The organism is Mesorhizobium sp. M0030, from assembly GCF_040323695.1.
Taxonomy (GTDB): domain Bacteria; phylum Pseudomonadota; class Alphaproteobacteria; order Rhizobiales; family Rhizobiaceae; genus Mesorhizobium.
Genome location: NZ_JAMYVE010000003.1, coordinates 110,533 through 504,955, shown reverse-complemented (window position 1 = coordinate 504,955; position 394,423 = coordinate 110,533). Strand labels below are relative to the sequence as shown.

The window sequence follows — 394,423 nt, the reverse complement described above, 5'->3', positions numbered from 1 at the left end:
GTCTCGGCATTCGCTGGGCGGCGGAGGTCAATGGCGATCGCAAGGCGCGGTTGACGGTCGAGAAAACCAGCGGCGACGGAATGCGGTTGACCGTTACCGACGTCGATCCGAAAACCGGCAACAACGTGGTGACGAGCCGCATCGATCTCAAGCGTATCTAAGCCGTCTCACTCCTCGATCGGCTCCGGCGGGTTGGCGTTGCGGCCTTTACCGAAGGTGTAGCCGGTTTCCACCGCCTTCTTGCCGAACTTGTCGCGCAGCGTATCGATGGCGCTTTCGGCCATGGCGCGCTTGCGCGAGCCGACGTCGACGAGATCGGGCGGATCGGCCTTCTCGTCATCCGAGAGATCGCTGACACCGATGCCGAGCAGCCGGTACTTTGTCCCGTCCGCCTCCTTGCGCAACAGGTCGAGCCCGGTCTGGAAAATACGGTCGGCCAGCCTTGTCGGGTCGCCGAGCTGGCGGTTGCGGGTGCGCAGCTTGAAATCCTGCGTCTTCAGCTTCAGCACCACGGTGCGCCCGGCAATGCCTGACTTCTTCAGCCGCGCCGAGACCTTTTCCGACAATCCCCTCAGCACTGGAACCAGTTCGCCCATTTCAGCTATGTCGGTGTCGAAAGTGGTTTCGGCCGACACACTTTTCGCATCCTGGTCGGGATCGACACGGCGGTCGTCCTGGCCGCGCGAGAGATGGTAGAGCCGGGTGCCCATCACGCCATAGCGGCGCATAAGATCGGCGCGCTCCATGCGCTGCAACTGGGCGATGCTGCGGATGCCGTCGCGTTCTAGCGTTGCGGCAAAAGCCTTGCCGACGCCCCAGATCAGCGTCACCGGCTGTTCGGCCAGGAAACCCAGCGCCTCGGCTTCGCCGATCACCGAAAAGCCGCGCGGCTTGCGGAAATCGGAGGCAACCTTGGCCAGGAACTTGCAGTAGGAAAGGCCGGCCGAAACGGTGATGCCGATTTCCTTTTCGACGGTCTGCGCAAAGCGTGCCAGCACCACTGCCGGCGGCATGCCGTGCAGGCGCTCGGTGCCGGCGAGGTCGAGAAACGCCTCGTCGATGGAGAGTGGCTCGACCAGCGGCGTCAGCGCCTGCATCAGCGCGCGGACCTCGCGGCCGACGCGGACGTATTTCTCCATATTGGGCGGGATGACAACCGCTTCCGGACAGGCTTCGAGCGCCTTGAACATCGGCATTGCCGAGCGCACCCCCTTGATGCGGGCGATGTAGCAGGCGGTGGAGACGACGCCGCGCTTGCCGCCGCCGATGATCAGCGGCTTGTCCTTCAGCGCCGGATTGTCGCGCTTTTCGATCGCCGCATAGAAGGCGTCGCAATCGATATGCGCCAGATGCAGCTGGTAGAGCTCGGGATGGCGGGTGAGTCGAGGGCTGCCGCAACGCTCACAGCGCCTGGTATCGCTGCGCTGAAAGGTCAGGCAGTCGCGGCAAAAACCGTGCTCGGGATTGTTGACAGGGGCCGCCATCGCTGCGAACATAAAGAGAACAGATGCAATGGTACGTCAGGACGGAAGCCGCCACAAGCGGTTAGCCGGGAGATAACTCATGAGCACGACCATAGCGCCGCTGGCGCCCGACCTGTGGGCGGATTTCGAGGATCTTTTCGGCAAGCAGGGCGCCTGTTACGGGTGCTGGTGCACGCATTTCCGGATGGCGCCGGCGGTCCGGCGGGCCAGCGACAAACAGCGCAACAAGGATCATATCAAGGCGCGCATCGAGGCAGGGCCGCCGCCGGGGCTTTTGGCTTTCGAGGACGGCATAGCGGTCGGCTGGATGCAGATCGGCCCGCGCGCCGACGTGCCCGAATGGAACAATCGGGGCAGGGGCTCGGCGCCGGTCGATCCAACCGACGCCGTAGATCCCGGCGTCTGGGCCATCTCCTGCTTCTTCATCCGCGCCAGCGCGCGCGGCCGGGGCGTCAGCCACCGCCTGGTCGAGGGCGGCATCGCTTTTGCCCGCCAGAACAAGGCGCGGCTGGTCGAGGCGTGTCCGATCGACGTGTCGCGCGATTCGCGTTCGATCGGGCTATTCGTCGGCTCGTCGCGTGTGTTCGAAAAGGCCGGCTTCGAGCGGCTCCTCGAACGCAAGGCCGGCCGGCCGCTGATGCGGCTTGTGCTGTAGTCTAATTACCCGTCGGCGTTTGTTGATGTCCTGTGGAAACTGTAGGTTGGTTTCATAGCAGACGAACGAAGCGTTCCTTTTTGGTCAAATGGAGAATTTTGTGAACCGTGTCTTGCCGCTTGCTTTCCTTCTCGCCCTCAGCGCTCCTGCCTTTGGCCAGGCTGTCGATGCCCAAGGTGCCAAGCAACTTTCCGATGAGCTCTCTCGCTATGTCGGCAAACAGGCGCTCAATGAAGGCATTTTGAAGATCTCAGCCGAGGAGGGTGCCTACAAGATCACCTTCGATGTGAAGGCGCTTGTGGCGAAGATGCCGAAGCAGGATCTGAAGCGGTTCGATTTCCCGCCCGTCACGCTGCGGGTCAAACCGCGCAGCGACGGAGGCTGGGATGTCGCCTCGGATTTCTCTACGACTGGGTCCATCGAGGTAAATGGCCCAAATGGCCTGAACACCGGGCAAATCGTTGTCAAGGATGGCAAGTTCACGGGCGTCTATGACCCGAAACTGGCGGCATTTACCAGTGGCACCAGTTCGATTGCGGGCATGACGATGACGTCGCGCCAAGTCAGTCAATTGACCAATTTGAGCGTGGGGCTGGGCTCTTCCAAATTTGACGCCAGCAAGTCGGCTAACGGCGGCGTCGATCTTAATTTCACACAGGCGATGGCGGACTTCGTCGAAACGGTCAAAATCGATGACCGGTCAATCGCAGCGCTCCGGGCACCGGAGCTCGCTGTGAACGTGACCGCTAAGGCCATTCAGACCAAGCCGCTTCTGGATCTTTTGGCGTTCGCCGTCGCCCATGAGGACGAGGCCCGGCTGAAGGCCGATCAAGCAGAGTTCAAAACGCTTCTGCTCGGTGCGCTGCCGCTATGGGAACGGATCGATGGGACCTACGCATTCAAAAACCTTGCCATTGAAACATATGCCGGCAATTTCGGCGCGGCGCAGCTGAACACCGTTGTCGGCATGGACGGCATCACCAAGGACGGCAAGATCAGCTACGCATTCAAGGTTTCCGGCCTGACAATACCGCAGCAGATGCTGCCCAGTTGGACCGTTGCGTTGCTGCCGACGGATCTCGACCTGAATTTCGGCGGCGCCAACATCGATCTCGACAGTATGGCTCGGAAAACCATAGAAACCCTCGATTTCAGTAAGGATCCACCGCTTCCGGCAGATTTCGGCGATGAGATTTCCGCCGATTTCTTGGCCAAGACACCAAAGTTCGTGCTTGGACACAGCACGGTCAAGAATGGTGACATTGAGGTCGCCATGGAAGGCGAAATGACCTTCCCCGACAAGAAGCCCGATGCCAACGTGACGATCGACGTGACCGGCTACGACAAGATCGTGGCAAGCCTGCAGGAGGCGGCGAAGACGGACCCGCAGGCCTCGCAGGCTTTTACCGGCGCGCTGGCCATCAAGGGATTCGCCAAGACGCTGCCGGGCGGTCGTATCGAATGGGTGATCAACGCCAGGCACGACGGGTCGGTGACGGTCAACGGCGCCATGCTGAAGGGGCCTGATCCGGTCGTGGAAGACAACACCGATCAGGATGCGAGCCCTGGGACAGCAACGAAGCCCTGAGCGCTGGACTCAGAGGCGACTAACTCAGAGCCCGAGCGCGCTTGCGATCTTCGGCGCGGCCTCGTGCCAGTCCTCGACGGAGATGACGTCGTCCGGCACCGGCGGCAGGAAGGCGCGCAGCGAATTGTCGGCCATCAGGTGGAAGAGATGGGCGTCGGCAACCGAGTTGCGTGCCGAGATGAGGTTGGCGGGCTGGTCGTCGACAAAGACCACCGGCCGGCCCTTGCTACCACGCAACTTGGCCACCGCCGGTCCCTTGGCCATCTCGGTGGTCAACAGCGGATAGGGCAGCCCGAGCGCATCGAGATGAGCGCGGCGCGCCGCGCGATGCCGATGCGGCATGGCGGTCAAAAGGACGATCTCGGCGCGGTCGCCGAGGCTGGCAAGCGCTTGTTCGGCACCGTCGGTGACGCTCTGCCAGTCGGCCTGCGTATCGAAGAAATCTCCGAGAAGTGCCGTCACCTCCGGCTGTTCGATCAACCGGCCGCTCGCCGTTTCGGCAATGTTGCCGGTGAGACGGAACGAGGCCAGCGTCAGGCCGAAGCCGCGCGATTTCAGGAAATGCGGAAACGGCCGGATGAATTCGAGCACGACATCGTCGACATCGAGGATCAGCAGAGGCCGGTCGTCGGCTGCAAGTTCGGCGATCTGGCGTGCCGTCTCGGGATCGTCGCTCATATCGAATGCTCATGGTCGTCGCCGCCAAGAGGCAGCGCGCGCAACGCCTTGCCGACTGAGGCAGGCGGGGTGCCGGTTTCCTCGGCAAAGCGCAGCAAGGTCGGCTCGTGGGCGAGGATGAACTGCAGCACGCCGGCAAGGAATCCCGGTTCGGCCGCGGCGCGGCGGATGGCGGACGCCTCGATGCCGGTGATGGCCAGGAAGCGCGGCAGGAGTTCGGGGTCGGCGGCGACGAAGCCCAGTGCCTTCACGGCAATGGTTTCCGCTTCCTCGCGCATTGACGCTGCGTTTGCCATCACTACCTTCTCGTTGCGGAAATGAGTCTCTTTTCCGCAGTAATCGCAAGCGTCGCCTGCGGCAAGCCACAGCCCCGATCCAATGTGGTTTTCGAGGTGGAATCCGAATGGCTTTTGCCGCTTCGGGTTTCCATTTCGTCAATCATATTGCCTTAAGGGTGAGCGAGGGTTTGGTGTGCTTCGACAAGGGCGCATAGCGGCAGGGCTTCGGGCAGAAGCCTGGCCGGGACGGGAAATCGATGCCTAAGAAGGTCATGATCGTCGAGGACAACGAGCTCAATATGAAGCTCTTTCGCGACCTCATCGAAGCCAGCGGTTATGAAACGGTGCGCACGCGCAACGGGCTCGAGGCGCTCGATCTGGCGCGCCAGCACAGGCCCGACCTGATCCTGATGGACATCCAGCTGCCCGAAGTGTCGGGGCTGGAAGTGACGAAATGGCTGAAGGAGGACGACGACCTCCATTCCATTCCGGTCATCGCCGTCACCGCCTTCGCCATGAAGGGCGACGAGGAACGCATTCGCCAGGGCGGTTGCGAGGCCTACATCTCCAAGCCGATCTCGGTGCCGCGTTTCATCGAGACCATCAAATCCTATCTCGGTGATGCCTGATGCCTTCAGCCGGAGCCTTGTGACATGACCGCGCGGATCCTCGTCGTCGACGACATCCCTGCCAATGTCAAACTTCTCGAGGTTCGGCTGCTGGCCGAATATTTCGAGGTGTTGACGGCCTCCAACGGGCCGGACGCGATCGAGACCTGCGAAAACGGCAAGGTCGATGTCGTGCTGCTCGACGTGATGATGCCCGGCATGGACGGGTTCGAGGTCTGCAAGCGGCTGAAAAGCGATCCGGCGACCGCGCATATACCGGTGGTCATGGTGACCGCGCTGGGCCATGTTGCCGACCGGGTGCGCGGCCTCGAGGCAGGCGCCGACGACTTTCTCACCAAGCCGGTCAACGATCTGCAACTGATGACGCGAGTGAAGAGCCTGGTCAGGCTGAAGTCGCTGACCGACGAGCTGCGGCTGCGCGCATCGACCACCCGCAACATCGGCATCGAGGCGCTGTTGAGCCGCAGCTTCGCGTCGGAGGACGCCACGCCGAAGGTGCTGTTGATCGACGAGCGCAAATCGTCGGTTGAGCGCATCCAGAACATGCTGCGCGGCAGCGCCGAGCTCGACATTGCCACCGATCCGCATGCCGGCTTCTTCCAGGCCGCCGAGGCGCCCTATGAGTGCGTGCTGATCTCGACCGGTTTTACCGATTTCGATCCGCTGCGGTTGTGTTCGCAATTGCGTTCGCTCGACCGCACCCGCTTCCTGCCGATCATCCTGATTGCCGACGAAGGCGAGGAGGGCCGCATCATCAGAGGCCTCGAACTCGGCATCAACGACTATCTGATGCGGCCGATCGACCAGCAGGAGCTGACGGCGCGGCTGCGCACGCAGGTGCGCCGCAAGCGCTACAATGACCAGCTGCGCGCCAGCGTCACCCAGACCATAGAGATGGCGGTGACCGACGCATTGACCGGGCTGCACAACCGCCGCTACCTCGACAGCCATTTGCAGACGCTGTTCGACCGCGCCGTGGCGCGGCGGCGGCCTCTGTCTGTGATGATCACCGATCTCGACCGCTTCAAGACCGTCAATGACTCGCATGGCCATGACGGCGGCGACGATGTGCTGCGCGAGTTCGCAAGGCGGCTGCGCAAGAACGTCAGGGGCATCGACCTTGCCTGCCGCTTCGGCGGCGAGGAATTCGTCGTTGTGATGCCGGACACGGACGGCGCGGTGGCGGAGAAGGTTGCCGAGCGCATTCGCGCCGAAATCGCCCAGCTGCCCTTTGCCATCGGCCCTGAAGGCAAGGCGATCGAAGTCACGGTCAGCGTCGGCGTGTCATCGGTTCTGAAGGGCGCGGACACGGTCGCGGCTTTGATGAAACGTGCCGACGTGGCGCTCTACGAAGCCAAAAGTGGCGGCCGCAACCGGGTCGTCGCCAAGGCAGCGTAGGCTAGAACACCGATTATGCAGTCAATCGGACAGGGTTAGGAATTTACCTTAATCCAAGCGATTCGGCAGGCTTGGTTAAGAAACTATTGATTTTCAAACATTGTTGCGCAAATGTGCGGTGCAAGAACAAGGGCGATGCGGGCACGAGGGTAGACAGCCGCATCGCTTCGCCGAATACCCCATGATGCTCAGGTCCGCCGCATCTCCTGGGTCCGTGGGGTCGGCCGGCCGGCGCTGGCACATAGTGGCCTCCTCGTACCGCTGCCATACGCCGACCGGCCCCCTTTTTTGCCAAAAAATGAGATGAGCACTTCGCGCCAAACAGCGGAGGGTTCTGGCTTTCGGGGCCTTGAATCAAAAACGCCGCCCGAAGGGGCGGCGCTTTTGACAGAGCGTATGAAAACCAGATTACTTGATCTTGGTTTCCTTGAACTCGACATGCTTCTTGGCGACCGGGTCGTATTTGCGGAACGACAGCTTGTCGGTCTTGGTACGGCTGTTCTTGCTGGTCACGTAGAAGAAACCGGTGTCGGCGGTCGACAGAAGCTTGATCTTGATGTTTGCGGCTTTGGCCATTGTATCAGTCCGTTATGTTCGTGGGGTTTTGGCCGCTGGAGCGGGGGAAAACACCCGGACGCGGGAAACTTGGCGCGACACATAAAGAACGTGCCCGGAAAGTCAAGCCCGACGCCTTGCCATGTCGTAAGCACATGAGTTGTCCGGATTAGGTAGCACATGGGTGTCCGGTTTTATCACCGGCTCGATGGAGGCTGAGGCTCAGGGCGTTCGAATCTTGAAAAGCCAAGCAATTGGCTTTTCGTCCGCTACGAGGCCGCTTCTCACCCCACAAGGAGAGAAGGTAAGGTCGCTGTTGCTCGCCCTCAGCGGGGCCGGATTTCTAGGCTTCTTCCTTAACTGGAAGCGCTTTCTTCCAGTCCCCGGTCGTGTTCCACCAGCGATTCGGATTGGCGCGGTCGTCCAGGCCCTTGGAGCGGCTGGCGAGGATTGGCTGGATGCGGATCACCGGCTCCTGGTAGGAATGCGCCTGGAAAATCGCCTCGACGACGCGGGCGGCGAGCACCTGGTCGTCGGGCAACTCGAACGAGACCTCGACGGTGCCGGGGCGGCGGCGCAGTTCGGTTTCGACCCCGGCGGCTGCACCTTCCAGCGGTCGGTAGCGTTCGATGCCGTGCGCCGTTTGATAGGCGTTGCGGTCGTATTTGCCCATTGCCAGCGGCGCGATCGCGACCACGGCGTCCATGATGCGGTCGACATCGGCTGCCGGGGCCTGGAAGCTGACAAGCAGCAGAAGCGTCATGCGCAGAGATGTGGTTTCAAAGCCGCTGTCGATCATCGCCGTATCCTCAAACTCGGGTTTTTTGGGACACCCTTTTAGCTGAGGTCTCCTGACACGGTTCTGTCAGCAGCGGCGACATCCCGTCAGGATTGCGCAGGCTGGCGACGGACAGGCTACCAGATCTTGCGGATCAGCCTGGCGCTGACCAAGGCGATATAGGCGGCAAAGAACAGGCCGAGCGACCAGCCGAAGCCGGAGGGCCCGAAGGCATCCATGCCGATGCCGATCGCCTGCGGGCCAAGCACCATGCCGACGCCGTAGCAGAGCACGAAGGCGGCGTTGGCCGAGGCCAGTTCATGGCCGGAGAGCTGCGAGCCCAGATGGGCAAGGCCGATCGTGTACATGGCGGCCACCACGCCGCCCCAGACGAACAGAAGCGCCGCCATCAGGTGCCAATTGCCGGCGAAGAACGGCATGAAGATGGTGCCGGCAAATCCGACCGTGGCGCAGGCCAAAAGCAGATAGCGGCGGTCTGAGACGCGGTCGCTGATCATGCCGATAGGGATCTGCAACAGCACGTTGCCGAGGCCGATCATGGTGAGCAGGAGGGCTGCATCCGCCTCGGAATAGCCGATGCGGTTGCCATAGACGGGGAACAGCGCAAAGCCGCCGGTCTCGACGGCGCCGAACACCAGCACGGCGGCGGTCGCTGTCGGCACCAGCCAGATGTAGCGCAGGAAGTTGCTGGTTTCGGCGTCAACCACGATTGTGGGACTTTCATTCCGTGCGGCCAGCACCGGGATTGCGGCCAGCGCGACCAGGACGATGATGACGCCGAACGGCAAGAAGCCGGTGCTGCCGATATGGGCGAAGATCCATGGCCCGGCGGCGAAGCCGAGCGACAGCACGGTGGCGTAGATGCCGAGCACCAGGCCGCGCCGGCGCGGCGGCGCCGAGGTGCTGATCCAGAATTCCGACAGGATGAACAGCACCGTCAGCGCGATGTGCAGCACGATGCGTAGTGGGAACCACATCCAGAAGTCCGGCGCGAAGTGGAAGCCGACAAAGGCGAGCGCGCCGGCGGCGATCATGGCGATCATCGTCCAGGCGACGCCGAAGCGCATCGCCAGCGGCGTGGCCAGCGGGGCGCCGGCGATCGAGGCGAGGCCGGCGACCGCGGTGTTGAGGCCGATCATCGATGCCGAGTGGCCGCGGCTCTCGAGAATAACGCTGAGCAGCGGCATGCCGAGGCCTATGGCGATGCCGACGACGCTGATCGACGAGATCGCGGCGATCATCGGTAGCCAATGTACGCGCTCGTCGCCCTCTTGCTGGGTATCGACCGTCATGTGATGCCTGAATACTCTGTCTGTTTGATATTGCGTAATTCCGGACGGAAAACCGCGTCACACTTTTCCTGGAATTGCTCTAAAGAATTTCGCGAACGAAGCGGTTGCGGACAAGCCGGTAGAACGGCACGGACCCACCGGGTCGCAGGCGCGGATCGCCGGCAAGCCGCGTCTCCAGCTCCTGCAAGATCGTTCGGGTGATGTCGGGGATATCGGCCTCTCTGGCCTTGGCAAGCGGCAGCCAGACCAGTTCTTCCAGCTCATTGGTCGGGCCGCCACCCGGCAGTTCCACGGCGACATCGCTGCGCCAGGCGCTGAAGAAGCGGGTGTCGAAACGACGCACGCGATTGGGCGGGGTGATGGCGCGGGCGATGAAGCGCAGCGGCGCCAGCGAAGGCTGGACGCCGTGCTCGACAAAGCCCTGCCAGTCGCGCTTGTCGGTTGCGAACGAGCCTTTGCGGCCGATGAGCAGGCCGGCTTCCTCATAAGTCTCGCGGATGGCCGAGAGCGCGATGGCACGGGCCCGCGACGGGCTGATGCGGCCGACGCCGGCCGTCAGCCTGGCTTCTTCCTCCGGGAGCAATGGGGTGGCAACGGCTATGCGGCTGTCGGCCGAATCGGTGCGGCCGCCGGGAAAGACGAACTTGCCGGGCATGAAGGCGTGGCCTGCATGGCGCCGGCCCATCAGCACCAGAATCTCGTCGCCCTCGCGGTCGAGCAGGATCAGGGTGGCGGCATCGCGCGGGCGTATGGGCAGGCCGCTGTGGGCGGCTGCGCCACGGTCCATCCTGCTGACTTCCGCCTTGGTCATACCTTCCATGCGCAGGACCTAGCGGAAACTTCTGGCAAACGAAAGTGGCCTTTCACGGTCGGCATGTTGCGCCAGGCGACATTGCCCTGACGCAAACTAGGTTCCGGGATGCGGCTCGGTGCCGTCTTTTTCGCCGCCGAAGCCGTGCATATAGAGCGCCCATTGCAGTCCGATGACGGCGCCCTTGACCGGTTGCAGCAGAGCGACCGACAGCACGATGGTCAACGGCACCCAAATGGCGATGTGCTGCCACATGGAGAGCGTCGAGGTCGCCTCAACGCCCATGAAGGCGCCGAGAACGATGTGGCCGACAATGACGATGACGAGATAAGCGGGCAGGTCGTCGGCGCGGTGGTGGTGGAACTCCTCACCGCACACGGCGCATTTGTCGACACTTTTGGTGAAGCCGGCGAACAACCTGCCTTCGCCGCAATGCGGGCAGCGGCCAAGGGCGCCGCGCTTCATCGCCGTCCACAGCGGGCGGGCGACTCGGCCCGAATGATGTTCGCCGCCGAAAACCTGCTTCTGGATTCCCATTTCGCTTGCCATTATCGTCTCCTGCCGCGCGACCCCGGGCGCGATTGCGACGCGCGGGCGCGGCCTTTTGCCTTGTGAAACGACCGTTTGGAGCCGGGCAGGGGCTTCGGGTCGGTCAGCATCTCGAAACGCATCGCGCCGGCCATAGGCGCCACCTCGATCAGGCGAACCTCGACGCGGTCGGCAAGCTGATAGCCCTTGCCGGTGCGTTCTCCGAACAGCGATCGCGCGGTTTCGTCATATATATAGTAATCGCCATCCAGACTTGACACCGGGATGAAGCCATCTGCGCCAAACTGCGGCAATTGGACAAATAGTCCCGATTTGGTGACGCCCGAAATGCGGGCGTCGAACCGGTCGTCGATGCGCTCGGCGAGGTAGGCAGCGATCAGCCGGTCGACGGTGTCGCGCTCGGCCGCCATGGCGCGGCGCTCGGTGCCGGAGATCAGCACCGCGACGTCTTCCAGCCGCGTCTCTTCGTCCTGCGTCAGCCCGCCAGGGCCGAGCCCAAGTGCGGCAATCAGCCCGCGATGCACGATCAGATCGGCATAGCGGCGGATCGGCGAGGTGAAATGCGCGTAGCGCTTCAGGTTGAGGCCGAAATGGCCGATGTTCTTGGGCGAATATTCGGCCTGACTCTGCGAGCGCAGCACCACTTCGTTGACCAGCCCCTCATTGTCGGCGCCACGCACGCGCTCGAGAATGCCGTTGAACTGGGCGGGCCGCATCTGCGCGCCACGCGCCAGCGACAGGCCGAGCGTCTGCAGGAACTCGCGCAGCGATTCCTGCTTGGCCAGCGACGGCGCATCGTGGACGCGGTAGACCAGCGCCTGCTTCTTCGCTTCCAGCGTTTCGGCGGCGGCGACATTGGCCTGGATCATGAATTCTTCGATCAGCTTGTGGGCGTCGAGCCGCTCCGGGACGACGACGCGGTCGACGGTGCCGTCCGGCTTGAGCAGGATCTTGCGCTCGGGCAGATCAAGCTCGAGTGGCTGGCGGCCATCGCGGCCGCGCTTGAGGATGGCGTAGGCGTCCCACAGCGGCTTCAGCACCGTATCGAGGATCGGGCCGGTCTTGTCGTCAGGAAGGCCGTCTATCGCGGCCTGGGCCTGCGGATAGGCGAGCTTTGCCGCCGATTTCATCATGACGCGGTGGAAGGTGTGACGCAGCTTGCGGCCATCGGCGGCAAAAATCATGCGCACGGCAAGCGCGGGACGGTCCTGGCCTTCGCGCAGCGAGCACAGGTCGTTGGAGATGCGCTCTGGCAGCATCGGCACGACGCGGTCGGGGAAATAGACAGAATTGCCGCGTTTCAGCGCCTCGCGATCGAGTGCGGTGCCATAGCGGACATAGGCTGCAACATCGGCGATCGCCACCGTGGCGATCACGCCGCCGGGGTTCTTCTCGTCGAGGTCGGGCGTGGCGAAGACGGCGTCGTCATGGTCCTTGGCGTCGGCCGGGTCGATGGTCACCAGCGGCAGGTCGCGCCAGTCCTCGCGGTGAGCAAGCGTCGCCGGTTTTACCGCCTCGGATTCGGCGATGACGTCGGCCGGGAAGATATGCGGAATGTCGTGCGCGTGGATGGCGATCATCGAGACCGCCTTTTCGCTGGTCAGCGAGCCCAGCACCGCCACCACTTTTGCGCGCGGCAAACCATACCGGGAGGCCCGCGCGGGCTCGACCTCGACAAGGTCGCCGTTCCTGGCGCCGTTCTGGAATTCCTTGTCGACGATCAGTTCGGGCTGGCGACGTTCCACCGGCTCGATGCGGAAGGTGCCGTCCTGAAGGATACGAAAGACGCCCAGCACGGCATCTGTCCGCTTCTCGAAAATCTTCATTACGCGGCCCGTATAGGCGGGCCCGGTCGCATCGTCGGTCGGGAAGGTCTTGGCCAGCACACGGTCGCCGATGCCCGGCTGCGGGCCATTGCCGCCGCGCGAGACGCGGATCGAGACGACGGGCGGTTCGCCGGTGCCTACGGGCTCGGCAGGATGCGCCAGCAGGATGCCGTCGCCATCGCGGCCAAAAATGTCGAGTACGGCGACATGCGACAAGGCGCCGACACGGGCCAGCCGTTTGCGCTCCTTGGTCAGGATGCCTTCGTCCTGCAGGTCGCGCAGAATGTCCTTCAGCCAGATGCGGTCGTCGCCGCGCAAGGCAAACGCCTTGGCGATGTCGCGTTTTCCCGCGCGGTCGGGGTTCTCGGCGATGTAGCGCAGGATTTCGTCACGCGAGGGCCTGTAGTCGTCCTTGACCTTGGCCCTCGTGTCGGCGGTGCGCGGATCGCCGTGGCTTCTACCGGTGATCCTGCGCGCCACGCTGCTATCCCTTTTTCTTCGCCGCCGGCTTCTTGGTCGCCGACTTCTTGGCTGTGGTTTTCTTGCCAGTGGTTGTTTTGGCAGTGGTTTTCTTGGCTGTGGGGGCCTTGGCGGCTGCCGCCTTGCGGAACGGCTTCTTGCCGCCGCCCTTGGCTTCCTTCTCGGCGATCAGCGCCAGCGCGTCCTCGACGGTCACCGACTGCGGATCCTTGCCCTTGGGCAGTGTCGCGTTGACCTTGCCGTAGTTGACATAGGGCCCATATTTGCCATCGCGCACGACGATCTTGCCCCCGCCATCGGGATGGTCGCCGAGTTCCTTCAGCGCCGCCGCAGTGCCGCCATTGCGGCCGCCCTTGCCCTTCAGCTGCTTCTCGGCGATCACGGTGACAGCGCGGTTGAGGCCGATCGAGAACACATCCTCTATGCTGTCGACATTGGCATAGATGCCATCATGCAAAACGAATGGACCATAGCGGCCAAGCCCGGCGGAGATCATCTTGCCGGATTCAGGGTGCTTGCCGATATCGCGCGGCAGCGACAGCAGCGCCAAGGCCTTTTCATGGTCGATCGAGTCGGGCGTCCAGCCCTTGGGCAGGCTGGAGCGCTTGGCTTCCTTGCCGTCGCCGCGCTGGATATAAGGACCGAAGCGGCCTGAGCGCAGCGTGATTTCCTCTGCCGTGTAGGGGTCCTTGCCGAGGACCTTGGTGCCGTCCTCGCCGCCGCCATTCTCGCCATTCGGGTTGGCGGCATCGCCGAGTTGGCGGGTAAAGGAACATTCCGGATAGTTGGAGCAGCCGACGAAGGCGCCGAACTTGCCGAGTTTCAGCGACAGATTGCCGGAGCCGCATTTTGGGCAGATGCGGGGATTCGAGCCATCCTCCCGCGCGGGGAACACCAGCGGCGCCAGTTCCTCGTTCAGCGCGTCGAGCACGTCGGTGACGCGCAGTTCCTTGATGTCGGCGACGGCGCCGGAAAAATCTTTCCAGAAGTCACGAAGCACGTCCTTCCAGGCGAGCTTGCCGTCGGAAATCTCGTCAAGCTTTTCCTCGAGTGAGGCCGTGAAGTCATATTCGACATAGCGCTCGAAGAAGCTTTCGAGGAAAGCCGACAGCAGCCGGCCCTTGGCCTGCGGCACCAGCCGGCGCTTGTCGATGGTGACGTAGTCACGGTCTTCCAACGTCTTCAGGATCGCGGTGTAGGTCGACGGACGGCCGATGCCGAGCTCTTCCAGCTTCTTGATCAGCGACGCCTCGGAGTAGCGCGGCGGCGGCTCGGTGGTGTGCTGGGTGGCATTGATCGCCTGACGGGCCAGCTGCTCGCCGGCACGGATCTCGGGCAGACGACGGTTTTCCTCGTCTTCGGCGTCGTCGTCCTTCTGGTCGGTGTAGGCGGCGATGAAGCCGTCGAAGCGAACGACGGAACCGACGGCGCGAAGCTCCGCGGTGCGAGCGCCATTGACCGCCTCGATTTCGACCGTGGTACGCTCGATCTCGGCCGACTGCATCTGGCTGGCGATGGCGCGCTTCCAGATCAATTCGTAAAGCCGCAGCTGGTCGGAATCGAGATATTGCCTGACCGAAGCCGGCGTGCGCATGAAATCGGTCGGGCGGACCGCCTCGTGCGCTTCCTGGGCATTCTTGGCCTTGGCTGTGTACTGGCGCGGCTTTTCCGGGAGGTATCTTGGGCCGAATTCCTTGGCGATGGTGTCGCGGGCGGCGTCGATCGCCTCCGGCGCCATCTGCACGCCGTCGGTTCGCATATAGGTGATCAGGCCGGTAGTCTCGCCGCCGATCTCCATACCTTCATAGAGGCGCTGCGCCACCTGCATGGTGCGCGTCGCCGAAAAGCCGAGGCCGGACGATGCCGCCTGCTGCAGCGTCGAAGTGGTGAAGGGCGGGCCAGGATTGCGCCTTGTCGGTTTGGCTTCCACCGACAGAGCCTTGAAGGTCGCGCCTTCGAGCATGCCCTTGATATCGTCGGCCTGCGCCTTGCTGGCGATGTCGAGCTTCTGCAGCTTCTTGCGCTCGAACGCGGTCAGCCGCGCCTCGAAGCTGTCGTTACGTGGCGTGCCGAGGAGGGCAGCGATCTGCCAGTATTCCTCGCGGATGAAGCGCTCGATCTCGGATTCGCGGTCGCAGACCAGGCGCAGCGCCACCGACTGGACGCGGCCGGCCGAACGGGCGCCCGGCAATTTGCGCCACAGCACCGGCGACAGCGTGAAGCCGACGAGATAATCGAGTGCGCGGCGAGCCAGATAGGCATCGACCAATGGTGCATCGATCTGGCGCGGATTGGCCATCGCTTCCAGCACCGACGACTTGGTTATGGCATTGAAGACGACGCGGCTGACCGGCTTGTCCTTCAACACGCGCTTCTGCTTGAGCACCTCCAGCACGTGCCAGGAAATGGCTTCGCCCTCGCGATCCGGATCGGTGGCGAGGATCAGGCCATCGGCATCCTTGACCGCGTTGGCGATGTCGGTGAGACGCTTTCCGGAAGCGGTGTCGACCGCCCAGGACATGGCGAAATCCTCGTCGGGACGCACCGAACCATCCTTGGCCGGCAGATCGCGGACATGGCCGAACGAGGCCAGAACCTTGAAGTTCTTGCCGAGATACTTGTTGATTGTCTTTGCCTTGGCCGGCGATTCGACGACGACGACGTCCATGAGGTCTCATATCAGCTGTGGGGGCGGCAGAAGAATTCCGCTGCGTGACGCATTCAATTGGTCGCTCACATGGCCGCGCTTTTGCGATCGGTCAAGGGCAAGCGGCCAAAATGCGGAGGCGTGTGCCGCAATACACTCTTAGAGTGTATGGAGAAGATCACAAAATTTTTTGTCTGGGAGGGTTCGTGTTTCGAGCCACCGGGAAAGGTGCCGCGACCAGTTCGTGCTGCCCGTAAATGCCGAACTGGCCGCCGGGTCGCTTGGAGCCGGCGGCCAGCCGAGTCCCGCCGATGGGGTGCGGGATAGAGGTTCGGACGATCAGTCGGCCTTGACGATGTGCCAGACTTCGCCGACGCCGTCGCCGGTGACGTCACCGGCCTTCTTGTCCTTGATGAAGGTGTAGACCGGCTTGCCGTCATAGGCCCACATCTTGGTGCCGTCGGTGCGGTCGACGATGGTCCATTCGTCGTCCGCCTTGGCGCCGTCCTCGGCCTTCAGCGGCGGCCAGTTGGTGGCGCATTTGTCATAGCAGTTGGTCTTGCCCTTCTCGTCCTTGTCATAGGTATAGAGCGTCATGCCGTTGGCATCGGTGTAGATCTTGGTGCCAGCGACTTCCGCTTCCTTCCACGCTCCGGCGGCGAAGGATGCGGCGGTGCTGAGCAGAAGGGCGGCCAGGCCGACAGTGATGCTTTTCATGGAAATCTCCCTGGTGATCCGACGAAGCGCGCAGAAATCGCCGCTTCGCTGTGTGAACGCTCGGCGAGGGGCATTTCTTCCCCGACTTGGTCAACTTGGGATTGGTCGGTAACAATTCGTCCGGCCGGACCGTATGTGTAGCCAAATGCCACACGATGGTGATTGGCGAACACGGTTTTGCACCGCTATACCGGCGCCAGGGAATCTGGAGTTCTGGAATGCCATTGGACATCGGCTATGTCAGCGCGGTCGGAGCGGGGGCGATCTCGTTCCTGTCGCCTTGCGTGCTGCCGCTGGTGCCTCCCTATCTCTGCTACATGGCCGGCGTGTCGGTCGACGATTTTCGCGGTGACGATGCCAGCGTCACGGCCAAGGCCGGCGCCCGCGGCGCGCTCATCTATTCCTCGCTCGCCTTCGTACTCGGTTTCTCCACCGTGTTCGTGGCGCTTGGCGCCGGCGCCTCGACCATAGGCCACTGGCTGCGCGTCTGGCAGGAGCCGCTGGCGATGGCGGCCGGGGTGCTGATCATCCTGATGGGGCTGAATTTCCTCGGCATCCTGCGCATACCGCTTCTGTCGCGCGAGGCGCGCTTTCAGTCGCAGGGCAAGCCTGCCAGCATGGTCGCCGCCTATGTCATGGGGCTGGCCTTCGCCTTTGGCTGGACGCCGTGCATCGGCCCGGTGCTGGGGCCGATCCTGACCTTGGCCGGCGGCCGCGAGACGGTGGGCGAGGGCGCTCTTCTGCTTGCCGCCTATTCGCTTGGCCTCGGCATTCCGTTCCTGATTGCTGCCCTGTTCTCCGGCGCCTTCATGCGCTTCCTCGGCAGGTTCCGCGTCCATCTCGGCCGCGTCGAAAAGGCGATCGGCGCGCTGCTGGTCGTCGCCGGCGTGTTCTTCCTCACCGGCGGCGTGCAGACGGTGTCCTACTGGCTGCTGGAGACCTTTCCGCTGCTGGGCCGGCTGGGGTAGAGATCCGCTGATCGAGAGTGAACTGCCTCATCACCTCACCGGAATTTAACCCCATTGGTGCAGCATGGCGCCAGATGCTACCACTCTGCGATTCCTGATCCCATTCATACGGTTGTCCTTCCATGAGCCAGAGATCCTGCTTGTCCGTCATTCTCGCCGCCGGTGAAGGCACGCGCATGAAGAGCGCGATGCCGAAGGTGCTGCACCAGATCGCCGGACTGCCGATGGTCGCCCATGTGGTGAAAGCGGCCGAGGCCGCCGGCGCCCGCAGCCAGGCGCTGGTGATCGGCCATGGCGCCGATGATATGCGCAAGGCGGCGGCGAAATTCGCGCCCAAGGCCGAGACCTTCGTGCAGGAGAAGCGGCTCGGCACTGCGCATGCCGTGCTGGCTGCGCGCGATGCGATATCAAAGGGTTATGACGATATTCTCGTGATGTTCGGCGACACGCCGCTGATCGATGCTGAAGCCCTAGTGGCCGCGCGGCAAAAGCTTGCCGATGGCGCGGCCGTCGTAGTGATCGGTTTCCGTCCGCCCAGCCCGACCGGCTATGGCCGGCTGATCGAAAAGGGCGGCAAGCTCACCGCCATCCGCGAGGAGAAGGACTGCTCCGCCGAGGAAAAGAAGATCGGCTTCTGCAATGCCGGCATGATGGCGGTGGCGGGCAAGCATGCGCTCGACCTGCTCGACCAGGTTGGCAACAAGAACGCCAAGGGCGAGTACTATCTCACCGACATCGTCGAGATCGCCAGTGCGAAAGGGCTCGATGTCCTCGCCACCGAAACGAGCTTCGAGAGCGCGCTCGGCATCAACAACCGGGCCGAGCTGGCGCAGGCGGAAGGCATCTGGCAGGTGCGCCGGCGCTACGAGGCCATGCTGTCGGGCGTAACGCTGATCGCGCCGGAGACGGTGTATTTCTCGCACGACACCGAAATCGGCGCCGACACGATCGTCGAGCCCAATGTCTGGTTCGGCCCGGGCGTGAAAATTGCAACCGGGGCCAAGATACACGCTTTCAGCCACATAGAGGGCGCCACCATCGCCTCCAATTGCGACGTCGGTCCGTTCGCGCGGCTCAGGCCTGGCGCCGATCTGAGGCAAAAGGCCAAGGTCGGCAATTTCTGCGAGGTCAAGCAGGCGGTCATCGAGGAGGGCGCCAAGGTCAATCATCTGACCTATATCGGCGATGCCCGTGTGGGCGCGGGGGCCAATATCGGCGCCGGCACCATCACCTGCAACTATGATGGTTATTCAAAGTTCTTCACCGATATCGGCGAGGGTGCCTTTGTCGGCTCGAACTCGTCGCTGGTGGCGCCGGTTTCCATCGGCAAGGGTGGCTACATCGCCTCGGGCAGCGTCATCACCGAAAGCGTGCCGGACGATGCGCTGGCCTTCGGCCGCGCCCGCCAGAAGACCATTCCCGGCAAGGGCAAGGAATTGCGCGAGCGCTTCGCGTCTGCCGCAGCGGCGAAGAAAAAGGCCGGCACCGACCATTAACCGCCGAAGCAATTGAACAACCGAGGAATTGCGGTAACCGGATTGCAAGAGCGGTGTGTCATGGTGCATCGGGTTGAGAAGCGTTCCGTTACAGCAGACGAAACGCAAAGTGACTTTCGCGGCGGGCCGGCAATCCCTAGATAGCGCTGGTTTTCCATCGGGACTGGTTTTCCAGCGGGAATTGGGGGCAGGCATATGTGCGGTATCGTCGGAATTGTCGGCCAGAGCCAGGTCGCGCCGCTCATCGTCGATGCGCTGAAGCGGCTGGAATATCGCGGCTATGACTCGGCCGGTGTCGCCACGGTCGAGCATGGCCGGCTTGGCCGCCGCCGCGCCGAAGGCAAGCTGATCAACCTCGAACGCCGGCTGAAGGACGAGCCGCTCAATGGCACGATCGGCATCGGCCACACGCGCTGGGCTACGCATGGCGTGCCCAACGAGACCAACGCCCATCCGCATTTTTCCAACGGCGTCGCCATCGTTCACAACGGCATCATCGAGAATTTCGCCGAGTTGCGCGACGAACTGATCCGCGACGGCTATTCCTTCTCGTCGCAGACCGACACCGAGGTCGTAGCGCATCTGGTGGCGCGCGAACTCGCCAAGGGGTTGAAGCCGATCGAGGCGGCGCATCAGGCGCTGAAGCGGCTGGAAGGCGCCTTTGCTCTGGCCATCATGTTCACCGGCGACGAGGACCTCATCGTCGGCGCCCGCAATGGCCCGCCGCTGGCCGTCGGCCATGGCGATGGCGAGATGTTTCTGGGCTCCGACGCCATCGCGCTGGCGCCGTTCACCAATTCCATCACCTATCTCGAAGACGGCGACTGGGCGGTGGTGCGCCGCGATGGCGTCACCATCTTCGACATCGACGGCAAAGAGGTTGCCCGCAAGCGCCAGCAATCGCTGTCGACCAGCTTCATGGTCGACAAGGGCAACCGCCGCCATTTCATGGAAAAGGAAATCCATGAACAGCCGGAAGTGATCTCGCACACGCTGGCGCACTATGTCGATTTCGTCTCCGGCGTGTCGAAGCCGCTGGAGCTGCCGTTCGACTTCGCCAAGATCGGCCGGCTGGCGATCTCGGCCTGCGGCACCGCCTATCTAGCCGGCCTGATCAGCAAATACTGGTTCGAGCGCTATGCGCGGCTGCCGGTCGACATCGATGTCGCCTCGGAATTCCGCTACCGCGAAATGCCATTATCCGCTGATGATGCCGCCTTCTTCATCTCGCAGTCCGGCGAAACCGCCGACACGCTGGCCTCGCTGCGCTATTGCCGCAAGGCGGGCATGAAGATCGGCGCCATCGTCAATGTGCGCGAATCGACCATGGCGCGCGAATCCGACGTCGTGCTGCCGACGCTGGCCGGGCCAGAGATCGGCGTCGCCTCGACCAAAGCTTTCACCTGCCAGCTCTCGGTGCTGGCCTCGCTGGCGGTGCGTGCGGGTGTGGCCCGCGGTACGATCTCGAAGGACGAGGAAAAGACGCTGGTGCGCGCTCTTTCGGAGGCGCCTCGCTACGCCAACCAGGTACTGAAGCTCGAAGAGCAGATCGAGCGTATCGCGCGCGAAATCTCGCGCTACAAGGACGTGCTCTATCTCGGCCGCGACACCAATTTCCCGCTGGCCATGGAAGGCGCGCTGAAACTCAAGGAAATCTCCTACATCCATGCCGAGGGTTATGCCGCGGGCGAACTGAAGCACGGGCCGATCGCGCTGATCGACGAGAACATGCCGGTCATCGTCATCGCGCCGCATGACCGCATCTTCGAAAAGACGGTGTCGAACATGCAGGAAGTGGCGGCGCGCGGCGGCAAGATCATCCTGATCACCGACGCCAAGGGCGCGGCGCAGGTCAGCGTCAAGACGATGGAGACGATCATCCTGCCAGACGTGCCGGAAATTATCTCGCCGATCATCTACGCGCTGCCGATCCAGATGCTGGCCTACTACGCCGCCGTCTTCATGGGCACCGACGTCGACCAGCCGCGCAATCTAGCGAAATCGGTGACCGTGGAGTAGTCGGCGCTCATCGGCGGTCTTAAAAACTTCGCGGTTCCAAAGCGCCGTTCGCTTCACTAGTGTGGCCCTGCAACCCGCGTCCCCGGTGAACCATGTCTGATGCTCCCAGAACTTCCGGCATGACCCGGCTGAGGAACTATTTCCTCACAGGCTTTATCGTCTGCGCGCCGCTGGCGATCACCGCCTATATCGCCTGGTCGTTCGTCGGCTGGGTCGATTCCTGGGTGAAGCCGTACATTCCGGCGCGCTACAGCCCCGACACCTATTTGCCGTTTCCGGTGCCCGGCTTCGGCCTGATCGTGGCGCTCGTGCTGATCACGCTGATCGGCTTCATGACCGCCAACATCGTCGGCCGCGCGATCGTCAATTTCGGCGAACGGCTGCTTGGCCGTATGCCGCTGGTGCGCGGCATCTACGGTTCGCTGAAGCAGATATTCCAGACGGTGCTTTCGAACAAGGGTGATATGTTCCGCCAGGTCGGGCTGGTCGAATATCCGCGAAAAGGCGTCTGGTCGCTGGTGTTCGTCGCCAGCGAGAAGGAAACCGAGATCAACCAGAAGCTCGACCATGCAGGCGACCCGATGATCGCCGTGTTCATGCCGTGCACGCCGAACCCTACCACCGGTTTCCTGATGTACGTGCCGAAATCCGACATCGTGCTGCTCGACATGACGATCGAGGACGGCGCCAGGCTGATCGTCTCGGCCGGGCTGGTGGCGCCCGAAGTCAAGCCGAAAATGGTGACTATGAACGGCCAACCGATCGACGGAGATCTCGCCAACCCGCCGCTTGGTGCTTTGGCTCAGCCGGCACGCAAGAGCCGCACGGCCTCGTCGCGGCCGAACAAATAGAGCAGCAGGCGCAGCGCCTCGCCGCGCTCAGACTGTAGTTCCGGGTCGCGCGACAGGATCAGCCTTGCATCGTCGCGGGCTGCTTCGAGCAAGTCGGCGTGCACCTCGATGCGCGCCACCTGGAAGCCCGGCGTGCCGGACTGGCGGGTGCCGAGCAATTCGCCTTCGCCGCGCAGCTTCAGATCCTCTTCGGCGATCAGGAAACCGTCCTCGGTCTCGCGCATCACCGACAGCCGGCGCTTTGCCGTCTCGCCGAGCGGGTCCTTGTAAAGCAGCACGCAGGAAGAAGGCTTGTCGCCGCGGCCGACTCGGCCGCGCAGCTGGTGCAGTTGCGCCAGGCCAAAACGCTCGGCATGCTCGATGACCATGATCGTGGCGTCCAGCACGTCGACGCCGACCTCGATGACGGTGGTGGCGATCAGGATGCGGGTTTCGCCGGCTTTGAAGGCGCGCATCGCCTCGTCCTTTTCGGCGCCCCTCATGCGGCCATGGACGAGGCCGATGCGATCGCCGAACAAGGGCTGCAGCGAGGCAAAACGGTCCTCGGCCGACATCAGCTTGATCTCTTCGGATTCCTCGATCAGCGGGCAGATCCAGTAGATCTTCTGGCCGTCGGCAACGGCATCAAGCATGCGCCCGACCAGCTCGTCCAGCCGTCCCAGCGGCAGCGTGACGGTGCGGATCGGCTGGCGGCCAACCGGCTTTTCCGTCAGCTTGGAGACGTCCATGTCGCCGAAGGCGGTCAGCACCAGAGTGCGCGGGATCGGCGTCGCCGTCATCACCAGCATGTCGGGGGCGTCGCCCTTGGCGGTGATGGCAAGCCGCTGGTGGACGCCGAAGCGGTGTTGCTCGTCGACCACGGCAAAGACGAGGTCGTGATAGGTCACCGTTTCCTGGAACAGCGCATGGGTGCCGACGACGATGTCGATGTCGCCGCTGGCCAGGCCCGCCAGCGTATCGGCGCGCTCGCGGCCCTTTTCGCGGCCGGTCAGGATAGCGACGCGCAGGCCGGCCTGTTCGGCCAGCGGCGTGATTGTAGCCAGATGCTGGCGCGCCAGGATTTCGGTCGGCGCCATCAAGGCCGCCTGGCCGCCGGCCTCGACTGCGCGCCCCATGGCCAGCAGCGCCACTACCGTCTTGCCGGAGCCGACATCGCCTTGCAGCAGGCGCAGCATGCGCTCGGGGTCGGCCAGATCGGCATTGATTTCGGCAAGCGCGAATTCCTGGCTGCCGGTCAATGAATACGGCAGGGCTGCGCGCAGTTTCTCGACGATGCGACCGTCGCCGATGAGCGGCCGGCCCGACAGGCGGCGCACTTTTGCCCGCACCAATGCCAGCGAGACCTGGCCGGCGAGAAGCTCGTCATAGGCAAGGCGGCGCCATGCCACCCCCTCGATGGCGACATCGATCGGGTCCGCGGGATAGTGGACCCGGGCGAGCGCGTCGGCAAAGGCCGGAAAGGTCTGCTTGCGCATGAAGGCAGCGTCCTGCCACTCCGGCAATTCCGGCAGCCGGCCGAGCGCCTGGCCGATGGCGCGGCGCAGCACTTTTCCGGACAGGCCCGCAGTGAGCGGATAGACCGGTTCGACCAGCGGCAGGCTCTCAGTGTCACCTGCCAAAGCGATATGGTCGGGATGGACCATGGTCGGGCGGCCGTTGAACCACTCCATGCGGCCGGAGACGACGACATGCTCGCCCACCGGCATCGCCTTTTCGAGATAGGCGGCATGGGCGTGGAAGAAGATCAGGCCGATCTCGCCGGTGTCGTCATGGGCATAGACGCGGTAAGGCACCGACCGGTTGCCGCGCGGCGGCGGCTGGTGGCGGTCGATGCGCACGTCGAGCGTGACGATGGCGCCGGCCGGCGCAAGCGCGATGCCGGGACGATTGCGGCGGTCTATGACGGTGTGCGGCAGAACGAACAACAGGTCGCCGGCGCGCGCCGGCCGTTCGCCGAGATCGGCCGCCACCACCTTCTCGATCAGAGCGCCAACCTTGGGGCCGACGCCGGCAAGCGAAGTGATCGGGACGAAGAGAGGGTCGAGGAGGGAGGGGCGCATGGCTTCACTCTCCCCCCTGTGGGGAGGGTCGATCCTCGAAGCGGAGCGGGATGGGGGTAGGTGCGCGGCTAACTTTCGAGGAAGTCGGTAGGTCAGCGCCGCACCCCCACCCCGTCTCACTCGCTTCGCTTTGCGAAGCGTGCTCGCCGACCCTCCCCACAAGGGGGAGGGTGAAGTGCGGGCGGTGTCCGGCACCAGCGTTGTCAGGAGTGTTCTTCACACCAGGGATGTTTAGCCGCCCACCCGTGCGTTGCAAGGCTGACACCGCCCTCTATCCACGCTATATGCGCCGCACCAAGCAAGGATGCGGCACGATGACCGGGACGAAACGATCAAGCGAGGGGCTGGATATCAGGCGCCGCAAGCTGTTGTTCCGCTCCTGGCATCGCGGGATGCGCGAGATGGACCTTATCCTCGGTACGTTTGCCGACAACGAGATCGGCGCCTTGACCGGCGATGAAATCGACCAATATGAAAGGCTCCTCGACATCCCCGACACCGAATTCCTGCCCATGGTCACCGGCGAACGCCCGGTTCCCAGGAATATCGACTGTGCCGTCCTGCAAAAGATCCTGGCATCGCGCCGGACCATGACATTTTAAACGTGCAACCATGAGCCTCATTCCCAAAATCGGTCTGCCGAAAGGCCGTGCCGGCCAGTTCATCGTCGACGGCGTTGCCGATGGCTACGAAGCCTTTGCGCTGGTGCAGGCGATCCATGAGATTGCGCCTGACAAACCGGTGCTGTTCGTGGCGCGCGACGGCCAGCGCCTGCCGTCGATCATCGAGGCGCTGACCTTTGCCGCCCCCGGCCTGCCGGTGCTGGAGTTGCCGGCCTGGGATTGCCTGCCCTATGACCGCGTTTCGCCAGGCTCCGATGCCGCCGCCAAGCGGCTCGACGCCCTGACGGCGATGATCGCGCTGGCAAAAAAGCCGCATCGCGCGGTCATCCTGACCACTGCCAATGCGCTGCTGCAGCGCATTCCGCCGGCCGATCTGGTCGAAGCGCAGACTTTCCACGCAAAGCCCGGCAACCAAATCGACATGAACGCGCTGGTGTCCCGGCTGGAGATTTCCGGCTTCGAGCGAGTGCCGACGGTGCGCGGTATCGGCGAATTCGCCGTGCGCGGCGGCATCCTCGACCTCTACGCACCCGGCTGGACGGAAGCACTGCGGCTCGATTTCTTCGGCGACACGCTGGAATCGATCCGCGTCTTCGACGCCGCCACGCAGCGCACCACCGGCCAGCGCAAGTCGATGGCGCTGCAGGCGATGAGTGAAGTGGCGCTGACCCCCGAAACCATCAGCCGCTTCCGCCGCTCCTATATCGAAGCCTTTGGCGCGCCGCAGCGCGACGACGGCCTTTATGCGGCGGTGAGCGAAGGGCGGCGCTTTGCCGGCATGGAGCACTGGCTGCCGCTGTTCTACGAGCGGCTGGAGACAGTGTTTGATTATCTGCCGGATGCGCCTGTCATCTTCGACCATCTGGCGCACGAAGCGCTGGCTGAGCGTCACACGCTGATCCTCGACCACTACGAAGCGCGCCGCAAACAGGCCGACGCCGCGTTGAAGGACGCCGTGCCCTACAAGCCGGTGGCGCCGGACCTGCTCTATCTCTCACCGGAAAACCTCGTGGCGTCGCTCGGACCGCGCGAAGCCATCGACTTCACCGCCTTCGACGCGCCCGATGTCGGGGCCAAGAAGGTCTTCCATGGCGGCTCGCGCCATGGCCGCAGCTTTGCCGAGGAACGGGCTGACCCAAACATCAACGTCTTCGATGTCGTCGTAAAACACATCGCCGACGAGCGCGCGGCGCGCCGGCGGGTCATCGTCGCCGGCTGGACCGAAGGCTCGCTCGACCGGCTTGGCCAGATCCTGGCCGAGCACCATCTCGGCAATCTCGTGCCGGTGGCGACGCTGGCCGAGGCGGAAAAGCTCGAGCCGGGGCAGGCGGCACTCGCCGTGCTGCCGCTGGAATCCGGCTTCGAGACCGAACAGCTGGTTGTCGTCGCCGAGCAGGACATTCTTGGCGACCGGCTGATCCGGCGATCGAAACGCAAGAAGCGCGCGTCCGACTTCATTGCCGAAGCATCGTCGTTGTCGGCAGGCGACATCGTCGTCCATGCCGATCACGGCATTGGCCGCTTCATCGGCCTGCGCACCATCGAGGCAGTCGGCGCGCCGCATGACTGCCTGGAAATCCACTATGCCGGCGACGACCGGCTGTTCCTGCCGGTGGAAAACATCGAGCTTCTGTCGCGCTACGGCTCTGACACAGCCGAGGCGACGCTGGACAAGCTCGGCGGCGGCGCCTGGCAGTCGCGCAAGGCGCGGCTGAAGAAGCGCCTGCTCGACATGGCCGGACAGCTGATCCGCATTGCCGCCGAGCGCCAGATGCGTACCGCGCCGCCCATGGTGCCGGCGGAAGGGCTTTACGGCGAATTCTCGGCGCGCTTTCCCTATGAGGAGACCGACGACCAGCAGGGCGCGATCGATGCCGTCGTGGACGATCTCGGCGCCGGCAAGCCGATGGACCGGCTGATCTGCGGCGATGTCGGCTTCGGCAAGACCGAAGTGGCGTTGCGCGCCGCCTTCATCGCGGCGATGGAAGGGTTCCAGGTCGCGGTCGTGGTCCCGACGACGCTGTTGTCGCGCCAGCATTTCAAGACCTTTTCGCAGCGCTTCTCCGGCCTGCCGATCCGCGTCGGCCAGGCCTCGCGGCTGGTCGGCGCCAAGGAACTGGCGGAAACCAAGAAAGCCATCGCCGAGGGGCAGGTCGACATCGTCATCGGCACCCATGCACTGCTCGGGTCGGCGATCTCGTTCAAGAATCTCGGCCTGCTGATCATCGACGAGGAGCAGCATTTTGGCGTCAAGCACAAGGAACGGCTGAAGGACCTCAAGACCGATGTCCACGTGCTGACGCTGTCGGCGACGCCGATCCCGCGCACGCTGCAGCTTGCCTTGACCGGCGTGCGCGAACTGTCGCTGATCGCCACGCCGCCGATCGACCGCATGGCGGTGCGCACCTTCATCTCGCCTTTCGACCCGCTGGTCATCCGCGAGACGCTTCTGCGCGAACGCTACCGCGGCGGCCATTCCTTCTATGTCGTTCCGCGCATCAGCGATCTCGCCGAAATCCATGATTTCCTGCGCGAATCCGTCCCCGAGCTGAAGGTGGCGGTGGCCCATGGTCAGATGCCGCCGGGCGAACTCGACGACATCATGAACGCCTTCTATGACGGCCAGTACGACGTGCTGTTGTCGACCACCATTGTCGAATCCGGGCTCGACATTCCGACCGCTAACACGCTGATCATCCATCGCGCCGATATGTTCGGCCTGTCGCAGCTCTACCAGCTGCGCGGCCGCGTCGGCCGTTCCAAGGTGCGGGCATATGCGTTGTTCACGCTGCCGGCCAACCGCAAGCTCACCGACACGGCCGAGCGCCGGCTGAAGGTGCTGCAGTCGCTGGACACGCTTGGCGCCGGGTTCCAGCTCGCCAGCCACGACCTCGACATCAGGGGCGCCGGCAATCTACTCGGCGAAGAACAATCCGGACACATCAAGGAGGTCGGCTTCGAGCTTTACCAGCAGATGCTGGAAGAGGCGGTGGCCGAGGTGAAGGACTCCGGCGAGGTCCAGGACGGCGGCTGGTCGCCGCAGATCGCTGTCGGCACGGCTGTCATGATCCCGGAAAGCTACGTGCCGGACCTTCAGCTCAGGCTGGCGCTCTACCGCCGCCTTGGCGATCTCGAAAACACCGAGGAGATCGATGCTTTCGGCGCCGAGCTGATCGACCGCTTCGGCCCGCTGCCGGAGGAAGTGAAGCATCTGCTCAAGATCGTCTTTATCAAGGCACTCTGCCGCAGGGCCAATGTCGAAAAGCTCGATGCCGGCCCCAAGGGCGTCGTCATCCATTTCCGCAAGCGCGAGTTTTCCAACCCGGTCGGGCTGGTCAAGTACATCGGCGAACAGGGCTCGCTGGCCAAGATCAGGGCCGACCACAGCGTGGTCTTCATCCGCGACTGGCCAACGGCGGAGAAGCGCCTGGCGGGCTCGGCGGTCGTCATGACGCAACTGGCGCGGCTGGTGGAGAAGGCCGCATAGCCCGCCGGCTACCATTCGCCACCGCTTGAATTCCGGTCTAGAATAGGAAATCGGCTTCGTGTATGGAGCCGCCATCCCCATATGGGGCGGGAATGGCGGGCAAAAGCCTGCTGGAAAGAGCGTTTGGGTGCAGCGATGACGAAATGGTCGCCGAATTCTTGGAGAGCAAAGCCGATCAAGCAGGTTCCTGCCTATCCGGACCTCGCCGCGCTGAAGAACACGGAAGCCCAGCTCGCCACCTTTCCGCCGCTGGTTTTTGCCGGTGAGGCGCGCAAGCTGAAGAAGCAGCTTGCGGCTGTCGCTGCCGGCGACGCATTCCTTCTGCAGGGCGGTGATTGCGCCGAGAGTTTCGCCGAACATGGCGCCGACAACATCCGCGACTTCTTCCGCGTCTTCCTGCAGATGTCGGTGGTGCTGACCTTTGCCGGCGCGCAGCCGGTGGTGAAGGTCGGCCGTGTCGCCGGCCAGTTCGCCAAGCCGCGCTCGTCTGACAATGAGACCAAGGGCGAGGTGACGCTGCCAAGCTACCGTGGCGACATCATCAACGGCATCGAGTTCGACCCCAAGTCGCGTATTCCCGACCCGGCCCGCCAGGAAATGGCCTACCGCCAGTCGGCGGCGACCCTTAACCTGCTGCGTGCCTTCGCCCAAGGCGGCTACGCCAGCCTGGAGAATGTGCATCGCTGGATGCTGGGCTTCGTCTCCGACAGCCCGCAAGGCGAGAAGTATGGCATGCTCGCCAACCGCATCACCGAGACGATGGACTTCATGAAGGCCGTCGGCATCACCTCGGAGACCAACTACGCGCTGCGCGAGACCGACTTTTACACCAGTCACGAGGCGCTGCTGCTCGGCTATGAAGAGGCGCTGACCCGCGTCGATTCGACCTCCGGCGACTGGTACGCAACGTCGGGCCACATGATCTGGATCGGCGACCGCACCCGACAGCCCGACCATGCGCATGTCGAATTTTGCCGCGGCATCAAGAACCCGCTCGGCCTCAAATGCGGCCCGTCGCTGACGACTGACGGCCTGCTGGAGCTCATCGACCTGCTCAATCCGGAGAACGAGCCGGGCCGGCTGACGCTGATCGCCCGCTTCGGCTCCGACAAGGTCGCCGACCATCTGCCGAAGCTGGTGCGCGCGGTGCAGAAGGAAGGTCGCAGCGTCGTGTGGTCGTCCGACCCGATGCACGGCAACACGATCGAGGCCGCCGGCTACAAGACACGGCCGTTCGACCGCATCCTCAAGGAAGTCCAGACCTTCTTCGAGGTGCATCGCGCCGAAGGCACGCATCCCGGCGGCATCCATGTCGAAATGACCGGCAAGAATGTTACCGAATGCACCGGCGGCGCCCGCGCCATCACCGCAGAGGAACTGCAGGATCGCTACCACACCCATTGCGACCCGCGCCTCAACGCCGACCAGGCGATCGAGCTGGCGTTCCTGGTGTCCGACCTCTTGAAGAAGACCCATCCGATCCAGCACAAGCAGGCCGTGAACGGCTGAGAGCCTGTTTTCAGAAACTGAAATGATAAGCGCCGGAGAAATCCGGCGCTTTTTCGTTTAGATCAACGCCCGCGTTCCCAGCGCAATCCGTTGAGCCGGGGATCGTTGGCAAAGGCGGTTCTGGAAAACTCGATCCGCTTCTCCGGAAATTCTGAGATGGCCTGGACGCCGAACGCGCCGAGCCGGATGCGCCAGGTATGCGGCTCCAGCGGCTTGGCCTTGGTAAAGCCGCGGCATGTCAGCAGCGCCACATTGACGCCCTTCGGGTCGCGCGCCGAACGGTAACGGATCGCCTCCAGCCCAGCCTCACGCGCGACATCGGCAATCGCCTGGCTGGCGGCATAGTCGGTCGGATGCGTCCAATGGGCCCGGTCGCGGTCGAGCGGCGGCCGCGTCAGGTCGATGGCATTGTCGGTACGGATCGCGGCGGCGAAGGCGGTGTATTCGGCGGCGTCGTGCGGCCATGGCGTCTCGGGCGAATCGGCGAAGAACAACAAGCGGTAGAAGGCCATTTCGGCGACCGCCGTCATGATCGTCTCCGCGGCATAGTAGACACCCAGGGTGCGGCCGGCGCGGCGGAAGCGCGAGCCGTAGGGATAGATCGAGCCGTAGCGGAAGGGCGTCGCCAGGAGATAGTGGAGATGCCGGCATTCCATGGGGATTTGCGGCTTGGTCTCCTCGATCAGATCCTCGAGCAGCGCCTGTTCGTCCAGCGTGTCGACGATCTTCAGCGTCGAGACGCGGTGCTGCGCCTCGACCATGCGCCAGTATTTGCCGTCGAGCCGGACGGCTTCAGACGAGAGCGCGTCGGGAGTCCAGATAGGCAATGACATCGACAAGCCCGGTAATGGTGAGGATCTTTTCAAGCGGGCTGCCATCGAAAGCCGTGTTGGCGTTCTTCAGCCATGCCCGGGCTATCGTCTCGTCACCGCCGACAATGGCATCGAGCGAACGGAACAGCCGCACGAACAGCACCGCGAGTTCGAACGGCTTGGTGCCGCGCTCCAGCAGGAATTCCTGCCTGCGCATGCGTGAAACCGTGGCTTCCGAGACGCCGATGATCGACGCAAGCACCCTGGCGGTTATATCCAAGAGTTCGGCGGCGCGCAGCGTGGCCTTGGTCAGAACCGCGTTTTCGGCCGCCGTCGCGGTGAGATCAGGGGCGGCATTGGGTTGTGTAACAGACATGGCCTCTCTCTTTCCATGGAAAATATAGTCCACTGAAATTCATATGGAAAGAGGCGGGATCCGATAAATTTGCCTGTGCCCGGGAATTGGCTGCACGCCGAAGCGTCAGTCTTTCTTGTATAGCAGCCAGTTCTTGCCGGTGCGGCCGGCCATTGTCGAGTGCCGGGTGACGCGGTTGCGCCCGCCAACCTTGGAGCGGTAGAGCGCCCGGTCCGCCTTGGTGTAAAGATCCTCCGGGCTTTCCGCTTCGGAAGCCATGCAGATGCCCATGGAAACGGTCACCGTGCCGTAATTGGCGCCGGTCTGGCTGCTGGTGAACGCCGTCTGTTCGATCAGCACGCGGATGCGTTCGGCGATCTCGTAAGTGGTATCCTCGCTGGCGCCCTCGACGATCAGCGCGAATTCCTCGCCGCCGGTGCGGGCAACGAACATGTCTTCACGGATGCTGGTCTGGAAAATTTCAGCGACGATCTGGATGATCTTGTCGCCGACCGGGTGGCCGTAGCGATCGTTGACACCCTTGAAATGGTCGATGTCGGCAAGGATCAGGGCGTTGAACAGGATCCCCTTGTTGGAGGTGTAAATCGCCGTGATTTGCTTGTCGAAGGCGCGGCGGTTCCAGATATGGGTCAAGGGGTCGGTGTCGGCGAGCCGCTTGTACTCCTCAAGCTTCGACTTGACGCTCTCCAGTTCCGCCGTCTTGTCGCTCAGCGTGGTTGCAACCTGCTTGCCGTGGTCGAGGGTCGAGTTGGTGGCCGCCGCCATGGCGCTGGCGACCTTCTGCAGCAGATCCTGCGAAAGCAGGCTGCGGTTGGCGAGGCCACTCGATGTCTCATCGAGGATCTTGCCGTATTTCTCGATATGGCTACGTTCGCTGCGCAGCAGCAAGGCGATGTCCTCGAGTTCCCTGGCCAGCACGTCGCGCGCCTGCTCGACAATGCCGGGACCGTGATGCTGGGCAAAGAAAGCGCGGCCGATGCGGTCGAGATCGTCCTGCGTCGGCTGGTTGCCCAGCGCGACGACGGCCAGGCCGAGTTCGCGATTGGTGCCTTTCAGTGCTTCGTAGAAGATTTCGTAATTGCGCGGCAGGCCAAGCACGCTGAGCTGACGCATGGTCGCCACAACGGCTGTTGCAATGTCGCTGTTTCGGTCGGTCTGGACGGCTGCCGGCTGCATGTTCTGTTCACTCTGCCTCTGGGAACCATCGCAGACCGTGCGAGATGCCGCCGACCGGAGAGTGCCAGCCGTATTTCGGATCATCCTGCGAAAGACACGTCCCCAATCGCGACATTCGCTTGGCAACGACCATAGATGCGCCGGCGCTAAAGTTTCCTTAATGTGCCGCCAGGTAACGCGTCCGTTCTACCGCAGGCTGCAGAAATGGTTTGCAAAGATCCTGAGGTCAGGTCCGAACACGCCCAGCCCATGTCGCATTTGCCGGTGCCCGGCTGCGGCAAAACTGAAATCCTCTCGGCCAGCGGCGAAGCCGTGGACGATGGCTGGTGGAGGTAGGGATGAGCAACAACCACAGCGGATCTTGCCTGTGTGGAGCCGTGCGTTTCCAGACGCGAGGGCCGTTGCGCGGCGTCATTTATTGCCACTGTTCGCAGTGCCGCAAGCAGAGCGGGCATTTTTACGCCGCGACCAACGTCGCCGACGGCGACATCACGATAACCGGCGCCGACAACATCAGCTGGTACGAATCGTCTTCCTTTGCCAAGCGCGGCTTTTGCAAGATCTGCGGCTCGGTGCTGTTCTGGAAGCCGGGTCAGGATGCCTATGTCTCAGTTCTGGCCGGATCGTTCGACAACCCGACCGGGCTCGAAGGCCAATGCCACATCTTTGTCGGCGACAAGGGCGATTACTATACGATCGACGATGGACTGCCGCAGTTCGAGAAGTCGACGCCGACGATCAAGGTTGCGGAGGAGTGATTTTGCGGCGGCTGCCTTATTCCCTTGATCCAGCCATTGCGATATCCCCTGCCGGTGATTCGAAGGGGATGCGGCATGCAGCGGCTGATCGGTGCTTACTTCAATTCTGTGCGAGCCTTTCGCAAGCTCGCCGCCAGCGAAAGGGCATTTCAGCAGGAACTGATGCTGCTGGTGCTGGCGCTGCCGCTCGGCTGGTTCGTCTCGGTCTCGTGGCGCGGCTACGCGCTGTTGATCGGCGCGGTGCTGCTGCTCATCATGGTCGAAGTGCTGAACACCGGCATCGAGGCAGCCTGCGATGCCTTCAGTCGCGAGTTCAACGTCGGCATCCAGCTCGCCAAGGACTGCGGCTCGCTGGCGGTGCTGATTTCGGTTGTTATCGTCGCCGGCGTCTGGGGAATCGCCCTCATCGAGCGCATCACGGGACTACCGATCTGATCTGAACGCTCCCATATGTTAGTCACCAAAGGAGACTGACGTCGTGGAAGCCAATTTTCTGCTGCTTGAAAGAGCCGGCCTGCCGGAAGACCTGCGCTGGCTGGCGGAAAAATATCCGCGCGAGACATGGCAGGGCCACGCCAACATCCACGGCATGGCAAACATGTGGCTGCAGCGGCACGACATGTTCCGAGAGCTGGGCGGCATGCTCACCAACGGCATTGGCGACTATCGCGAAGGCAGGCTGACGGCGCCGGATTTCGCGCGCTGGTTCGCGCCGCGGCTGAACCACTTTCTCGGCAATCTCGACGGCCACCACAATGTCGAGGACTACCAATATTTCCCGGCTTTCGCCAAGGCGGAGCCGCGCCTGAAGCGCGGCTTCGAAATCCTCGATGCCGACCATCACACCATTCATGAGGGGCTGGAGCGCAACGCCGAGACGGCGAACGCCTTCATCCGCACGCTCGAGGAGAGCGAGGACAGGCAGCGCTTCGCCGCCGACGCCTATGCGGACGAGAACAGCCGGCTGATCGCCATGCTGAAGCGGCATCTGGCCGACGAGGAAGATCTCATCATCCCGCTGATCCTCGATCGCGGCGACCGGGCTCTGGTCGAGGACGACGACTGAACCTTACGATGTGGTTTCGCTGTCGCGGGCGTCCTTGGCGCGCTCCTTGCCGGCGACGGTGCGGGCGATGAGCCAGGCAATGATGGCGACACCCAGACCTATGGCAAGCGCGATCAGCAGCCGTTCGTGATGGAGCAGTGCCTTGCCTATCATCTGCTCGGCGCCGAGGCCGAAGACGTAGCCGATGCCGCAGAACAAAGCCGCCCAGACCAGCGACGACACCGCGTTGAGGATAACGAAGCGCGCTACCGAAATGCTGGCGAAACCGGCCGCGATGCCGCCGACTAGGCGCAGGCCATAGATGTAGCGGTTGGACAGGACGAATATGTTGGGATGGGACGAGACGAGACGGTAGGCGTGGTTGAAGCCGGGCCTCGCCTTCAGTTTCAGCACCCTGGGATGGTCGGCAAAGCTGCGGCCGAGAATGAAGAAAAACGTGTCGCCGACGAAGGCGCCAATGGCGGCCGTGAGGAAAGCCTTCCAGAGGATGAAGACATGCTGATGGGCGAAGAAGCCGCCGAGGATGGCCGCACTTTCGCCTTCGGCGACACAGCCCATGAAAACCGCGATCAACCCATATTGCTCGATGAGGTGATGGACGATCCCGGTCATTGAGAGGTTTGCCGGCCCGACAGTTTTTCGTCTATGCGGTTCACCTGTTCGGCCAGGCGCGCGATGTCCTCGCGCACGCCGATGATCTGGCTGTGGCGCAGTTCGTCCAGCTTTTCATGCAGAGCCATGATCTCGATCTCGGCCTTGAGGTTGACCTCATAGTCATGCGCGGCGTCGATGCGGTCGCGCGCGGCCTGGCGGTTCTGCGACATCATGATCACCGGCGCCTGCAAGGCGGCGATCATCGACAGCACCAGGTTTAGGAAGATGAAGGGGTAGGGGTCGAACGAGTCTCGCCCGAGCAGCCACCAATTGGCGCCGATCCACAGCACCAGGAAAGCAATGAAGGACAGGATGAACGTCCACGAGCCGCCGATGCGGGCAATGGCATCGGCGATCCGGTCGCCGGCGCCCTGAAGGCCGGTGAGGCTGTCGTTGATATCCTGCGAGATGGGCTTGCGGTCGACAGTGCTCTGCAACACCCGCCGCTCGAGCTCGCTGAGGGTTTCAGGCGTTCGCCTCAACCAGCGGTTGGCAAGTTCTGGCACGGTCTTGTGCATGGATGTCTCCATAGGAAAAGCGTCGGCTTGGCAGCCTTGTTTGCATATAGGAAGATGGCGTTTCGTCAAAAGCGCGGCGCGAGGATGCAGGATGCCCGATTTCGCGAAGATTCGCGCCCGTGCTGCAAAACGCAAAGGCGGCGACGCGGTGCTGACGTCGCTGCTCGGGCCGGCGTCTGACAATGCTGCTGTTGCCGACATTACGGACGATCGCATCCTGTCGACGATGGCCGAGCGGGTATTTGCCGCCGGCTTCGTCTGGCGCGTTATCGAACAGAAATGGCCCGGGTTCGAGGACGCGTTTCTCCATTTCGAGCCGAAACGGCTGTTGTTTCAACCTGATGACTTCTGGCACGACCTGACGGCTGATCAACGCATCGTGCGCAACCCGCAGAAGATCAAATCCGTCCGCGACAACGCCGCCTTCGTTGAGCGTGTGTCGAAGGAACATGGCGGTTTCGGCAAATTCCTCGCGGAGTGGCCTGACGACGACCAGGTCGGGCTGATGGCGTATCTCGGCAAGCATGGCAGCCGGCTTGGCGGCAACACCGGCCAGTATTTCCTGCGCTGGCTGCAATGGGACGCCTTCGTCATCTCGGCCGATATGGTCGCGGCTTTGCGTGACGCCGGCCTCGACATCGCGGAAAGTCCGACGTCGAAGAGGGATCTCGACAGGATTCAGGCGCAGATCAACAAATGGGCGCAGGAAACCGGCCTGCCGCGCCGGCACATTTCGCGCATTCTGGCGATGTCGATGGGAGAGAACCATTCGCCGCAATCGCTGCGCGAATATATGGGCGACGACTGATCACCGAATTGGTCCAAACGAACGCCATTGCTCGGGCAAATTTGCCGCGCTAAACCGCACAGATGACCCAGAAGACCGCACCCGATATTCTGCGCATCGCCGTTGCCCAGCTCAACCCGACGGTCGGCGATGTCGCCGGCAATCTTGCCAAGGCGCGCGAGGCGAGGGCGGATGCCGCCCGCCAGGGCGCCGACATCGTGCTCTACACCGAGCTTTTCCTTGCCGGTTATCCGCCGGAGGATCTGGTGCTGAAGCCGGCCTTCCTCAAGGTTTGCGAGAAGGCCGCTCAGGATTTCGCCGCGGATACCTCCGATGGCGGGCCGGGCGTCATCATCGGCACGCCGCTGAAGCGCAAGAGCGGCACCCACAATTCGATCATCGTCGCCGATGGCGGCAAGATCCTCGCCGAGCGCTACAAGCTCGATTTGCCAAACTATGGCGAGTTCGACGAGAAGCGCGTCTTCCAGGCCGGGCCCGAGGCTCAGGGACCCGTCAATTTCCGCGGTGTGCGCATCGGAATTCCGATCTGCGAGGACATCTGGGGCGACGTCGGCATCTGTGAAACCCTGGCCGAGAGCGGCGCGGAAATCCTGCTAGTGCCGAACGGCTCGCCCTACTACCGCGCCAAGATGGACGTGCGCCATCAGGTCGTTATCCGCCAGGTCATCGAGACCGGTTTGCCGATGATCTATGCCAATCAGATTGGCGGCCAGGATGAGCTGATCTTCGACGGCGCCTCTTTTGCCATCGGCGCCGACAAGACGCTCGCCTTCCAGATGAGCCAGTTCGAGGAAACTGTCGATGTCACCACCTGGAAGCGCAACCGCGTCGCCGCAGGCGCGCAAGATGCAGAAAACTCTGACGGCTGGGTCTGCTCGGAAGGGCCGATGTCGAAAATCCCCGAGCGCGAGGAGGCGGACTACCGCGCCTGCATGCTCGGCCTGCGCGACTACGTCAACAAGAACGGCTTCAAGAACGTCGTGCTGGGTCTCTCCGGCGGCATCGATTCGGCGATCTGCGCCGCATTGGCCGTCGATGCGCTCGGCGAGGAGCGGCTGCGGGCGGTGATGATGCCCTACCGCTATACCTCGGAGGATTCGCTGAAGGATGCCGAGGATTGCGCCCGTGCGCTTGGCTGCCGCTATGACATCGTGCCGATCTTCGAACCGGTCGAGGGTTTTCTGCATACGCTGACGCAGCTTTTCGAGGGCACCAAGGAAGGCATTACCGAGGAAAATTTGCAGAGCCGCGCGCGCGGCACGATCCTGATGGCGATCTCCAACAAGTTCGGCTCGATGGTCGTCACCACGGGCAACAAGAGCGAGATGTCGGTGGGCTACGCCACGCTTTATGGCGACATGAATGGCGGCTTCAACCCGATAAAAGACCTCTACAAGATGCAGGTCTATGCGCTGTCGCGCTGGCGCAACAGCCATGTGCCGCCGGGCGCGCTCGGTCCCTCAGGCGAGGTGATCCCCAGGAATATCATCGACAAGGCGCCGTCGGCGGAATTGCGCGAGAACCAGACCGACCAGGATTCGCTGCCGCCCTATCCGGTGCTGGACGACATTCTGGAATGCCTGGTCGAGAACGAAATGGGCGTCGACGACATCGTCGCGCGCGGCCACGACCGGGCGACGGTGACGCGCGTCGAACATTTGCTCTACATTGCCGAATACAAACGCCGGCAAGCGGCGCCGGGCGTGAAGATCACCCGGAAGAATTTTGGCCGCGACCGCCGCTATCCCATCACCAACCGTTTCAGGGATCGCGGCTAAACATCGATCAAATTGATGAACCTTGGGGGGCCGCATGTTTATCAGCTATTTCAAGGGAACGCCTGAATATCACATCCTGCGCTTCAAGAACGGCAAGGTCCGTGAGCAGGGGCGCGGCATCTCCTTCTGGTACGGGACGTTCGGCACCACCATCGCCATGGTGCCGGTGACGTCGCTCGACAACCCTTTCATCTTCACCGAGACGACGGCGAATTTCCAGGATCTGGCAATCCAGGGGTCGGTCAGCTACCGCATCATCGATCCACTCAAGGCAGCCGAAGGTTTTGATTTCAGCGCAAAGCTCAGCCGTGCCGACGTCGTCGGCGACGGCCGGGAGAAGATCGCCGAGCGCCTGGTGCTTGCGATACAGAGCCGCGCCCGCGCGGTGGTTTCGAGCATGACGCTGGAACAGGCGCTGGCCGAGGTGACCAAGCTCGGCGGCAATCTGGCCGAACTGCTGCGCAACGATCCGATTGCGGCAACCGCCGGCCTGTCGATCGAGGAGGTCCACATCACCTCGGTCCAGCCGACGCCGGAGATCCGCAAGGCGCTCCAGACCGAATATCGCGAGGCGCTGCAGCGCCAGGCCGATGCCGCGATCTATGGGCGCCGTGCCTGGGGCGTGGAGAAGGAGCGCGAGATCAAGCAGAGCGAACTGGCGACCGAAATCGAGCTTGCCGAACGCAACAAGCTGCTGGTCGACACCGAAGCGCGCAACAAGCTGACGCTTGCCGAGGCGCAAGCCAAGGCGCAGCAGCTGGAACTGACCGTCTATTCGTCGGCGCCCGCCCACGTGCTGACGGCGATGGCCTTCAAGGCCTGGGCGGAAAAGGGCGGTTCGGTCGGCAATCTGTCGATCACGCCTGACATGCTCACCAGCGCGCTCAGCCAGCTTTCCACGCCGAAAGCCGGGTCCTGAAAGGCAAACACGGGTGGCAAGCGACCAGAGCGGCAGGCCGATCGACCGGGTGATCGTCGTCACCCGCAAGACCGAGCTGGAGGAGCTGACGACGCGCTTCAACACGCAGGGACAGGCGCGCTTTTATCTCCGGCAGGCCGGCATGGATTTCGACCCGGTCAAGGCGGTCCATGACGTCTATCACCAGGCGCTCGACCGGGTGATGGGTTCGCTTCCCCAAGGCCTCAAACAGTTGCGGCTCGACCGCGAACTGGTACCGCAGTTCGAATTCGGCTCCGACGCGGTGATCGCGCTCGGTCAGGACGGGCTGGTGTCCAACACCGCGAAGTACCTCCCGTACCAGCCGTTGATCGGCATCAACCCGAACCCGGCGCTTTTCGACGGCGTGTTGCTGCCGTGGAATGCCGACGATACCGAAAAGGTCCTCGGCCTGACGATCGCCGGCAAGGCGAAGCGCCAGGCGGTGGTGATGGCCGAAGCGCGCTCCAATGACGGACGCCGGCTAATCGCCTTCAACGATCTGTTCGTTGGCGCCTCGACGCATGTCTCGGCGCGCTACGAATTGACCTATGGCAGCAGGACCGAGCGCCAGTCGTCGAGCGGCATCATCATTTCGACCGGCGCCGGCTCTACCGGCTGGCTGCGCTCGGTGATGGCGGGCGCCGCGGGACTGGCCGCGGCCTATGGTGACAACTCCGTGCCGACCGTGCCGCCGCAAGGCTATGACCGCGAAGGCGAACAGCTGTTCTTTTCGGTGCGCGAACCGTTTCCGAGCAACACGACCGGCGTGTCGCTTGTGCATGGCGTCATCACCCGCGACCGGCCGCTGGTGGTTTCTTCGCGGCAGAGCAGGGGCGGCGTCATCTTCAGCGACGGGATGGAGCTCGATTTCGTCGAGTTCAATTCCGGCACCGACGTGACCATCGCGATCGCCGACCAGAAGGCCTATCTCGTGGTGCCATAAGCGCGCCACGTGGGCAGCCAAATCACCGGCCGGACTGAATTCGGCCGCCCTCCATTCTTTGCGAGGCACCATGCCCGACTGTGAGATCAGCTTCGACATGTCACGGATCGATTTCCGGGCGACCTCCGACCTGTTGATGGCAAGTTATTGGGGCGCCGGCCGCAGCGATGAGTTTCATCGCCGCGCCTTTGCCAACTCGTTCTGCACCGCGGCCTATATCGACGGGAACCAAGTCGGTTTTGGCCGGGCCATCACCGACCGTACGGTGTTTGCCTATCTCGCCGACATCATCATCTGGCCGCAGCATCGCGGCCAAGGCATTGGCACGCAACTGGTGCGGGCGCTCATCAACCACCCTGAACTCAGCACGGTCTCGCACTGGAGCCTGTCGACCAGTGACGCGCATGGCCTTTATGAGAAGCTGGGCTTCAAGGCATCGATCGACGGCCGCTACATGCGCCTCGATCGCAACCCGGAATGAGGCATAGCGAGGGGGTCGACCGGCTGTTGTTGCAAAATAACCTCACTGGTTGGACCAGTTACGCTTTGCCACGTGCCCGGCCTTGGCGATCCTTCATGGCGTCTCTATAAGGACCGCTCCGCAAGTGTCTTGCGGGAGGTCCGAATGGCAGTATTTCACATGGTAATGCGAGGCCGCGAAGCCTAGGTCTCACCTGGCGTCCGGCGAAGGTTTGTCCTTCGCGCCGATGCCGGGTCGAGTGCAGACTTCTGCCGATGCCGGTCGCCACCCGACAAACCGGGGCGCGCCGCCACCTATGCCGAACTTCCGCAGCCGGGCGAATTGCCCAGCGTGGTTTTCAATTTTCAGACCTTACCGGGACCGGGCAGATTTGCGCCGGGATGACATCATGGCTCGTCTTCGAATCGATCTGCGTGCAAGCGCCTTTCGCAGCGTTCTTGGCTTCACGCTCAGCCACTGGCGGCGCCAGCCGTGGCGGCTTTCTCTGATCATGGGCAGCTTCCTGCTGTCGACCCTGGCCGATGTCTTGACGCCGCTCTATTCCGGCCGGCTGGTCGACGCCGTCGCCAGCAGTGCGTTGGCTGACGATGTCGCGTGGAATGCGGCAATGGCGGCGTTCTCCGCGCTCATCGCTTTGGCGCTGACCGGCGTGGTGCTGCGCAACCTAGCTTTCATGGGTATTGTCGAGCTGACGCTGAAGATGATGGCCGACGTCGCCGCCGACGCGTTCCATCGCGTGCAGCGCTTCTCAACCGACTGGCACGCCAATAGCTTTGCCGGATCGACGGTGCGCAAGGTCACGCGCGGCATGTGGGCTCTCGACCTGCTCAATGACACCATCCTGATTGCGTTGTTGCCGTCGGTCGCCATGCTGGTCGGCTCGACGTTGCTGCTCGGCTGGTTCTGGCCGCTGATGGGGCTGGTCGTGGCAGTCGGCTCGGTGCTGTTCATCACGGTGACGGCGCTGCTGTCGCTCGGCTATGTCGCGCCTGCGGCGCGGCTCGCCAACAGCTGGGATACGAGGCTTGGCGGCTCGCTTGCCGATGCGGTGAGCTGCAATGCCGTGGTCAAGGGTTTCGGTGCCGAGACGCGCGAGGAGACGCGTCTTGCCAAGGTCGTCGCCAAATGGCGCGCGCGGACCAGCCGCACTTGGGTGCGCGGCACCATCAACGGCACGACGCAAGGCGCCATGCTGCTGGTGCTGCGGACGGCAGTGATCGGCCTGTCGCTGATGCTGTGGGCCTGGGGCCAGGCAAGTGCGGGCGATGTCGCCTTCGTGCTGACCTCGTTCTTCGTGCTGCAGGGCTACCTCAGGGACATCGGCACGCATATCCGCAATTTGCAGCGTTCGGTCAACGACATGGAGGAACTGGTCGATTTCCAGTCGCAACCGCTCGGCATCGAGGACCGGCCCGGCGCCAAGCCGATCCGGATCACGCATGGCCACATCGCCTTCGATAACGTCACCTTCCACTATGGCAGCCATCGCTTGCCGCTCTACCGCGACTTCTCGGTGGAGATAGCGGCGGGCGAGCGGGTCGGACTGGTCGGCCATTCCGGCTCGGGCAAGACGACCTTCGTGAAGCTGATCCAGCGTCTCTATAATGTCAGCGGCGGCAGGATCCTGATCGATGGCCAAGACATCTCCCAGGTTGCACAGGCGTCGCTGCGCGCGCAGATTGCCATCGTCCAGCAGGAGCCGATCCTGTTCCACCGCTCGCTGGCGGAAAACATCGCCTATGCCCGACCGGACGCCACGCAGGCCGAGATCGAGCATGCCGCCAAGCTCGCCAGCGCGCACGACTTCATCACCGGCCTGCCGAAGGGCTACGGCACGCTGGTCGGTGAACGGGGCGTGAAACTGTCGGGCGGCGAGCGCCAGCGGGTGGCGATCGCGCGCGCCTTCCTGGCGGATGCGCGCATCCTGATCCTGGACGAGGCGACATCGAGCCTCGATTCGGAATCGGAAGTGCTGATCCAGCAGGCGATGGAGCGGCTGATGGTTGGCCGCACGACGCTGGTCATCGCGCACCGTCTGTCGACGGTGCGGGCGCTGGACAGGCTGCTCGTGTTCGACCGTGGCAAGATCGTCGAGGAAGGCTCGCATGACGAGCTGATCCGGCTGAAGGGCGGCATCTACCGCCGCCTGTTCGAGCGGCAGGCGCTGGAACTGACCAAGGGCCTGGTGATCTGAGTTGAACGCAGAGCCCTATCCGAGGGATAGGGCTCTGCCTGGTTCATCCAGGCATTCGCTCGAATGGCTGAAGCGCTGGGTCGATCGTGTCCCAGACGTGGCCGCGCACGGTGTAGGTGACCGCCTGCGGGTCGAACTGGCCGGGATCGTCGAGGCTCGTGGCCTGGATCGCCGTCACCTCCGGCATGGCGACGAACGTTACGCAGACCGGCGTGCCGCAGGTCGGGCAAAAGGCCTGGGCTTTTTCATTGCCGCTGTCGGCGATCATCCGCCATGTGCTCGGCTCGCCGGTGATCTTTACGTCAGCGCGCCGGCCGAAGGTAACATAGGAACAATGGCCAGTACCGCTGCGCTTCTGGCAATCGAGGCATTGGCAGTGGTTCTGAAATATCGGCTCGCCGCTGGCCTCATAGCGGATCGCGCCGCAGGCGCAGCCGCCGGTAAAGTGCCTGGTCATTGTCGTTCTCCCGCTGTCAGATTGCTTCAGGCCGATTTCGGCTTGGCGAACAGGTCGATGCCTGTGCCGGTTTCGAGGAAGGATTTCATGCTGGACAGCACGGCCGGCCAGCCCTGGCTGATGCCCTTGGCCATGCCGCTGCCGGCTTCGAGCTCGTCATGGCTGACGGTCAGCTTGACCATGGTGTCGTATTCCTCGATGGCGAACGTCACCCGGCTGTGCTTGGTGGGATCGTCGGCCTGCGAGGCGTTGGCCCAGCTCATGACCAGGCGGGTCGGCGGCGAGATTTCGACCACCTTGCCGACGACTTCGACAGAGCGCTCCTCATTGGCGCGAATATGTTCCCATTTCGAGCCGGGCTTCCAGTCGGAGACGTTTTCGTGGCCCCAGTAGCGCTTGGCGATATCGGGCCTGGTGATGGCTTCGAACACCTTTTGTGGCGTCGATCTGATGTAGGTCACGTAGACAAAACTGGTGGTTTCCCGGGTCATTGGTCGTCTCCTTCGAGTTCTTGTTTCAGGTCGTGCAGCAGGCTCAGCCGCTGCCGTTCGAATTTTCGCACCCACCGCTCGTAGACTTCGTGCAGCGGCACGGGGTTGATGAAATGCAGCTTCTCTCGGCCACGCTTGACCGTGCTGATCAGATTGGCCGCTTCCAGCAGATCGATGTGCTGCGTGGCGGATTGCCTCGCCATGTCGAGATTTTCGCAAAGCTCGCCGAGCGTCTGGCCGTTCTTCTCACACAGAAGATCGAGCAGCATTCTGCGGGTCGGGTCGCCCAGCGCTTTGAAAACCTTGTCGGCGTCCATCGGTCTCACTCATCTTGAAGACACAATATGCAGGTAAATGCCTGCATGTCAAGCTGTGGCTAAGCTTGGCCTGAAGGGGAGGGATTTATAGTGTCGGATTGCTGGCGCGCGGAGCGAAGCACCGAGCCCGGAATCGGGGCAAGAACCGGTGCGGGCGCGCAGGACTATGCAGCGGTGGCTGTGAGCTAGGCTCTAACGACGAACTTGTCGGGATCGGCGCAGAAATGGGCGATGATCTGGCAGAGGTCCGGCTCGTTGACCATGCGTACGGCCTCGGCCCCATTGACCCATTTGCGGGTGCGCGCGCGCTTTTCCTTCCAGCGGTCGGCAACGTGCTCGACCTGCAGCGGAAACACCAGCACTTCGCAAGGGACTTCCTCGCCGGACGCGAGGGCCTTGGCGTAGAAGTAACGACCGGCCTCGAAGAGCGAAATCTTGCCACGCAATCCGGCTTCCTCGCCCGCCTCGCGCGCCGCTGCCTCGCAGAGCGGCTCCCTGGCCTCGGGCCAGCCCTTCGGCAGCACCCAACGCCCGGTGTCTCGGCTGGTGATCAGCATGATCTCGACGCCGTCTTCGTTATTGCGCCATGGCAAAGCGGCAACCTGCAGGCGACAAGGCGAAGTGCCGAAGAGCTTGCGGACCCTTTCAGCCAGATGGTCGTGTGTCGCCGGTGTCGTCAGCATCAGTGAAAGCTACCCCAGCCCTCAGAATCGTTAGCCGCCGTATGAATCTTACCGACAAGTGTAAGTCTTAAAAGTAAAAAACATCACACCAACCGTCCAATCCGCCAACAGGCGTCGATTCGACAGAATAATGTGCCTTCCAGTGTCTGTTTTCATAGCAGACGGGGCGGGTTTGGCCGTCTGGGCAGAAATGGGGCTGGCGCGAATCAGCCGGCGTGATCGTCGGCGATCGGCTTCTGGTAGGTGAAACCCATGTCCCAGGGAAAGTAGATCCAGGTGTCCTGGCTGACTTCGGTGATGAAGGTGTCGACCAGCGGCCGGCCTTTCGGCTTGGCGTAGACGGTGGCGAAATGCGCCTTGGGCATCATGGCGCGCACGATGCCTGCCGTCTTGCCGGTGTCTGTGAGGTCGTCGATGATCAGCACGCCCGCGCCATCATCGGCGAGCAGCGCCGGCGTGATCTCCTTCAGCACCTGCAATTGCCCCTGGCTGGTGTAGTCGTGATAGGAGGCGACGCAGACCGTCTCGATGACGCGTATGCCGAGTTCGCGTGAGATGATGGCAGCGGGAACCAGGCCCCCACGGGTGATGCAGACGATGGCCTTCCACTGACCCTTGTTGGCGCCGGCAAGCCGCCAGGCGAGCGCCCGGGCATCGCGGTGGAACTGGTCCCAGGAGACCGGAAAGGCTTTTTCGGGAAGGGACATTCTGCACTCCGCGCGCAACATTGTGGAATGCGCGCGGAATTAACTGGAAAGTCAGGGCGTTGGCAAGGGCGGGGCCAGTCTGTGGAGTTACCGCGACAAAAAGGCCGCAACCGGCACGCTGCGCAACACGGTGCGCGTGACGCCGCCGAACAAAAGCTGACGCAGCCAGGAATGGCTGTAGGCGCCGAGCACAAGAAGGTCGGCTCCGGTCTCGGCGATCCGGGTCTGGATGACGTCATCGACCGAAGCATTACCCGATTTCTGCACCGACACGCTGACCGTTGCGCCATGCCTGGAGAGTGCCGCGGCGATCTCGGCGCCGGCGGCTTCCGGGTTGTCATCCAGCGTATCCGGCGGATCGATGACCAGAATGTCGGTCTTTTCGGCCTCGATGATGAAGGGCAGCGCGTCGAAGGCGGCACGCGCCGCCTCCTTGCTGCCGTTCCAGGCCAGCAGCACATGTTTGAATGTGGTGACCAACGGCCCCTCATGCGGCACCACCAGCACTGGCCGGCCGGCATCGTAAACCAGCGTGTCGACATCGGCGCTCGTGTCGCCCCCGGTCTCGCGCTGCGCGGCAATAATCAGATCGGCGGCGCGCACGCTGGAAATACCCGTCAGCGCGCTGTCGCCGGAAAAGCTCTCGAGGCTGCGCCATTCGAAGGAAAGGCCGGAATTCTCGATCCGCCCAACGAAAAGCGCCTGCAATTTCTCGGCTCGCTCGCGGTTCATGTCGGCGGAGACCTGCAGGAACTCAGTGTCGGGGAAGCCGGTTGCCGAGGTGTAGGGAACGGGCAGCGCTTCGGCATGGATGCCGATGAGATGGCTCTCGAACCGGTCGGCAAGCGGGATGGCGCAGTCGAGCACGCGTTCGGCGTCCTGTTCGTTCTGCAATATGGCGACGATGGTCTTGAAGCGCATGCGAAATCCCTCAAATCTGCCAGCGCGTGCTGCGCCCGAGGGAAAACGTGGGAGTGCGGTGCTTGGTTCCGGCCCGGCGATGGTCCGCGAACCCAGGGTCAATTGGCGGCGGTGAAGCCGGCCACCATCGCCTCGACGTCCTTGCGTGCCGAATCCAGCGCCTCCTGGCTGCGGGCGCGGACCACCAGCTCCGTCCAGAATTTGCCGTCGCCATATTTCGGATAGGAGCCGATGATGGTGTCGGGATGCGCCTTCTGGATGTCGCCCAGGGGACCGCCGATCAGGCCTTCGCCGAACGGGCAATGGACGGTGGCCGACAGCATCTTGGTGCCGGCCTTCAGCGTCGGCACGACATTGTCGAGCATGGCCTGGAAAATCGCCGGCACGCCGGCCATGACATGGACGTTGCCGATGCGAAAGCCGGGCGCGACGGAGACCGGATTGTCGATATGGTCGGCGCCGCGCGGCATGCGCGCCATGCGCTTGCGGGCCTCGGTGTATTCGATGCCGCGCGCGGCATAGCTCTCGCCCAGCATGGCATAGGCCTTGGCGTCGTATTCGCACGGCACCCCAAAAGCCTTGGAAACGGAATCGGCGGTGATGTCGTCATGCGTCGGGCCGATGCCACCGGTGGTAAAGACATAGGTGTAGCGGGCGCGTACGGCATTCACCGCAGCGACAATCTCGTCCTCCTCGTCGGGAACGATGCGCACTTCCTTCAGGTCGATGCCGATGGCCGTCATGATGTCGGCGAGGTGGCCGATATTTTTATCCTTGGTGCGGCCGGACAGAATCTCGTCGCCGATGACAAGCATGGCGGCAGTGACGATTTCAGGCATGGAAGGCTCCGGCAAACAGGCCCGTTGGCAGACAAGGTCGCCTGAGGCAGAAAGAAGGTCGCCTGAGATAGCGCGCCATCGAACTGGCGGCAATGCCGACACAAGCCGCCATCTGCCTTGCCGAGCGTTCGTCAGTGGGTGATGGTGCGCGCCGGTCCGCTTCCCGGGTGAAAACATGCTGGTATCGATTCTGCTTTGGCTTGTCGCCGGCCTGTCCGTGCTGGCTCTCGTCATCGTGGCCTGTCTGGTGGCCGCTACGCTCTGGATTGCCGCCAAGGCCGAAAGGCTGGTGCCGGCCAGCGGAAACTTCGTCGAGATCGACGGCAGCCGCATCCATTATGTCGAAACGGGCGAGGGACGGCCGATCCTGTTCGTGCACGGACTTGGCGCGCAGCTCCACCAGTTTCGCCACACGCTGTTTGAGCGCTTTGGCCCTGGCTACCGCCTCATTGCACTCGACCGGCCGGGATCGGGCTATTCTGTTCGCGCGCGAGGAGCCACCGGCCGTCTGCCTGAACAGGTCGAGATCATCAGGCGCTTCATCGAAACACTCGGGCTGGAAAGGCCGCTCGTGGTCGGGCACTCGCTGGGGGGCGCCGTCGCGCTGACCCTGGCCTTGGAGCATCCCGGCGCGATTTCCGGCATCGCTTTGCTGGCGCCGCTGACGCATCTGGAAGCCGGCGCCCGCGAGAAAGCGGGCCTGCTCTATATCCGTTCGCGGCTTTGGCGCTGGATCATGGCCTACACCGTCGCGATACCGACAAGCCTCAGATATGCGCGGCAGACACTGGAGTTCATCTTCGCGCCGCAGGCCGTTCCCGCCGACTACATGATCGATGGCGGCGGATGGCTCGGGCTGAGGCCAAGCCATTTCCATGCAACCTCCACCGATTTCGTAGCGGTCGAACAGGATCTTGGCCGCATCGAAGAGCGCTATGAAGAGATCGCCATGCCGGCCGGCATTTTCTTCGGGACAGCCGATCGCGTCATCGCCATGCGCATACATGGGGAGCCGATGAAGGACAGGATCGAAGGGCTCGATTTCGAGACGGTCGAAGGCCTCGGCCACATGCCGCAATTCGTCGAGCCGGACCGCGTCATCGCCTTCATCAAGCGCATTGCCGAGCGGACATTCGCCGGCCAAGACCTCACCACAGCCTCACAACAATTTCACTGAACCATTCGGCTGATATCCGGTTTACCCCGTGTCGCACCCAAGGCGGCGGATACGGAGTAATTCAATGTACAGGAAAGTCTTTGCAGCATCCGTGCTGACGATCGGTCTTGCCACATCGGCGATGGCGCAGTCATCGGACGGCACGTATTCCAACCATCACAGCTGGTGGCCGTTCGGGAACGAGCAGTCATCGACCGTCGACCAGAGCACCACCGGCAGCATCAATGCCGACGGCAGCCAAGGCTATGGCGGCGCTACGGGGCCGTGCGCCTCCGACCCGTCAGGACCCTATGGAAATGTGAGGCCCAACGTGAACGATCAATATTGCGGCAAGTGATCAAGCCGCGGGCGACTGACCGGCAGGATGTCCCGCCTGTTTGTTTTGACGCAATTCCCAAGGGAATTGCTTAGGTGAGCATCCACGGCCGGCAGCGAAAGCTGAGGGGCAAGGATCAGTCGGAAACTTCGGTCTGCGGCCGGTCGCGGCCGTCGGCCAGTTCGTCGTGCCACTTGCCTTCGGCATCCTCATACTGGATGCCGTCCGTGGTGCCGGCGATCTGCTGTTCGGCCGAGGCGATCTCGGCGGCGCGCAGCGCATCCTGGTGGGTCGGGAATGTCTCCGAGAATGTCGAACCGACCTTGTAGGCCCAGCCCCCGTCATGCTCGACGATTTTGTAAGTCAGCTTCGCCATGAAATCCTCCGGTTCGTCCGTCCGCTCAATGCGGCCCGTTTTTCATTGCAATTTGGGCTTCAATGCAACTTGGCGTCTGGCAGCCGGTCTTCGGGAACCAGCACTTCCGATTCCTTGGCCGCTTCGATCAAGGCCCTGCGTGCATCGGCCGTCGAACGATAACCTTCCAGCACTTTGAGGCAAGTGTCGAGAGCATCACGATGGCGCGGGCCGCGATTGAGCGGCCACACCGTCATCAGACACTCCGCCGCTTCCTGGGTGCTGCGGATCTGGCGATATTTGCCGACATGGCCGAGTTCGACCACGACCGGGGTTTCAAAAGGTTTGTTATCCATGATGGCCGCAACGCAAAGCAGCCAATATGGTTGCAAAAGTGGCCGTCAGCCTGCGCCCAAACGTCTCACCAACCGCAATCGTTGGTCTCAGTAACCGCAGTCGTTGCGCAGCCAGTGGGCGTTGGCCCAGCCGGTCCGTCCGCCGATTTCGACCTGGTACCAGTTGCCCCGGCGGTCGAAAATCTCCGTGTGGTCGCCGTTGAACAATTGCCCGATCATGCGCGACGACGAGTTCGGCCGTGCGCGCACGGCGAGAAACCCGCTGCCGGTATCCAGATCGTAGTGCCTGGACAGGCCGTGCACCGTGCCTTCGCAATATTGCGCGCCGACCGGAGACGACGCGGCGAACGACAGTGCGACCACCAGAGCGGCTGCTGCCGGATAGATTGCCCTTGATGCCATGGACTTTGCTCCCAATCCGGCCGCCAAGGCGGCCTGCCCCCAGGGACTATAGCGGGCGGATTAAAGCGAAGCTGCGGCAATCTGTCCAGCAGATGCGTTTGGCGCATCCGTCGGCGCTGCCTGTTCAGCCCTTCGTCCAATGCTGCATCGTCGTCACCGAGCGGGCGAGCTGTGGCGCGGGATGGATTTTCTCGCTGAAGGTGGCGGCGGCGCGCCAGCCCCAGCGCGGATCGGCGAGGAAGGCGCGGGCCAGCGCGACCATGTCGGCGCGGCCGTCGGCGACGATCGCCTCTGCCTGCGCGGGATCGTCGATCAGGCCGACAGCCCGTGTCGGGATGCCGGCGCCCTTGCGCACCGCTTCGGCCAGATGCACCTGATAGCCGGGGCCGGTCGGCAGCTTCTGCAACGGCGAATTGCCGCCGCTCGAACAGCAGAGATAGGCAACATCAAGCGCCTTCAAGGCTTTGGCCACCTCGATCGCGTCCGCGACCTCGAAACCGCCATCGACCCAGTCCTTTACCGACAGGCGGGCGCCAAGCATCAGGTTTGGAACCGCCTTCCTCACCGATTTGGCGATCTCGATGAGGAAACGCATGCGGTTTTGCAGCGAGCCGCCCCAGCGGTCGGTGCGCTGGTTGGAAAGCGGCGACAGGAACTGAAAGATCAGATAGCCGTGCGCGGCGTGCAACTCGAGGAAGTCGAAGCCGGCGCGCTCGGCCCGCCTCGCGGCTTGAGTGAAGCGCTCGACAAGCTGCATGATTTCATCCTCCTCCAGCGCATGCGGCACATTCCAGCCGGTGTCATAGGCGATGGCCGAGGCCGAGACGGTCTGCCAGGGATCCTCGCCCGGCTGCAATGGGCCGCCGCCTTCCCAGGGCTTTCGGTTGGAGGCCTTGCGGCCGGCATGGGCAAGCTGAATGCCGAATTTCGTTTCCGGCGCGGCGACGCGCCTCGCTGCATCCAGCGTGCGCCGGGCGGCCGCCTCGTTGTTGTCGGAATAGAGGCCGAGGCAGCCATGGGTGATGCGGCCGCGCCGTTCGACGTCGGTCATCTCGACGGTGACCATGCCGGCGCCCGACATCGCCAAGTTCATCCAGTGATAGAGATGCCAGTCGCTGGCCGAGCCATCTTCGGCGGAATACTGGCACATCGGCGCCACCGCGATACGATTCGGAAAGGTCAGGCCATCGAGGGCGATCGGCTGGAAAAGCGCTGCGGTCATCAAAAAAACTCCGGAGAGGGCTGCAGCTATTTAGGCGATGGCAGTTGCCGGCACCAGACACGAGGCGGTGAAAGCTTCGCCGTTTCGGTTGCGCGCAAAACCGTTCGCGGTTACGGCATGGCGCCGACAGCTTGGAGCTCATCATGGAAGATCGTATCCGCATCCGCTCGGAGGAAGTCCTGTCCGACGACTGGGCGGTCCTGAAGAAGACCGTTCTCGATTACCGTCGGCGCGACGGGCAGTGGGAGACGCAGATTCGCCAGACCTACGATCGTGGCGACGGCGCGGTGATCCTGCCTTTCGATCCCGAGCGTCAGACGGTGCTTCTGGTGCGGCAGTTCCGCTACCCCGCCTACGTCACCGGCCACCGCGAACCGCTGATCGAGGCCTGCGCCGGCCTGCTCGACAAAAACGATCCCGAAACCGCCATCCTCAAGGAGGCCGAGGAAGAGCTCGGCTATCGCCTACAGAACATCGAGCGGCTGTTTTCCCCCTATATGAGCCCGGGCAGCGTCACCGAACGGCTGTGGTTCTTCGTCGCCCGCTATTCACCCGCCGACCGCATCTCGGCCGGCGGCGGCGCGGCCGACGAGGGCGAGGACATCGAGGTTCTGGAAATGCGGCTTGATGAAGCGCTGGCCGGCATTTCAGACGGCCGCATCATCGACGCCAAGACGATCATCCTGATCCAGCATTTGAAACTGTACCCGATGAAGGGCTAGCTCGGCGAAGCTCGACGTGCCTCACTGCTGCGGGCAGGGTGGCACGTCCACTTCGCGGATGAAGTTGCGCAGGTTGCAAGGACACCGGAATGGCGCGTGGCGCAAAGGCATGGCTGAAGCGAAACAGCGCGCGGGCATCTCTCCTGTTGCTGAACGCCGCGCTGCTTGTCCGCTACCGCCGGTTGACCCAGCGTTTCCTTGAGCGGATGCGGCATCTGCCGAATTTTGCAGCCCCGGTGACGTTCACGGAAAAGATCCACTGGCGCAAGATTTTCGATGACGATCCTCGCTTTACCGGCCTTCTCGACAAGCTCAAGTCCAAGGAAATCGTCAGGGAGCGGCTTCCCGGGCTCGCCATCCCGGAGGTGCTGTGGCAGGGCGACGATCCGCGCCAGATCCCTTTCGATGACCTGAAAATCCCATACGCCGTCAAATGCAACCACGGTTGCGCCATGAATGTCATCGTTCGCGATCCGGCCAACGCCGACCGGGAGACGATCATTGCCGAGATGACGGAATACCTTGGCCAAACCTATGGCGCCCGCAAGCTGGAGCGCAGCTATGCGCACATAGAGCGGCGGGTTTTCGTCGAAGCGCTTGTCGGCAAGGACCAGGATTATGACCCAGTCGACTACAAATTCTGTGTGCTGGCTGGCCGCGTCGCCTACATCGTCGTCGTCGCCTTCCGTTCCACGGCCAAGAATACCGGCCACCTGGATCGCGATTGGCGCCCGCTGAACATCGTCCAGGGCGCGATCGACTCGAGCCTGGAAATTCCCCCTCCCAAGAGCCTGGCGCGGATGATCGAGGCAGCCGAGGCGCTCGGCAGCGAGTTCGACATGGTGCGTGTCGATTTCTACGAGGAGGAGGGGGAGCCGATCTTCGGAGAATTCACGGTCTACCCACGCAGCGGCTTGCTGCAATTCGACCCGGCTGTCTTCGACCGCGAACTGGGCGCGCATTGGGATATTGGCGCGTCAGGTTACCTCAGCCGTTTGCCCAGCCGATTTGCCAAACGATACAAGGCAATGCTCGTCGCCGCCGGCTATCTCGACGTTTGAGATGGCTGCCTTGGGTGGCGTGCCACCCGAAGCTCGAGAGCGAAGCTTGGTGCGCAGAACCCATACGATTAGAGATCGAGGGAAACTGATAGCTCAGCAGGGAGTCGTGATTTCGAAGTGCCGTCTCAACTGAGCCGTAGCGGTCAATTCGTCCTGGTGGGATCAATCTTCGTGAGCCGCTGCCTGGTCTCGGCCACGCGCCTTTGCGCAGATCGGATTCGGCAACACAAGGCGAGATTCATAGCGACGCCGCAGTCTTCATCGAGCAAGTTTTCAGCGCGCTTCCTGCTGCGACTCGGCCGATTGCCGCTAAGGTTACCGGCAAGCTCTCCCACGTCCGGACTGGGTCGAGATCATTTGAAGAACTCTTTCAGCTTGTTGGGTCGACTGTCGCCAGAGGCCCTCCGGTCTTCAGGACTCGGCGCCTCGCAGATCGTATCCTGCTGGATAAAGCGAGGTTCTCAGCCACCATTTTCTCGCTGAGTACCAGCGCGAACTCGGTCTGTTTGATGCGCTGCTGAGCATCAGCGAGTTGCATCGTGAAAAGATCGGTTGCCATTGTTGATCCGGGATCCGCGAGATTCATGATTGCGTAACACATGGCGGGCGAAATCGTTCCTAATTGTCGGGCGAAGCCGGTGCCGCAAAGGGCGGCTGAGTTTGAACTTCCCACCCGACCAGACGTCCGCGAGCGCCAAGGCATCGAGAGCCCAGTGATCGGAGAGCCACGACGAGCGGGTGCAACCCGACCACTTAAGTGATCAGCCTCGCTACAGCCTTGACAGGTACAATCGCGGCCTCATCAAGGGGAGGTATCAATGGTCTCGGCGATTGGAAACCAACATCGGCAGGCAGCTGAAACTCGACCGAAACCCGCAAAGACAGAACCGGGCGAAGGATTTGCGCCAGGCAAAAGCGCAGACAGCGTAGGACATCGCGCCAAGGCAATGGCGGCAGAAAGTAGCGACACGGATTCTGGCGCCCAGGGGCGCGCCGCATCGACAATCGCCAGGATGGATATCACCGTTTTGGCTCCACAGAGCGAAGAGCCGCCTTTGGAGTAGCCCGGGCGGCCGTGCCGCTGCCTCAGTCCTTGTGCAGCACAACGCGCGCTGGCTACGCTCGGTGGCCATCGTCGTCTCGAAACACTTCGGGCGTTGCACTGCCGCGAGCCGCCTTCGCTGCTGGTCGAGGGGCTGTAACCCTTGGTGAGGCCGGCATCGCCTCGCCGGTCGTTGCGAGCCCACGATCGGGCGGCCAAGCGACCTTCCCTGTGTCGGTCTCTATTTGATACTAGGGGACGGCGGTTTCATCACGGGCAATTGCAGCTGGTCAATGGTTGCGACGATGCCGGCGGCAATGGCTTCCGCCTCATGGATCAGTTCCGGACCATAGAGCCCATTGACCATCTCTTCGCTCGGCAGCACGCCAGGAGGACAGTGCTCTTCCATTGTGCGCCGGATGAGCGTCAGCGCTGCCCGGCATTGGTCGGCTTCGATCTTCATAGCCCTTCAAACATCCAATTCGTCTAAAATGTTCCGGAACTAATTTAGCGATAGCTAATTGAAGTCGTGGTTCTGCGAGTGAGTGCATGCGTCTGAAATTCATCAAGCCTATGGAACCCGAACTGGTCGACACGCCGCCGATGGGCGATGATTGGATTCATGAGATCAAATTCGATGGCTACCGCACCCAGGTCATCAAGGATGATGACGGGATTCGGCTGATCACCAAGAACGGTTATGATTGGACGGGCCGCTACATCCAACTTGCCGGTGAGGCGGAAGCGATCGAGGCGAAAGACTTCATCATCGACGGCGAGACCATTACGATCAATGAGGCTGGCCTATCCGACTTCCATGCGCATCAATCAGCCGCGACCAGCCGCAAGCCGTCGCGCGATCTGTATCTGCTAGCATTCGACCTCTTGCATCTGAACGGGCATGACTTGCGGAACACGCCGGTGGAAGACCGTCGCGAGATACTCCGGGCGTTGATCCCGGACGGCGGCCGAATTCAGTTCAGCGAAGCGATGCCGGGCACTGGCGACGCCGTCTTTCATCTGGTCGACCAGGCTGGGCTTGAAGGTATCGTTTCAAAGCGGAAGGGCAGCAAGTATCGGTCGGGTCCGACGACGAACTGGCGCAAGATCAAGTGCTATGCCGAAAAGGAGATGGACATCATCGGCGTGCAGCGCGAGGCCGGCAAGCCTGCCATGGTGCTGATGGCCGACAAAGGCCACTATGCCGGCGGCGCCTTCGTCACCTTCAAGGCGGACAAGCGCCAGCGCCTATGGGACCGCGTGCAAGGCAAGATTGGCGGGCCGGCGCCGAAAGGGCTCAAGAGTGACAAGGCCGAATGGCTAAAGCCGGGCCTGGTCGGCCGCGTGCGGTTCCTAAAGGGCGAGGAGAAGCTTCGCCATGCCAAGCTGCTGGATTTCCGGGAGGAGACTTAGCCCGGAGGCTTGTCCCGGGGCTGTGCCGGTCCTGTCCCGTTCCACTGGATGAACTTCGCCCTCTGGCCGGTGATGGTCTCGATCGACTTCAACAGGGGTCCATGGACCTTACGTAGAGCTTGGTAGTGCTCGCCGTGGTACGCCAGGAGCGGCCCGACGATGCTCTTGTGCAGCGCTTCGGCTGCCGCCAGGAAGCGCTCGATTTCAGCCCGGGAAAGTTGTTCCGAAGGTTTGGTTCTGGCCATTGGCGCTCTCCATTGAGGGGTCGCCGCAACGAGGACTATAATCCTACATGCCGGACTGCCTGACAAGAGGGCTCGCCGGCCTTACCCCGCAGGTAGCAGTAGGGCGACGGCGCCAAGCGCAGCATCAGGAGCAACCACCAGCAAAGATGAGCAACGGCAGGCCCGGCGACCTCCTTTGGCACACGGACAAACAAGAAGGTCGCCGAGCCTTACCGGCGCTGCTTTGTGAGGGAGACGACGCCGGATGAGATGAGAGTATGCGATCGTGCTAATCTCTGCGAACCATGCGAACGAAGGAAAGCCTTGTGGCACGGACGTTGAGATCAAGGTCGGCGGGGCGCTGATGCAGGATTCTTCCAAAGCGGTAGTGAGTCCAGAGCGGAACATTAGCGTCGGCCAACGGTTAATTCGGCAGTGTTCCGAACCGTGATTGGTAGAGCGATGGTGACGTTTCATCTTGTCTATTTTTCCGGCCTCACGGCAGACCAGCTGCTAGGCAGCGGCGTTCCTATCCTGGCGTGTTTGCTGCTTTATAACGCTCTGGCTACGGACGCCTAACTGATGGGTCGGCCAGCGGCCGGCCTCCTTGGCAGCCGGCGATTGCCATCCCGATGCCAACTTCAAGACCTATCACGAGGCCAAAGACAAGCTTGCCGACGAAATCAATGGCGAGGGCCGGACAGGACGCCACACGTCCAGGCAGGGCTCTCTGACGGCATTGGCGATGGCCCGTTGGCAATTCGGGGGTCCATTGTTCCCATTTCTGTTTCTCCCAAAACTGCCCGCTGCCTCACGGTGGCGAGCTTTTTCGTTATAGGGCCCTCCGCGCTGGGCAATCTGTTCCAGGAGCTTCTGTGATGCCTCTATGACGCGGCAAACCTTGGAAAAGGTTTCCGTGGCAGGACCGGGGTACGATTCTAACCAACTACCGCTGTATAGGCCACTAGCGCCCGACGATCCGGCTAATCATGTCGTCATCAGGTGCGCTGTCGGTGAATTCCCGTAGCAGCGCCTTCGCGTGGTCTACCCAATGCTCTTCAGCCAGGTTCAACTCCCGAACGGATCTCCTGAAGGTCTCGCACACCACATCGAAATCGAAGGCGTCAATGCTGTAGCCTTCCTCGTCATGGTCCATCGGCCGCCTCCCCTATGGGGGAAACTGTACGGAATCGTACGAAGCAAGTGCAAGCGCATTCAAAAGCAATTGGCTGATGCCGCCCGATCGTTCCACAATGTGTTGCTAATATGCAGCACCGACTGAATCTCCGATCAGCGGCACTTGTGGTTGGTTCCAACAGCTGCACGTTGACGGCAAGATGCCAAAGCCAACGACATGCGGGCGACGAAGATGGACAAGCGACAAAACACAAGAAATGTTGAGTTGGTCGGTCTTCTGGCCGTGCCGTTGTCAGTTCTAATCACGCTGCTGATAGCTGGAATGATCCTTTGCTGAAATTTTCAAGTGGCAAAAGGCTGGGGCGGCGGGTTTTCCCCTTTGAAAGAAGTCACCATGTCCCAATCCGTCGAACCCCCGATATTGCCAGAGGATAGCCCAGACCGTGGGGTGAACTGTGAAGTCGCATTAGAAGCCGCGTTTGCGGCCTTGGTGACTGCGTCAGAAGCGCAAGGTTGGACGCCACAGGAAACGGCCGCAACTCTTCTTAAAATCGCGACGGAGCATGCCCACCGGGTTAAGGCCGCTGCGGCCCCAGCCGGCTCCTAAGGGAGTGCCTTGACCTGGCCCGCGCGGTCGGTCGCTACCGACAGGAGTGTTGCAGCAGGTATTCCAGCAAGAGTGTTAAACCTCTTCAGTTGCTACCCGCGTCAGCCTTTTCTATGGTAGCCAGTGAGTTCTTACAGAATAAATCCTAAGCATTTCAAATGGTGCGGACGACGGGAATCGAACCCGTACGATCAGAGATCGAGGGATTTTAAGTCCCTTGCGTCTACCAATTCCGCCACGTCCGCAGGCCAGCCCTTTTCAGACGCCAGCGAAAACCCGTCAAGCCATCTTTTGCCGAGTGTCGGACTCATGAAAGGTGGTTCGTGATGGCAAAACAGTTGGTTGTCGCGAAAATCTCAGTCGCCGAGAACGCTCAGAATTTGTAGCTGAGATTGATACCGACCGCGTTCAGTTTCACATCCTGATCCCGATCGTTGAAGGGTTCCGCCACGTCATAGTGCTCGGAGCCGAAATCGTAATAGCGATATTGCGCGCCGACGATGAATTTGTCGGTCAGCGCATAGTCAACGCCGGCGCCCAAGGTCCAGCCGACATTCGTGCGTGTGCCGGCGAACGACGCGCCCGCGACTTGCGACGTTTCGATGCCGGCAAAGGCGACGCCGCCGACGCCATAGACCAGCACGCGGTCCATGGCGAAGCCCGCTTTGGCGTTTACAGATCCGAACCACTTGATGTCCGTGCGGAATGTGCTTCCAAGGCCTGATACCGCCGTACCGTCGACGGCGGAATAATTGAGCTCCGCCTCGGCGCCGAGCACCGCCTGATCGAACTGCCACAGGCCGGCGACATGGCCGCCGACGAAACCGCCGTCAATGTCGGGCGAGATGGAAAACGGCGCGCCTTCCGTCACTGATATGTCGGACTGGCCCCAGCCGTAGCCGGCCTGCAGGCCGGCATAGTAGCCGGTCCAGTCGAAGCCTGGTTCGGTCATCGGCACCGCCATCGGGTCGGCGGCGAATGCCGGCGCGGCCAGAGCGATCAGAAATCCGGCACTGGCAATCGTCAGACACCGCATCGAGTTCTCCGAAAAGGCGGTTCAGAAGGCGCCTTGCCGGAAGGTAATCCTATTCGCCGCAAAACGGAACCCATTGTTCAACAATCGGAAGCACCCGTTGCTGCGCTGGGTGCTCTATCTTGGGAGGCGCTATTTGGCGTCGATGAAGTCCAGCGCCGCCTTGCTATATTCGTCCGGCGCCTGCAGCATGGCGAAATGGCTGGCGTTGGGCAGGATGATGAGCTTGGCGCCCGGAATGACGGAGGCCATGTATTCGGTGTGTTCGCGCTTGATCGCCTCGTCATGGTCGCCGGCAACGATCGCGGTCGGCGTGGTTATCTTGCCGAGCTGTTCCTTGGTCCAGGCCGGCTCCGACTCCCACATGTGGCTGATCTGCGCCACGAAGGCATCGTACTGGTCGGGAGTCTTCGACAGTTTCTTGTAGTCGCGTCCCGAGCGGTCGATATAGGCGGCAAAGGTCTTGTTGGTCAGCACACCCGGATCGACGCCATCGGTGGTGACGTTGGCGGCCTGCGCAAAGAGCCTTGTCAGCCGCTCCGGATGATGCAGCGCGATGTCGATGCCGATAATGCCGCCGTCGCTCCAGCCGACAAGAGCGGTCTTGTCGATCTTGAGATAGTCGAGCAGCGCAAGATAGTCCGACGCCATGAGGTCATAGCCGTAAGGCTGCTCGGTGCGGGTAGAGCGGCCATGGCCGCGGCTGTCGGCGATAATAACCTTATGCGTCTTGGACATGGTCGCCACCTGGCTTGCCCAGATGTCGCCATGGCCAAGGCCGCCATGGATCAGGAGAATCGGATCACCGGCGCCGAAAACGGCGTAGTACATCTGAATGCCGTTGACCGGCGCATATCCGCTCTGTTCAGGCTTGGGCATGGCCGCCGGTTCGGGCAAGGTCTGCCAACGTTCCTCGGCGGATGCAAAGCCGGCCGAGATCAGGAACAGGGTGACGAGGCTTTCAGGAACCGGATCATGACTTCACCTCAGGAGGTTTCGGGCTCATCACAACAAAAACCCGCCTCGCGGCGGGTCGTCGGCGCAAATCAGCACCATAGCCAGAATGGTAGCATAAGTGGCGGCACAAGCCAAACTGAATGACCGCACCGCTGATGCCTGCCCTCGGGGGTGAGCAGGTGCGGCGCATCCGCCCCGGGCGAATTCTCATCGACGGATTTCGTCCGTGATCGCTGGCCAAAACCTTGCCGGCTTGGCACAGTCGGGCAAACAGGAGTCTTTCATGGCCAAGCAGCCGTCGGCGACGAAACCCAAGCCCTGGACCGAGATGGCGACGCATCTGGTCGACGTCGCAACGGGGCGCAAGCCGGCCGACCTCGTCATCCGAAACGGCCGCTGGGTGAACGTGCATTCCGGCGAAATCATAGCCGGCACCGACATCGCAATCTCAGGCGGCCGCTTCGCCTATTGCGGGCCGAATGCCAGCCATGCCATCGGCCAGGGCACCAAGGTGGTCGATGCCGGCGGCCGCTATCTCGTGCCCGGCCTGTGCGACGCGCATATGCATGTCGAGAGCGGCATGGTGACGGTGACCGAGTTCTGCCGCGCCGTCATCCCGCACGGCACCACCTCCATGTTCATCGATCCGCACGAGATCGCCAATGTGCTGGGTCTGCCCGGCGTGCGGCTGATGCATGACGAGGCCGTCGCCATGCCGATCAACATCCATGTCCAGATGCCGTCCTGCGTGCCGTCCGCGCCGGGTCTGGAGCATGCCGGGGCCGAACTGACGGTCGCCGATGTCACCGAGGCGATGACCTGGGAAAACATAATCGGGCTCGGCGAAGTGATGAATTTTCCCGGTGTCGTGGCCAACGATCCGGTGATGTCGGGCGAGATCGCCGCAACGATCAAGGCCGGCAAGACGGTCGGCGGCCACTATGCGTCGCGCGATCTCGGCCTGCCGTTCCATGGCTATGTCGCCGGCGGGCCGGAGGACGACCATGAAGGCACGCGCGCCGAGGACGCGATCGCCCGCGTGCGCCAGGGCATGAAGGCAATGCTGCGGCTGGGCTCGGCCTGGTACGATGTTGCCTCGCAGATCAAGGCGGTGACCGAGAGCGGGCTCGACCCGCGCAACTTCATCCTGTGCACCGACGACAGCCATTCCGGCACGCTGGTGCATGAAGGCCATATGGACCGGGTGGTGCGCCACGCCATCCAACAGGGATTGAAGCCGGTGACGGCGATCCAGATGGCGACGCTGAATACCGCCCAGCATTTCAAGCTGGAGCGCGAGATCGGCTCGATCGCGCCGGGACGGCTGGCCGATCTGCTGATCGTCTCCGATCTCGCCGCCATGACCATCGACGAGGTCTATGGCCGCGGCGTCAGGCTGGCCAAGGGCGGCAAGCTCGAGATCGACATTCCGGCCTATGATTACCCCAAATCGGCGAAGAACACCGTCAAGCTCGGCAAGAAGCTGAAGCCAGGCGACTTCGACATTGCGGCGCCCAAGGGCGCCAACGAGGTGCGGGTGCGGGTCATCGGCGTGATCGAAAACCAGGCGCCGACGCGGGCGCTGGAGGCCGACCTGCCGGTCGAGGACGGGCTGGTCGCCATGGACCGCCGCAACGACATCTGCCAGATCGCGCTGGTCGAGCGCCACCGCGGCACCGGAGGCGTCACCAATGCCTTCGTCTCCGGCTTCGGCTATATGGGCGACTGCGCCATGGCGTCGAGCGTCGCACATGATGCCCACCACATCATCTGCGTCGGCACCAACAAGGAAGACATGGCGCTGGCCGTCAACCGGCTGGGCGAGGTCGGTGGCGGCGTGGTGCTGTTTTCGAAGGGCAAGGAGCTTGCGCTGGTCGAAATGCCGATCGCCGGGCTGATGTCGGACGAGCGCGCCGAAATCGTGGCGGCCAAGGCCGAGAAACTGACCGAAGCAATGCGCAAGATGGGCTGCTCGCTCAACAACGCCTACATGCAGCACTCGCTGCTGGCGCTGGTCGTCATTCCGGAGCTCAGGATTTCCGATGTCGGCCTGATCGACGTGACGACGTTCCAGAAGGTCGATCTTTTTATCTGAGATCAGCCCGGTGCTTGGCTCTCATCCGCCGGTGGCGATGGTCAGCACCTTGAATGGCGTGGTGATGATGATCTCGGCGACGGATCCGACTGCCTTGCCGAGGCCTCGGCCGAGATTGTCGATCTGGCCCTGCGTGGGTTCGTCCGATGCCAGGCCGGCTGGAGCGCGCAGACGGTCACCGAGCAATTGCACCAGGAACGGGTTGTCGGCGAATTTGGCGTGGTTCAGGCGGTCGCCGCCCTTGATCTGGCTGAGGTCGGCCACGACGACGCCGTAGCTGGCGATGTCGGCGGCGTTGCCGTAGTCGCCGACGCGCGGCTTGTCGCCGGATATCAGGCTGGACAATCGCAGAGCACGGTCGTCGGCGGAAAGCAGGATGACGAACGGCCTGTCGGGCTTGCCGTAGCGGATCATCTGCTTCTTAAAGACGTCGACATCGATATCGGGCGATGCCAGGACGACACGGCCGAGCTTGCCGTCGAGATCGCGGTCGCCGGTGATCGCCAGCTGGCGCAGCGCTTCCATCGTCACCCAGGTTCCCATCGAATGCGCGATGATGTCGATGCTCTTGACCCGTGTCTTGGCGAGCATCCTGAGCGTCGCCTCGAGGTCGTCGCGCGCGGCGTTGGCGCTGTCCTTGTCGTAGATATAGCCCGTGGTCTTGCCGCTCGAAGCCCACGAAAACAAGATCGGCGTACCCGGATATTCGGTGTCGTGGGCGATCTGCGTCAGCCGGTAGACCCCATCGTCGAAGCCGTTGTTGAAGCCGTGGACGAAGACCAGCGCGCGGTCGCCATTCATGGTGATGTTGGCGCCGACGGCCTTGGCGAATTGCGAGGCGTCGCCATAGTGGACGACGTCGGTGGCGGTGAATTGCTTGGCCGGGTTCGAATTGGCCGAGCCCTTGGCGCGCTCGATGGCGCCGACCTGGTGGACCTTCGGCACGGTGACGTCGACGCGGGCGTAGCTGGTGGTCAGCGAGCGATCGCCATCGAACACCTGGCGTGGGTCCTTGGTCGCCTGCTTGCGGGTGGTGGCGACGAAGATTTCGTGGGTGGCCGCGATGTCGGAGGCAGGCACCGAAACCGTCGTCTCGTTCAACAGGTCATGGGTGTTCGGGCCGACGCAGCCGGCGGCAGCGAGCGCGAACGCAAGGACCAGGACAGTCTTCCAACGCTCGTTCACGCGGGCTCCCGCTGGCGCATTGGCGCCGATTTCAATGTCGTAGAGGCAGAGACCGGCCCGGTCCAGTTGAAAGTGATCGGGCCGAGCGGCATTCGCGACCTCACGCAGCGACGGTCGCCGCAAGGCGACAGCCTTATTGTCCGAGCGCGCTGATACGGTCGGTCACCGTCTGGTCGCTGGCAAAGCCGTCATCCTCGCGCAGCCGCTGGCCGATCATCTTCACCAGTTCGGGATTGTCGGCGAATTTGGTGTGGTTGAAGCTGTCGCCTCCCTTGACCTTGGAAAGGTCGACCACGGTGACGCCATAAGCGGCGAGGTCGGCGGCATCCTTGTAGTCGCCGACGCGTGGCCGCGAGCCGGCGATCAGGCCTGAGAGCCGCAGCGCCCGGTCGTCGTCGGAGAGCAGCAGGATGAACGGCTTGTCCGGCTTGCCGTAGCGGCGCATCTGGCTCTTGAAGACGTCGACGTCGATGTCGGGAGAGGCCAGCACGACATCGCCGAGCTTGCCGCCGAGATCGCGGTCGCCGGTGATGGCCATCTGGCGCAGCGTTTCCATGGTCACCCAGGTTCCGAGCGAGTGGGCGACGATGTCGATGCGCCGCGCGCCGGACTGCTGCAGCATGCGCAATGTCACCTCCAGCTGATCGCGGGCGGCGCTGGCGCTTTCCTTGTCATAGACATAGTCGGTGGTTCTGGCGCCCGATGCCCAGGAAAACAGCACCGGCGTGCCGGGATAGCCGGAATCGTGGACGATCTGGGTCAGGCGGTAGACCGCGTCGTCGAAGCCGGTGTTGTAGCCATGCACGAAGACCATGACGCGGCCGCCGCGCGCGGCGATGTCGGCGTTGAGCGCGCTTGAGAATTGAGGCTGCGCATCGTAGCCGACGACCTCGGAAGCCATGAAGTATTTCGCCGGGTCGTTCGACTTGCCGCGCGAGCGGCGCTCGATCTGGCCGGTCTGGTGGACGCCGGGAACGGTGACGGTGACGCGGGCGTAGTTCAGCGTCGCCGAGCGTTCGCCGTCGAAAACTTTGTTGGGATCGTCTGATTTCTTGCGTGTGGTGGCAATGAAGATCGAGTGATTGCCCGAGATTTCGGTCACCGGCGTGGACATGACGGCGCTGCCGAGCAGTTCCTCGGTTTTGCGGCCGCCGCAGCCGGCGATCAACAGGGCAAGTGCAAGAATGCAAATCGTCTTCAAACGCACGTCAAAAATTCCACTCCGGCCAAAAGGCCCATATACCCCCGCGGCACCTCCCGGACAGTGAGAGTGCGGCAGAAGTAAGTCGTGTCCAGCCGAAATGTGGTCAGCGTCGAGCCACGGTCATCGCACTGTTGCGCGAAAGCCAGAATGGCGGCAGGAACGCAGGGATGTTGGAGAAGGGCAATACCTCGGGCTTGAGCCTGATGCCGAGCACATCGCCCATGAAGGCGCGGCGCGCCTCGATGCGGCGCCATGCCTCGGGATAGCGGGCCGCGATCTCCTCGCGCAGGGACTCATCGGCAAGCGCGATACCGTCTTCGATGTTGGTGGTGAAATAGCTGGTTCCGGTCGCCGGAATGATGTCGACCTGCAGCGCCATGCCCGATTGCAGCTTGATGTCCGAGCCGGAAAACACCGGCGAATGCATCCATTCGTCGATATGGACGAGATGGCCGGGATTGAGCGAGACGCCGAAGAACGGGTCGCCTATGCGGTCATGCACGGCTTTCCAAAGCGCTCCGCCGGCAACGCCTATGCCGATGGTCTCGTACCAGTCGACGACGGCGGCGAAATAGGGCGCTACCAGCTGTTCGACATAGTCGCTTATCTCGCGCGGCAGTTCGGCCGCGCTCTCGACCAGGAAGCCGGCGCGGGCGTTGAGCGAGCCCTGGATGCCATAGGCCATGGTGACGGGATCGCCGCGCTTGATGATGTCGAGGCGCGGGCTAGGCAAGCCGTAGGGCGCACGCCTGCCGGCGGACAGCATCGGGTGGCAGCACAGGGGCAGGCCGTTGATCCCCATCAGCCGCGCGGCCTGCAATTCGCTCATGCCGGGCTCAATATTCCCAAGCACGTTGCGCAGGCCCTGCGAGGAAAAGGTCGCGGCGAATTCGAAGGACGCCAATTGGTCTGCCTCGTTGATGGCGCGTAGGCCGTCGGATGGGTTCATCAACAGGTTGGCGGCGTTGACCACCGCGCCTCTGTCGCCGGCCAGTGTGCGCAGCGTATCGGCGATGAAGGACGGCAGGTCGAGCGTCGTCTCGCCAACGCCGCCATCGCCGGGCCCGAACGGCTTCCAGCCGATGGCGCCGATCTTCTGGCCGGCTTTCAGGCCGCAGGCGGCAAGAGTGTCGGCAAGTGAGGCGGAGCGGTCGCGTGGCTGCGCCGGCAGCGAGAAGGTCTGGTAAAGGACGCGCTCGTAAGGCCCGTCGCAGATTTCGGCATAGCCCCAACCCTCATTGCCGACGAGAAGCTTTGGCTGGCTGCCGGGAACGATGACCAGCAGCGTCTCCTCGAAACGCGGATCGTAACCACTGAGATAGGCGACATTGGCCGCGTGCTCGCGGTCGCCATAGACGGCGAAGGCGTCGAGCCCGGCCTCGGCGCCGCGCGCCAGCAGAGCCTCGATGCGCGCTTCGTAGGTCCGCCGCTGAACTAGCGGCATCACTGTTGGCTCGCCGAATTCAGGAAGGTCTACGGTCTTCAGGGCGACAGCCGAAACAGGCATGAGGATGGCTCCAGTGGATTTCCTGCTGGCGCGCCAAAGCGGCCGCGCCGCATCGGTGGCTGCAAACGGCGAATTGTGCAATAGGCTTCGCCTTCGAACCATTCGATCCAGAGGTGACGGCGCCATGAACAGTTTCTCCTTCCGTGTCGCCACCGCCGCAGCCGCGATCCGCGAGATCTTTCCCGAAACGCCGCTGCAGGAAAACGACTATTTGTCGAAGAAGACGGGGGCTCGGGTGCTGTTGAAGCGCGAGGATCTTTCACCGGTGCGCTCCTACAAGATCCGCGGCGCCTTCAACTTTTTCCGCAAGGCGCTTGCCGCCGGCAACGAGGCCGAGCTGTTCGTCTGCGCCTCGGCCGGCAACCATGCGCAGGGCTTTGCCTTCGTCTGCCGCCATTTCGGCAAGAAGGGCGTGGTCTTCATGCCGGTGACGACGCCGCAGCAAAAGATCGACAAGACGCGGCTGTTCGGCGGCGATTTCGTCGAGATCAGGCTGGTCGGCGACTTCTTCGACGACTGCTACCGCGCCGCCTTCGAATTCACCGAAAGTTCCGGCGCGCATATGGTGCCGCCCTTCGACCACAAGGACATTATCGAGGGGCAGGCGACGGTCGCCTATGAGATCGCCGGCCAGATGCCGGGCGCGCGCATGCCCGACATCATCATGCTGCCGGTCGGCGGCGGTGGCCTGGCCGCGGGGGTGACGCACTATTTCGCCGATCAGCAACGTGACGCGCGCTACGTCTTTTGCGAACCGGCCGGTGCGCCGAGCCTGCATCAGAGCCTCGCCAGCGGCAAGCGCGTCCGGCTCGCCAATGTCGACAATTTCGTCGACGGCGCGGCGGTGGCCGAGATCGGCCGCGAGCCGTTGCGCCACCTCAAGGAGTTCGCCGCTCAGGCGGTGCGGCTGATCCCTGAGAACCGGCTCTGCGCCACCATGATCGAGATGCTCAACATCGAAGGTGTGGTGCTGGAGCCGGCCGGTGCCTTGGCGATCGACGCGTTGAAGGATTTTTCGCGCAAGGAAATCCGCGGCAAGACCATCGTCGCGGTGGTGTCGGGCGGCAATTTCGATTTCGAGCGGCTGCCCGACGTGAAGGAGCGGGCGCTGCGCTTCGAGGGGCTGAAGAAATACTTCATCATCCGCTTTCCGCAGCGGCCGGGCGCGCTACGCGACTTCCTCGAACTGCTCGGTCCCGACGATGATATCGCCCGCTTCGAATATATGAAGAAATCGGCACGCAATTTCGGCTCTGTGCTAATCGGCATCGAAACCAGGGACCGGCGCAATTTCGACCTGCTGAAGGCGAATTTCGAGGCCGAGGGCGTCCACTATCAGGACATCAGCGACAACGAGACCCTGGCCGGGTTCATCATATGAGCGGTGCCGTGTTCGTCGCGCTGTTTTCCGGCATCAATGTCGGCGGCAACCGCATCGTCCAGATGGCGGAGTTGCGGGCGTTATTCGAGGCGCTAGGCTTCACCGATGTCGCCAGTTATGTGCAGAGCGGCAATGTCGTGTTCCGGACCAAGAAGGGCGACGCCGCCACGCTGGCGAAACAGATCGAAATGGCGTTCGAGAAAAAATGGGGCTTTCACTCGCGCATCATGGTGCGCGATCTCTCCTGGTTCGAACGGTTGGTGAAGGAGAATCCTTATCCGGAAGTCGCCGGCGATCCGACCAAGCTTCACGCCTACACGCTGGAGCGCCAGCCGACGGCGGACGAGATCGCCAGGCTTGCCGAAAAATGCACCGGCCCGGAAAGCTTCGAGGTCAGGGACGACGTGCTCTACCTCAAGGCGCCGGACGGGCTCGGCAAATCGGTGTTCGCCAATCTCATCCCGCGCGTGCTGAAAGTGCCCGGCACCGCGCGCAACTGGCGCTCGGTGCTGGCGCTGCTGCAGATAGCGCGTTCGCTTTGAACCGCTTCTACGTTGCGGTCGCGATGCTAATTAAGCCTCGGCTAAACAGTTGTTTTTCTGCAACAATTTTCGATTATCCGGCCTAGGCAGCTTAATGAATACTGCATGTCTGTGCTATGCTCTTTCCGACGCATTGGGGAGTTTCATGAAACGTCTGCTTCTCGCATCTACTTTCCTGATTTCGGCTTGCGGCGCGGCGTTCGCCGCCGACGTGATTGAGACCGTACCGGCAGGGTTTGTCTGGTCGGGTGGCTATGTCGGCATCAACGCCGGCTATGGCTGGGGACGCGGTGACGCGGTCGACCAGACGGATTCCTTCTTCGACGAGGAGCTTGGTCAGACCCATGACGTCGATACCGACGGCTTCCTCGGCGGCGTTCAGGCCGGTTACAACTGGCAGTCTGGAGCATTCGTCTATGGCGTCGAAGCCGATCTGGGCTATCTCGGCCTCGATGGCGACAGGACTATCGTCGAAGAGCCCGACAATTTCGGATCGGCGAAACTGGGCGTCTATGGCGATCTGACGGCACGTCTGGGCTACGCCACCGACAGGCTGGTGATCTACGCCAAGGGCGGCGCGTGGCGGTGTCGAATGGGCCTTCGCCGACAAATGGACCACGAAGCTGGAATACCAGTACTTCGACTTCGGTAAGGTCCGTTTGACAGATATCGAGGGCAACGACGCAAAGGTGAAGATCGACGCCCATACGATCAAGATCGGCCTGAACTACAAGTTCTGATCGATCCGTCGTTCCGACGGTTCAGATGGCGTCGCAACCAAGTGACGCCATAACGTCGCCCGGGGCTGGCAGCTTCCGGCGTTCGGCGTTGCGGCTGACAGCAGATCAGGTCGCCGGAGCCTGCTTCCACTCGAAAGTCAGCTCCTCGCGGAAGGCAAAGCGCTTGATGTGATCGGCAACGACGCTCTCCATGCGCTCCAGCGATCCGCTTTCATCCGTCGACACCGTGATATGCAGCGCTGCCGCATCGGCATCGAGAACCGTGCGGCCGAGCGACAGATCGATGGTGCCGTGGTTTGGATCGAACACGACGGGAAATTTGTGCGCCCAGTGCTTGCACAGCTGCTGCAAATAGCGGCTGGCATATGCGGTGGTGACATCGGCACGGCTGGTCGGCATAAATGAATTCTCCTGGATGAGGCACTGGCTTTGCTTGGCTGGCGCGACAGGCAGGTAAATAGGTGCCGTTGGTCGAAATGGCAAAGGCGGCCGGCTTGTCGGCGCGGCCGCCTCGCTCAAGATGGCGTGATCGCTACCAGGTGCCGGTGTTCGGCATCGATGCCCACGGCTCGGCCTTGGGTTTGGCCGGGCCCTTCTGCAGCAGTTCGAAGGAGATGCCGTCCGGCGACTTGACGAAGGCCATGTTGCCGTCGCGCGGCGGCCGGTTGATGACGACGCCATTGTCCATCAGATGCTGGCAGGTGGCGTAGATGTCGTCGACCTCATAGGCGAGATGGCCGAAATTGCGGCCGCCCTTGTACTCCTCCGGATCCCAATTGTAGGTCAGTTCGATCAGCGGCGCCTTCTCAGTGATGCCGCTTTCTACATCCTCGGAGGCGGCGAGGAAGATCAGCGTGAAGCGGCCCTGCTCGTTTTCGTAGCGGCGCACTTCCTTCAGGCCGAGCTTGTTGCAGTAGAAATCGAGCGAGACATCGACGTCGGCGACACGGACCATTGTGTGGAGGTAGCGCATGGGATTTCCTCGGGGATGTTTGGGTTGCGAGGCAACATAAGGTCCACCCCGCCGGAGGGCAACGAGCATCGGACTGGAAAAGTGATCACCGGTTTTTGGAAAATCAGGTTGCTCTGACAAAAGCGTCCGACCACAAGTGGTTGCCGATTTCGGCAAAATCCGATGCAAATTGCCGACCGGTTGACGGCCTTGACGGATCGCCATTGCAGCCGGCAGCGACGCCGGCAAAAAACAAGTCAGCTATTCCTGTATTCAACCGTGAAAAAAGGCACGGCAGGTCTTGCACACCCCGGAAGCGGCGGTGTTAATCTAATGTCAAGAATCACTTGCGGTTTTCTTGAAAAAAAGGGGGCGTTCTTATGGGGGATAAGGCCTCTTTCACGAGGCGGGATGAGAACCTTGACGACGCCCTGAAGCGCGACAGTGGCGGCGATAGCGCCGACCTTGTCGAAATCGCCGGCGCCATCAAATGGTTCGACGTGGCCAAGGGCTACGGTTTCATACTACCCGATGACGGTTCCTCGGGCGACATCCTCCTCCATGTCACCTGCCTTCGAAAGGACGGTTTTCAGACGGCATTGGAGGGCGCGCGTGTCGTGTGCCTTGTCAAGCATGGCGACCGTGGTTTGCAGGCTTTCCGGGTGCTGTCCATGGACACCGCCACCGCGGTCCATCCGGCCGAGATGCAGGAACAGCGCACCCATGTGGCGGTGACGCCGGAAAGCGGGCTCGAGCGGGCGCTGGTTAAGTGGTTCAACCGCACCAAGGGCTTCGGCTTTCTGACGCGCGGCGAGGGCACCGAGGATATCTTCGTCCATATGGAGACGCTGCGCCGCTATGGCATCACCGAGCTCAGGCCCGGACAGGTCGTGCTGGTGCGTTTCGGACGCGGTGACAAGGGCCTCATGGCTGCCGAGATTCACCCTGATATGGGCACCTTGCCGGTCGCGCATTAGGACGCGAGCCTTCCTGAGGAAGTCAGGACGGCGTTTTTCTTGGTTTCACCACGATCTTATCCGAATACCTGAGACCACTTTTAGGGATCATGGTCTTTGGTCGAGGATTTCCAATGGCGTACAGGAACTGGCTGACAGCGGGCGCGCTCTGCGTCATCGTTGCGGTAGCCGCAGGCGCTTACTTCTATTCCGGGCAGCCGACCGCATCCCAGCAGACGATCGCCGGCGGTCAGGCGATGATCCTTCCCGTCGATCCGACACCCTTGGTCGTGGCGACGAAAGGCGGCGATAAATCCTTTTCGATCGAAGTCGCCGACACCGACTCGGAACGCGAGGCCGGCCTGATGTATCGCCAGGATATGGCCGACAATCATGGCATGCTGTTCGTCTTCGAGATGCAGAAGCAGGTCGGCTTCTGGATGCACAACACGCCGATGCCGCTCGACCTGATCTTTGTTGGACAGGACGGCAAGGTCCGGGCCGTCAAGCACGGCACTCCATTGTCCGATGCAGTCATCTCGCCGGGTGTGCCAGTGCGCTTCGTGCTGGAGCTCAAGGCCGGCACCGCCGCCAAAAACGGCATCGACCATGGCGATCTGCTGCGCCATCCGGCCGTCGGCACGGTGTCCGGCCTCGGCATGCCGCCATCGGACAAGGGCAACGCGCCCACGCCCGGCGCCGGCTGAGCCGCTCCCGATGCAATTCTTCTCCCATGACGGGTTCGACTTCGCCTTCCTCGACCGCCTTCCGGCGTCGGGGGCGGGCGATCCGGTGCTGATGATCCACGGCTTTGCCTCCAGCCACTATGTCAACTGGGTATCGCCCGGCTGGTTCAAGACGCTGAACGATGCCGGCTATCGCGCCATCGCCTTCGACAATCGCGGCCACGGCTCGTCGTCGAAAAGCTATGACGAGGCCGACTACACCCCGGCCAAAATGGCTTCGGACGCGGCGGCCCTGCTCGACCATCTCGGCATCGGCCGCGCGCATGTCATGGGCTATTCGATGGGCGCGCGCATCGCGGCGTTCCTGGCGCTGTCGGATCCCGGCAAGGTGGCGACTCTGGTCTTCGGCGGGCTCGGCATCGGCATGGTCGACGGCGTCGGCGACTGGGACCCGATCGCCGAGGCGCTGCTGGCCGACGATCCGGCCGCCACCAGCCATCCGCGCGGCCGCTCGTTTCGCGCCTTTGCCGATCAGACGCGCAGCGACCGCCGCGCGCTGGCCGCCTGCATCGCCACGTCGCGCGAACTGCTCAGCGAACACGACATGACGCGCATCGCCCAACCGACGCTGATTGCGGTCGGGACGACAGACGATATCGGCGGCTCGCCCGACGAGCTCGCCGCGCTGATGCCGAACGCCAAGGTGTTTCACATAGACGGCCGCGACCATATGCTGGCTGTGGGCGACAAGACCTTCAAGCAGCGGGTTTTGGAGTTTTATGCCGAAAATCCGCTTTAACCGGTAAGCGATTTTTCGGGCGAAATGGATTGGGCGGCCGGCGAGGGGTGGCAAACAATGGCTCAATGGGGAAGAAGCGCCGACGCTCTGCCGGGCGCCGTCGTGACAAGCATGTTCGGCAAGCGTTCCGTCATCCTGGCGCTGCTCGCCTTCGGTGCCGGTGTGATAGCGCTGACCACAATGGTGGCGCTGCCGGCCCACGCATCCGAGCGTGCCCAGAACATCGCCACGGCTTTCTTCATGGCGGTTTTCCTGCTGGCAGGGCCGTTGGCGCATATTGCCGGATTGATTTTCGGGCTGATCGCGCTGGTGCGTTCGAACGATAGCCGCGTGCTTGGGGTCGTCGGCATCCTGCTCAACGGCGGCTCCCTGGCGGTTGGCTTCCTGCTGCTTGTGGCAATGGCATCGACGATCGGCGCTTTCACCTGATCGGGGACGAGTAATGGCCGGATGGGGAAGAAGCACGATAGCAATGCCCGGCGTGGCGGGGCGGAGCAGCTTGGGCAAACGCTCGGTGATCCTGGCCCTGCTGGCGTTCGCAATGGATTTTGCGGCGGTGGTCACGCTGGCGCTGATGCCAGGCGAGGCGTCGCTGGCCGCTCAAAACGTCCTCGGCGGGGTTTTTCTGCTGGTGTTTCTCGTTGCGGCGCCGCTGGCGCACATCACCGGCGTGGTTTTTGGCTTGATGGCACTGGGACGTTCAAACGACAATCGTGTCCTCGGCATCGTCGGTATCCTCCTCAACGGGCTGTCGTTGGTGATCGGCCTGTTCTTTGTTTGGGCGGCCACCAAGTCCGTTGGCGCCTTCAGGTGATCGATCTTCGTCTGGCTTGCAGCCGGAGGCGGTGCCGCTTTGGTTGACCTTCTCGTCACCTATATGGACATGCGCCCGCGCGATTTGGCGCCTGCACGCGTCAGCCCTGCAGCAGCGACCACGGTGGCGCTGGAAAGGCTGGACAGCGCCGCTTACATCGACCTCTACCGCGCTGTCGGCGAGCCGGTGCAGTGGGACCAGCGGCTGCGCATGCCGGCGGAAGACCTCGAGCGCCTGCTGGCGCTGCCCTCGACACATATCCATGTGCTGCGCGTCGAGGGCGAGGCCGCTGGTCTGTGCGAATTCAACGGCGTCGGCCAGCCTGAGGTCGAGCTGGTTCATTTCGGGCTGGTTCCCGCCTTCCAGGGTCGCAGGCTCGGCCCGTTCCTGCTCGACCAGGCGCTTCGCGCCATCTGGTCGCGGGCGCCGCAAAGGGTCTGGCTTCATACCGACACATACGACCATCCGGCCGCGCAATCGGTCTACAGGCGCGCCGGTTTCAAAGCCTATGCGCAGCGCATGGAGACATTTCCGGATTAGGATTTGAGCGTTTCTAGAGACCGCGCCAGGTTTTGCCTGGCCTGGGGCTCGAACCTGTGGCGGAATTCCTGCGTGTGAAAAATATGCTGGCGCGCGAGGAAAGTCTTGAGAATCGCGCCGCGGCCGGCGCGCCACATCGGCTCCTCGACCCAGCCATATTCGCGGCGGACCGCTTGTTCATAGGCGTCGAAAGCGTCGGCTGACGCACCCAGTATCGCCAGGTCCATGTCGAGGAAAAGCGCTGCGTCGCGGAGGGCGTTCTCATCGGCAAGGCACCGTGGTTGAAGGCTGGGCAGTTCATGCGTGGCGGTGGCGACGATCATCGCCGCTATGCGGCCGAGGCGCTCCGGATCGGTGCGGGCGGCAAGTTTGTCCTGCGCAAGTGCCGCACTCCTGGCCTCGTTGTCCTTGGCGCGGCTGTCATAGATGGCGTCATGGAACCAGATTGCGGCTTCGACGGCGCCGGAATCATGCAGCGATGCTCGATATTCGTCCGCCAGCGCCAGCAACGCCTCGATATGGGCGAGGTTGTGATAGTGGCGATCCGGAGCTTGATAGAGCGCGGAGAGCGCGCGTTTCAGCGGAGCGTCGATCAAGGGTTCGTTTTCCATGGCGGCTTGAATTTCCGTGAACCAAATCCATTTCACCGAGCACTAAGGAAAATTGAGTTCAATCGTGCTATGATCTGGCTTATATGTGCCGCCGGAGAATAGGCAAGCGGCCAGGACGCAGGACAAGACGTCGATGAACAGCATCAGCATTTCCCGCCCCACAATGGTCCAGCCGGTCGATCCGATCTGGCGTTCGGTCCGCGACGAGGCGATGGAAGCGGTCAACCGCGACCCGCTTCTGGCGGCGTTCCTCTATTCGACCATCCTCAACCAGGAGAGCCTGGAGGAAGCTGTCATCCATCGGCTCGCCGAGCGGCTCGCGCATCAGGACATCGGCTCCGACCTCATCCGCCAGACGTTCAAGTCGATGCTGGCCGACGACAAGGAATGGTCGTCGATCGTGCGTGTCGACATCCAGGCCTATTACGACCGCGATCCGGCCTGCGACCGCTTCATCATGCCGGTGCTCTATTTCAAGGGTTTCCATGCGATCCAGACGCACAGGCTGGCCCATTGGCTGTGGAATCAGGGCCGCAAGGATTTCGCGCTCTATCTGCAGAGCCGCTCGTCCTCGGTGTTCCAGACCGACATCAACCCGGCCGCCCGCATCGGCAAGGGCATCTTCATCGACCACGCCACCGGCCTCGTCGTGGGCGAGACGGCGGTGATCGAGGACGATGTGTCGATCCTCCATGGCGTGACGCTGGGCGGCACCGGCAAAGCCGGCGGCGACCGTCACCCCAAGATCCGTTACGGCGTGCTGATCGGCGCCGGCGCCAAGATTCTCGGCAATATCGAGATCGGCCATTGCTCGAAGATCGCGGCAGGCTCGGTCGTGCTGTCGCCGGTGCCGCACAACAAGACGGTTGCCGGCGTACCGGCCCGCGTCGTCGGCGAGACCGGCTGCGACCAGCCTTCGCGGCAGATGGACCAGCTTTTGCCGTCGCAGTCGATGGATCAGGTCGTCAGCTTCGACATCTGATTTGCAACACCCGGCGCGCCGGACTGAGTCCGGTTGCCGGCGCCGTTGCCTCTGAAGCATGATGCCGAAAAGTGTGAGGCGGTTTTCGGACGACATCATGCTCTACCTCCTTGATTTAGAGGCGGATTTGGATTCGACCTGAAATCATCCGGCCCCAGGGTTCGCGTTCTATCCAGCCGGCTTGCCTTTACATCGCCATTGTCGACGTGCCAGAAGCGCGTTCCAACGAGCAAGCCCGACGATCGGAGAAGACTTTTGAAGCCGGACGAAATCAGAAAGCTGGACGCCTATTTCAAGCGCGTCTTCCAGAATCCCAAACTCGAGGTGAAGGCGCGGCCGCGCAAGGAAGATTCGGCCGAGGTCTATGTCGGCGACGAGTTCCTCGGCATCGTCTTCAAGGACGAGGACGACGGCGACTATAATTTCTCGATGGCGATCCTCGACATCGATCTGGCCTGATCGCGGAACTGGGGATCGGAGTTGCCTATCTCCAACGAAGTGGGGAGATGAAGAGCAAGCCTCGGCGATCCTTCCCACCCCCCTCTGTCCTGCCGGACATCTCCCCCGCAAGGGGGGAGATCGGCAGTTCCTCGGCTCTTCTTCTGCAACCTCGATAATTGGCGAAAGCAGTGATGGGGGCGTAATCTCCCCCCTTGCGGGGGAGATGTCCGGCAGGACAGAGGGGGGTGCTGTCCCGCCAACGTTCGTAAACTTCTGCGCCGCTTCGCTTCGCCCGAACAGAGGCAGGCTAGCGCCCCGTCTTCAGGACGCGCGTGGCCTCGGCGACGATAGCGGCGTCAAGCGCCGGCCAGTTGCCCAGCAACTCCCGGGGAAAGCGGTAGGTCAGGCTGAGGCTGTCGCCGACCTGGATGTCGCGCTCGCAGGGCGCCAGCGATTCCTCAGCGCTCGGTCCGCTCAGGCAGCGGGCGACGAACGGGTCCTTGCCGGCCCGGCCGGCGACCGCGAGCACCTCGTTGAGATAGCCTGATTTTTCCGTAAAACCGTAAATCGTCGTGCCGCCGGGGCCGGGCGCGCCGGGCTGGCTGATGAGCGCGCTATAGATCGGCGCGAAACGGCCGCTCATGTCGCGCGACATCATCTGCGGTTCAAACGACAGGAAGATGATGTTTTTGGCGGCCCCCGTGTGGTTGAAATCGTCGCGGGCGGCTTCGCTGTAGCCGTCCATCTGGGGATAGCGCAGATAGAGGTCGAGGCGCGAAGCGATGCCGTCGCGCCGCGCCTGCAGGAAGCGGATGGCGTTGGCCGGCACGGCAATGACATTGTTGCCGATCACTACCCTGTGGACCGTGATGTCGTCGGTGTAGCCGGCCATGGCGATCGAGCGGCCGAACCATTTTCCGCCAAGGCTGATCGCCAGCGACAGCAGCGCCAGTGCGGCAAAAGCATAGAACACCCGCTTCATCAGCACGGAATCGACGACGTTGAACTCTTCTGCGGTCGCTGCCTGCTTCATCGCAATCCCCATAGTCGCCGCCCTCTGTCCCTGGGCGGCACACATGCCGCGGCATGGCTCTTGCTGCGCTGGACGCGACTGTGCGATTTCATGGTAAACGGAAGGTAAAGATGAGCCTGCTGCTACCCGTTCTCTTCGCTTTTGCCGTCGGGCTCACCGCCTGCGGGCTCGCTGGGTCCGTGATGGTACTGGCGGCGGGCCGCCGGCTTGCCTTTGCCGAGCCTTATGTGTCGCCGGCGTACATCCTGCGCTCGCTGGCCACGACCGCTTGCGCCGGGCCGTTCATGCTCGCCAACGATGCGCTCGATGCGCGGCGCGAAGGCCGCATTTCCACGCTCATGCTGATGTCCTGCGGCTGCACGGTGATCGCCTGGGCGCTGGTGCTGGGCATCGTGCTGATCGCCATTGCCTCCTGGGGCATCAACTCTCCTGGTGCGCTTCTGCTTTTGGTGGAATCGCTGGCGCGGTATTTGCCTTGAGGCAAATGCGGGAGAAAACCGGCACGCGGTTTTCCTCGGATTGTTCTAGGGTTTGTCCCGGCCTGCGACGAATCGGAGACTGCAAATGCCGACCTACGCAATCGACGGAAAAGCGCCCCGTTTCGAGGATGCCGACAGCAACTGGATCGCGCCCGATGCGACGTTGATCGGCGACATCAGCGTCGGCCGCAATGCCGGCTTCTGGTTTGGCGTGGTCATCCGCGGCGACAACGAGGCGATCATCATCGGCGCCGACAGCAATGTCCAGGAACACACGGTGATGCACACCGATCCCGGTTTTTCCCTGACGATCGGGCAGGGCTGCACGATCGGCCACCGCGCCTTGCTGCATGGCTGCACGATCGGCGACAACAGCCTGATCGGCATGGGCGTCATAGTCCTCAACGGCGCCAGGATCGGCAAGAATTGCCTGGTCGGCGCCGGCGCGCTGGTCACCGAAGGCAAGGAGTTCCCCGACAATTGCCTGATCGTCGGCTCGCCCGCGCGGGTGATCAGGACGCTGGACGACGCCGCGGTCGCCAGGCTGCGCGCCTCGGCCGCGCACTACGTCGCGAACGGCAAGCGCTTCAAGGCGGGGCTGAAAGAGACGTAAGGCCAGCCGGCCAATCTTGTCCCGACGGTTCATTGCGCCCAACTCACTGTCCGTCGGAGCCGCGCCCGGCCATCGCATCGCGCAACAATGAAGCGCCGTCCTCAAAGCCGGCATTGTCGGCTTCCTTGAGGGCTGTCGTATAGTCATCAATGCGGGTTTCGAGTGCCGGGTCGGCACCCACCGCCAAAAGCAGGCGGATCGCATCGACACTGCGGATGGCCACAGCATAGTGAAGCGGCGTCCAGTCGTTCACGCCCCGCATGTCGGGGTCGGCGCCACCGTTGACCAGCACCTGGGCGATTTCCAGTCTGTCGGTTCGGTCGGTGGACAGAGCAGCAATGATTGCCGGAAACCCGCCATGATCCGGATAATTCGGATTCGACCGGCATCGAGCAAGGTCAAGATGAACCCGACGGGGCTTCAATAGATCGCATACTCCAGCGGGTGCCCGAGGCCGATCTCGAACGGCATGTGCTCGTCGAACCAGCGGGGCGTGCCGCAATGCCACGCCGAGCCCCGCGAAATCGCCGGTCTTGAAGGCACCGTCGATCGCCTCGAACAGGCGATGGCGCTCGCAGTGATCTTCGGGGATTTCCAACATCGCCGCGATCCAGAAGGCGAAACTAACGGCCTATAGTGCCTCGATCTCCTGCGTGGAAAGGCGGTCGTTAGATGCGCTTGGCGGGGGCGATAGGGAGGTGTCGACTGTGCACGGTCCCTTACAAGAGACGGATTGACGTTTGGCCGCTGCCATAGTTCCCTGTTGCGGGGGGATATGACGGATCTAAGAAACCTTCAGTATCGTGCGTGGGTGCGCCGACATTTGGCTAAGAGCCAAGGCGGGAAATGTTGCTATTGCAAGCGCCAGTTCACGAAGAGCGGCTCGACCCGTTTCACCATTGAACACAAGAAAGCTCGAATGGACGGCGGCTCTGACGATCTGAGCAACCTTGCAGCCGCTTGCTTCCATTGCAATCAACATCGCGGCCTACAAAAGAACCGTGCCCGGCAAAAAGCGCAGCGACAAGTTCAAACTGACCCCACTACCCAAAATTGACATCGCTGGCCCCTTGGCCGCTTATTGTTGCAACTGGAACTAGGCCGTCAATGAATAATCTAGTCGTGGAGGTAGCTTACTTGCATGCCACCGGATTACGTTGAGCTAATCGCGAAACCTCTTCTGCCAACCGCTATTTTCCTTGCGGGCGTTTTCGCTGGCATGGCCCTAGAGCGTTTCGTGTCAAGAATTCGAAGGCAGGCATGGAGGAAGAGAAACCGCTGGCGGTGGGCGAGAGAGCGCAGTAGTGGTGACATCCTTAGTGGCCTGTGGACCGCCTCGAAGCCTGTTTCCGCGCCACCGAACCAATTGATCCAGCTGACCAGTTGCGAATTGTCATGGATGCGAACTTCACCGTTCAACCGCTTCTCAACAAGAGTGAAGCGCGCGTCTTCAAGGAACTCGACCGTATGGTTATTGGCTGTAATCCAGCATGGCAGGTTATGGCACAAGTGTCTTTGGGGGAGATCCTGCGCAGCAAGGACGCGGACGCCTACAGCTGTATCAACTCGAAACGCGTTGACCTCCTCCTTGTGGACGAGAATTGTTTGCCTCGACATGCCTTGGAATACCAAGGTCACGCGCATCATCAGGGTTCGGCTGCGGCGCGTGATGCGGTTAAGAGGGAAGCCTTGCGAATAGCGGGTATCAGTTACCACGAGATCGTCGGTGGCCACACTACACCTTCCGAACTCAAGCGGCTGGTTGAGAAACTCGTGGACAAGCCCCTAGCAGCTCAATAGCTGGCCTGTGCCAGCTTCGGGAGCTTGGCTGATCTTCTAGCCATCCTCCAGAAATGGTGGAGCCGGCCCGGGGACGGGGCCGGCTCCTTAAAACCCGGTCGTTGGGGACGGGGAGGGTGGGGACTCGACCGGGCTTTCTCGTTAGGCACGTCGCATTATTCGATGTGCTTGACCTCTGTGATGGCGTCCTAGCGGACGCTGGCAACCGCGTCGGCGCGACCGTCATTGATCGTCACCCACACGCCGGAATTCTGGTCGGACTGGCGCTTCAGGTATGTATAGTCGGTGTCGGTCCAGGACAGCACCTTGGACTCCAGATTGTCGAGGATGAACTCGCCGAGGCTGGTGCGCACGGTCAGCACCGCGTGGCCGTCGCCATTTTGTTGGCGCGCCACGGTCATCAAGAGATTGCCGGCGGGAACGCCGAGCGCCATCAATTCGCGGCGCTTCTCCAGCGCATAGTCCTCGCAGTCGCCGAAGCCGCTGTCGGGATAGGACCAGACCTCTTCCTTACCCCACATTTCCATATCGGTGCGCGGCACGATCCGGGTGTTGACCGAATTGTTGACGTCGACGATCGCCGCCCACAGCTTGCGGGTCAGTTCGACCGGTGCCTGCTTCGGCGTGCGCTGAGCGCACTCCTGCGGCAGCTTCTGGCAGAATTCGTAGTGACCGACCGGCTGTGTCGTGCGGCCGCCAGTGTGCATGTAGGCCGGTCCTGCTGCTTGCGCCGTTCCCCAAGCGGAAAGCTGCATCGCCATTGCCAAGAGCAACAGCTTGCCCCAAATCTTCGCCATTGGTCAGTCTCCCCGTTTGAGGAGACAATGACAGCGCTGGATTTATTTGACGCAAAAACCCGAAGTAGACATTGAGTAAAAGCTCAATAGAATACGCGTAAAATTTGACCTATTTTAAAATAAAATCGTTCAGGTCTCGGCGTAAAACCGCGGTGTCGGGGCGCGGATTTCCGGGTGGAGCCGTGGATTTGCTGCGTGCCGCTACAAGCTGGAGAGGCAGGCGGAACGCCGGCAACAAAAAACCGGCCGCGCAGGGCCGGTTCGTTTTTGCTGCCTGTTGCCGATCGTTCAGGCGCGCGGGGCGTTGAACTCGGAATCGAGCGTTTCCGGGCGTTGGATGACGGCGAATTCGATGGCGACGCCATCCTCGAAATGACGCACCACCTGGCCACGCATGGTGCCTAGCATCACCTGGATGCCGAGCGCCGGCTTGACGTCGATCTCGACCGCCGCGCCCGATAGCGACAGGTCGATGATGCGGCACTGATACTGGCGCCCATCGGTGAGCTGCAGCACGCTTGTCGGGTTGCGCGGCGCCACGCGTTCGTGGCGACGGTCTTCCGGCAGGTCGAGTTCATGCTTGTTGGCGAGCCAGGTCAACTGCGCGGCAAGCTTGTCCTTCTTGCGATCCGAGGCAATGACGGTCATGGCGAAGCCGTCCTGCGAGGTGCGCGTCACCACGCCCTCGATGCGGCCGATATGATCGATATAGGCAATGATTTTTTCGCCCGGCATGCCGACGCGCTCGGTGCGCAACGCGACATTGCCCGGTGACATATCGACGACCTGGCAAGGGTGTTCGGTGCGGTCCTCCAGCATGAAGCGCCCGTAGATCTTGACCCGGACGCGCTGAAAGTTACGCCTTTCGGCGCGGGACGGTGCGTATTCGACCGCCGCTGACCTCATGACTGCCTACACCCCGTTGGCATTCCCGCGTCGTGCGTGGAATCTCGGCCAAAACTACAGCCAAGCAGGTTAACAAAGGAGAAAAGTGGGTCGCCGATAGTTAAGATTAGCGCCGGCTTGGAGACTATTGCTCGCGCCCGCCGTCGAACACGACGAGGTGGCGGATACGGCGCGACCGACCGAGCGCCGAGATGGTCTCCGCCGCTTCGAGTTCGGTGGGAGCCAGCGAAGGAACGGATATTTCCGGACGGTTTTTCAGGAACATCGGTTCCTTGTCGGGAGCGATGACGCGGATGGCGTCGATCAGCGCGTCGGTGATCGGGTCGGCGCCCAGCCAGAACGGCTTTTCCACGGCGCTGATGACGCCGAGGCAGCGCGGGTTCTCGACGCCGCCATCGAGCGGCAGCGCAAGCAGTTCGAAGTGGTTGGACCGGCCGCTGCGGCTGAACCCCTCGTAAGTGATCAGCACAACGGATTTCTGCTCGAAAACGCCATGAATGAGGCGCGACACCAGCCGCTGGTCCTTGTCACGCCAAAGCGAGGGGAACGAAAATCCCTTGAGCTCGCGGCCGTAGCCGGCGCAAAGCCTGGTGCCGGCGAGCCGGAACACCGCTTCGCCGCGCGTATCCCTTTCCAGGATGAAGGTGTCGGCCAAAAGCGCCTTGATGTCGGCCGGTTCGACTTCCGAACGCTTTGGGGCAGGACGTCCATGACGCAGGCGATTCCAATAATGGAACAGCGCGATTGATCCGTTCTGGTTCATGCTATTAAACTCCGCGCATTCTGCCGTCTGATGGTCCCATCGGTGAACAGAAAGGGCGCCCTCCGATGACCTACATGCGTTCCGGAGCAGGATGCGTGCCAGCGTCGTTAAGACTTGTTCACGGGTCGGGGGCGTTAAGGTTAACAAGTGGTTTACGTTGCGCGCGCAGGCTTGCCATGGCACACCAAAACCACTCCAGAAGCGGTCGTTTCGCGACGACCAACAGCACTTCGGTCAATAGTTTTAGGGGAGCAGGGGGCTCGACCAGCCGTTCAAGGGAAACCTTGGACGGCTTCTTTTTGATTCGCGGTTTGTGATTCGCGCTTTGTGATTCGTAGTTTGTGATTTGTCCGGGCATGGCCTAGATGCTCGCGACACGCAAATCCCTGGATCAGAGCATATGAGCGAACCGGCCGGCCCCCTGGAGACCGAACAGACCGCGGAGGCGCCGCCGCCGCGCCGCGAGCCGGTGTTCAACCTGCCACCGGCGGTGCTGGCGGTGATCGGCATCTGCGTTGCCGTCTTCCTGCTGCAGCAATATGTGCTGACCGAAGAGCAGCAGATAACATTGCTCACCGACGGCGCCTTCATTCCGGTCCTCTACACCGGCCAATACGGTTTCGACTGGTTCCTTTTCACCCGTCCTTTCACCTATGCCTTCATGCATGGTGGCGTTGCCCACATTGCCATCAACATGGTTGCGCTGGCCGCCTTCGGGTCGCCGCTGGCCAACCGTCTCGGCTGGTTCTGGTTCGCCTTGTTTTTCGCCGCCACCGGGCTGGCCGCGGTGGTGCTGTTCTGGGCGGTCCATCCATACGGCGAAGCACCGCTGGTCGGCGCTTCCGGGGCGATATCGGGCATGATGGGTGCGGCGGCTCGCTTCGGGTTCCGTACCGACCGCTCCTCCGGCAGGGCGGCCTTTGCCGGTCCCGTGCTGCCGATCGCAGTCGTTTTGCGCATGCGCGGCGTCGTCAATTTTCTCGGCGCCTGGATGGTCATCAATCTCGCCACCGGCCTTTACGGTCTCGGGCTCGGAGAACCCGGCCAGATCGCCTGGGAAGCGCACATTGGCGGCCTCGTCGCAGGCTTCTTCGGATTGCGCTGGTTCGACCGGCGCTGGCGGGCGCCTGAATGGGAGATCCCCGACGACCAGCGCACCCCCCACTAGCGCACTCTATTGGCGCACCCCACTGGCACACCCCACTGGCACACTTGAAAAGCAACCGATCACGGCGCACGATGTTCACTCCTATGTGAAGCCGGTCAGGGCGGGAGCTGGCTAGCCAAGCAGGAGGAGGAGGACGCCATGACGGTTAAGGCAATTCTCGAGAGAAAAGGCCATGACGTGTTCACGCTCGGGCCGAATGTAAAGCTCAGCGAAGCCATTCGAATCCTGGCCGACCACAAGATCGGTGCACTGGTCATCACCAATGGCGATCGCAAGATCGTCGGCATCCTTTCCGAGCGTGACATCGTGCGGGTCGTTGCCAGGGAAGGCGCTGCCGCACTTGATATAACGGTACGCTCGGCGATGACGCCGAAAGTGAAGATCTGCAACGAGAACCACACGGTCAACGAGGTGATGGAGATCATGACCAAAGGCCGTTTCCGCCATCTGCCGGTGGAAAAGGATGGGCTGCTCGACGGCATCGTGTCGATCGGCGACGTGGTCAAGCGCCGCATCGAGGATGTCGAGCGCGAGGCCGACGAAATCAGGGCCTATATCGCAACGGCCTGACCTGACGAAAAGACCGCCGACCGGAATACCGGCCGGCGGCGTTCATTCTATCGGTGCCGAGCGGCCGAAAGCGGCTGAAAAGGCCAGCCCGCTGCTCTGCGCTGCTTTGGGCGCTTGTCTCGCGAAGCGGTTTGCACTAGCGAAGACCGATACCCAAATTCGCGAAAATCGCAGTTTTCGCGAGCCAAAAGCGCAGGCCACCATGACCCTTATCGATACCCGCACGCCCGATGCCAAACGTTTTATTCCCGGCGCTACCGGCGATTGGGAGATCATCATCGGCCTCGAGGTCCATGCGCAGGTAACCTCGGAAGCAAAGCTGTTTTCCGGGGCGTCGACGACTTTCGGCGCGGCGCCCAACGCCAATGTCAGCCTGGTCGACGCGGCCATGCCCGGCATGCTGCCGGTCATCAATGAGGAATGCGTCAAGCAGGCGATCCGCACCGGCCTCGGATTGAAGGCGCAGATCAACCACAAGTCGGTTTTCGACCGGAAAAACTATTTCTATCCCGACCTGCCGCAGGGCTACCAGATATCGCAGTTCAAGCAGCCGATCGTTGGCGAAGGCACGATCGTCATTTCGGTCGGTCCCGACCGGCAGGGCGAGTTCGAGGATATCGAGATCGGCATCGAGCGCCTGCACCTGGAGCAGGACGCCGGCAAGTCGATGCACGATCAGCATCCCACCATGTCCTATGTCGATCTCAACCGCTCCGGCGTGGCGCTGATGGAGATTGTCTCCAAGCCCGACATGCGCTCCGCCGACGAGGCCAAGGCGTATGTCACCAAGCTGCGCACCATCGTGCGCTATCTCGGCACTTGCGACGGCAACATGGACGAAGGTTCGATGCGCGCCGACGTCAACGTCTCCGTTCGCAAGCCCGGCGGCGAATTCGGTACGCGCTGTGAGATCAAGAACGTCAACTCGATCCGCTTCATCGGCCAGGCCATCGAGTTCGAGGCGCGCCGCCAGATCGCCATCCTCGAGGATGGCGGCAAGATCGACCAGGAAACCAGGCTGTTCGACGCCGTCAAAGGCGAGACGCGCTCGATGCGCAGCAAGGAAGAGGCGCATGACTACCGCTACTTCCCCGATCCCGACCTTTTGCCGCTGGAGTTCGACCAGGCCTATGTCGACGCGCTGGCCAAGGAGTTGCCGGAACTGCCCGACGACAAGAAGGCGCGCCTGATCTCCTCACTTGGCCTGTCGACATACGACGCCTCGATCCTGGTGTCGGAAAAGCCGATCGCCGACTATTTCGAGCAGGTGGCCTCGGGCCGCGACGGCAAGCTTGCCGCCAACTGGGTCATCAATGACCTGCTCGGCCAGCTTAACAAGGCCGGCAAGGGCATTGAAAATGCTCCTGTAACACCGGAGCAGCTCGGTGCCGTGATCGACCTGATCAAGGAAGGCACCATCTCCGGCAAGATCGCCAAGGATCTGTTCGAGATCGTCTGGAACGAGGGCGGCGATCCGCGCCAGTTGGTCGAAAGCCGCGGCATGAAGCAGGTCACCGACACCGGCGCCATCGAGAAAGCGGTCGACGAGGTGATCGCCGCCAACCCCGACAAGGTCGAGCAGGCTCGCGCCAAGCCGACCATGGCCGGCTGGTTCGTCGGCCAGGTGATGAAAGCCACCGGCGGCAAGGCCAACCCGCAGGCGGTCAACGATCTGGTCAAGGCCAAGCTCGGTATCGAATAGAACAATGTTCGTCCGCACCGCCAGCGAACGTGACCTTGCCGCTGTCCGCGCGCTGCTGGTCGAAACCTGGCACGCAACCTACGACGCGATCTATGGCGCCCAGCGGGTGATCGAAATTACCGACGACTGGCATTCGATCGCCTCGCTCAAGGCGCGGCTGACAAGGCCGAACTCGGAATTCCTGGTCGCCGATGACGGCAAGCGTATCGGCGGCATGGCTTTTGCCGCCGCAACGACGGATGCGAAGATCGTGCTGCTGAACCAGCTCTATGTACTGCCGGCCTGCCAGCGGCAAGGCATCGGCCAGGCCTTGCTGGACGAGGTCGAAGCCAGCTTTCCCGAGACGAACAGGTTGCGCGTCGAGGTGGAAGAGGCCAACGTGCCGGCCATCGCCTTCTACCGTTCGAAGGGATTTTTGCCGGTCGGCAGCACCGCCGATTGCGGCGGCGGTTCGGGGTTGCCGGCGCTGATCTTCGAGAAACCGCTGGGATAGGCGCCCGACGAAACGCTCAGTGCTGTCCTTTCAGCACGACCAGATAGCCGCGTTCCACCGGCTGCCGGAAGGCGATCTGTTCGGATGTGCCCGGATCTTTCGATTGCTTTTCGATGACGTAGCCGCCGGGGTGAGACTTGAGCCATTCCTCAGGCTTGTCGGCGTTCTCGAATGGCTTCTCTATTCGCCCAAGGAAACCGACCTCGCCCTGATAGTCGTAAGCGACGGCCCAGTCGGCGTCCTTTCGTTCGTCGATGAAGCTCGCCAGCTGCGTGAGATCGTAGCGTTTGAACACGGTCGCCGAGGCGGCGGCGTGGCCGATGGCGAAAAGGGCAAGCATGACAAAGGCCGTCGCCCTCAGCCTGGCGACTGAAATCTCGGCCATGAAATAGCCCAGCAGAATGGTCGCGAACGGTAGTGCCGGCACGACATAGTGCGGCTGCTTGCCGGATATGGCGCTGAAGACCAGCAGCACCGCAATGAACGAGAACGACAGCAGGCGCAGGGCACGCAGATCCGGGGATTTGGTGTCGATCAGGCTGCGTATCCGGGCAACCGGCCTCAGCCGCCACACCGGGGGGATAAAGGCCCAGGGCACGAACATGAGCGGCAACAGCATCAGGTAAAAGTAAAACGGCCGGCCATGCGAATTGTGCAGGCTTCCGGTAACCCGACCTGCCGACTGGTTCCAGACGAGATCGTAGACGAAACTGCCCTTGGTCAGGATGGTCGCGGGCGCCAGCCATATAGCGACCGGGACAAGGGCGGCGAGAATTGCCAGGCCGGCTCCGGCAAAGAACTGCAAAGGGGCAAGGCCGGCTCGCCGGTCACGCCAGAGGGGATAGAGCAGGACGGGCGCGCCGATGTGAATGAGCACGACCGGGCCTTTGGCCAGCACGCCGAGCCCGATGAAGAGACCCGCCTGCACCGCCTGCCAGCGGTTGCCGGTCCTGGCGAAGCCCAGCAACGCCAGCAGTGCGGCGACCACACAGGCCGTCAAAAGCATGTCGAACAGGATCAGGGTCGAATAGATGACAAAGACGGTGCTGCCGGCCACCAGCCAGGGGATGCGACTGGCGATTTCCGGGCGCTCGGGAAACAGGGTTTTGGCCAGAAGTGTCGTCAGCCAGATGACCAGCGACGAGGCAGCGAAGATGACGAGCATCGCCGCCGCGCGGCTCACACCGAAGATGTTCCAGACGAGATCGATGAGCCAGAACAACAGCGGCGGCTTCTGCAGATAGGGCGCAAAGTTCATCGTCGGTACGAAGACATGTCCACCGAGATACATCTCCCAGGCGACGCTGAGATAACGCGTCTCGTCGACCGGCAGTAGCGGACGGAAAGCGAGCGCGATGCAAAGCAGGGCCAGCAGGAAGAGGTAAGGCAGCAGCCGTTCAATTCGTGTCGGTATCAAGTTCGGGGACCGCCCAGGAAATGGTTTTCCACGTCCGGTCGTGCACGATGCACCGTCTCCGGACCGGAGCAGAACCGCACCATGATTTTGGCCGAATTGCAACGATGCCGGCTTGGTATTGTGGATTACGCCTGCGTACCGGCAAATAGTTGAAAAATTTGATGATTGGCTCCGAGTATGGCTTCAGGCCGAGCGCAGCGGCGGCGTCAATTCGCGCATCAGGAGTTCCAGCTCTCGCTGGTCGCCGGTGGCGGTCTTGTCGAAGATGGTTGCCAGCTGTGATTTGACGGTGCCGTCCGAGACGCCGCTGGCAGCCGCGATTTCACGCCGTGTCAGCCCGGCGGCGACATGGCCGGCGACACGCTTTTCCGCTGCGGTCAGTCCGAACAGCGCAGCGATCGCTTCCAGCGCCGGCACTGATGCGGCGCCGGCGGCGGCAATGAAGATGGCCGCGGCGGCGCGCGGCGACATGCGGGCCGAAATGTCGCGTCGCGCCAGAGGCATGACATGCGCCACCGCCGGAGACATGGCCTTCACCAGCGGAATGTTGATGCCGGACGGTCCGAGCGCGAATTCGTCGCGCGTGCCGAGCTGGACGGCGCGGCCGATGGCGGTGTTGGCGTTGGCATAAGCGAAGGACAGCTGGCCGCGCACCGAGGACACTGAGGCGGTTTCGGTGAGCAGGGCTTCGGCTGCCCGATTGGCGAAAATGATCTGCATATCGTCGGCGACGATCAGCACCGGATGGTCGAGGCTCTCGAGGATGGAGCGAAAGACGTCGGCCTTGCGCCGCTCGGCCTCGAACAGGTCGCCGATGGTCACCGCACGCCGGACATGGGGGGCGAGCCTGGACATCAGGTCGATATCCCTGGCTGAAATCTGGGGCCTGTCCTTGTCGGTAACCACCATCAGCGTGCCGGTGCGCGCCGGCTGCTTCATCAGCGCCACCCAGAAGAAATCGTCGAGACGGTTGGGTTCCACCCACTCGCGCACGATGCGGCTTTCGAGCCAGTTCTGGCGGGCGTCAGGGCCTTGCAGGGCGTAGACGCTGTCGACGGTCAACGGTATGTCGACTTCCATCTTCGGCACCGCCTTGAAAAAGGGCACCTCGCAGGCGTAATCGCGCTGCAGCGGTTCAAGCAGGACCGGATCGCCGCAGGAAGTCGAAAACCGGGCCGAGTTGCTCGCCGTATCGACGACCGCCAGCATGGCAAGCCGGCCGAACGCCAATTTGCAGATTGATTCAAGCGTCGATGGCCAACGGCCGACATCGACAATCGAATCATAGATCGCTTCGACGATCTGCGGCAGGGCGCGACCGAATATGTTGGCCTGGATAGACACGTAGAGCCTCGTAAGCATTGCAGCGTAGTGGCAGGTCACACACTGTCTCCGCCTGGGGTCGCACACAACATAGCCGGGCTGGTTACGTCTGTGAAACGTCTCACAGCGGCGTTCGGTGTATTGTGAGCGCTTACGGGCTGGCCAGAACATGCCTGATGAGCCGTTGTCTAAGAGCGCTCGGGCCGGTCTGCGATACAAATCAAAGTGAACGGAATTGGAATTTCTCAGGGAATAAATGAGGAAACTTCCACATTGTCGATCAACCTGGTTCTGCCAAGCCACGCCGCGGCAAGCAGGCGGCCATCGCCGTCACGCCGCCACGAGGTGAGCGTCAGGCCCTCGCGCGCGGCGACATAGTCGACGCTGTCGAAGCCTGCCTCGAGAAGCGCGGCAGTGGCTTTACCGGTAACGCCGTTTTCATCGGCACCGGCCGCGAGCGCTGCCGCCGTCTGGCGCAAGATGACATTGAGCTGTCGCGCGACGTCGAGTTCGGCGGCGTCGAGATAGGCGTTGCGCGACGACATTGCCAGGCCGTGCGCATCGCGCACGGTTGGCGCGCCGACGATTTCCACCGGAAGGTCAAGATCGCGGCAGAGCTTTCGGACGACGCAAAGCTGCTGGTAGTCTTTTTCGCCGAAGATGGCGTAGTCGGGCAGGGCTTGCAGAAAGAGCTTGGCCACGACCGTGGCGACGCCCTCGAAGAAGGTCGGCCTGAAATCCGATTCCAGGCCAGAAGACGGGCCGCCGACCGAAATCTTCGTCGCAAAGCCTGCCGGATACATCTCGGAAACCGTAGGCGTGAAGGCAAGCTGTGCGCCGGCCTCGGTCAGCCGGTCGAGATCGCGGGCCAGCTGACGCGGATACTTGTCGAGATCTTCAGTGGGGGCGAACTGGGCCGGGTTGACGAAGATCGAGACGACGCAGCGATCGGCCGTTGCGAGCGCGGCCCCGACCAGCGAGATATGGCCGTCATGCAAAGCGCCCATGGTCGGCACCATGGCGACGCTCAGGCCTTCGCGCCGCCATTCGCGGATCTGCGCGCGAAGGCCGGGCACGGTGTCGACGACGAGCGGCTGGCGGATGGGGGGCCGGTTCATGCCTTGTCCTTGTCGCTCGCGGCTGAAAAGACGTGGCCCGGCCCAGGGAAGGTGCGGCTGCGCACCTCCGCTGCGTAGCGCGCTGCGGCATCGGCGACCACGCTGCGCAAATCGGCGTATTCCTTGACGAATTTCGGCACCCGGTCGACCGTCAGGCCGACCATGTCGTCGATGACCAGGATCTGGCCGTCGCAATCGCGGCTGGCGCCGATGCCGATGGTTGGAATGGCAATGCGCCGGGTGAGGTCGGCGGCAACAGTCTCGACCGTGCCCTCGATAACCAGCGAAAACGCGCCGGCCTTTGCGACCGCGTCGGCGTCGCGCATGAGCGCGGCCACATTCTCCGGCGTGCGGCCCTTGATCTTGTAGCCACCGTCCTTTTCCACCGATTGCGGCTGCAAGCCGATATGGCCCATCACTGGAATGCCGGCCGCGACGATTGCCGCGATCTGGAGGGCGACGTCGACGCCGCCTTCCAGCTTCACCGCCTGGCAGCCGGTTTCCTCAGAGATGCGGCGCGCCGAGGCAAGGGCTTGCGCGGCCGAAGTCTCGTAGCTGCCGGCCGGCATATCGACCACCACGCAGGCCTTTGATGAACCGCGCATCACGGCCTGGCCATGGGCGATCATCATCTCCAGCGAGGCGCCGAGCGTGGTCTTGTGGCCATGCAGCACCATGGCAACGCTGTCGCCGACCAGGAGAAGGTCGACATGATCGTCGAGCAGGCGGGCGACGGGATAGGTGTAAGCGGTAAGGCATACGATCGGCACGCCGCCCTTGCGGGCGCGTATTGTCTCCGCACTGATCCTGGCGACAGCTAAGGCCATTCCTCACCTCCCGCAGCCGGCGTTGACTACAGCGCCGCGCCCCGTGGACGCGCAAAGGACGCTGTAGCACTTGGGTTTGCGCATGATCCTTTCCGAAAATCGATTTCGATTTTCGGGGTCATGCGGCAGCGCCGGGCGATGAGAGCTTTAGGAAGACGCAGCCGGCTTGGCAAGCGTCGGTTCGCAGGTGCGAAATGGATCGGCCAATGACCGAGCGTTTCGGCATGCCGTCAGTGCCGCAGGCGCCGCAAAACCCTTGCCTTCGCCAAGGCCTGACGCCATAAGCAGGGAACAGCCACCGCCGCGCGCCCGCGAGGATCTGAATGAAAACTTTCCTTCTGCAGTTTTTCACCTGGTGGAACCGCCAGACGCTGGGAACCCGTTTTCACACCTGGCGCCACGGCAACAAGGTCGGCCAGGATGGGGCCGGCAATGTCTACTACGAAGGCGGCGTCGATTCGGAAGGCCGCACCCGCCGCTGGATCATCTACGCCAATTATTCGGAGGCGTCGGCGATCCCTCCGGGCTGGCACGGCTGGATGCATCACCGCGTCGATGTGGCGCCGCCAAGCGACGACTATCGGCCGCGCGAATGGGAAAAGGCGCATGAGCCGAACCTCACGGGAACACCGGCGGCTTATCGCCCAAAGGGTTCCGTGCTCACCAATCAGCACCGTCCGCAGGTGACGGGCGACTACGATGCGTGGACGCCTGGTTCTTGACCGCCGGCCGGTCCTTTGTCGCCACAATTGGCGTTTAGCTGCTTGCTGATATGACAACGGCGAATAGCCTTGGGCGTGACAGAATCACCCGGGCCCAAACCACCGGTATCTCCGCATGAACATTTTCAGCCTGACATCGATGGCCGGACTGGCGGCAATTGGCGCTGTCGCCATGTTCCCGACAGCGTTTGCCGCGGCGCAGGCGCCTGCGGCAGCACCCGCAATCTCCGATCGCATCACCAATCCGGTCGCCGAATTTGCCGGCATCGACAAGATCACCGGCCGTATCATCACCTTCGATGTCTACATCGACGAAACCGTGCAGTTCGGCGCTTTGCAGGTGACGCCGCGCATCTGCTATTCGCGGCCGGAGAATGAAGAGCCGAAGACCGATTCCTTCGTCGAAGTCGACGAAATCACGCTCGACCGCAAGATCCGCCGCATCTTCACCGGCTGGATGTTCGCCGAGAGCCCCGGCCTAAACGCCGTCGAGCACGCCGTCTATGACGTCTGGCTAAAGGGCTGCAAGCAGAAGTCGGATGTGCCGCCGCCCGACGCGGCCAATGCCGAGACGCCCAAGGTCGACACGTCCAAGCCAAAGCCCGCCGCTGCTCCGGCCGCCGAACAGCCGGACCCTACGGAACCTGACGCGACCAACACCAACTGATCCTCCGGAACCGTGGTGGCAACTATGCGTTGGGCCATGGACGATGACGCATTTATGCGCTTGGAGGATATTCTGATGTCGGACAGCAAACGGATCACGGCCAGCAAAGACGACCTGCTCGAACTCGAAAAGGGGTTCTGGACGGGCGACGAAGCTTATTACGCCGCCAATGTCGACACAGAATGCCTGGTGGCGTTTCCTGAGATGGCACAGGCAATGGACAATGCCGATCTGGCCAAGACCGCGACCAAGCCCAACCGCTGGCGCGACCTTCAGATCGACCTCAAGGGTATCATCGAGCCCGGCAGCGACATTATCATGCTGACCTATGAGGCTCATGCGACACGGGAAAACGGCGAGCCCTACGCGGCGCAGGTCAGCACCGGCTATGTCCACCGTGTCAACGGCTGGAAGATGATGTTCCATTCGCAGACGCCGATGGAAACCGCGAAGGGCTGACCCCTTTTCACCGGTCGAGCCGGCTCGGCCGCTCGGTCTCCGGTCAGGGATAAAAAACGGCTTCGCCCTTCAGCGCCTCGGCCAACATCTTCTCGTATTTGACGCGCGGCACGTCGACCGCGCCGAAGCGTTTGAGATGCTCAGTGGTGAATTGCGTGTCGAGCAGGGCAAAGCCGCGCGCCTTCAGCCGCTCGACCAGATGATACAGGCAGGTCTTGGACGCGTCGGTTTCCCGGGCGAACATGCTTTCGCCGAAGAACACGCGACCGAGCGACACGCCATAGAGGCCGCCGACCAGCCGTTCCTCGCGCCATGCCTCGACCGAATGGCAGTGCCCAAGACGGTGCAGTTCGATATAGGCTTCGCGGATCGGCGCGTTGATCCAGGTCGAGCGGCGCTCCTCGCGCTTTTCGGCGCAGCCGTCGATCGTCGCCTCGAAATCGAAATCGAAGCGGATGTCGAACGGGTGCTTGCGGATCGTCTTCTTCAAGCTCTTCGGCGTGTGGAAGCCATCGAGCGGAATGATGCCGCGCGTCTCCGGCCGCACCCAGAACACTTCCGGGTCGGAAGCGCTCTCGGCCATCGGGAAGACGCCCGAGGCATAGGCCTTGAGCAACAGGTCGGTCGGAATGCGATAGCCGGGAGCGTAAGGGCGGGTCATCGCGGCATCATAGCGGCAATTCGGGCGCTATTCCTCTTTGGCCAGATACTTTTCCAGCCAGTGGATGTCGTAGTCGCCATTGGCGATATCGGCATTGCCGACCAGGTCGCGAAACAGCGGCAGTGTCGTCTTGATGCCATCGACGACGAACTCGTCGAGCGCCCGGCGCAGCCGCATCATGCATTCGACGCGGTTGCGGCCGTGCACGATCAGCTTGCCGATCAGGCTGTCATAATAGGGCGGGATCTTGTAGCCGGAATAGACACCGGAATCGACGCGGATGCCGAGACCGCCAGGCGTGTGGAAATGCGTAATCGTGCCGGGCGAAGGCGTGAAGGTGCGCGGGTCCTCGGCATTGATGCGGCATTCTATGGCGTGGCCGTTGAACTTGATGTCCTCCTGGCGCACCGAAAGCCCGCCGCCGGAGGCAACGCGGATCTGTTCGTGGACCAGATCGATGCCGGTGATCGCCTCCGTCACCGGATGCTCGACCTGCAGCCGCGTGTTCATCTCGATGAAGTAGAACTCGCCATTCTCGTACAGGAATTCGATGGTGCCTGCGCCGGAGTAGCCGAGGTCGGCGATGGCCTTGGCACAGATATTGCCGATGCGGGCGCGCTCCTCGGCGTTGAGGGCCGGCGAGGGCGCCTCTTCCCAGACTTTCTGGTGGCGGCGTTGCAGCGAACAGTCGCGCTCGCCGAAATGCACGCCGCGGCCGGCGCCGTCGCCGAATACCTGGACCTCGATGTGGCGCGGCTTTTCCAAGTATTTCTCGATGTAGACGGCATCGTCGCCGAAGGCCGCGCCGGCCTCCGTGCTGGCTGTCTGCAAGGCGATCTCGAGATCGGCTTCGGTAAGGGCGACCTTCATACCGCGCCCGCCACCGCCTGCCGAAGCCTTGATGATCACGGGATAGCCGATCTCGGCGGCAATGCGCCTGGCTTCCTTCTGGTCGGTGACTGCGCCGTCGGAGCCCGGCACAACCGGAATGCCGAGCCGCTTTGCCGTGCGCTTGGCCTCGATCTTGTCGCCCATGATGCGGATATGGTCGCCCGACGGACCGATGAAGGTGATGTTGTGGGCGGCGAGGATATCGGCGAACTTGGCGTTCTCCGACAGGAAACCGTAGCCCGGGTGCACGGCGTCGGCGCCGGTGATCTCGCAGGCGGCGACGATCTGGTGGATGTTGAGGTAGCTGTCGCGCGACGGCGGCGGACCGATGCACACGCTTTCGTCGGCGAGCCTGACATGCATGGCGTCAGCGTCGGCGGTCGAATGCACGACCACGGTCTGGATGCCGAGTTCCTTGCAGGCGCGCAGCACCCGAAGCGCGATTTCGCCGCGGTTGGCGATGAGGATCTTCTGGAACATCCGGCCCGCTCTACTCGATCACGACGAGCGGCATGCCGTACTCGACCGGCTGGCCGTCCTCGAACAGGATCGCCGTCACCGTGCCGGCGCGCGGCGAAGGGATCTGGTTCATCGTCTTCATCGCTTCGATGATCAGCAGCGTCTGGCCTTCCTTGACCTTCTGGCCGACTTCGATGAAGGCCTTAGCGTCGGGCGAGGGCGCGAGATAAGCGGTGCCGACCATCGGCGAGGGGACCGCGTTCTTGGACGGATCGGCCACTGCTGGTGCGGCAGCCGCGCCCGCCGCGGGCTGCTGCGCTGCCGGAGCATAACCGGCCTGCGGTGCGGCGATGGCGTGGACGGCCGGCGCCTGGCGCGATACGCGCACCTTCAGGTCGCCGAGCTCGACTTCGATCTCGGTGAGATTGGTGTCGTTCAGTATGCCCGCGAGATCGCGGATCAGTTGCTGGTCAACACCGGTCTTCTTTATCGACATTTTCGAGCCTTCTGTTTGTGGGCCGGTCATAGGCGTGCCGCCAGCGCCTGCAGCGCCAGCGAGTAGCCAAGCGGCCCGAACCCGCAGATCATGCCGACAGCGACCGGCGCGACCATGGAGACGTGGCGGAATGGTTCCCGCGCGTGGATGTTGGAGAGGTGAACTTCGGCGACGGGCAGCGGCGCGACAGCGCGGATGGCGTCGTGAATGGCAATCGAGGTGTGGCTGTAGGCACCCGGATTGATGACGATGCCGGCTGCCTTGTCGCCGGCTTCCTGGATCCAGTCGACGAGGTCGCCCTCATGGTTCGACTGGCGAAAATCAATCTCGAGGCCAAGCGCGGCGCCCGCCTGCTTGCAGTCGTCGGCGATCGCGGCAAGCGTCTTGCCGCCATAGATGCCCGGCTCGCGCTTGCCGAGCGCGTTCAGGTTGGGGCCGTTCAGGACGAAAATCGTTTTCAAAAATGCCGACCTTTTCCGACGCCGGCCTCAAGCCGGCGCGCAGGGCCTTCTATAATGGGCATAGCTGCCCGCGGAAAGAGCACAAGTGCGATCTTTCACTGTCCACAACAGGCGGAAATGTGCCCGTGAGAAATAGGCTCGCGTGCAAGATCAGAGCGCGGCTTTCGCCGCCTCGATCTTTTCAGCCAGCACTTCCTGGCCGAGCGCCCCGAACACCACCTCATTGCCGACGACATAGGACGGCGTTCCGGTGATGGCCAGCTTGTTGGCGAGGTCGAAGGTCTTGGAGAAGGCCTCGGTGATGGTCGGGTCCTTCATCTTCTCGCGCAATTTCGCCTCATCGGCGCCTAGCGACAGCGCAACCTTGATGGCCGCCGCCTCGGTGGCGCGGCCCTGGCCGCCGAGCAGGGCGTTGTGGAACTCGCCGTATTTCTCCGGATGCATCAGGTGGAAAGCCATCGAGACGACGCTGGCCTTTTGCGAATCCGGCCCGAGGATCGGGAATTCCTTGAGCACGAAGCGCAGCTCCGGATCGGCCTTTGTCAGAGCCTGCATGTCGTCGATGGCGCGTTTGCAGAAGCCGCAATTGTAATCGTAAAATTCGACGATGGTGACCTTGCCCTTCGGGTTGCCGACGACACCGTCGAAGGTCGAGTTGAAAATCTCGGACTTGGCCTTCTCGATGACTCCGAGGCTGGCGATGCGCTGCTCTTCCTTCTGCTTGGCCTCGAGCGCCTCCTGCACTTCGAGCAGCACTTCGGGGTTCTTCAGGAGATAGTCGCGGATAATGCCCTCGACCTCGGTGCGATCGATCTTGGTGTCGGCCGAGGCGGTCTGCACGGCCTGCGCCGTGCCGGCCTTGGCCACCTGCGGACTGCCGGCGACGAACCCGAAAGCCAGCATGGCAAGAGCAGCCGCCACTCCCGTCGTGCCGAGCAATATTGCCTTGTTCATCGTCTGATCCTCTTTACCGGTTCCGGTCTATCCTAGTCGCCGCCGGCGACCGGTTCATTTCTTGAGTTTGCCTGAAGGGTTGTAGTTTATGATGTCCTGCGCCCGAATCCAGCCGGGTTCGCCACGCTTCAAGTCCTTTTGCGCGCGCATGGCGAAAATTTTCGCATTCGTGTAATCGCCGGAATAGAAATGGCCCTCGGCGGTGGCGAGTTCCGCCGCCGGAATGTTGCCAAGCTCGCCATAGGCCTGGGCGAGATAGCGGTATCCGACCGTGTTTTCCTTGTCGCGCCCGAGGCCGTTGTTGATCTGCACCACCGCCTTCTTCAGCGAATCGGGCGTGCCGATGGCCATCAGCGCCTGGCCGAGAGAAACGGGCAACAGGCCCGACCTCACCGGATCGAGGCTGACCGCCTTGGCATAGGCGTCCGCGGCGTCCTTGGGCTTGTTGGCCTTCATCAGTATGTCGCCGCGCATTTCCTGGAAGTAGGGGTTCTTCGGCTGTTCCTTGATCAGTGCATTGGCCTTGGTCAGCGCCGCACCCAGATTGCCGTAGAGATAGGCCATCTGCGCTTCGCCATAGCGCGAGGCGAGGCTGCCCGGGGCCTTGCGGATCAGCCGCGTGGCCGCGGGCTGGCCGCCCATATAGGCGGCGATCTTGATGCGCATCATGTCGTGCCGCTGCTGCAGTGCCGGCGGATCGACCTTGTCGACATTGGGGCTCTGCTTGACCAGCACTTCGAGATTGGCGATGCGCTCCTGCGGCATCGGGTGGCTGATGCGGTAGGGATCGACCTGCGTGCCGGAAAGCGACAGCGCGCTCTGGAAGCGGGCGAAGGTCTTCAGCATGCCCATGCCGGACTGGCCGGTGGCATTGAGATAGGTGATGGCAGAGCGGTCGGCGGTCGACTCTTCGGTGCGCTGGTAGGCAAGAATGCTGCGCTGCGCCATCTCGCCGCCGCCCGCGGCGACACCCATGCCGGCGCCGGCAAGGCCGCGGCTGTTGGTGGTGGCGCCGGCAACGATGGCGCCGGCGCCAAGCAGCGTGGCGATGATGGCCATGGTCTTGGCGCGCTCGAGCTGGTCGCGCAATTTCTGCTGATGGCCGCCGGCGATGTGGCCGGCCTCGTGGGCGATGACGCCGATGATCTCATTGGGCGTTTCGGCCTGCATCAGCGCGCCGGTGTTGATGAACAGCCGGCGCCCGGTGACGAAGGCGTTGAAGCTCTGATCGTTGACCAGAACGATATCGACACCGTCATTGGCAAGACCGGCCGCCTTGAAGATCGGCCGCGCATAGTCGCGCACCAGCGCCTCGATCTCGGCATCGCGCACGACCGGCACCGCCTGGGCGAAGGCCGTCACCGAGCCGGTGACAGCGACGGCGGCGGCAAGCAAAAGCGTCGCGAAGCCGCGCGCTGTCTTCCCGATGGAAGATTTGGACATCGTTGATTTGGGTCGGCTCAGCATGAGGTCCACTGGTAAACGAGCGCGCGAACGATGAAAAGTCACGGCACCGAAACTAGGCGAACTTGTGATCCTCACATCAATCGGGCATTTGTGCGGCGCTGCCGCCGGTTGATGGCTTTGAGCGGCGGGCTGGACGGAAAGATTGAGGTCAAATGGTAGTTTCGCTGTCGCGCCGCGGTGAAGTCGAGCCGTTTCACGCCATGGACATTCTGGCCGAAGCCAACCGGCTGAAGGCGACGGGCGTGCCTGTCGTCTCCATGGCCGTCGGCCAGCCATCCGATCCGGCGCCCGTGGGCGTGAGGGAAGCAGCCGCAAATGCGCTGAGGATCGGACGCATCGGCTATACCGACACGCTCGGTCTGGCGGATCTGCGCAAGGCGATCGCCACGCATTATGGCGACCATTACGGGATCGATGTCGCGCCGAACCGGATCGCCGTGACCACGGGATCGTCGGCCGCCTTCAATCTGGCATTCCTGGCGATGTTCGATCCCGGCGACCGCGTCGCCATCGCAGCACCCGGCTATCCGGCCTACCGCAACATCATGGCCGCGCTCGGTATCCAGATCGTCGAGATCGAGCTCGGCAGCGACGCCTATCTTCATGCCGAACATTTGAAATCGGCGCACCGGGAAAAACCGCTGAAGGGTGTGTTGTTCGCCAGCCCGGCCAATCCGACAGGTGCGGTCATTCCCGTCGACGAGTTGTCGGCACTGGTGAGGACAGCCGAAGAACTCGGCATCGCGGTGATATCGGACGAAATTTATCACCGGCTGGCCTATGCCGCGCCCGACACCACGGCGCTGGCCCATGGCTCAGGCGTGACGGTGATCAATTCCTTCTCGAAATATTATTGCATGACCGGATGGCGCATCGGCTGGATGGTGCTGCCGGAAGCTCTGGTGAGGCCGATCGAGCGCATCGCCCAGAGCCTCTACATCTCGCCGCCGGAACTGTCGCAGATCGCCGCGATCGAGGCCTTCAAGGCGACCCAAGAGCTGGAAGCGGTGAAGGCGCGCTATGCCTGGAACCGCGAGCTGTTGATGCGGCGCCTGCCGGAACTCGGATTTCCCTTGGCGGCGCCGATGGACGGCGCCTTCTACGCTTTCTGCGATGTCACCCGGCATACCAATGACAGCATGGCCTTTGCGCGCAAAATGCTGGCCGAAGCGCATGTGGCGGCGACGCCCGGTCGCGATTTCGATCCGCTGGCAGGACACCGCACGATGCGCTTTTCCTATGCCGGCAGCCATGACGACATGGTCGAGGCGATGGCGCGCATCGAGCGCTGGCTGAAATAGCGGGGACGAGCATGCCGGATCTTAAACAAGCGCTGGCCGACGTCGCCGCCGAGATGGCCGAGCGCACCGATCGCGGTGACGTCGCCACCTACATTCCGCAGCTCGGCAAGGTCGATCCGAAGAAATTCGGCATTGCCGCCGTGACCAATGACGGCCGCGTGCTGGTCGCCGGCGACGCCGACCAGGCGTTTTCGATCCAGTCCATCTCCAAGGTGTTTACGCTTACGTTGGCGCTCGGCAATGTCGGTGACGCGCTGTGGCAGCGTGTCGGACGCGAGCCGTCGGGCAATCCGTTCAACTCGATCGTGCAACTCGAGCATGAGAACGGCATTCCGCGCAATCCGTTCATCAATGCCGGCGCCATCGTCGTGTCCGACATACTGCTTGCCGGCCACCAGCCGCGCGAGGCGATCGGCGAAATCCTGCGCTTCATCCAGTTCCTTGCCGATGACGAAACCATCATCATCGACCGCGAGGTCGCGGCATCCGAACGCGCCACCGGCTATCGCAACTTCGCGCTTGCCAACTACATGAAATCCTTCGGCAATCTCAACCATGCACCCGAGCTGTCGCTGGGCGTGTACTTCCACCATTGCGCGATCGCCATGAGCTGCCGGCAATTGGCGCTGGCCGGCCGCTTCCTCGCCAATGGCGGCAGAAACCCGGCAACCGGGCACTCCGTGGTGTCTGCCGAGCGGGCGCGGCGCATCGGCGCCATGATGCTGACCTGCGGCCACTATGACGGCTCCGGCGATTTCGCCTTCCGTGTCGGCATTCCGGGAAAAAGCGGCGTCGGCGGGGGCATATTGGGGATCGTGCCGGGTGTGGCTTCACTCGCCGTATGGTCGCCGGGCTTGAACGCCAACGGCAATTCCAAGTTGGGGTCGATCGCCTTGGAAAAACTGGCCAGGATGATGAACTGGTCGATTTTCGCCCCCTGACGCCTTCCATCATTCGCGCATGAAAAAATCCCGCGCCGTGGTTTGAATGGCGCGGGATTTTTGTCAGGAACCTATCTTAATCGGCTGAATAGCTTAGAAAAAGCCCTTCCGCTGCCACCAGCCGGCGCGCTTCGGCTTTTCCTCGGCCTTTGCCTCGTCGGCAACGCTGGAGGAAACCACCGGCACCGCGGAGGTATCCGCGGCCACGGCTTTGCGCCGTGACGGGCGAGCCTTGGCGGGCTCGTCGTCGACGGTCGTTTCCGTGGCGGCATCGGCCGCAGCGGGGGCGGCAGCTTCGACGGCAGCTTCCGGTGCAGCCTCGGCCGCCGTCTCATCGGCGACTTCCACCACAGCCTTCTTTGCCCTTGAAGCGCGCTTCTTCTTCGGCTTTTCGGCTGGAGCGTCGTCGTTCGCCGCGGCGGGAGCCGCCGCTTCTTCAACCGCTACGGCTGCTACGGGCTCGCTTGCGGCCGTTCCGACTTCAGCGGCCTCGGCCACCGAGGCGGTTTCGCCGGCTTCGGTCTCCGTGCCGTCTTCGCGACGATTGCGCTTGCCGCCGCGCTTGCCGCGACGGCGCTTCTTGCCCTGGGCGTCATCTGATGCTTCCACCGTTTCGACGGCGCCAACCTGGGCTTCGTCTTGCTGTGTTGCATCGTCATCGCCTGGTTCAGCGGCAAAGTCGTCGCTTGCCGCCGAAACCGAAGCACCTTCGGCGCCATGCTCGCGATCGCCATGTTCGCGTTCGCGATCCTTGCCGCCGCGCCGCCTGCGGCGCTTGCGACGCTTGCGGTCGCGGCCTTCGCCGTCCTCAGCCGATCTCGGCTGCTGCTGCTGCGATTGCGGCTGCGCCTGGCGCGGCTGCTCGGCCTGTACCACAACCTCGTCGTCTTCCTCCTCGATGACGATCTCGTCCTCGGGCTCTTCCGGCTCGACATAGGCCGGGAAGGTTCGCGCTTCGACAAAGCCTTCCGGCTTTTCGGCAATGGCGCCGCGGAAGATCGCGTAGTGCTGCACACCGACCGTATCATCGGCCTCGACGGTGATGGTCAGGCCAAAGCGGCTTTCGAGTTCCACCAGCGTGCCGCGCTTGTGGTTGAGCACATAGAGAGCGGTCGCCGCCGGGGTCCGCACCGTGATGTGGCTGCGCGAATCCTTGAGCAGGAATTCCTCGATCGCCCGCACCACCATCAGCGCCACCGACGAATCGGAGCGCACATGGCCAGTGCCGCCGCAATGAGGGCACGGCTTCATGGTTGATTCCAGCACGCTGGCGCGGATGCGCTGGCGCGACATCTCCATCAGGCCGAAATGCGAGATGCGGCCGACTTGGATGCGGGCTCGGTCGTTCTTGAGGTGATCCTTCAGCCGCTTCTCGACGGAGCGGTTGTTGCGGTTCTCCTCCATGTCGATGAAGTCGATGACGATCAGGCCGGCGAGATCGCGCAGCCTTAATTGCCTGGCGACTTCTTCCGCCGCTTCAAGGTTGGTGTGGAGAGCGGTGTCCTCGATCGAGTGCTCCTTGGTGGAGCGGCCCGAATTGACGTCGATGGCGACCAGCGCCTCGGTCTGGTTGATGATGATGTAGCCGCCGCTCTTCAGCGTCACCTGCGGCTGCAGCATGCGGTCGAGCTGCGCCTCGATCCCGTTGCGCACGAAGATCGGCGTCGTGTCGCGGAACGGCTGAACCACCTTGGCGTGGCTCGGCATCAGCATGCGCATGAAATCCTTGGCCTCGCGGTAGCCTTCCTCGCCGGAGACAAGAATCTCGTCAATATCCTTGTTGTAGAGGTCGCGCACCGAGCGCTTGATCAGGCTGCCTTCCTCATAGACGAGGGCAGGGGCGGTGGATTGCAGCGTCAGATTGCGGACGTTTTCCCAAAGCCGCATCAGATATTCGTAGTCGCGCTTGATTTCCGCCTTGGTGCGGCTTTCGCCGGCGGTGCGCAGGATGACGCCCATGCCCTGCGGCACTTCGAGATCGGCAACGACCTCCTTGAGGCGCTTGCGGTCGACCGCACTGGTGATCTTGCGCGAAATGCCGCCGCCGCGTGCGGTGTTGGGCATCAGCACGGAATAGCGGCCGGCAAGCGACAGATAGGTGGTGAGTGCAGCGCCCTTGTTGCCGCGCTCTTCCTTGACCACCTGCACCAGCAGGATCTGCCGGCGCTTGATGACTTCCTGAATCTTGTACTGGCGGCGCACCGGCTTGCGGCGGCTGCGCACCTCTTCCAGCGCATCCTCGGCGCCTACGGATTCGATCTCGTGGTCGTCCGGATGCGAGGACTGCACCTCTTCCAGCATGCCGCGATCATTGTCCTCGGAGGTGGCTTCGCCACTTGCCTCGCTGGACGACCTTTCGTCACCCGGCTCCGCCGCAGGGACAGCTTCGGAGATCACATCCGCTTCGACGCTTGCCGCGATCGATGTCGGGCCGCCTTCCGACGGTTCGGTCCCGGATGTCTCGGCGTCGGAGGCTTCGCTGTCGCCATGCCCGGCATGATCGTCATGCCCGGCGGTATTGGCCGCGGCATGCTCGGAAGCAGGCGCTTCGGAGACGGCATCGCTGCCGGCATCGCCATGTTCGCCGTTTTCATCATCGGCGCCGGCGTCGCGCTTGTGTTCGCCGCGCTCACGACCCTTGCCGCCGCGCCGGCGGCCGCGCCGGCCGCGATCGCGACTCTGGCGGTCGTCGCCGTCATTGTCCTCGTTCTCCTCGTCCTCGGCTTCCTGCGCTTCGGCGCGCAGCAAAGCCTGACGATCGGCGACCGGGATCTGGTAATAGTCGGGGTGAATTTCACTGAAGGCGAGGAAACCGTGACGGTTGCCGCCATATTCGACAAAGGCTGCCTGGAGGGAAGGTTCGACACGCGTTACGCGGGCGAGATAGATGTTTCCTTTGAGCTGCTTCTTGTCCTGAGATTCAAAGTCGAATTCTTCAATACGGTTACCGCGGATAACGACAACGCGTGTTTCCTCCGGGTGGGAGGCGTCTATCAGCATTTTGTTGGGCATTATTTCGTTTCCTCCCGGCAGCCGTCAGCCGCAGCTTGCGAGGCAAAGCCCGCTGCTGCGTGTCTGGGATGTGGGTGCCGGATGTCTGAATGTCCGCCGGACGCCGCTTGAGCGCCATGGCGGTGCCGCCCGCAGCCACAATGGCGCGGTTTGATGCGGACCTTTCCATGATTGCGCTTGAAGCCATCGTCACCAGCAGAACCTTTTGAACCAAAGCCCGGACGAACCGGACCAGCTTGTTTGCTCATACAGAGCCGGCACGGGAACAAACCCGGCCGTTTTCCTCACGCAGGCGATTCCCCCGCCACGGGCGCACACCTGCGAAATTCGTCGCGATCACCTGAAGCCTTTTCGCTGGAGCGAAAGGAGCCGCCTTTCATCTGACCTGTAGCAGGAAGCTGCGGGAGAAGCGGTTCCAGGATTGCAGTGATCCACCATCGCTTTTATGATTTGACGGGGTGGAAGGCAACCCCGATTTCGGATGCCGGCAAAAAGCAGTGCCGTAACGGAAGCACAGGCCTTAATCCTCAATGAAAAGGCTTGGTTAACCTTCTCTGGATACCAATCGTTAATCGAGTCTGCGGCCTGACCGGCATTTCGACCAACCACGCGGGCGCAAGCGCCAAATCGGGAGCGACTGCAAAGAAATGGGACTGGCGGGCATCACAGACAAGGGCCATGGCCGTGCAGGCCGTTTCCTGCGCGCTGCCGGTGTGCTGTTGCTGCTGGCGCTTTGCCTTGCTTTTGCGCCGGTTTCACGCGCCGCCGATGCGCCACTCGGCGCCACCGCCTACAAGATGGCCGGCGACGCAACCAAGATGCGCATCGTCATCGATTTCGACCGCGAGCCCGACATCAAATGGTTCCTGCTGCGCGGCCCCAACCGGCTGGTCGTGGACCTGCCGCGCACCCGATTCGCCATTGGCGCGAAGGAGGCCAAGGCCCGCGGCCTGGTCAAAGCGGTGCGTTATGGCGATCAGGGCGAGGGATCGCGGCTGATCCTGACCGGCAAGGGGCCGTTCTCGGTCGACAAGCTCGAGGTGCTCAAGAACGAGGACGGCGCAGGCTATCGCATCGCCATCGACATGTCGGCAGCCTCCGACCGCGAGTTCGACGAAGCCCTTGCCAACCAGGCGCTGACCACTGGCTCGACCGTCTCCACCGACAAGGGCTCCAGGGTCGGCACAGGGCCGATCTCCAATCCCGGGCATCGCTTCACCATCGTCATCGATCCCGGCCATGGCGGCATCGACGGTGGCGCCGAAGGCCTCAACGGCACCATCGAGAAGAACGTGACGCTGGCCTTCGCCACCGAATTGCGCGACAAACTCGCCGCCGTCGCCAACTACGACGTGTTCATGACGCGCGATACCGACGAGTTCCTGCGGCTCGATGACCGCGTGCGCATCGCCCGGCAGCACGAGGCCGACCTTTTGATCTCGATCCATGCCGACACGATCAGCGTCAAGGGTATCAGAGGCGCCACCGTTTATACCGTCTCCGACAAGGCGTCCGATCCGCAAGCGCAGGCGCTTGCCGACCGTGAAAACCTCTCCGACCAGTTCGCCGGCATGGTGATCAAGGACGACAACAAGGAAGTCACCGACATACTGATCGACCTGATCCGCCGCGAGACGCATAATTTCTCGATGAGCTTTGCCCACACTCTGGTCGGCCAGTTGTCCACCAGCGTTGGCCTGATCAATAATCCGCAGCGTTCGGCCGGCTTCAAAGTGCTGAAAGCGCCCGATGTGCCGTCGGTGCTGGTGGAACTTGGCTATCTCTCCAACGCCAAGGATGAAGCGCAACTGCTCGACGCCGACTGGCGCGGCAAGGCGGCGCAGAGCATCACCAACGCCGTCGCCCTGTTTGCCTCCGCCAAGATGGGAACGGGAACCGGAGGCTGAGATGGTCGCCGCCGCCCACGACCGGAGGCAGCGTTGCACGACGACAACACCAGGCGCTTTTATTTCAGGTGGGGGATGCCTAAACCGGGCACTGCCGTATTTTGCCCACATGGTGGCGACATGGGTTTTCCATCACGGATCGGGACAGTTGCGAAGGCTTGCGCGAAAGGCGGCTTCGTCAAGGAAATTCCCGGACCTCGGACTGGAGCGGGCATGATTCGTCTTATCGGCTATTTCTTTGGTATCGGCACGACGCTGGCGCTTATCGTCGCCGCGGGCGTGGCGATATACATCAGCCATCTGTCGAAAGACCTGCCCGACTACGAGGTGCTGGCCAAGTACGAGCCGCCGGTGACGACCCGCATCCATGCTTCCGACGGCTCGTTGATGGCCGAATATGCGCGCGAACGGCGGCTCTATCTGCCGATCCAGGCGGTTCCGGACCGGGTCAAGGCGGCGTTCCTGTCGGCCGAGGACAAGAATTTCTACAACCATCCCGGCATCGACATCACCGGGCTTGGCCGCGCCATCTACGTCAACCTGCAGAATCTGGGTTCGGGCAGGCGCCAGGTCGGCGCCTCGACCATCACCCAGCAGGTGGCGAAGAACTTCCTCTTGTCCTCGGACCAGACCTACGAGCGCAAGATCAAGGAGATGATCCTGGCCTTCCGCATCGAGCAGGCCTATTCGAAGGACCGCATCCTTGAGCTTTACCTCAACGAAATCTTCTTCGGTTTCGGCGCCTATGGCGTTGCGGGCGCGGCACTGACCTATTTCGACAAGTCGGTCAACGAACTCACGGTCGCGGAAGCCGCCTATCTGGCGTCGCTGCCGAAGGGGCCCAACAACTACCATCCCTTCAAGCATGCCGACCGCGCCATCGAGCGCCGCAACTGGGTCATCGACCAGATGGTCGAGAACGGCTACGTGACGCGCGAGGAAGGCGACAAGGCCAAGGCCGAGCCGCTCGGCGTGACGCCGCGTCGTAACGGCTCCTATCTGTTTGCGGGTGAATATTTCACCGAGGAAGTGCGCCGCCAGATCATCTCGCGCTATGGCGAGAACGCGCTCTATGAGGGCGGCCTTTCGGTGCGCACGACGCTCGATCCGAAGATCCAGCTCATCGCCCGCAAGTCGATGCAGAACGGCTTGCTCAAATATGACACGCTGCGCGGCTATCGCGGACCGGTGACGCATATCGATGCTTCCGGCGACTGGGGCGTGGCGCTGGGCAACGTCAAGGGGCTGGAAGACGTGCCGGAATGGTCGCTTGCCGTCGTGCTCGACAGCTCGGCGACCGGCCTTTCCATCGGCCTGCAGCCGACGCGGCAGATTTCGGGCGATATCGTCAAGGAACGCGTCGAAGGCGCCGTCAGCAAGGAAGACATGAGCTTTGCCATGCGCCATGTGGTCGATGGCAAGACGGTCAAGGCCAAGTCTCCGGCCGATGTACTGCAGCCCGGCGACGTCATCTTCGTGCAGAAGAACGAAGGGTCGGAAGGCGCCTACACGTTGCGCCAGGTGCCGGAAGTGGAGGGCGGCCTGATCGCCATGGATCCACATACCGGCCGCGTGCTGGCCATGGTCGGCGGCTTCTCCTATGCGCAGTCGGAGTTCAACCGCGCCACGCAGGCGATGCGTCAGCCGGGATCGTCCTTCAAGCCGATCGTCTATTCGGCCGCGCTCGACAATGGCTATACGCCGGCCTCGGTTATCATGGACGGACCGATCACCATCCAGAGCGGCACTACGACCTGGACGCCGAAGAACTATGACGGCACGGTGGCAGGCCCCGCGACCTTGCGTTCCGGCATCGAAAAGTCGCGCAATTTGATGACGGTGCGGCTCGCCAACGACATGGGCATGAAGCTGGTGGTGGAATATGCCGAGAGGTTCGGCGTCTACGACCATCTGGCGCCGTATCTGCCGATGGCGCTGGGCTCCGGCGAGACGACGGTGATGCGCATGGTGTCGGCCTATTCGATCATGGCCAATGGCGGCAAGTCGATCAAACCCTCGCTCATCGACCGCATCCAGGACCGCTACGGCAAGACCGTGTTCAAGCAGGACGAGCGCGGCTGCGAAGGCTGCAACGCGCCCGAATGGAACAACCAGCCCGAACCGGAACTGGTCGACAATTCCGAGCAGGTGCTCGATCCGATGACGGCCTACCAGATCACCTCGATGATGGAAGGCGTGGTCCAGCGCGGCACCGGCGCCACCATCGCCGAGCTTGGCCGCCACATCGCCGGCAAGACCGGAACGACCAATGACGAGAAGGACGCCTGGTTCATCGGCTATACGCCGAACCTCGTCGTCGGCCTCTACATGGGTTACGACACACCGCGCGGTCTCGGCCATGGCGCCACCGGCGGTGGTCTGGCGGCGCCTATCTTCAAGGACTTCATGCGCGTTGCGCTGGACGGCACGCCCAATGTCGACTTCAAGGTACCGGAAGGCATGAACCTGGTCGCGATCAACCGCAAGACCGGCATGCGTGCCGCGTCGGGCGATCCCGGCACCATCATCGAAGCCTTCAAGCCCGGCACCGGCCCAGCCGACAGCTATTGGGTGATCGGCATGGGCGCCGACGGGTCCAACGGCGCCGGCGGACCGCTATCGCCGCAGGCTACGGAAGCCATCCAGGCACCCGGCGGCGGACTCTACTGACGACCTGATTTTTTACGTCGAGTGGGCTGGCTTGTTGAGCCGGCCCATTTCGCTTTACAGGCAGCAATGCCGTGCCTATGTATCGCGCCGACCCAAGCGCCACTTCAAAAACAGGACAGAACAACCAGCCATGCGCGCGGAAACGCAGAATATTGTCGACGAGATCAGGCAGGCGATCACCCTGCTGAGGAGGCATCTTTGACTGGGATCAGGCTATAAAGCGGCTTGAATACCTGAACGTGCGCGCCGAGGATTCCAGCCTCTGGAATGATCCGCTGGAAGCGCAAAAGCTGATGCGCGAGCGCCAGGGCCTCGAAGACGGGATCGCCGGCGTCAAAAGCCTGACTCAGGCGCTGGAAGACAATATCGGCCTGATCGAACTGGGTGAGGAAGAGGGCGACCAGAGCGTGATCGCCGAGGCGGAAGCAGCCCTCCGCTCGATGCAGGGCGAGGCCAAGGCCCGCCAGGTCGAGACGCTGCTGTCGGGCGAGGCCGACGCCAACGACACCTATCTCGAAGTCCATGCCGGCGCCGGCGGCACCGAGAGCCAGGACTGGGCCTCGATGCTTCTGCGCATGTACACGCGCTGGGCCGAGCGTCGCCGTTTCAAGGTCGAAGTGCTGGAAGTCCATGACGGCGAAGAGGCCGGCATCAAGTCCGCCACGCTCCTGATCAAGGGCCACAATGCCTATGGCTGGCTGAAGACCGAGTCGGGCGTTCATCGCCTGGTCCGCATTTCACCCTATGACAGCAATGCGCGCCGCCACACGTCCTTCTCCAGCGTCTGGGTCTACCCGGTCGTCGATGACAGGATCGAGATCGACGTCTCGGAATCCGATGTACGCATCGACACCTACCGCTCATCCGGTTCGGGCGGCCAGCACGTCAACACCACGGACTCGGCGGTTCGCATCACCCATATCGCCACCGGCATCGCGGTTGCCTGCCAGGCCGAACGCTCGCAGCACAAGAACAAGGCGAAGGCCTGGGAAATGCTGCGCTCGCGCCTTTACGAGGAAGAGCTGAAGAAGCGCGAAGCGGTGGCCAATGCCACAGAAGCGTCGAAGAGCGACATCGGCTGGGGTCACCAGATTCGTTCCTATGTGCTGCAGCCCTACCAGTTGGTGAAGGACCTGCGCACCGGCGTCGAGAGCACCAGCCCGTCGAGCGTGCTCGACGGCGACCTCGACGACTTCATGGAAGCCTCGTTGTCGCAGCGCATCGAGGGCGGTGCCGGTGAAGCCGTGGCCGACCTCGACTAGGATATGTTCATATTCAGCTGAGGCCGGCCTGCGAATGGATGATACCTGCGCTTCCGCCACTTTCTTGAATAAGAACATCCCTTGGCGGGGGAGCGAAGGAGGAACCATGACTCGCAGGCTCACCGGCAAATGCTTTTGCGGCACGGTTCAGTATGAAGTGGCGGACGAGTTCGTCTATGCCGCGATCTGCCATTGTTCGAACTGCCGGCGCACCACAGGTTCCGCCTTCAAGCCCTTCGCCGGCATCGAGCGCGAGAAACTTGCCCTTGCCGAAGGGCATCACGGGCTCATCCATTTCGGCGATGACAGCGGCCACGATGCGCATTGCAGCCGCTGCGGCTCGTTGCTGTATTCGCTGGTCCGCGACGGCGCCTATGTCGATGTCGCCATGGGCACGCTGGTCGACGATCCGACGATCCGGCCGACCGCGCACATCTTCGTCGGCTCCAAAGCGCCATGGTTCACCATCGCCGACGACTTGCCGCAATATGAAGGGCATGTGGTCGCCGGTCCAGGCGAAGTATAGGCTGGAACCACATTCGGCCAATCCCGTTGTTTCGATGCCCGTCTGCCGGGAGTTGAGCCTGGCCTTGGATCTCGTCAGCGGTTGCAGATAGCGGCGTAGATGTGGCGGCCTCGCGCAGCAACTTCTTGCGCCAGCCTAGGAATCAGCCCAGCATCCGAGGGCTGGAAGAGAAAAAGCATTTATGGCCGGACGCGGCATATCTGCGACCTGACGATCCGGCCACTGGGAAGACACGTTCCGGGAACGGGCAAGCGAAACGCTTGATGCTCGTTTGAAAGGAACGCTTCCATGTCTGCTGCCACTCTCCGATCGGCCAGAGCCGTTCAACCGGCTGGCCGACTCCTGTTTTCCTTGTTCGTGACCCCGATCTTTGCAATCGCGATGCTTGCTGCGGTGCTGACCGCACCCGCCTTCGCCCATGACGCCAAGCCTACGGCGGCGAAGCCGCAAGGCTGGAGTTATCCCTTCGCCTGCTGCGCAAACTACGACTGCCGTACCACCCATACCGGCGAGGTGCTGGAAAAGCCGGAGGGCTATGTCATCGCCGGAACGGGGGAGGTCGTGCCGATGAGCGACAAGCGGGTCAAGGACTCACCCGACGGCGATTTCCACTGGTGCGCGCACCAGGCCGGCCTCGACGCAGGCAAGACGATCTGCCTGTTCGTGCCACCGCGTTCCTACTGAGTTCTGTTGGCAGTTCTCATCGGAAGGCCGGCCTTGGTGCTGAAGGCGCTTGCGTCAGACGGAAGCAGCGAGTGCTGAGGCGAAGTCGCGATACGGCCGCAGTGGGCGACCCAGAAGTGCCGTCAGGCGCTCGACGTCGCCGGTCTCGGGCAGCATCCCGTCGGTAAGGAAACGCTCGCCCATCAGGCGCATGTCGTAGGCCATCCAGGCGGGCAGGAACTGCTTGAGATTTTGCTCAAAACCCTCCGTATTGTCGCCGCTGTAGCTGATCGGGCGGGCGAGTACGTCTGACCAGATTGCGGCAATGTCCGTCCCGGTCAGTGTCTGCGGACCGACGAGGTTGATCCTCTCGAACGCAAGCGGCTCCTTGGACCGTTCGCGACGCAGCAGCTCAAGAGCGGCGATCTCGGCGATATCGCGGGCATCGATCATGGCGAGACCCTTGGGGCCGATCGGCATTGGGTAGGTGCCGTAGCCGGTGATGACGTCTTCGACCGTCAGATCGTTCTGGATGAAGTAGGCCGGGCGCAAGATCGTAGCTTTGAAGTCCATCTGTTCGATCATTCGCTCCACGCCGAACTTGCCCGCGAAATGCGGCACGTTCACATAGACGTCAGCGTGGATCACCGAGAGATAGACGATCCGCTCGATGCCGGCCGATCGGGCGACATTCAAGGCGATCAAAGCCTGGGTGAATTCGTCCGGCACCACGGCGTTCAAGAGGAACAGCGTGGAAACGCCAGACATGGCTTTGCGCAGCGAATCGACATCGAGAAAGTCGCCTTGCACGACGGATACGCCTGCCGGAAAACTGGTTTTCGACGGATCGCGCACGAGAGCACGCACATCGGCGCCGCGCTTGGCGAGCTGTTCGACGACTTGGCGGCCGATATTGCCGGTGGCGCCGGTAACGAGAATGGTCATGGAATTTCTCCTGTTGGGTTGCTTGACAGCCCCAATATGTGTGGCTCACAAAGAGCCCAGTAGACGGCAATTTTAGACACGTCGTCTCACTGGTGGGACAGTCATGGATCTTTTAGCCCTTGCCGATTTTAACCTCGTGGCTCGCCATGGCGGCTTCGGCAAAGCGGCAAGGTCCACCGGCCGGCCCAAGGCAACATTGTCCCGGCGCGTTGGCGAATTGGAAAGCAGTCTCGATCTGCGTCTGTTCGAACGGGGTGCGCGTAACCTGAAGCTGACCGAAGAAGGACGGGCGCTCTTCGAGCGGACGGGGGCGTTGCTTGCCGAGCTGGACGAGACGGCATCGGCGATTGCCTCGGGCGGCCAGAGACCCAAGGGCAGATTGCGGATCAGCGCGCCTTTGCATTTTTCGCAGACTGCAATGGGGAGGATCGCCGCGGGATTTGCCCTGAGGTATCCTGAGGTGAGGCTTGAAGTGACCACCGAAGACCGGCATGTCGACATGATCGAGGAAGGCTACGATCTGGTAATCCGGGTCAATCCGGATCCCGATGAAAGCCTGGTCGGACGGGCGTTTCTCCGCGACCGCCTGGTCGTTGTGGCGAGCCCGGACCTTCCTCGCCCGGCCGATGGGCTCGCCGCTCCTGGCGTTGCGCGCGGGACGGGCGAGCGGCAAACATGGCAGGTGAAGACACCAGGTGGCCGGGCAACACTTAGAATCGAGCCGGTCCTCGCCTTGTCGACGCTCATCATGGTCCGGGATGCGGTGCGAGCCGGCATCGGCGCAGGACGGCTTCCCATTTCGTTGGTGGCCCACGACCTGGCTGACGGCACACTGGTGAATTGGGGGGATATTGACGGCCCCGAAATTTCTCTATGGACGCTCTACCCCTCCCGGCGGCTGCTCAGCGCGCGCGTGTCGGCGTTCCTGGATTTTCTGAAACAGGCTTTCCCAAACGGGACGCCGGACGAACTGGCCGCCTATATCGGCAGGTGACGACGATTGGGAGGTGACGACGGGCCTGCTTCAGCCAGAGCGCCGCTCGGCTCGATCGACCGGAGCCTGCTGACAGACAGTTGTCAGGAGCCTTCCTTTATGGTGCCTTGCCGCATGGGTGGCGGGCAACGGAGAGGAAAGCTTTTCATGACCATCAAGGCCAGCTGTCATTGCAAGGCGACGACGTTCGAGGTTTCGCAGGCGCCCGAGACGGTAACACAATGCACCTGCTCGTTCTGCTCCAAGCGCGGTTCGCTGTGGGCTTACTACGTTCCGTCGCAATTCAAGCTCACCAGCTCGCCGGAAAACGTTTCCTTCTATCAATGGGGATCGAAGACCGTCAAACACGGGTTTTGCGCCATTTGCGGCTGCGGCACCTTCACCGAAACGCCGGACTGGTCGACCGGAAAACCGGACTTCGACAATCCCAAGATCTCAGTCAATTCGCGGCTGTTCGACGATTTCGACCTCGACAAGGTCGAGGTGGTCGTCATTGACGGCAAGAACCTCTGGTAGGCCAGCACCAGCCACCGAAGCGGAAGTGTGGCGCGAGCGGGGAGAAGCCGCTTTCGCCGCTCGGTTTTTCGCCGCATTTCATGTTACAAGACCGGAGAAGGGCTTATATGCGCGAGCCGCAAAGGCCGCGCTTTGGAGAGGGACGATCCTTATGAAAAAGACTGTGCTCGTCGCCGTTGCGACGGCTGTGCTGGTGAGTGCCTGCACCACGACCGATCCGTACACCGGGGAGCAGAAGGTTTCGAACACCGCAGCCGGCGCCGGCCTTGGCGCCCTGGCGGGCGCGGGCCTCGGCCTGCTTGCCGGCGGCAATGACCGCCGCAACGCGCTGATCGGCGCCGGTATCGGCGCGCTGGCCGGCGGCGCCATCGGCGCGACCATGGACCAGAACGAGGCTGAACTGCGCCGCCAGCTCGAAGGCACCGGCGTCAGCGTCACCCGCACCGGCGACCAGATCATCCTCAACATGCCGTCCGACATTACTTTCAACGTCGACCAGGATGCGGTGAAGCCCGGCTTCTACCAGGTGCTGAACTCGGTTGCGCTGGTGCTGAAGAAGTTCAAGCAGACCACGGTCGACGTGTTCGGCCATACCGATTCGACCGGTGGCGACGAACACAATTTCGATCTGTCGCAGCGCCGCGCATTGGCGGTCGCCAACTATCTCTCAGGCCAAGGTGTCGATTCGCGCCGCTTCGCCGTCACCGGATTCGGCAAGACCCGTCCGATCGCGTCCAACGGAACGGCGGCCGGCCGTGCGCAGAACCGGCGCGTCGAGATCCAGCTTTCGCCGCTGACCTGAATTGTTCGGCATCGAAATGCGAAGGCGGCCCCCGCAAGGGGCCGCTTTCTTTTTGGGCTCCTGTGGTCCGCCAAAAGGTCTAATGCATTAGAGATTTCTAATAATCCCTTTCCGGAGACCTTTGAAGGGATTAGCATTGGCGCGGTTCCAGAGGGGATGGGGCGATACAAACGGCCGCGCAGTCACTTAGTCGGCCCCGGTCCTGCACGGCCAGATAAGGAAATCTGGGAGGAATGCATGACAAGAACAGCTCGTCTTGGGCGCTGCGGCGTCCTCATTTTGACAGGTCTGGCCTCAGCTTGGTGCGCAGCCGCCACGGCTCGAGCCGAGGACGCCAACAAAGCCGACATCGAAGCTTTGAAGAAATCGCTCGCCAAATATGAGGACTACACGGTCGCCGTCCGCGACCTTTATCTGTCGACTGTCGGGTGTGTCTATTACAGCGGGGACAGGATCGAGGGCGCAATGGACTATCCGAAGGGCGCTATGGGCATCCATTTCGTCAACGTCCCGAGTGTCGGTCAGAAACTCGATCCGATGCGCCCCAATGTGCTGATCTACGAGCCGACCAAGAAAGGCTTGAGATTGGTTGGCGTGGAATGGCTGGTGCCCCTGACGCCAGACACCAAGGAACCTCCAAAACTATTTGGCCAGACCTTCATGGGACCGATGGAAGGGCACTATCCGCTCATTCCGAGGGAGTTCGTCCACTACGACCTTCATGCTTGGCTGTTCAGAGACAATCCGAACGGCATGTTCAGTCCGACCAACCCGAACGTGAAATGCAGCAAGGCAGAGTTTCCGATGCTGGAAAAACCGACCAAGATGATGCCCGGCCCGATGTGACGGACGGGCCAGGATAGAAGCTTGCCAAGGGTGCAAGCTGGCCGGCTGCATTTGAGAGCGCTCGGGATCAGGCTCGGACGACGATCGGCATGAGGGCCGGCGCGCATGAAGGCTGCCCGCATGATGTCGTCGCGGAAGCCGACAATGGCGGCAAAATTGCGCACGCGCCAGCATCGCGCTGGGCGCTAAGGGGCCGTTTTGCGTTAAGAGTCGACCAGACATTCGGCTCAGCCCGCAGCAGCCACTTCGCTGAGGATCGAGCAGATGCGGGAGATTGTTTCATCCGCAAGATCGGTCCAACAGGGTAGCCCCAGTTGAGTCGCTACCAGTATGTCAGTGGTCTGTAGCGGCAGCCTGGGAAAATGTTCGAAGGCTGCGTGCCGATGCAGACCGCCACCCCACCACCGGCGCACACCAACCCCTCCTTTCGCCAGCGCCGTGAGCGCCCGGTCCATCGAACCAGGCGGCAGGCCAATGGTGACGGTGGAGGATATCCATTTTTCACCGAACCCCTCCGGCAAGCTCAGCCCGGAAATCGACCCCAGCGAGCGGCTATAGCTTGTGGCAACGCGCTTGTAGGCGGCACGCGTATGTGGCCACAGCTCAAGTGCGGCCAGGCCGACGGCCGCACCATACTCGCTGAGCTTGCCGTTCAGGGCCGGTCTGACCGCCTCGCGCGAATTTGAAAAACCAAAGTTGGCACCCTCCGCGATTTCCTCGATCAGAGAGCCGTCGTCTGACGCGATAAAACAACCTTCGCCGATGCCGAGTGCCTTGGTGGCATGCAGGCTGACGACTGCCGGAACCCGCGATGGCGTCAAGGTGTCGAAGGCTGCGGCTGCGTCAATTACCACGGCAAGACCGGTATCGCTCTTGAACCGATCCCAGTTCGCGACACCAATCGGGCGGCCGAACGGCATGACCGGCATGACCGCTCCGACGCCGCCGGGAGCCTGGCGGAGGAGTTCTGCCGCGCTCTCGGGCAACAGTTGCTGGCTGTCCAGGTCTACGTCGACCAGCCATGGAACGAGCCCTGCGAGGACCGCCGCGTGCGCGCTGGCCGCGAAGGTCCAGGACGGCATCATGCAGAGACTTCCCTTCGCCGGTTTCTGCGCCATCAATGCGAGCGCCAACCCCAGCGTTGCGTTTGCGCCACATACGACATGGCCTGCAGCGGTCCGAGTCTTGAGAGCTTCCTGGAAACGCCGGTTCAACGGACCGTTGTTGCTGTACCAGCGAGTTGCATCGATCTCGTGCAGATAGGGAAGGATGCTGTCGCCTGTCGGCAGTCGCGGGCGCGACACGGGAACATCGGGCGCTGGGCCGGGATCGGCATCCCACAATCCGTCGGCGTTCAAGCTCTACCGCCTGCGGTCTTGTCCAGATAGAGGCCTTCATTTGCGGGTATGGGCCGCAAGGTTTCGGGCCGGCTGGTCCCGATCTCGATCTTACTGCTGGTCCGCGAGATGGTGTAAAAATGCCAGTGATCGGCGCAAAGCAGCACGAAACTGGCGAATGGTATCGCCTCGCGGCCGCAGAGACGCCGGTTGCGGCGCCAATGCCTGACATAGGCGCCGCCCAGCGACATCGCGCTGCGCTTGGCAAGCAAAGCTCTGAAGAGTCGGGCAGCCATCAGGATGGCACCGGCCAATTCCGCAATCCGGGTCACGCCGGAACGCTTCCGGCCGATCAGGGTTGCAAGCGTCGCCCGGCTCTTGCGAAAGCCTGGCGATCCGAAATAGCCATCCACAAGGCGGCTGAAGTAGGCGTCCGGCTCGTAAAGGCGCTGCACCAACCTGTCATAGCCGGCCCTCAGCGCTTCGCGCGTCATCTTCTTCGGGCGGAAGCTGACATAGGGGTCGCTGAGGTCCAGCCGACCCTCCATCTTCAGCCGCCCATAGAGCGGCGTCGTGGGGATCGGGCACAAGATTGCCACAGATGCTTGCGCGATACCGATTTGCTGAATGAACTCGAACTGCTCATCGAAGATCGCCTCATCGTCGCTATCGAAACCGACGATGAAACCCGCCTGAATCACCAGCCCGCTGTCGCGGATGCGCTGCAATTTGTCGATCATGCTGTCGCCACGAACGTTCTGGATCTTCCTCGTTTCCATCAGCGACTTGGCGCGGGGCGACTCGATGCCGACAAAGACTTGGCGGAAATTGGCCAGACGCATCAGATCGAGCATTTCCGCGTCGTCACCCAGATTGATGCTGGCTTCTGTCGAAAAGGCCAATGGATAGCCGTTTACCTTTTGCCAATCGATCAGGCCTCTCAGGAGTTCCTTGGCCTTGACCTTGTTACCGATGAAATTGTCGTCGACCAGAAAACAGGTACGGAAGCCCGCCTTCACGATCGCATCGAACTCGCGAATCATTTGCGCCGGCGACTTCAGGCGTGGCCGGCGACCGAAGATGGTAATGATGTCGCAGAATTCACAAAGGAAGGGGCATCCTCGCGAGAACTGTAGAGACGCTACCACGTAGCTTCCAGATTTCAGCAGGTCATATCGAGGCGTGGGGACGGTCTCCATATCGGTTTTCGCGTCCTGCTCGTAGCGCTTCTGGACAGGCTCTCCGCGAGCGAAAGCCGTCAGGAAGCGAGGCCACGTTTCCTCGGCTTCGCCGATGAAGCGCACGTCGCAGCGGTCGACAAACTCCGCCTCCGACACCGAGACATAGGGACCGCCCGCGGCGACGGTAATCGGTAGATCGCGCAGTCTCTCGAGGATTTCAAACATGCGGTCGCGCTGCACGATCATGCCGGTCACGCCGACGATGTCGAAGGCACCGAGCCGCTCGAAATCCAGGTCCTCGACATTCTCATCGAGCAGGACGACATCACAATGATCCGGAGCAAGCGCCGCAAGGGCGGGCAGGGAACCTGTCACGATCCAGCTGCCTTTTTTGCCAGGCAGAACGGGAAGCACCTCGTCCCGGCTCCAGACGGAAGGGCGGAACCGCGGATTGATGAGGCAAACCCGAAGCTTGCGCGGCAAAGGCATATTCGAAGTGTGCATCGAGTATAAGCCTGTGAGTGAGCGATTCAGTGACATGATGTTTCGCGCAGATTATAGAGTGATATACAAGCCAGCCGACGCCTTCTATTGCCAATTAGACGAGGTATTCCAATTGCCCGACAGTGGTCCATACGACGCGCTGGTCGCCCACTACGAGGCGTGTCTTGCACGTCATGGCGATACGCCCCAGGGAGTCGACTGGCCGGATGCCGGGGGGGCAGCGACACGTTACCGCATAATGGCCGAGGCGATGCGTGAGCGCGACCGGGTCGATGTGCTGGACTTCGGCTGCGGCGCCGGCCATTTCCTCGACTATTTGCGCCAATCCGACGATCGCAAACTGCGATATCGGGGGCTCGATCTGTCCGCACGGTTCATTGACCTGTGCCGGCGCAAATATCCCGGCGTGACCTTTGACTGTATGGACGTGATGCAGAATGAGGTGGTTGTGCCCGAGGCCGACTACATCATCATGAACGGGGTCTTCACGGAGCGTTGTGGCGTCGCCTACGAGACGATGTTCGACACCATGACCCGGTTGATCGCAAGGGTGTTCCCTCATGCCCGCAAGGGAATGGCCTTCAACCTGATGTCGAAGCACGTCGACTGGGAACGCGAGGACCTTTTTCACGTGCCTTATGATCGGATAAGCCACTTCGTCGTCGGTCAATTGTCGCGTCATCACCTCATTCGCGCCGACTACGGGCTCTACGAGTACACGGTTTACGTCTACAAGGCTGCCACGTAGCCGACGATCCGCGGATTTCCGGCTTGCGGGTCAAGAATATAATGGGCATAGGCGCGGGGGCGGCATGGCGGACGTGGTTATTTTTGGGATGGGCCAGATCGCCGAGGTCGCGTGGGCCTACCTCGACAGGTTCGGAGAGGATCGCGTCGTCGGTTTTACTGTCGACGAAGACTTCCTCACACAAACCGAGTTCAAAGGTCTTCCCGTGGTCGCCTGGGAAAAGCTTGAGGACCGATTCCCGCCTGAAACCGTCAAGCTGCTTGGTCCGCTCAGCTACCAGAACCTCAACGAGTTCCGCCGTGATCGGCATAAGCAGGGCCGGGCGCGCGGGTACAGCTTCACGCGCTTCATCCACCCCTCTACGCACAATATGGCGGACACGGTTGGTGAAAACTGCTTCATTCTCGAGAATTGCACGCTGCAGCCGTTTGTCCGCCTCGGCGAAGGCATCATGATGTGGAGCGGTAGCCATGTCGGTCATCACTCCATCGTCGAGGATTTCTGCTTCGTCTCGTCGCAGGTGGGGCTGGCGAGCGGTGTCCATATCGGCACGTGCAGCCTGATCGGCGGCCAGGTCGGCATCGACAACGGCATCACGATCGGTGCCGGAAGCTATATCGAGTCCCGTTGCATGATCCGGCGCGATGTGCCCGCCAACAGTGTAGTGCGTCATCCCTCGGACTTGCCGAAGCCCTATTCCAGCGCCCGTATCAAGTCGATGAAGTTCCGCTGATGCCTGGCCGTCAGAGGAAATGGACCCGGCAGGGGTTGCTGGTGCCCATAAAGGCGGGGCACGGGTGGTGGGGCAGCTACGCGCAGGTTCCGACGGTCCTCGCCCTTTCGCCTCGGCTTTGGCGCATCTATTTCGCCGGGCGCAATAGCGCCAACCGGTCATCCATCCTGGCCGTTGATGTCGACCCGCAAGACGGCATGCGTGTGTTGGGTGAGTATTTCGACCCGATCATGGAGCCGGGCCTGCCAGGCACTTTCGATTGCTCGGGGCTGGGGCCCTCCTGCGCGGTGATGATCGGTGGGCGCGTGCATCTGTATTATTCGGGCATCTACCCACGTAGCGATGTCAGCTTTCAGATCGCCATCGGGCTCGCCACCAGCGATGATGGGCTGAATTTCGAGAGAGCATTTGCGGGGCCGGTCCGCAGTATCGGTCCGGCAGATCCCTATTTCGTGTCAACGCCCTTCGTTGGTGCGATCAAGGGCGGCTATCGCATGTGGTATGCGAGCGGCACCGGTTGGGTGGAGACCAGAGGTGTCCGGGAGCCTGACTATGTGCTCCGCAGCTGTGTTTCGCCAGACGGAATTCTGTGGGAAACAGGCTCGGTCCCGGTGCTAGGTGACGACCTCGGGGACGGGAACAGCCAGACGCGTCCCTGGGTCACGCATGAGGCTGGCGGTATACGGCTGTGGTACAGCCGCCGCGGGCGGGACTTTCGCGATGGTGGCAATGAAGCCTACCGCCTTTTTTCCCGCCTGATAGATGTCCGGGAAGGCATGGCTGGCGAGGCGGAACCTGTGATCTTCAGCAATCCGCCGGCGGCCGGCGACTTCGACAGTTGGATGCAGGCCTATTGTTGCGTCATGCGACGCGCTTCCGGTGAAGTGATGTTCTACAACGGTAACGGGTTCGGCGAGGCCGGCATCGGCTGGGCGACTCGCGATTTGACATGACGGGGACCGGCATGACTTTCGAATTTCGCATCCCGATCCTGCCGGAGCCGGAATTTTTCTCAAACGTCAAGCTGGCAGCTTTGTCGTTGGCCAAGCTCGGCGGCGTCTATGCGGCCGCCCCCATTGTGGTCTCTGTTGGCGGGCATGCCGACATCGACGAACTCCATGCCGCCAACACCTGGTCCTCGGCCTTCCCGGTAACGTGGCGCCCCGTGCCGCGTGCTATCAGCGACCGGGGTTTCTCCTCGGGCTTTGACCGCTATGCCGAGGCGCCGCGCGGCGATGTCATCATCCTCGCCGATGCCGACGCCTGCCTGATGCGGCCGATCGACGAGCTTTTGCAACGCATGCGCGACGCTGATCGGCCGAGTGTTGCCGGCCTACCGGCGCATTTCTCGCCATTTTCGAGAGATGGCTCGGAAAACAACGCTGCATGGCGTCGGCTTCTTGAGACGCTCGGCTTTGCAGATACGCCTCTCAACTGGCGATATTCCGAGTCGTCGGATGGCGCCTTCGGCGGGTGCCCCGCCTATATCAACTATGGCTTCGTCGTCTTCAACAAAAGCGCTTTCAGCGCCATTCAGCCACTGATCCGCCCGCTTACCGCACGCGTACTGGATTATTTGAAGGATCAGCCCTCGATCTTCTTTTCCGGCCAGATCGCGCTGTCGCTGGCCATCCTGACGGTCGGGGCCGATGCGTTGCCTCTCGGGCCGGAATACAATTGTCCAAACTCCGACGAGATGCTGGCGCACGGGCTGCGCGACCCGGCGGATATCCGGGTGCTGCATTATCTTCGCCGCGAGCAGTTCGATCGCCACAGCTTCCTGTGCAACCGCGACGAATTCGACGCCTTCTGTGGCAAGTCGTTCGCATCGCCGGTCCTTCAAGCGTTCCAGCAGCACGTTCGAAGCTTGCCTCATTGCTTCTATGGCGAAGGCAAGACGCAGTGACGGGCAAGCTCACCATTGCTGTCATGCAGCCATATTTCTTCCCGCATGCGGGCTATTTTCGCCTGATGGCTGCGAGCGACGTCTTCGTTGTTTTCGACGATGTCCAGTTCCCGCGCCGGGGACGGGTGCATCGTTGCGAAATGACACCGGGCCGCTGGCTGACATTGCCGCTCGCGCCTATGCCGTTCAATACACAGATAAAGGATCTGCGCTGGGCGGACGGCGCCCGAACCGCTCTGGACAAGCGCCTGGCCGCTTTCGGCCTGCCGGGCCAGGCGACAACGCCGGCCGCGGAGCGGATCAGCCGCCATCTGACCGCGTCACTTGGCGACGTGACAAGCTTTCTCGAGAACGGTCTTCGACTCGTCGCCGACGCGCTCGAACTCAAAGCAAACATCTTGCGCAGTTCCAGCCTCGGCGTTGATCCCGCCTTGCGAGGGCAAGCGCGCATTATCGGCATCGTTCGAGCGCTCGGCGGACAGCGCTACATCAACGCTGCCGGTGGGCGCCACCTTTATGCCACCGAGAACTTCCAGCAGGCGGGCATCGATCTGCAGTTTCTCGTGCCCTACGCAGGGAGGTTCCCCCACATCCTGCCTGCCTTTTTTGGCAATAACCTCGCCGACCTTCGCGACGATGTTCGAAACACGTGCCAATGGGGGCCGTGAGCAATTGCCGATCACTTGGCAGCTATTTTAGGACTGCGACGATCAGACCTTGGCGACGATCTTCATGAAGGCCGGCATGTCGTCGCCGAAGCCGACGGTGCCGTCATTGTCTTCACCGCGGTTGTTGCCGCGGGCAGGGCGGCTGTTGCTGCTGGCGCGCTGCGGACGTGTATCACCGCGTTCCGGGGCGCGGTTCTCGTTGTTGCGATCGGAGACCTTGCGGTCGCTGTTTTCGGAGCGGATCGCTTCCTTCCGCTGATGCCGTTCGCCGATGTCGGCGACCGCGGCCTCGGCTACCACCGGCTGTTCCTCGCGTGCGGTATCCGCCGCCGGCGCGTCGTCGCTGCGCTTGGCATGGCGTTCGCGCGGCTTGCGCTCGCCACCGTCCTTGCGATCATGGGGCTTGCGGTCCTCGTCCTTGCGGCCGGCGCGGCGCGGAGCGCCACGGCCACGGCGGGGCGCTTCGTCCTCGCCGCCTTCGCTGGCGACCACGGTCGACAGGTCGCCGTCATGCCACTCGATCTTGTTGCCGATCAGCCGCTCGATGGCGTCGATGTATTTGGTGTCGGACTTGGTGGCGATGGTGAAGGATTTGCCCGAGCGTCCGGCGCGGCCGGTGCGGCCGATGCGGTGGACATAGTCTTCGGCGTGGATCGGCACGTCGTAGTTGAAGACGTGGCTGACGTCGGGAATGTCGAGGCCGCGCGCGGCGACGTCGGACGCCACGAGATAGCGCAATTTGCCATCGCGGAAATTGGCCAGCATCTGCATGCGGGCGCGCTGGTCCATGTCGCCATGCAGGGCGCCAGCGTCGAAGTCATACTTCAACAGCGAGCGGAACAGCTCCGCTACCTCGACCTTGCGGTTGCAGAAAATGATAGCGTTCTTCAGCTCGGCGTCTTCGGCCTTTATCAGATTGCGTAGCGTCTCGCGCTTGTCCCACGGCTTGGAGCCGGACTTGACCAGGCGCTGGATGATGTTGGTGGCAGCGGATGCCGCCTTGGACACCTCGACGCGCACCGGCGCATGCAGGAATTTCTCGGTGAGCTTGGTGATCTCCGGCGGCATGGTCGCTGAGAAGAACAGCGTCTGCCTGGTGAACGGGATCATCTCGCAGATGCGCTCGATGTCGGGGATGAAGCCCATGTCCAGCATGCGGTCGGCCTCGTCGATGACGAGGATCTCGACGCCGTTGAGCAACAGCTTGCCGCGCTCGCGGTGATCGAGCAGACGGCCGGGCGTGGCGATCAGCACGTCGGCGCCGCGCTCCAGCTTCTTGTCCTGCTCGTCGAAGGAGACGCCGCCGATCAGCAGCGCGATGTTGAGCTTGTGGTTCTTGCCGTATCTGATGAAATTCTCTTCGACCTGCGCGGCGAGCTCGCGCGTCGGCTCGAGGATCAGCGTGCGCGGCATGCGGGCACGGGCCCTGCCTTTTTCGAGGCGGGTCAGCATCGGCAGCACGAAGGAAGCCGTCTTGCCGGTGCCGGTCTGTGCTATGCCCAGAATATCCTTGCCGAGCAAGGCATGCGGGATCGCGCCAGCCTGGATCGGCGTCGGCACGGTGTAGCCCGCATCGGTGACTGCGGAAAGGACCTTGGGCGACAGGCCGAGGTCTGAAAAGGTCAACGCTTCTAGAGCGGTCGTGGTGTCTGAGGACAAGAGTTGCTGTCTTTGGCTGGTTCGGGGAAGCGCAACGGCATCCGTCGCGGCAAGCACAGCGTGCCTGCAAGATTGGTATTGCGATTAGGCGCAAGCCCGCGATTTGTCAACAGAAACGGGCGGGATTGGCACGATTGTGAAAAGGTAAGCTTAATCGCGATGCTTAATTAGGTAGTCACTCTTTGCGCCGGCTCAATAGCGAAACTGCTCGGCGAGAATGCGTTCGTTCCACGAATGGTTGGGATCAAACAGCAGCGTTGCCGTCGCAGTCGGCGATTCGCGGACCGTTACGGAAGCCACCGCCTTGACCTCGGTGTGATCGGCGGCGGTGTTCACCGGGCGCTTTTCCGACTCCAGAATATCGAAGCGTACGGTCGCCTTGTTTGACAACAAGGCACCCCGCCAACGGCGCGGCCGGAACGGGCTGACCGGGGTCAGCGCGAGCAACGGCGCATCCAGCGGCAGGATCGGCCCGTGCGCCGAAAGATTGTACGCGGTGGAGCCGGCCGGCGTCGCGATCATCACGCCGTCGCAGTTCAGTTCCTCGATGCGGACCTGGTCGTCGACGGTGATGCGGATCTTTGCCGTCTGGTAGGACTGACGCCACAGCGCCACCTCGTTGATGGCGAGTGCCGAAACCGTCTCGCCCTCATGCGTCAACGCCAGCATTTCCAGCGGGCGGATCGTTTCGGCGACGGCGGCCGCGATGCGCTCGGTGAGGCCCCCGACGCGGTACTCGTTCATCAGGAAGCCGATGGTGCCACGGTTCATGCCGTAGACCTTCTTTCCCGTGCTCATCGTGTCGCGCAAGGTCTGCAGCAGGAAGCCGTCGCCACCCAGCGCCACCACCACCTGGGCGTCGTCGAAGGATGCCTGGCCATAGCGGGCCGACAGGCTCTCCATCGCCGCCTTGGCATCGGCAGTGTCGGAGGAGACGAAGGCGAGATTGGCTTTGCTCATGACATTCCGATGGCGGTCGGCCGATGGCGGTCGGCGGCGGTTGCGTGGGGTAGCATGGGCAAGCGCATCTGCAAAGGGAGGCATCGTCCGGCGCAGTTGCGGCCGCGGCGAAACGAAATCGGCGGCTCGCGCTTCATGTCGCCGGAACGGCGAATGTGATGGTTAAGAGCGAGCTTAAACACTCGTAAAGCCTGATCGATCATGTTAGCCGACAGAGGATGGGTGGCTGGGGGGCTAGCCAGTCGAGACCTGTCTATTGCCGGTGACACGCCTGATTATCGTCTTCCTGATGCTGGGAAGTTTCGCCCTTCTCTTTGCTGAGCTTGTTCGGCAGTCCGAAGCCATGAGCTCCAGGCCGATGGCCTCACGCTGCGGCGGCGCCGGCGTGCCATGCCCGCAAAACGCGTTGTAGGCTGAAGCCAATCCACCAACGACGATCCATCGCTCACTGCGCGACAATCCGCAGATTGGCGTTGCCGTAGAATGTGTAGGCGAGATAGGTCGGATCGCCGGTCTGGTAGAATTCTCTGCGCACATCCTGCAGGATCTCGGCCAGATAGACCGGCCCGTCCTTGATCCGCGTGCTGATGCCGCCATAGAAACCGGTCGAGAAGGCCGCTGCCGCGCGGTCGGTCAGTGGCCACATGCCGCCGATGAAGCCGGAAGCGCCGCCCGCCAGCACTGCCGGACCCCAGCCCTGCACGAAGCCGCCGAGCATCTGCGAACGGCCGGTGTCGCAGGCGTTGAAAAAGTAGAACGGATTGCCCTTGCCATGCGCGGCCGCGACCAGCGCGGCCCATGTATCGGGGTCGAGCGACTGGTCGACGAGATCGATGGCAAAGACCGGCCGGCCACTGCTCAGCTGGTTGACCTCGCCATGACCGGAGAAATGAATGAAACCGGTCGAGACTTCACCGACCAGTTTCTCGAAAGAGGTGAAATCGCCATCGAAGCGGCGGTAGCCGTAAAGCTTGCTCAGCGCCGCGATCTCGTCCTGCTGAAAGCGCAGCGAGCGCTTGTCGAGATAGGAGGGCGCGACGGCCGCGACGCCGGTGAAGGTCATGCGGTCGAGCGGGTTGTCGACCTGTGAGGCACTGCTGCGCGGAGCCCAGCGCGCCAGCCGGTAGCCCATGCCGAGAAAACCGTCGGCGACGGCGCCGTCGGCGCTGCGCGGGCGGATCAATTCCCAGGGCAGCGTCGGGCTGTTCGAGGTGATCTGGATCGAATGGAGTTCGCCTTTGCCGCGCAGCGACCAGAACACGTCCTTGAACGGTTTCGGCACATAGTCGCGGTAGAGCGCATCGCCAAAACCTTCGGCGGCGAGCGTGACAAAGCGCTTTTGCGCCCCCGTATCGCTGCTTGCGGCAGGCTGCTGCAGCGAAACGGCGCCGCGCAGGCTCAATCCGAGCTGCAGCAGGCGGCGGTATTCGGAGTCCAGCCATGCCGTCATCTCAGGTGGCGTCGAGAACGTATCGGTCACCGGACCGGCCAGATGCGGCGAATGGATGATGATCTGCCCCGAACCCAGCCCGCTCGGATCGTCATAGAGGATGGTCACGTCGAGATCGGGGACGTCATCGCCGGCTGCGCCGCCGAGCGTCACATTGCCAGTTACCGCCGGCTGCGGCGCCGCTGCGGCCAGCATCAGCATGGCAGGTGCTGCGGAGCGTTCGGCTGTGGCGCTCAGAGCGGCTGCCTCGACAGGCGCGGTGCGGCGAATGATAACCGACCGCGATGCCGATCCCAGGAACCTCCCGGCGCTGTAGATGCGCGCGATGAACTGGGCCGGCTTGCTGTCCTTGGCGATCGGCCGCGCCTTGACGTCGAAGCGGACGAAGTCGCTGTCGCCCTGGCGGTAGAGCGTCGTCCGTCGGCTCCATTTGCCGCCGTCAGCGAGATCGAAGCCGGAGGCGAACAGATCGATATCGATCGGCCATTGCTCGGTTCCCGCCGGCATCGCCATGGCCAGGGCGCCATCTTCCGTCACCGACGAGCCCGGCGCTGCCTTCACCTTCACTTCGGGCGTGAATTGCTCTTCGGTAAGGGCGATCGAAACGGTCACCGTCTCGCCGGCGACAATCTCATCCGGCGCATCGATGGTTGGATGGCGCACCACCTCGACAGCGCCCGTCTCGGGTTGTGGAAGGGCGCCGCCGGAAGGAGGGCTTTGCGCCTGGTCGATGGGCGGCGGCGCTGGTTTCGGTGGCGCCTGCGCCTCCGGCGGACTTTCGGCGCCGGTCGCGGGTGGCGGGGCCGATGTCATGCCGTCCTCAGGGGGGATCCCTGCCTTATCGGGGGGCGGTTCGGCGCCGGTGGCTCCGCCATCCTGCGGATAGGTCCCGCCGAGATTGTTCTGGGCAGCGGCCACAGCTGCGTCTTCAAGACGTTGCTTTTCCTCTTCGTATCGTTGCCGAGCCTGCTCTTCCTGCAATTGGCGCTGCTGTTCCTGGCGTTTGTATTCCTCGTAGAGCGCCGCCTCCTTGGCGCTGTCGCCCATCGCGGCATCGGGACTGCCGGAGCCCGGTGCAACGTCCATGGGGTAGGGCTCCTGACCGCTGCCATCGGCGTAGTCGCTGCCATCAGGCTCCCAACCGCCACTCCCGGAGATGTAGCCGCCGCTCGCCATCGCCGGCGGTGCCGGTTCCGGCACAAGCGGCAGCGCCGGTGCCGCGCCGGCCACCTGGTCCGGCGTCAGCACAAAGGCAGCGTCTGCCGAGCGGCCATATGCCATCCATGGCCACTGGGCGCCTGACGTTTTGTCGATAGTGGTTTGCCTGACCGAGGCGAGGATGATGGCTATGTCCGCGCCGCGCTTGACCAGCGCAGCGGTGAGCGCATCGGCAAATACGGTGACGGGGCGGGCTTCGTCCAGTGCAACGGTTCCGGGTTTGGCCGACAGAGCGACGATGGCGTGGGTGAGGGGATCGACCGCCGCCAGACCCTGCATCACGCCGGAAGTAGGGTTGTGGCCATCGCCGGGATTGTCGAGCAGAACCACCTTCAATGTCGGGGTTGCCTCGAGCGCCTGCATGAACAGATCGAGGGGCAATGCCGTCTGGTCGACCGTTTCCTTTGAATCGATCCGGGTGCCGCGCGTCAGTAAATAGTTCCTGCCGTTGGCCTGCGCGGTGTGGCCGACATAGTAGAAGATGCCGACGGAGTCCGGATTGGCCAGGGATTGGGCGAAATCATGCATGGCGCGCGCGACATCGGCGCGGTCGCCATCCGACTCCTGCCGGACGGTGAAGCCAAGCGATCGTAGTGTCGCTGCAACGAGTTCGGCACTGAGGTCGGCGTTGGCGATTGCCGGTGAGCCCTCAGAGGCCGGATTAGCGACAACCAGCGCTATCCGCTCTTCGCCGCGCGCAGCGGAGAAGAGCGCCATGGTCATCAGCAGCACGACCGCCAGAAAAAGGCGCATGACCGTGATCCAAGCCCTGCAGGCTGCGGCGCTCACGCCACGGCTTGCCCCAATTCATCAATGGCCCAACCTTGACCATATCATGTCGGCTTCGCCGGCGCACTGCCGGTGCCGATCATGCAGTTGTGTCGCAAAAGATATTGACTGTATGTTTAGTAATTAATACCGTTGCCGAGATACCGAGTTGGTCAGCCGGCATTCGCCGGTGAATGATCACCAGGACGAAGGGAACTTAGGGACTCGAGGCGCAATCCCGCCGGTCCCAACAATGGGAGACACAAGCATGCAGTTGAAATCGACCGCCACGGCGCTCGGCCTGTCGCTGCTGGCGATGACCGGCATTGCCCGCGCCGAGGGCGAACTCCAAATCTACAATTGGGGCAACTACACCAGCCCGGACCTGATCAAGAAGTTCGAGGAAACCTACAAGGTCAAGGTTACCGTCACCGACTACGACTCCAACGATACGGCTCTGGCCAAGGTCCGCCAGGGCGCTTCCGGCTATGACATCGTCGTTCCATCGGCCAGCGTGATGCCGATCTGGATCAGCGAAGGCCTGCTCTTGGAAACCGATCCCAACACGATGGAGAACTTTAGAAACGTCGATCCGAGATGGGTCGACGTGCCGTTCGACCCCGGCCGCAAATATTCGGTGCCGTGGCAATGGGGCACGACCGGCATCTCGGTCAACAAATCGGTCTATGCGGGCGATCCGAACACCTCGGCGATTTTCCTCGATCCGCCGCCGGAACTCGTGGGCAAGATCAATGTCGTGCCCGAAATGGGAGACATCATGTTCCTCGCCATTGCCTATGAGGGCGGTAAGTACTGCACCGACGACAAGGTGCTTTTGAAAAAGGTGCATGACAAGCTCATCGAGGCGAAAGCGAAATGGCTGTCGCTCGACTATGCGGCCGTCGACGGTCTCGGCAGGGGTGACATTGCCGCCGGCGTCAACTGGAACGGCATATCGCTGCGCGAGCGGCTGGAGAACGACAAGATCGTCTACGGCTATCCCAAGGAGGGCTTTCCAATCTGGATGGACAGTGTCGCGGTGCTCAAGGATGCCAAGAACGTCGAGAACGCCAAGCTCTTCCAGAATTTCATCATGGACCCCAGGAATGCAGCGATGATCTCGGCCTTCGCGCACTACGCCAATGGCATCAAGGGCTCCGAGCCCTTCCTGCCGGCCGATATGAAGGGCGCGCCCGAAGTGGATGTTCCGGCCGAATTTGCCGACAAGGGCCAATTCATGTCGGCCTGTCCCGCCGACGTCCAGGCGCTCTACACCAGGATCTGGACCGATCTGCAGAAATAGCAGCGCCGCCGGCCGAAGCTGACCAACATCGGGCCGCGCATCGCGGCTCGGCCATCCCCAATGCCAGATGCCGTAAAGCCGCCGCGGGAGATTTTTTATGTCCGATCTCGACCTTTGCTACATGCCGGCCAGCGAGGCGTTGCGGCTGTTCAAGGCGAAGAAACTGTCGCCTGTGGAACTGATGCAGGCCACCATCCGCCGCGCCGAGGCAACCAAGGCGACGATCAACTGCCTCACCTTCACGCATTTCGACGAGGCGATGGATCTCGCCAGAAAAGCCGAGGCGAAATACGCCAGAGGCGCAAGGACCGGCGCGCTCGAGGGCCTGCCGATCGGCATCAAGGATGAGAGCTACATCAAGGGCAAGCCGACCTCGCATGGCTCGCTGCTGTCCGGGGACGCCATTGGCGGCCATACCTCGACCATGAACGAGCGTGTCATGAAGGCCGGCGGCATCGTCCACGCCCGCACCGCGACGCCCGAATTCAGCTGCGCCGGTTATACCTGGTCGAAGCGCTGGGGCGTCACGCGCAACCCCTGGAACCCGGATTTCACGCCGGGCGGTTCGTCGGGCGGTTCGGCGGCAACGCTGGCCTCCGGCACGTCGTCGATCGCAACCGGCTCGGACATAGCGGGCTCAATCCGCATCCCTGCCTCGGCCTGCGGCCTGGTCGGTTTCAAGCCGCCTTACGGCCGCAATCCCGATGAGGCGCCGTTCAATCTCGATTTCTACTGCCACACCGGGCCCTTGGCCCGAAACGTCGGGGATGCGATCCTGCTGCAGAACGTCATGGCCGGGCCGAGCCCGCTCGACATCGCCACGCTGCGCCCGAAACTGCGCCTGCCGCTCGACTACAAGCCGATCAAGGGTTGGAAGATCGCATTCTCCATGGATCTCGGGTCCTTCGAGGTGGATGCGGACGTGCGCAAGAACACGCTCGCTGCCTGCGATGTGTTCCGCTCGCTCGGCGCCACCGTCGAGGTGGTGGACCTCGGCTGGGGCGACGAGGTGCTCAAGGCCGGCATGGCCTATCTCGAACATCTCTTCGGCGCCTCGCTGTCGCCGCTGCTCGCCAAGCACGGCAAGGACATGACCAGCTATGCCAGGCAGTTTGCCAACGACGGGCAGAAGTCGAAGGCCACGGACTTCGTCGCGACCTTGGACGTGGCGGCCAGGATGTATCTGACGCTGGGGCCGTTGCTGGAAAAACACGATGTGCTGATCTGCCCGACCAATGCGCTTCCCGCAGTGCCGGCGGAATTCGATCAGACCAAAGGCAAGGTCGAGATCAATGGACGAGAGGTGAACCCGTCGCTGGGCTGGGTGATGACGACGCCGTTCAACATGCTGAGCCGCTGCCCGGTTCTGTCCGTGCCGTCGGGCCGCGCCGCCAACGGCGTGCCCACCGGCATCCAGATTGTCGGCCGCACCTATAGCGACGCCGACGTGTTCCGGGCGGGTATGGCCTATGAGACGGCTCGTGGTCAGTGGTACACGAATGCCGGGACACGCCCGGCGCTGTGAGTCCGCAGGGCGCCGGCATCCCAAGGCAGCGGCGGGATGTTTCGGCCGCCGGGGAAAGGCCTGACGACAATGGCGCAACGCATAGCCACTCCGGATGCGGGAAAAAGCAAGGCGGCCAAGGGTGCGGCGAACGACGCTGCGCCCAAGGACCGCCGGCGCGAGCGCGGCGAAGCGAGCATCCAGCGCATCATCGACGCCACAATCGAGCTCATCGCGGAGGAGGGGCTGGCCAGCGTCACCATGCAGCGCATCGCCGAGCATGTCGGCTCGTCCAACGCACTGGTGGTCTTTCATTTTCGCAGCAAGGAGAACCTGTTCCGAGCCGTCCTGCAATATCTCAGCGACCGATATGACGCGCTGTGGCTGACGCTGGTGCGGGCGCCCGGCCTGTCGCCGGTCGAGCGGGTCTTGGGCGCGGTCGATTGCGCGCAACGCTTTGCCCGCCAGCATCCGAATTGGGTGTCGGTCTTCGTCGTGTTCTCCAGCGACCGCAAGAGCATGCAGCTCTACAACGAGATAGGCCTGCCCAGCGATCTCGCCTACACGGCCGAAGCGCGCGAACTGCTGATCGAGATTTCGCGCAGCGGCGGTTACACCGGCGTCGACATAGACACGCTGTCGGAGAGCCTGAATTATCTGGTTCACGGCGCCTGGTATTGGGACCATCTCAACCCGTCCAGCCGCGACACCGACGTGCTGCGCAAGACCATGCTGCTCCTGCTGCACCAGGCCTTTCCGCGGCATTTTGACTTGGGGTGAGATGCGGCCATTGCGAGCGACGAAAGCGTCCTCTGCAAACCTAAACCCGAAAATCTCTACGATGCCTTGATCTCTGTAAAAACGCTTGCACAATCCAGAGGTGCGAGCTAAACAACCCAGGGATGCATTCGAGGGTGGGTAAATGTGGCATTGGGCGATACTTCTGTTGCTGATTGGCGTGCCGGTTTTCTTCGCCGTCCGGTCGTCGCGCAAATCCTCACAGAGCCCAGATGACCTCGTGGGGTTCGGCGGCTGGCTGATCCTGCTGGCGATCAGCCTGTCCCTTTCGCCGTTGCGCACACTTGTCGATATGGCCAGTCTGGTCAAAACCTACCAACAGCTTGTTACAGTGCCCAACGGGGCCTTGGCCATCTATGGCGAGGCAGCCCTCAATCTGGCATTTCTGGTGCTTCAGCTGGTCGTGCTTGTTTCGATGCTGCGGCGAAGCCACCGCTTTCCGCAGCTGTTCATATGTCTGTGGTTCGCGATCCCTCTCTTATTCGTACTGGACACAGTTTGGATATCGACTGTTCTGGGTGTCCCGGTAAACCGTTTGCTTGCCGGAGGAGCTCTGGTTACACCTTTGGCATCCTTCATAGTCACAGGGATCTGGGCCGCCTACGTCTACAGGTCGGTTAGGGTGAGGAACACGTTCGGCGATACGGCAGCCATACAGGCTGCCACATTTTCCTAGAAGGTCCGACGGCTGCGAGTTGGCCTGATGTCGTGCTGCCAGCTCCGCCGAATAGAACCGTCGGCAGTCCTCCTTCGACTAACGAGCTTCGAGTGGCCTGCCACCCGAAGCTCGAAGAGCGAAAGGTGGTGCCCCCGGACGGAATCGAACCGCCGACCTTCGGTTTACAAATTTTGTGCCAGCATACCCCGTAGGGCAACAGTCCATAACGCAAAAATCATTAATTGCCTGATTTAAATCAGTTTTCAGGCTCAAGAGCAGCGGTTTGCGGAACGGTCCATAACGTGCCATAACGTTACCCGGATTACCCCTGACGTTACCCGGAGCGAAAAAGCCGATGCCTGGACAGACCATTCCCGCGCAGCACAAACGCGCTGCCGCATTCATCAACACGTTGAAGCCAGCCACCACGCGGCAAGAGATTTCGGACGACGCGCAAGCAGGGCTGTATCTGGTGATGCAGCCAACAAGCGGCGCTTTGTCATGGGCAGTGCGGACGAAGATCGACGGCAAGCCCGCAAAGGTCACGATTGGACGGTACGACGAAGTTGGATCAACCGAACGCGTCAACAGCATCGTTTCGCCAACGCAAGCGCTCAACGTGACCCAAGCTCGCGCGCTTGCCCAAAGTGTGATGGCAGACGCGAAGCGCGGCAATGATCCCCGCCAACGCAAGATCGATCGAACCAGCGTTGCAGCTTGGTTTGATGAATTCATCAAGACCGCTCGCGCAACCGGCTTCAAGGGCAGGGCAGTCAAGGCATCGACCGCAGACGAATACGAACGGATAATCACAACGAACATCAAGCCGCATTGGAAACACGTCACGGACATCAGGACAATCGATTACCGGGACGTTGAAAAGCTGTTGGCGAAGCTGACACCCGGCGCACGCCGCAATGCCTTCGCGGTCCTATCCGCGTTCTTTCGTTGGAAGCCGGTTGCGCGAGCCATGGGGCGCAACATCATCGAACTAGCGGAAGCGCCAGCAAAGCCGCAAAGCCGGGACCGTGTTTTGTCACACGACGAGATAAAAACGATTTGGAAGGCGGCGGATAAGTGCCAGTACCCATTCGGGCCGATGGTGCAACTGCTGTTGCTGACTGGTCAGCGCCGAGACGAGATTGCAAACCTGAGATGGTCGGAATTAACCGACAAGCTGGACGCGATCACGCTTGAAGGATCGCGCACAAAAAACTCCAGCGCTCATGTTGTGCCGCTGGCACCGATGGCAAAAACGATCATCGAAAGACTGCCGAGGATGGCAGACAAGCGCGGAAACCCGTCCGAATACGTGTTCACCACAACAGCGACCACGCCATTCAGCGGCTTTAGCAATGGCAAGAAAGCGCTAGATAAGCACTGCGGCGAACCGGCTTTGCCCGATTGGCATCTACATGATCTGAGAAGAACAGCCGCAACAGAACTCGCACGGCTTGGAATCAAGCAGGAAGTGACCGAAGCAATTCTAAATCACAAAACAGGCAAAGTGAGCGGTGTTGCCGCAATCTATAACCGCTACGATTACCAAGACGAAAAGCGCGATGCTTTGGAGCAACTAGCAAACCGTATCCAAGCGATCACCGCAGATAATGTAACGATATTGAAAAAATCCGCCTAGAGCGGACTTAAGACTGTGTAATACGCAAAATGTGCTTGACTGTGTTGGGACGTTATGGCCCGATGGCGTTGCTGCCTTGATCGGATGATATCGGCAGTGCAGGGAACCGGATGGTTCAATGGCGCGAGGAAGACGCGCTGAACGCAGTTGGATGGCTGCCCGAAACCGCTGGTTACGCGGTCAATCGCTATATCGAGGCACATCATGTCTTCTGTTGATACACTCATACCCGCACCGGCCGTCTGCGCCATCTGTGGCGGGATCACGCCTATGACACTCCACCGCTGGCTGCACGGCGCTTATGATCGCCGGACAGGGCGAGAGACACCGCCTGTCGCCAATTTCCCCAAGCCCCGCAAAATCAACAATCGCCGGTACTGGCTGCGGGCGGAAATTGAGCAGTTCGCGGTCGGTCGGATGGCCGGCTGATACACCCCCGCTGTTACCCAAGGCCGGTTTTGACTGGCTGTTGCTACCGCTAAGCGGCTGATAAAAGACGATTTTTCCAGAAACAGAGCAGCAAATCACAGATTTGAAGCTCGAAAGAATAGGCCCGACGAAGCGCGCGAACGCTGGTCGGGCCATGAAGGAAGTGTGCAATGACTGACCATATAAACCTCACTACGGGGGTAATCAATCCGCCTGCGCAGTCTTTTGAACAAGCATCGACATTTGTAAACGCGATCACAGGCGGTCAAGCCGCGACTGCAATCATTGATTGGAGAGCCATACATGACGCGAACAAGAGCGTTGCCGCGATCCCGTTTCGAGATACGCTCCAAAATGCGTGGTCAAGCATCGTCCACTACAACAACCAAGGGTACGGTATATTTGCCGTCATAGCGGAATTAGATGGCGTCGGACGTGAGCTTTGTAACGTCCAAAGTCTGCGCGCAAATTACGTCGATCTTGACAATCTGTCTGCGCAGCAAAACCTGACGCGAGCCGAGCAATGGTTTCCGGCACCAGCATTTGCTGTCAACTCCAGCCCGCAGAAGTTCCACATCTATTGGCCCGTCCAGCCGTACACCGGCAACGAACGCTTTGAATTAATTCAGAGGAAGCTCAAACAGTTTTTTGAGGGTGATCCGTCGATCATTGATGCCACGAGAGTTATGAGGCTTCCGGGTACGATAAGCACGAAATACAGCAATCCGCAAAGCAGCAAGCATACACATGGCGCTGCGCCGCATCTGGTGACATGTTTCGCCATGGCCGGCAACGGCTACGTCACAACGGCCGAACAGCTTGAAACCGCGCTGCACGATGTCAACGTGATCGATGGTGGTGGCGGCCGGCATCAGTTGGGCGATCCTGCGCTAGCTGCACCGTCGCTTCATTGGCTGCAATACGCGCTGGATGCAACAGACCCTAACACGTTGTCACGAGGCGACTGGATCAGCTTTCTCGCAGCAGTGAAGCAAGCCGGCTGGACGCTCGCAAGCGATCAACAGCTATATGATATGTGGCAGCAGTGGTGCATGCGCTACGATGGGAATGATCCCGGTGAGAATTACAAGCAGTGGAATTCGATTAGAAACACCGAAGTTGGTTGGCCAGCGGTTGAGCGGCGCATTCCCACGTTGAGAGCGCAACGGCTGCTTGGCGGTAGCGGTAATGCGCCAGCCGTCCAACTGTCACCAACGCAAGCGCAATTCGGTGAGATGCTGACACCGCAAGAACAGCGGATTTGGTTCAACGGCTGCGTGCTGATCGGACCTGAAAACTGCATCATTGGACCGCGCGGCATTAGGTACGGCGTTGGCAGCTTCAACGCCTCTTATGGCGGCAAGAGGTTCATCATCGACAGCAACGGCAAGACAACCGACGAAGCTTGGCAAGCCGCAACTCGCTCAAGGGTCTGGACGGTGCCGAAAGTAGATGGAACCTGCTTTCGTCCCGACATGGAAACAGGCGACATTATCCGCGACGGATTAGGCCGATCCTACGTCAATACCTATGTGCCAGCGAATATCCAAACCCTTGCCGGCGACCCCGCGCCATTCCTGCGTCACTTGGCGTTGGTGCTGCCCAACGCGGACGATCAGCACATGCTGCTAGAATTCCTGGCGCACAATGCGAAGTATCCCGGCCACAAAATACCATGGTCTCCGGTTCTTCAATCCGTTGAAGGCGTGGGCAAGAATGTATTCAAACAGGTAATGCGGCATGTGATCGACAAACAATATTTCTATCAGCCGAAAGCAAAGCAGCTGAACGAAAGCGGCAGCAAATTCAACGGATGGATGGGCAGCAAACTGTTTTTTTTGGTCGATGAAATCCGAACCGACGAAAAGCGCGACATGGTTGAAACGCTAAAGCCTTTCATCACCGAAACCGAACTTGAAATTGAAGGGAAAGGCGTCGACCAAAAGATGGGCGACACGCCATCCAATTGGCTGTTTTTCAGCAACTACAAGGACGCAATTCCGGTTACCGCAAATGGAAGGCGGTTCGCGATCTTCTACAGCCCGATCCAGACGGTTGACGACCTACGTTCGCGCGGCATGGACGATGCTTATTTCAACAGCTTGTACAACTGGCTTGGCGACCATCCAAACGGTGGTGGTCACAAGATGGGATTGAAAATTGTCGCTCATTATCTGCTCAACTATCCAATCGAGCGCGGCGCGATATCGAAGCGCGCGCCAGTCACCAGCAGCACCGCAGAGGCGTTGATTGAAAGCCGTGGCTGGCTGGAGCAACTTCTAGCCGAAGCCGTCGAGGACGCCTCTCCCGGCTTTCGTGGCGGCTGGATCAGCACGGCTGCTGTCGGGAAGCTTCTAGGGCAGCGCGGCCACAAAGCGGTGCCAGCGAAAACGCTCGCCACGGCTATTTCGGCTGTTGGCTATTTCAGGATCGGTCAGAGCGGACGGGCTTACTTCCAAGATGATCTCAACAAGCGCGGTGTTTTGTGGAATTTGGATGCCAACGCCCATGTTGAAAATTATGGACGTGCGCAAGGCTATGATTGAAAGCATCATAGCGGCTATCATAGCGCAAGTTAAACCATTGAATTCGCTTCGAAATAGGCCATCCGCTATGATAACTATGGGAAATCGCTGTCTCTGCTCCCCCACGCACCGGGACGCCTCTACCCTCTCTTATTATTTCTCTCTCTCTTAATATAGAGATATCATAGTTATCATAGCGGCCAGGCAGTAAGCCGTTGAAAAACATGGGAAAACTGACGCTATGATTACTCGGGGATCATAGCGCGGTCATAGCGTCCTTAGCGCCGACCGCATATTGCCGAAATTACCCCCACAATTACCCAATCGCTGCCATCTGCGATGATCGTCCATTTAACGCTTTGAAAACGTTCGCAACTGGTTGCGATGACCGCCTGTTAGATAGTTTGGTGCTCAATGCGATGGTCGTCTTCGGTGATCGTTTGCGATGGTCAACGCGGTATATGCTGAAGTAGTTGCGATGTAAGTTTCCGTTTTTGGAAATACCTTCCAAGTGGTCTATTTAATAATCTTGAGGTTTCTAGCCTTTACTACTTGACGAACTATTAGGAGGTCGGCAAAAGTCCGGTTAGAGCGCAACTGATTTGAAGGACCGGGCCAATGTCACTGAAAGATATGATTTCTATCTATGACAATCACATGATCGCAAGAAGTGGCGATAGGACCAGTGCACTTGTTCATATGGAGGACAAGATAAACAACGCCGCACTTCGATCTGGAATGGGAGCCGCGTACAGAGCAATTCGGGTCGGCTCGGAATCTGTCATCAAGATGCTGGAGATGGAGCATCCGCTCCCGCAAATTTACGACAACTACCGCAAGACATTGGCATCATCTATTGCGCCGTCCGCAAGAGCTTTGGTTTCGACGTTGCGTGAAGTGAACGCGACGACCAAGCAGCAGCGCGCAAATCTCCTATTGCCGCGCACGCCAATCGATCCGCTTCGAGCAACCATCAAGATGCAAATGCTGATCGGGAAAAAGCCGGCCAAAATAATCGAACTCGCGCACCGGGATACCAGCGGCGAAATCGGTGCGATCATGTTTGATCAGTGGGACACTCTTGAAATGCCTGACGCCATGCGGCCGGAACTGGAAAAGAGCATCGCGCGCGTCAACGCTATGAACCGCTTTGCTCAATCAGCAGCGCGCCGCAAACCTACACCGACCGACATCTTGGCAGATGGTCCGGACCTTGAGCTAGCAACGCGAATGGCGGACAACGCCATCCGAGAGTTGGACGCTGCCGAAAGTGAAGTGATCACCGTTCGCAATTGGTTCAACGACGCCATCAACCACATCAGCATTGCGGCCAACCTCACACCACACGCGGCAATGAATGCCGTTCTATCGGAAGCGGCTTGAATGATGCGCAAGCCTGCTTTCCAGCTACCGACGCGGGTGCACCTTCCCGCGTCGGTAGCGCTCCTAGATCATATGAGCGTGCTGATCCTGATGGGCAACCCAAGCCGGCAACTGCTGGCGTACTACAGACGCCATCGCAATTTTCCGCGCGCTTATCGCCGCGACGGCACAAGTTGGACCGTCACTGACAGCTTGGAACGCTGGTGCATCGACAATGGAATTACGGTGGAGCGTGTGAACCATGAACGCCGATAATCCCCCTACATCAGGCTCGGTGATCGAATTCAAACGTCTGCCGAATGGGACATTTGCTCCAGGATCAGGCGGCAGAGTTCGCGGCTCCAGAAATCGAGTTAGCAAAGAAGCCGTTGAAGCCGTCCATTCAATGCGTGATCTGGCAATCGCTCAACTGCGCAGCAAGTTGGAAGCGGGTGATTCCGACGCGTTGTTTTTCGTATTGGAGCGCATCGTTGGGAAAGGCCGGTCGCTGGACGGTCTGGACGCGTCGCCCGAAGGCGTTCGTGAAGCCCTAAGCGACGGCACCGTGACCACATCGGAAGCCAAAGACGTTGCCACAATGCTTGCGCGGCTGGCAGATGTGGAAGCCGTTGAAAAGCTTCGTGCGGATATCGAAGAATTGCGCCAGATGGTGGAACGCGGCAATGGCCCGTTTTCGCGTTGAACGTCAAATTGTAGAGCAACTTCGTCAACAGCTTCGCCAACGGAGCGGCGAGCCCGATCTTGGACGCCTGAACGATCAACAGCTTGCCACATACAACGAATGGCGCGGACTGCACGACAGGTTCACAGCACAATTCAGGGCAACGCCGGAATCTTACTATCGCGCGATCATAGACGACGACTTTCGCGGCCCGCCGCTACCGCACAGCATCCAACGGCTGATCTATCGACCATCGCCAACCATCGCCGCAGACACCACCACAGAGGGCTTGCGCGAACTCTATCAACGGATGTGCCAGCTATGATTGACGCCTGCTATTTGGTCGAACCGGATGCCTGCTTTATTTTCCGCACTGGACTTATGACCCGGCCTGCCTTCATCAACGAATTTGGCAAGCCCGCATTCCATGCATTACCGCAATTCGACCGCGCGTTGTTCAGCGCTGACAGACCACAGATGCAAGCCGTGTGGGTTGATGGCATCAAATGCCTGGACTTGGGTGTTCAAGGCGCATTGGCAATCCTGATCGCCGCAGAACAGATGAGCGACGAAGACACAGACTGGCTGTTCAAAGGCGGCAACGGCAGCGACCGCGCCAACTGGTGGGAATGGTCGATTAATCTCGGTCATCTGTTCAACGCGACGGAACCGGCATCACCAGAAGCACGCGCGGAATTGCAACTCATGTGGACGCTCGGCAAGCCGATTTACGAAGCGCTTGGTTTCGATCCGCCCGCATGGATTATCCGCGAAGCAGCGAGGGCGGCAGCACAACTGCACGCATCACAGACCCGGTGGCGGTAGCATACCTCCTGCCGGTTTCCATTTTTCTTGGTGGGGAAAGTAAATCCAATCCCAAGCTGCAGATGGTAGCAGCCCGTCCACATCCTGTTTATCGATTCGGCCGACCACAAAGCGTGATCCTAAAAAAGGTCGAAACCTTATCGCTAGCTCGCGAGCAGGAAGCTTGGTTTTGACCATGTACAAAAGTGGAATGTAGTTCCAATATGCCGCTATCTCTTGGCTATTGCGTAAATAGAGATTAAATCCTTCAATATGTACAAGCGACAACTGCCCATTAGCGAAGCCCGGCGCTTCTGATGCCTGAAAATTCACTATGTATACATTCAAATCGTCATTCGTCATGGTCGCACCGTGACTGAAGACGACCTTTGCGTCGTCATGTGAGTGTTTGAAACTGGCTCTGCGTCTATTACCTTCACCGGGTCCTTCTGTCGGTCATCAGCGAGCAACTGAAGCTTGGACATCTGCTGAACATGTTCCTCCCGTTGAAGGCGGCTAGGGTCCTTCACGGCGAAATAGACGTTTATAAAAACCGCCTTTAGGATCACCAAGCCAGCTAGGGCAAGAAAACCGTATTGGGCCGGGCCGCTTGTTAAGACCGCTCCGCCCGAAAGAAAGGGCAGAGATATAGCCGTTTGCCAATGTGTCGGTGTCATCGCGCTATGTGTGGTAACGCGGCTCAAGACCCTCGACAGATTCGGCCCAATGTCGGGCCGCCAATTCCAGCCGCTTCTCTTATCGGTTTGATTGCCGGGGTCGCTCAATCGAATACACCTGCTGCCAGCCTATCGGAACGATGCGCGAATGTGGTGCCGCCTGAGGGACTCGAACCCCCGACCAATAGTTTACAAAACTACTGCTCTACCATCTGAGCTAAGGCGGCACATTTACCCCTACGTATACCCCTGAAACTCGATTTTGAAAAATGTCTTGGTTTTTCAATACCGTGGCCGATTGATCCAGCGAATTACAAAACCGCTGCTCTACCAGCTGAGCTACAAGGGCACGGCGCTCCGGTTAGCATATTTCGTGCGCCAGTAAAGACAAAACTCCGTTTTCGATCGCTAATGGACCCCGCCGAGGTGGGCGGGCCGCCATGCTGAAAACCGCCAATGCGATCCCTACATATCTCTCAGGTGCAAACGCATCGAACGGGGTGTCGCATGATCAGACTTGTCATCATCCTGCCGCTTGTCGTCATTGCCTGGCTGCTTGCGGTAAAGCTCATCAGGGACGTGAAGAGCGCCAATGTCGACTGGACCGGCATCGCCGCCATCGTCGGTTTTATCGCGATGGCGTTTTGGCTGCGGCATGTGACTGGGATGGGGATGAATGGTGAATGGTGAATGGGCGAACGCCTTTCGGACCATTGACTACTCACTACTCGCTCAAAACCTCGAACCTTTCACCACGTCACCGCGACTGATCTCCAGAGGCGAATGGTCGCCTCGATCAAGGAGATCATCATGTTGAAGCGCAGTCTTACTTCGGGCCTGGTCGCCATCTTCGTCGCCACCGGCGCGCTCGCCGGTACCGTGCAGTCGTCCTCCGCTCACAGCCATCATCACCACCATCACAAGCACCACGACAAGCCCTCTTGGTGGTGGAACCATCAACACAAGCACCATCACCACAAGCATCATCATCACCACGGCAAGGTGATCATCTTCCTTTGAGCGAGACGACCTGCCTCGCGGAAGGGCGGCTTCGGCCGCCCTTTTTTGCGTTGAGCGCTCGATCGATCAGATCTTGGTTTCCATCGGCTGATTTCCGGCCTTCAAGAAAATCCCAAATTCTTTCGAACCTTTTTCCGCGCCGAAACGACAGATGATCAAGAGGCGGATGGATCGCCTCTCGCAACGAAACAAGGAGATCGTCATGTTCACGCGCAAAATCGCTTCTGCCCTCATCGCCAGCACCGTCGCCGCCACCTCGCTGGTCGGCACCGTCCAGCCCTCGGCCGCCCACAGCCATCACCACAACCGCGAAATCGGCATCGGCATCGCCGCCGGCGTCGGCGGGTTTGTGCTCGGCAGCCTGCTCAACCAGCAGCCCCGCACCGTCTATGTCGACGACGAGGGTGGCTCCTGGCACGTCCGCCGCTGCGCCAACCGCTACGCCAGCTACGATCCGTACTCCGACACCTATGTCGGCTATGACGGCTACCGCCACTATTGCCGCCTCTAAGAGGAGGCTCCCCACAAGAAGGAGGGGCTGTACGCAGCCCCTCTTTCCTACATTTGAGCGCGTGGCAGTGTCAGCTACGGTTTGGAGATCGGTAATCCGGCTGCATGGCAGGTGCCGACAACACCACCGCTCGCATTCAGCGATTGATCGCCCATGGCGATGAGTTCGAAGCTGCTTCCTTCATCCGGATAGATCTTGGCGGCGAACGGTTGGTCTGTTGTATGACCACCGGACGATGACTTCGCGGCGACATGGCCGCAGACCACGATTTCCCGGCGGCCGTTGAGCGTCCGCTCGCCGGCGCGCATCGTCCCGAATTTGGCGGACGCAGGATCCTGCAAATGCTGGCGAATTCCGATCGTGATTGTCTCCTCCAAAGCGAGCGAGATCGGAATCTCGCTGACTTGCTGGGAGACAGGGGCGGGCTCGGGCGCCGTCGCCACGCATCCGCACAGCGAAGCGGCGAGCAAAAGCTGAAGCGTTCTCCGCATTATGATCGGAACCCGCCGATCATCCTCGTCACCTCAGCGGCGGCGTCGCGCACCAGCGGCCCGATCTCGTCCAGCCGCTCCATCGTCACCCGCACCGTCGGTCCGGAGACCGAGACACCGCCGATCGGCTCGCCGAACTCGTTGAAAATGGCGGCGGCCACGCAGCGCATGCCGGGATGCCGCTCCTCGTCGTCGACCGACCAGCCGCGGTGCTTGATGACAGCCAGGTCATGGGCCAGCGCCGAAATGTCGGACAGCGTCTTGTCGGTGAAGCGCTGCAGGCCCGACTTGCGCAGGATGGCGGCGACGCGTTCCGGCTCGAGCTGCGCCAGCACCGCCTTGCCGATGCCGGAGGCATGGAACGAGCTGCGCGTGCCCGGGCGGAAGAAGGCGCGGATTGCCTGATGCGTCTCGACCTGGCTGACGAAAACGACGCAATCGTCCTCGGCGACGCCGAGATTGGCTGTCTCGCCGGTCTTCTCCATCAATTCCTGCATGACCACGCGGGCGCGATCGACCAGCTTGCGGCGGCGCAGGAAGGCGGCACCCATGCGGTAGGTCTCGACGCCGATCGACCACAGCTGGTCCGATGTATCGAATTCGACCATGCCGTGGCTCTGCAGCGTCGTCAGCATGCGATAGGCGGTGGACGCCGCAAGCTCGCTGCGCGCCGAAATCTCGCTCAGCGACAGGCCGCTGCCTTCGGCGACGATGGCCAAGATGCGCAAGGCCCGGTCGAGCGACTGTACAGAACCGGCCTCGGACGGACCGTTGAAAGCGCGCGGCCGGCCGCGCTGGCGTTTTTCGCTGGTTTCCATGGCGGCATTGTCGCCGGTTTCGCCGAAATCGCAATGAAAAACTTTTTCACAGATTCTGGTGCCCGGATTCATGAAAAACGGAAAAGCCAGCGAAATCAGTGGACAGGAGCCGTTTTCTAGAAATGAAAAATTATTCTGAAAAAATTGAAAAATGAAAACCATACTGGCATTGTCGGTCGACCAACAATTTGCGGAGGCTGGACATGGCCAGGATGCGCGCTGTAGATGCAGCGGTTCTCGTTCTCGAAAAGGAAGGCGTTTCCTGCGGCTTCGGCGTGCCGGGCGCGGCGATCAATCCGTTCTATTCGGCGCTGAAGGCGAGGGGCTCGATCCGCCACATCCTGGCGCGCCATGTCGAGGCGGCCTCGCATATGGCCGAGGGCTACACGAGAGCTAAATCAGGCAATATCGGGCTGTGCATCGGCACGTCGGGCCCGGCCGGCACCGACATGGTCACCGGGCTCTATTCGGCGGCGGCGGACTCCATCCCGATCCTGTGCATCACTGGTCAGGCGCCGCGGGCACGGCTCAACAAGGAGGATTTCCAGGCGGTCGATATCGCCGCCATAGCCGCACCCGTCGCCAAATGGGCGGTCACGGTCATGGAGCCCTATCTCGTGCCGATGGCGCTGCAGAAGGCATTTCACCTGATGCGCTCGTCGCGACCGGGCCCGGTGCTCATCGACCTGCCGGTCGACGTGCAATTGGCCGAGATCGAATTCGATATCGATGCCTATGAACCGCTGGTCCCGTTCAAGCCGGCAATGTCGCGCGCCCAGGCCGAAAAGGCCTTGGCGATGCTCAATGCCGCGGAAAAGCCGCTGATCGTCGCCGGCGGCGGCATCATCAACGCCGATGCGTCGGATCTGTTGATCGAATTTGCCGAGATAACGGGCGTGCCGGTCATCCCGACGCTAATGGGCTGGGGCGCGATCCCCGACGACCACCGGCTGATGGCCGGCATGTGCGGGCTGCAGACCTCGCATCGCTACGGCAATGCGACGATGTTGGAAGCCGATTTCGTCTTTGGCATCGGCAATCGCTGGGCCAACCGCCACACCGGTTCGGTCGATGTCTACACCAAGGGCAAGAAATTCATCCATGTCGACATCGAACCGACCCAGATCGGCCGGGTGTTCGCGCCGGATCTCGGCGTCGTCTCGGACGCCGGTGCGGCACTAAAGATGCTGCTCGACGTCGCCACCGAATGGAAGACGGCAGGAAAGCTGCGCGACTGGTCGGGCTGGGCGAAGGAATGCCAGACCCGCAAGAAGACGATGAAGCGCAAGACGCATTTCGAGCAGGTGCCGCTGAAGCCGCAGCGCGTCTATGAGGAGATGAACAAGTCGTTCGGCCGTGACACCACCTACGTCACCACGATCGGCCTCTCGCAGATCGCCGGGGCGCAGTTCCTGCATGTCTACAAGCCGCGCAACTGGATCAATTGCGGCCAGGCCGGCCCGCTCGGCTGGACGCTGCCGGCAGCGCTTGGCGTGCGCGCCGCCGATCCGGATCGCACCATCGTGGCGCTGTCGGGCGACTACGACTTCCAGTTCATGATCGAGGAACTGGCGGCCGGCGCACAGCACAAACTGCCGTATATCCATGTCGTCGTGAACAATGCCTATCTCGGCCTGATCCGCCAGGCGCAGCGCGGTTTTGCGATGGATTTCGAGGTGAGCCTGGCCTTCGAGAACGTCAACCGCGCCAACGATCCGGAGGCCGGCTACGGCGTCGATCATGTCGCGGTCGCAGAAGCGATGGGCTGCAAGGCGGTCCGGGTGCGCAAACCGGAAGAGTTCGCCGGCGCGTTCAAGGAAGCGCAGCGGCTGATGAAGGAATACCAGGTGCCGGTGGTGCTCGAATTCATCCTCGAGCGCGTCACCAACATTTCCATGGGCACGGAAATCGACAAGATCACCGAATTCGAGGACCTTGCCGAAAGCCATGAGGATGCGCCAACGGCGATTGTGTTGCTCGATTAGGCGCGCCGATATTCAGGTGAGACAGGCCTGCAAACGGCGCCTTCCTGCGCTTCCGGTGCTCACGTACAGAAAGTACGTTCCGCTCCGGTTTTCGAAAGTCACCGTTTTCGACTCTGCCCGACCTGAATCTCAACACGCCTAGGGCCAAGCAGAAGAAGGAGAAAAAGAATGCCGCGTTTTTCAGCCAATCTGTCGATGCTCTTTGGCGAGCATGAGTTCCTCGATCGCTTCGATGCCGCAGCCCGCGCCGGCTTCAAGGGCGTCGAATATATCGGCCCCTATGATCATACGCCTGACGTGGTCGCGGCCCGGCTGAAGAAGAACGGCCTGACACAGGTGCTGTTCAACCTCCCGGCCGGCGACTGGGGCAACGGCGAGCGCGGCATCGCGGTTTTGCCCGACCGCGCGCCGGAATTCCGGCAAGGCATCGCCAAGGCGATCAGCTATGCCCATGCGCTCGGCTGCGAGCAGGTCAATTGCCTCGCCGGCATCGCGCCGCAGGGCGTGGATCGTTCGGTGCTGGAAAATACTTTAGCCGAGAACCTCGCGTTTGCAGCCGAGAAACTGGAGCAGGCCGGCATCCGGCTTTTGATCGAGCCGATCAACACGCGCGACATACCGGGTTTTTTCCTGAACTATTCGGAGCAGGCGCTGGCGCTGATCGAGCGCGTCGGTTCGAAGAACCTGTTCCTGCAATACGACATCTATCACATGCAGATCATGGAGGGGGATCTCGCCCGTACCATCGAGGCCAACCTCGGCCGCATCGCGCATATCCAGCTTGCGGACAATCCCGGCCGTCACGAGCCGGGGACGGGCGAGATCAATTATCCCTTCCTCTACGAGCACATCGACAGGATCGGCTATTCCGGCTGGGTCGGAGCGGAATACAAACCGAAGGCGGGGACGGAGGCTGGGCTGGGGTGGTTTCGGGAGCTTAACGGGCAGGGGAGTGCCGCGGCTTAGCTGTTACGATTGAAGTCGCGTTCCTTCGCGCCCCCCTCTGGCCTGCCGGCCATCTCCCCCACAGGTGGGGAGATCGGACGTCATCCCGGCTTTCGCTCCCCAACATTGCAGGGTGAGCGAGGCGCCGAAACTGCCAATCTCCCCACAAGTGGGGGAGATGGCCGGCAGGCCAGAGGGGGCGCGAAGGAACTCAGCCTCAACAAAGGAGAAAACAATGGAAACCATCGGCTTCATCGGCCTTGGCATCATGGGCGCGCCGATGGCGGGGCATCTCCTGGATGCCGGCTACGCCGTCATTGCCAGCGACCACCGCTCGAAGCCGCCGGCCGATCTCGTCGCCAAGGGCTTGAGAAGCATCACCGGCCACGCGGCAGTGGCGAAGGCCGCGGATATCATCATCACCATGGTTCCCGACACCCCGCAGGTAGCCGAGGTGCTGTTCGGCGAGAACGGTGTCGCTTCCGGCCTGAGCAAGGGCAAGCTCGTCATCGACATGAGCTCGATCTCGCCGATCGAGACCAAGACCTTTGCCAAAAAGATCAACGATCTCGGCTGCGACTATCTTGACGCGCCGGTGTCGGGCGGCGAGGTCGGCGCAAAGGCGGCGTCCCTGACCATCATGGTCGGCGGCGAGGACAAGGCGTTCGAGCGCGCCAAGCCCGTGTTCGAAAAGATGGGCAAGAACGTCACGCTTGTCGGCCCGAACGGCGTCGGCCAGACCACCAAGGTTGCCAACCAGATCGTCGTAGCCCTGACCATCGAGGCGGTCGCCGAGGCGCTGGTCTTTGCCGCAAAAGCCGGCGCCGACCCCGCCAAGGTCCGGCAGGCGCTGATGGGCGGGCTGGCGGCATCGCGCATCCTCGAGGTGCATGGCGAGCGCATGATAAAGCGCACCTTCGCGCCGGGCTTCCGCATCGAACTGCACCAGAAGGATCTCAGCCTGGCGCTGGAAGGCGCCAAGGCGCTCGGCGTCTCATTGCCCAACACCTCGACGACGCAGCAGCTGTTCAACTCGTGCGCGGCGAATGGCGGGGCGAAAGAGGATCATTCGGCGCTGGTGCGGGCGCTGGAGCGGATGGCGGGGCATGAAGTGGGTGAATAGTGAACGGTGACGGTAAGAACGCTTTCCATTCAGCATTCACTATTCACTTTCCAAGGAACTTCCGTGCCGCATAAAGGCTCACCGCCGCGGCGTTCGACACGTTGAGCGAGCGGATGGCGCCGGGCATGTCGAGGCGGGCGAGTGTCGTCACCGTCTCGCGCGTCTTCTGCCGCAGGCCCTTGCCTTCGGCGCCGAGCACCAGGGCTATCTTTTCGCCTGAAAAACTCGTTTCGAGTTCGGCCGGCCCGTCCGAATCGAGGCCGATGGTCTGGAAGCCGGCTTCGTGCAGCTGTTCCAGCGCGTCGGCGAGGTTCTTCACCTCGACCTGGTCGATATGTTCCAGCGCGCCGGAGGCGGATTTGGCCAGCACGCCGGATTCCTGCGGGCTGTGGCGGGCCGTGGTGATCAGCGCACCGGCGCCGAAGGCGACCGCCGAGCGCAGGATGGCGCCGACATTGTGCGGGTCGGTGACCTGGTCGAGCACCAGCACCAGTTTGGTATCGCCGAGCGCGTCAAGGCGCTTGGGCTTCAGCGGCTCGGCCTCGATCAGCACGCCCTGGTGGACGGCGTCCGAACCGGTGATCTTGTCGATGTCCTTCGGCTCGACCAGTTCGGCCTTGAACGGCAAAGCGGCGAGGTCGGCGATCGCCAGCCGCTCGGCGGCATTGCGCGTCACCAACATCTTTCTGATCCGCCGGCGCGGATTGTCGAGCGCGGCGCGCACCGTGTGCAGGCCATAAAGCCGCACCAGCCCGTCGGCGGCGTTCTCGCCCGGCGGCACCGGCTGGCGCGGCCGGAAGGCGGGCGCGCCGCCGGCCTTCTCGTCGCGATGGGCGCGGCGCAGCTTGGCGTAATGGGTGTCTTTGGCGGTCTTGGGCGTGTTGTCATTGCTCATGGCCGGCTTCTATAGCCGCGTCGCCGGGCTGTGGATACAGGCAGAAACCCGGCTTGCCGGGCAGGCTGTCAAATTCAGCGCATTTTGCCTTGGGGTGCGGTTGACACCCACTGGCCTTGCCGCCATAAGGCGCTTCGCTGATTTCGGACAAAACCCTGGTTTCGACCTGATCGGCGAGAATGCCTCGTTGCAAGGCTTCGACGGCAGGCTGGAGAGGTGCCCGAGTGGTTAAAGGGGACGGACTGTAAATCCGTTAGCTTAGCTTACGTTGGTTCGAATCCAACCCTCTCCACCACTGCCAGCCCGCGAACCTTGAGGACGATGCGGGTATAGCTCAGTGGTAGAGCAGCAGCCTTCCAAGCTGAATATGCGGGTTCGATTCCCGCTACCCGCTCCAAACTCCCCACTCCGCATCAGATCTCAGCGAATATCTCGACAACGTTGCCGTCCGGATCGCGGAAGAACACTGTTCTGTGGCCCCATTCCTGGTCGGTGAGCGGCAGGACCGGCTGCACGCCCTTGGCCTGAAGCGCCTCGGCGCAGGCAGCGACCATCTCCGGCGCCACCCGGAATGCCAGCTGCAGCGACAGCGCATCCCGCTGCTGCGGCGTGTCGTTGAACATCATGCCGAGGCTGGTCAAGGCCAGCGTGTTCGGGCCGACCCGATATTCGATCCACCTGTCGCCGAGTTCGCGCTGCAGATCAAATTCCATCACATCCCCGCAGAAGTGCCGCATGGCGGCCATGTCGCGGGCGAAGATGACGGTGTAGTCGATCTGACGGATTTCATTGAGCGCGTTCATTGTCGAAGTCCCGTGGGCTGATGTTCGGTCGCCCGCAACCTAGCTTTCCTTTAAAGTAGTACAAGACTATAGCTTATACTGGTATCGGAGGTGACTGCATGCCATACGACGGCCCACGGCGCGATGAGCTTGCCCGCTTCCTGCGCGAGCGGCGGGGCCGCTTGCCGCGGATCGATGGCGCCAATGGCCGCCGCCGGGCGCCGGGCCTCAGGCGCGAAGAGGTCGCCGCCGAGGCGGGGATCAGCACCACCTGGTACACCTGGCTCGAGCAGGGACGGGAGGTGAACGCGTCGCCGCAGGTGCTTCGCTCGCTGGCGCGGGTGCTGAGACTGAGCCGGTCGGAGCAGGCCTATCTCTTCCAATTGGCGCGGCCCGATCTCGATTGGCGAAACCGGCTCGGCGAGCAAGGCCTGCCCAGCGCGCCGCTGCTAAGCCTGCTCGACGGGCTGGCGCCGCACCCGGCATATGTCGTCAACCGCTACTGGCAGGTCGTCGCCTGGAACCACCCGGCGGCGGTGCTGCTCGGGGATTTCGAGACGGATGATGAGTGGTCCGGCAGCCTGCTCGCCCGGCTGTTTCTCGACCTGGAATGGCGGCAGCGCTTTGTCGACTGGCCGGAGGTTTCGCGCTCGGCGGTCGCGCAGTTCCGGCTTGCCACAGTCGCCATGCCTCGCGATCCGGTGCTGGCCGCGCTGCTTTCGTCACTGGAAGCGGCAAGCGAAGCGTTCGTCGCGTGCTGGAACAGCCGCGACATCGCCGAGCCACCGATCTGGCGGAAATCCATCCGGCACCCTGTCGCCGGCGCGATGTCGTTCGATTTCGCCACGCTGCAGCCGGGCGGCCGCGACAGTGATTTCTCGGTTTCCGTCTACACGCCGGTCGATGCGTCGACTGCCAGGCGGTTCGCCGCGCTGGTCGGAGCAACGCCCGACAGCCGCAAGGCGGTGCCGGGCGTGTTTGCGCGTGATGCAGGCGCAGAAGTCTAGCTGTTGAAAGCGGACGCGACCTGGTGTTGCTGCGGCACCTGTCCGTTCGGCGTCAGTCTGTCGACAATGCCGGGCAGGGCTGTGGACAATTGCTTGAGCAACTCCTGCTCGTCCAGTCCGGTCCTTTGCGCGATCTCTCGAATGACCTGCGGGCCGATCGCCTTGCCGAGATCATTGGCGTTGATCGGCTGGTTCTGTCCGGTGCCGACCCAGGAGTCAGCGACATTGCCTTGGCCGGCAGTCTTGAGCTTGTCGAGCAGTCCGCCCAGTCCGCCAAGCAGGCCGCCATCGCCTGAGGCCGTGGTTCCGGTGGGGGCTGGCGTTTGAGGCTGGGCGGGCTCGCCCGTCTCTTCGGCACTCGTCTGTTCGGCGCTTCTGCCGCTCAGCATCTTTCCCACCAGCAGCGCGCCGAGCGCGATCATCAGCGGTTTGGTGATGTTGCCGCCGGGTACGGCGTTGTCAAAAAGTCCCATAGGTCAATCCTCCATAACGGCCAAGCCCGTCCCGCCGGCTACAATGGAGCATGCGGGCGGAAATTCAAGTTGGCTTGAGCTTTTGACAATCATGTGACCATGATCGGCCGGCGGGGGAATGGAGAGGAAAAATGGGCATTATCAGCTGGATCATCCTCGGCGTCATCGCCGGCTTTATCGGCAGCAAGATCGTCAACAAGACCGGCCAGGGCTTGATCATGGATATCGTGCTCGGCATTGTCGGCGCCATCGTCGGAGGGCTGATCTTCAGCGCCTTTGGCGCCACGGGCGTGACCGGCCTCAACATCTGGAGCCTGATCGTCGCCGTTATCGGCGCGGTCGTCGTGCTGTGGGCCTATCACCAGTTCTCCGGCAAGCGAACGCTTTAGGCACCAGTCTGCCGACTGGCTGACCGCAGGACGGCCAAACCTGCTTCGACGCGTTGACTTAAAGGTCAGGCGACGACGGTCAGCCTGCGTTTGCGTTCATCAAGCGAGACGATGGTCAGCCCGCTCGCGACCACCAGCAGGATGCCGCAGACCGCCAGGGCATTCGGGAACTGCCCGAATACCAGCACGCCTGAGATGACCGCCCAGACGGTGAAGCAGTAGTAGAACGGCGCCACGACGCCGGTCGGACCGACGCGATAGGCCATGAAGATGAAGAAATGGCCGAAGATCAGGAAGAATCCGGCGCCGGCCATGAGCAGCAGGTGCCGGGCTTCCGGCATCACCCAGCGCTCGGAAACGAGATGCGCGGCGCCCGCGCCGATCAGCACCACCACGACGGCGGAAATGGCGACGATCATGCCCGGCACCTCGGCCGCGACCCGCCTGCCGGCAAGATCGCGCGCCGCCGCCAATGCTGCGTTGCCGAGCGCCAGCAACGCATAGACCGAGATGCCCTGCATAGTCGGCTGGGCCACCATGAGCGCACCGACGAAACCGAGCCCGATCAGCGCCATGCGCACGCCGCCGATCCGTTCGCCGAACAGGATGGAGGAGCCGACCAGCATCAAAAGCGGGGTGATCTGCCCGAGCGCGGTCGAATCGGCGATCTGCATGTTGGCCAGCGCCACGACGTAACAGAGGATGGCCGCGAGCTCGAGCAGGTTGCGGCGCAGCACGCGTTTGTCGAAGATCAAAGGGATCTGCCTGCCATAGCCCAGCAGGAACAGCAGCGGCATGCCCCATAGCGTGGCCGCGACCCCGCGCAGGAACAGCACTTCATAGGACGGCAAGCCCGCGGTCGCGAGTTTCATCATCGTGTCGTTGACGAGGTACGACCCCGTCGAAACGATCATGAACAGCGGGCCGCGTATGGAGGTCGGTATGAATTGCATGGGGCAACCAAATCAGACCGCCGCCGTAGCGGCAATGGGCCAGGCGCCGGCTGCACATCCGGCAGGCAAAGGCCAGGACATGGGCGGGACAGGACATGGGCGGGAATAGCAAACAGGTGCTGGAGCCCGCAGCCCCCATTTCATTTCCGCTCGCGCGTTCCTATATCAGCGCCACATCCCCGCAATCGGATCATCGGTTGAGACCGAGTGGACAGCGCACCCGGCCACAAGGCACTTGTGTTTTTCGGCCGTAGTCGCTAATCGCCCCGCATTCGACTGAACTGAAGGTCAAGGCCGTCCAAGGAAAGAGACTATGGCAAAAGGTAAATTCGAGCGTAACAAGCCTCATGTGAACATTGGCACGATTGGCCACGTCGATCATGGCAAGACGTCGCTGACGGCGGCGATCACGAAGTATTTTGGCGAATACAAGCGCTACGACCAGATCGATGCGGCGCCCGAAGAGAAGGCCCGCGGCATCACGATTTCGACGGCGCACGTCGAATACGAGACGGCAGCGCGCCACTACGCCCATGTCGACTGCCCCGGCCACGCCGACTATGTGAAGAACATGATCACCGGCGCCGCGCAGATGGACGGCGCGATCCTGGTCGTGTCGGCCGCCGACGGCCCGATGCCGCAGACCCGCGAGCACATCCTGCTTGCCCGTCAGGTCGGCGTGCCGTCGATCGTGGTGTTCCTGAACAAGGTCGACCAGGTCGACGACGCCGAGCTGCTCGAACTGGTCGAGCTCGAGGTTCGCGAGCTTCTGTCGAAGAACGAGTTCCCCGGCGACGACATTCCGATCGTCAAGGGTTCGGCTCTGGCTGCTCTGGAAGATTCCAACAAGACCATCGGCGAAGACGCGATCCGCGAGTTGATGGCTGCGGTCGATGCCTACATCCCGACGCCGGTTCGTCCGCTGGACAAGCCGTTCCTGATGCCGATTGAAGACGTGTTCTCGATCTCGGGCCGTGGCACGGTCGTGACCGGCCGCGTCGAGCGCGGCATCGTCAAGGTCGGCGAGGAACTGGAAATCATCGGCATCCGTCCGACGACCAAGACGACCTGCACGGGCGTCGAGATGTTCCGCAAGCTGCTCGATCAGGGCCAGGCCGGCGACAACATCGGCGCGCTGCTGCGCGGCGTTGATCGTGAAGGTGTCGAGCGCGGCCAGGTTCTGGCCAAGCCCGGTACGGTGAAGCCGCACAAGAAGTTCGTGGCCGAAGCCTACATCCTGACCAAGGACGAAGGTGGCCGTCACACGCCGTTCTTCACCAACTACCGTCCGCAGTTCTACTTCCGCACGACCGACGTGACCGGCATCGTGTCGCTGCCGGAAGGCACGGAGATGGTTATGCCCGGCGACAACATCACGGTCGATGTCGAGCTGATCGTGCCGATCGCCATGGAAGAGAAGCTGCGCTTCGCCATCCGTGAAGGCGGCCGTACCGTCGGTGCCGGCATCGTCGTCACCATCAAAGAGTAATCGAGCCCGGCATCGCCGGATCGAAACGGATAGGGGCGGCCCTCGGGCCGCCCTTTTTCGTTGGCCAGATGTGCCTGTTTGGGGTCCCAATCTCTGTTGCAAGTCTGTGAGCCTCTACAGTATAGATTGGGTTGAGGGCTTGGTCGGATGGTTCCACAGCACCGTTTGCATAGTCGGCCATGGTTGGCACTGGGGCTGATCTGCCTGGTGTCGATGCTTGCCGTGGGCAGCGCCGCCTTCGCGGCCGAGACAAAAAATTCAGAGCCGGATCCGGATCCGCCGATGCGGTTCGTCGTCGTGCGTAGCGACGCGGCGGGCTGTGAGCCGACCTGTCCGGAATGGATATCGGCCGAGGGTGCGATATCGGCCAAGTCGCCGGCGCTGCTCAAGGCTGCCCTGAAAACGCTCGGCGGCCGCAAATTGCCGATCGTCATCAACTCTCCGGGCGGCGATGTCGATGCGGCCATCGCCATGGGCCGGATGATACGCAAGAACAAGCTCGACATCGCGGTCGGCAGGACGTGGTTCGTCGGCTGCGAGCCGGGGATGAAAAACTGCAAGGAGAACGACGCCAGAGGCGCGCACTATATCGGCAGCCCCTATGTGCTCGGCAGCTATTGCGCGTCCGCTTGTCCAATGATGCTGGCCGGCGGCACCAGGCGCCTGGTCGGGCCGCTGGCCTATCTCGGCGTCCACCAGATCACGACCACGATCGTGCAGATGAACGTGCAATATCAGGTCCGCTACCGGATCGTGAAAGGCAAGAAGCGGGTCATCAGCAAGAAGGTCATCAGCCGCAAGAACACCGGCAGCTACAAGACCTACGAGATGAGCAAGGGGGTGGAGCGCAAGCTGTCCGCCTATTTCAAGGAGATGGGTGTCGACCTCAGCATCATCGAGACGATGAAGAGCACGCCGGCCAGCGACATCCAGCAGATCGACCTCAGCGACATGCTGACAATGAAGCTGGTCACCAGCGACGACGCTGCAGATTTGCTGACCAGCGCAAGCCTGTGCAGGCTGAACCTTCCGGCTCCGAATTGCCGGGAGATACCGGAGAACAAGCCAGCCGGCGGCCTGCCGGACGTGGCAAAGGCTGCGCCGCTGCCGGTGAAGCCGGAGAGCGCGCCGCACGATGACGGCATGCGCTTTGTCGTGGTTCGCGGCAGCAACCCGCTCTGCAATCCCGACTGCCCGGAATGGATTGCAGCGCAAGGCGCGATTACGCCCCAGACGCCGCAGAAACTCAGCCAATTGCTCGCCACGCTTGGCAACCGGCGGCTGCCGGTGGTGATCAGCTCGCGAGGCGGAGACCTCTCCGGCGCCCTGGCGGCGGGCCGGATCATCCATGAAAAGAAGCTCGACGTTGCCGTTGCCCGCACCGATTTCGTCGGCTGCGACCCGGCAGAGTGGAATTGCCTGGCCAAGGACGGCGCCTATGCCGGGCTGAGCGTCGATGGCGACGGCGAGTGCGATTCGGCCTGCGCGCTCATGCTGGCCGGTGGCGCCAGGCGGCTTGTCGGTTCCCAGGCGCGGCTCAGCCTCTATCTGATGGGGCAGAAGCAGGCGGTCAAATCCTACCTCGACGAGATGGCGATCAGCCCCGCTTTGTTCCGGGCGCTCCAGGGCAGTTCGGTCGAGCGTCAGCTCGAACCCGACATGATGCTGGAGGTCGGCCTGACGACCGGGCGCCAGTCGGTGGATGCGCTGACGGGGTCCAGCATCTGCAGATCGGCGCCGAAACCTGAGAATTGCCGCGTCGTGCCGTCGTCCAATGGCTGATCGTGCCTATCGCATGAAAGAGACGCCTTGCTTCGCGTTCCGTGAAGGGCCCCGCACCGTCGCTGCCGGCATCGTCGTCACCATCGAGAAATAGTCGAGCCGGTGTCAGCCGGATGGACCAGGAAAGGGCGGTCTTTGGGGCTGCCTTTTTGTTCCGGCGTTGCGCGGTACAAGTATTGCACGGTTGTTTCAAAGCTATTGCAAGCACCGTCGCCGCAACTATTATGGATGTGCATTGAGGGGTTTGCCGGGCGTGGTTTTGGGACAACGTTCAGACACTGTGGGACGGTGGCGGCGCGGGCTGGTCCGGCTGTCGACGGTGGCCGCGATGGCGATGGCTGCCTTCGCCGCGAAGGCCGAGGATGCCTCCCCCGGGACATGGCAGACAGTACCCCCTCTGCAGGGAGTGCTCTATCCGACCGATCCGACGATATGGACCGACGATCGCTCGGAGATGCAGTTTGTCGTCACGCGCAGCAGCGCACCTGGCTGCGAGCCCAATTGTCCGGAGTGGATCTCCGCCGAAGGCGACATCTCAGCCGGCACGCCAGCCTTGCTCAAGCGTACCTTGAAGAAGCTTGGCAGCCGCAAACTGCCCATCATCGTCAATTCCTTTGGCGGCAACGTCAATGCAGCGCTCGAACTTGGCCGGATAATCCGCAAGAACAAGCTCGATATCGCCGTAGGCAAGACCGAGTTTTCCGACTGTTGGCCCGGGACGGATGGTTGTGGTTTTAGTTACGGCAAAGGTTCCGCCTATCTCGGCCGGGCGTCTGATGGCGCCAGCTGCAACTCCGCCTGTCCGCTGATGTTTGCCGGTGGCGTCCGCCGCGTGGCCGGCGGCTGGAACTATCTGGGTGTTCATCAGATCACCACCACCTGGTTCCCCTCCACAACGCACTACCGGACCACATATCGCGTCAAAAGGGGCAAAAAATATCGAGTCACCACGCAAACGGTCACTCAAGGTGAAAGCTACAAGACCTATGAGATGAGCAAGGGGTACGCGAGAAAGATCTCGGCCTATCTCCGAGAGATGGGTATCGGGCAGGGCGTGCTGGACTTGATGAAGGCGACGCCGGCGAGCGACATCAGGCAGATCGGCCTCCACGATATGCTGACGATGAAACTGGCGACCAGCACGGACACTCTTGAGCTGTTTACCAGAGCAAGTTTGTGCATGTTCGACCCGCCGGCTCCGAACTGCCGGGAAGTGCCTGGACCGGCAGGCAAGCCGACGCCGCCGGTCGCTGCCACGACGGTCGCAGTCAAGCTCGCGAATGTGGCAGCCAAGCCCGCCGCTGTCACAAAGCCTTTGCCGGACCCCGCAGCGGCTCGTGTGGATATGAGTTTTGTCGTGGTCCGCGGCAGCGACCAGCATTGCACGCCGCAGTGTCCGCAATGGATTTCTGCGCAAGGCGCGATCACGCCTCAGACACCGCAAAAATTGCGCCAATTACTCGACACGCTTGGCAACCGGCGGCTGCCCGTGGTGATCAGCTCACGAGGCGGAGACTTGTTCAGCGCTCTGGCGACCGGACGGATCATCCATGAAAAGAAGCTCGACGTCGCCGTTGGCCGCACCGATATCGGTGACCCGGTCGAGGACGGCATCTATGCCGGGCTGAGCTTCGACGCCGGAGCCGACTGCGATTCGGCCTGCGCGCTCATGCTGGCCGGTGGCGCCAGACGGTTTGTCGGCCCCCAGGCGCGACTCAGCTTCTACCTGATGGGACAGAAGCAATTGGTGAAGACGTATCTGAATGAGATGGCGATCAGCCCCCGTCTGTTCACAGCGCTTCAGGACCGTTTCGCCGAGCGTGAGCTCGACCCTGATATGATGCTGGAGGTCGGGCTGACGACCGGGCCTCAATCGGTGGACGCGCTGACGGGTCCCGGCATCTGCAAGTCGGTGCCGAAAGCTGAGAACTGCCGCGTGGCGCCGTCGCCCAACGCCCAGGCCGAAGCGCCCGCCAAATTGTAGCGCGGCGGGTTCACACTCGCCATCGAGGCAGGTTGAGCAGGGCGCGATTTCCGCTATCGTCGTGCAGGCGCCGGGCTTGGCGGAGGATCAAGAATGAGCCAGGATATTCCGACACTCTACGAATGGGCCGGCGGCATCGAAGCCCTCAATCGGCTGACGGAAACCTTTTACGACAAGGTGTCCCGCGACCCGGTGGTCGGCCCGGTGTTCAAACACATGTCGCCGGATCATCCCGCGCATGTCGCGGCCTTTATCGGCGAGGTTTTTGGTGGGCCGAAGACCTACAGCGAGAAATTTGGCGGTCACCGCGAGATGGTCATGCACCACCTCGGCAAGCATTTGAGCGAAGAACAGCGCCGTCGATGGATCAGCCTGCTTGCCGATGCCGCCGATGCGATCGGGCTGCCGGACGATCCCGAATTCCGCTCTGCCTTCATGGGCTATGTCGAGTGGGGATCGCGGCTGGCCAAGATGAATTCCACCCTCGGCGAGACCTGCGACCCGCAGACCGAACCGATGCCGGCCTGGGGCTGGGGCGTGCCGGGCGGGCCGTACAAGCCGCCGGCCGGGGGCTGAGCGCCGGCATGCGGCTTCAGGCAGGCGAAAAATCGAGATCGGCAGGGACGGGCTGGTCATCACCTATCCGGATTTCCGGCAAAGGATCTGAAAGCGCGTCAGACAACTCTTTACAGCGCGCCCGGAAGCTTTTAGGAAGCGCCTGCGCTGAAACGCGCGTACGGGCATAGCTCAGTTGGTAGAGCGGCGGTCTCCAAAACCGCAGGTCGTAGGTTCGAGCCCTGCTGCCCGTGCCATTTTCCTCGTTGGAATCCGGCATTTTAGAAACGCCTTGTTTTGGCTCCTCGTTCGGTTGGGCTGAAGCCGCGTACTCGACGAGCGACGTTCCGAAGGCATGCGCAGAGCGAGAGCGCTGATGCGCAATGCCGAAGTCGGCGTATTTCCACGAACCGATTTCCTTGATTCAACTGCCATTGGCGAGCCAATTGCCATTTGCGTTCACAATTCAGAATAGGCCTATTTTGCTGCCGCCGGCCGCTTTTCAGCGGCTGCGAATTATTGGAAGCGGGATGCTGGCCTGGCTTCTGGAATTTTTTTGAATAGGGCTCTTGAACCGGTTTTCAGCCCTTCCTAATTCGTTTCCCGCCGAGGCCGATTGGCTTGGCAAAAGGCGCCACCGCTGGGGCGGCGCCCTTATACCCATGTTGCTTCAAGGAGGATGTGGCTATGAGAACCTTTGATACCCTCTATCGGACCACCGTCGGTTTCGACCGGCTTTTTGACATGCTCGACAGCGGCACGCGTCCAGACTGGCCGCCCTATAACATCGAGAAGGTCGACGAGAACGATTACCGTATCTCGATGGCCATCGCGGGCTTCAGCCAGGATGAGGTTGAGCTGACCCAGCATGGACCCGAACTGGTCGTGGCAGGCCAGAAGGCTGATGACCAGAGCGGACGCCAGCTGCTGCACCAGGGCATCGCCTACCGCAGTTTCAGGCAGACGTTCAAGCTTGCCGACCACATGAAGATCAAGGCAGCAAACCTTGAGAACGGTCTCCTGACCATCGACATCGTCCGTGAGATTCCCGAAGAGCTGAAGCCTCGCCGCATTAGCATCGGGGCCGGCGACGCCCAGGTGGGCAAGCAGATCGCCCAGGATACGGAACGCACCCGCAAAGCGGCCTGATCGTATCGATTCAGTTATCCCTGCGGTCCGCCTCCCGGCTTCGGCCGGGAGGCCCAGATTGCGGAGAATGGAGATGGACAACTTCTACGAGACACCGACACTTTCTGCGGCACGCTCGGGCAAAATTGAAACTTCTTTGTGCTTGCTCGACAATCCAGACAACGTCATCAACCATCCACGCCTCAGCAGTGGAGAAAAGCGGGCACTGCTTTCCTCGTGGGCGTCCGATGCCTGCGCGGTGGAAAACCAGCCTGCCTTGCGCCGCCTGGACAACGGCACGGTAATCCCTGTCGACCAGATTCTGAGTGCGTTGAAGGCTCTGGATGAGAAACCCACGCTGGGGAAAGAGACTTCAGGCCGGGTGCTGCCTTGGCGACCCTCCTCGCGCCGCAGCGTTCTCAAGGCTTGGCGGCGGCGGGGCCGTTCTTTCGGCCCCGACGATGACGACGACCCGCCCCCGTGCCCGGCAGTGATCGCGCCGCGCCCACGCCCACCATGCGGAATGGGCGCAGTGGCCGGGGTCGAACTCGCCTGTGCCTAACTAACCCTGGGTTGATCCAGCTGCCTCGGCATGGGCAGCTGGATTCCAATCTTGCGTGCGCTTCATTTGGTTTCCAAAACAGCAGGTCGCAGGTTCGTCCGCAACGCCATTTCCTCGAACTTGTAATCGCGTGCCTGATTTCCGGATCCACCTCCTGGAATTGGGGTCCGGCATTGAAAAAGGGCAGGTGGCTTGCCATATTTGGGCGAACTGAGGCATAAGGCCCCGATAGCCGGGACGGGACGACTGGATGGTTCCGAGGCGGCGTTTGGTCATAAAGCGGACACTTGCCACTTGCGTGGATCAAGAATCGGTTTTATGTAGACACAACAGACACGCGACGCGTGGAGCTGGGAAGCCGGCTTTACGCGTCCGATTTGCATGGGCGAAATGGCGCTGATTCGGCGCCGACTTGAACCCAGGCGGCACGTCCCGGCCAGCGGGATCATCCAGGAGACCCGGCCAACGGGTCTTGAAGACAGAGCGGCATATGGCTTCGAAAACCACAAATCCTTTCGTCTTTCTCCAGCAGGTTCGCGCGGAAACCGCCAAGGTGACTTGGCCGTCGCGCCGGGAGACGATGATCTCGACGGTGATGGTGCTCGTATTCGCGGTCATCGCGATGATCTTTTTCTTCACCGCCGACGTGGCCATGGGCTACGCGATCGAGCGGTTACTGAGCCTCGGCCATTAAGTCCGGCGATTACGGAGAAGTCTTGAAATGACCGCGCGCTGGTACATCGTCCACGCCTATTCGAACTTCGAAAAGAAGGTCGCTGAGGACATTGAGAACAAGGCCAAGCAGAAGGGCCTGTCCGCCGATATCGAACAGATCGTGGTGCCGACCGAGAAGGTCGTCGAGATCCGCCGCGGCCGCAAGGTCGATGCCGAGCGCAAGTTCTTTCCGGGCTATGTGTTGCTCAAGGCCAATCTGACCGATGCGGTGTTCTCGCTGGTCAAGAACACGCCGAAGGTCACCGGCTTCCTCGGTGACTCCAAGCCGGTGCCGATCACCGAAGCCGAGGCGCAGCGCATCCTGAACCAGGTTCAGGAAGGCGTCGAGCGGCCGAAGCCTTCGGTCACTTTCGAGATCGGCGAGGCGATCCGCGTTTCGGATGGTCCGTTCGCCTCGTTCAACGGTTTCGTCCAGGAAGTGGACGAGGAGCGGGCGCGGCTCAAGGTGGAAGTTTCGATCTTCGGGCGCGCCGTGCCGGTCGATCTGGAATTCGGACAGGTCGAAAAGGGCTGATCCGAAAACCCTGCGCCGGTTCGCCGGCAAGGGGAGGCGGCGCGGAAAGCGCGCGGCCATGAACGGGTGGGAGGCGAATGCGGCTTTAGCCGGCCGCGCGGACCGCACCACCAGACTGCAACCGCCGGTGTTCCCGATACTGGGGCCGGCATGAGATAAAGGCAGGAAAGAGATGGCTAAGAAAATTGCAGGCCAGCTCAAGCTCCAGGTCAAAGCGGGATCGGCTACGCCGTCTCCGCCGATCGGCCCGGCACTTGGTCAGCGCGGCATCAACATCATGGAATTCTGCAAGGCGTTCAACGCGCAGACCCAGGAAATGGAAAAGGGATCGCCGATCCCGGTCGTCATCACCTATTACCAGGACAAGTCCTTCACCTTCGTCATGAAGACGCCGCCGGTGAGCTACTTCCTGAAAAAGGCGGCGAACTTGACTTCGGGTTCGAAAGAGCCGGGCAAGATCAAGGCCGGCACGATCGGTCGCGACAAGGTGCGCGCCATCGCCGAACAGAAGATGAAGGATCTGAACGCAAACGACGTCGAGGCGGCCATGCGCATGGTCGAGGGCTCCGCCCGCTCGATGGGTCTGGAAGTGGTGGGCTGAGATCATGGCAAAGATTGCAAAGCGTGTATCGAAGTCCCGCGACGGCATCGACCCCAACAAGGCCTATGCCCTTGGTGAGGCGCTGAAGCTGCTCAAGGACCGTTCGACGGTGAAGTTCGACGAGACCATCGAAGTTGCGATGAACCTCGGCGTCGACCCGCGCCATGCCGACCAGATGGTCCGCGGCGTGGTCAACCTGCCGAACGGCACCGGCCGCTCTGTCCGCGTCGCCGTGTTCGCACGTGGCGGCAAGGCCGATGAGGCTCGCGCCGCCGGCGCCGACATCGTCGGTGCCGAGGATCTGGTCGACATCGTCCAGAAGGGCACGATCGACTTCGATCGCTGCATCGCCACGCCGGACATGATGCCGCTGGTCGGCCGTCTGGGCAAGGTGCTGGGCCCGCGCGGCATGATGCCGAACCCGAAGGTCGGCACCGTCACCACCGACGTCGCCGCCGCCGTCAAGGCATCGAAGGGCGGCGCTGTCGAGTTCCGCGTCGAGAAGGCCGGCATCGTTCATGCCGGCGTCGGCAAGGTCTCGTTCGACGTCAAGGCGCTGGAAGAAAACGTCCGCGCCTTCGCCGATGCCGTGACCAAGGCAAAGCCGGCTGGCGCCAAGGGCAACTACGTCAAGAAAGTGTCGGTCACCTCGACGATGGGCCCGGGCCTCAAGCTCGACGTCTCGACGCTCGCAGCGTCTTGATACGAACATCTGGATCGGCTGCCAAGGCGCTGATCCGCAAGTGAATTCCGGGCCTCCGACTTGTCGGCGGCCCGGTACCGGAAGTCGAGAGGCTTCCGGACATCCTGTCCGAGATTGCAGGCGGCCCAGAAGCCTTAATTGAATTGGGCCTGCATGAGACGGGTGAAAACCGGACAACGGAGCGACAAGCTCCAATGAAAGGTTCGAACCGTGTTTGCCTTTTGTCTGCGCATCTCCGGCTTGCCGTCGATGTGGCGAAAGGGGGCAGGATCCTCGAGCGTCGTTCGGGAGATCTGTAATGGATGGCCCGGCCGGCAAAAAGGCAACCCGACGCCTGTCCCACTAGCGGGGCAGGGGTCAACTGGAGATAGGCAGTGGACAGAGCGGAAAAACGCGAACTCGTCACGGGCCTGAATGGTGCTTTTGCAGGCGCTGGTTCAGTCGTCGTGGCCCACTACGCCGGTATCACCGTCGCGCAAATGAACGACCTTCGGTCGAAAATGCGCGCTGCCGGTGGCACCGTCAAAGTCGCGAAGAACCGTCTCGCCAAAATCGCTCTTCAGGGCACGGACTCCGCATCGATCATCGACCTGTTCAAGGGACAGACGCTGATCGCTTATTCGGAGGATCCGATTGCGGCGCCGAAGGTCGCGTCCGATTTCGCCAAGGGAAATGACAAGTTGGTCATTCTCGGCGGCGCAATGGGCACCACCTCGCTCAACGCCGACGGTGTGAAGGCACTCGCCACACTTCCGTCGCTCGATGAGCTGCGCGCCAGGCTGGTTGGCATGATCGCCACGCCGGCAACCCGGATCGCCCAGATCGTCAATGCGCCAGCGGCTTCGGTCGCGCGCGTCATCGGCGCTTACGCCCGGAAGGACGAGGCGGCATGAGGCCGTTCCTCGCTATCACAAACACACGTTCGAACCTGATGAAGGAATACAACAATGGCTGATCTGGCAAAGATCGTAGACGACCTTTCGAAGCTGACCGTCCTCGAGGCGGCCGAGTTGTCGAAGCTTCTGGAAGAAAAGTGGGGCGTTTCGGCTGCTGCTCCGGTGGCGGTTGCCGCTGCCGGCGGCGCTGCCGCTGCTGCTGCTCCGGCTGAGGAAAAGACGGAATTCGACGTCGTCCTCACCGAGGCAGGCGCTCAGAAGATCAACGTCATCAAGGAAGTCCGCGCCATCACCGGCCTGGGCCTCAAGGAAGCCAAGGATCTGGTCGAAGCAGCTCCGAAGCCGGTCAAGGAAGCCGTTTCCAAGGCTGACGCTGAGAAGTTCAAGGCCCAGCTGGAAGCAGCCGGCGCCAAGGTCGACCTGAAGTAAGCGTAAAAGCGGCGGGCGGCCTCGCGCCGTCCGCCACTCCCTTCATCAGAGGGGAGGATGCGTAGCGCGAGATGTACGAGAACCTCTTTCCTGAGGGCCGAAACCGGCCTTCAGGAAACGGGTTTTCTCCCGTTTTAGCCGTCGCCGCCAGGCGGCGGGAAACAGATCAGGGGCCGCCGCCGAGGTGGCCGCGCATGCAAGGTGAGCCGCGGCGAGGCTCGCCCCGAGTTTATAGCTAAGGAGCGACGATGGCCCAGACCCAGACTTTCAATGGCCGCAGACGCGTACGCAAGTTCTTCGGAAAGATTCCGGAAGTTGCGGAGATGCCGAACCTGATCGAGGTTCAAAAAGCATCCTATGACCAGTTCCTGATGGTGGCGGAGCCCAAGGGTGGGCGTCCGGACGAGGGACTGCAGGCCGTTTTCAAGTCGGTTTTCCCGATCTCCGATTTCTCCGGCTCCTCGATGCTGGAGTTCGTGAAGTACGAGTTCGAAGGACCGAAATTCGACGTTGACGAATGCCGTCAGCGCGACCTGACCTATGCCGCGCCACTCAAGGTGACGCTGCGCCTCATCGTGTTCGATATCGACGAGGATACCGGCGCAAAGTCGATCAAGGACATCAAGGAGCAGGACGTCTATATGGGCGACATGCCGCTCATGACGCTCAACGGCACCTTCATCGTCAATGGCACGGAGCGCGTCATCGTCTCGCAGATGCACCGTTCGCCGGGCGTCTTCTTCGACCATGACAAGGGCAAGTCGCACTCCTCGGGCAAGCTTTTGTTTGCGGCGCGCGTCATTCCCTATCGCGGTTCGTGGCTCGACATCGAGTTCGATTCCAAGGACGTCGTGCATGCCCGCATCGACCGCCGCCGCAAGATTCCGGTGACGTCGCTCTTGATGGCGCTCGGCATGGACGGCGAAGAGATCCTGTCGACCTTCTACAACAAGATCACCTACAAGCGCGCCGGCGACCACTGGCGCATCCCGTTCAACGTCGAGCGTTTCCGCGGCCTCAAGGCCGTTGGCGACCTCGTCGATGCCGACACAGGCGAAGTTGTCGTCGAGGCCGGCAAGAAGATCACCGCCCGCCAAGCAAGGGCGCTTGGCGAAAAGGGTCTGAAGGCGATCAAGGCGACGGACGAGGATCTGCTCGGCAATTACCTGGCCGAGGACATCGTCAACTACGGCACCGGCGAGATTTTCCTCGAAGCCGGCGACGAGATCGATGAAAAGACGCTGAAGGTGCTGCTCGGCACGGGCGAAAGCGAGATCAAGGTTCTCGACATCGACCACGTCAATGTCGGCGCCTACATCCGCAATACGCTCAACGTCGACAAGAACGAGAGCCGCCAGGACGCACTGTTCGACATCTACCGTGTCATGCGCCCGGGCGAGCCGCCGACGCTTGAAACCGCCGAAGCCATGTTCAACTCGCTGTTCTTCGACTCGGAGCGCTACGACCTGTCGGCCGTCGGCCGCGTCAAGATGAACATGCGCCTCGAGCTCAAGGCTGAGGATACCGTGCGCGTGCTGCGCAAGGACGACATCCTGGCCGTGGTCAAGACGCTGGTCGAGCTGCGCGACGGCAAGGGCGAGATCGACGACATCGACAATCTCGGCAACCGCCGCGTGCGTTCTGTCGGCGAGCTGATGGAGAACCAATACCGCGTCGGCCTGCTGCGCATGGAGCGCGCGATCAAGGAACGTATGTCCTCGATCGAGATCGATACGGTGATGCCGCAGGACCTGATCAACGCCAAGCCGGCGGCTGCCGCCGTGCGCGAGTTCTTCGGTTCCTCGCAGCTGTCGCAGTTCATGGATCAGACCAACCCGCTGTCGGAGATCACCCACAAGCGCCGCCTGTCGGCACTTGGCCCGGGCGGTCTGACCCGCGAGCGCGCCGGCTTCGAAGTGCGCGACGTGCACCCGACGCATTACGGCCGCATCTGCCCGATCGAGACGCCGGAAGGCCCGAACATCGGTCTGATCAACTCGCTGGCGACCTTCGCGCGCGTCAACAAGTACGGCTTCATCGAAAGCCCGTACCGCAAGATCGTCAATGGCAAGCTGACCAATGAGGTCGTCTATCTCTCCGCTATGGAAGAGTCCAAGCACCACGTTGCGCAGGCCAATGCCGAGCTCGACAAGAATGGTGGTTTCGTCGACGAATTCGTCATTTGCCGCAGCGCCGGCGAAGTGATGATGGCGCCGCGCGAAAACGTCGATCTCATGGACGTGTCGCCCAAGCAGATGGTGTCCGTGGCCGCGGCGCTGATCCCGTTCCTCGAGAACGACGACGCCAACCGCGCGCTGATGGGCTCCAACATGCAGCGTCAGGCCGTGCCGCTGGTGCGCGCCGAAGCGCCGTTCGTAGGCACCGGCATGGAGCCGATCGTTGCCCGTGACTCGGGTGCCGCCATCGGCGCCCGCCGCGGCGGCATCGTCGACCAGGTGGACGCGACGCGTATCGTCATCCGCGCCACGGAAGATCTCGATCCCGGCAAGTCGGGCGTCGACATCTACCGGCTGATGAAGTTCCAGCGTTCGAACCAGAACACCTGCATCAACCAGCGTCCGCTGGTGCGCATGGGCGACCGCGTCAACAAGGGCGACATCATCGCCGACGGTCCGTCGACCGAGCTCGGCGATCTGGCGCTCGGCCGCAACGTGCTGGTCGCGTTCATGCCGTGGAACGGCTACAACTACGAGGACTCGATCCTGCTCTCCGAGCGCATCGTGGCCGACGACGTCTTCACCTCGATCCACATCGAGGAATTCGAGGTCATGGCCCGCGACACCAAGCTTGGACCGGAGGAAATCACGCGCGACATTCCGAACGTTTCGGAAGAAGCGCTGAAGAACCTCGACGAAGCCGGCATCGTCTATATCGGCGCGGAAGTGCAGCCGGGCGACATCCTGGTCGGCAAGATCACGCCGAAGGGCGAAAGCCCGATGACGCCGGAAGAAAAGCTCCTGCGCGCCATCTTCGGTGAAAAGGCGTCCGACGTTCGCGACACCTCGATGCGCATGCCTCCGGGCACCTTCGGCACAGTCGTCGAAGTGCGCGTCTTCAACCGCCACGGCGTCGAGAAGGACGAGCGCGCCATGGCGATCGAACGCGAGGAGATCGAACGCCTCGCCAAGGACCGCGACGACGAGCAGGCGATCCTCGACCGCAACGTCTATTCGCGCCTTTCCGACGTTCTCGTCGGCAAGGAAGCCATTGCCGGGCCGAAGGGCTTCAAGAAGGGCTCGAAGCTGTCGAAGGACACGCTGGACGAGTATCCGCGTTCGCAGTGGTGGCAGTTTGCGGTTGAGAACGAAAAGCTCCAGAGCGAACTGGAAGCCCTGCGTGGCCAGTACGACGATTCCAAGAAGGCGCTCGAGCAGCGCTTCATGGACAAGGTCGAGAAGGTCCAGCGCGGCGACGAAATGCCTCCGGGCGTCATGAAGATGGTCAAGGTCTTCGTGGCCGTGAAGCGCAAGATGCAGCCGGGCGACAAGATGGCCGGACGTCACGGCAACAAGGGTGTCGTGTCGCGGATCGTTCCGGTCGAGGACATGCCTTTCCTCGAGGACGGCACGCATGCCGATATCGTGCTCAACCCGCTGGGTGTGCCGAGCCGCATGAATGTCGGCCAGATCCTGGAAACGCATCTGGGCTGGGCATGCGCGGGCATGGGCAAGAAGATCGGCGAGCTGATCGACGCGTACAAGACGGCTGGAGACATCAAGCCGTTGCGCAAGACGCTCGAGAGCTTCATCCCAGCCAACGACCGCAACGAGCCGGTCCGCGAATATGACGACGAGAGCATCGTTCGCCTCAGCGAGCAGATGCGCCGCGGCGTCTCTATCGCGACACCGGTGTTCGACGGCGCGCATGAAGTCGACATCAACATCATGCTGGAGCAGGCGGGCCTGCACACCAGCGGTCAGTCGCAGCTCTATGACGGACGCACAGGCGAGCCGTTCGATCGCAAGGTGACGATGGGCTATATCTATATGCTCAAGCTTCACCACCTGGTGGACGACAAGATCCACGCGCGTTCGATCGGTCCGTACTCGCTCGTTACCCAGCAGCCGCTGGGCGGCAAGGCGCAGTTCGGTGGCCAGCGCTTCGGCGAAATGGAGGTCTGGGCGCTGGAAGCCTATGGCGCCGCCTACACGCTGCAGGAAATGCTGACGGTGAAGTCGGACGATGTCGCCGGCCGCACCAAGGTCTACGAGGCGATCGTGCGCGGCGACGACACGTTCGAGGCCGGCATTCCCGAGAGCTTCAACGTGCTCGTCAAGGAAATGCGGTCTCTCGGCCTCAATGTCGAGCTGGAGAACACCAAGCTCGACGACAACCCTGTCCGGCTGCCAGATGCTGCCGAATAGGGGCGCGGCCGAGTAAGCAAGACATCCGGTCGCGGAACGCCGCGACCGGATGCAACAAATTCTACGGCCAGTGGGCCGACCACTCAGCGGGCATTTGGCCCGCGTTAGAGGCAAGGGGTTTTCGAGGACCCCGAAAAGGAGAACGGCATGAACCAAGAGGTCATGAATCTCTTCAATCCGCAGGCGCCGGCGCAGGTGTTCGATTCCATCCGGATATCGCTCGCCAGCCCTGAGAAGATTCTGTCCTGGTCGTTCGGCGAGATCAAGAAGCCGGAGACCATCAACTACCGCACCTTCAAGCCGGAGCGTGACGGTCTGTTCTGCGCGCGCATTTTTGGCCCGATCAAGGACTATGAATGCCTGTGCGGCAAGTACAAGCGCATGAAGTACAAGGGCGTCATCTGCGAAAAGTGCGGCGTCGAAGTCACGCTGTCGCGCGTTCGCCGCGAACGCATGGGCCACATCGAGCTGGCGGCACCTGTCGCTCACATCTGGTTCCTGAAGTCGCTGCCGTCGCGCATCGGCACACTGCTCGACATGACGCTGAAGGACATCGAGCGCGTCCTCTACTTCGAGAACTACATCGTCACCGAGCCTGGCCTCACCGCGCTGAAGGAGCACCAACTGCTCAGCGAGGAAGAGTACATGATCGCCGTCGACGAATATGGCGAGGATTCGTTCACCGCCATGATCGGCGCCGAGGCCATTCATGACCTTCTGGCCGGCATGGACCTGGAGAAGATCGCCGGCGACCTGCGTTCGGAACTGGCTTCGACCACGTCCGAGCTGAAGCAGAAGAAGTATCTGAAGCGACTCAAGGTCGTCGAGAACTTCATGGAGTCCGGCAACCGTCCGGAATGGATGATCATGAAGGTGGTTCCGGTGATCCCGCCGGACCTGCGCCCGCTGGTTCCTCTGGATGGTGGACGTTTCGCGACGTCCGACCTGAACGATCTCTATCGCCGCGTCATCAACCGCAACAACCGTCTGAAGCGGCTGATCGAGCTGCGCGCCCCCGGCATCATCGTGCGCAATGAAAAGCGCATGCTGCAGGAAGCCGTCGATGCGCTGTTCGACAACGGCCGTCGCGGCCGCGTCATCACCGGCGCCAACAAGCGTCCGCTGAAGTCGCTGTCCGACATGTTGAAGGGCAAGCAGGGCCGGTTCCGCCAGAACCTGCTCGGCAAGCGCGTCGACTATTCGGGCCGTTCGGTCATCGTCACCGGTCCGGAGCTCAAGCTGCACCAGTGCGGCCTGCCGAAGAAGATGGCGCTCGAACTGTTCAAGCCGTTCATCTACGCCCGCCTCGACGCCAAGGGGTTCTCCTCGACCGTCAAGCAGGCCAAGAAGCTGGTCGAGAAGGAGCGTCCGGAAGTCTGGGATATCCTCGACGAGGTCATCCGCGAGCATCCGGTGCTCTTGAACCGTGCACCGACGCTGCACCGCCTCGGCATCCAGGCGTTCGAGCCGATCCTGATCGAAGGCAAGGCGATCCAGCTGCATCCGCTGGTCTGCACGGCCTTCAACGCCGACTTCGACGGCGACCAGATGGCCGTTCACGTGCCGCTCTCGTTGGAAGCGCAGCTTGAAGCCCGCGTGCTGATGATGTCGACCAACAACATCCTGCACCCGGCTTCCGGCGCGCCGATCATCGTGCCTTCGCAGGACATGGTCCTGGGTCTCTACTATCTCTCGATCGTCAATCAGAACGAGCCGGGCGAAGGCATGGTGTTTGCCGACATGGGCGAACTCCAGCACGCGCTCGAGACCAAGGCGGTGACGCTGCACTCCAAGATCAAGGGTCGTTTCCGCACGGTCGACGCCGAAGGCAAGGTCGTGTCGAAAATCTACGACACCACGCCTGGCCGCATGATCATCGGCGAGCTGCTGCCGAAGAACGTCAATGTGCCTTACGAGACGGCCAACCAGGAGATGACCAAGAAGAACATCTCCAAGATGATCGACACCGTCTACCGCCACTGCGGTCAGAAGGAGACGGTCATTTTCTGCGACCGCATCATGGCCCTCGGCTTCAGCCACGCCTGCCGCGCCGGCATTTCGTTCGGCAAGGACGACATGCTGATCCCGGACGCCAAGATCAAGCTGGTTTCCGACACCGAGGCTTTGGCCAAGGAATACGAGCAGCAGTACAATGACGGCCTGATCACGCAGGGCGAGAAGTACAACAAGGTCGTCGACGCCTGGGCGAAGTGCTCGGAAAAGGTCGCCGACGAGATGATGGCCCGCATCAAGGCCGTCGAGTTCGAGGACAGTGGCCGTCAAAAGCCGATGAACTCGATCTACATGATGTCGCATTCGGGTGCGCGTGGTTCGCCCACCCAGATGCGTCAGCTCGCCGGCATGCGCGGCCTGATGGCAAAGCCCTCGGGTGAAATCATCGAGACGCCGATCATCTCGAACTTCAAGGAAGGCCTGACCGTGCTCGAGTACTTCAACTCGACCCACGGCGCCCGCAAGGGTCTGGCCGACACCGCCTTGAAGACGGCGAACTCGGGCTACCTCACCCGTCGTCTGGTCGACGTGGCGCAGGACTGCATCGTCAACTCCGTGGATTGCGGCACCGACAAGGGCCTCACCATGCAGCCGATCGTCGATGCCGGTCAGGTCGTCGCTTCGGTCGGCCAGCGCGTGCTGGGCCGCACCTCGCTCGACGACATCACGCATCCGGTTTCGGGTGAGGTTCTGGTCAAGGCCGGAACGCTGATGGACGAACGTGACGTGGAAAAGATCGAAAAGGCCGGCGTGCAGTCGGTCCGCATTCGCTCGGCACTGACCTGCGAGGTCAGGATCGGCGTCTGTGCGGTCTGCTACGGACGCGATCTTGCCCGCGGCACCCCGGTCAACCAGGGCGAAGCCGTCGGCGTTATCGCGGCGCAGTCAATCGGCGAGCCGGGGACCCAGCTCACCATGCGTACCTTCCACATGGGCGGTACGGCGCAGGTGGTGGACAGCTCGTTCCTTGAAGCCTCGTATGAGGGCAAGGTCGAGATCCGCAACCGCAACGTGGTGCGCAACTCGGACGGCCAGCAGATGGTCATGGGCCGCAACATGGCGGTGCTGATCCTCGACGAAGCCGGCAAGGAGCGTGCCTCGCATCGCCTTACCTATGGTTCGCGCATCTTCGTGGACGATGGCGACAAGGTGAAGCGCGGCCAGCGTATCGCCGAATGGGATCCCTATACCCGCCCCGTCCTCACCGAAATCGAGGGCAAGGTGTCGTACGAGGATCTGGTCGACGGCATTTCAGTTCAGGAAACGGCCGACGAATCGACCGGCATCACCAAGCGCGAGGTCATCGACTGGCGCTCGACGCCACGCGGCAACGACCTCAAGCCGGCGATCGCGATCCTTGACCCCAAGGGCAAGGTCGGCAAGCTGTCGAAGGGCGGCGACGCCCGCTTCCTGCTCTCGGTCGAGGCCATTCTTTCGGTCGAGCCGGGTTCGCAGGTTCGTCCCGGCGACGTTTTGGCGCGTATCCCGATGGAAAGCGCCAAGACCAAGGATATCACCGGTGGTCTGCCGCGTGTTGCCGAACTGTTCGAGGCACGTCGTCCGAAGGATCACGCCATCATCGCCGAGATCGATGGCACGATCCGCTTCGGCCGCGACTACAAGAACAAGCGCCGCATCATCATCGAGCCGCATGACTCGACGCTTGAGCCGGTCGAATACCTGATCCCGAAGGGCAAGCCGTTCCATCTCCAGGACGGCGACGTCATCGAGAAGGGCGACTACATCCTCGACGGCAATCCGGCGCCGCACGACATCCTGGCGATCAAGGGCGTGGAAGCACTTGCTTCCTACCTCGTGAACGAAATCCAGGAAGTCTACCGTCTGCAGGGCGTGTCGATCAACGACAAGCATATCGAGGTGATCGTTCGCCAGATGCTGCAGAAGGTCGAGATCACGGTGCAGGGCGACTCGACCTACATTCCGGGCGACCACGTCGACGTGATCGAACTGGAAGAGGTCAACGAGCGCCTGGTCGAGGACGGCAAGAAGCCGGCCGAAGGCCAGCCAGTGCTGCTGGGCATAACCAAGGCCTCGCTGCAGACGCCGTCCTTCATCTCGGCCGCCTCCTTCCAGGAGACGACCAGGGTGCTGACCGAAGCTGCGGTTGCCGGCAAGACCGACATGCTGCAGGGCCTGAAGGAAAACGTCATCGTCGGCCGGCTGATCCCGGCCGGTACCGGCGGCACGATGAGCCAGATCCGGCGCATCGCCACCTCGCGCGACGAACTGATCATCGACGAGCGCCGCAAGGCCTCCGGTGTCGAGGTCGCCGAGCCGATGCTGACCGACATGGTCAACGCCGCGCAGTAAGCGCGGTAGGACGAGAAGAAGGAAGGGGGCCCCAGCGGCCCCTTTTCGCGTTTTGACCCCTAATCGAATCGAGGAAAACATGAGCAAGAAGGTTTGGACTGACGTCGACGACTACATCGTTTCCTCTCTCTTCGAAGCAGATCCCATCCTCGAAGCGGTGCTTGCGGCCAACCGCGACCAGGGCCTGCCGGCCATCGACGTATCGCCGGCGCAGGGCAAGCTGCTGTCGCTGCTGGTCCGCATCAGCGGCGCCAGGAAGGTGCTGGAGATCGGCACGCTTGGCGGCTACTCGACCATCTGGATGGCAAGGGGATTGCCCGTCGGCGGCAAGATCGTGACGCTCGAACTCGAGCCGCATCATGCAAAAGTCGCGCACTCGAATCTCGAGCGGGCAGGGGTGTCGGACAAGGTCGAGCTCAGGATCGGCCCCGCGCTTCAGTCGCTTGAGACGCTGGTTGCCGAAAATGCCGCTCCGTTCGATCTGATCTTCATCGACGCCGACAAGCCGAACAATCCGAATTATCTGTCATGGGCCATGCGCCTGTCGCGGCCGGGGACGGTCATCATCTGCGACAACGTCATCCGCGACGGCACCGTGCTCAACGACGATGGCCGTGACGCGTATGTCGAAGGCGCACGCGGTGCGTTTTCCTTCATCGGCGGCGACAATGGCCTGGACGGCACCGCCATCCAGACCGTCGGCGCCAAAGGCTATGACGGGTTTGCGATTGCGATCGTCGAGTAAGGCTGCATGGTGAGTGTCCGGACTGCGGTCCGGCAGAACTCATCGCTCAATCGAAGAACGCTTCCACCACATTGCGCTTGCCGAGCATGAACGCGTCGGCGACGTGCTGCAGGGGTGCCAAATCGACATCGGAGACGCCGTCGCGTACGACTTCGGCGAAGCGCCGGTAAAGTTGGGGGTATTCGGCCTCCGGCTCGTCGTGAACCAACTTGCCGTCGATGGCAAGCTTGGTGCCGCCGCCGGACAGCACCATCTTGCCCTTGTCGGTGTCCGCCAGGATGTCCCAGCTCTGTGGTCCCGTCTGCAGCCAGTCGAGCTCCATGGTCACCGGCAACCCATCCGAGGTGCGGAAGGTCACGTGGGCCGCCACAGGCGAGGCGCGGTTTTCCGGGAAGTCGAGGACGGCCGAGGTGATGAACATCGCCGGCAGGATGTGGGTTGCGATCGACAGTGCGTTGATGCCGGGATCGAAGACACCGAAGCCGCCCGGCGCCCAGATCCAATCCTGGTTCGGATGCCAGCGGCGGACATCTTCCTTCCAGACGATAGCAGCCGAGTTGACCTTGGCCGACGCCAGGAAGGCACGCGCGGCTTCCACCGCCGGCGCGTAGCGCGAATGCCAGCTGGCGAACAGTGAGACGCCACTGGCTGCCGCCAGTCTCTTCAGGTCCTCGATCTCGCTGACGGTGGCGCCCGGCGGCTTCTCCAGGAAAACATGCTTCTTCGCAATCAGCGCGGTGCGTGCCGCGTCGTAGCGGAACTGCGGCGGCATGCACAGCGAGACGGCCTCGAGGTCGGGCACCGCGTCGAGCATCGCCTCAATGGTCGGAAAATTCGGGATGCCGTCCACCTTGCCGTGCCGGCTGGCGGCGGCGATGAGGCGGTAGTCCGCATCCTTGGCCACTGCCGGCAGATGCTGGTCGCGCACGATCTTGCCGACGCCGACGATGCCGAGCTTGATGGGACCATTGTTCGAGGGCATGGGAACTCCGCGGATTCGAATTTGGCTGGTTAAGTCGCCCGGTTCTTAGCAGAGAACCGGTGCCGGGCAAGCCGGCGCGGTGACAGGCGCAAGCAGCCGGCGACGCTCAGAGCGGAACCTCGAACGTAACGATCGACACTTCGCCTTCGAGCGCACCCTGAAAGGCTGACAGATGCGGCTCCTCGTCGGGTTCGCCGTCCATATCGCCGATCTGGTCGAGCTCGACCTCGGCATAGCCTTCGGCCGCAAGCGATTCGAGCACCCGGCGCACGGCCGAATCGTCGTCGGGCGCAACCAGCATCACATGGACGCCTTCCGGCTTGCCGCCCTTCTTTTTCCAGACCCGGCCGGTGACGATGGTGACCGGGCGCTCCTCATTGTCGTTCACGGGCTGATTCCTCTTGAGACGGGGGCGGGCGAGGGCTTTTGGGCTGTCCATGGCGCCTTTTGCCATGAAGAACCCGCGCATGACAGCCAAAAGCCGGTCACTTTCTTGTCTGCCCGGTCACTTTCTTCCTTTGCCTTGCAAAATGAAGAAAGAAAATTACATGCGTTTTTCGCATGGCTGCCAAGCCGTGGTCAGCGCGCAATATTTGGCGCGCCGGGGTTGACGGTTCACGGTCTTGCGAGTAGAAGCCGCCCAGTCAGAACCGATGTGAGGCTCTCCCTTCCGAAGCGACACGCTTTGGAGTTTGCCTCAAACAGGGTTCGTTTTACGAGCGAAAAGACATTTCCGGCGCGCATGAAGCGGTTCCCGCTTCCTCTGCATTTTGTTCGGGCAGGACCGCGAGGCGCGGTTTATGGCCCGAATTTGCGTATGGAATTGGCGCTTTGAGCGGCCCTGACCGGGCGAGACACGGAATTGAGAGACAAGAGGGTTTAATGCCTACCGTCAACCAGCTGATCCGCAAGCCGCGCATTGCGCCGGTGAAGCGCAACAAGGTCCCGGCCATGCAGCAGAACCCGCAGAAGCGGGGCGTCTGCACGCGCGTCTATACAACGACGCCGAAGAAGCCGAACTCGGCACTGCGCAAGGTGGCCAAGATCCGCCTGACCAACGGCTTTGAAGTGATCGGCTACATCCCCGGCGAAGGCCACAACCTTCAGGAACACTCCGTGGTCATGATCCGCGGCGGCCGCGTCAAGGATCTTCCGGGCGTGCGCTACCACATCATCCGCGGCGTGCTCGACACGCAGGGCGTGAAGAACCGCAAGCAGCGCCGTTCGAAGTACGGCGCCAAGCGTCCGAAGTAAGGGGCGTCCGAAGTAAGATTTTCCGGCCCTGGCGCTGCTTGAATGCGTCGGGCTACGAGATTGAGAGACAAAAGCCATGTCGCGTCGTCACAGTGCAGAAAAGCGTGAGATCAATCCGGACCCGAAGTTCGGCGATCTGATCGTCACCAAGTTCATGAACGCCGTCATGTATGACGGCAAGAAGTCGGTTGCCGAGACCATCGTCTACGGTGCGCTCGACCAGGTTCAGTCGAAGACCAAGCAGGAGCCGGTCACCGTCTTCCATCAGGCGCTCGACAATGTCGCGCCGCATGTGGAAGTCCGGTCGCGCCGCGTCGGCGGCGCTACCTACCAGGTTCCGGTCGATGTGCGCCCCGAGCGCCGCCAGGCCCTGGCGATCCGCTGGCTGATTGCAGCTGCGCGCAACCGCAACGAGACCACCATGGTCGACCGCCTCTCCGGCGAGCTGATGGACGCGGCCAATAACCGCGGCACCGCCGTGAAGAAGCGTGAAGACACCCACAAGATGGCAGAAGCCAACCGCGCTTTCGCGCACTACCGCTGGTAAAGCGCGAACGAGACTGAGAAGGCATCCACGATGGCCCGCGAATACAAAATCGAAGACTACCGCAATTTCGGTATCATGGCGCATATTGACGCCGGCAAGACGACGACCACCGAGCGCGTCCTCTATTACACGGGCAAGTCGCACAAGATCGGCGAAGTCCACGACGGCGCTGCCACCATGGATTGGATGGAGCAGGAGCAGGAACGCGGCATCACCATCACGTCCGCCGCCACCACGACCTTCTGGAAGGGTCGCAGCGGCAAGATGTACCGCTTCAACATCATCGACACTCCCGGACACGTCGACTTCACCATCGAAGTCGAGCGTTCGCTGCGCGTGCTCGACGGCGCCATTGCGCTGCTCGATGCCAATGCCGGTGTCGAGCCGCAGACGGAAACCGTCTGGCGCCAGGCCGACAAGTATAAAGTTCCGCGCATGATCTTCTGCAACAAGATGGATAAGATCGGCGCCGACTTCTACCGCTCGGTCGAGATGATCGGCTCGCGTCTTGGTGCGCATGCCGTCGTCATGCAGTTGCCGATCGGCGCCGAGACCGAGTTCAAGGGTGTCGTCGATCTCGTCGAGATGAACGCGCTGGTCTGGCGCGACGAGACGCTGGGCGCTGCCTGGGACGTCGTCGAGATCCCTGCCGACCTCCAGGCCCGGGCCGAAGAATACCGCGAGAAGATGATCGAAGCCGCCGTCGAAATGGACGAGACGGCCCTCGAGAATTACCTCGAAGGCAAGATGCCGTCGAATGACGAGATCCGCGCGCTGATCCGCAAGGGCACCATCGCGGTCAAGTTCTACCCGATGTTCTGTGGCTCGGCCTTCAAGAACAAGGGCGTGCAGCCGCTGCTCGACGCCGTCGTCGAATACCTGCCGTCGCCGGCCGATGTTCCCGCCATCAAGGGCGTCGACGCCAAGACCGATGCCGAGATCGAGCGTCATGCCGACGACAACGAGCCGCTGTCGATGCTGGCCTTCAAGATCATGAACGACCCGTTCGTCGGCTCGCTGACCTTTGCCCGCATCTATTCGGGCAAACTGACCAAGGGCATCTCGGTCGACAACACCGTCAAGGGCAAGAAAGAGCGCATCGGCCGCATGCTGCAGATGCATGCGAATTCGCGCGCCGACGTCGAAGAAGCCTTTGCCGGCGACATCGTTGCTCTGGCTGGCCTCAAGGACACGACCACCGGCGACACGCTCAGCGATCCGCTGCACCCGGTCATCCTCGAGCGCATGGAATTCCCCGATCCGGTCATCCAGATTGCCATCGAGCCGAAGACCAAGAACGACCAGGAAAAGATGGGCCTCGCCCTTCACCGCCTGGCCGCCGAGGATCCGTCCTTCCGCGTCAAGACCGACGAGGAAAGCGGCCAGACCATCATTTCGGGCATGGGCGAACTTCACCTCGACATCATCGTCGACCGCATGCGTCGCGAGTTCAAGGTCGAGGCCAATGTCGGCGCGCCGCAGGTGGCTTACCGCGAGACGATCACCCGCAGGCACGAGCAGGACTACACCCACAAGAAGCAGACCGGCGGTACCGGTCAGTTCGCCCGCGTCAAGATCGTGTTCGAACCGAACCCGGAAAGCTCGGAGTTCGAGTTCGAGACCAAGATCGTCGGCGGTGCGGTTCCCAAGGAATACATCCCGGGTGTCGAAAAGGGCATCAACAGTGTCATGTCGTCGGGTCCGTTCGCGGGCTTCCCGATGATCGGCGTCAAGGCGACGCTTATCGACGGCGCTTACCACGATGTGGACTCCAGCGTCCTGGCGTTCGAAATCGCCGGCCGCGCCTGCTTCCGTGAAGCCGCACCCAAGCTTGGCGTGCAGCTGCTCGAGCCGATCATGAAGGTCGAAGTCGTGACCCCGGAAGACTACGTCGGCAGCGTCATCGGCGACCTGAACGGCCGTCGTGGCCAGATCCAGGGCCAGGAAGCTCGCGGCGTGGCTGTCGTCATTAACGCGATGGTGCCGCTGGCCAACATGTTCAAGTACGTCGACAACCTGCGCTCGATGAGCCAGGGCCGCGCGGCCTACACGATGCAGTTCGATCACTATGAGCCTGTGCCGACCGCGGTCGCCCAGGAAGTCCAGAAGAAATACGCGTAACCTGAACGGGTTGCATCGGTAACTTAATTCAAGGCCCGTACGGGCGAGCAGATTGGAGACATCACATGGCAAAAGGTAAATTCGAGCGTAACAAGCCTCATGTGAACATTGGCACGATTGGCCATGTCGATCATGGCAAGACGTCGCTGACGGCGGCGATCACGAAGTATTTTGGCGAATACAAGCGCTACGACCAGATCGATGCGGCGCCCGAAGAGAAGGCCCGCGGCATCACGATTTCGACGGCGCACGTCGAATACGAGACGGCAGCGCGCCATTATGCCCATGTCGACTGCCCCGGCCACGCCGACTATGTGAAGAACATGATCACGGGCGCTGCGCAGATGGACGGCGCGATCCTGGTGGTGTCGGCCGCCGACGGCCCGATGCCGCAGACCCGCGAGCACATCCTGCTTGCCCGTCAGGTCGGCGTGCCGTCGATCGTGGTGTTCCTGAACAAGGTCGACCAGGTCGACGATGCCGAGCTGCTCGAACTGGTCGAGCTCGAGGTTCGCGAGCTTCTGTCGAAGAACGAGTTCCCCGGCGACGACATTCCGATCGTCAAGGGTTCGGCGCTGGCTGCTCTGGAAGATTCCAACAAGACCATCGGCGAAGATGCGATCCGCGAGTTGATGGCTGCGGTCGATGCCTATATCCCGACGCCGGTTCGTCCGCTGGACAAGCCGTTCCTGATGCCGATCGAAGACGTGTTCTCGATCTCGGGCCGTGGCACGGTCGTGACCGGCCGCGTCGAGCGCGGCATCGTCAAGGTCGGCGAGGAACTGGAAATCATCGGCATCCGCCCGACGACCAAGACGACCTGCACGGGCGTCGAGATGTTCCGCAAGCTGCTCGATCAGGGCCAGGCCGGCGACAACATCGGCGCGCTGCTGCGCGGCGTTGATCGTGAAGGCGTCGAGCGCGGCCAGGTTCTGGCCAAGCCCGGTACGGTGAAGCCGCACAAGAAGTTCGTGGCCGAAGCCTACATCCTGACCAAGGACGAAGGTGGCCGTCACACGCCGTTCTTCACCAACTACCGTCCGCAGTTCTACTTCCGCACGACCGACGTGACCGGCATCGTGTCGCTGCCGGAAGGCACGGAAATGGTTATGCCCGGCGACAACATCACGGTCGATGTCGAGCTGATCGTGCCGATCGCCATGGAAGAGAAGCTGCGCTTCGCCATCCGTGAAGGCGGCCGTACCGTCGGTGCCGGCATCGTCGTCACCATCAAAGAGTAATTTAGACTTAAACCGATCTGTCGCGGGCGCAGGATTTGCCCGCGCCGCGCCAGAACAAGGAAGTGACGCATGAACGGACAGAATATCCGCATCCGCCTGAAGGCGTTTGATCACCGCGTGCTTGACGCCTCGACGAAAGAAATCGTGTCGACGGCCAAGCGCACCGGAGCAAACGTCCGCGGCCCCATTCCGCTGCCGACGCGGATCGAAAAGTTCACGGTCAACCGGTCGCCTCACGTCGACAAGAAGAGCCGCGAGCAGTTCGAGATGCGCACGCACAAGCGTCTGCTCGACATCGTCGATCCGACCCCGCAGACGGTCGATGCTTTGATGAAGCTCGATCTGGCCGCCGGTGTCGACGTCGAGATCAAGCTCTAAGGGAATGAGAGCGCGGTAAGGGGCGGTGCCCCTGGCCCGGAACTCTAAAGGAATTGAACCGATGCGTTCAGGTGTGATTGCAAAGAAGGTGGGAATGACCCGCATCTATAATGATGCCGGGGAACATGTTCCCGTCACCGTTCTCCAGATGGAGAACTGCCAGGTCGTGGCTCAGCGCACGCAGGAGAAGAACGGCTATACGGCCGTCCAGCTCGGCGTTGGCCTTGCCAAGGTGAAGAACACGTCGAAGGCGATGCGCGGCCATTTCGCGACCGCTTCCGTCGAGCCGAAGGCGAAGGTCGCCGAGTTTCGCGTCTCCGCCGACAACATGATCGATGTCGGCGCCGAGATCACCGTCGAGCACTTCGTCGCCGGCCAGAAGGTCGATGTGACGGGCACGACGATCGGCAAGGGTTTCCAGGGCGTCATCAAGCGCCACCACATGGGTGGTGGCCGCGCGACGCACGGTAACTCGGTTTCGCACCGTACGCACGGTTCGACCGGCCAGCGTCAGGATCCGGGCAAAGTGTTCAAGGGCAAGCATATGGCTGGCCACATGGGCGACACCCGCGTCACCACACAGAATGTCGAGATCGTTTCGACCGACGCCGATCGCGGCCTGATCCTGATCCGCGGTGCGGTTCCCGGATCGAAGGGCGCCTGGATCCTGGTCCGCGATGCGGCCAAGGTGGCACTGCCGGCCAATGCGCCGAAGCCTGCCGCGATCCGCGCCGTTGCCGCCGAGAGTGGCGCCAAGAACGAGGCTCCGGCCGCAGAGGGAGCAGAATAATGGATCTCAAGATCACAACGCTTGGCGGCAAGGACGCCGGCAAGGTGAAACTCTCCGAGGAGATTTTCGGCCTTGATCCGCGCGAGGACATCCTGCAGCGCGTCGTGCGCTGGCAGCTGGCCAAACGGCAGCAGGGCACGCACAAGGCCAAGGGCCGCGCCGAAATCGCGCGCACCGGCGCCAAGATGTACAAGCAGAAGGGTACGGGCCGCGCCCGTCACCATTCGGCACGCGCTCCGCAGTTCCGCGGCGGCGGCAAGGCCCACGGCCCGGTCGTTCGCAGCCACGAGCACGATCTGCCGAAGAAGGTGCGCGCTCTGGGCTTGCGGCATGCTCTCTCGGCCAAGGCCAAGAGCGCGTCGATCATCATCATCGACGAGCTGAAGCTGACCGAGGCCAAGACGAAGGCGCTGATCGCGAATTTCGCGACGCTGGGCCTGACCAATGCCTTGGTGATTGGCGGTGCCGAGCTTGACCAGAACTTCAAGCTGGCGGCGACCAACATCCCGAACATCGATGTGCTGCCCATCCAGGGCATCAACGTCTACGACATTCTGCGCCGCGGCACGCTGGTCCTTTCGAAGGCCGCCGTCGAGGCTCTCGAGGAGCGCTTTAAATGACCGACCTCCGTCATTACGACGTGATCGTCTCGCCGGCGATCACCGAAAAGTCGACCATGGCTTCCGAGAACAACCAGGTTGTTTTCAACGTCGCCAAGAAGGCGTCGAAGCCGGAAATCAAGGCCGCTGTCGAAGCGCTGTTTGGCGTCAAGGTTACGGCCGTGAACACGCTTGTCCGCAAGGGCAAGATCAAGCGCTTCCGCGGCACGATCGGCCGCCAGAGCGACGTCAAGAAGGCGATCGTGACGCTGGCCGACGGCCAGTCGATCGACGTCGCGACGGGTCTCTGAGCTAGGCCGCGAGGACAGGACAATGGCACTTAAAAAATTCAACCCGGTAACGCCGAGCACCCGCCAGTTGGTCATCGTCGACCGCTCGGGCCTCTACAAGGGCAAGCCCGTCAAGGGCCTGACCGAAGGCCTGACGAAGTCGGGCGGCCGCAACAATCACGGCCGCATCACGGCCCGCTTCATCGGCGGCGGTCACAAGCGTTCGTACCGCATCATCGACTTCAAGCGCCGCAAGTTCGACGTCGTCGGCACGGTCGAGCGCATTGAATACGATCCGAACCGCACCGCCTTCATCGCGCTGATCAAGTATGACGATGGCGAGCTGTCCTACATCATCGCTCCGCAGCGCCTTGCCGCCGGCGACAAGATCGTGGCCGGTGAATCGGTCGACGTGAAGCCGGGCAATGCGATGCCGCTGGCCTCGATGCCGGTCGGCACGATCGTCCACAACATCGAGCTGAAGCCGGGCAAGGGCGCCCAGGTTGCCCGCTCGGCAGGTGGCTACGGCCAGCTGGTCGGTCGCGATCAGGGCATGGCGATCCTGCGCCTCAACTCGGGCGAGCAGCGTGTCGTTCACGGCTCCTGCATGGCCACCGTCGGCGCCGTGTCGAACCCCGACCACGGCAACATCAACGACGGCAAGGCCGGCCGCACGGTCTGGCGCGGCAAGCGCCCGCACAATCGCGGCGTGACCATGAACCCGGTCGACCATCCGCATGGCGGTGGTGAAGGCCGCACCTCCGGTGGCCGTCATCCGGTCAGCCCGTGGGGCAAGCCGACCAAGGGCAAGAAGACGCGGTCCAACAAGGCGACCGACAAGTTCATCCTGCGCTCGCGCCATCAGCGCAAGAGCTAAGAAGAGGTAACGCCAAGTGACTCGTTCTATTTGGAAAGGCCCCTTCATCGACGGCTACCTTCTCAAGAAGGTGGACAAGGTTCGTGAAGGTGGTCGCAATGAGGTGATCAAGATGTGGAGCCGTCGCTCCACCATCCTGCCGCAGTTCGTCGGCTTCACCTTCGGTGTCTATAACGGCCAGAAGCATGTTCCCGTCTCGGTGAACGAGGACATGGTCGGTCACAAGTTCGGTGAATTCGCTCCGACCCGGACCTATTACGGTCACGGCGCGGATAAGAAGGCGAAGAGGAAATAATCATGGGCAAGGCCAAAGCTCCGCGCAGGCTTGCTGACAACGAAGCGCGCGCCGTTCTGCGCACGATCCGTATCAGCCCGCAGAAGCTGAACCTGGTTGCCGCGCTGATCCGCGGCAAGAAGGTCGCGACAGCGCTTTCCGACCTCGAATTCTCGGCCAAGCGGATTTCCGGCACGGTCAAGAAGACGCTGGAATCGGCGATCGCCAACGCGGAAAACAACCACGACCTCGACGTCGATGCGCTGATCGTGGCGGAAGCCTATGTCGGCAAGTCGATCGTCATGAAGCGGTTCCATGCTCGTGGCCGCGGTCGCGCCAGCCGTATCGAGAAGCCGTTCTCGCACCTCACGATCGTCGTTCGTGAAGTCGAAGAAAAAGGGGAGGCCGCATAATGGGTCAGAAAGTCAATCCGATCGGTCTGCGCCTCGGCATCAACCGCACCTGGGATTCGCGCTGGTTCGCGAACACCGGCGAGTACGGCAAGCTGCTGCATGAGGACATCAAGATCCGCAAGTATCTTGAGAAGGAACTCAAGCAGGCTGCGATCTCCAAGGTCGTGATCGAGCGTCCGCACAAGAAGTGCCGCGTCACCATCCATGCGGCGCGTCCGGGCCTGATCATCGGCAAGAAGGGCGCCGACATCGAGAAGCTTCGCAAGAAGCTGATGGAGATGACGAAGTCCGAGACGCACTTGAACATCGTTGAAGTGCGCAAGCCGGAAATCGACGCGACCCTGGTCGCCCAGTCGATCGCCCAGCAGCTCGAGCGTCGTATCGCGTTCCGCCGCGCCATGAAGCGCGCCGTTCAGTCGGCCATGCGCCTGGGCGCCGAAGGCATCCGCATCAACTGCGCCGGCCGTCTCGGCGGCGCCGAGATTGCACGCATGGAATGGTACCGCGAAGGCCGCGTGCCGCTGCATACGCTGCGCGCCGATGTCGACTATGGCACGGCCGAAGCGCATACGGCTTACGGCATCTGCGGCGTCAAGGTCTGGGTGTTCAAGGGCGAAATCCTCGAGCACGATCCGATGGCTTCGGAGCGTCGCGCGACCGAGGGTGATGCTGCGCATGGCGGTGGTGGTGATCGCGAACGCGGTCGTCGTCGCGAAAACGCCTGATTATTTAGGAATTTGGAGTTAGAACGATGCTGCAGCCAAAGCGCACAAAGTTCCGCAAGCAGTTCAAGGGCCGTATCCATGGTACCGCAAAGGGCGGCACCAACCTGGATTTTGGTGGTTTCGGGCTGAAGGCGCTTGAGCCGAACCGCGTCACCGCGCGTGAGATCGAGGCGGCCCGCCGCGCGATCACTCGTGAGATGAAGCGTGCCGGCCGCGTGTGGATCCGTATTTTCCCTGATGTGCCGGTGACGTCGAAGCCGACCGAAGTGCGCATGGGCAAGGGCAAGGGCGCTGTCGATTACTGGGCGGCGCGCGTCAAGCCGGGCCGCATCATGTTCGAGATCGACGGCGTCAACGAAGAAACCGCCCGTGAGGCGCTGCGTCTCGGCGCGGCCAAGCTCTCGGTCAGGACGCGCTTCGTACAGCGCATCGCAGAATAAGGACGGGCTGATCATGAAAGCCGAAGACATCCGGACGAAGACCCAGGACCAGCTGACCGACGATCTGGCCAGCCTGAAGAAGGAGCAGTTCAACCTGCGCTTCCAGAAGGCCACCGGCCAGCTCGAGAAGACCGCGCGCGTGCGGCAGGTTCGCAAGGACATTGCGCGTATCAAGACCATCGCTGCGGAAAAGTCCGCGGCCAAGAAGGCTTAAGGACGAAAATCATGCCAAAGCGCATTCTGCAGGGCACTGTCGTCAGCGACAAGAACGAGAAGACGGTAGTCGTCAAGGTCGAACGGCGCTTCACGCATCCCGTGATGAAGAAGACCGTGCGCATGACCAAGAAGTACAAGGCGCACGACGAGAACAACGCCCACAAGGTCGGCGATCAGGTGTTCATCCAGGAATCGAAGCCGATTTCCAAGGACAAGCGCTGGATCGTCGTGTCTTCGGACCAGGCGTAACAAACCGAATTTAGGACAGACCGGGGAGGGGCTTTGAGCCCGTCCCGTTAGAAGAGAAGAAGGCGGCCAGTCATGATTCAGATGCAAACAAACCTCGACGTCGCGGATAATTCCGGCGCCCGTCGTGTCATGTGCATCAAGGTGCTGGGCGGCTCGAAGCGGAAATACGCTTCCGTAGGCGACATCATCGTGGTGTCGATCAAGGAAGCCATTCCGCGCGGCCGCGTTAAGAAGGGCGATGTGATGAAGGCGGTCGTGGTTCGCACGGCCAAGGACATCCGCCGCCCGGACGGCAGCGTGATCCGTTTCGACAAGAACGCGGCCGTTCTCGTCGACAACAAGAAAGAGCCGATCGGCACGCGTATCTTCGGACCGGTTCCGCGCGAACTCCGCGCCAAGAACCACATGAAGATCATCTCGCTCGCGCCTGAAGTGCTGTAAGGAGCCGGACCAATGCAAAAGATTAGAAAAGGCGACAAGGTCGTCGTGCTGGCCGGCAAGGACAAGGGCCGTTCGGGCGAAGTCCTCTCGGTTCAGCCGAAGGAAGACACCGCGCTGGTTCGCGGCGTCAACATGATCCGTCGTCACCAGAAGCAGTCCCAGTCCCAAGAGGGCGGGATCATCACCAAGGAAGCGCCGATCCAGCTGTCGAACATCGCGCTGGCCGACCCCAAGGATGGCAAGCCGACCCGCGTCGGCTTCATCTTCCAGAAGGACGGCAAGAAGGTGCGCGTCGCCAAGCGCTCGGGAGAAGTCATCAATGGCTAAGGCTCAAACCACGAAGGCCAAGGCTGAAAGCAAACAGTCCAAGGCCCAGAACACGCCGCGTCTCAAGCAGGTCTACAACGAGACCATCCGCAAGGCGCTGCAGGAGCAGTTCGGCTACGAGAACGAGATGCAGGTTCCGCGCATCGACAAGATCGTGCTGAACATGGGCGTCGGCGAAGCGACCGCGGATTCGAAGAAGCCTTCGATCGCGGCCGAAGACCTGGCGATGATTGCCGGCCAGAAGGCCGTCGTCACCCGCGCTCGCAACTCCATCGCCGGCTTCAAGGTCCGCGAGAAGATGCCGATCGGCGCCAAGGTCACGCTGCGCAAGGAACGCATGTACGAGTTCCTCGACCGTCTCGTGAACATCGCACTGCCGCGCGTCCGCGACTTTCGCGGACTGAATCCGAAGAGCTTCGATGGCCGTGGCAACTACGCCATGGGCATCAAGGAACACATCGTGTTCCCGGAGATCAACTACGACAAGGTTGATCAGATCTGGGGCATGGACGTCATCGTTTGTACGACTGCGAAGACGGACGACGAAGCCAGGGCATTGCTCAAGGCCTTCAACTTCCCCTTCCGCCAGTAACGGCAGCGAGAAAAGGAAAAATCTGAAATGGCAAAGACCAGCTCAGTCGAGAAGAACAACAGGCGCCGCAAGCTTGCCGACCAGTACGGTCCCAAGCGCGCAGCGCTCAAGGCGATCATCATGGACCAGTCCAAGCCGATGGAAGAGCGTTTCCGCGCTCAGCTGAAGCTTGCTGCCCTGCCGCGCAACTCGGCCAAGATCCGCATCCGCAACCGCTGCGAAGTTACCGGCCGTCCGCGCGCCTATTATCGCAAGCTCAAAGTATCGCGCATCGCGCTTCGTGATCTCGGCAATAACGGCCAGATCCCGGGCCTGGTCAAGTCGAGCTGGTAAGGAGGACATAACATGTCATTGAGCGATCCTCTCGGCGATATGCTGACCCGCATCCGCAACGCGTATGGCCGCAAGAAGTCGAGCGTTTCGACGCCGGCCTCGCGCCTGCGTACCCGCGTCCTCGACGTGCTGAAGGCTGAAGGCTATATCCGCGACTACAGCCAGACCGACTTCGACAACGGCAAGTCCGAAATCGAAATCGAGCTGAAGTATTTCGACGGTGCTCCGGTCGTGCGCGAAATCGCCCGCGTCTCGAAGCCTGGCCGCCGCGTTTACGTCTCGGCCAAGTCGATCCCGCACGTCGCCAACGGCCTCGGCATCGCCATCCTTTCGACGCCGAAGGGCGTGATGGCCGATCACGAAGCACGCGAACAGAATGTCGGCGGCGAAATCCTCTGCCAGATTTTCTAATTCGGCAGACCTGAAACAAGAGAAGTGACGAGGACAACCAAATGTCTCGTATTGGAAAGAAACCCGTTTCGCTGCCGCAGGGCGTGACCGCGACCGTCAACGGCCAGACCGTGACGGCGAAGGGCCCCAAGGGCGAGCTGAAGTTCGTGGTGAACGACGAAGTGCTGGTCAAGATGGAAGGCAGCGAAATCGCTGTCCAGCCGCGCGACCAGACCAAGGCCGCCCGCTCCAAGTGGGGCATGTCGCGCACGCAGATCGTCAACATCCTGCAGGGCGTCAAGGACGGTTTCGAGAAGAAGCTCGAGATTACCGGCGTCGGCTATCGCGCGGCACTCCAGGGCAAGAACCTGCAGCTGGCGCTTGGCTTCAGCCACGACGTCGTTTACGAGACGCCGGCCGGCATCACGATCACTGTGCCGAAGCCGACGGAAATCACCGTGACCGGCATCGACAAGCAGCAGGTCGGCCAGGTTGCAGCCGAGATCCGCGAGTATCGCGGTCCCGAGCCCTACAAGGGCAAGGGTGTCCGCTATGCCGGCGAGAAGATCGTCCGCAAGGAAGGCAAGAAGAAGTAGTAGGCCTGGCCCCGAAAAGTTGCAGACTCTTCGGAAAAGGCCAGGCCAAAGAAGTGCAACGCCGCGGGGAGCAGTCGCGGGAGGCGCTTTTGCCTACCGCACATGGCGGCCCCCGTTTTTTGAAGGCAAGGAAGACTATCATGGCTACCAAGGAATCCATCCAGCGCCGCGCGCAGCGCGTCCGCCGCCAGATCAAGAAGGTCGCCGGCGAACGTCCGCGTCTCTCGGTTCACCGCACGTCGAAGAACATCTACGTGCAGGTCATCGACGACGCCAAGGGCCATACCATCGCGGCTGCATCGACACTCGAGAAGGACCTCAAGGGTTCGCTCAAGACCGGCGCCGACACCGAGGCAGCAGCCGCTGTTGGCAAGCTGATCGCCGAGCGCGCTTCGAAGGCCGGCGTTAAGGAAGTCGTCTTCGACCGCGGCGCCTACATCTATCACGGCCGCGTCAAGGCGCTGGCCGAGGCTGCCCGTGAAGGCGGTCTGAGCTTCTAATTGCCTGTTCCCGAACCGAAGGTCAGCGCAGCAAAAAGTTGCAGACTTTTCGGACAAGATCATGCAAGGAAAAATAATTCGCCCCCGGTGACCCAAAGAGGCGCACCGGATCTTATCAGCAACCGTGCTTCCGGAAAAAAACAAGGAACAGGATATGGCACAGGAACGTAGGGATGGCGGCCGCGGCCGCGATCGTGAAGAACGCGATGACGGCATGGTGGACAAGCTCGTCCACATCAACCGTGTCGCCAAGGTCGTCAAGGGCGGCCGTCGCTTCGGTTTTGCAGCACTCGTCGTCGTCGGCGACCAGAAGGGCCGTGTCGGCTTCGGTCACGGCAAGGCGCGCGAAGTGCCGGAAGCGATCCGCAAGGCAACCGAGTCGGCCAAGCGCGACATGATTTTCGTGCCGCTGCGCTCGGGCCGCACGCTGCACCACGACGTCGAAGGACGCTGGGGCGCCGGACGCGTGCTGCTGCGCGCTGCCAAGCAGGGTACCGGCATCATCGCCGGCGGCCCGATGCGCGCTGTCTTCGAGACGCTCGGCATGCATGACGTGGTCGCCAAGTCGATGGGTTCGTCGAACCCCTACAACATGGTTCGTGCCACATTCGACGCGCTGAAGAGCCAGATGCATCCCAAGGATGTGGCTGCTGCGCGCGGCATCAAGTATTCGACCCTTCAGGCCCGCCGCGGCACCGCCGTTGCGGCTGAAGAATAGTCGATCTGACCAGGGATTTTGACCATGGCCAAGAAAGCAACCAAGACCATCACCGTTGAGCAGATCGGTTCGCCGATCCGCCGCCCGAAGGAACAGCGCGCAACGCTGGTCGGCCTCGGCCTCAACAAGATGCACAAGCAGCGCACGCTGGAGGACACTCCCTCGGTGCGCGGCATGATCGCTGCCGTCCAGCATCTCGTCCGCGTCGTGGACGAGGGCTGAGCAAAAGCGCAGGAGAACCCAGATGAAACTCAACGATCTGCGTGACAAGGACGGCGCGACGCACTCCAAGAAGCGTCTCGGCCGTGGCATCGGCTCCGGCTCGGGCAAGACCGGCGGTCGCGGCGTCAAGGGCCAGAAGGCGCGCTCCGGCGTTGCCATCAACGGCTTCGAGGGCGGCCAGATGCCGCTCTATCGGCGCCTGCCGAAGCGTGGCTTCAACAACATCTTCGCCAAGAGCTTTGTCGTCGTGTCGCTGGCTCGTATCCAGACGGCGCTCGATGCCAAGAAGCTCGACGCCAAGGCGACCGTGACGGCCGAGGCGCTCGTTGCCGCCGGCGTCATCCGCCGCGTCAAGGACGGCGTGCGCATCCTCTCGGACGGCGAGCTCAAGGCAAAGCTTGCCTTCGACGTCGCCGGCGCCTCCAAGGCCGCGATCGAGAAGATCGAAAAGGCCGGCGGTTCGGTCAAGCTGCCGGAAGCGGCAGCGGAGTAACGGCAATTTGAAGCACGGCCGGCAGGAACGGTATCCGTTTTTGTTCACGATTGCGCTTTGATCCAATCAATTAGGCGGCCGCGTCAACGCGGCCGCTTGCATGTTTAGAGCCCGGAGCTTATCTCGTGAGCTTCGGTGCCACGCGCCGCCTGAGCTGCGGGCATCGAGCGTGACATACAAATCAAAGAAGTAGCGCATGACGTTGTCCGAAAACCGCTTCACACTTTTCGGCATCATGCTCTAGCGGAGAATCAGGCATGGCTTCGGCTGCTGAACAACTAGCCTCGAATCTGAATTTTGCGGCTTTCGCCAAGGCGGAGGACCTGAAGAAGCGAATCTGGTTCACCGTCGGCGCGCTGCTCGTCTATCGCCTCGGCACCTATATCCCGCTGCCCGGCATCAATCCGGATGCATTCGCGCAGGCCTTCTCTTCGCAGGCCAAGGGCGTGCTCGGCATGTTCAACATGTTCGCCGGCGGCGCCGTGCAGCGCATGGCGATCTTCGCGCTCGGCATCATGCCTTATATCTCAGCCTCCATCATCATGCAGCTGATGACCTCGGTCATTCCGTCGCTGGAAGCGCTGAAAAAGGAAGGCGAGCAGGGCCGCAAGGTCATCAACCAGTACACGCGCTACGGCACGGTACTCCTGGCGCTGGTGCAGGCCTACGGCATTTCAGTGGGCCTGGAAGGCGGCAACGGCATCGTCAACGATCCCGGCATGTTCTTCCGCATCTCGACCGTCGTCACGCTGGTTGGCGGCACCATGTTCCTGATGTGGCTGGGCGAGCAGATCACCGCCCGCGGCATCGGCAACGGCATTTCGCTGATCATCTTTTCCGGCATCGTCGCCGGCCTGCCGCGCGCCATCTCCGGCACGCTGGAGCTCGGCCGCACCGGCGCCCTATCGACCGGGCTGATACTCGCGATCATCGTGCTGGCCATAATCGTCATCGCGCTGATCGTGTTCTTCGAGCGCGCGCAGCGCCGCCTGCTGATCCAGTATCCGAAGCGCCAGGTCGGCAACCGCATGTTCCAGGGCGATACCTCGCATCTGCCGCTGAAGCTCAACACGTCGGGCGTCATTCCGCCGATCTTCGCGTCGTCGCTGCTTTTGCTGCCGGCAACGGTCGCCGGCTTCTCGCAGACGACAAACCTGCCGGCATGGGCAAGCACCGTGCTCGCCTCGCTCGGCCACGGCCAGCCGCTCTACATGCTGTTCTATGCGGCAATGATCGTGTTCTTCGCCTTCTTCTACACGGCCATCGTGTTCAATCCGAAGGACACCGCCGACCAGCTCAAGAAGCATTCCGGCTTCATTCCGGGCTACCGTCCGGGTGAGCGCACCGCCGATTACATCGACTATGTCCTGACGCGCATCACCGTCGTCGGCGCCATCTATCTGGTGCTGGTGTGCCTGCTGCCCGAGTTCCTGATTTCGGCGACTGGCGTACCATTCTACCTCGGTGGCACATCGCTTCTGATCGTGGTCAGTGTAACCCTCGATACGGTCGCGCAGATCCAGGGTCACCTGATCGCGCACCAGTATGAGGGCCTGATCAAGAAGTCGAAGCTGCGCGGGGGGAAGAAGGCCAGATGAGATTGATATTGCTTGGACCGCCAGGAGCGGGCAAGGGGACGCAAGCACAAAGACTGGTAGAAAAATACGGCATACCGCAGCTGTCGACGGGTGACATGCTGCGGGCGGCCGTGCAGGCCGGCACCGAAGTCGGCAAGCGCGCCAAGGCGGTGATGGATGCCGGCGAGCTGGTTTCCGACGCCATCGTCAACGCCATCGTGGCCGAGCGCATCGATCAGCCCGATTGCACCAACGGTTTCATCCTCGACGGATATCCGCGCACGCTGGTGCAGGCTGATGCGGTTGAATCGATGCTCGCCGAGCGCGGCATTGACCTCGATGCCGTGATCGAGTTCGTCGTCGACGACAAAGCGCTGGTCGCCCGCATCGTCAAGCGCGCCGACGACGCCAAGGCCGCCGGACAGCCGGTGCGCAAGGACGACAATCCGGTGGTGTTCGAAGAGCGCCTGCGGGAATATTACAAGAAGACCGCGCCTCTGATCGGCTATTATTATGCCAAACGCTCGCTTAGGAGTGTCGACGGCATGGCCCCTGTCGACACCGTGACGGCGGAGATTGAAGCGCTGCTCGCGGCGGTGACGCGGGAGACCGTTACGGTAAAGTAAAGATTGCGCTTGACTGGAACGGTTCGCTGGGTTATGGCGGCCCGTCTTCCTATCAGGCATGAGGCTTGCTTGTCCGCAAGGGCAAGGCAGCCGCATTGAAACCAGGGAACTCCCGCAAGGGCCGGCCTCCACCGGACGCGGGGTAATTTGAACAGCGCCGCGCATGCCTTTTTTTGAAGGCCGGCCGGTCCCACATGGAGAAGAGAAGAATATGGCTCGTATAGCCGGCGTCAACATTCCGACCAACAAGCGCGTCGTCATTGCGCTTCAGTACATTCACGGCATTGGCAAGAAGTTCGCCCAGGAGATCGTCGACAAGGTCGGCATCCCGGCCGAGCGCCGCGTCAACCAGCTGACGGACGCGGAAGTGCTGCAGATCCGCGAGACCATCGACCGCGACTACCAGGTCGAAGGCGATCTGCGCCGCGAAGTGTCGATGAACATCAAGCGCCTCATGGACCTCGGCTGCTACCGCGGTCTGCGTCACCGCCGTTCGCTGCCGGTTCGCGGCCAGCGCACGCACACCAATGCACGCACCCGCAAGGGCCCGGCCAAGTCGATCGCCGGCAAGAAGAAGTAAGTGAGCGATAGCGAGTGGCCATTAGCGAGTAGGGGTTCCCTATTCGCTGGTCCCTGCTCACTACTCGCTTTCAAAGGTGGAGCCGCTGGCATTACGGCGGTGTAGAGATCAACTGAAAGGACTATCATGGCCAAGGAAGCCGCTCGTGTTCGCCGTCGCGAACGCAAGAACATCTCGTCGGGCGTTGCCCACGTCAATTCGACCTTCAACAACACGATGATCACCATCACCGACGCGCAGGGCAATTCCATTGCCTGGTCGTCGGCCGGTGCCCAGGGCTTCAAGGGTTCGCGCAAGTCGACCCCGTTTGCCGCCCAGATGGCTGCCGAAGACGTCGCCAAGAAGGCCCAGGAACACGGCATGCGCATGCTCGAAGTCGAGGTCTGCGGACCCGGCTCCGGTCGTGAATCGGCGCTTCGCGCCCTGCAGGCTGCCGGCTTCACCATCACCTCGATCCGTGATGTGACGCCGATCCCGCACAATGGCTGCCGCCCGCGCAAGAAGCGCCGCGTCTAAGACATTACCGAACGCCGCGTGAGCGCCTCAAGGCGCTCCTCCACGGCACTCCAGGTCGCCCGCCACGATTGGATGGTGGCGGGTCAACGGAAGGAAAGCATCATGATCCAGAAAAATTGGCAGGAACTGATCAAGCCGAACAAGATCGAGTTCTCGTCGAAGAAGAAGACGCTGACCACGCTGGTCGCCGAGCCGCTCGAGCGCGGCTTCGGCCTGACGCTCGGCAACGCGCTGCGCCGCGTGCTTTTGTCTTCGCTGCGCGGTGCGGCTGTCACCGCCGTGCAGATCGACGGCGTTCTGCATGAATTCTCGTCGATTGCCGGCGTGCGTGAGGACGTGACCGACATCGTCCTCAACATCAAGGAAATCGCCATCCGCATGGAAGGCGATGGTCCCAAGCGCATGGTCGTTCGCAAGCAGGGCCCGGGTGCGGTTCTGGCTGGCGACATCCAGACGGTTGGCGACGTCGAGATCCTCAACCCGGACCACGTCATCTGCACGCTGGACGAGGGCGCTGAAATCCGCATGGAATTCACCGTCGACACCGGCAAGGGTTACGTGCCGGCCGACCGCAACCGCGCCGAAGACGCGCCGATCGGCCTGATCCCGGTCGACAGCCTGTATTCGCCGGTCAAGAAGGTCTCCTACAAGGTCGAAAATACCCGCGAGGGCCAGGTTCTCGACTATGACAAGCTGACCATGACCATCGAGACCGACGGTTCGATCTCGGGCGAGGACGCGGTGGCATTCGCTGCCCGCATCCTGCAGGACCAGCTTGGCCTGTTCGTCAATTTCGACGAGCCGCAGAAGGAAGTCGCCACCGAAGCCGTCACAGAGCTCGCCTTCAACCCGGCGCTGCTCAAGAAGGTCGACGAACTCGAGCTTTCGGTGCGTTCGGCCAACTGCCTGAAGAACGACAACATCGTCTACATCGGCGATCTCATCCAGAAGACCGAAGCCGAGATGCTGCGCACCCCGAACTTCGGCCGCAAGTCGCTGAACGAGATCAAGGAAGTGCTCGCGGCGATGGGCCTGCACCTCGGCATGGAAGTGCCGGACTGGCCGCCGGAAAACATCGAAGACCTCGCCAAGCGTTACGAAGACCAATATTGAGCATGAATTTCCAAGGATCGGCGGCGTGAGCCGCTCGATCCGACGGTCATGCGGAAAACCATCAGAGGCCACGGCCTCTTGAACAACTGAAGAGGAAAAGAGCCATGCGCCACGGTTTTAAAGGCCGCCGCTTCGCCCGAAGCATTAGCCATCGCAAGTCGATGTTCGCCAACCTCGCCGTGTCGCTGCTCGAGCACGAACAGATCGTCACCACCCTGCCGAAGGCGAAGGATCTGCGTCCGATCGTCGAGAAGCTGGTGACGCTCGGCAAGCGCGGCGACCTCCATGCGCGCCGCCAGGTGATTGCCCAGATCGGCAATGAAGGCGTCGTCAAGCGTCTGTTCGACACGATCGCGCCGCGCTACGCCACGCGCAATGGCGGCTATCTGCGCATCATGAAGGCGGGCTTCCGCCACGGCGACAATGCCGCCATGGCGGTCATCGAGTTCGTCGACCGTGACACCGACGCCAAGGGCGCCGGCGACCGCGCTCGCCTCGAAGCTGAAGGCACCAATGAGGAAACCGCGGCCGCATAAGGCTGGGGGTTTCTGGATGAATTCAAAGGGGCCTTCGGGCCCCTTTTTGTTACCAGCGTCCTACGTTTAGCGAGCGTTTAGCGAGCAAGCGTCAGGTAGTCGCGACCGCTAAGCAGATTCCAATTGAAGGCGCCGGGGATCTCTTCGAACGCCGGTTGGGGATAGGAATAGATACTGTCGAGGGTGGCGCGGGAATCGATATCGCTGACCACTTGCGACACGGTGGAATTGGCCAGGTATTTTTGGGCGTCCCCATCTTCGATGAAGTCTGTATCGACTCGGAAATGAATCTGAATGGGACCCGCGCAGATGTTCAGCAAGATATCGTCGCTCAAGGCGGCGTAGAAAACCGCTGCCTCTTCTGGAGCCCAAAGGCCGGCAGCCAGGAATTCCGAAGGCTTCGTCTCTCCACTGAACCCATCCAATGAGAGCACAAGGCGATCGGTGAGAACCTCAAAATCACCTTCGAGATAGCCCGCTTCTTCGATCTGAAACCAGTTCATCCAATGAGGTGCTTCTTCATCAAAGGAAATTTCGAGCTTTCCGAAAATCCAATAGACCGGAATCGTCCCTGCAGGTTCCGTGACCCAGCCGTCAGGCGGACCCAGCACACCGGCGATGTCGATCATTTTCAGAGAAGGGGAAACGGGCCCAAAAGTGCCGGTCTTCAAAAAGTCACGGAATGACAGGAGTTGTTTTTTCATGAAGGTCGACGAAGGTTCTCAGTTTCAAGCCGACCTATAGCTGCTTTGCGGGCCAGAATAATCAGATTTCAGCGGCTTAGCCTTTCATTTTGCACAATCGTCGGGACAATGGCGCCCGACCTGGAGGATTCGGAATGCACTTCAAACGGCTGTTTCTTGTTGCCCTTTGCGCGCTGGCCGCCTTTGCCGCGGCACCGGCCGTGAAAGACGCCCTGGCCGAGGACGCCGCCAAGCCAGCCGATCCGGGGCTCTCCGATGTGCTGACCGACCTCTTGCATGGCGTCGAAGGCGAGAACGGCACCTCCGGTCCCGACAAGCGCGTGCCGTTCGGCCGCGAAGAGGTACAGCTGTCGTTTGCGCCCCTGGTCAAGCAGACGGCGCCGGCGGTGGTCAATGTCTATGCTTCGCAGACGGCCAAGGTCACGTCGCCCTTCGACGGCGATCCTTTCTTCGAGGAATTCTTCGGCCGCGCGCAGCCGCGCGCGCAATCATCGCTCGGCTCGGGCGTGCTGGTCGATCCAAGCGGCGTCGTCGTCACCAATTTCCACGTGATCAAGGATGCCGACGAGGTCAAGGTCGCGACCGCCGACGGGCGCGAATTCACCTCGAAGGTCATGCTCAAGGACGAGACGCTTGACCTCGCCGTGCTCAAGATCAACTCCGACAAGCCCTTTCCGGTGATCGCCATCGGCGATTCCGACGCGCTCGAGGTCGGCGACCTGGTGCTGGCCATCGGCAATCCGTTCGGCGTCGGCCAGACCACCACCAGCGGCATCGTGTCGGCGCTTGCCCGCAGCCATATCGGCGTTTCGGATTCGGGCTACTTCATCCAGACCGACGCCGCCATCAATCCCGGCAATTCCGGCGGCGCGCTGATCAACATGGGCGGCCAGCTGGTCGGCATCAACACCGCCATCTACAGCCGCAGCGGCGGCTCGATCGGCATCGGCTTTGCCATCCCGGCCAACATGGTGCGCGCCTTCGCCGACGCGGCCAAGGCCGGGCTCGATTTCTTCGAGCGGCCTTATATAGGCGCCGAGTTCGAAGCGGTCACACCGCAGATCGCCGAATCGCTTGGCATGGAGAAGCCGACCGGCGCGCTGGTGTCGTCGGTTGAGGAAGCCGGACCGGCGGCCAAGGCAGGGCTGAAGCCCGGCGATGTCGTGCTGCAGCTCAATGGCACGACGGTCGAAGGCATCGAGGCGCTGGATTACCGCATGGCGACCCTGTCGATCGGCACCAAGGCGACCTTCGCCATCCTGAGCAAGGGCCAGCAGGCGACGATGGAGATCGCACTGGAGCGCGCGCCGGAAGGCGCCAAGGCGTCGGAAGTGACCCTGCATGGCCGCAGCCCGTTCTCCGGCGCCAAGGTCGCGGAACTGTCGCCCAGGCTCGCCCAGCGGCTCGGCCTGCGCACCGACCTAAAGGGGGTCACCGTGGTCGACATCAACCGCGATTCGCCGGCCGCCGATTTCGGCTTCCAGCCGGGCGACATCGTGCGCGAGGTGAACGGCACGACGGTCGATACGGCGGCGACACTGGCGCAGCTTGCCCAGCAGGATACACGCTGGTGGCGCTTTACCGTCGAGCGCGGCGGGCAGATACTGCGCCAGGTGTTGCGTTACTGAGGCGATCTTCCCATTTCTGAGGATCGTGCTCCAACCAGAAGACCTAGATGGCCGATCTGTTCAGCGTCGATGAACCGGAAAGAGCGCCGCCCCGCCGGCCTTTGGCCGATCGGCTGCGCCCGAAAAATCTTGGCGAGGTCGTCGGCCAGGAGCATTTGACCGGGCCGGACGGCGCGCTGACGCGGCTGATCAACTCGGGTTCGCTCGGCTCGATGATTTTCTGGGGACCGCCGGGAACCGGCAAAACAACCGTTGCACGGCTGTTGGCCGGCGAGACCAGTCTTGCGTTCGAGCAGATATCGGCGGTGTTTTCCGGCGTCGCGGACCTGAAGAAAGTGTTCGAAGCAGCGAAGCTGCGCCGCACGAATGGCCGCCAGACGCTGCTGTTCGTTGACGAGATCCATCGCTTCAACCGCGCCCAGCAGGACTCTTTCCTTCCGGTCATGGAGGATGGAACAGTTGTTCTGGTCGGCGCCACGACCGAAAATCCATCGTTCGAGCTGAACGCGGCGCTTCTGTCGCGCGCGCGGGTGCTGGTGTTTCACTCGCTGGGCGAGGACAGCATCGCCAAACTGATGACGCGGGCGGAGGAGACGGAGGGCAGGGCGCTTCCGCTCGACGACGAGGCGCGGGCGATGCTCATCCGCATGAGCGATGGCGACGGCCGGGCCTCGCTAACGCTGGCCGAGGAAGTCTGGCGCGCCGCCAAACCCGGCGAGGTTTTCGATCCCGAAGGGCTGCAGCGCATCCTCCAGCGCCGCGCGCCGATCTATGACAAGGGCCAGGACGGTCACTACAATCTGATCTCGGCGCTGCACAAATCGGTGCGTGGGTCCGACCCGGACGCGGCGCTTTATTATCTTGCCCGCATGTTCGACGCCGGCGAGGATCCGCTCTATCTCGGCCGCCGGCTGGTGCGCATGGCGATGGAGGATATCGGGCTGGCCGACCCGCAGGCGCTGGTTATCGCCAACGCCGCCAAGGACGCCTACGACTATCTCGGCTCGCCCGAAGGCGAACTGGCCTTCGCCGAGGCCACCGTCTATCTCGCCACCGCGCCCAAATCCAACGCCGTCTATACCGCCTTCAAGGCAGCCACGCGGGCGGCGAAGGAGTTCGGTTCGCTGCTGCCGCCCAAGCACATCCTCAACGCGCCGACCAAGCTGATGAAAGAGGAGGATTACGGCGCCGGCTACCGCTACGATCACGACCAGCCCGATGCTTTTTCCGGCCAGGACTATTTCCCCGAAAAGATGGGCCGGCAGACCTTTTATGATCCGCCCGAACGCGGCTTCGAGCGCGATATCAAGAAACGGCTGGACTATTGGGCAAAGCTGCGCAGCGAGCGGGAAAAATAGGCGCGCGGGACAAACGGGACGAACTCGGCCTGCCCGCGATGAACTGAAATTCTGCCCCCGCCAGTCACAGCAGTGTGATTGTACCGCATGACAAAAAGCCCTATCACGTCGCATGACTCGGCCGGGAGGCTGCCAGGACGGGCGATAATTCGGAACGGGGACAGCGCGCGGCGCGAACAGAAATGACAAAATCCCTTCGCAAAACGCTTCGCCAGGCTGTGATTGCTGTCCCGCTGCTCGCGCTCGGCTTCTATTTCATTCCGATCCTGACCACGATCTGGATCGTCTGCGGCCTGATCGATGTGCTGCGCAACGCCAGCAAGGATCTGTCGCTGTTGCGCGGCTATTTCCTCGGCAATGGCATCTTCACCTGGCTGCTGTCGCCCTTCAATCTGCTGGTGGACCTCGTTTGCTACCGCAACCCGGGTGTGTGGAAGCTGGAGCAGTTTCCTGCCGATTATCAGCGCGAGGTCAACGAGGTTCTTGACGTCTTCAAGGCGCGCAAGGACGAGATCATCGCCGATATCGACGCCAATTTCGGCACCGGTCGTCGCGGCATGTATGTCTATCAGTGGTACGGCAAGCACCGGATCGACAATGTTGCGGAATTCAACAAGGATTTCAAATACATCAAGACCATTGCCGTGTCTGTCTTCAGAGGCAAGGAATCGACTTCCTGGCATTTCGGACCGCTGCGGCTCAGCCTGCGCATCCTCTACAATCTCTTGCCGGTGAAGGCAGAGGTTTTCGTCGAATGCAACGGCGCCAGGAATTACTGGCACGACAACCCGCTCTATATTTTCGACGACACGCTGCTGCACCGCTCGGTCAACGAGTATGATGGGCGCCGCTACTGCGTGTTCATGGACATCATCCGCCCGTCGCCGTTCCCCGGTTTCATCGCCGGACTTCTGGCCATCGTTTCGGTCACCGTCGAGCGCATCAATTCCATGTTCTACAAGAACTGGAAGATGATCGGCTCGAGCAAGGCAAAGAAGGTCGAGACGACCTGAGGCGTTAGCCTGAAGGGATTGACCGCACTGCCTTGGCCGGGCAGTAAACGGGCATGTTCAATCTGCTTCTTGTTGTGGTCGGCGGCGGCATCGGCGCCGGCATCCGCCACCTGACCAACATCGGCGCCTTGCGCCTCGTCGGCCCCAACTACCCCTGGGGGACAATGGCGATCAACATCCTCGGCTCCTTTGTTATGGGGCTGTTCGTCGCCGCGCTGATGCGGCGCGGCGGTTACAATGAGCTCCGGCTGTTCGTCGCCACGGGCATCCTTGGCGGCTTCACCACCTTCTCCGCCTTTTCGCTCGATTTCGCGACCCTGTGGGAGCGCGGAGCGACGCTGACGGCGTTGGGATATGCGCTTGCCAGCGTCGTTGGCGCCATTATCGCCCTGTTTCTGGGACTTTGGCTCGCAAGAACCGTTTCATAGTGTTATTGCCCCGACCTGGAGCACGCCGCATCCTCTGGACGCGCTGCAGAAACTTTGATCTTGCGCATGATCCTTTCCGAAAGCCGGAGTAGATTTTCGGGGTCACGCGTTAGAAACGGATAAAGCGAAAATCATGGCAGGCGTAGAACAGATCACGGTGGAGGCCGGCGAGGCGGGCATGCGGCTCGATCGCTGGTTCAAGACCCATTTCCCCGGCCTCGGCTTTGGCCATCTGCAGAAGTTGCTGCGCTCGGGCCAGATCCGCGTCGATGGCGGCCGGGTCAAGGCCGACAGCCGTGTCGAGCCCGGCCAGGTGGTGCGTGTGCCGCCGCTCGAGGTCGACAAGAAGGGCGAGAGTGCGCTTACGGGTTACTCGATCCGCAACCAGGGCGACGCCGATGTGCTGGCCAAGATGCTGATCCACGAAGATCCAAAAGTCTTCGTCTTCAACAAGCCGGCCGGCCTGGCGGTGCAAGGCGGCTCGGGCGTCACCCGCAATGTCGACGACATGCTGGAGGCCTGGCGCAGCCAGAAGGGCGAGAAGCCGCGCCTGGTGCACCGGCTCGACCGCGACACGTCGGGCGTGTTGGTGGTTGCCCGCACCAGGCTTGCGGCGATGAAGCTTTCCGAGTCATTCCGGGCGCGCGAGACCAAGAAGACCTATTGGGCGCTGGTCAAGGGCGTCCCGCCCAAGCGTGAGGACAAGATCTCGACCTGGCTGATCAAGGAGCCGACCGAGGACGGCGACCGCGTGCGCGTGGCAGCCCATGGCGAAAAGGGCGCCGACCACGCCGTGTCCTACTATCGCATCATCGAGCAGGCGGCTCAGACGATGACCTGGCTGGAAATGGAGCCGTACACTGGCCGCACCCACCAGCTGCGCGTTCATGCCGCCTATATCGGCTGCCCGATCCTCGGCGACCCCAAATATTTCGAGGCCGACACCAACTGGGACTTTCCGGGCGGCATTCAGAACCGCCTGCATCTGCATGCGCGCCGCATCGTCATTCCGCACCCGGACAAGGGCGTCATCGACGTCACCGCGCCGATGCCGCCGCATATGCGCCAGAGCTGGAACCTGATCGGCTTCGACGACGCCAGCGCGGAGGACTGACATTGGCCGTTGCCTCGGTATTGGATCGCCGCGATGCGGTCGATCTGGCGGCTGCTTCCATCATGGTCGGGTTGACCTTTTCCTGGGGGCTGAACTACGTAGCCGTCTATATGTCTTATTCGGGGTTCGATGCGTTTTTCTTCTTGTTCTCACGTTGGATCTTTGGAGGGCTCTGTTTGGTCGGCTGGTGCTGGCTGCGCGGCATCAGGCTGTTTAAGGCCGACGGGTCGCTTGTCGCCGGCATCATCGTCGGCGTGCTGTTCGGCGTCGAGTTCCTGTGCCTCTATATCGGGCTGGAATACACGACCGTTGCCCGCAACACACTGCTGGTCAACACCATGCCGTTCTGGGTCCTGATCGGCGGCCATTTCCTGCTCGGTGAGCGTATCAACGCGCGCAAGCTTGGCGGGCTCGTTCTCGCCTTCTGCGGCCTGGTGGCGGTGTTTTCAGACGGGATTGCCGGCGGCACCGACGTGACCTTGATGGGCGATCTGCTCAGCCTCGGCTCCGGTATTCTGTGGGCGGCGACCAGTATCGTCATCAAGCGTTCGAAACTGGTCGAGACCAGTGCCGAGAAATTGCTGCTTTATCAGCTGGCCGGTGCGGCCATTGTCGGTGTCCTGGTTCTGCCTTTCGCCGGCCCGCCGATCCGCGCGGTCAGTGCCTTGCCGACATTGGCGCTGCTGTTCCAGTCGCTCTATATAGTTGCCTTCACCTATGTGCTGTGGTTCTGGCTGCTCAGGCGCTATCCGGCATCGGGCCTGTCGAGCTTCGCCTTCCTGTCGCCGGTGTTCGGCGTCCTCTGCGGCGCTATCATTCTTGGCGAGGCGCCAACGACCAGGATCTTTGTGGCGCTTGGGCTGATCGCAGTCGGCCTGATCATCGTCAACCGGCCGGCGCGCAAGCAGGTACCTGGATAGAAAGTTCGACCATGCGTGACATCCTCAACGACCTCGAAGCGGGAAAGCATCTGTCCGATCCGGATCCGGTCCGCCGCGCGCAGATCCAGATGAAGACGCACCTGCCGAAGCGCTTCTACAAGGACGTGTCGGTCGCAGCTGTGGAGGACGGTTTTGCCGTCCATCTCGACGGCAAGCCGGTGCGCACGCCGGGCAAGGCGCTGCTGGCGCTGCCGACCGAAAAGGCCGCCGCCCTGGTCGCCAATGAGTTCGCTGCACAGGGCGAGACCATCGACCCGGTCACGATGCCGGTGCTGCGTCTGGTCAACACCGCCATCGACGGCGTCGCCAGCGACCCGCAGGCGGTGCTGGAGGACGTCTTGCGCTTCGCCTCGTCCGATCTGACCTGCTACCGCGCCGACGCGCCACAGGGGCTGGTCGAGCGGCAGAACCAGCATTGGGATCCGGTGATCGACTGGGCGAGAGCGACATTAGGGGCTCGGTTCAATCTCGCCGAGGGCATCATCCATGTCGAGCAGCCGCGCGAGAGCATCGCAGTGCTCGGCGCTCATCTTGCCCAGCGTGCCGAGCCGCTGCGGCTGGCCGCAATCCATGTCATGACTTCGCTGACCGGGTCGGCGCTGCTGGCGCTGGCGGTCGATTACGGCGCGCTCGATGGCGACGCGGCTTGGGCCGCCGGCCATGTCGACGAGGACTGGCAGATCGAGCATTGGGGCCAGGATGCCGAGGCTGTCGCACGCCGCTCGGCCCGCAAACGCGACATGATGGCGGCCGTCGGCCTGCTCGATGCGCTGAAGACCTGATCCTCGGCCTTTGCCGCACTGCACCTAATACCAAAGTCATAAATCCAAGGTCTGTCTGCCTCCGGCGGTCGCTTTCTGTCATTTTTTACGCTGATGGCTGGTTCGAGTCGCGTTCAGAGGGAACGCCGACGATGACGCCCAGCGTCGAAGGCAGACGATTCACGGGAGGACAGTTCAATGGCATTGGCATCGACCGCCGGCGGAGCCAGCCGCGGCATGACACGAGAGGAGAAGAAGGTCATCTTCGCCTCCTCGCTGGGCGCGGTTTTCGAATGGTATGATTTCTATCTCTACGGAGCGTTGGCCGGCGCGATCGGCTTGACCTTCTTCAACTCGTTTCCCGAAAGCACCCGCTACATCTTCACGCTGCTGGTCTTCGCCGCCGGCTTCATCGTGCGCCCGTTCGGCGCGCTGGTGTTCGGCCGCATCGGCGATCTCGTCGGCCGCAAATACACATTCCTTGTCACCATCATGATCATGGGTCTGTCGACTTTCCTTGTCGGCCTGCTTCCGGGTTCAGAGACACTGGGCATTCTGGCGCCGATCCTGTTGATCGCGCTGCGCATGCTGCAGGGCCTGGCGCTTGGCGGCGAGTACGGCGGCGCCGCGACCTATGTCGCGGAACATGCGCCGGACGACCGTCGCGGCTTCTACACCTCATGGATCCAGACGACGGCGACGCTCGGCCTTTTCCTGTCGCTGATTGTCATCCTGCTGGTGCAGAATTCCGTAAGCAAGGACGCCTTCAACGCCTGGGGATGGCGCATTCCGTTCCTGGTCTCGGCTATCCTGCTCGGCATTTCGGTCTGGATCCGGCTGTCGCTTTCGGAATCGCCGACCTTCCTGCGCATGAAGGAAGAGGGCAAGAGTTCCAAGGCGCCGCTGTCGGAAGCCTTCGGCCAGTGGAAAAACGCCAAGATCGCCATCCTGGCGCTGTTCGGCCTCACCGCCGGTCAGGCCGTGGTCTGGTACAATGGTCAGTTCTACGCACTGTTCTTCCTGGCCAATGTGCTCAAGGTCGACGCGCAGTCGGTGAACATCATGATTGCCATTGCGCTGGCACTCGGTACGGGCTTCTTCGTCTTCTTCGGCTGGCTGTCCGACAAGATCGGCCGCAAGCCGATCATCATGGCCGGCCTTGCGCTGGCGGTCGTCACCACCTTCCCGCTGTTCAAGGCGTTGACCTGGGCCGCCAATCCGGCGCTCGCCACCGCACAGCAGAACACGCGCGCCACGGTGACGGCGGCTCCGGGAGACTGCAACTTCCAGTTCAATCCGACCGGCACGCGCGTACCGGTCAGTTCGTGCGATATCGCGACCGATTTCCTTGCCAAGAACTCGGTGCCTTACGACATCGTCTCGACGGCGGCGGCGGGGACCCCGGCGAGTGTCATGATCGGCAGCGAAACCGTGGCGTCTTATGATGCCAAGGCCGCGGGCGACAAGAAGGCTGCCAGCGACGCTGCCTTCAAGAAGGGTATCAATCTCGCGCTTCAGGGGGGCGGTTATCCGCTGAAGCGTGCTGCCGCCAAGGTTGCCGACCAGAAGCTCGACGCCTTTGTCGCGGCCAATCCTGAACTGAAGCTCGACGCGGCAGCCATCCGCGCCGGCGAAAAGACCGCGGTCCCGACCGAACAGGCGATCAAGGACAAGGTGCTGACCAAGGACGAAGCCGCGGGCGCCACCGAGGTGACCGTCTACAGCGTTCCGGCAGCGGGCGCGTTCGCGATGTTTGCCGACCCCGCACAGGTCAACTGGGCCAAGGTCATTGGCATCCTGTTCATCCTGGTCCTCTACGTGACCATGGTCTACGGGCCGATCGCGGCAATCCTGGTCGAGATGTTCCCGACCCGCATCCGCTACAGCGGCATGTCACTGCCCTATCACATCGGCAATGGCTGGTTCGGCGGCCTGCTGCCCGCGATCGTGTTCGCGTTCAGCGCCTACAAGGGCGATATCTATTACGGCCTTTGGTATCCGGTGGTGATCGCGGCGGTGACGCTGATCATCGGCATGATCTTCGTCAGGGATACGCTCGGCACCGACCTGCATACCAAGCAGTAGCCGACCGCTCTGTATCAAACACAAACCCGGCGCGAGCGATCGCGCCGGGTTTTTGATTTGTGGGCCTGTTCGATCTATCAGCGCGGAAGACGCCTAGCTCTTGCGAGGCTGTTCGGCCTCCGCAATGGCGGCCTCATGATACCAGGCCTCGCCATGGGCAAGCGGGTGATCGCGCAGCGAAGCAAGCTCTGCCGCAAACTTGGCCTTTACGCCTAAATTTGAGGCAGTTACACGCGATGCCGCCGGGAATATCAGGATTTTGGCCGACGGACGGGCTGAGGTGATTTCCATGGTCGGTCTCCTTTCTTCTGGAGAGGCTCTTCGATTCATCTTTCCATCAAGGTAGGTCCTGCAATCCTTTTAGGCAAGATGCCTAAAGAAAGATCTGCATTTGCCTGTTATTTAAGCAAATTCTGCCTTTGATTGATCCGGGCGCATTGCTTAGGCGGCTTGCCATCACCGGCGGGATGAAAGGGCATTTTTGCCGCACCCTGACCAACTGAAGTGGCACACGATTTGCATTTTATCGACCGGCAGCTGGGCTGCTGGATGGCTCGGCGCGCCGGCGTCATCCAGGTTCGGTGATCAAGCAACGAGAGGCTCTAGAATGACGAAATACAAGCTCGAGTATATCTGGCTCGATGGTTACACCCCGGTCCCCAATCTTCGCGGCAAGACCCAGGTCAAGGAGTTCGCCGAGTTCCCGACGCTCGAGCAGCTGCCGCTGTGGGGCTTCGACGGTTCTTCGACGCAGCAGGCCGAAGGCCACAGCTCCGACTGCGTGCTGAAGCCGGTCGCCGTGTTCCCGGATCCGGCCCGCAGCAATGGCGTGCTGGTGATGTGCGAAGTGATGATGCCAGATGGCGTGACGCCGCATGTGTCCAACAAGCGCGCCACCATCCTCGACGACGAAGGCGCCTGGTTCGGCTTCGAGCAGGAGTATTTCTTCTACAAGGACGGCCGTCCGCTCGGCTTCCCCGAGAGCGGCTATCCGGCGCCGCAGGGCCCGTACTACACCGGCGTCGGCTATTCGAATGTCGGCCCGATCGCGCGCCAGATCGTCGAGGAGCATCTCGACCTTTGCCTCGCAGCAGGCATCAACCATGAAGGCATCAACGCCGAAGTGGCCAAGGGCCAGTGGGAATTCCAGATTTTCGGCAAAGGCTCCAAGAAGGCCGCCGACCAGATGTGGATGGCCCGCTATCTCTTGCAGCGCCTGACCGAAAAGTACGAGATCGACATCGAGTATCACTGCAAGCCGCTCGGCGACACCGACTGGAACGGCTCGGGCATGCACGCCAACTTCTCGACCGCCTATATGCGCGAAGTCGGCGGCAAAGCCTATTTCGAAGCGCTGATGGCTCAATTCGACAAGAACCTGATGGACCACATCGCCGTCTACGGCCCGGACAACGACAAGCGCCTGACCGGCAAGCATGAGACCGCTCCGTGGAACCGCTTCAGCTACGGCATCGCCGACCGAGGCGCCTCGATCCGCGTGCCGCATTCCTTCGTCAACAATGACTACAAGGGTTACCTGGAAGACCGCCGTCCGAACTCGCAAGGCGACCCCTACCAGATCGCTTCGCAGATCCTGAAGACCATCGCGGAGGTTTCGACCAGCGCGCAGGTTTCGGCGGCTGCCTAAGCATCTATAGCGGCGCAGGCTTCGTAAGCCTGCGCCGTAGCCTGCTGCTACCACGTCTACGGTCTGCTATTGGTCAAACAAAAACCCCGGCGTCTGAACTGACGCCGGGGTTTTTCCTTGTCGCTGAGGCTTATCGTTCAGACCGAATAGTACATGTCGTATTCGACCGGATGCGGGGTCATTTCGAAGCGCATCACTTCGGCCATCTTGAGCTCGATATAGCTGTCGATCTGGTCGTCGTCGAAGACGCCGCCGGCTTTCAGGAAGCCGCGGTCCTTGTCCAAGCTTTGCAGCGCTTCGCGCAGCGAACCGCAGACGGTCGGAATCTTCTTCAGTTCCTTCGGCGGCAGATCGTAAAGATCCTTGTCCATCGGCTGTCCCGGGTGGATCTTGTTCTTGATGCCGTCGAGGCCGGCCATCAGCATGGCGGCGAAAGCGAGGTAGGGGTTCGCGCCCGGATCGGGGAAGCGGACCTCGACGCGCTTGGCTTTCGGCGACGAGCCGAACGGAATGCGGCAGGAGGCCGAACGGTTGCGCGCGGAGTAGGCGAGCAGCACCGGGGCTTCATAGCCAGGCACAAGGCGCTTGTAGGAGTTGGTCAGCGGGTTGGTGAAGGCGTTGATGGCCTTGGCGTGCTTGATGATGCCGCCGATGTAGAACAGGCACGACTCCGACAGGCCGGCATATTCATTGCCGGCGAAGGTCGGCTTGCCGTTCTTCCAGATCGACTGGTGGACGTGCATGCCCGAGCCGTTGTCGCCGAAAATCGGCTTCGGCATGAAGGTGGCCGTCTTGCCATAGGCGTTGGCGACCTGGTGCACGACATATTTGTAGATCAGCATCTTGTCGGCGTTGCGGACCAGCGTGTCGAACTTGATGCCGAGCTCGTGCTGGGCAGCGGCAACCTCGTGATGGTGTTTTTCGACGCGCACGCCCATTTCGGCGAGCACGGTCAGCATTTCGGAGCGCATGTCCTGCGCGCTGTCGATCGGCGGCACAGGGAAGTAGCCGCCCTTGACGCGCGGGCGGTGGCCGAGATTGCCGGTCTCGTAGTCGGTGTCGTCATTGGACGGAAGTTCGGTCGAGTCCAGCTTGAACCCGGTGTTGTAGGGATCGGCCTTGTACTTGACGTCGTCGAAGACGAAGAACTCGGCTTCGGGGCCGACATAGATGGTGTCGCCGATGCCTTCGGCCTTCATGTAGGCCTCGGCCTTCTTGGCAGTGCCGCGCGGATCGCGGTTGTAGGATTCGCCGGAGACCGGATCGAGAATGTCGCACAGGATGACCATGGTCGACTGGGCGAAGAACGGATCCATGTGGACGGTGTCCGCATCGGGCATCAGCACCATGTCGGACTCGTTGATCGCCTTCCAGCCGGCGATCGAGGAGCCGTCGAACATGACGCCGTCGGCGAACATGTCTTCCTCGACCTCGATGACATCCATCGTCACGTGCTGCAGCTTGCCCTTCGGATCGGTGAAGCGCAGGTCGACGAATTTCACGTCGTTGTCCTTGATCTGCTTCATGATGTCTTTGGCTGTCGTCATGTCGTTTCTTCCCTGTGTGATGACGTTTCGAGGAGACGTTAATCTGAAATCAGAAAGCTCAGACGGCGTCCATCCCCGTTTCGCCGGTGCGGATGCGAACGACCTCCTCGATGTTGGAGACGAAGATCTTGCCGTCGCCGATGCGGCCGGTCTGCGCCGCCTTGCGGATGGCTTCGATGGCGCCTTCGACGGCGTCGTCGCCCAGCACGACTTCGATCTTCACCTTGGGCAGGAAGTCGACGACATATTCGGCGCCGCGATAGAGTTCGGTATGGCCTTTCTGGCGGCCAAAGCCCTTGGCCTCGGTCACGGTAATGCCTTGCAGACCGGCCTCCTGAAGCGCTTCCTTCACTTCGTCTAGCTTGAACGGCTTGATGATCGCTTCGATCTTTTTCATGTAAAAAGTGGCCTCCACTGCCAAAAAAACGGGTTGTGCGCCCCGCTTGCGCCTCCATCAAGCACGAACTGTGCCAATTTCAGCCCACGCGAAGCGGTTTCGCGCAATTCCAATGCCGCGCCGCGCCGGGATGCACATTCGCGTCATCCTCTGCTTCGGCTGCGGCAAAGCTGCCCGAAGCCTACACATTGCCGCTTCGGGCGTCTGCACGATAATTAGGCAGATTGCGCATTTTGCAGGCCCGCGCGGATCCGTGGCACCAGTCTGCTAAAGGATTGGCCGCACGCCAACGCAGCACCTGGCCGTTTGCTTCGAATCCGAAACTGGACAATGCTCGATAGGGACAAAGGGGTCGGCCTTGAACGAAATGCGGATCGGCAATCCATGAGCAATGAAGTCCTGTCGCCGGCCGAGATGGGCGAGGCCGACCGGCTGGCGATCGCGGCCGGTCCGCTCGACGGCTATGGCCTGATGCAGCGCGCCGGCGAAGCGGTCGCTGCTGTGGTCCTGGCACGCTATCCCGCAGCAAGCCGCGTGCACGTGCTGTGCGGCCCCGGCAATAATGGTGGCGACGGCTATGTTGTAGCGCGGTTGCTGGCCGAGGCTGGTGTGAATGTGGCGCTCTGGGCCGAAGGCAAGCAGAAGCCCGGGAGTGATGCGGCGCGAGCTTCCGAGGCCTGCAATCTGCCGGTCGAGCACATCGGACACTGCTACCCGGAACCGGGTGAAGTCGTCGTGGACGCGCTCTATGGTGCGGGATTGTCGAAGAAGATATCCCTGCATGCCTCTGCCGTCTCAGGATTGGCCGCGGCGGAGCGCGTGCCTGTGGTGTCAATCGATCTGCCTTCTGGTGTGTCCGGCGAGACCGGCTTGAGCAACGCTTATTTCAAGGCCGACGTGACGGTTACGTTCGTGCGGAAAAAGCCCGGCCATCTGCTGATGCCGGGGCGCAGCCTCTGCGGCGAGATCATCATCGCCGATATCGGCATTCCGGATGCGATCGTCGATGAGTTCAAGATCAAGACGTTCGAGAACACGCCTGATTTCTGGCTATACAGTTTTCCGAAAACGGCGGTCGATACACATAAGTATAAGCGCGGCCACGTCAGCGTCTTTTCCGGCGGGCCGAGCGCGACAGGTGCGGCGCGGCTGTCGGCGATGGCTGCAGCCAGAGCCGGGGCAGGGGCGGTGACCGTGCTCTCGCCTGAAAATGCCATGCAGGTAAACGCCGCGCATCTGACATCGATCATGCTGCGCGAGGCCGGTTCGATGGAGGAAGTGCAGGAATTTTTGTCGGCGAGGCACCCCGAAGTACTTGTGTTCGGACCAGGGCTCGGGCCGAAACCCAAAGTGGGGGATTTCGCGTTGCAATTGATCGCGACGGTCGCTGACCTAAACCGCACGTCGACGAGTTCATTCGGAATTCAGCGCCCTGCCATTGTCTTGGATGCTGACGCCATCACGTCATTGGCGCATCAGCCTCAGGCCCTGTTCGACGCCGCGCTGCTCCCGTTGGCGCCGGTATTGGTGCTGACGCCGCATGAAGGCGAATTCGCCAGACTTTTTCCCGACATCGCGAAGGACAAGAAGCAGTCGAAACTCGCCAAGGCGCGCGCAGCCGCTGAACGAGCCAACGCCATCATGGTCTACAAGGGCGCCGACACCGTCATCGCGGCGCCGGACGGCCGCGCGGTGATCAACGCCAATGGTGCACCATGGCTCGCCACCGCCGGTTCCGGCGACGTGCTGGCGGGCATTGTCGCCGCGCTGCTGGCGCAGGGCATGCAGGCATTCGAGGCCGCCTGCGCAGCGGTCTGGATCCATGCCGAGGCCGGCAGCCGCTTCGGACCGGGTCTGATCGCCGAGGATCTGCCGCTGGCGCTGGTGCCGGTGCTGCGTGAACTTGTCGAGGCACGGCAGAAGGTGCCGATCGGATGAAGCGTTTCGCGCTCGCCATTGCAGCCATCATCGCGCTGTTCGCCTCGCATGGCGTGCGCGCTGAGCAGCCGGTGACCATCGTCGACGATCCGGCGGTGCTCGCCGCCCTCGATGCCAAGGGGTTTGGCTTCGCCGGCATTTTCGCCGTCGACGGCGCGGACGATCTGAAGACGCTCTACAGTGAGGTGCCGGCCTATCGTGCTGTTGTCGACATGGTGGCGACCGATATTGCCACGCTGCGGGCCGAGATAAAGGCCGGCGGGCGCACGCTCTACGAGGTGACCGACGGCAATGTCGGCCGCATCATGGATATGCGCTGGCTGAAGACCGAGGCCGCGCGCTTCCGCCTGGTCGGCGTCGTCAACCGGCTGGACCGGCGTGACTTCACCGCGCTGCAAGGTGACAAGAGCTGTGGCGAGGTGCGCTTTGTCTATCGCCTGGCCTACAGTTTCCGCAAGAACGGCAAGGTTCTGGCATCGCGGCTGCCATTCAATTTCAACGCCGTCTACAGCGTGGCGCCGGATGCCGATGGCGGCTGCGTCGGCGTTGCCGGGCGCTGGACACCGCAGATCGACGAAAACGTCGATGCCGGCTGGCTGGTCGGCGGGCCGCTGGCACCGGAGGAACTGACTTTCAAACAGCTCGAACTCAACGCGCAAGTGGTGCGCTTTCCCTCGGGCCAGGAGACCGAGTTCGGCGGGCAGGCGGCCTATCTGATGCGGATCTTCGGCATCGATGGCGCTGCCATCAGCGAGAAGCCGCTGGAGAATACGCCTGACGTTGCGCGGCTCTCGGACAATGCTGCACTCAAGAAAAGGCTCGCCGACTACGTCAGCGCCAATGTCGCGGCCGTCGATCTCGGCGTCTACGAAATCCCCGACGAATTCCTGGCGAAGAAAATCATCTCGTGGTCGACCTTCGGCAGCGCGAGACGGGCCAACCATCCGTTCACGCCGCTGTTCCAGCCAGCGGATTTCGCCGGCCTGGACTATGCGGCGCTGAAACTGGTGCGGACACCGGAGGCGCTGGTCGAGCGGCTGGACAATGGCGCCTGCCAGGGCTGCCACCAGGCAGGCTCGACGGCCGGCTTTCACTTCATCGGCCTCGACGACAAAACGACGTCGCCTCTCAACCGGATCGAGGTCGGCATCTCGCCGCATCTCCATGCCGAGATTCCGCGACGTGAGGCCTGGCTGCGCGCGACGGAAGAAGGCAAGGAGCCGAACCGCTACCGGCCGCTGTCCTTCGCGCCGCCGGCGACATGGACCGATGCCGGCGATGTCGGCTACGCCCCGGCCGAGATCGCGATGCCGTGCCTGATGCCGGATGATGCAAAACGCTTCGGCGCGACTTGGCAATGCGGTGGCGGCACCGTCTGCACGCCGCTGGCGACGGCCTCAGGCGTGCGCACCACGCTGGCGCAATGTCTGTTGCCCAAGGACAGTCCAAAGATGTTTTCGGGCCATCCCTGCCTGACCGGGTCGATCTCCAGCAACCCGTCTCAGCCGTTCAACGACCGCTACAAGATCACCGGCCAGTTCGCCGCTTTTGCGCCGACCCTTTCGCGGACCGCCTACACCTGCCGGCCACCGAAAATCGGCGTACCGGCAGGCATCGCTTATCGCGCCTGCGACGACAAGGACCGCAGCTTCGCCGCCTTCAAGACGGGCAAGCCGATGCCATCGGAAATTTGCGGCATGGTCGGCGGCAAGAAATTCGACACCTGCGTCGCCACCAACAATTTCGACCAGTGCCTCGGCGGCGCGGTCAACCGCGGCAACCGTCCAGCCTGCTCGGCTGATTATTTCTGCCGCGAGGACTATATGTGCCAGTCGCTGCCGCCGGACACGCCGGGTGCTGCCAAGGTGAAAGGCATCGGCTACTGCTCGCCGACCTATTTCATCTTCCAGATGCGCATCGATAATCACGCGACGCCCTGGGCGAGCGCGACCAGCGCCCCCAGGGATGCGAGGTTCGGGGCGGCGGAAGAGGAGTGAGCCTGCGAGTTGGGCGACCACCAGTTCAGCGCTGGAGATAGTCTTCCATCCGCGCAGTCCATTTGGTGTCGAATTCCGAAATGTGGCGCTGTGCTACGCTCGAGTTCAGCAGCGTCGAGAGCGCGGTCACGGCGATCGGGTCCAGGTCGGGCGGCTCCGTGTAGCCAAGCGCCGCCAGCCGTTGAGCCCATGATGGATGGGTGGACTTTGCGTCATCCGGGCTTGCCCACGCCTTGCGGGCGCAAACATCGAGGCAAATGGGTTCTCGCAGCTGGCCGGCAGCTTCCAGCATGCGCTCGAGCGGCGGTCGCGGCGGACGCAAAGCACCTCGCAATTCATGCTGCAAAGGGTCATAGACCGTCTCCGTGAAATGCACGTCTGCCGTGGCAAGAAGCAACAGCGCGCGTGCGGCGTGCTCGGCGTCGCCGGAGGATGCCGCGTGTCGATCTGCCTTGATCTCCGCTTCGCGCGAAAGCCGGATTTCTTCCCGCTCGAACGATTGCGACAGCCAGCCGATAGCGGCGTGGAGCAGGCTGCCTGTGATCGTGGTTCCGGGCGGGGCATACTCGAAGACAAATCCGAAACCGTTTTCGAACTCAGCGAGATTGAGGCTGCCATTGGTATCCTTGTTGCGCACATGCGCGTCCTCATGGGCAAGGATCGCGGTAAGCGCTCTTTCATCGGTCACTGCGAGGAGAGGGATGCCAATGGTTAGAAACAGCCGATTGCCGAGAAGGCCGAGAAGCGTGCGCTCTTCGCGCACGCTGGCGTTCAGGTTGCCCTCTAGTATGACAACCGTGCGCGCAGCACGGCGCGGTCCGGCGACGCTCCGCCACAGCGCCCACAGGCCGGGCGCTTCTGCTTCACTGACGCCTTTGATCTTGCTGCGTCGGAAGCCCGCAAACAATGTGCCGAACAGAAATGCCAAGGCCGTGGTGGCGATCGGCATGACGACAAAGCCGCTGGCGATAAACCAGATCGGATGGTTGTCGAGCAGGGACATCCAGACGCAGAAGATGACGAGGGCGGGAACAACGAAAAACAGGACCGTGAACCTGCCAAACCGCCGACCGGCGCTGATGATCAGTCGCGACATTGGATGTTACAACGGGATGTTGTCGTGCTTCTTCCAGGGGTTCTGCATGTCCTTGTTGCGCAGCATCCTCAGCGCGCGGGCAATACGGCGGCGGGTCGAGTGCGGCATGATCACTTCGTCGATATAGCCGCGCTCGGCGGCGACGAAGGGCGACAGGAAGCGGTCTTCGTAAGCCTTTGTGTGGGCTGCGATCTTCTCGGCGTCGCCGATGTCCTTGCGGTAGATGATCTCGACCGCGCCTCTCGCCCCCATCACCGCGATCTGCGCCGTCGGCCAGGCATAGTTCATGTCGCCGCGCAGATGTTTTGAGGCCATCACGTCATAGGCGCCGCCATAGGCTTTGCGGGTGATGACGGTGATCTTCGGCACGGTCGCCTCGGCATAGGCGAACAGCAGTTTTGCGCCGTGCTTGATCAAGCCGCCATATTCCTGCGCGGTGCCGGGCAGGAAGCCGGGGACATCGACGAAGGTGACGATCGGGATGGAGAAACAGTCGCAGAAGCGCACGAAGCGCGCCGCCTTGCGGCTGGCGTCGGAATCGAGCACGCCGGCCAGCACCATCGGCTGGTTGGCGACGAAGCCGACGGTGCGGCCTTCGACGCGGCCAAAGCCGGTGACGATATTCTTGGCAAAGTTCTGCTGGATCTCGAAGAAATCGCCTTCGTCGGCAACTTTGAGGATCAGCTCCTTGATGTCGTACGGCTTGTTGGCGTTGTCGGGGATCAGCCGATCGAGTGACATGTCATGGTCGGTGACCGACTGGTAGCATTCGATCTCGGGAAGCTCCGACGTATTTGACGCGGGCAAAAGATCCACTAGCCGGCGCATCTGCAACAGCGCCTCGACGTCATTGTCGTAGGCGCCGTCGGCGATCGAGGATTTCGTAGTGTGGACGGACGCGCCGCCAAGGCTCTCGGCCGTCACCGTCTCGTTGGTGACGGTTTTCACCACATCCGGCCCGGTGACGAACATGTAGGAGGTGTCGCGCACCATGAAGATGAAGTCGGTCATCGCCGGCGAATAGACGTCGCCGCCGGCGCACGGGCCCATGATCACGGAAATCTGCGGAATGACGCCGGATGCCAGCACGTTGCGCTGGAAGATTTCGGCATAACCGCCAAGGGCCGCCACGCCTTCCTGGATGCGGGCGCCCCCGGCGTCGTAGATGCCGATGATCGGCGCGCGGTTGCGCAGCGCCATCTCCTGCACCTTGATGACCTTTTCGGCATGCGCCTCCGACAGCGAACCGCCGAACACGGTAAAATCCTTGGCGAAGAGGTAGACCGGACGGCCGTTGACGGTGCCCCAGCCGGTGACGACGCCGTCGCCGGCGATCTTGGTCTTCTCCATGCCGAAGTCGGTCGAGCGATGCTCGACATACATGTCGAACTCCTCGAACGAGCCTTCGTCGAGAAAGACCTCGGTACGTTCGCGCGCCGTCAGCTTGCCCTTCTTGTGCTGGGCGTCGATGCGGGCCTGGCCGCCACCCATGCGGGCGATCTCGCGGCGGCGCTCGAGTTCCTTCAGCACGTCCTTCATCGCTCGGTCTCCAGAAATGGCAGCTGCATTTGTGGTAATGATGCCTGCAGGCGTGTGCAAGCGCCGCTTTCGGCCTCGATTATTGCGCTGCAACATGTGGCCCCTTGCATTCCGGAGCGAACTCAGCCATATGCAGCCCATAGGCGCTTGGGCCGGAGATTCCGGCCTTCTCGACAAATGAGACTGGTTGCGTCTGTTTTCCCTCTTTCCGGTATATCGGCCTCTCTTTCCGATACATCACGAAGTGGCGAAAGAGCCCCGTGGCATGACGCCTGCGGGCACGACAGCGCAGCCGAGTGGACGTTACCGTCCGCCCGCCTTGTCGTTTCATAGCAAATTTTTCGACGGCAGGTTGCGCCCTGCCGCCATCGATGTTTGCGGCCAAGACCGCGTGAAAGAAGACTATTTTGACCAACGAAAACACCTCAGCCGGTAACGCAATCTCGACCGGCACCACTGCGGACCTTACCGGTTTCGCAGCTCTTGGGATCACCGGCGCGCTGCTCAAGGCGACGCATGGCGCCGGCTTCACCGAGCCGAAGCCGATCCAGACGCAGGCGATCCCGCCGCAGATGGAAGGCCGTGATATCTTCGGCATCGCCCAGACCGGCTCCGGCAAGACCGCGGCCTTCGCGCTGCCGATCCTGTCGAAGATCATCGCGCTCGGCACCAAGCGCCGGGCCAAGACCACCCGTGCGCTGATCCTGGCGCCGACGCGCGAACTCGCCGTCCAGATCGAGGACACCATCAAGATCCTCGCCAAGGGCGCACATGTCTCAACCGCTCTCGTGCTTGGCGGCGTCTCGCGCTTCAGCCAGGTGAAGAAGGTTGCGCCCGGCGTCGACATCCTGATCGCCACGCCCGGCCGCCTGACCGACCTGGTGCGCGAGGGCGACCTGATCCTTTCCGACACCAAATGGCTGGTGCTCGACGAGGGCGACCGCATGCTCGACATGGGCTTCATCAACGACGTCAAGCGGATCGCCAAGGCGACCGCGCCCGACCGTCAGACGGTGCTGTTCTCGGCCACCATGCCCAATGAAATCGCCGAACTGGCGAAGGGCCTGTTGAAGAACCCGATCCGCGTCGAAGTCGCGCCGCAGAGCACCGCTGCTGCCGAAATCGTGCAGGGCGTTGTCTTTGCCCGCACCAAGCAGAAGCGCCAGGTGCTGTCGACGATGCTCGCCGACGAAGCGATGAAGTCCGTCATCATCTTCTCGCGCACCAAGCATGGCGCCGACCGGGTGACCAAGGACCTCGAGCGCGACGGCTTCAAGGCCGCCGTCATCCACGGCAACAAGTCGCAGAACGCCCGCCAGAAGGCGCTCAACGATTTCCGCGAGGGCTCGGTGCGCATTCTTGTGGCGACCGATATCGCGGCGCGCGGCATCGACGTCCCCGGCATCAGCCATGTGGTGAATTTCGATCTGCCGGATGAGGCCGAAAGCTATGTCCACCGCATCGGCCGTACCGGCCGTAACGGCATGGACGGCATCGCCATCACGCTTTGCGATCCTTCCGAAAACAGCAAGCTGCGTCAGGTCGAGCGCATCATCCGCAGCAAGCTGCCGATCGTTGCCGACCATCTCGGCAGCCCGGATCCGGTGCGCAATCCGGCCGAAAAGAACGAGCGCTTCGAGCCCGCCAACGATCGCAACGACCGCAATGGCCGTCGCGACGGCAGGCGGCCCGGTGGCCAGAACAACGGCTTCGCCAAGAAGCGTTTTGGTGACAAGCCGGCCTTTGCGGGTGCAAGCGAGCGCAAGCCGGAAGGCGCCAAGGCCTTCAAGGGCAACAACAAGCGCCGCTTCGGCGGCAAGCGGCCCGCGGCGCGGGCTGCGTGATCAGACGAACCGGTCAGGCTCGTCGAGCCTGGCTTGATTGCTGACGATTGTATATGAGGACGGCCGGGGCAATGCTTCGGCCGTCCTTTTCGTTTAGGGCTGCCCGGTAATTGCCTTGACCCAGACGACGATCCGCTGCGCCAGGAAAGCCGTGGTCGAGGGCGACAGCGCGTCGCCGGCAATGACGTGGTCGTCGGGATCGCCATTGTCGTCGACGGGCACCAGTTCATGCGGTGCACCCCAGCGGCCGGCGATTTCGCGGGTGCGATCCTGGCGCACCACCTTGTCGGAATCCGAGAAGATGAACAGCGCCGGTATGGTTGCCTTCTCCACAGGCGCTGCGTAGGCAAGGTTGGTCAGCGCCGCCATCGGTAGCACGGCCGCCATTGGATAGGTGTGCGTCCAGAATTTCTCGTGCAGCGCGTTGCGGGTCGGAAAGCTGCGCTCCTTGCCGCCGACGAACTCGGCGATCTGCCTGCCCCAGGGCATGGTCAGCAGCTCGGCGCCTGAAGCCCTGATGCCAAAATTCGGCGAGATGAATGCGATTGCAGCGACGCCGTCCGATGCGCCAGGCTCAGTCGCCGCCCATGCCGCCAGCGAGCCACCGGTCGAGGTGCCGACGACGATCACCTTGTCGCCGATGGCCCGGCCGATGGCGAGCGCCTCCTCATAGTCATTGATCCAGGCATTGACGCTGCCTTGCGCCATAGCGGCGCCGTCCTGCCCATGACCGGTGAGGCGGGTGTAGAAAAGGTTGGCGTCGAGTTGGTCGGCGACCTCGTCGGCCAGCGGGCGAACCTCGCCCTTCGATGCCGAAAAGCCATGGATATAGACGATCGCCAATGGCGTCCTGGCGTGAACCATCGGATCGGCCCAGATGATTTCTTTCTCGAGCCCGTCGCGGACTTTGGGCACGGCAGCCTCTTCGCGCGCGACATACGCTTGCGGGTCGTCGCCGATCACTTTGTCATCGAAATGGATCGTGGTGTCGACGGGAACGCGCGGACCAAGCAGGAAGGCCAGGACAAGGATGATGACGACGCCCAGCACCGCAAGCACGATCCGTCGCCCCATCTCAGACACCACAACAATTCTAAAGCCTATGGCGGCCGGTGCAGTCAGGCAACAGCCGGGCTGTGGACAGCTATTCGTTCGGCGGCTTGCGGTCGAAATTCAGCGGCCGCCCTGTCCAGCGGGTCGCCGTGCTGATGAACCACCGGCAGACTGGCCTTGGCAGCAGTGCCAGCAGCTTCAGCCCCCAGCTCAGCCGGTGAGGGAAGGTAACCTCGAAGCCGCCATGCTCGATGCCGCGCAGCATGCGTCGCGAGGCGCGGTTGACCGGCATCAGTCCCGGCATCGGCAGCATGTTCTTTTCGGTCAACGGCGTGTCGATGAAGCCCGGATTCATCACCTGGATGCGGACATTCATCTTGTCGAAATCGTATTTCAGCGACTCGGCCAGGATGTTGATCGCCGCCTTCGAGCCGCCATAGGCCGCCGTGGTCGGCCAGCCGAAATAGGCGGTGACCGACCCGACAAGCACGATATGGCCGCGCGCACGGATGCGCATGCGCTCCATGAGTGGGACGAGGCCATTGATGATACCGAAATAGTTGACCTCGAAGGTCTGGCGAAAGTCGCGGACCCTGAGGTCTTCGCCGGGCGTGGCGATGTAGTTGCCGGCGTTGAAGACGGCGAGCACGATCGGGCCGAGCTCCTTTTCGATCGCCGCCACCGTGCTTGCCATGCGCGGCTCATCGGTGACGTCGCAAGGGTAGGCGACGACACGTCCCGGCATCTGCGCAGTCTCGACGATGAGCGCGTCGAGTGGGTCGCCGTCGAGTGCGGTGACCGCGACGACAAAGCCCTTTGCCGCGAGGTCCTTTGCCAGCGCACGGCCGATGCCGCTGCTGCCGCCGGTTATCCAGGCGACGCCGTGCTTCGGGTTGGCCCGGTAAAGTGTCATTCTGCGCCCTGCCGATCTGTCATTAGTGCTCTAGCGGTGAAAAAATCGAATGAAAAGAGCGCTTTTCCGTACTGGTTGAAATGATCGTCATCGCGCGTTGTCCGGCCGCGGGAGATTGCAGTGCCCGAAATGCGACTGGACCAGGCGAATTCTTGCCTTGAAACGCAAGCTTCGGGTTTCTAGGGTCTCGCCGCAGCTACATAAGGAATCCCGGATGCCCCGTTCTGTGATCGAAGCGATCGGCAACACGCCCCTGATCCGCCTCAACAAGGCCTCGGAGCAGACCGGCTGCGAAATCCTGGGCAAGGCCGAGTTCATGAACCCCGGCCAGTCGGTCAAGGATCGCGCAGGCCTGTTCATCATCCGCGACGCCGAACAGCGCGGGCTGTTGAAGCCGGGCGGGGTCATCGTCGAAGGCACGGCAGGCAATACCGGCATCGGCCTGACGCTGGTTGCCAAGGCGCTGGGCTATCGCACAGTGATCGTTATTCCCGACACCCAGAGCCAGGAAAAGAAGGACACGATCAAGCTGCTTGGCGCCGAGCTGATCGAGGTGCCGGCGGTGCCTTACAAGAACCCCAACAATTACGTGAAACTGTCGGGGCGGTTGGCCGAGCAGATGGCGAGGTCGGAGCCGAACGGCGCGATCTGGGCCAACCAGTTCGACAACGTTGCCAATCGCGACGGCCATATCCGCACCACGGCGGAAGAAATCTGGACGCAGACCGGCGGCAAGGTCGACGGTTTCGTCTCGGCGGTGGGTTCGGGCGGAACGCTGGCCGGCGTCGCATTCGGGCTGAAGGCCAGGAGCAGCAACGTCAAGATCGCGCTCGCCGATCCGCTAGGTGCGGCGCTCTATTCCTTCTACACGAGTGGCGAATTGAAGTCCGACGGCAGCTCGATCACCGAAGGGATAGGGCAGGGGCGCATCACGGCAAATCTCGATGGGTTCACGCCGGACTTCTCGTTCCAGGTGCCGGACGAGGAAGCGCTGCCGATCGTCTTCGACCTGATCCAGGAAGAAGGCCTGTGCGTCGGCGGTTCGACCGGCATCAACATTGCCGGCGCGATACGGCTGGCGCGCGAGCTTGGCCCCGGCCACACCATCGTGACCATCCTTGCCGACTATGGCACGCGCTACCAGTCGAAGCTGTTCAACCCGGAATTCCTGCGCGAGAAGAACCTGCCGGTGCCGGGCTGGATGGATGAGCGCAGCACAATTCCGGTGCCGTATGAGAAGGTCGCCTGATGGCGCACAGAACAGAAGCGCTGTTTCGCGACGACGCCTATCTCAGAGCGGCTGACGCCACTGTTGTCGCCATCAACGAGCGCGGCGGCATCATTCTCGACCGGACCATCTTCTATGCCACATCGGGCGGCCAGCCTGGCGATACCGGCACATTAGAGCGCGCCGACGGCAGCCGCATCGCCATTGCCGCCACCATCACCGGCGAGACCAAGGACGAGATCATCCATGTGCCGGCGCCGGAGCAACCGGCACCCGAGGTCGGCGAGCGGGTGAAACTCGCCATCGGCTGGGAGCGGCGGCATCTCCTGATGCGCATGCACGCAGCTTGCCATTTGCTCACCGTAGTCTGTCCGTTTCCGATTACCGGTGCTGCGGTTTCCGAAGATGACAGCCGCGTCGACTTCGACGCTCCCGATGCCGGCTTCACCAGGGAAGACGTCACCGCCGGGCTGATGGAACTGGTGCGAGCCGATCATCCGATCTTCATCAGGCTGATCACCGACGAGGAACTGGCAGCCAATCCTGGCCTGGTGAAATCCAAGAATGTCCGGCCGCCCGCCGGCACCGGCAAGATCCGCCTGGTCTGCATCGGCGACAACGCTTCGATCGACAGCCAGCCCTGCGGCGGCACCCATGTCAAAAGCACCGGCGAAGTCGGTGAAATCCATATCGGCAAGATCGAGAAGAAGGGCCGCGAAAACCGGCGTTTTCGCATTCGCTTCGGACCGCCGCCGGTAGCTTGAACGAACCATGATCCCGAAAAGTGGAAGCCGGTTTTCGGGGACGATCATGGTCAACAGGAAGCAATGCCTCGCCAAGGCGGAGCAGGAGAAGAACAATGGCCGATGACAGCCCTTTCACCGTCGATGCGGACTGGTTGCAGAGCCGTCTTGGCGAGCCCGGCCTGACGATCGTCGATGCATCCTGGTATCTGCCGGCGCAGAAGCGCGATGCGCGCGCCGAGTATGAGGCTGCGCATATTCCGGGCGCGCGATTCTTCGATCATGATGCGGCCTCCGATCCTGATGCCAAGCTGCCGCACACGCTGCCCTCGCCACAGCATTTCGCGCAATATGTCGGCGCCATGGGAATTTCGGCCGACGACACCATTGTCGTCTATGACGGTCCGGGTTTCTTCTCGGCGCCGCGCGCCTGGTGGATGTTCCGCGTCATGGGCGTGTTCCAGGTCTATGTGCTCGACGGCGGCTTCGACCGCTGGAAGGCGGCGGGCCGGCCGGTGACGGCGGAGCCGACCAAGATCGCGCCGAATGTGTTTCATGCCGATTTCGATGCCGCTCGCGTCGCCAGCCTTGCCGACATGCGCCGCATCGTCGAGACTGGCGAGAGCCAGATTGCGGACGCCCGAGGCGCGGGCCGCTTCACCGGCGCCGAGCCAGAGCCCCGCGCGGGTGTTCGCTCCGGCCACATGCCCGGCGCGCACAATTTGCCTTATTCGGCGCTGTCACAGGATGGCGCGCTGTTGTCGAAGGACCAGTTGCGCAAGGCCGTTGAGGATGCCGGTATCGATCTGTCGAAACCGGTCGTCACCTCTTGCGGTTCCGGCATAACTGCGGCTGTGGTCACTCTGGCGCTGGAGACGCTCAGTCACACCGACAACCGACTCTATGACGGCTCATGGACGGAATGGGGCGGGCTGGCAGACACGCCCGTGGTGACGGGCAAGGGATGATGGCGATGGAAAACGGCGCGCTGGACGACATCGAGGTCACCGTCACGTTTCTGGAAATGCATGTGCCGCCGGCCTATTCGCCGCCCTTGCCCTACAACAGGCAGATTGCGCTGCTCAGGACCAAGGACATTCCGCTGCATTTCTACCGTTATCTGATGGATCGGGTCGGGCGCAAATGGCATTGGGTTAATGTGCTGAGGCTGGACGATGACGAGCTTGCCGCCGGCATCCACCGCGAGGACCGCGACATCAGGGTGCTTTATCTCGACGGCGCGCCGGCCGGGTTCTTCGACCTCAAGCCGCATTTGCCAGAGGAAGTCGAACTCGCTTATTTCGGCATGATGGAACATGCGACCGGGCAAGGCATCGGCCGTTGGTTCCTCGGTGCGGCGATCGCCGCAGCATGGTCGTATGGGCCGAAACGGGTGACGGTGCAGACCTGCACGCTCGACCATCCGGCTGCCTTGCCGCTCTACCAGAAGCTCGGTTTTGCGCCGGTGGCGCAAAAGAAGGAGACCGTGCATCCGCTGTCGTTCGCCGAGCGCTCGGCCAGCGTCATGCGGCCGTGACTTTCTCCGACTGAAGGCCGAACCGACCGTTCATGGCGAGGAATTCCTGCTCGTGCGGACCCAGGACGAGAAGTGGCGCAATCGCCGGGTGACGCTGCGCCGCTTCGACGATTTCATCCACTGATCAAGCCAGGGTTCTGAGCAGTCCGGCTTGAAATGGCCGGCAGCCTTGGCAGGAATCGGGTGGGAAGCACCTATGCGGCGGCATATTTTCCGGTCAACGACACCGGAGATTCAGCCATGACCGTTCACTTCAAAGCCTTGCCGACTGAAGATGTGAGAGCGCTGCAGCGCGGCGGGGCGGACGCCTATGGCCAAACGCCTGAGCGGAAGGTTTCAGATGGCGACGGGGTGCCGTGCCGGCATTGCCTGAGAAACGTCGCCGAAGGCGATGGCTATCTGATCATGGCCTATCGGCCGTTTCCGGCGTTGCAGCCTTACGCCGAGACAGGACCGATCTTCCTGCATGCGCAGGAATGCGAACGCGCAGCCGAGACGGAAGCGCTTCCAGAGATGCTTGACAGCAGCGACTATATCGTGCGCGGCTATGGTGCGGATGACCGCATCGTCTATGGCAGCGGCGGCGTCATTCCGACTGGCGGCATTGCGGCGCGGGCAGAGACGCTGTTTGAGCGCGCTGACATCGCCTATGTCCACGTCCGCTCGGCGCGCAACAATTGTTATCAGTGCCGCATCGAGCGTTTCTGACAAAAAGATGCCCGCCGGTGGTCTGGCGGGCAGTTGGGAACCGTGTGACGGCACGAGCCGTCAAGTTGGCAGCTCTGTCTGCGCATGCTTTTCGAATGGCGGATGTGAAGCACTTCACACAGCACCGCGATCGTCGCCGGCCATGGCGACTCACGCCGATGCCGGTTGGGACTTGTCGTACTCCCGTCGCATTCTCGCGCTAAAAGACCAGCGTCGATGGATTGCCGACCGCGGATGAACCGGCGGGGATCTCGATGACCGAGGAAGCGGGGCTTTGGCTCCGCTTTTTTGTTGTCCGCCAGCCTGTTCAATTCCGGCGCCAGGAATTTTGCGCAAAGAAAAAGCCCGCCGGAATTGACCGACGGGCTTCGACCGTTGCCGGAGCGGCTTTTTAGTTGAATTTATACTTCGCGCCGAGGCGAACGGTCTGGAAGGAAGGCTCGTCGGTGAGGAAGCCGCCCGACCCGAAATCCTCTTTCTCATACTGCGAATAGCGGTATTCGAGACCAAGCGTCATGTTGCTGGAAACGGCCGTTTCCAGGCCGCCGCCGACCGAGAAGCCGCTCGAGCCCCAGTCGATGATGTCGCCAACGGGCGAGGAGGCATGCAGGTCGAAATGCTGCCAGCTGTAACCGCCGAGGACATAGGCCAGCGTCGATTCGTTGACCTTGGCGCCGATGCGGGCCAGGGCATCGAAGCCATAGTCGGCATCGCCTTTGATCGACCCACCCGGAATGTCCAGCTTCGAGCGTATGCCGGAATAGCGGGCGTCGACCAGAACGCCGGCGACCCAGCCGCCGAAATCATGGTCGTAACCGATGCTCGCCTCGCCGAACACGCCTTCGCCGCCGATGCCATCCAATTCGAGGGCGCTGGCGAGCGTCAGGTCATGCACCACGGTGCCGGCACCAAGCGCGCCGCCGACATAGAAGCCGGTCCAGTTGTAGGTCGGGGCAGCAAACGAGGCACCGCCGCCATTCTGGGCGCCGAAGCGGTAGTTGGCCGCGATGTGGAAGGTGTGGCTGGACGGCTCGACATCCAGAGAGGTTCCCGGGCCGCCGATAATGCCGAGGTCAGCCACCGAGTCGTCGCCATAGTTGGCGTAGCGGTACTCGGTCTTAATCGTCCAGTTGCCGCGCAGCACGGTTTCCATGCCGACGCCGAGAACATAGCCGCCACGATCCTCGGTAAACTCAAGCCCGTCCAAACCTCCGGACCCTTCCAGCTTGAAATGATTCCAGGTGTAGCCGCCGAGCACATAGCCGAGCGTATCGGGGTTCAAGAGATAGCCGGCGCGCAAGCCGACGTCGAAGCCATAAGCGTTCGTCAGGTCGATATCAGCGCCCGGAAGGCTGATCGACGGACCGATATTCCCGATGTTGGCGTCGATGAAGCCGCCGAGCAGGAAGCGTTCAGAGACCATGTAGTCGTAGCCGGCGGTGATTTCGCCAAACACGCCGTTGCCGCCGATGCCGTTGAAGTCGATCACCGGGTCGACGCTGATGCGGTGCACGGTGGCGCCGAAGCCGCCGCCGATGCCGACATAGGCGCCGCTCCAGTTGAAGCCGGCAGGTTCTTCCACCGGCTGCACAACATCGGCGGCATGCGCTACCGATATCAAAGCCATTGCCGAAACGGCGCCGAGAAGAACGGATTTAGCAGAAATGAACATTTTAGCCCCTTAGCATAGAACAAACCCGTCCGTGTTCTAACAGGCTGCTCGCTAATATTGGAATGACAAAAATGCCACATCGATAGGCAAAAGTGCTGTCGTGAGGGCTGCGCCTTGCCCTGGAGCGGGCGTTTTGCGGTCTTGGTAGCCAAGAAAAACCCGCCGGCACAACCGGCGGGTGAGGGAGGCAAAAATGCCAGGTCTGGTCAGGCCGCCAGAACCACTTTCGGTTCGACCAGCTCATAGCCGAGTGCTTCGGCGACGGCGCGATTGGTGATCTTGCCCCTGTGGACATTGAGGCCGTTGCGCAAATGGTGGTCGTCGACCAGCGCCTTCAGGCCCTTGTCGGCCAGCTGCAGGCCATAATGCAGCGTCGCGTTGTTGAGCGCGTGCGCCGAGGTCACCGGCACGGCGCCCGGCATATTGGCGACGCAGTAATGGATCACGCCGTCGACCTCATAGGTCGGCTCGGCATGGGTGGTGGCGTGCGAAGTCTCGAAGCAGCCGCCCTGGTCGATAGCGACGTCGACCAGCACCGAGCCCTTCTTCATGCCCGACAGCATTTCGCGGGTCACCAGCTTGGGTGCAGCAGCACCCGGGATGAGCACGGCGCCGACGACGATGTCGGCCGAGAAGCATTCTTCCTCAAGCGCCTCGACTGTGGAGTAGCGGGTGTGGACGCGGCCTGTAAAGAGGTCGTCCAGCTGGCGCAGGCGCGGGATCGAGCGGTCGATGATGGTGACGTCGGCGCCGAGGCCGACCGCCATGCGGGCGGCATGCAGGCCGACGACGCCGCCGCCGAGCACCGTGACCTTGCCGGGCAGTACGCCGGGCACGCCGCCGAGCAGCACGCCGCGGCCACCATTGGCCTTCTGCAGCGCGGTCGCGCCGGCCTGGATCGACAGGCGGCCGGCAACTTCCGACATCGGCGCCAAGAGCGGCAGGCCGCCGCGGTCGTCGGTTACGGTCTCATAGGCGATTGCGGTGACGCCGGACGCGAGCAGGCCCTTGGTCTGCTCCGGATCCGGGGCCAGGTGAAGATAGGTGTAGAGGATCTGGCCGTCGCGCAGCTGCGCCCATTCGTTGGGCTGCGGCTCCTTGACCTTGACGATCATGTCGGACTTGGCGAACACGTCGGCGGCGGTCCTGGCGATGGTGGCGCCGGCGGCGCGGTAGGCATTGTCATCGGCGCCGATGCCGGCGCCGGCGCCGCTTTCGACCAGCACTTCATGACCATGCGCGACATATTCGCGGACGGAGCCCGGCGTCAGGCCGACGCGGTATTCGTGGTTCTTGATTTCCTTGGGGCAGCCGACGCGCATAGTCTTCTCCTGATCCGGCCCTTCGGGCTCGTTCCCTGTATCAACCGAGTGAACCACGAATCGTTGCGCAGGTGTTTGCGAATGCGCTTGCGCGGGGTCACGCGTTTCGATAATCGTTGCGCGAAATCAAGGAAATTTCGCAGGAATCACGAGAAATGCCGCTCGACCGGATCGATATCGCCATTCTCGAGGCACTGCAGAAGGATGGCCGCATACCCAATGCGGCGCTCGCCGAAAGGGTCGGCCTGTCGCAGTCGGCCTGTTCGCGCCGGCTCGACAATCTGGAGAAATCCGGCACCATCCGCGGCTATCACGCCCGGCTTTCGAACGCAGCGCTCGGCCACCAGATGACGGCGATCGTGCACATATCGCTGTCGGGACAATTCGAAAAGACGCTGTCGGATTTCGAGGCGGCGATCAAGCGCTGCCCCAATGTGCTGTCCTGCCACCTGATGTCGGGCGAATATGACTATATCCTGCGCATCGCCGCCAAGGACCTGGTCGACTATGAGCGCATCCACAAGGAATGGCTGTCGGCGATGCCGCACGTGACCAAGATCAATTCGTCGTTTGCCCTGCGCGAGATCGTCGATCGCACGGCCATGGGCATGAAGCCGGAACTGGCTTAACGCCAAAGGCATATACGGATGTTCTTTCCGATATAGCACGCGCCTTCGCGGCGAAGTTCTTCCCAACGTTCATCCCCGTGAGTTTCGGGAATGTCCGAGTTCGCATAGCCTGCCCAGATATCACCGTCCTTGTAGACAACCGCCCAGTAATCTTTGGACATTTCGCCAGCGCCACTATGCGGATCAGGATAGTCGATCCCTGCAAAAACTAGCTTGCGTCCCTGGATGTTAAAATCGCCGCCCGTCTCGATTTGATAGGAGCATCTTCCGGATATGCGGGTCTGACCGTCAACAACAAGCAGGCAGCGGCCCCATTTATAACCGCTCGGCAAACGATGCTGTGGTTGCGCATGCGAGGGCGAAAGGGAGAACGCAATTGCAAGGGCAGCCGCTATGGTTCGTCCGATCATCTTGTCATCCGTTGTCGAAACGGTTCTCCGCAGCGTGTTCCTTTTTGAAGATTATTTATCGACCAAGTCGGATTTTTGTCAGGTGACACTGCGCTGCAATACGGCGGAGGCCTCGGTGACGAGCCGGTCCATCGGGATGTCGTGTGGCTGCGGGTAGATGGTGGCTATGCGCTGCAGGTCGTAGCCGACGCCGATGACCAATGGCTTGAACGGCATGGCAGCCAGCGTGCGGTCGAAGAAGCCACCGCCATAGCCCAGGCGGTAGTTTCGCGGGTCGATGCCGACGATCGGCGAGATGACGATGTCGGGCAGCACCGGCTCGCCTTCGGCCGGGATCGGGATGTTCCAGATGCCTTTTTCCAGCCGGTCGCCGGGTACATAAGCGCGGAAGATCAGCGGCTGGCCTTTCTCGATCACGATGGGCAGCGCCGTGCGGCCGCCGCGTTCGTTGATCGACGCCATCCACGGCCGCAGGTCCGGCTCGCCGCGAAACGGCCAATAGAGGCTGACCATGCGGCCGGCAATGTCGCCGATTGCCGCGTCGAGCCCTTCGGCGATAGCCCGCGACATCGCCACCCGCGCATCGGCGGAAACCGCCAACCGTGCCGCGATCAGACGCTCGCGCTCGGCCTTGCGCCAACGGCGCACATCGGTCCAGTCGGTCAATGGCGCGCGAAATTCCGGATCGAGTTCGTGCATGAAGCAAGGTGGCGAAGAATATTGCGCCCGCCCTTTGCCATCTTTGTCATCGTCGTTGGCCATGCTTCACTCCCGTGGTTCCAGCCCCTGCAAGGCTATACCCGTCCATGCTTGCCGACATAGGCATTCGCGACATCCGGCGACGAGTCCTGGGCAGCCTTAAGCGGCAATCTAGCTCGCCCCGACATTGTTGCGGTGCACAAAAATCACTAGATAAAGGGAGACAAACAGGGGTGAATGCGATGAGTGAAACCAGCCATCATGTCGTTGTCGTCGGCGCAGGGTTCGGCGGTCTCGAACTCACCCGGGCGCTGGCCGGCGCACCCGTGCGCATCACCATGATCGACAAGCGCAACCATCACCTTTTCCAGCCGCTGCTCTACCAGGTGGCGACCACCTCGCTGGCGACCTCGGAAGTCGCCTGGCCGATCCGTCATCTGCTGCGCAAGCGCGAGGACGTGACGACCCTGCTCGGCAACGTCACCGGCGTCGACCGTCCAGGCAAACGCGTGCTGCTTGAGGACGGCAGTTCTGTTCCCTACGACACGCTGGTGCTCGCCACCGGCGCGCGTCATGCTTATTTCGGCCACGACGAATGGGAGCCTTTCGCGCCCGGGCTGAAGACGCTTGAAGACGCAACCACCATTCGCCGGCGCATCCTGCTCGCCTTCGAGCAGGCCGAGCGCGAGACCGATCCGGCCAAGCGCCAGGCACTGCTGACACTGGTCATCGTCGGCGGCGGCCCGACCGGCGTGGAGCTTGCCGGCACCATTGTGGAACTCGCGCATGAAACGCTGCGCGGCGAATTCCGCAACATCGACACGCGTGAGGCGCGTGTGGTGCTGGTCGAGGCCGGAGACAGGATCCTAGCCAATTTCGCGCCAAAGCTGTCCGACTATGCCCGCAAGGCGCTGGAGCGGCGGGGCGTCACGGTCGAGCTTGGCCGCGCCGTCACGCGCCTCGATGCCGAAGGCGTCGTCTTTGGCGATACGCATCTGCCGGCGCGAACCATCCTGTGGGCCGCCGGCGTAGCGGCTTCGCCCGCGGGAGAGTGGCTTGGCGCGCCGGTGGACCGGGCGGGCAGGGTTATGGTCGAGCCCGATCTGACCGTGCCGAACAGTCCGGAGATCTTCGTCATCGGCGACACAGCGCATGTCTTGCGGCCGGACGGCAAGCCGGTGCCAGGCGTGGCGCCCTCCGCCAAGCAGGAGGGCAAGCATGTTGCCGCGACGATCAGGGCGCGGCTGGCCGGCGATGGCGCGCCTCGCCCTTTCCGCTACAAACATGCCGGCGACCTGGCGACGATCGGCAAGTGGGCAGCCGCGATCGATTTCGGCTCGATCAAGCTCACGGGATGGCTCGCCTGGTGGCTGTGGGGCGTGGCGCATATCTACTTCCTGATCGGCTTCCGCAACCGGCTGTCGGTGTCGCTTAGCTGGCTATGGATCTATTTCACCGGCCAGCGCAGCGCGCGGCTGATCACCCAGGGCGATGATAACAAGGGCTGAGGTTCTCAACCGCGGCCAAGGATATTCATCCAGCCGTCACCTTTAGCTGATCGACTGACTTCCCGATGGACATGGCCGGTTTTCGGCGCGAAGCTTCCGCTCGGGGCTGGGATCTTGTCACGTCGCTGGGAAGGAAAACCAATGCCGCATCTCAATTACCCCGTCTCCCGCCGTAGTTTTCTTGCCGGTACGGCCGCCAGCGGGGCGCTGATCATGCTCCATCCGTTTTCCGCCCGCGCGCAGGCCAATCAGGCGCATCTGAGGATCATGGAGACCACCGACATCCATGTGAATGTGCTGCCTTACGACTACTACGCAGACAAAGCCAACGACACGATGGGCCTGTCGCGGACGGCCTCACTGATCGCGGCGGTGCGCAAGGAAGCCACCAATGCGATGCTGATCGACAATGGCGATCTTTTGCAGGGCAATCCGATGGGCGATTACATCGCCTATGAAAAGGGCCTCAAGGAAGGCGATCTGCATCCGATCATGAAGGGCATGAACCTGCTGGGCTATGAATGCTCGACGCTCGGCAATCACGAGTTCAATTACGGCCTGTCGTTCCTCGACAAGGTGCTGGCCGGAGCCAATTTCCCCTTCGTCTGCGCCAATCTGATCCGCGGCACCGAGCTTGCCGCCAAACCGCGCGACGACAAGCTCTACCTCAAGCCCTATGTCATCCTCGACAAGAAGATCAAGGACGGGTCGGGCGTCGAGCAGCCGATCAAGATCGGCATCATCGGCTTCGTGCCGCCGCAGATCATGGTCTGGGACCTGAAGAACCTGGAAGGCAATGTCAGGACGCGCGACATCGTCGAGGCGGCCAGGGCATGGGTGCCGCAGATCAAGGAGGAGGGCGCCGACATCGTCATCGCGCTCTCGCATTCCGGCATCGATATCAAGCAGGGCGACGGCATGGAGAACGCCTCCTTCTTCGTCGCCGGCGTCGAAGGCATCGATGCGGTGTTCACCGGCCATCAGCATTTGGTCTTCCCCGGCAAGAAGGATTTTCAGGCGCTCGATGGCGTCGACACCGAGAAAGGCACGCTGCAGGGCAAGCCCGCCGTGATGGGCGGTTTCTGGGGCTCGCATATGGGACTGATCGATCTGCTTCTGGAACGGGACGGATCGAAATGGCGCGTAGCCTCGGCCACATCTGAGGCAAGGCCGATCTACGAGCGCGTCGACAAGGCAAACAAGCCGACGGTGGCGGACGACCAGCGCGTCGTCGATGCGCTGAAGGCGGACCATGAGGCGACACTTGCCTATGTCCGCCGACCGGTCGGCAAGACCTCGGCGCCGCTCTATTCCTATTTCGCGCTGGTCGCCGACGATCCGTCGGTGCAGATCGTCAACCAGGCGCAGAGCTGGTACCTCAAGGACATATTGAAGAGCACGCAGTGGAAGGATGTGCCGCTGCTGTCGGCGGCAGCACCCTTCAAGGCCGGCGGGCGCAACGGCGCCGACTACTATACCGACGTGCCGGTGGGCGACATCGCCATCAAGAACGTCGCCGACCTCTATCTCTATCCGAACACGGTGCGCGCCGTCGAAATCACCGGCGCGCAAGTGAAGGAATGGCTGGAAATGTCGGCCGGCATTTTCAGGAAGATCGAGCCGGGCAAGGCCGACCAGGCGCTCATCGACACCGAATTCCCGTCCTACAATTTCGATGTGATCGATGGCGTCAGCTACGGAATAGACCTGTCGCAGCTGCCGAAATACGATGCCAAGGGTGGCGTCGCCAATGCCGGCTCGAACCGCATCGTCGGCCTCAGCTTCGACGGCAAGCCTATTGATCCGGCAGCGAAATTCGTCGTCGCCACCAACAATTACCGCGCCGGCGGTGGCGGCAATTTCCCCGACATCAATGCCTCGAAGATCATCTACGAGGCGCCGGACACCAACCGCGACGTGATCGTGCGCTACGTCGTCAGCGAAGGCACGATCAATCCCTCGGCCGACGACAATTGGTCGTTCACGCCGCTGCCCGGCACCAGCGTCGTGTTCGAGACCGGCCCCAAAGCGAAGGATTTTATATCGGGAGTGAAATCGCTCAAGATCGAGCCGGCCGGCGAGGGCGAATCCGGGTTTGCGAAGTATCGCATCCTGCTTTGAGGCAACGTGCAGCTAACAGGGAAAACGAGCGGGCATACGCCCGCTCAATCACGCTTCGGATCAGGCTTTGTAGACCACTTGGCGCACGTCGATGTAGCTGGCTCTAAAGCCGGCTTCGCAATAGTGGAGATAAAATTCCCAAAGCTTCTTGAAGCGGTCGTCGAAGCCGAGCGGGACGATCTTTTCCCACGACGCCCAGAAGCGGTTGCGCCATTCGGCAAGCGTGCGGGCATAGTCGTCCGGAAAGACGCGCTCGCGCAGATGGGCAAGGCCATGGTCGCTGCCCAGCGTCTTCAGGATCGACGGCGTCGGCAGCATGCCGCCTGGGAAGACATAGCGCTGGATGAAATCCGGCCTCGCCCGATAGGTGTCGTAGGCGGCCTCGTTGATGGTGATGATCTGCAGGCCGGCGGTGCCGCCGGGCCTCAAGCACGCCTTCATCTTGCCGAAAAATACCGGCCAATATTTTTCGCCGACCGCCTCGAACATCTCGATCGAGGCGATGCGGTCGTAAGTGCCCGTTTCGTCTCGGTAATCCTGCAGCTTGATGTCGACCTTGTCAGACAGTCCCGCCTTCTGGATGCGCGCCTTGGCGAAATCGTGCTGTTCGCGGCTGATGGTCAGGCCGGTGACGCGGCAGCCGATCTCGCGCGCGGCAAATTCGGCAAAACCGCCCCAGCCGCAGCCGATCTCGAGCACATGGTCCTTCTTGCCGATGCCGGTATCCTTGGCCAGCGCGCGGTATTTGGCGGCCTGAGCGCTTTCCAGGTCGTTGGCGCCGGTCGCATAGAGCGCCGACGAATAGGTCATGCTGGGATCGAGCCATTGCTTGTAGAAGGCGTTGCCGAGATCGTAATGCGCCGAGATGTTGCGCTTCGAGCCGGTGCGGGTGTTTTCGTTGAACCAGTGGCGGATGCGCTGGACCGTGTTGATGAGCCAGTTGGCGCCGCCGGCAATGCGTTCCCCAACGGCCGAGTTGACGACGAACAGTTCGAGGAAGCTGGTTACATCAGGGCTTTCCCAGTCGCCGTCCATGTAGGATTCGGCAACGCCGATGGTGCCGCCGGAAAAGGCACGGCCGGGCAGGCGCCAGTTCTTCAACACCAGCTCGGCATCCGGCCCGGGTCCGTTGCCGCCGACAAGCACCGCCCGGCCATCCGGCATCCTCACCTTCAGCGAACCGCGCGGCAATTTCATCGCCGCCGACAGCACCATGCGCGCCTTGGCCGGCAGGCCCTTGACCATCTCGGCGAAATTGAGTTCGTCCAGCCTGATGGCGTCGCCGAAGCCTTTGTATTCCCTGACAGCCATCTCACACCCCCCCTGGACTTCCGCGGGGGCGGCGCAAGATCTGCCGGCCTCCACATCCTCCACTTTCATTCGCCATGCGCGAACGCCGTAGCCTGCGTGAATTTTCCCCACAATCTTCCATGGCATTGGCCGAAACTTCAAGAGGCAAGCTTCGTGCGGCGCTGGCCCAGCTTGCCGGCCTGAGGCCAGAATCCGCGGGAGAGCGCGGCCCTCGGCGAAATCGCTATGGTTACGAACAGCCACATACGTTAGTTTCAGCCATGCGTTATGTCATCGTCATCGTCGCCATCGCCTTTTTCCTGATCTGGGACGGCCTCTACAATCAGGGCCGCTATCTCGACACGACGGTCAGGGAGATGTCGCGCGTCGTGCGCTACGTCACCGGCAAAGCCTAGCTTTTTGCGCCTCTGCAAAGTCGCCTGCCGGCATTGCCGGGCGCGACATCGTGGCGGTTGACGCGACGGTCCCGCTCACACAAAACATGCCGCAAATCGAACGTGGAGGCAGGCGTGATCCGGCATATCGTTTTCTTCAGCGCGCGGCGCAAGGACGATGTCGAGGCCGTGCGCACGGGCTTGCTCACACTGGGCAAGATCCCGCATTCAAGCCTCTTCGAGGTGACGCTCAACACCAAGGTCGATCCGCTGTCGGATGCGATCGACGTGGTCGTCTATGCCGAGTTCGAGGACGATGCCGCGCTTGCCGCATACAAGGCGCACCCGCTCTATGCCGAGACGACCAGCCGGGTCAAACCCTTGCGCGAATTGCGCTATTCGGCCGATATCGTGGCGACGGCCTGATCGGGCCGGCAAGAGGCCTTGAACCAATTTCGGGAATGATGCACACCGCGCCGGCATGACCAGCACGACCCATCCGCTTGACCATCTGGTGCTGCCGACGGCGAGCCTCGCCGTGGCGCGGGCGCGGCTGACATCGCTTGGCTTCATCGTCGCGCCAACCGGCGTTCATCCCTTCGGCACCGAAAATTGCTGCGTCTTCCTTGCCGACGGCACCTATCTCGAACCGCTGGCGGTTGGGAATGAACAGGTGGCAGCGAGTGCGATCGCCGGCGGCAATGTCTTTGTCGCCCGCGACCGGCTCTATCGCGCCAGCCTGGGCGATGAGGGCTTTTCCGCCGTGGTGCTGGCCACCGATGATGCCGATGCGGATCATGCGCGCTATGTCTCGGCCGGTCTGTCGGCGGGGGACGTGCTGAGCTTTTCCCGCGCCTTCACCGACACGGCCGGAAAGAGCGACATGGCCTCGTTCAAACTGGCTTTCGCCGCCGGCGCCGAGACGATGGACGCCTTTCTGTTCGCTTGCGAGCGGATCAACGCCCCTCAAATCGACCGTACGGCACTGCAGGCCCATGCCAACGGCGTGACCGGCATTGCTGAAATCGTCGCGGTCAGCGGCGTGCCATCCGAAAAGCGCCACCTGATCGAGACAGCGACGGGTTCGAGGCAGAGGAGCAGCACGGCGTTCGACCTGGCGAACGCGCGTTTGAGCGTTCTCAAGCCCGCGGCTTTCGCTGAGCGCTTCGGCATGTCGGCTGGCGCGCCGACGGACCTTCGCTTCGCCGCGATCGTCTTTTCGGCCCGCAGTGTCGGCGCTGTCGCGAGGCTGCTTGCAGACAACGCCGTCGGGCACGATATAGCGGGCAACGAAATCGTCGTGCAGCCGGCATCCGGACAGGGCGCGGCTTTCATCTTCCGGGAGACCCCATGAGCAAGCCGCAAGGGCCCAATTCGCTGGCGCCGAATTCGTCGGTAACCGTCGGCAACGTCGTCTTCGACAACAGCGGGCCCTTGGCGTTGATCGCCGGCCCGTGCCAGTTCGAATCGCGCCAGCACGCTTTCGACATGGCCGGCGCGCTGAAGGAACTGACCGGCAAGCTCGGCATCGGCCTCGTCTACAAGACCAGCTACGACAAGGCCAACCGCACCTCGCTGTCGGCAACGCGCGGCGCCGGCATGGACGCGGCGCTTCCGGTGTTCGACGAGTTGCGCAAGGCGTTTTCGCTTCCCATTCTGACCGATGTCCACACCGAGGAGCAGTGCGCGATCGTCGCACACCATGTCGATGTGCTGCAGATTCCGGCCTTCCTGTCGCGCCAGACCGACATGCTGGTCGCCGCCGCCAAGACCGGCAAGGTGATCAACGTCAAGAAGGGGCAATTCCTGGCGCCTTGGGATATGAAGAACGTGGTGGCCAAGATCACCGGTTCGGGCAACCTCAATGTGCTGACCACCGAGCGCGGCGCGTCTTTCGGCTACAACACGCTGGTGTCGGACATGCGGGCTTTGCCTGTGATGGCCGAGATCGGCGCGCCGGTGATTTTCGACGCCACCCATTCGGTGCAGCAGCCGGGCGGGCAGGGCGGTTCCTCCGGTGGTGAGCGCCGCTTTGTCGAGACGCTGGCGCGGGCTGCCGTTGCCGTCGGCGTCGCCGGCGTGTTCATAGAGACCCACCAGGATCCCGACAATTCGACCTCCTCCGACGGGCCCAACATGCTGCCGCTGAAGGACATGCCGGCGCTGCTCGAAAGACTGATGGCATTCGACCGCATCGCCAAGAATGCTGCTGACCTGAACCGAGGCTGATGGTTTCGGCTATGGCGCGCGCGCTGCCCTGCTTGTGGAAGGCATAAGCCGGCTGTAGGCTCGCTCCTGCAAATGAGCGTCTTGGCAGGAGGAAGCCATGTCCGTCGCCCGCGTCACCGAAATCACGTCGTCGTCGAAAAAGAGCTTTCAGGACGCCATCGAGAAGGGGATTGAGCGCGCATCCAAAACCCTGAAGAACGTCGAAGGCGCTTGGATCCAGGACCAGAAGATCGTCGTCGAGGACGGCAGGATCGCGGCGTATCGCGTCAACATGAAGGTGACGTTCATCCTCGCGGAGTAACCGCCCGCTCGAAAAAACGGGAACTTTCGCCCGCGCACCTCATTGTCAAAGTATAGATCAATGACATGAGGAGCATCAGCCATGACCACCCAAACAGGCCACACCGAAGCAATCGCCGCTTCGCGCGTCATCGGCACGTCGGTCTACAACACCGAGGGCACGAGCATCGGCAGCATCGAGGACATCATGCTCGACAAGACGTCGAACGGCATCATGTTCGCGGTGATCGGGTTCGGTGGATTTCTCGGCATTGGCGAGATGTATCACGCCATTCCGTGGGCGAGCCTCGACTATGACGAGGACAAGGGCGGCTATGTCGTGCCGTTCTCGAAGGAGCAGCTGAAGGCAGCACCCGCCTATTCGATCAATGAACTGGCCGGCGCCGATGGCGAGGCCGCACGTGATGCTTCCTATGATTACTACAAGGTCACGCCGTATTGGCATTGATCAGCTGCGCTGACGCCTGACGTGAAAAGGCCCCCGAATTCCGAAACGGGGGCCTTTTCAGTGTAACCCGACAGTTTCTATTCTGCTGCGTAAAGCGTGGACAGCTGCGTCGCCGCCTTTGGCGGCTGCTGCGTATCGCACGACGTCAGGAACGCCGCCGCGATCAGGAACAAACTCACGATACCGCTCAACTCGGACATGGCGAAACTCCTCCTGTTTCGCCCCGCGCATCACCATCCTAATCGACACATAGATTGTTATCTCTGAATTATGATGACGTGGTGTTGTCGAACGTGATCCGAGGCATGCTCAGCCGAGGAGTCCGGCATTCTTCACCGCCTTGAAAACCTTTTCATGCCAGGCGATCCGATCCGCTTCGCCATTGGCCGGCGTGGTGGAATTGGCGTTGCCGACGTTGATCGCGCGCGAGATCTTTTTAATCAGGCCGGCATCGGCAAAGGCATTGCAGCCTGACCCTTTCCATTCGGCGCAAGCTGCGAGCAGCGAAATCTGCGGATCCTCGATCAGTTCAGGATGATTGGCGAGGTCGACCTTGGCGAGCTTGCCCTTGGCCGTGTACGCGTCGCGCCCGGTGGTCTGGAACGTGCCGCCGCCGCGGAAATTGAAGCCGTCCAACGTTCCTTTCACATTGCCCATGCGGCCGCCATAGGCCCAGTCGCCCAGGGCTTGTGGCTTGCGCAGCAGGTTGTCCTCGATCCACTGATCGGTCTTGCCCGCGGCTCGCGACCTCCATGCGTTCCGGATTGCCGCCACGGTCGTGTAGGTCAGGGATTCGCGAACGAGGGTGAAGCCACCGGTTTCCATCGCCGCTTGAGCGAAGAAATGCATCAGCCGATCATAGTTGTTGCACACGCCATGATCGCCAATTGTCTTGAGGCCTTTGTCGGAGGTAAAGGCGCCGATGTAACCGTCATAGATTGTTCGCTTGGAACCGCTTGCCGGTCTCGGCGCGAATTTCTGGAAGACCGCTGCTGGCAAACCCTTGTTCGGATCGCCCGCAACGGCTTCGAGCACGCTCTCGACACTCTCGGTCGACAGCACCGGTTCGCCTTCGACGACCACCGAAGCATTGGGAATTCGCTTGCCGTTGCTTTTCGGGAAGCCACCGCCGGCAAAGGTTTTCAGATCGTCGATGAGGGCGATTACGCGTGTCCGGCTCTCCGTGAAATCCATGTCGGAAAGCGGACCGCTCACCTTCTTCGTCGGGTTGATGCATCCGACGCTGGACAGGAAATTGACGCCCGGATGGATCAGGATTTCGGTGCGCTTGTTGGTCTTCAGCAGTTCGAGTCCAGGTTTGGGTGGCGTCTTGGCGCCAGTGTAGCCGATCGTCACATATTTGCCTCCGGCCTGTGTCGCCAGCGGATAGGTGCCGGGCTCGATGCGCCTGCCATTGTCTTCTTTGGAATTGTCGCCTGGGCCGCGAGATTCACACACGAACCCCGATAGACCCGTTACTGCCGTGCCGTTGTGGAAGACTTTATAGGTACCAACCGTCCTGCGTCTGGTGCCCCTCATATGCTCGACTTTGCGGCTAATAAGAAGTTCCCAGCCAGTGCCTGAAATCGCTGCCATTGCCGCCTCCCCAAAGAGTTCAAGTGTGTTGATTTCACTGTGGTCGCCAAATAGTTCGCGTTGTAGATGTGACGCTAACATCTTCGAATTCTCTGCATTGTGAAGTTTGTCACGTTGGCGGTAGCCTCTTTTGAAGCATCTGCTGGAGTTTGCGTGCCGCCTGGTATTTTGTGATAAGGGATTGCCGCGATCAAAGGGGAGGGGCACCCGCCCCATGCGGCGCCAGACATATGACGTCAGGGCGGGCTGTTTGCGTTCAGATGGCGTCGCCCATGCCCCACGGCCTGAGCGCATGGGGCGATCGTCACTATTATTTCATGCCATTCCTGATTGCCTTTTGCGGCACTTTGGCTAAGAGGGGCGCGACGCTTTCAATCGATCAATCGGGGACATCGCAATGACCGCCATCATCGACATTGTCGGGCGTGAAATCCTGGACAGCCGTGGAAATCCGACCGTCGAGGTCGACGTCGTTCTCGAAGACGGCTCGATGGGCCGCGCCGCGGTGCCGTCCGGCGCGTCGACCGGCGCGCATGAGGCCGTCGAACTGCGCGACGGTGGCGCCCGCTATCTCGGCAAGGGCGTGCTCAAGGCGGTCGAGGCCGTCAATGGCGAGCTGTTCGAGGCGATCGGCGGCATGGAAGCCGAAAACCAGATCCACATCGACCAGACCATGATCGAGCTCGACGGCACGCCCAACAAGAGCCGGCTCGGCGCCAACGCCATTCTCGGCGTTTCGCTGGCGGTCGCCAAGGCAGCAGCGGAAGCCGCCGGCCTGCCACTCTACCGCTATGTCGGCGGCACCAAGGCGCATTTGCTGCCGGTGCCCATGATGAACATCATCAATGGCGGCGCGCATGCCGACAATCCGATCGATTTCCAGGAATTCATGATCCTGCCGGTCGGCGCGCCGACGCTGCGCGAAGGCGTGCGCTGGGGCTCGGAAATCTTCCACACGTTGCGCAAGAAGCTCAAGGATGCCGGCCACAACACCAATGTCGGCGACGAAGGCGGCTTCGCGCCCAATCTGAAGAGTGCGCCGGTGGCGCTCGGTTTCATCATGGAATCGATCGAGAAGGCCGGCTTCAAGCCGGGCGAGGAGATCGCGCTTGGTCTCGACTGTGCGGCGACCGAATTCTTCAAGGACGGCAATTACGTCTATGAGGGCGAGAAGAGGACCCGCGATCCCAAGGCGCAGGCCAAGTACCTGGCCAAGCTTGCCGCCGACTATCCGATCATCTCGATCGAGGACGGCCTGGCCGAGGACGACTGGGAGGGCTGGAAGTACCTGACCGACCTGATCGGCAACAAGACGCAGCTGGTTGGCGACGACCTCTTCGTCACCAACACGGCGCGGCTGCGCGACGGCATCCGCATGGGTGTCGCCAATTCGATCCTGGTCAAGGTCAACCAGATCGGCTCGCTTACCGAAACGCTCGACGCTGTCGAGACCGCGCATAAGGCAGGCTACACCGCAGTCATGTCGCACCGTTCGGGCGAAACCGAGGATTCGACCATCGCCGACCTCGCCGTCGCCACCAATTGCGGGCAGATCAAGACCGGTTCGCTGTCGCGCTCGGATCGCATGGCCAAGTACAACCAGCTGATCCGCATCGAGGAAGAGCTCGGCAAGCAGGCGCGCTACGCTGGCAAGTCGGTGGTCAAAGCCTAAATTCTGCCGAACTGGCGAAAACGATGGAAGGGCGGGATTTTCCCGCCCTTTTTCGTTGCGGCCGCTGGCTAATGCACCTGTCCGTAACCGTCCATTAAGCACAATCGAGCGACAAATGGCGGTCAAAGGATTGCGACCATGTGGACACGCCAGCACAAGCAGAGAAACACCGGCCGGCTGATCATCCCGTCCCTTTGCGTGGCGTTCCTGGCCTATTTCGGCTTCCATGCCTATCATGGCGAGTTCGGCATCAATTCCAAATATCAGCTCGAAGCGCAGACCATCGAATTGCAGGCCAAGTACGATGCCATCAAGGCGCGCCGGGTCGATCTGGAGCGGCGTGTCCAGCTGATGCATGAGGGTACGCTTGAAAAGGATATGCTCGACGAGCAGGCACGCCGGGCGCTCAATCTGTCCCAGCCCGATGAAATCACCATCATGCTGCCGGCCAATTCGAAATAACCACGTTTCAGTTAATCGCTGTTATATCTAATGATTCTGGGCGTTTAGGCGCATGCCAGCCATGCATTTTTCTGCATGGCGAAACGCGGTCTCGCATGTTAGCTTCCCTCCAATCGGTGGGGAGGAGCTGATCCTCCCCGGAGCAGACATGGTCTGCTTTAGTGTCCGCAAAGAGACGCCAACAGGGAGTGATGCATGGCCACCGCCGCCAAAAAAGCGCCTGCCAAATCCGTTAAATCGACGTCCGCCAAATCAACGGGGCTTTCCGCCCCCAAGCCGGCTGACTTCACCAAGGACGAGGAGCTTGCCGCCTACCGGCACATGCTGCTTATCCGCCGCTTCGAGGAAAAGGCCGGCCAGCTCTACGGCATGGGCTTTATCGGCGGCTTCTGCCACCTCTATATCGGCCAGGAAGCGGTCGTCACCGGCATGAAGATGTCGCTGATCAACGGCGACCAGATGATCACCGCCTATCGCGACCATGGCCACATGCTGGCGATGGAACTTTCCCCGCGCGGCGTCATGGCAGAGCTGACCGGACGCCGTGGTGGCCTGTCGAGGGGCAAGGGCGGCTCCATGCACATGTTCTCCAAGGAGAAGCATTTTTACGGCGGCCACGGCATTGTCGGCGCGCAGGTCTCGCTCGGCACCGGTCTCGCCTTCGCCAACCGCTACCGCGACAACAACAATGTGTCGCTGACTTATTTCGGCGATGGCGCTGCCAACCAGGGTCAGGTCTATGAAAGCTTCAACATGGCCTCGCTGTGGAAGCTGCCGGTGATCTACATCATCGAGAACAACCGCTACGCCATGGGCACTTCGGTGTCGCGCTCGTCGGCCGAAACCAATTTTTCGCATCGCGGCGCCTCGTTCAAGATTCCCGGCATTCAGGTCGACGGCATGGATGTGCGTGCGGTCAAATCCGCCGGCGATCAGGCGACCGAATGGTGCCGTGCCGGCAACGGTCCGATCATCCTCGAGATGCAGACCTATCGCTATCGCGGTCACTCGATGTCGGATCCCGCAAAATACCGCTCCAAGGAAGAAGTGCAGAAGATGCGCTCGGATCATGATCCGATCGAGCAGGTCAAGGCGCGGCTGACGGCCAAGAAGTGGGCGACCGAGGACGAACTCAAGAACATCGACAAGGAAGTCCGCGACATCGTCGCCGACGCCGCCGAATTTGCCCAGCACGACGCAGAGCCGGATCCGTCCGAGCTCTGGACCGACATCGTATTGTAACGGGAGGGCAAGGACATGCCGATCGAAATTCTCATGCCCGCTCTCTCGCCGACCATGGAAGAGGGCAATCTTTCCAAATGGTTGAAGAACGAGGGCGACAAGGTCGTCGCCGGCGATGTCATCGCCGAGATCGAAACCGACAAGGCGACGATGGAAGTCGAAGCCGTCGATGAAGGCACGATCGGCAAGATCGTGGTTCCCGCCGGCACCGAAGGCGTCAAGGTCAACGCGGTGATCGCCGTGTTGCTGCAGGACGGTGAAAGTGCAGGCGATGTCGAAAAGAGCGGCAAGCCTGCCTCCACCCAGGATGCCGTTTCCGCTGGCGGTCAGCGGACCGATGCAGCCGAGGAAGGTACAAAAGCGGCTCCCCAGGATGCCGGCGAGGCTCCGAAGGCAGTTCCCGCCGCTCCGGCGGCCAAACCTGCCGCCGATCCGGATATTCCCGCCGGCACCGAGATGGTCTCGACCACGGTGCGCGAAGCGCTCCGCGATGCCATGGCTGAAGAAATGCGCCGCGACGGCGATGTCTTCGTCATGGGCGAGGAGGTCGCGGAATACCAGGGCGCCTACAAGATCACGCAAGGGCTGCTGCAGGAATTCGGGCCGCGCCGCGTCGTCGACACGCCGATCACCGAGCACGGCTTTGCCGGCGTCGGCGTCGGTGCGGCGATGGCCGGCCTGAAGCCGATCGTCGAGTTCATGACCTTCAACTTCGCCATGCAGGCGATCGACCAGATCATCAACTCCGCGGCCAAGACGCTCTATATGTCGGGCGGCCAGATGGGCGCACCGATCGTGTTCCGCGGACCGAACGGTGCGGCCGCCCGCGTCGGCGCCCAGCATTCGCAGTGCTATGCCGCCTGGTACAGCCATATTCCCGGCCTGAAGGTGGTGATGCCGTACACGGCTGCCGACGCCAAGGGCCTGCTCAAGGCGGCGATCCGCGATCCGAACCCGGTCATCTTCCTTGAAAACGAAATCCTCTACGGCCAGTCCTTCGACGTGCCGAAGCTCGATGATTTCGTGCTGCCGATCGGCAAGGCGCGCATTCACAAGCAGGGCAAGGACGTCACCATCGTCTCGTTCGGCATCGGCATGACCTATGCCATCAAGGCGGAAGCCGAACTGCGCGGCATGGGCATCGATGCCGAGATCATCGATCTCCGGACCATCCGCCCGCTCGACCTCGACACCGTCATTGCCTCCGTGAAAAAGACCAACCGCCTGATCGTGGTGGAAGAAGGTTTCCCGCAGAACTCGGTCGGCGACCACATCGCCAACCAGGTTTCGCAGCGCGCCTTCGATTTCCTCGACGCGCCGGTCATCACCATCGCCGGCAAGGACGTGCCGATGCCTTATGCGGCGAACCTCGAAAAGCTGGCTTTGCCCAATGTCGGCGAGGTCATAGAGGCGGTCAAAGCCGTCACGTATCGCTGACGGTCTTTCTTGCGGGGGAGGCAGAAATGGCGACGATGGCAGATGTGAGGAGAATAGCTTGGTCTCTATTTTGGCGGAGCTTCCTGTCTAGTATCGCTTGTGGATTTGTTGCTGGCGCGATTGTTGGGTTCGTCATTGGGTTCATTGGCGGTTTTTTTGGACTTCGCCATGAGGCAATTCAGGTACTGAGCTCTGTTGGGGGAGCATGCCTTGGGCTTGTAGCATCATTCCTTTGTTTGAATTTCTTCTTGGCCCGATCGATTGGCAAGGAATTCAAAGGCAAACGTCTAGAACTTGCCGTGGTTAGCCCGGCTGGCTTGCAGGGAGAGTAACTATGCCAATCAACATCACCATGCCGGCACTCTCGCCCACGATGGAAGAGGGCAATCTTTCCAAGTGGCTGGTCAAGGAGGGCGACAAGGTTTCGCCGGGCGACGTGATCGCCGAGATCGAGACCGACAAGGCGACGATGGAAGTCGAGGCCGTCGATGAGGGCACGGTCGCCAAGCTGGTCGTTCCGGCCGGCACCGAAGGCGTCAAGGTCAATGCGCTGATCGCCATTCTCGCCGGCGAAGGCGAGGATGCAGGGGCGGCGGCAAAGGGTGGTGGCGATGCCGCGCCCGCGAAAGCCGATGCCAAGCAGGATAAGGCGTCAATCTCCCCACCCGTGGGGGAGATGTCGACGAAGTCGACAGAGGGGGGCGCTGTCCCGCCGACCTCTCAGTCTGTCGCGCCCCCCTCTGGCCTGCCGGCCATCTCCCCCACAAGGGGGGAGATCAGCCAATCGTCAGGCGAGCGCACTTTCGCCTCGCCGCTGGCGCGGCGCATAGCCAAGGACGCCGGCGTCGATGTGTCCGCTGTGAGTGGCACCGGCCCGCATGGCCGTGTCGTCAAGGCCGATGTCGAGGCGGCGATTGCCGGCGGTGGCGCCAAGGCTGCACCGGCCGCGAAAGCCGCACCTGCCGGCGCTCCGGCACCTGCGGCTCCGGCTGCGGCACCCAAGGCTATGTCGGACGAACAGGTGCTGAAGCTGTTTGCCGAAGGGTCCTATGAGCTCGTCCCGCACGACAATATGCGCAAGACCATTGCGCGCCGCCTGGTCGAGGCCAAGACAACCATCCCGCATTTCTACCTGACGCTCGACTGCGAGCTCGATGCGCTGCTGGCGCTGCGCACACAGATCAATGCGGCGGCTCCGATGAAGAAGACCGACAAGGGCGAAGTGCCCGTCTACAAGCTGTCGGTCAACGACATGGTGATCAAGGCGATGGCGATGGCGCTGATGGCGGTGCCGGATGCCAATGCGTCGTGGACCGAAAGCGCCATGGTCAAGCACAAGCACGCCGATGTCGGCGTTGCCGTGTCGATCCCCGGCGGCCTGATCACGCCGATCATCCGCCACGCCGACGAAAAGACACTGTCCACTATCTCCAACGAGATGAAGGATCTGGCGAGCCGTGCCCGCAGCCGCAAGCTGAAGCCTGAGGAATATCAGGGCGGCACGACGGCTGTCTCCAATCTCGGCATGTTCGGCATCAAGGACTTTGCCGCCGTCATCAACCCGCCGCATGCGACGATCCTGGCGGTGGGTGCCGGCGAGCAGCGGCCGGTGGTCAAGAATGGCGAGATCAGAATCGCCAATATCATGTCGGTGACGCTGTCGACCGATCACCGCGCCGTCGACGGTGCGCTCGGCGCCGAACTTCTGGTCGCCTTCAAGCGCATGATCGAAAATCCGATGGGCATGCTGGTCTAGGAAGGAAAAAGGCTGTGCGGAAATTCGTCACCAGCCTTTTCGCCCTGATCCTTTCCGGCCTGGCCGGCGGGCTGGTGGCGCTGTGGCTGGCAATCGTCACCAATGCGAATTCCGAATACATCCTGGTCTTCATGGTTTCGGCGCTGGTCACCATCGTTGCGACCGTGGCGTTTTTCATCGCGCAGTTCGTGCCAAACCCGCAAAGGGCGATAAACCTGACGGGGCTTGTTGGGGTTTCGTTGTTCGTGCTGGCCGGAATCGGGCTGATTGCCTGGACCTTCTCGCAGCCGCCTGGCAAAGCCCAGTGGTCGGGCGATCTCCCCGTTGTCGCCGGTCTGTTTTTGCCAAGCATCGCCACGGTTATCGTGCAGTGGCTGTTCGTGGGATGGCGCGTGCGGCGCGGGCTTAGGGCGGAGGCGGGTGCGGGTGCATGAAGACGATCCTCTGCTACGGCGATTCCCTGACCTGGGGCTATGACGCGGCGAGCCTCGGGCGTCATGCGCTGGAAGATCGCTGGCCGAGCGTGCTCAAGGCGGCGTTGGGCGACGATGATATCGAAGTCATTGCCGAAGGTCTGAACGGCCGCACCACGGCTTTCGACGATCACCTGGCTGGTGCCGACCGCAATGGCGCCAAGGTGCTGCCGACGATCCTGACCAGCCATGCGCCGCTCGACCTGATCATCATCATGCTCGGCGCCAACGACATGAAGCCCTGGATCCACGGCAATCCGGTCGCGGCCAAGCAGGGGGTGCAGCGGCTGATCGACATCGTGCGCGGCCACGATTATCCGTTCGACTGGGCCGCGCCGCAAATCCTGATCGTCGCGCCACCAGCGGTCAGCCGCACCGACAATGCCGAATTCAAGGAAATGTTTGCCGGCGGCGACGAGGCCTCGAAGCGGCTGGCGCCGCAATATTCCGCGCTCGCCGACGAGGCCGGCTGCGGCTTTTTCGATGCCGGCACGGTGGCCGAGACCACACCGATCGACGGGGTCCATCTCGATGCCGAAAACACGCGCAATATAGGTGACGCATTGGCGCCATTGGTGCGTGTGATGCTGGAACTCTAGAGAAATCAGGGAGAAACCCCGTGGCAGAATCCTACGACGTCATAATCATCGGCTCGGGCCCCGGCGGCTATGTCACGGCGGTGCGCTCCGCCCAGCTCGGCTTCAAGACTGCCATCGTCGAGCGCGAGCATCTCGGCGGCATCTGCCTCAACTGGGGCTGCATCCCGACCAAGGCGCTGCTGCGCTCGGCCGAGATCATGCACTATTCCGATCATCTGAAGGACTACGGCCTGAAGCTCGAAGGCGGCAAGGTCAGCGCCGACACGGCCGCTGTCGTCGACCGCTCGCGCAAAGTGTCGTTGAGGCTCAATGGCGGCGTCGCCTTCCTGATGAAGAAGAACAAGGTCGACGTTATCTGGGGCGAGGCCAAGCTCTCCAAGCCCGGTGAGATCGTCGTCTCCAAGACGGCCAAGAAACCGATGGAGCCGCAGCCGCCGGTGCCCAAGGGCGTCAAGGGCGAGGGCACCTATACCGCCAAGCACATTATTCTCGCCACCGGCGCCCGGCCGCGCGCGCTGCCCGGCATCGAGCCGGACGGCAAGCTGATCTGGACCTATTTCGAGGCGATGGTGCCGAAGGAGATGCCGAAGTCGCTGCTGGTCATGGGTTCGGGCGCCATCGGCATCGAGTTCGCCTCCTTCTACCGCACCATGGGCGCCGAGGTGACGGTGGTCGAGCTGTTGCCGGCGGTGATGCCGGTCGAGGATGCCGAGGTCTCGAAATTCGCGCAGAAGCAGTTCGAGAAGCAGGGCATGAAAATCATCCTCGAGGCCAAGGTGACCAAGGTCGAGAAGGGTGCCAACTCGATCACCGCCCATGTCGAGATGAAGGACGGCAAGGTCGAGAAGATCACCGCCGACCGCATGATCTCGGCCGTCGGCGTGCAGGGCAACATCGATAATCTCGGCCTCGAGACGCTCGGCGTGAAGACCGATCGCGGCTGCGTCGTCATTGACGGCTATGGCAAGACCAACGTTCCCGGCATCTACGCTATCGGCGATGTCGCCGGACCGCCGATGCTCGCCCACAAGGCCGAGCATGAAGGCGTGGTCTGCATCGAGAAGATCGCCAATTTCCCCGGCGTGCATGCGACAGACAAGCTGAAGATCCCGGGCTGCACCTATTGCAACCCGCAGGTCGCCTCGGTCGGGCTCACCGAAGCCAAGGCGAAGGCCGAAGGCAAGGACATCCGCGTCGGCCGTTTCCAGTTCGGCGCCAACGGCAAGGCGATCGCGCTTGGCGAGGACCAGGGCTTCATCAAGACCATCTTCGACAAGAAGACCGGCCAGCTGCTCGGCGCGCATATGGTCGGCGCCGAGGTGACGGAGCTGATCCAGGGCTTTGTCGTGGCGATGAACCTGGAGACCACCGAGGAAGAGCTGATGCACACCATCTTCCCGCATCCGACGCTGTCGGAGATGATGAAGGAAAGCGTGCTCGATGCCTATGGCCGTGCGCTCAACGCGTGATAAATTGGTGCCGCGAGACTCAGACGCATGCGCCGGAGGAACCTTACGGCAAGACAGTTCGTTTCCGGATGCATTTTCACCTGACACTGGAGGAGTTGGCATATGGACGTGAATGGCGTGGGCTGGATTGCGGCCATCATCATCGGCGGTTTGGCCGGGTGGCTGGCCGAGATGGTCATGAAGAGCAATACCGGCGTCTTGATGAACATCATTATGGGCATTGTCGGCGCGGTGGTGCTGAACGCAATTCTCAGGGCGCTCAACATCGAACCCTTCGGTGTCGGCTGGCTCGCCTACCTGATCACCGGCTTCATCGGCGCCTGCCTGCTGATCTTTGCCGGGCGGCTGATACGCCGCTAGACTACCGCTATGCGAAAAAGGCTGTGGCGGCATGCGCCGCCGCGGCCTTTTTCTTTGCACCGAAAAGTCCTAGATGACGTCAGGAGGGCGAATGCCGACGGGCAGACGCCAATAAGTCAGGTTTGAGATGGTCACCGTCCTCGACACGATCGCCAACGCGCCGCGCCTGCGGCACCCCGAGAAGGCGCACAAGCCTGATCAGGACGTGCTGCGCAAACCCGACTGGATCCGCGTCAAGGCGCCGATGTCCAAGGGCTATGCCGAAACCCGCGAGATCGTGAAGTCGCACAAGCTGGTCACGGTGTGCGAAGAGGCCGGCTGCCCCAATATCGGCGAGTGCTGGGAAAAGAAGCACGCCACCTTCATGATCATGGGCGAGATCTGCACGCGCGCCTGCGCGTTCTGCAATGTTGCCACCGGCATTCCGACCGCGCTCGATGCCGATGAGCCGGCGCGTGTCGCGCATGCCGTAAAGCAGATGGGGCTGACCCATGTCGTCATCACCTCGGTCGACCGCGACGATCTCGCCGATGGCGGCGCGCAGCATTTCGCCGAGGTTATCCGGGCGATCCGGGCAGCGACACCTCTGACCACGATCGAAATCCTGACGCCCGATTTCCTGCGCAAGGAAGGCGCGCTGGAGATCGTCGTGGCGGCCAAGCCCGATGTCTTCAACCACAATCTCGAAACCGTGCCGTCGAACTACCTGACGGTGCGGCCGGGTGCCCGCTATTTCCACTCGATCCGGCTGTTGCAGCGGGTCAAGGAGCTCGATCCGTCGATCTTCACCAAGTCCGGCATCATGGTCGGCCTCGGCGAAGAGCGCAACGAGATCCTGCAGCTGATGGATGACCTGCGCTCGGCCAATGTCGACTTCATGACCATTGGCCAGTATCTGCAGCCGTCGAAGAAGCACCACCCGGTGATCCGCTTCGTCACGCCGCAGGAATTCAGCTCCTTCGCGACTATCGGCAAGACCAAGGGTTTCCTGCTGGTGGCGTCGAGCCCGCTGACGCGCTCCTCGCATCATGCCGGTGACGATTTCGCCAGGCTGCGGGCGGCGCGTGAGGCGCAGCTCAAAAAAGCCAGTTAAATCCTGCTTCAATGCCGAAATTCGAAGCCACACGCCGCGTTGCCCACACGCCGGAGCAGATGTTTGCGCTGGTCGCCGATATCGAGACCTATCCGCAATTTCTGCCGCTGTGCGAGGCGCTGACGGTGCGCTCTCGCAAGGAGCGTGATCGCCGCACCATTCTCCTCGCCGATATGAGCATCGGCTACAAGGCGATCCGCGAGACCTTTACGACGCAGGTGCTGCTGAAGCCGGACGAGAACACAATCGACGTCAAATACATCGATGGGCCGTTCAAATATCTCAGCAATATCTGGCGCTTCGAGCCGGCCGACGGCGGCGGCTGCAACGTTCGCTTCTTCATCGACTACGAGTTCAAGAGCCGTATCCTCGGCGTGGTGATGGGCACCATGTTCGATCGCGCCTTCCGCATGTTTTCCGAAGCCTTCGAAAAACGTGCGGACGTCATCTACGGAACGACGCCCATCTCATGAGTGTCGCCGAGCGCGCGCAGCCCGATCTCCAGCGCATGCTTGACGTCTCGCGGCGGATGAAGTCGCGGCCATTGTCGGCAAACATATTGAGCTCGGCAGCCACCGGCCCACGTCTTAGGGCAACTCCGAACCAGACGAGGCCGACCGGTTTTTCCGGCGAACCGCCGCCTGGGCCGGCAATGCCGGTGACGGCAAGCGCCAGCCCGGCGCGCGAGCGCGCCAGAGCGCCCGCCGCCATCTCCAGAACCGTTTCGCGCGAGACGGCGCCATGCGCCTCGAGTGTGGCGGGCGAGACGCCGAGCATCTCCATCTTTGCTTCATCGGAATAGGTGATGAGGCCGCGATCGACGACAGCGGACGAGCCGGCGATGTCGGTCAGTGCCGAGATGATCATGCCGCCGGTGCAGCTCTCGGCCGTCGCCAGCATGATGCCGCGTTGCTGGCAGACCTGGAGCAGGGCATTGGCGAGATCGCTGTTGTTCATGCGGGAACCTCCCCGGGGAAGACGACACTGGCGGTGGCAATGGCGGCGATGCCTTCCTCGCGGCCGACAAAGCCGAGCTTTTCGTTGGTCGTCGCCTTGATCGAGATGCGATCGCTGGAAATGCCCAGCATTGCCGACAACGCGTTGGTCATCGCCTCGCGATGCGGGCCGACGCGCGGCGCCTCGCAGATCAGCGTGATATCGGCATTGGCGATGCGCCCGCCGCGTTCGCGCACCAACCTGGCCGCATGCTCGACGAAGATCTTTGACGCCGCGCCCTTCCATTGCGGATCGGAAGGCGGGAAATGCGTGCCGATGTCGCCGGCGCCGCAAGTGGCGAGCAGCGCATCGGTCAGCGCGTGCAGGCCGACATCGGCATCCGAATGGCCGGAAAGCTTCTTGCCGTGCGGAATGGCGACGCCGCACAGGGTGACATGGTCGCCGGCCTCGAAGGCGTGCACGTCATAGCCATTGCCGGTGCGAATGTCTGGAAAACGCTCGCCAGTAAGCCGTTGATCTGCCATCGCAATATCCCTTGCCCAGGTCAATTTGACATTGTCCGGCGACCCCTCGACGATTTTTACCGGAATATGCGCCCATTCGGCGATCGCGGCATCGTCGGTGAAATCCGCCTTGCCGAGATGATGGGCCTTTTCATGCGCGGCGAGCAACGGCCAGAACGGAAAGCCTTGCGGCGTCTGGGCGGCATGAAGGCCGGCCCTTGGCACCGTCTCTTCGATCATGCCGGTCGTCGACTCGCGCTTCAGCGTATCGGCGACGGGCAAAGCGGGCAGCGCGCCCTGCCGCTCGCCAATGGCGGCGATGGTACGGTCGATCAGGGCCGCGTCGACAAACGGCCGCACCGCGTCATGGACAAGGACACGGCCGGGCGTACGGTCCCTCAGCGCCAGCAGGCCGAGCCGGACCGATGCCTGGCGCGACTCGCCACCGACCACGGCGGTAACCCGCTCGGCATATACGCCGGCTGCCTTGTCAAAAAGCGCGTGGTCATCGGCATGGATCGCGACGACGACGGGACCAATTTCAGGATGCGCCAGGAACGTCTCCAGCGTGCGCGCGATAACGGCACGGCCGCCGATGCGCTGATATTGCTTCGGCCCGTCGGCCTGTCCGGCACGCGCGCCGCGGCCGGCTGCAACGATGACCACGCCGACCTTGTCGGTCGTCGCCTCGGCCGGTTTTTCGCTTGCGTCTGTCATGCCGAGAGGCTTAGTCGCGGCTTATGGCGAAGGCCAGCATTTTCCCAAATGCGCCGCAATGTGACGTCATTGCGCGTTGCACAATGCCTTTCTTATGGCTAGAGAATGTGCAGCAATCCGATATGCTTGGTTTTTGTGCATGCTTGAAGTGACAAAATTGGCTTCGCCGCTCGACGTTGGCGGCGTGACAATCCGCAACCGCGTCTTCCTCGCGCCCATGTCGGGAATAACGGACGAGCCGTTCCGGCAGCGCGCCTACGCGCATGGCGCGGGCCTGGTCGTGTCGGAAATGGTGGCGAGCGGCGAGCTTGCCAAGGGCAGGGCCGGCTGCGACCTGCGCATCCGTCATTCCGGGCTGCCCGTCCATATGGTCCAGCTTGCCGGCCGCGAGGCCGAGCACATGGCCGAGGGCGCGCGCATCGCTGCCGGCGAGGGCGCCGACATCATCGACATCAATATGGGCTGCCCGGCCAAGAAGGTGACCGGCGGCTATGCCGGCTCGGCGCTGATGCGCGATCTCGACCACGCGCTGTCGCTGATCGAAGCGGTGATCGGCGCGGTCCAGGTGCCGGTCACGGTCAAGATGCGGCTCGGCTGGGACGACAATGCGCTCAATGCACCCGTTTTGGCGCGCCGCGCCGAAGAGGCCGGTGTTAAAATGGTGACCGTGCATGGGCGCACGCGCTGCCAGTTTTATCAAGGCAAGGCCGATTGGGGCGCCATCGCCCGCATCAAGGACGCCGTCTCGATCCCGGTGGTCGCCAACGGCGATGTGGGCTCGCCCGCGGAGGCCGCCGAAATCCTTGAACAGTCGGGCGCCGACGCGGTGATGATCGGTCGTGCCCATTATGGCGCGCCATGGACGGCGGGCCGCATTGCGGCGACGGCTGCGGGCGACGCGCTCTCCGGCGTGCCGGAAAGCCCGCAAGCCATGGCCGACTACATCGTTTCCCACTACGAGGACATGCTGACGCTTTACGGCGTCGAAAGCGGCTTGCGCCAGGCGCGCAAGCATCTCGGCTGGTATCTCGACCGCCACGCTGCTGGCGTTTCCGATGGGCGGCGGAAAGCCATCCTCACCTCTTTCGAACCCGCCCGCGTCATTGCCTTGCTGCATGAGGTGTTTTCCGGCGAAGCCACGCCCTTGCGGAGCGCCGCATGAACGCCACGGTCACACCGAGCTCCGACATGGCGGATGCCGCCAGTATCGTGCTGAACACCATCCGCCGTCCGGTCATCATGGTCGATCCGGACGGGTTCATCACCTACGCCAATGCCGATGCGGAAGACTTCTTCCGCTCAAGTGCCAACATGCTTGCCCGCAACACACTGTCCAAGCTGATCCCGTTCGGCAGCCCGTTGCTGCAGCTGGTCGACCAGGTGCGCGAGCGCCGTGCGCCGGTCAACGAATACCGTGTCGACGTGTCGTCGCCGCGTCTCGGAATCGAGAAGGTCGTCGATCTTTATGTCGCGCCGGTGCCGGAATTCCCAGGCTCAATCGTGGTGATGTTCCAGGAACGCTCGATGGCCGACAAGATCGACCGGCAGATGACACACAGGGGTGCCGCGCGTTCGGTCACCGGCCTTGCCGCCATGCTGGCACATGAGATCAAGAACCCGCTGTCCGGCATACGTGGCGCCGCACAGCTGCTCGAACTCTCGGCGTCCGACGAGGATCGCGCGCTGACCCGCCTCATCACCGACGAGACCGATCGTATCGTCTCCCTCGTCGACCGCATGGAAGTGTTTTCCGACGAGCGGCCGATTGACCGCTATCCTGTCAACATCCATGTCGTGCTGGACCATGTGAAGGCAATCGCGAAGAACGGTTTTGCCAAGAGAATCAGGATATTGGAGGACTATGATCCATCATTGCCTCCGGTTTTCGCCAACCGCGACCAACTGATCCAGGTGTTTCTCAACCTGGTCAAGAACGCTGCCGAGGCGATCGGCGGCGACCCGCAGGGCGAGATCGTGCTGTCGACCGCGTTCAGGCCGGGCATCCGCGTTTCCGTTCCCGGAACCCAGGACCGCGTGTCGCTACCGCTTGAATTCTGCGTGCGCGACAATGGGTCCGGCGTTTCGGAAGACATTCTGCCGATCCTGTTCGATCCGTTCATCACCACCAAGCCGAACGGGTCGGGGCTCGGCCTGGCGCTGGTGGCGAAAATCGTCGGCGAGCATGGCGGCATCATCGAATGCGATTCGACGCCGCGCGGCACCACCTTCCGAATCCTGATGCCGGCCTGGAAAGAAACACCCATCGACACTGCCGATGATGAAGGCGAAGGAGACCGCAAATGACGGTTCGCGGCAATATTCTCGTCGCCGACGACGATGCGGCCATCCGCACCGTGCTCAATCAGGCGCTGTCGCGCGTCGGCCATGAGGTGCGCGTGACCTCCAACGCCTCGACGCTGTGGCGCTGGGTGGCGGCGGGCGAGGGCGATCTGGTGATCACCGACGTTGTCATGCCGGACGAGAACGCCTTCGACATGCTGCCGCGCATCAAGAAGGCGCGGCCCGAGCTGCCGGTCATCGTGATGAGCGCGCAAAACACTTTCATGACGGCGATCCGTGCTTCCGAAACAGGTGCTTACGAGTATCTGCCGAAGCCGTTCGACCTGACCGAACTGCTCAACATCGTCAACCGGGCACTGTCAGAGCCGCGCCGACCGAAGATCGATACGCGACCGGAAGAACAGCCTGACGCGATGCCGCTGGTCGGCCGGTCGGCCGCCATGCAGGACATCTACCGCATGCTGGCGCGCATGATGCAGACCGACCTGACGGTGATGATCTCGGGCGAGTCCGGCACCGGCAAGGAATTGGTGGCGCGCGCGCTGCACGAATATGGCCGTCGCCGCGGCGGTCCGTTCGTCGCCATCAACATGGCGGCGATCCCGCGCGATTTGATCGAATCGGAGCTGTTCGGCCACGAGAAGGGCGCCTTCACCGGCGCACAGAACCGCTCGACCGGCCGCTTCGAGCAGGCCGAGGGCGGCACGCTTTTCCTCGACGAGATCGGCGACATGCCGATGGAGGCGCAGACGCGGCTGCTGCGCGTGCTGCAGCAGGGCGAATACACAACGGTCGGCGGGCGCACCCCGATCAAGACCGATGTGCGCATCGTCGCCGCCACCAACAAGGATCTGCGCACGCTGATCAACCAGGGGCTTTTCCGCGAGGATCTGTTCTATCGCCTGAATGTCGTGCCGCTTCGGCTGCCGGGTTTGCGTGAGAGATCGGAAGACATTCCCGATCTGGTGCGGCATTTCTTCAAGATCGGCGCCAGCGAAGGCTTGCAGACCAAGCGCATTTCGACCGGCGGCATCGAATTGATGAAGCGCTATCCGTGGCCGGGAAACGTGCGCGAGTTGGAAAACCTGGTGCGCCGGCTTGCGGCGCTCTATTCGCAGGACGAAATATCAGCCGAGATCATTGAAGCCGAGCTGAAGACAGGCGAAAGGCCGGTCATTCCCGGCGGCGGCAATTTGATCCCGGACGATCTGTCCATCGGCCAGGCGGTGGAGCACTTCCTGCAGCGCTATTTCGCCTCTTTTGCCGGTGATTTGCCGCCGGCAGGTCTCTATCAACGCATCTTGTCGGAGGTCGAATATCCGCTGGTCCTTGCCTCGATGACGGCAACCCGCGGCAACCAGATCAAGGCCGCCGAACTGCTGGGCCTCAACCGCAACACGTTGCGCAAGAAGATTCGCGAGCTGGGTGTCAACGTGTACAAATCGTCGAGATCATGAGCGCCTGCTGCCCGAAGTGACGCGACGTCATCCCCTTTTCAGGGGATCGGCGGCCGAAAGATTTCCGTCACGGCCACACTTGTTGCATAATCGCCACAATGCGTTGCATACATCCAACGCAATCACTGGCTCTTAGACGGCGACATGGCTTCGCAAGCTCTCACATCAAACGAACCGCTTTTCAGCAGACCCGGCCAGAGGGATGGACGGCGGCTGCTTGCGTTGCCTGGCGTTGTGGCAATTGCCGGCGCGCTGGTTACGGCGGCAATCTCGTTTGCGATTCTTGTCGGCGCCACGCCGATCACGCCAGACGCAAACACAACGCTGACGCTGATTGCGGCCAATGCCTTATTTGTGCTGGCGCTGATTGCTCTGGTCGGCCGCGAGGTGCATCGCATCACCATGGCGCGCCGGCACGGCAAGGCGGCGTCACGGCTGCATGTGCGCATCGTGACGATGTTTGCGCTGGTCGCGGCCATCCCCGCCATCATGGTGGCCATCATTGCCTCGATCACGCTCGATATCGGCCTCGACCGCTGGTTCGAAATCCGCACCAAGGCGATCGTCAACTCGTCGCTGTCGATCGCCGACGCCTATGTGCAGGAAAACGCTCGTAATCTTCAGGGCACGACGCTGTCGATGGCCTATGATCTCGACGCCTCGCGCACGCTTTACGGCCTCGATCGAACCGGCTTTCTCGACCTGATGAACAAGGAAGCCGTGGGCAGGAGCCTGGTGCATGCGGCGCTGGTCAGGGAAGACGGCTCCTTTGTCATGAGCGCGAAGACCGATGCGGATTTCTCTATGCCGCCACCGCCGGAGGGCGCGGTCAGCGCCGCGGCCGACGGCAAACCGGTGCTGATCGAGCCGAAGACGCGCAACATCATGGGCGCCATCATCAAGCTGCGGGAGATCGAAGGCCTCTACCTCTACACCAATCGCCTGGTCGACCCCGAAGTGATCAAGGCGAGGGCGATCGTCCAGTCCAACACCGCCGAATATCGCGGCCTGGAAGACAACAGGCGGACGTCGCAGGTGGCGTTCGCGCTGCCCTATCTGTCACTGACGCTGATCATCATCCTGTCGGCCATCTGGACCGGCATAGCGGTGGCCGACCGTCTGGTGCGGCCCATCCGTCAACTCATCGGCGCGGCTGACGAGGTTGCGACCGGCAATCTCGATGTCGCCGTTCCGGTACGGCCTTCCGACGGCGATGTCGCCTCGCTTGGCGATACGTTCAACAAGATGCTGCTGGAGCTTAAATCGCAGCGCAACGAGATCCTGTCGGCCAAGGATTTGATCGACGAACGGCGTCGTTTCTCGGAAGCGGTGCTGGCCGGCGTCACCGCCGGCGTCATCGGCGTCGATCCCTACGGCATCGTCTCCATCGTCAACAAATCGGCCGAAACGATGCTGGCCATATCGGCCACGGCGGCGCTGGGGCAGAACCTGTCCGCCGTGCTACCGCATGTCGGGCGTGTCTTCGAGATCGGCCGCAAATCCGGCAAGCCGGTCTATCGCGAGCAGGTCACCTTCTATCGCACCGGCGCCGAGCGTACCTTCAACGTGCAGATCACCATCGAGGCCGGCGACGACGGCGAGGAGGAGAAATCCTACGTCGTGACGGTCGACGACATCACCGATCTCGTCCAGGCACAGCGCTCGTCGGCCTGGGCGGATGTGGCGCGGCGTATCGCACATGAAATCAAGAACCCGCTGACGCCGATCCAGCTCTCGGCCGAGCGCATCAAGCGACGCTTCGGCAAGGTCATCACCGAGGACCGCGAGATTTTCGACCAGTGCACCGACACGATCATCCGGCAGGTCGAGGATATCGGCCGCATGGTCGACGAGTTCTCGGCTTTCGCCCGCATGCCCAAGCCCGAGATGAAAGCCATCGATCTGCGTGAATCGCTGCGCGAGGCGTCGTTCCTGGTCGAAGTCAGCCGCGCCGACATTGCTTTCGAACGCGTGTTCGGCAACGAACCGCTCAAGGGCACGTTCGATAGCCGATTGATGGCGCAGGCTTTCGGCAACGTCATCAAGAACGCGGCCGAGGCGATTGACGGGCTGGAACAAAAGGACGGTTCGCACGGCATAATCCGGATTCAAGCTGCCCGGCAGAATGGCGCGATCAGAATCGACGTCATCGACAATGGCAAAGGCTTGCCGCGCGAGAACCGCCAAAGGCTGCTCGAGCCCTACATGACGACGCGCGAGAAGGGCACCGGGCTCGGTCTCGCCATCGTCAAGAAGATCGTGGAGGACCATGGCGGGCGGCTCGAATTGCACGATGCGCCCGCGGATTTCCACGGTGGACGCGGCGCGATGATCTCGATCATCCTGCCGCCAGCTGCCGCAACCGCGCCGCCACGCGGTCAAGGCGAAACGGAACACGAACGAGAAACTGAAAAGGTCGGTAATGGCGTCTGATATTCTCATCGTCGATGACGAGGAAGACATCCGTGAACTCGTCGCGGGCATATTGAGCGACGAAGGGCATGAAACCCGCACGGCATTCGATGCCGACAGCGCGCTCGCGGCAATCGCCGACCGGGCGCCGCGGCTGATTTTCCTCGACATCTGGTTGCAGGGCTCGCGCCTCGACGGGCTGGCGCTGCTCGACGAGATCAAGACGATGCATCCGAGCCTGCCGGTGGTGATGATCTCCGGCCACGGCAATATCGAGACAGCGGTGTCGGCCATCCGCCGCGGCGCCTATGATTTCATCGAGAAGCCGTTCAAGGCCGACAGGCTGATCCTGATCGCCGAGCGGGCGCTCGAAACCTCGAAATTGCGGCGCGAGGTGTCCGACCTCAAGCAGCGCAGCGGCGAAACCTTCGACCTGATCGGCATGTCGTCGGCGATGAGCCAGCTGCGCCAGACCATCGAGCGCGTGGCGCCGACCAACAGCCGCGTCATGATCATCGGTCCGTCCGGCTCGGGCAAGGAGCTCGCCGCGCGCGCCATCCACACGCTGTCGACGCGCAAGGGCGCGCCCTTCGTGACGCTGAGCGCGGCCAACATCACGCCCGAGCGCATGGAGATCGAGCTGTTCGGTACCGAATCGAACGGCACTGAGCGCAAGGTCGGCGCGCTTGAAGAGGCGCACCGCGGCATTCTCTACATCGACGAAGTGGCCGACATGCCGCGCGAGACGCAGAACAAGATTTTGCGCGTGCTGGTCGAACAGCAGTTCGAGCGGGTCGGCGGCACCAAGCGGGTCAAGGTCGACGTCCGCATCATCTCCTCGACCTCGCAGAACCTGGAGGCGATGATCGCCGACGGCCGTTTTCGCGAAGACCTCTATCACCGCCTGGCGGTGGTTCCGGTCATGGTGCCGGGCCTGGCCGAGCGGCGAGAGGACATTCCCTATCTCGTCGACAATTTCATGAAGCAGATCGCTCGCCAGGCCGGCATCAAGCCGCGCCGCATCGGCGACGATGCGCTTGCCGTGCTGCAGGCGCACAACTGGCCGGGCAATGTCCGCCAGCTGCGCAACAATGTCGAACGGCTGATGATCCTGGCGCGTGGCGACGATATCGATGCGCCGATCACCGCCGACCTGTTGCCGTCGGAGATCGGCGATGTCATGCCGCGCACGCCGAACCAGTCCGACCAGCACATCATGGCGCTGCCGCTGCGCGAGGCGCGCGAACAGTTCGAGAAGGACTATCTGATCGCCCAGATCAACCGTTTCGGCGGCAACATCTCGAAGACGGCCGAATTCATCGGCATGGAGCGCTCGGCGCTGCACCGGAAACTGAAGTCGCTGGGGGTCTGACCCCCGTTGTTGTTGGTCCAGCGGGCTGTGGCCCATTCAATTGCCGGTTACGGCAGCGGCGGAATCGCATAGAAAAACCGGGACTTTTCTGAGGGATCACCCATGCCGCGCATTACCTATGTGAACGGGCGCTATGTCGCCCATGCCGACGCTGCCGTGCATATCGAGGATCGCGGCTATCAATTCGCCGACGGCGTCTACGAGGTCTGCGAGGTGGCGCAGGGCTTTATCGTCGACATGCCGCGCCATCTTGCCCGGCTGAGCCGCTCCCTTAGCGAATTGTCGATCGACTGGCCGGTCACCAAGGGTGTGCTGCCGCTTCTTCTGCGCGAAATCGTCCGGCGCAACCACGTCGTCAACGGCCTGGTCTATGTCCAGGTTACGCGCGGTGTTGCCAGCCGCGACTTCGTTTTCCCCGCCGATACACCGTCATCGCTAGTGATTACGGCCAGAAAGGCCGACCCGGCGGCGGCCGCCAAGCGAGCCGAGGCGGGCATCAAGGTCATCACCGTGCCGGAAAACCGTTGGGACCGGGTCGACATCAAGAGCACCGGCCTGCTGCCCAACGTACTGGCCAAGCAGAAGGCCAAGGAGGCCGGCGCCCAGGAGGCCTGGTTCGTCGACACCGATGGCAACGTCAAGGAGGGCGGCTCGTCCAACGCCTGGATCGTTACAAGGGACGGCGTTCTGGTCACCCGGCCGGCGGAGCATGGCATCCTGCGCGGCATCACCCGCACGACCATGTTCGAAGTGGCGGCAAAGCTCGGGTTGACGATCGAGGAGCGCGGTTTTTCAGTCACTGAAGCCAAGGCTGCGCGAGAAGCTTTCATCAGTTCGGCAACGACAATCGCCATGCCGGTCGTGGCAATCGACGGTGCCGCGGTCGCCAATGGGCACCCCGGTTCGATAACACTTTCATTGCGGCAAGCCTTTTTTGACGTTGCGGAAAAAAGTCCAGCCTGATAACCGCACAGACGGACTGCACATCAATATATCTCGTTCTGCTTGTCGTTACTGACGGCAAGGGGGTGTTTGCAAGCTTGACATGTGCCCGCTAATTTGGCGCATTAGCCTGCAAACCGAAGGGGATCGGCGAAAGACAAGAACAATGGCGGAACGATCGCAAAACCTTCAGGACCTGTTCCTGAATTCTGTTCGCAAGAGCAAAAATCCACTCACCATCTTTCTCATCAACGGCGTCAAGCTGACCGGCGTGGTCACTTCCTTCGACAATTTTTGTGTTCTGCTGCGCCGTGACGGCCACTCCCAGCTCGTCTACAAGCATGCCATTTCCACGATCATGCCGAGCCAGCCGGTTCAGATGTTCGATGGCGAGGAAAGCCAGGGCGCCTGATTGGCACGTGAAAAAGACGCGGACCGCGGCGTCCGCGGGAAACCAGCACATAATTCCGGGACGGAAGCCACAGGTCCGACCCGGGCGGTTGTCATTGTGCCGGTGCTTACCCGGCATCAGCGCAACGATGACGAAACGAACCGTCCACGGCTGACGCGTTCGGCGGATGCGCGCCACGACGAAGCGGTCGGCCTTGCCCGCGCCATCAACCTGGATCTGATCCACACGGCGGTGGTCACCGTCAACGATCCACGCCCGGCAACCTTGCTCGGCAGCGGCAAGGTCGCGGAATTCGCCGAGATCGTCAAAGAGGGTCACGCGGAGGTGGTCATCGTCGACCATCCGCTGACGCCGGTGCAGCAGCGCAATCTCGAAAAAGAAATGAATGCCAAGGTGCTCGACCGCACCGGATTGATCCTGGAGATTTTTGGCGAGCGCGCGCGGACCAAGGAGGGCACGCTGCAGGTCGAACTTGCCCATCTCAACTACCAGAAGGGCCGTCTGGTGCGGAGCTGGACCCACCTTGAACGCCAGCGCGGCGGAGCCGGCTTCCTCGGCGGCCCCGGCGAAACCCAGATCGAGTCGGACCGGCGGCAGCTGCAGGAAAAAATCATCAAGCTCAAGCATGAGCTGGAAACGGTGCGCCGCACCCGCGACCTGCACCGCGCCAAGCGCAAGAAGGTGCCGTTCCCGGTGGTGGCGATTGTCGGCTACACCAATGCCGGAAAGTCGACGCTGTTCAACCGGCTGACCGGGGCCGACGTGCTGGCCGAAGACATGCTGTTTGCAACGCTCGACCCGACGCTGCGCCGCGTGCGCCTGCCGCACGGCACGCCGATCATCCTGTCGGACACAGTCGGCTTCATTTCGGACCTGCCGACGCATCTGGTCGCCGCCTTCCGCGCCACGCTGGAAGAGGTCGTCGAGGCCGATCTGGTCATCCATTTGCGTGATATCTCAGATCCGGATACGGCCGCCCAGGCCGAGGACGTCGAGCGCATCCTTGCCGATCTCGGTGTCGACGCTGGCGATGCGAACCGGGTCATCGAGGTGTGGAACAAGGTCGACCTTCTCGACGACGGCAACCGGGAGCGCCTGCTCGCCGACGGCACTGACGCCAACAAGGCGCCGCCGATCGCCATCTCGGCGGTCACCGGCGAAGGCATCGATGCGCTGAAGGCGCTGATCGAGACCAGGATGTCGGGCGAACTCGAGGAATTGACGGTGACGATCGAACCGCCGCAGTTCGGCCTTGTCGACTGGCTATACCGCAATGGCGACGTCGTTTCGCGGGTAGACAATGAGGATGGCAGCGCGACCATCGCACTCAAGGCCACGCACACCGCCCGGCAAGAGATCGAAAGCCGATTGCACCGCAAAAACAGGCAGTAAGCCTGATTATTTCACGCCCTTGGCCTGCTGCCAGAGCACTTCCATCTCGTCCAGCGTGGCTTTTTCGAGCGTGCTTCCCGATGCATCGATCGCGCGCTCGACATAGTGGAAGCGCGAGCGGAACTTTTCGTTGGTGCCGCTAAGCGCCGCTTCCGAATCGAGCTTGAGGTGACGCCCCAGATTGACGACGGCAAACAGCATGTCGCCGAATTCGTCCTTGATCTCAGCCGTTTCGCCCTTAGCCAGTGCCTCGCGCAGCTCGCCGATCTCTTCCTCGATCTTGTCGAGGATGGGTGCTGCCTCGCTCCAGTCGAAACCGACACGCGCTGCCTTTTCCTGCAGCTTCAGCGCACGAGTCAAAGCGGGCAGGGCGACGGGCACGCTGTCCAGGAAACCCTTGCCATGGTCTTCGGGGTCGAGGCCGCGGGCGAGGCGCGCACTTCGCTTTTCGGCTTTTTCCTCAGCCTTGATCTTTTCCCACATGCCCTTTGCCATGCCGGCGTTGCGCGCCTTCTCGTCGCCGAAGACATGCGGATGGCGCCGGATCATCTTGGTGGTGATGGCCTCGACCACATCACCGAAGGCAAAATCGCCGGCTTCCTCAGCCATCTGCGCGTGGTAGACGACCTGCAGCAGGAGATCGCCTAATTCGTCGCGCAGATCGTCGAGATCGCCGCGCGCAATGGCGTCGGCCACCTCATAGGCTTCCTCGATCGTATAGGGCGCGATGGTCGAGAAATCCTGCTCGATGTCCCAGGGACAACCGGTCTTCGGCGCCCTGAGCGCCGCCATGATCTCGATCAGCCGGGAAATGTCGCGCGAAGGTTTCATGCGGCGAATGCTATCCCGCTGCCTGTCGTGCGGCCAACGGCGTCAGCCGGAGAGGGGAGATTGTCCACAGCGAGCTTCAGCCGAGTACCGACACAACCGCCTTGGCGAGGTCATCCATGCCGTCCTCGGGCAGGCCGGCGACGTTGATGCGGCTGTCGCCGACCATGTAGACGCCATACTCGGCACGCAGCCGCTCGACTTGCGCCTCGGTCAGGCCAAGCCTGGAAAACATGCCGCGATGGCTGGCGATGAAGTCGAAGCGGTCGGAGTTGGACTGCCGGCGCAGCGCGTCGGCGAACTGGACGCGCAGCCTCAGCATGCGCAGCCGCATCTCCTCCAGCTCCGCCTCCCAGTCGGCGCGAAGGCCATCATCTTCCAGCACCATGCGCACGGCGGCGGCGCCATGGTCCGGCGGCATCGAATACATGGCGCGCGCCGCCGCCAGCATCTGGCTCATCGCCACATCGGCTTGCGCACCATCCTTCGCCAGGATCATCGCCGCGCCGACGCGGTCGCGGTAGACGGCAAAGTTCTTCGAGCAGCTCGAGGCAACGACCATTTCAGGCACCTTGCCCGCGAGAAGGCGCAAGCCGGCCGCATCGGCGTCCAGGCCTTCGCCAAAGCCCTGATAGGCAATGTCGACAAAGGGCAACAGCCCGCGCTCGACGACAAGATCGGTGACGCTGGCCCATTGCGCGATATCGAGATTGGCGCCGGTCGGGTTATGGCAGCAGCCATGCAGCAGCACGATATCGCCGGGCTCGGCTGCGCCAAGCGTTGCCAGCATCTCGTCGAAGCGCACCGCGCCGGAAACGGCATCGAAATAGGGATAATCGCGCACCTTGAGGCCGGCGCCGCGCATCACCGGCGGGTGGTTCGGCCATGTCGGGTCCGACAGCCAGACGGTTGAGTCGGGGCGGGTCCGCTTCAACAGCTCCGCCACCAGCCGCAGCGCGCCGGAACCGCCAGGCGCTTGCGCGGCGCGGATGCGCGTCATGTCGGCAGCGGGGCCGAAGGCCAGCTTGACCATCGCCGTGTTGAAGCCGGTGTCGCCGGCAAGGCCGAGATAGGTCTTGGTGTCCTGGTCCTGCAGCAACCGCTTCTCGGCCTCGCGCAGGGCGCGCATGACCGGCGTCCTGCCGTCGCGGTCCTTGTAGACGCCGACGCCGAGATCGATCTTGCCGGGGCGCGGATCGGCGCGATAGAGGCCGATCAAGGCGATGATCTTGTCAGCCGGGGCAGGTTGCAGGGTCTCGAACATCAATACGGCTCCAATGGCGGCGGAGTAATACGCAAAGCGGCCGCGTTTCGCCAGTGCTTCCATCTGCGCCAGTCCGCTAGCGTACTGGACCGTTACGCCAAGCTTTGTCTGTACGGCAGGGGTCGGCGGCTATGGCGACGGGTTCATTCCAATCCGCCGGATAAGCACCCGTCCAATCACGGCGAGACCGATGCCGGTCAGCAGGGAGAAACCGCCGAGCATGCCGGCCAGCCCGGCAAGGAACCAGCGTCCGGCGAAGCTGTCGACGGAGGCATTTTGCGGATTGGTTGGGTCGTAAGCGACAGGGACGCTGTCGCCATCACCCCAGAACGAGCTGTGGACGGCATTGTTGAAGCGGATGACGGTGCCGTCGGCGGTCGAGAACTCGATGCGGGGATTGTATTCGGCGGCGACAATCCTGCCTGTCGCCGAAGCGGTACGAGGGCCGTACATCTCGACGATGGCCAGCACGCCGGAAGCGATCAGTCCGACAATGCCAAAGATGATGAACACCCTGCCGACGATCGGCAACGCTGCAAAACCCGTTACACGACTACCATTGGCCATCTTTTGCTCCTGGGACAGACGGATAAGGCTAGACTTCATCCATAAAGCAAACATCTGCCGCACGGGAGATGGGTAAGTGCGCAGCGGACTTCTGATTGCATGATGCCTATTGTGGCGACGCAAAAAAGTTTTGGTGGCGATGGATTAAGATCCCCGCCTGTTTCGTAAACGGGGCATGAAACGGTCGATGCCACGCTTCGATATTGTCGGACAGCTGGGTTCGCTCAGGCGCTACGCACGCTCGCTGACGCGCGACGGCACTGACGCCGAGGATCTGGTGCACGATGCGCTGGTGCGCGCCTACGAGCGGCGCGACACATTCCGCTCGGGCGGCAATCTGCGGGCATGGTTGCTGTCGATCGTCCACAACGCTTTCATCGACAAGATGCGCTCGCGCCGGTCGGAATCAGCGCGTGTCGAGCAGGCCGGCTATCTCACCGATGCCAGCACGCCGGCGCCGCAGGAACATTCCGTGCGACTGGCGCAGGTGCGCGAGGCCTTTTTCAGTCTGCCGGAGGAGCAGCGTTCGGCGCTGCATCTGGTCGCCATCGAGGGCCTTTCCTACCAGCAGGCCGCCGACGCCAGCGGGGTGCCGCTGGGCACGCTGATGTCGCGTATCGGCAGGGCGCGCGCAGCACTGCGCGAGATGGAAAACGCTGCACCTTCGCCGGCCAAAAGCCATCTGAGGATCGTGGGAGACCCATCATGACCGACCTGTTGCGGGACCCGGTGACCGATACCGATCTCGACGCCTATGTCGACGACCAGCTGGATGTCGCGCGCCGCATCGAGGTCGAGGCGTTCCTGTCGGCTCGTCCGGAGGCTGCGGCGCGGGTGATGTCCGACTTGAGGACGCGCGACGAACTGCGCCTGGCGCTGGCTGCTTCCACAGGCATGGCGCGGCCGGCGACGACTGAAGTCGCGCGCCGGCTGGGCAGGGGGCTGGCCAGTCGCCGCGTCTTCGCCGTGCTGCAGCGGGCGGCCGCAGTCGCCGTCTTTGTCGCTGCCGGCTGGCTGGCGAACGGCCTCTTCGGGCCGCTGCTGGTGACCAAGGTCGTGGCTTCGCCGCCGCCGCCCGCCTATGTCGAAGAAGCGATCCGGGCGCACAAGACGACGCTCATGCGCGAGGCGATGCCCTCGCAGCTGGAGGCGCCCAACTACAATGGCGACGAAATCCGCGCCGCCACCGCAATCGTCATGCCATCGCTGCCCAAGGACTGGAAGGTCCGCGACGTCCAGATCTATCCGTCGCGCTTCGGGCCGAGCGTCGAGGTGGCGCTGGAGACGAAGGATATGGGGCTGGTCTCGCTGTTTGCGATCCGGCCCGGAACCTTCGACGTGGTCAAGCCTGCCATCGCGCCCTCCGGCGACATCTCCTCTGCCTATTTCCAGATCGGCGAGGTCGCGTACGCGGTCGTCGCGCGCAGCGATGTCCACGACCTCGACCGCACCGCCGAGACGCTTGCCAAGACACTTTACTGATCAGGACACTTTACTGATCAAGACGCTTTACTGAGACCACATAAGGAGAACCCGCAATGAATACCCCTGACCTCGGATACCGCATGGGCACTGGCGCGCGCGCCGGCGCCGTCTATGACGAGGGCCTGCGCAGCCACATGCTGCGCGTCTACAATTATATGGGCATCGGCCTCGTCGTCACCGGCATCGTTGCCATGGTGGTGTCCTCGACGCCGGCCCTCTACGTGCCGATCTTTTCCAGCCCGCTGAAATGGGTGGTGATGCTGGCGCCGCTCGCCTTCGTGCTGTTGTTTTCGTTCAAGATGCAGACGATGTCGGCGGCGAGCGCCCAGTTGATGTTCTGGGCCTTCTGCGCGGTGATGGGCCTGTCGCTGGCTTCGGTGTTCCTGGTCTTCACCGGCACCAGCATCGCGCGCACCTTCTTCATCACCGCCACCATGTTCGGCGCCACCAGCCTCTACGGCTACACGACCAAGCGCGACCTGACCCAGTTCTCGTCGTTCCTGATCATGGGTCTGATCGGCGTGGTGATCGCCAGCGTCGTCAACATCTTCCTCGGCTCGACCGCGCTGCAGTTCGCCATTTCGGTGATCGGCATCGCGGTGTTCGTTGGCCTGACCGCCTGGGACACGCAGACGATCAAGGAACAGTATGCTGAGAATTTCGACGCGGAATCGCAGCAGAAGCTCGCCGTCTTCGGCGCGCTGTCGCTCTACCTGAACTTCGTCAACATCTTCCAGCTGCTGCTGAACTTCACCGGCGAACGCGAATAGTCGAACCGTAGCAAGGCAACAATCTCGATCTCGCAGTGGCCGGAGGAGAATCTCCGGCCACTGTCGTTTTGGCGTGGAGACATTGCTCCTCTATCAGCGCGATGTCGCTGCGCCCTTGAGTCCATGCGGGCTTTTGCTAACCTGCCGCTCGCACGCAGCTTTCCGCGAGAACGCATGGAACAAGTGACGCTTCAGGGCGACGGCATCTCGGCAACCATTGTCGGGCAGGGGGCCGAGCTCGTCTCCTTGCGCAATGCCGAGGGTCTGGAGTTTTTGTGGCAGGCCGGGCCGGAATGGCGGCGGCATTCGCCGGTGCTGTTTCCGATCGTCGGCCGGCTGAAGGGGGACCAGCTTCGCCATCGGGGCCGGGTCTATCCCCTGACGCAGCACGGATTTGCCCGCGACAAGCCATTTGTGTGGGCTGACGCGAGCCCCCGATCCTGCACGCTGGTGTTGACCGACGATGCCGATACACGCACGCGCTATCCGTTCGCCTTTCGCCTTGCCATCACCTACACCCTCGAGCGTCGCGAACTTGGTGTGAGCTTCGAGATTGCCAACACCGGCGACGAGACGCTGCCAGCCTCCATCGGTGCACATCCGGCTTTCAATTGGCCATTGCAGCCGGGGCTCGCCAAGACAGACTACCACCTGACCTTTGCCCAGGACGAGCCGGCGCCGATCCGCCGGCTGAAGGATGGCCTGGTGCTGGCTGCACCGCGGCCGACGCCTATCGAAGGCAAAACGCTGGCGCTTTCCGAACAGCTGTTCGAGGCAGACGCCGTGATCCTCGACCGGCCGGCCAGCACCAGCGTGCGCTATGCCGCCGCGAACGGTGCGGCGATCGAGATGTCGTGGCAGGGTTTTAAGGAATTGGGCATCTGGTCGAAGCCGGGCGGCGCTCCGTTCCTGTGCATCGAACCCTGGCACGGGCTTGCCAGCCCCGTGGATTTCGATGGCGAGTTCGCGGACAAGCCGGGCGTGATGCTGATCGCGCCCGGTGAAAAGCGCGTGCTGAGCTATCAGGTACGGCTCGAGCATGCGCCGCTGTGACCGATGAACCAGAGACAGGCGCGATGAAACTTGGCTTCATCGGCACGGGTGCCCTTACAGCGGCCATTGTCAGCGGGCTCAAATCCGTCGCGGATAACTCCGTCTCCGTGCTGCTGTCGCCGCGCAATGAAGAGATCGCCGCAGAGCTGGCAGCCCGTTATCCGGATGTGCGTATCGCTGATGACAATCAGGCGGTTCTCGATCAATGCGACCTGGTCATGCTGGCTGTCCGGCCGCAAATTGCGCATGACGTCCTGCCGGGTTTGCGGTTTCGGCGCGAGCATCACCTCATCAGCTTGATCGCCACGCTGCCGCGCGAGGAGATTGCCCGCTTGACCGCACCCGCGCACCAGGTGACGAAAGCGCTGCCCATGCCGATGATCGCCCACCGGCTGGGGGCAACGATCATCTGCCCGCCGGATGCCACTGTCGCTGCCTTGTTCGGCAATCTGGGGAAAGTGATCGAGGTCGAGAACCCAGCCGAATTCAACGCGTTGAGCGTGGCCACCGCAACCTATGCCAGCTACTTTAGATATCTCGATACGATTAACAGCTGGCTCAAGAGGAATGGCGTGGAGGAAGGGAAGGGGCGCGATTACATCGCCTCGCTTTTCAAAGCCTTGGGATGCGCTCCTGATATGTCGCCGGATGCCGACTTCATGCATCTGGCGCAGGACTATGCGACGCGCGGCGGCATCAACGAACAGGTTCTTCGCGAACTCACGGCGCGAAACATGTTCGAGGCGCTCACCGAGAGCCTGGACGGCGTACACCGGCGCATCGTCGGCGATACGCCTTGATGGGCGGTACCTTGAAATTCCCTGATGATCAGGAGTATGGCTCCAACGGATGTTCCGGACCGTTCGGGAGGGTCGGCGGGTGCCTGGATGCTTGAAATTGGGCTTTGTGGCAGCGGCGCTGGCTGTGCTGATTGTCTTTCCGGTCGCTGCCGCCGACATCGACCGCGCCAGCCTCTACCGCGCGCAATCGGTGACCAGCGGCACTGGCGAGGAGAACCGGGCCTGGGGCCTGGCGCCGTGCCTTGAAGAGGTGCTGGTCAAGGTTTCCGGCGACCCGCGGCTGATCGGCGACCCGCGTGTTGCGGACATGAGCCGGCACGCGGCCGACTATGTCACTGGTGTCGGCTACCGCGACCTGCTCAACAACCGCCCGCCGCATGACGAGCAGGGCACCCACGACCGGCCGCATTACATCACCGCCGATTTCGACCCGGACAAGATCGATGCCTTGCTGGCGTCGCTCGGGCGCAAACCGTGGGCGGTGCCGCGGCCAAAAATGGTCGCACTGCTGGATGTAAGGCCGATGAAAGGCGACGGCTTCACGCTGGTGCGCGATGGCGGCGGCGAGCTTGCGGCGGATATGCGCGTTGCGCTGGCGGACGCGGCGCACCGGACCGGTTTGCCGCTGGAGTTGCCTCGGCCGTCCGACGTCGCGCTCGCCGACGTGGCCAACACGCTGGATGGGGACGCCCTGCTTGCCGGCACTTTGGTATGGCGCCAGGAAGCGCTGGGCTGGGTCGGCGACTGGCGGCTCAGCTTCAAGGATAATGAGTATCGCTGGCAGGTACGTGGCGTCAGTTTCGACGATGCGTTCCGCAACGCCACGCGCGGAACGCTGCAGATCCTGTCGGGCAATGGAGAGCCGGAAGCCGTCACGCCCTGACTTCAAGGGAACCTTCTTGCCCGAGCGCCGTAAACAAAGTGGCGGGCAAGCTTTGAGCAAGGAGGTATAATTGCAACATCGCCGGATCGACATTGACGGAAACAGCATCTTCTATCGCGAAGACGGCCCGCCTGATGCTCCCGTCCTTCTCCTGCCGCACGGCTATCCGTGCTCGTCCTATCAATTCCGACGGTTGATGCCGGCACTTGCCGATCGCTGGCATACATTCGCGCCGGACTTTCCCGGCTTTGGCTACAGCGGCACGCCCGAAATGTCGGACTTTGGCTATGATTTCGATGCCTATGCCGGGTTTCTGACAGCTTTCGCCGATGCGCTCGGCACGTCGCGCTATGCGCTCTGGCTGCACGATTATGGCTCTCAGATCGGACTGCGCCACGCCATCGCACATCCCGAGCGCATCGCGGCACTCATCATCCAGAACGGCGATATATACCAGGATGTTCTCGGGCCGAAATACGCTGGGATAAAAGCCTATTGGAAGGAAAAGACGCCCGAAAAGCACCGGCCGTTGGAAGAGGCGGTAAGCGAGGAGGGCTTCCGGCACGAGTTTGTCGGAGAGGTGGATTACGCTGTAGCCGAGCGCGTGCCTCCCGATCTTTGGAAACTCCACTGGCCTTTGATGGACACGCCGATCCGCCGGCGGCTCGCGGTCGGCCTGATGGAGAAGCTGGAGGCGAACCTCGGCTGGTTCCCGCGCTATCAGAGCTATCTGCGCGAGCACCAACCGCAAACGCTCATCGTCTGGGGCCCCGAGGATGGTTACATGCCGGCACAATCGGCGCATGCCTACCAGCGCGATTTGCGGGAAGCGGAGCTTCATCTGATCGATGGCGCCGGCCACTGGTTGCTCGAAACGCATTTCGATGAGGCACTTCCGCTGGTGCGCGATTTCCTGGCGCGCGTCCACAGTCAGGAAGCGAAAGGGACGGGCAGGGCGGCCGGCCGGGCGTAGACCCCTCCGTTGCGATCATCGGATCGATCTGCAACCATGGCGTCATGATAGAAAAGTCTGCCGCGCCCTGGCCTCTGCTGCAAATCGCGATCGAGCCGAAGTCGCGGGCGGATCAGGAGAAGCTAGCTACTGCCTTGTCGAAGCTGGCGGACGAGGATCCCTGGTTGCACGTCAAGCAGGATGCGGAATCGGGCCAGACGATCGTCGCCGGCAGGGACGAACTCCACCTCGACATAGTCATCGACCACCTGCGCCGCGAGTCTCGCATTGAGGTGAATGTCGGCGCGCCCAAGGTAGCGTATCGCGAGACGATCACCCGTAAGCACGAGCAGGACTACACGCACAATAAGCAGTCCGGTGGTACGGGTCAGTTCGCCCGCGTCAAGATTGCGTTCGAGCCGAATGGCGGTAGCTGGGACTTCGTCTTCGGGTCCAAGGTCGCCGACGGTGCGCTTCCGAACGAATATGTTGCGGGCGTCGAAAAGGGGCTGCGGAACATTCTGTCTTCAGGCCCGTTTGCTGGCTTCCCGATGCTTGGCGTGAAGGCAACGCTGATCGACGGCGCGTATCACGATACTGATTCCTCGCCCCTGACTTTCGAGATCGCCGGCCGAGCCTGCTTCCGTGAAGCCGCTCCCAAGCTGGGCGTGCAGCTCTTCGAGCCGATCATGCAAGTCGAGGTGAACACGTCGGCGGCCTATGTCGACAAAATCATCGCCGAACTGCACAGCCGCCGGGGCCTGATCCGGAGTCGGGAAATCAGCGGCGTGGTCGTCGTTGTCAAAGCGACAATGCCGCTCGCGAACATGTTCATGCTGGAGGATGCGCTCCGGTCCTGTTCGAACGGACTGGCACGCCTGCGCGCCGACTATTCCGGATACGCTCCCGTACCACTGCCACCCGGCGGCGACCCACCGGCCGCCATGGCCATGGCCAGATGACGTCGCCAAAATTCTCCTCGCGGGCAGGGTTCCTTGTCGGCCTCGGCGTCACGCCGGTCGCCTTTTTCCTGGCGCTCTATTCGGCCGGGGTCGGGCATGGCGACTATGTGCTGGCGCGACTTCTCTATCCGGTCCCCATGCTGGCAACGCTTTTGACCAACACAACGATCACCAGCCTTTCCATCGGATTGGCTGCGCTGCAGTTTCCTGCCTATGGGGCATTTGTTGCGGGCGCCGGCGGCTCCAGATGGCTGGCCCTTGGCGTCTTCCATCTTGTTGCAATCGCAGCAGCCTTCAGCGGCCTCCTGGAAAGCTTTTCGGGATGACGCTCCTGTTCGTTATCCCGGCGCGGGCCGGTCGAGCAGGAAGTCGAGGCCTTTGCGAAAGGCGCCATCCCTTGAGAAATGAAGACCACGCCAACTCATTTCGCCACTGCTTCGTCACGTTCCTCCCGCCAAGCAATCAGAGCCGCCGGCCTGCATCTCAGTCAGCAGGGCGTATATTGGCACGCCGCTAATGGAAGCAGCAGCCACATATGAAAGTCGCATAAGATAGATTATGGAACTTATGCATCAGGCTGCAGCTGGGAAAGGACGCGGACTTTCATAGGGCTTGGCATGAGCCGTTGGCCAACGCTACGCTGTGTCGATGACGACAGGAAAGCGTGACATCGAAGCGGCGATCAAAGTGTTCGTGCACGGCTTCAGCACCGACAAGAGCCGCACCTTTCCATACGAAGCCAGCCGCGTCGGACCCTTGTGGCTGATGCGCGATGCCGAGCGCAAGAATGCACGCGACTACCGTGGCGAAGAATGGATCGTCCATGACGCAGGCGGTCACTTCCAGACGATCAACTCGGCGACGATGCGCCGGTTCGCCAGTATGTGGCGCTCGATGGCGACGCCATCGTCGGGCGTGTGCGCAGCATAGACGCCGTCGGCGCCACATGGTGCTCGGCAATGTTTGTCGAGCCTTCGCACCGGCGTCGAGGCATCGGCCAGGCGCTGATGGCCAAAATGCTGCATGACGACAAAGCGCATGGGTCGCGGTGCTCGATGCTGTTGGCGACGCGTGCCGGAGCGCTGCTTTATCCCCGCATGGGCTATGAGCGGATTGGAACGCTGCTGATCTTCGCGCCGAAGAACCGAACGTCCTTATAAAGATCTGCTCGTATCATGCTGTCTCATAAAGGAATTTCGATCACCATGCCGTCATAGGCCGGAGTGACGTTGGCCGGCACCTCGGCCTTCACCGTGGCATAGTCGAGCGGCACATGCATATGCGTCAGCACGGCCTGTTTCGGCGCCAGTTTTTCAATCCAGCCAAGCGCCTGACCGAGCGACAGATGACTGGGATGGGTATGGTACTGCAAGGCATCGATGACCAGCATTTCCAGGCCGCGCAGCCGCTCGGCGGTGGCATCCGGGAAGTCGCTTATATCGGGGCAGTAGGCCAGCCCGCCGATGCGGAAGCCGAGCGAAATGATGTCGCCATGGATCTGCGGCAGCGGCTCGAGGGTGAGGGCACCGCCCTCGCCTTCGATCGTCACCGCCCTTGCGTGATCGATGATGTGCGGCCTGACGATCGGCGGATAGGAACTGCCAAACGGCGTCTCGAAGCAATAGCCGAACGCTTCGCGCAGCCTGAGCATGGTCGGCTGGTCGGCATGGACATCGATCAAATGGCGCTGCTCCAGCACGTAGCCGCGCAGATCGTCGATGCCGTGGATGTGGTCGGCGTGCGGATGCGTATAGACGACAGCGTCGATGCGCCGGACGGCCGCCATCAGCATCTGCTCACGGAAATCAGGCCCGGTGTCGATGACGACCGTGGTTCTGGCGCCGTTGGCTGCTATCCGCTCGACGAGCGCGGCTGAGCGTGTACGCCGGTTTTTCGGATTGGCCGGGTCGCAATTGCCCCAATCGCCGGTGATGCGCGGCGTGCCAGGTGACGAGCCGCAGCCGAGGATGGTGAGGCGCAGCCGGTCGCTCATGCGTCAGAGCCCGGCGGGCCGCGGCATCTTGCCGAACAGCCGGAAGAAGTTCGCCGTCGTCAGCGTCGCGATCTCGGCTTCGCCAACGCCGACCGTCTCCGCCAGCACCTTGGCTGTATGCGCGACGTAGGCCGGCTCGTTGCGTTTGCCGCGGAACGGCACCGGCGCCAGATACGGTGCGTCGGTCTCGACCAGCAGCCGGTCATGCGGCACATCGGCTGCGATGGCGCGTAAATCGGCGGAGTTCTTGAAGGTCAGTATGCCCGAGAAGGACACATAGCCACCAAGCGCCACGCCGACCTCTGCCAGCCGTCGCCCCGACGAAAAACAATGCAGGATGAAGGGGAAGGCGCCCTTCCCTGTTTCGTCTTCGAGGATGGCAGCCATGTCGTCATCGGCATCGCGCGAATGGATCACCAGCGGCAGCCCGGTCTCGCGCGCAGCTGCTATATGAGTGCGAAAACCCTGCGCCTGCGCATCGCGTGGCGCCTTGTCGTAAAAATAGTCGAGCCCGGCCTCGCCGATCGCCACCACCTTCGGGTGCGCGGACAGACGCACAAGGTCCTCAGTCGTCACATCCAGCTCTTCGCCGGCATTGTGAGGATGAGTGCCGACCGAGCAATAGATTTCGTCGAAACTCTCGGCAATCTCAAGCACTTGCGCAAACCGCTTCACGCGTGTCGAGATGGTCACCATGTGACCTATACCGGCAGCCTTGGCGCGGGCGACGATGGCCGCCCGCTCCTCGGTGAAATCCGGAAAGTCGAGATGGCAATGGCTGTCGACGAGCATCAGGCGCTCGCCTCAGGGTTTTCGACATAACGGGGAAACACGCCCTCCGGCGCGGGCAGCGCCGTGCCGGGCACCAGCGCATAGTCGGCATGGACATGCGCGAAGTCACGCTTGTCCGCCGGCACCGCCAGCAGGTCCAGCAGCTTGCCGGCCGACCCCGGAATGTAGGGCTGGCACAGCAATGCCACGCGCCGCACCAGTTCGGCGGTCGTCCACAGCACTGTTTCCATGCGCGCCGGATCGGTCTTCTTCAGCGCCCAGGGCGCCTGCGAGGCGAAGTAGCGATCCGCTTCCGCCACAACGCCGAAGATCGCCGCCAACGCGAGATGGATGCCCTGTTCCGCCATCGCCTGGCGCGCGGTACCCAGCGCTTCCACCGCCTGGTCGAGGATCGCGCTGTCGGCTTCGGTCAGCTCGCCGCGATGCGGCACCACGCCGCCGCAGTTCTTGGCGATCATCGACAGCGAGCGCTGCGCCAGATTGCCGAGACCGTTGGCGAGATCGGCATTTGTGCGGTTGACGATCGCGTCATGGCTGTAGCTGCCGTCCTGGCCGAATGGCACCTCACGCAAGAAGAAATAGCGCACCTGGTCGAGGCCGTAATGCTCGACCATGGTGAAGGGGTCTACGACATTGCCGACCGACTTCGACATTTTCTCGCCGCGGTTGAACAGGAAGCCATGCGCGAAGACGCGCTTCGGCAGTTCGATGCCGGCCGACATCAGGAAAGCCGGCCAGTAGACGGCATGGAAGCGGACGATGTCCTTGCCGATAATGTGCGTGGCCGGCCAGTAGCGCCATTGCTCGGCCTTGGTGTCGGGATAGCCGGCAGCGGTGATGTAGTTGGTCAAGGCATCGACCCAGACATACATCACATGCTTGTCGTCGCCGGGCACCGGCACGCCCCAATTGAAGGTCGTGCGCGAGACCGAGATGTCCTTGAGGCCGGACCTGACGAAGCTCATCACCTCATTTCGGCGCTCGGCCGGACCGACGAAATCGGGCTGGCTTTCGTACAGCGCAAGCAATTTGTCCTGATAGGCGGAAAGCCTGAAGAAGTAGCTTTCCTCCTCATTCCATTCGACCGGCGAGCCAAGCGGCTCGCGGCGCACGCCGTCGTCGCCGAGCGTGGTTTCGCTCTCTTCGAAATAGGCTTCCTGGCGGACCGAATACCAGCCACTGTAGCGGTCGAGATAGATGTCGCCATTGGCCGCCATCGCCTTCCAGATCGCCTGGCACGACTCGTAGTGGCGTGGTTCCGTCGTGCGGATGTAATCATCATTCGAGCCGCCCAGGACCTCTGTCATCGAACGGAAGATCGCCGAGTTGCGGTCGGCAAGCGCGAGTGGCGTTATGCCTTCCTTCTCGGCCGTCTGCTGCATCTTGAGGCCGTGTTCGTCAGTGCCGGTGAGGAAGAGCACGTCCTTGCCGTCCAGGCGCTGGAAGCGGGCCAGCGCGTCGGTCGCAATGACCGTATAGGCGTGGCCGATATGCGGCTTGCCGTTCGGATAGAAAATCGGTGTGGTGATGTAGAATGTGTCGCGTGACATGAATGAACCGTCATGAATGTCCGAATTGAGTGTGAGCGGTGGATATCGCATCGAGACGGCGATTGCCATCCCGACCCGAGGCCGGATCCGGTCACATTCGCATTGCGGAATTCAGTCGGTCGATCATGGTCAAGGCGTGCTGCTTCTTGTCGAGATTGTAGGTATCGGTCTCAGATATGGCGTTCAGCGCCTCGTGCCAAGTGTCGGACAGCGTTTTCGCCCGCGCGAGATCCCCGGCCAGCGCGGCTTCACTGGCGCCGGTGGAGAGCAGATCGAGCGCGCGGCGGTTGAAGATGTCGAACTGGATCGCCTGGTCGCGGCCGGCGACGGCCTCGGCAAGGCGATAGGCGCCGGCGATGTCGCTCTTGCCCGACGTGACCAGGGCGTCGAGGGTGCCGGCAATCTCCAGCCCGCCATATTGGGTCAGAAGGATCGCATTGCGGGCGCTGCCCCCTGCCCGTTCCGCTAGTGCCGCGCGCGCAGCAGGATCGGAAGGTGGCGGCGGCTCGACGGTCTCCAGAACACTCATCAGGCTGCCGGCATCGAGCGGCGTCAGCCGCACCATCTGGCAGCGCGAACGGATGGTCGGCAAAAGGCTGCCCGGCGCATGCACGATGAGGATGAACAGCGTGCGGCTCGGCGGCTCCTCGAGGTTTTTCAGCAAGGCATTGGCGGCGTTGGTGTTCATGTCGTCGGCCGGATCGACGATCACCACCCGGTAGCTGCCGTCATGCGAGGTCAGCGACAGGAAGCGGTTGACCTTGCGGATCTCGTCGACGGTGACGACGGTCTTGAAACTCTTGGTCTTGTCGTTCAGCGGCCGGGTCAGGTGCAGCACGCCGGGATGCGCCCCGGTGGCGATCTGGCGAAACAGCGGTGAGGCCGGATCGGGAACGGCAAACGTGTCCGGCGCCTGGTCGAAGGCCGGATGCTTCAACAGATGGTGCGCCAGGTGAAAGGCAAGCGTCGCCTTGCCGATGCCGACCGGCCCGGCAAAGATCAACGCATGCGGCAGTTTTCCCGAGCGATAGGCGGCAGCGAGCATCGCGGCCGCCTGCTCATGGCCGACCAGGCGCAGCGTCTCGGACGGCTCCGGTACACCGTCCAGCGTGTCGTGCTGCTCGGGAGCGATGCGTTCGAAGATCATGCGGGCGCCGCCTGTCGGTTGCGCGCGGGCGCCCTCGCCTCAAGTGCGGCGAACACCACCGCGGTGATGACATCCTCCACCGCAGCGGGAGGCGCCGACGCGTCGATCACGATGCAGCGGTCCGGCTCGGCCGCTGCGATCGCCAGGAAGGCGTCACGGCGGCGCTGGTGGATGTCCAGCGTCTCCTTTTCGAAGCGGTCCGGACCGTCCTCGGCGCCACGCCGCGCGGCGGCGCGCCGCAAGCCCTCGGCGGGGTCAATGTCAAGGATCAGCGTCATGTCCGGCATCATGCCGTTGATGGCGACCTCCTCCAGAGCTTCCATGAAAGCCGGATCGAGGCCGCCGGTGACGCCCTGATAGACGCGCGACGAATCCAGGAAACGGTCGCAAAGCACGATGGAGCCGCGCTCCACCGCCGGCCGGATGACCTGCTCGACATGGTCGGAGCGTGCGGCGGCAAACAGCAGCGCCTCCATCTTCGGCCCGAAAGGCTCGGCGGCGCCGGACAGGAGCACGTGCCTGACCGCCTCGGCGCCGGGTGACCCCCCGGGTTCGCGGGTGAGGAGGACATCGTATTTCTTGGCGCGCATCTTCTGGGCCAGCCGCTCGATCTGCGTCGACTTGCCGGCGCCCTCGCCGCCTTCGAAGGTGATGAAAAATCCGCTTGCCAATCGAAAGGCCTTTGTCCTGCTTTGCGCTGGTGTCTTAGTCCGCGCCCGAGAAAAGGTCCACGCCGCAGGAACTCAACGCAGCCAGCCTACGGCCAGTTCCCTGGCGGCATCAAACGCTCGTTGCGGCAGTGTGCCGACGCCAACCGATTCGGCGGCGAAAAGCGGGGTTTCCTGGCTCAGCGTGTCGCCGATCCAGACGCGCAGCGCGCCGACGGGCTGTCCCTCCTCCACCGGCGCCGATACCGGCCCCTGATAGACGATCCTGGCGGTCAGCTTGTCGCGGTTGGCGATCGGCAGCAGGACGTCGATGGGCGCCTTTGCCTTCAGCGCTACGCTGGATTTGGCGCCGCCGAACACCTGGGCCTCGCCGACCACTTCGTTGCTGGCGAAAATCTCGGTCTTCTCGAAGGAGCGGACGCCCCATTCAAGCAGCTTGCGCGCTTCCTCGGCGCGCTCGCGGTCGTTGGCCAATCCGCTCATCGCCGCGATCACCCGCGTCCCGTCATGGCTGACCGAGCCGACGATGCCGAAACCGCCCGCCTCACTCGACCCGACCGCCAGCCCATCGGCACCGATGCCCATGGCCAGCAATGGGTTGCGGTTCTTTTGCGAGATCTTGTTCCAGGTGAAATCGGCCCGGCCGTAATAGAGATAGAGATCCGGATATTCGCGCCATATATGCAGGCCAAGCTGCGCCAGTTCGCGCACTGTCGTCTGCTGGCCGTCGGCCGGCAGGCCGGTGGAATTGACAAATGTCGATTTCGGCAGCCCGATCTGGCGCGCGCGATCGTTCATCTGCGCCGCGAAATTCTCTTCCGAACCGGCCATGCCTTCGGCCAGCACCATGCAGCCGTCATTGGCGGCCTGTATGGTGACCCCCTGGATCAGATCCTCGACCCGGATCGCCGATTTGAGCTTGGCAAACATGGTCGACGTTCCCGAAGGCGCACCGCCCTTGCGCCAGGCATTTTCCGAAACCACGAAGGTGTCGTCGAGGCTCATGCGCTTCGACTTGATGGCGTTGAAGACCATCTCCATCGTCATCAGCTTGGCCATCGAGGCCGGCGGGATCGGTTGGTCGGCATCCTTGGAAAACAGCACCGTGCCGGTTTCGGCATCGATCATGAAAGCCTGCGTCGCCTTGGTCTCGAAAAGCTGCGCGTTGGCCGGAACCAGCGCGGCAAGCAAGAAGCCAAGGCCAAAAAGCCCGGCAAAAGGGTGGAAAAGGCGAAATCGCATGAAGAGGCTCGACTGTTAGCCGGCAGAAACTTGCCGCAACGCTATCAGGCTTCTTCCCGGCGGATCAACCGCGCAATGACAAAACCGGCGTGCCTTTGTTGGTCAGTTGCGCACAGCCAGCGCGTCCGGCGCGCCATGCGACCATGCCGCGCGCAAGAGGTCGTCGACATTGCCATGGCCATCCGGATAGAGATTGACCGCGTACCAGTCATTGCCGTCGAGTTCGGTGCTCTGGATTTCGGTCCTGCCGAACGGTTCGAGAGCCGCAGCCACCCGCTTTGCCTCGGCGGCATCGTCGAAGGATCCGGCGGCGACATAGTCGGAAACGGCAGGCGATGCCTGCGGGTTGGATTTCTTCCACGATTGCAGGATGTCGGCTGGCGACATGCCCTGGTCGTCAAGCGCTGCAAAGACGTCGGCGCGCTGTACGCGCTCATCCGCATAGGAGAGCGAAGCCACGGCAAAGGGCGATTCCGGGCGCTGAGGCACGATCGGCCCGAATTCAGGCAGCGTCACATCGCTTGAGGCCGGTGCCTGCATCGACATCACTGGCTGTGTGTCGGAATTCGTCAACTGACCAGGAAACGGCACTACGGCAGGGGGTGCGCCAACAGATAGGCTCGGCGAAGGTCCGTTCATCGCCACCATGACGCCGGTCGGCAAGCCATCGGACGGGTCCGGGCGGTTGCCCGGGCGGTAGGAGGCGACCAGATATTGGTCGTCGTCGCCGTCGAGCGGTGCGCGGCCAATATATTCCACCTTGACCCTGGCCGTGCCGACCTTGGCATAATCGAGCATTTGCGCGGCGCGTTCCGAGACATCGATGATGCGTCCCTCGTGATAGGGGCCGCGGTCGTTGACGCGCACGATTACCGAGCTTCCGGTCTCGGTGTTGGTGACACGGGCGTAGCTTGGCAGCGGGCATGGTCGGATGCGCCGCCGTCAGATGGGTCATGTCGTAGACTTCGCCATTGGCTGTGAGGCGACCGTGGAAGGCATCGCCATACCAGGAGGCGAGACCGACCTTGGCGTAGCGCTTGTCTTCCTTGGGGTAATACCACTTGCCGCGCACCTGATAGGGCTTGCCCAACTGGTCGCGGCCGCCGCCGCGCCGCATGTACTGAACGCGCGGGCTGGCCTTCACACCGTATTCGGTCTCGGGAAAATATTCCTTCGAGCGAGGCTTCTTGTAGACCATGGCTTTCGGCTCGGACTGCGGCGACGCGCACGCGGCCAGCAACGCAGCCGAAAGAGCGCACAATACCAAAGCAGGAGCGCGACGAAGACGCCGATGCGTCGTGGTCTGCATGTTTTCCGATGTCCCCTACCGTCTCGACACAGGCGCCGCTTCTAGAATTTCGGCGGAGCCAGATGAGCAATGCCTGCGACGCGCCAATCCCCATCCCTTGTGCGCAGGAATTGTTTATCAGCGTATTAATCGATTGTGTCCGGAACCGGGCAGGAATGTGGCGGCCAGGTCCCGGGCTGGCCGGGCGCCTGTGAGGAGGCATCCGAGACCTCTGTCCTTTGGAGTCTGGAAGTGAACCTGTGGCATGAAGCGCGGCTGCCTGGAACCGACCGACCCGAGATACGTTCTGCGCCTCATGGATGAATTCATTGAACGTTTCGGGCAACAGACGTGGCTGCCCTTTTCCGTAATTTCAGCCAGGCTTTTGCTCGCGGCCGTCCTTGGCTCCATCGTTGGGATCGAACGCGAATGGCGTAACCGACCGGCCGGATTGAGGACACACATCCTGGTCTGTGTTGCGACGGCTCTAATTGCTATCCTCACGATCGAGATTACCCATTTTCACGTCTTCGATGGTCAGGAAATCGCCATTGATCCTATCCGCTTGATCGAAGCCACGACTGCCGGCGTGGCATTTCTGGCCGCGGGCTTGATCTTCTTCTCCAAGGGCGAGGTTCAAGGGCTTACCACTGGGGCGGGCATGTGGCTGGCAGGCGCCATAGGCCTGGCGGTTGGGCTCGGGTTCTGGCAGATCGCGGCTTTGGCTACCTTGCTCGCACTTGTCGTGCTGGGTCTTCTGCAACTTGTGCAGGTCGGCAGCAAGGATCGCAATTAGATCCCGGCTCCTTCGAAAACGGGTTCGCAGCTCCGTTCGGGTAACGAACGCCACCCCCTATTATCCATGGCAGCGCCGATGGTTGACTTGGCGATGGGCAACGCTCTAGAGAAATGAACCGCAAGCTGGTCCGGAAGGATAGGTATCATTCGATACCAACTGTCGTTCACTGGGTCGGTTGATGTTCCTAGATGATTGAAAAGTCACGTTGGAGGGATGGCCGAGCGGTTTAAGGCACCGGTCTTGAAATTCGCTTATTGGCGTATTGGTCCGTCCTGCGCCATCCCGCCATGTACCGGAAAATCAATGGGATAGGCGAAGCTCTGCACTATTGCTCCTGTTTCGTACCGGATGCTGCAACCGAGTTCGGTAGCAAAATGGTAGCAAGATGTTCACCGGACGTTCTGGTGGCGCACCTCGTTCGGGACGAGGGGGTAGCAGGTTCAAAATCTGCCGTCAGAAGCTAGAAGCTTCACCAGGAATTCAGTTCGAGTTCGTCGCTGATTGTCGACCAGCAAAATTCTGGGACCAATGCTCGCTTCCGCATATAGTGCCTGGTCGAAGAGCCTAAGTCCGGAGCGGGACTATTGCTCATCGCTCGACAAGGGACGCGATCGAGAAGGCACTCCATCATTCAATGCATCACATAGCGACCCATCCCAAGCTGTCTTTCAAGCGGCGCAAGCCAAAAACTCTTGCCAATCGATGTTGAGTTTTTTCGCGAGGCATGCCCTCATTTCGTCGCAATGAAGGACATCGAAAAGCGACTGCGCCCCGAGTGTCAAATGCGATATTTGCGCGAGATGGAACGTCGCATCCACGCGAGCGAGTTTTGGCACGGCAAGCCGGGTGGCGCGGAAGCGGCCATCCGACGGCTGTACTTTACAGGGACGGGTGACGCCGGCGGCTCTAGTTGGCCCTTCGATGCCCCGAGCGATCAGATTTATGCCCGCATTGCCGATAACCGCGCACAAGAGTGCGAGTTCGTGGCGTTGTGGAAGCGTGACCGCGAGCGAGCAAAATCTATCGATTGGCAACAGCCTATTGTAGATGATCAAATGGGGTGATCTTGTTCGCCGCAGCCAAGCGACTTTAACCGGAGGCCAAAGTACGGCCAAAACTAAATCTCGTCAGCTTCGAAAGCTGTCAGGATCTTTTTCATCGCCACTACAGCATCGGCACGGTTCTGAGAAAACATCAACTGAGCCACGTCTGCTTCATAGCGCTTGTCGCAGACCGGCCCTTTTCTTTCGTCGTACAATTCTGCGTATCGCGTAAGATTACAGACCTGGATCGTAAAAATCCCTTTCTTGCTACCATTCCTCGGGTAATATACCAATCCCGCATGTAAACCGATGTGGTCGTCCAATTCATCGAAATGGGGATGGGCTATAAGATACGACGACGACCGCTTAGGGAATTTTTTATATTCAAGGCTAACGGTAACCGTCTTATTCGATTTGGCGATATTGCAATCTTTGCAGCTAATAGAAAGGTTGAGAGGTTCGAATATATATTGTGGATAGTTATCTCGGCTAAGCACGTGCTCCAAATCCCATACCGCGTGATTATCGGTGTCTATCTGCTTGTTGCAGTAGCAGCACCGATAGTTTTGTTCGCCTATATAGTATTGCTTCGCATGCGCCTTGAAGGCGTCACAGTTGCCAGATTGCCAGTAGGTACCCACGCGCTGCTCCTCTGGCAGCGCAAAGAAAGTGGACACCGTGTCGGCGTCTGCCTCCGCCACTAAAAATGGGTGCTCAATCACTTGATTACCCCAGTGCGGGCGCTTACGAGCGCCGCTATAACCTCTGTAACCGGCTCGTGTTTATCAATATTTTCCGCCATATCAGAAAGCCCATCAACTACCGTTGCAAACTCGGCACTGCCAACCTTTCCGTCCGCTGCCATCCGAAGCGCGCTGACTATTTCGTCTCGGAGATAGAGATTGTTGGCTGTTGGGAGTTTGAAAAGTCTTGCAAGTAGACGATCTACCGATCGTCCGGCAACATCACCTCCGGAAAAAGTCAATCCTCGATCCAAAGATTTGACCAGCGCCTGCACTGGCGCGTCACTCACGACTAAGGGAGAATGGGTGGCGATCAAATAGTGCACACCCTTATAAGCACGGAAGGTATTGAGTAGCATTTCAACGTAGCTTGATTGCCATTCCGGATGAAGGCTTATCTCTGGCTCATCTATTAAAACCAGGCAATTATCCTCCAGGACCCCCGCGAGACCAATCAATGATGAGGCGATGCTGAGCTCTCCAGAGCTTGCCTCTTTTAAGTCTACCATTTCGCCGGATTTCTTTTCGATTTTTATAGACCGTATACTAAGATACCCCGCTCTTCGCAAAGTTTGCAGTTGCGTTACAACGCTGTTTGCTGGCTGCTCCATTGAAAGATCAGCGGACACTTCGATTAGCCGCTTTTCTTCCATGGAAATTGCAAGCGCAAGTGAGGCACGGAAAGCGTCATACCCCTCACTCTCAACAATCTCGCTTACTCGCCGCTCTTGATAGGGAGATAAGTTTGGCGGAAGATCCGGTGATTTCAGTGCCATTTCGACGGATGCTCTCGACATCCGGAGCGAGTAGGTGATGTCTATCCTTGGGCGATAATCAAGTAGATTGAATACCCCAACTATCCGGTCGCGCCTGTCGCTTCCGCCCTGCCGTTGAAGCAAGTTTTCAAGAGCATTATAAAGAAACGACAGCATGGAGGCGCGGCCGGATCTATCTCTAAGCCCAAGATATTTATACACCAATTCCGTAGGTTGCGGCCGCGAAGGATGGCTGAGCTGATTTAATGGGAACCTATCGTGAGGAGTAATCGTCATGGCGATCACTCTGCTCGGAAGTGCCAATTCTGCTATAGTAGATGGTCGGCCGCCTACCATAAAACTAACGTCGTTGCCGCTTTCCTTCGTAATTTTGTAGCTTTGCCCACCCATATCGTATTCAAGCGTATTCAGGGGAAAATCTCTTGGAACCGACCTCTGGGACGAAATTGATCGCTCAAGCTGGAGAAAAGCTTGGGCAATGTAGCTCAACAGGCGAGATTTCCCAGAACCGTTCCTCCCCACTATAATGGCCAATCGGCCCTGATCATGATCTAGTTCACGCCCGGCCTGAAGCTCCAGGTCCACTACAGGCATCAGGCCTGCGGTTGTCGTGCTAGCTCGCAAGCCCATCCCAGCTAGTTCACTTCTTGTATGGGCATGGCGAAGTCGGAAACCTTTGATCTGGGGCATCTGAGCTCTTTCGACACTGTTCCTGAAAACGATAATATCCGGAGAATTTCTTAGACCGAGCTTGTCCCGCTTATGGTCGTCTCTTTGTGCACTTACTTTAGTCAGCTGGGAGCGTTTAGAAATGATGCATTAAGGCTGGCTCCATGAATTTCCAACCATTTCTGAGGAAGCTCGTAGCTTGAGATCAGCCGGCTCAGAAATTGCCAAAACTCTGGTCCATGCGAACGAAAGCGGAGGTGCGCAAGCTCGTGAACGACGACGTACTCAAGCACCTTTCTCGGCGCGAAAATCAGATGCCAATTGATGAGGATGTTCCCCTCTGGGCCACACGATCCCCAGCCGTTTGCAAAATCAGCCACGCGGATTGTGCGCGGTGAAAGTCCGAACCGGGTCTTGTAGCCTGCGGCGATCTCCGTCACGTCACGCCGAACACGCCGCTTGAGCCACAGCTTGAGTTCACTGGCGACGAGTTGGTCGGTATTATCGCCTGTCCATGACGGAAGATCGACGATGAAGCCGTTGTGGTAAGCAAGCTCGATCCGCTCACCGTCGCTGCGCCGGACGGTCAGCCGCATCCTGCGGCCCCGGAAAGGTATCTTCGAACCGGTGATGAAACGGGGCACGGCATGCCGGTCGGCGGTGATCCGCTCCATCTCGCGGACGGTATTAAACACCCATTGCCGCTTACGTTTGAGAAACGAGTTGATCGCCGCATCGTCATCGGTGGAAAGCGCCAGCACCTCGACGCAGCCGGGTGTCACTGTGATGCGGCGCTCGGATGCCGTTGCGGAGCGGCGAAGCTCATAGGGGATTTCGGCGCGGCCAATGCGTAGCGATGGCATCAATGGCCCCCGACATACGCGTGGAGAGCGAACTCCTCCACTGCCTCTCGGATGCCCTTGCTTTCGCCGATGCCATGCTCCGAGAGGATGCGCCGAACCTGCTGACGCAGACTGCGCAAATATTCGGGCATGAAGGTGAAGGCTGGCTGGCTCGCCTGCGCCCCGGCATAGACCGCTCCGATGGCAATGGCGGCGTCCTGAAGCGGGTCGTGGCCGGTGCCGGGGGCCAGCACCTCCATGATGCGCAGGATCGAGAAGGCCCGTTCGTCCATCCCCAGTTCGGCATGAGCGCCCTTTTCGGCATTAATGCAGCCGGTCAGGTCTTCGAACTCGCGCAGGCCCCCGGCGGCAGCGATCTGTCCCTCCTCGAAGCGGCGGATGATCTCCAGCACGCGTTCGGAGAAGCGGCCGTACTGGGCCGGATTTTTGTCAACCAATTCGCGGGTGACACGGCGAAGCTCGGCGGATTTTCGGACGAACGCTTCCTGCAACTCCGCGTCAGTCTTTTCCTCGGTCGCAAAATCGTCGGCGAAGTTCGGATCGGTGATCGAACGCAGCCGGATCGTGGTAGACAGGCCGGTCGCATGGAGATGCGCTTCCAGCATATCTCTGATCTTGCCGGTGTAATGGCGATGGTCAAGGCTCTCGTCCTTGGCGATCACCTGCGTGGCGAGCCGGAGGAAGGCAGCGGCCCATTTCACTTCATCCGTGAAATCGAGGATCACCGGATCGGGTGAGAGGTCGCCATAGACGCGGATGAAATTACGTGCGAGCCGCTGAAGGTCGAACCATTCATCCTCACGGCCAGCGGTCACGACCTTGCCGACGGCATAGGCCGCCGCCTTCTCATCCATGCCCTCCAGCCCCATTGCGCGCTTCTGCGAACGATAACGGGCGTGGGCTTCCTTCAAATCGTTGCGCAGGATGGCGATGTCGCGCAGCGCATTCTCGACGTCCTCGGAGCGATAGGATTGCAGCGCTTCGTCGAGGTGGCTGGTGACGCCGATATAGTCGACGATCCGGCCATGCGGCTTGGTGACCTCGATCCCGTCCGGGTGCTTCAGCGAACAGGTGCGATTGGTTCGCGCAATTGCCTGCAAGAGCCCGTGCTCCTTCAGCGGCTTGTCGAGATACATCACCGCCTCAACGGGCGCGTCGAAGCCGGTCAGCAGCTTGTCGCAGACGATCAAGAAGCTTGGCTCCTGCCCGAACGCCTTATACGCCTTCTTGGCTTCCTTCTCGGCGGCGTCATCCAGATAGTGCTGTTCAAGCTCGGCGCGAAGGGCGGAGACGTCCGGGTCTTCCGAAGGTTTGTTGTCCTCTTGGCTCTTGGAATAGGCGCAGGCAATCATCGCGTCGGCCTTGGCTCGGGCGGCCTCGGCGTCCATTCCGCTCCTCACCAGATCGACGGCTATCACGGTCGCGAGCGCGGCGCGGTAGAGGATCACCGCCTCGCGGTCCACGGCGACGATCTGCGCCTTGAAGCCATCGGGTGCGCAGACCTGCTTGAAATGCTCCCAGATGTCCAAGGCGATCAGCCGAACCCGCTCAGGGTGCTTGGCGATGGTAGCGACCGTTAGCTTACGCTTCAGTTGCTCGCGCTTGTCGTCGGCCAGGTCGAGGAACCAGCGGTCGAACAATATGTCGATCTCGGCCTCATTGATCGCCCAGTCGGTTTTGCGTCCCTCGTAGAGGATCGATACGGTCGCACCGTCGCGAACCGCATCATCGATGCCATATTTGTCAAGATAGCCCTCGCCCTCGATGCTGAAGCGGGCATAGGTATCCTTGTCGGTGCTTTTGATCGGCGTGCCGGTGAACCCAAAGAAGCGGGCATCAGGCAGCGTCGCCTGAAGATAGGCACCAAGGTCCTTTTCCTGCGTACGGTGGCACTCGTCGACCAGCACGATCCAGTTCTCCGAATTGGGGATGGGATCGCGGGAGCCTGCAAACTTAAAGATGGTCGACAGCAGGATTTGCCCGTTGCCGCCTCGGGCGACGGCTTCCCGAAGCTCGGTGACGGAGCCTGCCTGTTTGGGATTGGGCAGGCCGCAGGCGACAAAGGTGCTGCTGATCTGAGTGTCGAGGTCGATCCGGTCGGTCAGCACGAGAATATTGGGATTATCGAGCGCCGGCGCGTCGAGCGTCAGGTGGGTCTTGAGCTTCAGCGCGAAGAACACCATCGTCAGGCTCTTGCCCGACCCTTGGGTGTGCCAGATCAGCCCCTTACGGTGGACGCCCTCTGCAACCCGCTGGACGGCTTTGTTGACCGCGCGAAACTGCTGATAGCGGCAGACCTTCTTCATCTTTCGCCCCGTCTCCGGATCGGTCTCGAACACGATGAAATGGGCGAGCAGGTCGAGCAGCCGAGACGGCTCGGCAAGGCACCACAAGTCCTTGGCGGGGTCGTTGACGAACTCGGAGCGGGTGCGCGGCCAGGCATCGGGCCACGGCGCATAGAACGATGACGAAGCCCCGGTCGCCCCATAGAGCGTGACGATGCCATCTGTGACGATGTTGAAGGCGTTGGACGCGAACAAGCGGGGTATATCGCGCTCGTACTGCTTGATCTGCTCGAACGCCTCCCCGGCCTTGGCGGTGGCCTTCAGCGGCGACTTTGCCTCGATTACAACCAGTGGGATGCCATTCACAAAAAGCACGATATCTGCGATACGCGGGCGCTGGGCGGCGACCCGGAACTGGCGCACGACGTGGAAACGGTTGTTCGCTGGAACTTTGAAGTCGATCAGCGCGATGGGCTGATCGCGGTTTCTGCCCGCGAGGCGGCGTGAGTAGCCCCCACGCAGCTTCTTTTGCCAATCCTCGTTGTCGGAGAGGGTAGCGAGATCGTTGTAGATCGCCTCGGCGTCGTCTAGGCCGATGCCGTTCAGCGCCTGCAATGCCTCCATCAGCACCGGCTTCAGGATGACACGGTTCTCTTCCATCCGCATCGCCAAGGCCGCTTCGGGTGCAAGCGGCCCGTATCCAAGCACCGCCAACACATCGAGCGCCGGCTTTTCGGCGAGGCGGTATTCGCTCATGCAGCCGCCCGGACGCGGCCGGAGAGAAGGTCGTTCGAGGCCGCCGCCTTAACAGCGAACAATCGCGCAAGCTGAGACCTGTCCGTCCGTATGCTGCCACGAAGATCACCAAAGATATCGCCCAGAGTTTGCTGCATCGATCGGTTGATTGCGGGTATCCGCTTCGTCAGAATATGAGCGCGGGTTATGCCGGGGATCGGGCCCGATGCCTCGCTATTTAGGCTTTCGACAATCGTCTGGATCGCTTCGAAGAGGAAGCTAACGGGGACCGACTTAGTTCTGAGCGCCATTAGCTGGCGACTGATACAATATTGTTGATCGGCAATCACGGACTTACCTACGCCAGACCCTTTCACCGTTATGAGGATATCGTCCGGCTCACACATCACCAAAGGCCGTGTTGTGAACTTCGTAACAACAACATCGCCATCTGGAAAATCTGACGGCCCTGTAAGGTAGGGAACGCCATCACCACTGTCATTGGTTTGGTCTGTCGGAACATGCTGACCTGAAACCAATCTGGATAAGTCTTCTATGGAGACGCTTTCCGGGTGAGCAGCAAACGTATCGCGACGAAGGGTGTCGAGCAATCCAGTTTTCGCGGCTATGACCGCATTCGCTGTTTCAATTGCCTCGTCCACAGACCGAAGCACTTCGGCGATCCGCCTTTGCTCCTCGAGAGGAGGAAGGAGAACGGGGAGTTGGTTGAGCCGCCCCTTTGAGATATTTTTCATCGACCCACTAGTACCGGTGGCGATGTCATCTATCTGACGCCTGAACGCTTCCGACTGCATGTGAAAAGAAAGCCACCGGCAGTCTGCCTGCTCGTTGGTCGCGATCTGCCAAAGGCGATCCGGTAAATACAGTTTCGGATAATCCGCCTCTATGTAAGCATTGGCTCCGACCAGGTTTGGCGTGTTCATTCGGCTGAAAATCAGGGAGTTTCGTCGCACGGGAACACGAACTCGCGACCTCTCGCCTTTCAACACCGCTTTGTGCTCCTCTGGGATAAAGCGCCCGTCAGAAACACTGCTCGTTTTGAGAACTCCGACTTCGCCCTCTTCGCACTGACGTCCGTCGGCGTTAACGCTTACGCCCGCATCCAGCGTTGCGATGAGGTCGCCTAGCCTTAATTCGCGCCATCCCCCCGGTACTTCAATCGACATAGCCGAGCCTCTTGAGATGCCCGAACATTGCTGCCTCGGCGTCGTTGCGCTTGGCGATCAAGTCTTGCAGCTTGGAGACCTCGGCCGCGACATCGACCGCTTCGGCATCGCCGTTGGTCTGCACGTATCGGCTGATGTTGAGATTGAAGCCATTGGCAGCGATCTCGTCAACGGGCACGACGCGCGCCAGTTTTTCGATGTCAGTGAAGCCGTGCATCGCATCGGCGAGCGTCTTCACATGATGATCGGCGAGGAAGTTCTGCGCCTTGCCAAGCTGGTAGGTGGCGTCGCCATTAACGATCAGAACCTTGCCGCGCCGCTCCTTCGGTTTGTTCTTTCGGGCGATAAGGATCGCTGCCGGAATGCCCGCGCCATAAAATAAGTTCGGGGCAAGGCCGACTATGGCCTCGATCACGTCAGCGTTCAGCATCCCTTCGCGGATGCGTCCCTCGGCCCCACCCCGGAACAGCACGCCGTGCGGCACAACGACAGCGAGCATCCCCTCAGGCTTCAGGCTTGCCAGCATGTGCTGGACGAACGCCAGATCGCCATAGCCTTTTGGCGGGCAGCCATATTCATCACGCCCGAACGGATCGCCGTTGGCCCAAACATCATAACCCCAGACCTTCTCAGAGAAGGGTGGGTTGGCAAGCACTCGGTCATAGGCCCCCACGCCCTCGGCGAACTCACGCGCCTTCGGATCATATCGCTTGGGCGACAGGATCGTGTCGCCTTTAGCGATGAAGGCATCGTCGACGTCGTGAAGGAACAAGTTGATCTGGGCGATGCCCCATGTACCGAAGTTCTTTTCCTGCCCGTAGAGCGACAGGCTGCGGGCATCCTCGCCGCGATCCTTCAGATATTGCACAGCCTCCAACAACATGCCGCCCGAACCACACGTTGGATCATAGATCGACATGCCAGGGCGCGGCTCGACGATCTCAACCATCAGGCGGACGATCTGGCGTGGTGTATAGAACTCACCGCCCCTCTTGCCCGCACCCTCGGCGAACATCTTGATGAGGTAGAGATAGGCGTCGCCGAGCATGTCGGCAGGCACGTCGGAATTGCGCAACCGGTGCTTCTCGAAATGGGCGAGCAGTTTTTCCAGCAGCGCGTCTGAGAAGCGGTCGTGATTGGCGAAATCGACATCGCCGAATACGCCCCGCAGGCGTAGGTTCGCATCTTCGATCGCGGCGAACGCGTTGTTCAGGCGCTGACCTATCTGGGTTGATTGCTTGCGCACCGCGTCCCAGCGATGCTCGGTGGGGATGTGAAAGCGATGCTCGTCCGGGTCAGCGGCCTCCTCGCGGTCGCCAGTCTCGGCGAGGAGCTTTTCATACTCCTCGTCCCAAACGTCGCACAGGCGCTTATAGAAAAGCAAGCCGAAGATATATTGCTTGTAGTCTCCGGCATCGACCGTGCCGCGCAAGATATCCGCTGCCTGCCACAAGTGGCGTTCGAGGCTCTGCTGGGAAAGGGTGGGCATGGGCTGGTGCTATACTTTCAAACATTCGCCCGCCTGACGGCGCAAGGAACCCCAGACATGCATCGAACGACGTCTTTTTAAATAGAGGCTCGGACTGCGTGTTTCGAGTATCATAAAAAGCCTTCGCTCGTGCGCGGTTGAACGGCGTCTTCAGGTCCGGTATCTCGCGGATTTGACGCTTCCTCGGCTGCAAGTTTTCCTCGCTCAATTCTTTTGGTCAAGATGAACAGGAAATAGGCGAGTGCTTCTGCAAATTCGACCGACTGTTTCGCTTCTGCTTCGCTTACGTGAGGATTTTCCTTGTCGGCGTGACGCGGCCGGTTTGACCCCAATCGCACCTCATGCGCCCAGGCACCCATTCCCTCCGTCAGTTTGTGCTCGGCTACAGCTTTTTCGATACGCTCGTAGACGCTACCCTTCTCGTAAGTCAAAGTTTTCAGCATCGCGTCTACCGACGCGCCGGCCATTACTGCCGCTGCGTCCGGCGCATGAAGCGTTTCCATTGCTTGCCGGAGAAACGTCCGCGCCGGTTCGGGCACATCTTCGTGAACGGATTTCGGCGCTGGAATGAGCTCTATGATGCCCGCTTTCTCGTCGGCATCCCCGGCCTTGCCCTTGGCCAGAATGCCACCGCCACACGCAGTGCAGAAATAGACACCCCATTTATGTCGCGGCCCCGGCGTGCCGCGCTCTACCAGACCATGGCTCACCCACCATTGTTCAAAACCCGGATTAGGAATTGAGCAATGTGGACAGCGGGCTTGTGTTTGCAAAAACTTGCGAAAAAAGAGCGTTGGCACTCCAAGTGCCTCCGCAAGCTTCTTCAAGTTGGTCTCGCTAGAAGATGTTGCCAAAAATCTCTATGCCCCCACCGCCGACTTCGACTGACCAATACCTCGTCTCCATCGCGCTGTGTAGGAGGTTTAGCCAAAACCCCGGACTTTCAGAGCTTTCTCGGCTTCGAGGGGCGGGCAATCGCGACCCTGCGCGGACGGCGTTTGATTTCAACGTGAATACCAACTTCCGTCTGCCACTCTCGCATCTGAGCCACAAGACGTTGACGTCTGTCCGGCCCGTCAGAAATGCCACGGCGCCGATCGCCTTCATGGCAGTCAAGAACTTCACGCATTAGTTCATCAATGTTGCGTTGCGGAAGCTGCTCAACTGTCCTACCGATTTGATCCACGACGTCCCGAGCCCGAACGACACCCACGCCGTCTGGCCCATATACCCAAACATAAGAGTGCCGCGACAGCTTCAACATTTTCACGCATTGACGGACCAGGTCTTCTTGCTTCTGTGCGGATCGGGCGAGCTCCTTCTTCTTAGACTGAACGAAGAAACCTTTGTCGAACTCCTCGCCAGACCCATCGCGCGAGACCCCAACGTAGAGATCAATTCCGGTTGCACTCTCCATCGTCCCAGGGCCCTTATCTGGCGCTTCCTGAGTGATGATCGACACGTCCCAGGCGTCGAATATGGACAGGCGTTGGAACCGATCCTGGAGCGCTTCGCCCAGGCGGGAGGTGATTTGGTGCTCCTGCGTATAGGCGAAATGTTCGATACTCATTTCGTCCGCAACGCTTCTTATCGCTGCGGCGATAAGGTCTCTTTCCAAAACGAGCAAGCAATCCCCCCAAGTCTATCAGACGCCCCAGTTGCAAATAGCCGAAACACAGGCCACGGGGAAGCGGCGGAAGCCCTAGCCGCCGAGGCGCTAGTAGGCGCGTCACCGTTCGGGAAGGCGCTTCGACAGCCGACTTAGCGTCGACCTAGAGCAGCCCGCAGCATCGATAATGCCGCTCCAGGTTTGGCCGTCTTTTAACATGTTCATGATGGCAGCATTGCGTTTCGCATTCTCGGGCCGACCTCTGTAAAGCCCGTCGCGCTTTGCTTTCTCGATACCTTGCGACTGCCGGCGGCGACGGTCCTCGTAGTCCTTCCGTGCGATCGCCGCGAGCATGTCGAGCATCATGCTATTGATCGCGGCGAACATCCGGCACGTGAACTCGTCGGATGTGGCTGTCATCATCGTGTGGGACGTCGGCAGGTCAAGCGCGACGACGCGCACCTTGCGGTCGTCAATCTCGCGCTTCAGGCGATCCCAATCGGCAGTGTTCAGGCGGCTCAACCGGTCAACTTGTTCAGTCAGAAGAATGTCGCCAGGTTGACAGTCAGCTAGTAGCCGGAACAGCTCAGGACGTTGGAGTGATGCGCCGCTCTCATTTTCAGTATACGTCGCGGCGATTGCCAGCCCCTTTTCCTTAGCGAAAGCCTGGAGATCAGTCTTTGCCCGCTCTGCGTCTTGGTCCTTGGTCGATGCTCGAAGATATGCGCGAACAAACATGAAAACCCTTTGGTTCGATTTAAATGGTTCCCCAATATGCAGTTCGATTTGAGTTGTCAAACGGAATTTATCGAACCAAACCGGAGACGGTTCGTCAAAGGTACACCCTGAAGAACCTCGGCTTTTCAAGCAAACGCGGGGCTTGGTAGAGACTAGCGGTGGGAGGGGGACGCTATGCCGCTGGCTGACACCGTCGACCGGGTACGATCCGGTGTTTTTCACATCGTCTATCTGCGGGACAGTCAACGCATCGCAAGCGGCACCGCGTTCTCGTCCTGCGGCTACCTCATTACAAACTACCATGTCGCTCAAGCCCCTGCCGCTTGCGACGCCTGGATCAGAAGGGCTGGGGACGGAGAACAAGACGGGGTACGAATGACTGGGCAGGCCATCCGATTTCGCCAAGTGGCTGCGTCAACGGAACCAAACTATGACTTCGCGGTCCTTGATCTGCCTGACGTGGTCAATCGACCAAATACGCACTCGTTCACCCTTCGAGGTCCGAGAGGGAAGCGAGTTGGTGAACTGGCTGCGTTCTTGGGCTACCCGTACGATCATGAGAACCTGACGTGTCACTCGGGGGTAATCTCCTCGTTCTACCGATCAGGGCCTGCGGAGGTGATCCAACTCGACGCGAGCGTGAACCCCAGTAACTCCGGAGGGCCGCTGATCGACCCAGAAACGGGCGATGTGATGGGCATCATCACTCGCAGGGCTACGGGTCTAACTCGGGCGTTTGGGCAACTGCGGGCAACGATTGAAGGCAACATTGGGGTCTTGAACGCACCCGGCCTCCCCGACATCGGCCTCGGAGGGATCAATCTCCGCCAAGTCCTGACCGCTGGGCAAAATCAAATGCTGCAGACGCTTGGCGAAATCGAACGTCAGGCCAATGTCGGGATCGGCTATGCTTTCTCAGCCGAACATCTCATGGACGACAACATCATCTTCCGAGCGATGCACCCGTAAGGCGCCAGGAGCCCTGGGCGAGGTGGCCTCCGGAGCAATCCGAGATCTCCCCGATTTGTAGGCCCTACGCACCTATTCACACCCAGCCGGCTCCCCAGTATTGTGAGGAAGGAGTGGGGCAATCGGAATGGAGCGCGAGGACGATCTGAAGTCCCGTATCGAGGCTGCACTTGTCCGCGGCCGCCTTAGCCAATGGCAACGACAATTCCTCCTCGACATGCACGACCGGTTAGTGAAGTACGGCTCGCGCACACGGCTGAGCGCTAAGCAGTGGGCGAAGCTCTACGAGATCATAGGCCCGGCACCGCCGAGCACCTACGCGCCCTCACAATATCGCCCAAACAAGCCGCCATCGTCGCCGCGCTGGCGACCGAGCCGTTGGCGCAACCCACTCGCTCGCGAGGCGCGGTACTTGGCAGGCAGGTTCGCGAGAACCTTCGGGATGGTTCTGGCGCTGGTCGTGGGGTCCCTGATCTACTCGTTCGTCATCAAGGGCGGGCACGTCACTTGGCCAAGCATGCCATCCTTCGCGAGATCAGGCGAAGGGGACAGAGTACCGCTAGTCAGGTCACAGTTCAGCATAACGGACGGAGATACGATCCGCCTCGACGGCACCGCAAAGGGGACCCGGTTGGTCGGCTTTAATGCTCCCGAAAGTATCGAGCCAAGGTGCACGGTTGAGGCAGACCTTGGGCGTCGAGCGAAGGCGCGCCTCACAGAGCTGGTTGCTTCCGCAAAGCTCGAATTGAAGATGGTTCCCTGTTCCTGTCCATCAGGAACCGAGGGTACGGACCGATGCAACTATGGGCGAAGCTGCGGCACGCTCTTTGCCAATGGCCAAAATGTGGGTGACGTGCTGATTGCGGAGGGATTGGCCGTGCCATTTGTGTGCGGTGCTACAAGCTGTCCGCCAACGCCCCGGCCTTGGTGCGCATCCTGAGGGGCCCAGAAAGTGGAGGACCCTGAGCGAGCAGGAAGCATACGATGAAAGAAGACGAACGCATTTCGATCGTTAAGGAACTCCTCTTTGCCCATGTGAAGAGCCCATCGCTGCGACACATCCGCGACCCCTATTCGCTGATCAGGTTGGCGCAGGAGATCGTTAGGCGGGTTGACCGGGGCAATTCAATCTGGAGGAAATGGGACGGGCAACGCGAGGTCCTTCTCAAGTCCGCCTTGGGTTGTTGGATACCAGTCGAGGCTCTGCGCGATTTCATCAACGAGATGCCGGGGCCACAGGTTACTGCGACAGATGTCGGCCAGCGCCTGAGAGCATTCGAGGATGAGGAATACTTCTCATACCCAAAAGAGGAGCTTCGCCCTGGGTGTCTTGCGCTCTACGAGAGGGAAGCGGCCGATGGGACCGAGCTTCCTGCTATCATCGGGCTACTCAGAGACCATGTAGAGCGGGAAGAGGAGCGGCTTCGGGTTGAGCAGGAAGAACGGTACAAGAGATTGCGTGAGGAGGACCGGATAGCTCGCGAACAGCGGCTCCTGTCAGGCGCAGACTGCAGGTGGACGCAGCTCCAGAAATCCCCTCACTGGTTTTGCCGCGTCAATGGCAGGACATACCGTCTCTCACCGACGAAAGACAAAATGTGGAACCTGTACCGCGTTAGTTCCGTCTCGGAGGAAGATGAGAAAGCCTTGATCGGGAAGTACCGAGGGCGCGCCGACGCCACAAAAGTGGTTTCGCAAATGGCATATCAGCCGGAGCCTAGGTGGTAATCTGCGGGGAAATGATAGAGGACGGGGAGGTTTAGGAGCCACGAGCGACCCAGCAGAGAATTTCCCTTGCTTGGGCCGCATGCACCTCGAACCCGTGACAAGTTGTTGCGGGCACGCGCGCTTGAGCGAACCAGCATGGGTGTGTACGCAGCACCCTCAGGTCCGCAAAAGGGAAGCGCTGTGCAAGGCATTTTAAGTTTCGCAGACATAGTCCGTTCGACCAATCGAATAGCCTTCGATGAGAACGATCTTACGGTGGTGACATCAGTCGTGAAGGCGGGCCAAGCGAAGGGCCGCGATCTAATCCTTGGGGCTCCCGGCATCGCAACAAGCCTGCAAGATGTGCTCGATTTGGCAGGCAAAGGGATACTGGTGTTCACGTCACAGCATCAGCTGCAAACGAGCTTTCTCTTCACCAAGAATGACGCTGGCCGCTCGTTTCTGGGTAAGCAAAAGGCGGTCTATACAAGCTATGTCAACGCTTTCAACGACGATGAATGGGCTATTGGCTCCGTCTTCAAGATGTGGACTTTTGCGATGACCTCTATAGGGAATGTTTATCGTCACGAGGGCTACAAATAGGCCAGGCGAACATACCAAGCGAATTATGTGTTGACCAAGTCGGTCCCGACGCTTGCTTTCTCACCCGACGAACTCTAGGAGCCGCACCTTTTATGGCAAAGGATGCAGTTCCGAGATGATGGGGATTGAATTTGGAAGTGACGGCCCGTCGAGCAACGCCGTCCCGATCATCATGATGCTCGTTGTCGGCGGCGTGATTTTGAGTGCCGTCTTCAAGGAGATCGGGGTGGCCCTTCAAAGGTTGGGCCTATCGAAGGATCAGAAGCGCGTGCTTGACCGGATTGCGGTCGAGACAAGACCGAGGGCTGGTGATTTGGACTTCGACATCGTGAGGAAGTTGGTGGAGCTAGGGCTCATCGAAACTAATTGGGGCGAGGCCCTCGACGAGTGGTCGATCATGGTGCTGACGCCCAAAGGTGAAGCCGCCACCGGCATTCCAGGTAAGCGCTGGTAATCGGTGCCCCACTTCAGGGCCTTTTGTCCTTTGCACTCGGCAGTCAAGAAGGTTTTGAGCGCCCAATAGCTTCCCTGACTGTGACAGAAAAAGCGTTGTTCTCGCAGGCGTAAAAACACTCTTTTATTCCAGTTTTTTTCAGCGTGTCCGCCTCGCCTAACTGCCTGAATTCCCTCGTAGAAAACACCTTTTCAATCGAATAAGTTTTCTGCACTAAAAACCTACCGCTGCCGATCCCATAATTAGACCCGGCGTCGGCCGATTTTGTCGATAAAGCGCCGGAAGCTTTCATCCTCAACAGCTCTCCGGGAATGCGGCGACTTCCCTGATTTTGTGGGGTAGCTGATCCCAATTACTGACAATCGACGCGACATTGTGTTCATAACCTCCAGCAGGTTTAAGACTGTGGTCCGGAAAGCAGTCCAGCAACGGCGCCAGAATGTTCGCCCTCGATTATTCCGCCGTATCCATTGCGCGACCATTCGGATGTTCCGTCGTATCCATTGCGCGCCAAATCGGCGAGGACGCTGGACGTAGTGCGGCGCGCGGCAGCAATATTCGCGGGTTGATCGCCCCACCGCTCATCATTAAGCCACGTCGCCGGATTTAACCATTGCCGGTCGGCGGGCTTGGTTTTGATGTACTGGCGAAGGCCATTTGTAAGCCCTTCGGTACCGATCTTCTTCCGTGCCGCCGGGAATGCCTTCAGTGCGGCGGCTTTTCCAACCTTGTGTGGGTAAAGCGACCACCATGCCTCAAAGTCCCTTTTGACCGCTTCGCCCTCCCCCCATTTGGAAGACGCGACAGCGTCTTGCCTTTCTTCTTCTCTCTTCTCCTTTTCAATCTCGTCTATTGGCATTGCATATGCTGTGCTTTTGTCATCCTTTTGCATCGGTGCGGCATTGTTTTTATTCTGTTTTTCCCATCGCTTGTCTGCGGCGGCCGATCGCGTCATGGAAATTCCCTGACGAAATTCGAATTCGTCTCTCGCGATGGGGCTCCAAATGCCGCCCTCGGGCACCCGGATGATTGCACCAATATCGACAAGCTTTTGGAGAGTAGCTTCGAATAACTGGCGGCGCATGTGACATTGACGGGCCAGTCGATCGGGTTGCCCTGGCAGGGGCTCGCCGCGCTGGAACATCAGCAACATGAGTTTCAGGTGGAGGGCATTTTCTCGATCATCTAGGCGGTTCACCAAGTCGCTCCATTGCCCAACGAAGCACCGAAAATAGGGCAGCTGTGCTGCCCCGGCGACCAAACCGGCTGACGATTTGGGGGCTGCGGGCATCAGGCGGCGGCCTTCCCAAAGTTTGCCCGAAGGCCAAGTTTTTCCGCGATCGGAGCCACCGGTACTACGATCTTGCGACCGATGCGGATCGTGGGGATGTCCCCCCGCTTGGCGGCCTCGTATGAGGCGTTGCGGCTCAAGTTATAGAAAATTTCTCCGGCGTCGGGGACGGAGACCGTCGGGCGGGCGAGTGCTTCTTCAAGTGTCATGGGTTTAGGTCTTTCATTCGTAGCAAAATTACACACAATACCTATTTATCCCGTTTCGGATTGACCCGCAACGTTTCGTGTGTATGTTTCACATCTAATTATGGAGGTAGGAGTGGCGCGTCCGAAATTGGGTGATAGTGAAAGCCAGCGGCTACAGATGGTAATCACCGAAAATGAGATTAAGGCGATAGACGACTGGCAGTTCGCAAACCGGGCACCGTCTAGGTCGGAGGCAATCCGGCGGCTGGTACAAATTGGGCTTCGATTTGATCGGGAGGCGGAGCGGCTAAACGCTCTTGCAGAAGCGATGTCGGCTAAGACGCGAGACTACGCAATCTGCATGAACGCTCTGGTTGAGGCCCCGGAAATAGCGGGCACGACAAACGAAAAGCTGTTGAGTGACACCATGGCAGCGCTTCGAGCCATGGCAGAAATGGTCAAAGCAAAATCTGAACTCTCCTATGGCGTCCACTCCATCGTGGCGCAAATCATGCCTTTCAAGGGTGTCGACATCGATCTAGGGAATGCTGCGGCGTATTCGAACCAAGCCAAGGTAATCCTTGATCAAAAGCTGCACGAATTGAGTGAGAAAGGCTTGCGAGGGGGTGACAAATGAAGGGCCACATCACGGAACGCAGCCCCGGCAAGTGGGCGATCGTGCTGGACCTCTATGACGAAGCTGGCAAGCGTCGTCGCAAGTGGCACAGCTTCTCCGGCACGAAACGGCAGGCGCAAGAGGAATGCGCTAGGCTCATCACTGAAATCAAAAATGGTCACTACGTCGAGCCGACCAAACAGACCATTGCCGAGTTCCTTGACGAATGGCTGGACTTTATCAAGCCGTCGGTCGCTCCAAAAACCCATGAACGCTATGCCGAGATTTTGCAGAAAGGTGTCGCGCCGCTCCTAGGCGACGTGACGCTCGCGAAGTTGAAAACCGATAGGATCGACGGCGCATTTGCTAAAGCCCTCACAGCAGGCCGCAGAGACGGCAAGGGCGGGCTTTCACCCCGGACGGTTCATCATATGCGCCGCGTGCTCATCAAAGCCCTGTCGCAGGCAGTGACGTGGGAACGCCTCTCTCGGAACCCGGCTACGGCGACCACGCCGCCGAAAGTCGAACGCAAGAAGATGCTGGCATATGATGCCGCGCAGACGGCGGAGTTGATTGAGGCGATCCGGCCGACGCGCATGTTCATCCCTACCCTTCTGGCTGTTATGTGCGGACTGCGGCGTGGCGAAATCCTTGCGCTTCGCTGGCGAAACGTCGAGCTTGGCGATAACCTCCGGCAACTCTCCATTGTGGAGAGCGCAGAGCAGACCGAGGAAGGCGTCCGCTATAAGGAGCCGAAGTCTGGCCGCGCCCGCACCGTAGCGATGTCATCGACGGTGCTTGCGGAGTTGAAGGCGCATAGGATACGCCAAGCGGAGGAACAGCTACGGGTCGGCATGCGGCCCGACGCCGAAAGCTTCGTGGTTGCACAGTTTGACGGAAGTCCGATCCAGCCCCGTTCCTTGACGCATGAATGGGTGCGCATCATCGGCAAGACAGCCCTGCCCCGTATCCGCTTCCACGATCTCCGCCATACCCACGCGTCACAGATGCTGGCGGCCGGCGTTCATCCGAAGGTCGCTAGCGAGCGCCTTGGGCATTCCACAATCGGGATCACGCTGGACCTCTATTCGCATGTGATGCCAGGGATGCAGGCTGATGCTGCGGAAGAGGTTGACGCTGCAATCCAACGCGCGGTAAAGCCGAAGGCGTAAAAAGGCATTCGGTAGCAAAATGGTAGCAGCAGCCTGAGATTGGGTTGTCAGAAAGCCAGAAAAACTAACGAAATCAATGCTTGGAGGGATGGCCGAGCGGTTTAAGGCACCGGTCTTGAAAACCGGCGTGGGTGCAAGCCCACCGTGGGTTCGAATCCCACTCCCTCCGCCAGATATTTGGCTATCGGATTGTTAAGGCATCGTTTTTTCGGGCAGCAATCCTGGGTGCCTAACTTGGTGCCTAACGTCTCAAATCGATGGAGCGCGCGATGTACGTGAACCCAGACTTGCTTAACCTTGCAGTCGCGGCCGTAGCATTGATCGTCTCAGTGGTGGCCTTGGGATTCTCCATTTTCTTTTGGTACCGGCAGTTTCGGCCGATCCTCACAGCAATGGTTGAGACGCACCACGGGGGCAACGAGGGGATCGCATATGACTTGGTCATCCTTAACTCCGGATCGATCCCTGCAAAGAACATAAGGCTGCTTGTAAGCGATCAGGCAGCGCTCCGGGCGGCGCTAGGCGCCGGCGCCGATGACGAGAACAAGGGCCGATGGTTGGCTTGTTTCGAGCCTTCTAGCGTGATCCGTCTTCTCCAAAACGGTGCTCGGACGTCATGCTCATTTGGTCTGACCCATAGAGATCCGCGCCAGAGCTTTTGGATTGCGCAGGCCGAGTTCCCGATTCAGATCGAATATGAAGGTTGGTTCGGAGAAAAATATCAGCGAGACCTGCCAAATGTTTTGCAGATCGCCGATTCGGACAGTTTTACAGGCGGAATGTGGGGTCCAGTTAAAACACTCGCAGTAAGCCGGCGGAGCTAAATGAAAAGCCCGCCACCGTGAGGCAGCGGGCTTTTCGGAAGGCACTCTCTGGCCACAAGAAACCCGCCGCTGTGAGGGGGGCCCAGGGCGGCGGGTTCTGCACCTTGAATAGAGCGGCCATATTCCTGAGAAAGCCGCTGCACGACATAAACCCGCAGAGGCGGCTCTTTGTTCCAGACAATTTTAAGAACCAGCCAGCACTTCCTGGGATTTCAGATCATCGCCCCACATGACGGTTTCGCCGAAAATGTCTGGACAAGGCTCTGCGTCGGCGCCTTCCTCGTCGTCGGCGTTGTCTAGCTCCAGATCATCGAGGCAGCCAAGCGACGGCTCGTCGTCTGCCGTTTCCTCCAGATCGCAATCTGCCTGCATGAGATCCAGTGCCGTTATCAGGCTCATGGCACGGTCTAGGAGGTCGTTCAGCCGCTTCTCGACAGACTGGCGCCATATGCGCGGGTCGACGCCGTGGGGGCATCCCAGTGGCTTCAGTGTCCGGACGTGCGCGTTCATAGCCGCACCGCCTTTCCATCGCGGTACAGTGGCACATCGAGCCAGCCCGATGGCTGCTTCTGCAGGCCGATAATGTCGTGGTTCCACTCGACAACACCGCTGGGGCAGCGCGGGTCTGTGCCTGCTTCGTAGGTGACCAGCTTCGGCCCGAGCCACGAAGCATCTTCAATCGTACGGCAACCCGGCGCCGAGAACTCGCGACGGTGACCGCCTCCAATGAGCCAGCCGTGATAGCCGGTCGTCAGCTCGTCCATGGCTGCGGCGAACTGGTCGTAGTGGTAGCGGGCTCGCGCCATCGCGGCGTCTGGCTGGGATGCTTCGGCGATGATCGGAACCGCGACGGCCGACGCGAGAGCGCCGACAGCCGAGTTGCGGAGGAACAGGCGGCGGGTGAGGCTCATACCTCGCCGCCCATCCCGGCCAGCCGGGCGATGTCGTTCATGATGAAGTTGAAGTCCGATCCATCGTATTCCCAAATCCGATGCACCCGCACCTTGGAGGCAAGGTCTTCAAGCGTCGCGGCCGGATAGCGAAGAAGCGCGTTGGCCGCATCCGAAGTGCGGTGGGTGGCCTTTGCGTATGCCTTATCTATCTTGCCATAGCCCGTCTTACGGCGAGCAGCAGCATCAGCCTTGTTATAGGCCCGGAGGGCCTCGGCATGCTCTACGCTGGCGCGGCTCGGTTGCATCGTTGCGAGTTCAGCGACAGTCGTCCGGCGCAGCGTTTCGACTTCCTCCGCTGTCATCTCGCCCGCGACTGGTCGCTTACCCCTGACGGAGTAATAACGTAGTTCGGCCGCATTCAGCGCCGGCTCCAACGAGCGGAGCGCTGCCCATTCGGCAAGAAAAGCGGCTTCGAGCTCGGCAACCTGGGCGCTAGGTGCTGCGTCGGATGGCTTCGTAGCCATTGCGGTTGCGGCGAGAGCAAGCCCCGCCCCGGTCAGGTTGAGAAGGCGGCGGCGGCTGAGATTGGGCATGCCTTCGGCGGCTGCCCGAACAGGTGTGTTCGGCATGTTACTTTCTCCCGTTTGCTAGTTACCAGAACTTGTTTACTATGTCCGGTAACCTAAAAGCGCATTCGGGTGTTGTCAATGCCTTTCTAGGTGTGATAACTAGAAAAGATAACTTGAGAGGCAAAATGCTAACTACTGGAAATCAATTGAAAGCCGCACGAGCCTTGATCGGGATCGAGCAAAAGGAAGTCGCCGACCTTGTTGAAGTCAACGTCAACACAATCCGAAGCATGGAGGCGGCCGGAGCCGGACCCATCGCCGGCCGCTCGCAAAACGTGCAGGCGGTACAGCGGGCATTGGAAGGCCTTGGCGTCGAATTCTTGAACCATGGCAGGCCAGGCGTCCAACTAAAGGAAAGGCCGTGACCACCAACACGCCCCGAGCCCGCATGTCGGCCGCGCGCCGGCAAGCCATCTTCACCGAGCATTGCACCGGCCACAACGTCGCGCCTTGCTGCCTATGCGGCGAGCCGATCCACCGCCGCAACGACCGCTGGATTATCGAACATAAGCGCGCCCTCGCCCTGCTAGGCCCGGACTTGAACACCAACTGCGGCCCGGCTCATTTCGCTTGCGGCGAGGTCAAGACCCACACCCAGGACTTGCCGAGGATCAGGAAGGCCAAGCGCCAGCAAGCCCGGCACGAAGGCACAAAAAAGCCGGCGCGAGGGTTTCAGGCCCCGGCCGGCGTTTCGTTCGACTGGCGCCGCAGGCGCTATGTATCTACTGCCCCGAACGTTGCGCCGGACCTGTCAGGTTCCATTGAATGAATGGCGCCCTGTTGCCGGTGATTGTCTCGATCGATTTCAGAAGCGGCTCATGAACGTCTTGAAGCGCGCGGTAATGCTCGCTTTTGTACGACAGGAGCGGCCCGACGATGCTCTTGTGCAAGGCTTCCGCTGCAGCGAGAAAGCGGGCGATTTGTTCCTGGGAAAGCTGTTTTGAAGGTTTAGTCCTAGCCATGGTAGCGAACTCCGTTTCAGGGGATCGCCGCAACGGCTCATTGATTCCTGATCTATTTGGCGCGGGCAAGCCCTACCATCGACCGCCTTACTTGTGCTGCCACACCTTGTAAGCCGAAACTACCAGAATTGCTGCTAATAGCGGGAGCAGGAGTTTTTCAGGAACTATCCCGAGAAACTGCCCTCCGATGAATGTCCCGAGGATTGACCCAACCGCCATCACAAGCAGAAAGGTCTTGTTCCGGCCAATCACTGTAAAACTTTGGTCACGGCTATACCGAGTGAAGCCTACCAGCATCGTTGGTAGGCTCACTGCAAGCGACAGAGAACCCGCCAGCTTGATATCTGACCCGAACAACAGCACGAGCGTTGGGATCAGCAATTCGCCACCCGCGACACCAAGCAGAGAAGCCACGACCCCTATACAAAACCCCGCGATGATGCCTGCAATGATCAGTGCCGCTCCTGTAAAAAGCGGCGACCCGGTAGCCCCAGGATGATGGCCGAAGACCAGGACCACAGCAATCAGGATCAGCAGTGCCGCAATGACCTTGTAGAGTGTTCCGGATTTGAGGCGAGTCGCCCATCCCGCCCCAAACCAAGCGCCAAGGAGGCTTCCGCCTAAGAGGTTGAGGATAATCGGCCACTGCGCTGCCACGTCGCCAAGCGGCACCGTTGCTGCCCGGAAAGGCAAGGCGGACGCAACAACGACCAAGCTGGTTGCCTTATTCAGTATCACGGCTTCGAGGGCAGCGAACCGAAACAGGCCGATAAGGAATGGGAGGCGGAATTCAGCGCCGCCAAGGCCGATCAAGCCGCCAAGCGAACCAACGCCCGTTCCGACAACAAATGCACCAAGGCTGCGACGTTGAATCATCGCGCTCGATATGCCGTAAGTGGAGGCGGATCGCTAGCCCATTTCGCCGGTCGATCGGTTCAGCGTTTCTGCCGACGCTCGGCTTCCATCGTGGCAGTCATTGCAGCCTGCCCGGCTATCAGCGCCCGGATGTCAGATTGCATGAGCCGGAGCTGTTCTAAAGCGTCATCCTGGAATCTCTCCCGCTCTGCCCGGCCGCGAGTGCTGTTGGTTTCCAGCGTCAGCACGCGGTCTTTTAGCTGGGGCAGTTGCTCGCTGACATCCTGAACTTGCGACGCCACGACAGCCGTTGCCTTGGCCTGTTCAATGAACTTGGCATCGAGCCAGCCCATAGCCAGATATCCGAGCATCCCGAGAACCGGCGTTGCGCCGATCATCGACAGACGTGCGATCAAGCGAAGGCCAACACTGTCGGCCAGCTTCTCCATGTTGTCGGTCATAGGCGCTGCCTTTCATGCACTGCTACCAGCATTTGCGGCGCTGCCCGTTACGGTCATTGCCTATAACGCGCTCGTAGCCAGGGCGGTTCGCCTTGATCAAAGCGATTGTCCCTTCAGGGCTCAGGCTGTTCGATTGAAATCCCGCGCAACTGCTCGCAGGCATCGACTGGCATGCCACTCCCGCGCAGGCCAGAAACGCACAGATCATAGTCAGACATACCAGCGAGCTTCGCATTGTCGCCCTTCCTTTCAAGTTCAGCTTTGAGGTCGGCCGCTGCCACTTCGGCGACGCGGCGGTTGTATCCTTGGGTGTCGCCTTTCCAGTGCGCGACCGGATAGACGACAGCGGCAGCAAGCGCGGCGCCGGCCACAGCGGCACCGCCCAGCTTGATCCAGTCCAGCAGGGTAAACATCAGGCCGGCACCGTGCCGAGCGCTTCAGCCAGACGCTTGGCCTTGCGGTTGGTCCACCAGCGATAGGCGCCGCCACAGATCAGCAACAGAGCGCTAACCAGTGCGAGGATGACGACAATCTTGGTAATCCACTCGCTGGCGTAGGACAGCGGCGAGAGCTGTTCCTGAAGGCCTTGGAGCGTACCAGACACACCGAGGCCACCGCCCCCGGCGCCGATGGCGGCATCAGCCGGCGCGGTCGACGGCGCAGTCTTCGCGTCCTGCACGAGCGCCTTTGCCTGCCCGCCCTCAATGAAGTTCGCGGCTTGCGGGGCTTCGCCGGTTGCCCAGGCCTTGCCGATCGATCGGACTTCCTTCACGCGGGCCGACCAGCCCTTGCCGAAAACGGCGAAGGTGCCGAGATGGCGCAGGAAGTTCATCCGCGCGTCGCAGATCCGATCAATCAGCGCGTCGTTGTTGTTGATCGCCTTGAGCGCGGTAATCGTACCCATGCCCATAACGCCGTCGATGTTGCCGGTGTAGACCGGCCGCAGCGCTTGCTGAAGGAACATGATGGAGCGGCCAGGCCCGGAATTGACCGCGCCGTCGAACAGCACGTAATCGACGCCATCGGGCAGCAGATCACCCTTCACCGCGTCCCAATATTGCCGGTCGTAAATCTCGTTTAGCTCATCGGTCGAGATGCTCTTGACCGAACGTGTGGCCTGCCCCTTGCCCTTTCGATAGGCGTCATAGACCCGCTGGGTGACGCCCTTCATGGTCGGGCCGCCAGGGTCCTTCTTATTGTTCGAGTACCCGCCTTCGTGCGCCAGCACCTTGGCAAGCGATTCCTTCTCGCGTGAAACGGCCATGGCTGTTCCTTTCGGCCCGATCGGGCGGCTTTAGGTTTTTGGGATTAGGTGTTGACGCTCTTGACGACCGTGAACCGGATAACGATTGCTTCCGAAAGCGAGCCCAAGCTGACGTTTCGAACGTCTATCGTTGCCGATCCCGCTGCGGGTCGAAAATTGAAGGTGTAGGCTCCGAAGGTGCCGACCGAGATATGGTTGATGGTGCAATTGTCGGTCGCGGCAATCGAGCTATCGGTAAGCACGAAGCTAACCGTTGTTGAGGCCGCCAGCGCTGCCGCGTTCAGCGTGATGTCACCGCAGATTTTGTTGAGCGTGACGCCTGTTGCCTTCGAGGTGGCTTGCGCTACAGCACCGCCGACGCCGGCAGCATATCCAAAGCCGGCTTGTCCGGTGGCGAAGATACCGCCCGCCGCCGAGACGAGGCCAGTGGCAACGAAGTGGCTGGACCAAGACAGGACGCCGGCCGAGTGCGTCAGCGTTTCAGCGCCGAAGGTCAGCACCGCGCCAATCTTGTACCAGGCATTCGCCCAGCGCTTCGACGCCTGCCCCATGTCCGATGAGCCATCAACGTCCGGTTCAATGCGCGTCGTGACGGCCGGCGTTGTCAGCGTCGGGCTGGTGCCGAAGACGTTCGAGCCGGTGCCGGTCTTGGTCGTCAGCAGCGCCAGGAGATTGGCCGATGTCGGCGCGGCAACGAATGCGTCAAAGCCAGATGCGCGAGTGATTGCCACCCAGGAGGTCAGAGCCGCAGTGATGGCTTGGTATGTCGCGACGAGATAGGTGCGAATTGCCTTTTCGGTCGGCAGCTTGGTGTCGACGTTCGCGGCCATCGTGCCATCGATCGAGACCGCAACGCCGCTGTCCTGAATTATCTTGCCGGACGTGCCGCTAAAGGTTGTGATATTGCCAGACACCGAGGACGCCGGGCCAATGGCCGCGCCGTCAAGATTGGTCTGGATCACGTCCCATTGTGCGCCGACAGCGGCTTGCGTTCCCGACGCGGTGCCATCGGTCTGGCAAATGATCAGGTCACCATTCTCGACAACGATGCCCGACGCCCCGCCAATCTTGCCGGCAACGGACACGCGATAAGTCCAGCCCCGATCGGCGGCCGGATAGTTCGGATTGGCCGAGCCGTCGATGACACCCTTGTGGACCATCGCATCTTGCGCTGCGATGCGCCCATCCATGTAGGTTTTGACCGCCTTCTGCGATGCAACCTTTGTGTCGCTGTTGGCGGCCAGCGTGCCATCAGTGTCGAGATAGCTGATCGGAATGGTGGCGCCGTCGACATAACCTTTGTGGGCCGCAGAATTCGAAGTTGCGGGAGCGTCGCCCAGGTAGACGGTGCTGCCTGTTGGAACGATCAGCCCCGTTGCGTCAACGTAGACCTTTTCCACCCCACCAGGCTTGAAGCTAATCCGCGTGCCGACACCCGAAATAATCGAGGTCATGCCCGAGGTCAGCAGGCCCATGAGCCCGCCAGCGGCCGGCGCTTGCGCGAATATCTGCGCAAGGTTCGTGCTTGCCTGCACCGTGCGGCCAATCGTGTTGCTGGCATGGTTGAGGAAATTGTAGAAGAGGTCGGTTAGGGACCGGGCAACGTTCTGCCCCCGCACCACGCCATCTTGTGCCGCGACAAGGCCCCCGGTGTATTCCGTGCCGGTCACCCGGTTGACGCCTGTGTTATACCGCAGGCCGATGCCGTAGCCTTGGCGCGCCAGCTCGCTTGCCATGCCCTGCATGACCATGCCGTCAGGCATCATGTGATAGTAGAAGTCCGCACCGCCCGACCACCACGGATCACGCGCCCAAGCGGCAGGATATTCGAAGCGGCAGCTTTCAGGCGTCTGCGAGGCGAACGTCTCAAGTTGCACGTTCACGTCATCGAATTGCACGTCAGCCGTCTGCACGGAGCTTGTGCAGCCATGGATGACCAGGGGAGTGCCGACCGGCCACCAGTCTTGAGTTTCCAGCCGGGCGCGAAATTCCGCCAGGTCTTGGGGTATCCATGACGGCGCACCCTTGTCGCTTTCGCAACCGCGCCAGTGGCCTTCGTGCAAGATTGTTTCGCCGGCCGCTGCCAGCGCGAGCGGCACATGCGCCTTGGTTGCCTCCCACAGATCGGTTGCCGTGCCGAGCGCCCGGCAGGCAAGCCCATTCGTGAGGCCACCCGGCCCGGTATATGTACCAACCGGGATAGCGTACCAGCCGGAATTGATCGTCAGCGCGCCCGTGACGAGGTATTGCGCCAAGACCGTTTCGGCTTCGTTGCGGATGCGCAGCGGTTGATTGTTCGGCGAGATATTCAGGAAGGTCCAGTCAAAGCTACGGTCGACGCCGTTGCGGTCGATCGCGCTGACATAGATGAACGTTGCCAGAGCCGGGTTTGCGTTGTTGCACTTGATGCCCCCGGCGCCCGGATCGGTGTTTGCCGTGTTGGTGGACCAGGTGAGTTTTTGCCCGCCGAGGAAATGGCTGATAGGCACGCCGCCATAGCCGACAACCACCTGGTTGATAGGCACCTGGTCGTTGGTCGATTCATTCGTCAGCGCACAGGTGATTTCGTTGGTGTCATCGTTGGTGACGAGCGCCCACTCTTCATCCCCGGTGACCGTCTCCGGGTGAGCATTGTCATTGGTCCACATGCGATGCAGAGAGCTTGGCGTCCACAGCGCCGAGGTTCTCTTCAGAACCGCATTACTTTGCCCGAAAACGCCCTTGTTCCTCGGTGCAAGAATGGCCTGATAGACCTGTGACCCTTCCTGCACGAAGGCCAAAACGCTAGTTCCAACGACAATCGGGTTGCTGGTCGAGACCAGCCAGACGGTGCCGATGTTGACCGCGCCATCTGTCACGCTGACCCGCGTTCCCTTGGTCACGTCGCGGTTGCTGTCCAGATCCCGCGCACGCTGCCAGAGGCCGGACGAGGCGATATAGATGCCGTTTTCCCGGCCATCGGTCTGGTCTTTCACCAGCACCCGGTCATCCGCAGCCGTGACGCTTCCGTCGATCAACTGTAAACCACTCAGCGTGATGTTGCCGGTGGTCGCTAGGCGGCAAGGCGCCTTGTATGCTACGGTTTCACCATAGCCAGTCACTTGATCAACCGAAGTGGTCGCCATTTTGATGGACTCCGCAGCTAAAAAGAAGGTTGTCCCGGCTCAGCCGGGGTTCTGGCGCGACCCGCGCTATAGTGGGCTTGGGGCTTTGATCGGGGTTCTAATCTTCGGCGCGATAACGTACGCAATCGTCACCACGTTCATCCCCACCAAAGGGGGATTTTCCGAAAAGTGCTGGAATTACGGTGGCCGGTCGGACGACACCGATTGCTAGTTGGCGACCGTCTGTTTCAGCATCGGCTTTAGGCCGGCATCCCCGAGTTTAAAATCTTCGGTCAGGCCGCCGCCTTCAATGATCCACCGCCAGTATGGCAGCGTCAGAAACGGGATCATTTTTGACGCGCGGTCGATATCGGCCGGCGCCAGATCGGGATTTGTGGTCGGGTCACGGTCTGTCAAGGCCGACAGCGCCTTCAGGGGGACGCCAAGCAATTGAGCCGCGTCAGTTCCCAACTGGAATGACGGGCCGAGCAGCGCGCCGAAGGCGTCGCGGTTCGCATAGCGCGAGGCTGGGGCCTGTTGTGTCTTGCTGGGGAAGGCCGCCGCACTCAAATTGTAGATGCCAGGACCGCCCAGCTTTTCCCATGTGTTGTTCACTTCAAAAGCCAGTTGGAAGATGCCGGACTTATCCAGGCCTTCGGCGATCCAGTGACCAGGGTTATCGTTGAGCGGGCGGCCGGATTCGACTTGCTTGGCGTAGTAGGCAACAGCACCCAATGCACTCATGCCGACCACACCAGTGATGAACGAGCCAGGCCCTTCCTGCAGCCCGCGCATCAAGACCCGTTGATTGGACGCCAGGGCAAAGCTTTTGAATTGCAGCAGCGCCCGCCCGGTCGGCGTATGGGCGAACAGCGGCACATCAGCCACCGATTTGGTGACGATGATGCTGTCAACGTCCTTGTTGACCGCAGCGGCGAAAGCGCGCCGAGCGCCCTCATCCGACCAGCCGGCAATCCCCGGAATGTGGACGTTGCCGTCGACATCGCCGAACTCTGCAAACTGCTTCGAAATCCGTTCGGCCATGTGAGCGTCGATGCCGAGGAAGCCCATATATTTCAGTTCGGCCGGCGCGAGGCTTTCATAATCGACCGCGGCGTTTTTCAGCAGCCGGTTTTGCACCAGCACCGAGGCAATGGACTTGTGCATGTCGTTCCACCAGGGCAGCAGCGTCATCTTGGAAAAGACGTTCGCGGCGTTGTCGATGAATCGTTCAAAGGGCGAGTTGCTGGCATAAGGGTCGGCAAGTTCGGCCATGGTCGCAAGCCGGCCCTGCAGAGACCGTTCCGTCACCGCGCCCAGGAGCTTCGCGTCTTCAACCGCCAGCTTGACCGCATCCAGATTGGTCAGGAGCGGCGCTATCCCCTCGCTCATGTAGCGGCCCATGCCGTGGACCATCGGAGGCCGGGCAGCGTCAGACAGCGACGAGACCACCACACCCCCGAGCGAGCGCATGAAGTTGAACACGCCGGCCATGCGCAGCACCCGAGCGTAATTCGTGTGTTGCGTGTCGACCTTGTATTGACCGCGCAGCAGATCCCGGACGCCGGCTATGTCTTCAACGTCGCTCTTCTCGCTCTTGGCGAGCGCCTTCAATGCGCTGGCTTTCGCCTCGGGATCAGTGAAGGCCGGGTTGTCTTCGATGGCGTTGCGTAGGTTCAGGTATTCGTTTTTCACCCGATCGAGCTGGCTTGCCAGTGTCGGCTTGCCGGCGCCGCCCAGGCGCTTGTCCATATTCGTCAGTTCGACATCGGCCGCCATGACGCGGGCATATCGCCGCCCGATCAGTTCAATGTCGTGTTCAAGAAAATCTTCAATGAGATGGTCGGGAATGTTGAACGTGCGTTCCTTCAGCGGCCCGCGCGAAGACATCGTCATATCGTAGGACGGCATGCCCTGGTTTGCGCGGCCGGTGAGCTGCGAAAAGATATCGTCAACGATGCCCCCGACATAATCGGCACGGTCGGCCGGCGAGACAAATTCGGGAATCTCTTGCTTCACCTTCGGCATCATCGGTTCGAGCTTGTCAGCCTTTGCCTTGAGCCCTCCGATGCTGGCGCGCAGCCGGTCCAGTTCGATCGATTTGGCCGACAGTTCGGCCAGGATTTCATCATTCGCGCCGCCTTCGGCATCGAGCCGCTTCAGGGCTTCGACGCGCTTTGAAAGGTTGCGTTCCTTCAGCTTCGATTTGAACAGGTCGCGGCGGGTTGTGCCGTAGTCGACCACCAGCGCCACGCGCGGCGACGAGTTGGACAGATCCTTCACCGCATCAAGTTCGGCTTCCAGCTTTTCCAGCTCTTCGCCTACCGTCTTCGCTTCGGCGGCAGTGATTTTGCTTTCATTGACGATGGCGTCGGTTGCCTGGTCGAAGGCTTCAATTTCTTGCTCAAAGCGAGAGATGCGCGTGTCGATGCCGGCGGTGTTCTTTTCGGCGCCGGTCACGCGGCCGATGAAGTCGCGAACATCCTTCACCGAGGCGTTGGGAGCCAGCCCCACGCGGTCCAGCCATTCGGCCGCCACTTTGTCCAGATTGTCCATCGCCGCCGCTGTGGCCTCTTCCTCTGGCGTGCGCAGGGGATTGCCGCTCAGCTCCGAGCGGATCGATTCCATAACCGCCACCGGGTCGACATAGCCGTTGCCGTCTTGCGGGAGGTTCGCAAACATTTCGTCTTCGGCGTGGACGAAGTTGTCGACATCGCCGATGCCACTCTTTTTGATGAACATGCCCGGATGGGTCTTAGGCGTGACGCCCATTGCCCGCAGCTCATTGTCCAGTTTCGAGCCGACACGAATGCCGCCCTTAGCCTTGATCAGCGCCAGGATCGGCGACCGTTCAGCGAAGGTCTGCTTTCGATTGGCCGAGCGTTCGGCCGCCCTCGCCTGTTTCACCGTGTCGACCATGACGGCCTTTTCGTCGGCACCGCGCAGCATCCGCACCACATCGGCCGGCGCCCGCTCTTTCAGCACGTCTTGCCTGGTCTGCTGCAGTTGGCCGAGTGAAGCCACCTTGCGTTCCCGGATGCCTTGCCGATCAGTCAGGCGGCTTTCGATATTGTCGAGACGTTCGGAGACCTTGCCGAAGGTTTCGCGCTGCTTTTCAGCATCGACAATCCGGTTGCCGACCTTGATTTCATCGGCCTTGAATTCGAGCTGCGAAAGCTGGTCATCGATCCACGGCTTGACGATGGCCTTGAAACGCCCTTCCCCAGCATTCAGCCGGTTCGAATTCCAGAGGCGGGTCAGGTAGGACGTTGCCGTCTTGACGTTCACATCAGCCGGCAGCAGGCCGGCGGCGATGGCTTCGTCCTTCAGCGGATCGAAGAGGGTCTTGCGCCAGGATTGAGCCGCCGCCGAAACCGCATCGTTTTCGCCGACATCGCCACGGCGCATCGCCTTGCTGACAGCCGTGCGAAACTCTTCCTTTGTCATGTCGAAGCCAGGCTCTTTTCGCGCCTTGGCATAGGTTCCGCGCATGTGTTCCAGAGCTTTGGTCAGCGCGCCCCGATCCCAATACTTGACCGCGCTTTCGACAGCGAGATTGCCTTCGCCCCGCACGTTCTTTTCAAGGTAGAAGCCGGTTTCGGCCATGTTCGCCATTATCTCGCGAGACGGCGCCGAGGGGCTATGAGCAGCACGCAGCAGCGGGTTGAACCCAGACTGAAGAGCGCCGACCGACTTGGCGCCCGAGGCGATGCCGTAGTCACCGAGGACGGGCTTGTCGACCGCCTGAGCGCCCATGCCAACGCCTTCAGCGTGCGCAGCCACCTCTTCAGGCGTCGGAATGTGTTCCTGTAGCGCCTTTTCGACCGAGGCGAATGCGGCCTTTCGCTCAGCATGGGAGAACAGGGCGCCGACACCAGAGCCGAGCAGGCCGCCCAGGATAGTACCAGCGCCAACAGCCATCGCGCTTTCAGCAATCGGCCGCGTCTGTTGCGTCGACTGCAGGGCGATTTCAGAAACGCCGGCACCTAGGGCGCCAGCGCCGGCCGTGCGCAGCGCAGTCTTCAAGACCGTGGCGCCGATGGTCGCTTCGCGGACGACAGCCCCGCCAGGAATAAGCGTAGGCAGATCGACCACACCAGCCAGGGCAGAAGCGCCGGTCCCCCACCAGCCGGCCGCGTCGATGGTGCGCCGGTCTTCGGTTTCCATGTCGATTTGTGCCTTCATGGCCTCGAGGCCCGGCGCGTTGAAGACGTCAGCGAACCGATCCCAATTCTTTTCGTAAGGCGTCCCCTTGATTTTCTCCCACATGACATCGCCAGTGAAGCCGTCTTCACGCGTGGCGAGGTCGACGCCGGCCAGCTTGTTCGAAGCCATCGAACCAATCGTGTTGCCTTGCCGGAAGGCGGCACCGAGCAGCGTTGCCGTATCAGGCGCGACTTCGGTTTCCGCCGGCTTGTAGTCGACGGCGCCAAACGTGCCGAGCGCCGGCCGGTCTTCGGGATAATCGAGAATCGGCATTACAGGTTGCCTCCCGATCCACTACGGAACGCCTTGCCGGCATCAGGATCACCGCCACCGCGCGGGTTCTGTGGCGGCTTGGCTTCGGCCGGCGCGGCCGGTGTTTCGTCTTCGGCACCCTTGCGGCGCACCAGATCCGATTGAACCCGGCCGGCGCCGATGGTCGCTTCCGAATTGAGCGCCCGGATGAAGTCTTGCGTGTTCGGGTCGGCGTTGATGGCTTTGGCCTTGGCGACCGCAGCCCGGTCGATATCGTTGGCCTGGTCATCGACGGCGTGGCGGGTCAGGAAGCGTTTCTTTGCATCTTCCGCGCCCTTCGCTACGCCCACGTTCAAGGTCTTCGGATCGATGCCCCACTGCCCCGCAAACACCTCATCAAACTTGATCTGCCCGCCTTCGGAGTACTGGTAGAAAAGCCGGTAGCGAGGCGGGCGCTTTCGCTCGATATCGGCCCGCGTCGTCGCGTCCGGGATGATGGCGATGTTTTCGACTTTGCGCCCGTCATGGAGGCCGGCCACGTAGGTTTCGGCCGTCTTCATGGCGTCGGTGCGCAGGTAGTCATATTTGCCGTCGATCGGCGGATAATGCAGCTCAGGCGGTAGGCGCATCAGGTTAGGCGCGCCCGATATGTTGCTGACATTCCAGCGGGTTTTCAGTTCGGCCAGGGCTTGAGCCTTCGCCGCGCCTTCGTCGCCGCCGGTATCATAGAATTTCTCTTCCGCGATTTCCTTGTATTCGGCCATCAGCGCGCTTGTCTGCAAAGGCATGATGCCGGCGCCGGGCTCCGGTGACAGGATGCCGGGATCAAATTCGTTGGTGACATCGGCCACGGTCAGGGTCTTTGTGAACTTGTCGAGACCGGGCTTCAGAATCTCACGGTTCACCTTCTTTGCCGGGTCATCCATAAACAGGATGCGCTGCGAAGCCTCTTCGCCGGACATGCCCCGATCATTGACGAAATGGCGGAAGGCCGCGAGCTTGTCGCGAATTTCGGCCGCGCCCTCGACAGCACCGAACGAGACAGGCGCCACAGTCTGCAGGGCATCGGCTTGCGACATGGCAGCGGCGAAGACGGCCGGGTCTTTCGACGCGGCGCCCTGCCTCACTTGAGCCTGTAGCGTGTCGGGAATGTAGCCGGTCGCCTTGACGAAGCCTTGCGTGACAACCGGCTGTTGCTCTTCTGGCGTTACCTTGATCATCGCATCATAGGCTTTGTTGCCAAGCGACTTCTGGTCGCCGTCAAAGCTGTTGATCGAGGCCGCAGGGCTTCCGGCCAGGATAGCCGACACCAGCGCGCCGACGCCGCCGTCTTCCTTCTGCTTCGAGCGAAACGCCTTCAGTTGCTTGGTGATGTCGCCATCGTCCAGCATCGGGTCACTGAGGATCTGGTCTTCACTGACAATTTTGCCAGTTTCGATGTTGAGCCCCATCGCGTCGTCATAGGCCTTGTATTGCGCCTGCTGCTGAATGCGGGTTGCGGTCGCTTCGGTCTGAATGTCCTTTTGCGCGCCCTTGGCGATGGTATCGCGCGAGACATAATCCATATCGGCGAACCGAGAGTCCACCTTGAAGCCGGCGCCGCCGCGCTGTCCGAGCGGAAGGGACTTGCCCGCCATATGCGCGGCGATGGCATCGCGCGCCCAGGTCGGAACACTGTCCGAATGATGAGAGGCGCCCCAGGCGCGGCGCGAACCGATATCGAGATGCAGGGAATTGGCGTAGACGCCGATGCCGGTAAAACCCATCGAGGAAGCAGTCTGGATCAGCCGGACGCGCTCTTCATTCGATAGCTTGCTGACATCGAGGTCCAGCGCGTTGCCGTGTATGTGTTCGGACTTGCGAGCCCCGCCAGCCCTCGCATTGCGTTCAGGATCACGGAAGCCTGAGACGATAGGCACGGACGCTCCAAAGGCGTTCTGCACTTGCTTGAAGCGCGACAAGACCACGCTGTTGACGCCGGCAACGTCAGCGCTGCCGACGCGGCCCGCCTGGTTGCCGATGATGACCGGCTGGTCTTCGCCGCCGTACTGCTTCGCTTGCGCGTTGTGGAGGTCTTGAGCGTATGCCGTGGCGTCGTCGGCATTGTCGAACTTGCCCAGGTGCTTGCCGGTCTGTCGATAGAGCTTGATGGCGTCGGCATCGCTCAGGATTTTGCCATCGTCCGAAACGGTCGGGATCAGAATTTCCTTGCCGTCCTCTTCGAACGACATCGAGCGCACGGTTGAAATCGTGCCGTCAGCATTCTTCACCACCGGCCGCGCGTTCAGGTCGATGTTGCCCGCTTCTTTCAGGCCACGAGGCGCAGACTGTGCGGCGCCGTCGCTGCCTTTGGTCTTGGCGAGAACCTTCTTGTAATAGTCGGCCGATTCTTGCGGGATGACGGCATCGTTGCGACCGCTGGCAAGCCACTTGTCGGCCCGGCCGGCGCCGCCATTGTAGGCAATGAGCGCGGCTTCCATGTCGCCATCGTAGCGAGCCAGCATTTTGTTGAAATAGTACCGGCCATACTTGTCCGACACGTCTTCATTTTTCAGATATTCGGCCTGTGCCTCAGGCGTGCGCGGGAAGTTCGGATCTTGGATTTCCTGTGCAATCTCGACTGCCGTGTCCGGCATGACTTGCATTTCACCGATAGCGCCGGCACCGGAGACAGCGTTCGGATCATGACCGCTTTCGACGCCCTTCATGGCGTTGATGATATCGTCCTGCCCCGGAGCCTCGCCGAGAGCCCGCAGCCGATCGGCCGGCTTCATGCCGTTAAGCGCCGCCATCTGTGCCTTGGCCTTCCAGCCACGGCGCAGCGCATCCTTCTCGATCGGGTTTACGTCTTCGTCTGGAATGGCATCGATGAAGTTATTGCCCTCAAAAACAGCATCATCGAATTTCGACGGGTCGCTATAGAGCCGGCTTTCAATGGCGGTCAGGCCTTCATCGACGTTGGTTTTGTAATAGGCCTTGCGCTGCTTTCGTTCGAAATCGCCCGCGCCACCCTCGCCGTTGATGAGGCTTTCTTCAGTACTGAAAAGCTTGGCGTCATAGACCGGCTTCAGCTCTGCCGGCACGGTCGTCATGAATTGCTTGGCGGCTTCCTTATAGGAGCCCTGGTATTGCTCTTTGAAGCCGAACGCGCCCGGTTCGGCCTTGTCGCCGGCAGCGGTCAGGGCTTGAGCCTGTGCCGATCGAAACTGCTGGTAGCGGCTTTCCGTGTCGAAGAGCTGGGTTTTATCGACGGTCTCTTTTGTCTTGGTCTCCCGGACCTTCAAGCTGTTCGACATCGACTGCAGGCCGGCGCCGAGTTGCGCCACGCCCTGCCCGATGGCCGAGGTGTCAAAGCTCGCAATCGGCCGGCCCGAACGCCCGCTGGTCGGCGCGCTCAGGTCTTCAGCGCCAGGCAGTTTCAGCGCCATTAGTAATAGATCCCCGAGGACGGCGCCGCGTATGGCGTCGGGTTCCAGTCCTTAGCGAACGAGCCCACGCCATCCATCAGCGTTCCGACCGCGCTGAAGTAGGAGCCGGTTTGCGCCGCCTTGCCTTCCATGCGCGCCGAGGCGGCTTGAGCCCGCCTGCCCTTTGCCCGCTCTTCGCCGCCATAGCGGATCATGCCTTCGTTGACCGCGCCTTGCGTGGCAATGTCGCCGGCCAGATCCACCACCGTCTCATCGAGCGCACCGAGGCCGGAAGCGCTGGCTACAGCCTGTTGACGCGACAGAACGAAGTTCTTCTCCTTCTTGGCGCGTTCCGCCTCACGTTGGGCCGCTGCCGTCTCTTCCTTCGCCTGTTGATCGAGCTGCGCCGCCTGGTAATCGGCCGCGCTCTTTTTCGCAGCGCCGGCCGCAAGCGTGCCAGCCGCCGACACGCCGGCACCGACGAGCGCTAGAACCTCAGTTATTCCGAAGTCTGCCATGTCCACACGTCCCCTTCGTCAGGCTTGAAACCAAGCCGCGAGAGCCATTTCGCCGAGGTCTTTTCGTCACGGTCGCAGAGCGCAATGATGCGCTTGTGCCGCGTCTTGGCTTCCTGCATGAGGGCCAGCGCCGTCCGATGAATTGCGTGTCGGTATGGCCGCGCCTCAGGCTTCAGCGAGCAGAACGCAATCACGTTGCCCCGCGAGAACCAGAACCCGGCGACCGCTGCCAGCTTGCCGTCAACAATCCCGGCTATGCCGCGCACCGTTGGACCGCTGCCCTTGTCGCCATACCATTCGGTGAGATGTTCCCGCGTGAGCGGCACGACTTCGTGAGCCATCAGACTTTATCGTTGGTCTCGACGGTGACGACCGCCGCGTTGAGAACGCAAGGCTTCGGCGCCGTGGCACGGATGCAAAGGCGGCTGTCCGGCTTCCATTCGCCGCTGAATGCGGTCGCCGGCTCTTCGTATTCCGTGAAGATTTCATCGGCAGCGACGGGCCTGCCCTGGTAGAGGCGCGGCAGCTTGTCCATGTTGGTGAAATCGCGCCCGACTTCGATGCCGTCATTGTGGACCAGGCCCATGATCAGACCGACATAGTTCACGCGCTTGATTTGGCTGAGAGCGGTACCCGCCGCAGCGGCATAGGCCAGCTTGGTCGACTTGTAGAGCCCGGTATAGGGCAGGCCCACCATGACATCAGCTGCCGCCACCGGAGCGGTGAGCGTGATTGCGCCTGCCGACACCGTATAGGCGCCGACATACTTCCCAGCAGCCCAGGCGACCACGCCCAGGCCGTTCAGATGCGAGAGGCCGGTCACGGACGTTCCGGTAACCGCAGAGATGACCACGAAGCTGTCAGCCATCTTGTTCATCGTGCCGCCAAGGCATTCCGATTCGAGCGCAACTTTGTCGAGATAGCGGACTGTGGAGGCGCTGACTGTCCGGCGCACCCGATAGAAGACTTCATCCTCATCTTCGCCCGGCAACACCGAAACGCCTTCGATGAAGCCAGCGCCGCCCGCGCGCCACCGTGACCAGCACGTCACGTCTTCGGACGGTTCATAGGTGAGCAGCACGACAGTCCCGTCATCGAGCCAGACATGCGCCCGCGTGTCAGGCTGGCGCTGAATTGCCATGCCGACAACATTGGCGTTGCCGGTCAGGTCCGGGCAAAGCAGCGTCAGGTCGCGCGGCAGATAATCGTAGGTGGTTCCATCCGGGATCAGTTCGAAAAGGCGCTTGCCGGATCGTTGAGCAAAGATGCCCCGACTGTCTATTTTCACAGCAGCCACGCCCGCCCGAGAGCCTTGCGTTGAAGGCGTTCCCGCTTGCGCATTTTGAGGCGTCAACGGCTCATCGAATGAGGTCGACTTGATTGAGAACTCAGCGCCAGGCGTTCCGATGATCGGCCGGCTAAGCGAGAGCATGAAGTTGATGGTATCGACCGGCCCAGAGCCGAGCGTCCGGTTGATCGGCCCGCTATCGCCTTCAAAGTCCGGGTCGAAATTCTCGTAATCATCGGCTACCGAGAAGATGAACCGCGACTTGCCGGCCCAGCCGAGCCGGCCCTTGTCGAAGGCCACGCCGCTGGGCCACCCCTGTTTGTCGGACCAGATGCCTTCCTGCCAATTGTCGGAATAGCCAGTTCCGTTGAAGCGGCTCAGGACTTCGACATCAACTTCCGTGGCCGAGGTGTAGCCGACCACACGGCAGATCCCGTTGCCGCCACCGCCATCATAGGTGACCGTGACGATAGCCGTTCCAGACGTATAAAGCCCAGGCTTGAAACCCAGCTTGTAGTAAATGATGGCGTTGTCGTCGTCGTCGTTGTTTTGTGTCGATCCGGTGTTGCCCGTTATATCTTGGCCGCTCGTTCCTGTAGCCCTTCGGAAGTCCTTAAACCCTGTGTCCGGCCCATCGAATGAACGCTGCCAGCGCAAGGTTCCAGCCCAAGTTCCGCTCACAGTGTAGAACCAATTCCGGTCGAAATAATCCGAAGTGTTGAGCCCGGTAACGCGCATAGAATCAGTGAAAGTCAGTTCGGCGCCCAGCCGATAGCTTTGGTTGACGCCCTCATTGAAGACGCGAAACAGTGCGCCAACGTGTTCGGGCTTGAAGAACGGCAGATCGGATGTCAGCGTCGTGTTGCCGTTAGTCGCCGCCACCTTCAGTTTAACCTTTGCCGATCGGCCGGCGAAGAACGGGCCGTTAACAGGCGCATACCTAACAATTGACCAGCTCCGGCCAGCTCCGCGCCGCTCTACGCGCCGCTGCTGGAAGCCATCGCAGGCCAGGAAGAGAACGTCTGCCGATTGATCCCACCGCACATAGGGCAGATCGGCCGCCGCATACGGGATATCCAGTTCCATCGTGCCGGTGGATGCGACCTGGCAGGAGGCCACAATCTTGTTGATGTCGAGGTCCGTCTGAAACTGGACCCAGAAATTGCCGGTCGGTGTGAAGGCGAGGCTATGAGAGCCTGTGCGCAGGGTGGTTTCAGCGATGTATTCGTCGCCGCCGGAGGTCGAGCCGCAGCGGAAGGTCACCGGGCCGCGCGTCACGCTGATGTTGAGCGCATGCTCTTTGTTCACGTCGCCGCCGGCCACAGTGATTTGACGGCGGCAGACGGCCAGACCACCGACATTGACCGCGTTCAGGATCAGCCCTGTGCCGCCGAAGGTGAGAGTGCCGCCGTTGGTCGATGCGTCGGTCCAGCTTGCCGAGGTGGCAAAGGCGCTGTTCGATATCGTGGTGGCGACGGAGACGCGGGAAATCAGCACGTCATCGATGCGAACTCGCATCTTGCCATCGGCCATTTCGATCAGCGCCGTGTCGGTGGTCGACGCCACGAAGGGAATGTCGATGCCGAACGCGTTGTTGCGGCTTGTGCCGAGGTAGCCGGAGCCGGGACGGAGGAACATTGAGCCCGCCGTCTTGGGTAGCCAGTTTTCCATCACTTCCGCTGACAAACGAATGCGATCGACATCAACCCGCGTCAGCGCAGACGTGGAAACCAGCCCCCGGTTGAAGGCCAGCAGTGGCGCATTGGTTTTTGCCATTTAGCGGAGCCCGTAGGGCCTGCTACGCGAGGAAGAGCCACGGCTTTGGACCAGCCGGCCAGGGGGCGGGTATCTGGTTACCGCCTCATTCATGGCATCGGTATTCGAAGCCTTGTATTTCGCCTTGTCCCGCGCCTTTTCTAGTCGGTCTTTCCGCTCAGCCGAGCCCGTCACTTCCTCGCATGTCGCCCAGGCAAGGCACGTCTCGACGTAATCGACAAAGGTTTGCGGCCAAAGACCGAGATCCAGGCCATAGTCTTCGTCGTTCGACACATAGCGAAGGTAGATGATGGACTGCCCGGCCAGGATGCGGCTGGTTCGGTCGTCATAGTCCAGCAGCGGCACCTTGCCGAAATCGTCAGAGGTCACGCCAGCGGTGCGCAGCCAGTCGTCCGGCTTGTCGAACGCGTATTGATAGCCGAAATTGGTTCCGACCGATGGCGTGGCCTCGAGCTGGACGAACCGCATGGCGAAATTCCAGAACGCGGCTTCGAGACAGCCCTTCACGGTCTTTGCATATTCGGCATCGAGCGCACGGCGCGCCTTCCCCTCATCCGTGAGGGCGCCAAGGCGCGGCTGACCAAGCTTGATCAGGGCGCCATTGTAGAGGGAAAGCTGGTCGGTCATCGGATCAAGCCGCCTTCAGGTTTTCCGCGATCCAGGCAACGCCGGCTTCCTTCGAATCCAGCATGTCGGCGATGACCGCCTTGTCCTTGGTGCGGACGACGCGCCAGCCGGCATTCGGGCCGCCCCAGCGCACTTCATGCTCGGAAGGCTTGGAGAGGGTGTTTTCGTTAGTCAGCGGCGTAGGGCCGGCGATATAGGCCACCCGAGCCCCGCCAGCAGCGCCCTTGCCCACTTCCAGGACCAGCACTTCGCCGAACCATACCTTGTCGAAGCCGACGACTTCGATGCGGTCATCAGGGCGCATCTGAGGCCCGACATGGACCCAGAAGCCAGGGTCGAGAAGGTCTTCCGGCTTGGTGTTCGCATAGAGCGAAACCCGGTAGATCGTGCGCTTGCTTTCGGCCAGCAGCAGGCCGTTGACGTTCAGAGGCATGGTAGCTCCTTCAGGTGAAATTGCCGGTGGCAATGACGCTGACGCCCGCCCCGGTGGTGATTTTCCAGGCGCCGGCCAGCGACCGCAGATTGAACAAAAGCGTATAGGTGCCGACGCCGCCGCCGGGGCTGTTGGGCAGAACGGTTATCGCCGATCCGGCGCCGTCTTTGATTTGCACTTGAGCGGTGGCAGCGGTTGCCACCACACAGACCAGCGAGGCCAGCACGTCGCCGATGGCGCCGGTTGTTCCCATCACTTGGTCGGTCTGGGATGCAGCGACGGTTTCAAACTCGCCGTTGCTGGAAATCTTGCCATCCGGGTCAACGAGGATGACCGGAGTGGACTTCGTAGACCCGGCATCGCCGGCAACAATCGGGATCGCTTCGGCCATTGCCGGTTCCTTTCGATAAAATGAGAAAGGGCAGGAGCCGAAGCCCCTGCCCTGTTGACGCCTTAGTCGGTGTCGGTGGTGCCGACAGCCACGCCATCGGTCAGGTCGACGCCCGAAACGGTTGCCGAGTTGACCGTGTGGATGGTCGTGGCGTTCGAGCTGTCCGTGTCAGTGACGAAAATGATGTCATTGGCACGCATGCCGAGCTGCCAGCCGTTGGTGAAGTAGCCGGAGACGCGGACCAGAGTGGCCGCATCGACGGATTCATACTTCCACAGACGGAAGCCAGCGATGCCCTGAGCGATCAGGACCGGAGGGTTGGTAGTTGCGTAAGCCATGGTTTCAGCCCTCCTTAGACGCCGACGATGGCAGAGCCATCATGGTTCATGACGACAACGCCGCTGTTCTGCAGCAGCTTCGAGCCCATGAAGGCGCTGGCGCGAGCCCAGGAATAACCCTGCTCTTCGTCATAGCCGACCTTGGATTCGAGGTTCTCAGTGTCCGCCGCGTGGCCAATGGCCGAGCGATGGTAGAGGAACGCCTTTTCGGCATTCGTGCCGACGCCCGGAAGCGTCGGATGCACCAGCCAGTTGACGCCTGCCCAGCGCATGACGCGCTTGATAGGACCGCCGGCCAGCGGCTGCACGTCGACGTAATCGCGAGACGTGAAAGTCGCGTCGCGCATGAAGTACGTCAGCATTGCGGGAGTGATGAGCCCCCACATGTTTTCGATTTCCTGGATCGGCACGGATGCCAGGCCGAGGATGCCGATTGCCTTGGTGACGAGGGTAAGCGAGCCGGTCACAGCGGCGCCGGTGTCAACGGTGCCGTTCGCCAGTTCGGTGATGATGTCCGCGTCTACCTTGCGGTTCATCACCTTGAGCGAAGTGTCCTGCATGATGCGCTTCTGGTCGCCCTGGGAGGCGAAGATATTGAAGTCGGTCTTGCGCACCAGGTCGTGCCATTCCACCAGCGTTGCGGTGTTCTGGGTCAGGTTGTCGCCACGAGCCGTGATCAGGCCGTTGACGCCACGCGTGCGAGCTTCCGCGCCGCCACTGTCGGCCACGAGGAAGATTGCTTCGTTGCCCTTGCGCACAAACTCGGTCGTAACCGACATGCGCAGCGGGCTTTCACCGGCTTCGAAGCCGGCGATGTACTCTTGACGATATTGTTTCTGGAATGCCGTGTCGGCCATGGTCCAGATTCCTTCTATGGAGGGATCGGGAGCCGTAGGCAGGTTGTCCGCAGGCCAGGGTCGCGGGTTGTCCGGGTTGAACCGGAGCCGCTAGACCGCCCTTCGGCGCTGACTTCGTGCTGGTTTGGGTAGAGCCGCTATGGACGGAGCCGCGTGGCGGGTTGGCCGTCTTCGAGCGGGATATCAGGCCTTGAGCTTGTCGCGGGCCGTGATCAGTTGCCGATAGCGCTCTTGCGCCTTCGTATCCTTGTGCCAGGCGGCGCGCTCGGTCTTCATGCGCTTTTCCATCGAGGCAATTTCAGAGTGGAGGCCTTCTGCCGACGAGCCGCCGGCCGGAACAATCGTAGCCATCGGGTTTTCGGCGACAGCCTTTGCAGCGAAGAAGCGCAGCGCGTCGGGATGATTGCCGATTTTCCGACCGTCAGCCATTCGGCCGCCCATCATATTGTCGAACAACTCAGGGCTGACAGTCTCGAAATAGGGACGCATCGCCGCAAAGTTGCCGGCATAGTCGCCGCCCCATTCCTTTTTCAGGTCGGCCTCTGCAGTCTTCTTGAAATCGGCGTCAGAGGTCGCCTGCTGAAACTGTTGTTCCTCCTGCAGCGCATAGTATTCATCGACCATTTCGGCCATGTCGGTCGGGGCAATGCCCTTCTTGATGGCACGTTCGGCAAAGGCAGCGACAATCGGCTTGTCATCGTCGCCGATCACCCGCTTGTCAGGCAGGACAATGGCCTTGACGAACTCATCGACCGCTTCGGGGATATTGTGTTCCTTGCGGTACGCCTTCCAGTCGTCATCGGTCGCCTTGTCGCCGGGCTTGCCCTTCGGCTTCAGCCCTTCGGAAATCTTGCGTTGCGCCTCTTCTTGCGCCTGTAGCAGCGCCTCAGGAGAGGTGAACCGCTTGAGCATGGCGAGTTTCTTTTCATCGCCCTTCGCCAGCTTGTCGCGCCAGTCCTTGCCGAAAGTGCCTTCCTCTTCGGCGGCGGCAGCCACCGGAGCGGCGGCAGCAGGCGCAGGAGCGGCGGCAGGAGCGGCTTGCGCCGGTTCGGTAGTCACAACGGCGGCAGGCGTGGCTACCGCTGCGGCAGCACCCGGAGCGGGGTTTTCGGCCGGAGCCGCGCCCGCAAGAGTGTCATCGGCCATCAGGTGTTCCTTTCGGTTTCGTCAGCAAATGGATAGGCGTGTTGACCAGCTTCAGGATCTGGTTCCCGACATTGCGCCGGCCGGTCAGGTGGTGGCCGACATCAGGTTGCCCAGCGACGAAAACTTCGTCGTATGTCATCGCGGCCTTGTGGACGATCCAGGCGATTGCCCGCTTCTGCTGTCCCTCAGAAGCGTTGCCAGCGGCGACCGCCTTGATGGCTTCGACATCGAGGTCATCGTATGTGGCAGGCGCCATCGGATTTAACCGCGGCGTCCCGTTTCGCGTTGAGGGTTGCTTCATGCGGCTTGCGCACCCTGTAGAGCCCGGACCATCGGAGCGGCCTTGCCAGCCACTTCAGCGGCGCCGCCGACGCTCGCAGCGACGCTTGCCGCTTGCGCGTCGGCCGCCATCTGGTCGGCCGCTTCCTTCATCATCTTGTCGTTGTTGAGCCATTCTTCCGGCCAGCCAGTGCGGCGCAGGAGGTCTTTGGCAATCGCCATGGCGTTCGGCAGCTTGGCAACCATCGGGTCGAGTGCAGCGGCTTCCTTCACCACGCCCAGGCCTTCGATAAGCTTCTGCTGCATGCCCTCGTCTTCCAGATCCTTGATCGGGCTCTTGAAAGAGAACTCCACACCGGAGCCCTTGAGTGCGTCCGGTATCTCATTGGCAGGGAACGCGCCGAGGGAGCGCATCACCTTGAACGTTTCCGCGCAGAGCGGTTCCGAATATTCGATTTCGACCGGCTCAAACATCGGGATGTGAGCCCGCATCTGTTGTTCGACCACCTTGCGGATTTGGTAGGCAGTCATGCCGGACGTGTCCGGGATCTGCACCTTGTCGGTCATGAAGCCCATGCGGATGGTCTGGTCGAGACGATCCGACATGTTCTGCCCGGCAGGCAGGCCCGAGAAGTCCAGTTGTAGAGGCCGCAGCGCTTCGCCCAGCCGCTCATCATACTCTTTGTCCAGCCAGGTAATGCCGCCGGCACCGAGGCCGATATCCGAGCGGATGACATCCATGGCCGCAATCATCGGCGGGTCGATCGCCTTTTCACCGGCTTCGAGCAGGATGCGTTCGATGGCCTGTTGCGTCCGGCTATCGGGCAGGATGATCGAGGTGAAGACAGAGCGAGCATATTGCGAACCGGAGACGGTAGGACCGCGAGGCACGATATAGCCGCGATAGGTGCGGCCGATGTTTTCGAGGACTTCGCCTTCGCAGTCGGGCAGCACCCACAGCGAAATGAACTCGTGTTCGGCCCGAACCGAGATGCCGGTAGCGTAAGACGCCGAAGGCACCACCACATGCCGGGCAGAGATTTTCTTGTAAGGGTCTTTCGCAGCGTCACGCGTCAGCGCCTCAGGCACCTTGCCAGGGAAAAGCTGCATGAGCTGGGTAATCGTCGGCTTGCAATTGCGGTGCACGTCCGACACCGAGCCGGCATAGTCTTCCGACCAGGCGCAGTCGCGCAGATGCCAGTTGCGATAGAACAGGTTGCGACGGTCAGACGTTGGCGTCACTTCGATAACCGCCTGCCCGAAGGTCAGGTGATCATGGTCCCCTGCTTCCGTCGCCTTGGTGAAGCCAGCGCCGTTGCGGTACATGACGGCGCGCTGCATAGCCGTGGCATATTCGAGCCATGCACGGGCGTCAGGCACCTTGTTGCGCGCATCATCGAGCGATTTGACTTCGAAGAAATCGGAAGGCCGCAGCATCGTGCGGTAGAGGTCGGCCATGTCGCGGCGATAGATGGCGGCACGAGACGAGAACGAGCCGGAAGCATAGTCAGAGCCGATGTTGAGCGGCCCGGTAAAGTCTGCCCGGTCGTAATAGAAATGCTCTGCCAGCTCCTGCCAATGGCTCAGCAGCGGCGTCTTCTCGCTGAAGAGCCGGTTGCCGTTGTCGACAATCGTTTGGACGGCGGCAGAGGTCGCGGTCATTTAGGCGCCGAGCTTGCCAACAGAACCGGTGAGATTGTCGGACATGATGGTCGAATCCCGACCACCGCGCGCCCGCATCTCTGCCATCTGGCGGCGCTTCTCAGCCAGGACGGCCGGGTCTTGCGCATCCGGCATACGAGCCGGCTCTTCCACTTTCGGAGCTTTGGGCTTGAACAGGCTTGCCATGGTCTTGGTCCTTTTCAGACGATGAGAGCGAGGAAGGCGGCGCCGATTGCCACCCAGGACAGCACCGCCAGGCAGACGTGAAGCACGGCAGCGCCAACGGTCCCGACATCGGAGAACTCTTCAGCCAGGAAGGCGAGCGCGCACGTGGTTGCGGCAAGGCCCCAGGCCCATAGATTGTTCAGATGGAGGCCGGCGGCAGCGATGATCAGCACCAGCACGGCGCCAGACGTGTTCTTGTTCATGGCGCGCCTCAGTTGTTCAGTTCATAGGCCAGGCCCTTGGCGTCCAGCGCCCGGCCGTTGAGCCCATAAAGAACCGACACAGCACCACCGCCGCGCTCTGCCCGGATCAGGCCGAAGCGGGCTTCCCCGAACGCCTTGCCGGCCAGGGCGAGCGATGCTGCAGCCTGCTTTTCTGTGATCGAGCCGCGCGTTGCGCCCTTCGGCGGCTTCGGAACCTTGATCGAGTCTTCGAATGTCATCGTCTGCCTGCCTTCTGTTGGGAGTAGCCGACCTTGACTTGCGGCAGCCGGCCGCCGAGTGCCGCGTCATGCATCTTGCGGATTGCCAGTTTCGAGCCTTCCGACCACGACATGACGGTTGCATCGCCACGGTCAGGAGAGCGGCCGAGCCGGACCTTGATGTCGTCTTTGCTTTCGATTTGAACCTTTGCCGTACCCACCGGCTTCCACCGGATGGCGATCAGATCGGCGAGCAGCAGCGGGTCAGGTGGCAGAGCTATGGGCGAACCGCCCTCTTGCGACGGGTCTAGAGCCTCACGGAACCGCCAATGCGCTTCAGCCCGCTTGTTGAGGAAATGCCATTGCCCATCGGCTGACTTCGCCGTGGACGTGTGGGAGGCGTTGTAGCCCGAGACAGCGACACCGTTGTCCTTCAGGAAAGTGACAGCACCACCGCCATACCCGCCGCCGACATCGACAATGACGCCGGCACCGTCGCGGCGAACTCCGAAGACCATGGCGCCGATCGATGGACCGTCTGGCGTTTCCTTCCCAGGCTTCACCACCAGGGGCGCGAACCATGTCCCGTAGCGTGGCGCTATGGTCGATTCGTCAGCGCCACCTTGCGCCACGTCGACACCCAGCGCCGTCATCTGCAGGCCCTTGAACCCGTCAGGCTTCCATCGAGCTTGAGCAGCCTTGACCCATTCACCGGGCAGCAGTTGCCATTCGTCATCGGCGCGGCCGGCTTGGAAATCGCCATAGAGCAGTTGCGACCGGAGCGGTTCGGGCAGGCTTTGCAGCTTGGCCTTGTAATCCGTGTCGCGCAGGTAAGGATTGTCATCGAGGCTTGCCGGGATGAATGTCCGCGACATCGCCTGATATTGTTCACCGCCCCGCTCATAGTCGCCAGGACCGTCGACCCATTCAGTGACGCCGCCGACCACGATGGCCCAGCGCAGTTCACCAGGCATTGCCCGGTTCGGATAGTTCGGATCGAGCCAGGGCGCGAACTCTTCAATTAGCCAGAGGCCATCGCCACCACGCGGAGGGTTTGAACCGAGGATGACGCGGCAGCGCTGCCCTTCCCTGGTCGACCGCAGCCAGCCAATGAGCGAGAACACTTGTTCCCGGAGGAATTCGCCTGCCTCATCGAATGCGAGGTAATCCCGCGCGTTGCCGGCATATTTGCGCCAGTCGTCGGGTTGCTTCAGGCCGGCGAACTTGAGACGACCGCCACCATTGAGGCGCCAGACGTTTTCGTTGCCGCCGACAAACTCACCGTGACCGGCCAGGATTTCCCGCGAGAACTCAATCAGCCCGTCGAGCTGAGTTGCCTCACGGCGCAGGATCAGGCTGGAATGGTGTTCATTGGCCGCAGCGCCCACTTCGAGCGCAGACTTGCCGCCGCCGGCTTGCCCACCGTAGAGCAGGATATCGGCCAGGCTTTGGAGCGCCGCAGTTTGAGGCCCAGGGTTAGGCAGGAAGGGCTTGTCCAGCTCAGCCGCGACTTGCGCAACCAGTTCGGCCCGGTCTTCCGTTGATAGCTTGGCAATGACGGCTTCGAGCGAGCGAAGATCCAGCCCGCTATCCATTGCCCTCTTTCATGCCCTTGGCGAGGATCAGCGCCACAGCCTTTGCCAGCTTGCGCGGCGAATGGTCGGCAGGCATCAGGTCTTTGCCATCCTTGCCGGTCAGTTCGGCCTTCTCAATCAGCAGGCCATGCAGCTTTGCCTTGCCGAGCGTGGCAGAGACGGCAGCAGAGGCGCCCTTCGGTTCGGCCATCGCCTTGGCGCGGGCTGATTCCAGCTCATCAGTGAGCGTTCCGACCGATACCATGAGCAGTTCGCGGGCTTCGGCCTGAAGGTCTTTGACCCTTGCTTTAACCTTGCTGTCAGCCAGGAGGCGCGAGGCGTTCGACCAAACCGTCTCTGGCTTCGTGTCGGCGCCCACATCGTAGGACAGCCGATAGGCCTTGGAGCCGTTCCCTGTCTCGACATATGCGGCAGCGAAAGCTTCCTGTTGGGCGGTCAGCTCAGGCATCTTCGCCTTGGGAGATGACAGCAGCGAGCGCTTCGAGGACTTCAGCTTGCGTCTTGCGCTTGGCGATCGACACAGCCAGGGCGAGTTTCTGGCGCGTGTCTTCCTGCAGTGCCTTGATTGTTGCCGGCGGAAGCTTCAGGCGGCGCTTGTCGAGATAGTTCATGCTCGCGCCCTCCCCGCTGAAACGTTCGGTAACGTGACGTAACGTTACATAACGCGTGACGGTCACGTGACGCGTTGACGGCTCACGTGAGGTCACGTGACCAACGTTTGCAAACAGCAGCTAACGTTTGTTTTGTGGAATATGTCCCGGAGCGCAGGGGCGGCGAAATCTTGCCCCCGCATCGGCCCGGCGAGTGATCCGAAGATCCCGCTCAGTCAGCCGCAAATCGCCTATGTGTGGTATTACGCTACCTTCGCCAGATTTTCAAGGTCTACCGATGTTGGCACCGAGCGGCCGAAGATCGAAACCAGCACCTTGGCCTTCCGGTTATCCTTCACCGCGTCAATGAGGCCTTCGAGCCCGAGGAATTGCCCTTCGGCGATCCGCACCTTGTCCCCGGCACGGAGCCGGTAGCCATGTTCCCGCGTCTCATCGAAGGCGCCGCTATCCACCGCCCGGCGAATCCGTACGACCACATCGTCATTGACCGGCACGGGGAAGCCCTGGACGCGCAGCACCTTGTTGACCCCATCTATGTCGCCCAGCTCAGAGCAGCGGTCAGGTGACGCCAGGCGCACGAACCCGTAGCGGACGAAGAGGGCGAAGTCTTTCATCACCCATTTCTTGGTCCGATGGTGTTTGATTTCCTTCCGCCAGAACGGCCAGAAAACATCGTAGCCGGCGCGCACAAGCTCGTCCCTCGCCTTCCGTTCGGCCGAGGGCGCCGATTCCACCACGTACCAGAGGTTAGCTTGCGCGCGCTGGTTCATTCGTCGCCTTCCTTGTCGGGAGCCCGCCAATAGTTTTTGTATGGCTTTGGCTTAGGGAGGAACTTGCCGCCTCGATACTCGTAGGCGCCGCCCTCTTCGGCCAGCCAGATGGCGTTTGCCATGCGGTGCTTGCTCAGCTTGATGCCGATCGGGCGGTATTCCATCACGTCCCAATAGTTTGCCATCAGCGAAGGAGGATCTATGCGATACCACCGGCCGAGATGCCGAAAGAACCGTTGAAAACCTAGCGTTGTGAGATTGCTTAGGCGCATCTCGCAAATCATGCCGTCTTCGACCGCTTCGCGGACCGGACGCCAAGGGTTTTCCTTCTCGCTCTTTTCGCGAGCCCGCCGCTCATCAATGGTCATGGCCACCGCCTTGAGCGAGGTAGTCTTCTACACTCACCCGCCGAACGGTTGACGCGGCGCCGAATGAACCGAGGCTCTTACCGGGGTAGCGGTTTTCCTTCGCTTGTCGCGGCAACTGGTGCTGAAGGCGCAAGACGCCCTGAAGCTTCTGCAGTTCGGGGAAGAGCGGAGAACGCCGGTCGATCGGCATCTTCACCTTGCGAGCGCTCATCAGGCGTTGTGTGAGGTAGAGCGCTTGGCGTTCGGTCTTCAGGTTATCGACATCGACGCCCTGTCGTTTCAGCCAGTCACGCAGCGGGTATAGGCCTTCCGGCCATTCATAGGCGCGCGCCCTCATGCCGCGTCCCCTTCGTTCGGAAGGTAACGACGGGCCAGAGTTAGGAACACCTCTTGGCCGAAGGCCAGCAGTATGTCGTCTGCTTCAGCCTGGGAGACACCTTGGGCGCTCATCCCGAGGCGCTTGGCCTTGATCAGCCGCCGCCAGTAGGCATCGGCCGCACGGCCATCGAGCCCGGCCAGGGCGGCCACAACTTCCTTGACGGCGCCGTCAGACTTGGCGAGCGGAAACGGAACAATGCTGGACATCGGCACCCCCGATTTGGTTGGTGTAATGTTATCACATTTGGCTTCTGACCCCAACATTTTATGCCCCCTGATTTTTCATGGCGGCGACTACGGCGACAGCGTCATCGACTACAACCACGCCATCCGCAGACAGCCGCGCACCGGGCAATTTGTTGTTGCGGGCTTCTGCCATTATCTGGCCGAGCGGCCGGCTATCTGCCCTATGACGAACCCACAGCCCTGGGACAGTATCAGGCGCCGAAAGGTCGCCGACCGTTCCCCGAATAGTCGCCGAATGCTCATGTTCCACAGGTGGGAATAAAGTAAGCATTACACCTCCCCCTCCCCGTTATGGTGAGGAAGACAGAGCTTGTAGATGTGAGGCTGTCGCCTCTTGCTGACGCTATCGAAGTGCCCGCGACGGACCAAAGCCAAAAGGTTGACCTCGATCAAGGTCAGGATATCGCGGTAAATCCGGCTTTTGCTCTGGTTTGGGAGGTGGCCTTTGGCAATCAAACCCTCCGCCACGACAGTAAAAAAAATTTCGTGTCGATGACCATGGGTTTGGCTGAGGACCATATAGAGCAGCGCTGCATCGTCGCCCTTTTTGTGGCCCGCCAGGGCAGCGGTCGCCGACCGGTTGATGGCGAAGGTTGAGTTGCGGCCGCCCCACAGATAGAGCTTCTCGCGGTGGCGCCATGCCCACTTGGCTTTTGCCCGGACCTCAGCATTCGAAACTCCCTCCGGGTTTTCGCATTCCAGATCCCGGTAAGCACAAAGCTCTTCGAAAACTTCGGCCTCGCTGTCGGCCACAAGAGCGAGCTCAATACCGCGCCGATACAGATGGCGGTCACGTGTGCCTTCCTCTGCCCTTTTGGAGTCCCGCTCCCAAAGCGGCGGCGTTGCCTGGAAAATCGGCAAGCGCGCGGCGAAGCCGAGCGGCGAGCCAGCCGTCTGATAGACCTTGCCATTATCCGGCCTCACTGAATCCGGGCCGACGACAAACGAGCCGGCGCCAGTCTTGAAGTCGATCGAGATATCCGGCAGGCGGACCTTCGGCGGCACATAGAACCCGGCCTTGAACCAATAGTGCAGTCCGCGCGTCGTGCGGGTCATGAATGGCGAGAGGCCGAAGTGCTGTTCGACGTAGTTGCGGGTGGCGGTGTTGTCCGTATCGCAGTCGACCACGACCAGGCCTTCCAGCCGGATGCCGTACATCTGCGAGCCGCGCTTCTGCATCAACTCAATGGAGGTTTTAACCGAGCAGCCGCGAGCTGCCGACCAGTTCGCAATCAACGGTTTCTTGCCGTCCGGCCCGTCGCCGAGCGGGAGGAGCTTGTAGCCCGCGCTGCCGAGGCGGGCGATTGTCTCGACATAGCGAGACGCGGCGACTTCCGGCGCCGCCGGCTGTTTCTGAAAATCGGCCGCAGCGCTCATGCAGCGGCGCTCATGTCGTCAAGGATGGTCACATCGGTTTCGAGGCAATACCGAGAATGTGAGCCAGAAAATTCGCCGCCGTGGCTTTCGCGAGGCGATGAAATGGTTAGGCCGGCTCGCCGACACATCATGACGTAATGCGAAATTCTGACGCCGGCCGGCAGCTCGATCGTGGTGACGCCACGCTTGCCGGCTTTCACCAGCTCCCGAAGCATCCAAGCGGGGCGGCCTTCGAGTTTGATGATGCGCCCATCGGGCTCGATACAGACTGTGACTGTGGACTTCTTGGCCGTCAGGCCATTTTGTGAATTAACGCGAGGCTGTTCGCCTGCTATGTCGTGCATTGTCTGGTTCCTTTTTCAGATCCCTGGGGAGGGGTTTCGAAAACTTAGGTGGCAGATTGGCTTGAGCGGTTTGCAGACCGCTCAAGCTCCCCTCGCCGAACCCGGCTGAGGATTTCCTTTTGGAAGACTATCGAGCCATTTGTCAGCATCGACCTTGCGCACAAGGACCTTCCTTGTGCCCGCACGGCGGGTCTCCAACAGACCAAGCTTGATCTGCTCATAAACGAACGATCTGCCGAGACCGTACGCGGCACACAGGTGCCGGATGGTAAAGGCGTGTGGCGTTACTTCCATTCCGTCTAATCTCCTTCTTGGTTCACGACGCATTAGCTCGGATTACAGTGGACATAATACACCCTGCGTTGACTCGCTGTCGAACCCTGAAGCGAGTGTTCACAATTATTTTGCGCCGGGCAATTATCTCCGTTTTTCCAATAAGTTAGGTCTCAAAACAGGGTACTTTTCCACAGGTTATCCCCAAAGGATTTGTTCCCCTTTGGTTCTGACCTTTACCCACGGTAAAGCGGCGTCGGGAAATCCCCGATTTTCCACCCTCCCAGGCATGCAATGAAGTATGAGGAAAGCCGCTGCGCCCCACGCAGCTATCACGGCACCGCACAGCCGCGAATCTTGGTCCTCAGACCTTTTCCCTCGAAACCAGATAAGTATGTGCTTAGTGATTCCGCGGGTCAAGAGTCCCGGACGTACGTTAACAGGCGAAAGCGGATGCTGCTGACTCTGTGCCCGTCAGCAGGGTTTAAGCGACGATGCGGAGATTGATCTTGCCTGTGGCGCCTAGATAGTTCGACCAAGCTGCCATTAACTTTCGCCGCTTTTCCAAGGCATCGGAACGCCGATAGGCATTCTCCACCGCGTCGCCTGTCTTGTGCGCGAGCGCGGCTTCAGCCACTTCACGCGGGAAGCTGGTGTTGTCGCCAGCCCAATCCCTGAAAGCCGACCGGAAACCATGTGGCGTGTACTGCCCGACTTCCATGCGACGCATCTGCATCGTCATCGCCATGACCGAGAGCGGGCCGAGGTTGCCGCGCCGATCCTCACTCGGGAAAACATAGCCGTCATCGGATAGCCGCGCCTCATAGAGCGGCATCAGGATCGTCATGGCGGCATCGGTCAAGGGAACACGATGCACCTTGCGCGCCTTCATGCGCGCCGCCGGCACCGTCCAGAGCTTTTCGGCCAGATCCAGTTCCGGCCATTTCATGCCGAGGACTTCGCCCGAGCGCGCGGCCGTCAGGATCAGAAAGTCCAGCGCCTTCGCAGACAGGGCTTCAGATGCCCTCAGGCGCTTCGCGAACGCCGGCACGTCGCCATAAGCCATCGCGCTGTGATGCCCGCGTGACAGCTTCTGTCCCTTCGCCAGCAGGTGTTGAAGATGGCCGCGCCACAATGCAGGGTTTTCGCCCGATCGATGACCCGAGGCCTTGGCGAAGTCCAGCACCCGTTCAATCCTGCCGCGCAGTCTTTGCGCCGTTTCCGGTTTCTTTTGCCAGACGGGTTTCAGGATTTCGAGAACATCGGCGGTGGTTACCTTGTCGACCGGCTTTTTCAGGATCGGCTTGCAGTAGGCTTCGCCCAGGGTCATTTCCCATTGCGCCTTGTGCTTGGGATTCGACCAGCTCTTGCCGACTTCGGCAATGAAGTCTGCAGCGCATTCGGCAAAGGTCGGCACTTCGGCCTTGGCTTCCGGGTCGATTGGTTCGAGGCCGCGCCGCAGACGGTCGCGACAGTCGGTCGCCGCGATCCGGGCATCCTTCAAGGAAACGGAGGGATAGGAGCCGAGCCCGGCTTCCTTCCATGCGCGGTCGGCGCCAGAGCCCTTGAAGTGAATGAAGGCCCAGGACTTGGTCCCCTCCTTCTTGACGCGCAAGTAGAGCCCGCCCCCGTCGCTATACCGACCAGCCTTCAGGTCTTTCTTTCGGATGGTCGTTTCGGCGAGCAGATTGAGCGAGCGAACCATTTCCCAGCAACTCCGTGCCTAACTTCGATGCGCGATGTTAGCGGATTGCACCGGATAGCAGCAAACGAAGAATGCCGAAAAGCCAAGGGAATCAACGCTTATTTCATACCCCGGCAAACACCAGCGGACGTGGGTTTAGAAGACACTCCCTCCGCCAGATATTTGGCTACCGTGCTGAATTGCCTCTGTATTTTCAAAGAGGGCCAAATCTTTCCTAAGTTATTCCTATCTTCCTAAAACGAAGAAGCCTGCCACCGCGAGGCAGCGGGCAAGCGTGAGCGCAAACGTTGCGCCAGCCTCAGGATCAACGTTCGTCCTGGCGATAGAGCCGTTTGGTCGCGCGGTCGCTTTCCATGCGTTCTGCAGGACCACGGTGGCGTCGGGTCATAAGAACGTATGCCATCAATAGGGCCAGCAACAGTGGCCCACCAGCAACGACGATCAACCACATCACACTTTCAAACATGAGGCATCTCCTTCACGTCACAACCGTCAAGGAGAAGAACCGTTCCGTTCAAAGTTACAGCAACACCAGCACCTCCTGCGACTGAGGGCCGTTTTCCCATGTGACCGTTTCGGAAATCCGGGCTCCGCTGCAACAAAAGGCTGCGGCTGCACGTTGCGGTTGATCATTCAACCAGGAGCAAAGCAAATGGCCGACGACAAAACGAAGACGGACTTCCGCGATCGGGACCGCGTCTCTGCCGATGAGGATTATGAAGTCGAGTATTTCGCCACCAAGGCCGGCATCACCCCGCAGCAGGTCAAGGAATTGATCGCGAAGCACGGCAACCGACGCGAGACGCTGGAGCGGGAAGCGAAGGCTCTGGGGAGCGGTAGGTAGGCCGGCATGCCAGAGTACCAGGTGGAAGAGTGGCATGGAGAGGAGTGTGTCTCAACTCAGGCCACGAGCGCCGATGATCCGTTATCTGCGGTAGAGAAGGTCACGGGCCAAAGGGTGTCGCCTAGAGCGCTTCAGGAGCATTGGTTTCGTGTGGTCGATGAAGATGCGCGAAGCACGCATGAATTCAGCCTTGAGGACGGCGGCCCGGCTGGAGATTTCGCAAAATAGCCATGACCAGAATCTCGGACCTGCATTGGGACCAACGCTGCAGATAGGCGAGAAAGGTGCAGCCGCCGGGCGGACCCGACGGCTTATCGTCGATTGGATCGCTGCCGCCGCATGGGGCCTTAAGGCGCGGCCGGCGCCAGCTTGGCGGCTACTTGGTCGATCTTGTCGGCAAGTACGCTATTGGCCCAATCTGTCACCTCAGGGTCAACGGGCTTGTTGGCCATTTGGGCAAGGGCTGCATCGATCGATGGGACGTTGGCAGCGGCAGCTGTGGCGGCGGTCTGAGCAGCGGCCGCATCCTGGGTGGCGTCATCGAGCGCTGCCTGTGCTGCATCGAGGTCGGCCTGCGTCGGGACATCTTCGGGCAGGGTATTCGGGTCAGCCGCTTTCGCATTCAGCGCGTCGAGCGCCGCTTTGGCGTCGGTAACCGCCTGATTAGCGGCATCGAGCGCCGATTGAGCGTTCTTGGCTATTGCCGACTGTGTCACAAAAGCCTGCACGCCAGCGAAGTTCTTGCTCTTGGAGTGCATAAAGGCGTTGGCGTTGCGCTGCAGCGAGTTCAACCGGCCGAGCTTGGCATGGATATTCTTTTCCTTGGACACAGAAGGGGTAGCGGCCTTGGCGACCTGGCCCTTAGGGGCCTGGCCCTTGGCGGATGCCGACTTGCCGACCGAACCGCCGCCTCCGCCATTGCCGCCAGCATTACCGTTTCCTCCGCTATTGCCATTGCCATTGCCGTTACCATTGCCATGGCCGTTACCATGGCCGTTGCCACCAGCAGCAGCCAGGGCCGGCGACACCAGAAGCGAGAACACCGCAAATGCAGCAAAAAGGGTCTTTCGGGATGTCATAACTACCTCCGAGATTGCCACCGCCACGAACCGCTATAGCGGGCAACATGAGGAATCGCTAACACAAAGGGTAAACTTAGATATAGATGTGCTTTCATTGCGAGAACGAAGCGGCCGGCCGGCGAAACGCCAACCAGCATAACTCTTTGAAATTGCTGAAGTAGATCACCCTCCTTGGAACCGGCCGGCCTTCCGAACTCAAAGGTCCTAGACCGCTCGGACCAAGGTCTTAAGCCGTGGTTTCGGCCGCGACTCAGAAGTCGCGACGGCGCGGCGACCTTCGGTAGTCGGCACCTATCGGCCTGAGGCCGAGCTCGACATCGATCCGCTGCAGTGTTCCCAAACACCGCCTAAGTGGTTGTATTCCCTGTCTTTTGATATAAGCGCTAGTCTGAGGTAAAATTTCGACCGGCATCTGGCGGGCTTACGTTATGCAGCATCGAACGTTCTTTGGCGGCAAGGTCACCGAGATCCCCACTTCGTTACATAGCGATCCCAGGGGAATGCTGACAGCTATCGAGTTCAACGGTTACAATTTCCAAGCCGTGCGGGCGTTCGTCGTCACCGCGCCGCGCGGCACGTCGCGGGGGGGACATGCACACGGCTCGGGCCGGCAATTGATGATGCAGCTGTCGGGCGAGATCGGCATCGAATTTCGCTACCAGGAACAGATCGAACGGCTGACGCTCACCGCATCGAACCGCGCGGTGCTGGTCGATGCCGCGGTGTGGGCGCTGCAGACCTATGAAGGCGAGAACCCGTCTTTGCTGGTTTTCTGCGATACCGAATACGACCCTGAAAACTACGTCTCGTATCCCTGATGACAATCGTCAGGAAAGGAGAGGCCGCGATGCGCGCCAGGACATGACAGCGCCTCGCGGCAGAATGGCTATTCTCGGCGCCGGCATCATGGGCGCCAGCCTCGCTCTCATGATGGCCCGCAGAGGCTACGCGGTGTCCCTCTTCGACAAGGAGAGCGAGCCGATGGCCTGCGCCAGCCGTTGGAACGAGGGCAAGATTCATCTCGGCTATCTCTACGGGAACGATCCCTCGCTGCTGACCGCCCGGCATCTGCTTTCGGGAGGACTGTGTTTCGGCAGGCTTGTTTCCGAGCTGATCGGAAGCAATCTGGAAGCGCACACGACCTTTTCGGAAGACCTTTATCTGGTCCATCGCAACTCGGTCGTCGCTGTCGAGGCGCTGGGGGCGATCTTTGAACGTGTAGATGTATTGGTGCGCAGCCACGCTGACGCCACCAGCTACCTTGCCGACGTATCGGCGGCGCGATCGAATCGGCTTTCCAAAACTGAATTGGCCGATGTCACCAACTCGGACCAGATCGTCGGCGGCTTCCAGGTGCCGGAGCGATCCGTCAACACGCGATGGGTTGCCGACCGGCTTTGCGCCGTGCTTCGGAGTGAACCCAACACCAGCTTGCGAATGGCGGCCAAAGTCCTGTCGGCACAGCCGGTGGACGGAATTGACGGGAAATGGCGCGTGGCGGTCGCAGGCGAAAAAAGTGAGGCGTTCGACATCGTCGTCAATTGCCTTTGGGAGGGGCGGCTGGCTGTCGACCGCACGGCCGGCATCGAGCCGGTTCCCGGATGGTCGCACCGCTACAGGCTTTGCCTGTTCGGCCGCACCAGCCAGCCTGTCGATGTGCCGTGCGCGGTCGTCGCCCTTGGCCCCTTCGGCGACATAAAAAACTATGACGGGCGCAACTTCTATCTCTCCTGGTACCCGAGCGGGTTGCTTGCGGAGAGTGGCGAATTGTCGATCGAAACGCCACAAGCGCTCGATGCCGACGCACGACAGCGGTTCATCGGCGACGTTCGCGCCACGCTCACTCGGTTGGTGCCCGTTGTTTCCAGCATGTTCGACGATGCCGAGGAGCTTGAGGTACGCGGCGGCTTCGTGTTTGCGCAAGGGCGTGGTTCGCTCAGCGACCCGAAAGCCACGATCCATCGCCGCGACCAATTCGGGGTCAACCGCCTGGGCAACTACATCTCGGTCGACACAGGTAAATATTCGACGGCGCCGTGGCTTGCCGACAGGCTGGCGCGGCAAATCTGCGGGATCGACTGAATGGGTGAGACAGAACAGGGCGGCGCGAAGCAGGTAGCGCAGAAACAAGTCGAGCTTCGATCCGGCTGGCGGCCGAAGGTCACGGCGCTGGTGCCATGCTACAATTCGGCGGCATTCATTTCGCGTACGCTGGACAGCCTCGCCGCGCAGACCTGGGACAATATCGAGATCCTGGTCGGCGAGGACAATTCGACCGACGCGACATTCGAGATCGTTTCGGCCTTCGCCGGCGGCCGCGACGATGTCCGCATCCTGCGTCGGGACAAAAACCTGGGATGGCTGAAGAATTCCAACGATCTGATGGCCAATGCCAGCGGCGAATTGATGTTCTTTGCCTTCCATGACGACGTCATCGATCCAAACTATATCGAGGCGCTGGTGCGGGCGCTCGATGCCAATCCCGAGGCCGTACTGTCGTTCAGCGACGTCGAAGTGATCGAAGTCAGCGGCGAAAGTGCCCCGTGGAAGTTCGACCTGCTGGAGGGCTTGCAGGACGGTTTTGCGCGTGGCCGGGCGATGGCGCGCCAGCCGCATGGATGGTGGGTTCCCAATCGTGGGATATTCAGGGCCTGGGCGTTCCACCGTAGCGGCGGGATCAAGCCCAACAGCCAAGGCGAATTCAGCGCCGACTGGACCTGGCTTCTGCATCTGTCGCTGCTCGGCGGCTTTGTCCGCGTGCCGCAAGTGCTCTGCCACAAATACTATCGGGCGGGCAGCATCAGCCGGCGCTGGGAACGCAACAGCACCCAACGAAGGGCATTGAGGGCGGCGGGGATAAGGGAGGTCTGGCACAGCGAGGCCGGCCTGGCACAGAGAACCTTCCTCGCTGCCTATATCGCCTTGCGGCCGTGGCGGTGGCTGCCGCGATCGCGAGAAGCGGAAAGACGGGGAAACAGGCAATCGGTGCATGGCAGCCCGGACAATTAAGAATGGCGCCGGCGACGTGTCAAAGCGGCTGCGTCAAGACACCCTGCCCGGCCAACGACGATTTCCGCGCATATCCGGCTGCCCCAAAATGGCACTCCGGTTGATTTTTCACGCGAGTTATGGTCGTTCTCCCGCCCATGAAAAAACTATTCCTTGCGGCGCTGGCCTCGGTGACGCTGGCCTGGCCCGCCCACGCGATGGACGCCGCCCTGCGCGCCGGCCTGCTGAAACTCGACCCGGAGACCCGGCTGGAGCAGAGATGCGACGCCGAAGTGCTCGACCGCATCAGCCATGACGACCACAAGTACAAGGCAGACCGCGTCGTCGCCTACGCCTTCGCGACGCCGGAAATGAAAGCCGATGTCATCCGCAGCCCGGGTGCTGCCTTCCGCAGCAAGGGACAGTGGTACCGGCTGAAGTTCAAATGCGAGACGGCGCCGGACCATATGGAGGTCCTGCAGTTCCGTTACCGCATCGGCGACGAGATTCCGGAAGCCGACTGGGCGAAGTACAATCTCTACGACTGAATTCGCTGCGACCAGAATTCTCTCTGGCAGAACGACCTTCCCTATTCCCGTGGCTTTCAGCGTCGGCCGTTAGAGCGGTTCAGCTTTTTATGGAGCAGCTGACCCACTCTAACTCTTTGTTTTTGCATAATTCCCGACGGAAAACCGCTACGCACTTTTCCTGGAATTGCGCCGGCAGTCTCTTGACGCGCGGGAACCATACACGTTAGGGCGTCGGCATATCCGACGACGAACACGCCGATACAGCAAGGGGCTCCGGTCGATGGACATTTTCAGCGCTGCAAGCATGACGGCCCTCCTCCAGGTCATCGCCATCGATCTGGTGCTTGCCGGCGACAATGCCATCGTCATCGGCCTTGCCGCCGCCGGCCTGCCGGTCGAGCAGCGCAAGAAAGCCATCCTGATCGGCGTGTTGGCAGCGACGGTGCTGCGCATCCTGTTTGCCGCCGTCACCGTCAAGCTTCTTGCCATTGTCGGCCTGCTGCTGGCCGGCGGCATCCTTTTGTTGTGGGTGTGCTGGAAGATGTGGCGCGAGCTGCGGACGTCGCATGCCGACGAGTTCGAGGCGACCGAGGCGCTGTCCGATTCCGACCTCAACAGCGACAGAACGGTGGGTGGCAAGGCGCCGCGCAAGACGCTCGGCCAGGCGGCCCTGCAGATCGTCGTCGCCGATGTTTCGATGTCGCTGGACAATGTGCTGGCGGTCGCCGGTGCGGCGCGCGATCATTTTCCCGTGCTTGTCATAGGCCTGGTGCTGTCGATCGCCTTGATGGGCTTGGCCGCGAGCTTCATTGCCAAGCTGCTGCATCGCCACCGCTGGATCGCCTATGTCGGCTTGCTGATCATTCTCTACGTCGCGATCGATATGGTCTATCGCGGCGTTGTCGAGGTCTGGCCGCATGTCAGTCCTGTGGTGAGCTGACGCTGCCGGTCCCACAGCTTCTGTAGCAGCATGGTCGCGTTCGCCGCAGCCGCTGCCCATACCAATGCCGCAATAAGTGTGGTACTGGCCGCCGATCCCGAAAAACCCGGAATGTTTTCTCATGTCTGCGCCTCGCGTCAGTTTCGTCAGCCTTGGATGCCCGAAGGCGCTTGTGGATTCCGAGCGCATCATCACGCGCCTGCGCGCCGAAGGCTATGAGATCGCACGCAAGCATGACGGCGCCGACCTTGTCGTCGTCAACACCTGCGGCTTTCTCGATTCAGCCCGCGACGAATCGCTCAACGCCATCGGTTCGGCGCTTTCGGAAAACGGCCGGGTGATTGTCACCGGCTGCCTCGGCGCCGAGCCGGACGTCATACGAGAGAAGCACCCCAACGTCCTCGCCATCACCGGCCCGCAGGCCTATGAGAGCGTGATGGCCGCGGTGCATGAGGCGGCGCCGCCCAGCCACGATCCCTATATCGACCTTCTGCCGCCGCAAGGCGTCAAGCTGACGCCGCGGCACTACGCCTATCTCAAGATTTCCGAAGGCTGCAACAACCGCTGCACCTTCTGCATCATTCCGGCACTGCGCGGCGACCTCGTCTCGCGCCCGGCGGCCGATGTGCTGCGCGAGGCCGAGAAGCTGGCCAAGGCCGGCGTCAAGGAATTGCTGGTCATCTCGCAGGACACCAGCGCCTACGGCATCGACATCAAGTACCAGACTTCGATGTTCGGCGACCGCGAAGTGCGGGCGAAATTCCTCGACCTGTCGGAGGAGCTGGGCAAGCTCGGCATCTGGGTGCGCATGCACTATGTCTACCCCTACCCGCATGTCGCCGATGTCATCCCGCTGATGGCGGATGGAAGAATCCTTCCCTATCTGGACATCCCCTTCCAGCACGCCTCGCCCCAGGTGCTGAAGAACATGCGCCGTCCCGCCCATGGCGAAAAGACGCTGGAGCGCATTCGCGGCTGGCGCGAGGTGTGCCCGGATCTGGCGATACGCTCGACCTTCATCGTCGGTTTCCCCGGCGAGACCGACGAGGATTTCGAGATGCTGCTCGACTGGCTGGACGAGGCCAGGATCGATCGCGCCGGCTGCTTTAAATACGAGCCGGTCCGCGGCGCCCGCTCCAACGATCTCGGCCTCGAACAGGTGCCGCAGGAGATCAAGGAAGCGCGCTGGCATCGCTTCATGCAGCGTCAGCAGAAGATCTCGGCGACGCAGCTGGCCAAGAAGGTCGGCAAGCGCCTGCCGGTGCTGATCGACGAGGCGCATGGCACGTCTGCCAAGGGCCGGACAAAATACGACGCGCCCGAGATCGACGGTTCGGTGCATATCCAGTCGCGCCGTCCGCTGCGCCAAGGCGACATCGTCACGGTCAAGATCGACCGCGCCGACGCCTACGACCTTTACGGCTCGGCGGTTTAGAAGATCACCAAAAAGGCGTCTCCCCGGCGCCCTCGAATTTTTGGCACAGCCCTCGGCGCGGTTTCGCAGTCGAGGCGTGCAGCCCGCGAAATGAAAAGGGGCGCCGCGCGGCGCCCCTTCTCTTTTGCGTTTCCGATACTTACTGCGGCAACTTGTCGTCGACACCCTTCACATAGAAGTTCATGCCGAGCAGCGTGCCGTCGTCGGCTACTTCGCCGTCCTTGAGCCACGGCGTGCCATCCTGCTTGGCGACCGGTCCGGTGAAGGGGTTCCAGCCATCTGCGATTTTCTTGGCGGTTGCCTCGGCCATCGCCTTCACATCGTCCGGCATGTTGGTGAAGGGCGCCAGCTTGACGGCGCCGTCCTTGATGCCGAGCCAGACATTGTCCGGCTTCCAGGTGCCGTCGAGCGCTGCCTGGACGCGGCTGATGTAGTACGGCCCCCATTCGTCTGTCAGCGAGGTCAGCTGCGCGTTCGGCGCGAACTTGATCATGTCGGAGGACTGGCCGAAGCCGTGCAGCTTGCGCTCTTCCGCCACCTGCAGTGCCGCAGTGGAATCGGTGTGCTGGACGATGATGTCGGCGCCCTGGTCGAACAGCGCCTTGGCCGCGTCGGCTTCCTTGCCCGGATCGAACCAGGAGTTCACCCAGACGATCTTGGCCTTGAAGTTCGGGTTGACCGACTGCGCGCCGAGCATGAAGGAGTTGATGCCCATCACCACTTCGGGGATCGGGAAAGAAACGATATAGCCGGCGACCCCTGCCTTCGATTCCTTGGCGGCGATCTGGCCGAGCACGTAGCGGCCCTCGTAGAAGCGCGCATTGTAGATGCCGAGATTGTCAGCGGTCTTGTAGCCGGTGGCGTGCTCGAACATCACTTTGGGGAACTTCTTGGCGACCTTCACTTCCGGGTCCATGAAGCCGAAAGAGGTGCCGAAGATGATCTTGCAGCCTTCGCGCGCCAGACGCTCGAAAGCGCGGTCGGCATCGGGACCTTCCGAGACGTTCTCGAGATAGGCGGTTTCGACCTTGTCGCCGAGCGCCTTCTCCACCTCGAGGCGGCCTTGGTCGTGCTGGTAGGAATAGCCGAAATCGCCGATCGGGCCGGTGTAGACCCAGCATGCCTTCAACTTGTCGGCGGCCTGCGCGGACGCCGCCAGTGACATGGCGGCGGTCGTGGTCATCAACGCGATAAGCAGTTTTTTCATTGTGTTACCTCTCTGAGTTTAGCCTTGGAGCTTCCCGTTTGTTTTTGTTGTCAACGATCCGGAACGAATGGCTGCCCCAAGGAAGCCGGCGTGTTCATCATCGTCAGACGCTTGTTGCGCGAGATTAGAACGAGAACCACGACGGTTGCCAGATAGGGCAGAGAAGAAAGCAGCTGCGAAGGCACCGGAATGCCAAATGCCTGTGCATGAAGCTGGCCGATCCACACCGCGCCGAAGATGTAGGCGCCGGCGAGCACGCGCCACGGCCGCCAGGAGGCGAAGACGACCAGCGCCAGCGCGATCCAGCCGCGGCCCGCGCTCATGTTCTCTACCCATTGCGGCGTGTAGACCAGCGACAGGTGGCCGCCGGCAAGGCCGGCGCAGGCGCCGCCGAAGATGACCGCGAGATAGCGGTAGCGGATGACTTTGATGCCGAGCGCATGTGCCGATGTGTGGCTGTCTCCGATCGAGCGCAGGGTGAGGCCGGTGCGGGTCTTGAACAGGAACCACATGACGGCCGCCGTCAGCGCGATCGAGATGTAGAAGATTGGATCCTGGCCGAACAACAGCCTGCCGACGACGGGAATGTCAGTGAGCACCGGAACGTAGAGGTTTGGCAGCCGCTCGCCCGGCTGGCCGACGAAGCTGGTCCCCATCATGCCGGAAAGGCCGAGGCCAAGCAGCGTCAACGACAGGCCGGTCGCCACCTGGTTGGTGGCGAGCGACAGCGTCATCACCGCAAACAGCAGCGAGAACACGGCACCCATGGCGATTGCCGCCAACAGGCCGATCCAGGGCGATCCCGTGAGATAGCCGGCGCCGAAGCCGCCGACGGCGCCCATGATCATCATGCCTTCGACGCCGAGGTTGAGCACGCCGGAGCGCTCGACCACGAGTTCGCCGATTGCCGCTATTAAAAGCGGCGTTGCCGCCGTGGCGATGGTCAAAAGGATGTTGACGGCGATGTCCATCAGCGGGCTTCCTTCAACTTCGGCGCGGCTTCAAGCTTTGCCGCGCTTTTCGTCAGCGCCATGCCGACCAGGCGAATGCGGTAATGGATGAGCGTGTCGCAACCGAGCACGAAGAACAAAAGCATGCCCTGGAACACACGCGCCACCTTGTCGGAGATGCCGAGCGCGCTTTGCACCGCCTCGCCGCCGAGATAGGTCAGCGCCAGCACCAGGCCGGCGGCGACGATGCCGAGCGGATTGAGCCGGCCGAGGAACGCGACAATGATCGCTGTGAAGCCGTAGCCGGGCGAGATCACCGGTTGCAGCTGGCCGATGGCGCCGGAGACTTCCGAAATGCCGGCAAGCCCGGCCAGCGCGCCTGACAGCAGGAAGGCGAAGAAGACCATGCGGTTGAGGCCGAAGCCGGCGAACCGCCCTGCCCTCGGGCTGGAGCCGAGCACGCGGACCTCAAAACCCTTGAGCAGGCGGCTCATCAGCACCCAGATCAGCACGGCTGCAACAAGCGCGAAGACAAAACCCCAATTGGCGCGGCCGGCATCCGGCATCAGTTCCGGCAGGACCGCCGAGTCGTTGAACTGGATCGTCTGCGGAAAACCATGGCCCTGCGGATCGCGCCAGGGACCGCGCACCAGCCAGTCGAGGAAAAGCTGGGCGACATAGACCAGCATCAGGCTGGTCAGGATTTCGTTGGTGCCGAAGCGCGTCTTTAAGAGAGCCGGGATTGCAGCGTAGGCGGCGCCGCCGACCATGCCGAACAACAGCATCAGCGGCAGCACCAGCGGGCCTTCGAACCCGGGAAACAGCACCGGAATGGCCGAGCCGAAAATGCCGCCGAGGATGAACTGTCCCTCAGCGCCGATGTTCCAGATGTTGGCCTTGTAGCAGACCGACAGGCCGACCGCGATCAGGATCAACGGCGCGGCCTTGATCGCCAGCTCATGCAGCTGCCAGACCTGGCTGATCGGCTCGATGAAATAGATCTCGAATGCGCTCAGCGGGTTGACGCCGAGCAGCGCGAACAGAACCGCGCCGGCGATGATCGTCACGGCGAAGGCGATGAAGGGCGACAGCGCCGAAAACAGCATAGAGCGCTGCGGGCGTTTGACGAGTTCGAGGCGCATCATGCCGTCTCCAGAACATGTTCGGCGTGGCCGGGCTCGGCGCCGCCCATCAACAGACCGACCTTTTCGAAAGTTGCCTCGGCGATCGGCAGCGGTTTCGACAATTCGCCATTGTGCATGACCGCGATCGCATCCGAAATCTCGAACAGCTCATCGAGGTCCTGGCTGATGACCAGAACCGCCGAGCCACTGCGCGCCAGTTCGATCAGAGCCTGGCGGATATGAGCGGCGGCGCCGGCGTCGACGCCCCAGGTCGGCTGGTTGACGACCATGACGGCAGGGCTGCGGTCGAGTTCGCGGCCGACGATGAATTTCTGCAGATTGCCGCCCGACAGGGCCGCGGCTTCCGGATCGGGCGCGCTCTTGCGCACATCCATCGCCACGATGATGCGCTGGGCGGCGGCATAGACCGCACCGCTTTTGACTGCGCCGCCGACGCCGACAAAAACCTTGCCGTCGGTGGCGTGCCGCGACAGAAGCAGATTTTCCGAAAGCTTCATGCGTGGCGCCGCGCCATGGCCGAGGCGTTCTTCCGGCACGAAGGCAGCGCCCATCAGCCGCCGGCCTGTGATCGAGAGCGAGCCGGCATCCTTGCCGCGGATGCGCACGGATGCGGCGTCCTGCTGCAGCACCTCGCCGGAGACGGATTCGAAGAACTCGCCCTGGCCGTTGCCGGCGACACCGGCAATGCCGATCACCTCGCCGGCGCGCACAGCGAGGTTGATATTCTTCAGCGGGATCGAAAACGGCGTTGCCGGCTTGCGGCTGAGGGCGCGAATTTCGAGCAGCGGCTGCGCGGCCTCGATGCCTTCGGCCGGCGCACGCACCACGGCCTTCACCTCGTTGCCGACCATCATGCGGGCCAGCGACGAAGCCGTTTCCTCGCGCGGATTGCAATGGCCGACGACCTTGCCGTGACGCAGCACGGTGGCGCGGTCGCAAATGCGTTTGACCTCTTCCAGCCGGTGCGAAATGTAGAGGATGGATTTGCCCTCGGAGCGCAGGCGCTCTAGCGTCTCGAACAGCTTGTCGGCTTCCTGCGGCGTCAGCACCGAGGTCGGCTCGTCGAGGATGATGAGCTGCGGCGTCTGCAACAGGCAGCGGATGATCTCGATGCGCTGGCGTTCGCCGACCGAGAGATCGCCGACCAGCGAGTCCGGATCGAGCGGCAGGCCATAGCTGAAGGAAAGCGCCCTCGCCTTGGCCGCGATCGAGCTGATCGGTGAGCCGTCATCCAGAGACAGAGCGATATTCTCGGCCGCGGTCAGCGCCTCGAACAGCGAAAAGTGCTGAAACACCATGCCGATGCCGAGCTTCTTCGCCATGCCCGGACTGGTGATCCGCACCGCTTCCCCGTTCCAGAATATCTCGCCGGAATTGGGCTCCAGCGAGCCGAACAGCATCTTGACCAGCGTCGACTTGCCGGCGCCGTTTTCGCCAAGCAGCGCGTGGATCTCGCCCTTGGCGATGTTGAGGTCGATATGATCGCACGCCGTCAACGTGCCGAATATCTTGGTCAGGCCACGAACCTCAAGCAGGTTCGCTCCATCATGATCTGCACTCACAGTGCCTCCCATCCGGTTCCCGGACATGTTCTGTGTTCCCGCCAGCATGGTATGCGCTGGCCGCTCTCGTGCGAAAGCAGTACCCACCTTGAAAGAGCTTCAAGAATTTCAGCGGAAACTCAAGGGGTAAAGACCGACCTGCTTCGTACAACAGACCGATCGCCCGGTTTTTCGGGTAAACAGTGCCTAGCGTCGCGGCAAAACACTGAACAGCAAGGCAGATCAGGGGATCAGTATGGTCGTGCCCGTGGTCTTGCGCCCTTCGAGATCGGCTTGCGCCTTGCCCGCGTCCTTCAGCGCATAACGCTGGTTGATCTTGATCTCGACCGCACCGCTCAACACCACGTCGAACAATGCCGCGGCGGAGACTTCGAGGTCTTCACGCTTGGCGTTGTAGACGAACAAAGTCGGCCTGGTAGCGAACAGCGAGCCCTTCTGCGCCAGCAGCGACATCGAAAATGGCGGGATCGGTCCAGAGGACTGACCGAAAGAGACGAACATGCCGAGCGGCTTCAGACAGTCGAGCGAGGCCGGGAATGTGTCGTTGCCGACCGAATCGTAGACGACGTCACATTTCTTGCCGCCGGTGATGGCGGCGACCCCGGCGACGAAATCCTGCTCCTTGTAGTTGATGACATGGCCGAAGCCATGCGCCTTGGCGAGCTCGATCTTGTCGGTTGAGCTTGCCGTGCCGATCACGGTGGCGCCGAGATGTTTTGCCCATTGTCCCAGGATCAGCCCGACGCCGCCGGCGGCGGCATGGAACAGGATGGTGTCGCCTGCCTTCACCTTGAAGGTCCGGCGCAACAGATACTCCGCCGTCATGCCTTTAAGCATCATGCCGGCGGCCTGTTCGTCGCTGATGCGGTCCGGCACCTTGACGACGCGGTCGGCGGCGACGACGCGTTGTTCGGCATAGGCGCCGACGTTGACGGCATAGGCGATGCGGTCGCCCGGCTTCAGCCAGTCGATGCCTGCGCCGACCTCGAGAACCACACCTGCCGCCTCGCCGCCGGGGATCAGCGGGAAGCCGCCGGCCGGCGGATAGAGGCCGATGCGGTGATAGACATCGATGAAATTGAGGCCGATCGCGGTATGCCTGACCAGGATCTGCCCGGCGCCGGGTTGTCCCGGATCGGCGTCTTCATAGGTCAGGACTTCCGGACCGCCATGGGCGTGGATACGGACTGCTTTGGACATTGTGGGCTTTCCTGCGGTCAGGCTTTCTTAGTGTCCGGCTTGGCGCCGAGTTTGGGGAAGAACTGCATGATACCGCCGATGCAGGCGAGGTAAAGTCCGGTGATGGTGATGCCGACCTTGGTAAAGACGCTGACCTGTTCGCCCAAAACGCCGATCTGGTCGTAGAAGGCGGCAAGGGCCGCCTGCGCCAGCGCCAGCGCACCGAAAGCACACCAGAGCAGCGTCATGCCAAGATTAATTGGCCGCAGCCGCACCACCCGCACGGGATGAATGAAGTTGATCGGCACGAAGGTGAGGATGCCGGCCGCCACGACGACGCCGAAGGACACCCACTGTCCCGGCTCGATGACGAACAGCGTGAACACGACCATGTTCCAGACCACCGGAAAGCCTTTGAAGAAGTTCTCCTTCGTCTTCATTCCGGTGTCGGCATAATAGATGGCGCTGGACACCACGATGATGGCCGCCGACAGGAAAGACAGCCCTTCGCCCATGAAGCCGCGCTGGTAGAGCGCGAAGGCGGGGATCAGCACATAGGTGACATAGTCGATGATGTTGTCGAGGAGTTCGCCCGACCAGGTCGGCAGGATCTCCTTGACCTCAAGCTTGCGCGCGATCGGCCCGTCTATGCCGTCGACGAACAGCGCCAGCCCCAGCCACCAGAACATCGCCGTCCAGCGTTGCTCGCTTGCCGCCACCAGAGACAGGAAGGCCAGGAACGAGCCAGACGCGGTCAACAGATGCACCGAGAATGCCCGCGCCTGCGGCCAGGTGACCTTTTTCTTCGGCCTGGGTATCCGGTCGGTGATCTTTTTGGCGGCATTCCTGGCGGTTGTGTTCTTGCTCACGGGCCCCGCCAATCCAGTTTGCAGATTTCGGCCGAGCGGCCGGCAAAGTTCCAGTTGTGGCCGAACGCCCGCATCTTGCTTTTGTCGGACCTGGCCACGATGATCTCCGGCGCGATCCAGTATTCCGAGTTGCCGATCACGGTATCCTTCTCGCGATCCTTGCCGGGAATCGGTGTGACCGCCCCGTCGATGATCTTCGGTATCTGGAAAATACGGGTCTTGTCACGCGTCTCGTAGGTGATCGGCACCTGCTCGACACCGAGGAACTTGCCGACAAGGATCGACAACAGCGAGGTTGTTCCGCCGGCCTTCCCGGTGAAGATCCTGGTCAGCGCTTTCACCGCGTAGACGGAGGCGCGCTTGTCGATGAACAGGCCTGCGGTCCAGTTGCCGCGGCTCATAAAGCCGGGGATTTCCATGACCAGACCGAGATTGAGGCCGGACAGGTCGACCTCGCCGAAATGGCCTGCGTCGATGCGGAAGCCCGCCCAGGTCTGACAATAACCCTCCGTCGGCGGATGGCTGCCAAGCGACAGCACGCAAGGACAAAAAACCGTGCAATTGCAGGAGAGTACGAGCTCTCCTTTCATTGCCCAGCCTTGCTCTGCCATGGAATTCTCCCCCGTCATGCCGAGACTACTAGCAGGGCGACTACCCAGACAAGCAGTATCGCACCGGCCACTCGGGTTGGAAGGCTGCCGGTGGTCTGTTTTTCGATCAAGGTGAACAGGCCGATCAGCGCCATCCAGAACACGTTCATCGCGCCGACGGCAAACATCACCAGCATCAGCGCCCAGCAGCAGCCGAGGCACCACAGGCCCTGCTTCAGCCCTAGCCGGAAGATGCCACCCGGCTCCGCGCTCCAGTTGGAAAACAGTGTCGAGAACGGGTTCCGGCATTTTGTCAGGCAGGCCTGCTTGAGGCTGCTGAACTGGTAGAGGCCGGCAACCAGCAGCGCGGCCGCCGCGGCAAGGCCGCTCACCGGATCGAGCAATCGAGCGGAGGACGTAAATGCGTGGACGAGCAACGTCAGCACCGCGAAGCCGATAGAGGCGACAAGCCATGTCGAGAGGTAGCCGGCAGCCAGGACCAGCGGATGGGCCACCGGCTCGCCCTTGATGCGGGCGGTGTCGGCGATTTCACAATAGGTACGGATCATCGGCGCCGCCGACGGCAGCATCGTCGCCACGGCCATCAAAAACCACATCACGATCAGCGCCAGAACCGGTGCGCCGCCGGCATCAAGTGGTGCGGGCGTCAGGCACATGCCGAAGAAGCGGTCGAGGACATCCGGCAGCGGCAGTTGCGGCAGATATCGCAGGACCACATCGCCTGGTACGCCGGGGAGCCGGGCTTCGGCGCCGCGGATCGCCATGGCGCCGAGAATGAACCAGGCGAGCAGAATGCCGCCGGCGATGGCGATGTTGACCGTCAGGCGGGGGCTGCGGGCCAGGCTTGCCGTGGCGCGGCCGGCGCGGTCGAGATGGCTGAAATCGTCCTGCTGGCCGGTCATGACAACCGAATGAGCCTAATCGCCGCGTTGATCAAGCCGCATGGTCTGACCTATATCCATGGGTAGACACCTGCATCGCAAACTGGAAGTCCAATTTGGATCATCGCGAGACAGCACGGATACTGGTAGCCGGCAGCGGCCCTGCCGGACTGATCGCGGCGCTCGGTTTCGCCGAGGCGGGCTTTCCGGTAACCCTGGTCGGACCCGAAGCAGGCGGGCCCGATGGCCGGACCACGGCGCTGATGAACCCTGCTCTCAAGGTTCTCGATCGGCTGGGCGTGCTGGCCGAACTTGCGCCGAAGGCCGCGCCGCTGAAGGTCATGCGCATCGTTGATGCGACCAGCCGGCTGATCCGCAGCCCGGTGGTGACTTTTCGCGCCATGGAGATCGGCGAGGAGCAGTTCGGGCTCAACCTGCCCAATAGTGCGCTGAACCCGACGCTGGCCAAGTCCGTCGCGGCCCATCCCGGCATCGAATGGCTGACGTCGATGGTCGAGAGTTGGCGTCTGGACGCCGATCAGGCGCATGCCGTCTTGACTGATGGTCGCGAAGTCTCGGCCGCGCTTGCGGTCGCTGCCGATGGGCGCCTGTCGCCGGCGCGCGAGGCGGCAGGCATAGTGGCCTCGGTGCGATCCTACCGCCAAGCGGCGCTGGTGCTGAATTTTGGCCATCGCAGCGAACACGGCTTCACCTCGACCGAGTTCCACACAGAGACCGGGCCGTTCACCCAGGTGCCGCTGCCCGGCAACCGCTCCAGCCTCGTCTGGGTGGTGAAACCGGAGGCGGCGAAGGACCTCGCCGCACTCGATGACGCGACGCTTTCCGAGCGTGTCGAGCAGCAGATGCAGTCGATGCTGGGCCGGGTGTCGGTCGAGCCCGGCCGACAAATTTACCCGCTTTCAGCGGCATCACCGGGGCGCTTCGCGCAAAACCGTGTGGCGCTGGTCGGCGAGGCTGCACATGTGTTCCCGCCGATCGGGGCCCAAGGTCTAAACCTCGGCATCAGGGACGTCGAGGATCTGATTGGAATCGCACGCGAAAATCGCGGCGACCCTGGCGCCGCAAGGGCTTTGGCCGCCTATGATTCCAGGCGCCGTCCCGACATTCTGGCGCGTTCGGGCGCGGTCAACCTGCTTAACATGTCGTTGCTGTCGGACATGTTGCCGGCGCAGATGGCACGCAGCGCCGGCCTCAATGTGCTCGGCAGTTTCGCGCCGCTGCGCGCCTTTTTCATGCGCGAAGGCTTGAGGCCGGGCAGCGGCTTTGCGGCGCTTACCGGCGGTTCAGGGAAACAGGTCCGGCGGTAAGATGCCGTGGCGGATCATGTAGAGCAGCCCGGTCACCGTCAGCACCGAGAGGCAGGTGGTGATCAGCACGCTGGCCGACGCGCGTTGCACCCAGACGCCATATTGCTGGGCGATGACGAAGACGTTGGTTGCGGTCGGTAATGCCGCCAAAAGCACGGCTGAAAAAACCCAGATTTCGGAAAAGTTCCCGATCCAGCTCAGCACGACGTAGCAGAGCGATGGATGCAGGATCAGCTTCAGCGCCGCGATCGACGCCAGCTCATGCGGCACGCGGTTGAGCGGCCGGAGCGCAAGCGTCACGCCCATGGCAAACAGGGCGCAAGGGGCGGCTGCCCGCGAAAGATATTCAAGCAGGCGATCGACCGGCTGCGGTGGGTGAAAGCCGAGATAGGCCGCGCCGACGCCAAGCGAGGTCGCGATGATGAACGGGTGCAGGACGATTTTCCTGACTACGCCGAGGATGAGCCGCCACGGCGATGTCTTGTCGTCGCCCGACAGCGCCATCATCATCGGCGCGATGGCGAAATGCATGATATTTTCGAAGCAGAAGATCAGCGCGACGGGAACCGCCGCTTGTTCGCCGAAGGCGAGCAGCGCCAGCCCCGGCCCCATATAGCCGATATTGCCGTAGGCCGCGGCCAGCGCCTTGATCGTCGACTGGGCGATCTCGCCGCGCGACGCCGTCACCGACCATACGAACATGATCGAGAAGATCGTGTAGGTGGAAAATACCGAGCCGAAGATGAAGCGCCATTCGGTCAACTGTTCGAACGGCGTGCGGGCCAGCAATTGGAAGAACAGGGCAGGAAGCGCGACATAGACGATGAAGGTGTTCATCCAGCCAAGCGCTTCCAGCGGCTGCCTGGTCATGCGCGCGACCAGAAAGCCGATGAAAATCAGCCCGAAGAACGGAAGAACAAGACCGACAATGTCAGACATTTTTGCCCTGGCCCGAAACCCCGGGACCGGGCTAGCCCGTAGCTTCATCGGGCGTCAAGCGCTTCGGCATTGAACTGACACGCCATCTGCGCCAAATAAAGCCTGATCCCAGACCTAAGTCGGGCTCGATTTTTGGCCACGGTGTGTGTAAATTCAAAGCCTTAGAGCGCTCTTCGCACATTCGAGGGGACGCCGGGCGCTCTAGAGGCTTAGTGGTGAGTATGATGAAAACGGCCAAATTTTCGATCGGACAGGTGGTTCGTCATCGGCTGTTTCCGTTCCGCGGCATCATTTTCGATGTCGATCCGCAATTCGCCAACACCGACGAATGGTACGAAGCCATCCCGGCCGACGTGCGGCCGCGCAAGGACCAGCCGTTCTACCATCTGCTCGCCGAGAATTCGGAAACCGAATACATCGCCTATGTCTCCGAGCAGAACCTGCTCGAGGACCAATCAGGTGAGCCGGTCCGTCATCCGCAGATCGGCGAGATGTTCGACAAGCGGCCGGATGGACGCTACGAGCCGAAACGCCAGTCGAGACACTGACATCACCTTGCATCGACGTGACGACAACAAAAAAGCGGGGCATGACCCCGCTTTTTGTCGCTCCGGTATCTGTCCCGGCGATTAGTTGGCGGCTTTGGCCTTGGCCTGCTCGTCCTTGAGCTTCTTGGCGAAGTCCTGGTTGTTCTTGACGACGAAATCCTGAAGTTTTTTCTGCCGATCCTCGATGTCCGACTGCTGCAGCGGCGCGCCGTCAAAGGCGCCGCTGAAGCCGGTCAAGGCAACCTTGATGGGATTTGGCTGACTTTGGAAGTTGATCGAGGTCAGCGTGATCGCCTGTCCCTTCTTGAAGGACGCGACGAGCGCGTCGGTCAGCGGCACTTCGGCAACGCAACGGTCGGCGAAGCAAATGACATAATCCAGCTTCGTCGCCTTGCCGGCGTCTATCTGCAGGGCGATGCCGGGGGGCACCAGGCGACCTGGGGGAACCGTGACCTGGAAGACCTTGCGGTTTACCTTGCCCTTCAACTCGATCAGGCTGACGCCGGTGACGAACTGGCCGTTGCCGGCAGTGATGATGTTCTGGACATTGCAGATGTCGACATCTTCCTGCTTGGTGCAGGCCTTGAACCAACCCTGCGGAATCTGTTGCTGTGCCGAAGCGGTGGGAAGTCCGGCGCCCAGAAAGCCGACCACGCCCGCGGCCAGGACCGAAAGGCGGTATGCGTTGCTGTTCAGGCTCGTCATGTCGTGCATTTCCTCTCAAATGATCCCGGGACCGGCTTCTTCGCGCCGTGTGGTCCTGCTACCTGTTGCCGAATTGAGGCAACAGAATGACTTCGGAGCGCGTGTTACACTGCATGAGCAGCCGAATCCAGCCCGCCGCCTGCAATTCTTGGCCGCGCAATTTGGGTCGTGCGATTTGGGTTGATGTATCTGGCCGGAGCGCCGCGGCGCCATGTTAGGGTGCACTCCGAATCATCAAGCCGCCCAGTAAGGAGACGGTCATGGGCCGCATTCTTGTTTGGCTGATCGCCGCAATTTCGTTCTTCGCCTTTGCACCCGGCGTGGCGATGTCGGAACCGAAACATGCCATCGCCATGCAGGGCGAGCCGGCGCTGCCAGCCGACTACCAGCATTTCGACTACGTCAATCCCGATGCGCCCAAGGGCGGCAACATCACTTACTGCGTCGTCGGCAGCTTCGACAATCTGAACCCGTTCATCCTGAAGAGCCTGCGCACCACGGCGCGCGGCATGCAGGACCTCATTTTCGGCAATCTCGTCTTCGAGCCGTTGATGATGCGCAACTACGACGAGGCCTTCAGCCTCTATGGCCTGCTCGCAGACACAGCCGATATGGATCCCGAGCGCAAGTCGATCGAGTTCCATCTCAACCCAAATGCAAAGTGGTCCGACGGCGAGCCGGTGACGCCGGATGACGTGCTGTTCACCTACGATGTCTTCACCGACAAGGGCCGCCCGCCCTACAGGGACCGCATGAGCCTGATCGCCAAGCTCGAAAAGACCGGCGATCACAGCGTGCGCTTCACCTTCAACGACAAGGCCAATCGCGAGACCCCCTTGATCATCGCACTGACGCCGATCATCCCAAAGCACGCCTTCAACAAGGATACCTTCGACAAGACGACGCTGAAGCCGGTGATCGGCAGCGGTCCCTATACCATCGACAAGGTGCAGCCGGGACAGCGCATCGTCTTCAAGCGCAATCCGAATTACTGGGGCAAGGACATCCCTTCCAAGCGCGGCTTCGACAATTACGACCAGATCACCATCGAGTACTTCCTCAACGCCAATGCCAAGACGGAAGCGTTCAAGAAAGGCATCTGCGCCATTTACGATGAGGGCGATCCGGTCAAGCGCGAGCGCGATATCGATTTTCCCGCCTTCCATCGCGGCGAGGTGATCGCCGAGACCTTCGACACCGGCATACCGCCCGTGGTGACCGGCTTCCTGTTCAACACGCGACTGGAGAAGTTTTCCAATCCGGAGGTGCGGCGCGCGCTCGGCATGCTCTACGACTTCGAATGGGCCAACAAGAACCTGTTCGGCGGCAAGTACACGCGCACGATGAGCTACTGGCAAAACTCCGAACTTTCCGCGCTCGGCCATCCCGCCAGCGACAGGGAAAAGGCGCTGCTGGCGCCCTACCCCGGCCGCGTGCCGGCCGATGTCATGGACGGCAGCTGGCGCCCGCCGGTGAATGACGGCACCGGCCAGGACCGCAAGGTGATGAAGGTGGCGTTCGACCTGCTGAAGAGCCAGGGCTACGCCGTTAGGGATGGTGTCCTGCTGGACCCAAAGGGAACTCCCTTCGGTTTCGAGATCCTGACGGCCTCGCAGGACGAGGAACGCTTTGCCGCCATTTATCAGCGCTCGCTGGAAAAGATCGGCATCGCGGTGACCATCCGCAGCCTCGAAGCCGACCAGATCCAGTCGCGCAAGCAGCGTTTCGACTTTGAGGTTCTTGTCGGGTCGAGCGGGTTCAGCAACTCGCTGTCTCCCGGTATGGAGCAGAACCTTCGCTGGGGTTCTTCAGAGGCCAAAAGAGAAGGTTCATTCAATCTGGCCGGCGTCGCCGATCCGGCGGTCGACGCGGCGATCGACGCGATGCTGAGAGCACGGACCAAGGAAGACTATGTCGCCGCCGTGCGCGTGCTCGACCGATTGCTGATCTCCGGCAATTACATGGTGCCGATGCAGTACAACGCGCAGCAATGGCTCGCTTACTGGAATTACCTGGATCATCCCAAAAAGACACCCATATTCGGTTATCAATGGCCGACATGGTGGCGCAAGCCGAACTGAGCGTAGCCGAGATCATGCTCGGTAAAACGCTCGGCTGCAGGAGATCAAGATGAGCGATGACAATTCCATTACGGTCGACGTGGTTTCCGACGTCGTCTGCCCCTGGTGCTTCGTCGGCCAGAAGCGGCTGGATAAAGCGATTGCCGCTGCCGGCGACGTTGAGGTTCATGTGCGCTGGCGGCCGTTCCAGCTCGACCCGACCATCCCGCTCGAGGGCAAGGACCGGCGCGAATACATGCTGGCCAAATTCGGCAGCGACGAGCGCATCCGTCAGATGCATGCCCGCATAGAGCCGCTCGGCGAAGCCGAAGGCATCGATTTCGCTTTCGACGCCATCAAGGTCGCCGCCAACACGCTGGACGCGCATCGTGTCATCCGCTGGGCCGGTGCCGCCGGTGAAGCCGTGCAGAACCGGCTCGTGCGCCGGCTGTTCCAACTGTATTTCGAGAAAGGCGGCAATATTGGCAACCACGCCGTGCTGATCGATGCCGCCCGCGAGGCCGGCATGGACGCTGCCGTGGTCGAAACGCTGTTGCCGACCGATGCCGACGTCGAGGAGGTGCGCACAGAAATCGCCACGGCATCGCGGATGGGGATCACCGGCGTGCCGTGTTTCCTGCTCGAAGGCAAATACGCCGTCATGGGCGCGCAGGACGCCGACACGCTGACTGATGCCATCCGCCAGGTCGCGGCTGCAAAGGCCAAGGGCGAGCTGGAAAAGGCCGGCTAGAGCCTGTTCCATCCCGATGGAAATCGGGATGGGGCTCTATTCTCCTTGTTTGAGCATGATCTCTGGACAAAACGGTTCCCGTTTGTCCGAGAAAACCGGCAACCACTTTTCGGGATCATGCTCGGGTTATTTCACCGTTACCTTGGCTTTGCTGAGGAAGAATCCGTGGCCGTTGCTGCCCGTGCAGGTCAGTCCCTTGGTTGACGACTGGCAGGTAAACGGCCCTTTGCTCCAGCTGTTGCCATAGGCCAGCTTCGCCACATCGCTGCAGCAGCCCTGCTCGCCCGGATTCTTGATCAATGTCGCCGGGCCGTTCGGCCCAAGGATCACGGTGACGTAGCTGGGCTCGACGCGCGAACAGCTCAGTTCCGGACCGCCATCCTGTGGCTCGTAGGTGCTGGTGCCGCCCTTCGGCGTGTAGATGCAGCCGATGTTGCCGGACGGAGCATTGAACTCGATTTGCCCTTCGGCGCTTGCCGGAATGGTCTGGCTGCCGGCATGCGCAAGAGGCAGCCAGGCAAAGAGCGTCACGATTGCGGGAACGGCTGCGCGTGCAAGCATTGGGGAGCTTCCTTGTTAGGGACCGGACATGCATTGGTGCCGACAGTGCCCGGCAAGGTTCATTCCAGTGCGCTTGATTGTCAAACGGTGTTGAACTGCAGCTAAAAAGCGCGTGCCACCTCATGAACAGTCGCTTTACAGCAGCGACGATCTTGCGTGCCCAACCATGATGGCCGGTGAGATGATTCGGGCGGCCTGGGGCGATCATGGACGGCAATTTTTCGGGCGATCCGGTTAGCGCGCGGTGGGAAAACCGGCCGACGGGCAGGCCTTTTGGTCACAAAGCCGTGTATGAGCCTTCCCTCAGGGAATATATTCGCACATCTGAACGTTCTCGCAACACGTTGAAACAAAGGACAAATTTAGCCCAAAGACGGCGCTCTCGCAGCGCCAACTGTTGCCTCATGGCAACGGCGGGTGGGCTGCTTCACATCCGTCGGGATAAAATTCATAGAAAATGATCAATTGGTGTTACTATCCGTAACAAAACTAAAAAAGGTTTGGGCGGGATTGTGATTCGGGTCGACAGACCGCGACGTTCAATATCGGCACTTTGGAACCGCGACGCCCCCGTCGGGCCGTCGCCCCTGACGCCAGTATCGTCGATGCGGACCTTCTGGGGACTGATGCGGGCCTACTGGTTCTCGGACCGGTGGAGGGAGGCCTGGGCTCTCACCGTCGTCCTCGCACTCATCATAGCCCTGTCGAGCAAGGCCGACGTCTGGTTTACCGTGTTGGCGGGCGAACTGGCAGCCTCAATCGCTTTTTTTCACGACGCCGCGAATACCACGCCCCTTGAATCGGTGCTTACCAATGCCGGCCTGCTTGTGCTGCTGGTCGTGTTCAAGGACATGGGAATCATAGGCGCCTGCAAATTTGTATCGGCGACATTGCATCGCAAATGGCGCGCCTGGTTGAACGCGCGTTTCAATGCGGCGCTGCTCGATACCAACCATACGCACTACCACGCTCAGAATGGCTCGCCAGATGCGCCAGCGCCCGACAACATCGATCAGCGCGTGCAGGAATCCATCAAAGACATGGCGGGTGGCGCCATCGGGCTTGCCCAAGGTGTCTTCGGCGTCTTCACCTCACTTTATTTTGTCGGCGGCGCTTTGCTGGCGAATTCCGTGGAGGTAAAAGGCCTGGATGCCCTCGGCAGCTATGGCAGCGCCGTCCTCGCTCTGCTGGCGGTTGCCATCTATGTGCCCGTCAATACCTGGATCGCGATCAAACTCGGCGGAATGCTGGAGTGGCTCAATGTCAGGATGCAGAAGGCCGAAGGCACCTATCGCAGCGAGCTGATCACCTTGTTGCGCCGCAGTTTCCATGTGTCGGCGTCGCAAGGCGAAGACGTGCAAAAGACGATACATGGACGGCTCTATCTCGATATCGATACCACCTGGTCGAAGCTCAACATCGTCAACACCCTCTATGCGGGATTCGAATCGGTCTATAATTTCGTCGGGGCCAAAGTTGTCGCCTACGGACCTGGTCTGGTGCCGTTCATCCACAACGGCGTCGACCTCAAGGGCTACATAACCGGTTCCGAGCAGGTCAACGCGCTGATCAGCAAATGTTCCTGGTTCATCCATGTCATGCCGAGTCTCGCCACGTTGCGGGCCAACAGCCAGCGCGTCATTGAGTTGGCGAACGCCATCGAAAACGTCCAGCAGCCGCAAGACTTCTACAGCCAGACCGGCCAGTCCGACTTCCACTATGCCAGCCAGAACCCCGTCTTCGGCCTGACCATCCAGAAGCTCGAACTGGCGCATCAGGGCGAGGACGCCACGCCATTCCTGAGTGCTGCCAATCTGCGCTTCCGGCGCGGCGAGTGGGCATTCCTCAAGGGCGAATCCGGCTGCGGCAAGACTTCACTGATCAAGGCGATCAACGGCCTGTGGCCCTATGGCCGCGGCACCATCGTCTTCCCTGACGGTGTGAAGAGTTTCTATGCCGCCCAGGAGGTCAAGCTGCAGCAGGTGTCGCTGAAGCAGCTGGTATCCCTGCCCGGCTCCGAGCAGGACTATGGCGATGCGCAAGTGGCGTCTGCCCTGCACAAGGCGGGCCTTGGCGACTTCATCGAACACATGGCCGATGAAAGCCGCGAGGGAAAGATCTGGGACCAGCTGCTGTCCGGCGGCCAGAAGCAGAAGCTGGTTGTGGCCCGCATCGTGCTGCAGCAACCGGGACTGTTGTTCCTCGACGAAGCGACCGGCGCGCTCGATCCGGATGGCAAGATCGCCTTCCACCAGGCCATCAAGGACAACTGTCCCGATGTCACGGTGATCAGCATCATGCATGAGGCGGTGCCGCCACGTTCGGCCTCGGGCGAGGAATTCTACCATAGCGTGGTCGCGATCGCCGACGGCGTCGCCACCAAGAGGCCGCTTGTTCCGAACCTTCCGCGCGAGCTCACCACCATCCTTACGCAGCCGCGGCCGGTCGAGGACAAATGGATGCGTTTTTCACGCCGGCTGAAGCAGAAATAGCAGCCACGCCGAAGCGCGTTCCGCCACTGGCGGCGGGGCACTCGCTCCCTCCCCCTTCAATAATCATCACAGTCTCGCGATTGGGCCGGCTCCCGGCTGTTTTCCGCCACCCCCGCGATTGACTCGCCAAGATGCGCTCCTATGTTGCGCCCGCTCGCTGAATTCCAACTCGAACCCGCGAGCAGAAAGGTCACCGCGCCATGCCTGGCGACAGTAGTCGAACGCAACCGCCGTCCGCCTCGATGTGACCTCTAACGGCTCACGTCCCGCCGGACGGCAAGGAGTGAGCCATGAACGAATTTACCCCCGTCGTAGCGGGCGACGATGCCGTCGCTATCGCGCGTATCCTTGCCAATGATCACGTCGCCGATGTCGTCGAGGCCCTGAACCGGGAAGCTCGCGATACCGCGATAGAACTGCTTTGCGAAATGCCGTTCGAGCGGCTGGTCGAGATCTTCGACCAGCCTGAACTCGACGGCGCCTCCGATCTGGCCGAGGCGCTGCCGCGCGCCAAGGCGTGCAAGCTCCTGACCGCCATGTCGGTCGACCGCGCCGCCGATATCCTGCGCGAACTGGACGAACCGGCGCGCTCCGAGCTGCTCGGCGGGTTGGTCCCGCCGCTGCGGGCAACGCTGCTTTCCATTCTCGGCTATCCCGAAGGCAGCGCCGCCTCAATCATGACGACCGAATTCGTCAGCGTGCCGTCGGACTGGTCCGTCGGGCGCACGCTCGACTACATCCGCAAGGTGGAGCGGACGCGGGAGACCGTCTACGCCATCTACATCGTCGATCCAGACACGCATGTGCTGGTGCGCTCGACCGGCCTGCGCCGGCTGATCACCGGCGAGCCGGACGATCCGATCCTGTCGGTGGCGCCGGATCGCGCCCCGGTGACGGTGACGCCGCTGACCGATCGCGAGACACTGGCGCAGACGATCTCCAAATATGACCTGCTCGCGGTTCCCGTCGTCGACCACGGCAAGATCCTCGGCATCGTCACCATCGACGACATCATCGACACCATGATCGAGGAGACGACCGAGGACGCGCATCGTTTCGGCGGCATGGAGGCGCTCGACGAGCCCTACATGAAGATGAGCTTTCTCGCGATGATCAAGAAGCGCGGCGGCTGGCTGTGCGCGCTGTTCATCTCGGAGATGCTGACCGCCAATGCCATGCAAAGCTATGAAGGCGAACTGCAAAAAGCGATCGTGCTCACTCTGTTCATTCCGCTGATCATGAGCTCGGGCGGCAATTCCGGTTCGCAGGCGACCTCGCTCGTCATTCGCGCGCTGGCGCTGCGCGAGATCGGCCTTCGTGACTGGTGGCGGGTGGCGTTGCGCGAATTGCCAACCGGCCTGGTACTCGGCGCCATGCTTGGCGTGGTCGGCATCTGCCGCATCGCGCTCTGGCAGTATATGGGCTTCTACGATTATGGGCCGCATTGGCCGCTGATCGCGGCGACCGTGGGGGCAGCCCTTGTCGGTATCGTCACCTTCGGCTCGCTGTCGGGGTCGATGCTGCCGTTCGCGCTGAAACGGATCGGCTTCGATCCGGCGAGCGCCTCGGCGCCGTTCGTCGCCACGCTGGTCGATGTCACCGGCCTGGTGATCTATTTCTCGGTGGCGCTGGTCATCCTGCGCGGCACTTTGTTGTAATAAGCTTCAGGCCTCCCATCGCGGTGGCACAGCGGCTGCCATGGGGGGTTCTTCAAGATCGAGCGCGCGGGCGTCAATCGACCCGCACGCCGTTCTTCACGCGGTAGGTGGGCTTGTACATGGTGACCAGTTCCTCCGCTGCCGTCGGGTGGACGGCCATGGTGCGGTCGAAATCATCCTTGGTGACGCCGGCCTTCAGCGGAATGCCGAGCAACTGCGCCATCTCGCCGGCGTCCGGCCCGAGGATGTGCGCGCCGAGCACTTTTCGCGTGGCGCCATCGACCACCAGCTTCGTCAGCATCCTTTCGTCGCGGCCCGACAGCGTGTGCCGCATCGGCCGGAATGTGGCGCGGTAGATTTCGATATCGGCGTAGCGCTTGACGGCATCGTCCTCGGACAGCCCGACGGTGCCGATCTCCGGCTGTGAGAAGACGGCGGTCGGAATGGTGTCGTGGTCGGGCGCGGTCGGATTGCCCTTGAATGCGGTCTCGATGAAACACATGGCCTCGTGGATCGCCACCGGCGTCAACTGCACGCGGTTGGTGACGTCGCCGATCGCCCAGATGTTGTCGATGTTGGTGCGGGAATATTCGTCGACAACGATGGCGCCGGTTATGCCGAGCTCGATACCGACGCCTTCCAGGCCCATATTCTCGGTGTTTGGGAGGCGGCCGATGGCGAGCATGACCTGGTCGATCGTCAGTACCTTGCCGCCGGTGACCAACGCATCCAGCCTGCCGTCCGGCCGTTTGCGGACCCATTCCGACACGGCGTGGCAGAGGATCTTGATCCCCTTCTTTTCCATGGTTTCGTGCAGCATGTGCCGCAGGTCCATGTCGAAGCGTGACAGTATCTCCTTGCCGCGATAGACCAGCGTGGTGTCGACGCCCAAGCCATGGAAGATATTGGCGAATTCGACGGCGATGTAGCCTCCGCCCTCGATCATGATCGCCTTCGGCAGTTGCTTGAGGTCGAAAACCTCATTGGAAAAGATGCAATGCTCGTGACCGGGCAGCGCCGGGTGCGGCGCCGGCCGGCCGCCGGTGGCGATCAGGATCTGGTCGGCGGTGACGGTGCGGTCATCGCCCAGGAGATGCACGACATGCGGGTCGACCAGCATGGCGCGCGAGTGGAACGTCTCGCCGCCGGCGCCTTTCACGTTCTTTTCGTAGATCGCTTCCAGACGGGCAATCTCGCGGTCCTTGTTGGCGACCAGCGTCGGCCAGTCGAAGCTCGCCTCCGGCACCGTCCAGCCATAGCCGGCGGCGTCGGCAAAATGCTCGGGAAATTGCGAGGCATAGACATAGAGTTTTTTCGGCACGCAGCCACGGATGACGCAGGTGCCGCCATAGCGGTATTCCTCCGCGATGCCGACACGCTTGCCGAGCGCTGCCGCCACGCGCGCCGCTCTCACCCCGCCGGAGCCGCCGCCGATGACGAAGAGATCGTAGTCGTAACCGGCCATGCTGCTGTTCCTTGCCTCAGGAAATGTTTGCGACAGGTAGGCCGCATGAAGCCAAAAGAAAAGCCCGGTTTCCACCGAGCTTTCTGGTCCAGCGGCAAGGATGCCGGTGGCGAAATCAGACGTCTTAGTTCTTCGGCGCTTCCGGCTGGTCACCGTCTGCGGGCGCATCGCCGTCGGCAGGTGCAGCGCCATCGGCGGGGGCAGTTGCGTTATCCGGCGCAGGCGCGGCCGGAGCAGCGGCCTTCGCGGCTGCTGCCAGCGTTTCGCCGACCTGCTGGGCGAGATCGCGCGCCAGGCCGTTCTGCCAGATGTCGGCGGCCTTGACCAGTTCGCGCGTCACGTTGGGGCCGTTGTCGAGCAGCTTCTTGCCGGCATCGGAATTGTAGAAGGCGGCGATGTCGGTGAGATCCTTCTCGGAGAACACCTTGGCATAGGCGAGCGCTGCTTCCTTCTCCAGATCGGCACGGCGCGAAGCCAGCGCCAGTGCCTTCTCGCTGACGGTCTTGCCGATCAGCTCCTGCATATCAGGGTTCTTCTGGATGAGCTGCTGCTCGAGCGAGGCCGCCGCTTGCGGCAGGATGTTGTCGAACGAGTCGGTCGCGTGGATTGCCGTGACCGCCGCCCGTGCCGCCTTCAGATGCGATTCCGTGATCTCCTGCGAGAACGCCGGGGAAGAGAAGGCGAAAACGGCCGAAGCCGCCAGAACGGCGCAAAGATTGCGAACCCGGTTATGCAACATCATGATCGGTAGAACTCCCTGGTTTTCGGGCGGCATGGACGGTTTGGATTCCGTCGCCGCCGGCGATGATGGCCGCTGACGCCAGCCCGATGAAAAGACCATGCTCGACCACACCAGGAATGGCATGGAGAGCATTCGAAAGCGCTCTTGTATCCGGAATGCGGCCAAAAGATGCATCGAGGATAAAATGGCCGCCGTCTGTAACAAAAGGCTGGCCCCCCGTCATCCTCAATGTAACCGGGCCGGAAAGGCCGAGACTTTTGGCCGCTGCCGCGACCGCGATTTCAGTGGCGCGCAGGCCAAATTGGTTGACTTCGATCGGCAACGGAAACTGGCCAAGGGTGTCGACCATCTTCGAGCGATCGGCAATGACGATCATGCGCTGAGATGCCGCCGCGACGATCTTTTCGCGCAGCAGCGCGCCGCCGCCGCCTTTGATCAGCGTCAGCGCCGCGTCGATCTCGTCGGCGCCGTCGACGGTGAGGTCGAGCTCGGGCGTTTCCTCAAGCGTCGACAGCGGCACGCCGAGTTCGCGGCAAAGGGCTGCAGTGCGCTCCGACGTCGGCACGCCGATGACGGACAAGCCGGTGGCGATCTTTTCGGCCAGCAGCCGCACGAATTCGTCGGCCGTCGTCCCGGTGCCGATGCCGATGCGCATGCCGTCGCTGACATGGGCAAGGGCAGCCCGCGCGGCCTCGACCTTCAACTGCCTCGCATCCATGCTCGCCCCGGGGATTTGGCTTGGTTCTGATTTTTCTGGATGCGCGCTCCTAGCACTTTTGCCCGCAGGGTCAAAGACTTTGGCTCGCACCGGCTTGCCTGAAAGAAGCGCAGCCGCTATCGCCTGCCTGCAATGCATCAGCCACAGGACAGGCCATGACCCAACCGATCATCGTGTTCGACCTCGACGGGACGCTGATCGACACGGCGCCGGACCTGCTCGACAGCCTCAACCACAGCCTTGCCGCCAGCGAGCTTGCCGCTGTCGACGAGGCCGGCTTCCGGCGTTTTGTCGGCCAGGGCGGACGGGTGATGATCGAGCGCGCGCATACCGCGCAGCAGAAGTCGCTGGCGGTGGAGGAGCACGACCGGCTGCTGAAACTGTTCCTCGACCACTACACGCTCAACATCCCCGGCAAGTCCCGCCCCTACCCCGGCGTGGTCGAGGCGATCGCCCGCTTCGAGAAGGCCGGCTACCTGCTTGCCATCTGCACCAACAAATATGAGGCGAATTCGAAAGCGCTGATCGAGGCGCTCGGCCTGACAAAGCATTTCGCCGCGATCGCCGGCCAGGACACGTTCGCGTTCCGCAAGCCCGACCCGCGCCATCTGACCGAGACCATCCGGCTCGCCGGCGGCGATCCGCATCATGCGCTGATGGTCGGCGATTCGCAGACCGACATCGACACCGCCAAGGCCGCCGGCATTCCGGTGGTCGCCGTCGATTTCGGCTACACCGACCGCCATGTCAGAGAATTCGAGCCGTCGGCGGTGATTTCGCATTTCGACGCGCTGACGCTCGACCTGGCGGAACGGCTGATTGCAGCGGCGGCCGGCTGAGCGAAACGGGCGATTGCGCGGCAGCGTCCGCCCTCGGCCTATTTCAGGCGTAGAAGGCAGGCGCATCGCCTTGACTTCAACGGCATGCCTCTCTTATATCGCGGCTCGCTTGGCCTTCGGGCAACGAGCGGGCGATTAGCTCAGCGGGAGAGCACACCCTTCACACGGGTGGGGTCGCAGGTTCAATCCCTGCATCGCCCACCATCTTTCTTTCCCTGAACAGCGCACTCCAAGCCAGCACTCCTAGCAGCTGCAACTCGCCCCTTCCCCACCAAAATTCTTCTGCGCGAAGTTCAAGGCGCTTGAGTAGCTCGTGTAGCTCTGGAACTGGCAGACATCGGAGCCGTTGCGCACCTTCATCTGCTCGAGATCCCAGAACGAAACCTCGATGTGATCGTTGGCGCAATAGACCGTGTATTTTTCAGGCTCCAGCGCGTTGGCTTTCTGCAGCGGCATGGAGACGGCTGGAATGCAAAGCGCGGAAAGTGCAAGCATGACGGCGTGACGCGTGCGCATGTAAAAACCTCTGGAGTGAGAACAGCCCGTATTTGTCGCGACGATAGTGAGCGGCGCATCGCGGCTTTTTTACGCGCCCTTGTCTTCGCCCCGCTCGGGCCTTCAGTGTTTCTATATGCTGGTCCATATCTCCAATGTGTTGGCCTTGATGATCGGCACCGCACGGGCTGTCACCAGTCGGCCAGCGGCAACCGTGAGGTCGGCGGCCAGCAGTTCGGCGGCGCCACGGTCGGCGTCGTTGTAGGGGTTGTAGCGAACTTCGTTCTTGCCGGCGGCAGCGGCGACACGTTCTTCGCCAGGGTTTGGAATGCCCCAGCCCAAGGCCCGCATTTTTGCGGAAAGCGCCCCGGCGTCCTCGCGCGCCATGCCGGCGAACTGGACGTAAACCGTCTGTGGGCTCTGCTGGATACGCAGCCGGTCCTTCAGCGTGTTGAGTGCGTTGCGATCCTGCTCACCGATAACAGTCTGGCCGTCGGCTGCCGAAAGGGCGAGATCGGCAACCGCCCGGCGCGCGCCGGCAAACACAGCCAGCCAGTCCGGGCGTTCCCACAATTCAGGCGGTACCCCAAGCAGGGTCTCAAGCACGTTGCGGCGCCCCGCCGGTGTCAGCCCGCTTATGCTTTGCAGGCCGGCCATCTCGACGAGAGCCGCGACGATCTTCTGCCGTTCGACCACCGGAAGGTCTGCGTCTTCGAGGACGGCAATCAGGTCACCGCGCAGTGCATCATTTGCGCCGTCGAGCAGCTTGACGCGAGCCGCCAGTTCGTCGGCCGCGGTTCCATTGGGGCCGCGGTTCTTCAGTGAATCCGTCCATTCGATGAGAGGGTCGAAATTGAGGCTCGTGAGCCTTTCAAGCTCGGCAACCGGGAGCCGATACTGCTCGACGTTGAACGCCCCCGTAGCGTCGGCTGGAATGAAGAACGCATCGACCTCAAATTCCGGCTCCCTCACCTCTCCCTTCACGGCCGCCGACACCGAGGACACCGCGAGCTTCCAATAGGCATAAGGGACCGGCACGCCGTCGACCGGCTGGTCCGCGGGCCGGAAGACAGGACCACTGAAGATGGTCACCCGATTGGCGAGCGGATTGTGCTGCGAGCGAACCCAGTTTTCGAGCGGCACCCATCGGCTGCCGTAGAAAGTACGCGGCTGCGGCATCGTGTTTGGCAGGAAAGAGGCATACTGCGCCAGCTTGAGCGCCGCCGTTGCCGGATCGCCGGCGAACTCCGGACCCCAGGCGATGTCGCTGGCACTTGCAAATCGCGCCGCCAGCCAGGGCCGGTCCGCGCGAAAGTACCAGTTGGGACGAGGCTGGTAGTCGACCGACAATCGGCTGTCGGGTTTCAGTCTGCTGGCGGTGAATTGCAGCGGCAACCTCTGCGACCGATCCAGGTTGACGGCCGAATAGATGGCCATGCGATGAGTTCGGCCCATGACCAGCGAGTAGTTGATGTAATCAAGCGGCGGCGCCACGGCGTCGTTGGCCAGGTCGTCGGTTATCCTGGGCAAGCCGATCGTGGCCCCTATGAAATCGACCTTGTATCCCGAAAGAACGTTAGGCTGTTTGTCTATGTCTTTGCCAAGCAGCGGTTCAAGCGCGGCGCGCAGCGGCGCCGGCAATTGGTCGAGCGCGACCTCGCCGCTTTTGACCTGCCCGGCCAGCTCGACCAGCACCCCCTGTCGCAAATCGGGCGCCAACTTGTCCAGGGACACGCTGCCGAGTTTGAGTTGTTCGACCACAAGCAAGATCGCGGATCGCAAAGTGGCCTGCGTGGCTTGCTGCTCGGCCAGCGTCTTGGCGGCGTCTTCCGCCTTCTTCTCGGCAACGGCAAGTGCAGCCTCGGCTCGCTGGCGTGCGTCTTCCGTCTTTTCAAGGGCGGTGGAAAGCTTTCCATTGAGCTTTGCGACCTCACTCGCCGTCGTCTCGGCATCCTTGCGCGCGTCAACAGCGTCATTTCTCTGGACGTAGGCGAAATAGGTGGTTGCCCCAAGGATCGCGGCCAGGATGGCAAACAGCGCGATCAATATATTCTTGCTGCGATCGCGCTGCTTCTGGCTGTCGGTCTCCGCCTTGGCGCTCGCCTCGACGAACTCGGCGATGTCCGGCCCCTGCGGCAGCTCCGCCGCCTCCTTCAGCGCTTCGCCGCGCAGGAGATAGCCGGGATAGCCGGTGTTCTTCCATTGCCGCGCCTGGGCGGCCACGCGAATGCGAAAGCGCTCGGTCAGCTCGTCCGAACTCAGTTCGTCGTCCGATGCGAAGCCGTCGCCGGATTCGGCACCGTCTTTGGTCGCGACGGCCATTGATTCAGGAACGGCGATGGCGACCGTTCCTGAATCGTTGATTTCACGCGATGCCGATTCGGAGTCAACCGCGACGGCAATTGGCTCTGTTGTTTCGAGCCCACCGCCACCTGCGAAAGACGCGAGCCGCGCCGGGCTGACGTCGGCTGAGGTGATGCCCGGCCGCGTGACCAGTTCGGCGGACCAATAATCGAGTATGCGCTGCGCCGCGCGCCGGTCGGATTCCCGCGCGATGGTGCTGCCGGCGCGCCGTGCCTTGGCCAGGAAGTCGCGGATGGCCTGCGCATCGGGGGCCGTGTTGTCGATGCTGGCTTCCGTCGTCTCGGCGCCGGCCTTGTCGCTGCGGCTCATCGATGGGTCGACGGCTTCATTGCTGCTGGCGATGCGCATCAGCTCGAGATGTGCGATCCGGATGTCGCTCAGCGAAACAAAATCGGCCGGAGTTTCGGTCTCCGTGCCTGTCGCAAGTTCATCGCTCATGGCCCCAGGTCCTCAATGATCTTATGCAAAGGCGTGCTGACGCGGACGATCGAGGCACATTCCGTTTTCAGCGCCAGATCGACCTGGACGAAGCGTTGCTGGGCCTCGTCCCGATAGGCTTCGAAGGCAAGAATGAAGGCGGTATCGACGGTCTCGCGCGATAGCTGGTCGTTGACGTCGGTGGAGTAGTCGACGAGCGTCGTTCGCCAGGCGCCATTGGGATCGAGATCGGCAAGAACCTTGACCTTCACTTCCAGGTTTCGCCACAGCGGCGAAAACTGGAACGGCAGCGACTTGTCCGCCGCGGCGCCCTCTTCTATCGGCTCGATCATGTCGGTGAGGCTGGCCAGCTTGTTGTCGACGTCCTGCCAGAGCTTATGCTCGACGACGCGCGCATAGATGGTCGACGACAGCACCATGATCGCATCATGCGCAGCCTTTATCAAAGGAACATCCGGGGCACCTGCTGGAAGCTTGCCGGCTATCGTGTCGAGACCGGTGGCAAGAAGCCCGAACGGCAGATTCTTCGCGGTAACGAAAATCTGCTGGTTGAGCCGCGAAGGCACGACGCGCAGCACGGTGCGCACGTCAAACAGCGCGTCGTAGGCGTCCGGAGACTTGTTATCGATGGCAGCCTGCAACTTGATCGCAGCCGCCTTGAGGTCGTCGAGCCAGGCCTGCTCGATATCGTGAAGCGCCGGCCCCGCCGGCAGCTCCATGACCGACTCTCCGCTCGAGACACAGAAGAGCTTCAATATTTTGAGGAAATTGCGCAGGACGCGGACCTGTTCCAGGTCGGCCCCCATGTCGCGGGCGGCGACCAGCAAGGTCTGGAAGCTGCCGATGCCATATTGGAAGCTCTGCAGGTGGTCATGCAGGTCCTTGTAGGTCTTGAGGACATCGATCTGGCTGGCGACGGTGGTGAGGCCATCGCCAGCGGCGAGTTGCGCCTGAATGTCCTTGGGCTGCTGGTTGACGGCGTTGAAGCCTGCGAGCGCGGTGTTGACCCGATCGTCGGTGGTCAGGCCAGGCAGTTCGGGCGTCGGTTTCTCGCCCGCGGCAAGTTCATCCAGATAGGCATTGCATATTGCGGCGCATTGCGGATTTTGCCGAACGACAGTGTTCATCAGCGGCTGCGACAGCTTCTTGGTCAAGGCATAGTCGAGGATGTTGAACCAGACTGTGAGCGCCGCGCCCTGGAGGTTGATGGCGCCAGCGACGATCCCAGCGTCCTTGGTTACCTGCAACCAATCGGGAGGCAATGGGTAGAGATCAGCCAGTTGAAGCCTGAGGTCGAAATAGGCGCTGATCTCTGAACTCCCTGGTGTTTGGTGTGTGGCGTTATAAACCGTCACATCCGAAAAAATTTACATGCCGTAGTCCCAAATCGCCGCGCATCGAGCTGCGCCATCGGTCTGCATAGCTCACCATCTACACAGGCTTGGCCGCGAGGTCTTGGATGATGGTGTCGATCGCAATGCCTTCGTTGCGATAATATGTGCTTTTGGTAGGCGCGTTGGGCTCGGTGAGCCAGCCTCCGCTGTGATGCAGCGCAATCAGGTTCCAGTCGGTGTCGAAGACCGGCGAGCCCGACGAACCCGGCAGTGTGTCGGTGAGATACTGGACGCGGCCGCCGCCGACGAAGGCCACGACATTGGCGACGAACGAAATCTGTTTCTGCGCACCGCCGGGATGCTGGATGATGTTGACATGGTCGCCGGCCTTGACGGTCATGGGTTTCAATTCCAACTCGCCCCATTTGGAGGCATCGCCCTTGATGCGGACGGCGGACCAATCATTGTCCTTGGAGGTACGAAGAGGCACGGCGGTGTCGATGTCGAACTGATCGAGCGGCGCGTCGAGCCCGGCAACGGTGCGCTGATAGTTGAACTGGACCACCGTGCCGGCCAATGAGGCATCGTCAGGCAACACATGGTTGTTGGTGATCAGGATCCCGCCGGTGGTCATGAAGCCGGTGCCGGAGCTGCCATCCGCACGCTTGATGCGCACCACCGATCTTGCCCTGACAAGGCCGAGTTCGAGATAGCTGATCGGCACCAGCGTGCTCTTGTCGCCAAGGATTTTTTCGAGCTGGGCCGGCGCCGTCGCGCCGCTCCAATTGGCGGTCGCGGGGCCTTCGACCGGCGGCGGCGGGGCGTGCTGCTTTGCCTGCAGCAGTGCCTGGTCGCCGGGATTCTCTTCGAGTGCAAAGGCGACGAGGTCGTCGGCCCTGGTCTCCTGCTTTGCGCGCTGGACAATCGCAAACCAGTTGTTGATCGCCTTGTTGTCAAAGGCGATCTGGGCCGTCGAAAGACCGACACCTTTGGCAACACGCACGCCATCGCCGATCATCGGGTAGAGGTTGGCGAGGATGCGGTTGAGACTGTTCAGTTCGGATTGCGTCCATTCGGTCATGGGATTCCCTCCGACCCTAAGCCTTCTTCTTCCGCTTGCGTGATCCCGCCCGCATGGCAATTTCGGTGCCGCGAACCGTTTCGTACTGGTCGGCATCGACCAGCGACTGGTCGAAGCTGACGCCGGTCATTTCGGAGATTTCGGTCAGCGGGTACATGGCGCCGATGAACTCGTCGGAGACGGCAAACTCAAGCTGCGTGTCCGACAGATCCTGTTCGAGCACGAAGCCGTAGCTGGCGATGCCGTCACTGACGCGGGCGACCACCACCTTCCAGAAGCGGCGCGGCACTAGCGCGCGAAGACTGGTGCCTTTGGGACCCTTGCCGGCAAAGGTCCGGTCGTCTTCGGCGAGGACCGGCCCGGCGAAGACGCAAAGCCGCTCGCTCGCCGCCTCCGACAGGACGTGGTTCTCAAGATCGCCCCAGTTCTTCTCGCCGCTGTCGGAGCGGTTGTAGCCTTCGACCTGGGGCGAGCAGTTGGTGACATGGAAGGAGCAGACATTGCCCCTGAGCAGCAGCTCGAAGGTGCTGCCCCAGGCCACGTCATCGCGCCTGACGATATGGCCCTTGTCGAAGGCGCCCTGATCCTGGGTGTAGAAGACATCGGGGATCTGATACTTGTCGTCGAGCCGCAGATCCGGGAACCAGCGCTCGCTGAACAGGCCGCCACGCGAATAGTTGCGGCCCTTTTCCGGCTCGCGCAGATTGCTCTCCTCGGTGACGTTGGAGGCGGTGAACAGCGCCAGCCGCCGCTTGGCGTGCATCTTGAGTGAAAAATTCTGGTAATCTAGCCGCGTGCCCCCTGCCTTGAGCTGCGCCAGCACGGACAGGTCGGTGGCCTCCGGCATCGGCACCACGACGGGCGCGAGCTTGGTGCCGCCGGACAGGAATTTTTCGTCGTAGCCCTTATAGCCGGCATAGTCCGCGACCGTTTTGGGAACGAATGCGCCGCCTGGAGGGGTCGGCTTGGCCGCTTCCAGTTCGACCGATTCCGTGACCGCTTCATGGCCAGGCGTTGCGCCGAGCGAGACGGTGATGCGCAACGGCACTTCGAAGGTGACGCTGCCGCCCGGCGAAACGACGACGCCTCCGGATGGAGGCGTCTGGGTGGCGACGCCCGGGATCTGCTGGGCGCCGCCGACTTCAACCAGGTTTACGCCCTCGGCCGGCGACCCACTGTCCGCCTTGTTCCACCATGCGCCCCAATCGTTGGGGCCGCCGCTGGCGGCGCCGGCGAAATTGAGGCCGAGGTCGACGACACGCTGGTCCTTGGCGAGCGCGCCGGTGGGCACGGCGTAGTTGCGCTCGAGATAGCGGCCGGCAAAATGCAGCGCCACGACCTCGCCGGTGGCGAGGTTGATCATGGCGGTGCCGGAGTTGCCGCCAGTGGTCGAGCAATCATGTGTCGCCGCGCTGACGATCTTGCCGAAACTCTCCGTATCGAAGCCGCCCTGCAGCATGCCCGGTTGCAGGCGCTTGACCTGGAAACGATTGCGCATGAGCTCGTTCTGGACATCGACCGCGTTGCGATTGTCGAACGCCGGATAGCCGATGGCGACGACTTCCTGGCGCAGCATATCGCGCGCGTCGGCGACCGCGAGCGACAGCGGCGTGATGTTGTCGGGCAGGCCTTCGACTTCGAGAATCGCCATGTCCCAATAGGGATGGATCATCCGGACATTGCGGATCTTGAAGACGTTTCCTGCCGCCGAATCGCGCTTGAAGTCGATGCCGGCGGCGCGGCCGTTGATGAATTGCACATTGCGGTCGCCAAGGCCGTCCGCAAATATCTGCGCCACATGACGGTTGGTCATCAGCAGGTTGCGGCCGACGACGAAGCCCGTGCCGCCGTAAGGGATATTGGTGTCCCACAACAGTTCGATACGCCCGATCGCCGGCAGGGCGGCTTCGATGCGCTGCTTCAATGCGGCCTCGCTGGTAAGCTTCGTCCACAGCGAATGGCCAGGTGTCGGAGCGCCGTCGAAAGTCAGCGTCGTAAAGGTGCCATCCTTGATGTCATAGACCGGCCGCAACTCCGGGATGATTATGGCTTCCAGATCGGAAAGCTGCTCGGGCGCGACTTCGGCGCCCCGCGCGAGGCTCTCCATGCCAGCGCGCGCCGATTCAAACGCCGCCTCCGTCTTGCCGGCTTCCGCAGGCGCAAGGGATTCCAGAGCGCCGCCTGCCATCGTCTCCACGTTGCCGAGGACCGATTCAGTCCCCTCGCCCCCGGTGACGAGATCGAGATATCGACGGATTCGCTGCTCTCTGCTGACCGGCATAGTCGCCCCCAAAGGTTCTGTCGAAGTAAATGACTGTATTGCCCCATTTTAGACTGGTGCAATTCTGATTGGCAGGCAAGGAAACAAATCAACTCGCGTCGAAGATGACCGGAGTGCAACGTCGGCATGTCTCTTTGCCGCAGTCGCTCGCGCGGTGTATGACGCTCGCATTATTTCAGCGATGCCGTATGTGATCTCCGTCACAGACGCTCACGCTGTTTGCGCCCAGCTATCGCAACAGGCGGAAAGGCCATTGCGGCCGCTCGGTTTTACAGAAATTTTATCACCTAACCATTTTAATCAGTTGGCGCCTGCACGCGCGGCTCCTCCCGCCGCGCGTGCAGACGGCTTTCCGCCCGGCACGAGCCAGGCACTGGGCGCGACCACTGCGCCACGCCTTTAGAAGGCGTAATCGCAAGGGATGAACGCCGGCCTTTGACGCGGTGCACTCTTGCCTTAGACTTCGGCCCTTAAACTTCGCCGATTGCGGCAATTGGGAATTTGGAACATGGCTTTTGGCGGCCCCAACGACAGAAACGATCTGCCGCGCCTGGCACGCATCGATCCAAAGCTGTTCGATATCCTGTTCAGCGGCTGCAAGGTCGAGCGCTACGCCGCCGGCCAGCATCTATTCGTTCAGGAAGATGCCGCCGACCGGATCTACGGGGTCATGAGCGGCACGGTGGAAATCTCGATCTATTCGCCCGGCGGGCAGAAGCTGGTGGCCAATATCGAGCTGTCGCGCAGCCTCGTCGGCGAGATCGGCGCGCTTGACGGGCGGCCACGCACCGCCACCGCCATCTGCCTGACCGCTTGCGAGCTGGTTTCGCTCAGCAGGACACAACTATTTGATCGCATTGAGAAAAATCCACCGCTGGCACGCGCGATGATCGAACTTCTGTGCGCCCGGCTGCGCTGGGTCAGCGGCGAACTCGGCGACCAGGCCTTCTTCGGCATCGAGGCGAGGCTCGCCAAACGCCTGGTCTTCCTGGCCAAGGTGATGGCCGACAGCGCCGGCTGGATTCCGATCTCGCAATCGGAACTCGGAGAGTTCCTCGGCGCCACGCGCGAGTCCGTCAACAAGACGCTCAACGACTGGCGCAACCGCTCGTTCATTGCCATCAAACGCGGCGGCCTGCGCATCACCGACACCGGGGCGCTGCGCCATATCGCCGAATCGCAGGACGACGACTGACGCCGAATCAGAGCCGCGAAATCAGATATCGCAACGCCGAGCGGCTGGGCATGAAGAAATACCCACCCCCCTTGGTGGTGACGAATTGCGGCATGTCACGGAGCGTCGTGACCTTTTCCCATGACGGAATGGTGAACCTGCCATCGCCGCCGCGCGAACCAATCGTCGGGTCCTTTTCAGCGACGAGGCCCTGGAACGTGGCCGACGAAACCCAGGTCTGCTGAATGAATTCGTATTGGCGCTCTATGTCGGCGTTGAGGCACATGAACAGCAGCCCCTTTTCGACCTTGCCATTCTTGCCGTCCTGCTTCTGATAGGTGCGGCCGACCCGCAGGATACGATGGCGCTTGCCGATATTGATCTGCGTATCGCGGTCCTCACCCAGCGAGTCGCGTGGGTTGGAACGGCGAATGTGGGCACCAAGCGGGCAGCGATGGCCTTGCGGATCCTCGGCGCCAGCGGCGAAGTTGTTGTCGATGACGCGTCCCGGATGATTGGGGTTGCGCACCAGCGAGCTACCGTTCTGCCAGCGGCCGAGCATCTTGGCGGCAATCCAGTCTTGCGTGATGGCTTGGTTGCCGAGTTGGCTCGCGACCAAGGCTGCAGCCTTTTTGCAGTAGTTGTTGAAGACGTCGACGTGCTGCTCGAACTGGCGAATAACCAGGAATGAACCGTTGCGCCCGAAATCGCGCGGCGGTGGCGGCAGGCCCGGAATCAGCCGGCTACGGCGCACCTGCGAAAGGATTCCAGTCCGATCGCGTGATGCGCTTACCGAGGGCGAGGCTGGATAGAACCCATGCTCATCACGATAGCCGAACAGGAACTCGCCGGGCGCGACCAGATGCATGGGCGCGGCGCCCCTGCTGGCGCGGGTCGTGCCCCGGACAATCGGCTGCGAAATCCCGTCCGCGAAACCGAAATGCTCGTAGGCTGGCCCACGTTCCGACCGATCGTCACGCTTTGCCCCGTCGGACGATTTCGTCTTCGTGTCGGTCGGACCCCGGTTTACGGCGAGCGGCAGTTCGGCGACGACCTTCATGCCTGCACCGGTCGTCTTTCGTCTCACGGTGGCAATCTCGGTCTTCAACCGTCCCGGGTCTTCAGCATAGCAGACGATGACCAGGTCCACAGGGTTCTCCAGCGACCCCCACTCCCATTCGTCCGGGCCGTCGCGGCCTCGGTCGTCCAGTATGCGCCCACGCTCGGGGTTGCCCATGCCATGGCGAAAGGCGATCGGAAATGTTTCCAGTGGATCGCCCTCCACACCCTCGTCGAGCCCAAACTGCCGCAGGCCACCGGGACCAAAGGCGACTATCATAGCGCGCCCGGCGGGCCTGCCTTCGCCGAAACTCGTCTGCTCGACGACGAAATCGAGCCAGGCTCTGCGCTTGGGCGCCGGCAACTTGTCCGGCACCCGGATCGCAAGCATATGCGAATAAGCGAGCGGGCCGAGCGGGCCGAAGAAGATGGACTGGATCTCGCCGGTTTCCAGCTGCTGTTCGAGAGGCGCCGGAAAGGCAGAGCTGATATTGGCCAGCAGCGAAGTGGTCTTTTGAACGGTGGTTGTTTCGCTCGCCGGGCGCCGTAGCGAACCGAACAAGCTCAGCCAGTCGCGCGCCTCGTTGCCGACGGCGGAAGCAATGCCGCGCCTGACCCGGGAATTGATCCGGATGCGCTCTGTGTTGATTTGGGGATAGGCGGAGTACCAGAACAGGGTCGGCACCTGCTGGCGCCGCGCCCAGCGCTTGAAACGATCGCCGTCGCGCGCGCCGTCCAGGAACAGCCATCGTGTGCGTGGATAGCCCACGGTGTTGCTCCACACGCCGGTCAGGCCAGCGGACGCCTTGGCGATGAAGTCCTCAAGATAGCTTTCCCAGCTGCCGCCGTAGTTGGAGAAGAACATCAATCGGTTGGAGCCGGGCAGCAGTATCCAGCGGGCGAAATGGATAGTGTTGATGGTGTTGAGGAAGCCTGGCTTGAATACCTTCTGGGCAGCTATCGAGATCAGGTAGAAAGAAAACCTGAGCGCCAGCCGCCGCAGAATGCCGGCCTTCATCGTCGAAATCGCAGTCAGATGGTTTTGTGCCGCGTGGCCCTCCTTGACGAGTATCGCGTTCAATTCAGATATGCCGATCGATGTGCTTTCCGGCCGATCCCTGTCCTCGCGGCGTCGCAGCGCCAGCAAGCACGAAAACGCCAGCAGCGCCGCTGCCACCAACACTCCAAGTCCCGACAACAGAAGTGAGGTGATTGCTACCGCTATGGCGGTGAAGGAGATTTCCTGGGAACTGATGTCGATAGATCTGCCGAACACCACACTGTAGGTCATGTACCAGCAAGCAGCCCAGATGATCGCCACCGTGACGAAGACCGGTGGTACCAGCAACGTCGTCATCAGGGCACGGCCCCAATGACCCGGCGGCTTTTCCAGCAGGCTCTCGGCCGGCTCGAACGCCCAGGCAAACGTCCCTAATGACTGGACATGCTGGCGAACTTCAGCGAGCACGGCAGGAGCGTTGCCGGCGCCTTTGCGTGGCCGCTCGACGATGTCGCGCACGGCTTCGAAAAGCTGCTGCTCGGCCTTGATACGCTGGACCGAGTGCCCCGGCGTGCCCGAAAACACCAGTCCGGCATTGCTGCCGAAGGACGGCGATATGTCGACATTGTGCTTGCGCAGGAAATCGTTCAATGCGCCGCCATCGCGCAGATCGCAGACATCCTTGAAGATCGGCCGCAGCCGGTGCCCGATGGCGTGCGTGACCGCATCGATGACATCGTCGATGCTGCCGTCACCGGAAATCTCGAGAACCAGAGCTCCTTTTTCCTGACCGGAATCAGCGCCGATCTCGCCGGTGCCGACCACGGTCAGGCTGGTGAAGTGGACGGTGCCGGCAATGTCGAGCGCGGTGCGGATATCTTCGACGGCCGGGTTGCCGAGGCTGGCAACCTTGTCGCGGACAGCATCCAGCGACGCGGATCGGGTGACCGGGCAGACCACCGTCACCATAGACTGCGTTACGGTGCGGCAGAGTTCTGCCCGTTCGAAATCGACCTTGAGCGTTTCGGGATAGGCGCCGATGCGGGTCATCCGCCCGGCCTTGCCGGGCATGCGGCGCACGCCCTGCTTCTGGAACAGGGCGCGCAGGCTTTCGCCGATCTGGATCCTGGCAATCTCGGCGCCGATGCACTGATGAATGCCGTGGCCGAAGACCATGTAGTCGCGATACGGGCGCGATGTGTCGAACTGGTCCGGGTTCTGCACGGCGTCGGCATCGAACATCGCCGACAGCGTCGCCGGCATCACCACCGTGCCGGCCTTCACCAGGCGCTCGCGGCGCGTACCCTTGCCGATGATCGCGTCGCGGGCCGTGTAGCGCCAGGGGCCGACCCAGATCGGCTTGAAGCGCATGGCTTCAAGGACGGCCCTGTCGAGCTTGGCGGTATCGTTTTCGGCCAATGCGGCATCGATAGCCTGCCGTGCGTCGGGCCGCGACAGGATCACGTCGAGGCAATTGCCGGCGGCCAACACATTGGTCGGGACGAAGCCGGCGATCATGCCCAGCATGATCGAATTGAGGTCGTCCCGCGACAGGCGGCCCTGATCCGTCTGGACAACCAGCCTCGCCAGCGGTTGCTCGGCCTTCAAGCCCCGGTCCCTCGCCGACTGGATGGAGCGATCGATGACTTTGAGAAGACGGTCGCCCGCCACCACTGCGAGTTCGCGCATGACGGGGCTCGCCGTCGGGTCCGAAAAGAACAGCGCACTCAGCGCGATCGCCCAGTCGGCGAATTCGGATTCATCGTCGATCTCGACGCCGAAATAATCGCGGCAGATGTGCACCGGGACGATCTTCATCAACTTGGAGATCGCATCGAAGCCGGGGCTGGCGCGCGTCATGATCTCTTGCGAATGACGCGCCGCGATCGGCCTGACGGCGGCTTCGACCTCGGCCGGCGGGAATGCACTCAGCACCGACGATTTCATGCGCCGGTAGTCGGCGCCGTCCTGCATGCCGAGGATGAAGTTGGATCCCCGGGCAAGCTCGGTCATTTCCGGGCCGTATGGGGTCTGGAATTCGTCGCCGCGCTCCAATATGTCGCGGACATCGGCGTTCTTGGTGACCACGAGAACACCGAAGAGCTTGCCGGTCGGCCGGAAACGCCGCAACAAGGAAAGCGCCCAGCGGGGGTCTTCGGCCAGAGACCCGACGATGCGCGCAATCAGCCCTGTCTTCCGGATCCGGCCGAGATCGAACGGCGGTATTTCCGACAGCGGGCGCTGGTTTTTCTGGGCCGCGCGAATAGCGTCGAAATACTTCAGTTCGGTCATGCGCGTTCAAGCCCCCCGGCTATCCACGTTATTGCGATGCCGGCCGTTCAACGCCTAGGTTTGCATCGGTTGCACGTATGTGAATCTTTTCACAGTTGGTCCATGTTCCAGCCAGCATTGACGCCATGTTCATTTGGCCAGTCGGAAATTGGCGACGAGGAACTCGTTCGCGGCCTTGTCGGTGAACGGTATCCAGCGCACACGCTGTTCTGAAAAATCGGGATGCCGGGTGGTGAAAATGGTCATCTCGCGCCGCGCCTGTTCCGGCCGGCCGCTTCGCATCAGCGCGCCGATCTTCAGGAACCTGGAATAAAAATAGCCGGGAGACAGGTTGAGCGAGCGATCGGCGGCAGCGATCGCCGCCGGCCAGTTCTCGACCAAACAGTAGGCCGCCGTCAGTTCCCCCAGATTGTGGAAGCGGTAGAGGTCGAACGGGCTCAATCGCTCGGTATCGAGAAAGAACGGTATTGCTGACGCGGCATTGCCGAGCAGCAGCTGGGCGCTGCCCATGGCCGAGCGCGCGAAGGCAAAGCTCGGATTGATGTGGATCGCTTCCTCGAAATGGTCGACGGCCGATCGCGGTTCGCCGCGCATGATGTCGACGGCGCCGAGATGGGCGTGCGGGCGTGCATCCAGGCTGTCCACCAGCAACGCCTTGCGGGCAAACTGCTCGACCTTGTTCAAATCGTCGCTGTCGCCGAAACGCAGCCATGCCCGCCAGAAATACCACCACGCCAGTTCATTGAGCACGGCGCTCGAGTTGGCGTCCTCGCGGTACGCCTTCTGGAAGAACTCGAGTGCGGTTTCGGTGTCGCCACGGGTGCGCCGGTTCATGTGCCAGCGGCCGCGTCGCACCAGTTGCCAGGTCTCCAGGCTTTCCCAGGGAACCTGGAAGGTGCGTGCCTGTTCCGCCCGGTCGACCTCCTTGTCGAGGATCGAAACAATCTCAGCGCCGATCTGGTCGCGCAGGTTGAAGATGTCGACCAGATCGCGATCGAAGCGCTGCGACCACACCAGCCGCCCGTTGGACGCGTCGGCCAGCGAGGTGTTGAGGCGGATCTGGCCACCATTGCGCATCAGCGTGCCGCTGACGATGTAGCGCGCGCCGAGCGCGTTGCCGATCACCCGGGTGCCCAGCGTGTCGTCGCGGAACTGGAAGCTGGAGCCCTTGGCGATGACCGAGAGCCATCTGGTGTTGGATAGACCATAGATGATGTCCTCGGCGATGCCGTCGGCCATGTAGCCGATGTCATGCTCGCCGCCATCGGCGTGGAAGGGCAGGACGGCGATCGCCGGCGGCCCCTTGGACGACAGCTTCTGCTGCGCATTGGCCTGGGGAATGGCCGCGAACGACGCCGCCGGCGAGGATCCGTTGCCGCTGCGGCCGGCGATCAGAACGCGCACCGGCAAGGCGATGTTCTTCAGCCTGAATTCGCCGAGATCGGTGAATTCGGCCGCCGTCTTGTCCTTCACATGGTGCCAGGTCGTCTCCGAAACGGCGAGACCGTCGCCCGGCGCGAATTCCTGGATTCTCGCGGCGATGTTGACGTCGTCGCCGTAGAGGCGGCCACCACGCACGATGACGTCGCCGGTGTTGATGCCGGCGCGAAACGGCATGCGCATATCGTCGGCAACCTCGGCGTTGAGGGCGACGATGCGGCCCTGGAAATCAAAGGCCGCGCGCAACGCCTCGATCGGATTGCCGAACTCGGCCATGATGCTGTCGCCGGCGTCGCCGAACGTGCGGCCGCCAAATGTGCCACAGCTGTCGGCGATGATGTCGCGCCGTTCCTCGAATGCCGCGACAGCAGACTCGTCGTCGATGCCCATCAGCCGGGAGAACCCGACGGCATCGATAGAAATGATTGTCGCCAGCTGACGGGTGTAGTTCCGTACAGCCATGTTCGAGCCCCCGCTCCCTTTCTGGTTCTGGTCCAGCACAGGCGACGACCCGTTCCTGAAACACTTCGCCGCGCGCTGAGAGATGAAGATTCCGGCGGGGTTGGCGCGCCATGCCACCCCGCCAGGACCAGAAGTCTAGCAGGGTCTTGGGCAAAGCTCTACCACCATCGGGTTGTCCAGCGCGGGCCGTGGCAGCACTCATGGTTGGCCGGCGGTTGGCGCAAATATTGGCGTGCCGTAGCTCTGAGCGCGGCGATCCAGGGCTTCACGGAACCTGCGCGACGTCAGCACTCGGAACAAACTGTGCTGCCTGCGAGTTTCCGGTGCGGTTCATACCAACGTGAAATGAGGGTAATCATGCGAAATCTTGTTCTGGCGACCGGCGTCGTCGTTCTTCTGGCCGGCTCGACGGCCTTTGCCGCGGATGACAGCCCACTGCCGCCGACGAATGCCCAGAAACTGTCGGCAATCATCGCCAAGGTCGAGCAGCGCGACGGCTTTCGCTATGTGAAGGAGGTCGACTGGGACAAGGACGGGTACACCGTCACCTATTACACCGCCGACAAGGCGAAAGTCGAAATCACCTTCGATCCCGTAACAGCCGAACCGAAATAGCGCTGATACCGCACCGCTTCGGCAATTCCGTCCGCCGCGTTTTTTGCCTACGATGGTGGCAGTTGTCGGACAACGGGGCGACCATGCTTTCTTCCAATCGAATTGCCAACTCGCTTGCGCTTGTCGTTGCACTGGCTGGCGCGGCGGTCTGCCTTGGTCCAGCGCGTGCCGACGGGCCATCCTTCGACTGCCGCAAAGCCAGCCTGCCGGTGGAAAAGGCGATCTGTGCCGACCCGCAACTGTCGGCAATTGATGCCTTGGTCGCCAAGGCCTTTACGGGTTTCGAGCCAGCCTTTGGCCGCGACAAGCGCAAGATCGCCCGTGCGCTCATCACTGACAGGAACGCCTGCGGGCAGGATGCCGCCTGCATCGTCAGCGCCCAGAACAATGCGCTGCAGACCTACGGCAATGCGCCGTCCTGGGTGCAGGATTACAACATCGCCCTGATCGGCAAGAAGGCACTCGACACCGCAGCCCGCCATCCAGGCAGCCCCGACCAGCCCCTGCCCTCGTCGATCGGGCAATGCGCCTTCACCCACATCACGGCGCTGACTACGCGGCTTGGCGACGACCCGCTGGAAACGGCCAGTCCTGAAGCCGGCAGTGTGACGCGGTTCAGCAATGGCGGCGCCGGGGTTTCCTACGAGCGGGAGCCTGGCCTTGCCAGTTCGAAAGCCGGCGATCCTGTCGTCATGTGCCTGATATCGATCCCGAGGGATTGTCCGCAGGGCGACGAGCGCGGGCGGGTCTATTACGGCGTCGACCTCACGATAAAAGGCACATGGATTTTGCCGGATTCGCAACATCTATGCGGCGGCGCCTGAAGATTTGCCGCAAAGCCCTGCTGGATGCACTCTTGCGCCGATCCGCCTTTGATGGCTGAGTGCGCGTAACAGTTGCAGGGCACGGGGGTGCATGGCCATGGTTAAGCATGTTTTGAAGCGCATCCTGATGATGCTTGCCGGCTATTTCGTTTCGGTGCTGATCGGATTGTTCGCGGTCGTGGCGATATATTGCGCACTCGCCGTATTGCCCAACGCGCCGGACTATTTCGGCGCCATGCAATTTTCGCCCATTGTCGTGCTGCTGTGGCCGCCGCTCGGCATGGTCGTCTATTTCTTGACGATCGTGCTGACCGGCCTGCAGACGCTGATCTTCGCGCTGCTCGCCGAATTCTTTGCCCTGCGCAATTTCCTGGTGCACATGCTGTTTGGCGCCGCTGCCGCTGCAGCCGGCTTTTTCCTGGTCTGGCCGGCCGCGGAAGAGGATGCCGGACGCTGGGCCGATATCGGCATCATCGCCGCCGCCGGCCTCGTAGCCGGTCTGGTCTATTGGCTGATCGCGGGCCGCGACGCCGGCTTCCGGCGTCCGCTCATCCAGCGCTGATCGCAGGAAACGGGCGACCGTCCATCGGCCAAAAATCTAATAAAACCAGAGAGACAAAGTGAGTTCCTCGTTCGTTGAACGAGGAACTCCGCTGGTTTCAGCTCGTCGGCGAGCGCACCGCTTCAGTCGCTTCCAGCGCCTGCATCAGCCGCGTGTCGCGGTCGTAGACATCGTTGAAATATTCGACTTTGCCGGACAGGTCCGGCCAGGCAGTGAAGTAGGAGACATAGACGGGAATCGTGCGTGTCACGTCTTCGCTGGCATGGCCGTGCTTGAGCTTTTCGGCGATGTCGTCGACCGAGACGCCGAGCACCGCCGCCGCCATCCCACGTGGATCCTGAAGGCGAATACAGCCATGGCTGAGCGCCCGCATATCGCGCTGGAAGAAGGATTTTTGCGGCGTGTCGTGCATGTAGATGGCGTGCTTGTTGGGGAACAGGATCTTCAGTTCGCCCAGCGCATTGGCTTCGCTCGGCTGCTGGCGCACGCTGTAGGGAATGTTGGCGCCGTAGGCGCCCCAATTGACCGAGGAAGAGGGAACCCGCCTGCCGCGCGAGTCGGTCACCTCGTAGCCGGCACGGTCGAGATAGCCCGGATCGCCACGCAGCCTTGGCAGCATCTCGTTGACGATGATCGACTGCGGCACGCCCCAATAGGGATGGAAATCGACCTGCTTGATCTCCTTGAAGAAGAAGGCGGTCTGGTTGGTGGTCCGGCCGATGACGACGCGGGTCTTCAGCTTCTCCTCGCCATTGTCGATATAGCTGGCGGTGAAGGCGGGCTGGTTGATGAACACCCGCGGGCTGCCGAGATCGGACGGCATCCAGCGCAATTCTTCCAGCGCGACCTGCACCTTCTGCAGCCTGTCGGCCTTGGACGTGCCGGCGAGCGAGGCGACGGTGCGCGGGCCGATGACCCCATCGCCCTTCATGCCGGCCTTCACCTGCACGGCCTTGATGATCGGAACCAGTTCGGGAACATAGACATCGCTGGTGCCGAGACGAGACAGGATCTCGCCATAGGCGCCGCCCATCTCGTCGTCGAGATTGCGCGCGATCAGCGTCAGCAGCTTCGGCAGTTCGGCGCTGGTCTCGCCGGGCTTCAGCAACAGCTTGGGATCGACGACGATTTCGTTTTCGGCGCTCGCCTGCAGCGATTCAAGTTCGACGCGCAGCGCCTGATATTCCGCGTTCTGCGGGTGCCGCGATTCGAGGTAGGTGCGCACTTCCTGGGTGTGGGCCAGCGTCTTGAGCGCGCCTTCCATGTCGACCGGCTTCGGCGGAAATTCATAGTAGCCGGTGATGCGATTGGGATCGACGCGCCCGCTCTGGGCGTCACGGGCATAGCGCAGTACGCGCGCCGACAGCGCCATCTCGAAGCGGACGAGTTCCTTCAGATGGGCGTCGGCATCGACTGCCGATGCGTTGGCTGCCGGCACCTCGACCGTGTAGTCGGCCGACGTGAGACCATAGCTTGCGGCTTCGCCAAGCACCCGCACCGCATCCTGGGCGCGGGCATTGGGATTGCCCTCGTTCACCCAGATGAAATCAGGATTGGCAGAGTAATAGGCAATCAGTGCCTTGGCGATATCGGGCTCGGCATAGAGTTCATAGTCGCTGAGGCCTGCAACGGCTTCGCGGAAGGCGGTGCTGGTCGCCGACGGAACAAAGGCGGCGTCTTCAGCTGTTGCCACCTGGGGAGGTGCTGCCACCAATGCGGTAAAGTCGACGCGCACCAGCCGGTCGGCCTTGTAGGTGTAGTAGGACGGGCTGCTGATCCTGGTGCCGCCACCGCCCGATACGGCGGGCTTCGGCTTGCGCTTCGGCGGCGGCGGGAATTCGCCTTGCGGCCTGTGCTTGACGCCACCGCCGAACAGCATGTCGAACAGGCCTTGCGCGCTTGCCTGCGGCACACCGAAGGCCAGTGCTGCCGCCACTGCAAGCGGCATCACGGTGGCTTTATTTCCGAGGAATTTCATTAATCACCCGCTCCGGCTGCAAGCCGGCTCCCGTTCCGCGCCGCTAGACGATCTTGCCAACCGCATGGCGGATGTAAGGCGCTACTATACCGATTCATACCGATTTCGTTAAGCTTCCATAAATTTCCGCAGGCCTGTTGCAGAACGGTTTCACAACATCGTGACGTCTGGAGCGGCGTTGCCGCTCCAGACCGGTCAAAGCGGCCGCTGCTTCAGGCGTTGGCGCCACCGTCGATGGTGAGCGCGGCGCCGGTGACGAAGCGCCCTTCCGGACCGGCGAGCCAGGCAACCATGCCGGCGATCTCGTCAGCCTTGCCGAAGCGGGGCGTCGCCATCTTCCGCCGCTGGTGTTCGGCATGCGGGCCTTCGGCCGGGTTCATGTCGGTGTCGGTCGAACCGGGATGAACGACGTTGGCGGTGATGCCGCGCGGACCGAGGTCTCGCGCCAGCGCCTTGGTCAGGCCGACCAGCGCAGCCTTGCTGGTCGAATAGGCGCTGAGGCTGGTGTCGGTGACGCGCTCGGCCAGATTGCTGCCGATCGAAATGATGCGGCCGCCCTCGCCCATGTGAGCCGCTGCCGCCTTCGAGGCTACGAACGGCGCTCTCAGATTGACCTCAATGGTCTCGTCAAAGTCGGCCAGCGACATCTGTTCGATGGGCGCCGCGCGCCAGATGCCGGCGCTGTTGACCAGGATGTCGAGCCGGCCGAAGGCATTCACCGCCTCGGTGACCGAGCCTTCGATGGCGGCAGCGTCGCGATTGTCGGCTTGGATGGCGATCGCGCGACCACCTGCCGCTATAATCTCGGCGACGACAGCTTGGGCCGGCGCCGAGCTGTTGACGTAGGTGATGGCGACGTCGGCGCCATCGGCCGCAAGCCGTTTTGCTATCGCAGCACCTATGCCGCGGCTGCCGCCGGTGACCAGTGCTGCCTTGCCGTTCAATCCGTTCGCTGACATGTCATTTCCCCGTTATGTAACGATCGATACATAAATATCTGGCAACCTTGCCTGGCGATGTCAAGTGAATTATGTATCGATCAACACAGAAAGATCGGTCATGCCGGAAAGAGGCCGCCCCCGCACCTTCGATCGAACCGCCGCCTTGCGGCAGGCGATGGAGCTGTTCTGGGCCAAAGGCTATGAGGGCACCTCGATCGCAGACCTGACCGCGGCGATGGGGATCAGCTCGCCCAGCCTCTATGCCGCCTTCGGCAGCAAGGAGGCGCTGTTTCTGGAAGCGACCGAGTATTACACCCGCAACGAAGGCACCGAGATCTGGAGCGCGCTGGACGAAGCGCCGACGGCATGCCAGGCGATCGAGAATTTCCTGCGTCAGACGGCAAAAGCGTACTCTCAGGACGACCGCCCGCAGGGCTGTCTCATCGCACTGGGCGCACTGCACCAGGATTCAAGCAGCGGCGCGATCTGCGATGATTTGCGCCGCCGCCGCGCCGAAAACCACACCCTCTTGCTGAGACGGCTGGAACGCGGTGTGGCGGAAGGCGAATTGCCGGCGGGCTTCGACAGCAACGCGGCGGCGACCTTCTATGCGACGGTCCAGCACGGCATGTCGATTCAGGCCCGCGACGGCGCCTCGTGCGACGCGCTCATGGCCACAGTGGCCGGAGCGATGGCGGCGTGGCAGGGGCTGGTCGGAACAGCGTGACAAAGCGCGGAGCTTGTGCTGGAAATCCAGTCGGCGGCGAAATGCGCCGGGAGGGATCATCCGTGAAAAAAGGGTATCGCGAGTTGCTCGACGAGGCCAATGCCGAGATCGAGGTGGTCTCGCCCGAGGAAGCGGCCGGGCTGCTCGACGACGAGGACACCATCTTCGTCGACCTGCGCGATCCACGCGAGATCGAGCGGGACGGCCAGATCCCCGGCGCCAAACATGTCACTCGCGGCATGCTGGAATTCTGGATCGATCCCGAAAGCCCCTACCACAAGCCGTTCTTCGCCTCGGGCAAAAGCTTCGTCTTCTTTTGCGCCGGCGGCTGGCGCTCGGCGCTGGCCACCAAGACGGCGCAGGATATGGGGCTGTCGCCGGTCAAGCACATCCTTGGCGGCTATACCGCCTGGAAGGCGGCCGGATTGCCCGTCGAGCCGGGCGGCAAGAAGAACGGTTAGCTCACCGCTCCGGCGTTGTCGGAGTCGACAATACACCCATTGGAATCAATGCAGTATCGGCTCGCGCTCGTTTTTGACAAAAGTCACAGCGCGTTCGACAACACCTTTGTCGGCGAGAATGCGACGGTGGCCGAGCCCATCGGCCCAGTGCAGCCGCACATGGCTGCCGGCGCCGGCATAACGTGTGGCATGATCGGCGGGGACTTCGCGGTCGTCCGGCGCGTGGATGACCAGCGTCGGCACCGGCGCCTCAGCCAACTGGCGGTCGCCGGTGAATTCATGCAGCGGCCGGCCCGACAGCCTTTTCACCTGATCGGCCATGGAAACCTGCGAACGCGGACCGACATTGAGCATGCGGCTGAAGTCGGCGAAGATCGCCGGCAGGGAACTTGGCGCGGCGACCAGCACCAGCCGCTCGGCCGCGACGGGCTGGATACCCTTGATCGAACCGGCAATGGCATTGGCGGCGACGGCGCCACCGAAGGAATGGCCGACTATCGCCTTGAACGGACCGAACCATTCGCCGGCGACCCTGACCGCCTCGACCGCATTGACCATGTTGAGATGACGGCCCAGCGACTGGCCATGGCCCGGCAGGTCGAGCGAGGCGACCCGGTAGCCCGCATCGCGAAAGCCTTCGATCAGAGCCCGCATATATTCCGTGCGCGAACGCCAGCCATGGACGACCAGCACCGTGCCGGCGGACGCCCTGCCCGGCTCGGGCCGGAATTCGTGCACCATGACGCAGCCGGCCTTGGTCGTAAGCCGATGATGGCGCGCCTCGGCCATGAAGCCGGCGGCGCGGTCGACCGCACGCCGCTCGCCGTCACTGAGCGCCTTCACGCTCGGCGTGCGGCAGAACAGTTCGAAGGCGGCGCGCCCGCTCAGGCGGGGCGCCACATGCTCGGCGGCGCGGAACACGCCCCGGATGACCTTCAGTCCAAATGATGCCATAGTGGCGATCCATCCATTCCGTTCAAGCATGAACATAATAGTTCAAACATGAACATTAAACAAGAGCTGCCCTGGGACAACCCGCGCTTTCGCAACTGGGTCGCGGTGGCGCGCGCCTGCCATGTGCTGGAGCGTGCGCTGGCGGTAAAGCTGGCGCCGCTGGATCTCAAGCCGGCGCAGCTCGACGTGCTGATGAACCTCTATCGCCATCCCGGCATGTCGCAGCACGATCTCGCCCGCAAACTGCTGGTCGGCCGCTCCAACATCACCATGCTGTTGCCGCAGCTCGAGGCGCGCGGCCTGCTGCGCCGCGAAGGCGACGAGAAGGACAAGCGCGTCCTGCGGCTGACGCTTACCGAGGCCGGCACGGAGCTTTTGATGAAGGCGCTGAAGGTGCATATGGCGCTGATCGAAAAGGCGATGAGCCAGTCGACAGCGGAACAGTGCGACATGATCGGCGAACAGATGCGCAAGATCTATGACGTGCTGAAGGATACCTGAGCCGTTCGATCCACGCGCCTCCCACCTCACCACATCGTCTTCTTCGCCCGCTCCGGCCATTCCTTGTCGTAAGTACCGGCATCGATATTCTTGCGGCTGGTGACTTCCAGGATTGTTCCGGGTGTCGGCAGCGATTTCGGGTCGACGTGCTTTGCCGGGTTCCACAGCTCCGAGCGAACGATGGCGCGGGCGCACTGGAAATAGACCGAATCGACATCGACCAATGTGACCGAGCGCGCCGGCTTGCCTTCGACGGCGAAGGAGGCGCAAAGCGCGGCGTCGGTGGTGATGCGGGCGCGGCCGTTGACGCGCAGCGTCGTGCCCGAACCCGGCACAAGAAACAGCAGCCCGACGCGAGGATCGCGGATGATGTTCTTAAGCGAATCGGCGCGGTTGTTGCCGCGCCTGTCCGGCATCATCAGCGTTTTCGGGTCATGCATGCGCACAAAGCCGGCGAGATCGCCGCGCGGCGAACAGTCCAGCCCTTCCGGCCCGCTCGTCGCCAGGGCGACAAAAGGCGAGGCTTCGATGAAGGCGGCATATTCGGGAATGACGTGGTCGAGTTCCTTGACCGTCGACGCTTCGCCGGGCAGGCCGTAGAGGGCTTCGAGCTGTTCGACCGTGGTGATGTCAGACATTTTCCCGTCTCCGAACCGTTGCCAGCGTTACCCCCAGTCAATGACGTTTTGCCGACAGTGCCGAACTAGCGGTCGCGGCTCAGTCCCTTCTCCTGGAGCTCGGCGAGATAGGCATTCCAGCGCGCGTCCTTTTCGTGGCCAAGCGTGTGCAGGTAATTCCAGGTGAAGATGCCGGTGTCGTGAAAATCGTCAAAGGTGATGCGCACGGCGTAGTTGCCGACCGGCTCGATCTTGAGGATGGCCACGTTGCGCTTGCCGGGAACCGTCACCCGCTGGTCCGGCGAATGGCCCTGCACCTCGGCCGAGGGTGAAGCGACGCGCAGCAGTTCGGCCGGCAATTCGAACGGCCGATGATCGGGAAAGGTGACGGACAGCAGTTTTCTGTCCTTCGAGACCCTGAGTTCCTTCGGCGCCGTCATTGTTCTGCATCCCGTCAATCCGCCCTTCCCTACGCTGCTTCGCGCGAGCGGAAAAGGCCATTTGGACCCGGCCGACACCGGATGTCGGCCAGGGAATGTCACCAAAGATCGAGAGCGGCTATCTTGAATGGCGGGTTGGATCGTATCACATAGCCGTATATAACGGCGCCACTCGCAGCCACGGGAATGCTTGAACGCATGGACATGATCGATCCCTTCGGTCGCACGATCAGCTACTTGCGCGTGTCGGTCACCGACCGCTGCGATTTCCGCTGCACCTATTGCATGGCCGAGGACATGGCGTTCCTGCCCAAGAAGGACCTGCTGTCGCTCGAGGAACTCGACCGGCTCTGCACCGTCTTCATCGAAAAGGGCGTGCGCAAACTGCGCCTCACCGGCGGCGAGCCGCTGGTGCGCAAGAACATCATGCATCTGGTGCGCCAGCTGTCGCGGCACCTGAAGAGCGGCGCGCTGGAAGAGTTGACGCTGACCACCAATGGCTCGCAGCTGTCGCGCTTTGCCGCCGAGCTTGCCGATTGCGGTGTCGAGCGCATCAATGTCTCGCTGGATACGCTCGATGCCGACAAGTTCCACGCCATCACCCGCTGGGGCCATCTCGGCAAGGTCATGCAAGGCATCGATGCCGCGCAGGCGGCGGGGCTGAAGGTGAAGCTCAACGCCGTTGCGCTGAAGGACTTCAACGACGTCGAGCTGCCGGAGATGATGCGCTGGGCGCATGGCCGCGGCATGGACTTGACCGTCATCGAAACCATGCCGATGGGCGAGATCGACGCCGACCGGACCGACCAGTATCTGCCGCTATCGCTGCTGCGCGCTTCGCTCGAGCGCCAGTTCACGCTGAGCGACATCCCCTACAAGACCGGCGGTCCGGCCCGCTACGTCCATGTCGCAGAGACCGGCGGCAGGCTGGGCTTCATCACGCCGATGACGCATAATTTCTGCGAAAGCTGCAACCGCGTGCGGCTGACGTGCACCGGCACGCTCTATATGTGCCTGGGTCAGGAGGATGCCGCCGACCTGCGCGCGCCGTTGCGTGCCTCAGAAGGCAACGAGCTGGTCGCTGCTGCCATCGACGAAGCGATCGGCCGCAAGCCGAAAGGCCATGATTTCATCATCGACCGCCGCACCAGCCGCCCGTCGGTGTCGAGACATATGAGCGTCACCGGCGGCTGATTTTCTCCGCGATTGGTGCAGAATGCTTCCGTTGGAAGCGAGGGGGATTTCCATGCAGCGTGTTTGCCAAACCGGGCTGTCAGCGCTGGTCGTGGCCCTATCATTGGCGACCACAGTGGCGCCCGCAAAGCCGTTCACCTACATCAATGCGCGCTATGGCACGGTGTGCACGTTCCTGAGCCAGATTTTCAGCAAGCCGATGCCTGAGTCCCTCAATGGCGACGGTCGAAAATGGCTTAGCCCCGATGGTGCGAGCTTGTCCTGTTACGGCGGATACAAGCTGACGGAAGATACGCCCGACAGTCTGGTTGAAAAGGAAAAAGCCGACCCTGACTCTGGGGAAAAGGTCACTTACAGCAAAACCGGTAAGAACTGGGCAGTGGTCTCAAGCACCAAAGGCGACAAGATCTTCTATACCCGAATCGTCTTCGAAAAAGAGGATGCAATCCATACAGTCTGGATCGAATATCCCGCCTCGCTCAAGGCCAAGTACGACCCACTGGTCGGCGCTATCGGCGACAGCCTGCATGGGGCTGAGCAACACTGGGAATAAATCGCTCTCCACGCTGCAAACCCGATTTACCGCCATCGCGTTCCGCCCTAAATTTCGGCCTATAGCGGCTCGTCGCTCGGTTTGGGGGAATACGACATGCGCACATTCTTACTTTCTCTTGCAATGCTTGGGTTTGCCGCCGCGCCGGCAGCAGCACAGTCCATCGGCGGCAGCTACACCGTCGCGGGCACCAATTTCGACGGCTCGAAATATGGCGGCGAAGCCACCATCACGCTGACCAGCGAGACCACCTGTACCATCCATTGGGAGACGAGCGGATCATCGTCGGACGGCATCTGCATGCGCAACGACGATGCCTTCTCCGCCGGCTATGTCATGGGCAAGGAAATCGGTCTCGTCGTCTATAAGGTAGAAGATGACGGCTCGCTGCACGGCCTGTGGACCATCGCCGGCAAGAACGGCAGCGGCACCGAGGTGCTGACCCCGAAATGAGCCTGCTGATCATCCGGCCAGCCCTCTTAGCGATTTTGTGGGCCACGGGTGAAAATCCGTGGCCTATTTCTTTGACGTTGCTGTCTTGCCGCCGGCTGCTACAGGCTTGGGCGGTTCACCGTTTCGCCGAAACGTCGAACCGCTTTATTCTTTGTTTTCACGCAATTCCGGACGGAAAACCGTTTCACACTTTTCTGGAATTGCTCTTGCAAACCGGTAACGCCCTTGCCTCTTTCCCCAAACATTCGCGGCGCGCTGTGCATGATGGTGGCCATGATCGGCTTCACCCTCAACGACGCCATCACCAAGTTCTCGTCGGAATCGATGAACATGGCGCAGGTGATGCTGGTGCGCGGCGCCTTTGCGTCGCTGCTCGTCGGCCTGCTCGCCTGGCAGCAAGGCGCGCTCGCGCGACCGAGGTCGATGCTGCAGCCGCTGGTGACGCTTCGCGTGGTCGCCGAGGCCGGCGCCACCGTCGCCTTCCTTGTGGCATTAGCGCATCTGCCGATCGCCAATGTCTCGGCGGTGCTGCAGGCGCTGCCGCTGGCGGTGACGATGGGGGCGGCACTCGTATTCAGCGAAGCGGTCGGCTGGCGGCGCTGGCTGGCGATCGCGGTCGGCTTTGGCGGCGTGCTGATCATCGTGCGGCCAGGCTTCGAAGGCTTCAGCATCTATTCGCTGTACGCACTCGTCAGCGTCGCCTGTTGCGCAGTACGTGACCTCGCCACCAAGCGCATCCCGAGGGCTATCCCGACCTTGCTGGTGTCGACGGCAACGGCAATCGCCATGACCATCGTTGGCGCCGTGCTGCTGTCGCCGATGGGCGGCTGGACGCCGATGTCCGGCAAAGGCTCGGCACTTTTGGCATTGGCGGCGGTGCTGGTGCTGATCGGCTACCAGTTCATCATCATGGCAATGCGGGCTGGCGACATCTCCTTCATTGCGCCATTCCGCTACACGGCCCTCTTTTGGTCGATGCTGCTTGGCGTCATCATCTTCGGCGATGTCCCCGACCTGCCGATGATCTTCGGCTCCGCCATCATCATCGGCTCCGGCCTCTACGCGCTCTATCGCGAGCGGGTCGCCGGCCGGCAAAAACCCGCAGCCGAAAGCGCTGGACCCGACATGGCGCCGGACGGCATATAGCTTGGCCATGAGCCAAGACATTGCAGGAATTATCCTGGCCGGAGGCCTGTCACGGCGCATGGGCGGCGGCGACAAGACTTTGCTGGCGCTTGGCGGGCGTCCGCTTCTCGACCATGTCGTTGCCCGCCTGGCGCCGCAGGTCGGATCGCTGGCGCTCAGCGCCAATGGTGACCCGGCGCGCTTCGAGGCGGCCGGTCTTCCGGTTCTCGCCGATGCGGTGGAAGGCTATGCCGGACCGCTTGCCGGAATCCTCACCGGCCTCGAATGGGCGGCAGCGAATACCGCTTTCAAGGCATTGGCGACGGCCGCCGGCGACACGCCGTTCCTGCCGGTGGACCTGGTCGAGAGGCTGGCTGCGGCTGTTGACGAGCGACCAGGCTCCATCGCTGTTGCCAGTTCCGCCGGCCGGCAGCATCCGACCTTCGCGCTGTGGCCGCTCGGGCTGCGTGAGGCCTTGCGTCATTTCCTGATCGACGAGGACAACAGGCGCGTCTCCGCCTTCATCGAGCGGCACGACTGTGTCGAAGTGGAATTTCCGTTGCTGACCCACGGCAGTGACGAGATCGACCCGTTCTTCAACATCAACACACCGCACGACCTTGCGGTGGCCGAGCGTCTGTTGCAGAGCATCGGCCCATGAACATCTTCGGCATCACCGGCTGGAAGAATTCCGGCAAGACCACACTGACCGAGAAGCTGGTCACAGAGCTCGTCCGGCGCGGCTGGACAGTGTCGACGGTCAAACACGCCCATCATGAGTTCGACATCGACAAGCCTGGCGCCGACAGCTTTCGTCACCGCCAGGCGGGCGCCACCGAAGTCGCGGTGGTGTCGGGCAAACGCTGGGCGCTGATGCATGAATTGCGCGGTGAGGACGAGCCGACGCTGGAGACGGTCCTGTCGCGGTTGGCCCCGTGCGACATCGTGCTGGTCGAAGGCTACAAGCGCGAGGCGCACAAAAAGATCGAGACCCGGCGGCGGGAGGCCAAGGACCGCTCGCCGCTGTCGGCGAACGACGGACATATCGTGGCGATTGCCGCCGACTTCGCGGTTACCGGCGAAAGCCTGCCTGTGTTCGATCTCGACGACACGGGAGGGATAGCCGACTTCATCGAGCGCATGACCGGCCTCAAACCTTGAGGTCCCTGCCCTCGCCCGGTTCAGCCGCCCTCTTCAGCCGTTGCATTGTCTAAGCGCGTCGCGCCTGAACGGCCATGCGACGCGCTTCAGGTTGTTTTATTTATGCATGTCGTCGTCCCAAAACCGCTGCGCACTTTTGGGCGACATGCATTAACCCGGCGTCGGCATTGGCTGGACCCGCAAATCCCGCAAGCAACGGTTTTACAGTTGCTTTTCTCCCGAAAACAGTGGGAGTATCGCGCCAGCGGGCGGTCAAAAGCACCGCCCCACAGAGCCGTTCCGGAACGACGGCCGGGAGCCATAAAGAGAGGACTATCATGCGTATTGCACTGCGTATCGCGCTCGCCGCATCGGCTGCGCTGCTGACGCTCGGCGTCGCCCAGGCTCAGGAAACGACCCTGAGAATCGGCACCGAAGGCGCCTACCCCCCATTCAACAACCTGACCTCCGACGGCCAGCTCGTCGGCTTCGACATCGACATCGCCAAGGCGCTCTGCGACGAGATGAAGGTCAAGTGCACCTTCGTCGCCCAGGATTGGGACGGCATCATTCCCGCCCTGCAGGCCGGCAAGTTCGACGCCATCGTCGCCTCGATGTCGATCACGCCGGAGCGCGCCGAGAAGGTCGACTTCACCCACAAATACTACAACACGCCGTCGGCGATCGCGGTACCCAAGGATTCGACTCTCAAGGGCGTGACCAAGGAAGACCTGGCCGGCAAGACCATCGGCGTCGCAACCACGACGACGCATTTCAATTACGCCTCGAAAACCTATACGGACAGCACGGTCAAGGGCTATCCGAGCAGCCCCGAAGAGCAGGCCGATCTCGCCAATGGCCGTCTCGACGCGATCGAGGACGATATCGTCGTGTTGCAACAGTTCCTGGATTCGCCTGATGGCGCCTGCTGCAAGATTCTCGGCCAGCCTTCGCCGCAGCCGGTCGATATCTTTGGACCGGGCGCCGGCATCGCCGTGCGCAAGGGCGAGAAGGATCTGGTCAACAAGTTGAACAGCGCCATCGACGCAATCCGCGCCAACGGAAAGTACAAGGAAATCAACGACAAGTACTTCAAGTTCGACGTCTTCGGCGCCGAGTCCTGATCGTCTGAAACAAGGCGGCAGGGGAAGTTTCCTGCTGCCGCCTTGGCCTGACAGAAGTGGAGACAAGACCCGTCAATGCCAAGCCAGAACATATGGATACTTCTCACTTGGGGACCCGATGGCTGGATTGACGATATTGCCTATGGCGCACTGGTCACCATTGCGCTCGCGCTGGCGACACTGCCGATCGGCCTGACGATCGGCTTTTTCGTCGCCTGGGCAAAACAATCCGAAGAGCCGTCGCTTCGCGTGGCTGCCAACATCTACACCACGGTGTTTCGCGGACTGCCGGAACTGGTGACGCTTTTCCTGTTCTTCTTCGGCATGCCGATCCTCTTGCAGTATGTCATCCGTCTGTTCAGGCCGGAAGCGACGGTCGATGTCGACAGCTTCCTCGCCGGCATGATCGTGCTGTCGTTGATCTTTTCGTCGTATTCCAGCGAAGTCTTCCTGTCGGCCTTTCGCGCCATTCCGAAGGGCCAGTATGAGGGCGGCTATGCGATCGGGCTGTCGAAATGGCAGACGATGCGCAAGGTGATCCTGCCGCAGCTGCTGCGCATCGCCTTCCCCGGCCTTGAGAATTGCTGGCTGAGCCTGCTCAAGGACACGGCCCTGGTGTCGGTCGTCAACCTGGCTGAAACCTTGCGCAACGCCGGCGTGGCGGCCCGTGTCACCAAACATTCCTTCCTGTTCTACAGCGTCGCGGCGATGGTGTTCCTTATCCTTGCCATCCTGTCGTCGATCGCCACCGGCTTCATCCTGCGTTCGCTCGGGAGGAGGGAGGCACGATGAGCGTCGTGACGCGCGCCGCCGTCGACATCGAGAAGCCACCACCACGGGCGCGAGGCTGGCCGCGGGCCCGTATCGTCGGCTACGCGCTGGTCGGCTTCTGGATCCTGTTCGGCATCGGCATCGCCGTCTATCTGGTTTACGCTTGGAATGGCGAATTCTTCGCCAGATACGCGCCGGCCTATCTGCAGGGCTTGGGAACCACGCTTGCGCTGGTGGCCATCTCGATGGTGCTCGGCGCGCTTTTTTCGCTGCCCGTCACCTATGCCCGCATGTCGAAGAACCGCTATCTGTCCGTCCTGGCCTATTGCTACGTCTACTTCTTCCGCGGCACGCCGCTGCTGGTCCAGGTCTATCTCGTCTATTACGGCCTGGGCTCATTCCGGGTGCAGCTCGAATCCGTCGGGCTGTGGTGGTTCTTCCGCGACGCCTTCAATTGCGGTGTGTTCGCCTTCGCGCTCAACACCGCCGCCTACCAGGCCGAAATCCTGCGCGGCGCCATCGAGAGTGTTCCGAGGGGCCAATGGGAGGGCGCTGCTTCGCTCGGCCTGCACAAGCTGCAGACGCTGCGCAAGGTCATCCTGCCCCAAGCGTTTATCGTGGCGCTCCGACCCTACGGCAACGAGCTCGTCTTGATGATCAAGGCCTCTGCCATCGTTGCCATCATCACCGTCTATGATTTGATGGGCAACGCGAAGCTCGCCTACGCCAAGTCCTTCGACTTCCAGGCCTATGTCTGGGTCGCCATCGTCTATCTGGTGATGGTCGAGATCCTGCGCCACGGCGTCGAATGGATCGAGCGACGGATCACCATTCATCTGATCCGCTGAGCGGTCGGCTGTACCAGTCGATCGGCTCATGCGCGTCTTGACGAATTGTGTGCAGTGCCTAGAGCTTGCGCTGACAATTTCGCTTTCATCTGAAGGGCAAACCCATGGCATCTGTGGCATTTCTCGGTCTTGGCGTGATGGGCTATCCCATGGCCGGGCACCTCAGGAACAAAGGTGGCCATGAGGTCACCGTCTACAACCGCACCGCAGCGAAAGCCGAGCAATGGGTTGCCCAGCATGGCGGCAAGCTTGCTTTGACGCCGGCAGAGGCCGCAGAGGGCCAGGATTTCGTCTTCTCCTGCGTCGGCAATGACGACGATCTGCGCTCGGTGACGACCGGGGCCGATGGCGCCTTCGCCGCGATAAAAAAAGGCTCCGTTTTCATCGACAACACCACCGCCTCGGCCGAAGTCGCGCGCGAACTGGCCGACGCCGCTGAAAAGGCCGGCTTTTCCTTCCTCGACGCGCCGGTTTCCGGCGGCCAGGCGGGCGCCGAGAACGGCGTGCTGACGGTGATGGTCGGCGGCGAGCAGGCTGCCTTCGACAAGGCCAGGCCGGTCATCGACGCCTTTGCCCGGATGGTCGGGCTGATGGGGCCGTCGGGCGCCGGCCAGCTCACCAAGATGATCAATCAGATCACCATTGCCGGGCTGGTGCAGGGACTGGCCGAAGGCATCCACTTCGGCAAGAAGGCCGGGCTCGACATCGAGAAGGTCATCGAAGTCATCTCCAAGGGCGCTGCCGGGTCCTGGCAGATGGAGAACCGCCACAAGACGATGAATGCCGGTAAATATGATTTCGGCTTTGCCGTGGACTGGATGCGCAAGGATCTCGGCATCTGCCTCGATGAAGCCGACCGCAATGGCGCGCGACTGCCGGTGACCGCCCTTGTCGACCAGTTCTACAAGGATGTGCAGGCGATGGGCGGCAAGCGCTGGGACACCTCGTCCTTGCTGGCGCGCCTGGAAAAATAAGCGTTCGCAATGGCCGAGCTTTCGCCCCAATCGAGCGCCGATGAGATCGTCGCCCATTTGCGCTCGATCGGCTCGGAGGACAATCGCCGCGGCATGTTGCGCTACGGTATCAAGACCGAGCGCGCGCTCGGCATCTCGCATGGCATGCAGCGGCAGATCGCCAAAAAGATCAAGCGCAACCACGAGCGAGCTTTCGAACTTTGGCAGACCGGCATCATGGAGGCGCAGTTCATCGCTTCCGTCACGGCCGACCCGAAGCGCTTCTCAGCCGCGGATGCACGACAATGGGCCGCGTCCTTCGATTCCTGGGATATCGTCGACGGCGTCTCCGATCTCTTCGTCGACACGGACGCCTGGAAGGAGCTGATTGAAGAGTTCGCGGCGGACGAGCGCGAGTTCGTTCGACGCACGGCCTTTGCCATGATGGCGTGGTCCGTCGTGCACCGGAAGCAGGAGCCGGTGGCGACTTTCCTCGGCTTCCTGCCGATCATCGAAGCGCATGCCGCCGACAGCCGCAATTTCGTGAAGAAGGCGGCAAACTGGGCGCTTCGTTCGATCGGCAAGCGATCGTTGGAGATGCACGGCGCTGCCCTTGCCGTGGCCGAACGACTGGCCCAGTCGGCCGACAAGACGGCGCGCTGGATTGGCAAGGACGCCGTACGGGAACTCACCAATGCCAAGATCGTCGAGCGGATCGCCGCCAGAAAAGGCTGACCTAGCCAACGTCCGGTTCACCGAGGTGACGCGGCAGACGCGCGCCGATTTCGAAGGCCTCTTCGAAGCGCAAGGCGGTCCGAAGTATTGCTGGTGCATGGCCTGGCGGCCCCTGCCCGGCCGCCGCGAGCATGTCCAGCACGCCGAGTTGAAACGGGCCATGATGGCGCTTGTCGAGGCCGGTACGCCGGTGGGAATCTTGGCCCAGATTGACGGCAAGACCGTCGGCTGGTGCTCGGTCGCGCCGCGCCAGACCTATCGGAAGCTGACGTCGCAACAGGACGATGACGAGACCGGCATCTGGTCGATCGTCTGCTTCTATGTGCCAAGGGCGCTGCGCGGCGGCGGGCTGGCGGCAGCGCTGCTTGACGCTGCCATAGATCACGCCTTTGCCAAGGGCGCCGGCGTGATCGAGGCCTACCCGGTCGACGAGGCATCGCCGAGCTACCGTTTCATGGGGTTTCGCGGCGTGTTCATCGCTCGCGGGTTCCATGAGGTCGGCATGGCCGGCTCTCGCAGACATGTGATGCGGCTCGAGCGTTGACGCGATCGGCCGCGGCGTCTTTACTCCTGCACAAAGGAAGCGGCCGATGAGCAGTCCTCTCAAATCGACCTTGGCGCTTGCAGCCGCGTTGTTGGTGTTCACCGCTACCAACGCCTCAGGCCAAACCGCGCACATCTTCTGGAAAGATCTGCGTCCTGCGACGCAGGCGGTGGCCGAAGATGCCGGCCTGCCGATGATTGCGGCAAAACTGCCCGATCGTGGCGAGACATTGTCGCTCAACCTGCAGGACAAGATGGTACA

The 394,423-nt window shown here is 61.8% G+C and carries 405 protein-coding genes, 8 tRNA genes and 5 pseudogenes (1 of these 418 cut by a window edge); 242 read left to right on the top strand and 176 right to left on the bottom strand.

All coding sequences use genetic code 11. From position 1 onward, the window contains the following. Positions 1 to 167 precede the first annotated feature (167 nt). A complete protein-coding gene (locus NKJ80_RS10105; RefSeq protein ID WP_023667579.1) occupies positions 168 to 1,496 on the bottom strand; it encodes a DNA polymerase IV in 1,329 nt (442 codons plus the stop codon). Between the two features lie 67 nt (positions 1,497 to 1,563). Between NKJ80_RS10105 and NKJ80_RS10100 the strand changes: the two genes are divergently transcribed. Together NKJ80_RS10100 and NKJ80_RS10095 are read left to right on the top strand one after the other, a co-directional pair. Continuing rightward, positions 1,564 to 2,139: a GNAT family N-acetyltransferase gene (locus tag NKJ80_RS10100; protein ID WP_023729854.1), complete on the top strand. Its 576-nt coding sequence runs from the start codon at positions 1,564 to 1,566 to the stop codon at positions 2,137 to 2,139. A gap of 100 nt (positions 2,140 to 2,239) precedes the next feature. Next, positions 2,240 to 3,727 carry a hypothetical protein gene (locus tag NKJ80_RS10095; RefSeq protein WP_023710629.1) on the top strand — a complete coding sequence of 496 codons (1,488 nt, stop codon included), beginning with the start codon at positions 2,240 to 2,242 and terminating at the stop codon, positions 3,725 to 3,727. A 24-nt stretch (positions 3,728 to 3,751) separates the two neighbouring features. On the opposite strand, the gene NKJ80_RS10090 is transcribed toward NKJ80_RS10095, so the two are convergent. Together NKJ80_RS10090 and NKJ80_RS10085 are read right to left on the bottom strand one after the other, a co-directional pair. Beyond that, entirely contained in the window at positions 3,752 to 4,405 is a 654-nt protein-coding gene (locus tag NKJ80_RS10090) for a hypothetical protein (protein ID WP_023710628.1), read from the bottom strand. Then, positions 4,402 to 4,701, bottom strand: a complete 300-nt coding sequence (locus tag NKJ80_RS10085; RefSeq protein WP_023691161.1) for a DUF3572 domain-containing protein — start codon at positions 4,699 to 4,701, stop codon at positions 4,402 to 4,404. Before NKJ80_RS10085 ends, NKJ80_RS10090 begins: the two co-directional genes overlap by 4 nt. A gap of 239 nt (positions 4,702 to 4,940) precedes the next feature. On the opposite strand from NKJ80_RS10085, the gene NKJ80_RS10080 reads away from it, so the two are divergent. Next, entirely contained in the window at positions 4,941 to 5,312 is a 372-nt protein-coding gene (locus NKJ80_RS10080; protein WP_023667574.1) for a response regulator, read from the top strand. 24 nt (positions 5,313 to 5,336) lie between these two features. Then, positions 5,337 to 6,710: a PleD family two-component system response regulator gene (locus NKJ80_RS10075; protein ID WP_023701189.1), complete on the top strand. Its 1,374-nt coding sequence runs from the start codon at positions 5,337 to 5,339 to the stop codon at positions 6,708 to 6,710. 408 nt (positions 6,711 to 7,118) lie between these two features. Here the strand turns inward: NKJ80_RS10075 and rpmG are convergent, their stop codons facing one another. From rpmG to NKJ80_RS10035, 8 genes are all read right to left on the bottom strand, one after another. Then, complete coding sequence (gene rpmG, locus NKJ80_RS10070; protein WP_006201775.1) at positions 7,119 to 7,286, bottom strand: 50S ribosomal protein L33; 168 nt, start codon at positions 7,284 to 7,286, stop codon at positions 7,119 to 7,121. A gap of 322 nt (positions 7,287 to 7,608) precedes the next feature. Further along, on the bottom strand, positions 7,609 to 8,064 hold the full coding sequence (locus NKJ80_RS10065; RefSeq protein ID WP_023688312.1) for a YqfO family protein: 456 nt from the start codon (positions 8,062 to 8,064) through the stop codon (positions 7,609 to 7,611). A gap of 116 nt (positions 8,065 to 8,180) precedes the next feature. Beyond that, positions 8,181 to 9,356 (bottom strand): MFS transporter, encoded by a 1,176-nt coding sequence (locus NKJ80_RS10060; protein WP_352497503.1) that lies wholly within the window; start codon positions 9,354 to 9,356, stop codon positions 8,181 to 8,183. 79 nt (positions 9,357 to 9,435) lie between these two features. Beyond that, positions 9,436 to 10,176 carry an NUDIX hydrolase gene (locus NKJ80_RS10055; protein ID WP_023714243.1) on the bottom strand — a complete coding sequence of 247 codons (741 nt, stop codon included), beginning with the start codon at positions 10,174 to 10,176 and terminating at the stop codon, positions 9,436 to 9,438. 87 nt (positions 10,177 to 10,263) lie between these two features. Continuing rightward, positions 10,264 to 10,716 (bottom strand): DUF983 domain-containing protein, encoded by a 453-nt coding sequence (locus NKJ80_RS10050; protein WP_031194788.1) that lies wholly within the window; start codon positions 10,714 to 10,716, stop codon positions 10,264 to 10,266. Further along, positions 10,716 to 13,022 carry a ribonuclease R gene (rnr, locus tag NKJ80_RS10045; protein WP_023744817.1) on the bottom strand — a complete coding sequence of 769 codons (2,307 nt, stop codon included), beginning with the start codon at positions 13,020 to 13,022 and terminating at the stop codon, positions 10,716 to 10,718. The genes NKJ80_RS10050 and rnr overlap by 1 nt, the downstream gene beginning before the upstream one ends. A gap of 4 nt (positions 13,023 to 13,026) precedes the next feature. Next, entirely contained in the window at positions 13,027 to 15,690 is a 2,664-nt protein-coding gene (gene topA / locus NKJ80_RS10040) for a type I DNA topoisomerase (protein ID WP_023695425.1), read from the bottom strand. A 318-nt stretch (positions 15,691 to 16,008) separates the two neighbouring features. Beyond that, positions 16,009 to 16,386, bottom strand: coding sequence for a COG4315 family predicted lipoprotein (locus tag NKJ80_RS10035; protein ID WP_352497502.1), 378 nt, complete (start codon positions 16,384 to 16,386; stop codon positions 16,009 to 16,011). A 218-nt stretch (positions 16,387 to 16,604) separates the two neighbouring features. On the opposite strand from NKJ80_RS10035, the gene NKJ80_RS10030 reads away from it, so the two are divergent. The 4 genes from NKJ80_RS10030 to NKJ80_RS10015 all read left to right on the top strand — a co-directional run bounded on the left by NKJ80_RS10030 (position 16,605) and on the right by NKJ80_RS10015 (position 21,720). Beyond that, positions 16,605 to 17,354, top strand: a complete 750-nt coding sequence (locus NKJ80_RS10030) for a cytochrome c biogenesis CcdA family protein (RefSeq protein ID WP_352497501.1) — start codon at positions 16,605 to 16,607, stop codon at positions 17,352 to 17,354. Positions 17,355 to 17,476: 122 nt separating this feature from the next. After that, the gene (glmU, locus tag NKJ80_RS10025) at positions 17,477 to 18,850 is read left to right on the top strand and encodes a bifunctional UDP-N-acetylglucosamine diphosphorylase/glucosamine-1-phosphate N-acetyltransferase GlmU (RefSeq protein ID WP_023744818.1); all 1,374 of its coding nucleotides are present in this window, start codon (positions 17,477 to 17,479) and stop codon (positions 18,848 to 18,850) included. Positions 18,851 to 19,045: 195 nt separating this feature from the next. Then, positions 19,046 to 20,869: a glutamine--fructose-6-phosphate transaminase (isomerizing) gene (gene glmS, locus NKJ80_RS10020; protein ID WP_023688321.1), complete on the top strand. Its 1,824-nt coding sequence runs from the start codon at positions 19,046 to 19,048 to the stop codon at positions 20,867 to 20,869. 92 nt (positions 20,870 to 20,961) lie between these two features. Next, entirely contained in the window at positions 20,962 to 21,720 is a 759-nt protein-coding gene (locus NKJ80_RS10015; RefSeq protein ID WP_027050381.1) for a DUF502 domain-containing protein, read from the top strand. Here NKJ80_RS10015 and recG read toward each other — a convergent pair. Continuing rightward, positions 21,672 to 23,780, bottom strand: coding sequence for an ATP-dependent DNA helicase RecG (gene recG, locus NKJ80_RS10010; protein ID WP_352497500.1), 2,109 nt, complete (start codon positions 23,778 to 23,780; stop codon positions 21,672 to 21,674). The genes NKJ80_RS10015 and recG overlap by 49 nt on opposite strands. Positions 23,781 to 24,094: 314 nt before the next feature. Between recG and NKJ80_RS10005 the strand changes: the two genes are divergently transcribed. From NKJ80_RS10005 to NKJ80_RS09995, 3 genes are all read left to right on the top strand, one after another. Next, entirely contained in the window at positions 24,095 to 24,382 is a 288-nt protein-coding gene (locus NKJ80_RS10005; RefSeq protein ID WP_023681561.1) for an FAD assembly factor SdhE, read from the top strand. 10 nt (positions 24,383 to 24,392) lie between these two features. Further along, complete coding sequence (gene mfd, locus NKJ80_RS10000) at positions 24,393 to 27,890, top strand: transcription-repair coupling factor (RefSeq protein WP_023667560.1); 3,498 nt, start codon at positions 24,393 to 24,395, stop codon at positions 27,888 to 27,890. A 135-nt stretch (positions 27,891 to 28,025) separates the two neighbouring features. Then, entirely contained in the window at positions 28,026 to 29,399 is a 1,374-nt protein-coding gene (locus NKJ80_RS09995) for a class II 3-deoxy-7-phosphoheptulonate synthase (RefSeq protein WP_352444066.1), read from the top strand. A 62-nt stretch (positions 29,400 to 29,461) separates the two neighbouring features. Here NKJ80_RS09995 and NKJ80_RS09990 read toward each other — a convergent pair whose 3' ends face one another. The 3 genes from NKJ80_RS09990 to NKJ80_RS09980 all read right to left on the bottom strand — a co-directional run bounded on the left by NKJ80_RS09990 (position 29,462) and on the right by NKJ80_RS09980 (position 31,763). Then, positions 29,462 to 30,232, bottom strand: coding sequence for an RES family NAD+ phosphorylase (locus NKJ80_RS09990; RefSeq protein WP_023667558.1), 771 nt, complete (start codon positions 30,230 to 30,232; stop codon positions 29,462 to 29,464). Next, entirely contained in the window at positions 30,192 to 30,587 is a 396-nt protein-coding gene (locus NKJ80_RS09985; RefSeq protein WP_023667557.1) for an MbcA/ParS/Xre antitoxin family protein, read from the bottom strand. Before NKJ80_RS09985 ends, NKJ80_RS09990 begins: the two co-directional genes overlap by 41 nt. Before the next feature lie 105 nt (positions 30,588 to 30,692). Beyond that, positions 30,693 to 31,763: a GGDEF domain-containing protein gene (locus NKJ80_RS09980; RefSeq protein ID WP_352497499.1), complete on the bottom strand. Its 1,071-nt coding sequence runs from the start codon at positions 31,761 to 31,763 to the stop codon at positions 30,693 to 30,695. 338 nt (positions 31,764 to 32,101) lie between these two features. Here NKJ80_RS09980 and NKJ80_RS09975 point away from each other — a divergent pair, with 338 nt between their 5' ends. The 3 genes from NKJ80_RS09975 to NKJ80_RS09965 all read left to right on the top strand — a co-directional run bounded on the left by NKJ80_RS09975 (position 32,102) and on the right by NKJ80_RS09965 (position 33,587). Then, on the top strand, positions 32,102 to 32,521 hold the full coding sequence (locus tag NKJ80_RS09975; protein ID WP_023667555.1) for a GFA family protein: 420 nt from the start codon (positions 32,102 to 32,104) through the stop codon (positions 32,519 to 32,521). A 75-nt stretch (positions 32,522 to 32,596) separates the two neighbouring features. Continuing rightward, positions 32,597 to 32,956 (top strand): diacylglycerol kinase, encoded by a 360-nt coding sequence (locus NKJ80_RS09970; RefSeq protein WP_352497498.1) that lies wholly within the window; start codon positions 32,597 to 32,599, stop codon positions 32,954 to 32,956. A gap of 43 nt (positions 32,957 to 32,999) precedes the next feature. After that, complete coding sequence (locus NKJ80_RS09965) at positions 33,000 to 33,587, top strand: hemerythrin domain-containing protein (RefSeq protein WP_023667553.1); 588 nt, start codon at positions 33,000 to 33,002, stop codon at positions 33,585 to 33,587. Between the two features lie 3 nt (positions 33,588 to 33,590). Here NKJ80_RS09965 and NKJ80_RS09960 read toward each other — a convergent pair whose 3' ends face one another. After that, entirely contained in the window at positions 33,591 to 34,199 is a 609-nt protein-coding gene (locus NKJ80_RS09960; protein WP_023667552.1) for a DedA family protein, read from the bottom strand. Next, positions 34,196 to 34,759 (bottom strand): DUF1003 domain-containing protein, encoded by a 564-nt coding sequence (locus NKJ80_RS09955; protein ID WP_023667551.1) that lies wholly within the window; start codon positions 34,757 to 34,759, stop codon positions 34,196 to 34,198. The genes NKJ80_RS09960 and NKJ80_RS09955 overlap by 4 nt, the downstream gene beginning before the upstream one ends. A 91-nt stretch (positions 34,760 to 34,850) precedes the next feature. Between NKJ80_RS09955 and NKJ80_RS09950 the strand changes: the two genes are divergently transcribed. The 6 genes from NKJ80_RS09950 to NKJ80_RS09925 all read left to right on the top strand — a co-directional run bounded on the left by NKJ80_RS09950 (position 34,851) and on the right by NKJ80_RS09925 (position 41,903). Beyond that, on the top strand, positions 34,851 to 35,567 hold the full coding sequence (locus NKJ80_RS09950; protein WP_023667550.1) for a DNA-3-methyladenine glycosylase I: 717 nt from the start codon (positions 34,851 to 34,853) through the stop codon (positions 35,565 to 35,567). Between the two features lie 62 nt (positions 35,568 to 35,629). Further along, a complete protein-coding gene (locus NKJ80_RS09945) occupies positions 35,630 to 37,345 on the top strand; it encodes an NAD+ synthase (protein WP_023701172.1) in 1,716 nt (571 codons plus the stop codon). A 34-nt stretch (positions 37,346 to 37,379) separates the two neighbouring features. Further along, positions 37,380 to 38,264 (top strand): SPFH domain-containing protein, encoded by an 885-nt coding sequence (locus tag NKJ80_RS09940; RefSeq protein ID WP_352497497.1) that lies wholly within the window; start codon positions 37,380 to 37,382, stop codon positions 38,262 to 38,264. A gap of 13 nt (positions 38,265 to 38,277) precedes the next feature. Further along, positions 38,278 to 39,228 (top strand): diacylglycerol kinase catalytic domain-containing protein, encoded by a 951-nt coding sequence (locus NKJ80_RS09935; protein WP_352497496.1) that lies wholly within the window; start codon positions 38,278 to 38,280, stop codon positions 39,226 to 39,228. Between the two features lie 70 nt (positions 39,229 to 39,298). After that, on the top strand, positions 39,299 to 39,709 hold the full coding sequence (locus NKJ80_RS09930; protein WP_352497495.1) for a GNAT family N-acetyltransferase: 411 nt from the start codon (positions 39,299 to 39,301) through the stop codon (positions 39,707 to 39,709). 388 nt (positions 39,710 to 40,097) lie between these two features. Next, complete coding sequence (locus NKJ80_RS09925; protein ID WP_352497494.1) at positions 40,098 to 41,903, top strand: ABC transporter ATP-binding protein; 1,806 nt, start codon at positions 40,098 to 40,100, stop codon at positions 41,901 to 41,903. 43 nt (positions 41,904 to 41,946) lie between these two features. Here NKJ80_RS09925 and NKJ80_RS09920 read toward each other — a convergent pair whose 3' ends face one another. The 7 genes from NKJ80_RS09920 to NKJ80_RS09890 form a co-directional block, all read right to left on the bottom strand. Beyond that, a complete protein-coding gene (locus tag NKJ80_RS09920; RefSeq protein ID WP_352497493.1) occupies positions 41,947 to 42,360 on the bottom strand; it encodes a GFA family protein in 414 nt (137 codons plus the stop codon). 26 nt (positions 42,361 to 42,386) lie between these two features. Continuing rightward, the gene (locus NKJ80_RS09915; protein WP_023748750.1) at positions 42,387 to 42,851 is read right to left on the bottom strand and encodes an SRPBCC family protein; all 465 of its coding nucleotides are present in this window, start codon (positions 42,849 to 42,851) and stop codon (positions 42,387 to 42,389) included. Beyond that, positions 42,848 to 43,168, bottom strand: coding sequence for an ArsR/SmtB family transcription factor (locus NKJ80_RS09910; RefSeq protein ID WP_023681541.1), 321 nt, complete (start codon positions 43,166 to 43,168; stop codon positions 42,848 to 42,850). The genes NKJ80_RS09915 and NKJ80_RS09910 overlap by 4 nt, the downstream gene beginning before the upstream one ends. Positions 43,169 to 43,353: 185 nt before the next feature. Beyond that, a complete protein-coding gene (locus NKJ80_RS09905; protein ID WP_023667541.1) occupies positions 43,354 to 43,851 on the bottom strand; it encodes an NUDIX hydrolase in 498 nt (165 codons plus the stop codon). A gap of 206 nt (positions 43,852 to 44,057) precedes the next feature. Continuing rightward, positions 44,058 to 44,558 (bottom strand): xanthine phosphoribosyltransferase, encoded by a 501-nt coding sequence (gene gpt, locus NKJ80_RS09900; protein ID WP_023667540.1) that lies wholly within the window; start codon positions 44,556 to 44,558, stop codon positions 44,058 to 44,060. Positions 44,559 to 44,645: 87 nt separating this feature from the next. Beyond that, on the bottom strand, positions 44,646 to 45,479 hold the full coding sequence (locus NKJ80_RS09895; RefSeq protein WP_023681540.1) for a universal stress protein: 834 nt from the start codon (positions 45,477 to 45,479) through the stop codon (positions 44,646 to 44,648). Between the two features lie 98 nt (positions 45,480 to 45,577). Then, on the bottom strand, positions 45,578 to 46,318 hold the full coding sequence (locus NKJ80_RS09890) for a competence/damage-inducible protein A (RefSeq protein ID WP_023681539.1): 741 nt from the start codon (positions 46,316 to 46,318) through the stop codon (positions 45,578 to 45,580). A gap of 175 nt (positions 46,319 to 46,493) precedes the next feature. Here NKJ80_RS09890 and NKJ80_RS09885 point away from each other — a divergent pair, with 175 nt between their 5' ends. After that, positions 46,494 to 47,495 (top strand): alpha/beta fold hydrolase, encoded by a 1,002-nt coding sequence (locus tag NKJ80_RS09885; protein ID WP_050586824.1) that lies wholly within the window; start codon positions 46,494 to 46,496, stop codon positions 47,493 to 47,495. 64 nt (positions 47,496 to 47,559) lie between these two features. Then, entirely contained in the window at positions 47,560 to 47,832 is a 273-nt protein-coding gene (locus NKJ80_RS09880; RefSeq protein WP_023667536.1) for a hypothetical protein, read from the top strand. Positions 47,833 to 47,947: 115 nt separating this feature from the next. On the opposite strand, the gene NKJ80_RS09875 is transcribed toward NKJ80_RS09880, so the two are convergent. From NKJ80_RS09875 to NKJ80_RS09860, 4 genes are all read right to left on the bottom strand, one after another. Next, on the bottom strand, positions 47,948 to 48,187 hold the full coding sequence (locus NKJ80_RS09875; RefSeq protein WP_127283881.1) for a DUF2188 domain-containing protein: 240 nt from the start codon (positions 48,185 to 48,187) through the stop codon (positions 47,948 to 47,950). 59 nt (positions 48,188 to 48,246) lie between these two features. After that, positions 48,247 to 48,525, bottom strand: coding sequence for a DUF982 domain-containing protein (locus NKJ80_RS09870; protein ID WP_032891817.1), 279 nt, complete (start codon positions 48,523 to 48,525; stop codon positions 48,247 to 48,249). Positions 48,526 to 48,609: 84 nt separating this feature from the next. Beyond that, on the bottom strand, positions 48,610 to 48,924 hold the full coding sequence (locus tag NKJ80_RS09865; protein WP_023691186.1) for an SH3 domain-containing protein: 315 nt from the start codon (positions 48,922 to 48,924) through the stop codon (positions 48,610 to 48,612). A 124-nt stretch (positions 48,925 to 49,048) separates the two neighbouring features. After that, complete coding sequence (locus NKJ80_RS09860) at positions 49,049 to 50,146, bottom strand: NADH:flavin oxidoreductase/NADH oxidase (RefSeq protein ID WP_352497492.1); 1,098 nt, start codon at positions 50,144 to 50,146, stop codon at positions 49,049 to 49,051. A gap of 143 nt (positions 50,147 to 50,289) precedes the next feature. Here NKJ80_RS09860 and NKJ80_RS09855 point away from each other — a divergent pair, with 143 nt between their 5' ends. Together NKJ80_RS09855 and NKJ80_RS09850 are read left to right on the top strand one after the other, a co-directional pair. Next, the gene (locus NKJ80_RS09855) at positions 50,290 to 50,868 is read left to right on the top strand and encodes an NUDIX domain-containing protein (RefSeq protein ID WP_023688346.1); all 579 of its coding nucleotides are present in this window, start codon (positions 50,290 to 50,292) and stop codon (positions 50,866 to 50,868) included. An 89-nt stretch (positions 50,869 to 50,957) separates the two neighbouring features. Next, on the top strand, positions 50,958 to 51,929 hold the full coding sequence (locus tag NKJ80_RS09850; protein ID WP_352497491.1) for an ATP-grasp fold amidoligase family protein: 972 nt from the start codon (positions 50,958 to 50,960) through the stop codon (positions 51,927 to 51,929). 1,283 nt (positions 51,930 to 53,212) lie between these two features. Here NKJ80_RS09850 and NKJ80_RS09845 read toward each other — a convergent pair. Continuing rightward, positions 53,213 to 53,434 (bottom strand): hypothetical protein, encoded by a 222-nt coding sequence (locus tag NKJ80_RS09845; protein ID WP_023681532.1) that lies wholly within the window; start codon positions 53,432 to 53,434, stop codon positions 53,213 to 53,215. Between the two features lie 86 nt (positions 53,435 to 53,520). Between NKJ80_RS09845 and NKJ80_RS09840 the strand changes: the two genes are divergently transcribed. Beyond that, positions 53,521 to 54,384, top strand: a complete 864-nt coding sequence (locus NKJ80_RS09840; protein WP_023667527.1) for an ATP-dependent DNA ligase — start codon at positions 53,521 to 53,523, stop codon at positions 54,382 to 54,384. Here the strand turns inward: NKJ80_RS09840 and NKJ80_RS09835 are convergent. The 5 genes from NKJ80_RS09835 to NKJ80_RS09815 form a co-directional block, all read right to left on the bottom strand. After that, positions 54,381 to 54,629: a hypothetical protein gene (locus NKJ80_RS09835; RefSeq protein ID WP_023695401.1), complete on the bottom strand. Its 249-nt coding sequence runs from the start codon at positions 54,627 to 54,629 to the stop codon at positions 54,381 to 54,383. The genes NKJ80_RS09840 and NKJ80_RS09835 overlap by 4 nt on opposite strands. Before the next feature lie 943 nt (positions 54,630 to 55,572). After that, positions 55,573 to 55,764: a hypothetical protein gene (locus NKJ80_RS09830; protein ID WP_023667524.1), complete on the bottom strand. Its 192-nt coding sequence runs from the start codon at positions 55,762 to 55,764 to the stop codon at positions 55,573 to 55,575. Positions 55,765 to 56,511: 747 nt separating this feature from the next. Beyond that, positions 56,512 to 56,597 (bottom strand) — tRNA-Leu (locus NKJ80_RS09825). Positions 56,598 to 56,725: 128 nt separating this feature from the next. Next, positions 56,726 to 57,388, bottom strand: a complete 663-nt coding sequence (locus NKJ80_RS09820) for an outer membrane protein (protein ID WP_023691195.1) — start codon at positions 57,386 to 57,388, stop codon at positions 56,726 to 56,728. A gap of 129 nt (positions 57,389 to 57,517) precedes the next feature. Next, positions 57,518 to 58,264: an alpha/beta fold hydrolase gene (locus tag NKJ80_RS09815; RefSeq protein ID WP_155929602.1), complete on the bottom strand. Its 747-nt coding sequence runs from the start codon at positions 58,262 to 58,264 to the stop codon at positions 57,518 to 57,520. Between the two features lie 361 nt (positions 58,265 to 58,625). Between NKJ80_RS09815 and ade the strand changes: the two genes are divergently transcribed. After that, on the top strand, positions 58,626 to 60,437 hold the full coding sequence (ade, locus tag NKJ80_RS09810; protein ID WP_352497490.1) for an adenine deaminase: 1,812 nt from the start codon (positions 58,626 to 58,628) through the stop codon (positions 60,435 to 60,437). Between the two features lie 21 nt (positions 60,438 to 60,458). Here ade and NKJ80_RS09805 read toward each other — a convergent pair whose 3' ends face one another. From NKJ80_RS09805 to NKJ80_RS09795, 3 genes are all read right to left on the bottom strand, one after another. Then, on the bottom strand, positions 60,459 to 61,622 hold the full coding sequence (locus tag NKJ80_RS09805; protein WP_031205366.1) for an alpha/beta hydrolase: 1,164 nt from the start codon (positions 61,620 to 61,622) through the stop codon (positions 60,459 to 60,461). Between the two features lie 133 nt (positions 61,623 to 61,755). Then, positions 61,756 to 62,829, bottom strand: a complete 1,074-nt coding sequence (locus NKJ80_RS09800) for an alpha/beta hydrolase (protein WP_023691199.1) — start codon at positions 62,827 to 62,829, stop codon at positions 61,756 to 61,758. A 100-nt stretch (positions 62,830 to 62,929) separates the two neighbouring features. Beyond that, positions 62,930 to 64,333, bottom strand: coding sequence for an aminopeptidase P family N-terminal domain-containing protein (locus NKJ80_RS09795; RefSeq protein WP_023815359.1), 1,404 nt, complete (start codon positions 64,331 to 64,333; stop codon positions 62,930 to 62,932). 124 nt (positions 64,334 to 64,457) lie between these two features. On the opposite strand from NKJ80_RS09795, the gene ilvA reads away from it, so the two are divergent. From ilvA to NKJ80_RS09775, 4 genes are all read left to right on the top strand, one after another. Then, positions 64,458 to 65,714 (top strand): threonine ammonia-lyase IlvA, encoded by a 1,257-nt coding sequence (gene ilvA, locus NKJ80_RS09790; RefSeq protein WP_023815358.1) that lies wholly within the window; start codon positions 64,458 to 64,460, stop codon positions 65,712 to 65,714. Next, positions 65,711 to 66,256 (top strand): DUF1697 domain-containing protein, encoded by a 546-nt coding sequence (locus tag NKJ80_RS09785; RefSeq protein WP_023815357.1) that lies wholly within the window; start codon positions 65,711 to 65,713, stop codon positions 66,254 to 66,256. Before ilvA ends, NKJ80_RS09785 begins: the two co-directional genes overlap by 4 nt. 145 nt (positions 66,257 to 66,401) lie before the next feature. Further along, positions 66,402 to 66,908 (top strand): outer membrane protein, encoded by a 507-nt coding sequence (locus NKJ80_RS09780; protein ID WP_352497489.1) that lies wholly within the window; start codon positions 66,402 to 66,404, stop codon positions 66,906 to 66,908. Continuing rightward, positions 66,880 to 66,996: an outer membrane protein gene (locus NKJ80_RS09775; RefSeq protein ID WP_352497509.1), complete on the top strand. Its 117-nt coding sequence runs from the start codon at positions 66,880 to 66,882 to the stop codon at positions 66,994 to 66,996. Before NKJ80_RS09780 ends, NKJ80_RS09775 begins: the two co-directional genes overlap by 29 nt. Positions 66,997 to 67,101: 105 nt before the next feature. Here NKJ80_RS09775 and NKJ80_RS09770 read toward each other — a convergent pair whose 3' ends face one another. Next, the gene (locus NKJ80_RS09770; RefSeq protein WP_352497487.1) at positions 67,102 to 67,395 is read right to left on the bottom strand and encodes a DUF2218 domain-containing protein; all 294 of its coding nucleotides are present in this window, start codon (positions 67,393 to 67,395) and stop codon (positions 67,102 to 67,104) included. Positions 67,396 to 67,528: 133 nt separating this feature from the next. Further along, on the bottom strand, positions 67,529 to 67,969 hold the full coding sequence (locus NKJ80_RS09765; RefSeq protein ID WP_023681520.1) for a VOC family protein: 441 nt from the start codon (positions 67,967 to 67,969) through the stop codon (positions 67,529 to 67,531). 359 nt (positions 67,970 to 68,328) lie between these two features. On the opposite strand from NKJ80_RS09765, the gene NKJ80_RS09760 reads away from it, so the two are divergent. From NKJ80_RS09760 to NKJ80_RS09735, 6 genes are all read left to right on the top strand, one after another. Beyond that, positions 68,329 to 68,925, top strand: a complete 597-nt coding sequence (locus tag NKJ80_RS09760; RefSeq protein ID WP_027050415.1) for a cold-shock protein — start codon at positions 68,329 to 68,331, stop codon at positions 68,923 to 68,925. Positions 68,926 to 69,038: 113 nt separating this feature from the next. After that, on the top strand, positions 69,039 to 69,611 hold the full coding sequence (locus NKJ80_RS09755) for a DUF192 domain-containing protein (RefSeq protein WP_352497486.1): 573 nt from the start codon (positions 69,039 to 69,041) through the stop codon (positions 69,609 to 69,611). 10 nt (positions 69,612 to 69,621) lie between these two features. Then, on the top strand, positions 69,622 to 70,389 hold the full coding sequence (locus NKJ80_RS09750; RefSeq protein ID WP_352497485.1) for an alpha/beta fold hydrolase: 768 nt from the start codon (positions 69,622 to 69,624) through the stop codon (positions 70,387 to 70,389). A 57-nt stretch (positions 70,390 to 70,446) separates the two neighbouring features. Then, positions 70,447 to 70,818 (top strand): hypothetical protein, encoded by a 372-nt coding sequence (locus tag NKJ80_RS09745; protein WP_023751498.1) that lies wholly within the window; start codon positions 70,447 to 70,449, stop codon positions 70,816 to 70,818. A 70-nt stretch (positions 70,819 to 70,888) separates the two neighbouring features. Beyond that, positions 70,889 to 71,203, top strand: coding sequence for a hypothetical protein (locus tag NKJ80_RS09740; protein WP_352497484.1), 315 nt, complete (start codon positions 70,889 to 70,891; stop codon positions 71,201 to 71,203). A gap of 39 nt (positions 71,204 to 71,242) precedes the next feature. Next, positions 71,243 to 71,743: a GNAT family N-acetyltransferase gene (locus tag NKJ80_RS09735; RefSeq protein WP_352497483.1), complete on the top strand. Its 501-nt coding sequence runs from the start codon at positions 71,243 to 71,245 to the stop codon at positions 71,741 to 71,743. Here NKJ80_RS09735 and NKJ80_RS09730 read toward each other — a convergent pair. Next, complete coding sequence (locus NKJ80_RS09730) at positions 71,740 to 72,354, bottom strand: HD domain-containing protein (protein ID WP_027050421.1); 615 nt, start codon at positions 72,352 to 72,354, stop codon at positions 71,740 to 71,742. The genes NKJ80_RS09735 and NKJ80_RS09730 overlap by 4 nt on opposite strands. A 133-nt stretch (positions 72,355 to 72,487) precedes the next feature. Between NKJ80_RS09730 and cysE the strand changes: the two genes are divergently transcribed. Beyond that, a complete protein-coding gene (cysE, locus tag NKJ80_RS09725; protein WP_023667506.1) occupies positions 72,488 to 73,336 on the top strand; it encodes a serine O-acetyltransferase in 849 nt (282 codons plus the stop codon). A gap of 255 nt (positions 73,337 to 73,591) precedes the next feature. Beyond that, complete coding sequence (locus tag NKJ80_RS09720; protein ID WP_006200852.1) at positions 73,592 to 73,795, top strand: DUF3126 family protein; 204 nt, start codon at positions 73,592 to 73,594, stop codon at positions 73,793 to 73,795. 289 nt (positions 73,796 to 74,084) lie between these two features. Here the strand turns inward: NKJ80_RS09720 and NKJ80_RS09715 are convergent, their stop codons facing one another. After that, on the bottom strand, positions 74,085 to 74,810 hold the full coding sequence (locus tag NKJ80_RS09715) for a hypothetical protein (protein WP_023805266.1): 726 nt from the start codon (positions 74,808 to 74,810) through the stop codon (positions 74,085 to 74,087). A gap of 110 nt (positions 74,811 to 74,920) precedes the next feature. Here NKJ80_RS09715 and NKJ80_RS09710 point away from each other — a divergent pair, with 110 nt between their 5' ends. Together NKJ80_RS09710 and NKJ80_RS09705 are read left to right on the top strand one after the other, a co-directional pair. Continuing rightward, positions 74,921 to 75,289, top strand: coding sequence for a DUF6949 family protein (locus tag NKJ80_RS09710; RefSeq protein ID WP_023805265.1), 369 nt, complete (start codon positions 74,921 to 74,923; stop codon positions 75,287 to 75,289). Positions 75,290 to 75,374: 85 nt separating this feature from the next. After that, on the top strand, positions 75,375 to 75,902 hold the full coding sequence (locus tag NKJ80_RS09705; RefSeq protein ID WP_023805264.1) for a gamma carbonic anhydrase family protein: 528 nt from the start codon (positions 75,375 to 75,377) through the stop codon (positions 75,900 to 75,902). A 43-nt stretch (positions 75,903 to 75,945) separates the two neighbouring features. On the opposite strand, the gene NKJ80_RS09700 is transcribed toward NKJ80_RS09705, so the two are convergent. Continuing rightward, positions 75,946 to 76,503 (bottom strand): ankyrin repeat domain-containing protein, encoded by a 558-nt coding sequence (locus NKJ80_RS09700; protein WP_245262623.1) that lies wholly within the window; start codon positions 76,501 to 76,503, stop codon positions 75,946 to 75,948. Between the two features lie 174 nt (positions 76,504 to 76,677). On the opposite strand from NKJ80_RS09700, the gene NKJ80_RS09695 reads away from it, so the two are divergent. Then, complete coding sequence (locus NKJ80_RS09695) at positions 76,678 to 76,959, top strand: HNH endonuclease (RefSeq protein WP_032905114.1); 282 nt, start codon at positions 76,678 to 76,680, stop codon at positions 76,957 to 76,959. A gap of 84 nt (positions 76,960 to 77,043) precedes the next feature. Then, a pseudogene (locus tag NKJ80_RS09690) lies at positions 77,044 to 77,702 on the top strand (DUF2726 domain-containing protein). Positions 77,703 to 77,890: 188 nt separating this feature from the next. Here NKJ80_RS09690 and NKJ80_RS09685 read toward each other — a convergent pair. From NKJ80_RS09685 to NKJ80_RS09670, 4 genes are all read right to left on the bottom strand, one after another. After that, on the bottom strand, positions 77,891 to 78,499 hold the full coding sequence (locus tag NKJ80_RS09685; RefSeq protein WP_023681509.1) for a transglutaminase-like cysteine peptidase: 609 nt from the start codon (positions 78,497 to 78,499) through the stop codon (positions 77,891 to 77,893). Positions 78,500 to 78,787: 288 nt separating this feature from the next. Then, positions 78,788 to 79,405, bottom strand: coding sequence for a PilZ domain-containing protein (locus tag NKJ80_RS09680; RefSeq protein ID WP_023667501.1), 618 nt, complete (start codon positions 79,403 to 79,405; stop codon positions 78,788 to 78,790). 124 nt (positions 79,406 to 79,529) lie between these two features. Further along, entirely contained in the window at positions 79,530 to 80,168 is a 639-nt protein-coding gene (locus NKJ80_RS09675; RefSeq protein ID WP_023681508.1) for a PAS domain-containing protein, read from the bottom strand. Between the two features lie 118 nt (positions 80,169 to 80,286). Next, positions 80,287 to 80,526 carry a hypothetical protein gene (locus NKJ80_RS09670; RefSeq protein WP_155927147.1) on the bottom strand — a complete coding sequence of 80 codons (240 nt, stop codon included), beginning with the start codon at positions 80,524 to 80,526 and terminating at the stop codon, positions 80,287 to 80,289. A 42-nt stretch (positions 80,527 to 80,568) separates the two neighbouring features. Between NKJ80_RS09670 and NKJ80_RS09665 the strand changes: the two genes are divergently transcribed. From NKJ80_RS09665 to NKJ80_RS09650, 4 genes are all read left to right on the top strand, one after another. Further along, positions 80,569 to 81,336, top strand: coding sequence for a rhomboid family intramembrane serine protease (locus tag NKJ80_RS09665; protein WP_023706620.1), 768 nt, complete (start codon positions 80,569 to 80,571; stop codon positions 81,334 to 81,336). A gap of 138 nt (positions 81,337 to 81,474) precedes the next feature. Then, positions 81,475 to 81,906, top strand: coding sequence for a CBS domain-containing protein (locus NKJ80_RS09660; RefSeq protein WP_023667498.1), 432 nt, complete (start codon positions 81,475 to 81,477; stop codon positions 81,904 to 81,906). A 202-nt stretch (positions 81,907 to 82,108) separates the two neighbouring features. Next, positions 82,109 to 83,608 (top strand): Asp-tRNA(Asn)/Glu-tRNA(Gln) amidotransferase subunit GatB, encoded by a 1,500-nt coding sequence (gatB, locus tag NKJ80_RS09655; protein ID WP_023688375.1) that lies wholly within the window; start codon positions 82,109 to 82,111, stop codon positions 83,606 to 83,608. Between the two features lie 4 nt (positions 83,609 to 83,612). Next, positions 83,613 to 84,101 carry a GNAT family N-acetyltransferase gene (locus NKJ80_RS09650; RefSeq protein WP_023738941.1) on the top strand — a complete coding sequence of 163 codons (489 nt, stop codon included), beginning with the start codon at positions 83,613 to 83,615 and terminating at the stop codon, positions 84,099 to 84,101. 16 nt (positions 84,102 to 84,117) lie between these two features. Here the strand turns inward: NKJ80_RS09650 and NKJ80_RS09645 are convergent, their stop codons facing one another. The 4 genes from NKJ80_RS09645 to panB form a co-directional block, all read right to left on the bottom strand. Next, a complete protein-coding gene (locus NKJ80_RS09645) occupies positions 84,118 to 85,518 on the bottom strand; it encodes an ArnT family glycosyltransferase (protein ID WP_352497482.1) in 1,401 nt (466 codons plus the stop codon). 183 nt (positions 85,519 to 85,701) lie between these two features. Next, the gene (locus NKJ80_RS09640; RefSeq protein ID WP_023715794.1) at positions 85,702 to 86,862 is read right to left on the bottom strand and encodes a helix-turn-helix transcriptional regulator; all 1,161 of its coding nucleotides are present in this window, start codon (positions 86,860 to 86,862) and stop codon (positions 85,702 to 85,704) included. Positions 86,863 to 87,086: 224 nt separating this feature from the next. After that, the gene (gene panC / locus NKJ80_RS09635) at positions 87,087 to 87,944 is read right to left on the bottom strand and encodes a pantoate--beta-alanine ligase (RefSeq protein WP_023715793.1); all 858 of its coding nucleotides are present in this window, start codon (positions 87,942 to 87,944) and stop codon (positions 87,087 to 87,089) included. A gap of 11 nt (positions 87,945 to 87,955) precedes the next feature. Next, the gene (panB, locus tag NKJ80_RS09630) at positions 87,956 to 88,786 is read right to left on the bottom strand and encodes a 3-methyl-2-oxobutanoate hydroxymethyltransferase (RefSeq protein WP_023715792.1); all 831 of its coding nucleotides are present in this window, start codon (positions 88,784 to 88,786) and stop codon (positions 87,956 to 87,958) included. Positions 88,787 to 89,109: 323 nt separating this feature from the next. Between panB and NKJ80_RS09625 the strand changes: the two genes are divergently transcribed. The 3 genes from NKJ80_RS09625 (at position 89,110) to NKJ80_RS09615 (ending at position 90,634) form a co-directional block, all read left to right on the top strand. Next, complete coding sequence (locus NKJ80_RS09625) at positions 89,110 to 89,508, top strand: NADH:ubiquinone oxidoreductase subunit NDUFA12 (RefSeq protein WP_023710575.1); 399 nt, start codon at positions 89,110 to 89,112, stop codon at positions 89,506 to 89,508. A gap of 115 nt (positions 89,509 to 89,623) precedes the next feature. Next, positions 89,624 to 90,175: a DUF2155 domain-containing protein gene (locus NKJ80_RS09620; protein WP_023681499.1), complete on the top strand. Its 552-nt coding sequence runs from the start codon at positions 89,624 to 89,626 to the stop codon at positions 90,173 to 90,175. 75 nt (positions 90,176 to 90,250) lie between these two features. Next, entirely contained in the window at positions 90,251 to 90,634 is a 384-nt protein-coding gene (locus NKJ80_RS09615) for a hypothetical protein (protein WP_352497481.1), read from the top strand. A 43-nt stretch (positions 90,635 to 90,677) separates the two neighbouring features. On the opposite strand, the gene aat is transcribed toward NKJ80_RS09615, so the two are convergent. From aat to NKJ80_RS09585, 6 genes are all read right to left on the bottom strand, one after another. After that, positions 90,678 to 91,295: a leucyl/phenylalanyl-tRNA--protein transferase gene (aat, locus tag NKJ80_RS09610; RefSeq protein ID WP_023667488.1), complete on the bottom strand. Its 618-nt coding sequence runs from the start codon at positions 91,293 to 91,295 to the stop codon at positions 90,678 to 90,680. A gap of 27 nt (positions 91,296 to 91,322) precedes the next feature. Continuing rightward, positions 91,323 to 92,666 (bottom strand): acetyl-CoA carboxylase biotin carboxylase subunit, encoded by a 1,344-nt coding sequence (gene accC / locus NKJ80_RS09605; RefSeq protein WP_023681497.1) that lies wholly within the window; start codon positions 92,664 to 92,666, stop codon positions 91,323 to 91,325. Positions 92,667 to 92,676: 10 nt separating this feature from the next. Beyond that, the gene (gene accB, locus NKJ80_RS09600; protein WP_023681496.1) at positions 92,677 to 93,141 is read right to left on the bottom strand and encodes an acetyl-CoA carboxylase biotin carboxyl carrier protein; all 465 of its coding nucleotides are present in this window, start codon (positions 93,139 to 93,141) and stop codon (positions 92,677 to 92,679) included. Positions 93,142 to 93,167: 26 nt separating this feature from the next. Further along, positions 93,168 to 93,602 carry a type II 3-dehydroquinate dehydratase gene (gene aroQ, locus NKJ80_RS09595; RefSeq protein WP_023667485.1) on the bottom strand — a complete coding sequence of 145 codons (435 nt, stop codon included), beginning with the start codon at positions 93,600 to 93,602 and terminating at the stop codon, positions 93,168 to 93,170. 150 nt (positions 93,603 to 93,752) lie between these two features. After that, positions 93,753 to 94,556 (bottom strand): DsbA family protein, encoded by an 804-nt coding sequence (locus NKJ80_RS09590; RefSeq protein WP_023748766.1) that lies wholly within the window; start codon positions 94,554 to 94,556, stop codon positions 93,753 to 93,755. 54 nt (positions 94,557 to 94,610) lie between these two features. Continuing rightward, positions 94,611 to 96,023, bottom strand: coding sequence for a M48 family metalloprotease (locus NKJ80_RS09585; protein WP_023748767.1), 1,413 nt, complete (start codon positions 96,021 to 96,023; stop codon positions 94,611 to 94,613). A 152-nt stretch (positions 96,024 to 96,175) separates the two neighbouring features. On the opposite strand from NKJ80_RS09585, the gene NKJ80_RS09580 reads away from it, so the two are divergent. Both NKJ80_RS09580 and NKJ80_RS09575 read left to right on the top strand, forming a co-directional pair. Continuing rightward, positions 96,176 to 97,324: a pyridoxal phosphate-dependent aminotransferase gene (locus NKJ80_RS09580; RefSeq protein WP_023688384.1), complete on the top strand. Its 1,149-nt coding sequence runs from the start codon at positions 96,176 to 96,178 to the stop codon at positions 97,322 to 97,324. Between the two features lie 11 nt (positions 97,325 to 97,335). Then, a complete protein-coding gene (locus tag NKJ80_RS09575) occupies positions 97,336 to 98,265 on the top strand; it encodes a glutaminase (protein WP_023748769.1) in 930 nt (309 codons plus the stop codon). Positions 98,266 to 98,358: 93 nt separating this feature from the next. Here the strand turns inward: NKJ80_RS09575 and NKJ80_RS09570 are convergent, their stop codons facing one another. Beyond that, entirely contained in the window at positions 98,359 to 101,277 is a 2,919-nt protein-coding gene (locus NKJ80_RS09570; RefSeq protein ID WP_023691224.1) for a ribonuclease E/G, read from the bottom strand. A 647-nt stretch (positions 101,278 to 101,924) separates the two neighbouring features. Between NKJ80_RS09570 and NKJ80_RS09565 the strand changes: the two genes are divergently transcribed. From NKJ80_RS09565 to NKJ80_RS09545, 5 genes are all read left to right on the top strand, one after another. Then, complete coding sequence (locus tag NKJ80_RS09565) at positions 101,925 to 103,184, top strand: N-acetylmuramoyl-L-alanine amidase (protein ID WP_352497480.1); 1,260 nt, start codon at positions 101,925 to 101,927, stop codon at positions 103,182 to 103,184. Positions 103,185 to 103,397: 213 nt separating this feature from the next. Next, entirely contained in the window at positions 103,398 to 105,854 is a 2,457-nt protein-coding gene (locus tag NKJ80_RS09560) for a penicillin-binding protein 1A (RefSeq protein WP_023667477.1), read from the top strand. A 130-nt stretch (positions 105,855 to 105,984) separates the two neighbouring features. After that, positions 105,985 to 107,116 (top strand): peptide chain release factor 2 gene (gene prfB / locus NKJ80_RS09555; protein ID WP_155922402.1). Its coding sequence is split into 2 segments (ribosomal slippage): positions 105,985 to 106,050 and positions 106,052 to 107,116, totalling 1,131 coding nucleotides; the frame shifts between segments, so codons are not numbered across the junction. 106 nt (positions 107,117 to 107,222) lie between these two features. Beyond that, positions 107,223 to 107,642: a GFA family protein gene (locus NKJ80_RS09550; RefSeq protein WP_352497479.1), complete on the top strand. Its 420-nt coding sequence runs from the start codon at positions 107,223 to 107,225 to the stop codon at positions 107,640 to 107,642. Positions 107,643 to 107,930: 288 nt separating this feature from the next. Further along, positions 107,931 to 108,326: a hypothetical protein gene (locus tag NKJ80_RS09545; RefSeq protein WP_023667474.1), complete on the top strand. Its 396-nt coding sequence runs from the start codon at positions 107,931 to 107,933 to the stop codon at positions 108,324 to 108,326. Positions 108,327 to 108,380: 54 nt separating this feature from the next. On the opposite strand, the gene NKJ80_RS09540 is transcribed toward NKJ80_RS09545, so the two are convergent. Further along, on the bottom strand, positions 108,381 to 109,250 hold the full coding sequence (locus NKJ80_RS09540) for an NmrA/HSCARG family protein (RefSeq protein WP_352497478.1): 870 nt from the start codon (positions 109,248 to 109,250) through the stop codon (positions 108,381 to 108,383). A gap of 103 nt (positions 109,251 to 109,353) precedes the next feature. On the opposite strand from NKJ80_RS09540, the gene NKJ80_RS09535 reads away from it, so the two are divergent. The 4 genes from NKJ80_RS09535 to NKJ80_RS09520 all read left to right on the top strand — a co-directional run bounded on the left by NKJ80_RS09535 (position 109,354) and on the right by NKJ80_RS09520 (position 112,408). Beyond that, positions 109,354 to 110,244, top strand: a complete 891-nt coding sequence (locus NKJ80_RS09535) for a LysR family transcriptional regulator (protein ID WP_023681487.1) — start codon at positions 109,354 to 109,356, stop codon at positions 110,242 to 110,244. Positions 110,245 to 110,391: 147 nt separating this feature from the next. Next, entirely contained in the window at positions 110,392 to 110,760 is a 369-nt protein-coding gene (locus NKJ80_RS09530) for a GFA family protein (RefSeq protein ID WP_023667471.1), read from the top strand. Positions 110,761 to 110,911: 151 nt separating this feature from the next. Further along, a complete protein-coding gene (locus NKJ80_RS09525; protein ID WP_023667470.1) occupies positions 110,912 to 111,562 on the top strand; it encodes a YiaD family glycine zipper/OmpA-like lipoprotein in 651 nt (216 codons plus the stop codon). Between the two features lie 237 nt (positions 111,563 to 111,799). Continuing rightward, positions 111,800 to 112,408 (top strand): hypothetical protein, encoded by a 609-nt coding sequence (locus NKJ80_RS09520; protein WP_023702468.1) that lies wholly within the window; start codon positions 111,800 to 111,802, stop codon positions 112,406 to 112,408. A gap of 227 nt (positions 112,409 to 112,635) precedes the next feature. On the opposite strand, the gene NKJ80_RS09515 is transcribed toward NKJ80_RS09520, so the two are convergent. Both NKJ80_RS09515 and NKJ80_RS09510 read right to left on the bottom strand, forming a co-directional pair. Continuing rightward, complete coding sequence (locus NKJ80_RS09515; protein ID WP_050485848.1) at positions 112,636 to 113,766, bottom strand: DegT/DnrJ/EryC1/StrS family aminotransferase; 1,131 nt, start codon at positions 113,764 to 113,766, stop codon at positions 112,636 to 112,638. Further along, entirely contained in the window at positions 113,763 to 115,409 is a 1,647-nt protein-coding gene (locus NKJ80_RS09510; protein ID WP_197031334.1) for a B12-binding domain-containing radical SAM protein, read from the bottom strand. The genes NKJ80_RS09515 and NKJ80_RS09510 overlap by 4 nt, the downstream gene beginning before the upstream one ends. A gap of 79 nt (positions 115,410 to 115,488) precedes the next feature. Here NKJ80_RS09510 and NKJ80_RS09505 point away from each other — a divergent pair, with 79 nt between their 5' ends. From NKJ80_RS09505 to NKJ80_RS09485, 5 genes are all read left to right on the top strand, one after another. Then, positions 115,489 to 116,178: a class I SAM-dependent methyltransferase gene (locus NKJ80_RS09505; RefSeq protein WP_197031335.1), complete on the top strand. Its 690-nt coding sequence runs from the start codon at positions 115,489 to 115,491 to the stop codon at positions 116,176 to 116,178. A gap of 64 nt (positions 116,179 to 116,242) precedes the next feature. Next, positions 116,243 to 116,911 (top strand): acetyltransferase, encoded by a 669-nt coding sequence (locus NKJ80_RS09500; RefSeq protein ID WP_023688392.1) that lies wholly within the window; start codon positions 116,243 to 116,245, stop codon positions 116,909 to 116,911. Then, positions 116,911 to 117,864 carry a hypothetical protein gene (locus NKJ80_RS09495; RefSeq protein ID WP_050485850.1) on the top strand — a complete coding sequence of 318 codons (954 nt, stop codon included), beginning with the start codon at positions 116,911 to 116,913 and terminating at the stop codon, positions 117,862 to 117,864. The genes NKJ80_RS09500 and NKJ80_RS09495 overlap by 1 nt, the downstream gene beginning before the upstream one ends. Before the next feature lie 11 nt (positions 117,865 to 117,875). Next, entirely contained in the window at positions 117,876 to 118,817 is a 942-nt protein-coding gene (locus NKJ80_RS09490) for a hypothetical protein (protein ID WP_155924165.1), read from the top strand. Then, complete coding sequence (locus tag NKJ80_RS09485; protein WP_027050432.1) at positions 118,814 to 119,485, top strand: WbqC family protein; 672 nt, start codon at positions 118,814 to 118,816, stop codon at positions 119,483 to 119,485. Before NKJ80_RS09490 ends, NKJ80_RS09485 begins: the two co-directional genes overlap by 4 nt. Positions 119,486 to 119,527: 42 nt before the next feature. Here the strand turns inward: NKJ80_RS09485 and NKJ80_RS09480 are convergent, their stop codons facing one another. The 3 genes from NKJ80_RS09480 to NKJ80_RS09470 form a co-directional block, all read right to left on the bottom strand. After that, entirely contained in the window at positions 119,528 to 121,144 is a 1,617-nt protein-coding gene (locus tag NKJ80_RS09480) for a DEAD/DEAH box helicase (RefSeq protein WP_027050433.1), read from the bottom strand. Positions 121,145 to 121,336: 192 nt separating this feature from the next. After that, entirely contained in the window at positions 121,337 to 122,104 is a 768-nt protein-coding gene (locus NKJ80_RS09475) for an NAD kinase (protein WP_023729798.1), read from the bottom strand. Between the two features lie 445 nt (positions 122,105 to 122,549). Then, on the bottom strand, positions 122,550 to 125,525 hold the full coding sequence (locus tag NKJ80_RS09470) for a caspase family protein (RefSeq protein WP_352497477.1): 2,976 nt from the start codon (positions 125,523 to 125,525) through the stop codon (positions 122,550 to 122,552). A gap of 283 nt (positions 125,526 to 125,808) precedes the next feature. Here NKJ80_RS09470 and NKJ80_RS09465 point away from each other — a divergent pair, with 283 nt between their 5' ends. The 4 genes from NKJ80_RS09465 to NKJ80_RS09450 all read left to right on the top strand — a co-directional run bounded on the left by NKJ80_RS09465 (position 125,809) and on the right by NKJ80_RS09450 (position 129,821). Further along, the gene (locus tag NKJ80_RS09465) at positions 125,809 to 126,843 is read left to right on the top strand and encodes an extracellular solute-binding protein (protein WP_023715777.1); all 1,035 of its coding nucleotides are present in this window, start codon (positions 125,809 to 125,811) and stop codon (positions 126,841 to 126,843) included. Between the two features lie 97 nt (positions 126,844 to 126,940). Then, the gene (locus NKJ80_RS09460; protein WP_023830719.1) at positions 126,941 to 128,368 is read left to right on the top strand and encodes an amidase; all 1,428 of its coding nucleotides are present in this window, start codon (positions 126,941 to 126,943) and stop codon (positions 128,366 to 128,368) included. Between the two features lie 69 nt (positions 128,369 to 128,437). Further along, entirely contained in the window at positions 128,438 to 129,127 is a 690-nt protein-coding gene (locus NKJ80_RS09455) for a TetR/AcrR family transcriptional regulator (protein WP_352497476.1), read from the top strand. A 166-nt stretch (positions 129,128 to 129,293) separates the two neighbouring features. After that, the gene (locus NKJ80_RS09450) at positions 129,294 to 129,821 is read left to right on the top strand and encodes a DUF2569 family protein (RefSeq protein ID WP_245260196.1); all 528 of its coding nucleotides are present in this window, start codon (positions 129,294 to 129,296) and stop codon (positions 129,819 to 129,821) included. A gap of 126 nt (positions 129,822 to 129,947) precedes the next feature. On the opposite strand, the gene NKJ80_RS09445 is transcribed toward NKJ80_RS09450, so the two are convergent. Next, positions 129,948 to 130,008: transfer RNA gene (locus NKJ80_RS09445), tRNA-OTHER, on the bottom strand. Between the two features lie 150 nt (positions 130,009 to 130,158). Here NKJ80_RS09445 and NKJ80_RS09440 point away from each other — a divergent pair. The 7 genes from NKJ80_RS09440 (at position 130,159) to NKJ80_RS09410 (ending at position 137,265) form a co-directional block, all read left to right on the top strand. Further along, positions 130,159 to 131,442 (top strand): tyrosine-type recombinase/integrase, encoded by a 1,284-nt coding sequence (locus NKJ80_RS09440; protein ID WP_352497475.1) that lies wholly within the window; start codon positions 130,159 to 130,161, stop codon positions 131,440 to 131,442. Between the two features lie 599 nt (positions 131,443 to 132,041). Further along, the gene (locus tag NKJ80_RS09435; RefSeq protein ID WP_352497474.1) at positions 132,042 to 134,417 is read left to right on the top strand and encodes a DUF5906 domain-containing protein; all 2,376 of its coding nucleotides are present in this window, start codon (positions 132,042 to 132,044) and stop codon (positions 134,415 to 134,417) included. A 597-nt stretch (positions 134,418 to 135,014) separates the two neighbouring features. After that, positions 135,015 to 135,779, top strand: a complete 765-nt coding sequence (locus tag NKJ80_RS09430) for a hypothetical protein (protein ID WP_352497473.1) — start codon at positions 135,015 to 135,017, stop codon at positions 135,777 to 135,779. Continuing rightward, positions 135,780 to 136,034: a hypothetical protein gene (locus tag NKJ80_RS09425; RefSeq protein WP_352497472.1), complete on the top strand. Its 255-nt coding sequence runs from the start codon at positions 135,780 to 135,782 to the stop codon at positions 136,032 to 136,034. Next, on the top strand, positions 136,021 to 136,461 hold the full coding sequence (locus tag NKJ80_RS09420; RefSeq protein ID WP_352497471.1) for a hypothetical protein: 441 nt from the start codon (positions 136,021 to 136,023) through the stop codon (positions 136,459 to 136,461). The genes NKJ80_RS09425 and NKJ80_RS09420 overlap by 14 nt, the downstream gene beginning before the upstream one ends. Next, a complete protein-coding gene (locus tag NKJ80_RS09415; RefSeq protein WP_352497470.1) occupies positions 136,442 to 136,765 on the top strand; it encodes a hypothetical protein in 324 nt (107 codons plus the stop codon). Before NKJ80_RS09420 ends, NKJ80_RS09415 begins: the two co-directional genes overlap by 20 nt. Continuing rightward, positions 136,762 to 137,265, top strand: coding sequence for a hypothetical protein (locus tag NKJ80_RS09410; protein ID WP_352497469.1), 504 nt, complete (start codon positions 136,762 to 136,764; stop codon positions 137,263 to 137,265). The genes NKJ80_RS09415 and NKJ80_RS09410 overlap by 4 nt, the downstream gene beginning before the upstream one ends. On the opposite strand, the gene NKJ80_RS09405 is transcribed toward NKJ80_RS09410, so the two are convergent. Together NKJ80_RS09405 and NKJ80_RS09400 are read right to left on the bottom strand one after the other, a co-directional pair. Beyond that, entirely contained in the window at positions 137,245 to 137,607 is a 363-nt protein-coding gene (locus NKJ80_RS09405; protein ID WP_352497468.1) for a hypothetical protein, read from the bottom strand. The two genes, NKJ80_RS09410 and NKJ80_RS09405, sit on opposite strands and share 21 nt — an antisense overlap. Positions 137,608 to 138,072: 465 nt before the next feature. Then, positions 138,073 to 138,148 (bottom strand) — tRNA-Thr (locus tag NKJ80_RS09400). Between the two features lie 280 nt (positions 138,149 to 138,428). Between NKJ80_RS09400 and NKJ80_RS09395 the strand changes: the two genes are divergently transcribed. The 3 genes from NKJ80_RS09395 (at position 138,429) to NKJ80_RS09385 (ending at position 139,452) form a co-directional block, all read left to right on the top strand. Then, positions 138,429 to 138,611 (top strand): hypothetical protein, encoded by a 183-nt coding sequence (locus tag NKJ80_RS09395; protein ID WP_023667458.1) that lies wholly within the window; start codon positions 138,429 to 138,431, stop codon positions 138,609 to 138,611. Between the two features lie 120 nt (positions 138,612 to 138,731). Next, complete coding sequence (locus tag NKJ80_RS09390) at positions 138,732 to 138,941, top strand: hypothetical protein (protein ID WP_023688402.1); 210 nt, start codon at positions 138,732 to 138,734, stop codon at positions 138,939 to 138,941. A 202-nt stretch (positions 138,942 to 139,143) separates the two neighbouring features. Next, entirely contained in the window at positions 139,144 to 139,452 is a 309-nt protein-coding gene (locus NKJ80_RS09385) for a BA14K family protein (protein WP_023667455.1), read from the top strand. Positions 139,453 to 139,526: 74 nt separating this feature from the next. Here the strand turns inward: NKJ80_RS09385 and NKJ80_RS09380 are convergent, their stop codons facing one another. Then, positions 139,527 to 139,922, bottom strand: a complete 396-nt coding sequence (locus NKJ80_RS09380) for a hypothetical protein (protein ID WP_352497467.1) — start codon at positions 139,920 to 139,922, stop codon at positions 139,527 to 139,529. A gap of 20 nt (positions 139,923 to 139,942) precedes the next feature. After that, positions 139,943 to 140,761, bottom strand: coding sequence for an HTH-type transcriptional regulator BhcR (bhcR, locus tag NKJ80_RS09375; RefSeq protein ID WP_023825604.1), 819 nt, complete (start codon positions 140,759 to 140,761; stop codon positions 139,943 to 139,945). Between the two features lie 203 nt (positions 140,762 to 140,964). Here bhcR and gcl point away from each other — a divergent pair, with 203 nt between their 5' ends. The 3 genes from gcl to NKJ80_RS09360 all read left to right on the top strand — a co-directional run bounded on the left by gcl (position 140,965) and on the right by NKJ80_RS09360 (position 144,814). Beyond that, complete coding sequence (gene gcl / locus NKJ80_RS09370; protein WP_027050436.1) at positions 140,965 to 142,746, top strand: glyoxylate carboligase; 1,782 nt, start codon at positions 140,965 to 140,967, stop codon at positions 142,744 to 142,746. 168 nt (positions 142,747 to 142,914) lie between these two features. After that, the gene (gene hyi, locus NKJ80_RS09365; RefSeq protein ID WP_023715773.1) at positions 142,915 to 143,712 is read left to right on the top strand and encodes a hydroxypyruvate isomerase; all 798 of its coding nucleotides are present in this window, start codon (positions 142,915 to 142,917) and stop codon (positions 143,710 to 143,712) included. A gap of 214 nt (positions 143,713 to 143,926) precedes the next feature. After that, positions 143,927 to 144,814, top strand: a complete 888-nt coding sequence (locus NKJ80_RS09360) for a 2-hydroxy-3-oxopropionate reductase (RefSeq protein ID WP_352497466.1) — start codon at positions 143,927 to 143,929, stop codon at positions 144,812 to 144,814. Between the two features lie 43 nt (positions 144,815 to 144,857). Here the strand turns inward: NKJ80_RS09360 and rlmB are convergent, their stop codons facing one another. Further along, complete coding sequence (rlmB, locus tag NKJ80_RS09355) at positions 144,858 to 145,709, bottom strand: 23S rRNA (guanosine(2251)-2'-O)-methyltransferase RlmB (RefSeq protein WP_023667451.1); 852 nt, start codon at positions 145,707 to 145,709, stop codon at positions 144,858 to 144,860. Between rlmB and NKJ80_RS09350 the strand changes: the two genes are divergently transcribed. The 3 genes from NKJ80_RS09350 to NKJ80_RS09340 all read left to right on the top strand — a co-directional run bounded on the left by NKJ80_RS09350 (position 145,708) and on the right by NKJ80_RS09340 (position 146,106). Beyond that, complete coding sequence (locus NKJ80_RS09350; protein ID WP_023818201.1) at positions 145,708 to 145,941, top strand: hypothetical protein; 234 nt, start codon at positions 145,708 to 145,710, stop codon at positions 145,939 to 145,941. The genes rlmB and NKJ80_RS09350 overlap by 2 nt on opposite strands. Then, a tRNA-Tyr gene (locus NKJ80_RS09345) sits at positions 145,920 to 146,004 on the top strand. The genes NKJ80_RS09350 and NKJ80_RS09345 overlap by 22 nt, the downstream gene beginning before the upstream one ends. Positions 146,005 to 146,032: 28 nt before the next feature. Continuing rightward, positions 146,033 to 146,106, top strand: a tRNA-Gly gene (locus NKJ80_RS09340). A 16-nt stretch (positions 146,107 to 146,122) separates the two neighbouring features. On the opposite strand, the gene NKJ80_RS09335 is transcribed toward NKJ80_RS09340, so the two are convergent. After that, a complete protein-coding gene (locus tag NKJ80_RS09335; protein ID WP_352497465.1) occupies positions 146,123 to 146,512 on the bottom strand; it encodes a VOC family protein in 390 nt (129 codons plus the stop codon). A 98-nt stretch (positions 146,513 to 146,610) separates the two neighbouring features. On the opposite strand from NKJ80_RS09335, the gene NKJ80_RS09330 reads away from it, so the two are divergent. Beyond that, positions 146,611 to 147,498: a helix-turn-helix transcriptional regulator gene (locus NKJ80_RS09330; protein WP_023710559.1), complete on the top strand. Its 888-nt coding sequence runs from the start codon at positions 146,611 to 146,613 to the stop codon at positions 147,496 to 147,498. On the opposite strand, the gene NKJ80_RS09325 is transcribed toward NKJ80_RS09330, so the two are convergent. Further along, a complete protein-coding gene (locus NKJ80_RS09325) occupies positions 147,495 to 147,971 on the bottom strand; it encodes a YidB family protein (protein WP_023681465.1) in 477 nt (158 codons plus the stop codon). The genes NKJ80_RS09330 and NKJ80_RS09325 overlap by 4 nt on opposite strands. 131 nt (positions 147,972 to 148,102) lie before the next feature. On the opposite strand from NKJ80_RS09325, the gene NKJ80_RS09320 reads away from it, so the two are divergent. After that, on the top strand, positions 148,103 to 148,360 hold the full coding sequence (locus NKJ80_RS09320; RefSeq protein WP_023667446.1) for a GlsB/YeaQ/YmgE family stress response membrane protein: 258 nt from the start codon (positions 148,103 to 148,105) through the stop codon (positions 148,358 to 148,360). Positions 148,361 to 148,425: 65 nt separating this feature from the next. Here the strand turns inward: NKJ80_RS09320 and NKJ80_RS09315 are convergent, their stop codons facing one another. Next, on the bottom strand, positions 148,426 to 149,313 hold the full coding sequence (locus tag NKJ80_RS09315) for a DMT family transporter (protein ID WP_352497464.1): 888 nt from the start codon (positions 149,311 to 149,313) through the stop codon (positions 148,426 to 148,428). Between the two features lie 313 nt (positions 149,314 to 149,626). Here NKJ80_RS09315 and tuf (NKJ80_RS09310) point away from each other — a divergent pair, with 313 nt between their 5' ends. From tuf (NKJ80_RS09310) to NKJ80_RS09235, 16 genes are all read left to right on the top strand, one after another. Beyond that, positions 149,627 to 150,802 carry an elongation factor Tu gene (gene tuf, locus NKJ80_RS09310; RefSeq protein ID WP_023723394.1) on the top strand — a complete coding sequence of 392 codons (1,176 nt, stop codon included), beginning with the start codon at positions 149,627 to 149,629 and terminating at the stop codon, positions 150,800 to 150,802. Positions 150,803 to 151,084: 282 nt separating this feature from the next. Beyond that, entirely contained in the window at positions 151,085 to 152,584 is a 1,500-nt protein-coding gene (locus NKJ80_RS09305; RefSeq protein WP_352463776.1) for a COG3904 family protein, read from the top strand. Positions 152,585 to 152,912: 328 nt separating this feature from the next. Beyond that, positions 152,913 to 154,568, top strand: coding sequence for a COG3904 family protein (locus tag NKJ80_RS09300; protein ID WP_352497463.1), 1,656 nt, complete (start codon positions 152,913 to 152,915; stop codon positions 154,566 to 154,568). A 93-nt stretch (positions 154,569 to 154,661) separates the two neighbouring features. Then, positions 154,662 to 155,144, top strand: coding sequence for a group II truncated hemoglobin (locus NKJ80_RS09295; protein WP_352497462.1), 483 nt, complete (start codon positions 154,662 to 154,664; stop codon positions 155,142 to 155,144). A gap of 160 nt (positions 155,145 to 155,304) precedes the next feature. After that, positions 155,305 to 155,380 (top strand) — tRNA-Trp (locus tag NKJ80_RS09290). Between the two features lie 430 nt (positions 155,381 to 155,810). Then, the gene (locus tag NKJ80_RS09285; RefSeq protein ID WP_352497508.1) at positions 155,811 to 156,272 is read left to right on the top strand and encodes an Hsp20 family protein; all 462 of its coding nucleotides are present in this window, start codon (positions 155,811 to 155,813) and stop codon (positions 156,270 to 156,272) included. Positions 156,273 to 156,345: 73 nt separating this feature from the next. Further along, positions 156,346 to 156,813 carry a hypothetical protein gene (locus tag NKJ80_RS09280; protein WP_352497461.1) on the top strand — a complete coding sequence of 156 codons (468 nt, stop codon included), beginning with the start codon at positions 156,346 to 156,348 and terminating at the stop codon, positions 156,811 to 156,813. A gap of 490 nt (positions 156,814 to 157,303) precedes the next feature. Next, on the top strand, positions 157,304 to 157,507 hold the full coding sequence (gene secE / locus NKJ80_RS09275) for a preprotein translocase subunit SecE (protein WP_023667439.1): 204 nt from the start codon (positions 157,304 to 157,306) through the stop codon (positions 157,505 to 157,507). 27 nt (positions 157,508 to 157,534) lie between these two features. Beyond that, positions 157,535 to 158,062, top strand: coding sequence for a transcription termination/antitermination protein NusG (gene nusG, locus NKJ80_RS09270; RefSeq protein ID WP_006333333.1), 528 nt, complete (start codon positions 157,535 to 157,537; stop codon positions 158,060 to 158,062). A gap of 172 nt (positions 158,063 to 158,234) precedes the next feature. Then, positions 158,235 to 158,663, top strand: coding sequence for a 50S ribosomal protein L11 (rplK, locus tag NKJ80_RS09265; protein WP_006333334.1), 429 nt, complete (start codon positions 158,235 to 158,237; stop codon positions 158,661 to 158,663). A 4-nt stretch (positions 158,664 to 158,667) separates the two neighbouring features. Then, a complete protein-coding gene (gene rplA, locus NKJ80_RS09260; protein ID WP_023667438.1) occupies positions 158,668 to 159,366 on the top strand; it encodes a 50S ribosomal protein L1 in 699 nt (232 codons plus the stop codon). Positions 159,367 to 159,740: 374 nt separating this feature from the next. Next, on the top strand, positions 159,741 to 160,259 hold the full coding sequence (gene rplJ, locus NKJ80_RS09255) for a 50S ribosomal protein L10 (RefSeq protein WP_023667437.1): 519 nt from the start codon (positions 159,741 to 159,743) through the stop codon (positions 160,257 to 160,259). Between the two features lie 54 nt (positions 160,260 to 160,313). Next, a complete protein-coding gene (gene rplL / locus NKJ80_RS09250; protein ID WP_023667436.1) occupies positions 160,314 to 160,691 on the top strand; it encodes a 50S ribosomal protein L7/L12 in 378 nt (125 codons plus the stop codon). A gap of 248 nt (positions 160,692 to 160,939) precedes the next feature. After that, on the top strand, positions 160,940 to 165,076 hold the full coding sequence (gene rpoB / locus NKJ80_RS09245) for a DNA-directed RNA polymerase subunit beta (protein ID WP_023686024.1): 4,137 nt from the start codon (positions 160,940 to 160,942) through the stop codon (positions 165,074 to 165,076). A gap of 147 nt (positions 165,077 to 165,223) precedes the next feature. Beyond that, positions 165,224 to 169,420 (top strand): DNA-directed RNA polymerase subunit beta', encoded by a 4,197-nt coding sequence (rpoC, locus tag NKJ80_RS09240; protein WP_023667434.1) that lies wholly within the window; start codon positions 165,224 to 165,226, stop codon positions 169,418 to 169,420. A gap of 79 nt (positions 169,421 to 169,499) precedes the next feature. After that, positions 169,500 to 170,165, top strand: coding sequence for an O-methyltransferase (locus NKJ80_RS09235; RefSeq protein WP_023702453.1), 666 nt, complete (start codon positions 169,500 to 169,502; stop codon positions 170,163 to 170,165). Between the two features lie 46 nt (positions 170,166 to 170,211). Here the strand turns inward: NKJ80_RS09235 and NKJ80_RS09230 are convergent, their stop codons facing one another. Next, entirely contained in the window at positions 170,212 to 171,147 is a 936-nt protein-coding gene (locus NKJ80_RS09230; RefSeq protein ID WP_352497460.1) for a Gfo/Idh/MocA family protein, read from the bottom strand. A 106-nt stretch (positions 171,148 to 171,253) separates the two neighbouring features. After that, positions 171,254 to 171,535, bottom strand: a complete 282-nt coding sequence (locus tag NKJ80_RS09225; protein ID WP_023686022.1) for a hypothetical protein — start codon at positions 171,533 to 171,535, stop codon at positions 171,254 to 171,256. 494 nt (positions 171,536 to 172,029) lie between these two features. Here NKJ80_RS09225 and rpsL point away from each other — a divergent pair, with 494 nt between their 5' ends. From rpsL to rplQ, 31 genes are all read left to right on the top strand, one after another. After that, positions 172,030 to 172,401: a 30S ribosomal protein S12 gene (rpsL, locus tag NKJ80_RS09220; protein WP_006333356.1), complete on the top strand. Its 372-nt coding sequence runs from the start codon at positions 172,030 to 172,032 to the stop codon at positions 172,399 to 172,401. 76 nt (positions 172,402 to 172,477) lie between these two features. Beyond that, complete coding sequence (gene rpsG / locus NKJ80_RS09215; protein ID WP_008875664.1) at positions 172,478 to 172,948, top strand: 30S ribosomal protein S7; 471 nt, start codon at positions 172,478 to 172,480, stop codon at positions 172,946 to 172,948. Positions 172,949 to 172,978: 30 nt separating this feature from the next. After that, a complete protein-coding gene (gene fusA / locus NKJ80_RS09210) occupies positions 172,979 to 175,069 on the top strand; it encodes an elongation factor G (protein WP_023667430.1) in 2,091 nt (696 codons plus the stop codon). 65 nt (positions 175,070 to 175,134) lie between these two features. Further along, on the top strand, positions 175,135 to 176,310 hold the full coding sequence (gene tuf / locus NKJ80_RS09205; protein WP_023723394.1) for an elongation factor Tu: 1,176 nt from the start codon (positions 175,135 to 175,137) through the stop codon (positions 176,308 to 176,310). 69 nt (positions 176,311 to 176,379) lie between these two features. Further along, positions 176,380 to 176,688 (top strand): 30S ribosomal protein S10, encoded by a 309-nt coding sequence (gene rpsJ, locus NKJ80_RS09200; RefSeq protein WP_010909272.1) that lies wholly within the window; start codon positions 176,380 to 176,382, stop codon positions 176,686 to 176,688. 61 nt (positions 176,689 to 176,749) lie between these two features. Then, positions 176,750 to 177,478, top strand: coding sequence for a 50S ribosomal protein L3 (rplC, locus tag NKJ80_RS09195; RefSeq protein WP_023682606.1), 729 nt, complete (start codon positions 176,750 to 176,752; stop codon positions 177,476 to 177,478). Next, a complete protein-coding gene (gene rplD / locus NKJ80_RS09190; protein WP_023672750.1) occupies positions 177,478 to 178,098 on the top strand; it encodes a 50S ribosomal protein L4 in 621 nt (206 codons plus the stop codon). The genes rplC and rplD overlap by 1 nt, the downstream gene beginning before the upstream one ends. Then, positions 178,095 to 178,388, top strand: a complete 294-nt coding sequence (locus NKJ80_RS09185) for a 50S ribosomal protein L23 (RefSeq protein WP_023672751.1) — start codon at positions 178,095 to 178,097, stop codon at positions 178,386 to 178,388. The genes rplD and NKJ80_RS09185 overlap by 4 nt, the downstream gene beginning before the upstream one ends. Positions 178,389 to 178,410: 22 nt before the next feature. Then, positions 178,411 to 179,244: a 50S ribosomal protein L2 gene (gene rplB / locus NKJ80_RS09180; RefSeq protein ID WP_023706515.1), complete on the top strand. Its 834-nt coding sequence runs from the start codon at positions 178,411 to 178,413 to the stop codon at positions 179,242 to 179,244. A 16-nt stretch (positions 179,245 to 179,260) separates the two neighbouring features. Continuing rightward, complete coding sequence (rpsS, locus tag NKJ80_RS09175) at positions 179,261 to 179,539, top strand: 30S ribosomal protein S19 (protein WP_006205463.1); 279 nt, start codon at positions 179,261 to 179,263, stop codon at positions 179,537 to 179,539. Between the two features lie 2 nt (positions 179,540 to 179,541). Then, entirely contained in the window at positions 179,542 to 179,931 is a 390-nt protein-coding gene (rplV, locus tag NKJ80_RS09170; RefSeq protein WP_006205462.1) for a 50S ribosomal protein L22, read from the top strand. Continuing rightward, positions 179,931 to 180,656 (top strand): 30S ribosomal protein S3, encoded by a 726-nt coding sequence (rpsC, locus tag NKJ80_RS09165; RefSeq protein WP_023672753.1) that lies wholly within the window; start codon positions 179,931 to 179,933, stop codon positions 180,654 to 180,656. The genes rplV and rpsC overlap by 1 nt, the downstream gene beginning before the upstream one ends. A gap of 26 nt (positions 180,657 to 180,682) precedes the next feature. Then, the gene (gene rplP, locus NKJ80_RS09160) at positions 180,683 to 181,096 is read left to right on the top strand and encodes a 50S ribosomal protein L16 (RefSeq protein WP_006205460.1); all 414 of its coding nucleotides are present in this window, start codon (positions 180,683 to 180,685) and stop codon (positions 181,094 to 181,096) included. A 13-nt stretch (positions 181,097 to 181,109) separates the two neighbouring features. Then, positions 181,110 to 181,310 carry a 50S ribosomal protein L29 gene (gene rpmC / locus NKJ80_RS09155; protein ID WP_006205459.1) on the top strand — a complete coding sequence of 67 codons (201 nt, stop codon included), beginning with the start codon at positions 181,110 to 181,112 and terminating at the stop codon, positions 181,308 to 181,310. Positions 181,311 to 181,321: 11 nt separating this feature from the next. Beyond that, complete coding sequence (gene rpsQ, locus NKJ80_RS09150) at positions 181,322 to 181,561, top strand: 30S ribosomal protein S17 (protein WP_010909280.1); 240 nt, start codon at positions 181,322 to 181,324, stop codon at positions 181,559 to 181,561. A 72-nt stretch (positions 181,562 to 181,633) separates the two neighbouring features. After that, positions 181,634 to 182,002 (top strand): 50S ribosomal protein L14, encoded by a 369-nt coding sequence (rplN, locus tag NKJ80_RS09145; protein ID WP_006205457.1) that lies wholly within the window; start codon positions 181,634 to 181,636, stop codon positions 182,000 to 182,002. 12 nt (positions 182,003 to 182,014) lie between these two features. Then, positions 182,015 to 182,329: a 50S ribosomal protein L24 gene (gene rplX, locus NKJ80_RS09140; protein ID WP_013531428.1), complete on the top strand. Its 315-nt coding sequence runs from the start codon at positions 182,015 to 182,017 to the stop codon at positions 182,327 to 182,329. Continuing rightward, positions 182,322 to 182,921 carry a 50S ribosomal protein L5 gene (gene rplE / locus NKJ80_RS09135; RefSeq protein ID WP_352497459.1) on the top strand — a complete coding sequence of 200 codons (600 nt, stop codon included), beginning with the start codon at positions 182,322 to 182,324 and terminating at the stop codon, positions 182,919 to 182,921. Before rplX ends, rplE begins: the two co-directional genes overlap by 8 nt. Before the next feature lie 27 nt (positions 182,922 to 182,948). Next, the gene (gene rpsN / locus NKJ80_RS09130) at positions 182,949 to 183,254 is read left to right on the top strand and encodes a 30S ribosomal protein S14 (protein ID WP_010909282.1); all 306 of its coding nucleotides are present in this window, start codon (positions 182,949 to 182,951) and stop codon (positions 183,252 to 183,254) included. Between the two features lie 12 nt (positions 183,255 to 183,266). Then, on the top strand, positions 183,267 to 183,665 hold the full coding sequence (gene rpsH / locus NKJ80_RS09125; protein ID WP_006205453.1) for a 30S ribosomal protein S8: 399 nt from the start codon (positions 183,267 to 183,269) through the stop codon (positions 183,663 to 183,665). Positions 183,666 to 183,706: 41 nt separating this feature from the next. After that, positions 183,707 to 184,240 carry a 50S ribosomal protein L6 gene (gene rplF / locus NKJ80_RS09120; protein ID WP_023688413.1) on the top strand — a complete coding sequence of 178 codons (534 nt, stop codon included), beginning with the start codon at positions 183,707 to 183,709 and terminating at the stop codon, positions 184,238 to 184,240. A 140-nt stretch (positions 184,241 to 184,380) separates the two neighbouring features. Next, positions 184,381 to 184,740, top strand: coding sequence for a 50S ribosomal protein L18 (gene rplR, locus NKJ80_RS09115; RefSeq protein WP_023682602.1), 360 nt, complete (start codon positions 184,381 to 184,383; stop codon positions 184,738 to 184,740). Between the two features lie 154 nt (positions 184,741 to 184,894). Further along, entirely contained in the window at positions 184,895 to 185,458 is a 564-nt protein-coding gene (gene rpsE, locus NKJ80_RS09110) for a 30S ribosomal protein S5 (protein WP_006333394.1), read from the top strand. A gap of 24 nt (positions 185,459 to 185,482) precedes the next feature. Next, a complete protein-coding gene (gene rpmD / locus NKJ80_RS09105) occupies positions 185,483 to 185,680 on the top strand; it encodes a 50S ribosomal protein L30 (protein ID WP_006205449.1) in 198 nt (65 codons plus the stop codon). A gap of 22 nt (positions 185,681 to 185,702) precedes the next feature. Further along, positions 185,703 to 186,173: a 50S ribosomal protein L15 gene (gene rplO, locus NKJ80_RS09100; RefSeq protein WP_023672760.1), complete on the top strand. Its 471-nt coding sequence runs from the start codon at positions 185,703 to 185,705 to the stop codon at positions 186,171 to 186,173. A 257-nt stretch (positions 186,174 to 186,430) separates the two neighbouring features. Then, entirely contained in the window at positions 186,431 to 187,771 is a 1,341-nt protein-coding gene (secY, locus tag NKJ80_RS09095) for a preprotein translocase subunit SecY (RefSeq protein WP_023672761.1), read from the top strand. Continuing rightward, the gene (locus NKJ80_RS09090; RefSeq protein WP_023714162.1) at positions 187,768 to 188,376 is read left to right on the top strand and encodes an adenylate kinase; all 609 of its coding nucleotides are present in this window, start codon (positions 187,768 to 187,770) and stop codon (positions 188,374 to 188,376) included. The genes secY and NKJ80_RS09090 overlap by 4 nt, the downstream gene beginning before the upstream one ends. A gap of 211 nt (positions 188,377 to 188,587) precedes the next feature. Beyond that, a complete protein-coding gene (gene rpsM / locus NKJ80_RS09085) occupies positions 188,588 to 188,956 on the top strand; it encodes a 30S ribosomal protein S13 (protein ID WP_006205445.1) in 369 nt (122 codons plus the stop codon). A 126-nt stretch (positions 188,957 to 189,082) separates the two neighbouring features. Beyond that, positions 189,083 to 189,472 carry a 30S ribosomal protein S11 gene (gene rpsK, locus NKJ80_RS09080; protein WP_006205444.1) on the top strand — a complete coding sequence of 130 codons (390 nt, stop codon included), beginning with the start codon at positions 189,083 to 189,085 and terminating at the stop codon, positions 189,470 to 189,472. Between the two features lie 102 nt (positions 189,473 to 189,574). After that, positions 189,575 to 190,585 (top strand): DNA-directed RNA polymerase subunit alpha, encoded by a 1,011-nt coding sequence (locus NKJ80_RS09075; RefSeq protein WP_023682599.1) that lies wholly within the window; start codon positions 189,575 to 189,577, stop codon positions 190,583 to 190,585. Between the two features lie 104 nt (positions 190,586 to 190,689). Continuing rightward, positions 190,690 to 191,121 carry a 50S ribosomal protein L17 gene (rplQ, locus tag NKJ80_RS09070; RefSeq protein WP_023736689.1) on the top strand — a complete coding sequence of 144 codons (432 nt, stop codon included), beginning with the start codon at positions 190,690 to 190,692 and terminating at the stop codon, positions 191,119 to 191,121. Between the two features lie 77 nt (positions 191,122 to 191,198). Here the strand turns inward: rplQ and NKJ80_RS09065 are convergent, their stop codons facing one another. Then, positions 191,199 to 191,825, bottom strand: coding sequence for a hypothetical protein (locus NKJ80_RS09065; protein WP_155922398.1), 627 nt, complete (start codon positions 191,823 to 191,825; stop codon positions 191,199 to 191,201). A gap of 134 nt (positions 191,826 to 191,959) precedes the next feature. Between NKJ80_RS09065 and NKJ80_RS09060 the strand changes: the two genes are divergently transcribed. The 8 genes from NKJ80_RS09060 to NKJ80_RS09025 all read left to right on the top strand — a co-directional run bounded on the left by NKJ80_RS09060 (position 191,960) and on the right by NKJ80_RS09025 (position 201,153). Then, positions 191,960 to 193,453, top strand: coding sequence for a DegQ family serine endoprotease (locus NKJ80_RS09060; RefSeq protein ID WP_352444382.1), 1,494 nt, complete (start codon positions 191,960 to 191,962; stop codon positions 193,451 to 193,453). 47 nt (positions 193,454 to 193,500) lie between these two features. Beyond that, positions 193,501 to 194,811: a replication-associated recombination protein A gene (locus tag NKJ80_RS09055; RefSeq protein WP_352497458.1), complete on the top strand. Its 1,311-nt coding sequence runs from the start codon at positions 193,501 to 193,503 to the stop codon at positions 194,809 to 194,811. A gap of 182 nt (positions 194,812 to 194,993) precedes the next feature. Further along, on the top strand, positions 194,994 to 195,824 hold the full coding sequence (locus NKJ80_RS09050; RefSeq protein WP_023682594.1) for an aspartyl/asparaginyl beta-hydroxylase domain-containing protein: 831 nt from the start codon (positions 194,994 to 194,996) through the stop codon (positions 195,822 to 195,824). 53 nt (positions 195,825 to 195,877) lie between these two features. After that, on the top strand, positions 195,878 to 196,252 hold the full coding sequence (gene crcB, locus NKJ80_RS09045) for a fluoride efflux transporter CrcB (RefSeq protein ID WP_352497457.1): 375 nt from the start codon (positions 195,878 to 195,880) through the stop codon (positions 196,250 to 196,252). 133 nt (positions 196,253 to 196,385) lie between these two features. Next, a complete protein-coding gene (locus NKJ80_RS09040; RefSeq protein ID WP_023672769.1) occupies positions 196,386 to 197,366 on the top strand; it encodes an RluA family pseudouridine synthase in 981 nt (326 codons plus the stop codon). Between the two features lie 2 nt (positions 197,367 to 197,368). Next, positions 197,369 to 198,286: a DMT family transporter gene (locus tag NKJ80_RS09035; protein ID WP_352497456.1), complete on the top strand. Its 918-nt coding sequence runs from the start codon at positions 197,369 to 197,371 to the stop codon at positions 198,284 to 198,286. An 11-nt stretch (positions 198,287 to 198,297) separates the two neighbouring features. Continuing rightward, positions 198,298 to 199,089, top strand: a complete 792-nt coding sequence (locus NKJ80_RS09030; protein ID WP_023738898.1) for an ATP12 family chaperone protein — start codon at positions 198,298 to 198,300, stop codon at positions 199,087 to 199,089. A 177-nt stretch (positions 199,090 to 199,266) separates the two neighbouring features. Continuing rightward, positions 199,267 to 201,153: an MFS transporter gene (locus tag NKJ80_RS09025; RefSeq protein ID WP_023682590.1), complete on the top strand. Its 1,887-nt coding sequence runs from the start codon at positions 199,267 to 199,269 to the stop codon at positions 201,151 to 201,153. Between the two features lie 93 nt (positions 201,154 to 201,246). Here the strand turns inward: NKJ80_RS09025 and NKJ80_RS09020 are convergent, their stop codons facing one another. Continuing rightward, complete coding sequence (locus NKJ80_RS09020) at positions 201,247 to 201,444, bottom strand: DUF2735 domain-containing protein (RefSeq protein WP_023688422.1); 198 nt, start codon at positions 201,442 to 201,444, stop codon at positions 201,247 to 201,249. Positions 201,445 to 201,760: 316 nt separating this feature from the next. Here NKJ80_RS09020 and NKJ80_RS09015 point away from each other — a divergent pair, with 316 nt between their 5' ends. Further along, positions 201,761 to 202,801, top strand: coding sequence for a glutamine synthetase beta-grasp domain-containing protein (locus NKJ80_RS09015; protein ID WP_023688423.1), 1,041 nt, complete (start codon positions 201,761 to 201,763; stop codon positions 202,799 to 202,801). 137 nt (positions 202,802 to 202,938) lie between these two features. On the opposite strand, the gene glnA is transcribed toward NKJ80_RS09015, so the two are convergent. Next, on the bottom strand, positions 202,939 to 204,348 hold the full coding sequence (gene glnA, locus NKJ80_RS09010) for a type I glutamate--ammonia ligase (RefSeq protein WP_023672775.1): 1,410 nt from the start codon (positions 204,346 to 204,348) through the stop codon (positions 202,939 to 202,941). Between the two features lie 58 nt (positions 204,349 to 204,406). Continuing rightward, positions 204,407 to 204,745 carry a P-II family nitrogen regulator gene (locus NKJ80_RS09005; RefSeq protein WP_006205430.1) on the bottom strand — a complete coding sequence of 113 codons (339 nt, stop codon included), beginning with the start codon at positions 204,743 to 204,745 and terminating at the stop codon, positions 204,407 to 204,409. Between the two features lie 384 nt (positions 204,746 to 205,129). Between NKJ80_RS09005 and NKJ80_RS09000 the strand changes: the two genes are divergently transcribed. Together NKJ80_RS09000 and NKJ80_RS08995 are read left to right on the top strand one after the other, a co-directional pair. Further along, on the top strand, positions 205,130 to 206,683 hold the full coding sequence (locus NKJ80_RS09000; protein ID WP_023672777.1) for a bifunctional ADP-dependent NAD(P)H-hydrate dehydratase/NAD(P)H-hydrate epimerase: 1,554 nt from the start codon (positions 205,130 to 205,132) through the stop codon (positions 206,681 to 206,683). Next, entirely contained in the window at positions 206,680 to 208,680 is a 2,001-nt protein-coding gene (locus tag NKJ80_RS08995) for a hypothetical protein (RefSeq protein ID WP_352497455.1), read from the top strand. Before NKJ80_RS09000 ends, NKJ80_RS08995 begins: the two co-directional genes overlap by 4 nt. A 25-nt stretch (positions 208,681 to 208,705) precedes the next feature. On the opposite strand, the gene NKJ80_RS08990 is transcribed toward NKJ80_RS08995, so the two are convergent. Continuing rightward, entirely contained in the window at positions 208,706 to 209,776 is a 1,071-nt protein-coding gene (locus tag NKJ80_RS08990; protein ID WP_352497454.1) for a M48 family metallopeptidase, read from the bottom strand. Between the two features lie 6 nt (positions 209,777 to 209,782). After that, the gene (locus NKJ80_RS08985) at positions 209,783 to 211,315 is read right to left on the bottom strand and encodes an acyl-CoA carboxylase subunit beta (protein ID WP_023672781.1); all 1,533 of its coding nucleotides are present in this window, start codon (positions 211,313 to 211,315) and stop codon (positions 209,783 to 209,785) included. Positions 211,316 to 211,722: 407 nt separating this feature from the next. On the opposite strand from NKJ80_RS08985, the gene NKJ80_RS08980 reads away from it, so the two are divergent. Next, a complete protein-coding gene (locus NKJ80_RS08980) occupies positions 211,723 to 213,159 on the top strand; it encodes a DEAD/DEAH box helicase (protein ID WP_023672782.1) in 1,437 nt (478 codons plus the stop codon). A 93-nt stretch (positions 213,160 to 213,252) separates the two neighbouring features. Here NKJ80_RS08980 and NKJ80_RS08975 read toward each other — a convergent pair whose 3' ends face one another. Beyond that, positions 213,253 to 214,233, bottom strand: coding sequence for an alpha/beta hydrolase (locus NKJ80_RS08975; protein WP_023672783.1), 981 nt, complete (start codon positions 214,231 to 214,233; stop codon positions 213,253 to 213,255). Positions 214,234 to 214,303: 70 nt separating this feature from the next. Further along, on the bottom strand, positions 214,304 to 215,125 hold the full coding sequence (locus NKJ80_RS08970; protein ID WP_023672784.1) for an SDR family oxidoreductase: 822 nt from the start codon (positions 215,123 to 215,125) through the stop codon (positions 214,304 to 214,306). Between the two features lie 214 nt (positions 215,126 to 215,339). Here NKJ80_RS08970 and NKJ80_RS08965 point away from each other — a divergent pair, with 214 nt between their 5' ends. The 6 genes and pseudogenes from NKJ80_RS08965 to NKJ80_RS08940 all read left to right on the top strand — a co-directional run bounded on the left by NKJ80_RS08965 (position 215,340) and on the right by NKJ80_RS08940 (position 219,341). Next, positions 215,340 to 216,374, top strand: a complete 1,035-nt coding sequence (locus NKJ80_RS08965; protein WP_023672785.1) for a cysteine synthase A — start codon at positions 215,340 to 215,342, stop codon at positions 216,372 to 216,374. Then, positions 216,374 to 217,117, top strand: a complete 744-nt coding sequence (locus NKJ80_RS08960; protein WP_352497453.1) for an alanyl-tRNA editing protein — start codon at positions 216,374 to 216,376, stop codon at positions 217,115 to 217,117. Before NKJ80_RS08965 ends, NKJ80_RS08960 begins: the two co-directional genes overlap by 1 nt. Before the next feature lie 95 nt (positions 217,118 to 217,212). Next, a complete protein-coding gene (gene sseA / locus NKJ80_RS08955; protein WP_023710546.1) occupies positions 217,213 to 218,064 on the top strand; it encodes a 3-mercaptopyruvate sulfurtransferase in 852 nt (283 codons plus the stop codon). Positions 218,065 to 218,069: 5 nt separating this feature from the next. Then, on the top strand, positions 218,070 to 218,633 hold the full coding sequence (locus tag NKJ80_RS08950; RefSeq protein ID WP_023682574.1) for a GNAT family N-acetyltransferase: 564 nt from the start codon (positions 218,070 to 218,072) through the stop codon (positions 218,631 to 218,633). 19 nt (positions 218,634 to 218,652) lie between these two features. Continuing rightward, positions 218,653 to 218,757, top strand: a pseudogene (locus NKJ80_RS08945) (OmpA family protein); the annotation flags it as partial. A gap of 116 nt (positions 218,758 to 218,873) precedes the next feature. Further along, positions 218,874 to 219,341, top strand: coding sequence for a DUF1203 domain-containing protein (locus NKJ80_RS08940; protein ID WP_023688434.1), 468 nt, complete (start codon positions 218,874 to 218,876; stop codon positions 219,339 to 219,341). Positions 219,342 to 219,732: 391 nt separating this feature from the next. On the opposite strand, the gene NKJ80_RS08935 is transcribed toward NKJ80_RS08940, so the two are convergent. Next, positions 219,733 to 221,013 (bottom strand): outer membrane protein, encoded by a 1,281-nt coding sequence (locus NKJ80_RS08935; RefSeq protein WP_031215728.1) that lies wholly within the window; start codon positions 221,011 to 221,013, stop codon positions 219,733 to 219,735. Between the two features lie 206 nt (positions 221,014 to 221,219). Then, positions 221,220 to 222,335, bottom strand: a complete 1,116-nt coding sequence (gene ald / locus NKJ80_RS08930; RefSeq protein ID WP_023688436.1) for an alanine dehydrogenase — start codon at positions 222,333 to 222,335, stop codon at positions 221,220 to 221,222. Between the two features lie 155 nt (positions 222,336 to 222,490). Between ald and NKJ80_RS08925 the strand changes: the two genes are divergently transcribed. Next, on the top strand, positions 222,491 to 222,964 hold the full coding sequence (locus NKJ80_RS08925) for an Lrp/AsnC family transcriptional regulator (RefSeq protein WP_023668897.1): 474 nt from the start codon (positions 222,491 to 222,493) through the stop codon (positions 222,962 to 222,964). Here NKJ80_RS08925 and NKJ80_RS08920 read toward each other — a convergent pair. Beyond that, on the bottom strand, positions 222,961 to 223,374 hold the full coding sequence (locus NKJ80_RS08920) for a hypothetical protein (RefSeq protein WP_352497452.1): 414 nt from the start codon (positions 223,372 to 223,374) through the stop codon (positions 222,961 to 222,963). The genes NKJ80_RS08925 and NKJ80_RS08920 overlap by 4 nt on opposite strands. A 78-nt stretch (positions 223,375 to 223,452) precedes the next feature. Then, the gene (locus NKJ80_RS08915; RefSeq protein WP_352497451.1) at positions 223,453 to 224,136 is read right to left on the bottom strand and encodes a 5-formyltetrahydrofolate cyclo-ligase; all 684 of its coding nucleotides are present in this window, start codon (positions 224,134 to 224,136) and stop codon (positions 223,453 to 223,455) included. A gap of 179 nt (positions 224,137 to 224,315) precedes the next feature. Between NKJ80_RS08915 and NKJ80_RS08910 the strand changes: the two genes are divergently transcribed. Together NKJ80_RS08910 and NKJ80_RS08905 are read left to right on the top strand one after the other, a co-directional pair. After that, positions 224,316 to 225,581, top strand: coding sequence for an NAD(P)/FAD-dependent oxidoreductase (locus NKJ80_RS08910; RefSeq protein WP_023816023.1), 1,266 nt, complete (start codon positions 224,316 to 224,318; stop codon positions 225,579 to 225,581). Positions 225,582 to 225,722: 141 nt separating this feature from the next. Next, positions 225,723 to 227,702, top strand: coding sequence for a bifunctional 2',3'-cyclic-nucleotide 2'-phosphodiesterase/3'-nucleotidase (locus NKJ80_RS08905; protein ID WP_352497450.1), 1,980 nt, complete (start codon positions 225,723 to 225,725; stop codon positions 227,700 to 227,702). Positions 227,703 to 227,762: 60 nt separating this feature from the next. On the opposite strand, the gene NKJ80_RS08900 is transcribed toward NKJ80_RS08905, so the two are convergent. Next, complete coding sequence (locus NKJ80_RS08900) at positions 227,763 to 229,013, bottom strand: SAM-dependent methyltransferase (protein ID WP_023688439.1); 1,251 nt, start codon at positions 229,011 to 229,013, stop codon at positions 227,763 to 227,765. Between the two features lie 260 nt (positions 229,014 to 229,273). On the opposite strand from NKJ80_RS08900, the gene NKJ80_RS08895 reads away from it, so the two are divergent. From NKJ80_RS08895 to NKJ80_RS08870, 6 genes are all read left to right on the top strand, one after another. Next, entirely contained in the window at positions 229,274 to 229,408 is a 135-nt protein-coding gene (locus NKJ80_RS08895; RefSeq protein WP_023688440.1) for a hypothetical protein, read from the top strand. Positions 229,409 to 229,522: 114 nt separating this feature from the next. Next, on the top strand, positions 229,523 to 229,813 hold the full coding sequence (locus NKJ80_RS08890; RefSeq protein WP_023696086.1) for a Dabb family protein: 291 nt from the start codon (positions 229,523 to 229,525) through the stop codon (positions 229,811 to 229,813). A gap of 55 nt (positions 229,814 to 229,868) precedes the next feature. Next, a complete protein-coding gene (locus NKJ80_RS08885) occupies positions 229,869 to 230,741 on the top strand; it encodes a VOC family protein (RefSeq protein ID WP_023688442.1) in 873 nt (290 codons plus the stop codon). Then, on the top strand, positions 230,738 to 231,616 hold the full coding sequence (kdsA, locus tag NKJ80_RS08880) for a 3-deoxy-8-phosphooctulonate synthase (RefSeq protein WP_031196594.1): 879 nt from the start codon (positions 230,738 to 230,740) through the stop codon (positions 231,614 to 231,616). The genes NKJ80_RS08885 and kdsA overlap by 4 nt, the downstream gene beginning before the upstream one ends. Positions 231,617 to 231,713: 97 nt before the next feature. Next, positions 231,714 to 231,917: a dodecin family protein gene (locus NKJ80_RS08875; RefSeq protein ID WP_023668908.1), complete on the top strand. Its 204-nt coding sequence runs from the start codon at positions 231,714 to 231,716 to the stop codon at positions 231,915 to 231,917. A gap of 81 nt (positions 231,918 to 231,998) precedes the next feature. Next, a complete protein-coding gene (locus tag NKJ80_RS08870) occupies positions 231,999 to 232,364 on the top strand; it encodes a PRC-barrel domain-containing protein (RefSeq protein WP_023688443.1) in 366 nt (121 codons plus the stop codon). 77 nt (positions 232,365 to 232,441) lie between these two features. On the opposite strand, the gene NKJ80_RS08865 is transcribed toward NKJ80_RS08870, so the two are convergent. Both NKJ80_RS08865 and NKJ80_RS08860 read right to left on the bottom strand, forming a co-directional pair. After that, a complete protein-coding gene (locus NKJ80_RS08865; RefSeq protein WP_023688444.1) occupies positions 232,442 to 232,564 on the bottom strand; it encodes a hypothetical protein in 123 nt (40 codons plus the stop codon). 109 nt (positions 232,565 to 232,673) lie between these two features. Next, a complete protein-coding gene (locus NKJ80_RS08860) occupies positions 232,674 to 234,254 on the bottom strand; it encodes a glycoside hydrolase family 19 protein (protein WP_352497449.1) in 1,581 nt (526 codons plus the stop codon). Positions 234,255 to 234,357: 103 nt separating this feature from the next. Between NKJ80_RS08860 and eno the strand changes: the two genes are divergently transcribed. From eno to NKJ80_RS08800, 12 genes are all read left to right on the top strand, one after another. Next, entirely contained in the window at positions 234,358 to 235,632 is a 1,275-nt protein-coding gene (gene eno, locus NKJ80_RS08855) for a phosphopyruvate hydratase (protein WP_352497448.1), read from the top strand. A gap of 138 nt (positions 235,633 to 235,770) precedes the next feature. Further along, positions 235,771 to 236,094: an FtsB family cell division protein gene (locus NKJ80_RS08850; RefSeq protein WP_023688447.1), complete on the top strand. Its 324-nt coding sequence runs from the start codon at positions 235,771 to 235,773 to the stop codon at positions 236,092 to 236,094. A 195-nt stretch (positions 236,095 to 236,289) separates the two neighbouring features. Further along, positions 236,290 to 237,336: a pyruvate dehydrogenase (acetyl-transferring) E1 component subunit alpha gene (pdhA, locus tag NKJ80_RS08845; protein ID WP_023682559.1), complete on the top strand. Its 1,047-nt coding sequence runs from the start codon at positions 236,290 to 236,292 to the stop codon at positions 237,334 to 237,336. 15 nt (positions 237,337 to 237,351) lie between these two features. Then, positions 237,352 to 238,773: a pyruvate dehydrogenase complex E1 component subunit beta gene (locus NKJ80_RS08840; protein WP_023682558.1), complete on the top strand. Its 1,422-nt coding sequence runs from the start codon at positions 237,352 to 237,354 to the stop codon at positions 238,771 to 238,773. 26 nt (positions 238,774 to 238,799) lie between these two features. Further along, complete coding sequence (locus NKJ80_RS08835; protein ID WP_023714177.1) at positions 238,800 to 239,105, top strand: hypothetical protein; 306 nt, start codon at positions 238,800 to 238,802, stop codon at positions 239,103 to 239,105. A 2-nt stretch (positions 239,106 to 239,107) separates the two neighbouring features. After that, positions 239,108 to 240,529: a pyruvate dehydrogenase complex dihydrolipoamide acetyltransferase gene (locus tag NKJ80_RS08830; protein ID WP_023706544.1), complete on the top strand. Its 1,422-nt coding sequence runs from the start codon at positions 239,108 to 239,110 to the stop codon at positions 240,527 to 240,529. Between the two features lie 14 nt (positions 240,530 to 240,543). Continuing rightward, positions 240,544 to 240,963: a hypothetical protein gene (locus NKJ80_RS08825; protein ID WP_023668917.1), complete on the top strand. Its 420-nt coding sequence runs from the start codon at positions 240,544 to 240,546 to the stop codon at positions 240,961 to 240,963. Beyond that, the gene (locus tag NKJ80_RS08820) at positions 240,960 to 241,601 is read left to right on the top strand and encodes an SGNH/GDSL hydrolase family protein (protein ID WP_023682555.1); all 642 of its coding nucleotides are present in this window, start codon (positions 240,960 to 240,962) and stop codon (positions 241,599 to 241,601) included. Before NKJ80_RS08825 ends, NKJ80_RS08820 begins: the two co-directional genes overlap by 4 nt. 20 nt (positions 241,602 to 241,621) lie before the next feature. Further along, positions 241,622 to 243,070 carry a dihydrolipoyl dehydrogenase gene (lpdA, locus tag NKJ80_RS08815; protein WP_023668919.1) on the top strand — a complete coding sequence of 483 codons (1,449 nt, stop codon included), beginning with the start codon at positions 241,622 to 241,624 and terminating at the stop codon, positions 243,068 to 243,070. Positions 243,071 to 243,172: 102 nt separating this feature from the next. Beyond that, entirely contained in the window at positions 243,173 to 243,430 is a 258-nt protein-coding gene (locus NKJ80_RS08810) for a GlsB/YeaQ/YmgE family stress response membrane protein (RefSeq protein ID WP_023668920.1), read from the top strand. A 127-nt stretch (positions 243,431 to 243,557) separates the two neighbouring features. Continuing rightward, on the top strand, positions 243,558 to 244,523 hold the full coding sequence (gene lipA, locus NKJ80_RS08805; RefSeq protein WP_352497447.1) for a lipoyl synthase: 966 nt from the start codon (positions 243,558 to 243,560) through the stop codon (positions 244,521 to 244,523). 11 nt (positions 244,524 to 244,534) lie between these two features. After that, entirely contained in the window at positions 244,535 to 244,996 is a 462-nt protein-coding gene (locus tag NKJ80_RS08800) for a type II toxin-antitoxin system RatA family toxin (RefSeq protein ID WP_352497446.1), read from the top strand. Here NKJ80_RS08800 and NKJ80_RS08795 read toward each other — a convergent pair. Continuing rightward, positions 244,972 to 245,480: pseudogene (locus tag NKJ80_RS08795) on the bottom strand (CinA family protein). The gene NKJ80_RS08800 and the pseudogene NKJ80_RS08795 overlap by 25 nt on opposite strands. Then, entirely contained in the window at positions 245,477 to 246,700 is a 1,224-nt protein-coding gene (locus NKJ80_RS08790) for a bifunctional 2-C-methyl-D-erythritol 4-phosphate cytidylyltransferase/2-C-methyl-D-erythritol 2,4-cyclodiphosphate synthase (RefSeq protein WP_352497445.1), read from the bottom strand. The pseudogene NKJ80_RS08795 and the gene NKJ80_RS08790 overlap by 4 nt, the downstream one beginning before the upstream one ends. A gap of 139 nt (positions 246,701 to 246,839) precedes the next feature. Between NKJ80_RS08790 and dusB the strand changes: the two genes are divergently transcribed. From dusB to hflX, 8 genes are all read left to right on the top strand, one after another. Next, positions 246,840 to 247,862 carry a tRNA dihydrouridine synthase DusB gene (gene dusB / locus NKJ80_RS08785; RefSeq protein ID WP_352497444.1) on the top strand — a complete coding sequence of 341 codons (1,023 nt, stop codon included), beginning with the start codon at positions 246,840 to 246,842 and terminating at the stop codon, positions 247,860 to 247,862. After that, positions 247,859 to 249,004, top strand: coding sequence for a two-component system sensor histidine kinase NtrB (locus tag NKJ80_RS08780; protein WP_023706549.1), 1,146 nt, complete (start codon positions 247,859 to 247,861; stop codon positions 249,002 to 249,004). The genes dusB and NKJ80_RS08780 overlap by 4 nt, the downstream gene beginning before the upstream one ends. Continuing rightward, entirely contained in the window at positions 249,001 to 250,458 is a 1,458-nt protein-coding gene (ntrC, locus tag NKJ80_RS08775; protein ID WP_023668927.1) for a nitrogen regulation protein NR(I), read from the top strand. The genes NKJ80_RS08780 and ntrC overlap by 4 nt, the downstream gene beginning before the upstream one ends. Positions 250,459 to 250,602: 144 nt before the next feature. Beyond that, positions 250,603 to 252,891 (top strand): sensor histidine kinase NtrY-like, encoded by a 2,289-nt coding sequence (locus NKJ80_RS08770; protein WP_023668928.1) that lies wholly within the window; start codon positions 250,603 to 250,605, stop codon positions 252,889 to 252,891. Then, positions 252,881 to 254,242, top strand: a complete 1,362-nt coding sequence (gene ntrX / locus NKJ80_RS08765; RefSeq protein ID WP_023668929.1) for a nitrogen assimilation response regulator NtrX — start codon at positions 252,881 to 252,883, stop codon at positions 254,240 to 254,242. The genes NKJ80_RS08770 and ntrX overlap by 11 nt, the downstream gene beginning before the upstream one ends. Before the next feature lie 102 nt (positions 254,243 to 254,344). Beyond that, complete coding sequence (locus NKJ80_RS08760; protein ID WP_023701734.1) at positions 254,345 to 255,205, top strand: D-amino-acid transaminase; 861 nt, start codon at positions 254,345 to 254,347, stop codon at positions 255,203 to 255,205. Between the two features lie 145 nt (positions 255,206 to 255,350). After that, the gene (gene hfq / locus NKJ80_RS08755) at positions 255,351 to 255,596 is read left to right on the top strand and encodes an RNA chaperone Hfq (RefSeq protein ID WP_006202172.1); all 246 of its coding nucleotides are present in this window, start codon (positions 255,351 to 255,353) and stop codon (positions 255,594 to 255,596) included. Further along, positions 255,597 to 256,988: a GTPase HflX gene (gene hflX, locus NKJ80_RS08750; protein WP_023708495.1), complete on the top strand. Its 1,392-nt coding sequence runs from the start codon at positions 255,597 to 255,599 to the stop codon at positions 256,986 to 256,988. It abuts the gene before it with no gap. 6 nt (positions 256,989 to 256,994) lie between these two features. Here hflX and mazG read toward each other — a convergent pair whose 3' ends face one another. The 3 genes from mazG to NKJ80_RS08735 all read right to left on the bottom strand — a co-directional run bounded on the left by mazG (position 256,995) and on the right by NKJ80_RS08735 (position 259,647). Then, complete coding sequence (gene mazG, locus NKJ80_RS08745; RefSeq protein WP_023691283.1) at positions 256,995 to 257,819, bottom strand: nucleoside triphosphate pyrophosphohydrolase; 825 nt, start codon at positions 257,817 to 257,819, stop codon at positions 256,995 to 256,997. 76 nt (positions 257,820 to 257,895) lie between these two features. Continuing rightward, positions 257,896 to 259,080: an amino acid aminotransferase gene (locus NKJ80_RS08740; RefSeq protein ID WP_352497443.1), complete on the bottom strand. Its 1,185-nt coding sequence runs from the start codon at positions 259,078 to 259,080 to the stop codon at positions 257,896 to 257,898. Positions 259,081 to 259,209: 129 nt separating this feature from the next. Next, entirely contained in the window at positions 259,210 to 259,647 is a 438-nt protein-coding gene (locus NKJ80_RS08735; RefSeq protein ID WP_023706554.1) for a DUF3592 domain-containing protein, read from the bottom strand. A 175-nt stretch (positions 259,648 to 259,822) separates the two neighbouring features. On the opposite strand from NKJ80_RS08735, the gene NKJ80_RS08730 reads away from it, so the two are divergent. The 11 genes and pseudogenes from NKJ80_RS08730 (at position 259,823) to NKJ80_RS08680 (ending at position 267,712) form a co-directional block, all read left to right on the top strand. Continuing rightward, the gene (locus NKJ80_RS08730) at positions 259,823 to 260,356 is read left to right on the top strand and encodes a sigma-70 family RNA polymerase sigma factor (protein ID WP_023668935.1); all 534 of its coding nucleotides are present in this window, start codon (positions 259,823 to 259,825) and stop codon (positions 260,354 to 260,356) included. After that, positions 260,353 to 261,129, top strand: a complete 777-nt coding sequence (locus tag NKJ80_RS08725; RefSeq protein WP_352497442.1) for an anti-sigma factor family protein — start codon at positions 260,353 to 260,355, stop codon at positions 261,127 to 261,129. The genes NKJ80_RS08730 and NKJ80_RS08725 overlap by 4 nt, the downstream gene beginning before the upstream one ends. 56 nt (positions 261,130 to 261,185) lie before the next feature. Continuing rightward, positions 261,186 to 261,902, top strand: a complete 717-nt coding sequence (locus NKJ80_RS08720) for a Bax inhibitor-1/YccA family protein (protein ID WP_023668937.1) — start codon at positions 261,186 to 261,188, stop codon at positions 261,900 to 261,902. A gap of 174 nt (positions 261,903 to 262,076) precedes the next feature. Further along, a complete protein-coding gene (locus tag NKJ80_RS08715) occupies positions 262,077 to 262,955 on the top strand; it encodes an aldose 1-epimerase family protein (protein ID WP_023668938.1) in 879 nt (292 codons plus the stop codon). Positions 262,956 to 262,978: 23 nt separating this feature from the next. Continuing rightward, complete coding sequence (locus tag NKJ80_RS08710; RefSeq protein WP_023668939.1) at positions 262,979 to 263,755, top strand: pyrroline-5-carboxylate reductase; 777 nt, start codon at positions 262,979 to 262,981, stop codon at positions 263,753 to 263,755. Between the two features lie 106 nt (positions 263,756 to 263,861). Continuing rightward, the gene (locus tag NKJ80_RS08705; RefSeq protein ID WP_352497507.1) at positions 263,862 to 264,638 is read left to right on the top strand and encodes a DUF8605 domain-containing protein; all 777 of its coding nucleotides are present in this window, start codon (positions 263,862 to 263,864) and stop codon (positions 264,636 to 264,638) included. A gap of 70 nt (positions 264,639 to 264,708) precedes the next feature. Then, positions 264,709 to 265,611 carry an alpha/beta fold hydrolase gene (locus NKJ80_RS08700; RefSeq protein WP_023668941.1) on the top strand — a complete coding sequence of 301 codons (903 nt, stop codon included), beginning with the start codon at positions 264,709 to 264,711 and terminating at the stop codon, positions 265,609 to 265,611. 41 nt (positions 265,612 to 265,652) lie between these two features. Beyond that, a pseudogene (locus NKJ80_RS08695) lies at positions 265,653 to 266,552 on the top strand (translation factor GTPase family protein); the annotation flags it as partial. Beyond that, entirely contained in the window at positions 266,549 to 266,878 is a 330-nt protein-coding gene (locus NKJ80_RS08690) for a hypothetical protein (protein WP_352497441.1), read from the top strand. The pseudogene NKJ80_RS08695 and the gene NKJ80_RS08690, both read left to right, overlap by 4 nt. A 322-nt stretch (positions 266,879 to 267,200) precedes the next feature. Next, a complete protein-coding gene (locus NKJ80_RS08685) occupies positions 267,201 to 267,482 on the top strand; it encodes a hypothetical protein (RefSeq protein ID WP_352497440.1) in 282 nt (93 codons plus the stop codon). Next, entirely contained in the window at positions 267,437 to 267,712 is a 276-nt protein-coding gene (locus NKJ80_RS08680) for a GNAT family N-acetyltransferase (RefSeq protein WP_348625637.1), read from the top strand. Before NKJ80_RS08685 ends, NKJ80_RS08680 begins: the two co-directional genes overlap by 46 nt. A gap of 23 nt (positions 267,713 to 267,735) precedes the next feature. Here NKJ80_RS08680 and NKJ80_RS08675 read toward each other — a convergent pair whose 3' ends face one another. From NKJ80_RS08675 to NKJ80_RS08645, 7 genes and pseudogenes are all read right to left on the bottom strand, one after another. Then, positions 267,736 to 268,545 (bottom strand): MBL fold metallo-hydrolase, encoded by an 810-nt coding sequence (locus NKJ80_RS08675; RefSeq protein WP_023688471.1) that lies wholly within the window; start codon positions 268,543 to 268,545, stop codon positions 267,736 to 267,738. A gap of 3 nt (positions 268,546 to 268,548) precedes the next feature. Beyond that, positions 268,549 to 269,337 carry a TatD family hydrolase gene (locus tag NKJ80_RS08670; protein WP_023668946.1) on the bottom strand — a complete coding sequence of 263 codons (789 nt, stop codon included), beginning with the start codon at positions 269,335 to 269,337 and terminating at the stop codon, positions 268,549 to 268,551. Beyond that, positions 269,337 to 270,887, bottom strand: coding sequence for a methionine--tRNA ligase (metG, locus tag NKJ80_RS08665; protein ID WP_023668947.1), 1,551 nt, complete (start codon positions 270,885 to 270,887; stop codon positions 269,337 to 269,339). Before metG ends, NKJ80_RS08670 begins: the two co-directional genes overlap by 1 nt. A gap of 91 nt (positions 270,888 to 270,978) precedes the next feature. Further along, positions 270,979 to 272,034, bottom strand: a complete 1,056-nt coding sequence (locus NKJ80_RS08660; protein WP_023668948.1) for a DNA polymerase III subunit delta' — start codon at positions 272,032 to 272,034, stop codon at positions 270,979 to 270,981. Then, positions 272,031 to 272,705, bottom strand: a complete 675-nt coding sequence (tmk, locus tag NKJ80_RS08655; protein WP_023668949.1) for a dTMP kinase — start codon at positions 272,703 to 272,705, stop codon at positions 272,031 to 272,033. The genes NKJ80_RS08660 and tmk overlap by 4 nt, the downstream gene beginning before the upstream one ends. 72 nt (positions 272,706 to 272,777) lie before the next feature. After that, positions 272,778 to 273,944: a D-alanyl-D-alanine carboxypeptidase family protein gene (locus NKJ80_RS08650; RefSeq protein ID WP_023736648.1), complete on the bottom strand. Its 1,167-nt coding sequence runs from the start codon at positions 273,942 to 273,944 to the stop codon at positions 272,778 to 272,780. Between the two features lie 102 nt (positions 273,945 to 274,046). Further along, positions 274,047 to 275,253, bottom strand: a pseudogene (locus tag NKJ80_RS08645) (septal ring lytic transglycosylase RlpA family protein). 295 nt (positions 275,254 to 275,548) lie between these two features. Between NKJ80_RS08645 and NKJ80_RS08640 the strand changes: the two are divergent. Both NKJ80_RS08640 and NKJ80_RS08635 read left to right on the top strand, forming a co-directional pair. Next, positions 275,549 to 276,028 carry an MgtC/SapB family protein gene (locus NKJ80_RS08640; RefSeq protein WP_031199830.1) on the top strand — a complete coding sequence of 160 codons (480 nt, stop codon included), beginning with the start codon at positions 275,549 to 275,551 and terminating at the stop codon, positions 276,026 to 276,028. Between the two features lie 746 nt (positions 276,029 to 276,774). After that, positions 276,775 to 277,095: a hypothetical protein gene (locus NKJ80_RS08635; RefSeq protein WP_352497439.1), complete on the top strand. Its 321-nt coding sequence runs from the start codon at positions 276,775 to 276,777 to the stop codon at positions 277,093 to 277,095. Positions 277,096 to 277,148: 53 nt separating this feature from the next. On the opposite strand, the gene NKJ80_RS08630 is transcribed toward NKJ80_RS08635, so the two are convergent. The 9 genes from NKJ80_RS08630 to NKJ80_RS08590 all read right to left on the bottom strand — a co-directional run bounded on the left by NKJ80_RS08630 (position 277,149) and on the right by NKJ80_RS08590 (position 288,168). Then, positions 277,149 to 277,796 carry an HNH endonuclease gene (locus NKJ80_RS08630; RefSeq protein WP_352497438.1) on the bottom strand — a complete coding sequence of 216 codons (648 nt, stop codon included), beginning with the start codon at positions 277,794 to 277,796 and terminating at the stop codon, positions 277,149 to 277,151. Continuing rightward, positions 277,793 to 279,082 (bottom strand): AAA family ATPase, encoded by a 1,290-nt coding sequence (locus tag NKJ80_RS08625; protein WP_352497437.1) that lies wholly within the window; start codon positions 279,080 to 279,082, stop codon positions 277,793 to 277,795. The genes NKJ80_RS08630 and NKJ80_RS08625 overlap by 4 nt, the downstream gene beginning before the upstream one ends. A gap of 302 nt (positions 279,083 to 279,384) precedes the next feature. Further along, complete coding sequence (locus NKJ80_RS08620) at positions 279,385 to 280,125, bottom strand: M48 family metallopeptidase (protein WP_352497436.1); 741 nt, start codon at positions 280,123 to 280,125, stop codon at positions 279,385 to 279,387. Further along, positions 280,125 to 283,166, bottom strand: a complete 3,042-nt coding sequence (locus tag NKJ80_RS08615) for a type I restriction endonuclease subunit R (RefSeq protein WP_352497435.1) — start codon at positions 283,164 to 283,166, stop codon at positions 280,125 to 280,127. The genes NKJ80_RS08620 and NKJ80_RS08615 overlap by 1 nt, the downstream gene beginning before the upstream one ends. Then, positions 283,163 to 284,332, bottom strand: coding sequence for a restriction endonuclease subunit S (locus NKJ80_RS08610; RefSeq protein ID WP_352497434.1), 1,170 nt, complete (start codon positions 284,330 to 284,332; stop codon positions 283,163 to 283,165). Before NKJ80_RS08610 ends, NKJ80_RS08615 begins: the two co-directional genes overlap by 4 nt. Then, complete coding sequence (locus NKJ80_RS08605; RefSeq protein WP_352497433.1) at positions 284,322 to 285,821, bottom strand: type I restriction-modification system subunit M; 1,500 nt, start codon at positions 285,819 to 285,821, stop codon at positions 284,322 to 284,324. The genes NKJ80_RS08610 and NKJ80_RS08605 overlap by 11 nt, the downstream gene beginning before the upstream one ends. 110 nt (positions 285,822 to 285,931) lie before the next feature. Next, complete coding sequence (locus NKJ80_RS08600) at positions 285,932 to 286,648, bottom strand: DUF4145 domain-containing protein (protein WP_352497432.1); 717 nt, start codon at positions 286,646 to 286,648, stop codon at positions 285,932 to 285,934. Between the two features lie 116 nt (positions 286,649 to 286,764). After that, entirely contained in the window at positions 286,765 to 287,448 is a 684-nt protein-coding gene (locus NKJ80_RS08595; protein ID WP_352497431.1) for a hypothetical protein, read from the bottom strand. Between the two features lie 102 nt (positions 287,449 to 287,550). Then, complete coding sequence (locus tag NKJ80_RS08590; protein ID WP_352497430.1) at positions 287,551 to 288,168, bottom strand: recombinase family protein; 618 nt, start codon at positions 288,166 to 288,168, stop codon at positions 287,551 to 287,553. 174 nt (positions 288,169 to 288,342) lie between these two features. On the opposite strand from NKJ80_RS08590, the gene NKJ80_RS08585 reads away from it, so the two are divergent. The 5 genes from NKJ80_RS08585 to NKJ80_RS08565 all read left to right on the top strand — a co-directional run bounded on the left by NKJ80_RS08585 (position 288,343) and on the right by NKJ80_RS08565 (position 291,901). Then, complete coding sequence (locus NKJ80_RS08585) at positions 288,343 to 289,137, top strand: trypsin-like peptidase domain-containing protein (RefSeq protein WP_352497429.1); 795 nt, start codon at positions 288,343 to 288,345, stop codon at positions 289,135 to 289,137. A 127-nt stretch (positions 289,138 to 289,264) separates the two neighbouring features. Next, positions 289,265 to 290,077: a thermonuclease family protein gene (locus NKJ80_RS08580; protein ID WP_352497428.1), complete on the top strand. Its 813-nt coding sequence runs from the start codon at positions 289,265 to 289,267 to the stop codon at positions 290,075 to 290,077. A gap of 44 nt (positions 290,078 to 290,121) precedes the next feature. Further along, positions 290,122 to 290,865, top strand: coding sequence for a hypothetical protein (locus tag NKJ80_RS08575; RefSeq protein ID WP_352497427.1), 744 nt, complete (start codon positions 290,122 to 290,124; stop codon positions 290,863 to 290,865). A gap of 135 nt (positions 290,866 to 291,000) precedes the next feature. After that, complete coding sequence (locus tag NKJ80_RS08570; protein ID WP_352497426.1) at positions 291,001 to 291,447, top strand: hypothetical protein; 447 nt, start codon at positions 291,001 to 291,003, stop codon at positions 291,445 to 291,447. Between the two features lie 115 nt (positions 291,448 to 291,562). Beyond that, positions 291,563 to 291,901 carry a hypothetical protein gene (locus NKJ80_RS08565; protein ID WP_352497425.1) on the top strand — a complete coding sequence of 113 codons (339 nt, stop codon included), beginning with the start codon at positions 291,563 to 291,565 and terminating at the stop codon, positions 291,899 to 291,901. 43 nt (positions 291,902 to 291,944) lie between these two features. Here NKJ80_RS08565 and NKJ80_RS08560 read toward each other — a convergent pair whose 3' ends face one another. From NKJ80_RS08560 to NKJ80_RS08550, 3 genes are all read right to left on the bottom strand, one after another. Next, positions 291,945 to 292,193 (bottom strand): hypothetical protein, encoded by a 249-nt coding sequence (locus tag NKJ80_RS08560; RefSeq protein ID WP_352497424.1) that lies wholly within the window; start codon positions 292,191 to 292,193, stop codon positions 291,945 to 291,947. Positions 292,194 to 292,298: 105 nt separating this feature from the next. Continuing rightward, positions 292,299 to 293,192 (bottom strand): LvrA C-terminal domain-related protein, encoded by an 894-nt coding sequence (locus NKJ80_RS08555; protein WP_352497423.1) that lies wholly within the window; start codon positions 293,190 to 293,192, stop codon positions 292,299 to 292,301. After that, positions 293,192 to 293,401: a hypothetical protein gene (locus NKJ80_RS08550; protein WP_352497422.1), complete on the bottom strand. Its 210-nt coding sequence runs from the start codon at positions 293,399 to 293,401 to the stop codon at positions 293,192 to 293,194. Before NKJ80_RS08550 ends, NKJ80_RS08555 begins: the two co-directional genes overlap by 1 nt. Before the next feature lie 112 nt (positions 293,402 to 293,513). On the opposite strand from NKJ80_RS08550, the gene NKJ80_RS08545 reads away from it, so the two are divergent. The 4 genes from NKJ80_RS08545 to NKJ80_RS08530 all read left to right on the top strand — a co-directional run bounded on the left by NKJ80_RS08545 (position 293,514) and on the right by NKJ80_RS08530 (position 295,992). Then, positions 293,514 to 294,017: a hypothetical protein gene (locus NKJ80_RS08545; RefSeq protein WP_352497421.1), complete on the top strand. Its 504-nt coding sequence runs from the start codon at positions 293,514 to 293,516 to the stop codon at positions 294,015 to 294,017. After that, positions 294,014 to 295,168, top strand: a complete 1,155-nt coding sequence (locus tag NKJ80_RS08540) for a tyrosine-type recombinase/integrase (RefSeq protein ID WP_352497420.1) — start codon at positions 294,014 to 294,016, stop codon at positions 295,166 to 295,168. The genes NKJ80_RS08545 and NKJ80_RS08540 overlap by 4 nt, the downstream gene beginning before the upstream one ends. An 82-nt stretch (positions 295,169 to 295,250) precedes the next feature. Next, positions 295,251 to 295,340: transfer RNA gene (locus NKJ80_RS08535), tRNA-Ser, on the top strand. A 97-nt stretch (positions 295,341 to 295,437) separates the two neighbouring features. After that, complete coding sequence (locus tag NKJ80_RS08530; protein WP_156940994.1) at positions 295,438 to 295,992, top strand: DUF8453 domain-containing protein; 555 nt, start codon at positions 295,438 to 295,440, stop codon at positions 295,990 to 295,992. 183 nt (positions 295,993 to 296,175) lie between these two features. Here NKJ80_RS08530 and NKJ80_RS08525 read toward each other — a convergent pair whose 3' ends face one another. The 3 genes from NKJ80_RS08525 to NKJ80_RS08515 are packed head-to-tail and all read right to left on the bottom strand — an operon-like array spanning position 296,176 to position 297,514. Next, positions 296,176 to 296,502 (bottom strand): hypothetical protein, encoded by a 327-nt coding sequence (locus NKJ80_RS08525; RefSeq protein ID WP_023805219.1) that lies wholly within the window; start codon positions 296,500 to 296,502, stop codon positions 296,176 to 296,178. Beyond that, complete coding sequence (locus NKJ80_RS08520) at positions 296,499 to 296,903, bottom strand: hypothetical protein (RefSeq protein WP_023805218.1); 405 nt, start codon at positions 296,901 to 296,903, stop codon at positions 296,499 to 296,501. Before NKJ80_RS08520 ends, NKJ80_RS08525 begins: the two co-directional genes overlap by 4 nt. Next, on the bottom strand, positions 296,900 to 297,514 hold the full coding sequence (locus NKJ80_RS08515) for a hypothetical protein (RefSeq protein ID WP_156940993.1): 615 nt from the start codon (positions 297,512 to 297,514) through the stop codon (positions 296,900 to 296,902). The genes NKJ80_RS08520 and NKJ80_RS08515 overlap by 4 nt, the downstream gene beginning before the upstream one ends. Positions 297,515 to 297,639: 125 nt before the next feature. On the opposite strand from NKJ80_RS08515, the gene NKJ80_RS08510 reads away from it, so the two are divergent. From NKJ80_RS08510 to NKJ80_RS08500, 3 genes are read left to right on the top strand one after another with little or no spacing between them, the layout of a single operon-like run. Beyond that, entirely contained in the window at positions 297,640 to 297,879 is a 240-nt protein-coding gene (locus tag NKJ80_RS08510) for a helix-turn-helix domain-containing protein (RefSeq protein WP_023805216.1), read from the top strand. Beyond that, positions 297,876 to 298,283 carry a hypothetical protein gene (locus NKJ80_RS08505; RefSeq protein ID WP_156940992.1) on the top strand — a complete coding sequence of 136 codons (408 nt, stop codon included), beginning with the start codon at positions 297,876 to 297,878 and terminating at the stop codon, positions 298,281 to 298,283. The genes NKJ80_RS08510 and NKJ80_RS08505 overlap by 4 nt, the downstream gene beginning before the upstream one ends. Before the next feature lie 49 nt (positions 298,284 to 298,332). After that, the gene (locus NKJ80_RS08500) at positions 298,333 to 298,458 is read left to right on the top strand and encodes a hypothetical protein (RefSeq protein WP_023805214.1); all 126 of its coding nucleotides are present in this window, start codon (positions 298,333 to 298,335) and stop codon (positions 298,456 to 298,458) included. A gap of 105 nt (positions 298,459 to 298,563) precedes the next feature. Here the strand turns inward: NKJ80_RS08500 and NKJ80_RS08495 are convergent, their stop codons facing one another. The 28 genes from NKJ80_RS08495 to NKJ80_RS08360 all read right to left on the bottom strand — a co-directional run bounded on the left by NKJ80_RS08495 (position 298,564) and on the right by NKJ80_RS08360 (position 325,915). After that, entirely contained in the window at positions 298,564 to 299,352 is a 789-nt protein-coding gene (locus NKJ80_RS08495; RefSeq protein ID WP_023805213.1) for a sulfite exporter TauE/SafE family protein, read from the bottom strand. 59 nt (positions 299,353 to 299,411) lie between these two features. Continuing rightward, the gene (locus NKJ80_RS08490; protein ID WP_023805212.1) at positions 299,412 to 299,792 is read right to left on the bottom strand and encodes a hypothetical protein; all 381 of its coding nucleotides are present in this window, start codon (positions 299,790 to 299,792) and stop codon (positions 299,412 to 299,414) included. 113 nt (positions 299,793 to 299,905) lie between these two features. Continuing rightward, positions 299,906 to 300,205: a hypothetical protein gene (locus NKJ80_RS08485; protein ID WP_023805211.1), complete on the bottom strand. Its 300-nt coding sequence runs from the start codon at positions 300,203 to 300,205 to the stop codon at positions 299,906 to 299,908. Further along, positions 300,205 to 301,020 carry a glycoside hydrolase family 108 protein gene (locus tag NKJ80_RS08480; protein WP_352497419.1) on the bottom strand — a complete coding sequence of 272 codons (816 nt, stop codon included), beginning with the start codon at positions 301,018 to 301,020 and terminating at the stop codon, positions 300,205 to 300,207. The genes NKJ80_RS08485 and NKJ80_RS08480 overlap by 1 nt, the downstream gene beginning before the upstream one ends. An 80-nt stretch (positions 301,021 to 301,100) precedes the next feature. Beyond that, on the bottom strand, positions 301,101 to 304,181 hold the full coding sequence (locus NKJ80_RS08475; RefSeq protein WP_352497418.1) for a hypothetical protein: 3,081 nt from the start codon (positions 304,179 to 304,181) through the stop codon (positions 301,101 to 301,103). A 207-nt stretch (positions 304,182 to 304,388) separates the two neighbouring features. Beyond that, positions 304,389 to 308,639 carry a hypothetical protein gene (locus NKJ80_RS08470; RefSeq protein WP_352497417.1) on the bottom strand — a complete coding sequence of 1,417 codons (4,251 nt, stop codon included), beginning with the start codon at positions 308,637 to 308,639 and terminating at the stop codon, positions 304,389 to 304,391. Further along, the gene (locus tag NKJ80_RS08465) at positions 308,639 to 312,046 is read right to left on the bottom strand and encodes a transglycosylase SLT domain-containing protein (RefSeq protein ID WP_352497416.1); all 3,408 of its coding nucleotides are present in this window, start codon (positions 312,044 to 312,046) and stop codon (positions 308,639 to 308,641) included. The genes NKJ80_RS08470 and NKJ80_RS08465 overlap by 1 nt, the downstream gene beginning before the upstream one ends. Next, complete coding sequence (locus NKJ80_RS08460) at positions 312,046 to 312,543, bottom strand: hypothetical protein (protein WP_352497415.1); 498 nt, start codon at positions 312,541 to 312,543, stop codon at positions 312,046 to 312,048. Before NKJ80_RS08460 ends, NKJ80_RS08465 begins: the two co-directional genes overlap by 1 nt. Next, on the bottom strand, positions 312,525 to 312,884 hold the full coding sequence (locus NKJ80_RS08455; RefSeq protein WP_352497414.1) for a hypothetical protein: 360 nt from the start codon (positions 312,882 to 312,884) through the stop codon (positions 312,525 to 312,527). The genes NKJ80_RS08460 and NKJ80_RS08455 overlap by 19 nt, the downstream gene beginning before the upstream one ends. Next, on the bottom strand, positions 312,884 to 315,607 hold the full coding sequence (locus NKJ80_RS08450) for a phage tail protein (RefSeq protein ID WP_352497413.1): 2,724 nt from the start codon (positions 315,605 to 315,607) through the stop codon (positions 312,884 to 312,886). Before NKJ80_RS08450 ends, NKJ80_RS08455 begins: the two co-directional genes overlap by 1 nt. Then, on the bottom strand, positions 315,608 to 316,234 hold the full coding sequence (locus NKJ80_RS08445) for a phage connector family protein (protein ID WP_352497412.1): 627 nt from the start codon (positions 316,232 to 316,234) through the stop codon (positions 315,608 to 315,610). Positions 316,235 to 316,238: 4 nt separating this feature from the next. Next, positions 316,239 to 316,667, bottom strand: a complete 429-nt coding sequence (locus NKJ80_RS08440; protein WP_352497411.1) for a hypothetical protein — start codon at positions 316,665 to 316,667, stop codon at positions 316,239 to 316,241. A gap of 10 nt (positions 316,668 to 316,677) precedes the next feature. Next, a complete protein-coding gene (locus NKJ80_RS08435; protein WP_352497410.1) occupies positions 316,678 to 317,058 on the bottom strand; it encodes a hypothetical protein in 381 nt (126 codons plus the stop codon). Positions 317,059 to 317,120: 62 nt separating this feature from the next. Beyond that, a complete protein-coding gene (locus tag NKJ80_RS08430) occupies positions 317,121 to 317,396 on the bottom strand; it encodes a hypothetical protein (RefSeq protein WP_352497409.1) in 276 nt (91 codons plus the stop codon). 14 nt (positions 317,397 to 317,410) lie between these two features. Beyond that, complete coding sequence (locus NKJ80_RS08425) at positions 317,411 to 318,253, bottom strand: phage capsid protein (RefSeq protein WP_352497408.1); 843 nt, start codon at positions 318,251 to 318,253, stop codon at positions 317,411 to 317,413. A gap of 183 nt (positions 318,254 to 318,436) precedes the next feature. Then, positions 318,437 to 319,399 (bottom strand): hypothetical protein, encoded by a 963-nt coding sequence (locus NKJ80_RS08420; protein ID WP_352497407.1) that lies wholly within the window; start codon positions 319,397 to 319,399, stop codon positions 318,437 to 318,439. Continuing rightward, the gene (locus NKJ80_RS08415) at positions 319,389 to 319,655 is read right to left on the bottom strand and encodes a hypothetical protein (RefSeq protein ID WP_352497406.1); all 267 of its coding nucleotides are present in this window, start codon (positions 319,653 to 319,655) and stop codon (positions 319,389 to 319,391) included. The genes NKJ80_RS08420 and NKJ80_RS08415 overlap by 11 nt, the downstream gene beginning before the upstream one ends. A gap of 41 nt (positions 319,656 to 319,696) precedes the next feature. Then, positions 319,697 to 321,340, bottom strand: coding sequence for a portal protein (locus tag NKJ80_RS08410; RefSeq protein ID WP_023805197.1), 1,644 nt, complete (start codon positions 321,338 to 321,340; stop codon positions 319,697 to 319,699). Beyond that, entirely contained in the window at positions 321,341 to 321,526 is a 186-nt protein-coding gene (locus NKJ80_RS08405; RefSeq protein ID WP_023805196.1) for a hypothetical protein, read from the bottom strand. It abuts the gene before it with no gap. A 14-nt stretch (positions 321,527 to 321,540) separates the two neighbouring features. Further along, the gene (locus tag NKJ80_RS08400; RefSeq protein WP_023805195.1) at positions 321,541 to 321,768 is read right to left on the bottom strand and encodes a hypothetical protein; all 228 of its coding nucleotides are present in this window, start codon (positions 321,766 to 321,768) and stop codon (positions 321,541 to 321,543) included. A gap of 8 nt (positions 321,769 to 321,776) precedes the next feature. After that, positions 321,777 to 322,007 carry a hypothetical protein gene (locus tag NKJ80_RS08395; RefSeq protein WP_023805194.1) on the bottom strand — a complete coding sequence of 77 codons (231 nt, stop codon included), beginning with the start codon at positions 322,005 to 322,007 and terminating at the stop codon, positions 321,777 to 321,779. Continuing rightward, entirely contained in the window at positions 322,004 to 323,581 is a 1,578-nt protein-coding gene (locus NKJ80_RS08390) for a terminase large subunit domain-containing protein (protein WP_023805193.1), read from the bottom strand. Before NKJ80_RS08390 ends, NKJ80_RS08395 begins: the two co-directional genes overlap by 4 nt. After that, on the bottom strand, positions 323,574 to 324,029 hold the full coding sequence (locus NKJ80_RS08385; RefSeq protein WP_023805192.1) for a terminase small subunit: 456 nt from the start codon (positions 324,027 to 324,029) through the stop codon (positions 323,574 to 323,576). The genes NKJ80_RS08390 and NKJ80_RS08385 overlap by 8 nt, the downstream gene beginning before the upstream one ends. Continuing rightward, complete coding sequence (locus tag NKJ80_RS08380) at positions 324,022 to 324,192, bottom strand: hypothetical protein (protein ID WP_023805191.1); 171 nt, start codon at positions 324,190 to 324,192, stop codon at positions 324,022 to 324,024. Before NKJ80_RS08380 ends, NKJ80_RS08385 begins: the two co-directional genes overlap by 8 nt. A gap of 242 nt (positions 324,193 to 324,434) precedes the next feature. Beyond that, positions 324,435 to 324,962: a transcription termination/antitermination protein NusG gene (nusG, locus tag NKJ80_RS08375; protein ID WP_023805190.1), complete on the bottom strand. Its 528-nt coding sequence runs from the start codon at positions 324,960 to 324,962 to the stop codon at positions 324,435 to 324,437. Continuing rightward, complete coding sequence (locus NKJ80_RS08370) at positions 324,959 to 325,330, bottom strand: hypothetical protein (protein WP_023805189.1); 372 nt, start codon at positions 325,328 to 325,330, stop codon at positions 324,959 to 324,961. Before NKJ80_RS08370 ends, nusG (NKJ80_RS08375) begins: the two co-directional genes overlap by 4 nt. Beyond that, a complete protein-coding gene (locus NKJ80_RS08365) occupies positions 325,320 to 325,667 on the bottom strand; it encodes a hypothetical protein (protein WP_023805188.1) in 348 nt (115 codons plus the stop codon). The genes NKJ80_RS08370 and NKJ80_RS08365 overlap by 11 nt, the downstream gene beginning before the upstream one ends. Then, positions 325,664 to 325,915, bottom strand: coding sequence for a DUF6074 family protein (locus tag NKJ80_RS08360; protein WP_023805187.1), 252 nt, complete (start codon positions 325,913 to 325,915; stop codon positions 325,664 to 325,666). The genes NKJ80_RS08365 and NKJ80_RS08360 overlap by 4 nt, the downstream gene beginning before the upstream one ends. Here NKJ80_RS08360 and NKJ80_RS08355 point away from each other — a divergent pair. Beyond that, entirely contained in the window at positions 325,905 to 326,216 is a 312-nt protein-coding gene (locus NKJ80_RS08355) for a hypothetical protein (RefSeq protein ID WP_352497405.1), read from the top strand. The genes NKJ80_RS08360 and NKJ80_RS08355 overlap by 11 nt on opposite strands. An 8-nt stretch (positions 326,217 to 326,224) precedes the next feature. Here NKJ80_RS08355 and NKJ80_RS08350 read toward each other — a convergent pair whose 3' ends face one another. The 4 genes from NKJ80_RS08350 to NKJ80_RS08335 form a co-directional block, all read right to left on the bottom strand. Beyond that, a complete protein-coding gene (locus NKJ80_RS08350) occupies positions 326,225 to 327,331 on the bottom strand; it encodes a bifunctional DNA primase/polymerase (protein ID WP_023805185.1) in 1,107 nt (368 codons plus the stop codon). Continuing rightward, positions 327,328 to 327,675 carry a winged helix domain-containing protein gene (locus NKJ80_RS08345; protein ID WP_023805184.1) on the bottom strand — a complete coding sequence of 116 codons (348 nt, stop codon included), beginning with the start codon at positions 327,673 to 327,675 and terminating at the stop codon, positions 327,328 to 327,330. The genes NKJ80_RS08350 and NKJ80_RS08345 overlap by 4 nt, the downstream gene beginning before the upstream one ends. Before the next feature lie 757 nt (positions 327,676 to 328,432). Continuing rightward, positions 328,433 to 329,653 carry a tyrosine-type recombinase/integrase gene (locus NKJ80_RS08340; RefSeq protein ID WP_023805183.1) on the bottom strand — a complete coding sequence of 407 codons (1,221 nt, stop codon included), beginning with the start codon at positions 329,651 to 329,653 and terminating at the stop codon, positions 328,433 to 328,435. Positions 329,654 to 329,957: 304 nt separating this feature from the next. Continuing rightward, a complete protein-coding gene (locus tag NKJ80_RS08335; protein WP_023691300.1) occupies positions 329,958 to 330,119 on the bottom strand; it encodes a hypothetical protein in 162 nt (53 codons plus the stop codon). A 186-nt stretch (positions 330,120 to 330,305) separates the two neighbouring features. Between NKJ80_RS08335 and NKJ80_RS08330 the strand changes: the two genes are divergently transcribed. Further along, positions 330,306 to 330,497 (top strand): DUF3606 domain-containing protein, encoded by a 192-nt coding sequence (locus tag NKJ80_RS08330; RefSeq protein WP_023668952.1) that lies wholly within the window; start codon positions 330,306 to 330,308, stop codon positions 330,495 to 330,497. A gap of 347 nt (positions 330,498 to 330,844) precedes the next feature. Here the strand turns inward: NKJ80_RS08330 and NKJ80_RS08325 are convergent, their stop codons facing one another. Beyond that, positions 330,845 to 331,576: a hypothetical protein gene (locus NKJ80_RS08325; RefSeq protein WP_023730597.1), complete on the bottom strand. Its 732-nt coding sequence runs from the start codon at positions 331,574 to 331,576 to the stop codon at positions 330,845 to 330,847. 431 nt (positions 331,577 to 332,007) lie between these two features. Here NKJ80_RS08325 and NKJ80_RS08320 point away from each other — a divergent pair, with 431 nt between their 5' ends. The 6 genes from NKJ80_RS08320 (at position 332,008) to rimO (ending at position 337,472) form a co-directional block, all read left to right on the top strand. Next, entirely contained in the window at positions 332,008 to 332,397 is a 390-nt protein-coding gene (locus NKJ80_RS08320; RefSeq protein ID WP_352497404.1) for a sugar 3,4-ketoisomerase, read from the top strand. 64 nt (positions 332,398 to 332,461) lie between these two features. Next, positions 332,462 to 333,661: an FAD-dependent oxidoreductase gene (locus NKJ80_RS08315; protein ID WP_352497403.1), complete on the top strand. Its 1,200-nt coding sequence runs from the start codon at positions 332,462 to 332,464 to the stop codon at positions 333,659 to 333,661. Next, a complete protein-coding gene (locus NKJ80_RS08310) occupies positions 333,662 to 334,588 on the top strand; it encodes a glycosyltransferase family 2 protein (protein ID WP_352497402.1) in 927 nt (308 codons plus the stop codon). Positions 334,589 to 334,707: 119 nt separating this feature from the next. Continuing rightward, positions 334,708 to 335,115: a DUF930 domain-containing protein gene (locus NKJ80_RS08305; RefSeq protein WP_032904882.1), complete on the top strand. Its 408-nt coding sequence runs from the start codon at positions 334,708 to 334,710 to the stop codon at positions 335,113 to 335,115. 262 nt (positions 335,116 to 335,377) lie between these two features. Continuing rightward, complete coding sequence (locus NKJ80_RS08300; RefSeq protein ID WP_023668959.1) at positions 335,378 to 336,037, top strand: TerC family protein; 660 nt, start codon at positions 335,378 to 335,380, stop codon at positions 336,035 to 336,037. A 121-nt stretch (positions 336,038 to 336,158) separates the two neighbouring features. Continuing rightward, positions 336,159 to 337,472, top strand: coding sequence for a 30S ribosomal protein S12 methylthiotransferase RimO (rimO, locus tag NKJ80_RS08295; protein WP_352497401.1), 1,314 nt, complete (start codon positions 336,159 to 336,161; stop codon positions 337,470 to 337,472). A 139-nt stretch (positions 337,473 to 337,611) separates the two neighbouring features. Here rimO and NKJ80_RS08290 read toward each other — a convergent pair whose 3' ends face one another. The 8 genes from NKJ80_RS08290 to NKJ80_RS08255 form a co-directional block, all read right to left on the bottom strand. After that, positions 337,612 to 338,679: a BMP family ABC transporter substrate-binding protein gene (locus tag NKJ80_RS08290; RefSeq protein WP_023682527.1), complete on the bottom strand. Its 1,068-nt coding sequence runs from the start codon at positions 338,677 to 338,679 to the stop codon at positions 337,612 to 337,614. A 50-nt stretch (positions 338,680 to 338,729) separates the two neighbouring features. Next, a complete protein-coding gene (locus tag NKJ80_RS08285) occupies positions 338,730 to 339,650 on the bottom strand; it encodes an ABC transporter permease (protein ID WP_023668962.1) in 921 nt (306 codons plus the stop codon). After that, positions 339,650 to 340,774 (bottom strand): ABC transporter permease, encoded by a 1,125-nt coding sequence (locus NKJ80_RS08280; RefSeq protein WP_352497400.1) that lies wholly within the window; start codon positions 340,772 to 340,774, stop codon positions 339,650 to 339,652. The genes NKJ80_RS08285 and NKJ80_RS08280 overlap by 1 nt, the downstream gene beginning before the upstream one ends. Beyond that, positions 340,771 to 342,348 (bottom strand): ABC transporter ATP-binding protein, encoded by a 1,578-nt coding sequence (locus NKJ80_RS08275; protein WP_352497506.1) that lies wholly within the window; start codon positions 342,346 to 342,348, stop codon positions 340,771 to 340,773. The genes NKJ80_RS08280 and NKJ80_RS08275 overlap by 4 nt, the downstream gene beginning before the upstream one ends. 210 nt (positions 342,349 to 342,558) lie before the next feature. After that, entirely contained in the window at positions 342,559 to 343,536 is a 978-nt protein-coding gene (locus NKJ80_RS08270; protein ID WP_023734010.1) for a quinone oxidoreductase family protein, read from the bottom strand. Positions 343,537 to 343,553: 17 nt separating this feature from the next. Beyond that, positions 343,554 to 344,384, bottom strand: coding sequence for a phosphatidylcholine synthase (pcsA, locus tag NKJ80_RS08265; RefSeq protein WP_023668966.1), 831 nt, complete (start codon positions 344,382 to 344,384; stop codon positions 343,554 to 343,556). Next, a complete protein-coding gene (locus tag NKJ80_RS08260) occupies positions 344,381 to 344,995 on the bottom strand; it encodes a DUF1326 domain-containing protein (protein WP_023691317.1) in 615 nt (204 codons plus the stop codon). Before NKJ80_RS08260 ends, pcsA begins: the two co-directional genes overlap by 4 nt. Positions 344,996 to 345,009: 14 nt before the next feature. Continuing rightward, on the bottom strand, positions 345,010 to 345,897 hold the full coding sequence (locus NKJ80_RS08255) for a DUF2182 domain-containing protein (protein ID WP_023691318.1): 888 nt from the start codon (positions 345,895 to 345,897) through the stop codon (positions 345,010 to 345,012). A gap of 95 nt (positions 345,898 to 345,992) precedes the next feature. Between NKJ80_RS08255 and NKJ80_RS08250 the strand changes: the two genes are divergently transcribed. Next, positions 345,993 to 347,204 (top strand): UbiH/UbiF family hydroxylase, encoded by a 1,212-nt coding sequence (locus tag NKJ80_RS08250; protein WP_023730587.1) that lies wholly within the window; start codon positions 345,993 to 345,995, stop codon positions 347,202 to 347,204. On the opposite strand, the gene NKJ80_RS08245 is transcribed toward NKJ80_RS08250, so the two are convergent. After that, complete coding sequence (locus tag NKJ80_RS08245) at positions 347,181 to 348,143, bottom strand: AEC family transporter (RefSeq protein ID WP_352497399.1); 963 nt, start codon at positions 348,141 to 348,143, stop codon at positions 347,181 to 347,183. The two genes, NKJ80_RS08250 and NKJ80_RS08245, sit on opposite strands and share 24 nt — an antisense overlap. A gap of 224 nt (positions 348,144 to 348,367) precedes the next feature. Here NKJ80_RS08245 and hspQ point away from each other — a divergent pair, with 224 nt between their 5' ends. Next, entirely contained in the window at positions 348,368 to 348,691 is a 324-nt protein-coding gene (gene hspQ, locus NKJ80_RS08240; protein ID WP_023668971.1) for a heat shock protein HspQ, read from the top strand. Between the two features lie 81 nt (positions 348,692 to 348,772). Here the strand turns inward: hspQ and NKJ80_RS08235 are convergent, their stop codons facing one another. After that, positions 348,773 to 349,396, bottom strand: a complete 624-nt coding sequence (locus tag NKJ80_RS08235) for an invasion associated locus B family protein (RefSeq protein ID WP_023668972.1) — start codon at positions 349,394 to 349,396, stop codon at positions 348,773 to 348,775. Positions 349,397 to 349,656: 260 nt separating this feature from the next. Between NKJ80_RS08235 and NKJ80_RS08230 the strand changes: the two genes are divergently transcribed. Then, positions 349,657 to 351,477 (top strand): extracellular solute-binding protein, encoded by a 1,821-nt coding sequence (locus tag NKJ80_RS08230; protein ID WP_023730584.1) that lies wholly within the window; start codon positions 349,657 to 349,659, stop codon positions 351,475 to 351,477. A gap of 49 nt (positions 351,478 to 351,526) precedes the next feature. Continuing rightward, entirely contained in the window at positions 351,527 to 352,207 is a 681-nt protein-coding gene (locus NKJ80_RS08225) for a DsbA family oxidoreductase (protein ID WP_352497398.1), read from the top strand. Between the two features lie 126 nt (positions 352,208 to 352,333). Here NKJ80_RS08225 and NKJ80_RS08220 read toward each other — a convergent pair whose 3' ends face one another. Further along, positions 352,334 to 352,768, bottom strand: a complete 435-nt coding sequence (locus tag NKJ80_RS08220; RefSeq protein WP_023668975.1) for a hypothetical protein — start codon at positions 352,766 to 352,768, stop codon at positions 352,334 to 352,336. A 605-nt stretch (positions 352,769 to 353,373) separates the two neighbouring features. Between NKJ80_RS08220 and NKJ80_RS08215 the strand changes: the two genes are divergently transcribed. Both NKJ80_RS08215 and mgtE read left to right on the top strand, forming a co-directional pair. Next, entirely contained in the window at positions 353,374 to 355,260 is a 1,887-nt protein-coding gene (locus tag NKJ80_RS08215; protein WP_352497397.1) for an ABC transporter ATP-binding protein/permease, read from the top strand. A gap of 290 nt (positions 355,261 to 355,550) precedes the next feature. Next, positions 355,551 to 356,918, top strand: a complete 1,368-nt coding sequence (gene mgtE / locus NKJ80_RS08210) for a magnesium transporter (RefSeq protein WP_352497396.1) — start codon at positions 355,551 to 355,553, stop codon at positions 356,916 to 356,918. A gap of 73 nt (positions 356,919 to 356,991) precedes the next feature. Here mgtE and gor read toward each other — a convergent pair whose 3' ends face one another. The 3 genes from gor to rpiA all read right to left on the bottom strand — a co-directional run bounded on the left by gor (position 356,992) and on the right by rpiA (position 359,843). Further along, on the bottom strand, positions 356,992 to 358,383 hold the full coding sequence (gene gor / locus NKJ80_RS08205; RefSeq protein ID WP_352462453.1) for a glutathione-disulfide reductase: 1,392 nt from the start codon (positions 358,381 to 358,383) through the stop codon (positions 356,992 to 356,994). 124 nt (positions 358,384 to 358,507) lie between these two features. Then, positions 358,508 to 359,125 carry a DUF2059 domain-containing protein gene (locus NKJ80_RS08200; protein WP_023668979.1) on the bottom strand — a complete coding sequence of 206 codons (618 nt, stop codon included), beginning with the start codon at positions 359,123 to 359,125 and terminating at the stop codon, positions 358,508 to 358,510. After that, a complete protein-coding gene (gene rpiA, locus NKJ80_RS08195) occupies positions 359,112 to 359,843 on the bottom strand; it encodes a ribose-5-phosphate isomerase RpiA (protein ID WP_023710501.1) in 732 nt (243 codons plus the stop codon). Before rpiA ends, NKJ80_RS08200 begins: the two co-directional genes overlap by 14 nt. Positions 359,844 to 359,998: 155 nt before the next feature. Here rpiA and NKJ80_RS08190 point away from each other — a divergent pair, with 155 nt between their 5' ends. Further along, positions 359,999 to 360,682: a phosphoglycolate phosphatase gene (locus NKJ80_RS08190; protein WP_027050903.1), complete on the top strand. Its 684-nt coding sequence runs from the start codon at positions 359,999 to 360,001 to the stop codon at positions 360,680 to 360,682. 129 nt (positions 360,683 to 360,811) lie between these two features. Then, positions 360,812 to 360,886, top strand: a tRNA-Val gene (locus NKJ80_RS08185). 39 nt (positions 360,887 to 360,925) lie between these two features. Here the strand turns inward: NKJ80_RS08185 and NKJ80_RS08180 are convergent. The 5 genes from NKJ80_RS08180 to NKJ80_RS08160 form a co-directional block, all read right to left on the bottom strand. Further along, positions 360,926 to 361,198: a hypothetical protein gene (locus tag NKJ80_RS08180; RefSeq protein WP_023696133.1), complete on the bottom strand. Its 273-nt coding sequence runs from the start codon at positions 361,196 to 361,198 to the stop codon at positions 360,926 to 360,928. A gap of 111 nt (positions 361,199 to 361,309) precedes the next feature. Further along, positions 361,310 to 363,979 (bottom strand): DNA/RNA non-specific endonuclease, encoded by a 2,670-nt coding sequence (locus NKJ80_RS08175; RefSeq protein WP_352497395.1) that lies wholly within the window; start codon positions 363,977 to 363,979, stop codon positions 361,310 to 361,312. After that, positions 363,976 to 365,241 (bottom strand): hypothetical protein, encoded by a 1,266-nt coding sequence (locus NKJ80_RS08170; protein WP_352497394.1) that lies wholly within the window; start codon positions 365,239 to 365,241, stop codon positions 363,976 to 363,978. The genes NKJ80_RS08175 and NKJ80_RS08170 overlap by 4 nt, the downstream gene beginning before the upstream one ends. A 169-nt stretch (positions 365,242 to 365,410) precedes the next feature. Then, a complete protein-coding gene (locus NKJ80_RS08165) occupies positions 365,411 to 366,394 on the bottom strand; it encodes a trypsin-like peptidase domain-containing protein (RefSeq protein WP_352497393.1) in 984 nt (327 codons plus the stop codon). A 16-nt stretch (positions 366,395 to 366,410) separates the two neighbouring features. Continuing rightward, positions 366,411 to 368,675 (bottom strand): DNA/RNA non-specific endonuclease, encoded by a 2,265-nt coding sequence (locus NKJ80_RS08160; RefSeq protein ID WP_352497392.1) that lies wholly within the window; start codon positions 368,673 to 368,675, stop codon positions 366,411 to 366,413. A gap of 508 nt (positions 368,676 to 369,183) precedes the next feature. On the opposite strand from NKJ80_RS08160, the gene NKJ80_RS08155 reads away from it, so the two are divergent. Further along, positions 369,184 to 369,870 (top strand): Crp/Fnr family transcriptional regulator, encoded by a 687-nt coding sequence (locus tag NKJ80_RS08155; RefSeq protein ID WP_023682508.1) that lies wholly within the window; start codon positions 369,184 to 369,186, stop codon positions 369,868 to 369,870. Between the two features lie 7 nt (positions 369,871 to 369,877). Here NKJ80_RS08155 and NKJ80_RS08150 read toward each other — a convergent pair whose 3' ends face one another. Beyond that, positions 369,878 to 374,200, bottom strand: coding sequence for a cytochrome P450 (locus NKJ80_RS08150; protein WP_352497391.1), 4,323 nt, complete (start codon positions 374,198 to 374,200; stop codon positions 369,878 to 369,880). A gap of 129 nt (positions 374,201 to 374,329) precedes the next feature. Then, on the bottom strand, positions 374,330 to 376,102 hold the full coding sequence (locus NKJ80_RS08145; protein WP_023668989.1) for an adenylate/guanylate cyclase domain-containing protein: 1,773 nt from the start codon (positions 376,100 to 376,102) through the stop codon (positions 374,330 to 374,332). Positions 376,103 to 376,459: 357 nt separating this feature from the next. Here NKJ80_RS08145 and NKJ80_RS08140 point away from each other — a divergent pair, with 357 nt between their 5' ends. The 3 genes from NKJ80_RS08140 to NKJ80_RS08130 all read left to right on the top strand — a co-directional run bounded on the left by NKJ80_RS08140 (position 376,460) and on the right by NKJ80_RS08130 (position 378,103). Beyond that, positions 376,460 to 376,717: a PepSY domain-containing protein gene (locus NKJ80_RS08140; RefSeq protein WP_023668990.1), complete on the top strand. Its 258-nt coding sequence runs from the start codon at positions 376,460 to 376,462 to the stop codon at positions 376,715 to 376,717. 83 nt (positions 376,718 to 376,800) lie between these two features. Next, positions 376,801 to 377,541, top strand: a complete 741-nt coding sequence (locus tag NKJ80_RS08135) for a lysozyme inhibitor LprI family protein (RefSeq protein WP_023710496.1) — start codon at positions 376,801 to 376,803, stop codon at positions 377,539 to 377,541. 91 nt (positions 377,542 to 377,632) lie between these two features. Beyond that, entirely contained in the window at positions 377,633 to 378,103 is a 471-nt protein-coding gene (locus tag NKJ80_RS08130; RefSeq protein WP_023668992.1) for a hypothetical protein, read from the top strand. A 97-nt stretch (positions 378,104 to 378,200) separates the two neighbouring features. Here NKJ80_RS08130 and NKJ80_RS08125 read toward each other — a convergent pair whose 3' ends face one another. Further along, complete coding sequence (locus tag NKJ80_RS08125) at positions 378,201 to 380,081, bottom strand: L,D-transpeptidase family protein (protein ID WP_023688498.1); 1,881 nt, start codon at positions 380,079 to 380,081, stop codon at positions 378,201 to 378,203. 212 nt (positions 380,082 to 380,293) lie between these two features. Further along, positions 380,294 to 381,040 carry a 3-oxoacyl-ACP reductase family protein gene (locus NKJ80_RS08120; protein ID WP_023688499.1) on the bottom strand — a complete coding sequence of 249 codons (747 nt, stop codon included), beginning with the start codon at positions 381,038 to 381,040 and terminating at the stop codon, positions 380,294 to 380,296. 100 nt (positions 381,041 to 381,140) lie between these two features. On the opposite strand from NKJ80_RS08120, the gene NKJ80_RS08115 reads away from it, so the two are divergent. Both NKJ80_RS08115 and NKJ80_RS08110 read left to right on the top strand, forming a co-directional pair. Further along, positions 381,141 to 381,749: a TetR/AcrR family transcriptional regulator gene (locus tag NKJ80_RS08115; protein WP_023668995.1), complete on the top strand. Its 609-nt coding sequence runs from the start codon at positions 381,141 to 381,143 to the stop codon at positions 381,747 to 381,749. A 62-nt stretch (positions 381,750 to 381,811) separates the two neighbouring features. After that, complete coding sequence (locus tag NKJ80_RS08110; protein ID WP_023688500.1) at positions 381,812 to 382,210, top strand: rhodanese-like domain-containing protein; 399 nt, start codon at positions 381,812 to 381,814, stop codon at positions 382,208 to 382,210. A gap of 45 nt (positions 382,211 to 382,255) precedes the next feature. Here NKJ80_RS08110 and NKJ80_RS08105 read toward each other — a convergent pair whose 3' ends face one another. After that, positions 382,256 to 383,164, bottom strand: coding sequence for an alpha/beta hydrolase (locus NKJ80_RS08105; protein ID WP_023668996.1), 909 nt, complete (start codon positions 383,162 to 383,164; stop codon positions 382,256 to 382,258). 48 nt (positions 383,165 to 383,212) lie between these two features. Here NKJ80_RS08105 and NKJ80_RS08100 point away from each other — a divergent pair, with 48 nt between their 5' ends. Further along, on the top strand, positions 383,213 to 383,665 hold the full coding sequence (locus NKJ80_RS08100; RefSeq protein WP_023668997.1) for a MarR family winged helix-turn-helix transcriptional regulator: 453 nt from the start codon (positions 383,213 to 383,215) through the stop codon (positions 383,663 to 383,665). Between the two features lie 26 nt (positions 383,666 to 383,691). Here the strand turns inward: NKJ80_RS08100 and NKJ80_RS08095 are convergent, their stop codons facing one another. Then, positions 383,692 to 384,303, bottom strand: a complete 612-nt coding sequence (locus NKJ80_RS08095; RefSeq protein WP_023668998.1) for a pyridoxamine 5'-phosphate oxidase family protein — start codon at positions 384,301 to 384,303, stop codon at positions 383,692 to 383,694. A gap of 65 nt (positions 384,304 to 384,368) precedes the next feature. Then, positions 384,369 to 384,722 (bottom strand): gamma-butyrobetaine hydroxylase family protein, encoded by a 354-nt coding sequence (locus NKJ80_RS08090; protein ID WP_023668999.1) that lies wholly within the window; start codon positions 384,720 to 384,722, stop codon positions 384,369 to 384,371. Positions 384,723 to 384,920: 198 nt separating this feature from the next. Between NKJ80_RS08090 and moaA the strand changes: the two genes are divergently transcribed. The 3 genes from moaA to NKJ80_RS08075 all read left to right on the top strand — a co-directional run bounded on the left by moaA (position 384,921) and on the right by NKJ80_RS08075 (position 386,922). Further along, complete coding sequence (gene moaA, locus NKJ80_RS08085; protein ID WP_031193366.1) at positions 384,921 to 385,916, top strand: GTP 3',8-cyclase MoaA; 996 nt, start codon at positions 384,921 to 384,923, stop codon at positions 385,914 to 385,916. A gap of 52 nt (positions 385,917 to 385,968) precedes the next feature. Then, positions 385,969 to 386,469, top strand: a complete 501-nt coding sequence (locus NKJ80_RS08080; RefSeq protein ID WP_023690743.1) for a hypothetical protein — start codon at positions 385,969 to 385,971, stop codon at positions 386,467 to 386,469. A 96-nt stretch (positions 386,470 to 386,565) separates the two neighbouring features. Next, entirely contained in the window at positions 386,566 to 386,922 is a 357-nt protein-coding gene (locus NKJ80_RS08075; RefSeq protein WP_352497390.1) for a hypothetical protein, read from the top strand. 98 nt (positions 386,923 to 387,020) lie between these two features. Here NKJ80_RS08075 and NKJ80_RS08070 read toward each other — a convergent pair whose 3' ends face one another. Continuing rightward, positions 387,021 to 387,197: a hypothetical protein gene (locus NKJ80_RS08070; protein WP_198020043.1), complete on the bottom strand. Its 177-nt coding sequence runs from the start codon at positions 387,195 to 387,197 to the stop codon at positions 387,021 to 387,023. Between NKJ80_RS08070 and NKJ80_RS08065 the strand changes: the two genes are divergently transcribed. From NKJ80_RS08065 to NKJ80_RS08020, 10 genes are all read left to right on the top strand, one after another. Beyond that, positions 387,148 to 388,068, top strand: coding sequence for a DMT family transporter (locus NKJ80_RS08065; protein WP_352497389.1), 921 nt, complete (start codon positions 387,148 to 387,150; stop codon positions 388,066 to 388,068). The genes NKJ80_RS08070 and NKJ80_RS08065 overlap by 50 nt on opposite strands. Before the next feature lie 7 nt (positions 388,069 to 388,075). After that, positions 388,076 to 388,708, top strand: a complete 633-nt coding sequence (mobA, locus tag NKJ80_RS08060; RefSeq protein ID WP_023682493.1) for a molybdenum cofactor guanylyltransferase MobA — start codon at positions 388,076 to 388,078, stop codon at positions 388,706 to 388,708. Next, positions 388,705 to 389,208, top strand: coding sequence for a molybdopterin-guanine dinucleotide biosynthesis protein B (mobB, locus tag NKJ80_RS08055; RefSeq protein WP_023690740.1), 504 nt, complete (start codon positions 388,705 to 388,707; stop codon positions 389,206 to 389,208). The genes mobA and mobB overlap by 4 nt, the downstream gene beginning before the upstream one ends. A gap of 317 nt (positions 389,209 to 389,525) precedes the next feature. After that, on the top strand, positions 389,526 to 390,311 hold the full coding sequence (locus NKJ80_RS08050; RefSeq protein ID WP_352497388.1) for an ABC transporter substrate-binding protein: 786 nt from the start codon (positions 389,526 to 389,528) through the stop codon (positions 390,309 to 390,311). Between the two features lie 75 nt (positions 390,312 to 390,386). After that, the gene (locus tag NKJ80_RS08045) at positions 390,387 to 391,103 is read left to right on the top strand and encodes an ABC transporter permease (protein WP_023669007.1); all 717 of its coding nucleotides are present in this window, start codon (positions 390,387 to 390,389) and stop codon (positions 391,101 to 391,103) included. After that, on the top strand, positions 391,100 to 391,930 hold the full coding sequence (locus NKJ80_RS08040) for an ABC transporter permease (RefSeq protein ID WP_023688511.1): 831 nt from the start codon (positions 391,100 to 391,102) through the stop codon (positions 391,928 to 391,930). Before NKJ80_RS08045 ends, NKJ80_RS08040 begins: the two co-directional genes overlap by 4 nt. Positions 391,931 to 392,034: 104 nt before the next feature. Next, positions 392,035 to 392,904 carry an NAD(P)-dependent oxidoreductase gene (locus NKJ80_RS08035; RefSeq protein WP_023755279.1) on the top strand — a complete coding sequence of 290 codons (870 nt, stop codon included), beginning with the start codon at positions 392,035 to 392,037 and terminating at the stop codon, positions 392,902 to 392,904. 9 nt (positions 392,905 to 392,913) lie between these two features. Beyond that, positions 392,914 to 393,618 (top strand): DNA alkylation repair protein, encoded by a 705-nt coding sequence (locus tag NKJ80_RS08030; protein WP_023710489.1) that lies wholly within the window; start codon positions 392,914 to 392,916, stop codon positions 393,616 to 393,618. Continuing rightward, complete coding sequence (locus NKJ80_RS08025) at positions 393,578 to 394,162, top strand: GNAT family N-acetyltransferase (RefSeq protein ID WP_023669011.1); 585 nt, start codon at positions 393,578 to 393,580, stop codon at positions 394,160 to 394,162. Before NKJ80_RS08030 ends, NKJ80_RS08025 begins: the two co-directional genes overlap by 41 nt. Before the next feature lie 46 nt (positions 394,163 to 394,208). Continuing rightward, a protein-coding gene (locus NKJ80_RS08020) for a DUF3299 domain-containing protein (RefSeq protein WP_023669012.1) crosses the window boundary here: on the top strand, positions 394,209 to 394,423 show its beginning. It continues 355 nt past the right edge of the window; 215 of the gene's 570 nt are visible here — the first part of the coding sequence; its start codon is at positions 394,209 to 394,211; its stop codon lies off the right edge, out of view.

Excerpts from the sequence above, each read along its gene's own strand:
- rplL (WP_023667436.1), top strand. The coding sequence starts at position 160,314 with ATGGCTGATCTGGCAAAGATCGTAGACGACCTTTCGAAGCTGACCGTC.
- accC (WP_023681497.1), bottom strand. The coding sequence starts at position 92,666 with ATGTTCCAGAAGATCCTCATCGCCAACCGCGGCGAAATCGCGCTTCGG.
- NKJ80_RS08415 (WP_352497406.1), bottom strand. The coding sequence starts at position 319,655 with ATGGCGCCTGCCACATACGATGACCTCGATGTCGAAGCCATCAAGGCG.
- NKJ80_RS09475 (WP_023729798.1), bottom strand. The coding sequence starts at position 122,104 with ATGAGCAAAGCCAATCTCGCCTTCGTCTCCTCCGACACTGCCGATGCC.
- NKJ80_RS08670 (WP_023668946.1), bottom strand. The coding sequence starts at position 269,337 with ATGCTCGTCGACAGCCATTGCCATCTCGACTTTCCGGATTTCACCGAG.
- NKJ80_RS09395 (WP_023667458.1), top strand. The coding sequence starts at position 138,429 with ATGATCAGACTTGTCATCATCCTGCCGCTTGTCGTCATTGCCTGGCTG.
- NKJ80_RS08935 (WP_031215728.1), bottom strand. The coding sequence starts at position 221,013 with ATGTTCATTTCTGCTAAATCCGTTCTTCTCGGCGCCGTTTCGGCAATG.
- NKJ80_RS08300 (WP_023668959.1), top strand. The coding sequence starts at position 335,378 with ATGGACATTTTCAGCGCTGCAAGCATGACGGCCCTCCTCCAGGTCATC.
- NKJ80_RS08225 (WP_352497398.1), top strand. The coding sequence starts at position 351,527 with ATGAGCGATGACAATTCCATTACGGTCGACGTGGTTTCCGACGTCGTC.
- rplE (WP_352497459.1), top strand. The coding sequence starts at position 182,322 with ATGGCTAAGGCTCAAACCACGAAGGCCAAGGCTGAAAGCAAACAGTCC.
- NKJ80_RS10055 (WP_023714243.1), bottom strand. The coding sequence starts at position 10,176 with ATGGAAGGTATGACCAAGGCGGAAGTCAGCAGGATGGACCGTGGCGCA.
- NKJ80_RS09960 (WP_023667552.1), bottom strand. The coding sequence starts at position 34,199 with ATGACCGGGATCGTCCATCACCTCATCGAGCAATATGGGTTGATCGCG.
- rplX (WP_013531428.1), top strand. The coding sequence starts at position 182,015 with ATGCAAAAGATTAGAAAAGGCGACAAGGTCGTCGTGCTGGCCGGCAAG.
- NKJ80_RS08920 (WP_352497452.1), bottom strand. The coding sequence starts at position 223,374 with ATGATCGGACGAACCATAGCGGCTGCCCTTGCAATTGCGTTCTCCCTT.
- NKJ80_RS08960 (WP_352497453.1), top strand. The coding sequence starts at position 216,374 with ATGGCGCACAGAACAGAAGCGCTGTTTCGCGACGACGCCTATCTCAGA.
- NKJ80_RS09385 (WP_023667455.1), top strand. The coding sequence starts at position 139,144 with ATGTTCACGCGCAAAATCGCTTCTGCCCTCATCGCCAGCACCGTCGCC.
- NKJ80_RS09410 (WP_352497469.1), top strand. The coding sequence starts at position 136,762 with ATGATTGACGCCTGCTATTTGGTCGAACCGGATGCCTGCTTTATTTTC.
- NKJ80_RS08455 (WP_352497414.1), bottom strand. The coding sequence starts at position 312,884 with ATGGCTCACGAAGTCGTGCCGCTCACGCGGGAACATCTCACCGAATGG.
- NKJ80_RS08685 (WP_352497440.1), top strand. The coding sequence starts at position 267,201 with ATGACGACAGGAAAGCGTGACATCGAAGCGGCGATCAAAGTGTTCGTG.
- NKJ80_RS08570 (WP_352497426.1), top strand. The coding sequence starts at position 291,001 with ATGGGTGTGTACGCAGCACCCTCAGGTCCGCAAAAGGGAAGCGCTGTG.
- hspQ (WP_023668971.1), top strand. The coding sequence starts at position 348,368 with ATGAAAACGGCCAAATTTTCGATCGGACAGGTGGTTCGTCATCGGCTG.
- NKJ80_RS08575 (WP_352497427.1), top strand. The coding sequence starts at position 290,122 with ATGAAAGAAGACGAACGCATTTCGATCGTTAAGGAACTCCTCTTTGCC.
- NKJ80_RS10015 (WP_027050381.1), top strand. The coding sequence starts at position 20,962 with ATGTCTGATGCTCCCAGAACTTCCGGCATGACCCGGCTGAGGAACTAT.
- NKJ80_RS10105 (WP_023667579.1), bottom strand. The coding sequence starts at position 1,496 with ATGTTCGCAGCGATGGCGGCCCCTGTCAACAATCCCGAGCACGGTTTT.
- NKJ80_RS08610 (WP_352497434.1), bottom strand. The coding sequence starts at position 284,332 with ATGTCGATTGAAGTACCGGGGGGATGGCGCGAATTAAGGCTAGGCGAC.
- NKJ80_RS09015 (WP_023688423.1), top strand. The coding sequence starts at position 201,761 with ATGACGAAATACAAGCTCGAGTATATCTGGCTCGATGGTTACACCCCG.
- rplO (WP_023672760.1), top strand. The coding sequence starts at position 185,703 with ATGAAACTCAACGATCTGCGTGACAAGGACGGCGCGACGCACTCCAAG.
- NKJ80_RS09415 (WP_352497470.1), top strand. The coding sequence starts at position 136,442 with ATGGCCCGTTTTCGCGTTGAACGTCAAATTGTAGAGCAACTTCGTCAA.
- NKJ80_RS09390 (WP_023688402.1), top strand. The coding sequence starts at position 138,732 with ATGTTGAAGCGCAGTCTTACTTCGGGCCTGGTCGCCATCTTCGTCGCC.
- NKJ80_RS08145 (WP_023668989.1), bottom strand. The coding sequence starts at position 376,102 with ATGGCTGTACGGAACTACACCCGTCAGCTGGCGACAATCATTTCTATC.
- NKJ80_RS09030 (WP_023738898.1), top strand. The coding sequence starts at position 198,298 with ATGCGTGACATCCTCAACGACCTCGAAGCGGGAAAGCATCTGTCCGAT.
- NKJ80_RS08410 (WP_023805197.1), bottom strand. The coding sequence starts at position 321,340 with ATGACCGCGACCTCTGCCGCCGTCCAAACGATTGTCGACAACGGCAAC.
- NKJ80_RS09780 (WP_352497489.1), top strand. The coding sequence starts at position 66,402 with ATGAAACGTCTGCTTCTCGCATCTACTTTCCTGATTTCGGCTTGCGGC.
- NKJ80_RS09705 (WP_023805264.1), top strand. The coding sequence starts at position 75,375 with ATGCCGACCTACGCAATCGACGGAAAAGCGCCCCGTTTCGAGGATGCC.
- NKJ80_RS08925 (WP_023668897.1), top strand. The coding sequence starts at position 222,491 with ATGCCGCTCGACCGGATCGATATCGCCATTCTCGAGGCACTGCAGAAG.
- NKJ80_RS09850 (WP_352497491.1), top strand. The coding sequence starts at position 50,958 with ATGGCGCGTGGCGCAAAGGCATGGCTGAAGCGAAACAGCGCGCGGGCA.
- NKJ80_RS08620 (WP_352497436.1), bottom strand. The coding sequence starts at position 280,125 with ATGCCATCGCTACGCATTGGCCGCGCCGAAATCCCCTATGAGCTTCGC.
- NKJ80_RS08840 (WP_023682558.1), top strand. The coding sequence starts at position 237,352 with ATGCCGATCGAAATTCTCATGCCCGCTCTCTCGCCGACCATGGAAGAG.
- NKJ80_RS08865 (WP_023688444.1), bottom strand. The coding sequence starts at position 232,564 with ATGTCCGAGTTGAGCGGTATCGTGAGTTTGTTCCTGATCGCGGCGGCG.
- NKJ80_RS08285 (WP_023668962.1), bottom strand. The coding sequence starts at position 339,650 with ATGGACATCGCCGTCAACATCCTTTTGACCATCGCCACGGCGGCAACG.
- mazG (WP_023691283.1), bottom strand. The coding sequence starts at position 257,819 with ATGAAACCTTCGCGCGACATTTCCCGGCTGATCGAGATCATGGCGGCG.
- NKJ80_RS09490 (WP_155924165.1), top strand. The coding sequence starts at position 117,876 with ATGACTTTCGAATTTCGCATCCCGATCCTGCCGGAGCCGGAATTTTTC.
- NKJ80_RS09055 (WP_352497458.1), top strand. The coding sequence starts at position 193,501 with ATGGCCGATCTGTTCAGCGTCGATGAACCGGAAAGAGCGCCGCCCCGC.
- NKJ80_RS08335 (WP_023691300.1), bottom strand. The coding sequence starts at position 330,119 with ATGTTTGAAAGTGTGATGTGGTTGATCGTCGTTGCTGGTGGGCCACTG.
- rpmG (WP_006201775.1), bottom strand. The coding sequence starts at position 7,286 with ATGGCCAAAGCCGCAAACATCAAGATCAAGCTTCTGTCGACCGCCGAC.
- NKJ80_RS08555 (WP_352497423.1), bottom strand. The coding sequence starts at position 293,192 with ATGCCCGCAGCCCCCAAATCGTCAGCCGGTTTGGTCGCCGGGGCAGCA.
- rpsC (WP_023672753.1), top strand. The coding sequence starts at position 179,931 with ATGGGTCAGAAAGTCAATCCGATCGGTCTGCGCCTCGGCATCAACCGC.
- NKJ80_RS09680 (WP_023667501.1), bottom strand. The coding sequence starts at position 79,405 with ATGAGGTCAGCGGCGGTCGAATACGCACCGTCCCGCGCCGAAAGGCGT.
- NKJ80_RS08440 (WP_352497411.1), bottom strand. The coding sequence starts at position 316,667 with ATGCCTCTGAACGTCAACGGCCTGCTGCTGGCCGAAAGCAAGCGCACG.
- NKJ80_RS08690 (WP_352497441.1), top strand. The coding sequence starts at position 266,549 with ATGACGTCGCCAAAATTCTCCTCGCGGGCAGGGTTCCTTGTCGGCCTC.
- NKJ80_RS09835 (WP_023695401.1), bottom strand. The coding sequence starts at position 54,629 with ATGGCCAGAACCAAACCTTCGGAACAACTTTCCCGGGCTGAAATCGAG.
- mobB (WP_023690740.1), top strand. The coding sequence starts at position 388,705 with ATGAACATCTTCGGCATCACCGGCTGGAAGAATTCCGGCAAGACCACA.
- NKJ80_RS10035 (WP_352497502.1), bottom strand. The coding sequence starts at position 16,386 with ATGAAAAGCATCACTGTCGGCCTGGCCGCCCTTCTGCTCAGCACCGCC.
- NKJ80_RS08900 (WP_023688439.1), bottom strand. The coding sequence starts at position 229,013 with ATGGCTGTCAGGGAATACAAAGGCTTCGGCGACGCCATCAGGCTGGAC.
- NKJ80_RS09005 (WP_006205430.1), bottom strand. The coding sequence starts at position 204,745 with ATGAAAAAGATCGAAGCGATCATCAAGCCGTTCAAGCTAGACGAAGTG.
- NKJ80_RS09985 (WP_023667557.1), bottom strand. The coding sequence starts at position 30,587 with ATGTCTGTTACACAACCCAATGCCGCCCCTGATCTCACCGCGACGGCG.
- NKJ80_RS09970 (WP_352497498.1), top strand. The coding sequence starts at position 32,597 with ATGCAGCGGCTGATCGGTGCTTACTTCAATTCTGTGCGAGCCTTTCGC.
- NKJ80_RS09535 (WP_023681487.1), top strand. The coding sequence starts at position 109,354 with ATGGATCTTTTAGCCCTTGCCGATTTTAACCTCGTGGCTCGCCATGGC.
- NKJ80_RS09550 (WP_352497479.1), top strand. The coding sequence starts at position 107,223 with ATGACTCGCAGGCTCACCGGCAAATGCTTTTGCGGCACGGTTCAGTAT.
- NKJ80_RS08915 (WP_352497451.1), bottom strand. The coding sequence starts at position 224,136 with ATGGCCAACGACGATGACAAAGATGGCAAAGGGCGGGCGCAATATTCT.
- eno (WP_352497448.1), top strand. The coding sequence starts at position 234,358 with ATGACCGCCATCATCGACATTGTCGGGCGTGAAATCCTGGACAGCCGT.
- NKJ80_RS09860 (WP_352497492.1), bottom strand. The coding sequence starts at position 50,146 with ATGACCGCAGCGCTTTTCCAGCCGATCGCCCTCGATGGCCTGACCTTT.
- NKJ80_RS09700 (WP_245262623.1), bottom strand. The coding sequence starts at position 76,503 with ATGTTGGAAATCCCCGAAGATCACTGCGAGCGCCATCGCCTGTTCGAG.
- NKJ80_RS09885 (WP_050586824.1), top strand. The coding sequence starts at position 46,494 with ATGCTGGTATCGATTCTGCTTTGGCTTGTCGCCGGCCTGTCCGTGCTG.
- NKJ80_RS08090 (WP_023668999.1), bottom strand. The coding sequence starts at position 384,722 with ATGACGGCGCCGAAGGAACTCAGGGTCTCGAAGGACAGAAAACTGCTG.
- tuf (WP_023723394.1), top strand. The coding sequence starts at position 149,627 with ATGGCAAAAGGTAAATTCGAGCGTAACAAGCCTCATGTGAACATTGGC.
- NKJ80_RS09350 (WP_023818201.1), top strand. The coding sequence starts at position 145,708 with ATGGCCGGCTTCTATAGCCGCGTCGCCGGGCTGTGGATACAGGCAGAA.
- NKJ80_RS08405 (WP_023805196.1), bottom strand. The coding sequence starts at position 321,526 with ATGGCAAGCCTGTTCAAGCCCAAAGCTCCGAAAGTGGAAGAGCCGGCT.
- NKJ80_RS09650 (WP_023738941.1), top strand. The coding sequence starts at position 83,613 with ATGTTCGTCCGCACCGCCAGCGAACGTGACCTTGCCGCTGTCCGCGCG.
- NKJ80_RS08275 (WP_352497506.1), bottom strand. The coding sequence starts at position 342,348 with ATGGGAGGCACTGTGAGTGCAGATCATGATGGAGCGAACCTGCTTGAG.
- glnA (WP_023672775.1), bottom strand. The coding sequence starts at position 204,348 with ATGACGACAGCCAAAGACATCATGAAGCAGATCAAGGACAACGACGTG.
- NKJ80_RS09520 (WP_023702468.1), top strand. The coding sequence starts at position 111,800 with ATGACAAGAACAGCTCGTCTTGGGCGCTGCGGCGTCCTCATTTTGACA.
- rimO (WP_352497401.1), top strand. The coding sequence starts at position 336,159 with ATGTCTGCGCCTCGCGTCAGTTTCGTCAGCCTTGGATGCCCGAAGGCG.
- NKJ80_RS09050 (WP_023682594.1), top strand. The coding sequence starts at position 194,994 with ATGACAAAATCCCTTCGCAAAACGCTTCGCCAGGCTGTGATTGCTGTC.
- NKJ80_RS10090 (WP_023710628.1), bottom strand. The coding sequence starts at position 4,405 with ATGAGCGACGATCCCGAGACGGCACGCCAGATCGCCGAACTTGCAGCC.
- NKJ80_RS09760 (WP_027050415.1), top strand. The coding sequence starts at position 68,329 with ATGGGGGATAAGGCCTCTTTCACGAGGCGGGATGAGAACCTTGACGAC.
- NKJ80_RS09525 (WP_023667470.1), top strand. The coding sequence starts at position 110,912 with ATGAAAAAGACTGTGCTCGTCGCCGTTGCGACGGCTGTGCTGGTGAGT.
- metG (WP_023668947.1), bottom strand. The coding sequence starts at position 270,887 with ATGTCACGCGACACATTCTACATCACCACACCGATTTTCTATCCGAAC.
- NKJ80_RS10100 (WP_023729854.1), top strand. The coding sequence starts at position 1,564 with ATGAGCACGACCATAGCGCCGCTGGCGCCCGACCTGTGGGCGGATTTC.
- NKJ80_RS08095 (WP_023668998.1), bottom strand. The coding sequence starts at position 384,303 with ATGTCTGACATCACCACGGTCGAACAGCTCGAAGCCCTCTACGGCCTG.
- NKJ80_RS09405 (WP_352497468.1), bottom strand. The coding sequence starts at position 137,607 with ATGACGAATGACGATTTGAATGTATACATAGTGAATTTTCAGGCATCA.
- NKJ80_RS08400 (WP_023805195.1), bottom strand. The coding sequence starts at position 321,768 with ATGAACAAGAACACGTCTGGCGCCGTGCTGGTGCTGATCATCGCTGCC.
- NKJ80_RS09335 (WP_352497465.1), bottom strand. The coding sequence starts at position 146,512 with ATGAACGCGCTCAATGAAATCCGTCAGATCGACTACACCGTCATCTTC.
- NKJ80_RS08885 (WP_023688442.1), top strand. The coding sequence starts at position 229,869 with ATGACCAGCACGACCCATCCGCTTGACCATCTGGTGCTGCCGACGGCG.
- rplA (WP_023667438.1), top strand. The coding sequence starts at position 158,668 with ATGGCAAAGATTGCAAAGCGTGTATCGAAGTCCCGCGACGGCATCGAC.
- NKJ80_RS09955 (WP_023667551.1), bottom strand. The coding sequence starts at position 34,759 with ATGCACAAGACCGTGCCAGAACTTGCCAACCGCTGGTTGAGGCGAACG.
- NKJ80_RS08390 (WP_023805193.1), bottom strand. The coding sequence starts at position 323,581 with ATGGATAGCGGGCTGGATCTTCGCTCGCTCGAAGCCGTCATTGCCAAG.
- NKJ80_RS08355 (WP_352497405.1), top strand. The coding sequence starts at position 325,905 with ATGCTGGACATCGGCACCCCCGATTTGGTTGGTGTAATGTTATCACAT.
- gpt (WP_023667540.1), bottom strand. The coding sequence starts at position 44,558 with ATGTCCCTTCCCGAAAAAGCCTTTCCGGTCTCCTGGGACCAGTTCCAC.
- NKJ80_RS08735 (WP_023706554.1), bottom strand. The coding sequence starts at position 259,647 with ATGGCCAATGGTAGTCGTGTAACGGGTTTTGCAGCGTTGCCGATCGTC.
- NKJ80_RS09305 (WP_352463776.1), top strand. The coding sequence starts at position 151,085 with ATGCGGTTCGTCGTCGTGCGTAGCGACGCGGCGGGCTGTGAGCCGACC.
- rplQ (WP_023736689.1), top strand. The coding sequence starts at position 190,690 with ATGCGCCACGGTTTTAAAGGCCGCCGCTTCGCCCGAAGCATTAGCCAT.
- NKJ80_RS08715 (WP_023668938.1), top strand. The coding sequence starts at position 262,077 with ATGGAACAAGTGACGCTTCAGGGCGACGGCATCTCGGCAACCATTGTC.
- NKJ80_RS08190 (WP_027050903.1), top strand. The coding sequence starts at position 359,999 with ATGACCCAACCGATCATCGTGTTCGACCTCGACGGGACGCTGATCGAC.
- NKJ80_RS09915 (WP_023748750.1), bottom strand. The coding sequence starts at position 42,851 with ATGACCCGGGAAACCACCAGTTTTGTCTACGTGACCTACATCAGATCG.
- NKJ80_RS08810 (WP_023668920.1), top strand. The coding sequence starts at position 243,173 with ATGGACGTGAATGGCGTGGGCTGGATTGCGGCCATCATCATCGGCGGT.
- NKJ80_RS08860 (WP_352497449.1), bottom strand. The coding sequence starts at position 234,254 with ATGCGCTCAGGCCGTGGGGCATGGGCGACGCCATCTGAACGCAAACAG.
- NKJ80_RS08970 (WP_023672784.1), bottom strand. The coding sequence starts at position 215,125 with ATGACACTTTACCGGGCCAACCCGAAGCACGGCGTCGCCTGGATAACC.
- NKJ80_RS09755 (WP_352497486.1), top strand. The coding sequence starts at position 69,039 with ATGGCGTACAGGAACTGGCTGACAGCGGGCGCGCTCTGCGTCATCGTT.
- recG (WP_352497500.1), bottom strand. The coding sequence starts at position 23,780 with ATGCGCCCCTCCCTCCTCGACCCTCTCTTCGTCCCGATCACTTCGCTT.
- NKJ80_RS08430 (WP_352497409.1), bottom strand. The coding sequence starts at position 317,396 with ATGGCTTACGCAACTACCAACCCTCCGGTCCTGATCGCTCAGGGCATC.
- NKJ80_RS08990 (WP_352497454.1), bottom strand. The coding sequence starts at position 209,776 with ATGTCGCGACTGATCATCAGCGCCGGTCGGCGGTTTGGCAGGTTCACG.
- NKJ80_RS08125 (WP_023688498.1), bottom strand. The coding sequence starts at position 380,081 with ATGAAATTCCTCGGAAATAAAGCCACCGTGATGCCGCTTGCAGTGGCG.
- NKJ80_RS08565 (WP_352497425.1), top strand. The coding sequence starts at position 291,563 with ATGATGGGGATTGAATTTGGAAGTGACGGCCCGTCGAGCAACGCCGTC.
- NKJ80_RS08615 (WP_352497435.1), bottom strand. The coding sequence starts at position 283,166 with ATGAGCGAATACCGCCTCGCCGAAAAGCCGGCGCTCGATGTGTTGGCG.
- rplC (WP_023682606.1), top strand. The coding sequence starts at position 176,750 with ATGCGTTCAGGTGTGATTGCAAAGAAGGTGGGAATGACCCGCATCTAT.
- aat (WP_023667488.1), bottom strand. The coding sequence starts at position 91,295 with ATGACCCGCCCTTACGCTCCCGGCTATCGCATTCCGACCGACCTGTTG.
- crcB (WP_352497457.1), top strand. The coding sequence starts at position 195,878 with ATGTTCAATCTGCTTCTTGTTGTGGTCGGCGGCGGCATCGGCGCCGGC.
- NKJ80_RS08635 (WP_352497439.1), top strand. The coding sequence starts at position 276,775 with ATGAAGGACATCGAAAAGCGACTGCGCCCCGAGTGTCAAATGCGATAT.
- NKJ80_RS08940 (WP_023688434.1), top strand. The coding sequence starts at position 218,874 with ATGACCGTTCACTTCAAAGCCTTGCCGACTGAAGATGTGAGAGCGCTG.
- NKJ80_RS09315 (WP_352497464.1), bottom strand. The coding sequence starts at position 149,313 with ATGCAATTCATACCGACCTCCATACGCGGCCCGCTGTTCATGATCGTT.
- NKJ80_RS08510 (WP_023805216.1), top strand. The coding sequence starts at position 297,640 with ATGCTAACTACTGGAAATCAATTGAAAGCCGCACGAGCCTTGATCGGG.
- NKJ80_RS10080 (WP_023667574.1), top strand. The coding sequence starts at position 4,941 with ATGCCTAAGAAGGTCATGATCGTCGAGGACAACGAGCTCAATATGAAG.
- mgtE (WP_352497396.1), top strand. The coding sequence starts at position 355,551 with ATGAACGAATTTACCCCCGTCGTAGCGGGCGACGATGCCGTCGCTATC.
- NKJ80_RS10005 (WP_023681561.1), top strand. The coding sequence starts at position 24,095 with ATGACCGGGACGAAACGATCAAGCGAGGGGCTGGATATCAGGCGCCGC.
- NKJ80_RS08950 (WP_023682574.1), top strand. The coding sequence starts at position 218,070 with ATGGAAAACGGCGCGCTGGACGACATCGAGGTCACCGTCACGTTTCTG.
- bhcR (WP_023825604.1), bottom strand. The coding sequence starts at position 140,761 with ATGGAAACCAGCGAAAAACGCCAGCGCGGCCGGCCGCGCGCTTTCAAC.
- NKJ80_RS09820 (WP_023691195.1), bottom strand. The coding sequence starts at position 57,388 with ATGCGGTGTCTGACGATTGCCAGTGCCGGATTTCTGATCGCTCTGGCC.
- NKJ80_RS08975 (WP_023672783.1), bottom strand. The coding sequence starts at position 214,233 with ATGGGGCGACGGATCGTGCTTGCGGTGCTGGGCGTCGTCATCATCCTT.
- NKJ80_RS08075 (WP_352497390.1), top strand. The coding sequence starts at position 386,566 with ATGCGCACATTCTTACTTTCTCTTGCAATGCTTGGGTTTGCCGCCGCG.
- NKJ80_RS08895 (WP_023688440.1), top strand. The coding sequence starts at position 229,274 with ATGCGTTATGTCATCGTCATCGTCGCCATCGCCTTTTTCCTGATCTGG.
- NKJ80_RS08370 (WP_023805189.1), bottom strand. The coding sequence starts at position 325,330 with ATGACCATTGATGAGCGGCGGGCTCGCGAAAAGAGCGAGAAGGAAAAC.
- NKJ80_RS08380 (WP_023805191.1), bottom strand. The coding sequence starts at position 324,192 with ATGAACTATCTCGACAAGCGCCGCCTGAAGCTTCCGCCGGCAACAATC.
- NKJ80_RS09770 (WP_352497487.1), bottom strand. The coding sequence starts at position 67,395 with ATGCCGACCAGCCGTGCCGATGTCACCACCGCATATGCCAGCCGCTAT.
- NKJ80_RS09295 (WP_352497462.1), top strand. The coding sequence starts at position 154,662 with ATGAGCCAGGATATTCCGACACTCTACGAATGGGCCGGCGGCATCGAA.
- NKJ80_RS08120 (WP_023688499.1), bottom strand. The coding sequence starts at position 381,040 with ATGTCAGCGAACGGATTGAACGGCAAGGCAGCACTGGTCACCGGCGGC.
- NKJ80_RS08160 (WP_352497392.1), bottom strand. The coding sequence starts at position 368,675 with ATGCCGGTCAGCAGAGAGCAGCGAATCCGTCGATATCTCGATCTCGTC.
- rpsH (WP_006205453.1), top strand. The coding sequence starts at position 183,267 with ATGTCATTGAGCGATCCTCTCGGCGATATGCTGACCCGCATCCGCAAC.
- NKJ80_RS08290 (WP_023682527.1), bottom strand. The coding sequence starts at position 338,679 with ATGAAAAAACTGCTTATCGCGTTGATGACCACGACCGCCGCCATGTCA.
- NKJ80_RS08215 (WP_352497397.1), top strand. The coding sequence starts at position 353,374 with ATGCGGACCTTCTGGGGACTGATGCGGGCCTACTGGTTCTCGGACCGG.
- NKJ80_RS08080 (WP_023690743.1), top strand. The coding sequence starts at position 385,969 with ATGCAGCGTGTTTGCCAAACCGGGCTGTCAGCGCTGGTCGTGGCCCTA.
- NKJ80_RS09075 (WP_023682599.1), top strand. The coding sequence starts at position 189,575 with ATGATCCAGAAAAATTGGCAGGAACTGATCAAGCCGAACAAGATCGAG.
- NKJ80_RS08255 (WP_023691318.1), bottom strand. The coding sequence starts at position 345,897 with ATGACCGGCCAGCAGGACGATTTCAGCCATCTCGACCGCGCCGGCCGC.
- NKJ80_RS08385 (WP_023805192.1), bottom strand. The coding sequence starts at position 324,029 with ATGCCTGAGCTGACCGCCCAACAGGAAGCTTTCGCTGCCGCATATGTC.
- NKJ80_RS09875 (WP_127283881.1), bottom strand. The coding sequence starts at position 48,187 with ATGGCGAAGCTGACTTACAAAATCGTCGAGCATGACGGGGGCTGGGCC.
- NKJ80_RS08420 (WP_352497407.1), bottom strand. The coding sequence starts at position 319,399 with ATGGCCGATGACACTCTTGCGGGCGCGGCTCCGGCCGAAAACCCCGCT.
- NKJ80_RS09910 (WP_023681541.1), bottom strand. The coding sequence starts at position 43,168 with ATGGACGCCGACAAGGTTTTCAAAGCGCTGGGCGACCCGACCCGCAGA.
- rplD (WP_023672750.1), top strand. The coding sequence starts at position 177,478 with ATGGATCTCAAGATCACAACGCTTGGCGGCAAGGACGCCGGCAAGGTG.
- NKJ80_RS09675 (WP_023681508.1), bottom strand. The coding sequence starts at position 80,168 with ATGAACCAGAACGGATCAATCGCGCTGTTCCATTATTGGAATCGCCTG.
- NKJ80_RS08045 (WP_023669007.1), top strand. The coding sequence starts at position 390,387 with ATGCCAAGCCAGAACATATGGATACTTCTCACTTGGGGACCCGATGGC.
- NKJ80_RS09565 (WP_352497480.1), top strand. The coding sequence starts at position 101,925 with ATGGGACTGGCGGGCATCACAGACAAGGGCCATGGCCGTGCAGGCCGT.
- NKJ80_RS08515 (WP_156940993.1), bottom strand. The coding sequence starts at position 297,514 with ATGCCGAACACACCTGTTCGGGCAGCCGCCGAAGGCATGCCCAATCTC.
- NKJ80_RS08605 (WP_352497433.1), bottom strand. The coding sequence starts at position 285,821 with ATGCCCACCCTTTCCCAGCAGAGCCTCGAACGCCACTTGTGGCAGGCA.
- rplK (WP_006333334.1), top strand. The coding sequence starts at position 158,235 with ATGGCTAAGAAAATTGCAGGCCAGCTCAAGCTCCAGGTCAAAGCGGGA.
- NKJ80_RS08165 (WP_352497393.1), bottom strand. The coding sequence starts at position 366,394 with ATGACCGAATGGACGCAATCCGAACTGAACAGTCTCAACCGCATCCTC.
- NKJ80_RS09925 (WP_352497494.1), top strand. The coding sequence starts at position 40,098 with ATGGCTCGTCTTCGAATCGATCTGCGTGCAAGCGCCTTTCGCAGCGTT.
- NKJ80_RS09990 (WP_023667558.1), bottom strand. The coding sequence starts at position 30,232 with ATGTCATTGCCTATCTGGACTCCCGACGCGCTCTCGTCTGAAGCCGTC.
- ntrX (WP_023668929.1), top strand. The coding sequence starts at position 252,881 with ATGGCGTCTGATATTCTCATCGTCGATGACGAGGAAGACATCCGTGAA.
- NKJ80_RS08830 (WP_023706544.1), top strand. The coding sequence starts at position 239,108 with ATGCCAATCAACATCACCATGCCGGCACTCTCGCCCACGATGGAAGAG.
- NKJ80_RS08200 (WP_023668979.1), bottom strand. The coding sequence starts at position 359,125 with ATGATGTTGCATAACCGGGTTCGCAATCTTTGCGCCGTTCTGGCGGCT.
- NKJ80_RS08995 (WP_352497455.1), top strand. The coding sequence starts at position 206,680 with ATGAAGCGTTTCGCGCTCGCCATTGCAGCCATCATCGCGCTGTTCGCC.
- rplV (WP_006205462.1), top strand. The coding sequence starts at position 179,542 with ATGGGCAAGGCCAAAGCTCCGCGCAGGCTTGCTGACAACGAAGCGCGC.
- NKJ80_RS09185 (WP_023672751.1), top strand. The coding sequence starts at position 178,095 with ATGACCGACCTCCGTCATTACGACGTGATCGTCTCGCCGGCGATCACC.
- NKJ80_RS09000 (WP_023672777.1), top strand. The coding sequence starts at position 205,130 with ATGAGCAATGAAGTCCTGTCGCCGGCCGAGATGGGCGAGGCCGACCGG.
- NKJ80_RS08330 (WP_023668952.1), top strand. The coding sequence starts at position 330,306 with ATGGCCGACGACAAAACGAAGACGGACTTCCGCGATCGGGACCGCGTC.
- NKJ80_RS08540 (WP_352497420.1), top strand. The coding sequence starts at position 294,014 with ATGAAGGGCCACATCACGGAACGCAGCCCCGGCAAGTGGGCGATCGTG.
- NKJ80_RS08985 (WP_023672781.1), bottom strand. The coding sequence starts at position 211,315 with ATGAAGGACGTGCTGAAGGAACTCGAGCGCCGCCGCGAGATCGCCCGC.
- rpsJ (WP_010909272.1), top strand. The coding sequence starts at position 176,380 with ATGAACGGACAGAATATCCGCATCCGCCTGAAGGCGTTTGATCACCGC.
- glmU (WP_023744818.1), top strand. The coding sequence starts at position 17,477 with ATGAGCCAGAGATCCTGCTTGTCCGTCATTCTCGCCGCCGGTGAAGGC.
- NKJ80_RS09090 (WP_023714162.1), top strand. The coding sequence starts at position 187,768 with ATGAGATTGATATTGCTTGGACCGCCAGGAGCGGGCAAGGGGACGCAA.
- NKJ80_RS08070 (WP_198020043.1), bottom strand. The coding sequence starts at position 387,197 with ATGGCCACCATCATGCACAGCGCGCCGCGAATGTTTGGGGAAAGAGGC.
- NKJ80_RS08965 (WP_023672785.1), top strand. The coding sequence starts at position 215,340 with ATGCCCCGTTCTGTGATCGAAGCGATCGGCAACACGCCCCTGATCCGC.
- NKJ80_RS08460 (WP_352497415.1), bottom strand. The coding sequence starts at position 312,543 with ATGGCAGACTTCGGAATAACTGAGGTTCTAGCGCTCGTCGGTGCCGGC.
- nusG (WP_023805190.1), bottom strand. The coding sequence starts at position 324,962 with ATGAACCAGCGCGCGCAAGCTAACCTCTGGTACGTGGTGGAATCGGCG.
- NKJ80_RS09065 (WP_155922398.1), bottom strand. The coding sequence starts at position 191,825 with ATGAAAAAACAACTCCTGTCATTCCGTGACTTTTTGAAGACCGGCACT.
- NKJ80_RS08660 (WP_023668948.1), bottom strand. The coding sequence starts at position 272,034 with ATGATCTTCGAACGCATCGCTCCCGAGCAGCACGACACGCTGGACGGT.
- NKJ80_RS09975 (WP_023667555.1), top strand. The coding sequence starts at position 32,102 with ATGAGCAACAACCACAGCGGATCTTGCCTGTGTGGAGCCGTGCGTTTC.
- mfd (WP_023667560.1), top strand. The coding sequence starts at position 24,393 with ATGAGCCTCATTCCCAAAATCGGTCTGCCGAAAGGCCGTGCCGGCCAG.
- NKJ80_RS09715 (WP_023805266.1), bottom strand. The coding sequence starts at position 74,810 with ATGAAGCAGGCAGCGACCGCAGAAGAGTTCAACGTCGTCGATTCCGTG.
- NKJ80_RS08520 (WP_023805218.1), bottom strand. The coding sequence starts at position 296,903 with ATGAGCCTCACCCGCCGCCTGTTCCTCCGCAACTCGGCTGTCGGCGCT.
- NKJ80_RS09855 (WP_023688346.1), top strand. The coding sequence starts at position 50,290 with ATGGAAGATCGTATCCGCATCCGCTCGGAGGAAGTCCTGTCCGACGAC.
- NKJ80_RS09470 (WP_352497477.1), bottom strand. The coding sequence starts at position 125,525 with ATGCGCCTTTTTCTGGCGGTCGTGCTGCTGATGACCATGGCGCTCTTC.
- NKJ80_RS09665 (WP_023706620.1), top strand. The coding sequence starts at position 80,569 with ATGAGCGAACCGGCCGGCCCCCTGGAGACCGAACAGACCGCGGAGGCG.
- NKJ80_RS09815 (WP_155929602.1), bottom strand. The coding sequence starts at position 58,264 with ATGCCCAAGCCTGAACAGAGCGGATATGCGCCGGTCAACGGCATTCAG.
- NKJ80_RS09765 (WP_023681520.1), bottom strand. The coding sequence starts at position 67,969 with ATGCGCTACCTCCACACAATGGTCCGTGTCGCCGACGTCGATGTCTCG.
- NKJ80_RS09840 (WP_023667527.1), top strand. The coding sequence starts at position 53,521 with ATGCGTCTGAAATTCATCAAGCCTATGGAACCCGAACTGGTCGACACG.
- NKJ80_RS10075 (WP_023701189.1), top strand. The coding sequence starts at position 5,337 with ATGACCGCGCGGATCCTCGTCGTCGACGACATCCCTGCCAATGTCAAA.
- NKJ80_RS09435 (WP_352497474.1), top strand. The coding sequence starts at position 132,042 with ATGACTGACCATATAAACCTCACTACGGGGGTAATCAATCCGCCTGCG.
- NKJ80_RS08675 (WP_023688471.1), bottom strand. The coding sequence starts at position 268,545 with ATGAGCGACCGGCTGCGCCTCACCATCCTCGGCTGCGGCTCGTCACCT.
- NKJ80_RS08270 (WP_023734010.1), bottom strand. The coding sequence starts at position 343,536 with ATGTCCAAAGCAGTCCGTATCCACGCCCATGGCGGTCCGGAAGTCCTG.
- NKJ80_RS08175 (WP_352497395.1), bottom strand. The coding sequence starts at position 363,979 with ATGAGCGATGAACTTGCGACAGGCACGGAGACCGAAACTCCGGCCGAT.
- NKJ80_RS09060 (WP_352444382.1), top strand. The coding sequence starts at position 191,960 with ATGCACTTCAAACGGCTGTTTCTTGTTGCCCTTTGCGCGCTGGCCGCC.
- NKJ80_RS08720 (WP_023668937.1), top strand. The coding sequence starts at position 261,186 with ATGAATACCCCTGACCTCGGATACCGCATGGGCACTGGCGCGCGCGCC.
- NKJ80_RS09620 (WP_023681499.1), top strand. The coding sequence starts at position 89,624 with ATGAACATTTTCAGCCTGACATCGATGGCCGGACTGGCGGCAATTGGC.
- NKJ80_RS08760 (WP_023701734.1), top strand. The coding sequence starts at position 254,345 with ATGCCGCGCATTACCTATGTGAACGGGCGCTATGTCGCCCATGCCGAC.
- ade (WP_352497490.1), top strand. The coding sequence starts at position 58,626 with ATGGCCAAGCAGCCGTCGGCGACGAAACCCAAGCCCTGGACCGAGATG.
- NKJ80_RS09905 (WP_023667541.1), bottom strand. The coding sequence starts at position 43,851 with ATGCTGACGACACCGGCGACACACGACCATCTGGCTGAAAGGGTCCGC.
- NKJ80_RS09945 (WP_023701172.1), top strand. The coding sequence starts at position 35,630 with ATGACCCAGAAGACCGCACCCGATATTCTGCGCATCGCCGTTGCCCAG.
- NKJ80_RS08245 (WP_352497399.1), bottom strand. The coding sequence starts at position 348,143 with ATGTCTGACATTGTCGGTCTTGTTCTTCCGTTCTTCGGGCTGATTTTC.
- NKJ80_RS09660 (WP_023667498.1), top strand. The coding sequence starts at position 81,475 with ATGACGGTTAAGGCAATTCTCGAGAGAAAAGGCCATGACGTGTTCACG.
- mobA (WP_023682493.1), top strand. The coding sequence starts at position 388,076 with ATGAGCCAAGACATTGCAGGAATTATCCTGGCCGGAGGCCTGTCACGG.
- rplP (WP_006205460.1), top strand. The coding sequence starts at position 180,683 with ATGCTGCAGCCAAAGCGCACAAAGTTCCGCAAGCAGTTCAAGGGCCGT.
- NKJ80_RS09710 (WP_023805265.1), top strand. The coding sequence starts at position 74,921 with ATGAGCCTGCTGCTACCCGTTCTCTTCGCTTTTGCCGTCGGGCTCACC.
- NKJ80_RS08260 (WP_023691317.1), bottom strand. The coding sequence starts at position 344,995 with ATGGCAGAGCAAGGCTGGGCAATGAAAGGAGAGCTCGTACTCTCCTGC.
- NKJ80_RS08525 (WP_023805219.1), bottom strand. The coding sequence starts at position 296,502 with ATGAACGCGCACGTCCGGACACTGAAGCCACTGGGATGCCCCCACGGC.
- NKJ80_RS08530 (WP_156940994.1), top strand. The coding sequence starts at position 295,438 with ATGTACGTGAACCCAGACTTGCTTAACCTTGCAGTCGCGGCCGTAGCA.
- rpoC (WP_023667434.1), top strand. The coding sequence starts at position 165,224 with ATGAACCAAGAGGTCATGAATCTCTTCAATCCGCAGGCGCCGGCGCAG.
- rpsN (WP_010909282.1), top strand. The coding sequence starts at position 182,949 with ATGGCAAAGACCAGCTCAGTCGAGAAGAACAACAGGCGCCGCAAGCTT.
- secE (WP_023667439.1), top strand. The coding sequence starts at position 157,304 with ATGGCTTCGAAAACCACAAATCCTTTCGTCTTTCTCCAGCAGGTTCGC.
- gatB (WP_023688375.1), top strand. The coding sequence starts at position 82,109 with ATGACCCTTATCGATACCCGCACGCCCGATGCCAAACGTTTTATTCCC.
- NKJ80_RS08340 (WP_023805183.1), bottom strand. The coding sequence starts at position 329,653 with ATGGTTCGCTCGCTCAATCTGCTCGCCGAAACGACCATCCGAAAGAAA.
- NKJ80_RS08325 (WP_023730597.1), bottom strand. The coding sequence starts at position 331,576 with ATGACATCCCGAAAGACCCTTTTTGCTGCATTTGCGGTGTTCTCGCTT.
- NKJ80_RS09025 (WP_023682590.1), top strand. The coding sequence starts at position 199,267 with ATGGCATTGGCATCGACCGCCGGCGGAGCCAGCCGCGGCATGACACGA.
- NKJ80_RS08790 (WP_352497445.1), bottom strand. The coding sequence starts at position 246,700 with ATGACAGACGCAAGCGAAAAACCGGCCGAGGCGACGACCGACAAGGTC.
- NKJ80_RS09575 (WP_023748769.1), top strand. The coding sequence starts at position 97,336 with ATGCCGGATCTTAAACAAGCGCTGGCCGACGTCGCCGCCGAGATGGCC.
- NKJ80_RS08445 (WP_352497412.1), bottom strand. The coding sequence starts at position 316,234 with ATGACCGACCAGCTTTCCCTCTACAATGGCGCCCTGATCAAGCTTGGT.
- NKJ80_RS10085 (WP_023691161.1), bottom strand. The coding sequence starts at position 4,701 with ATGGCAAACGCAGCGTCAATGCGCGAGGAAGCGGAAACCATTGCCGTG.
- NKJ80_RS09865 (WP_023691186.1), bottom strand. The coding sequence starts at position 48,924 with ATGGCATCAAGGGCAATCTATCCGGCAGCAGCCGCTCTGGTGGTCGCA.
- NKJ80_RS09940 (WP_352497497.1), top strand. The coding sequence starts at position 37,380 with ATGTTTATCAGCTATTTCAAGGGAACGCCTGAATATCACATCCTGCGC.
- rplF (WP_023688413.1), top strand. The coding sequence starts at position 183,707 with ATGTCTCGTATTGGAAAGAAACCCGTTTCGCTGCCGCAGGGCGTGACC.
- NKJ80_RS09785 (WP_023815357.1), top strand. The coding sequence starts at position 65,711 with ATGAGCGGTGCCGTGTTCGTCGCGCTGTTTTCCGGCATCAATGTCGGC.
- NKJ80_RS09495 (WP_050485850.1), top strand. The coding sequence starts at position 116,911 with ATGCCTGGCCGTCAGAGGAAATGGACCCGGCAGGGGTTGCTGGTGCCC.
- accB (WP_023681496.1), bottom strand. The coding sequence starts at position 93,141 with ATGTCGATAAAGAAGACCGGTGTTGACCAGCAACTGATCCGCGATCTC.
- ntrC (WP_023668927.1), top strand. The coding sequence starts at position 249,001 with ATGACGGTTCGCGGCAATATTCTCGTCGCCGACGACGATGCGGCCATC.
- NKJ80_RS09465 (WP_023715777.1), top strand. The coding sequence starts at position 125,809 with ATGCAGTTGAAATCGACCGCCACGGCGCTCGGCCTGTCGCTGCTGGCG.
- NKJ80_RS09545 (WP_023667474.1), top strand. The coding sequence starts at position 107,931 with ATGTCTGCTGCCACTCTCCGATCGGCCAGAGCCGTTCAACCGGCTGGC.
- NKJ80_RS09460 (WP_023830719.1), top strand. The coding sequence starts at position 126,941 with ATGTCCGATCTCGACCTTTGCTACATGCCGGCCAGCGAGGCGTTGCGG.
- NKJ80_RS09320 (WP_023667446.1), top strand. The coding sequence starts at position 148,103 with ATGGGCATTATCAGCTGGATCATCCTCGGCGTCATCGCCGGCTTTATC.
- NKJ80_RS09750 (WP_352497485.1), top strand. The coding sequence starts at position 69,622 with ATGCAATTCTTCTCCCATGACGGGTTCGACTTCGCCTTCCTCGACCGC.
- NKJ80_RS09995 (WP_352444066.1), top strand. The coding sequence starts at position 28,026 with ATGACGAAATGGTCGCCGAATTCTTGGAGAGCAAAGCCGATCAAGCAG.
- NKJ80_RS08485 (WP_023805211.1), bottom strand. The coding sequence starts at position 300,205 with ATGTTTACCCTGCTGGACTGGATCAAGCTGGGCGGTGCCGCTGTGGCC.
- NKJ80_RS10065 (WP_023688312.1), bottom strand. The coding sequence starts at position 8,064 with ATGATCGACAGCGGCTTTGAAACCACATCTCTGCGCATGACGCTTCTG.
- NKJ80_RS09615 (WP_352497481.1), top strand. The coding sequence starts at position 90,251 with ATGTCGGACAGCAAACGGATCACGGCCAGCAAAGACGACCTGCTCGAA.
- cysE (WP_023667506.1), top strand. The coding sequence starts at position 72,488 with ATGAACAGCATCAGCATTTCCCGCCCCACAATGGTCCAGCCGGTCGAT.
- NKJ80_RS08650 (WP_023736648.1), bottom strand. The coding sequence starts at position 273,944 with ATGCGATTTCGCCTTTTCCACCCTTTTGCCGGGCTTTTTGGCCTTGGC.
- NKJ80_RS09745 (WP_023751498.1), top strand. The coding sequence starts at position 70,447 with ATGGCTCAATGGGGAAGAAGCGCCGACGCTCTGCCGGGCGCCGTCGTG.
- NKJ80_RS09330 (WP_023710559.1), top strand. The coding sequence starts at position 146,611 with ATGCCATACGACGGCCCACGGCGCGATGAGCTTGCCCGCTTCCTGCGC.
- NKJ80_RS08130 (WP_023668992.1), top strand. The coding sequence starts at position 377,633 with ATGGCCATGGTTAAGCATGTTTTGAAGCGCATCCTGATGATGCTTGCC.
- NKJ80_RS08585 (WP_352497429.1), top strand. The coding sequence starts at position 288,343 with ATGCCGCTGGCTGACACCGTCGACCGGGTACGATCCGGTGTTTTTCAC.
- fusA (WP_023667430.1), top strand. The coding sequence starts at position 172,979 with ATGGCCCGCGAATACAAAATCGAAGACTACCGCAATTTCGGTATCATG.
- NKJ80_RS09300 (WP_352497463.1), top strand. The coding sequence starts at position 152,913 with ATGGCGATGGCTGCCTTCGCCGCGAAGGCCGAGGATGCCTCCCCCGGG.
- NKJ80_RS08365 (WP_023805188.1), bottom strand. The coding sequence starts at position 325,667 with ATGAGGGCGCGCGCCTATGAATGGCCGGAAGGCCTATACCCGCTGCGT.
- NKJ80_RS08105 (WP_023668996.1), bottom strand. The coding sequence starts at position 383,164 with ATGGCATCATTTGGACTGAAGGTCATCCGGGGCGTGTTCCGCGCCGCC.
- NKJ80_RS08495 (WP_023805213.1), bottom strand. The coding sequence starts at position 299,352 with ATGATTCAACGTCGCAGCCTTGGTGCATTTGTTGTCGGAACGGGCGTT.
- rpsG (WP_008875664.1), top strand. The coding sequence starts at position 172,478 with ATGTCGCGTCGTCACAGTGCAGAAAAGCGTGAGATCAATCCGGACCCG.
- NKJ80_RS08560 (WP_352497424.1), bottom strand. The coding sequence starts at position 292,193 with ATGAAAGCTTCCGGCGCTTTATCGACAAAATCGGCCGACGCCGGGTCT.
- NKJ80_RS08025 (WP_023669011.1), top strand. The coding sequence starts at position 393,578 with ATGCCAAGATCGTCGAGCGGATCGCCGCCAGAAAAGGCTGACCTAGCC.
- NKJ80_RS08180 (WP_023696133.1), bottom strand. The coding sequence starts at position 361,198 with ATGCGCACGCGTCACGCCGTCATGCTTGCACTTTCCGCGCTTTGCATT.
- rpmC (WP_006205459.1), top strand. The coding sequence starts at position 181,110 with ATGAAAGCCGAAGACATCCGGACGAAGACCCAGGACCAGCTGACCGAC.
- NKJ80_RS09570 (WP_023691224.1), bottom strand. The coding sequence starts at position 101,277 with ATGCCCAACAAAATGCTGATAGACGCCTCCCACCCGGAGGAAACACGC.
- NKJ80_RS08140 (WP_023668990.1), top strand. The coding sequence starts at position 376,460 with ATGCGAAATCTTGTTCTGGCGACCGGCGTCGTCGTTCTTCTGGCCGGC.
- rplN (WP_006205457.1), top strand. The coding sequence starts at position 181,634 with ATGATTCAGATGCAAACAAACCTCGACGTCGCGGATAATTCCGGCGCC.
- NKJ80_RS09285 (WP_352497508.1), top strand. The coding sequence starts at position 155,811 with ATGAGAACCTTTGATACCCTCTATCGGACCACCGTCGGTTTCGACCGG.
- NKJ80_RS09020 (WP_023688422.1), bottom strand. The coding sequence starts at position 201,444 with ATGGAAATCACCTCAGCCCGTCCGTCGGCCAAAATCCTGATATTCCCG.
- pdhA (WP_023682559.1), top strand. The coding sequence starts at position 236,290 with ATGGCCACCGCCGCCAAAAAAGCGCCTGCCAAATCCGTTAAATCGACG.
- NKJ80_RS08235 (WP_023668972.1), bottom strand. The coding sequence starts at position 349,396 with ATGACGAGCCTGAACAGCAACGCATACCGCCTTTCGGTCCTGGCCGCG.
- hyi (WP_023715773.1), top strand. The coding sequence starts at position 142,915 with ATGCCGCGTTTTTCAGCCAATCTGTCGATGCTCTTTGGCGAGCATGAG.
- NKJ80_RS08220 (WP_023668975.1), bottom strand. The coding sequence starts at position 352,768 with ATGCTTGCACGCGCAGCCGTTCCCGCAATCGTGACGCTCTTTGCCTGG.
- NKJ80_RS08740 (WP_352497443.1), bottom strand. The coding sequence starts at position 259,080 with ATGTTCGAGACCCTGCAACCTGCCCCGGCTGACAAGATCATCGCCTTG.
- NKJ80_RS09795 (WP_023815359.1), bottom strand. The coding sequence starts at position 64,333 with ATGCCTGTTTCGGCTGTCGCCCTGAAGACCGTAGACCTTCCTGAATTC.
- NKJ80_RS08470 (WP_352497417.1), bottom strand. The coding sequence starts at position 308,639 with ATGCCGATTCTCGATTATCCCGAAGACCGGCCGGCGCTCGGCACGTTT.
- NKJ80_RS08835 (WP_023714177.1), top strand. The coding sequence starts at position 238,800 with ATGGCGACGATGGCAGATGTGAGGAGAATAGCTTGGTCTCTATTTTGG.
- kdsA (WP_031196594.1), top strand. The coding sequence starts at position 230,738 with ATGAGCAAGCCGCAAGGGCCCAATTCGCTGGCGCCGAATTCGTCGGTA.
- NKJ80_RS08425 (WP_352497408.1), bottom strand. The coding sequence starts at position 318,253 with ATGGCCGACACGGCATTCCAGAAACAATATCGTCAAGAGTACATCGCC.
- NKJ80_RS08230 (WP_023730584.1), top strand. The coding sequence starts at position 349,657 with ATGGGCCGCATTCTTGTTTGGCTGATCGCCGCAATTTCGTTCTTCGCC.
- NKJ80_RS08550 (WP_352497422.1), bottom strand. The coding sequence starts at position 293,401 with ATGACACTTGAAGAAGCACTCGCCCGCCCGACGGTCTCCGTCCCCGAC.
- NKJ80_RS08875 (WP_023668908.1), top strand. The coding sequence starts at position 231,714 with ATGTCCGTCGCCCGCGTCACCGAAATCACGTCGTCGTCGAAAAAGAGC.
- NKJ80_RS09540 (WP_352497478.1), bottom strand. The coding sequence starts at position 109,250 with ATGACCATTCTCGTTACCGGCGCCACCGGCAATATCGGCCGCCAAGTC.
- NKJ80_RS09895 (WP_023681540.1), bottom strand. The coding sequence starts at position 45,479 with ATGCGCTTCAAGACCATCGTCGCCATATTGCAGAACGAACAGGACGCC.
- NKJ80_RS08360 (WP_023805187.1), bottom strand. The coding sequence starts at position 325,915 with ATGTCCAGCATTGTTCCGTTTCCGCTCGCCAAGTCTGACGGCGCCGTC.
- NKJ80_RS09685 (WP_023681509.1), bottom strand. The coding sequence starts at position 78,499 with ATGGCGAAGATTTGGGGCAAGCTGTTGCTCTTGGCAATGGCGATGCAG.
- NKJ80_RS09890 (WP_023681539.1), bottom strand. The coding sequence starts at position 46,318 with ATGCCTGAAATCGTCACTGCCGCCATGCTTGTCATCGGCGACGAGATT.
- NKJ80_RS09235 (WP_023702453.1), top strand. The coding sequence starts at position 169,500 with ATGAGCAAGAAGGTTTGGACTGACGTCGACGACTACATCGTTTCCTCT.
- NKJ80_RS09950 (WP_023667550.1), top strand. The coding sequence starts at position 34,851 with ATGCCCGATTTCGCGAAGATTCGCGCCCGTGCTGCAAAACGCAAAGGC.
- rpsL (WP_006333356.1), top strand. The coding sequence starts at position 172,030 with ATGCCTACCGTCAACCAGCTGATCCGCAAGCCGCGCATTGCGCCGGTG.
- NKJ80_RS09425 (WP_352497472.1), top strand. The coding sequence starts at position 135,780 with ATGATGCGCAAGCCTGCTTTCCAGCTACCGACGCGGGTGCACCTTCCC.
- NKJ80_RS08870 (WP_023688443.1), top strand. The coding sequence starts at position 231,999 with ATGACCACCCAAACAGGCCACACCGAAGCAATCGCCGCTTCGCGCGTC.
- rpmD (WP_006205449.1), top strand. The coding sequence starts at position 185,483 with ATGGCCAAGAAAGCAACCAAGACCATCACCGTTGAGCAGATCGGTTCG.
- gcl (WP_027050436.1), top strand. The coding sequence starts at position 140,965 with ATGGCCAGGATGCGCGCTGTAGATGCAGCGGTTCTCGTTCTCGAAAAG.
- dusB (WP_352497444.1), top strand. The coding sequence starts at position 246,840 with ATGCTTGAAGTGACAAAATTGGCTTCGCCGCTCGACGTTGGCGGCGTG.
- NKJ80_RS08590 (WP_352497430.1), bottom strand. The coding sequence starts at position 288,168 with ATGTTTGTTCGCGCATATCTTCGAGCATCGACCAAGGACCAAGACGCA.
- lipA (WP_352497447.1), top strand. The coding sequence starts at position 243,558 with ATGGTCACCGTCCTCGACACGATCGCCAACGCGCCGCGCCTGCGGCAC.
- NKJ80_RS09560 (WP_023667477.1), top strand. The coding sequence starts at position 103,398 with ATGATTCGTCTTATCGGCTATTTCTTTGGTATCGGCACGACGCTGGCG.
- NKJ80_RS08135 (WP_023710496.1), top strand. The coding sequence starts at position 376,801 with ATGCTTTCTTCCAATCGAATTGCCAACTCGCTTGCGCTTGTCGTTGCA.
- NKJ80_RS09670 (WP_155927147.1), bottom strand. The coding sequence starts at position 80,526 with ATGCCCGGACAAATCACAAACTACGAATCACAAAGCGCGAATCACAAA.
- ilvA (WP_023815358.1), top strand. The coding sequence starts at position 64,458 with ATGAACAGTTTCTCCTTCCGTGTCGCCACCGCCGCAGCCGCGATCCGC.
- NKJ80_RS08155 (WP_023682508.1), top strand. The coding sequence starts at position 369,184 with ATGGCTTTTGGCGGCCCCAACGACAGAAACGATCTGCCGCGCCTGGCA.
- NKJ80_RS09980 (WP_352497499.1), bottom strand. The coding sequence starts at position 31,763 with ATGCAGCCGGCAGCCGTCCAGACCGACCGAAACAGCGACATTGCAACA.
- NKJ80_RS08910 (WP_023816023.1), top strand. The coding sequence starts at position 224,316 with ATGAGTGAAACCAGCCATCATGTCGTTGTCGTCGGCGCAGGGTTCGGC.
- sseA (WP_023710546.1), top strand. The coding sequence starts at position 217,213 with ATGGCCGATGACAGCCCTTTCACCGTCGATGCGGACTGGTTGCAGAGC.
- secY (WP_023672761.1), top strand. The coding sequence starts at position 186,431 with ATGGCTTCGGCTGCTGAACAACTAGCCTCGAATCTGAATTTTGCGGCT.
- NKJ80_RS09695 (WP_032905114.1), top strand. The coding sequence starts at position 76,678 with ATGACGGATCTAAGAAACCTTCAGTATCGTGCGTGGGTGCGCCGACAT.
- NKJ80_RS08500 (WP_023805214.1), top strand. The coding sequence starts at position 298,333 with ATGAACGTCTTGAAGCGCGCGGTAATGCTCGCTTTTGTACGACAGGAG.
- NKJ80_RS09325 (WP_023681465.1), bottom strand. The coding sequence starts at position 147,971 with ATGGGACTTTTTGACAACGCCGTACCCGGCGGCAACATCACCAAACCG.
- NKJ80_RS08100 (WP_023668997.1), top strand. The coding sequence starts at position 383,213 with ATGAACATTAAACAAGAGCTGCCCTGGGACAACCCGCGCTTTCGCAAC.
- NKJ80_RS08730 (WP_023668935.1), top strand. The coding sequence starts at position 259,823 with ATGAAACGGTCGATGCCACGCTTCGATATTGTCGGACAGCTGGGTTCG.
- NKJ80_RS08435 (WP_352497410.1), bottom strand. The coding sequence starts at position 317,058 with ATGGCCGAAGCGATCCCGATTGTTGCCGGCGATGCCGGGTCTACGAAG.
- NKJ80_RS09845 (WP_023681532.1), bottom strand. The coding sequence starts at position 53,434 with ATGAAGATCGAAGCCGACCAATGCCGGGCAGCGCTGACGCTCATCCGG.
- ald (WP_023688436.1), bottom strand. The coding sequence starts at position 222,335 with ATGCGCGTCGGCTGCCCCAAGGAAATCAAGAACCACGAATACCGCGTC.
- rpsM (WP_006205445.1), top strand. The coding sequence starts at position 188,588 with ATGGCTCGTATAGCCGGCGTCAACATTCCGACCAACAAGCGCGTCGTC.
- NKJ80_RS08315 (WP_352497403.1), top strand. The coding sequence starts at position 332,462 with ATGGCTATTCTCGGCGCCGGCATCATGGGCGCCAGCCTCGCTCTCATG.
- NKJ80_RS08800 (WP_352497446.1), top strand. The coding sequence starts at position 244,535 with ATGCCGAAATTCGAAGCCACACGCCGCGTTGCCCACACGCCGGAGCAG.
- moaA (WP_031193366.1), top strand. The coding sequence starts at position 384,921 with ATGGACATGATCGATCCCTTCGGTCGCACGATCAGCTACTTGCGCGTG.
- NKJ80_RS10060 (WP_352497503.1), bottom strand. The coding sequence starts at position 9,356 with ATGACGGTCGATACCCAGCAAGAGGGCGACGAGCGCGTACATTGGCTA.
- NKJ80_RS08395 (WP_023805194.1), bottom strand. The coding sequence starts at position 322,007 with ATGACATTCGAAGACTCGATCAAGGTTCCGAAGCCGCCGAAGGGCGCA.
- NKJ80_RS09730 (WP_027050421.1), bottom strand. The coding sequence starts at position 72,354 with ATGGAAAACGAACCCTTGATCGACGCTCCGCTGAAACGCGCGCTCTCC.
- NKJ80_RS08345 (WP_023805184.1), bottom strand. The coding sequence starts at position 327,675 with ATGCACGACATAGCAGGCGAACAGCCTCGCGTTAATTCACAAAATGGC.
- NKJ80_RS09230 (WP_352497460.1), bottom strand. The coding sequence starts at position 171,147 with ATGCCCTCGAACAATGGTCCCATCAAGCTCGGCATCGTCGGCGTCGGC.
- NKJ80_RS09920 (WP_352497493.1), bottom strand. The coding sequence starts at position 42,360 with ATGACCAGGCACTTTACCGGCGGCTGCGCCTGCGGCGCGATCCGCTAT.
- rplB (WP_023706515.1), top strand. The coding sequence starts at position 178,411 with ATGGCACTTAAAAAATTCAACCCGGTAACGCCGAGCACCCGCCAGTTG.
- NKJ80_RS08780 (WP_023706549.1), top strand. The coding sequence starts at position 247,859 with ATGAACGCCACGGTCACACCGAGCTCCGACATGGCGGATGCCGCCAGT.
- NKJ80_RS08030 (WP_023710489.1), top strand. The coding sequence starts at position 392,914 with ATGGCCGAGCTTTCGCCCCAATCGAGCGCCGATGAGATCGTCGCCCAT.
- hfq (WP_006202172.1), top strand. The coding sequence starts at position 255,351 with ATGGCGGAACGATCGCAAAACCTTCAGGACCTGTTCCTGAATTCTGTT.
- NKJ80_RS08350 (WP_023805185.1), bottom strand. The coding sequence starts at position 327,331 with ATGAGCGCTGCGGCCGATTTTCAGAAACAGCCGGCGGCGCCGGAAGTC.
- NKJ80_RS08450 (WP_352497413.1), bottom strand. The coding sequence starts at position 315,607 with ATGGCAAAAACCAATGCGCCACTGCTGGCCTTCAACCGGGGGCTGGTT.
- NKJ80_RS09280 (WP_352497461.1), top strand. The coding sequence starts at position 156,346 with ATGGACAACTTCTACGAGACACCGACACTTTCTGCGGCACGCTCGGGC.
- NKJ80_RS08640 (WP_031199830.1), top strand. The coding sequence starts at position 275,549 with ATGGATGAATTCATTGAACGTTTCGGGCAACAGACGTGGCTGCCCTTT.
- NKJ80_RS08905 (WP_352497450.1), top strand. The coding sequence starts at position 225,723 with ATGCCGCATCTCAATTACCCCGTCTCCCGCCGTAGTTTTCTTGCCGGT.
- NKJ80_RS09440 (WP_352497475.1), top strand. The coding sequence starts at position 130,159 with ATGCCTGGACAGACCATTCCCGCGCAGCACAAACGCGCTGCCGCATTC.
- NKJ80_RS08850 (WP_023688447.1), top strand. The coding sequence starts at position 235,771 with ATGTGGACACGCCAGCACAAGCAGAGAAACACCGGCCGGCTGATCATC.
- NKJ80_RS08490 (WP_023805212.1), bottom strand. The coding sequence starts at position 299,792 with ATGACCGACAACATGGAGAAGCTGGCCGACAGTGTTGGCCTTCGCTTG.
- rpsQ (WP_010909280.1), top strand. The coding sequence starts at position 181,322 with ATGCCAAAGCGCATTCTGCAGGGCACTGTCGTCAGCGACAAGAACGAG.
- NKJ80_RS08040 (WP_023688511.1), top strand. The coding sequence starts at position 391,100 with ATGAGCGTCGTGACGCGCGCCGCCGTCGACATCGAGAAGCCACCACCA.
- nusG (WP_006333333.1), top strand. The coding sequence starts at position 157,535 with ATGACCGCGCGCTGGTACATCGTCCACGCCTATTCGAACTTCGAAAAG.
- tuf (WP_023723394.1), top strand. The coding sequence starts at position 175,135 with ATGGCAAAAGGTAAATTCGAGCGTAACAAGCCTCATGTGAACATTGGC.
- rpsE (WP_006333394.1), top strand. The coding sequence starts at position 184,895 with ATGGCACAGGAACGTAGGGATGGCGGCCGCGGCCGCGATCGTGAAGAA.
- NKJ80_RS09500 (WP_023688392.1), top strand. The coding sequence starts at position 116,243 with ATGGCGGACGTGGTTATTTTTGGGATGGGCCAGATCGCCGAGGTCGCG.
- NKJ80_RS08305 (WP_032904882.1), top strand. The coding sequence starts at position 334,708 with ATGGTCGTTCTCCCGCCCATGAAAAAACTATTCCTTGCGGCGCTGGCC.
- panB (WP_023715792.1), bottom strand. The coding sequence starts at position 88,786 with ATGGCCTTAGCTGTCGCCAGGATCAGTGCGGAGACAATACGCGCCCGC.
- NKJ80_RS10030 (WP_352497501.1), top strand. The coding sequence starts at position 16,605 with ATGCCATTGGACATCGGCTATGTCAGCGCGGTCGGAGCGGGGGCGATC.
- NKJ80_RS09590 (WP_023748766.1), bottom strand. The coding sequence starts at position 94,556 with ATGAACAAGGCAATATTGCTCGGCACGACGGGAGTGGCGGCTGCTCTT.
- NKJ80_RS08725 (WP_352497442.1), top strand. The coding sequence starts at position 260,353 with ATGACCGACCTGTTGCGGGACCCGGTGACCGATACCGATCTCGACGCC.
- NKJ80_RS08770 (WP_023668928.1), top strand. The coding sequence starts at position 250,603 with ATGGCTTCGCAAGCTCTCACATCAAACGAACCGCTTTTCAGCAGACCC.
- NKJ80_RS09930 (WP_352497495.1), top strand. The coding sequence starts at position 39,299 with ATGCCCGACTGTGAGATCAGCTTCGACATGTCACGGATCGATTTCCGG.
- rlmB (WP_023667451.1), bottom strand. The coding sequence starts at position 145,709 with ATGAGCAATGACAACACGCCCAAGACCGCCAAAGACACCCATTACGCC.
- NKJ80_RS08580 (WP_352497428.1), top strand. The coding sequence starts at position 289,265 with ATGGAGCGCGAGGACGATCTGAAGTCCCGTATCGAGGCTGCACTTGTC.
- glmS (WP_023688321.1), top strand. The coding sequence starts at position 19,046 with ATGTGCGGTATCGTCGGAATTGTCGGCCAGAGCCAGGTCGCGCCGCTC.
- NKJ80_RS08310 (WP_352497402.1), top strand. The coding sequence starts at position 333,662 with ATGGGTGAGACAGAACAGGGCGGCGCGAAGCAGGTAGCGCAGAAACAA.
- NKJ80_RS08115 (WP_023668995.1), top strand. The coding sequence starts at position 381,141 with ATGCCGGAAAGAGGCCGCCCCCGCACCTTCGATCGAACCGCCGCCTTG.
- topA (WP_023695425.1), bottom strand. The coding sequence starts at position 15,690 with ATGGACGTCGTCGTCGTCGAATCGCCGGCCAAGGCAAAGACAATCAAC.
- NKJ80_RS09580 (WP_023688384.1), top strand. The coding sequence starts at position 96,176 with ATGGTAGTTTCGCTGTCGCGCCGCGGTGAAGTCGAGCCGTTTCACGCC.
- NKJ80_RS08035 (WP_023755279.1), top strand. The coding sequence starts at position 392,035 with ATGGCATCTGTGGCATTTCTCGGTCTTGGCGTGATGGGCTATCCCATG.
- NKJ80_RS08475 (WP_352497418.1), bottom strand. The coding sequence starts at position 304,181 with ATGGCGACCACTTCGGTTGATCAAGTGACTGGCTATGGTGAAACCGTA.
- gor (WP_352462453.1), bottom strand. The coding sequence starts at position 358,383 with ATGGCCGGTTACGACTACGATCTCTTCGTCATCGGCGGCGGCTCCGGC.
- rpoB (WP_023686024.1), top strand. The coding sequence starts at position 160,940 with ATGGCCCAGACCCAGACTTTCAATGGCCGCAGACGCGTACGCAAGTTC.
- NKJ80_RS08150 (WP_352497391.1), bottom strand. The coding sequence starts at position 374,200 with ATGACCGAACTGAAGTATTTCGACGCTATTCGCGCGGCCCAGAAAAAC.
- NKJ80_RS08050 (WP_352497388.1), top strand. The coding sequence starts at position 389,526 with ATGCGTATTGCACTGCGTATCGCGCTCGCCGCATCGGCTGCGCTGCTG.
- NKJ80_RS09360 (WP_352497466.1), top strand. The coding sequence starts at position 143,927 with ATGGAAACCATCGGCTTCATCGGCCTTGGCATCATGGGCGCGCCGATG.
- NKJ80_RS08320 (WP_352497404.1), top strand. The coding sequence starts at position 332,008 with ATGCAGCATCGAACGTTCTTTGGCGGCAAGGTCACCGAGATCCCCACT.
- NKJ80_RS09040 (WP_023672769.1), top strand. The coding sequence starts at position 196,386 with ATGGCAGGCGTAGAACAGATCACGGTGGAGGCCGGCGAGGCGGGCATG.
- rpsK (WP_006205444.1), top strand. The coding sequence starts at position 189,083 with ATGGCCAAGGAAGCCGCTCGTGTTCGCCGTCGCGAACGCAAGAACATC.
- NKJ80_RS09880 (WP_023667536.1), top strand. The coding sequence starts at position 47,560 with ATGTACAGGAAAGTCTTTGCAGCATCCGTGCTGACGATCGGTCTTGCC.
- NKJ80_RS09530 (WP_023667471.1), top strand. The coding sequence starts at position 110,392 with ATGACCATCAAGGCCAGCTGTCATTGCAAGGCGACGACGTTCGAGGTT.
- rplR (WP_023682602.1), top strand. The coding sequence starts at position 184,381 with ATGGCTACCAAGGAATCCATCCAGCGCCGCGCGCAGCGCGTCCGCCGC.
- NKJ80_RS09430 (WP_352497473.1), top strand. The coding sequence starts at position 135,015 with ATGTCACTGAAAGATATGATTTCTATCTATGACAATCACATGATCGCA.
- NKJ80_RS09420 (WP_352497471.1), top strand. The coding sequence starts at position 136,021 with ATGAACGCCGATAATCCCCCTACATCAGGCTCGGTGATCGAATTCAAA.
- NKJ80_RS08280 (WP_352497400.1), bottom strand. The coding sequence starts at position 340,774 with ATGATGCGCCTCGAACTCGTCAAACGCCCGCAGCGCTCTATGCTGTTT.
- rpiA (WP_023710501.1), bottom strand. The coding sequence starts at position 359,843 with ATGGATGCGAGGCAGTTGAAGGTCGAGGCCGCGCGGGCTGCCCTTGCC.
- NKJ80_RS08465 (WP_352497416.1), bottom strand. The coding sequence starts at position 312,046 with ATGGCGCTGAAACTGCCTGGCGCTGAAGACCTGAGCGCGCCGACCAGC.
- NKJ80_RS08710 (WP_023668939.1), top strand. The coding sequence starts at position 262,979 with ATGAAACTTGGCTTCATCGGCACGGGTGCCCTTACAGCGGCCATTGTC.
- NKJ80_RS09625 (WP_023710575.1), top strand. The coding sequence starts at position 89,110 with ATGAAAACTTTCCTTCTGCAGTTTTTCACCTGGTGGAACCGCCAGACG.
- NKJ80_RS10050 (WP_031194788.1), bottom strand. The coding sequence starts at position 10,716 with ATGGCAAGCGAAATGGGAATCCAGAAGCAGGTTTTCGGCGGCGAACAT.
- NKJ80_RS09830 (WP_023667524.1), bottom strand. The coding sequence starts at position 55,764 with ATGGACCATGACGAGGAAGGCTACAGCATTGACGCCTTCGATTTCGAT.
- NKJ80_RS09585 (WP_023748767.1), bottom strand. The coding sequence starts at position 96,023 with ATGCTGAGCCGACCCAAATCAACGATGTCCAAATCTTCCATCGGGAAG.
- NKJ80_RS09455 (WP_352497476.1), top strand. The coding sequence starts at position 128,438 with ATGGCGCAACGCATAGCCACTCCGGATGCGGGAAAAAGCAAGGCGGCC.
- NKJ80_RS08820 (WP_023682555.1), top strand. The coding sequence starts at position 240,960 with ATGAAGACGATCCTCTGCTACGGCGATTCCCTGACCTGGGGCTATGAC.